This window comes from Nonomuraea sp. NPDC050153, assembly GCF_044460125.1.
In the GTDB taxonomy this organism is placed as follows: Bacteria; Actinomycetota; Actinomycetes; order Streptosporangiales; family Streptosporangiaceae; genus Nonomuraea.
This window is the reverse complement of the sequence record NZ_JBITJQ010000004.1, coordinates 111661-563869: the sequence shown is the minus strand read 5'-3', so window position 1 is coordinate 563869 and position 452209 is coordinate 111661. Positions and strand designations below refer to the sequence as shown.

The 452209-nt window shown below is 70.0% G+C and carries 421 protein-coding genes, 2 tRNA genes, 3 pseudogenes and 1 riboswitch (2 of these 427 running past the window's edge); of the genes and pseudogenes, 243 read left to right on the top strand and 183 right to left on the bottom strand.

Annotated features, from left to right (window positions below; genetic code table 11):
- Positions 1-2052, top strand: the 3' portion of a protein-coding gene (locus ACIBQ1_RS14720) for an acyl-CoA dehydrogenase (protein WP_397277589.1). Its footprint begins 111 nt before the window's first position; only the last 2052 of its 2163 coding nucleotides appear in the window; the start codon falls outside the window, past its left edge; the stop codon is at positions 2050-2052.
- Between the two features lie 10 nt (positions 2053-2062).
- Here ACIBQ1_RS14720 and ACIBQ1_RS14715 read toward each other — a convergent pair whose 3' ends face one another.
- Positions 2063-3883, bottom strand: a complete 1821-nt coding sequence (locus ACIBQ1_RS14715) for a hypothetical protein (protein ID WP_397277588.1) — start codon at positions 3881-3883, stop codon at positions 2063-2065.
- Positions 3884-3968: 85 nt separating this feature from the next.
- On the opposite strand from ACIBQ1_RS14715, the gene ACIBQ1_RS14710 reads away from it, so the two are divergent.
- The 5 genes from ACIBQ1_RS14710 (at position 3969) to ACIBQ1_RS14690 (ending at position 11957) form a co-directional block, all read left to right on the top strand.
- On the top strand, positions 3969-5501 hold the full coding sequence (locus tag ACIBQ1_RS14710) for a hypothetical protein (RefSeq protein ID WP_397277586.1): 1533 nt from the start codon (positions 3969-3971) through the stop codon (positions 5499-5501).
- Between the two features lie 99 nt (positions 5502-5600).
- Positions 5601-5735, top strand: coding sequence for a hypothetical protein (locus ACIBQ1_RS14705; RefSeq protein WP_344996422.1), 135 nt, complete (start codon positions 5601-5603; stop codon positions 5733-5735).
- Between the two features lie 11 nt (positions 5736-5746).
- Positions 5747-6550 (top strand): glycosyltransferase, encoded by an 804-nt coding sequence (locus ACIBQ1_RS14700; protein WP_397277585.1) that lies wholly within the window; start codon positions 5747-5749, stop codon positions 6548-6550.
- The gene (locus tag ACIBQ1_RS14695; protein ID WP_397277584.1) at positions 6547-7641 is read left to right on the top strand and encodes a glycosyltransferase family 4 protein; all 1095 of its coding nucleotides are present in this window, start codon (positions 6547-6549) and stop codon (positions 7639-7641) included. Before ACIBQ1_RS14700 ends, ACIBQ1_RS14695 begins: the two co-directional genes overlap by 4 nt.
- A gap of 179 nt (positions 7642-7820) precedes the next feature.
- Positions 7821-11957: an alpha-(1->3)-arabinofuranosyltransferase family protein gene (locus tag ACIBQ1_RS14690; RefSeq protein WP_397277582.1), complete on the top strand. Its 4137-nt coding sequence runs from the start codon at positions 7821-7823 to the stop codon at positions 11955-11957.
- On the opposite strand, the gene ACIBQ1_RS14685 is transcribed toward ACIBQ1_RS14690, so the two are convergent.
- The gene (locus ACIBQ1_RS14685; RefSeq protein ID WP_397277581.1) at positions 11878-13026 is read right to left on the bottom strand and encodes an acyltransferase family protein; all 1149 of its coding nucleotides are present in this window, start codon (positions 13024-13026) and stop codon (positions 11878-11880) included. The two genes, ACIBQ1_RS14690 and ACIBQ1_RS14685, sit on opposite strands and share 80 nt — an antisense overlap.
- A 167-nt stretch (positions 13027-13193) precedes the next feature.
- Here ACIBQ1_RS14685 and ACIBQ1_RS14680 point away from each other — a divergent pair, with 167 nt between their 5' ends.
- A complete protein-coding gene (locus ACIBQ1_RS14680; RefSeq protein WP_397277579.1) occupies positions 13194-14111 on the top strand; it encodes a DUF3068 domain-containing protein in 918 nt (305 codons plus the stop codon).
- Positions 14112-14288: 177 nt separating this feature from the next.
- Positions 14289-15395, top strand: coding sequence for an NAD(P)H-dependent flavin oxidoreductase (locus ACIBQ1_RS14675; protein WP_397277578.1), 1107 nt, complete (start codon positions 14289-14291; stop codon positions 15393-15395).
- Here ACIBQ1_RS14675 and ACIBQ1_RS14670 read toward each other — a convergent pair.
- Positions 15392-16201, bottom strand: coding sequence for a crotonase/enoyl-CoA hydratase family protein (locus tag ACIBQ1_RS14670; protein WP_397277576.1), 810 nt, complete (start codon positions 16199-16201; stop codon positions 15392-15394). The two genes, ACIBQ1_RS14675 and ACIBQ1_RS14670, sit on opposite strands and share 4 nt — an antisense overlap.
- Before the next feature lie 121 nt (positions 16202-16322).
- Between ACIBQ1_RS14670 and ACIBQ1_RS14665 the strand changes: the two genes are divergently transcribed.
- Genes ACIBQ1_RS14665 through ACIBQ1_RS14645 form a run of 5 tightly spaced genes read left to right on the top strand, consistent with a single transcriptional unit; the run spans position 16323 to position 22512 of the window.
- A complete protein-coding gene (locus ACIBQ1_RS14665) occupies positions 16323-17873 on the top strand; it encodes an acyl-CoA synthetase (RefSeq protein WP_397277574.1) in 1551 nt (516 codons plus the stop codon).
- Positions 17863-18762, top strand: a complete 900-nt coding sequence (locus tag ACIBQ1_RS14660; RefSeq protein ID WP_397277572.1) for a Zn-ribbon domain-containing OB-fold protein — start codon at positions 17863-17865, stop codon at positions 18760-18762. Before ACIBQ1_RS14665 ends, ACIBQ1_RS14660 begins: the two co-directional genes overlap by 11 nt.
- Positions 18759-19778 (top strand): thiolase domain-containing protein, encoded by a 1020-nt coding sequence (locus ACIBQ1_RS14655; RefSeq protein ID WP_397277571.1) that lies wholly within the window; start codon positions 18759-18761, stop codon positions 19776-19778. Before ACIBQ1_RS14660 ends, ACIBQ1_RS14655 begins: the two co-directional genes overlap by 4 nt.
- Positions 19778-20926, top strand: a complete 1149-nt coding sequence (locus tag ACIBQ1_RS14650; protein WP_397277681.1) for a thiolase domain-containing protein — start codon at positions 19778-19780, stop codon at positions 20924-20926. Before ACIBQ1_RS14655 ends, ACIBQ1_RS14650 begins: the two co-directional genes overlap by 1 nt.
- Positions 20926-22512, top strand: coding sequence for an acyl-CoA synthetase (locus ACIBQ1_RS14645; RefSeq protein WP_397277570.1), 1587 nt, complete (start codon positions 20926-20928; stop codon positions 22510-22512). Before ACIBQ1_RS14650 ends, ACIBQ1_RS14645 begins: the two co-directional genes overlap by 1 nt.
- Before the next feature lie 73 nt (positions 22513-22585).
- Here the strand turns inward: ACIBQ1_RS14645 and ACIBQ1_RS14640 are convergent, their stop codons facing one another.
- The 3 genes from ACIBQ1_RS14640 to ACIBQ1_RS14630 form a co-directional block, all read right to left on the bottom strand.
- Complete coding sequence (locus tag ACIBQ1_RS14640) at positions 22586-28657, bottom strand: tetratricopeptide repeat protein (protein ID WP_397277568.1); 6072 nt, start codon at positions 28655-28657, stop codon at positions 22586-22588.
- Between the two features lie 87 nt (positions 28658-28744).
- Entirely contained in the window at positions 28745-29371 is a 627-nt protein-coding gene (locus ACIBQ1_RS14635) for a LysE family translocator (protein ID WP_397277566.1), read from the bottom strand.
- Between the two features lie 21 nt (positions 29372-29392).
- Complete coding sequence (locus ACIBQ1_RS14630; protein ID WP_397277565.1) at positions 29393-30310, bottom strand: LysR family transcriptional regulator; 918 nt, start codon at positions 30308-30310, stop codon at positions 29393-29395.
- A 110-nt stretch (positions 30311-30420) separates the two neighbouring features.
- Here ACIBQ1_RS14630 and ACIBQ1_RS14625 point away from each other — a divergent pair, with 110 nt between their 5' ends.
- Positions 30421-30951, top strand: a complete 531-nt coding sequence (locus ACIBQ1_RS14625; RefSeq protein ID WP_397277563.1) for a cysteine dioxygenase — start codon at positions 30421-30423, stop codon at positions 30949-30951.
- On the opposite strand, the gene ACIBQ1_RS14620 is transcribed toward ACIBQ1_RS14625, so the two are convergent.
- Complete coding sequence (locus tag ACIBQ1_RS14620) at positions 30930-31580, bottom strand: alpha/beta fold hydrolase (RefSeq protein WP_397277561.1); 651 nt, start codon at positions 31578-31580, stop codon at positions 30930-30932. The genes ACIBQ1_RS14625 and ACIBQ1_RS14620 overlap by 22 nt on opposite strands.
- A gap of 75 nt (positions 31581-31655) precedes the next feature.
- Here ACIBQ1_RS14620 and ACIBQ1_RS14615 point away from each other — a divergent pair, with 75 nt between their 5' ends.
- Together ACIBQ1_RS14615 and ACIBQ1_RS14610 are read left to right on the top strand one after the other, a co-directional pair.
- Positions 31656-32243 (top strand): ArsR/SmtB family transcription factor, encoded by a 588-nt coding sequence (locus ACIBQ1_RS14615; protein ID WP_397277559.1) that lies wholly within the window; start codon positions 31656-31658, stop codon positions 32241-32243.
- A 14-nt stretch (positions 32244-32257) separates the two neighbouring features.
- Complete coding sequence (locus ACIBQ1_RS14610) at positions 32258-32443, top strand: hypothetical protein (RefSeq protein ID WP_397277558.1); 186 nt, start codon at positions 32258-32260, stop codon at positions 32441-32443.
- Here ACIBQ1_RS14610 and ACIBQ1_RS14605 read toward each other — a convergent pair.
- Positions 32437-32835, bottom strand: coding sequence for an ester cyclase (locus tag ACIBQ1_RS14605; RefSeq protein ID WP_397277556.1), 399 nt, complete (start codon positions 32833-32835; stop codon positions 32437-32439). The genes ACIBQ1_RS14610 and ACIBQ1_RS14605 overlap by 7 nt on opposite strands.
- A gap of 87 nt (positions 32836-32922) precedes the next feature.
- Between ACIBQ1_RS14605 and ACIBQ1_RS14600 the strand changes: the two genes are divergently transcribed.
- Positions 32923-33462, top strand: coding sequence for a TetR/AcrR family transcriptional regulator (locus ACIBQ1_RS14600; RefSeq protein WP_397277555.1), 540 nt, complete (start codon positions 32923-32925; stop codon positions 33460-33462).
- Between the two features lie 108 nt (positions 33463-33570).
- Here the strand turns inward: ACIBQ1_RS14600 and ACIBQ1_RS14595 are convergent, their stop codons facing one another.
- Positions 33571-34926, bottom strand: a complete 1356-nt coding sequence (locus ACIBQ1_RS14595; protein ID WP_397277553.1) for a dipeptidase — start codon at positions 34924-34926, stop codon at positions 33571-33573.
- A gap of 270 nt (positions 34927-35196) precedes the next feature.
- Here ACIBQ1_RS14595 and ACIBQ1_RS14590 point away from each other — a divergent pair, with 270 nt between their 5' ends.
- Positions 35197-36579: an aspartate aminotransferase family protein gene (locus ACIBQ1_RS14590; RefSeq protein ID WP_397277551.1), complete on the top strand. Its 1383-nt coding sequence runs from the start codon at positions 35197-35199 to the stop codon at positions 36577-36579.
- 67 nt (positions 36580-36646) lie between these two features.
- Positions 36647-37756 (top strand): alanine dehydrogenase, encoded by a 1110-nt coding sequence (gene ald, locus ACIBQ1_RS14585; protein ID WP_397277549.1) that lies wholly within the window; start codon positions 36647-36649, stop codon positions 37754-37756.
- A gap of 29 nt (positions 37757-37785) precedes the next feature.
- On the opposite strand, the gene ACIBQ1_RS14580 is transcribed toward ald, so the two are convergent.
- The 5 genes from ACIBQ1_RS14580 to ACIBQ1_RS14560 form a co-directional block, all read right to left on the bottom strand.
- Positions 37786-39171, bottom strand: coding sequence for a tetratricopeptide repeat protein (locus ACIBQ1_RS14580; RefSeq protein WP_397277547.1), 1386 nt, complete (start codon positions 39169-39171; stop codon positions 37786-37788).
- Positions 39172-39227: 56 nt separating this feature from the next.
- Entirely contained in the window at positions 39228-39362 is a 135-nt protein-coding gene (locus ACIBQ1_RS14575) for a hypothetical protein (RefSeq protein WP_397277546.1), read from the bottom strand.
- Positions 39363-39420: 58 nt separating this feature from the next.
- Positions 39421-39621, bottom strand: a complete 201-nt coding sequence (locus ACIBQ1_RS14570) for a hypothetical protein (protein WP_397277544.1) — start codon at positions 39619-39621, stop codon at positions 39421-39423.
- Between the two features lie 91 nt (positions 39622-39712).
- Positions 39713-39952: an SHOCT domain-containing protein gene (locus tag ACIBQ1_RS14565; RefSeq protein ID WP_397277542.1), complete on the bottom strand. Its 240-nt coding sequence runs from the start codon at positions 39950-39952 to the stop codon at positions 39713-39715.
- Positions 39953-40046: 94 nt separating this feature from the next.
- On the bottom strand, positions 40047-41015 hold the full coding sequence (locus ACIBQ1_RS14560) for an Lrp/AsnC family transcriptional regulator (RefSeq protein ID WP_397277541.1): 969 nt from the start codon (positions 41013-41015) through the stop codon (positions 40047-40049).
- An 86-nt stretch (positions 41016-41101) separates the two neighbouring features.
- Between ACIBQ1_RS14560 and ACIBQ1_RS14555 the strand changes: the two genes are divergently transcribed.
- Complete coding sequence (locus tag ACIBQ1_RS14555; RefSeq protein ID WP_397277539.1) at positions 41102-41932, top strand: NAD(P)H-binding protein; 831 nt, start codon at positions 41102-41104, stop codon at positions 41930-41932.
- Here the strand turns inward: ACIBQ1_RS14555 and ggt are convergent.
- Positions 41929-43650, bottom strand: a complete 1722-nt coding sequence (gene ggt / locus ACIBQ1_RS14550) for a gamma-glutamyltransferase (RefSeq protein WP_397277538.1) — start codon at positions 43648-43650, stop codon at positions 41929-41931. The genes ACIBQ1_RS14555 and ggt overlap by 4 nt on opposite strands.
- A 95-nt stretch (positions 43651-43745) precedes the next feature.
- Here ggt and ACIBQ1_RS14545 point away from each other — a divergent pair, with 95 nt between their 5' ends.
- On the top strand, positions 43746-44852 hold the full coding sequence (locus tag ACIBQ1_RS14545; RefSeq protein WP_397277537.1) for a sensor histidine kinase: 1107 nt from the start codon (positions 43746-43748) through the stop codon (positions 44850-44852).
- On the top strand, positions 44849-45496 hold the full coding sequence (locus ACIBQ1_RS14540) for a response regulator transcription factor (RefSeq protein WP_355371333.1): 648 nt from the start codon (positions 44849-44851) through the stop codon (positions 45494-45496). Before ACIBQ1_RS14545 ends, ACIBQ1_RS14540 begins: the two co-directional genes overlap by 4 nt.
- On the opposite strand, the gene ACIBQ1_RS14535 is transcribed toward ACIBQ1_RS14540, so the two are convergent.
- Positions 45477-46934, bottom strand: coding sequence for an FAD-dependent monooxygenase (locus ACIBQ1_RS14535; protein ID WP_397277535.1), 1458 nt, complete (start codon positions 46932-46934; stop codon positions 45477-45479). The genes ACIBQ1_RS14540 and ACIBQ1_RS14535 overlap by 20 nt on opposite strands.
- A 51-nt stretch (positions 46935-46985) precedes the next feature.
- Here ACIBQ1_RS14535 and ACIBQ1_RS14530 point away from each other — a divergent pair, with 51 nt between their 5' ends.
- The 4 genes from ACIBQ1_RS14530 (at position 46986) to ACIBQ1_RS14515 (ending at position 48853) form a co-directional block, all read left to right on the top strand.
- The gene (locus tag ACIBQ1_RS14530) at positions 46986-47189 is read left to right on the top strand and encodes a hypothetical protein (protein WP_397277533.1); all 204 of its coding nucleotides are present in this window, start codon (positions 46986-46988) and stop codon (positions 47187-47189) included.
- Between the two features lie 9 nt (positions 47190-47198).
- The gene (locus ACIBQ1_RS14525) at positions 47199-47654 is read left to right on the top strand and encodes a Clp protease N-terminal domain-containing protein (RefSeq protein WP_397277531.1); all 456 of its coding nucleotides are present in this window, start codon (positions 47199-47201) and stop codon (positions 47652-47654) included.
- Between the two features lie 73 nt (positions 47655-47727).
- Positions 47728-48492, top strand: a complete 765-nt coding sequence (locus ACIBQ1_RS14520; RefSeq protein ID WP_397277529.1) for a class I SAM-dependent methyltransferase — start codon at positions 47728-47730, stop codon at positions 48490-48492.
- The gene (locus ACIBQ1_RS14515; RefSeq protein WP_397277527.1) at positions 48476-48853 is read left to right on the top strand and encodes a VOC family protein; all 378 of its coding nucleotides are present in this window, start codon (positions 48476-48478) and stop codon (positions 48851-48853) included. The genes ACIBQ1_RS14520 and ACIBQ1_RS14515 overlap by 17 nt, the downstream gene beginning before the upstream one ends.
- Here the strand turns inward: ACIBQ1_RS14515 and ACIBQ1_RS14510 are convergent.
- Together ACIBQ1_RS14510 and ACIBQ1_RS14505 are read right to left on the bottom strand one after the other, a co-directional pair.
- Positions 48847-50295, bottom strand: a complete 1449-nt coding sequence (locus tag ACIBQ1_RS14510; protein ID WP_397277525.1) for a flavin-containing monooxygenase — start codon at positions 50293-50295, stop codon at positions 48847-48849. The two genes, ACIBQ1_RS14515 and ACIBQ1_RS14510, sit on opposite strands and share 7 nt — an antisense overlap.
- A gap of 391 nt (positions 50296-50686) precedes the next feature.
- Entirely contained in the window at positions 50687-50866 is a 180-nt protein-coding gene (locus tag ACIBQ1_RS14505) for a hypothetical protein (RefSeq protein WP_355371352.1), read from the bottom strand.
- A gap of 160 nt (positions 50867-51026) precedes the next feature.
- On the opposite strand from ACIBQ1_RS14505, the gene ACIBQ1_RS14500 reads away from it, so the two are divergent.
- Together ACIBQ1_RS14500 and ACIBQ1_RS14495 are read left to right on the top strand one after the other, a co-directional pair.
- Entirely contained in the window at positions 51027-51809 is a 783-nt protein-coding gene (locus tag ACIBQ1_RS14500) for an SURF1 family protein (RefSeq protein ID WP_397277524.1), read from the top strand.
- 2 nt (positions 51810-51811) lie between these two features.
- A complete protein-coding gene (locus tag ACIBQ1_RS14495) occupies positions 51812-52126 on the top strand; it encodes a DUF3817 domain-containing protein (RefSeq protein WP_397277522.1) in 315 nt (104 codons plus the stop codon).
- A gap of 42 nt (positions 52127-52168) precedes the next feature.
- Here ACIBQ1_RS14495 and ACIBQ1_RS14490 read toward each other — a convergent pair whose 3' ends face one another.
- From ACIBQ1_RS14490 to ACIBQ1_RS14480, 3 genes are all read right to left on the bottom strand, one after another.
- On the bottom strand, positions 52169-52363 hold the full coding sequence (locus tag ACIBQ1_RS14490) for a hypothetical protein (protein WP_397277521.1): 195 nt from the start codon (positions 52361-52363) through the stop codon (positions 52169-52171).
- Between the two features lie 114 nt (positions 52364-52477).
- Positions 52478-53548, bottom strand: coding sequence for a protein kinase (locus tag ACIBQ1_RS14485; protein WP_397277519.1), 1071 nt, complete (start codon positions 53546-53548; stop codon positions 52478-52480).
- A 27-nt stretch (positions 53549-53575) separates the two neighbouring features.
- Complete coding sequence (locus tag ACIBQ1_RS14480; RefSeq protein WP_397277517.1) at positions 53576-54430, bottom strand: arylamine N-acetyltransferase; 855 nt, start codon at positions 54428-54430, stop codon at positions 53576-53578.
- 72 nt (positions 54431-54502) lie between these two features.
- Between ACIBQ1_RS14480 and ACIBQ1_RS14475 the strand changes: the two genes are divergently transcribed.
- The 6 genes from ACIBQ1_RS14475 to ACIBQ1_RS14450 are packed head-to-tail and all read left to right on the top strand — an operon-like array spanning position 54503 to position 62909.
- Positions 54503-55186, top strand: a complete 684-nt coding sequence (locus ACIBQ1_RS14475; RefSeq protein WP_397277515.1) for a response regulator transcription factor — start codon at positions 54503-54505, stop codon at positions 55184-55186.
- Positions 55183-58650: a DUF4153 domain-containing protein gene (locus tag ACIBQ1_RS14470; RefSeq protein WP_397277513.1), complete on the top strand. Its 3468-nt coding sequence runs from the start codon at positions 55183-55185 to the stop codon at positions 58648-58650. Before ACIBQ1_RS14475 ends, ACIBQ1_RS14470 begins: the two co-directional genes overlap by 4 nt.
- An 8-nt stretch (positions 58651-58658) precedes the next feature.
- Positions 58659-60188 (top strand): amidohydrolase family protein, encoded by a 1530-nt coding sequence (locus ACIBQ1_RS14465; RefSeq protein ID WP_397277511.1) that lies wholly within the window; start codon positions 58659-58661, stop codon positions 60186-60188.
- A 57-nt stretch (positions 60189-60245) separates the two neighbouring features.
- Positions 60246-61313 carry an alanine racemase gene (locus ACIBQ1_RS14460; protein WP_397277509.1) on the top strand — a complete coding sequence of 356 codons (1068 nt, stop codon included), beginning with the start codon at positions 60246-60248 and terminating at the stop codon, positions 61311-61313.
- Between the two features lie 9 nt (positions 61314-61322).
- Positions 61323-61703, top strand: coding sequence for a RidA family protein (locus ACIBQ1_RS14455; protein WP_397277507.1), 381 nt, complete (start codon positions 61323-61325; stop codon positions 61701-61703).
- A 9-nt stretch (positions 61704-61712) separates the two neighbouring features.
- Complete coding sequence (locus ACIBQ1_RS14450) at positions 61713-62909, top strand: hypothetical protein (RefSeq protein WP_397277505.1); 1197 nt, start codon at positions 61713-61715, stop codon at positions 62907-62909.
- Here the strand turns inward: ACIBQ1_RS14450 and ACIBQ1_RS14445 are convergent.
- A complete protein-coding gene (locus ACIBQ1_RS14445; protein WP_397277503.1) occupies positions 62895-63443 on the bottom strand; it encodes a TetR/AcrR family transcriptional regulator in 549 nt (182 codons plus the stop codon). The two genes, ACIBQ1_RS14450 and ACIBQ1_RS14445, sit on opposite strands and share 15 nt — an antisense overlap.
- Positions 63444-63447: 4 nt before the next feature.
- On the bottom strand, positions 63448-64062 hold the full coding sequence (locus ACIBQ1_RS14440; RefSeq protein ID WP_397277501.1) for a LysE family translocator: 615 nt from the start codon (positions 64060-64062) through the stop codon (positions 63448-63450).
- A gap of 102 nt (positions 64063-64164) precedes the next feature.
- On the opposite strand from ACIBQ1_RS14440, the gene ACIBQ1_RS14435 reads away from it, so the two are divergent.
- The gene (locus ACIBQ1_RS14435; protein WP_397277499.1) at positions 64165-66951 is read left to right on the top strand and encodes an AAA family ATPase; all 2787 of its coding nucleotides are present in this window, start codon (positions 64165-64167) and stop codon (positions 66949-66951) included.
- Positions 66952-67020: 69 nt separating this feature from the next.
- Here ACIBQ1_RS14435 and ACIBQ1_RS14430 read toward each other — a convergent pair whose 3' ends face one another.
- The 3 genes from ACIBQ1_RS14430 to ACIBQ1_RS14420 all read right to left on the bottom strand — a co-directional run bounded on the left by ACIBQ1_RS14430 (position 67021) and on the right by ACIBQ1_RS14420 (position 70053).
- A complete protein-coding gene (locus tag ACIBQ1_RS14430) occupies positions 67021-67605 on the bottom strand; it encodes a TetR/AcrR family transcriptional regulator (RefSeq protein ID WP_397277497.1) in 585 nt (194 codons plus the stop codon).
- Positions 67606-67787: 182 nt separating this feature from the next.
- Complete coding sequence (locus tag ACIBQ1_RS14425; RefSeq protein ID WP_397277496.1) at positions 67788-68501, bottom strand: hypothetical protein; 714 nt, start codon at positions 68499-68501, stop codon at positions 67788-67790.
- Between the two features lie 604 nt (positions 68502-69105).
- Positions 69106-70053, bottom strand: a complete 948-nt coding sequence (locus tag ACIBQ1_RS14420; RefSeq protein WP_397277494.1) for an AraC family transcriptional regulator — start codon at positions 70051-70053, stop codon at positions 69106-69108.
- Between the two features lie 124 nt (positions 70054-70177).
- Here ACIBQ1_RS14420 and ACIBQ1_RS14415 point away from each other — a divergent pair, with 124 nt between their 5' ends.
- From ACIBQ1_RS14415 to ACIBQ1_RS14365, 11 genes and pseudogenes are all read left to right on the top strand, one after another.
- Positions 70178-70738, top strand: coding sequence for an NADPH-dependent FMN reductase (locus ACIBQ1_RS14415; RefSeq protein ID WP_397277492.1), 561 nt, complete (start codon positions 70178-70180; stop codon positions 70736-70738).
- A 120-nt stretch (positions 70739-70858) separates the two neighbouring features.
- Positions 70859-70960: pseudogene (locus tag ACIBQ1_RS14410) on the top strand (GntR family transcriptional regulator); the annotation flags it as partial.
- A 172-nt stretch (positions 70961-71132) separates the two neighbouring features.
- Positions 71133-72074, top strand: coding sequence for a sulfite exporter TauE/SafE family protein (locus tag ACIBQ1_RS14405; protein WP_397277490.1), 942 nt, complete (start codon positions 71133-71135; stop codon positions 72072-72074).
- Between the two features lie 58 nt (positions 72075-72132).
- A complete protein-coding gene (locus ACIBQ1_RS14400) occupies positions 72133-72510 on the top strand; it encodes an RrF2 family transcriptional regulator (protein ID WP_397277489.1) in 378 nt (125 codons plus the stop codon).
- A gap of 65 nt (positions 72511-72575) precedes the next feature.
- Positions 72576-72947, top strand: a complete 372-nt coding sequence (locus ACIBQ1_RS14395; protein ID WP_397277487.1) for an ABC transporter permease subunit — start codon at positions 72576-72578, stop codon at positions 72945-72947.
- The gene (locus ACIBQ1_RS14390; RefSeq protein WP_397277486.1) at positions 72944-73735 is read left to right on the top strand and encodes an ABC transporter permease; all 792 of its coding nucleotides are present in this window, start codon (positions 72944-72946) and stop codon (positions 73733-73735) included. The genes ACIBQ1_RS14395 and ACIBQ1_RS14390 overlap by 4 nt, the downstream gene beginning before the upstream one ends.
- 112 nt (positions 73736-73847) lie before the next feature.
- Positions 73848-75386 (top strand): dipeptide ABC transporter ATP-binding protein, encoded by a 1539-nt coding sequence (locus ACIBQ1_RS14385; RefSeq protein ID WP_397277484.1) that lies wholly within the window; start codon positions 73848-73850, stop codon positions 75384-75386.
- Complete coding sequence (locus ACIBQ1_RS14380; protein ID WP_397277482.1) at positions 75383-76375, top strand: putative FMN-dependent luciferase-like monooxygenase; 993 nt, start codon at positions 75383-75385, stop codon at positions 76373-76375. Before ACIBQ1_RS14385 ends, ACIBQ1_RS14380 begins: the two co-directional genes overlap by 4 nt.
- Positions 76372-76962, top strand: coding sequence for a CMD domain protein (locus ACIBQ1_RS14375; RefSeq protein WP_397277480.1), 591 nt, complete (start codon positions 76372-76374; stop codon positions 76960-76962). The genes ACIBQ1_RS14380 and ACIBQ1_RS14375 overlap by 4 nt, the downstream gene beginning before the upstream one ends.
- A 31-nt stretch (positions 76963-76993) precedes the next feature.
- Positions 76994-77533, top strand: coding sequence for an alkylhydroperoxidase domain protein (locus ACIBQ1_RS14370; protein ID WP_397277479.1), 540 nt, complete (start codon positions 76994-76996; stop codon positions 77531-77533).
- Complete coding sequence (locus ACIBQ1_RS14365; protein ID WP_397277477.1) at positions 77530-78150, top strand: VOC family protein; 621 nt, start codon at positions 77530-77532, stop codon at positions 78148-78150. The genes ACIBQ1_RS14370 and ACIBQ1_RS14365 overlap by 4 nt, the downstream gene beginning before the upstream one ends.
- A 79-nt stretch (positions 78151-78229) precedes the next feature.
- Here ACIBQ1_RS14365 and ACIBQ1_RS14360 read toward each other — a convergent pair whose 3' ends face one another.
- From ACIBQ1_RS14360 to ACIBQ1_RS14350, 3 genes are read right to left on the bottom strand one after another with little or no spacing between them, the layout of a single operon-like run.
- Positions 78230-78997 (bottom strand): MauE/DoxX family redox-associated membrane protein, encoded by a 768-nt coding sequence (locus tag ACIBQ1_RS14360; protein ID WP_397277475.1) that lies wholly within the window; start codon positions 78995-78997, stop codon positions 78230-78232.
- 14 nt (positions 78998-79011) lie between these two features.
- Positions 79012-79608, bottom strand: a complete 597-nt coding sequence (locus ACIBQ1_RS14355; RefSeq protein WP_397277474.1) for a cell wall protein — start codon at positions 79606-79608, stop codon at positions 79012-79014.
- 10 nt (positions 79609-79618) lie between these two features.
- A complete protein-coding gene (locus tag ACIBQ1_RS14350) occupies positions 79619-80068 on the bottom strand; it encodes a hypothetical protein (RefSeq protein ID WP_397277472.1) in 450 nt (149 codons plus the stop codon).
- 153 nt (positions 80069-80221) lie between these two features.
- Between ACIBQ1_RS14350 and ACIBQ1_RS14345 the strand changes: the two genes are divergently transcribed.
- From ACIBQ1_RS14345 to ACIBQ1_RS14310, 8 genes are all read left to right on the top strand, one after another.
- Complete coding sequence (locus ACIBQ1_RS14345; protein ID WP_397277470.1) at positions 80222-81070, top strand: alpha/beta fold hydrolase; 849 nt, start codon at positions 80222-80224, stop codon at positions 81068-81070.
- Positions 81071-81168: 98 nt separating this feature from the next.
- On the top strand, positions 81169-82050 hold the full coding sequence (locus tag ACIBQ1_RS14340) for a siderophore-interacting protein (RefSeq protein ID WP_397277468.1): 882 nt from the start codon (positions 81169-81171) through the stop codon (positions 82048-82050).
- Positions 82051-82061: 11 nt separating this feature from the next.
- Positions 82062-83078: an iron-siderophore ABC transporter substrate-binding protein gene (locus ACIBQ1_RS14335; protein WP_397277467.1), complete on the top strand. Its 1017-nt coding sequence runs from the start codon at positions 82062-82064 to the stop codon at positions 83076-83078.
- Positions 83075-84085: a FecCD family ABC transporter permease gene (locus tag ACIBQ1_RS14330; protein ID WP_397277466.1), complete on the top strand. Its 1011-nt coding sequence runs from the start codon at positions 83075-83077 to the stop codon at positions 84083-84085. Before ACIBQ1_RS14335 ends, ACIBQ1_RS14330 begins: the two co-directional genes overlap by 4 nt.
- Complete coding sequence (locus ACIBQ1_RS14325; RefSeq protein WP_397277465.1) at positions 84082-85101, top strand: FecCD family ABC transporter permease; 1020 nt, start codon at positions 84082-84084, stop codon at positions 85099-85101. Before ACIBQ1_RS14330 ends, ACIBQ1_RS14325 begins: the two co-directional genes overlap by 4 nt.
- Positions 85102-85213: 112 nt before the next feature.
- A complete protein-coding gene (locus tag ACIBQ1_RS14320; RefSeq protein ID WP_397277462.1) occupies positions 85214-86599 on the top strand; it encodes a family 2B encapsulin nanocompartment shell protein in 1386 nt (461 codons plus the stop codon).
- A 38-nt stretch (positions 86600-86637) separates the two neighbouring features.
- Positions 86638-87804: a family 2 encapsulin nanocompartment cargo protein terpene cyclase gene (locus ACIBQ1_RS14315; protein ID WP_397277460.1), complete on the top strand. Its 1167-nt coding sequence runs from the start codon at positions 86638-86640 to the stop codon at positions 87802-87804.
- A 17-nt stretch (positions 87805-87821) separates the two neighbouring features.
- Positions 87822-88667: a geranyl diphosphate 2-C-methyltransferase gene (locus ACIBQ1_RS14310; RefSeq protein ID WP_397277458.1), complete on the top strand. Its 846-nt coding sequence runs from the start codon at positions 87822-87824 to the stop codon at positions 88665-88667.
- A gap of 226 nt (positions 88668-88893) precedes the next feature.
- On the opposite strand, the gene ACIBQ1_RS14305 is transcribed toward ACIBQ1_RS14310, so the two are convergent.
- The 3 genes from ACIBQ1_RS14305 to ACIBQ1_RS14295 all read right to left on the bottom strand — a co-directional run bounded on the left by ACIBQ1_RS14305 (position 88894) and on the right by ACIBQ1_RS14295 (position 91048).
- The gene (locus ACIBQ1_RS14305) at positions 88894-89991 is read right to left on the bottom strand and encodes a hypothetical protein (protein WP_397277456.1); all 1098 of its coding nucleotides are present in this window, start codon (positions 89989-89991) and stop codon (positions 88894-88896) included.
- Complete coding sequence (locus ACIBQ1_RS14300; protein WP_397277454.1) at positions 89988-90494, bottom strand: SigE family RNA polymerase sigma factor; 507 nt, start codon at positions 90492-90494, stop codon at positions 89988-89990. Before ACIBQ1_RS14300 ends, ACIBQ1_RS14305 begins: the two co-directional genes overlap by 4 nt.
- A 119-nt stretch (positions 90495-90613) precedes the next feature.
- Complete coding sequence (locus ACIBQ1_RS14295) at positions 90614-91048, bottom strand: CBS domain-containing protein (RefSeq protein ID WP_397277452.1); 435 nt, start codon at positions 91046-91048, stop codon at positions 90614-90616.
- A gap of 144 nt (positions 91049-91192) precedes the next feature.
- Here ACIBQ1_RS14295 and ACIBQ1_RS14290 point away from each other — a divergent pair, with 144 nt between their 5' ends.
- The 3 genes from ACIBQ1_RS14290 to ACIBQ1_RS14280 all read left to right on the top strand — a co-directional run bounded on the left by ACIBQ1_RS14290 (position 91193) and on the right by ACIBQ1_RS14280 (position 93691).
- Complete coding sequence (locus ACIBQ1_RS14290) at positions 91193-91543, top strand: hypothetical protein (protein WP_397277450.1); 351 nt, start codon at positions 91193-91195, stop codon at positions 91541-91543.
- Positions 91544-91555: 12 nt separating this feature from the next.
- Positions 91556-92398, top strand: coding sequence for a universal stress protein (locus ACIBQ1_RS14285; protein WP_397277448.1), 843 nt, complete (start codon positions 91556-91558; stop codon positions 92396-92398).
- 243 nt (positions 92399-92641) lie between these two features.
- Positions 92642-93691 carry a cellulose binding domain-containing protein gene (locus ACIBQ1_RS14280; RefSeq protein ID WP_397277446.1) on the top strand — a complete coding sequence of 350 codons (1050 nt, stop codon included), beginning with the start codon at positions 92642-92644 and terminating at the stop codon, positions 93689-93691.
- Here ACIBQ1_RS14280 and ACIBQ1_RS14275 read toward each other — a convergent pair.
- From ACIBQ1_RS14275 to ACIBQ1_RS14255, 5 genes are all read right to left on the bottom strand, one after another.
- Positions 93688-94173, bottom strand: a complete 486-nt coding sequence (locus ACIBQ1_RS14275) for a YbaK/prolyl-tRNA synthetase associated domain-containing protein (RefSeq protein ID WP_397277444.1) — start codon at positions 94171-94173, stop codon at positions 93688-93690. The two genes, ACIBQ1_RS14280 and ACIBQ1_RS14275, sit on opposite strands and share 4 nt — an antisense overlap.
- Positions 94163-94465 (bottom strand): ArsR/SmtB family transcription factor, encoded by a 303-nt coding sequence (locus ACIBQ1_RS14270; protein WP_397277442.1) that lies wholly within the window; start codon positions 94463-94465, stop codon positions 94163-94165. The genes ACIBQ1_RS14275 and ACIBQ1_RS14270 overlap by 11 nt, the downstream gene beginning before the upstream one ends.
- Positions 94466-94501: 36 nt before the next feature.
- A complete protein-coding gene (locus ACIBQ1_RS14265; protein WP_397277441.1) occupies positions 94502-95164 on the bottom strand; it encodes an AIM24 family protein in 663 nt (220 codons plus the stop codon).
- A gap of 227 nt (positions 95165-95391) precedes the next feature.
- On the bottom strand, positions 95392-96066 hold the full coding sequence (locus ACIBQ1_RS14260; RefSeq protein ID WP_397277439.1) for a hypothetical protein: 675 nt from the start codon (positions 96064-96066) through the stop codon (positions 95392-95394).
- A gap of 25 nt (positions 96067-96091) precedes the next feature.
- Positions 96092-96481: a response regulator transcription factor gene (locus tag ACIBQ1_RS14255; RefSeq protein WP_397277437.1), complete on the bottom strand. Its 390-nt coding sequence runs from the start codon at positions 96479-96481 to the stop codon at positions 96092-96094.
- A 115-nt stretch (positions 96482-96596) separates the two neighbouring features.
- Here ACIBQ1_RS14255 and ACIBQ1_RS14250 point away from each other — a divergent pair.
- Positions 96597-96668: transfer RNA gene (locus tag ACIBQ1_RS14250), tRNA-Arg, on the top strand.
- 511 nt (positions 96669-97179) lie between these two features.
- Here ACIBQ1_RS14250 and ACIBQ1_RS14245 read toward each other — a convergent pair.
- Positions 97180-97782 (bottom strand): hypothetical protein, encoded by a 603-nt coding sequence (locus ACIBQ1_RS14245; RefSeq protein WP_397277435.1) that lies wholly within the window; start codon positions 97780-97782, stop codon positions 97180-97182.
- Positions 97783-97998: 216 nt separating this feature from the next.
- Here ACIBQ1_RS14245 and ACIBQ1_RS14240 point away from each other — a divergent pair, with 216 nt between their 5' ends.
- Together ACIBQ1_RS14240 and ACIBQ1_RS14235 are read left to right on the top strand one after the other, a co-directional pair.
- On the top strand, positions 97999-98688 hold the full coding sequence (locus ACIBQ1_RS14240) for a transposase family protein (RefSeq protein WP_397277433.1): 690 nt from the start codon (positions 97999-98001) through the stop codon (positions 98686-98688).
- Complete coding sequence (locus ACIBQ1_RS14235) at positions 98592-99311, top strand: ISAs1 family transposase (protein WP_397277679.1); 720 nt, start codon at positions 98592-98594, stop codon at positions 99309-99311. The genes ACIBQ1_RS14240 and ACIBQ1_RS14235 overlap by 97 nt, the downstream gene beginning before the upstream one ends.
- A gap of 63 nt (positions 99312-99374) precedes the next feature.
- Here the strand turns inward: ACIBQ1_RS14235 and ACIBQ1_RS14230 are convergent, their stop codons facing one another.
- Positions 99375-100295, bottom strand: coding sequence for a nucleoside triphosphate pyrophosphohydrolase family protein (locus ACIBQ1_RS14230; RefSeq protein WP_397277431.1), 921 nt, complete (start codon positions 100293-100295; stop codon positions 99375-99377).
- A 98-nt stretch (positions 100296-100393) separates the two neighbouring features.
- Between ACIBQ1_RS14230 and ACIBQ1_RS14225 the strand changes: the two genes are divergently transcribed.
- The 4 genes from ACIBQ1_RS14225 to ACIBQ1_RS14210 are packed head-to-tail and all read left to right on the top strand — an operon-like array spanning position 100394 to position 102809.
- Entirely contained in the window at positions 100394-100630 is a 237-nt protein-coding gene (locus ACIBQ1_RS14225) for a phosphopantetheine-binding protein (RefSeq protein WP_397277429.1), read from the top strand.
- A complete protein-coding gene (locus ACIBQ1_RS14220) occupies positions 100627-101052 on the top strand; it encodes a helix-turn-helix domain-containing protein (protein WP_397277427.1) in 426 nt (141 codons plus the stop codon). The genes ACIBQ1_RS14225 and ACIBQ1_RS14220 overlap by 4 nt, the downstream gene beginning before the upstream one ends.
- Positions 101049-101957 (top strand): ImmA/IrrE family metallo-endopeptidase, encoded by a 909-nt coding sequence (locus ACIBQ1_RS14215; protein ID WP_397277425.1) that lies wholly within the window; start codon positions 101049-101051, stop codon positions 101955-101957. The genes ACIBQ1_RS14220 and ACIBQ1_RS14215 overlap by 4 nt, the downstream gene beginning before the upstream one ends.
- 57 nt (positions 101958-102014) lie before the next feature.
- The gene (locus ACIBQ1_RS14210; RefSeq protein WP_397277423.1) at positions 102015-102809 is read left to right on the top strand and encodes a hypothetical protein; all 795 of its coding nucleotides are present in this window, start codon (positions 102015-102017) and stop codon (positions 102807-102809) included.
- Between the two features lie 18 nt (positions 102810-102827).
- On the opposite strand, the gene ACIBQ1_RS14205 is transcribed toward ACIBQ1_RS14210, so the two are convergent.
- Positions 102828-103865, bottom strand: a complete 1038-nt coding sequence (locus ACIBQ1_RS14205; RefSeq protein ID WP_397277421.1) for a nucleotide kinase domain-containing protein — start codon at positions 103863-103865, stop codon at positions 102828-102830.
- Between the two features lie 37 nt (positions 103866-103902).
- Here ACIBQ1_RS14205 and ACIBQ1_RS14200 point away from each other — a divergent pair, with 37 nt between their 5' ends.
- The 4 genes from ACIBQ1_RS14200 (at position 103903) to ACIBQ1_RS14185 (ending at position 106813) form a co-directional block, all read left to right on the top strand.
- A complete protein-coding gene (locus ACIBQ1_RS14200) occupies positions 103903-104301 on the top strand; it encodes a hypothetical protein (RefSeq protein ID WP_397277419.1) in 399 nt (132 codons plus the stop codon).
- Between the two features lie 834 nt (positions 104302-105135).
- A complete protein-coding gene (locus ACIBQ1_RS14195) occupies positions 105136-105474 on the top strand; it encodes a hypothetical protein (RefSeq protein ID WP_397277417.1) in 339 nt (112 codons plus the stop codon).
- Positions 105471-106016 (top strand): RNA polymerase sigma factor, encoded by a 546-nt coding sequence (locus ACIBQ1_RS14190; RefSeq protein ID WP_397277415.1) that lies wholly within the window; start codon positions 105471-105473, stop codon positions 106014-106016. The genes ACIBQ1_RS14195 and ACIBQ1_RS14190 overlap by 4 nt, the downstream gene beginning before the upstream one ends.
- Positions 106013-106813: a hypothetical protein gene (locus tag ACIBQ1_RS14185; RefSeq protein WP_397277413.1), complete on the top strand. Its 801-nt coding sequence runs from the start codon at positions 106013-106015 to the stop codon at positions 106811-106813. The genes ACIBQ1_RS14190 and ACIBQ1_RS14185 overlap by 4 nt, the downstream gene beginning before the upstream one ends.
- 615 nt (positions 106814-107428) lie before the next feature.
- Here ACIBQ1_RS14185 and ACIBQ1_RS14180 read toward each other — a convergent pair.
- From ACIBQ1_RS14180 to ACIBQ1_RS14155, 6 genes are all read right to left on the bottom strand, one after another.
- A complete protein-coding gene (locus tag ACIBQ1_RS14180; protein ID WP_397277411.1) occupies positions 107429-107758 on the bottom strand; it encodes a transposase in 330 nt (109 codons plus the stop codon).
- Positions 107719-108978 (bottom strand): transposase, encoded by a 1260-nt coding sequence (locus ACIBQ1_RS14175; protein ID WP_397277409.1) that lies wholly within the window; start codon positions 108976-108978, stop codon positions 107719-107721. The genes ACIBQ1_RS14180 and ACIBQ1_RS14175 overlap by 40 nt, the downstream gene beginning before the upstream one ends.
- 67 nt (positions 108979-109045) lie before the next feature.
- Positions 109046-110344: a tyrosine-type recombinase/integrase gene (locus ACIBQ1_RS14170; RefSeq protein ID WP_397277407.1), complete on the bottom strand. Its 1299-nt coding sequence runs from the start codon at positions 110342-110344 to the stop codon at positions 109046-109048.
- 2 nt (positions 110345-110346) lie between these two features.
- Complete coding sequence (locus tag ACIBQ1_RS14165; protein ID WP_387646264.1) at positions 110347-110577, bottom strand: helix-turn-helix transcriptional regulator; 231 nt, start codon at positions 110575-110577, stop codon at positions 110347-110349.
- The gene (locus ACIBQ1_RS14160) at positions 110574-110819 is read right to left on the bottom strand and encodes a hypothetical protein (protein WP_397277405.1); all 246 of its coding nucleotides are present in this window, start codon (positions 110817-110819) and stop codon (positions 110574-110576) included. The genes ACIBQ1_RS14165 and ACIBQ1_RS14160 overlap by 4 nt, the downstream gene beginning before the upstream one ends.
- Before the next feature lie 676 nt (positions 110820-111495).
- Positions 111496-111945: an ATP-binding protein gene (locus tag ACIBQ1_RS14155; protein ID WP_397277403.1), complete on the bottom strand. Its 450-nt coding sequence runs from the start codon at positions 111943-111945 to the stop codon at positions 111496-111498.
- 488 nt (positions 111946-112433) lie between these two features.
- Here ACIBQ1_RS14155 and ACIBQ1_RS14150 point away from each other — a divergent pair, with 488 nt between their 5' ends.
- The 7 genes from ACIBQ1_RS14150 to ACIBQ1_RS14120 all read left to right on the top strand — a co-directional run bounded on the left by ACIBQ1_RS14150 (position 112434) and on the right by ACIBQ1_RS14120 (position 124620).
- The gene (locus tag ACIBQ1_RS14150; protein WP_397277401.1) at positions 112434-113282 is read left to right on the top strand and encodes a helix-turn-helix domain-containing protein; all 849 of its coding nucleotides are present in this window, start codon (positions 112434-112436) and stop codon (positions 113280-113282) included.
- 12 nt (positions 113283-113294) lie between these two features.
- Entirely contained in the window at positions 113295-113498 is a 204-nt protein-coding gene (locus ACIBQ1_RS14145; protein ID WP_397277399.1) for a DUF397 domain-containing protein, read from the top strand.
- A gap of 455 nt (positions 113499-113953) precedes the next feature.
- Positions 113954-114457 (top strand): SNF2-related protein, encoded by a 504-nt coding sequence (locus ACIBQ1_RS14140; protein ID WP_397277397.1) that lies wholly within the window; start codon positions 113954-113956, stop codon positions 114455-114457.
- 434 nt (positions 114458-114891) lie between these two features.
- Positions 114892-122277 carry a LamG-like jellyroll fold domain-containing protein gene (locus ACIBQ1_RS14135; RefSeq protein WP_397277395.1) on the top strand — a complete coding sequence of 2462 codons (7386 nt, stop codon included), beginning with the start codon at positions 114892-114894 and terminating at the stop codon, positions 122275-122277.
- Complete coding sequence (locus tag ACIBQ1_RS14130; RefSeq protein WP_397277393.1) at positions 122262-122864, top strand: hypothetical protein; 603 nt, start codon at positions 122262-122264, stop codon at positions 122862-122864. The genes ACIBQ1_RS14135 and ACIBQ1_RS14130 overlap by 16 nt, the downstream gene beginning before the upstream one ends.
- Before the next feature lie 573 nt (positions 122865-123437).
- The gene (locus tag ACIBQ1_RS14125; protein ID WP_397277391.1) at positions 123438-123683 is read left to right on the top strand and encodes a hypothetical protein; all 246 of its coding nucleotides are present in this window, start codon (positions 123438-123440) and stop codon (positions 123681-123683) included.
- A complete protein-coding gene (locus ACIBQ1_RS14120) occupies positions 123667-124620 on the top strand; it encodes an alpha/beta hydrolase family protein (RefSeq protein ID WP_397277389.1) in 954 nt (317 codons plus the stop codon). Before ACIBQ1_RS14125 ends, ACIBQ1_RS14120 begins: the two co-directional genes overlap by 17 nt.
- Positions 124621-124759: 139 nt before the next feature.
- On the opposite strand, the gene ACIBQ1_RS14115 is transcribed toward ACIBQ1_RS14120, so the two are convergent.
- Positions 124760-125398: a DUF4132 domain-containing protein gene (locus ACIBQ1_RS14115; protein ID WP_397277677.1), complete on the bottom strand. Its 639-nt coding sequence runs from the start codon at positions 125396-125398 to the stop codon at positions 124760-124762.
- A gap of 429 nt (positions 125399-125827) precedes the next feature.
- Between ACIBQ1_RS14115 and ACIBQ1_RS14110 the strand changes: the two genes are divergently transcribed.
- The 5 genes from ACIBQ1_RS14110 (at position 125828) to ACIBQ1_RS14090 (ending at position 132176) form a co-directional block, all read left to right on the top strand.
- Positions 125828-127477, top strand: coding sequence for a YncE family protein (locus ACIBQ1_RS14110; RefSeq protein WP_397277387.1), 1650 nt, complete (start codon positions 125828-125830; stop codon positions 127475-127477).
- A 374-nt stretch (positions 127478-127851) separates the two neighbouring features.
- Positions 127852-128214: a pirin family protein gene (locus ACIBQ1_RS14105; protein WP_397277385.1), complete on the top strand. Its 363-nt coding sequence runs from the start codon at positions 127852-127854 to the stop codon at positions 128212-128214.
- 9 nt (positions 128215-128223) lie between these two features.
- On the top strand, positions 128224-128556 hold the full coding sequence (locus ACIBQ1_RS14100) for a pirin-like C-terminal cupin domain-containing protein (RefSeq protein WP_397277384.1): 333 nt from the start codon (positions 128224-128226) through the stop codon (positions 128554-128556).
- A 58-nt stretch (positions 128557-128614) separates the two neighbouring features.
- Positions 128615-129118, top strand: coding sequence for a hypothetical protein (locus ACIBQ1_RS14095; RefSeq protein WP_397277383.1), 504 nt, complete (start codon positions 128615-128617; stop codon positions 129116-129118).
- Between the two features lie 91 nt (positions 129119-129209).
- Complete coding sequence (locus ACIBQ1_RS14090; RefSeq protein WP_397277381.1) at positions 129210-132176, top strand: M48 family metalloprotease; 2967 nt, start codon at positions 129210-129212, stop codon at positions 132174-132176.
- A 1209-nt stretch (positions 132177-133385) separates the two neighbouring features.
- On the opposite strand, the gene ACIBQ1_RS14085 is transcribed toward ACIBQ1_RS14090, so the two are convergent.
- Complete coding sequence (locus ACIBQ1_RS14085) at positions 133386-134420, bottom strand: RNA-binding protein (RefSeq protein ID WP_397277379.1); 1035 nt, start codon at positions 134418-134420, stop codon at positions 133386-133388.
- A gap of 454 nt (positions 134421-134874) precedes the next feature.
- Here ACIBQ1_RS14085 and ACIBQ1_RS14080 point away from each other — a divergent pair, with 454 nt between their 5' ends.
- The 4 genes from ACIBQ1_RS14080 to ACIBQ1_RS14065 are packed head-to-tail and all read left to right on the top strand — an operon-like array spanning position 134875 to position 139218.
- Positions 134875-135546 (top strand): Crp/Fnr family transcriptional regulator, encoded by a 672-nt coding sequence (locus tag ACIBQ1_RS14080; RefSeq protein WP_397277675.1) that lies wholly within the window; start codon positions 134875-134877, stop codon positions 135544-135546.
- A 57-nt stretch (positions 135547-135603) separates the two neighbouring features.
- Positions 135604-136359: a hypothetical protein gene (locus ACIBQ1_RS14075; protein WP_397277377.1), complete on the top strand. Its 756-nt coding sequence runs from the start codon at positions 135604-135606 to the stop codon at positions 136357-136359.
- Entirely contained in the window at positions 136356-138443 is a 2088-nt protein-coding gene (locus ACIBQ1_RS14070; RefSeq protein WP_397277376.1) for a hypothetical protein, read from the top strand. Before ACIBQ1_RS14075 ends, ACIBQ1_RS14070 begins: the two co-directional genes overlap by 4 nt.
- A 4-nt stretch (positions 138444-138447) precedes the next feature.
- Positions 138448-139218 carry a hypothetical protein gene (locus ACIBQ1_RS14065; protein WP_397277374.1) on the top strand — a complete coding sequence of 257 codons (771 nt, stop codon included), beginning with the start codon at positions 138448-138450 and terminating at the stop codon, positions 139216-139218.
- A gap of 39 nt (positions 139219-139257) precedes the next feature.
- Here ACIBQ1_RS14065 and ACIBQ1_RS14060 read toward each other — a convergent pair whose 3' ends face one another.
- The gene (locus ACIBQ1_RS14060) at positions 139258-139830 is read right to left on the bottom strand and encodes a Pycsar system effector family protein (protein ID WP_397277372.1); all 573 of its coding nucleotides are present in this window, start codon (positions 139828-139830) and stop codon (positions 139258-139260) included.
- An 808-nt stretch (positions 139831-140638) separates the two neighbouring features.
- Here ACIBQ1_RS14060 and ACIBQ1_RS14055 point away from each other — a divergent pair.
- Both ACIBQ1_RS14055 and ACIBQ1_RS14050 read left to right on the top strand, forming a co-directional pair.
- Positions 140639-141001 (top strand): hypothetical protein, encoded by a 363-nt coding sequence (locus ACIBQ1_RS14055; protein ID WP_397277371.1) that lies wholly within the window; start codon positions 140639-140641, stop codon positions 140999-141001.
- Between the two features lie 425 nt (positions 141002-141426).
- A complete protein-coding gene (locus tag ACIBQ1_RS14050; RefSeq protein WP_397277369.1) occupies positions 141427-142614 on the top strand; it encodes a PucR family transcriptional regulator in 1188 nt (395 codons plus the stop codon).
- A gap of 118 nt (positions 142615-142732) precedes the next feature.
- Here the strand turns inward: ACIBQ1_RS14050 and ACIBQ1_RS14045 are convergent, their stop codons facing one another.
- The 3 genes from ACIBQ1_RS14045 to ACIBQ1_RS14035 form a co-directional block, all read right to left on the bottom strand.
- Positions 142733-143605 (bottom strand): hypothetical protein, encoded by an 873-nt coding sequence (locus ACIBQ1_RS14045; protein WP_397277368.1) that lies wholly within the window; start codon positions 143603-143605, stop codon positions 142733-142735.
- Between the two features lie 171 nt (positions 143606-143776).
- A complete protein-coding gene (locus ACIBQ1_RS14040; protein WP_397277366.1) occupies positions 143777-144220 on the bottom strand; it encodes a peptidase inhibitor family I36 protein in 444 nt (147 codons plus the stop codon).
- 10 nt (positions 144221-144230) lie between these two features.
- Complete coding sequence (locus ACIBQ1_RS14035) at positions 144231-144605, bottom strand: hypothetical protein (RefSeq protein ID WP_397277364.1); 375 nt, start codon at positions 144603-144605, stop codon at positions 144231-144233.
- A 604-nt stretch (positions 144606-145209) separates the two neighbouring features.
- Between ACIBQ1_RS14035 and ACIBQ1_RS14030 the strand changes: the two genes are divergently transcribed.
- A complete protein-coding gene (locus tag ACIBQ1_RS14030; protein WP_397277363.1) occupies positions 145210-146481 on the top strand; it encodes a serine hydrolase domain-containing protein in 1272 nt (423 codons plus the stop codon).
- 392 nt (positions 146482-146873) lie between these two features.
- Here ACIBQ1_RS14030 and ACIBQ1_RS14025 read toward each other — a convergent pair whose 3' ends face one another.
- A complete protein-coding gene (locus tag ACIBQ1_RS14025) occupies positions 146874-147347 on the bottom strand; it encodes a VOC family protein (RefSeq protein ID WP_397277362.1) in 474 nt (157 codons plus the stop codon).
- Positions 147348-147410: 63 nt separating this feature from the next.
- On the opposite strand from ACIBQ1_RS14025, the gene ACIBQ1_RS14020 reads away from it, so the two are divergent.
- From ACIBQ1_RS14020 to ACIBQ1_RS14010, 3 genes are all read left to right on the top strand, one after another.
- Entirely contained in the window at positions 147411-148379 is a 969-nt protein-coding gene (locus tag ACIBQ1_RS14020) for a helix-turn-helix transcriptional regulator (protein WP_397277360.1), read from the top strand.
- A gap of 4 nt (positions 148380-148383) precedes the next feature.
- Entirely contained in the window at positions 148384-148575 is a 192-nt protein-coding gene (locus tag ACIBQ1_RS14015) for a hypothetical protein (RefSeq protein ID WP_397277359.1), read from the top strand.
- A gap of 99 nt (positions 148576-148674) precedes the next feature.
- Complete coding sequence (locus ACIBQ1_RS14010; RefSeq protein ID WP_397277673.1) at positions 148675-149427, top strand: DUF2637 domain-containing protein; 753 nt, start codon at positions 148675-148677, stop codon at positions 149425-149427.
- Between the two features lie 168 nt (positions 149428-149595).
- Here the strand turns inward: ACIBQ1_RS14010 and ACIBQ1_RS14005 are convergent, their stop codons facing one another.
- A complete protein-coding gene (locus ACIBQ1_RS14005; RefSeq protein ID WP_397277357.1) occupies positions 149596-150414 on the bottom strand; it encodes a class I SAM-dependent methyltransferase in 819 nt (272 codons plus the stop codon).
- Between the two features lie 120 nt (positions 150415-150534).
- Between ACIBQ1_RS14005 and ACIBQ1_RS14000 the strand changes: the two genes are divergently transcribed.
- Positions 150535-151149 carry a TetR/AcrR family transcriptional regulator gene (locus ACIBQ1_RS14000; RefSeq protein WP_397277355.1) on the top strand — a complete coding sequence of 205 codons (615 nt, stop codon included), beginning with the start codon at positions 150535-150537 and terminating at the stop codon, positions 151147-151149.
- An 86-nt stretch (positions 151150-151235) separates the two neighbouring features.
- Here the strand turns inward: ACIBQ1_RS14000 and ACIBQ1_RS13995 are convergent, their stop codons facing one another.
- Together ACIBQ1_RS13995 and ACIBQ1_RS13990 are read right to left on the bottom strand one after the other, a co-directional pair.
- On the bottom strand, positions 151236-151904 hold the full coding sequence (locus ACIBQ1_RS13995; RefSeq protein ID WP_397277353.1) for a DNA alkylation repair protein: 669 nt from the start codon (positions 151902-151904) through the stop codon (positions 151236-151238).
- 171 nt (positions 151905-152075) lie between these two features.
- Positions 152076-152480, bottom strand: a complete 405-nt coding sequence (locus ACIBQ1_RS13990) for a hypothetical protein (RefSeq protein ID WP_397277350.1) — start codon at positions 152478-152480, stop codon at positions 152076-152078.
- Between the two features lie 254 nt (positions 152481-152734).
- Here ACIBQ1_RS13990 and ACIBQ1_RS13985 point away from each other — a divergent pair, with 254 nt between their 5' ends.
- The 3 genes from ACIBQ1_RS13985 (at position 152735) to ACIBQ1_RS13975 (ending at position 154859) form a co-directional block, all read left to right on the top strand.
- The gene (locus ACIBQ1_RS13985; protein WP_397277347.1) at positions 152735-153424 is read left to right on the top strand and encodes a DUF899 domain-containing protein; all 690 of its coding nucleotides are present in this window, start codon (positions 152735-152737) and stop codon (positions 153422-153424) included.
- Between the two features lie 239 nt (positions 153425-153663).
- Entirely contained in the window at positions 153664-154482 is an 819-nt protein-coding gene (locus tag ACIBQ1_RS13980; protein ID WP_397277346.1) for a hypothetical protein, read from the top strand.
- Complete coding sequence (locus tag ACIBQ1_RS13975) at positions 154479-154859, top strand: GntR family transcriptional regulator (RefSeq protein WP_397277345.1); 381 nt, start codon at positions 154479-154481, stop codon at positions 154857-154859. The genes ACIBQ1_RS13980 and ACIBQ1_RS13975 overlap by 4 nt, the downstream gene beginning before the upstream one ends.
- Before the next feature lie 409 nt (positions 154860-155268).
- Here ACIBQ1_RS13975 and ACIBQ1_RS13970 read toward each other — a convergent pair whose 3' ends face one another.
- Both ACIBQ1_RS13970 and ACIBQ1_RS13965 read right to left on the bottom strand, forming a co-directional pair.
- Positions 155269-155976 carry an expansin EXLX1 family cellulose-binding protein gene (locus ACIBQ1_RS13970; RefSeq protein WP_397277343.1) on the bottom strand — a complete coding sequence of 236 codons (708 nt, stop codon included), beginning with the start codon at positions 155974-155976 and terminating at the stop codon, positions 155269-155271.
- 69 nt (positions 155977-156045) lie between these two features.
- Complete coding sequence (locus ACIBQ1_RS13965; protein ID WP_397277341.1) at positions 156046-156993, bottom strand: tetratricopeptide repeat protein; 948 nt, start codon at positions 156991-156993, stop codon at positions 156046-156048.
- A gap of 114 nt (positions 156994-157107) precedes the next feature.
- Here ACIBQ1_RS13965 and ACIBQ1_RS13960 point away from each other — a divergent pair, with 114 nt between their 5' ends.
- Complete coding sequence (locus tag ACIBQ1_RS13960) at positions 157108-157476, top strand: hypothetical protein (protein ID WP_397277339.1); 369 nt, start codon at positions 157108-157110, stop codon at positions 157474-157476.
- Here the strand turns inward: ACIBQ1_RS13960 and ACIBQ1_RS13955 are convergent.
- The 4 genes from ACIBQ1_RS13955 to ACIBQ1_RS13940 all read right to left on the bottom strand — a co-directional run bounded on the left by ACIBQ1_RS13955 (position 157452) and on the right by ACIBQ1_RS13940 (position 162025).
- Positions 157452-159965 (bottom strand): ATP-binding protein, encoded by a 2514-nt coding sequence (locus ACIBQ1_RS13955; protein WP_397277338.1) that lies wholly within the window; start codon positions 159963-159965, stop codon positions 157452-157454. The two genes, ACIBQ1_RS13960 and ACIBQ1_RS13955, sit on opposite strands and share 25 nt — an antisense overlap.
- A 126-nt stretch (positions 159966-160091) precedes the next feature.
- Positions 160092-160724, bottom strand: coding sequence for a response regulator (locus ACIBQ1_RS13950; protein WP_397277336.1), 633 nt, complete (start codon positions 160722-160724; stop codon positions 160092-160094).
- Positions 160721-161827 (bottom strand): sensor histidine kinase, encoded by a 1107-nt coding sequence (locus ACIBQ1_RS13945; RefSeq protein ID WP_397277334.1) that lies wholly within the window; start codon positions 161825-161827, stop codon positions 160721-160723. The genes ACIBQ1_RS13950 and ACIBQ1_RS13945 overlap by 4 nt, the downstream gene beginning before the upstream one ends.
- Positions 161828-161830: 3 nt before the next feature.
- The gene (locus tag ACIBQ1_RS13940) at positions 161831-162025 is read right to left on the bottom strand and encodes a hypothetical protein (protein ID WP_397277332.1); all 195 of its coding nucleotides are present in this window, start codon (positions 162023-162025) and stop codon (positions 161831-161833) included.
- An 87-nt stretch (positions 162026-162112) separates the two neighbouring features.
- On the opposite strand from ACIBQ1_RS13940, the gene ACIBQ1_RS13935 reads away from it, so the two are divergent.
- The 3 genes from ACIBQ1_RS13935 to ACIBQ1_RS13925 all read left to right on the top strand — a co-directional run bounded on the left by ACIBQ1_RS13935 (position 162113) and on the right by ACIBQ1_RS13925 (position 164176).
- A complete protein-coding gene (locus tag ACIBQ1_RS13935) occupies positions 162113-162814 on the top strand; it encodes a class I SAM-dependent methyltransferase (RefSeq protein ID WP_397277330.1) in 702 nt (233 codons plus the stop codon).
- 159 nt (positions 162815-162973) lie between these two features.
- Complete coding sequence (locus ACIBQ1_RS13930) at positions 162974-163261, top strand: hypothetical protein (protein ID WP_397277328.1); 288 nt, start codon at positions 162974-162976, stop codon at positions 163259-163261.
- Positions 163262-163720: 459 nt separating this feature from the next.
- Positions 163721-164176 (top strand): hypothetical protein, encoded by a 456-nt coding sequence (locus ACIBQ1_RS13925; RefSeq protein ID WP_397277327.1) that lies wholly within the window; start codon positions 163721-163723, stop codon positions 164174-164176.
- Between the two features lie 107 nt (positions 164177-164283).
- Here ACIBQ1_RS13925 and ACIBQ1_RS13920 read toward each other — a convergent pair whose 3' ends face one another.
- Positions 164284-164601: a hypothetical protein gene (locus tag ACIBQ1_RS13920; RefSeq protein ID WP_397277325.1), complete on the bottom strand. Its 318-nt coding sequence runs from the start codon at positions 164599-164601 to the stop codon at positions 164284-164286.
- Between ACIBQ1_RS13920 and ACIBQ1_RS13915 the strand changes: the two genes are divergently transcribed.
- Both ACIBQ1_RS13915 and ACIBQ1_RS13910 read left to right on the top strand, forming a co-directional pair.
- Positions 164588-165148 carry a zinc-binding alcohol dehydrogenase family protein gene (locus tag ACIBQ1_RS13915; protein WP_397277324.1) on the top strand — a complete coding sequence of 187 codons (561 nt, stop codon included), beginning with the start codon at positions 164588-164590 and terminating at the stop codon, positions 165146-165148. The two genes, ACIBQ1_RS13920 and ACIBQ1_RS13915, sit on opposite strands and share 14 nt — an antisense overlap.
- Positions 165149-165184: 36 nt before the next feature.
- A complete protein-coding gene (locus tag ACIBQ1_RS13910) occupies positions 165185-165853 on the top strand; it encodes an alpha/beta fold hydrolase (protein WP_397277322.1) in 669 nt (222 codons plus the stop codon).
- A gap of 96 nt (positions 165854-165949) precedes the next feature.
- Here ACIBQ1_RS13910 and ACIBQ1_RS13905 read toward each other — a convergent pair whose 3' ends face one another.
- Positions 165950-166738, bottom strand: a complete 789-nt coding sequence (locus ACIBQ1_RS13905) for an SDR family oxidoreductase (protein ID WP_397277321.1) — start codon at positions 166736-166738, stop codon at positions 165950-165952.
- A 652-nt stretch (positions 166739-167390) separates the two neighbouring features.
- Positions 167391-167945, bottom strand: coding sequence for a hypothetical protein (locus ACIBQ1_RS13900; protein ID WP_397277320.1), 555 nt, complete (start codon positions 167943-167945; stop codon positions 167391-167393).
- 127 nt (positions 167946-168072) lie between these two features.
- On the opposite strand from ACIBQ1_RS13900, the gene ACIBQ1_RS13895 reads away from it, so the two are divergent.
- Complete coding sequence (locus ACIBQ1_RS13895) at positions 168073-169482, top strand: ATP-binding protein (protein ID WP_397277318.1); 1410 nt, start codon at positions 168073-168075, stop codon at positions 169480-169482.
- 32 nt (positions 169483-169514) lie between these two features.
- Here the strand turns inward: ACIBQ1_RS13895 and ACIBQ1_RS13890 are convergent.
- Positions 169515-170645 (bottom strand): annotated as a pseudogene (locus tag ACIBQ1_RS13890) (RNA-guided endonuclease InsQ/TnpB family protein); the annotation flags it as partial.
- A 202-nt stretch (positions 170646-170847) separates the two neighbouring features.
- Here ACIBQ1_RS13890 and ACIBQ1_RS13885 point away from each other — a divergent pair.
- The 3 genes from ACIBQ1_RS13885 to ACIBQ1_RS13875 all read left to right on the top strand — a co-directional run bounded on the left by ACIBQ1_RS13885 (position 170848) and on the right by ACIBQ1_RS13875 (position 173450).
- Positions 170848-171516 (top strand): response regulator transcription factor, encoded by a 669-nt coding sequence (locus ACIBQ1_RS13885; protein ID WP_397277316.1) that lies wholly within the window; start codon positions 170848-170850, stop codon positions 171514-171516.
- A 69-nt stretch (positions 171517-171585) separates the two neighbouring features.
- On the top strand, positions 171586-172143 hold the full coding sequence (locus tag ACIBQ1_RS13880; RefSeq protein WP_397277315.1) for a DUF4956 domain-containing protein: 558 nt from the start codon (positions 171586-171588) through the stop codon (positions 172141-172143).
- A gap of 392 nt (positions 172144-172535) precedes the next feature.
- A complete protein-coding gene (locus ACIBQ1_RS13875; protein ID WP_397277313.1) occupies positions 172536-173450 on the top strand; it encodes a polyphosphate polymerase domain-containing protein in 915 nt (304 codons plus the stop codon).
- Positions 173451-173608: 158 nt separating this feature from the next.
- Here the strand turns inward: ACIBQ1_RS13875 and ACIBQ1_RS13870 are convergent, their stop codons facing one another.
- Positions 173609-174154, bottom strand: coding sequence for a TIGR03086 family metal-binding protein (locus ACIBQ1_RS13870; RefSeq protein ID WP_397277311.1), 546 nt, complete (start codon positions 174152-174154; stop codon positions 173609-173611).
- Between ACIBQ1_RS13870 and ACIBQ1_RS13865 the strand changes: the two genes are divergently transcribed.
- Positions 174153-174983, top strand: a complete 831-nt coding sequence (locus tag ACIBQ1_RS13865) for a DUF6597 domain-containing transcriptional factor (protein ID WP_397277309.1) — start codon at positions 174153-174155, stop codon at positions 174981-174983. The genes ACIBQ1_RS13870 and ACIBQ1_RS13865 overlap by 2 nt on opposite strands.
- A 123-nt stretch (positions 174984-175106) precedes the next feature.
- Here the strand turns inward: ACIBQ1_RS13865 and ACIBQ1_RS13860 are convergent, their stop codons facing one another.
- On the bottom strand, positions 175107-175382 hold the full coding sequence (locus ACIBQ1_RS13860; protein WP_397277307.1) for a hypothetical protein: 276 nt from the start codon (positions 175380-175382) through the stop codon (positions 175107-175109).
- A 193-nt stretch (positions 175383-175575) separates the two neighbouring features.
- Here ACIBQ1_RS13860 and ACIBQ1_RS13855 point away from each other — a divergent pair, with 193 nt between their 5' ends.
- A complete protein-coding gene (locus ACIBQ1_RS13855; RefSeq protein ID WP_397277305.1) occupies positions 175576-176166 on the top strand; it encodes a DUF6879 family protein in 591 nt (196 codons plus the stop codon).
- 79 nt (positions 176167-176245) lie between these two features.
- On the opposite strand, the gene ACIBQ1_RS13850 is transcribed toward ACIBQ1_RS13855, so the two are convergent.
- The 6 genes from ACIBQ1_RS13850 to ACIBQ1_RS13825 are packed head-to-tail and all read right to left on the bottom strand — an operon-like array spanning position 176246 to position 183280.
- Complete coding sequence (locus ACIBQ1_RS13850) at positions 176246-177469, bottom strand: acyl-CoA dehydrogenase family protein (protein WP_397277303.1); 1224 nt, start codon at positions 177467-177469, stop codon at positions 176246-176248.
- Between the two features lie 13 nt (positions 177470-177482).
- Positions 177483-178481 carry an acyltransferase family protein gene (locus ACIBQ1_RS13845; protein WP_397277302.1) on the bottom strand — a complete coding sequence of 333 codons (999 nt, stop codon included), beginning with the start codon at positions 178479-178481 and terminating at the stop codon, positions 177483-177485.
- A gap of 56 nt (positions 178482-178537) precedes the next feature.
- A complete protein-coding gene (locus tag ACIBQ1_RS13840; RefSeq protein WP_397277300.1) occupies positions 178538-180472 on the bottom strand; it encodes a DUF6807 family protein in 1935 nt (644 codons plus the stop codon).
- Positions 180469-181524 carry a mandelate racemase/muconate lactonizing enzyme family protein gene (locus tag ACIBQ1_RS13835; RefSeq protein ID WP_397277298.1) on the bottom strand — a complete coding sequence of 352 codons (1056 nt, stop codon included), beginning with the start codon at positions 181522-181524 and terminating at the stop codon, positions 180469-180471. The genes ACIBQ1_RS13840 and ACIBQ1_RS13835 overlap by 4 nt, the downstream gene beginning before the upstream one ends.
- On the bottom strand, positions 181521-182393 hold the full coding sequence (locus tag ACIBQ1_RS13830) for a 5-dehydro-4-deoxyglucarate dehydratase (RefSeq protein ID WP_397277296.1): 873 nt from the start codon (positions 182391-182393) through the stop codon (positions 181521-181523). The genes ACIBQ1_RS13835 and ACIBQ1_RS13830 overlap by 4 nt, the downstream gene beginning before the upstream one ends.
- Entirely contained in the window at positions 182390-183280 is an 891-nt protein-coding gene (locus tag ACIBQ1_RS13825; RefSeq protein WP_397277294.1) for an NAD-dependent epimerase/dehydratase family protein, read from the bottom strand. Before ACIBQ1_RS13825 ends, ACIBQ1_RS13830 begins: the two co-directional genes overlap by 4 nt.
- 179 nt (positions 183281-183459) lie before the next feature.
- Here ACIBQ1_RS13825 and ACIBQ1_RS13820 point away from each other — a divergent pair, with 179 nt between their 5' ends.
- The 6 genes from ACIBQ1_RS13820 (at position 183460) to ACIBQ1_RS13795 (ending at position 190078) form a co-directional block, all read left to right on the top strand.
- A complete protein-coding gene (locus tag ACIBQ1_RS13820; RefSeq protein WP_397277292.1) occupies positions 183460-184413 on the top strand; it encodes a LacI family DNA-binding transcriptional regulator in 954 nt (317 codons plus the stop codon).
- A gap of 214 nt (positions 184414-184627) precedes the next feature.
- Positions 184628-185593, top strand: coding sequence for a carbohydrate ABC transporter permease (locus tag ACIBQ1_RS13815; RefSeq protein ID WP_397277290.1), 966 nt, complete (start codon positions 184628-184630; stop codon positions 185591-185593).
- A complete protein-coding gene (locus tag ACIBQ1_RS13810; protein ID WP_397277288.1) occupies positions 185577-186443 on the top strand; it encodes a carbohydrate ABC transporter permease in 867 nt (288 codons plus the stop codon). The genes ACIBQ1_RS13815 and ACIBQ1_RS13810 overlap by 17 nt, the downstream gene beginning before the upstream one ends.
- A gap of 45 nt (positions 186444-186488) precedes the next feature.
- The gene (locus tag ACIBQ1_RS13805; protein WP_397277286.1) at positions 186489-187772 is read left to right on the top strand and encodes an extracellular solute-binding protein; all 1284 of its coding nucleotides are present in this window, start codon (positions 186489-186491) and stop codon (positions 187770-187772) included.
- Between the two features lie 10 nt (positions 187773-187782).
- Positions 187783-189063 (top strand): Gfo/Idh/MocA family protein, encoded by a 1281-nt coding sequence (locus tag ACIBQ1_RS13800; RefSeq protein WP_397277284.1) that lies wholly within the window; start codon positions 187783-187785, stop codon positions 189061-189063.
- Positions 189053-190078, top strand: coding sequence for a dienelactone hydrolase family protein (locus ACIBQ1_RS13795; protein ID WP_397277282.1), 1026 nt, complete (start codon positions 189053-189055; stop codon positions 190076-190078). Before ACIBQ1_RS13800 ends, ACIBQ1_RS13795 begins: the two co-directional genes overlap by 11 nt.
- Positions 190079-190132: 54 nt before the next feature.
- Here ACIBQ1_RS13795 and ACIBQ1_RS13790 read toward each other — a convergent pair whose 3' ends face one another.
- The 7 genes from ACIBQ1_RS13790 to ACIBQ1_RS13760 form a co-directional block, all read right to left on the bottom strand.
- On the bottom strand, positions 190133-191902 hold the full coding sequence (locus tag ACIBQ1_RS13790; RefSeq protein WP_397277280.1) for an ABC transporter substrate-binding protein: 1770 nt from the start codon (positions 191900-191902) through the stop codon (positions 190133-190135).
- Between the two features lie 15 nt (positions 191903-191917).
- A complete protein-coding gene (locus tag ACIBQ1_RS13785; protein WP_349450651.1) occupies positions 191918-192193 on the bottom strand; it encodes a DUF2160 family membrane protein in 276 nt (91 codons plus the stop codon).
- A 2-nt stretch (positions 192194-192195) separates the two neighbouring features.
- Complete coding sequence (locus tag ACIBQ1_RS13780; RefSeq protein ID WP_397277279.1) at positions 192196-193017, bottom strand: carbohydrate ABC transporter permease; 822 nt, start codon at positions 193015-193017, stop codon at positions 192196-192198.
- 5 nt (positions 193018-193022) lie between these two features.
- Entirely contained in the window at positions 193023-193919 is an 897-nt protein-coding gene (locus ACIBQ1_RS13775; RefSeq protein WP_397277278.1) for a carbohydrate ABC transporter permease, read from the bottom strand.
- Entirely contained in the window at positions 193916-195010 is a 1095-nt protein-coding gene (locus tag ACIBQ1_RS13770) for an ABC transporter ATP-binding protein (protein WP_397277276.1), read from the bottom strand. Before ACIBQ1_RS13770 ends, ACIBQ1_RS13775 begins: the two co-directional genes overlap by 4 nt.
- Positions 195003-196130 carry an ABC transporter ATP-binding protein gene (locus tag ACIBQ1_RS13765; RefSeq protein WP_397277274.1) on the bottom strand — a complete coding sequence of 376 codons (1128 nt, stop codon included), beginning with the start codon at positions 196128-196130 and terminating at the stop codon, positions 195003-195005. The genes ACIBQ1_RS13770 and ACIBQ1_RS13765 overlap by 8 nt, the downstream gene beginning before the upstream one ends.
- Before the next feature lie 179 nt (positions 196131-196309).
- A complete protein-coding gene (locus tag ACIBQ1_RS13760) occupies positions 196310-196738 on the bottom strand; it encodes a MarR family winged helix-turn-helix transcriptional regulator (RefSeq protein WP_397277272.1) in 429 nt (142 codons plus the stop codon).
- Between the two features lie 63 nt (positions 196739-196801).
- On the opposite strand from ACIBQ1_RS13760, the gene ACIBQ1_RS13755 reads away from it, so the two are divergent.
- The gene (locus ACIBQ1_RS13755) at positions 196802-197266 is read left to right on the top strand and encodes a VOC family protein (protein ID WP_397277271.1); all 465 of its coding nucleotides are present in this window, start codon (positions 196802-196804) and stop codon (positions 197264-197266) included.
- Position 197267: 1 nt separating this feature from the next.
- Here the strand turns inward: ACIBQ1_RS13755 and ACIBQ1_RS13750 are convergent, their stop codons facing one another.
- On the bottom strand, positions 197268-198050 hold the full coding sequence (locus tag ACIBQ1_RS13750) for an SDR family NAD(P)-dependent oxidoreductase (protein WP_397277269.1): 783 nt from the start codon (positions 198048-198050) through the stop codon (positions 197268-197270).
- Positions 198051-198160: 110 nt separating this feature from the next.
- On the opposite strand from ACIBQ1_RS13750, the gene ACIBQ1_RS13745 reads away from it, so the two are divergent.
- A complete protein-coding gene (locus ACIBQ1_RS13745) occupies positions 198161-199741 on the top strand; it encodes a hypothetical protein (RefSeq protein WP_397277267.1) in 1581 nt (526 codons plus the stop codon).
- Here ACIBQ1_RS13745 and ACIBQ1_RS13740 read toward each other — a convergent pair.
- Positions 199738-200721: an arginase family protein gene (locus ACIBQ1_RS13740; RefSeq protein ID WP_397277265.1), complete on the bottom strand. Its 984-nt coding sequence runs from the start codon at positions 200719-200721 to the stop codon at positions 199738-199740. The two genes, ACIBQ1_RS13745 and ACIBQ1_RS13740, sit on opposite strands and share 4 nt — an antisense overlap.
- Positions 200722-200749: 28 nt before the next feature.
- Here ACIBQ1_RS13740 and ACIBQ1_RS13735 point away from each other — a divergent pair, with 28 nt between their 5' ends.
- A complete protein-coding gene (locus ACIBQ1_RS13735) occupies positions 200750-201385 on the top strand; it encodes a CGNR zinc finger domain-containing protein (RefSeq protein ID WP_397277263.1) in 636 nt (211 codons plus the stop codon).
- A 313-nt stretch (positions 201386-201698) separates the two neighbouring features.
- Here ACIBQ1_RS13735 and ACIBQ1_RS13730 read toward each other — a convergent pair whose 3' ends face one another.
- Together ACIBQ1_RS13730 and ACIBQ1_RS13725 are read right to left on the bottom strand one after the other, a co-directional pair.
- Positions 201699-202100, bottom strand: coding sequence for a hypothetical protein (locus ACIBQ1_RS13730; protein ID WP_397277261.1), 402 nt, complete (start codon positions 202098-202100; stop codon positions 201699-201701).
- 477 nt (positions 202101-202577) lie between these two features.
- The gene (locus ACIBQ1_RS13725) at positions 202578-203618 is read right to left on the bottom strand and encodes a helix-turn-helix domain-containing protein (protein WP_397277259.1); all 1041 of its coding nucleotides are present in this window, start codon (positions 203616-203618) and stop codon (positions 202578-202580) included.
- Between the two features lie 262 nt (positions 203619-203880).
- Between ACIBQ1_RS13725 and ACIBQ1_RS13720 the strand changes: the two genes are divergently transcribed.
- From ACIBQ1_RS13720 to ACIBQ1_RS13705, 4 genes are all read left to right on the top strand, one after another.
- A complete protein-coding gene (locus ACIBQ1_RS13720) occupies positions 203881-204231 on the top strand; it encodes a hypothetical protein (RefSeq protein ID WP_397277258.1) in 351 nt (116 codons plus the stop codon).
- Positions 204232-204349: 118 nt separating this feature from the next.
- Complete coding sequence (locus tag ACIBQ1_RS13715; protein ID WP_397277257.1) at positions 204350-204562, top strand: DUF397 domain-containing protein; 213 nt, start codon at positions 204350-204352, stop codon at positions 204560-204562.
- Between the two features lie 82 nt (positions 204563-204644).
- Positions 204645-205061 carry a hypothetical protein gene (locus ACIBQ1_RS13710; protein ID WP_397277256.1) on the top strand — a complete coding sequence of 139 codons (417 nt, stop codon included), beginning with the start codon at positions 204645-204647 and terminating at the stop codon, positions 205059-205061.
- Complete coding sequence (locus ACIBQ1_RS13705; protein WP_397277254.1) at positions 205058-205348, top strand: hypothetical protein; 291 nt, start codon at positions 205058-205060, stop codon at positions 205346-205348. Before ACIBQ1_RS13710 ends, ACIBQ1_RS13705 begins: the two co-directional genes overlap by 4 nt.
- A 1020-nt stretch (positions 205349-206368) precedes the next feature.
- Here the strand turns inward: ACIBQ1_RS13705 and efeB are convergent.
- The 6 genes from efeB to ACIBQ1_RS13675 all read right to left on the bottom strand — a co-directional run bounded on the left by efeB (position 206369) and on the right by ACIBQ1_RS13675 (position 212835).
- Positions 206369-207622, bottom strand: coding sequence for an iron uptake transporter deferrochelatase/peroxidase subunit (gene efeB / locus ACIBQ1_RS13700; RefSeq protein ID WP_397277252.1), 1254 nt, complete (start codon positions 207620-207622; stop codon positions 206369-206371).
- A 15-nt stretch (positions 207623-207637) separates the two neighbouring features.
- Entirely contained in the window at positions 207638-208786 is a 1149-nt protein-coding gene (efeO, locus tag ACIBQ1_RS13695; RefSeq protein ID WP_397277251.1) for an iron uptake system protein EfeO, read from the bottom strand.
- A gap of 12 nt (positions 208787-208798) precedes the next feature.
- Positions 208799-209632 (bottom strand): iron uptake transporter permease EfeU, encoded by an 834-nt coding sequence (efeU, locus tag ACIBQ1_RS13690; protein WP_397277250.1) that lies wholly within the window; start codon positions 209630-209632, stop codon positions 208799-208801.
- A gap of 127 nt (positions 209633-209759) precedes the next feature.
- Positions 209760-210602, bottom strand: coding sequence for a carbohydrate ABC transporter permease (locus tag ACIBQ1_RS13685; RefSeq protein WP_397277248.1), 843 nt, complete (start codon positions 210600-210602; stop codon positions 209760-209762).
- Positions 210599-211558 (bottom strand): carbohydrate ABC transporter permease, encoded by a 960-nt coding sequence (locus ACIBQ1_RS13680; protein ID WP_397277246.1) that lies wholly within the window; start codon positions 211556-211558, stop codon positions 210599-210601. Before ACIBQ1_RS13680 ends, ACIBQ1_RS13685 begins: the two co-directional genes overlap by 4 nt.
- Positions 211555-212835, bottom strand: coding sequence for an extracellular solute-binding protein (locus tag ACIBQ1_RS13675; protein ID WP_397277245.1), 1281 nt, complete (start codon positions 212833-212835; stop codon positions 211555-211557). Before ACIBQ1_RS13675 ends, ACIBQ1_RS13680 begins: the two co-directional genes overlap by 4 nt.
- Before the next feature lie 225 nt (positions 212836-213060).
- Between ACIBQ1_RS13675 and ACIBQ1_RS13670 the strand changes: the two genes are divergently transcribed.
- Both ACIBQ1_RS13670 and ACIBQ1_RS13665 read left to right on the top strand, forming a co-directional pair.
- Complete coding sequence (locus tag ACIBQ1_RS13670) at positions 213061-214071, top strand: LacI family DNA-binding transcriptional regulator (protein ID WP_397277244.1); 1011 nt, start codon at positions 213061-213063, stop codon at positions 214069-214071.
- A 76-nt stretch (positions 214072-214147) separates the two neighbouring features.
- Positions 214148-214558, top strand: a complete 411-nt coding sequence (locus ACIBQ1_RS13665) for a hypothetical protein (protein ID WP_397277242.1) — start codon at positions 214148-214150, stop codon at positions 214556-214558.
- A gap of 42 nt (positions 214559-214600) precedes the next feature.
- Here ACIBQ1_RS13665 and ACIBQ1_RS13660 read toward each other — a convergent pair whose 3' ends face one another.
- Together ACIBQ1_RS13660 and ACIBQ1_RS13655 are read right to left on the bottom strand one after the other, a co-directional pair.
- Positions 214601-215629: an alpha/beta hydrolase gene (locus ACIBQ1_RS13660; RefSeq protein WP_397277241.1), complete on the bottom strand. Its 1029-nt coding sequence runs from the start codon at positions 215627-215629 to the stop codon at positions 214601-214603.
- Between the two features lie 11 nt (positions 215630-215640).
- Positions 215641-216855, bottom strand: coding sequence for an amidohydrolase family protein (locus tag ACIBQ1_RS13655; protein WP_397277240.1), 1215 nt, complete (start codon positions 216853-216855; stop codon positions 215641-215643).
- Between the two features lie 58 nt (positions 216856-216913).
- Between ACIBQ1_RS13655 and ACIBQ1_RS13650 the strand changes: the two genes are divergently transcribed.
- Positions 216914-217360, top strand: coding sequence for an SRPBCC domain-containing protein (locus tag ACIBQ1_RS13650; protein WP_397277239.1), 447 nt, complete (start codon positions 216914-216916; stop codon positions 217358-217360).
- 3 nt (positions 217361-217363) lie between these two features.
- On the opposite strand, the gene ACIBQ1_RS13645 is transcribed toward ACIBQ1_RS13650, so the two are convergent.
- Positions 217364-220519 (bottom strand): BTAD domain-containing putative transcriptional regulator, encoded by a 3156-nt coding sequence (locus ACIBQ1_RS13645; RefSeq protein ID WP_397277237.1) that lies wholly within the window; start codon positions 220517-220519, stop codon positions 217364-217366.
- Between the two features lie 12 nt (positions 220520-220531).
- On the opposite strand from ACIBQ1_RS13645, the gene ACIBQ1_RS13640 reads away from it, so the two are divergent.
- Together ACIBQ1_RS13640 and ACIBQ1_RS13635 are read left to right on the top strand one after the other, a co-directional pair.
- The gene (locus ACIBQ1_RS13640; RefSeq protein ID WP_397277235.1) at positions 220532-220705 is read left to right on the top strand and encodes a hypothetical protein; all 174 of its coding nucleotides are present in this window, start codon (positions 220532-220534) and stop codon (positions 220703-220705) included.
- Between the two features lie 113 nt (positions 220706-220818).
- Positions 220819-221334, top strand: coding sequence for a DUF4232 domain-containing protein (locus tag ACIBQ1_RS13635; protein ID WP_397277234.1), 516 nt, complete (start codon positions 220819-220821; stop codon positions 221332-221334).
- Between the two features lie 8 nt (positions 221335-221342).
- Here the strand turns inward: ACIBQ1_RS13635 and ACIBQ1_RS13630 are convergent, their stop codons facing one another.
- The gene (locus ACIBQ1_RS13630; RefSeq protein WP_397277233.1) at positions 221343-221696 is read right to left on the bottom strand and encodes a nucleotide pyrophosphohydrolase; all 354 of its coding nucleotides are present in this window, start codon (positions 221694-221696) and stop codon (positions 221343-221345) included.
- Between the two features lie 41 nt (positions 221697-221737).
- Between ACIBQ1_RS13630 and ACIBQ1_RS13625 the strand changes: the two genes are divergently transcribed.
- The 4 genes from ACIBQ1_RS13625 (at position 221738) to ACIBQ1_RS13610 (ending at position 225655) form a co-directional block, all read left to right on the top strand.
- A complete protein-coding gene (locus tag ACIBQ1_RS13625; RefSeq protein WP_397277231.1) occupies positions 221738-222184 on the top strand; it encodes a MarR family winged helix-turn-helix transcriptional regulator in 447 nt (148 codons plus the stop codon).
- 31 nt (positions 222185-222215) lie between these two features.
- The gene (locus tag ACIBQ1_RS13620) at positions 222216-223019 is read left to right on the top strand and encodes an alpha/beta fold hydrolase (protein ID WP_397277230.1); all 804 of its coding nucleotides are present in this window, start codon (positions 222216-222218) and stop codon (positions 223017-223019) included.
- A 58-nt stretch (positions 223020-223077) separates the two neighbouring features.
- Positions 223078-224712 (top strand): protein kinase, encoded by a 1635-nt coding sequence (locus ACIBQ1_RS13615; protein ID WP_397277229.1) that lies wholly within the window; start codon positions 223078-223080, stop codon positions 224710-224712.
- A 265-nt stretch (positions 224713-224977) separates the two neighbouring features.
- On the top strand, positions 224978-225655 hold the full coding sequence (locus ACIBQ1_RS13610) for a helix-turn-helix domain-containing protein (protein ID WP_397277228.1): 678 nt from the start codon (positions 224978-224980) through the stop codon (positions 225653-225655).
- Here the strand turns inward: ACIBQ1_RS13610 and ACIBQ1_RS13605 are convergent.
- Genes ACIBQ1_RS13605 through ACIBQ1_RS13590 form a run of 4 tightly spaced genes read right to left on the bottom strand, consistent with a single transcriptional unit; the run spans position 225639 to position 227780 of the window.
- Positions 225639-226316, bottom strand: a complete 678-nt coding sequence (locus ACIBQ1_RS13605; RefSeq protein ID WP_397277671.1) for an alpha-ketoglutarate-dependent dioxygenase AlkB family protein — start codon at positions 226314-226316, stop codon at positions 225639-225641. The two genes, ACIBQ1_RS13610 and ACIBQ1_RS13605, sit on opposite strands and share 17 nt — an antisense overlap.
- An 11-nt stretch (positions 226317-226327) precedes the next feature.
- Entirely contained in the window at positions 226328-226585 is a 258-nt protein-coding gene (locus tag ACIBQ1_RS13600) for an Ada metal-binding domain-containing protein (RefSeq protein WP_397277227.1), read from the bottom strand.
- A complete protein-coding gene (locus tag ACIBQ1_RS13595; protein WP_397277226.1) occupies positions 226582-227295 on the bottom strand; it encodes a 2OG-Fe(II) oxygenase in 714 nt (237 codons plus the stop codon). The genes ACIBQ1_RS13600 and ACIBQ1_RS13595 overlap by 4 nt, the downstream gene beginning before the upstream one ends.
- Positions 227292-227780, bottom strand: coding sequence for a methylated-DNA--[protein]-cysteine S-methyltransferase (locus ACIBQ1_RS13590; protein ID WP_397277225.1), 489 nt, complete (start codon positions 227778-227780; stop codon positions 227292-227294). Before ACIBQ1_RS13590 ends, ACIBQ1_RS13595 begins: the two co-directional genes overlap by 4 nt.
- A gap of 94 nt (positions 227781-227874) precedes the next feature.
- Between ACIBQ1_RS13590 and ACIBQ1_RS13585 the strand changes: the two genes are divergently transcribed.
- Positions 227875-228678: a lysophospholipase gene (locus ACIBQ1_RS13585; protein ID WP_397277670.1), complete on the top strand. Its 804-nt coding sequence runs from the start codon at positions 227875-227877 to the stop codon at positions 228676-228678.
- On the opposite strand, the gene ACIBQ1_RS13580 is transcribed toward ACIBQ1_RS13585, so the two are convergent.
- Entirely contained in the window at positions 228671-229240 is a 570-nt protein-coding gene (locus tag ACIBQ1_RS13580) for a hypothetical protein (protein WP_397277223.1), read from the bottom strand. The genes ACIBQ1_RS13585 and ACIBQ1_RS13580 overlap by 8 nt on opposite strands.
- Before the next feature lie 185 nt (positions 229241-229425).
- Between ACIBQ1_RS13580 and ACIBQ1_RS13575 the strand changes: the two genes are divergently transcribed.
- Positions 229426-230328: a maleylpyruvate isomerase N-terminal domain-containing protein gene (locus tag ACIBQ1_RS13575; RefSeq protein WP_397277221.1), complete on the top strand. Its 903-nt coding sequence runs from the start codon at positions 229426-229428 to the stop codon at positions 230326-230328.
- Between the two features lie 544 nt (positions 230329-230872).
- On the opposite strand, the gene recQ is transcribed toward ACIBQ1_RS13575, so the two are convergent.
- On the bottom strand, positions 230873-232684 hold the full coding sequence (gene recQ, locus ACIBQ1_RS13570; RefSeq protein ID WP_397277220.1) for a DNA helicase RecQ: 1812 nt from the start codon (positions 232682-232684) through the stop codon (positions 230873-230875).
- 282 nt (positions 232685-232966) lie between these two features.
- The gene (locus tag ACIBQ1_RS13565) at positions 232967-234079 is read right to left on the bottom strand and encodes an MFS transporter (RefSeq protein ID WP_397277219.1); all 1113 of its coding nucleotides are present in this window, start codon (positions 234077-234079) and stop codon (positions 232967-232969) included.
- Between the two features lie 176 nt (positions 234080-234255).
- Here ACIBQ1_RS13565 and ACIBQ1_RS13560 point away from each other — a divergent pair, with 176 nt between their 5' ends.
- From ACIBQ1_RS13560 to ACIBQ1_RS13550, 3 genes are all read left to right on the top strand, one after another.
- A complete protein-coding gene (locus tag ACIBQ1_RS13560) occupies positions 234256-235017 on the top strand; it encodes an SDR family NAD(P)-dependent oxidoreductase (protein WP_397277218.1) in 762 nt (253 codons plus the stop codon).
- A 28-nt stretch (positions 235018-235045) separates the two neighbouring features.
- Positions 235046-235297 carry a type B 50S ribosomal protein L31 gene (locus ACIBQ1_RS13555; protein ID WP_397277217.1) on the top strand — a complete coding sequence of 84 codons (252 nt, stop codon included), beginning with the start codon at positions 235046-235048 and terminating at the stop codon, positions 235295-235297.
- 89 nt (positions 235298-235386) lie between these two features.
- Positions 235387-235659 carry a DUF3040 domain-containing protein gene (locus ACIBQ1_RS13550; protein WP_397277216.1) on the top strand — a complete coding sequence of 91 codons (273 nt, stop codon included), beginning with the start codon at positions 235387-235389 and terminating at the stop codon, positions 235657-235659.
- Between the two features lie 32 nt (positions 235660-235691).
- Here ACIBQ1_RS13550 and ACIBQ1_RS13545 read toward each other — a convergent pair whose 3' ends face one another.
- From ACIBQ1_RS13545 to ACIBQ1_RS13535, 3 genes are all read right to left on the bottom strand, one after another.
- Positions 235692-236396 (bottom strand): maleylpyruvate isomerase family mycothiol-dependent enzyme, encoded by a 705-nt coding sequence (locus ACIBQ1_RS13545; protein WP_397277215.1) that lies wholly within the window; start codon positions 236394-236396, stop codon positions 235692-235694.
- Positions 236397-236413: 17 nt separating this feature from the next.
- A complete protein-coding gene (locus ACIBQ1_RS13540; protein WP_397277213.1) occupies positions 236414-237118 on the bottom strand; it encodes a DUF4344 domain-containing metallopeptidase in 705 nt (234 codons plus the stop codon).
- Between the two features lie 137 nt (positions 237119-237255).
- Entirely contained in the window at positions 237256-237990 is a 735-nt protein-coding gene (locus ACIBQ1_RS13535) for a hypothetical protein (RefSeq protein WP_397277212.1), read from the bottom strand.
- A gap of 187 nt (positions 237991-238177) precedes the next feature.
- Between ACIBQ1_RS13535 and ACIBQ1_RS13530 the strand changes: the two genes are divergently transcribed.
- A complete protein-coding gene (locus ACIBQ1_RS13530; protein WP_397277210.1) occupies positions 238178-239050 on the top strand; it encodes a sugar kinase in 873 nt (290 codons plus the stop codon).
- Here the strand turns inward: ACIBQ1_RS13530 and ACIBQ1_RS13525 are convergent.
- Positions 239047-242322 (bottom strand): discoidin domain-containing protein, encoded by a 3276-nt coding sequence (locus tag ACIBQ1_RS13525; protein WP_397277208.1) that lies wholly within the window; start codon positions 242320-242322, stop codon positions 239047-239049. The two genes, ACIBQ1_RS13530 and ACIBQ1_RS13525, sit on opposite strands and share 4 nt — an antisense overlap.
- A 238-nt stretch (positions 242323-242560) precedes the next feature.
- On the opposite strand from ACIBQ1_RS13525, the gene ACIBQ1_RS13520 reads away from it, so the two are divergent.
- The 5 genes from ACIBQ1_RS13520 (at position 242561) to ACIBQ1_RS13500 (ending at position 248374) form a co-directional block, all read left to right on the top strand.
- Positions 242561-243550: a LacI family DNA-binding transcriptional regulator gene (locus tag ACIBQ1_RS13520; protein WP_397277207.1), complete on the top strand. Its 990-nt coding sequence runs from the start codon at positions 242561-242563 to the stop codon at positions 243548-243550.
- Positions 243551-243734: 184 nt separating this feature from the next.
- Positions 243735-245054 carry an ABC transporter substrate-binding protein gene (locus tag ACIBQ1_RS13515; RefSeq protein WP_397277205.1) on the top strand — a complete coding sequence of 440 codons (1320 nt, stop codon included), beginning with the start codon at positions 243735-243737 and terminating at the stop codon, positions 245052-245054.
- Between the two features lie 5 nt (positions 245055-245059).
- The gene (locus ACIBQ1_RS13510; RefSeq protein ID WP_397277203.1) at positions 245060-245926 is read left to right on the top strand and encodes a carbohydrate ABC transporter permease; all 867 of its coding nucleotides are present in this window, start codon (positions 245060-245062) and stop codon (positions 245924-245926) included.
- Positions 245923-246855 carry a carbohydrate ABC transporter permease gene (locus ACIBQ1_RS13505; protein ID WP_397277201.1) on the top strand — a complete coding sequence of 311 codons (933 nt, stop codon included), beginning with the start codon at positions 245923-245925 and terminating at the stop codon, positions 246853-246855. Before ACIBQ1_RS13510 ends, ACIBQ1_RS13505 begins: the two co-directional genes overlap by 4 nt.
- A gap of 4 nt (positions 246856-246859) precedes the next feature.
- On the top strand, positions 246860-248374 hold the full coding sequence (locus ACIBQ1_RS13500) for an alpha-amylase family glycosyl hydrolase (RefSeq protein ID WP_397277199.1): 1515 nt from the start codon (positions 246860-246862) through the stop codon (positions 248372-248374).
- A 115-nt stretch (positions 248375-248489) separates the two neighbouring features.
- On the opposite strand, the gene ACIBQ1_RS13495 is transcribed toward ACIBQ1_RS13500, so the two are convergent.
- The 7 genes from ACIBQ1_RS13495 to ACIBQ1_RS13465 form a co-directional block, all read right to left on the bottom strand.
- Positions 248490-249485, bottom strand: coding sequence for a LacI family DNA-binding transcriptional regulator (locus ACIBQ1_RS13495; protein ID WP_397277197.1), 996 nt, complete (start codon positions 249483-249485; stop codon positions 248490-248492).
- Between the two features lie 32 nt (positions 249486-249517).
- Positions 249518-250888 carry a GH1 family beta-glucosidase gene (locus ACIBQ1_RS13490; RefSeq protein ID WP_397277195.1) on the bottom strand — a complete coding sequence of 457 codons (1371 nt, stop codon included), beginning with the start codon at positions 250886-250888 and terminating at the stop codon, positions 249518-249520.
- Positions 250885-251688: a carbohydrate ABC transporter permease gene (locus ACIBQ1_RS13485; RefSeq protein WP_355389706.1), complete on the bottom strand. Its 804-nt coding sequence runs from the start codon at positions 251686-251688 to the stop codon at positions 250885-250887. The genes ACIBQ1_RS13490 and ACIBQ1_RS13485 overlap by 4 nt, the downstream gene beginning before the upstream one ends.
- Positions 251685-252647 (bottom strand): carbohydrate ABC transporter permease, encoded by a 963-nt coding sequence (locus ACIBQ1_RS13480; RefSeq protein ID WP_397277194.1) that lies wholly within the window; start codon positions 252645-252647, stop codon positions 251685-251687. The genes ACIBQ1_RS13485 and ACIBQ1_RS13480 overlap by 4 nt, the downstream gene beginning before the upstream one ends.
- Positions 252644-253939, bottom strand: coding sequence for an extracellular solute-binding protein (locus tag ACIBQ1_RS13475; RefSeq protein ID WP_397277193.1), 1296 nt, complete (start codon positions 253937-253939; stop codon positions 252644-252646). Before ACIBQ1_RS13475 ends, ACIBQ1_RS13480 begins: the two co-directional genes overlap by 4 nt.
- Before the next feature lie 124 nt (positions 253940-254063).
- Complete coding sequence (locus ACIBQ1_RS13470) at positions 254064-254954, bottom strand: serine/threonine-protein kinase (RefSeq protein ID WP_397277191.1); 891 nt, start codon at positions 254952-254954, stop codon at positions 254064-254066.
- A 38-nt stretch (positions 254955-254992) separates the two neighbouring features.
- Positions 254993-256870 (bottom strand): N-6 DNA methylase, encoded by a 1878-nt coding sequence (locus tag ACIBQ1_RS13465; RefSeq protein ID WP_397277189.1) that lies wholly within the window; start codon positions 256868-256870, stop codon positions 254993-254995.
- A 76-nt stretch (positions 256871-256946) separates the two neighbouring features.
- On the opposite strand from ACIBQ1_RS13465, the gene ACIBQ1_RS13460 reads away from it, so the two are divergent.
- Positions 256947-257717: a PP2C family protein-serine/threonine phosphatase gene (locus tag ACIBQ1_RS13460; protein WP_397277187.1), complete on the top strand. Its 771-nt coding sequence runs from the start codon at positions 256947-256949 to the stop codon at positions 257715-257717.
- A gap of 181 nt (positions 257718-257898) precedes the next feature.
- Complete coding sequence (locus tag ACIBQ1_RS13455; RefSeq protein ID WP_397277185.1) at positions 257899-258840, top strand: CHAP domain-containing protein; 942 nt, start codon at positions 257899-257901, stop codon at positions 258838-258840.
- A gap of 90 nt (positions 258841-258930) precedes the next feature.
- Here the strand turns inward: ACIBQ1_RS13455 and ACIBQ1_RS13450 are convergent, their stop codons facing one another.
- On the bottom strand, positions 258931-259980 hold the full coding sequence (locus ACIBQ1_RS13450) for a glucose 1-dehydrogenase (RefSeq protein WP_397277183.1): 1050 nt from the start codon (positions 259978-259980) through the stop codon (positions 258931-258933).
- A 128-nt stretch (positions 259981-260108) separates the two neighbouring features.
- Here ACIBQ1_RS13450 and icmF point away from each other — a divergent pair, with 128 nt between their 5' ends.
- Complete coding sequence (gene icmF / locus ACIBQ1_RS13445; protein WP_397277182.1) at positions 260109-263300, top strand: fused isobutyryl-CoA mutase/GTPase IcmF; 3192 nt, start codon at positions 260109-260111, stop codon at positions 263298-263300.
- 83 nt (positions 263301-263383) lie between these two features.
- Positions 263384-263884: a thiol peroxidase gene (gene tpx / locus ACIBQ1_RS13440; protein ID WP_397277180.1), complete on the top strand. Its 501-nt coding sequence runs from the start codon at positions 263384-263386 to the stop codon at positions 263882-263884.
- Between the two features lie 67 nt (positions 263885-263951).
- Here tpx and ACIBQ1_RS13435 read toward each other — a convergent pair whose 3' ends face one another.
- Positions 263952-264755 carry an SAM-dependent methyltransferase gene (locus ACIBQ1_RS13435; protein WP_397277178.1) on the bottom strand — a complete coding sequence of 268 codons (804 nt, stop codon included), beginning with the start codon at positions 264753-264755 and terminating at the stop codon, positions 263952-263954.
- A 114-nt stretch (positions 264756-264869) separates the two neighbouring features.
- Between ACIBQ1_RS13435 and ACIBQ1_RS13430 the strand changes: the two genes are divergently transcribed.
- Complete coding sequence (locus tag ACIBQ1_RS13430) at positions 264870-265601, top strand: helical backbone metal receptor (RefSeq protein WP_397277669.1); 732 nt, start codon at positions 264870-264872, stop codon at positions 265599-265601.
- A 13-nt stretch (positions 265602-265614) separates the two neighbouring features.
- Here ACIBQ1_RS13430 and ACIBQ1_RS13425 read toward each other — a convergent pair whose 3' ends face one another.
- From ACIBQ1_RS13425 to ACIBQ1_RS13410, 4 genes are read right to left on the bottom strand one after another with little or no spacing between them, the layout of a single operon-like run.
- A complete protein-coding gene (locus tag ACIBQ1_RS13425; protein ID WP_397277177.1) occupies positions 265615-266772 on the bottom strand; it encodes an ROK family protein in 1158 nt (385 codons plus the stop codon).
- A gap of 3 nt (positions 266773-266775) precedes the next feature.
- A complete protein-coding gene (locus tag ACIBQ1_RS13420) occupies positions 266776-267621 on the bottom strand; it encodes a carbohydrate ABC transporter permease (protein ID WP_397277175.1) in 846 nt (281 codons plus the stop codon).
- Positions 267608-268516 carry a carbohydrate ABC transporter permease gene (locus ACIBQ1_RS13415; RefSeq protein ID WP_397277173.1) on the bottom strand — a complete coding sequence of 303 codons (909 nt, stop codon included), beginning with the start codon at positions 268514-268516 and terminating at the stop codon, positions 267608-267610. The genes ACIBQ1_RS13420 and ACIBQ1_RS13415 overlap by 14 nt, the downstream gene beginning before the upstream one ends.
- A complete protein-coding gene (locus ACIBQ1_RS13410; RefSeq protein ID WP_397277172.1) occupies positions 268513-269880 on the bottom strand; it encodes an ABC transporter substrate-binding protein in 1368 nt (455 codons plus the stop codon). The genes ACIBQ1_RS13415 and ACIBQ1_RS13410 overlap by 4 nt, the downstream gene beginning before the upstream one ends.
- Before the next feature lie 378 nt (positions 269881-270258).
- Between ACIBQ1_RS13410 and ACIBQ1_RS13405 the strand changes: the two genes are divergently transcribed.
- The 3 genes and pseudogenes from ACIBQ1_RS13405 to ACIBQ1_RS13395 form a co-directional block, all read left to right on the top strand.
- The gene (locus tag ACIBQ1_RS13405; RefSeq protein WP_397277170.1) at positions 270259-271287 is read left to right on the top strand and encodes a zinc-binding alcohol dehydrogenase; all 1029 of its coding nucleotides are present in this window, start codon (positions 270259-270261) and stop codon (positions 271285-271287) included.
- A gap of 2 nt (positions 271288-271289) precedes the next feature.
- Positions 271290-272075 carry a sugar phosphate isomerase/epimerase family protein gene (locus ACIBQ1_RS13400; protein ID WP_397277168.1) on the top strand — a complete coding sequence of 262 codons (786 nt, stop codon included), beginning with the start codon at positions 271290-271292 and terminating at the stop codon, positions 272073-272075.
- Positions 272006-273250, top strand: a pseudogene (locus ACIBQ1_RS13395) (MGH1-like glycoside hydrolase domain-containing protein); the annotation flags it as partial. The gene ACIBQ1_RS13400 and the pseudogene ACIBQ1_RS13395, both read left to right, overlap by 70 nt.
- A 9-nt stretch (positions 273251-273259) precedes the next feature.
- Here the strand turns inward: ACIBQ1_RS13395 and ACIBQ1_RS13390 are convergent.
- Together ACIBQ1_RS13390 and ACIBQ1_RS13385 are read right to left on the bottom strand one after the other, a co-directional pair.
- On the bottom strand, positions 273260-274363 hold the full coding sequence (locus ACIBQ1_RS13390) for a zinc-binding alcohol dehydrogenase (RefSeq protein WP_397277167.1): 1104 nt from the start codon (positions 274361-274363) through the stop codon (positions 273260-273262).
- A 4-nt stretch (positions 274364-274367) separates the two neighbouring features.
- Positions 274368-275450, bottom strand: coding sequence for a Gfo/Idh/MocA family protein (locus ACIBQ1_RS13385; protein ID WP_397277667.1), 1083 nt, complete (start codon positions 275448-275450; stop codon positions 274368-274370).
- A 69-nt stretch (positions 275451-275519) separates the two neighbouring features.
- Here ACIBQ1_RS13385 and ACIBQ1_RS13380 point away from each other — a divergent pair, with 69 nt between their 5' ends.
- Together ACIBQ1_RS13380 and ACIBQ1_RS13375 are read left to right on the top strand one after the other, a co-directional pair.
- The gene (locus ACIBQ1_RS13380; protein ID WP_397277166.1) at positions 275520-276491 is read left to right on the top strand and encodes a glucosyl-3-phosphoglycerate synthase; all 972 of its coding nucleotides are present in this window, start codon (positions 275520-275522) and stop codon (positions 276489-276491) included.
- Positions 276488-277603: a glycosyltransferase gene (locus ACIBQ1_RS13375; protein WP_397277164.1), complete on the top strand. Its 1116-nt coding sequence runs from the start codon at positions 276488-276490 to the stop codon at positions 277601-277603. Before ACIBQ1_RS13380 ends, ACIBQ1_RS13375 begins: the two co-directional genes overlap by 4 nt.
- A 91-nt stretch (positions 277604-277694) precedes the next feature.
- Here ACIBQ1_RS13375 and ACIBQ1_RS13370 read toward each other — a convergent pair whose 3' ends face one another.
- Positions 277695-278489: a universal stress protein gene (locus ACIBQ1_RS13370; RefSeq protein WP_397277162.1), complete on the bottom strand. Its 795-nt coding sequence runs from the start codon at positions 278487-278489 to the stop codon at positions 277695-277697.
- 78 nt (positions 278490-278567) lie between these two features.
- Between ACIBQ1_RS13370 and ACIBQ1_RS13365 the strand changes: the two genes are divergently transcribed.
- A complete protein-coding gene (locus ACIBQ1_RS13365) occupies positions 278568-278870 on the top strand; it encodes a hypothetical protein (protein ID WP_397277161.1) in 303 nt (100 codons plus the stop codon).
- A gap of 92 nt (positions 278871-278962) precedes the next feature.
- Positions 278963-279496 (top strand): phosphatase PAP2 family protein, encoded by a 534-nt coding sequence (locus tag ACIBQ1_RS13360; protein ID WP_397277160.1) that lies wholly within the window; start codon positions 278963-278965, stop codon positions 279494-279496.
- Positions 279497-279537: 41 nt separating this feature from the next.
- Here the strand turns inward: ACIBQ1_RS13360 and pip are convergent, their stop codons facing one another.
- A complete protein-coding gene (gene pip / locus ACIBQ1_RS13355) occupies positions 279538-280503 on the bottom strand; it encodes a prolyl aminopeptidase (RefSeq protein WP_397277158.1) in 966 nt (321 codons plus the stop codon).
- 44 nt (positions 280504-280547) lie between these two features.
- On the opposite strand from pip, the gene ACIBQ1_RS13350 reads away from it, so the two are divergent.
- Positions 280548-281459 (top strand): threonine/serine dehydratase, encoded by a 912-nt coding sequence (locus ACIBQ1_RS13350; protein WP_397277157.1) that lies wholly within the window; start codon positions 280548-280550, stop codon positions 281457-281459.
- Here the strand turns inward: ACIBQ1_RS13350 and ACIBQ1_RS13345 are convergent.
- On the bottom strand, positions 281456-282028 hold the full coding sequence (locus tag ACIBQ1_RS13345) for a hypothetical protein (RefSeq protein ID WP_397277155.1): 573 nt from the start codon (positions 282026-282028) through the stop codon (positions 281456-281458). The two genes, ACIBQ1_RS13350 and ACIBQ1_RS13345, sit on opposite strands and share 4 nt — an antisense overlap.
- A gap of 285 nt (positions 282029-282313) precedes the next feature.
- Here ACIBQ1_RS13345 and glgX point away from each other — a divergent pair, with 285 nt between their 5' ends.
- Genes glgX through treZ form a run of 3 tightly spaced genes read left to right on the top strand, consistent with a single transcriptional unit; the run spans position 282314 to position 288228 of the window.
- Positions 282314-284407 (top strand): glycogen debranching protein GlgX, encoded by a 2094-nt coding sequence (glgX, locus tag ACIBQ1_RS13340; RefSeq protein ID WP_397277153.1) that lies wholly within the window; start codon positions 282314-282316, stop codon positions 284405-284407.
- On the top strand, positions 284400-286529 hold the full coding sequence (treY, locus tag ACIBQ1_RS13335; RefSeq protein ID WP_397277151.1) for a malto-oligosyltrehalose synthase: 2130 nt from the start codon (positions 284400-284402) through the stop codon (positions 286527-286529). Before glgX ends, treY begins: the two co-directional genes overlap by 8 nt.
- On the top strand, positions 286519-288228 hold the full coding sequence (gene treZ / locus ACIBQ1_RS13330) for a malto-oligosyltrehalose trehalohydrolase (RefSeq protein ID WP_397277149.1): 1710 nt from the start codon (positions 286519-286521) through the stop codon (positions 288226-288228). Before treY ends, treZ begins: the two co-directional genes overlap by 11 nt.
- Positions 288229-288297: 69 nt before the next feature.
- Here treZ and ACIBQ1_RS13325 read toward each other — a convergent pair whose 3' ends face one another.
- Positions 288298-289659: a serine hydrolase gene (locus tag ACIBQ1_RS13325; RefSeq protein WP_397277147.1), complete on the bottom strand. Its 1362-nt coding sequence runs from the start codon at positions 289657-289659 to the stop codon at positions 288298-288300.
- 1515 nt (positions 289660-291174) lie between these two features.
- Positions 291175-291504 carry a hypothetical protein gene (locus ACIBQ1_RS13320; RefSeq protein ID WP_397277146.1) on the bottom strand — a complete coding sequence of 110 codons (330 nt, stop codon included), beginning with the start codon at positions 291502-291504 and terminating at the stop codon, positions 291175-291177.
- Between the two features lie 1206 nt (positions 291505-292710).
- Between ACIBQ1_RS13320 and ACIBQ1_RS13315 the strand changes: the two genes are divergently transcribed.
- Positions 292711-293349, top strand: coding sequence for a hypothetical protein (locus ACIBQ1_RS13315; protein ID WP_397277145.1), 639 nt, complete (start codon positions 292711-292713; stop codon positions 293347-293349).
- Between the two features lie 651 nt (positions 293350-294000).
- Here the strand turns inward: ACIBQ1_RS13315 and ACIBQ1_RS13310 are convergent.
- The 10 genes from ACIBQ1_RS13310 to ACIBQ1_RS13265 form a co-directional block, all read right to left on the bottom strand.
- Positions 294001-295596 (bottom strand): FAD-dependent monooxygenase, encoded by a 1596-nt coding sequence (locus tag ACIBQ1_RS13310; protein ID WP_397277143.1) that lies wholly within the window; start codon positions 295594-295596, stop codon positions 294001-294003.
- A 515-nt stretch (positions 295597-296111) separates the two neighbouring features.
- Positions 296112-297200 (bottom strand): hypothetical protein, encoded by a 1089-nt coding sequence (locus ACIBQ1_RS13305; protein WP_397277141.1) that lies wholly within the window; start codon positions 297198-297200, stop codon positions 296112-296114.
- Positions 297197-297691, bottom strand: a complete 495-nt coding sequence (locus ACIBQ1_RS13300) for a SigE family RNA polymerase sigma factor (RefSeq protein WP_397277139.1) — start codon at positions 297689-297691, stop codon at positions 297197-297199. The genes ACIBQ1_RS13305 and ACIBQ1_RS13300 overlap by 4 nt, the downstream gene beginning before the upstream one ends.
- A gap of 63 nt (positions 297692-297754) precedes the next feature.
- A complete protein-coding gene (locus ACIBQ1_RS13295; protein WP_192790536.1) occupies positions 297755-298048 on the bottom strand; it encodes an MTH1187 family thiamine-binding protein in 294 nt (97 codons plus the stop codon).
- 108 nt (positions 298049-298156) lie between these two features.
- A complete protein-coding gene (locus ACIBQ1_RS13290) occupies positions 298157-298486 on the bottom strand; it encodes a hypothetical protein (RefSeq protein ID WP_397277138.1) in 330 nt (109 codons plus the stop codon).
- A 10-nt stretch (positions 298487-298496) separates the two neighbouring features.
- A complete protein-coding gene (locus ACIBQ1_RS13285) occupies positions 298497-299174 on the bottom strand; it encodes a uracil-DNA glycosylase (RefSeq protein WP_397277137.1) in 678 nt (225 codons plus the stop codon).
- Between the two features lie 97 nt (positions 299175-299271).
- Entirely contained in the window at positions 299272-300165 is an 894-nt protein-coding gene (locus tag ACIBQ1_RS13280; protein ID WP_397277135.1) for a carbohydrate ABC transporter permease, read from the bottom strand.
- Positions 300166-300297: 132 nt separating this feature from the next.
- Positions 300298-301674 carry an ABC transporter permease subunit gene (locus ACIBQ1_RS13275; protein WP_397277133.1) on the bottom strand — a complete coding sequence of 459 codons (1377 nt, stop codon included), beginning with the start codon at positions 301672-301674 and terminating at the stop codon, positions 300298-300300.
- 12 nt (positions 301675-301686) lie between these two features.
- Positions 301687-303021 (bottom strand): ABC transporter substrate-binding protein, encoded by a 1335-nt coding sequence (locus ACIBQ1_RS13270; RefSeq protein ID WP_397277131.1) that lies wholly within the window; start codon positions 303019-303021, stop codon positions 301687-301689.
- A 7-nt stretch (positions 303022-303028) separates the two neighbouring features.
- Positions 303029-304276, bottom strand: coding sequence for an ABC transporter substrate-binding protein (locus ACIBQ1_RS13265; protein ID WP_397277129.1), 1248 nt, complete (start codon positions 304274-304276; stop codon positions 303029-303031).
- Positions 304277-304406: 130 nt separating this feature from the next.
- On the opposite strand from ACIBQ1_RS13265, the gene ACIBQ1_RS13260 reads away from it, so the two are divergent.
- The 3 genes from ACIBQ1_RS13260 (at position 304407) to ACIBQ1_RS13250 (ending at position 308035) form a co-directional block, all read left to right on the top strand.
- Positions 304407-304913, top strand: coding sequence for a PadR family transcriptional regulator (locus tag ACIBQ1_RS13260; RefSeq protein ID WP_350729978.1), 507 nt, complete (start codon positions 304407-304409; stop codon positions 304911-304913).
- Positions 304910-305638, top strand: a complete 729-nt coding sequence (locus ACIBQ1_RS13255; protein WP_397277127.1) for an ABC transporter ATP-binding protein — start codon at positions 304910-304912, stop codon at positions 305636-305638. The genes ACIBQ1_RS13260 and ACIBQ1_RS13255 overlap by 4 nt, the downstream gene beginning before the upstream one ends.
- Before the next feature lie 129 nt (positions 305639-305767).
- Positions 305768-308035 (top strand): FtsX-like permease family protein, encoded by a 2268-nt coding sequence (locus tag ACIBQ1_RS13250; protein ID WP_397277126.1) that lies wholly within the window; start codon positions 305768-305770, stop codon positions 308033-308035.
- Here ACIBQ1_RS13250 and treS read toward each other — a convergent pair.
- A complete protein-coding gene (gene treS, locus ACIBQ1_RS13245; protein ID WP_397277124.1) occupies positions 308022-309737 on the bottom strand; it encodes a maltose alpha-D-glucosyltransferase in 1716 nt (571 codons plus the stop codon). The genes ACIBQ1_RS13250 and treS overlap by 14 nt on opposite strands.
- Before the next feature lie 263 nt (positions 309738-310000).
- Positions 310001-311635 carry an asparagine synthetase B family protein gene (locus tag ACIBQ1_RS13240; RefSeq protein ID WP_397277122.1) on the bottom strand — a complete coding sequence of 545 codons (1635 nt, stop codon included), beginning with the start codon at positions 311633-311635 and terminating at the stop codon, positions 310001-310003.
- 72 nt (positions 311636-311707) lie between these two features.
- On the opposite strand from ACIBQ1_RS13240, the gene ACIBQ1_RS13235 reads away from it, so the two are divergent.
- The 4 genes from ACIBQ1_RS13235 (at position 311708) to ACIBQ1_RS13220 (ending at position 316993) form a co-directional block, all read left to right on the top strand.
- The gene (locus tag ACIBQ1_RS13235) at positions 311708-313552 is read left to right on the top strand and encodes a hypothetical protein (RefSeq protein WP_397277120.1); all 1845 of its coding nucleotides are present in this window, start codon (positions 311708-311710) and stop codon (positions 313550-313552) included.
- 24 nt (positions 313553-313576) lie between these two features.
- Positions 313577-314200, top strand: a complete 624-nt coding sequence (locus tag ACIBQ1_RS13230; protein WP_397277118.1) for an anticodon-binding protein — start codon at positions 313577-313579, stop codon at positions 314198-314200.
- Positions 314201-314324: 124 nt separating this feature from the next.
- On the top strand, positions 314325-315707 hold the full coding sequence (gene lysA / locus ACIBQ1_RS13225; protein ID WP_397277117.1) for a diaminopimelate decarboxylase: 1383 nt from the start codon (positions 314325-314327) through the stop codon (positions 315705-315707).
- Positions 315704-316993 carry a homoserine dehydrogenase gene (locus ACIBQ1_RS13220; RefSeq protein ID WP_397277115.1) on the top strand — a complete coding sequence of 430 codons (1290 nt, stop codon included), beginning with the start codon at positions 315704-315706 and terminating at the stop codon, positions 316991-316993. Before lysA ends, ACIBQ1_RS13220 begins: the two co-directional genes overlap by 4 nt.
- Here the strand turns inward: ACIBQ1_RS13220 and ACIBQ1_RS13215 are convergent.
- From ACIBQ1_RS13215 to ACIBQ1_RS13200, 4 genes are read right to left on the bottom strand one after another with little or no spacing between them, the layout of a single operon-like run.
- Positions 316990-318696 (bottom strand): glycosyltransferase, encoded by a 1707-nt coding sequence (locus ACIBQ1_RS13215; RefSeq protein WP_397277114.1) that lies wholly within the window; start codon positions 318694-318696, stop codon positions 316990-316992. The two genes, ACIBQ1_RS13220 and ACIBQ1_RS13215, sit on opposite strands and share 4 nt — an antisense overlap.
- Entirely contained in the window at positions 318693-320702 is a 2010-nt protein-coding gene (locus ACIBQ1_RS13210) for a glycosyltransferase (protein ID WP_397277112.1), read from the bottom strand. Before ACIBQ1_RS13210 ends, ACIBQ1_RS13215 begins: the two co-directional genes overlap by 4 nt.
- Positions 320699-322198, bottom strand: coding sequence for a glycosyltransferase (locus tag ACIBQ1_RS13205; protein ID WP_397277111.1), 1500 nt, complete (start codon positions 322196-322198; stop codon positions 320699-320701). The genes ACIBQ1_RS13210 and ACIBQ1_RS13205 overlap by 4 nt, the downstream gene beginning before the upstream one ends.
- Positions 322195-322632, bottom strand: coding sequence for a hypothetical protein (locus ACIBQ1_RS13200; protein ID WP_397277109.1), 438 nt, complete (start codon positions 322630-322632; stop codon positions 322195-322197). The genes ACIBQ1_RS13205 and ACIBQ1_RS13200 overlap by 4 nt, the downstream gene beginning before the upstream one ends.
- Positions 322633-322854: 222 nt before the next feature.
- On the opposite strand from ACIBQ1_RS13200, the gene ACIBQ1_RS13195 reads away from it, so the two are divergent.
- Both ACIBQ1_RS13195 and ACIBQ1_RS13190 read left to right on the top strand, forming a co-directional pair.
- A complete protein-coding gene (locus ACIBQ1_RS13195) occupies positions 322855-323928 on the top strand; it encodes a glycosyltransferase family 2 protein (protein WP_397277108.1) in 1074 nt (357 codons plus the stop codon).
- Positions 323925-325571 carry a glycosyltransferase gene (locus ACIBQ1_RS13190; protein WP_397277107.1) on the top strand — a complete coding sequence of 549 codons (1647 nt, stop codon included), beginning with the start codon at positions 323925-323927 and terminating at the stop codon, positions 325569-325571. The genes ACIBQ1_RS13195 and ACIBQ1_RS13190 overlap by 4 nt, the downstream gene beginning before the upstream one ends.
- A 45-nt stretch (positions 325572-325616) precedes the next feature.
- On the opposite strand, the gene ACIBQ1_RS13185 is transcribed toward ACIBQ1_RS13190, so the two are convergent.
- Positions 325617-327110, bottom strand: a complete 1494-nt coding sequence (locus ACIBQ1_RS13185; protein ID WP_397277105.1) for a glycosyltransferase family 2 protein — start codon at positions 327108-327110, stop codon at positions 325617-325619.
- A 158-nt stretch (positions 327111-327268) separates the two neighbouring features.
- Between ACIBQ1_RS13185 and thrC the strand changes: the two genes are divergently transcribed.
- The 24 genes from thrC (at position 327269) to ACIBQ1_RS13065 (ending at position 349969) form a co-directional block, all read left to right on the top strand.
- On the top strand, positions 327269-328327 hold the full coding sequence (gene thrC / locus ACIBQ1_RS13180) for a threonine synthase (RefSeq protein WP_397277104.1): 1059 nt from the start codon (positions 327269-327271) through the stop codon (positions 328325-328327).
- Positions 328328-328341: 14 nt separating this feature from the next.
- Positions 328342-329268 (top strand): homoserine kinase, encoded by a 927-nt coding sequence (gene thrB, locus ACIBQ1_RS13175; RefSeq protein WP_397277102.1) that lies wholly within the window; start codon positions 328342-328344, stop codon positions 329266-329268.
- Positions 329269-329724: 456 nt separating this feature from the next.
- Positions 329725-331770, top strand: a complete 2046-nt coding sequence (gene rho / locus ACIBQ1_RS13170) for a transcription termination factor Rho (RefSeq protein ID WP_397277101.1) — start codon at positions 329725-329727, stop codon at positions 331768-331770.
- Between the two features lie 162 nt (positions 331771-331932).
- Entirely contained in the window at positions 331933-333198 is a 1266-nt protein-coding gene (locus ACIBQ1_RS13165) for a sensor histidine kinase (protein WP_397277099.1), read from the top strand.
- Between the two features lie 39 nt (positions 333199-333237).
- A complete protein-coding gene (locus ACIBQ1_RS13160; protein WP_397277097.1) occupies positions 333238-333873 on the top strand; it encodes a response regulator in 636 nt (211 codons plus the stop codon).
- Positions 333874-333991: 118 nt separating this feature from the next.
- A complete protein-coding gene (rpmE, locus tag ACIBQ1_RS13155) occupies positions 333992-334210 on the top strand; it encodes a 50S ribosomal protein L31 (RefSeq protein WP_127940219.1) in 219 nt (72 codons plus the stop codon).
- Between the two features lie 87 nt (positions 334211-334297).
- A complete protein-coding gene (gene prfA, locus ACIBQ1_RS13150; RefSeq protein ID WP_397277095.1) occupies positions 334298-335350 on the top strand; it encodes a peptide chain release factor 1 in 1053 nt (350 codons plus the stop codon).
- The gene (gene prmC / locus ACIBQ1_RS13145) at positions 335347-336201 is read left to right on the top strand and encodes a peptide chain release factor N(5)-glutamine methyltransferase (protein WP_397277094.1); all 855 of its coding nucleotides are present in this window, start codon (positions 335347-335349) and stop codon (positions 336199-336201) included. The genes prfA and prmC overlap by 4 nt, the downstream gene beginning before the upstream one ends.
- 28 nt (positions 336202-336229) lie before the next feature.
- The gene (locus ACIBQ1_RS13140) at positions 336230-336877 is read left to right on the top strand and encodes an L-threonylcarbamoyladenylate synthase (protein WP_355391261.1); all 648 of its coding nucleotides are present in this window, start codon (positions 336230-336232) and stop codon (positions 336875-336877) included.
- Between the two features lie 89 nt (positions 336878-336966).
- Positions 336967-338583: a hypothetical protein gene (locus ACIBQ1_RS13135; RefSeq protein ID WP_397277093.1), complete on the top strand. Its 1617-nt coding sequence runs from the start codon at positions 336967-336969 to the stop codon at positions 338581-338583.
- Positions 338583-338957, top strand: a complete 375-nt coding sequence (locus ACIBQ1_RS13130; RefSeq protein WP_357727531.1) for a hypothetical protein — start codon at positions 338583-338585, stop codon at positions 338955-338957. Before ACIBQ1_RS13135 ends, ACIBQ1_RS13130 begins: the two co-directional genes overlap by 1 nt.
- 72 nt (positions 338958-339029) lie before the next feature.
- Entirely contained in the window at positions 339030-340295 is a 1266-nt protein-coding gene (glyA, locus tag ACIBQ1_RS13125) for a serine hydroxymethyltransferase (RefSeq protein ID WP_397277091.1), read from the top strand.
- 57 nt (positions 340296-340352) lie between these two features.
- On the top strand, positions 340353-341633 hold the full coding sequence (locus ACIBQ1_RS13120; RefSeq protein ID WP_397277089.1) for a glycosyltransferase family 4 protein: 1281 nt from the start codon (positions 340353-340355) through the stop codon (positions 341631-341633).
- Between the two features lie 130 nt (positions 341634-341763).
- Entirely contained in the window at positions 341764-342186 is a 423-nt protein-coding gene (locus tag ACIBQ1_RS13115; RefSeq protein ID WP_397277087.1) for a hypothetical protein, read from the top strand.
- A 66-nt stretch (positions 342187-342252) separates the two neighbouring features.
- Positions 342253-342468 (top strand): AtpZ/AtpI family protein, encoded by a 216-nt coding sequence (locus ACIBQ1_RS13110; RefSeq protein WP_364836575.1) that lies wholly within the window; start codon positions 342253-342255, stop codon positions 342466-342468.
- A 73-nt stretch (positions 342469-342541) separates the two neighbouring features.
- Positions 342542-343342: a F0F1 ATP synthase subunit A gene (atpB, locus tag ACIBQ1_RS13105; protein ID WP_397277085.1), complete on the top strand. Its 801-nt coding sequence runs from the start codon at positions 342542-342544 to the stop codon at positions 343340-343342.
- 71 nt (positions 343343-343413) lie between these two features.
- The gene (gene atpE / locus ACIBQ1_RS13100) at positions 343414-343644 is read left to right on the top strand and encodes an ATP synthase F0 subunit C (RefSeq protein WP_344876161.1); all 231 of its coding nucleotides are present in this window, start codon (positions 343414-343416) and stop codon (positions 343642-343644) included.
- Between the two features lie 35 nt (positions 343645-343679).
- A complete protein-coding gene (locus ACIBQ1_RS13095) occupies positions 343680-344225 on the top strand; it encodes a F0F1 ATP synthase subunit B (RefSeq protein ID WP_355391286.1) in 546 nt (181 codons plus the stop codon).
- Positions 344225-345034 (top strand): F0F1 ATP synthase subunit delta, encoded by an 810-nt coding sequence (locus tag ACIBQ1_RS13090; RefSeq protein ID WP_397277083.1) that lies wholly within the window; start codon positions 344225-344227, stop codon positions 345032-345034. Before ACIBQ1_RS13095 ends, ACIBQ1_RS13090 begins: the two co-directional genes overlap by 1 nt.
- A gap of 23 nt (positions 345035-345057) precedes the next feature.
- On the top strand, positions 345058-346707 hold the full coding sequence (gene atpA / locus ACIBQ1_RS13085; protein WP_397277081.1) for a F0F1 ATP synthase subunit alpha: 1650 nt from the start codon (positions 345058-345060) through the stop codon (positions 346705-346707).
- A 3-nt stretch (positions 346708-346710) separates the two neighbouring features.
- The gene (locus ACIBQ1_RS13080; protein ID WP_397277080.1) at positions 346711-347613 is read left to right on the top strand and encodes a F0F1 ATP synthase subunit gamma; all 903 of its coding nucleotides are present in this window, start codon (positions 346711-346713) and stop codon (positions 347611-347613) included.
- 1 nt (position 347614) lies between these two features.
- Positions 347615-349063, top strand: coding sequence for a F0F1 ATP synthase subunit beta (atpD, locus tag ACIBQ1_RS13075; RefSeq protein WP_397277078.1), 1449 nt, complete (start codon positions 347615-347617; stop codon positions 349061-349063).
- Positions 349064-349164: 101 nt separating this feature from the next.
- A complete protein-coding gene (locus ACIBQ1_RS13070) occupies positions 349165-349566 on the top strand; it encodes a F0F1 ATP synthase subunit epsilon (protein WP_138666580.1) in 402 nt (133 codons plus the stop codon).
- 25 nt (positions 349567-349591) lie between these two features.
- Positions 349592-349969: a DUF2550 domain-containing protein gene (locus ACIBQ1_RS13065; RefSeq protein WP_397277076.1), complete on the top strand. Its 378-nt coding sequence runs from the start codon at positions 349592-349594 to the stop codon at positions 349967-349969.
- Positions 349970-349985: 16 nt separating this feature from the next.
- Here the strand turns inward: ACIBQ1_RS13065 and ACIBQ1_RS13060 are convergent, their stop codons facing one another.
- Positions 349986-350576: a cob(I)yrinic acid a,c-diamide adenosyltransferase gene (locus tag ACIBQ1_RS13060; protein ID WP_397277074.1), complete on the bottom strand. Its 591-nt coding sequence runs from the start codon at positions 350574-350576 to the stop codon at positions 349986-349988.
- Positions 350577-350703: 127 nt separating this feature from the next.
- Here ACIBQ1_RS13060 and ACIBQ1_RS13055 point away from each other — a divergent pair, with 127 nt between their 5' ends.
- The 4 genes from ACIBQ1_RS13055 to ACIBQ1_RS13040 all read left to right on the top strand — a co-directional run bounded on the left by ACIBQ1_RS13055 (position 350704) and on the right by ACIBQ1_RS13040 (position 354267).
- Complete coding sequence (locus ACIBQ1_RS13055; protein WP_397277073.1) at positions 350704-351600, top strand: ABC transporter ATP-binding protein; 897 nt, start codon at positions 350704-350706, stop codon at positions 351598-351600.
- Positions 351597-352706, top strand: a complete 1110-nt coding sequence (locus ACIBQ1_RS13050; RefSeq protein WP_397277071.1) for an ABC transporter permease — start codon at positions 351597-351599, stop codon at positions 352704-352706. The genes ACIBQ1_RS13055 and ACIBQ1_RS13050 overlap by 4 nt, the downstream gene beginning before the upstream one ends.
- Positions 352707-353873: a sensor histidine kinase gene (locus ACIBQ1_RS13045; protein WP_397277069.1), complete on the top strand. Its 1167-nt coding sequence runs from the start codon at positions 352707-352709 to the stop codon at positions 353871-353873.
- Between the two features lie 76 nt (positions 353874-353949).
- Positions 353950-354267 carry an STAS domain-containing protein gene (locus ACIBQ1_RS13040; RefSeq protein WP_397277067.1) on the top strand — a complete coding sequence of 106 codons (318 nt, stop codon included), beginning with the start codon at positions 353950-353952 and terminating at the stop codon, positions 354265-354267.
- Between the two features lie 111 nt (positions 354268-354378).
- Here the strand turns inward: ACIBQ1_RS13040 and ACIBQ1_RS13035 are convergent, their stop codons facing one another.
- The 3 genes from ACIBQ1_RS13035 to nucS all read right to left on the bottom strand — a co-directional run bounded on the left by ACIBQ1_RS13035 (position 354379) and on the right by nucS (position 357329).
- A complete protein-coding gene (locus tag ACIBQ1_RS13035; protein ID WP_397277065.1) occupies positions 354379-354921 on the bottom strand; it encodes a TetR/AcrR family transcriptional regulator in 543 nt (180 codons plus the stop codon).
- Between the two features lie 144 nt (positions 354922-355065).
- Positions 355066-356538 (bottom strand): aldehyde dehydrogenase family protein, encoded by a 1473-nt coding sequence (locus ACIBQ1_RS13030; RefSeq protein WP_397277063.1) that lies wholly within the window; start codon positions 356536-356538, stop codon positions 355066-355068.
- 128 nt (positions 356539-356666) lie between these two features.
- Entirely contained in the window at positions 356667-357329 is a 663-nt protein-coding gene (nucS, locus tag ACIBQ1_RS13025) for an endonuclease NucS (protein WP_394501278.1), read from the bottom strand.
- Positions 357330-357365: 36 nt separating this feature from the next.
- Between nucS and ACIBQ1_RS13020 the strand changes: the two genes are divergently transcribed.
- The 7 genes from ACIBQ1_RS13020 to ACIBQ1_RS12990 all read left to right on the top strand — a co-directional run bounded on the left by ACIBQ1_RS13020 (position 357366) and on the right by ACIBQ1_RS12990 (position 371442).
- Positions 357366-358811, top strand: coding sequence for a 3-hydroxybutyryl-CoA dehydrogenase (locus ACIBQ1_RS13020; RefSeq protein WP_397277061.1), 1446 nt, complete (start codon positions 357366-357368; stop codon positions 358809-358811).
- Positions 358808-359098, top strand: coding sequence for an ATP/GTP-binding protein (locus ACIBQ1_RS13015; RefSeq protein WP_355391334.1), 291 nt, complete (start codon positions 358808-358810; stop codon positions 359096-359098). The genes ACIBQ1_RS13020 and ACIBQ1_RS13015 overlap by 4 nt, the downstream gene beginning before the upstream one ends.
- A 14-nt stretch (positions 359099-359112) precedes the next feature.
- Positions 359113-359817: an alpha/beta fold hydrolase gene (locus ACIBQ1_RS13010; RefSeq protein WP_355391337.1), complete on the top strand. Its 705-nt coding sequence runs from the start codon at positions 359113-359115 to the stop codon at positions 359815-359817.
- Positions 359818-360049: 232 nt separating this feature from the next.
- The gene (locus tag ACIBQ1_RS13005) at positions 360050-363262 is read left to right on the top strand and encodes a LamG-like jellyroll fold domain-containing protein (RefSeq protein ID WP_397277058.1); all 3213 of its coding nucleotides are present in this window, start codon (positions 360050-360052) and stop codon (positions 363260-363262) included.
- A 197-nt stretch (positions 363263-363459) separates the two neighbouring features.
- The gene (locus ACIBQ1_RS13000) at positions 363460-369600 is read left to right on the top strand and encodes an RHS repeat-associated core domain-containing protein (protein ID WP_397277057.1); all 6141 of its coding nucleotides are present in this window, start codon (positions 363460-363462) and stop codon (positions 369598-369600) included.
- Positions 369601-369737: 137 nt separating this feature from the next.
- On the top strand, positions 369738-370496 hold the full coding sequence (locus ACIBQ1_RS12995) for an SDR family NAD(P)-dependent oxidoreductase (protein ID WP_397277056.1): 759 nt from the start codon (positions 369738-369740) through the stop codon (positions 370494-370496).
- 160 nt (positions 370497-370656) lie between these two features.
- Positions 370657-371442 carry an alpha/beta fold hydrolase gene (locus tag ACIBQ1_RS12990; protein ID WP_397277054.1) on the top strand — a complete coding sequence of 262 codons (786 nt, stop codon included), beginning with the start codon at positions 370657-370659 and terminating at the stop codon, positions 371440-371442.
- Between the two features lie 63 nt (positions 371443-371505).
- On the opposite strand, the gene ACIBQ1_RS12985 is transcribed toward ACIBQ1_RS12990, so the two are convergent.
- From ACIBQ1_RS12985 to mce, 3 genes are all read right to left on the bottom strand, one after another.
- Entirely contained in the window at positions 371506-372693 is a 1188-nt protein-coding gene (locus ACIBQ1_RS12985; protein ID WP_397277052.1) for an AI-2E family transporter, read from the bottom strand.
- Positions 372694-372814: 121 nt separating this feature from the next.
- On the bottom strand, positions 372815-374098 hold the full coding sequence (locus tag ACIBQ1_RS12980) for a DivIVA domain-containing protein (RefSeq protein WP_397277050.1): 1284 nt from the start codon (positions 374096-374098) through the stop codon (positions 372815-372817).
- A 205-nt stretch (positions 374099-374303) separates the two neighbouring features.
- The gene (gene mce / locus ACIBQ1_RS12975; RefSeq protein WP_397277049.1) at positions 374304-374726 is read right to left on the bottom strand and encodes a methylmalonyl-CoA epimerase; all 423 of its coding nucleotides are present in this window, start codon (positions 374724-374726) and stop codon (positions 374304-374306) included.
- 84 nt (positions 374727-374810) lie between these two features.
- Here mce and ACIBQ1_RS12970 point away from each other — a divergent pair, with 84 nt between their 5' ends.
- Complete coding sequence (locus ACIBQ1_RS12970; protein WP_397277047.1) at positions 374811-375998, top strand: acetyl-CoA C-acetyltransferase; 1188 nt, start codon at positions 374811-374813, stop codon at positions 375996-375998.
- Between the two features lie 364 nt (positions 375999-376362).
- Here the strand turns inward: ACIBQ1_RS12970 and ACIBQ1_RS12965 are convergent, their stop codons facing one another.
- From ACIBQ1_RS12965 to ACIBQ1_RS12955, 3 genes are all read right to left on the bottom strand, one after another.
- Positions 376363-376515: a hypothetical protein gene (locus tag ACIBQ1_RS12965; RefSeq protein WP_397277045.1), complete on the bottom strand. Its 153-nt coding sequence runs from the start codon at positions 376513-376515 to the stop codon at positions 376363-376365.
- Positions 376516-376676: 161 nt separating this feature from the next.
- Positions 376677-377348, bottom strand: coding sequence for a DUF4230 domain-containing protein (locus ACIBQ1_RS12960; RefSeq protein WP_397277043.1), 672 nt, complete (start codon positions 377346-377348; stop codon positions 376677-376679).
- Positions 377349-377423: 75 nt separating this feature from the next.
- Positions 377424-378785 (bottom strand): hypothetical protein, encoded by a 1362-nt coding sequence (locus ACIBQ1_RS12955; RefSeq protein ID WP_397277042.1) that lies wholly within the window; start codon positions 378783-378785, stop codon positions 377424-377426.
- A 229-nt stretch (positions 378786-379014) separates the two neighbouring features.
- On the opposite strand from ACIBQ1_RS12955, the gene ACIBQ1_RS12950 reads away from it, so the two are divergent.
- From ACIBQ1_RS12950 to ACIBQ1_RS12930, 5 genes are all read left to right on the top strand, one after another.
- Positions 379015-379536, top strand: a complete 522-nt coding sequence (locus ACIBQ1_RS12950; protein ID WP_397277040.1) for a MarR family winged helix-turn-helix transcriptional regulator — start codon at positions 379015-379017, stop codon at positions 379534-379536.
- A gap of 35 nt (positions 379537-379571) precedes the next feature.
- Positions 379572-380510 carry a tetratricopeptide repeat protein gene (locus ACIBQ1_RS12945; RefSeq protein ID WP_397277038.1) on the top strand — a complete coding sequence of 313 codons (939 nt, stop codon included), beginning with the start codon at positions 379572-379574 and terminating at the stop codon, positions 380508-380510.
- A 9-nt stretch (positions 380511-380519) separates the two neighbouring features.
- Positions 380520-381149 (top strand): AAA family ATPase, encoded by a 630-nt coding sequence (locus ACIBQ1_RS12940; RefSeq protein WP_397277036.1) that lies wholly within the window; start codon positions 380520-380522, stop codon positions 381147-381149.
- A 55-nt stretch (positions 381150-381204) separates the two neighbouring features.
- Positions 381205-382614 carry an NAD-dependent malic enzyme gene (locus ACIBQ1_RS12935; protein ID WP_355393923.1) on the top strand — a complete coding sequence of 470 codons (1410 nt, stop codon included), beginning with the start codon at positions 381205-381207 and terminating at the stop codon, positions 382612-382614.
- Positions 382615-382706: 92 nt separating this feature from the next.
- Complete coding sequence (locus tag ACIBQ1_RS12930) at positions 382707-383495, top strand: zeta toxin family protein (RefSeq protein ID WP_397277665.1); 789 nt, start codon at positions 382707-382709, stop codon at positions 383493-383495.
- Here the strand turns inward: ACIBQ1_RS12930 and ACIBQ1_RS12925 are convergent.
- From ACIBQ1_RS12925 to ACIBQ1_RS12915, 3 genes are all read right to left on the bottom strand, one after another.
- Entirely contained in the window at positions 383470-384537 is a 1068-nt protein-coding gene (locus ACIBQ1_RS12925; protein ID WP_397277034.1) for a hypothetical protein, read from the bottom strand. The genes ACIBQ1_RS12930 and ACIBQ1_RS12925 overlap by 26 nt on opposite strands.
- A 26-nt stretch (positions 384538-384563) precedes the next feature.
- The gene (locus ACIBQ1_RS12920; protein WP_397277032.1) at positions 384564-388634 is read right to left on the bottom strand and encodes a zeta toxin family protein; all 4071 of its coding nucleotides are present in this window, start codon (positions 388632-388634) and stop codon (positions 384564-384566) included.
- Positions 388635-388709: 75 nt separating this feature from the next.
- Positions 388710-389021: a hypothetical protein gene (locus tag ACIBQ1_RS12915; protein ID WP_397277030.1), complete on the bottom strand. Its 312-nt coding sequence runs from the start codon at positions 389019-389021 to the stop codon at positions 388710-388712.
- Between the two features lie 380 nt (positions 389022-389401).
- Here ACIBQ1_RS12915 and ACIBQ1_RS12910 point away from each other — a divergent pair, with 380 nt between their 5' ends.
- Positions 389402-390946 carry an amino acid permease gene (locus ACIBQ1_RS12910; RefSeq protein WP_397277029.1) on the top strand — a complete coding sequence of 515 codons (1545 nt, stop codon included), beginning with the start codon at positions 389402-389404 and terminating at the stop codon, positions 390944-390946.
- Here ACIBQ1_RS12910 and ACIBQ1_RS12905 read toward each other — a convergent pair.
- Entirely contained in the window at positions 390869-391528 is a 660-nt protein-coding gene (locus tag ACIBQ1_RS12905; protein ID WP_397277027.1) for a helix-turn-helix domain-containing protein, read from the bottom strand. The genes ACIBQ1_RS12910 and ACIBQ1_RS12905 overlap by 78 nt on opposite strands.
- Positions 391529-391650: 122 nt before the next feature.
- On the opposite strand from ACIBQ1_RS12905, the gene ACIBQ1_RS12900 reads away from it, so the two are divergent.
- Genes ACIBQ1_RS12900 through ACIBQ1_RS12885 form a run of 4 tightly spaced genes read left to right on the top strand, consistent with a single transcriptional unit; the run spans position 391651 to position 398187 of the window.
- Positions 391651-392448: an urea amidolyase associated protein UAAP1 gene (locus ACIBQ1_RS12900; RefSeq protein WP_397277026.1), complete on the top strand. Its 798-nt coding sequence runs from the start codon at positions 391651-391653 to the stop codon at positions 392446-392448.
- Entirely contained in the window at positions 392445-393035 is a 591-nt protein-coding gene (locus ACIBQ1_RS12895) for an urea amidolyase associated protein UAAP2 (RefSeq protein WP_397277024.1), read from the top strand. Before ACIBQ1_RS12900 ends, ACIBQ1_RS12895 begins: the two co-directional genes overlap by 4 nt.
- Positions 393032-396496, top strand: coding sequence for a 5-oxoprolinase/urea amidolyase family protein (locus tag ACIBQ1_RS12890; protein ID WP_397277022.1), 3465 nt, complete (start codon positions 393032-393034; stop codon positions 396494-396496). Before ACIBQ1_RS12895 ends, ACIBQ1_RS12890 begins: the two co-directional genes overlap by 4 nt.
- Entirely contained in the window at positions 396493-398187 is a 1695-nt protein-coding gene (locus ACIBQ1_RS12885; protein ID WP_397277021.1) for an allophanate hydrolase, read from the top strand. Before ACIBQ1_RS12890 ends, ACIBQ1_RS12885 begins: the two co-directional genes overlap by 4 nt.
- A 216-nt stretch (positions 398188-398403) precedes the next feature.
- On the opposite strand, the gene ACIBQ1_RS12880 is transcribed toward ACIBQ1_RS12885, so the two are convergent.
- Genes ACIBQ1_RS12880 through ACIBQ1_RS12865 form a run of 4 tightly spaced genes read right to left on the bottom strand, consistent with a single transcriptional unit; the run spans position 398404 to position 402775 of the window.
- Positions 398404-398895: a hypothetical protein gene (locus tag ACIBQ1_RS12880; protein ID WP_397277020.1), complete on the bottom strand. Its 492-nt coding sequence runs from the start codon at positions 398893-398895 to the stop codon at positions 398404-398406.
- 36 nt (positions 398896-398931) lie between these two features.
- A complete protein-coding gene (locus ACIBQ1_RS12875) occupies positions 398932-400482 on the bottom strand; it encodes an FAD-dependent oxidoreductase (RefSeq protein WP_397277018.1) in 1551 nt (516 codons plus the stop codon).
- A gap of 11 nt (positions 400483-400493) precedes the next feature.
- Positions 400494-401966 (bottom strand): glycerol kinase GlpK, encoded by a 1473-nt coding sequence (gene glpK / locus ACIBQ1_RS12870; RefSeq protein ID WP_397277016.1) that lies wholly within the window; start codon positions 401964-401966, stop codon positions 400494-400496.
- 56 nt (positions 401967-402022) lie between these two features.
- Positions 402023-402775: an IclR family transcriptional regulator gene (locus tag ACIBQ1_RS12865; protein WP_397277014.1), complete on the bottom strand. Its 753-nt coding sequence runs from the start codon at positions 402773-402775 to the stop codon at positions 402023-402025.
- A gap of 159 nt (positions 402776-402934) precedes the next feature.
- On the opposite strand from ACIBQ1_RS12865, the gene ACIBQ1_RS12860 reads away from it, so the two are divergent.
- On the top strand, positions 402935-403555 hold the full coding sequence (locus ACIBQ1_RS12860; protein WP_397277012.1) for a TetR/AcrR family transcriptional regulator: 621 nt from the start codon (positions 402935-402937) through the stop codon (positions 403553-403555).
- A 1-nt stretch (position 403556) separates the two neighbouring features.
- Here ACIBQ1_RS12860 and ACIBQ1_RS12855 read toward each other — a convergent pair whose 3' ends face one another.
- Positions 403557-404045, bottom strand: coding sequence for a hypothetical protein (locus tag ACIBQ1_RS12855; protein WP_397277010.1), 489 nt, complete (start codon positions 404043-404045; stop codon positions 403557-403559).
- A 132-nt stretch (positions 404046-404177) separates the two neighbouring features.
- On the opposite strand from ACIBQ1_RS12855, the gene ACIBQ1_RS12850 reads away from it, so the two are divergent.
- On the top strand, positions 404178-404756 hold the full coding sequence (locus tag ACIBQ1_RS12850; RefSeq protein WP_355393904.1) for a YqgE/AlgH family protein: 579 nt from the start codon (positions 404178-404180) through the stop codon (positions 404754-404756).
- A gap of 9 nt (positions 404757-404765) precedes the next feature.
- Here ACIBQ1_RS12850 and ACIBQ1_RS12845 read toward each other — a convergent pair whose 3' ends face one another.
- Positions 404766-405383: a TetR family transcriptional regulator gene (locus ACIBQ1_RS12845; RefSeq protein WP_397277008.1), complete on the bottom strand. Its 618-nt coding sequence runs from the start codon at positions 405381-405383 to the stop codon at positions 404766-404768.
- Positions 405384-405532: 149 nt separating this feature from the next.
- On the opposite strand from ACIBQ1_RS12845, the gene ACIBQ1_RS12840 reads away from it, so the two are divergent.
- The 6 genes from ACIBQ1_RS12840 to ACIBQ1_RS12815 all read left to right on the top strand — a co-directional run bounded on the left by ACIBQ1_RS12840 (position 405533) and on the right by ACIBQ1_RS12815 (position 412778).
- Entirely contained in the window at positions 405533-407128 is a 1596-nt protein-coding gene (locus tag ACIBQ1_RS12840) for a DHA2 family efflux MFS transporter permease subunit (protein WP_397277006.1), read from the top strand.
- A gap of 114 nt (positions 407129-407242) precedes the next feature.
- The gene (locus ACIBQ1_RS12835) at positions 407243-407506 is read left to right on the top strand and encodes a DUF3039 domain-containing protein (protein ID WP_397277004.1); all 264 of its coding nucleotides are present in this window, start codon (positions 407243-407245) and stop codon (positions 407504-407506) included.
- Positions 407507-407585: 79 nt separating this feature from the next.
- The gene (locus ACIBQ1_RS12830; RefSeq protein ID WP_397277002.1) at positions 407586-408464 is read left to right on the top strand and encodes a zinc metalloprotease; all 879 of its coding nucleotides are present in this window, start codon (positions 407586-407588) and stop codon (positions 408462-408464) included.
- A gap of 25 nt (positions 408465-408489) precedes the next feature.
- A complete protein-coding gene (locus ACIBQ1_RS12825; protein WP_397277000.1) occupies positions 408490-409872 on the top strand; it encodes an MFS transporter in 1383 nt (460 codons plus the stop codon).
- 82 nt (positions 409873-409954) lie between these two features.
- On the top strand, positions 409955-410902 hold the full coding sequence (locus ACIBQ1_RS12820; RefSeq protein ID WP_397276999.1) for a hypothetical protein: 948 nt from the start codon (positions 409955-409957) through the stop codon (positions 410900-410902).
- A gap of 124 nt (positions 410903-411026) precedes the next feature.
- On the top strand, positions 411027-412778 hold the full coding sequence (locus tag ACIBQ1_RS12815; protein WP_397276998.1) for a DEAD/DEAH box helicase: 1752 nt from the start codon (positions 411027-411029) through the stop codon (positions 412776-412778).
- A 59-nt stretch (positions 412779-412837) separates the two neighbouring features.
- Here ACIBQ1_RS12815 and ACIBQ1_RS12810 read toward each other — a convergent pair whose 3' ends face one another.
- From ACIBQ1_RS12810 to ACIBQ1_RS12800, 3 genes are all read right to left on the bottom strand, one after another.
- Positions 412838-413290: a GNAT family N-acetyltransferase gene (locus ACIBQ1_RS12810; RefSeq protein WP_397276997.1), complete on the bottom strand. Its 453-nt coding sequence runs from the start codon at positions 413288-413290 to the stop codon at positions 412838-412840.
- Between the two features lie 74 nt (positions 413291-413364).
- Entirely contained in the window at positions 413365-414510 is a 1146-nt protein-coding gene (locus ACIBQ1_RS12805) for a hypothetical protein (protein ID WP_397276996.1), read from the bottom strand.
- Positions 414500-415600 carry a helix-turn-helix domain-containing protein gene (locus tag ACIBQ1_RS12800; protein ID WP_397276995.1) on the bottom strand — a complete coding sequence of 367 codons (1101 nt, stop codon included), beginning with the start codon at positions 415598-415600 and terminating at the stop codon, positions 414500-414502. Before ACIBQ1_RS12800 ends, ACIBQ1_RS12805 begins: the two co-directional genes overlap by 11 nt.
- Positions 415601-415995: 395 nt before the next feature.
- Here ACIBQ1_RS12800 and ACIBQ1_RS12795 point away from each other — a divergent pair, with 395 nt between their 5' ends.
- Both ACIBQ1_RS12795 and ACIBQ1_RS12790 read left to right on the top strand, forming a co-directional pair.
- A complete protein-coding gene (locus tag ACIBQ1_RS12795; protein ID WP_397276994.1) occupies positions 415996-416232 on the top strand; it encodes a hypothetical protein in 237 nt (78 codons plus the stop codon).
- A 174-nt stretch (positions 416233-416406) separates the two neighbouring features.
- On the top strand, positions 416407-416784 hold the full coding sequence (locus tag ACIBQ1_RS12790) for an STAS domain-containing protein (protein ID WP_397276992.1): 378 nt from the start codon (positions 416407-416409) through the stop codon (positions 416782-416784).
- Positions 416785-416800: 16 nt separating this feature from the next.
- Here the strand turns inward: ACIBQ1_RS12790 and ACIBQ1_RS12785 are convergent, their stop codons facing one another.
- The 3 genes from ACIBQ1_RS12785 to ACIBQ1_RS12775 form a co-directional block, all read right to left on the bottom strand.
- Complete coding sequence (locus tag ACIBQ1_RS12785; protein WP_397276990.1) at positions 416801-417313, bottom strand: hypothetical protein; 513 nt, start codon at positions 417311-417313, stop codon at positions 416801-416803.
- A 121-nt stretch (positions 417314-417434) separates the two neighbouring features.
- On the bottom strand, positions 417435-418004 hold the full coding sequence (locus ACIBQ1_RS12780; protein WP_397276988.1) for a nicotinamidase: 570 nt from the start codon (positions 418002-418004) through the stop codon (positions 417435-417437).
- Between the two features lie 61 nt (positions 418005-418065).
- On the bottom strand, positions 418066-419349 hold the full coding sequence (locus ACIBQ1_RS12775) for a nicotinate phosphoribosyltransferase (RefSeq protein WP_397276986.1): 1284 nt from the start codon (positions 419347-419349) through the stop codon (positions 418066-418068).
- Between the two features lie 46 nt (positions 419350-419395).
- On the opposite strand from ACIBQ1_RS12775, the gene clpS reads away from it, so the two are divergent.
- The 5 genes from clpS to ACIBQ1_RS12750 all read left to right on the top strand — a co-directional run bounded on the left by clpS (position 419396) and on the right by ACIBQ1_RS12750 (position 422015).
- Positions 419396-419689, top strand: coding sequence for an ATP-dependent Clp protease adapter ClpS (clpS, locus tag ACIBQ1_RS12770; protein ID WP_397276984.1), 294 nt, complete (start codon positions 419396-419398; stop codon positions 419687-419689).
- 28 nt (positions 419690-419717) lie between these two features.
- Positions 419718-420242 (top strand): DUF2017 domain-containing protein, encoded by a 525-nt coding sequence (locus ACIBQ1_RS12765; protein WP_397276982.1) that lies wholly within the window; start codon positions 419718-419720, stop codon positions 420240-420242.
- Between the two features lie 9 nt (positions 420243-420251).
- On the top strand, positions 420252-420653 hold the full coding sequence (locus tag ACIBQ1_RS12760) for a Mov34/MPN/PAD-1 family protein (RefSeq protein ID WP_397276980.1): 402 nt from the start codon (positions 420252-420254) through the stop codon (positions 420651-420653).
- Positions 420654-420793: 140 nt separating this feature from the next.
- A complete protein-coding gene (locus ACIBQ1_RS12755; RefSeq protein WP_185071430.1) occupies positions 420794-421066 on the top strand; it encodes a MoaD/ThiS family protein in 273 nt (90 codons plus the stop codon).
- Position 421067: 1 nt separating this feature from the next.
- Positions 421068-422015, top strand: coding sequence for a PLP-dependent cysteine synthase family protein (locus tag ACIBQ1_RS12750; RefSeq protein WP_397276979.1), 948 nt, complete (start codon positions 421068-421070; stop codon positions 422013-422015).
- Positions 422016-422072: 57 nt separating this feature from the next.
- Here ACIBQ1_RS12750 and ACIBQ1_RS12745 read toward each other — a convergent pair whose 3' ends face one another.
- Positions 422073-423995: a hypothetical protein gene (locus ACIBQ1_RS12745; protein WP_397277663.1), complete on the bottom strand. Its 1923-nt coding sequence runs from the start codon at positions 423993-423995 to the stop codon at positions 422073-422075.
- A gap of 85 nt (positions 423996-424080) precedes the next feature.
- The gene (locus ACIBQ1_RS12740; RefSeq protein WP_397276977.1) at positions 424081-424407 is read right to left on the bottom strand and encodes a hypothetical protein; all 327 of its coding nucleotides are present in this window, start codon (positions 424405-424407) and stop codon (positions 424081-424083) included.
- A 110-nt stretch (positions 424408-424517) separates the two neighbouring features.
- Between ACIBQ1_RS12740 and ACIBQ1_RS12735 the strand changes: the two genes are divergently transcribed.
- From ACIBQ1_RS12735 to ACIBQ1_RS12725, 3 genes are all read left to right on the top strand, one after another.
- Positions 424518-425309, top strand: coding sequence for a thioesterase family protein (locus tag ACIBQ1_RS12735; protein WP_397276975.1), 792 nt, complete (start codon positions 424518-424520; stop codon positions 425307-425309).
- 104 nt (positions 425310-425413) lie between these two features.
- Positions 425414-426349 (top strand): glutamate racemase, encoded by a 936-nt coding sequence (murI, locus tag ACIBQ1_RS12730; RefSeq protein ID WP_397276974.1) that lies wholly within the window; start codon positions 425414-425416, stop codon positions 426347-426349.
- On the top strand, positions 426346-427098 hold the full coding sequence (locus tag ACIBQ1_RS12725; RefSeq protein ID WP_397276973.1) for an MBL fold metallo-hydrolase: 753 nt from the start codon (positions 426346-426348) through the stop codon (positions 427096-427098). Before murI ends, ACIBQ1_RS12725 begins: the two co-directional genes overlap by 4 nt.
- On the opposite strand, the gene ACIBQ1_RS12720 is transcribed toward ACIBQ1_RS12725, so the two are convergent.
- The gene (locus ACIBQ1_RS12720; RefSeq protein ID WP_397276971.1) at positions 427083-428321 is read right to left on the bottom strand and encodes an MFS transporter; all 1239 of its coding nucleotides are present in this window, start codon (positions 428319-428321) and stop codon (positions 427083-427085) included. The genes ACIBQ1_RS12725 and ACIBQ1_RS12720 overlap by 16 nt on opposite strands.
- A 68-nt stretch (positions 428322-428389) precedes the next feature.
- Between ACIBQ1_RS12720 and rph the strand changes: the two genes are divergently transcribed.
- From rph to ACIBQ1_RS12695, 5 genes are all read left to right on the top strand, one after another.
- Positions 428390-429109, top strand: coding sequence for a ribonuclease PH (gene rph, locus ACIBQ1_RS12715; RefSeq protein WP_397276970.1), 720 nt, complete (start codon positions 428390-428392; stop codon positions 429107-429109).
- Positions 429106-429696, top strand: coding sequence for an RdgB/HAM1 family non-canonical purine NTP pyrophosphatase (gene rdgB, locus ACIBQ1_RS12710; RefSeq protein WP_397276968.1), 591 nt, complete (start codon positions 429106-429108; stop codon positions 429694-429696). The genes rph and rdgB overlap by 4 nt, the downstream gene beginning before the upstream one ends.
- A gap of 46 nt (positions 429697-429742) precedes the next feature.
- The gene (locus tag ACIBQ1_RS12705) at positions 429743-431503 is read left to right on the top strand and encodes a molybdopterin-dependent oxidoreductase (protein WP_397276966.1); all 1761 of its coding nucleotides are present in this window, start codon (positions 429743-429745) and stop codon (positions 431501-431503) included.
- A 525-nt stretch (positions 431504-432028) separates the two neighbouring features.
- Entirely contained in the window at positions 432029-432688 is a 660-nt protein-coding gene (locus ACIBQ1_RS12700; protein ID WP_397277661.1) for a toxin glutamine deamidase domain-containing protein, read from the top strand.
- On the top strand, positions 432685-432954 hold the full coding sequence (locus tag ACIBQ1_RS12695) for a hypothetical protein (protein WP_397276964.1): 270 nt from the start codon (positions 432685-432687) through the stop codon (positions 432952-432954). Before ACIBQ1_RS12700 ends, ACIBQ1_RS12695 begins: the two co-directional genes overlap by 4 nt.
- Positions 432955-432958: 4 nt before the next feature.
- On the opposite strand, the gene ACIBQ1_RS12690 is transcribed toward ACIBQ1_RS12695, so the two are convergent.
- On the bottom strand, positions 432959-433450 hold the full coding sequence (locus ACIBQ1_RS12690) for a hypothetical protein (protein WP_397276962.1): 492 nt from the start codon (positions 433448-433450) through the stop codon (positions 432959-432961).
- A gap of 175 nt (positions 433451-433625) precedes the next feature.
- Between ACIBQ1_RS12690 and ACIBQ1_RS12685 the strand changes: the two genes are divergently transcribed.
- From ACIBQ1_RS12685 to ACIBQ1_RS12670, 4 genes are all read left to right on the top strand, one after another.
- The gene (locus ACIBQ1_RS12685) at positions 433626-434798 is read left to right on the top strand and encodes a sensor histidine kinase (protein WP_397276961.1); all 1173 of its coding nucleotides are present in this window, start codon (positions 433626-433628) and stop codon (positions 434796-434798) included.
- A gap of 13 nt (positions 434799-434811) precedes the next feature.
- The gene (locus ACIBQ1_RS12680) at positions 434812-435492 is read left to right on the top strand and encodes a response regulator transcription factor (protein ID WP_397276959.1); all 681 of its coding nucleotides are present in this window, start codon (positions 434812-434814) and stop codon (positions 435490-435492) included.
- 91 nt (positions 435493-435583) lie between these two features.
- Positions 435584-436339 (top strand): ABC transporter ATP-binding protein, encoded by a 756-nt coding sequence (locus tag ACIBQ1_RS12675; protein WP_397276958.1) that lies wholly within the window; start codon positions 435584-435586, stop codon positions 436337-436339.
- 4 nt (positions 436340-436343) lie between these two features.
- Positions 436344-438833 (top strand): ABC transporter permease, encoded by a 2490-nt coding sequence (locus tag ACIBQ1_RS12670; protein ID WP_397276956.1) that lies wholly within the window; start codon positions 436344-436346, stop codon positions 438831-438833.
- A gap of 130 nt (positions 438834-438963) precedes the next feature.
- Here the strand turns inward: ACIBQ1_RS12670 and ACIBQ1_RS12665 are convergent.
- Together ACIBQ1_RS12665 and bcp are read right to left on the bottom strand one after the other, a co-directional pair.
- Positions 438964-439036: transfer RNA gene (locus ACIBQ1_RS12665), tRNA-Leu, on the bottom strand.
- 594 nt (positions 439037-439630) lie between these two features.
- Positions 439631-440104 carry a thioredoxin-dependent thiol peroxidase gene (bcp, locus tag ACIBQ1_RS12660; RefSeq protein WP_397276955.1) on the bottom strand — a complete coding sequence of 158 codons (474 nt, stop codon included), beginning with the start codon at positions 440102-440104 and terminating at the stop codon, positions 439631-439633.
- A gap of 152 nt (positions 440105-440256) precedes the next feature.
- Between bcp and ACIBQ1_RS12655 the strand changes: the two genes are divergently transcribed.
- The gene (locus tag ACIBQ1_RS12655; protein ID WP_397276954.1) at positions 440257-440586 is read left to right on the top strand and encodes a DUF3618 domain-containing protein; all 330 of its coding nucleotides are present in this window, start codon (positions 440257-440259) and stop codon (positions 440584-440586) included.
- A 146-nt stretch (positions 440587-440732) separates the two neighbouring features.
- Here ACIBQ1_RS12655 and ACIBQ1_RS12650 read toward each other — a convergent pair whose 3' ends face one another.
- Positions 440733-441926, bottom strand: a complete 1194-nt coding sequence (locus ACIBQ1_RS12650) for an amino acid deaminase/aldolase (protein WP_397276952.1) — start codon at positions 441924-441926, stop codon at positions 440733-440735.
- A 137-nt stretch (positions 441927-442063) separates the two neighbouring features.
- Here ACIBQ1_RS12650 and ACIBQ1_RS12645 point away from each other — a divergent pair, with 137 nt between their 5' ends.
- The 3 genes from ACIBQ1_RS12645 (at position 442064) to ACIBQ1_RS12635 (ending at position 444014) form a co-directional block, all read left to right on the top strand.
- Positions 442064-442663 (top strand): DUF6286 domain-containing protein, encoded by a 600-nt coding sequence (locus tag ACIBQ1_RS12645; protein ID WP_397276951.1) that lies wholly within the window; start codon positions 442064-442066, stop codon positions 442661-442663.
- Between the two features lie 93 nt (positions 442664-442756).
- The gene (locus ACIBQ1_RS12640) at positions 442757-443305 is read left to right on the top strand and encodes a hypothetical protein (RefSeq protein ID WP_397276949.1); all 549 of its coding nucleotides are present in this window, start codon (positions 442757-442759) and stop codon (positions 443303-443305) included.
- Between the two features lie 142 nt (positions 443306-443447).
- Complete coding sequence (locus ACIBQ1_RS12635; protein WP_397276948.1) at positions 443448-444014, top strand: hypothetical protein; 567 nt, start codon at positions 443448-443450, stop codon at positions 444012-444014.
- Positions 444015-444019: 5 nt separating this feature from the next.
- On the opposite strand, the gene ACIBQ1_RS12630 is transcribed toward ACIBQ1_RS12635, so the two are convergent.
- The 3 genes from ACIBQ1_RS12630 to gcvT are packed head-to-tail and all read right to left on the bottom strand — an operon-like array spanning position 444020 to position 446922.
- Positions 444020-445396, bottom strand: coding sequence for an L-serine ammonia-lyase (locus ACIBQ1_RS12630; RefSeq protein WP_397276946.1), 1377 nt, complete (start codon positions 445394-445396; stop codon positions 444020-444022).
- 54 nt (positions 445397-445450) lie between these two features.
- Complete coding sequence (gene gcvH, locus ACIBQ1_RS12625; protein WP_397276944.1) at positions 445451-445840, bottom strand: glycine cleavage system protein GcvH; 390 nt, start codon at positions 445838-445840, stop codon at positions 445451-445453.
- Positions 445837-446922, bottom strand: coding sequence for a glycine cleavage system aminomethyltransferase GcvT (gene gcvT, locus ACIBQ1_RS12620; protein ID WP_397276943.1), 1086 nt, complete (start codon positions 446920-446922; stop codon positions 445837-445839). The genes gcvH and gcvT overlap by 4 nt, the downstream gene beginning before the upstream one ends.
- Positions 446923-447054: 132 nt before the next feature.
- Positions 447055-447152, bottom strand: a riboswitch (glycine riboswitch).
- 94 nt (positions 447153-447246) lie between these two features.
- Here gcvT and ACIBQ1_RS12615 point away from each other — a divergent pair.
- Positions 447247-448077, top strand: coding sequence for a hypothetical protein (locus ACIBQ1_RS12615; protein ID WP_397276942.1), 831 nt, complete (start codon positions 447247-447249; stop codon positions 448075-448077).
- Between the two features lie 20 nt (positions 448078-448097).
- Here ACIBQ1_RS12615 and ACIBQ1_RS12610 read toward each other — a convergent pair whose 3' ends face one another.
- The 4 genes in view from ACIBQ1_RS12610 to ACIBQ1_RS12595 are tightly spaced (at most 33 nt apart) and all read right to left on the bottom strand, a layout consistent with a single transcriptional unit that may run on beyond the window.
- Entirely contained in the window at positions 448098-448787 is a 690-nt protein-coding gene (locus ACIBQ1_RS12610) for a gamma-glutamyl-gamma-aminobutyrate hydrolase family protein (RefSeq protein WP_397276941.1), read from the bottom strand.
- 33 nt (positions 448788-448820) lie between these two features.
- Positions 448821-449585, bottom strand: coding sequence for a 3-oxoacyl-ACP reductase (locus ACIBQ1_RS12605; RefSeq protein WP_397276939.1), 765 nt, complete (start codon positions 449583-449585; stop codon positions 448821-448823).
- A 5-nt stretch (positions 449586-449590) separates the two neighbouring features.
- Entirely contained in the window at positions 449591-450934 is a 1344-nt protein-coding gene (locus tag ACIBQ1_RS12600) for an aldehyde dehydrogenase family protein (RefSeq protein WP_397276938.1), read from the bottom strand.
- Positions 450935-450943: 9 nt separating this feature from the next.
- A protein-coding gene (locus ACIBQ1_RS12595; RefSeq protein WP_397276937.1) for a glutamine synthetase family protein crosses the window boundary here: on the bottom strand, positions 450944-452209 show its 3' portion. It continues 105 nt past the right edge of the window; only the last 1266 of its 1371 coding nucleotides appear in the window; its start codon lies off the right edge, out of view; the stop codon is at positions 450944-450946.

Sequence of the window (452209 nt, the reverse complement as noted above, 5' to 3'; positions counted from 1 at the left end):
CCGTTCTGGGCGGGCCTCGCCGAGCAGGGGCTGCTCGGCCTGCACGTGCCCGAGGAGTACGGCGGCTCCGGCTACGGGCTGCTGGAGACGGCGGTGGCCGTCGAGGCGCTGGCCGAGCGCATGGCCCCCGGGCCCTACCTGCCGACCGTGCTGGCCAGTGCCGTGATCAACGCCTCCAAGCGCCCGGAGCACCTTGAGTCGTTCGCCGACGGCACTCGCACCGCCGCCGTCGCGCTGACCGGCACGCTGACCGGCACCCGCACCGAGGACGGCTCCCTGGTCGTCTCCGGCACCGCCGACCCCGTGCTCGGCGGCTCACTGGCCGACGCGCTCGTGCTGCCGGTCGCCACGGACGACGGCGAGGAGTGGATCCTCATCGACGCCTCCGCCGCCACCGTCACCGAGGTCAAGTCGCTGGACCTGACCAGGCCGGTGGCCAGGGTGGAGCTGTCGGAGCTGGTGGTGCCCGCCGAGGGCATCCTGGGCGGCGTCCAGCGCCCCGACGTGCTCAACCTCGCCGCGATCCTGCTCGGCGCCGAGGCCGCGGGCCTGGCCTCGTGGTGCGTCACGGCCGCCGCCGAGTACGCCAAGGTACGCGTGCAGTTCGGCCGCCCGATCGGCCAGTTCCAGGGCATCAAGCACAAGCTCTCCCGCATGCTCGTCGCGCTGGAGCAGGCCCGCGCCACCGTCTGGGACGCCACCCGCTGCGACGGGAGAGAGTTGGAGTACGCCGCCGCCATCGCGGGCGTGATGGCCCCCGACGCCGCCGTGCAGTGCGCCAAGGACGCCATCCAGACGTTCGGCGGCATCGGCTACACCTTCGAGCACGACGCCCATCTCTACTACCGCCGCGCCCTCACCCTGCGCGCCCTGCTCGGCTCCTCGTCGGAGTGGGCGGCCAAGGTGAGCGAGCTGGCCCTGCGGGGCGTCAGCCGCGAGATGCAGATCGACCTGCCCGAGGACGCCGAGGAGTTGCGCGAGTCGATCCGCGCCGAGATCGCGGAGATCGCCCGCCTGGAGGGCAAGGAGCAGAAGCGGGCCCTGGCCGAGCGCGGCTTCGTGATGCCGCACCTGGCCAGGCCGTGGGGCCGCGACGCCAAGCCGCTGGAGCAGGTGCTGATCGCCCAGGAGCTCAAGGCCGCCAAGGTCCGGCTGCCCGCGATGATCATCGGTGCGTGGGTGGTGCCGTCCATCGCCGTGTACGGCACCCGGGAGCAGCAGGAGCGCTTCCTGCCCGGGACGCTCAGCGGCGAGACGATCTGGTGCCAGCTGTTCTCCGAGCCCGGCGCCGGGTCCGACCTGGCCTCGCTGCAGATGAAGGCCGAGCAGGTCGAGGGCGGCTGGAAGCTGACCGGGCAGAAGATCTGGACCTCCGTCGCCCACGTCGCCGAGTGGGGCATCTGCATCGCCCGCAACTCCAGCGAGGGCTCCAAGCACGAAGGCATCACGTACTTCCTGGTCGACATGAAGGCCCCGGGCGTCACGGTCCGGCCGCTGACCGAGATGACCGGCGAGAACCTGTTCAACGAGGTCTTCCTCGACGACGTCTTCGTCCCCGACGACCTGGTCGTGGGCGAGGTCGGCGACGGCTGGAAGGTCGCCCGCAACACGCTCTCGAACGAGCGCGTCTCGCTGTCGTCCGGCTCCGGCGGCACCGGCGCGTCCGTGCCCGACCTGCTGGGCCTGATCGGCCGCCTCGACCGCGAGCTGACGCCGGCCGAGGCGCAGCAGGTGGCCGCGGTGGTCTGCGAGGGCCACTCGATCAACGCGCTGTCGCTGCGGGTCACGCTCAAGCAGCTGGCCGGCACCGAGCCGGGCGCGGACGCGTCCGTACGCAAGCTGCTGTCCACCTCCCACGCCCAGCACGTCTCCGAGACGGCGGTCGACCTGCTGGGCCCGGCGGCGGTCGTGGGGGCCGACATCAAGCTCGGCGACCCGGGCTACTGGAACCGCGCGGTGCTCGCCACCAGGGCGATGACCATCTACGGCGGCACCACGGAGGTGCAGCTCAACATCATCGGCGAGCGCATGCTGGGCCTGCCCAGGGACTAGCGGACAGGGACTAGCGGACGGGCAGCGGGGGAACGGGCGAGACGTCCTCGGCGGGAACGGGGGCACCGATCCTGATCTCGCCGAGGCAGGAGCCGGGGCCGTCCGTGCGGATGGCCAGCTCGTTCCCGCCGCCGACGATCGTCGTGTACGTCGTGCCCAGGTCCTTGCCCGCGGGCACGACGCTCTGCGCGAGCCCCATGCGCACGTTCAGGGTGGTCTGGGCGCCGTTCAGGTAGGAGATCTGGACGGTGTGCTCGCCGTCCTCGATCGGGACGGGCAGCCGGAAGCGCACCTCGGCCCGGCCGACGGGCTTGCAGGCGGAGCCGGCCGGGATCGTGACGCCGTCGATCGCCACCGGGCGCAGCCGGCCCTGCTCGTCGAAGATCAGCGGGACGGGCACGGGGCCCGTGAGCTGCTTGGCCCAGGTGATCCGGCGCGGCGCGGTCGGGCCGAGGATGCGCGAGTGCAGCGCGTAGTCGTAGAAGAACACCGGGAACGCGATCTTGGCCGGCACGTGCGTGTCCAGGATGACCGAGCCGACCGGCACCCGGGCGAGCGCCTGCGCGGCGGTCCGTACGTAGCTCCTGACGTTCGCGCCGAGCGGGCGGTCGGCGTAGGCGGCGCCCGACCACACCGAGCCCGCCGCGAACACCGCCGCCACCGGCACCCACGCCCACCTGAGCCGCAGCGCCGGACGGCGCCAGGGCCGCTCCTCACCCTCGACCGGGATGAACGCCAGCCCGATGACCAGGGCCACGACCGTGGCGGTGGAGGAGACGTACCGCAGCTCGAATCCGCTCAGATCAGGACCGAGCGCCTCGACCCGCCCCAGCATGATCGGCACCACGTCGGCCAGCAGGAAGTAGCCCAGCAGCGTCAGCCACGCCAGCCAGGCCCGCCGCCGCCAGATCACGGACACGGTCACGGCGACGACGGCGACCGCCAGGCTCGCCCACATGAGCACGGGAGGGGTGGCGGCCAGCGCGTAGTCCTCGCCGATCGGCTGCCACTGCCAGGGCCCGCCCAGCGACGTGGGCACGAGGGAGCCGGTCAGCAGCGTCCACGCCGACTTCACCGCGACCTCGGCGGTGGGCAGCACCGGCCGGAAGGTGTCGTTCGTGAGCTGTACCGACGTGAACAACTGCCGGAAGAACAGCACCGCGTACGGAATCAGCACGCCCAGGTAGAGCAGCCACGCCCGCCACCGCCGCCACCCGCCGAGCCAGCCGAGGGTGAGCACGAAGGCCAGCACCAGGATGAACGGCGCCTTCACGAAGAAGACCATGCCGAACACCGTCCACGCGGCCGCCGCCACCGCGTGCCTGAAGCGCCCGGTGCGGATGTGGAGCACGTGCGAGCCGAGCGCCATCGGCAGCGCGATCTGGAACGGCAGCGTCTCGGCCACCACCGCCCACCACGACAGCCCCGAGATCGTCATCGGCGTCAGCAGGTAGAACCCGAGCGGCACGAGAATGGCCGGACGCGTGCCGAACAGCAGCCGCAACAACCGCAGCATCGCCAGCCCGGCCGCCGCCTGAAGGCTGATCGTGAGCACGTGCGCGAGGGCGTCGTTGTAGACGCCGAGCCGCCCCATCGCCCAGTGGATCGCGAACGCCCCCGGCATCAGGTGGCCGAAGTCGATCCGCATGAGGTAGTCCCAGGACAGAGAGTTCTCCAGGCCCCTGGCGATGAACATGAAGTCGTCCTGGCGGAAGTACGTCCGCCTGACCAGCTCGAACTTCCACACGAGCTGGACCGCGACCATCACCAGGCCGGCGGCGAGCACGGCGTCGCCACCGCGTAGCCACTGCCGCGCCCCAGCTGCAACCACCGCTCCCCATCACCCCCGCGACGACTCAACCATGTCGGAGGTCGGCGGTGGAATGGCCGTAGCAGGGTTGTGATGTCATAGCGGGATGCCGCACACGCCCCGAGCCGGGCGCGCCTCCGCCCTCCTCGGGCTCGCGCTCGGCTGCCTGGCGCTCGGACCCGCGCTGGGCTGGGGGTTCACGCTGCTCCAGGACATGGTGTTCGTGCCGGACCCGGGGTTCAGCGCGTGGACGTTCGGGCTGGCGGGCGGGGCCGCGCGGGTCGTCCCGAGCGACGTGGTGGTGACCGCGCTGGCCCAGGTGATCCCGGCGGAGCTGGTGCAGAAGGCGATCCTGCTGGCGATCTTCGTGCTGGGGTGCTCGGGCGCCGCGCTGCTGCTGCCGTCGGAGTCCCTGGGGCCGCGGCTGGTGGCGGGCGCCTTCTACGTGTGGAACCCGTACGTGGCCGAGCGGCTGCTCATGGGGCAGTGGGCGCTGCTGCTCGGGTACGCCGGGCTGCCCTGGGTGGTGCGGGCCGCGTGGACGGGGCGGCGGCTGGTGCCGGCCATGCTGCCCGCCGCGGTCGGCGGGTTCGCGGCGATGACGGTCACCGCGATCACGGTGCTTCCGGTGGCCCGCCGGATCCTGGTCGTGGCCGGGGTTCTGGCGGCCTTCAGCCTGCCGTGGCTGGTGCCGACCGCGCTGCGGCCCGAGGGGATCCAGGGCGACCCGGTGGGCGTGTACGCGTTCGCGGCCAGGGCCGACACGCCGTTCGGGGCGGTCGGGAGCCTGCTGTCGCTGGGCGGGATCTGGAACGCGTACGCGGTGCCGCCCGGTTACGGCACCTTCGTCGGGGCGCTGGCCCGGCTGCTGCTCGTGCTGGCGGGGGTGGTCTTCTTCCTGCGGGGCGCGGTGCCGTACAAGAAGGGGCTGGCCGTGGCGGCGGCCGTCGGGCTGGGCATCGCGTGCGTGGGGGTGAGCGAGCCCGGCAGGCAGGCGTTCGCGTGGCTCGTCGGGGTGTGGGGCGGGTTCGCGGTGTTCAGGGACGCCCAGCAGTTCGTGGCGCCGCTGGCGCTGGTGGCGGCGCTCGGGCTCGGGCTGCTCGTCGAGTCGGTCGCGCGCGATCGGGTGTGGGTCGGCGCGATGGCGCTGGTGCCGGTGGCCGTGCTGCCGACCATGGCGTGGGGGTCGCTCGGAGCGCTCGGCTCCGTCTCCTATCCGGAGAGCTGGACGGCCGCGCGCGAGGCGATCCGGCGCGATCCAGCGGGCGGGGACGTGCTGGTGCTCCCGTTCGAGTCCTACCGGCGCTTCCCGTGGAACGGGGGCCGGGCCGTGCTGGATCCGGCGCAGCGCTTCTTCGCCGGGCCGGGCCGGAGGGTGGTCTCCAACGACGTGGTACGGGTCGGCGGCATGGCCGTCAAGAGCGAGGATCCGCGCGCCCAGGGAGTAGAACACGTACTAGAAGGGTCTTCGCCCGATCTTCCCGCGGCCGGATTTCGCTACGTGATAGTCAACGCCGGGACAGTTGAAGAACGGCAGCGTTTCGGCTTGTGGCTACGGAACGCGAGGATGCTGGTTGATGGGGGTGACCTGCGGCTGTACCGGTTCGACGGTCCGCTGCCGTCACGACAGATGCCCTGATCAGGGGATTTATAAAGATTTCGTAGAGCTACTTCCGAGTAGCAAGAATTGGTTCTAGGTTGGGGACGGTCCGCTCCATTGCTCAAGGAGGAACCCCCCGTGATAAAGATCCTCTTAGCAGCGATCATCGGCGTCGCCGTAGCGGCTCTCGTGGCGACGGTCACCACCGTCTCTCTCACCGGCGCCACCGCCACGCCGGTCAACCAGCCTCTCTACTTCTACGGCGACCGGTAACCCGAGCCGACATGCCGCCCTCTCCACCAGGGGACGAGGAGACGAGCCGACCACCACTGCTTGAGATCGTCATTCCCGCGTACAACGAGGAACGACGACTTCCCGGGGGCCTCCTGCAGCTGTGCGCGAAGCTTGCCCGAATGCCGTTCCCGACCGCCGTCATCGTCGTCGACAACAACAGCACGGACCGCACGGCCGAGATCGTCAGGGACTGGCCGCACGGCCCCGTGCCCGTTCGCCTTGTCCGGTGCCCGGCTCCGGGCAAGGGCGCTGCCGTACGCGCTGGGCTGCTTGGCACGAGTGCCCCGTTCGTCGGGTTCGTCGACGCCGACATGGCCACCGACCTCGACGCCATCGACGTCGCCTTCGGGCAGCTGCTGTCCGGGGAGCGGGTGGTGATCGGGTCGAGGGCGCACCCGGACTCCCATGTCGAGAACCGCCACAGCAAGGTCCGCGAGCTGGGCGCCTTCGGGTTCCGCGCGCTGGCGGGCGTGCTGGTTCAGGGGGTGAGCGACACCCAGTGCGGCTTCAAGTTCTTCGACGGCGCGCTGGCCCGGGAGAGCGTCGCGCAGCTGCGCACTCCCGGCTTCGCCTTCGACGTCGAGCTGCTCGCGCGCTGCGTGCGGCGGGGCTCGCCGGTGAAGGAGATCCCCGTGCGCTGGCACGACATGCCCGGCTCGCGCTTCTCCCCGGCCCGGCACACGTTCGGCATCGTGATGGAGCTGGGCAGGATCTGGCTGCGGCTGCGCGCTCAGCCGCGTCCCGCCGCGCGCCCGGCCTGGGAACCCCCGCTCGACCCCGTCGGATATCCGTGAAGATCGCTGTAGTCAACTGGCGGGACCCCTGGCATCCCCAGGCGGGCGGCGCTGAGACGTTCGCCTGGGAGCTGGCCCGCCGCTTCGCGCGGGCGGGCCACCAGGTCTGCTTCGTCACCGCGCGGGCGCCGGGGCAGGGCCGGGGGGAGACCGTCCAGGGGGTACGCATCGCGCGGATGGGCGGTGTGTTCACCGTCTATCCGCTGGTGCTGTGCTGGCTGCTGATCCGGCGCGGGCGCTTCGACGTGGTGCTCGACTGCCAGAACGGGATCCCGTTCTTCACGCCGTGGGTCGTGCGGCGGCGTACCAAGGTGTTCTGCGTCATGCACCACGTGCACGACCGGCAGTTCGGGGTGCACATGCCGGGGTGGCTGGCGGCGTTCGGGCGGTTCCTGGAGGGGCCGGTGGCCAGGTGGAGCTACCGGCGGCACGCGAGCGTGGCCGTGTCGCCGTCCACGGTGCGGGCCATGCGGGAGCGGCTCGGATGGGACGGGCCGGTGCACATCGTGCCGAACGGGGTCAGCGTCGCCCAGCCCGGGAACTCGGTGCGGAGCCCGGCGCCGCGGCTCGTCTGCCTGGGGCGGCTCGTCACGCACAAGCGCGTTCACCTGCTGCTCGACGCCGTGGCGGAGCTCAGGGAGCGCTGGCCCGACCTGACCGTGGACGTCATCGGCCGCGGGCCCGAGGAGGGCGCGCTGCGCGCCCGGCTGCCCGAGGGCGTCGCCATGCACGGCTACCTGCCGGAAGAGGACAAGGCGCGGCTGGTCGCGCAGGCGTGGGTGCACGTGAGCGCCTCGCAGGGGGAGGGCTGGGGGCTCAGCGTGCTGGAGGCCGCGGCGCTGGGGGTGCCGACCGTGGCGTTCGACGTGGACGGGCTGCGGGACGCGGTTCGGCATGGTGAGACGGGGTGGCTGCTGCCTGAGGGGACGGGGCTGGCGAAGGGGATCGCCGCCGCACTCGACGAGGTGGACGACACTTATTCCGTGAAATGTCGGGAATGGGCGGACCGTTTCTCCTGGGACCGCAGCGCGGAACGCCTCACCGCGCTGATGCTCGGCCACGCCGTGGAGCCCGGCTGGGAGGCCCGGTGACCCGCAAACCACCGATCGACCGGCTCGTGGCCGGACGATCGCCCAAGCAACCCCCCACCGACCGCCTCGTCGCCGGCCACCCAGGCACCGGCGGCCCGAAACCCGCCCCCCCGCCTTCTACCGACCCGCCGCCCACCGCTGCCGGGCGGGCGGAGGGGCGACCGCCTGTTGACCGGCGTGTGGAGGGACGGTCGTCCGCCGAGCGGCGTGCCGGAGGGCCGGGTGCCGGGAAAGCGGCGGGTGGGCTGCGGGCCGGAGGGGCGGGTGCCGGCGGGGTGGTCGGTGAGCGGGCGCGGCGGCGCTGGTGGCTGTTCATCTGCTGCCTCGGCTTCGCCGTCCTGGCGTTCACCACCCGGCCGGGCAACCTCATCTCCGACACCAAGATGGACCTCGCCCTCAACCCCCTCGGCTGGCTGGAGCGCGCCGCCCACCTGTGGGACCTGCAGCACTTCGGCCAGCTCCAGAACCAGGTCGCCGGCTACATCTTCCCGATGGGCCCGTTCTTCGCCCTGGGCGACCTGGCCGGCGTCGAGCCGTGGGTGACGCAGCGGCTCTGGCTGACGCTGCTGATGTGCGTGGCGTTCCTCGGCGTGGAGCGGCTGGCCGGGCAGCTCGGCATCGGCACCCCCGGGACCCGGCTCGTGGCCGCGCTGGCGTACGCGCTGGCCCCCCGCACGCTGTCCATTCTCGGCGAGATCTCGATCGAGTGGCTGCCCGCCGCGATGCTGCCGTGGATCCTGATCCCGCTGCTCACCGCCTCGGAGACGGGCCAGCGGGCGCGCGGGGCCGTCAGGTCGGCGCTGGCGGTGGCGCTGTGCGGCGGCGTGAACGCGGTCGCCGTGCTGGCCGTGCTGGTCGGCCCGGTCATCTTCATCCTCACCAGGCCGCGCCCCGTGCCGCGCTGGCGGCTGCTCACCTGGTGGACGGCCGCCGTGTCCGTCGCGACCCTGTTCTGGACGCTGCCGCTGCTCCTCGTCGGCCGGTACGCGTTCTCGTTCCTGCCGTACACCGAGACCGCCGGGATCACCACGCAGGTCACCTCGCTCACGAACGTGCTGCGCGGCGCCTCCGACTGGGTGCGTTACCTGCCGCTCAGCGGTGTCTTCGACCAGCCGCCCGGGTTCGCCATCGCCACCTCCGCGACCATGGTCGTGGTCACCGGCCTCCTGGCCGCGCTCGGCCTGGCCGGGGTGTCCCGCCGCGACCTGCCCGCCAAGGGGTTCGTGGTGGCGCTGTTCCTGGTGGGCGTGACGGCGCTGGTCGCCGGGCACATGAGCGCCCTGGAGCCGATCGTGGCCGAGCCGGTGCGCTGGCTGCTCGACGGCCCGCTCGCGCCGCTGCGCAACCTGCGGAAGTTCGACCCGCTGGTACGGCTCGCGCTCTCCTTCGGGCTGGCCCACCTGCTGGTACGGGCCCGGCTGCCGCTGCGTACGGTGTCGGTGGCGGCCTTCGCGGCCCTCGTCCTGCCCGTGTTCAACGTGGGCCTGGCCGCGCCCGGCGACTTCAAGGAGGTGCCGGCGCACTGGCGGGAGGCGGCGACCTGGCTCAACCGGAACGCCGAAGACGACGGCGTGCTGATCGTGCCGGGCGCCAAGTTCGGCGAGTACGTCTGGGGCCGCCCGATGGACGAGCCCATGCAGGCGCTGTCCGTCTCCCGCTGGACGACCAGGCAGATCACGCCACCGGGTTCGGTGGGCCTGACCAGGCTGCTCGACGCCATCGACCAGCGGCTCACCGCGGGACACGGCTCGGCCGGGCTGACGGCCGTGCTGCGCAGGATGGGCGTGCGCTACCTGCTCGTCAGGAACGACCTGAACCGGGCGAACCTCCAGGGCGCCTGGCCCGCCCGGATCTTCGAGGCGCTGCGCGAGTCGCCCGGCATCAAGCGGGTGCGCTCGTTCGGCGAGCTCGTCGGCGACGAGGGCACCGACGACGCCGTGGAGTCGCTGGACGCGCCGTTCCCCGCGCTCGACCTGTACGAGGTGACGGGCAGCTCGGACCTGGTGTCCGTGCAGCCGGTGGCGGACGCGCTGGCCGTGCGCGGCGGGCCGGACTCCCTGTTCGCGATGGGCGACCTGGGCCTGCTCGGCGACGGCCCGGTCCTGGTCAACGGCGATGCCGGCAAGCGCCAGGCGCCGACCGTGGTCAGCGACGCGCTGCGGCTGCGCGAGCGCTCGTTCGGCGAGATCAGGTCGAACTGGTCGCCCACGCTGACGGCCGACAAGAAGGCCGACTTCTCCGGCGTACGGACGCTGGACCTGCTGGAGGACGGCTGGCTGGACGACACCGCGACCGCCGAGTACGCCGGCATCGCCGGCATCACGGCCTCGTCCTCGGTCGCGGACCCGTACGCGATCGCCGGGATCAGCACGACGGGCCGCGGCCCGTGGGCGGCCATGGACGGCAGCGTGGAGACCGGCTGGGAGAGCGACGGCTCGAAGGCGCCGCAGGGCGAATGGCTGCGCGTGGACCTGCCGACGCGGATGCGGATCCCGTACCTGCAGGTGATGCTCGCCCCCGACCTGCTGCTCGGCCAGAAGATCAAGCGGGTGGCCGTGGAGACCGAGGCGGGGAGCCTGGCGCAGGACGTGGGGCAGGTCACGGACCCGCAGCGGCTGCGCGTGCCCGACGGGCCCACGAGCTGGGTGCGGATCAAGGTGCTCCAGACCGTGTCCGGCGAGTGGAGCTACGGCCAGCGGGTCGGCATCATCGAGCTGTCGATCCCGGGGGTCGCGCCCGGCCGGACGATCCGGCTGCCGGGCAAGGGCGGCGACGTGTTCGTCATGGACCGGGGGCTCGACGAGCGGCCCGCCTGCATGCGCAACCAGTTCCGGTGGATCTGCAACGCGGGGGCGCTGGCCAAGCCGGGCGAGGAGCGCGGGTTCGACCGGACTTTCAGCGCGGAGTCCGCCTCGACCGTGAACGTGCGGGGAACGGCCGTGCTGAAGGATCCCGCGCTGGCCGACCGGTACACGCGCATCAGCGCGGGTCTGACCGGTGTGGTCGGCTCGTCCCAGCTCACCCTGGACGCGCCGGTGTCGCCCAGGTCGGCGTTCGACGGCGACTGGACCACCACCTGGGTCCCCGCCGCCGACGACGCCGAGCCCACGCTCACCATCGCCTGGAAGGGCAAGCGGCGGATCGCCCGGCTCCAGGTCGGTCGCCCCGGCGGTGACAAGCAGCCGCTGGACATGATCGTGACCGGCGACAACGGCGCCGTCCGGGCGGGCCGGGTCGACGAGCACGGCGTCCTGACGTTCAAGTCGCTCGTCACCTCCAGCCTCAAGCTCCGCTTCACGCCGTACTCGAAGCGGCTGCAGGTGACCGAGCTGGCCGTGCCCGGCGTCAACCCCGTGGGCCGGCCCGCCGACGTCCCGCTCAGGCTCGCCTGCGGCGCCGGCCCCAGGATCGAGGTGAACGGGCGCACGATCCAGACCAAGGTCGCCGGCACCTTCGCCGACCTGATCGAACAGCGGCCGGTGCAGATCCTCGGCTGCTCCAAGACGGCTCTGCGGGAGGGCGACAACCGGGTGCGGGTCGCGGGCTGGGAGTCGTTGTCCATCGACGACCTCGTGGTGGGCACGCTGCCCGACGAGCCGCGCGGCGTGGAGGGGGCCGCCGTGCAGAGCACCTGGACGCCGTCCGAGCGCGAGGTCAAGGTGACCGCGCCGAAGGACTCCTTCCTCGTCGTCAACGAGAACTACAACGCCGGCTGGCGGGCGCAGATCAACGGCAGGACGCTGAAACCCGTCCGGATCGACGGCTGGAAGCAGGCGTGGGAGCTGCCGGCCGGGACCGCGGGGACGGCGCGGCTCGAATACCTGCCGGACCGCGCCTACCGGCTCGCGCTCGTGCTGGGCCTGGCCGGGATCGCGCTGCTGACCCTGATCGCCCTCGTCATGCGCGGCCCGCGCCCCGAGCACGTGCGCGAGACCGCCGCCGCCTCGGCCGCGCGGCTGGGGCGCCTGCGCGCGCCGTACGCGGTCGTGCTGGGCCTGGCGTTCGGCGGCTGGGTGGCGAGCTGGCAGGGCATGCTCGCGGTCCTCGGGGCGCTGCTGGTGACGCTCGTCCTCCGGGCCCGGCGCCTGCCCGCGCACTGGCTCGCGGCCGCCCTCTTCGGCGTGGCCACGCTGTCGCTGGCGGCGGCCACGCTGCTGCCCGGCGGGGCGCTCCTGCAGGACGTGGTGCCGCAGCTCGCCGCCGGCGCGGCCATGGGCGTGCTGTTCGGCCAGCTGGTCAGGTCGCCGGCACGGCCGGCTCCGGAGCCGGAGCGGCAGGAGGCCGAGCAGGTGCTGACCGGGGCCGGCCGAGCTTGAGCGCGGGGATCTCGATGAGATGGTAGCTACCGACGCTCAGCAGCAGCGACACCACGAACGACACCACGGCCACGCTGGGGAAGTCCCCGCCGAACGGCGGCGCGCCGGTGAGCTTGAGCTGCAGCGTGACCACCGGCGCGTGCCACAGGAAGAAGCTGTAGGAGATGCGGCCCAGGTAGGCGGTCACGGGGTTGCCGAGCACGCGCTGCCTGAGCGAGCCGGGCCTGGAGGCCAGGGCGAACGGCGCGACCAGGAGTATCGCAATCGCCGCCTCCAGGCTGATCCGCAGCAGCGACTGCGACAGGGTCGGCAGCGTCAGCGTGCGCGGACCGGCCAGGTCGGTGCTCAGGACCGCGTACAGCAGCGCCGCCAGCACCAGGAACTGCGGCGCCAGCGAGTCGATCGCCTTGCTGTGGCCGATCCACACCGACAGCACCGCCATCGCCATGCCGCAGGCGAAGAACACCAGGTGGTACGGCAGCAGCAGGGCGAGCTGCGGCTGCTCGAACTCCCGCGTGACGACCACGGTGACCACCGTGATCACCGGCAGCACCGCGATGCCCGCCAGCAGCCTGACCGGCGGGTTGGCGCCGCGGCGGGCCCACTTGTGCAGCGCCCAGGCCAGCGCGGGCAGCACGATGTAGAAGGCCATCTCGATGGGCAGCGTCCACATCTGGTAGAGGCCCTCGGCCGTGTGGTCGCCGGGGAAGTAGTTCTGCACCAGCAGCATCCATTTGACCCAGCCCAGCCAGTCGAGCGAGCTCCACGCCCACAGCCCGAGCCCGGCCACGAGCCAGTAGACCGGCATGACCCGCAGCACTCTGCGCCACAGGTAGCGCAGGGGTGCGGGGCGTGGCGTATCCTCGATCACCGCGCGTGCCCACGGGCGGTAGAGGAGCAGGCCCGACAGGAGGAAGAAGATGGGGACGGCGATGCCGAGCCGGGCCATCATCCAGGCGTACATGCCCTCGCGGTACATGACGCCGGTGTTGCTGCCGACGTGCAGCAGCCAGACGCCCAGAGCGGCGAACGCCCGGATGCCGTCGAGGGCCGCGTCCCGGTTCCTCACCCCTGCTCACACCCTCTCGATCGGCTCGGCGAAACCACGATAGAACCTGTTTCTATCGATTTGATTGCGGTGGTATGCCCGGCAGTGACGCGCATCACTCACTGTCATACTTTGTTGCTCGACGATCGCGCTAGACGACAACACGTTCTACTTATACGGAGGCCTCGATGGGTCGTATCTCCACGCTCGTCCTCATCGGGTTCGGGGCTTTCTTCATAGCACTGGCGCCGCTGCTGAAATTCTGGGCGGCCGGCCAGGTCATCTCCGCCCCCGCGAACCAGTTCGGCATCACGCGGCTGGAGGCCAAGGGCGCCCAGTACTTCTCGCTCCAGGACCTGAAGGTCCTCACCGGCGACCTCCAGATCTTCGTCACCACCCGCGGTGACGTGAAGGAGGCCAACTCGCAGCGGGTGGTCTGGGACGAGGCCACCGTCGTCAACGACGTGACGAACAGCCGGCCGCAGATCGACCTCTCCGAGCGCCGCAGCGCCTTCGACCGGCGCACCGGCGTGGGCCTGAACTGCTGCGGGAGCAACATCGACAAGGCGCCTGTCACGCTTGAGGGGCAGATCTACAAGTTCCCGTTCGACGTGGAGAAGAAGACGTACAAGGTGTTCAACGGCACGGTGGGCAAGGCGTTCGACGCCAAGTTCGTGCGCGAGGACAACGTCAACGGGCTGCCCGTCTACGTCTTCGAGCAGGACGTGCCGCCGACCAAGACCGAGACCCGCTCCGCGCCCGCCAACGTGCTCGGGGTGACCGGCACCACCGGTGACGTGCAGGTGGACCGCTGGTACGACGGCAAGACCACGTACTGGATCGAGCCGGTCACGGGCTCGCCGGTCAAGCAGGAGGTGCAGCGCCACGAGGTGCTGAAGACCCAGGACGGGATCGAGCGCAAGGCGGCCTTCGTCGGCACCGCGAAGATGACCCAGCAGACCGTGGACGATCTGGTCAAGAACGCTCAGTCGGGCAAGAGCCAGATCAACCTGCTGCGCAACATCATCCCGCTGGTCCTGCTCATCGTGGGCGCCGCGCTCGTGGTGACCGGCGTCGTGCTGGGCCGCCGCCGCCCAGTGGAGTAGCGCTGTCGAGCAGCGCGAAGAGCATTCCGGGGCCCGCGTTATGCGGGCCCCTTTTCCATGCCCGGACAAGAGCAAACTAGAACTCGTTATCGTGGAAAGTTACTCGCTGGTACCCGACGAAAGGTTCTAGTCTAGAACACGTTGCAGTTAGCGTCGCGCCGGACGTATTGTCGGGCCATGCGGACCCGTGTCACGGACATGTTCGGAATCGAGTTCCCGATCTTCGCTTTCAGTCACTGCAGGGATGTGGTCGCCGCCGTCAGCCGCGCGGGCGGCATGGGGGTGCTCGGCGCGCTCTACTTCACGCCGGACGAGCTCGAGACCGAGCTCAAGTGGATCGACGACCACGTGGACGGCAAGCCGTACGGCGTGGACGTCGTCATGCCCGCCTCCTACGAGGGCGCCGACTTCGCGCCCGAGGAGCTGGTCGGCCGCCTGCAGTCCATGATCCCCGACGGCCACCGGTCGTTCGTCGAGAACCTCCTGGCCGGGCACGGGGTGCCGCCGCTGTCCTCGGACGCCGACCCCGGCAAGGTGCTGCTCGGCTGGACGGACGCCACCGCGCGCCCCCAGGTCGAGGTCGCCCTGCGTCACCCCATCGCCCTGCTGGCCAACGCGCTCGGCCCGCCGCCCGCCGACGTGGTGGACCTCGCCCACGCGCAGGGGGTCAAGGTCGCCGCCCTGGCCTCCACGCCCCGGCACGCGCTCAAGCAGGTGGAGGTCGGCGTGGACGTCGTGGTCGCCCAGGGCACCGAGGCCGGCGGCCACACGGGCGAGATCTCGACCATGGTGCTGATCCCTCAGGTGGTGGACGCGGTGGACGTGCCCGTCCTGGCCGCCGGTGGCATCGGCAACGGCCGCCAGATGGCGGCGGGGATGGCGCTGGGCGCCGAGGGCGTCTGGACCGGCTCGCTCTGGCTCACGGTCGAGGAGGCCGACACCCCGGAGATGGCCAGGCGCCGCATCCTGGAGGCCACCTCCCGGGACACGGTCCGCTCGCGCAGCTGGACCGGCAAGCCGGCACGGCTGCTCAAGAACGCCTGGACGGAGGCGTGGGAGTCGGAGGAGTCGCCCGGCACGCTGCCGATGCCCCTGCAGTTCATGCTGGTGTCGGACGCCCTGCGGCGCATCGGCCGCTCCGACGCGTCCGACCTGGCCACCTTCCCGGCCGGCCAGGTCATCGGCATCACCAACCAGGTCCGCTCGACCAAGGACGTCGTGTTCGGCCTGGTGGAGGAGTACGGTGAGGCGCTCGAACGCCTGGAGCGCCTCACCCGGGACTAGTGCGCGTGGTAGGTCGGAGGGCGCTTCTCGCGGAAGGCCCGGGTGCCTTCCTTGGCGTCCTCCGAGCCGATCACCGGCCAGCCGATCTCGTCCGACACCTTCAGCGCCTCCGGCTCCGGCATGCCCAGGGTGTCCCGGTACGTGCGCAGGATCGCCTGTACCGAGAGCGGGCCCGAGGCGGCGATGTCCTCGGCCACCTCCCGGGCCGCGGCCAGCGCCTGGCCGTCGGGCACCACGCGGTTGACCAGCCCCATGGACAGCGCCTCCGCCGCCGTGATCGGGCGGCCGGTCAGGAGGAGGTCCATGGCGTGGCAGTACGGGATCTGCCGGGGCAGGCGTACGGCGCTGCCGCCCATGGGGAAGAGCGCGCGCTTGGCCTCGAACAGCCCCAGCGTGGCCGACTCCGCCACCACCCGCAGGTCCGTTCCCACCAGCAGCTCCGTTCCCCCCGCCACCGCGTAGCCCTCGACCGCGCTGATGATCGGCTTGGTGGGCAGGTCCTCCCTGAGCAGGCCCTTCCAGTGGAAGTTGGGGATCTGCGCGGCCCTGGCCTGGACGTCCGGGTCCGTGGAGGGCTGTCCCATGGCCTTGAGGTCGGCCCCGGCGCAGAACGTGCCCTCCGCGCCCGTCAGGATCGCCACCCGGATCCCGGACTCGGCCGACGCGTACGCCCATGCCGAGGCCAGGCCGATCAGCATGTCCGAGGAGAGCGCGTTGCGCGCCTCCGGCCGGTTCATGGTGACGATCAGGACATGGCCGTCGCGTTCGACCCGGCAGTGGGGAGTGCTGATCGGCAGGAGCTCCACGGACGCCTCCGAAGTGTCTAATCAAGCGCTTGCTACGAACTTCGGCCCCAGGATACGCTCCCAGCAGCAAACGAGAACAGGTTCCTGTTTTTTGCTCGCGCCACGACTCCAAGGAGTTCAGATGGGCACGCTCGGTTTCTGGAGGCTCGCGCAGGCGGATCCCGAGTGGATCGCGGCCGTGGACCCCGACGGCACGGAGCATCGCGCGGGCGATCTGCTCGCCCGCTCCAACCGCCTCGTGCACGGCTTGCGCGGGCTCGGGCTCCAGCCCGGCGACGGCATCTGCGGCCTGGTGCCGAACGGGGCGGACGGGCTCGTGCTGTATCTCGCCGCCATGCAGGCCGGCTGGTACTACACCCCGGTCAACTGGCATCTGACCGGCCCCGAGATCGCGTACATCGTCTCCGACAGCGAGGCCAAGGCGTTCTTCGTGCACCCCCGCTACCTCGCGGAGGGCGCCAGGGCGGCCGAGGCCGTCGAGCCGCACCGCCGCTTCCTCGTCGGGGAGGACAAGACCGATGGCTTCCGCCAGGCGAGCGAGCTGACCGACGGTCAGCCGGACACCGCGCCCGAGGACCGCACCGCGGGCGCCACCATGCATTACACCTCGGGCACGACCGGCAAGCCCAAGGGCGTCAGGCGCCGGCTGAACGGCCTCGATCCGGACGACTCCGCAGAGCTCATGACGTTCCTGCTCGGACTGTTCGGCATCACCCAGGGCCGCCCCAACGCCCACCTGGTCACCTCCCCGAACTACCACACCGCGGTGACCCAGTTCGGCGGCACCGCGCTGCACATGGGACACACGCTCGTCTACATGGACAGGTGGGACGCCGAGGAGATGCTCCGGCTCTGCGAGCGCCACGGCGTCACGAACTCCCACCTCGTCCCGACCCACTTCAAGCGGCTGCTCGCGCTGCCGGAGGAGACCCGGGCCCGGTACGACCTGTCCTCGCTCAAGTGGATGATCCACGCCGCCGCCCCCTGTCCGGTCCCGGTCAAGTGGGCGATGCTCGAATGGTGGGGTGACTGCGTGTACGAGTACTACGCGGCCACCGAGGGCGGCGGCACCCTGGCCACGCCCGAGGGCTGGAAGGCGCACCCGGGCACGGTCGGCAAGGCCTGGCCCATCAGCGAGCTGCTGATCGCGGACGATCAGGGCGAGCCCGTGCCGACCGGGACAGCCGGGACGATCTACATGAAGATGATGGGCGTCCCGTTCGAGTACAAGGGCGACCCCGCCAAGACCGCCGCGAACCGGCTCAAGGAGTACTTCACCGTCGGGGACATCGGATACCTGGACGGGGACGGCTTCCTCTTCCTCTGCGACCGCAAGGCCGACATGATCATCTCCGGCGGCGCGAACATCTACCCGGCCGAGATCGAGAACGAGCTCATGGTCCACCCGAAGGTGGCGGACGTGGCCGTGTTCGGCATCCCGGACGAGGAGTGGGGCGAGCAGATCAAGGCCGTGATCGAGCCCGCCCCGGGCGTCGAGCCCGGCCCCGAGCTGGCCCGCGAGCTGCTCGCGTCGCTGGAGGGCCGCCTGGCCAGGATGAAGTGGCCCAGGAGCGTCGACTTCATCGCCGAGATGCCCCGAGAGCCCAACGGCAAGCTGCTCAAACGCAAGCTCCGCGCCCCGTACTGGGAGGGACACGACCGTGCCATCTGATCCCCTGGTCGCCCAGCACGTCCTGGAGTTCCCAGGCGGCTACACGAGAACCACAGGCCCGGTGATCGGCCGGTTCCTGAGCGAGCTGCGCGGTCGACGCATCGTCGGAGTCCGGACGAACGACGGCAAGGTGCTCGTGCCGCCCCTGGAGTACGACCCCGCGACCGGCGAGCCGGTCACCGACGAGTACGTCGAGGTCGGCCCGGCCGGCACGGTCACCACCTGGGCGTGGGTGGACGAGCCGCTCGAAGGCCACCCGCTCGACCGCCCCTTCGCCTGGGCGCTGATCAAGCTGGACGGGGCCGACACCGCGCTGGTCCACGCCGTGGACGCGGGCAACTCCAAGGCGCTGGCCGTGGGGGCACGCGTCTGGCCGGTCTGGAGCGACCGGCCCACCGGCCACATCCGCGACATCTCCCATTTCGCCCCCGAGGTCACGAGGATCGTGTCCAGCGTGCGCGCCGAGTATCGCCTCCAGGCGGGCGGCGCGCTCCGCGTCTTCCTGGAGGGCATCCGGCGCGGCGTCTTCCTCGGCGGGCGGTGCGAGAGCTGCGACAAGGTGTACGTGCCGTACCGCGCCTCCTGCCCCGAATGCGGGAACGGCATCGCGGAGACGCTCGAAGTCTCCGACACCGGCACGATCACCACGTTCGCCATCAACAACCTGCCCGATCCGCGGGCCCCGCAGGTGCCGTTCGTGTCGGCGTACATCCTGCTCGACAACGCCGACATCCCCATGATCGCGCTCATCGGGGACGTACCCGCTCACGAGGTGCGCCAGGGCATGCGGGTCAAGGCGGTCTGGGTGCCGGAGAGCGAGCGTACGGCGTCAATGTCGAACATCCGCTGGTTCGCCCCCACCGGCGAGCCCGATGTGGAGCTGTCATGAGAGATGTCGCGATCGTCGCGTTCGCCCAGACCCGGCACACCGACCACGACGCCGGGCAGACCGAGCCCGAGCTGATCCTGCCCGTGATCGACGAGGTCAAGGAGCGCACCGGGCTCAAGAGGTTCGGCTTCACCTGCTCCGGCAGCTGCGACTACCTCGCGGGCGCGCCGTTCTCGTTCGTGTCCGCCCTCGACGCGCTGGGCGCCTGGCCGCCCATCTCGGAGAGCCACGTGGAGATGGACGGCGCCTGGGCCCTGTACGAGGCGTGGGTCCGGCTCCAGCACGGCGACATCGACTCGGCCCTGGTCTACGGGTTCGGCAAGTCGTCGCTGGGCGATCTGCGCACGATCATGACGATCCAGCTCGACCCGTACTATCTGGCGCCGCTCGGCCTCGACCTGCTCTCCTACGCCGCGCTCCAGGCCGGCGCCGTCGGCGCGGACCGGACGGAGCTCGACGAGATCGTCCGCAGGAGCCGGGCGGACGGGCGGAGCAACCCGTACGCGCTCGATCTGCCCGATCCGGACGGCGAGGACTTCGCGCTGCAACCGCTGAAGAAGACGGACGTGCCGCCCATCACGGACGGCGCGGCGGCGATCGTGCTCGCGGCCGGCGACCTGGCCGGGGAGCTGTGCCGGAATCCCGCCTACATCAGGGGCATCGCCCACCGCATCGAGCCCCACTACCTGGGCATGCGGGACCTCTCGGTGTCGGCCTCCGCGGCCGACGCGGCACGGGCGGCGGGGGTCGGCAAGGGGCCCGTCGAGGTGGCCGAGCTGCACGCCCAGTTCCCCCACGAGGAGATCATCCTGCGCCGCGCGCTGGAGCTGCCCGGCGAGACGGTGATCAACCCGTCCGGCGGCCCGCTGGCCGCCAACCCCGTCATGGCCACGGGCCTCATCCGCATCGGCGAGGCCGCGCGGCGCATCCTCGACGGCGACGCGAGCCGCACCGTCGGGCACGCGGCCGGCGGCCCCTGCCTGCAGCACAACCTCGTCACCGTCCTGGAGGCATGATGGGCAACCGATGCGCGGTCATCGGCGTCGGGCAGACGCACTACACGACCAAACGCAGGGACGTGTCGATCGCCGGGCTGGTGCGCGAGGCGGCGCTTCGGGCGCTGGAGGACGCCGGGCTGTCGTTCAAGGACATCGACGCCGTGGTCATCGGCAAGGCGCCGGACCTGTTCGAGGGCGTGATGATGCCGGAGTCGTACCTGGCCGACGCCCTCGGCGCGGCGGGCAAGCCGATGATGCGCGTGCACACGGCGGGCAGCGTGGGCGGCTCCACGGCTCTGGTCGGCGCCAGCCTCATCCAGGGCGGCGTGCACGACCGGGTGCTGGTGGTGGCGTTCGAGAAGCAGTCGGAGTCGAACGCCACGTGGGCGCTGTCCACGCACCTGCCGTTCAACGCGTCGCTGGTCGTGGGCGCGGGCGGCTACTTCGCGCCGCACATCCGCGAGTACATGCGCAGATCGGGCGCGCCCGATCACATCGGGACGCTGGTGGCGGTCAAGGACCGGCTCAACGCGCTCAAGAACCCGTACGCGCACCTCAAGATCCCCGGCATCGACCAGAAGATGGTCGAGTCCACGCCGATGTTGTGGGAGCCGATCCGCTATCTGGAGACCTGCCCGTCCAGCGACGGCGCCTGCGCGATGGTGTTGTCGTCGGAGTCGAAGGTCACCGGCACCCCGGCCTGGGTGCACGGCACCGCCATGCGCTCCGAGCCGATCTTCCGCGCCGGGCGCGACACGGTCAGCCCGCAGGCGGGCAAGGACTGCGCGGCCGACGTCTACCGCCAGGCCGGCATCGCCGACCCGCGGCGGCAGATCGACGTGGCCGAGACGTACGTGCCGTTCTCCTGGTACGAGCCGATGTGGCTGGAGAACCTGGGGTTCGCGGCGGACGGAGAGGGATGGAAGCTCACCGAGTCGGGCGCGACGGCGCTCGACGGTGACATCCCGTGGAACGCCTCGGGCGGGGTGCTGTCGAGCAACCCGATCGGGGCCTCGGGACTGATCAGGTTCGCCGAGGCCGCGCTGCAGGTGCGCGGGATGGCGGGCGAGCACCAGGTGGACGGCGCCCGCACGGCGCTCGGCCACGCCTATGGCGGGGGAGCCCAGTTCTTCGCGATGTGGATCGTCGGACGGGAGAGACCCTGATGGAGTTCAACCACGCTGACCTGTTCGAAGGGCTCGCGGACGCGATCGGGGACAGGACCGCCGTCGTCTGCGGCTCCGACCGGCGCACCTACGCCGAACTGGAGGCCGAGTCGAACCGGCTCGCCCACTACCTCATGGACCTCGGCATCCAGCCCGGCCAGCACGTCGGCCTGCACCTCTACAACGGCGTCGAGTACGTGGCGGGCCTGCTGGCCGCGTTGAAGATCCGGGCCGTGCCGATCAACGTCAACTACCGCTACGTCGAGGCAGAGTTGCTCTACCTCTACCGCGACTCCGACATCCGGGCGCTGGTCTACGACGTGGAGTTCGACGCGCGGGTGGCCGCCGTGGCGGACCGGGCGCCGCTGCTGGAGCACCTGATCTCGGTGGGCGGGCCGTCGGCGATCGGCGCGGCGGTGCCGTACGAGACCGCTTTAGAACGCGGCAGGCCGGAACGCGGCTTCCCGGCGCGCTCGGGCAACGACGTCTACATCATCTACACCGGCGGCACCACGGGCATGCCCAAGGGGGCGATGTGGCGCGTCGAGGACCTGTTCATGGCCTTCGGCGGCGGCAACCCGTACGGCGAGCCGCGCGCCACCCCGCGCGAGGTGATCGACGAGGCCGTCAAGGCCGGTCCCATGGTGATGATGGCCGCGCCGCCGCTGATGCACGGGGCCGCGCAGATGGCCACGTTCATCGCCTGGTGGATGGGCGCGACCATGGTGTACGTGCGCAAGTTCGACGCCGAGGACGTGTGGCGGGCGGTCGAACGCGAGCGCGTGTTCACCATGAACATCACCGGCGACGCCATGGCCAGGCCCCTGGCCGAGGCGCTGGAGAAGGGCGGCTACGACGTCTCCTCGCTGTTCGTGGTCAGCTCCACCGGGGCGATCCTGTCGGGCGCGGTGCGCGACCGGCTCCAGGAGGCGCTCCCGAACATCGGGATCCTGGACAACTTCGGCTCCACCGAGTCCGGCTTCACCGCGTCGGGCGTGGCCGGGTCCTCGCCGGAGAAGGGCCTGCGCTACCAGCCGAACTCCGTGGTCAAGCTGTCCGTCCTCGACGAGCGGCACCGGCCCGTCGAGCCCGGCTCCGGGCAGCTCGGGACGGTGGCCAGGTCCGGGCGGGTGGCGTTCGGCTACTACAACGACCCCGACAAGACGGCCCGGACGTTCGTCACCGACGCGGACGGCACGCGCTGGCTGCTGACCGGCGACCTGGCGACCGTGGACACCGACGGGACCGTGAACGTGTTCGGCCGCGGCTCGCAGTGCATCAACACCGGCGGGGAGAAGGTGTTCCCCGAGGAGGTCGAGGCGGTGCTCAAGGGGCATCCGTCGGTGTTCGACGCGGTGGTGACCGGGGTGCCGGACGAGCGGTGGGGGAACAAGGTCGCGGCCGTGGTGGAGCCGCGGCCGGGCGTCGAGGTCACGGCCGAGCAACTGGACGCGCACTGCCGGACGCTGCTGTCGGGGTACAAGGTGCCTCGTACGTATGCGTTCGTGGCGGAAATGGTGCGCTCGCCGGCGGGCAAGGCCGACTACCGCTGGGCCCGCGAAACGGTGCAGGCGAGCGAGGCTTGACGCCCATCCGGAGGTCTGGAGCTGCTGCGGCTCCTCTTCGGGCGCCTTGGGATCATCAGCTCCTTCCGGGCGCTCAGAGCCGCTGCAGCTCCTCTTCGATCGCCGCCGTCTCGTCGCGCCTGCCCGTCTTCTCCAGCAGCCTCAGCCTGCCCCGCAGCACATCGCGGAGCAGGTCGGCGACGCCGTCGCGGGCCACCAGGTCCCGCAGCAGCCCGGCGGAGACCCGCAGCGCCGCGTCGGCGGCGTCGTCCCTGCCCAGCTCCTGCTGGCAGAGGCCGAGCCGGGCGTGCGCCACGGCCCTGGACAGCTCGTCCCTGGTCACCTGCGTGGCACGGTGGAAGACGAGCCCGGCCTCCAGCGCCCGGCCCGCCTCCATGAGCGCGTCGCCCAGCATGAGCATCGCCCTGGACAGCAGCTCGCGCTGCATCGGGTTCCCCTGGCCGGAGCGCTGCTCGCCCGGGCTTCCCGGGCTGAACCGCTCCAGCGCCGCGACCGCCTCCCGCAGCGGCTGGATCGCGTCGGCGGCCAGGCCCCGCATCCTCAGCGCGGAGGCCAGCGTGAGGCAGGCGCCCGCCCGGCTGGTGTGCAGGGCCTGCGCGTTCATGCCGGTGGTCAGCAGCTCGTCGTAGATCCCGATGGCCTCCCTGGCCCTGGCCTCGGCCTCGGTCCCCTCGTCCAGGCCGAGCAGGGGCAGCAGCTCGGAGCTCTGCGCCAGGGAGTCGGCGAGGACGGCCCGGTACGTGAGATCGTCCGGCGACCGCCTGGCCCGCGGGATCAGCTCCTCGACGAGCACGTTGGCCTCGGCGAGCTCGCCGCGCATCATGTGGCACCGGACGAGGCGCTGGGTGGCCAGCGCGTGCTTGACCGTGCCCGGCGGCTGGCCGGCGGCGGCGGTCCCGGCGTACTCGGCGGCCTCCTCCGGGCGTCCGGCGGCCAGCAGGTCGTCGGCGATCACCGCGGCGGTGTCGGCGGCCTCCCGCTGCTCCGACAGGTCCGCGTAGAGCCGCAGGGCCTCCTTGAGCTGCCCCAGCGCCTCCTGCTCCCTGCCGAACCCCCGCAGCACCTGCCCGCGCACCCGGATCGCCTGAGCCCGCACGCGGCGCAGCTCTTGGCCGGTCTCCGCGGTCCGGTCCAGCTCGGCCAGGGACCAGGTGATCGCCTCCAGGGCGGCCTGGGGGCGGTCGAGCATGGCGAGGGCGGCGCCGAGCCGGGCGTACGTGACGGCGGCCACGGCCGGGTCGTCGAGCTCGTCGCAGAGGTCGGCGGCCCGCTCGCAGTGCGCCAGCGCCTCCACGGGACGGCCCTGGTCGAGCAGCAGGACGGCGTAGCGGTTCAGGACGTCCGCCAGCGCGCGGCCCTGCTGCCCGGCGAGCAGGTCGACGGCCTGCTCCAGAACGCCGAGATCGGCCTGGCCGAGCCGGGCGAGCGCGGCCAGCGCCAGGCCGAGCCGTTCCCGGTGGTCGCCGGAGAAGGCGGCCAGGCCCCGGTAGACCCGGACGGCCAGCTCGGCGCAGAGCACCGCCGCGCTTGCCTGGGCGGCGGCGCCGAGCCGCATCAGGCACCGCGCGTACCGGTCGTGCGTCTCGGGACCGCCACCACCGCTCAGGGGGACCTCCCGCTCCAGCGCGTCCGTGAACGACGCGAGCGCCGCAAGCAGCTCGGACGGGTCGCCCGGGTAGGTCGCGACCTCCTCGATGAGCGTTCCGAGCACATCCGTCCCCGGAAGCGGCCGCAGGTCGAGTATCCGGCGGTAGAGGGCGGTTCCCGCGGCGGCTCCTTCCTCCTCGACCCGCATCCTGGCCAGCCGCGCGAGGGCCAGCAGGTGCACGCCGGCGAGATCCGGCGGCGGGTCGACCATCGACGCGGTGCCCTCGGCCAGCTTCGGCCCGGCCGCGCCGGGCTCGTGCAGCTCGGCCAGGCACAGGCCGGCGAGCTCCAGGCAGGCGGCGGTGAGCAGCCGGTCGCCCGCCGCGTCCGCCGGCGACATGACGTCGAGGGCCCGGGTGACCGACCGGAGGGCGCCTTCGGCGTCCTGCCCGACGAAGCGGATGCCGCCCTGCAGGCGCAGCGCCCCGGCCAGGGCGGATGTGGCCGCGAGCCCTTCCGACACGAGCCCGTCGTACAGCTCGACCAGCCGGTCGGCCGCCGCCTCCGCGTCGGACGGCCGGCCGGCGCGGGAGAGCGCCGCCGTTTCCAGGATCAGCAGCTCGGCCAGCTCCGTACGGAAGACGACGCTCGTCTCGGCCATCGGCTCGTAGGACTCGACGGCGGCCAGCAGGTGCGGCCTGGCTTCCTCGTGCCGTCCCAGCCCCACGAGCGCCCTGCCGAGCGCCGCCGCCACCATCCCCACGGCGATCGCGTGCGGGCGCTCCGGGCCGGGCTCCCGCTGCGGCGTTTCCGGTACGGGGTGGCGGCGCAGCAGTTCGGCCGCCTGCGTCGCGAGCACCAACCCGTCCGCGGCCCGCCCCACGTCCGTCCAGGCGCGGGCGAGCACGGCCTGCGCGGAGATGTAGGCGTGGATCTCCGGCGTGCCGCCCTCCTCGGCGGCCCGCCTGCACTCCACCAGCCGCCGCTCCGCGCCGAGCACGGCCTCCTCCGGCCGCGAGGTGACCAGCTCCAGCAGCCACGGCCGGCCGCCCGCGTGGCCGGCCTCCGGCTCCAGCCGCTCTGCCCGCGCCCGCGTCTCGGACGCGTGCCGCGCGAAGGACCCGCCCTCCGCTCTTGGGAGGGTCCCGTCGTCGGCACGTGTGGAGGAGCCGTCCGCGGCGCTCAGCTCGTCGTACAGGTCGGCGGCGAGCCCCAGCTGGGCCCGGCCGTCGGCGGGCCGTCCGAGCTCGTCCAGGCACAGGCCGAGCAGCCGCCCGGCCTTCGCCCGCGCGGCCGGGTGCTCTTCGGCCGCCACGCTCATGGCCTCCTGCAACGGCCCCAGCGCCGCCTCGGGCCGGTCGTCGACCAGCAGCAGCTCGCCCAGCTCCAGCAGCTGCCCGGTCAGGCCGCGGCGGTGCTCGTCGGGCTCCAGGGCGACCAGGGCGCGCAGGTTGCGTACGGCCTCGGCGGCGGAGCGCACGGCGGCGTCCAGGTCGTCCGTCCGGGCATGGAGGCCGGACAGCAGCCCGGCGGCGTCGGCGAGCATGGATCGCAGGCCGGGCTCCTGGGCGGCGAGGCCGCGCAGCCGTACGACGGCCTCCGAGGCGGGGACGACGGCGTCGGCCGGCCTGCCCTGCCCGTCGAGCCAGGCGGCCAGGAGGTGGAGGTGGTGGGCCAGATCCCGGTTCGTGGGGGCCACGCCCTTGACGGCCGCGGTGGCGGCGACGGCGAGGCAGGCGGCCAGCTCGGGCAGCGCGCCGCCGTCCGCCTCCTCGAACGGCACCAGCGGCCCCGGCGCGGGCCCGGCGGCCACCGGCACCGGCCCGTCCGCCTCCCGTCGCGGCACCATGGCCGGGGTGTGCGGCCCTCCGTGAGGCGGCGCGACGGTCGGCGCGGCGAGCAACCCCATCGGCGGCGTGTCGCCCGGCTGGAATCCGACCCCCGGAGGCGGCGGGAAGGCCGGCTGGGGGCGCGCACCCGGCTGCGTGGTCGGTTCGGGGCCCGGCCACGCGGTGACGGGCGGGTCCGGTTGCGGGGTGGCGGGTGGGCGAGGGGATGCGGAGGCGAGCGCCGCCAGGTGCCCTGCGACGTCGGGGTCGCCGCCCGCCGCCTCGAACGCCGCCACCGCCTCGTCCAGCCGCCCGAGCTCCAGCAGCGCGCACGCGACGTTGTGATGCGCCCGCGCCGCCTCTCCCGCATAACCGGAGTCCTCCTCGGCCAGGATGCGGAACCGGGCCGCCGCCTCCTGCGCGGGTTTGAGCGCGGAACCGGCCTCGCCCGCGAGCAGCAGGCACGCCCCCAGGCTGAACAGCGCCTGCGCCCGCCCGGCCGCCGCCTCGTACGGAGGAGCGGCCGCGTGGATCTCGACGGCCTCCGCCGCCGCCACGACCGCCTCGCCGACCCGCCCCACGGCCACCAACCGCCCGGACAGCCAGGACAGCGCTTCGGCCAGCGCGATCGGCTCGCCGCCGGCCCGGCGGTGCCGTACGGCCAGCTCGCCGAGGGTGACGTGCAACGCCCGCAACCCCAGCCCCGCGCCCCGCTCGTCGCCCAGCAGGGCGGACGCGGACTCGGCGAGCTCCCGGTCGGAGGGGAACAGCGTGAGCGCGGCGTTGAGCATGTCCCCGAGCCGGGTGGCGGGGTTGGCCACGGCCTCGGCGACCATCGCGCCGATCCTGGCCCCGACCAGGGAACGCAGCGCCGATCCGACCCGCGCCCTGTCGGCGGACAGACGCAGCACGTGGAGCAGGTGAACGAGGTGCTGGACGGTGCGGCCCTCGTGATCGTGGAGGGCGAGCACGAGCTCGTCCAGGCCCTCCGTCTCGGCCAGGAGCTCCTCGGCCACCAGGTCGGGACCCAGCTCGCCGCTCGGGAAGACGGTGCCCAGCCAGCGGGCCGCGCCCATGGTGCCGCTCCGCAGTCCGGGCACGGCCGACAGCAGGCCGGGCAGCTCTGCGGGCGCCGGCGCGGTGAGCGTCGGCACCGCCACGGCCTGGCGTGCCGTCACGTCGTCCACGCGCTCGTGTTCGGCGGGCCAGACCCGCGCCCACTGGTCGCTCTCCCGTGCCAGGAACCGCCGGAGCAGCCCGCCGCCGTGCAGCCGCATCGGTTGCGTGCGCGCGTCGGCGTCGCGGTCGCGCGCGGGCGGTTCGCCGTCGGGCGAGGGCACCGGCCGCTCGTCGTCGGACAGCCTCAGCAGGGCCGCCAGGTGGACGTGGAGCGGGAGACCGTACTCCGGGTCGTCGAGGCGCGGCGGGGCGGGCAGGGCGGCCCGGCTGGGGGCGAACGCCTTCATGGCAGCGAGCGCGTGGTCCGTGCGCTCCGCGAGCGTGAGCGGGTGGGTGTTGAGCTGGACCGTCGTGGAGGTGAGCCGCCGCAGCCAGCCGCCGGACGCCGTGTCGAGCCGCCGCCACCAGTCCGCCTCGCTGAGCTCGCGGGCCAGCAGCAGGAGCCGTACGCGAGGGTTGCGCCCGTGCCTGGCCAGGCGCCGTACCAGCTCGCCCACCAGGGGAGGGGACGGATCTGGATGATCCACCACGAGCAGGGTCGGGCGTAACGCCTCCAGGGTCCGGCCGGCCAGCGGGCCGCCGGCGGAGTCCAGCGGCAGGAACCCGGTGTCCCACCCGGCCTCGGCCAGCTCCACGCAGAGCTCGCCCGCCAGCCTCGTCTTGCCCGTGCCGCTCCGGCCGGTCAGCACCGCGATCGACAGGGCGGCCGGTTCGGCGGCCCAGGCTCGCAGGTCCGCCAGCTCCTCGTCCCTCCCGAGGAAGGGCACCACCGCGTGCCGCGCCATCAGCAGCGTCCAGTCCGAGCAGTCCTGGGGCAGCCGCTCGCGGGCAGGGGTCAGAAGGTCGGAGAGGATCACCGAGGGGTCGTCCTCCGCCACGGTCTCCAGCCGGCCGGGCGCGATGCCCGCCAGCTCGCGGAACCGTTCGTCGCCCAGCAGCGCGGTCGCGGGCACCGCGTCCAGGTGGCCGTGCGCGTTCCCGGGGGAGCCGCCGCCGATCACGCCGATGATCTGCCCGGCCGGCTCGGCGAGCAGGACGGCGCCCGACAGGCCCTGCGCGAGCGCGCTGGGCGGCGACCCGGGTCCGGGGCTCAGCACGCTGACCGCCAGGGCCTTCGACACCGCGCTGGTGGGGGCGTCGACCAGGCCGGTCACCGTCTCCGCGTCCCTGACCCCGGCCCGCCGCCCCAGCCGCGCGAACCCTCTGGCCACGCAGCGGACCCTGAAGCCAGGCCCGCCGGAGGAGGCGGTGACCCTGGCCCAGCGGACGTGTTCGATGCCGGGGACGTCGGCCCACGGGGCTCCGGCGACCCGCAGGAGCACCGGGCCCGCCCCGCCGCGTCCGCGCCACACCTGCTCGGCCTCGGCCCACCGGCCCGAGTCCGCCGTGCGCACCTGGCACGGCAGGCCGGGGGCCACGACGAGCCCAGAGGCCAGCACCAGATCGGCGCCGATCGCATAGCCGGAGCCGGTCACGCCGACGAGGTCGTCGTGACCCGAGTAGACCTCGACGACCCGTTCGAGCCCGAGGCGGTGCGGTGGCGTGTCCATGAGGTCCGCCTCTTAGCTACGTCCCGACGTGCCGTCCCCCTGATCTGATCTCACTATCGCACTATGAGCCAGAAATTTCCTGGCTTGTCAGGCCTTCTCGGTTGTGAGCCAGGCCGCCAGGCCCAGGTAGACCAGCCCGCTGCCCACGTTCAGACGGCGGTGCGCACGGGCGGACCCGCGCAGCCGGCCGGCCAGCGCCGACGAGAGCATCGCGTACGTGCCGTCGGACACGATCCCGAGCACCAGCCACAGCGCCCCGAACACCAGGATCTGCGGGCCGACGGGCCCCAGCTCCGGGTGGGTGAACTGGGGCAGGAACGCCAGGAAGAAGATGGCCGTCTTGGGGTTGAGCACGTTCACCACGAAGCCCTCCCAGAACAGCCGCCGCCTCGACTGCACCCGCAACTCCACCACCTGCTCGCCCGCGCCGCGCTGCATCAGCTTGCGGACGCCGAGCCAGACCAGGTAGGCCACGCCCACGTACTTCACGATCGTGAACGCCGTGGCCGAGGCCGCCAGCAGCGCGCTGATGCCCAGCGCCGCCGCCGCGATGTGGACGAGCGAGCCCGCGTGCACGCCGAGCACCGAGATCACGCCCGCGCCACGGCCCTGGGAGACGCTCCGGGTGACGATGTAGAGGACCGCCGGTCCGGGGACCACGAGCAGCCCGAGCGTGGCCACACAGAAGAGGGCAAGTGATGAAATATCCGGCATGGGGTCATCGTAGAGGCGGCGTCAAAGGCTTTCCCGCGGCGGGCTTTCCCGCGGCGGGCTTTTCCGCGGCGGGATTTCCCGCAGCGCCGCGCGCAGTGCGGCCAGCAGCGCCTCCGTGGCCGGCGGATGGGGCGGCTCGCCGTGGACGGCGGCGTACACGTGCCGGGTCGAGCCGGGCACCTCGGCCACCTGCACGTCCGGATTGCGATGGGCCCGCAGCGCCAGCCCCGGCAGCAGGGTCAGGCCCAGCCCGGCCGCCACCAGGGCCTGCACGGCCACGATGTCGTCGCTGGTGAACGAGATCCGCGGCGCGAACCCCGCCTTCTCGCAGATGTCCAGCAGATGGCTCCTGCACCGGTCGCATCCCGCGATCCAGGCCGAGTCCGCGTGGTCGGCCAGCCCGCCCACCGGGCCGTCGGCCACCAGGTAACTGGGGTCGTCGAGGAGATGGATCATGCGGATGTCGTCGTCCTCGGGCGCGGTGTCGTCGTACCGGAAGATCACGGCCACGTCCACCCGCCCCGACCGCAGCAGCCTGAGCGCCTCCGGCGGCTCGATCTCGGTGAGCTGCAGGCGCAACCCGGGGTGCGCGGTGGACAGCAGCCCCGCCGCCTTCGGGATGAACGTGCCCAGCGCCGAGGGGAAAGCCGCCAGCCGTACGCGCCCCGACCGCAGCCCCACGTGCGCGGCGAGCTCCTCGGCGGTGGCGTCGAGGCGGCTGATGATCTCCGCGGCCCGCTCGGCGAGCAGCCGGCCCGCGTCCGTGAGCCTGATGCCGCGCCCGACCCGCTGGACCAGCCGTGCCCCGGTCTCCGCCTCCAGCCGCGCCAGGTGGTGGCTGACCGAGGGCTGCGAATAGTGGAGCTCCTTGGCGGCGGCGGTCAGCGAGCCCTTGCGGGCGACCGCGACGAGAACGCGAAGCCGCACGACATCCAGCATTCATCAATCGTATCTATAGGTGGGCCAGAGAACTTCTGTTGGACCTATCGGTCGAGGTGTAGCACCGTGGAAGGGGAAGGACAATTGCCTGCTTTCCCTAGGGAGACACCATGAATATGGCCGCTTCCGCCGCCGTGCGACCCGGGCTCGACCCGCTCGTGACCGGCATTTCCGAGATCGTGGCGCGGGGACTCGGGCGCGGCAGGACCGCGTACGCCGTCGCGGACCTGCTACGTAGCCGGCTTCCCGGGCTCGACATCCTCACGCCGCGCGAACGCGAGGGCTCGCCCGACGGCTACGTGTCCCGCCCGCTCCACAGCGAGGAGGGCTTCTCCATCGTGAGCGTCGTGTGGCGCCCCGGCCAGGAGACGCAGATCCACGACCACGTGTCGTGGTGCGCGTTCGGCATCATCGGCGGGATCGAGCACGAGACGCTTTATCGCGACATGGGCGATCACCTGGTGGAGATCGGGCGCGTCGACAACAGGCCCGGCGAGGTGAGCGGGTTCGCGCCGCCCGGGGACATCCACAAGGTCCGCAACACCAGCGACGAGGTGGGGGTCTCGATCCACGTGTACGGGGCCGACGTGGCCCGGCTCGGCAGCAGCGTGCGCCGCGTCTACGACCTGCCGGTGAGGTAACCCTCCAGGCGGTCGGCCAGCTCCTTCGGCCGGGCCAGCATGGGGGCGTGGCCGCCGTCGATCTCGTCGGGCGTGATGCCGAGCCGGTCGCGGACGACCTGGCGCATGAAGCCAGGCGTGAAGAACCGGTCGTCCCGGCACAGCAGGAACCTCGTCGGCACGTCGGGCCACGCGTCCAGCGGCCAAGGCTCCGCCATGGCCTTGTCCGCGTGGTCCCGCCCCCTGGTCAGCAGCTCCTCGGCCACGGCCCTCGGCACGTCGTGCAGGAAGAGGCCGATCGGGTCGGACATGTCCTTCGAGCCGAACCCCGTGTTGGCCCACCAGTCGGACGGCGGCTCGCCGGGGGCCGGGATCATGGCCGTGACCAGCACCAGGAGGTCGGCCGGCGTGCGGGCGCAGACGAGCGGCCCGACGAAGCCGCCCCACGAGTGCGCCACGACGACGAGGTCGCCCCGGCCTCCGGCCGCCTCCACCACCGCGTCGGCGAGGTCGAGCAGGCCGGCGGACTCGTCCTCGACCGGCAGGCTCACCGCGACCACGTCGTGCCCCCGGTCGCGCAGCTCGGGCTCCAGCAGGTGCCAGTCCCACGCGGACCCGCCACCCCCGTGGATCAGTGCGAACGTCGCCATGCTCTTCACCATAACGCCCACTTGGATTGCGCAAATTTATTTGCGCAATTTTTCTTTCGCTTCTATGGTGGTCTCATGGCCGCCGAGAAGAGTCGCCGCATCAAGGACCTCGACACGCTCAAGGCGTTGGGGCATCCGCTGCGCATGAAGCTCTATCGCGCTCTCAAGGTGACGGGCGCGGCGACCGCCTCCCAGCTCGCCGACCAGGTCGACGAGGCCGTCTCGCTGGTCAGCTACCACCTGCGCAAGCTGGCCGCGCACGGCCTCATCGAGGAGGCGCGGGCGCGCGGCGGCGACGCGCGTGAGCGCTGGTGGCAGCCGGCCGACGCCATGATCAGCACCCGGGACGAGGACTTCCGCGACGCGCCGGAGCGCGCCGCCGTCCACGCCGCGGTGTCGCGCATGCACGCCCGCCAGCAGGGCGAGATGTACGAGAGCTACCTCGACACCCAGTCGGCCTGGCCCGACGACTGGCGCAACGCGGCCTTCAGCTCCGAGTTCATGCTCTCGCTGACCGCCGAGGAGCTGCGCCGGTTGGGTGACGAGCTCAACGAGGTCATCGGGAAGTGGCGGGCGCACGGGCAGGCCGCCCGCGAGTCGGGCGACGTCGAAGGCCGCGAGAACGTGGCCGCGCACACGTACGGCTTCCCGTTCCGTACGTGACCGAGGAGGGTGTGATGTATCCGGAGTTATACCTGTACGTGGAGCGGGCGCGAGCCAGCGAGCTGCGAGCCGAAGCGCGACGGCAGGCCCGCGCGCGCCGATCCCGCGGCGGTGTGGAAGCGCGGGTCCGCGCCCTGGAGGCGCGGCTGGGCTGGGTGCTGGTGGAGACGGGTCTCCGGCTGGTGCACCGGTATCACTGATCCAGGCCGAGCTGGTGGCCCATGGCCACGGAGTCCCTGATGGCCCAGTGCTCGACGATCCTGCCGTCCCTGACGCGGATCATGTCCATGCCGCGCACCTCGTAGCGGCGCCCCGAGGCGGTGTGCGTGCCGCGGCTGAGATAGACGTTGGTGGACAGGTCGTCCGTGGAGATGTTCTGCTCCACCGTGACGGACATGTCGTGAAAACCCGTCCCGCCGGACAGGGCCTGCTCCCACTTCTCCCGCCACGCCGCCAGGCCGTGGTGGTCGCCGTGCGCGCCGCCCCGGTGGTCGATCACGTCGGGGTCGATGAGTGCCAGCCCGTCCTCGATCTGCCCGGCCCCGTAGAGCTCGACGATGCGCCGATGCACTTCGCCGGCCGTAGCTGCCATGCCTGCCTCCTGGACTAAGTGGGGACTTCCCCGTTTAGTTGGTATGGCTAGACTAGATGGGGAGTTCCCCACTTAGCAAGGAGAAGGATGGGACCGCGTCCTCGGCGGGCGGATGCGCAGCGCAACTACGATCGGCTGCTGGCCGCGGCCGCGCGGGTCTTCGCCGAACGCGGCACCGACGCGCCGCTCGACGACGTGGCCCGCCGGGCAGAAGTCGGCAACGCCACCATGTACCGGCATTTCCCTACCCGTACGGACCTGCTGGTCGCCGTCTACGCGGACGAGGTCTCCCAGCTGTGCGCCGGCGGCCAGGCCCTGCTGGCCGCCGAGTCGCCGGCGGAGGCGCTCCACGAGTGGCTGCGGCTCTTCATGGACCACATCACCTCCAAGCGCGACCTGGCCCTGGCGGTCACCGACGACGGCAGCGCCACCGCGCTGGTGGCCGAGTGGCACGCGTCCATGCTCACCACGGCCTCGGCCCTGCTGGACGCGGCCAAGCGGGCCGGGGCCGTGCGGGCGGACCTCGACGTGCGCGACCTGCTGACCCTGGTCAGAGGTATCGCGCTGGCCGCCGCGGACCGCACCCAGGCCGACCGCCTTCTGGCGCTGATCGACTGGTCACGGTGACCTGCTGAAGGTGGCCCGCTGAAGATGGCCCGCCGAAAGTGCCCGGCGCCCCCGATACGCCGGAACCGTCCCGCCGCTGTCGCGACGCCGCCGTCGCGGCCCGCCCGCTCAGACCCCGAGCGCGGAGGGGAGGCTGAGCTCGTGGAGGAACAGGGCCTCCGTCGTCGCCACCCGCCGGAGCTCCTCCAGGTCCACCCGCTCGTTCGGCGCGTGGATGGCCGCGTCCTCGTCCTCCGCCCCGAACAGCAGGATCTCCGCCGCGGGGAACTGCTTGAGCAGCGTGTTGACCAGCGGGATCGAGCCGCCCGCGCCCACGTCCCTGGGGCGGCGGCCGAAGGCGCGCTCCATGGCCCGGTTCAGGGCGGCGCGGGCCTTGCCGCCCGAGTCCGCCTGGAAGCCCGAACCCACCGTCAGGTCCGCGAACGACACCTCGACGCCCCACGGCGCCACCTTGCGCAGGAACTCGACCACCGCGTTCACCGTCGCCTTCGGGTCGCCCGCCGGGGGGACGCGCACGGTCACGCGGGCCCGCGCCGCGGGCTGGACCGCGTTCACCGCGCCCGAGACGGTCGGCACGTCCAGGCCCGTCACCGTGATCGCGTACGACGCCCAGAGCCGGTCGGCCAGCGAGCCCGAGCCCACCAGCGAGGCCCCGTCGAGGACGCCGGCGGTCTTCCTGAACTCCTCCTCCGACGGCCCCTGCCCCAGGAAGGTGCCGCGGGGCAGGCCGGGCACGCGGATGTCGCCGTTGTCGTCGTGCAGCGCGGTCAGCATGCGCATGAGGGCGGCCAGCGCGTCGGGGGCCGCGCCGCCGAAGGAGCCGCTGTGCACCGGCTCCCGCAGCGTGCGTGCCTCGATGGTGAACGCCGCCATGCCGCGCAGCGAGGTCGTGACCGCCGGGTCGCCGACCCTCGGGTTGCCGGTGTCGGCCACCACGATGGCGTCGGCCCGCAGCAGGTCGGGGTTGCGCTCGACGAACGCCTCCAGCCGCTCGCCCGCGTACTCCTCCTGGCCCTCGATGATGACCTTGATGCCCACGGGGAAGCGGCCCTGGAAGGCGCGCAGGGCGGTGATGTGGGAGATGACGCCGGACTTGTCGTCCGCGCAGCCCCGCCCGTAGAGCTTGCCGTCGATCAGGGTCGGCTCGAACGGCGGGGTGCGCCACGCGGCCGGGTCGCCCGCGGGCTGCACGTCGTAGTGCGCGTAGAGCAGGACCGTGGGCGCGCCGGGCGGCGCGGGGGCCTCGCCGAAGACGGCCGGGAAGCTGCCCTCGACCGGCACCTGCTGGACGCGCGGCAGGCCCACGGAGCGCAGCAGCTCCTCCGTCATCGCGGCGGCGGCGAAAACCGGCTCTTCCGGATGCCCCGGGAAGGCCACGGAGGGTATGGCGGCCAGCCGCCTGAGCTCCTCGACGGCCTGGGGCATCGCGGCGGCGACGGCGCTCTCTATCTGTTCAGGAGTCACGGTAGGTCCCCCGGGGTCGTTATCAGAAGGTTCGGGCAGGTCTCAACATGTCGGTCTCATTGGATCACACAACGTTCCACGTGCGAGAACGCGTAGACCCCGCGTGCGGGGCGGTTGGGACCCGCGCGCCAATCTACATGCGGATTTCGTCGTCGTTACATATGTGATCTGCGGATACCGATTTTCTTGCATAGTGATGCGACCGATTCGCTTGGCAAATCCCCAGGTGAGCATGCAGACTGTGTGAAGTTGACACGAGGGAAGATAATCATGACGCAGCCGGAAAACGACGTCCTGAAGGCCGCGCAGGACAACCTGTGGTTGCACTTCACCAGGCACAGCGCCTATCAGCAGTCCGAGATCCCGACCATCGTGCGCGGTGAGGGGTCCTACGTCTACGACATTCACGGCAAGCGCTACCTCGACGGCCTGGCCGGGCTCTTCGTGGTCCAGGTCGGCCACGGACGCCAGGAACTGGCCGAGGCCGCCGCCAAGCAGGCCCAGGAGCTGGCGTTCTTCCCGTTGTGGTCCTACTCCCACCCGAAGGCCGCCGAGCTGGCCGCCCGCCTGGCCTCGTACACGCCCGGCGAGCTCAACCGCGTCTTCTTCACCACCGGCGGCGGTGAGGCGGTCGAGACCGCCTGGAAGCTGGCCAAGCAGTACTACAAGCTGATTGGCAAGCCGCTCAAGCACAAGGTCATCAGCCGCCAGATCGCCTACCACGGGACCCCGCAGGGCGCGCTGTCGATCACCGGCATCCCCGCGTTCAAGCAGATGTTCGAGCCGCTGGTGCCCGGCTCGGTCCGGGTCCCCAACACCAACCACTACCGCGCCGACGAGATCACCGGCGTCAAGGGCATGTCGCCCGAGGAGTACGGCATCTGGGCGGCCGAGCGCGTGGCCCGCGCCATCGAGATGGAGGGCCCCGACACGGTCGCCGCCGTCTTCGCCGAGCCCGTGCAGAACGCCGGCGGCTGTTTCCCGCCTCCTCCCGGCTACTGGCAGCGCCTGCGCGAGATCTGCGACGAGTACGACGTGCTGCTCGTCTCCGACGAGGTCATCTGCGCTTTCGGCCGGCTCGGCACGATGTTCGGCGGCCAGAAGTTCGACTACGTGCCCGACATCATCACCTGTGCCAAGGGCATGACCAGCGGCTACTCGCCCATCGGCGCCATGATCGCGCACGAGCGGCTGTTCGAGCCGTTCAAGGGCGGCGACGAAATGTTCGCGCACGGTTACACCTTCGGCGGCCACCCCGTATCCTCTGCCGTAGCGCTGGCCAACCTCGACATCTTCGAACGCGAGGACCTGCTCGGCCACGTCACCAGGAACGAGCCGCTGTTCAAGGAGACCCTCGACGGCCTGCGCGACCTGCCGATCGTCGGCGACGTGCGCGGCTCGGGCTACTTCTGGGGCATCGAGCTGGTCAAGGACAAGACCACCAAGGAGACCTTCACCGCAGACGAGTCGGAGCGGCTGCTGCGCGGTTTCCTGTCCAAGGCGTTGTTCGACGCGGGCCTGTACTGCCGCGCCGACGACCGCGGCGACCCTGTCATCCAGCTGGCGCCCCCACTGATCGCGGGGCCAGAGGAGTTCGCCGAGATCGGGTCGATACTCCGTGGCGTGCTCACCGAAGCGTGGACGCGCCTGTAGGACGGCCCAACAGAACCACCTCACAGTCCGGTACGACGGCGTGCCGGGTTCGCGAAAGGATCAACCCATGAAGATCGGCGTACCTGCCGAGGTCAAGAACCACGAATATCGCGTCGCCGCCACGCCCGCCGGAGTCCACGAGCTGGTGCGCCACGGGCACGACGTCCTGGTCCAGCGGGGTGCGGGCCTGGGCTCGCACATCACGGACGAGGAATACCTCTCGGCGGGGGCGAAGATCCTCGACGGCGCCGACGCCGTGTGGAGCGAGTCGGACATGGTGCTCAAGGTCAAGGAGCCCATCGCCGAGGAGTACCACCGGCTGCGTGAGGGCCTCGTGCTCTTCACCTACCTGCACCTGGCCGCCTCGCGTGCCTGCACGGACGCGCTGCTGGGCGCGAAGACGACCGGCATCGCATACGAGACCGTCCAGGTCGGCAACGCGCTGCCGCTGCTCGCCCCGATGTCCGAGGTCGCGGGCCGCCTCGCGCCGCAGGTGGGCGCCTACAACCTGATGCGCTTCAACGGCGGGCGCGGCGTCCTGCCGGGCGGCGTGCCCGGTGTGGCGCCGGCCAAGGTGGTCGTGATCGGCGGCGGCGTCTCCGGGCTCAACGCCGCGCAGATCGCCGTCGGCATGGGCGCCGACGTCACCGTGCTCGACACGAACATCGACCGCCTGCGCTTCATCGACGCCATCTACCAGGGCCGGCTCAAGACGCTGGTCTCGACGTCGTACGCGATCGAGCAGGAGGTCCTGCAGGCCGACCTGGTCATCGGCGCGGTGCTGATCCCCGGCGCCAAGGCCCCGACGCTGGTCTCCAACGACCTGGTCTCGCGCATGAAGCCGGGCTCCGTGCTCGTCGACATCGCCATCGACCAGGGCGGCTGCTTCGAGGACTCGCGCCCGACCACGCACGCCGAGCCGACGTACAGGGTGCACGAGTCGGTCTTCTACTGCGTGGCCAACATGCCGGGCTCCGTGGCCAACACCTCCACGAACGCCCTGACGAACGCGACCCTCCCGTACGCGGTCAAGCTGGCCGACCTCGGCTGGCGCGAGGCGCTCAGGACCGACGCCGGGCTCGCGGGCGGCCTCAACACGCACAACGGCCTGCTCACCAACGGGCCGGTGGCAGAGGCGCTCGGCCTGCCGTTCACCCCGGTGGCGGAACTGGTGTGACGACGGTGAAGCGCCTGGGCACGCGCTGATCAGCGCACGCCCAGGCGCTTTCGCAGGTCGCGGGCCGTGGCCAGGACGTGCTCGATCTCGCCGGGGCTCGGCCACGGCGCGGTGCCGGGGCGCAGCAGCGTGCCGCGCACCGACGCCAGGTGCTCGACGGCGCTCGGGTGCAGCCCGCTCCGGGCCACCAGCCACCCGATCACGTCGGAGTGGTCGTGCAGCGGCCGGGTCACCAGATCCCACGTGCCGAGCACCTCGGTGAGGTCGCCCACGTCCAGCGCGGCTTCGCCCCTGCGCCCGGTGGCGGCCGCGGCCAGTTCGGCCCTGGCGGCCAGCTCCGGCTCGGCGTGCCGCACCCACGTGGCCGGTGGCGGATCGGACAGCCACTCCTGGGCCTCGTTCAGCTCCCCGGCCACCGACAGCAGCCCGCCCAGCTCGACGGCGGCCCCGCGGTGCCCGGCCCGCGCCGCCTGCCGGAACCAGTGCTGCCCGCCCGCCAGGTCGCCGAACTCGGCGATCAGCAGCAGGCCGTAGTTGAAGGCCGCCTCGGCGTCCCCGCCGGCCGCCGCCCGGCCGAACCAGTGGCCGGCCGCCGCGCAGTCCCTCAGCTCCACGCAGACGAACCCGGCCATCCGCTGGTCGTACCCGCGTCCGGCGCCGGCGGCCTGCTCGAACCAGCCGCGGGCGGTACGCAGGTCGCCCCTGGACAGCGCGATCTCGCCGAGCTGGGAGGCGGCGCCCGGGTGCTCGCACCTGGCGGCCAGCCGGTAGTAGGCCTCCGCGCCCTCGGGGTCGCGGCTGGCGTGCAGGTAGAGGCCCATGCAGTATGCCGAGTCCGGGTGGCCGCCCCTGGCCGCGTACTCCCACCAGCGCACGGTCTCCTCGTCGTCGCCCGTCGCGTAGGCCAGGAAGCCCAGGTCGTGCGCCGAGGCCATGTCGCCGTCGGCCGCCGCCGCGCGGTGCCAGTCGCGTGCCGCCGCCGGCTCTCCCGCGTCCTGGCACATCAGCGCCAGCTTGCGGGCCGCCGCGCTGGAGCCGCGGTGGGCCGCGACCTCGAACCAGCGCCTGGCCCGCTCAGGGTCTCCGCGCTGCTCCAGCAGGAGCGTCGCCAGGTTGCTCGCGGCCTCGGCGTCGCCGCCGCCGGCCGCGAGCTCGTACCAGGTGACGGCGTCCACGAGGCTGCCGTGCTTCTCGTGCCAGATGCCCAGGTTGTACGCGCTGTCCAGGTTGCCGGCGGTGGCCGCCCGCTCCCACCAGTGCTTGGCGGCCGCGCGGTCGCCGTGCTGGGCGTAGAGCTTGCCGAGCCGGTGCGCGGCCTGCGCGTCGCCCGCCCGGGCGGCGGCCAGCAGCTCGGGCTCGTCTCCCACGCGCGGCGCCGGTACGGACGGCGCCGCGACCTCTCCTTGCCAGGCCATGGCGACCAGGGTGACATGTGATCGCGCGATTGCGGACAGTAATCGCCGACAAGGCGCTACCGGAAGTCGATGCGGGTCGCCCAGACGGTCACGGTCTGCTCGCCGGAGGCCGGTGCGGCAGGCGGGGTGCCGCCGATCCAGCCGCCCAGGTTGAGCCCGGCGCCGACGGTCCCGCCTGCGCCGCGGTGCACGAGGCCGTCCCCGCCACCGGTCCGGCGGCGACCCCGCCGGCGAACAGGGTGGCGGCGCTCAGCGGATGAGCGTCAGACTGTCCAGGGTCCCGCTCTTGGCGGCCTGGACGATCGAGCCGAACTGGTCGAGGCTCATCTCCACGCGCTGCCCGAAGTCGTCGGTGATGACCACCTGGCGCTCGACGGGCGCCGTCTCGTCCACGAACAGTTCGGGGCAGCCGCAGTCACACTGCCCGCAGAACTTGGCGACGGATCGCATACCTGTCCCCGCTCTCCATGTATCCGGTAGACGAAACGTAACGCCGGTCCTTGAATGCGGCCAGTGACAGTTGTTGCACCCTTAGCGAGGTTTAGGACGCCCACCCCTTGAGAACGGACACCTTTTCGAAGTATTCGTCCTCGCTCATTTCTCCGCGGGCGTACCGCTCGGCGAGGATCCGCTCCGCGGCGTCGGTGGGCGACGCGGTAGCGGCGGCGGGCGCGTGGCGCGGCCCCCACCAACCCTTGCGCCGGGCCGTGACGGCCATCGCGACGAGGGCGACCCAGAACAGGCCCCAGAAGAACGGGAAGATCGGCCAGAAGCTGTGCATGTCTCCTCCTTGATGTCGTGCCTCCAGCGTGCCGGTTGGCGGGGCGCGTCGAATCGCACGTCAGGCCCTGTTCCGAGTCAGCCCGGGGGAGTGTTCACGCGGGTCGCCCGTACGCCTGCGGGGGTAGCGCGCTGGTGCGTTTCATCGTCCGGAGGACGGGGGCGGTCTCCAGTGTCTGGACGGCGTCCAGGGCGCTCACCCGTTCGGTGAGGTAGCGGTACAGGTCGGCGTTGTCGCGGCAGACGGCGGTGGCGAGGAGGTTGGTCGGGCCGGTGGTGACGGCGGCGAAGGAGATCTCGGGGTGGCCCGCGAGGGTCGTGGCCACGTGGACCAGTTCGGAGGGGCGTACGGTCATCCACAGCCTGGCCTCGGCGCGGTAGCCGAGCAGCTTGGGGGAGTAGTCGAGCTGGGTGACGAGCACGCCGGACTCCCGCAGCCGGTGGAGCCGGCGCTTGACCGTGGCCTCCGACCAGCCGGTGGCCCTGGCCAGCTCGGTGTACCCGGCCCGGCCGTCCCTGGCCAGCACGTCCACCAGGCGGTGGTCCTCCTCTTGCAGCACGATGCCGCCCGGCCCGGCAGGCGGGTCGGGGCGCAGCCGATCGGCCTGCTCCCCGGTCAGCCAGGCCAGCCCCTGCCAGCCGTCGGGCAGGGTGAAGCCGTGCAGGAGCGAATGCGCGGTCATGGCCAGGACGCGGCCGGTCCGGGGCAGCTTCTCCAGCAGGACGGCGTCGGGCGACTGGGTGAAGCACGAGATCTCGGTGCCGCCGGACAGCAGGTGCACCCAGTACGTGTCGGACCGCCTGGCCAGGGCCTCGGCGATGGCGGTGCCCGCGTCGGGCGTGCAGCGTACGCGGATCGTCCAGGGCGTGTGGCCGAGGAACGCGCCGTCGAGGCCGCCCACCACCCTGATCACGCCCGCCGCCGTGAGCCTGCGGTAGCGGCGGGCGACGGTCTGCTCGGAGACCCCGAGCACGTCGGCGATCCTGGCGAAGGGGGCGCGGCCGTCGAGCTGGAGCGCGTGTACCAGACCGCGGTCCACGCCGTCGAGTTCGGCGGATTCCATCCGATGAGCCTAGTGCTGTGGAGGAAAACCACCGAAATATCGCTAGAAACTGGGGTGGCTTCGGGACGCGGGCCAGCCTTGGACCCATGATTCTCGTGACAGGAGCCACCGGAAACGTCGGCCGCCAGGTCGTCCACCAGCTCGTCGAGGCGGGTCACCCCGTACGCGCCATGACCCGTGACCCCTCCAGGGCGGCCCTGCCGGAGGCCGTCGAGGTGGTCAAGGGCGACCACGAAACCATCGACCGGTGCCTGGACGGCGTCGAGTCGGTCTTCCTCATCTGGCCCTTCCACACCGCGGACCTCGCCCCCGCCGTGGTCGGCGCGATCAGGAGGCACGCCCGCCGCGTCGTCCTGCTCTCCTCGGGCGCGGTACGCGACCAGCCCGACTCCGCCGTCGGCCGCTCGCACAACGAGCTCGAACAGCGGATCGAGCAGTCGGGCCTGGCCTGGACCATGCTCTGGCCCAGCACGTTCGCCGCGAACGCGCTCTGGTGGCGCGACCAGCTCCGTTCGGGAGACGTGGTGCGCGGAGCGTTCGGCGCGCTGCGGATGGCGATGCTGCACGAGCGCGACCTCGCCGCCGTGGCCGTAAGGGCGCTGACCTCGGACGGCCACGACGGGGCCCGCTACGCGCTGACCGGGCCGCAGGCGCTGACCCAGGCCGAGCAGGCGCGGATCCTCGGAGACGCGCTCGGGCGCCCGCTGCGCTGGCAGGAGCTCACCAGGGAGGAGGAGCGGCAGCGGCTGCTGGCCGACGACTCCTTCCCCGACTCGTTCGTGGACGCGCTGCTCGACGGGTACGCGCAGATGCTCGACGGCCCGCCGCCGATCCTGACGAACACGGTCGAGGAGGTGACGGGACGGCCCGCGCGGCCCTTCGCCGAGTGGGCGAAGGACCACGCGGGCGACTTCTAGGGCGCCACCACCAGCGCGCTGCCGCCGCCGCGGCGGGCGGGCTCGGCGACGGCCTGGACCCGGCCCCTGCCGACGAACTCCAGCGCCGTCGCCGCCCCGATCTCCGGGTTGAGCGCGAAGCCGTGCCCCTTGGCCTCCAGCTCGGCCCGGTACTTGTCCAGGAACGCCTGCTCGGCCTGGGTCTGCGCGGTGTTGCGCTGCGTCGCGCGCGGCGCGGCGACCGCGTCCGGCAGGCTCATGCCCAACTCGTACCGGTTGACCAGGATCTGCAGCACGGTCGTGATGATGGTCGAGCCGCCCGGCGATCCGACCGCCAGCACCGGCTTACCGTGCTCGAACACCAGCGTCGGCGACATCGACGAGCGGGGACGCTTGCCGGGGCCGGGCAGGTTCGGGTCGCCGGGCGCCGGGCCGAACGTGAAGTCGGTCAGCTCGTTGTTGAGCAGCACGCCGCGTCCCGGCACCACGATGCCGTTGCCACCGGTGGATTCGATGGTCAGGTTGTAGGCGATCACGTTGCCCCAGCGGTCGGCGACGACGAGATGGGTGGTCTCGGGGCCTTCGTTCGCGATCGGGGCGGCGGTGCCGGTGGGCTGGGCGCAGGGCTCGTACGAGCCGTCCGGGTTGCCGGGCGCCGCCGGGTGGGCCGTCGCCCGGTCGCCGATCAGGCAGGCCCGCTCCTTGGCGAAGCCGTCGGACAGCAGTTCCTTGAGCGGCACGCCGGGGATGTCGCCGACGTACTTGCCGCGGTCGGCGAAGGCCAGCCTCGACGCCTCCAGGTATTCGTGCAGGCCCACCTGCGGCAGAGCCTCAAGGATGTTGAGCGCCTCGCCGACCGTCGAGCCGCCGGAGGACGGGGGCGCCATGCCGTACACGTCCTTGCCCTTGTAGGAGATCTTGGTGGGCTCGCGGAGGAGCGCCCGGTAGGCCCGCAGGTCGGACAGCTCCATCAGGCCCGGCCGGACGTTGCGGGTGCTGCCGGGGGTGACCGGCGGCTGCTTGACGGTGGCCACGACCTCCTTGCCGAGCTGCCCGCCGTACAGCCAGCCGGGGCCGCGCCTGCCGAGCTCGCGGTACGTGGCCGCCAGCTCGGGGTTCCTGAACACCGAGCCGACGGGCGGCGGGGCGCCGTTCGGGAGGTAGAGCTTGGCCGTGGAGGCGATGTCCTTGAACCGGGCCGCGTTGTCGGCGGTCTGTTGGTGGAAGGTCTGGTCGACGACGAAGCCCTTGGAGGCCACGTCGATGGCGGGCTTGAGGGCCTCTTTGAGGGAGATCGTGCCGAATTTGCGGAGGGCCAGGTCCCAGTTCGCGACCGTGCCGGGAATGCCCGCCGACAGGCCGCTGGTGACGCCCTCCTCGAACGGGATGCCCTCTAACGAGGTCGAGGTCATGGTCTGCGGGGCGGTCTCACGGCCGTCGATCGTGAAGACCTTGCGCTGCCTGGCGTCGTAGTACACCATGAAGCCGCCGCCGGCCAGGCCCGCGGAGTACGGCTCCGTGACGCCCAGCACCGCGCCCGCGGCGACGGCGGCGTCGACGGCGTTGCCTCCCCTCCTGAGCACGGCGATGGCGGCCTTGCTGGCGTCGAGGTCGACGGTGGCGACGGCGCCGCCGTACCCCTCCGCGACCGGGACCTTCTGCTGTGGCCCGGCCAGCGCGGGAGGCGCTGACGCGAGCGTGACGAGGACTGCTGCTGCGGGGACGATCACTCGGCGCATGGTCCTTACGATGGCCCACGTACGCCCGTCGCGGTAGGGCCCCCTCACACGCTGGGATGATGCGCAGGTCAGAGCGCTGATCTAGCGTAGGGGTCGTGCGCCGGAAGTTCGGATTCGACCCCTATCTCGCCCTCATCGTGGCGGCCGCCCAGTTCGTCATCGCCAAGGGCGCCTCCTGGGGGCAGCGGTTCGACAGGTTGCCGCTCGACCCGTACGCGTACGGGCTGCTGCTGGTCGGGCCGCTGGCGATCCTGCTGCACCGCCGCTTCCCGCTGCTCACGACCGCCGCCGCGCTCGGCGCGTGCGATCTCTTCCTGGCCGGCGGCTACGCCTACGGGCCCAGCTTCATCAGCCCGGCGGTGCTGCTGTTCCTGCTGGTCACGCGGGGCAAGAGGGCGATGGCCTGGTTCATGGCGGCGATGACGCTGCTGTCGTTCCTCACCTACGCCTGGCTGATCGGCAACCGCGACCTCTTCCACAGCGTGTGGATCCTGACGTTCATCATGCTGCTCATGGTCGTGGCCGAGCTGGTCAGGATCGTCAGGGAGCGCCGGGCCGAGCGGGAGCGCGTCGCCGAGGAGGAGGCCAGGCGGCAGGCCAGCGAGGAGCGCCTGACCATGGCGCAGGAGCTGCACGACGTGCTCGCGCACAACATCTCGCTCATCCACGTGCAGGCGTCCACCGCGCTGCACCTCATCGATGACAACCCCGAACACGCCAAGACCGCTCTGGCCACCATCAAGTCGGCGTCCAAGGAGGTTCTGGGCGAGATGCGCTCGGTCCTGAACGTTCTGCGCGAAGGGGCGCCGCGTTCCCCCACGGCCGGGCTCGACCGCCTCGACGACCTGGTCGAACGCTCGGGCATGGACGTGACGCTCAAGCGCGTCGGCTCGCGGCCGCTGCCGCCGCAGGTGGAGCGGGCCGCGTACCGGATCGTGCAGGAGTCGCTCACCAACGTCGCCCGGCACGCGCCCGGCTCGTCGGTGAGCGTGCGCCTGGAGTACGGCGAGCACGAGCTGGCCATCCACGTCGCGGACACCGGCGCGGCGACCGCCCCCGTGCTGTCCGAGGCGGGCAGCGGCAACGGCATCCCCGGCATGCGCGAGCGGGCCTCCGCGCTGGGCGGCACGCTGGTCGCCGGGCCGTCCGGCACGGGGTTCCAGGTCGAGGCCCGGCTGCCGATACCCGAGGAGACCTCATGATCAAGGTACTGCTGGCCGACGACCAGGCCCTGGTCCGGGCGGGCTTCAAAGCCCTGCTCGACGCCCAGCCGGACATGACCGTGGTGGCCGAGGCCGCCGACGGCGCCGAGGCGGTCCGGCTGGCGGGCGAGCACCAGCCGGACGTCGTGCTGATGGACATCCGCATGCCCGGCACCGACGGCCTGACCGCGACCCGGCAGATGCCGCAGGGGCCGCACATCATCATCCTGACGACGTTCGAGCTGGACGAGTACGTCTTCGAGGCGCTGCGCGGCGGGGCCAGCGGCTTCCTGGTCAAGGACACCGAGCCGGCGGAGCTGATCCAGGCCGTCCGGGTGGTGGCCGCGGGGGAGGCGCTGCTGTCGCCGAGCGTGACGCGCCGCCTGATCGCCGAGTACGCCTCCCGGGCCAAGGAGCCGATCGCCGCCGACGGGCTCGACCAGCTCACCGAGCGCGAACGCGAGGTGCTCGCCCTGGTCGGGACCGGCATGACGAACGACGAGATCGCGGCCAAGCTGTTCATGTCACCGGCTACGGCCAAGACGCACGTGAGCCGGGCCATGATGAAGCTGCACGCCCGCGACCGCGCCCAGCTCGTGGTGATCGCCTACGAATCCGGCCTGGTCAAGCCGGGCTGGCTGTGATCCCGGACAACTGCCGGGCCGCTTCGGCGAGCCCGTCGGTGCCCGCCCAGGCGACGTAGCCGTCGGGGCGGATCAGCAGCGCGCCGGCGGGTGGGTCGTCGGCGCGGTCCCTGACCACGTCGATCCAGTCGTCGTCGAGCGTCGCGCCGCCGCCGAGGTCGAGCAGCACGGGCCTGCCCGCGCGCATCAGCTCGGCCACCCGCCGCCCGCCGGCCAGCGCCAGGTCCGGGACGAACCGGCCCACCAGCGGATGCCCTCCGGAGCCGTACCGGACGCCGGAGTCGTGCAGCAGCCCGGCCACATGACGCAGCGGCTCCTCGTAGACGAACACCTCGGCGAGCAGCTCCCGCAGCGCCGCCCCGTCCTCGCCCTCCAGCCGGTCGAGCGCCGCCTGCGCCCGCGTCTGCATGAGGGCGCGCTCGGCGACGGGCCGTCGTTCGGACTCGTACGTGTCCAGGAGCCCCTCGGAGGCCCGCCCCCGGAGCACGGCGGCCAGCTTCCAGCCGAGGTTGGCCGCGTCCGTCATGCCGACGTTGAGCGCCGAGCCGCCCGCGGGGAACAGATGCGCGGCGTCCCCGGCCAGGAACACCCTCCCCGCCCGGTACCGCTCGGCCAGCCGCGCCTGCGCGACCGTGCCGGACAGCCAGATCGGCCGAACTCCGGCGCCCAAGGGCAGGTCGCGGCCCAGCACGCGGCGCACCGCCGCCCGGAAGTCCTCCGGCGTCACGGGCCCGTCGTCCGGAGCCCCCTTCTCCCGCACGCCGGCGATCAGCACGCCGTCCTGGAGCGAGGTGAGCAGCAGGCGGCCGTTCGGGGTCCGGTTCCAGCCCGGTGCCAGGCCGTCCATCTCCAGCGCCTCGAAGACGCGGGTGTCCGCGCCGGTCGCGAAGTGCCCGAGCCGCAGCACCTCGTCGTCGGTCGTGCCGGGGAAGCCGATCCCGGCCTCCCCGCGCACGCCGCTGCGCCCGCCGTCGCAGCCCACCACGTAGCGGGCCCGCATCCGCGTCCGGGCGCCGGAACCGTCCGCGAGCTCCAGCGTCACCCCCTCCTCGTCCTGGGCGAGCGAGCGCACCTCGCGGCCCCGCCTGACCTCGGCTCCGAGCTCCTCGGCGCGCTCGGTGAGCAGCCGCTCCAGCCGGGGCTGCTGGATCATCAGCAGCCGTAACGGCAGGTCGGTCAGCCCCGCGAACCGCAGCGGCACCGAGCCGAACGGGAACCCGGGCGGGCGCCCCGAGAACGGGCTGCCCGCGCTGAAGCGCTCCAGCAGGCCGCGGTGGTCGAGCAGCTCGACGATCTGCCCGCCCAGGCCGTTGGCCCTGGGCAGCTCGCTCGGCTCCGGTCTCTTCTCCAGCACGATCGGGCGGGCCCCGGCCAGGGCCAGCTCGCACGCGAGCATGAGCCCCACGGGCCCCGCCCCCACGATCAGCACATCTTCCATGGCCGTCAGGCTAGATTGACAAATCCACGGTTGTCAATCTAGCCTGACAGGGTGGACGTAACAGAGCTCTCCGAACGGATCAGGTCGAACGATCCGGCCCTGGGCCTGCGGGCGGTGGGCGCGCTGCACCGGCTGGCCGAGCAGGTCGAGGCGGTGTCGGTGGCGGCGGCCAGGGAGCAGGGCTGGACCTGGGAGCAGATCGGCGACGCGCTCGGCATGTCACGGCAGTCGGTGCACGCCAAATACGGAAAGTGAGGGTTCGCGATGTTCGGCTTTGAGAAGAGCCGGTTCGGTGTGATCGTCAAAGCCGCGTTCGAGGAGGCCAGGCAGCGGGGCGACCGGCGGCTGGGCACCGAGCACCTGCTGCTCGGCGTCCTGCGCGACGCGGAGCTCGCCCGCGCCGTCGGCGTGGACGTGGCGGGCGCGCGGGCCGCGCTCGACGAGCTCGACCGGGCGGCGCTGCGCATGCTCGGCCTGGAGGTCGGGGACATGCCGCGGTCGCCGCGCAAGCACCCGCAGGTGCCCAGCACCGCGCTCACGTCGAGCGCCCGCGCCACCATCAACCAGGCCATCAAGGCCACGACGATGAAGACCAGGGCGGCCGAGGCGCCCCGGCAGCTGGTGCTCGCCCTGCTGGCGCAGGGGCGGCCCGACCCGGTCGCGGGGCTGATCGACCACCTCGGCATCGACCGCGCGGCGGTACGCGGACGCTGCGCGTAGCGTGGCCCGGCGTTGCACGTCGCATGGCGAAATTTGGTTGAACGTCCGGCGGGGCCGCTGACAAGGTCGAAAGATGAGCCGCACATACGACGACCTCGTCCAGGAGGCCGCCGCGGCCTCCGTGGACGGCTGGGACTTCTCCTGGCTCGACGAGCGGGCCCGCGAGGAACGGCCCTCCTGGGGGTACGCCAGGCTGCTCGGCGAGCGGATGGCCGGGGCCGGGGCCGCGCTCGACCTCCAGACCGGCGGCGGCGAGATCCTGGCCGGCGTGCCCAGGCTGCCGGCGGTGACCGTGGCCACCGAGTCGTGGCCGCCCAACCTCAAGCTGGCCGCCTCGCGGCTGCGCCCGCGCGGGGCGTGGGTGGTGGCCGACGACGACGAGCCGCGCCTGCCGTTCCGGGACGGCGCCTTCGACCTGGTCACCAGCCGCCATCCGGTGACCACCTGGTGGGAGGAGATCGTCCGCGTGCTGCGCCCCGGCGGCGTCTACTTCTCGCAGCAGGTGGGGCCGTGGAGCGTCGCGGAGCTGACGCACTTCTTCCTGGGCCCCCACGACGGCTCGTCCCGCGACCCCGGCAAGGCCAGGGCGGCGGCGGAGTCGGCCGGGCTGGAGGTCGTGGACCTGCGGTCCGAGCGGCTGCGGATGGAGTTCGGCGACGTGGGGGCGGTGATCTACTTCCTGCGGAAGGTGATCTGGATCGTGCCGGGCTTCTCGGTGGAGCGGTACGCGGACCGGCTGCGCGAGCTGCACGACCGGATCGAGGCGGAGGGTCCGTTCGTGGCCCATTCCTCCAGATTCCTCATCGAGGCGAGGAAACCCGGTGGCCCGGCTGCGTGACGTGGTGGTCGACTGCCGCCACCCGGCGTCGCTGGCCAGGTTCTGGGCGGCGGTGCTCGACGGCTACGCCGTGGCGCCGTACGACGAGGCCGAGCTGACCCGGCTGCGCGGCGAGGGCGTCGAGGACCCCGAGGACGATCCCACGGTGCTGGTCGAGGGCGGGCCGCCGCGGCTGTGGTTCCAGCACGTGCCCGAGCGCAAGGTCGTCAAGAACCGGCTCCACCTCGACCTGCGCGCCGACGACCTCGACGCCGAGATCGGCCGGCTGATGGCGCTGGGTGCCACGGTGCTGACCACGTACGACGACTGGGTGACGCTGGCCGACCCCGAGGGCAACGAGTTCTGCCTGTTTTCTCAATAGATGAGCTCGTACGCGCCGGGGTTGACCTTCCTGGTGCGCGCCCAGTACTCGAAGCTGAAGCCCGGCCAGATTGTCCGGTTCACTCCGTTCTCGTCCAGATACCAGGAGTCGCAGCCGCCCGCGTTCCAGACGAGGGGGTCGATCCGCTCGCGCAGGCGGCGGGCGAAGGCCCGCTGCGCGCCCGGCTTGACGTCCACGGCCCTGGCCTGCGTCCGCGACAGCAGGCGGAGGCAGTCGATGACGTAGCGGACCTGCGACTCGATCATGAACACGACCGAGTTGTGCCCGAGGCCGGTGTTGGGGCCGAGCAGGAAGAACAGGTTCGGGAAGCCGGCCGTGGTGATGCCGTAGTAGCTCTCGATGCCGTCCTGCCAGGCGTCCTGGAGCTTGCGGCCGCCCCTGCCGACGATGTGCTGGTCCTGCAGCGCGTCCACGACCTTGAAGCCGGTGCCGTAGACGATCGCGTCGACCTCGTGCTCGGCGCCTGAGGAGTCCACGATCGAGCGCGGCCTGATCTCGGTGATCCCGTCCGTCACGAGTTCGACGTTGTCCCTGGTGAGGGCGGGATAGTAGTCGCTGGAGATGAGGATGCGCTTGCAGCCGATCAGGTAGTCGGGGGTGAGCCGGCGGCGCAGGTCCGGGTCGGGGACCTGGGCCTCGAGGTGCCTGAGGGCGAGCTTCTCGTGGGCCTTCATCAGGCGCGGGTCGACGGCGAAGCCGAGCGCCCGCGACTCCAGCAACCAGTAGATGGCGTTGCGCATGGTCCTGGCCAGGCCGGGCAGGCCCAGGACGCGGCGCGCGCCGGGGCCGATGGGGAAGTCCGGCTTGGGGTGGATCCATGGGGGAGTGCGCTGGAAGATCGTCAGCCGGCCGGCGCTGGGCGCGATCTGGGGGACGAACTGGATGGCGGAGGCGCCGGTGCCGACGACGGCCACGCGCTTGCCGGTCAGGTCGATCGAGTGGTCCCATTCGGCGGAGTGGAAGGCGGGGCCGGCGAAGTCCTCGCGCCCTGAAATTTCGGGAAATTTCGGTATATGTAGGGCGCCGATGGCCGAGACCACGGCGTTCACCCGCAACGTCGCGCCGTCGTCCGTGGTGACCGACCAGTCACGCCGGTCGTCGTCGTATTCGAGGGCGACGACGCGCTTGCCGTACCGGATGTGGTGGGTCACGCCGTACTTGTCGGCGCACGAGCGCATGTAGTCCCAGATCTCCTCCTGCGGGGAGAACATGCGGGACCAGCCCGGGTTCAGCTCGTACGAGTAGGAGTACATGTGCGAGGGCACGTCGCACGCGCACCCGGGATAAGTGTTGTCCCGCCAGGTGCCGCCCAGGTCCGCGGCCTTCTCCAGGATGACGAAGTCGTGATACCCCGCCTCTTTGAGCTTGATGGCCATGCCGATCCCGGCGAACCCGGACCCGATGATCGCTAACCCTGGCATGTGGCCTCCCGGGGCGGCGCTTATTGGACGCAATATCCAATGTAATGAGCTCTCCCCGTCGAGGTCCAGAGTGACCCCCATCACGCCTTTGCGTCTACTTAGCCCTTTATGCTCCGTCGGCTACCCCGGGCGGACGGAGGCCGAGGGCGGCGTCATTCATGCGCGTCACGGCCCCAGGCGGGCGCACGGTGTGACGGCAGCCGTCAGCGGTCCGAAGGCGGCGGCTCTCGGGGGTGAGCCGATCGGCGCGTGCTTCGGCCGAGGTTCTTGGGAGGGGGCGTCCGCCTCGTCGACCCGGGCGGAGGGGTCGCGGGCCCGCGCGTCGTTGGGCGGGCCGTGCGAACAGCGAGAACCCGCCACGGCCCCCGCGGCGGGTGGATCAGATCTGGGGCTACTTCAGCAGGAGGAAGGCGGCGACGCCGACGATCACGATCGCGACGACGACGACGACCGAGACGATCGGTACGACGGAGGACTTCTTGGGCGTGGCGGCGGCTTCCTGTTCGCGGCGCTGCGCGAAAGCCTTGAACTGCTGGGTGTTGCCCGCCGGGTCGATATGCTGGTCAGACATGGCCAGTAGCCTAGCGTGAGCGTCTGCGCCGTTTGCACTGTTTGCTGGTATCCGTAGGCGGGCGAACTTCCCCCTCGCCTGCGGTGGTCCGCTGAAACGCGGCCTACCGTACGCATGGGCTGATTAGGGGACCGTCGCACCCGGCGGATAGTTTTGAAACATGTTGAGGACCCTGCTCTCCCCCCGCGTCATGGGGCTGCACCTGCTCACGATCGGGGTCCTCGTCGCGTTCATCCTGCTGGGGCGCTGGCAGCTCGGAGTTTTCCAAGATTCGGGGAAGCCGCAAGCCTCCACCGACCCCGGGCCCGTCGCGGTCGGCACGCTCGCCCAGGTGGGCCCGCAGTTGAGCGGTGAGGCCGTGGGCCGCAAGGTCACGGCGGAAGGTGTCTACGAGGCCGGCCGCCAGCTCCTGGTCGCCGACCGGCGGGCCGACGTCGACGCCCCCGGCGGCAACGTCTCGCGTGACCGCGGCTACTGGGTGCTCACGCCGCTCCGGCTCGACGACGGCACGTTGATGCCGGTGGTGCGGGGCTGGGCGGCGAAGGCCGACGACCCGGCGGTCTCCGCGGTGCCGCAGGGCCGGGTCGCGGTGGCCGGGCGGCTGCGGCCGCAGCAGGGCACCGACAGCGTGCAGCGGCGCGCGGAGGGTCTGCCTGCCGGTCAGGTGCAGACGGTGTCCACGGGTGAATTGGTCAACCTGTGGACCGGTCAAAAGGTACGCACCGGCTTCGTGGTGGCGCAGCCGCCGTCCGGCTCGCTGGCGCAGGTCAAGGTCCAGCCGCCGGTGGTGGGTGGCACGCTGACCTGGCGTAACCTGGCATATGCCGCGAACTGGTGGATTTTCGCGGGATTCGCCGTGTTCATGTGGTTCCACTTCGTACGCGACGCCGTACGAAGCGATCGGGACCATGCCAAGTCCCCTGAGATGGCTCTGGAAGGTTAATCGTGGAATCGGCTCTGAAGCCCTTCCGGGTGCTCGCGTACGTGGTCGGCTGCATGCTGCTCGTGCTCTGCGTGGCCATGGTGGTGCGTTACGGCTTCGGTGACCCGACGTTGTCGAAGGTCATCGCGCCCATTCACGGCGGGCTCTACATGCTCTACCTGGTCGCGGTCATGAACCTGGGCATGAAGGCGCGCTGGACCTGGCCGTACATGCTCGGCGTCATGCTCGGGGGCACGGTGCCGTTCCTGTCGTTCTACATCGAGCGCCGGGTGACCCAGCGCGTCCAGACGGAGCAGGCGGCAGCGGCGCAGGCCTGAGCCCGCGGTGGAGGCCGTGTCCAGGCCTCCACCGCGTGGAGTTCAGTGGCCGATGCCGCGCCTGCGGGCCCTCTTGAGCCGTTCGCGCTGCGACGGGTCGAGCATCAGGTAACCGACCACGGGGGCGGCGATCACGCCGAGGATGACCAGCAGGGTGATCCACCCGGCCCCGAAGAAGATCAGCGAGAGCAGAACCGCGGCGCCTGCGCCAATGGCGTACTTCTGGATTGGCGACATACTCAACTTCCTCCGAGCTGCTTCCGAACACGGAGCGCGTGCCCCGCCTCTCCCTTATTCTGCGTCTCCTGTCCAACGAGTGGGCCCATTGCTTGGTTCCATTCGCGATGTATCTCAAATGGTGCGCGTCTGCCGTACCGACTCGAAATCGCGGCGCAGCTCATCCGGAGTGGGACGTTCCAATGGATTGCCGGACAAAAGACGGAACAGTACGTGAGCCAGCGTGCCCGCTCTGGTCAGCGGCGCGCCGGGCGAGGGCGGTACACCCTCGACGGCGGTGAAGAGCGTGGCGCCCAGTGACCACAGGTCGGCGGCCAGGGTGGGGGAGGCCTCCGGGGCCGTGTAGGCCGGGAGCGTTCCCGACCTCAGCAGCGGGATCAACCGGGCCCGGCCCCGGGCGTCGATGAGGACGTTGCCGGGCTGGATTCCGCCGTGGAACGCCTCCCCGGCCTGGAGCTGCTCGATCAGGGCGAGCCCCATCGCGGCCACCACGGGGATCGGCAGCGGCCCGAACAGCCCGATGATCACGTCGAGCGGGCGGCTCACGGCCAGGAGGTCCAGGGTCTCGCGGATCACCTCCATCGTCGGCGGCCCCGCCGGGTTGAGCATGGCTCTGATCAGCGTCCTGAGCGGGTCCGCGCCCGCCGCGGGCGCCTGGCCGGGCGGGCGGCCCTCCACCGCGAAGTGCAGCATGGCGGCCAGGGACCACAGGTCGGCGGAGGGCAGCATGCTGAGGCTGGGGAAGCCGAAGCCGGTGAGCACCGCCCGGCCCGTCGGAGTGAGCAGGACGTTGCCGGGCTCCACCCGCCCGTGCACGATCCCCGCCTCGTGCGCCACCGTCAGGGCCGACAGGATGCAGACGCCGACCCTGGCCGCCTGCGCGGCCGGCAGCGGGCGGCGGGCGCGGATGGTCTGCTCCAGCGACGCCCCCGACACGAACTCCATGACCAGCCACGGCGTGTCGTCCTCGATCACCACGTCGAGCACCCGCACGATCGAGGCGTGCCGGAGCTCGGATGCCCTGCGGGCCTCCTGCAGCGCGGCATCGCGCAGCTCGGCCGGAACCCGCAGCTCCCTGACCGTGACGTCACGGTGCTCCGACTCGTCGAAGGCCAGCCGGACAGAGCCCGCGGCCAGGGGGTTCAGCAGCCGGTAGCGGCCGGCCAGCTTCCGCGTCTCACCCATGTCGAGGTGCACGATAGCGCAAGGCTGTCACGACGCGTCACTGGCCAGCCAGACCTCGTGCGCGTCGTACAGTCTGCGCCACAGCTTCTCCTTCTCCGGGCCGCTCACGTCGGTGAGCGGGAGCAGGAAGATGTCCGCCAGCGCCGCGTAGTAGTCGCGGGAATTGTCCAGGGTGACCGAGAGCGTCCGGCCGCCGACGCGCTTCAGCATGAGCCCGCGCAGGCTGTCCACGCCGTACGCGTCCCGCCGCTGAACGGTCGCGATGCGCACGAACCCGGACGTCGGCGAGGTCGTCAAATGCCGGTGCATATCAACGAAGGCCGACATGCCGGTCGGGGCCGGGTCGTAGTCCATGCCCTCGAACGACCCACTGGGATCGTGTTCGAACCGCCAGCCGCCCGGCGCGACCTCCGACGGGCGCAGGGCGTACGCGAACGGCCCCTGCTCATACGTGCCCTCGACCAGCGGCAGCGGCTCGTGGAACCCATCCCCGAGCCCCAGGTCGACCAGCCACTCACCGCCCGGATTGCCCTCCGACGGCAGGCCGCGCACGGTGAGCACCAGATGGTCGGCGGTGATGCCGGGCTCCTTGCCACGGCCCTGGACACCGCCGACGTGCCTGGTCACGTCGTACCCCAGCGACCTGATCAGCTCGGAGAACGCGCCGTTGAGGTGGTAGCAGTAGCCGCCGCGCCCGCCGATGATGCGCTCGGCGGACTCGACGGGATCCACGGTGGTGGGGCGGTCGAGCCAGATCTCCAGCGCTTCGTAGGGCACCTTCTCCAGATGCGCGATGTGGAGCGCCCGCAGATTTTCTGCGCTGGTGGGGGCGTTGAGGAGACTGGGCAGGCCGATGCGGCGGAGGTATCCGGCGGTGTTCACCAGCCAAGTCTGCACTGTATGTGCACAAATTTAGGAGTGTCGTCTGCACAGGCCGCTTCTAGGCTTTCGTACGTGGCAGAGCAGCGACGCATCCTCGTGGTCGAGGACGATCAGACGATCGCGCTGGCCGTACGGAACAGGCTGGCCGCCGAGGGCTTCGACGTCAGGGTGGCCGGCGACGGGCAGGACGCCCTGATCCAGTACGGCAGGGCGGAGCCGGACCTGGTGATCCTCGACCGGCTGCTGCCGGGGATCGACGGGCTGGAGGTGTGCCGCCGGATGCAGGCGGCCAGACCGGTGCCCGTGCTCATGCTGACCGCGCTCGGCGAGGAGACCGACGTGCTGGTCGGGCTCGGCGTCGGGGCGGACGACTACCTGGCCAAGCCCTTCAGCATGCGCGAACTCGTGGCCAGGATCCACGCGCTGCTGCGCAGGGTCGAGCGGGCGGCCCAGCTCGCGGCCGAGGACACGGTGATCAGGGTCGGCGAGGTGGAGATCGACACCGCGGCCCGCCGGGTGTTCGTCGGGGGCGTGGAGGCGCAGCTCACCAGGACGGAGTTCGACCTGCTGCGCCGGTTGGCGGAGCGGCCCGGGCAGGTGTTCGAGCGGGACCGGCTGCTGTCGGACGTGTGGGGCTTCTCGGAGGCGGCGGCGACCAGGACCGTCGACAGCCACGTGCGGGCGCTGCGCCGCAAGCTGGGCTCCGACGTGGTGCGCACGGTGCACGGCGTCGGCTACGCCCTGGTGCGACGATGAGACCGCTCGACTTTCTCGGCCGCATCAAGGTCAAGCTCGGCATCGTGATCGTGCTGGCCGTGGGGACCGCGTTCGTGGTGAACGAGGTCGGCATCAACTCCGGCCTCTCCCGCGAGCTGCGCATCGCGGTCGCCGTGATCCTGGCGTTGATCATGGTGCAGCTCCTCGCCATGGGGATGACCAAGCCGCTGCGCCAGATGGCCAGCGCGGCCCAGACGATCGCCAAGGGCCTGTACGGGCTGCGCGTGACGGCCACCTCCCGCGACGAGGTCGGGGAGCTGGCCAGGGCGTTCAACGCGATGGCGGCCGACCTCGGCGAGGTGGACCGGCAGCGGCGCGAGCTCATCGCGAACGTCAGCCACGAGCTCCGCACCCCCATCACCGGCCTGCGCGCGGTCCTGGAGAACGTCGTGGACGGCGTCTCCGCCCCCGACCCCGTCACCATGCGTACCGCGCTCGCCCAGACCGAGCGCCTCGGCCGCCTCGTGGCCCAGCTCCTGGACCTGTCGCGGCTGGACTCGGGAGCGCGCCTGATCGAGCCCGAGGCCATCGCGCTGGCGCCGCTGGTCGAGCAGGCGGTCCGCGAGGGGGCGCTGGCCCGGGAGGACGTCGAGATCCGGGCGTCGGTCCCCGCCGGCCTGGCGGTGCGCGCCGACCCCGACCTGCTCGCGCAGGTCCTGGCGAACCTCCTGGACAACGCGGTACGGCACAGCCCTTCCTGCGGGGTGGTGACCGTGATCGTCGCGGCGGAGGGGGCCGGGGTCCGGATCTCCGTCGCCGACCAGGGGCCGGGGATCCCGGTCTCGGCCAGGGCGCGCGTGTTCGAGCGCTTCTCCCGGCTCGACGCCGGGCGGGCGGCCGACTCCGGGGGCGCCGGGCTGGGGCTGGCCATCGTGAAGGAGATCGTCGAGCTGCACGGGGGTTCCATTCGCATCGACGACTGCGCGGGGTGCCGCATGGTCGTCGATTTACCAGGGAGGACGACGATGGCGGATGTGCCGCTGGAGGGCGGCGAGCGGGGCTCGGGGACCGAGCACCTGCCCGAGGCTCCGCGTTCCGCGCTGGACATGGCCGCTTCGGTGACGGCGGGTCGCGAGGCCCGCGATCGGGCCGCCGAGGGGGATCTGGTGGCTGCCGCCGCGACCGGGGGAGAGGCCCAGGTGCCGGACGGCGATGCCGCCGCCGGGCTTGCGGCCGCGGTGGCACGCGTCGCGTCCGACGGAGAGGCCGCCGGCCTCGTCGGAGTCGTGGCGGCTCCGCACGAGGGCGCCGAGCCGGCCGCGGTCGGCGTCGCGGTGGAGGGCAGCGCGGCGTCAGCTGACGAGGCCCTGGACACCGCTGCCGGGCTCGCGAAGCTCGCGGCCCTGGCCACGGCCGGCACGCCCGGCCTCGACGCCGCCGAAGGCGAGAAGGCGGCGAGCACGGACACCGGTGTCGCGGCGGGCGCGGGCGGCATCACGGCTGTGGCGGGAATGGGCGCGCCCGTGCCCGCCGGCGCGCTCGCGGTGGGAGCGGGCGCGTCCGGCGGGGGTGTCGCCATGGGGCCCGGTGGGGCTGGTGGTGGCGTCGTTCCGGGAGGGTACGTCCTCGGGCGGCCGGGTGGGGGGAACCCCGTCCCTGGGCCCGCCGGGAGCGGTGCCGGGGTGCCGCCGGCTCTGTCGGTGGGCAGCCCCTTCGCCAGGATGATCGGTGGCGCGATCGTCGGTGTGCTGGTCGGCTTCCTGCTGGGCCTGTTCGCCGCCGTGCTCGTCAGCCTGGCCGTCAGCGACACGATGGCCCTCGCCACGCTCGTCATGTGCACCGCGCTCATGGGTGCGGTCGGCGCGGGGATGGGGGCCGGGTCCGGGCGCAGGGCCGCCGCGGCGGCCTACCAGTCGGCGCAGGTCGCGGCCCACGCGGCGGGCGGTCCGGCGGCGGGCCAGACGGGTGTCCCGAACGGGGGGATGCCGCAGGGGCCGGCGCCGTACCGGAGCGCGGGAGGGCCGCCGCCCTACGTGCCGCCGCCCCTCTTCCCCAGGCCCGAATTGCCCGACTCCCCCCGCTGGCTGCTGCCCGCGGCCGCGGGGGCCGGGGTGTTCGCGGCGGTGGCGCTGCCCGAGGCGCAGGTCGGGCTGGGGATCGTGCTGGTCGCCGTGGTTCTGGGCGCGGCGGCGCTGCCGGCCGTGCTGCGGCGGATGACGCCGTGGACGGTGGCGTTCGGGCTGACGGCGTACTTCCTGATCTCGATGGCGGCGGTGCGCGACGCCGACTGGCTGGTCGCGATCCTGCTCGTGGCGGGGGCCGGACTAGGGGCGCTGGCCGTGTCGGGGGCCGGGGCCGGGTGGCTCGGCGTGATCAGAGGCGGCATGTCCGTGATGCTCACGCTCGGGCCGGTGCCGTGGTTCCTGGCGCAGCCGCTGAAGAAGCTGTCCTCCAGGCGCCGGGTCATGCCGATGCTGGCCGCGCTGGGCATCACGGCGGTGCTGCTCCTGGTGTTCGGGCTGCTGTTCGCCTCGGCGGACGCCGTGTTCGCCTCCTTCCTGGAGCGGCTGACGACCGCGCCGGACTGGGCGGAGTCGGCGCCGCAGCGGATCTTCCTGTTCGGGCTGTTCGCCGTGCTGCTGGCCGCCGTGGTGCTGGTCGCGCTCAGGCCGGTGGTCGACCCGGTGGGGCCGGAGGCGAAGTTCAGCGTGAGCAGGAGCATCTGGATGGTGCCGCTCACGGCGGTGAACCTGCTGTTCGCCTCGTTCGTGGCGGTGCAGATCACGGCGCTGTTCGGCGGCAACACCTGGGTGCTGAAGACGGCCGGGTTGACCTACGCCGAGTACGCCAGGCAGGGGTTCTTCCAGCTCGTGGTGGTCAGCCTCTTCGTGCTGGGCATCGTGGCGGTCGCCAGCGGGCTGCTGAAGGTCGAGCGGCGCGAACGCTGGCTGCTGGCTGTGCTGCTCGGCGTGCTGTGCGGGCTGACCATGGTCGTGCTGGCCTCCGCCCTGCACCGCATGAACCTCTACACCGAGGCGTACGGCCTGTCCAGGCTGCGCCTGTCCGTGCAGGCCACGGTGTGGTGGCTGGGCACGCTGTTCGCGCTGGTGCTGCTGGCCGGGGCGGCCCGGCTCCTGGGCCGCGGCTCCGGCTGGCTGCCGCGTACGGTCGTGCTGGTCACCGGGCTGGGCCTGGGCGCGTTCGCCATCGTGAACCCCGACCTCCAGGTCGCCCAGACGCAGGTCGAGGTGCGCGGCGTGGCCAAGCTGGACTCCGACTACCTGGGCGACCTCGGCGCGGAGGCCGTACCGGCCCTGGACAAGCTGCCGGAGCCGCAGCGCAGCTGCGTGCTGGCCGACGTGGTCGCGGCCAACGGCCTGTCCCGCCCCGACCCCTGGAACGGCTGGAACCTCGACCGGGCCAGGGCTCGCGCGGTGCTGGCCGCGCGACCCGTCGACAAGTCCGTGCAATGCCCTCCGGCATATTCGCGCGGCTCTGATTGAATCTTGGGGTGAGGTTCGACGTAGTCATCAACGGCGGCCGGGTGCTCGACGGGACGGGCGCCCCGCCGTACCGGGCGGACGTTGCGGTCGTGGGCGGCAGGATCGCGGCGATCGGGAGGCTGGGCGGCGCCGAGGCGGAGACTGTGATCGACGCGACGGGGCGGTTCATCGCGCCCGGCTTCGTCGACTGTCACGCCCACGGCGACGCGGCCGTGTTCGACCCGGTGGTTCAGCGGGCGGCGCTCCGGCAGGGGGTGACCACGTTCGTGCTGGGGCAGGACGGCCTGTCCTTCGCTCCCGGCTCGGCGGCCACCGTCGCCTACGCCTCCCGCTACTTCGCCGCCGTCAACGGCCCGCTCGCCCTCGACGGGCCGCTGACCGTCGGCGAGCTGCTGGGCGGCTACGACCGCGCCGTGGCGCTGAACACCGCCTACCTTCTCCCGCACGGCACCATCCGTTACGACGTCATGGGGCCCTCGCCCGATCAGGCCTCCCCCGACGACCTGACGGCCATGCTGCGGCACGTCGAGAAGGGCCTGGAGGACGGGGCGGTGGGCCTGTCGACCGGCCTCGAATACCTCCCCGGCCGCTATGCCGACGCCGAGGAGCTGGCCGCCCTGTGCGCCCCGCTCGGCGGCCTGCCGTACGTCACCCACATGCGCGCGTACGGCCAGCGGGCGGGCGTGGGCATGACCGAGGTCATGGACATCGCCGAGCGCTCCGGCGCCGCCGTGCACGTCTCCCACCTGCACGGGCCGGCGGACGTGCTGCTCCCGCTGGTCGAGGAGGCGCTCGGCAAGGGCGTGGACCTCACCTTCGACACCTACCCCTACCTGCGCGGCAACACGATCCTGGCCATGGTCGTGCTGCCCGACTCCGTGCCGGGCGCCGAGACCGACCGGGCGCTGGAGATGATCGCGTCGGACGAGCTGGACGCCTGGTGGCCGACGCTCGACGCCGTCTGGCCGCGGCTGACCGTCTCGCACGCCCCGGGGATGGAGTGGGCCGAGGGCCTGACCATCGTGGCGGCGGCCGAGCGGGACGGGTCGCCGCCCGCCGAGTTCTGCCGCCGCCTCCTGACCGAGACGCGGCTGGAGGCGGGCGTCGTGTCCGCCCGCCCCGACGAGGGCCCGGAGGGGGAGGAGTCCGTACGCAGGATGTTGCGGCACCCCTCGCACACCGGCGGCTCCGACGGCATCTATGTGGGCGGCCATCCGCATCCGCGGGGTTTCGGGGCGTTCGCCAGGTTCCTCGGCCGGCACGTGCGGGAGCTGGCCGACTGGACCTGGGAGCAGGCCGTCGTGCACCTGGCCTCCCATCCGGCCAGGCGCTTCGGGCTGACGGACCGGGGGCTGGTGCGCAGCGGGTTCGCGGCCGACGTGGTGGTCTTCGACCCGGCGGTGGTGGGCGACCGGGCGACCTACGAGGATCCGCGCACGCTCGCGGCCGGGGTCGACGACGTGCTCGTGTCGGGCGTACGCGTGCTGGCCGGGGGAGAGCTCACCGGCGCCACCTCGGGGCGTGCGCTTCATCCGTGATCTGGGCAAAGGTCTGAGATGGCTGGGATAGGGTCAGACGCGGATGAAAGGGGTGTCGTGTTCGGGCAGCAGATCTTCGCAGGTGGGCTCGAACTCCCCCTCATGGTGGTGCACCAGGACGCGCTGGAGCACAACGTCGAGACGATGGCGGCCTTCGTCCGCGACCACGGGATGGAGCTGGCGCCGCACGCCAAGACGCACATGTCCGCTGAGATCGCCGCGCTTCAGCTCGAAGCGGGCGCCTGGGGGCTCACCGTCGCGACGCCGCGCCAGGCGCGGGTGGTCCGCGGGTTCGGGGTGGGCCGGATCATGGTGGCCAACCAGGTCGTGGACCCGGCGGGGCTCGACTGGGCCGCGGGCGAGCTGGAGCGGGATCCGGCGTTCGAGTTCCTGAGCTTCGTGGACTCCGAGGCCGGGGTGGACATTCTCGCTCGGCATGCCTCGTCCCGGCCGTTCCGGGTGCTGGTGGAGCTGGGGCACGAAGGCGGACGGGCCGGGTGCCGGTCCCTGGACCAGTTGCTGAGCCTGGTGTCGTACGTGCAGGGGGTCTCGAACGTCGAGCTGGCCGGGGTCGCCGGTTACGAGGGCGCGCTGAAGACCGCCGACGATGTCCGGAAATATCTGTACTCGCTGCAGGAGGCCGTCGAGTACGTCCGCCTCAAGAGCCCGATCCTGACCGTGGGCGGCAGCCAGTGGTTCGACGTGATCGGGCGCGAGCTCGTCGCCACCCAGGCCCGGATCCTGCTGCGCAGCGGCGCGTACGTCACCCACGACGACGGCTACTACCGCGAGCGCACCCCGTTCAACCGCATCGAGGGAGAGCTGCGCCCCGCGCTGGAGGTCTGGGCGCACGTGCTGTCCACGCCCGAGCCCGGCCTGGCGATCGTGGGCATGGGCAAGCGGGACGCGCCCTACGACGAGGGGCTGCCCATCCCGCGGCGCGACGGCGTCACGATCGTGAAGATGCAGGACCAGCACACCGTCGTGCGCGCGGACGGGCTCAAGCCCGGTGACCTGCTGGCCTTCGGCATCTCCCACCCCTGCACCGCGTTCGACAAGTGGCGCGTGCTGCCCCTGGTGGACCGGGACTACCGTGTCGTTGGCCAGATAACCACCAATTTCTAGGGAGACACGGTGAAAAAGGAGCTGAAGACCACCGAAGGCGCGGCCCCGGTCGGCGCCTACTCGCAGGGACTCGTGGTGGGGGACTTCGTCTACACCTCCGGCATGGGCCCGCTCGACCCGCACACCGCCGAGATCGTCGGCGACGACGTCGCCACGCAGACGCACCAGGTCATGCGCAACCTCGGCGCCATCCTGGCCGCGCACGGCCTCGGCTTCGACGACGTGGTCAAGGCCACGGTCCACCTTCAGCACCTCAAGCGCGACTTCGCGGCCTACAACGAGGTCTACAAGTCGTATTTCAGCCAGCCGTACCCCGTGCGCACCACCGTGGGATCCGAGCTGATGAACATCCTGGTGGAGATCGACTTCGTCGCTCACAAGAGCGCTTAAGGTCTGGTTGTGGACAGTTCGGTGTACGTCTTCGTCGAGGACCTGCGCGGCGAGGGCGTCGAGCGGGTGCTCGACAGGATCAGCGCGTACGGCGTGAGCGGCATCACCGTCGGTGCCGTGCACCACGCCTCCCGCGACGTCACCCCGCACGGACTGTCCCGCCTGACCATCCGCCACGACGGGGCGCACTTCACCCCGCCGTCCGATCTGTTCGCCGGGCTCCGCCTTTCTCCGGTGCCCGGCTATCTGAACGGCCTCGACGGGCTTCGCGAGGCTTGTGCGAAACGGTCCATGAAGCTCCACGGATGGACGGTCTTCCTGCGCAACGCCACGCTCGGCACGAAGCATCCGGACGTGACCGTACGCGACTGCTTCGGCGACCGCGGCTCGCTCACCGACCTGTGCCCCGCCCACCCCGACGTGCGCGAATACGCGGTCGCGCTGGCCAGGGCGGTGGCCAGGCTCGGGGTCGACAGCGTCGTGGCGGAGTCGCTGCACTTCAGGCCGCTCAAGCCGCAGCGCTCGTTCGTGCCGCTGGGGCCGATGGACGCGTACCTGTTCGGGCTCTGCTTCTGCGACTACTGCATGCGCCGCGCCACCGACCTGGGCGTGAACGCCGAGGTGGCGCGCGACGAGTGCGCCAGGATCGTGGGCGGCGTGTTCGACGGCGACCCGCCCGCGCAGGGGGAGGTGACCCGGGCGGCGCTCACCGCGTACGCGGGGCCCGACGTCGTGGCCTACGCGCGGGCCCGGTCCGAGACCGTCACCACGCTGGTGTCCGAGGTGGCCTCGGCGGTGGCCGACGAGGGCTCCAAGCTGGTGTTCATCGACTCGACCGGCGCGGTCAAGGGCTACACGGACGGGCTGCCCACGCCCGGGCTCGCGGCGCACGACGCCTGGCAGCTCGGGGTCGACCTGGTGGCGCTGGGGGACCTCGTCCCGGCCTTCGGGGTGCTGGCGTACGCGCGGGACGCGGCTCGGGTGGCCGACGACGTGGGCGCCTACCTGCGGTCCGTGGGCAAGGACCGGGAGGTGCGGGCGGTGCTGCGGCCCGGATTCCCGGACAGCGACTCGGTGGACCGGCTGGTGGCCAAGGCCCGGGGGGCGAAGGCGGCGGGTGCCCTCGCCGTGGACTTCTACGCGTACGGGCTGGTGCCCCACCCGGTCCTGGACCGCATCCCGGCCGCCCTGTCAGAAGCGCTGTAGCCCGTCGAGGACGGCCGAGACCGCCGCGGCCGGGAAGTCGTCGGTGACGCGCAGGCCCCGGAAGACGGCGCGCATCCATACGGCCCCGGCGAGCAGGTCGACGATCAGCATCGGGTCCGCCGGCTCCTTCAGCTCGCCCCGCCGCACCGCGCGCTCGAAGACCTCCCGCTCCCGCGCGAACCGGTCGGCGAAGAAGCGGCGGGTGTCCAGCTCGGGGTGGCGGACGGCGGCGGCCAGCGCGGCGACGGCGATGTCGCTGGCCGGCGGCTCGGTGAGCAGCCGCCTCACCCCCTCGACCAGCGCGGTCAGGTCACCGCGCAGGCTTCCCGTGTCCGGCGCCTCGAAGCCCAGCACGTCCGCCTCCACCAGCGCCGCCCCCAGCAGCGCGGCCTTGGACGGCCACCAGCGGTAGATCGTCGTCTTGTTGACGCCCGAGTGCTCGGCGACCCCTTCGACGGTCAGCCCGTCGTAGCCCTTCTCCGCCACCAGCCGCAACGTCGCATCGAAGATCTCCTGCTGTTTCCTCGGGGCCATGTGGTCATTTTCTCCCGGCGAACGCCGTGGCCACTCCCAGTCCCAGGTAGACGAAGCCGCTGACGTACCGGAGGGTCCTGGCCCGGGAGGCGAGCCGGGTGCCCAGGGCGCCGGCGGAGCACGCGTACACGATGTCGGAGATCAGCCCCAGGAGCAGCAGCGTCAGGCCGAACAGCACCACCTGGAGCGCGGGCGAGCCCGCCTCCGGGCGCACGAACTGCGGCAGGAACGCCAGGAAGAACAGCGCCACCTTGGGGTTCAGCACGTTGACCAGCACGCCTTCGAGGAAGACCTTCCGCAGCGGCTGGGGCGGCGGCGCCACGCCTTCCGTCTCCTTGCCGGTGAACGCGCGGATGCCGAGATAGACGAGGTACGCCACGCCCGCCCACTTGACGACCGCGAACAGGGTCGCCGACTGCGCGATCACGTACGAGAGACCCGCGGCGGCGGCCGCGATGTGCACGAGCGTGCCCGCCTCCACGCCGAACGCGCTGGCCAGGCCCGCCGCCCTGCCTTGGGCGATGCCCCTGGCGGTGATGTAGAGGTGGTTCGGGCCGGGGATGAGCACCAGGGCGAGCGAGGCCGTGACGAAGAGGGCGAAAGTCGTTGGAGGAATCACGAAACAGCAGCGTAAAATGCCTTTGGTATGTCGATGAGGGCCAATCTCGGTCCGATTTCCTGGACCAATAAGTTGTCGGCGCAGCATGGCATAGTTTCTGGCGTGAACGGTCTTCTTGTCGGGCGCTCTGCTGAGCTGTCCGGGCTCGTGCGAGTGCTGCGATCGGCGGCCGGAGGCACTGCCGGGGTGGCGCTCGTGGGCGGGGACGCCGGAATCGGCAAGACCCGGCTGGTCACCGAGCTGGTGGCCGAGGCCCGCAAGCAAGGTTTCCACGTGCTGGTCGGCCAGTGCGCCGAGCTGGGCGACGCGCTGCCCTATCTGCCGCTGGCCGACGCGCTGCGCGGCGCGGAGCCGGCCGTGCGCGAGGCCGCCGCCGCCCATCCCATGCTGGGCCAGCTGCTGCCGGGCATGGAGAGCGCCCCGTCGGCGGGGCTCACCCAGCAGCGGCTGTTCGGCTCGCTGCTGGGGCTGCTGGCCGACGTGCAGCCGGTGCTGTTCGTGATCGAGGACCTGCACTGGGCCGACCGGTCCACCCGTGACCTGCTGGTCTTCCTCAGCCGCATGGTGCAGAGCGAGCGGGTCTGCGTGGTCGGCACCTACCGCACCGACGACCTCCACCGCCGCCACCCGCTCCGCTCCGTGCTGGCCGAGCTGCGGCGGCTGCCCACGGTGATGGGGGTCGAGCTGGGGCCGCTCGGCTCCGGCGACATGTCCGACTATGTCGCCACCCTGGGGGAGGTGGGCGCTCAGGAGCTGGGCCTCATCGTGACCCGCGCCGACGGCAACCCGTTCTACGCGGAGGAGCTGTTCGCGGCCATGTCCGAGGGCGACAGCCTGCCCGACGGGCTGGCCAGCCTGCTGATGTCCCGGGTCGAGCTGCTGTCGGAGGCCGGGCAGCGGGTGCTGCGGGCCGCCGCCGTGGCCGGCCGCCGGGTGGAGGACGAGCTGCTGCGGGAGGTGTCGGGGCTGCCGCTGGCGGAGTTCGAGGAGGCGGTCAGGGAGATCGTCTCGCGCGGGCTGCTCAGGGTCGACGGCTACGGATACGCGTTCCGCCACGCCCTGCTCCAGGAGGCGGTCTACACCGACCTGCTGCCCGGCGAGCGCACGCGGCTGCACGCCGCCTTCGCCCGGCTGCTGACCTCGCCCGCCGAGCTGGCCCACCACCACCTCGCCGGTCACGACCTGGCCGGGGCGCTGGCGGCCTCCGCCGAGGCTGGGCGCCTGGCCGAGCGGCTCGGGGCGCCGGCTGAGGCGCACAGCCACTACGACCAGGTGCTCGGCCTGTGGGACCGGGTCGAGGGCGCGGCGGAGCTGGCCGGGGAGAGCCGGTTCGCGCTGGCGATGCGCAGCGCCGTGTCGGCGGCCGACAGCGGCGACAACCATCGTGCGATCAACCAGCTCAAGGCCCTGCCGCCGACGTCCGAGGTCAGCGAACGCCTGGCCTATTACCTGTACGAAGCCGACGACCAGCCGGGCGCCATCGCGGCGGCGGAGCGCGCGGTGGAGAGCGCCGAAGATCAGCCCGCGCTCGCCCGCGCCTTGGCCACGCATGCCCGCGCTCTGCTCTGGAGTTCCCGCCACCGCGAGGTCGAGGCCCTGTCCACGCGGGCGCTGGAGACCGCCCGCGCCTCCGGCGCCAGGGACGCCGAGGTGGGCGCCCTGCTCACGCTGGCCGTCTCCGTGGAGCTCCAGGGCGACGTGGCCAGGGCTCACGAGCTGATCGAGACGGCTTCGGCCGAGAGCTCCGGCGACCTGGCGATGGATCTGCGCGCCCGCTTCCAGCACGCCCGCATCCACTACGAGCAGGGCCTGCTGGTCAAGGCCGCCGAGGTGGCCGACGACGGCATCCGCGTGGCGTTCGAGACCGGGCTCAAGTGGAGCACCTACGGCACCGACCTGCGTTTCCTGCGGTTCCTGATCCACTACGTGGCCGGCGAGTGGGACCAGGCCCAGGCGGTCGCGGCCGGCTTCGGCGCGCGGGTGGGCACGCTGCCGGAGGCGACCCTGTCGTCGTTCGCGCTGTTCGTCGAGGTGGCGCGGGACCTGCCCGCGGTCGAGGCACGGCTGAGCTGGCTGCGGCCGTTCTGGTACGACGAGCTGGCCACGTACATGTCCCGTGGCCTGGCCGCCGAGCACGCGCTCTGGCACGGCGACCCCGCGACCGCGCTCGGCCATGTGCGGGCGGTCACGGCGTCGATGGTCGAGGTCGACGCGAGGGCGCTGCGGCTGGCCGCCGTCGGGCTCTGGGCGCTGGCCGAGCTCGGCACCACCGAGGGCGCCGACGAGCTGCGCGCCCGTGCCCGCCTCGCCGTCGATTCCGGGCCCGCCGGCGAGCCCGGCCACCTGGGGCCCGAGGGGCTGGCCTGGGCGCTGCGGGTGGAGGCCGAGTGGCATCGCGTGCACGGGCGGCTCGACGTGGACCTGTGGCGCCGGGTCGTGGACGCGTTCGACTTCGGGTTCGTCTACGAGGTGGCGCGGTCCCGCTGGCGGCTGGCCGAGGCGCTGCTGGCGGCCGGCGACCGGGAGGGGGCGCAGGCGGAGTGGGCCCTGGCGCTGGAGACGGCGGAGCGGCTGCGGGCCACGCCGCTGGCGAACGCGCTGCTGGAGCTCGGGCGGCGGGCCAGGTTCGGCGGCGGCCGGGCCGGTGGGCAGGCCGGTGGGCACGGTGGTGGGTCGGGTGGCGGGTCCGGTGGCGGCGGGCTGACGGCACGGGAGGTGGAGGTGCTGCGGCTGGTCGCCGAGGGCCTGACCAACCGGGAGATCGCGGAGCGGCTGTTCATCGCGCAGAAGACGGTCAGCGTGCACGTGTCCAACATCCTGGGGAAGCTGGAGGTCTCCACCCGCACCCAGGCGGCCGCGGCCGCACGGCAGCGGGGGTTGCTGCCTTAGCAGGGGCGTCCGCAGTCGTTGCCGATGGCGGTCCGTTCACCCGGGCAGGCCTTGTGGACGAGCGGTCCGTTATCCGGGGCGGGTGAGGTGGTCGATGAGGAGGTCGGTCCTGGCCTCCTGGTGCTCGGCCGGGATTCGCCGGTCGTGGGCGAGGGTGGCGAGGCCGTGCAGGGCGGCCCACACCACCTCGGCGAAGATGCCGGGATGGTGCGCGCCGGCCACCGGCTCCAGCGCGAGCACGAACTCGCCGAACGCCGCCCGCAGCTCCTCGGGCGTCTCCTCGGTGGCGAAGGGGATGGCCACGGGCATGACGAACATGGCCTCGTACAGGGCACGGTGGGTGCGGGCGAAGTCGAGGTAGGCCGTCGCCACCCGGCGCAGCACCGCCTTGGGGTCGCCGCCCGCCGCCGAGGTCCGCGCCGCCCGGAGCTTGCTCGCCAGCTCCGCGAACCCCTCGATCGCGACCGCGCGCACGATGGCGTCCTTGCCCTTGAAGTGGCTGTAGAGCACGGGCTGGCTGTATTCGACGCGCTCCGACAGTCGCCGGGTCGTCACGGCGTCCCAGCCCTCGGACTCGGCCAGCTCGCGGGCGGCGGTGATGATCAGCTGGTGGCGTTGCGCACGTTCGCGTGCTCGGCGGGCGGCTATCGACATACTCGGGACGCTAGCATGACTAGGAGTCCTAGCGTTGCTCCCATTTGGGCGATTTGTGCACTAGGACACAGACCGGCGGGGCGAGGAGCGCGCATACTTGCGATGAATGCAGCACCAACCGGGGTCTGACCAGGTGTTCATGGTGGCGCAGGGGCACACCATGAAGCGCCGGCCGGGCCGCGTCAGCTGGTGACGGTGAGGTCGCGGAAGAGGAAGTAGCTCGCGATATCGCTCTGCAGGTACTGGTGGTAGTACGTGGCCATGGGTTTGGCCGCCTTGTCCGCGGTGAGGACCGTCACGACCACGTACTTCTTGGACGCGCCCGAGCGCATCTTGCCGTAGACGTAGCTCTTGTGCGTCTTGTCCGTACGCCACTTGACCGCGTCCGAGGTGAGCTTCGCCAGACGCGAGGCCGTCGTCTTGGCGGCCGCCTCACTGGGGAACGACATCAGGAGCTGGACCGCCTTGATGTGCCCGCCGTACGCGGAGTACGCGAGCTGGACGGCGCGCTGGCAGTCGTTCTTGGCCAGTACGCCCTGGCCGTCCACCGGGTCGCAGCTGTCGTACGTCCAGCCGGCCACCTTCTTGGCCTCGAGCTCCACGTCCCCCAGCTTGAAGTCCCAGTCCTCGAACTCGTCGTCGGTCAGCGGCGAGTCGGGATCCACGCGCTTCGAGGTGGTGGGCCTGGTGTCGCTGGGGTCCGGGGTGGGTTCGGCGGGCTCGGAGGTGGGCGGGTCCGACGGGGAGGCCGATGGTTGGTCGGACGGCGGCGCGGTCGTGGTCGTCGGGAACGGGTCCGTGGTCGAGAGGGCGACGGTCGTCTTCTGGGCGGAGTCGCGCATGTAGAGGAACGCGATGACCCCGCCGCCGATCAGGAGGACCGAGACCAGGCCCACGACCAGGCCGATGACCAGGGCGTTGCCGCTCTTCGGGGGTGCGGCCGGGGGCGGCCCTGGGAGGGGGCCCGGGGCCGGGAGCAGCAGCGTCCCTTGCGGCCCGGCCGGGGCGCCGGGCGGGGGCCCGCCCGCTCCCGGCGGATGGCCCTGCCCGGGCCCGTAGCCGCCTTGCCCGCCCGCCGGGCCGTACCCGGGCGGCGGGGCCGCCTGCCCGAAAGGGGAGCCGTACCCGGGTGGAGCCTGAGGCGGACCGTATCCGGGAGGCGGGGCCGCCTGCCCGGAAGGGGAGCCGTACCCGGGCGGGGCCTGAGGCGGACCGTATCCGGGAGGCGGGGGGCTCTGGCCGGGTGGAGGGGGTGGGTATCCGGGTTGGCCGTAGCCGGGCTGAGGGTGTGGGGGGCCGCCTTGGCCGGGTGGTGGGCCGTAATTCGGCTGAGGGGCGTGGTTCGGTTGTGGGGGGTGGTTCTGCTGTGGGCCGTACCCTTGCGGCGCTCCTTGCGCGCCCCACGGTCCGTCCGGCTGGGGCTGGGGAGGCTGCGGAGGGTATGCCATTGCTCCATTGTGGGGTAGCTGGTCACCATGTGCCCCAGCTACCCCCCAAATCTCAGGAGGCCGTGCGCGCCCCTTCGCAGACCTGGCGGCGGTACCTGCCGGGCGCCAGCCCGTACTGCCGCTTGAAAGCGGTCCCGAACGCGAACTCCGACCCGTACCCGACCTGCTGTGCCACCTCCGCCACCGAGTTGTCGGGGGCCTCGCGCAGTATGCGGGCCGCCGTGGCCAGGCGCCACCACGTGAGGTACGCCAGCGGCGGCTGCCCGACGAGGGCGGTGAAGCGGCGGGCGAAGCCGGCCCGCGAGAGCCCGGCGTGGGCGCCGAGCGACTCGACCGTCCAGCGGTCGGCTGGGGCGCGGTGGATGGCGTCCAGCGCGCGGCCGATGGCCGGGTCGGCCAGCGCGGCGGCCCACCCCGACTCACTGCACGCCCCGGACTCCAGCTCGAACCAGGCCCGCAGGACATAGAGCTGGAGCACTTCGAGCAGGGACGTGACGACGGTGTCCGCGCCCGGCCGGGGGTTGTCGATCTCGCCGGCGAGCAGCTCGACGGCGGCCCTGAGCTCGGGGTGGTGGCCGAGCGTCGCCGGCAGGTGGATCACGTCGGGCAGCCCGCCCAGGATCGGGTGGATCCTGGTGGGGTCGAGCTGGTAGCCGCAGCAGAGGGTGACCGTCTCGGCCCCGTCGCCGCCCACGACGGTCGAGGCGAACAGCTCGGTCTCCAGGTACGGGTTGCAGATCGGCGCGGCGAGCGGCGTGCCGGGACCGTCGGCCAGGCCGTAGCCGCCGCCGTGCGGGAAGAAGACCACGTCGCCTACGCTCAGCGGGACCGGGTCGCCGTCGCGCGGGATCAGCCAGCAGGACCCGCGCAGCACCACCTGGAAACCCGCCGATCCGGGCACCGGCGGGAACTCCTTGCCCCAGGGGGCCCGCCAGGAGACGCGGACGGAGGTCGGGCGTCCGGTACGCATGAGGGCGACGACGTCGCTCAGCACGTCCATGCCAGAAGTCTAAGGCAAGAGACTCTCGCGTATAAAAACTAGACATTGAAGCATTGGATATCTCAACTCGGGCTCCTACTGTTGGTCACGCACTTTTCTGACCTCCTGAAAGGGAACGATTGACATGATCCGGATTGGCATCATCGTGGGGAGCACCCGTCCAGGCCGCAACGGCGAGGCGGTGGCGCAGTGGGTCCACGACCTGGCCACCAAGCGCGGCGACGCCGAGTACGAGCTGGTGGACCTGAAGGACTACGACCTTCGCCACCTGGACGAGCCGAACCACCCCTCCATCGGGAACTACGCGCACGAGCACACCAAGCAGTGGGCGGCGAAGATCGCCTCCCTCGACGCGTTCGTCTTCGTGACGCCCGAGTACAACCAGTCGATCCCGGGCTCGCTGAAGAACGCCGTCGACTTCCTGTACGCGGAGTGGGCCAACAAGGCGGCCGGTTTCGTGGGCTACGGGGTGGGCGGCGCGGCCCAGGCCATCGGGCACCTGCGCCAGAGCCTCGCCAATCTCGGCGTGGCGACCGTGCAGCAGCAGGTCGGGCTCTCGCTCTTCACGGACTTCGAGAACGGCAGCGACTTCAAGCCCGCCGCCGTGCAGGAGGACAAGCTCGCCACCCTGCTCGACCAGGTCCTCGCCTGGGGTGGCGCCCTCAGCCCGCTCAGGGCGGCCTGACCCGGCGGAGCCCGTGGAAGGGGGTGGCGGATCTTGCCGTCATCCAGGGAGAACGGCTGATCGGGGGCCGGCTGCCGCTGGAGGCGGCGCCGGCGCGCGAGTCCGAGCGCCTCGCGCAACACCGTGCGCGAGGCGCTCGGACCGCTGCGCGAGGAGGGCCTGGTCGGCCGGTGCCCGGGTGTCGGGACCACAGTGGCCAGGGAGAAGTACCCGCAGCGCTGACCCCCTGGGCCACGGCGCCCGAGGTCTCGGAGGCGTTGGGCGCGGTCCTCGACGATCCGGACGCCGACATACGGGCTTGTTCAAGAAGAGCGGTCCACGACTTGACTCGATCTTGAAACTAATAAATCCTTAATCCTACTTGTATAGTAGGAAAAATAGGAAAGGGGCGGTTGTGCGAGCGCTCATACTGCTCGGGCTGGTCGGTCTCGCGGCCCAGCTCGTCGACGGAAGCCTGGGCATGGCCTACGGCGTGACGTCGACCACGCTTCTGCTGGCCATCGGCACCAACGCGGCGGCCGCCTCGGCGACCGTCCACCTCGCGGAGATCGGCACCACTCTCGCCTCGGGCATCTCCCACTGGCGCTTCGGCAACGTCGACTGGAAGGTCGTCGCCAAGATCGGCATCCCGGGAGCGGTCGGCGCCTTCGCCGGCGCGACGTTCCTGTCCAGCCTCTCGACCGAGGTCGCCGCCCCGGTCATGTCGCTCATCCTGCTCAGCCTCGGCGTCTACATCCTCATCCGCTTCACCGCCTTCGGGCTGCCGCGCGGCAACCTGGGCAAGCCGCTGCGCAGGCGCTTCCTCGCCCCTCTCGGCCTGGTGGCCGGCTTCGTCGACGCCACCGGCGGTGGCGGCTGGGGTCCCGTCGGCACCCCCGCCATCCTGGCCAGCGGCCGCCTGGCCCCGCGCAAGGTGGTCGGCTCGGTCGACGCGAGCGAGTTCCTCGTCGCCATCGCCGCCAGCGTCGGCTTCTTCGTCGGCATCGGCTCCGAGAACATCAACTTCGCCTGGGTGGCCGTGCTGCTGCTCGGCGGGGTCATCGCCGCGCCGATCGCCGCGTGGCTCGTGCGGCACATCCCGCCGCGCATCCTCGGCTCGGCCGTGGGCGGCGTCATCGTGCTGACCAACGTGCGCAGCCTGCTGCGCAGCGACTGGATCAAGGCCTCCGGCGGCGTCCAGACGGTCGCGTACATCGTCATCGCGATCATCTGGGCGGCCGCCATCGCCTGGTCGGTCCGCGAGTACCGCCGCGACAAGGCCAACGAGTCGGTCGAAGCGGTCGAGTCCGAGCTGCGGGCCCGTACGGCGGCGGAGGAGGAGACGGCCTCCGCCTGAGGCCACGCGCGACGGCTCGGCTTCCCGCGGGGGAGCCGAGCCCGACGCATTGATGCCTATGAGAATCTCTGCCCGTACCCAGTACGCTCTCGGCGCCATGCTGGCCCTGGCCGTGGCGGACGGCCCGGTGCACGCGGAATGGATCGCCGCCAGCCAGGAGATCCCGCGTCGCTTCTGCGACAACATCCTGCTCCAGCTCCGCAGGGCCGGTCTCATCCACAGCCAGCGCGGCCCCGACGGGGGCTACTGGCTCGCCCGCCCGGCCAAGGAGATCGCCCTGGCCGACATCATCCGCGTCACCGAGGGCGTGGAGCAGGCGACCCGGCCCTTCCCGAAGGCCGCCGCGCCGCTGGCCGCGATCTGGGCCCAGTTGCGCAGCCATGAGGACGCCCTGCTGGGGGAGATCACCCTCGCCGACATCGTGGCCTCCTCCTAGCCCGCGCAGCACCCCAAGGGGGTCGCTTTACGCTATTTCATGCTTTATAGGTAGGTTATAGTGGTTTGCGCCGATGGCTCCCGTACAACGAAGGGCAGATCCCTCATGTCAACCTCCAGACTGCGCACCACAGCCGTGGCGAGCACCGCGATGCTCGCCGTCGTGGGGCTTCTCGGCGCCTGTGGCGGTGGCGGAGCTGCCCAGACGGCGAAGAGCGGCGGGCAGCCCGTCTTCGGCGGATCGCCGGGTCGGTCGTGACCGAGACGGTCTTCGGGCGCGCAGGCATCGGGCGGCTGACCGAGCAGGCCGTCAACGCGCAGGACACGCCGGTGATGCTGGCGATCGTGGTGCTCGCGGCGGCGGTGTTCGTGCTGGTCAACCTGGTGGTGGACGTGCTGTTCCCGGTCCTCGACCCGCGTCTCAAGGCGGCCGCGTGAAGCGCCGGGGCGGGCCGGCGCTCGCGTGGGCGGTGATCGGCCTGGCCGTGCTCTGGGCGGTCGTGCCCGGCGTGTTCACCGGGTACGACCCGATCGCCGGCGTCCCGGCCGAGAAGCTCCAGGCGCCGAGCTCGTACCACCTGTTCGGCACCGACGCGGTGGGCCGCGACCTGTTCGCGCGGGTGGTGCACGGGTCCGTGCACTCGCTGTCGGGCGCGTTCGTGGCCGTGGCGGTGGGCCTGGTGCTGGGCACGCTGCTCGGACTGCTGGCCGGGTCGGTCGGCGGAGTGCTGGACGAGGCCGTCATGCGGATCGTCGACGTGCTGCTGTCGGTGCCCGGCCTGCTCCTGGCCCTGACCGTGATCATCCTGCTCGGCCCCGGCACCGTGAACGTGGCCATCGCGGTGGGCGTGGGCTCGGTCGCGTCCTTCGCCAGGCTGTCGCGCTCGGAGGTGGTCCGGGTGCGGCGCACCGACTACGTGGAGGCCGCGTTCGGCAGCGGCGGCCGGTTCCTGGCCGTGCTGTGGCGGCACGTGCTGCCCAACTCGCTCGGCCCGGTCATCGCGCTCGCGGCGCTGCAGTTCGGGATGGCCATCCTGGCCATCTCGACGCTCGGCTTCCTCGGGTACGGCGCCGAGCCGCCCACGCCCGAGTGGGGCCTGCTCATCTCGGAGGGGCGCAACTACCTGGCGACGTCGTGGTGGCTGACCACGCTGCCCGGCTCGGTCGTGGTCGTGGTGGTGCTCGCCGCCGGCCGCATCAGCCGCTCGATCGGGAGGCACGGATGAGCCCGCGTTCAGCAGGGAGGCACGGATGAGTCCGCGTTCAGCAGGGAGGCACGGATGAGCCCGCGTTCAGCAGGGAGGCACGGATGAGCCCGCGTTCAGCAGGGAGGCACGGATGAGTCTGCTGGAGGTCCGGGACCTGGCCGTCTCCTACGACGGCAGGCGCGCGATCGAGGGCGTCTCCTTCACCGTGGAGCCCGGCGAGGTCGTCGCCGTCGTCGGCGAGTCGGGATCGGGCAAGTCCACCACCGCGCACGCCGTCATCGGCCTGCTCCCCTCGAACGGCGCCGTGGACGCGGGCCGGATCCTGCTGGGCGACGCCGACCTGGCGTCCTGGTCGCCGAAGCGCATGGAGTCGGTACGCGGCGCGCAGATCGGCCTGATCCCCCAGGACCCGGCCAGTTCGCTGGACCCGGTCAAGACCGTCGGCGCGCAGATCGCCGAGGTGCTGCGCATCCACAAGCGCGGCGACCGTCGGGCCGTGCGCAGCCGGGTCGTCGACCTGCTGGCCCGCGTCGGTCTGCCGGACCCCGAGGCACGGGCCCGCCAGTACCCGCACGAGCTGTCCGGCGGCATGCGCCAGCGCGTGCTCATCGCCATCGCGATCGCGCTCGAACCCCGCCTGATCATCGCCGACGAGCCCACCAGCGCCCTGGACGTCACCGTGCAGCGGCGCATCCTGGACCTCATCGACGACCTGCGCGCGGAGTCCGGCACCGCGCTGCTGCTGGTGACCCACGACCTGGGCGTGGCCGCCGCCCGCTCCGACCGGCTGGTCGTCATGAAGGCCGGCCGGATCGAGGAGCAGGGCCGGACGGCGGAGGTGCTGGCGTCCCCGGCCGCCGACTACACCCGACGCCTGCTCGACGACGCCCCGTCGCTGTCGGCGTCCCCCTTCCGCGACCCTCCTCCCGAGAGCGAGCCCGCGATCGTGGTGCGCGACCTGGTCAAGGAGTTCAAGGGGTTCCGGGCGGTGGACGGGGTCTCGTTCGAGGTGGCCCGCGGCACCACGCACGCGCTGGTGGGCGAGTCCGGCTCGGGCAAGACGACCACGGCCCGGATGGTGGTGCGGTTCGCCGAGCCCACCTCGGGAACGGTGACCATCGCCGGGGCGGGGGAGGGCCGCGGGTTCCGCCGGCACGTACAGCTCGTCCACCAGAACCCGTACGGCTCGCTGGACCCCCGGCAGCCGGTCGGCGACATCGTGGAGGAGCCGTTGCGTAACTTCCGGCTCGGGGACCGGGCCGAGCGGCGGGCCCGCGTGCTCGACCTGCTGGACCGGGTGGCGCTGCCGCGGGACGTGCTCACCCGCAGGCCGCGCGAGCTGTCCGGCGGCCAGCGGCAGCGGGTGGCCGTCGCCCGCGCGCTGGCGGCCGGGCCCGAGGTGGTCGTGCTCGACGAGGCCGTCTCCGCCCTCGACGTCACCGTGCAGGCGCAGATCCTCGACCTGCTCGAACAGCTCCAGCGCGACCTGGGGCTGACCTACCTCTTCATCTCGCACGACCTGGCGGTGGTGCGGCAGATCTCGCACACCGTCTCCGTCATGAACAAGGGAAGAATCGTGGAATCAGGAACGACCCGGCGGGTCTTCACCGACCCCCGGCACGAATACACCCGCGAGCTGCTGGCCGCCATCCCGGAGCCGGCGATATGAGGCTCGGCTTCTTCACGCGGCTGCTGGACGACGTGCCCGCGGGCGAGCGCTACCGGCTGGCCGCCGAGCAGATCGCGCACGCCGAGGCGTACGGGTTCGACACCGCCTGGGTCGCCCAGCACCACTTCGACGGCGCGGAGGGCGGCCTGCCCGCGCCGCTGGTGTTCCTCGCCCACGTGGCCGCCCGCACCAGCCGCATCAGGCTCGGCACCGGGATCATCACGCTCCCGCTGGAGCAGCCGGTGCGGGTCGCCGAGGACACCGCCGTGCTCGACCTGCTCACCGGCGGGCGGCTGGAGGTCGGCGTGGGCAGCGGCGGCACGCCCTCGTCGTTCGCGCCGTTCGGGCACGACAGCGCGGAGCGCTCGGCCGTCTACGCGGGCAACCTCGACGTGCTGCTCAACGCCTGGTCAGGGGGCGACCTCGGGGCCGGCAACCGGCTCTACCCGCCCGCGCCCAGGCTGCTGGAGGCGGTCTGGCAGGCGACGTTCTCGGTCGGCGGCGGCGTACGTGCCGGGCGGGCGGGCCACGGGCTCATGCTCTCGCGCACGCAGCCCCGCCCGGCCGACGACCCGCAGGCCACGCTGGCCCAGATCCAGCGGCCCATCGTGGACGCCTACCTCGAACACCTGCCGCCCGGCACCGCCCCGCGGATCATGGCCTCCCGGACCGCGTTCGTGGCCGACAGCCGGGCCGAGGCGCTGCGCTACGCCGAACTCGGGCTCGGGCGCGGGCGGCTGCCGTTCGAGCTGCCGGACAGCGACCTCGACCGGCGCATCGCCGCGTTCGACGTGCACGTGGGGACGCCGCAGGACGTCATCGAGAGCCTCAAGGCGGACCCGACCCTCGAACGGGTCACCGACCTGGTCCTCCAGGTGCACTCGGTGGACCCGCCGCACCCCCTCGTCCTCCGCTCGATCGAGTTGCTGGCGACCGAGGTCGCGCCCGCGCTCGGCTGGGTTCCCTCCGCAGAATTGAGCTCCACATGATCGCTGACGTCATCGACCACCTGGCGGGCATCCAGCCCGGCTCGCCGCTCGACCGGCTGCGCGCCCGCCGGCCCGCCGCCCGCGAGCACGCCCAGCGCAGCTACGACGCGCTGTTCAGCCCCGAGACGGAGCAGGAGATCACGCTCGTCGAGCGGGACGCGATCGCCGCCTTCGTGGCCGGGCTGCACCATGACCCCGGCATCGCGCGTTTCTACGCCGACCGGCTGGCCGAGCTCTCGCCCGGGCTGCTCAAGGCCGTCGAGTCGGAGGTCTCGGCCGGGGCCACGACCGGCCCGTACGGGGTCTATCCGGGCGAGGGCCCGCTGTCGGCCGAGAGCGACGAAGGGCTGCGCTATCGGGCCCACCGCCCGGCCGACCTGGGCGTACGGCTCGCCGCCGCGTTCGAGCACGCTCACCTGCTCGTGTTCCGGCCCAGGGAGGCCGGCCGGGAGTCCCTGGACGCGCTGGCCGGGGCGGGCTGGAGCACCACGGGCGTCGTGACGCTGTCGCAGCTCGTCGCCTTCCTCACCTTCCAGATCCGCGTGGTGGCCGGGCTGCGTCACCTGCAGAACGGAGCGACCTCATGACCCGACCGGCGTTCACGCGGGAGCAGCTCGGGTGGGAGCCCTGGCTGACGCCCCTGGCCACGGACGAGCTGACCGACGAGCACTACGAGGCGCTGGTCGACAAGGCGCGCGCGAAGTCGCGTACTTCCTGCTCCTGGCCAGGGACCCGGCGATCCTGCAGGCCAGGACGAAGACCGACAACGACATCTTCTACAACGCCGACGGCGGGTTGCCGCGGGCGGAGCGCGAGCTGGCGGCGACGGCGACCTCGCGCCGCAACGGGTGCGTGTTCTGCGCCTCGGTGCACGCCCGCTTCGCCGCCCACTACTCCAAGCGGGCCGACGACGTGGACCGGCTGCTCGACGAGGGGGTCAACGCGCCCCAGGACGGCGAGTGGCAGGCGATCGTCGACGCCTCGGTGGCCCTGGCCGCCACCCCGGCCGAGTTCACCGCGAACCACGTGGCGGCGCTGCGGGCGGCCGGGCTCGACGATCTGGCGATCAGCGACGTCATCCACGCGGCGGCGTTCTTCAACTGGGCCAACCGGCTCATGCTCTCGCTCGGCGAACCCACGGAGGAGGCCGCGTCATGACGGCGGAGCTCGACCACCTCGTCTACGCGGTGCCCGACCTGGCCGCGGGCGTCATCGCGTTCGCCGAAGTCACCGGGGTGACCCCGGTGCCGGGTGGAAGCCACCCGGGCGGCACCGCCAACTACCTGGTCGGCCTGGGCGCGGGCGCGTACCTGGAGATCATCGGCCCGGATCCGGCGGTGCCGGGCGCGCGGCCACGCGCGTTCGGCCTGGAGACCCTCACCGCGCCCCGGCTGGCCGGGTGGGCGGTGCGGCCCGACGACATCGACGAGACGGTACGGCGGGCCCGCGAGCTCGGCGTCGACCCCGGCGAGGTCCAGCCCCTCTCGCGCCGCACCCCCGCGGGGACGCTGCTGGAATGGCGTCTCACCAGGTGGGCCGATCCGGCGGCGATCAACCCGGTGCCGTTCCTCATCGACTGGGGCCGGACCGCGCACCCGGCCGCCTCCGGGCTGCCGCAACTGCGCCTGGCCTCCTTCACGGCCACCCACCCCGACCCCGACGCGCTCCGGCGCGAGCTGGCCGCGGTCGGCGCGGAGTTGGAGGTCTCGAAGGGGCCCGAGGCGGCGTTGCGGGCGGTGCTCGACACCCCTCGCGGCCCCGTGGCCCTGGCCTGACGGCACCCGTGCCCGTCCCCGCGCGGACGGGCACGGGAGGTGCCAGGGGGCCTTGTACCTCGGATGATCGGTGCGCCGGTCAGGCCGCCACGAGGGTGACCAGGACGGCCGTGGGGTCGTTCCCGGCGAGGGGGATGGCGAAGACCGCCGTGCGCTCGCGGGCCCCGAAGACGACGAACCGCAGGCCGTCCTCGTCCCAGGTGTCCTGGACGTCGGAGGTGATCTGCGCGGACGCCGAGCAGTACGCGGGGCTGTGGTAGAGCAGGTGCAGCGAGGCGCCCAGCGGGACGTCCTCCGACGGGGGCACGGCGAGCGGGGCGCGCAGCCGTACGCGCAGGCGCCGCAAGGGGGTGAGCCAGTAGCGGTCCAGCTCCGCGGAGAGCGCCATCAGGGCCACGGCCTCGGCCAGGCCGAGCGCCACCAGCGGCGGGCCCGGGTCCGCCGGGACGGCCAGCAGGCTCGCGGCCAGCAGGAGCCCCGCGCGGGCGAAGGCCCGCACGTCCACCGGCTTGGAGTGGGCGCCGAGGCAGCCGCACGACGCGGTGGGCGCGGCCACGTACGAATAGGTGAGATACGCCAGGAACCCGGCGGAGAGCAGCGCGGCGAGCAGCGCAGTGACCGGGCCCATCCACGGCGAGACGGGCGGCAGCAGCAGGACGGCGGCCACCGCGAGCTCGGCCACTCCGACGAGCCGGAGCGCCGGGACCGCGCGCGTCGCGCCGACCAGCCGGGCCAGGGCGGTCTGCCCCGCCCGCGCCCGCATCCGCCGGCTGAACAGCTTCATCAGGCCCGCCCAGGCGAGGAACAGGGCGATCACGTACGGCTGCGTCGCGGCGATCCCGTGCATGCTCAGGCTCCTTGCTAGTGCGGGGAGAAGACGGTGGCGATGTCGACCTCGTTCGTGTCAGGCCGCCAGGCGCCGAGGATCTGCACGTGCTGGGCGACCTTCAGCATCGACAGGTCCGAGGTGGGCGGCGCCTCGGAGTGGATCGCGACCGACTTGCCGGCCACGACGTGGCACAGCACCTCTTTGCCGTTGTGGTCGAGGTGGATGGTCTGGTCGGTGATGTTCTTGATGTGGCCCTTGATGTTGACGATGTTGAGCCAGACCGACTCGGCGGCGAGGGTGCCGTCCGGCATCCGCACGCCGCGGGCGTACAGGCCGTCGCCGGGCTTGGCCGCGTCGAACGCCACGGGCCCGAGCTTCCACAGGCTCGTGCCGTCCACGACCTTGATGTTGTGGATGACCATGTTCGAGCCGAGGACGAGCAGCGTGTTGTCCTTGATCGAACGGATCCGGCCCTCGGCGAAGTTGGGGTCGGGGGCGCCCGGGTCGACGTCGAGCGCGGTGCCGGCGAAGGCCGCCTCGGGGCCGAGCGAACCCATCGCGCTCGCGGCCACGACCGTGGCGCCGCCGCCGAGCAGGGCGGACTTGAGCATGTCTCTTCTGCTGGTCATCGTCGCCCCCTCATGCCGCGTCGATCGAGCAGGGACGCAGGCCGGTGGAGAGGCTGGCGATCTTGCTGTACGCCGCGGGCGTGAGGTCGATGATCCGGTCGGTGGCGCAGGTCGAGCCGCAGCAGCTGCGCTCTCCGCAGAACAGGTCGGTCTGCGGGCCGCAGTCGGCGATGGAGGTGACGACGCTGACGCCGCTGCACAGGTTCGTGGTGCGGTGCTGGAAGCCGCAGGTCCTGCGCGAGAGGTTGAAGCCGCAGGTGTCGGGGTGGGTGATGGCCCAGCAGGCGTCGGAGGTGTTGGGCCACGCGTGCTGGAGGCTGCCGGAGTTGCAGGTGCCGCAGGCGCCCTTGCCTGTGGTGCTGCACGGTCCCCAGGCGGTGCCGCAGCAGAACCAGGAGACCTCTCCTTGGACCGCGGCGTACAAGTCGATGGGGGTGTCGGGGGTCTGGGTGCGCGCCATGCGCGTCCTCCTCAGGTGAGCTCTGGACGGTCTCGGTGGGGGGCCTGAAACTTTCCGACTCGATCTATGAGTACCATGTAAGGATTTTTCGTCAATGCCCCTATTTTTCGTGCTTTGTGGGGTCACGGGATCGTCCCATGATCTACTGAGGCCATGGAGACGACGGGCGTTGCGCAGGTGGACGGCATCCGGTTGCACTACACGCGGGCCGGTGACGGGCCGTTGGTGGTGCTGCTGCACGGCTGGCCGCAGACCGGTCACTGCTGGCGGCACATCATCGAGCCGCTGGCGGCCGAGTTCACGGTGGTGGCGCCCGACCTGCGCGGATACGGGCTGAGCGACAAGCCGGTCGCCGGCTACGACAAGCGGCGGATGGCCGCGGACATGGCGGAGCTGGTGGACGGGCTCGGCTTCGGGCGGGCCGCGGTCGTCGGGCACGATCGCGGCGCCCGGGTGGCCCACCGCTGGGGGCTCGACCGCCCCGACCAGATCGGCAAGGTCGCGGTGCTGGACATCGTCCCCACGCGCGAGATGTTCCGCCGCCTGGACGCGTCCGTGGCCGCGGGCTATTGGCACTGGCTCTTCCACCTGCAGCCCGACCTGCCCGAGCGCCTGGTGGGGCAGGACGTCCGGGGCTATCTGGAGTACTTCTTCGAGCGCTGGACGTACAACCGGCACGGCCTGCCCGCCGAGGCGGTCGACGTCTACGTCCGGGCGTTCAGCCGGCCGGGGGCCCTGCGCGCCGGGTTCGACGACTACCGGGCGCACGAGCGCGACCTCGCGCTCGACGACGAGGACGCCGCCGCGGGCCGCCGCCTGACCATGCCCGTGCTGGCCCTGTGGGGGTCGGTGGGGCTGCCCGCGCGGCTGCCGTCGGAGGAGATCTGGCGGGCCTACGCGGACGACGTCACGGCAGCCGAGATCCCCGAGTGCGGGCACTTCATCGCCGAGGAGCGCCCCGAGGCCCTGCTCGCTCACCTGCGCGAGTTCCTGCGCCGCTGACCGGGATGTGGGCGGGCGTGGCGCTCGCGATCGTGATGAGTTAGGTTAGCCTCACCTAAAGGTAGTGTGGGAGGCTGGCGTTGGTGGAGCCCTATCGCATGTTCGACGTGCGCGTGGCCAGATTGGAACGGTTGAGCCCATCGTTCCTCCGGGTGACCTTCACCGGTGAGGATCTGGGCTTATTCGCCGACAACGGCTACGACCAGCGGATCAAGCTCATCCTGCCCCTTGCCGACCACGGCCTCACCCATCTGCCCTACGGCCCCGACTGGTTCCCGAGGTGGCGCGCGCTGGAGGACGGCAAGCGCAACCCGATCCGCACGTACACGGCCAGGCTGGTCAGGCAGGACGAGCGCGAGGTCGACGTCGACGTGGTCATGCACCCGGGCGGCGACGGGCCGGTCGCGCAATGGGCGCAGGCGGTGCGGCCCGACGACGTCGCGGTGCTGTTCGGCGGCGACGCGCGGCACCCCGAACCGCACGGGAACGTGGTCTTCCAGCCGCCGGACGGCACCAGCACGGTGCTGATCGCCGGCGACGAGACGGCGGTGCCCGCGATCTGCTCCATCCTCGAACGGCTCCCCGACGGCTTCGCGGGCACGGCGCTCATGGAGGTGCCCTGCGAGCAGGACTTCCTGGAGATCCGCACGGCCAGCCAGGTGAAGATCGAGTGGCTGGCCAGGAACGGCGCCGGGCGCGGCGCCCTGCTGGAGCCGGCCCTGCGCTCGGCCGCCGGCCGGCTGCTGCCGCCGCTGCCGGTGCCGGACACGTTCGTCGACGTGGACGTCGACGTGGACGAGCTGTGGGAGGTGCCGGAAGAGGAGAGCGAGAGCAAGGAGCCGCTGTACGCCTGGCTGGCCGGCGAGGCGGCGGTGATCAGGAACCTGCGGCGATACCTGGTCGCCGAGCGTGGCATGGACCGGCGCGCGGTGGCCTTCATGGGCTACTGGCGCCAGGGCCGAGCAGAGCACAACGAATGAGGAGCCCTTCCATGACCCGCGCACTCGCCCTCGTGGCACTCGCCCTGATCACCATCGCGGGCTGCGGCTCGACGGCCCCCGCCGCCCCCTCGTCGTCGTCCTCCGCCCCGTCCTCCGCGGCCGCCGCCGTCAAGATGGCGCACAAGTACGGCGAGACCACCATCCCCGCCGCGCCCAAGCGCGTCGTCACCGTCGGCCTGCTCGAACAGGACACCCTGCTGGCCCTGGGCGTGACCCCGGTCGCGACCACGACGTGGATCGGCGACTACCCGGGCGCGATCGGCCCCTGGGCCAAGGACAAGCTGGGCGCCGCGGCCCTCCCGCAGGTGCTCAAGGACACCGGCAGCGGCCCTCAGCTCGAGAAGATCGCGGCACTCAAGCCCGACCTGATCCTGGCGCTCTACTCGGGCCTCACCCAGGAGCAGTACACGACGCTGTCGAAGATCGCGCCGACCGTGGCCCAGCCCAAGGAGTACATCGACTACGGCATCCCCTGGGAGGAGCTCACCAGGAAGGTCGGCATCGCCGTCGGCCGCGCCGCCGAGGCGGACCAGCTGGTCAAGCAGGTCGAGGACCGGTTCGCGAAGGTGCGCGCGGAACATCCGGAGTTCCAGGGCCAGACCGCGCTGATGGCCACCGTCTACGAGGGCTACTTCGTCTTCGGCAGCCAGGACCCGCGCTCCCGCATGCTCGCCTCGCTCGGGTTCAAGCTGCCCGACGGCCTCGACCAGGCGATCGGCGACAAGTTCGGCGCGAACATCAGCCGGGAGCGCCTCGACCTGGTCGACACCGGCGTGATCGTCTGGAGCTCCGCAGACGTCGCCAAGGACCAGGGCACGCTGCACGCCGACAGCGTCTACAAGGGGCTCGGCGTGGTGAAGGAGGGCCGGGAGGTCTTCCTTCAGGAGAACACCGACCAGGGTAACGCCGTCTCCTTCGTCACCGTGCTGAGCCTGCCGTACGCGCTCGACCAGTTGGTGCCCCGGCTCGCCGCTGCCGCCGACGGCGACCCGGCGACCAAGGCGTGAGACCCCTCGCGCTGTCGGTCGGGGCACTCGTCCTGTTCTGCCTGCTGTCGCTCTCGCTGGGCGCCCGCCAGATCCCGCCCGACCAGGTGCTGGGCGCCCTGGCCGGAACGGTGACCGACCGCGACGTCCTCGACGTGATCTGGTCCGTACGGGTGCCGCGCACGCTGGTCGGCGTGCTGGCGGGGGCGGCGCTCGGCCTGTCGGGCGCCCTCATGCAGGCGCTGACCCGCAACCCGCTCGCGGACCCGGGCGTGCTCGGCGTCAGCGCGGGGGCCGCGTTCGCGGTCGTCGTGTCCATCGGCGTGCTGGGCATCTCGGCGCTCGCCGGATTCGTCTGGTTCGCCTTCGCGGGGGCGCTGGTATCCAGCGTCCTCGTCTACGCGCTGGCCGGGCTGGGGCGCGACGGGACCACGCCGGTCAAGCTGGCCCTCGCCGGGGTCGCGGTGACGTTCCTGCTGAGCTCGGTGACCAGCGCGTTCGTGCTCGTCGACCCGGAGTCGCTGAGCCGCTACCGGTTCTGGTCGGCGGGGTCGCTGTCGGGCACGGGCCCGGACGTGCTGCCGCAGCTCCTGCCCTTCGTGCTCGCCGGGTCGGCGCTCGCCCTGGCCTGCGGGCCCGCCCTCAACAGCCTCGCGCTCGGCGACGACGTGGCCAGAGGGCTCGGCCGCAGGGTGGGCCTGGTCAGGGCGCGGGCGGCGGCGGCCGTGATGCTGCTCACCGGGGCCGCCGTGGCGGCCATCGGACCCGTGGTCTTCGTCGGGCTCGTCGTGCCGCATCTGGCCCGGCTCGTCGCCAGGCCCAGTCGACGCCACAGCGGCTCCGAGACCGACCACCGGCTGCTGCTGCCGCTGGCCGCGCTGCTCGGGCCCTGCCTGCTGATCGCGGCCGACATCGTGGGCCGGCTGGTGGCGCCGCCGATCGAGGTGCAGGCCGGGCTGCTGGTGGCATTCATCGGCGGCCCGTTCTTCGTCGTCCTGGCCCGCCGTAAGCACCTGGCGGAGCTATGACCCAGCTGACCTTCAGGCTGTCCGTGCCGCCCGTCTCCGGGGTGCTGCACCCGCGCGTCATCGTGGTCTGCCTGGCCCTGGCCGCGGCCGCGTTCCTGGCCTTCTGCCTGGGCATCGGGCTCGGCGAGGTCCCGCTCGGGCTCGGCGAGGTGGTCCAGGCGCTCTTCGGCGCGGGCGACCAGGGCACCGCGTTCGTCGTGGGAGAGCTGCGCCTGCCCAGGGCGCTGACCGGGCTGCTGGCGGGCGTGGCCTTCGGCGTGTCGGGCGCGCTGTTCCAGACGATGACGCGCAACCCGCTCGCCAGCCCCGACATGATCGGCGTCACGCAGGGGGCGGGCCTGGCCGTCGTCGCGGGGATCGTCATGGGCGTCGGGGGAACCCAGGTGCTCGGCTTCGCGGGCGCGGTGGTCGTGGCGCTGCTGACGTACCTGCTGGCCTGGCGGCGCGGCGCGAGCGGCTACCGGATCGTGCTCGTCGGGGTGGGCGTGTCGTGGATGTGCACGAGCGCCACCGAATACCTCATGGTCACCACCGGGGACTTCCAGGCGCAGCAGGCGCTGGGCTGGCTGTTCGGCAACCTGAACGCGCGCGAGTGGAGCCACGTGGCGCCGCTCGCCCTCGCCCTGGCCGTCCTCGTGCCCGCCGCGCTCCTGCTCGGCCGCTGGACGCGGGTGCTGCAACTCGGTGACGAGGTGGCCGTCGTGCTCGGGGCCCCGGTGCAGGCGGCGCGGCTGACGCTGCTGCTGACCGGCGTGGCCCTGGTCGCGTTCGGCACCGCGGCGGCCGGTCCCGTCGCGTTCGTGGCGCTGGCCGCGCCGCAGATCGCGCAGCGGCTGGCCCGCACCGCCTGGCCGCCGCCGCTGGCCTCCGGGCTCGCCGGGTCGTTCATCGTGCTGGCCGCCGACGTCGTCGCGCGGCTGCTGATCCCGGACGTGGAGCTGCCGGTCGGCGTGGTCACCGGCGTACTGGGGGCGCCTCTCCTGCTGTGGCTCCTGGCCCGCGCCCGCCGCCGCTAGATCGACGGCGGGCGAGCGGCCGGGTAAGCAGTACGTAGCCATCAGGACACTCTACGTAGCGTGGTGGGCTGACTACGTTCAGTGGAGACCCGCCGAGCGATTGCGAGGGAAAATGTCGACGGAGCCCCGGTTGAGCCTGGACACTCGGGCCGCGCGAAACTTGGCCACCACCACCAAGACGCGCCCGCAGATGCAGGCGATCACCTCCCGCTGGCTCCTTCGCCGACTGCCCTGGGTCGACGTGCGCGGCGGGACGTACCGGGTCAACCGCCGGCTGACGCACCACATCGGGCGCGGCCGGGTGAGCGTGGTGCTCAACGGGGCGGACGACGTGCGGATCGTCCCGCAGACGCTCCAGGAGCTCCCCCTGCTGCGCGGCATCGACGACCTCGACGCGCTGGCGGCGATCGCCACGACGTTCGCGCCGCGGGAGTTCCAGGCGGGAGAGGTCATCGCCCAGGCCGGCACGCCGATCACCGAGACGTACGTGATCGCCCACGGCCGGCTCGAACGGGTGGCCACCGGCAAGTACGGCGACCCGCAGGTCCTCGGCGTCATCACCGACGGTCAGCACCTGGGCGACGACGCGCTCGTGCAGGAGGGGCCCCTGTGGCCGTTCACCGTCAGGGCCGCCGGCTCCGGCACGATCCTGGCCTCGCCGCGGCATGAGATCCAGCAGCTGCTCGGCGACACCCCCGCCCTGCGCGAGCACGTCGTGCGCTACCTGGAGGAGACGCGCAAGCCGGTCAACCGCCGCGGCGAGGCGGCCGTCGCGCTCGCGTCGGGGCACGTGGGCGAGCCGGTCATCGACGGCACGTTCGTCGACTACGACATCCAGCCCCGCGAGTACGAGCTCAGCGTCACCCAGACCGTCCTGCGGGTCCACACCCGCGTGGCCGACCTCTTCAACGACCCGATGAACCAGCTCGAACAGCAGCTGCGCCTGACGGTCCACGAGATCCGCGAGCGCGAGGAGTGGGAGCTGCTCAACAACCGCGAGTTCGGCCTGCTGCACAACACGGAGTACGACCAGCGGATCAGCACCTGGTCGGGCCCGCCGACCCCCGACGACATGGACGACCTGATCAGCATGCGCCGCAAGACGAAGATGCTGCTCGCCCACCCCAAGGCGATCGCCGCGTTCTTCAGGGAGTGCAACAAGCGCGGGCTGGTGCCGGGCAGCGCGGACGTGGACGGCCACGAGATCCCGGCCTGGCGCGGCATCCCGATCTTCCCGTGCGGCAAGATCCCGATCTCCGGGCACCAGACCACCTCGATCCTGGCCCTGCGTACGGGGGAGGACGACCAGGGCGTCGTCGGCCTCTACCAGACCGGCATCCCGGAGGAGCACGAGCCGGGGCTGAACGCCCGGTTCATGGGCATCAACTCCCAGGCCGTGATGTCCTACCTGGTCAGCGCCTACTACTCGGTGGCGATCCTGGTGCCCGACGCGATCGGCATCCTCGAGAACGTCGACATCGCGACTCCCCGTTCCTGACCGCTCGACCCCGGCTCGACTCAAGGAAGGGGCGTGTCATGCCCGAGATCGCAGCAGGTCCCACCGGTCTGGGCACCTCCGCGCTGCGCCTCCCGATCTTCGACCGTCTTCCCGTGCCACGGCCCGACGCGAGGGACGGGCACGAGCCTCCCAGGACCGCTCCGGTGGACCCCGCGCAGGCGGCGCGCGGCGCCGCGTACCGCCACAGTCTCGCCCCGCTGTCCTACCGGGAGCGGCAGTGGGGCGACGGGTCCTATCCGCCGCTCTACTGCCCCGAGCCCGTCCGGAACGACCAGGCGCTGGGCGAGGAGGTGGACCGGCGGCTGGTGGCGTGGGCGGAGCGGATCGGCCTGCACGAGGGGCGCATGGAGGAGTTCCACAAGACCGGGTACGGGCGGCTGGCCATGCTCACCCACCCCGACGCCGACGACCCCGACCTGCTGCTGATCGCGGCCCAGATGAACGGCGCCTGGTGGGCGGCCGACGACTACTACGCCGACGAGACCGAGCTGGGCGCGACCCCGACGGAGCTGCCGCCCAGGCTCGCCCTCGTGACCTCGGCCATGGACCCGCCGCCGCCCGCGGGCGACTACACGCGCCAGCTTGAGGAGGCGATCGAGGCCGACCCCGTCCTGGTCTCTCTGAGGTCGTCCGTCAGCCACATCACCCGCCACGCCACCCCGTCGCAGGTCATGCGGATCTGCAACATCACCTCCCAGATGTACGTGAGCTGGGCCGCCTACGCCGCCTGGCGATACCTGGAGACGCCGCCACCCGTGTGGCGCTACCTCGCGGCCCGGCAGCACGACAGCTTCTACACGTCCATGACGCTGATCGACATCGTGGGCGCGTACGAACTGCCCGCCAATCTCTTTTCCGACAGGAGGTTCCACACTGCGCTCATGCAGGCGGGCACCGCCAGCGTCCTCGTCAACGACCTGCACTCCGTCGCCAAGGAGGCGGCCGACGAGCTCCCCGACTCCAACGTGATCCTGCTGATCGCCGCAGAAGAGGGGTGCTCGATCCGTGAGGCGACCGAACGCGCCGTGTCCATGCACAACGACTTCGTCAGAGGTTTCGAGGCCAGCCGGCTAGCGCTCGACGCCGTACCGTCCGTCGAGCTGAAGCGGTTCCTGCGCGGGGCGCAGGGATGGATGGCCGGGTGCGTCGAATGGCACGACACCACCAGCCGCTACAAGTCCTAGAGAAAGGAGCCCTGCCGATGACGGTCAGCCCCGTCCTCAGCACCTACTACCAGCACTCCGTCGCCGACTATTGGAACACGGAGAAGAACCCGGTCAACCTCCGCCTCGGCGAGGTCGACGGGATCTACCACCACCACTATGGCATCGGCGAAGTGGACTGGTCGGTCCTGGAAGGCCCCGAGGACACCCGCGAGAAACGCGTCATCGAGGAGCTGCACCGGCTCGAACACGCGCAGGCCGACCTGCTGATCGGCCAGCTCGGCGCCCTGCGGCCCGAGCACCGGGTCATGGACGCCGGCTCGGGGCGCGGCGGCTCCAGCCTCCTGGTCAACCTCAGGCACGGCTGCCAGGTCGACGGCGTGTCCATTTCCGAGTCGCAGGTGGCCTTCGCCAACGAGCAGGCCGAGAAGCGCGGTGTGTCCGACAAGGTGCGCTTCCATTTCCGCAACATGCTCGACACCGGCTTCGAGCCTGGATCGTTCCAGGCGATCTGGAACAACGAGAGCACGATGTACGTCGAGCTCTCGCTGCTGTTCGCCGCCCACGCCCGCCTGCTGAACCGCGGCGGCCGGTACGTGTGCATCACCGGATGCTACAACGACGCCTACGGCCTGCCCTCGCGTGCCGTCAGCCAGATCAACGCCCACTACATCTGCGACATCCATCCCCGCAGCACCTACTTCAGGGAGATGGCGGCCAACCGGCTCGTCCCCATCAACGTCATCGACCTCACCGCCGCCACCATCCCCTACTGGGAGCTGCGCGCCAAGACCAACCTCGCGACGGGGATCGAGCAGGCGTTCCTCGACGCGTACAAGGACGGCAGCTTCCAGTACCTGCTCATCGCCGCCGACCGCATCTGACGGCGTCCGATCCCCCTCCATTCAGCAAATCCAGCGCCTGGTCCGTCTGAGGGGAGACGACCCTCGGTGCGCGCGCAGGAAGGAGGGCTCGTCCGAACGGGACCTGCCCATGTCCTCGGTGCTCGGGCTGGGCGACGGCCGGTTCATCGCCGTCGACCCGCCTCGTGCCGCGGGCGGTCCAGAACGTGATCACCGACCTGGCCAGGATCCGCCGATCCCCTTGCGGCTATTTCCCGCTGGCGGTCCCGGGCAGGACCAGCCACTCCAGGCGCGAGGGAAGGTCGGTGAGGTGCCTGGCCTTCCCGGTCTCGATGTTGACCGCGTAGGTGCCGAACGTCCTGCCCCTGCTGAGGACCACGACCTCGGACGGGCTCTGCCAGACGGAGACGCCGCCGATGCCGGCGTTCTTCGGCAGACCGCTGATCAGCACCTTCCGGCCGATCCGCCCGGTCTTGGCGTCGAGGACGGTGAGCGTCGTCCTGTGCTGGTCCTTGAAGTCGTGGGCGACCAGCGTGCGGCCGTCCGGAGCGATCTCGCTGAACTGGATGAACGTGCCGTCGAAGCGCGCCGGCCTGCCTCCGCCGGTGACGGGCATCATCCACATGTCGGTCTTGACGTAGCGGACCAGCTCGGCGACGCCGCCCTTGATGCTGATGATCTCGAACGTGTCGGGTACCCGGACCGTCTTGCCGGTGCGCACGTCGATCAGCAGGCTGGTGTCCTTCGTGCTCCCCACGCGCGGATCGAAGCCCACGTACCGGCCGTCGTCGGAGACGACGAGCTGGCTGCCCATCTGGATCTGCTCCTCCTTCACCTTGAAGGGGGAGGTCGTCACGGCGCCGGTCGTCAGGTCACGGACCACGTGGGCCTGGGCCTCGCGGCTGTAGTAGGCCAGCCTGCGCCCGTCCCGGCTGATCGCGAAGGGGACGCGACCGCCCTTGCGGGTGTTGACCAGTGCCTGCGGCACCTGGTACGTCTTGCCGGCCCGGGTCACCACCCGCCACTTCTGGACCCGGCAGTTGGTGACCTGCTGGTCCTTGGAGACGTCGCAGGGCGACCTGTACGCGTACTGGATGGCGTCCACCTTGCCGTCGGGCAGGTCGGGCACCGTGTCCGCCTTCTGCGGGGTGGCCGGATAGGCGTCACGGGGCCAGACCACCACGGCGACCGCCATCGACGCCACCAGCGCCGCGACCGTCGCGACGGTGGTCGCCGCCAGCGTGACGCGCTCCCTGCGCCGGTGGCCGGCGATGGCCGCGTCGGCCAGGCTCACCAGCGGAGCCTCCTCCGCGAGACCGCTCAGCGCCTCGCGCAGCCTGGTCATCGAACTACCTCCTGCAGGTACGGGTCAGCCAGCTCGGGCGCGAGCGCGCGCAGGCGGGCAAGGGCATGATGGGTCTGGCTCTTGACGTTGCCGATCGAACAGCCGAGTGCCTCGGCCGTCTGCGCCTCGGTGAGGTCCTCCCAGAAGCGCAGCACGATCACCGCCCGCTGCTTGCGGGTCAGCTTGGCCAGCGCCTGGCGCAGCACGATCCGGTCGAGCAGGGCGTCGTCATAGGAGGCGCCTCGCTCGGGCGGTTCGGCGCTCAGCACCTCGGGCCGGGGACGGCGCCGCCAGGCGAGGTACTGGTTGACCAGCGCTTTTCGGGTGTAAGCCTCGGGATTGCCCTCCTTGGCCAGCTTGGGCCAGTGCTTAACGATCTTGGTCAAGACGCTCTGCAACAGGTCCTCGGCGAGGTGGGCGTCTCCCACGAGCAGGTACGCGGTCCGCATCAGCGCTTGCTGGCGGGCGAGCACGAACTCGCGGAAGCCGTCGTGACGATCCAATGTGCTCTCCTCTCGCCCTTACCAATGCGGCCCGTGGGGCGAAAGGTTGCACATCCGTCGCTGCTTTCACATGGTGAGGGGGCCCCGCTCTGGGGCCCCCTCGCATCAGATAGATCGCGTCACGCGGGCGCGTAGACGCGGTGGACGAACTCGGCGAGCTTGTTGTCCGGCAGCTCCTTTGCCAGGTCGGCCTCGGTGACCATGCCCACGATCCGGTGGTTCTCGATCACGGGCAGCCGCTTGATCTGGTGCTGCTCCATCTTCTGCAGCGCCTCCTCGACGCTGCTGCGGGCATCCACCCACACCAGCCCGCGGGCCAACTCGCTCGCGGTGGTCCGGTCGATGTCCTTGCCCTCGGCGCAACAGTTGATCACGATGTCGCGGTCGGTGATGATCCCTTTGAGCCGGTCGTCGTCCCCGCAGATCGGCAAGGCGCCGACCGACAGGTCACGCATCATCTGCGAGGCCGTACGGAGGCTGTCGTGTTCGCCGATGCACTGCGCTCCGCGGTGCATCACGTCCTGAACCGTCTTTCCGAGTCCCGATGTGCCCATCTCTACCTCCTCCGAGAAGGTCGAAGGAATCTTCAGTCGAAGCCCTACCCCGGCTGCGGGAGATCGCACGAGGACGGGCGCGTTCGCGGGAGCGGTCGAGGTTTGACGAGGGCCCTGGGCGGTATGGTCCCCATCAGGGGAAATATGAAAAAGATCGCCGCTGTCGCAGGACTCGTGGCCTTGGCCACGTACGGCGTGACCGCCGCAGCCCTTGCGGACGGTACCGCCCAGCAGGAAGTGAGTCAGCAGCAGTACGACACCCTCATCTCCCAGTGCCGTTATGCCGACCAGGGCAAGGCGAAGTGCCGTCGAGCGGTCAAGGAGATGTACCGCATCGGCAAATTCGACAAGACGCTCGACTGTCGCACCTATTCCGGTGTGACCGTATGCGGCACCCTCAAGCTCAGCCAGTCCGAACGCCAGTGCATTCGCTCCTCCGTCTCCGCGGGACTGTCGTACCGGCGCGCCGAGGTGGAGTGCTACGCCTTCGCCTGAGGAGTCAGTTCCATGATCATCGTCGGCGTCGACGGTTCCCGAACCGGGCTCGACGCCGCCGGCTGGGCCGCCACGGAGGCGGCGCTGAGACATGTGCCGCTTACCGTGGCGCACGCCGTTCCGAAGTGGGTGTGCGAGGAAACCGGCGGACACTACCCCGAGATCGGCCGGTGGATGCGCGGGGGCGCGCAATCGGTGCTGGTCTCCGCGCGGGACCGCGCCCTGCGGGAGCGGCCGGGGGTCGTGGTGGAGACCGTCCTGCTTCCGGGCGATCCCCGCTCCGCCCTGGTCAAGGCCTCGGAGAACGCCGAGCTGCTGGTGGTCGGCAGCCGGGGCGTCGGCGGTGTGCGCGGGCTGCTGGTGGGGTCCGTCGCGTACGGCGTGGCCGCGCACGCGCTCACGGACGTCGTCCTGGTACGCGCTCGTCCCTCGACCCCGCGGGGCGAGATCGTGGTGGGGGTCGACGGCTCTCCCGGGGGCGTGCGGGCGCTCGACTTCGCGTTCGCCGAGGCCGAACTGCGCAGCGCGAATCTCCATGTCGTACACGCGTGGGCCTGGCCGCACCCGAGCGGGTTCGAGCCGGCAGACCGCGGCAGGGCGGGGGACCGGTCGCGTGAGCTGGACGAGCTGCTGGCGGGGCATCGGGAGCGGCGTCCTGGCGTGGAGGTGGTGGCGGAGATCGTGCACGGTCATCCCATCGAGGTGCTGCGGGAGGCGGCGGCCGGCGCGGACCTGCTGGTGGTCGGCACGCACGGGCGCAGCCAGTTCGCCGGGATGCTCATGGGCTCGATCAGCCAGGCCATGCTCCACCACGCCCCCTGCCCGCTCGCCGTGATCCGCAGGAGCCGGGCCTGAATGTCACGGGCCTGAATGTCACGGGCCTGAATGTCACGGGCCGGTTCGAAAGTCACAGGCCGGTCTGAATGTAACAGGCCGGTCTGAATGTCACGGGCCGGTTCGAAAGTCACAGGCTGGTCTGAAAGTTACACGCCGGTCCGCGCGTTCGCGCAGGTCGCCGCCGCGTGCCTGGCCCGCCGCCTTCCCGTCGCGCGGGCGCCCTCCTTACGATCTGCGCAGGCTACGACGGGAGAGCAGACGATGCGCAGGACCAGCACCTTGCTGGCGGCGATGCTGGCATTCGCCGCGGCGGTGTTATTCGTCACGACCACGCAGGCGAGCGGTGCCGCCGCCACCCGGATCATGCCGCTGGGCGACTCGATCACCGGCTCTCCGGGCTGCTGGCGGGCCCTGCTCTGGAACCGGCTCCAGAGCACCGGCTACAACAACATCGACTTCGTCGGCACCCTCCCGCCTCAGGGCTGCGGCGTCTCGCACGACGGCGACAACGAGGGCCACGGCGGCTTCCTGGCCACCAACATCGCCAATCAGAACCAGCTGCCCGGCTGGCTCTCCGCGACCAAACCCGACATCGTGCTGATGCACCTCGGCACGAACGACGTGTGGAGCAACATCGCGCCGGCGACGATCCTCAGCGCGTTCACCACGCTCGTGAACCAGATGCGCGCCAGCAACCCCAACATGAAGATCCTCGTCGCCAAGATCATCCCCATGAACCCGTCCACCTGCGCCGACTGCGGCCAGCGCGCCGTGAACTTCAACAACGCCATCCCCGCCTGGGTGGCCGCGACCACCACGCAGCAGTCGCCGATCACGGTGGTGGACCAGTGGACGGGGTTCAGCACGAGCACGGACACCTACGACGGCGTGCACCCGAACGCGACCGGTGACCAGAAGATGTCCGACAAGTGGTACCCGCCCCTGGTGAACGCCCTGTCGGGAATCCCCACCTCGACGCCCACCGTGACGCCCACCGTCACCCCCACCACCGGGGGAGGGTGCACGGCGACGTACAAGAACGCCAACCAGTGGCAGGACGGCTTCCAGGGCGAGGTCACCGTCAAGAACACCGGCGCCGCGGCCATGAGCGCGTGGACGGTGCAGTGGACGTTCGCGAACGGTCAGCGGATCAGCCAGATCTGGAACGGCACGCTGAGCGCGAACGGGTCCGCGGTGACCGTCCGCAACGTGGCCTGGAACGGCTCGCTCGCGCCGGGGGCCTCGACCACGTTCGGCTTCATCGCCTCGTGGAGCGGCACGAACACCGCCCCCACGCCCACCTGCTCCTAGCTGGCGGCGATGGCCGCCAGCTTCGGCTCGGCCAGCCGAACGTAGTCGTCGGTGGCCAGCGCGACGGACCGGTCGAGCCTGGCGGCGTTGAAGTACAGCTCGGGCTGGTCGAGCAGCGACGGGTCCGCGACCAGCTCGAGCCGGGGGTCGTAGCTGAACGGGAGCACGGTCCCGCTCACGCTGCCGGCCAGCTCCTCGGCCTTGTCCTTGCCGGCGAAGGCCACGTACGTGCCGTCCAGCAGCGCCTTGACCGCCTGCAGGTCGAGCCGGGCGTCACCGGGCACCACGGCCAGCACGTGGCGGGTCTGCTTCTTGCCGATCTTGACCATCACGACGAGGCACTTGGCCGCCTGCGCGACGTCGTGCCCGCGCAGGGCGCTGACCTCGTCGGTCCGCCCTTCCGGCGCGTGCTCGATCACCCGGTAGCGGGCGCCGGCGGCGTCCATGTCCGCGATCAGCCGCTCGTACAGCTCACCAGCCACTGCTCAACAACTCCTTCGCCGCGGCGATCCGGTCCTCGTCGCGCTGGTAGAACACCCACTGCTTGATCCTCTTGCCGCGGATCAGGCCCGCCTTGGCGAGCACCTTGAGGTGCTCGCCGCAGGTGGGCTGGCTCACGCCGAGCTTCTCGGCGATGAAGAGCGAGCAGACTCCGTCACGTACGAGGTCGCCGTCGCGCTGTGGCGGGAAGTGGCGCTCGGGATCGCGCAGCCAATCGAGGATCCGCAGCCGCTTGTCATTGGCCAGCGCCTTGACCAGGTCGACGTCCAGCACATAGGCATTATGGCAATTAGCTAATTGCCTGTCTACCTATGACTGGGTCACGATAGGGGCCCCTTCGCTGGCCTGCACCAGCACGAACCCCTGCCCGCTGAACGCCAGCTGCATGGCCTCCCCGCTGCCCCGCCCGATCAACGCCCCCACCTTCATCGTCCGGTTGACGCCGACGCGCAGCCCGGTGCTCCAGCACACGGCGGACTGGCCGTCGGCGTACGTGGGCATGCCGGCGGCGTCGAGCAGCACCGGCGTGCCATGCGTGGTCACCGCCACCCACCCGGTCCCGGTGACCGTCGTGTTGAACAGCCCGCCCGCCGCGATCCCGGCCCCCTGCACGCGCTGGATGTCCCAGGTGAGCTGCGGCTGGAACGCCAGCAGGTTGCGCCCGTTGACGGTGATGCCCTCGTTCTCCAGGTAGAACAGGTGAATGTCGTCGGCGTTGTCGGCGAGGTAGAGCAGCCCTTCGCCGCGTACGCGCATGAGCTGCGCGCCCTCACCCGTCACGGCCTTCTTGAGCAGCTTGCCGATCCCGCCGCCCTCGTAGTCGAAGTCCATCTTCCCTTGGAAGGCGACCATGGAGCCCTGCTTGGCCAGGACTTCGTGCGGCAGTTGCACGCGCAGCATCTTGCCGTTCTGGAGCGCGAAGCCGGGTGGCAACTGCTGGGAGTCGAGATTGCCGAAAATAGAGCTACGCACGGCGGGACCTTCCTGGGTCGGGACAACCTGTGGGACAGACAGACGCTAGGGCCACCGTACGCAAACATTCCACAAAAGAAGCAGCGAAGCATCGCCCGCCCCGAACCCGCACCGGCGCACCGCCCCGGGTCCGCACCAGCGCCCACGCGGGCGCACCGCCCCGGGGGCCGCACCAGGGCTCGCGCTGGGCGCATCGCACCGAGGCCGCCCTACGCCTACACGTACACCTACACCTTTCGCCGCGCCTCTTCGACCCACCCCAGCACAGCCGCCGCCTTCTCGGCCTCCGCGATCTCAGCGGCCTCGTCCAGCACCGCCACGGCGTCATCACGCCGCCCTTCGGCCACGGCGATATAAGCCAGCCCCACCAGATTGGCCGCCACACCGGCCATGAACCCGAGCTCCCTGCGCAGTCGTACGGACTCCTCCAGCCGCTCCCGCGCCACCGGCAGCCGCCCGGCCATGTGCTCGGCGATCCCCTGGTGGCGCAGGACGTACGAGAGCGTCAACTTGTCGCCGGCCTGCGCCGCCAGCTCATGGGCCCGCTCGAAAGCCGCTGCCGCCGGCGCCTCATCCCGCCGGACGACCTGGTGGAAGATCCCCACCCAGAGCAGCGCCTCGCCCTCACCCCGAACATCCCCGGCCAGCCGGTAGAGCTCCGCCGCCCTCTCGAACAGCTCCAGCTCACCCGCGCCCGCGTCCTCGCCCTGCCCGTCCAGAGACCGGGCATGTACGATCCGCCCCCGTGCGAGAGCCAGATCGGCCTCCACACCGTTCAACTCCCGCTCGGCGGCCTCCAGCCCAGCCACATCCCCGCCGAAAACGGCCCGCTCATAGAGCTCATTGGCCCGCTCAAGCCGCCCGTCCACACCCACCACTCCCACCGCATCCTCGGACGCCACGTGGGGAGCGAAGACCCGGGCCGCACTACCCCTTGCCGGCCGCCGTCGCCAGATCCCGTACGACCTGAATCAACTCGGCCGGATCGAACGGCTTGGTCAGATAAGCGTCGACCCCGATCCCCAGCCCCCGCCGCCTATCATCGTCCTGCGCCCGCGCCGTGATCAACACGACCTTGATGTGACGGGTGGCCTCCTCGGTCCGCAACTTCTGCGCCGTCGTCCACCCGTCCAGCAACGGCATCATCACGTCCAGGGTGATGACGTCCGGCATGACGTCGAGCACGCGATCAAGGCAGTCCTGCCCATCGGTGGCGGTCGCGACCTCGAACCCCTCCAGGTTCAGGTTGACCGCGATGAGCTGCCGGATGACCTCGTCGTCATCCACGACCAGTACTTTCCCAAGAACCTCGCCCACGGGCGCCAAGTTAACCCGTAGCGGGGTTGTCACGGGCGGTTTTCGCCGGATGTGTTCAAGGACCTTTATCCTGTGCCGAGTGGTGCCGGGATGCTGATAGCCTTTCACTCGTCGAGCCCCCTTAGCTCAGGGGATAGAGCACCGGCCTCCGGAGCCGGGTGCGTAGGTTCGAATCCTACAGGGGGCACTCGAGATCTACATCGTAAGATGCGCCTGGACCTGCTGAAACGCAGGTCCTTTCGCGTTCCGGGTATGCCACTGGGTGTCGCCGATGGCAGCCAGATGCCCGTGATCACGTACGAGGAGCGTACGGATCTTGAGACCACTCCAGCAGCCTGATCGAAGTGGTCCATCGCGGCGACATCCTGATGCCAACCTGAGCGGACAGCAATGACCGCGAGGCCGAGCGGAAGAGCGCCCCCATCTCACCGTCCGGCGATCTCGTCATCTCGATCGTTCGCCCGAAGCGACGCGGTCCGGTCGCGGTCGAATGCACCAGTTGCGATGACGGGGTCGCGATCCACGCGCCGTGGCAGGACCGGCTGAACCGTTAATCGATGACGGTCACGGTGCTGGCAGGCCGCAGCGGTGGCTGCGTGGATGTCGTACTGGCATGCAGTGGCGGTGATCGAGAGCCGGGCGAGATGGCGCCATCTCCCCGGTGGTGCCCCCGGCCGGGCGCAGTTCGCGGGCGAAGGCTACATCTTCACGAGCCTCCGCGAAATTAGTTGGTCGACGAGGAATGCCATGGTCGTTGCGGCATCTGCGGGAGGCACCTCGATGGTGATGGGGGCGTGCTGACGAGCGAGCGCTGCGTAACCATGGCGAACTTGATCACGGTTGAGCTCATCCCTTTCGAAGGGGGAGGTAAATAGAAATATTAAGTCTGCTGGCTGGCTCGCCCAAACTGAGTTGATCACTCCGAAGAATGCATCTTCATCCACGCCGAGGCTGGCTAGGTCGCTGCCATGCCAGCCGTAGGCCACGGTGGACCACCACCAGCGGTCGAGTACCACGCCGCGCTCTTGGCGAGCATCCGCAATTGCGGTGATGTTCTCTGCGTGACATGCGAGGTGTAGAAGCTGACGCGCTAACGATGACTTGATCTCGACGTCCTCGGTAAGGGCGTAGATGCTGGTTGTCACAGGGGTCAAGCCGGACGGCATGTGTGTGAACAACGGGGCGGGAGTGGCCCAATCGAGGTTGGACAGCAGTTGGTGTTGAGTAGTTTTTCCGCTGCGGTCCAGGCCCTCGAGTACCACGAGTGCGCCCGGCCGGAAATGTAGTTTCTGCTGCTCCACTTCGCACCTCTCAGGCGGAGGTCTTTCTTGCAAGAGTAGAGCGGCTCGGGCGCTGGCTCGCTTTAAGGCCCCGGGCTTTCTCCCAGGGCCCCGGCGTTCCTGGGTTCTGATGCGGTATGGCGACGTTGAGTGTTTGGCCAGGTGGAGTGTGAAAGAGCGCGACTTCTGCTGATCTTTCAGGTCTCGAATCCGAAGATCGTCGCAGGAGTCGCGCTCGTGTCCCCATCTTCCCTGACCAGCCCCCGTCTCATCCCCGCTCTTGACCAGCTCGCCGACCTGGCATTGTGGGAAGCCGAACTGGCCGCCGGCCCGCTCATCGTGGAATCGGCGTTGATGCGACGGTTGGCGACGGTTCCCGACCGCCGCTCGGCCTGCGGATTGCGGCACCCGCTGGTGGTCATCTTGACGTTGACCGCGTGCGCGACGCTGGTGGTCGGCAGTGACGGCGTCGCGGCGATCTGGCAGTGGGCCGCGCGGACCTCGCAAGGGGTGCTGGAGCGGCTGGGCGCCTACCGTGACCCGTTCACCGGCTTGTTCGTCGTACCCAGCGAGAAGACCTTCCGCCGGGTCCTGGCCGGGCTGGACGCCGATGCGCTGGACACGGCGATCAGCGGATATGTGGCCGAGGTGGTCCGGCGCGAGGCACCGGTGCCGCAGATCCCGACACTCCCGGCCCCCTGGAGCGCGAGCAGCGGCGGGCGCTTCAGCGGCAGGTCACCCACCCTGATCCTGCGGGATTGCTGCCCGGCGCCGCGATCGATGGCAAGGTCTGCCGCGGCGCTCGCACCGTCGAGGGTGGACGGGTCTTCCTGGTCGGCGCGATCAGCCACGAGCACGGCGTGGTCCTGGGCCAGTGCCAGGTCCCGAGCAAGCGGGGCGAGGGACCGGCCGCCCGTACCCTGCTGAAGCGACTGGATGTGGCCAAGATGGTGCTGACCCTGGACGCGCTGCACACCGCCAAGACCACCGCGCGCCTGATCACCGAGCAGCTGGGCGCCCATTACGTCCTGATCGTGAAAGGCAATCAGCCGCTGACCCGCGCCGCCACACACGCCCTGCTCACGGGTACCGACGCCGAGTGGGCCCAGACCAGCGCGATCGATGACGACAGCGGGCACGGCCGCACCGAACGACGCACCATCCGTACCGCCGAAGCCGACGACACCCTGTTCCCCGGCGCACGGCAAGCCTTCCGGCTCCGCCGCGACGTCGGCGAACTGGACGGCGCGTGGACCAGCAAGGAGATCGTGTACGGCATCACCAGCCTGCCCGCCGACCTGGCCGGGCCCGCCCAGCTCAACCACTACGAACGCGCGCACTGGGGCGTGGAAAACCGTCTCCACTGGATCCGCGATGTGACCTTCCGAGAGGACCACTCCCAGGTCAGGACAGGCAACGCGCCACGAGCCCTGGCCACCTTCAGAAACCTCGCGATCAGCACAGCCCGCCTGGCCGGCCGCGCCAACATCGCCCACGCGCGCCGCGACCTCCTTGACCATCACGACGCCTTCGCCGTCTACAACACCTGATCAACATGACCGAATCTGACAAAGCGAATCAACGCCGGGGCCCTGGGCTTTCTCCTGGGTGAGTTACTCGACAGTTAGCGTCTGCTGATCCAGGTCGAGATGGAGGTTACCTCCCCTGGTTCCGCGGAGTTGTCGCCAGGCGGCGTATCCGGTCAGAATCGCCTGTTCCCAGTCGGCGGCGCGCAGGATACTCACCTCGAGGTGGGAGGTCATGGCAGCGATGGTTTTGAGTAGCTCGTGGTCTATGTGGTGCACGTTCTCGAAATAGCTGTGGCGGGCGGCGTAGGAGAACACGAGCGCGGAGATGCCCTCTTCGATGGCGATGGCGCGGCCGCCATCCTCGGCTTCGTCGATCTTGCGGTCGCTTTTGCGCTTGCAGCCGAGGAGGAAGCGCGTGACGGGGGACCAGCCCAGGACGGCGGCGTGCGCCAGGTGGAATACGTCGTGGAAGCGGTAGTCGTCGTCGATGTGTGAAGCATTGGTGAGGGGGTCACCGCATGGGGTGCCGTCGTGGGTCAGCACCGCGACAGTGCGGCCCTTGCGGTCGCGCTCCAGTGCGAATTTAAGGGTGGTCTGTCGCGGGAACTGTTCGGCTTCGGGGAAGGTGGCATCGAAATGGGTGCGGTCAGTCTTCGGGGTGGGACGCCACCGGTCGTTGATCTTTACGAGGCTGGCGGCGGCGATGTCTTCCAGGTCGAGGCCGAAGCGGTGCGCGAGAGCTGCGACGTACCACAAGACGTCGCCGAGTTCTTCGCGAAGGTACTGCTTGCCGGAGACCAGACCGGGTCCGTCGCGCAGGTGCTTTTTGTAGGCGGTGGCGAGGGAGCCGACCTCACCAACTAGGCCGAGTAGGGGGACGAGCACGGGGTCGGTCTCGGGGGCGGGGGGCTGCAGGGTTTTGATCGCCGCCTGCTGATAGCGGGCGAAGTCCATGGCTCCTCCTCCTGTCGGGAAATCCAGCATGATGGTCGGCATCGCCGACATGTGTCGTATACTAGAACAGTGATGCCGGAAAATCCGACGAACAGGAGAGTCTCCTGAACGCGATCGAGCCGTCCCTAGAGGACATCGTTGCCGTGGTCGTGGAGTTTCTGGCGCAGCTTCAAGGCCGCGATCCCGATGAGCTGCGCATGGAACTGGAAACGGCCGGCCAGGAGCTGCCGGTCGACTCGATCTTGGTCGTCGAGATCTTGACCCGTATCGAGGAGCGCTATGGCATCGCCATTCGCGCCGACGCCGAGGCCGCCCGCTCCACGCGGTCTGTGTACACCTTCGCCGGCACCGTCCTGCAGGCGATCAAGGAAAGGCAACAATCATGACCCCTTCTCCCGCTGACTTCCGCGGCCGTGACCCTGAGCTGGAAATCCTCGCGGAACGCCTGCGTCGCACTCGTGACTATCTGGGCATGTCCCAGCAGTACGTGTGCGAGATGACCGGGATCCCGCGTTCTGCCATCAGCGACATCGAGCGCGCCGTCCGGCGCGTGGACAGCTTGGAGCTGAAGAAGCTCGCCCGTCTCTACACGCGGCCGGTGTCGTACTTCCTCGACAAGGAGGAGGATGCCGACCTTGGTGAGCACGCATTGGCCGGGCTTCCCCGTGCGCTGGTTGGCTTGACCGATGGAGACTGGGAGGAGGTCATCAGCTTCGCCGAGTTCTTGAAGTACCGGCGTGCGCATGAGCAGGCGTCGGACAAGGAGCATGACAGCGACGACGCGGTGCCTACCGGGCGGGCTGAATGAACTGGAACATCGCCCACCGGATCGCATCGATCGCTGCTGTGCAGGCACACCGTGATCTAGGGGTCGACCGTCACGAGTACGTCGACGTGTACGCCGCGTTGCGCGAGGCCGGGGTGATCGGGATGGCACGACGCATGCCGCGGCTGTTCGGGATGTACGCCTCTCCGCAGGATGATGGGCCCGCAGTGCTGCTCAACGCCAGTCTGGACATCATCGCTCAACGTCACACGGCAGCACATGAATTGGGGCACCACCGCCTGCGGCACGGCACGGCATACGACAAGGAACTGGACCGCTCCTCCCACTGGGGGGACGGTACTTGGCCCGACGAGGAGAAGCTCGCCGAGGCATTCGCGGCCTGGTTCCTCATGCCCCCGCCAGCCTTGCATTCGGCGCTCGGACGAATCGGCGTCGGCCGCCCTCGACAGCCCGAACATGCATACCAGGTAGCCCGATGGCTGGGTACCTCCTACGCGGGCACCGTGCACCACTTGCACCGGCTGCGCCTGCTGACGCGGGAGCAGAAGGCCCTCTGGTTGAAGATGAAGCCGGCCGCTATCAAAGCGACGTTGGCGGACGGAGCGGTTCCCAGCAAAGCGCATGTCCATGTGATCGACACGGCCGCCCATAACACGACTGTACGGGTCGACGTGGGAGACCTCGTCGTGCTGCGGATCCCTGGTGCTCGCTTCGACACGTTGCCCGAAGCCCTTCTTCCCACGAACATCTCGGAAGGGCAGCTGTTCTGGGACGAGACTGCCCCCGCAGCCGCTGCCGAAGTCACCGACGCGCTCAGGGACACGGCAGTTGTGATCGCTCACGTGCCGGGCGCTGATGATGTGCTCCAGTTCACCGTCGCGCGGCAGTCACCACGAGTCGGTGAGCAGCGTCTCTGGCCCACCTGACCGCACCACTCAGGCTTTCCCGCACCCCCCTGGTCCATCACATTCTCAGGAGCAGCGATGCACACCTTCACCATCGCCGAGAAGAACACCTCCCTGGCCTGGACCGCCGCCTGCCGGGCCCTCGATGTGGCCGCTAATCCCCGCCGGGACGGATTCCACACCGTGGTTCGCATCGCCGACGCTACTGCCGAAGATCCGCAGGTGCGTGCCCACTTCGACCGGGTGCGCGACGAGTACGGGTATGAACCCATCGAAACCGTCGCCAACACCATCTTCCCCAGCATGCTGGCCGCCACGTGTTCCTCCCCTGAAGAACTCGTGCGCCGGTACCGGGAGATATACGAGCGGTTGAAGCGTATGGACCGGGGGAACAGAGGTGGGACCTACTTCGGCCGTATCGTGGCTTACCCCGGGGAAGGCGGGCCGGTCAACCAGCTGACCGCCTTAATCGCCCGCATTCGTCTACAGGCCTCAAGCTCAGGGCCGATGAGCGCCGCCTACGAGATGGACGTCGCCCACCCAGACGATGTGGTCCCAGAGGAGACCTGGTCGACGCCGGTGCACGTCGCTGGCAAAGACAACAGGTATCGCGGCTTCCCTTGCTTGAGCCACTGTTCATTCCAACTGGATCGCGACCGCACCCTCCACGCGGTGGCCCTGTACCGCAGCCACTACATGGTGGCCCGCGCCTACGGCAACTACCTGGGCCTGGGACGTCTGCTGGCCTACCTGGCTCAGCAGGCGAACCTGCATCCAGGCAGCCTGACCGTAGTCGCCGGACACGCCCAGATCGAAAACCATGTCACTGCCATTCGCCCAGTGATCCAGAACCAGATACAGCTTTCCGCCTGATCGTAGGAGACGGCGTGCTCATACCGGCTGAGGTTCCTGACCGTTGACACCCCACTTGGGCGGGAACCATGCGGTCAAGGGCGCGGTGTCCGCGCGATACAACTGCTTGATGCGGCTACGCCCACTGATACCCACGACCTCTGGATGCACCACCCGCGCGTACTTGTCGACCTCGCAGAACAAGTTTTGACAGTCGATCAGCTGCAAGGGGCGGCCCCGCAGCCCGGCGAACTGAAGTCCAAGACGGCGGAAGTGTTCCTGCTGCGTGTCCGCCATGTAGCGGATCACCTCGGCTTCGATGCCATCGGCTTCAGAACCGAAGCACTTGCGGATCCCGTCACGGGCCCCCGGGCCGGGAACGACGAAGTCCATCTCTGAGAAGGACATCTGTGCTGCGTAGTTGAGGTCGATCAGGTACTGGTAAGCCAGGAAAGGGCCAACCGCCGGGAAGTCCAGCAATATCTCGTATGCCTCACGCATCGAAGCGGACTGCTGCACCCGCTCCGGCGCCCCCCGGTCCATCATCAACTCGACGAGCCGCAGATGGTTGCGGTGCTTGCGTTGCTCCCCCAGCGCTGGCGGGGGCGTGATGTAGGCCGCAGAGTACAGCCGTTCTCCCGCCGCGAACGCCTTCGACAGCACGCAGTCCACTGCCCGAAAGTCGTACCCGCTCCAGGTCACCTCGCCTAGGTGCTTCTCGAGGAGTTGCCAGGTCTGGATCTTGTTGAAGACCTTGAACAGCAAAGTACGAAAGAACACTTCCCACCAGTCTTGATCTCCCCGATAGGACACGTGGCCGATCAAGTACTGGCTGACCCGGTCCGCGGCACGGAAGCAGTTTGTGAAGCGGTGCTGTGCCAGCACCGGGTCTTGGCGCGCGGGAGGTGGGGCCTCGCCCAGCCGAGCCAGATACATGTGCTGCCTGATCGCGGCGAAGCGCCAGTAGGTGTCGAACACCGGCGTGGGCCGCAACGTACGCCTGGCGATCCGCACGGTAGCAGGTGGCTCACAGCCTTCCACCTGTGGTGGGGGTTGGGCTTGCAGCATGCGTACCATGTGCTCAATATATATTGAGTATAGGATCTAGGTTGGGATGTCGATGGAACTGCTGTGGCGCGCTCGACGCCGCAACACCCTGATCACGTGGCCTCAGGCTGTCGACGACCGTCTCGAGCGGCTCGTTTCCGCAGGACTCGCGGCCGGCGAGAACATAAGCAGATCCCAATTGCTCGCGGCCCTGGTCGTCAACGCCGAGGTCTCTCCCGGTAACGTCGCCGCCTTGATGCAGGCATATCGCAGCATGAGTGTGGAGGCGTTGGGCGACGCTCTGGCTTCTGCCACCACCGAGGACTGGCCAAAAGTTCGCCATCCAGGTCCGCGCCGAGGTTCACGCCGTCAGCAAGGTAGTCTCCAGAGCGAGGCGGGCGTCGACGATATCAGCGAGCCCAGCGATTCGTCTTGCCGTGACCCCCGGTCGACCGAGCCCCATTAAGGGACCGCCACGGCTCATCGACCGGCGCGAACCGCGCTTATGCCGGATTCCGTCCAACTCTCTCCGACCCCCGGCGCCCCGGCCAAGTCCCCCTCTCGGTGAGCTTGCCACTATCGGGTAACAAGCCTTTCCTCAAGCATCGAGGAAGATAATCGCTGCACAGACTGCTAAAAGGAAGGATGTGTCGGGGGCGCGATCGGCACGGCTGGCCCTAGGCAATGGCGCTGTGGTTCGGCCCCCTGAACGCACAAGCGGCCTCTGCCCGAAGCGCGGAAAGGTCCCAGCGCGTCCTCCGCTCGGCGCCTCACAGGGTAGCTCCGCCCGGGTGTGACGAGGTGGACTGTGCGCCGACCCCGTACGTGTCCCAGGAACTCAACCACGGATTGGCGTCCGGACGTCGGCGCGCACTTTGGCCAGGTCAGTTCTCGCACGGCCGGAACTGGGGCGCAAGCGCGGCATTACCTCCGGCGTGTTCGGGCTGATGATCGCTGTGGTGATCGCCCTGAGCGTGTACGACAACGTCATCGGCATCGCGCCGCTGGACAAGGGCGCCGCCGCTAACCGAGCGTGACCAAGGCACGGACAGAAGCCGGTTCAAAACGCGGTCGCGGGTCATGGCGCCGGCCTGGGCATCGATGTGCGGGTAGTGCGCCGCGACTCGCAGACCGTCGCGTTCACGCCACGCCCAGACGGCGTCGGTTCAAGGAACGCTGGGCTGCTTCGGCCCGAAGATTCTTGGGAAAATTTTCGAGTCACACCCCTACCGCCTGTCTCGTCTCAGCCCCCTTCTTCACGTGACTGTCCAACAGGGCTGGCGATCGCGAGGAGGACGACATGGCCAACCCGGCGAAGGGCCCGGGCGCAGCCCATGGCTTTTGGGCGATGATCATCGCCTGGATTGAGCACCGTGATCGGATGAGCGAACGGGACTACAAGATCAAAAGGAATGAGGGGCACGACCAGGCCGTTGCCGAACACCTCACCCGACTCTCAGAGGACGTGATCGAGTACGTGGCCGAAGACGTCGACGGAAACCGCAGGACCTTCGTCCGCAGAACGCCCCTCAGCGCCTCATCGGACACTCACAAAGTGATCGTAATCCATCCGGGCGGACCGTCCATCGACGTTGCTCGCACTGGGAACACCGCCCAAGAGAGCGAGCGCGGCGCGTGACACCCACCGACCCAGACCACGAGGCGTTCATCCGCGCATACGTGGGCAGGCTTCACAACTACCTGAAAGGCTGCGGGTTCAAGGACTCGACGCTGATCAGCGAAGCAGTCAACGACGCATTTATGGCTGCGAAGGTTGCGAGAAACCGCGGAAAAGACCTGCGTGATCCCTTCTCCTACCTGAAGACGGTTGCTTACCACAGCGCTTGCAAACAAGCCGGGAACCAACCAAGCAGGGAACTGCCCGATCAAGAGTACTTGGAGCAGGTTGTCGACTCGCATCCCTCGGTGGTCGAGCTGTTACTTGAGAGCCAGCAAGTCCAGCAATGGCTGGGCCAGCTCCCTCCCCGACAGCGTGAGGTCGTCACCTTGCGCTACCTCGCGGACTACAGCGTGCTCGAGGTAGCAGGAAAGCTAGGGATCGCGCCACAAACCGTGAAGGAAATAGCCAGAGACGGGTGCAAGAACCTTCGCAGAATCGTGATGAGCCAACGTGAAATCGATAGAGGCAACGAATATGGTGAGAAGGGGGAGGGACAGTGAGCGACCAGCACAATGAACTACATGACCGTGATCCCCTGCTCGAAGACGGCATCGAGCAGCAAGTCGCGATGGTTCAAGCCGCCCTCGCCAAGCTAGAGGAAGACCCAGCAGAAGCAGCTCGCATAAATGCTCTCGTCGATGAGATCGACGCGCTTGACCCAGTCAGCGAAGCTGAGCCCAAGACTCAACTCCTAGGCGCGCACTCTCCCGTTAAGCTAATCTTCAATGGCAGCGGTGCTCGGCCGAAAATCATCGTCGCCCTCAAAGAAGATGGTCAACCGTTCGTCGATGTCACCGTCGAGTTCAATGGGGCGGATGCTCAGCCAGAGATCGTCGTCCGCTCCGACCAGTCGCTCCAAGAGGCCGCCGCGTCGCACGAAGCCCAGCGGAACGAGGGGCGAGAAATCCACAGTGGCCCATCACTCGCGAAGCCGCAGCTCACGAGAACGAAGCCGCGGCTGCCACTTCCGTCGGCTGCCCCTCTTGGGCTGGTGGCTGTGATATTCGCCGCTATCAGCGTCATCATCGTTTTCATGGCCCCGAACTTGGGCTCCGTGCAGGCAATCGGCACAGCTGCCGTTTTTGGTGCTGCGTCCGTTTTCTATCTTGTGGTGAACACGATGATGCTGCATAGCTCTCATCGCCATGCGATCCGCCAAGGGGAATCGGGATTGCGTCTCCTGGGCCTGCTCCTCAATCGCCAGCAGCTCGGGAAAGGCGGAAGGGTTGGCTACGGAAAAATCGAGAAGGGCGGCTTCGGAGGACGCGGAAGGCTGTCGCTGACACGAAAAAGCTGAATGCCTCCGCAACTGCTGGCTGGAGGGCTGACCACTTCGATTCAGCCCTCCAGCACCCCCTCTTGCTGACTGCTCCAGCACGAACTTGTGCTCGGCCCAACACCTCCAGATTTGGACAGGGAAGATGTCCGATATGTCGGTAGCAGGGGCCTGGTGCGGCACCCCCACATGGAGCGGATTGAGCGGTTCGTCAGGCCGAGAAGCCACTGGCAGGTTCCGGAGGCGTTCGATGATGCTGAGGCCGTTCTCGACGCCACCTCGTCAGCTCCGTCTAGAGGCCCCTCTGGACCTCGCATCGCCTCCGGTTACGCGGACTAGCGATCTCTGCATTCGTCCTGATCCTCTTCCAAGGTGGGTCTATTGCCGAGCGCACCATCCAGCATGTCGTGCCAGAGCTGGTCCTGACCGTCGATGCACTTGGCGTAAACCTTCAGCCCTGATCTTTCACGATCATGACGGACGCCCCTCCGTCGCATAGATGATCTTGCTGGGTGTGGTGTGACGGGGTTCGGGCATGCCGAGAGCCCGGCTGGGTGTGCCGGGTGTGCCCGTGGTCTCCCCTGGTGGGCTGGCAGGGCGGGGCCTTTCATCTCGTCGGGTCCGTGTTTGTGCTGGTCAGGGTGGGGATAGCGAGTGGCTGAGCTGTCGGACCCTGGTCCAGGCGAGGATGAGGTCGCCGGTGTGGGGGTGGTCGTCGGGCAGGCGGAGCAGTCGTTTCCGGGCTCGCCGGACCAGCCGGGCCGGGACGTGGAGGAGGGCTTGGCGGATCCGGCCGGGGGTGGCCTTGCGTAGCTGCTCATGGTGGTCCAGGGTGAGCAGCCGTAGGTGGGCGAGCAGGTCGGCGGCCAGGGCGACGGCGGTGCACCAGGCCTGGTTGGCGGCGAAGCGGTAGAACGGCAACGTCTTCAGGCCGAAGGTTTTGGCGTCCTTGACGTCGTCTTCCACGATGGCGTGGTGGCGGGCGAAGGCGTCCAGGCGGGGGTAGTGGTGACCGGGCAGGTCGGTGGCGATCGCCTGGAAACGCCGGCCGCGCTTCCTCTCCGCCTCGCTGGCGTTTTGTGATGACGCGGGTGCAAGGGTTCGGTACGCGCCAGGATCCGCATGCCGCCCGGCCAGCCATCTGCCAGGGTGAGCAGGCCGGTGATCTCGGTGACATGGGCGCCGGGCCGGACCGTGCCCTCCGGGGTGATCGCCGCTGCCCAGACGTCGGCGGGGACCTTGGCGATCGCGCGCCGGACCGGCTCGGTAACGTCGAACCCGACGCAGTAGCGCCAGTCATAGCCGTGTCCGGCGGCGGTGGTCTTGATCCAGGCCAGCAGTTCCTTGGTCGCGCCCGCGCCGTCGATGCGGAAGATGACCTTCTTGCGTCGGCGGGCCGGGATCTGCGCCACCACCGCGGCGGCGACCTCGATATTGTCCGCGGCGGTGTTGGCTCCCGCGTTTCCCTCCCGCAGCCGGACCACAGCCAGCTCGCCGGTGTTGGCGATCGAGCCCAGCAGCGGGTGCATGCCGAAGATGTGCTTCTTCCACGTCGCCGCCGCGCCTTGTTTGCCGGAGTGGCATTCGACCAGGCTGGAGTCCAGGTCCACGACGATCCACCCGTCCCAGACGTGCCCGGCCACCTCGACCTGCGGGAATCCTTCCGGGCGGGCGGCCAGATGCTCCCAGATCAGCCGCCGATGTGCGGCCCGCGCTGCGGCGATCGCTTCCAGGGCCGCCTGGTCGACCTCGTCGAAGGCCCGCCAGGCTGTCACCGGTGAGGCGACCGGGCCGATGACCGGCCCGGTCTGGGCCACCTGCCGTATCGCTCCCGCCACCGAGGTGGCGCCCAGCGCCAGCCCGACGGCCATGTCGACGAGCACCTGGCCGCGATCATGGCCGGGCGCGAAGCCTTTTTTGGCCAGCGCCGCCGATAGCCGGCCCCGCAGGCCCGATCCCTCGGCCAGCAGCCTCAGCAGCGGTACTCCCACCGCGCCGATCAGGCCGGATCCACCGCCGGTCAGCTCCAGCCCGCCTGCCCACCGGCGGGCGCGTTTATCCAGCTTGCGCCGTCGCCGCTCGGTCCTGACACGCTTGATCTTCCGCCGCAACCCGGCGGGTGCCGTACGCTTCACCTTGAAGGTCCCGGTCTCCTGCATGAACTTGATCTCGACAATCCAGATCATGCCAGGTCAGAACGGGACCTTCGTCATGATGTGACGCTACGTAGCGGATGCCGAATGGCTCGCGAATTCATGAGGTCAGAAGTACTTCGACACTGTGGCCTGCCCACTGCGCTACCTGAGTGGCGGGCACCCCGGCATTGAGACGCAGTGATACGCCAGCGTGGCGCAGGTCGTAGGGCCGCTTGGCGAGTTGGGAAGCGACTTGCGGCGGCGTCAATGCCAGAGTGCGGGCCGTCTTCCAGGTGCGGACGTAGCCGGACTTGTAGAGCACGCCTCCGCGTTCGGTTTGAAACAGCCGGCCATCCGCGGCTACGCCATGGCGTTTAATGTGAGTGCGGAGGATGGCAACCAGCACGGGCGGGATCGGGATGATGCGCTTTGCCTTGCGCGGACGCCCTTTGAGGCCGCGCTGTTCGTGGGCTTGGCCGTTGTCGGTCCACTTGGTTCCTACGGTCGGAGCGGAACCGCTGAGCAGGAGTCGTCCCCAGCCCTTCTCAGGGAGCGTGCAGTCTTCCCGATGAAGGGCCGCTACTTCACTCGGCCGCATCATGGCGTAGTACATGCAGGCGAAGTACGCGACGAGCCGATCCCCGCGTCGCCATCCGGCGTAGCTGACGGCGGTGAGCAGCTCGTGCACCTGCTTTGGAGACGCCACCACGGCGGGGTCTACCTCCTCGCACACTTCGGCCTCGGGTGCCTTCCAGTCGAGTTCTTCGCTGAGCGGGTTCTTGGCTAGGCGCTTCTTGAAGACGGCGTAGCGGAGCACATTGAAGAGGACACGACGACGACGGCTGTAGTAGCCCGGAGAAGCGGCTGTACCGTCAAGCTTGCGGGCGCAGGCGTCCAGCGCGGTCGTGATGCGGTCGTACTCGGCGAGATCAGTCACAAGAACGGATGCCTTAGCGATCCACGCGAGAGCCTCGGCGATCTCGTCAGGCTTGTCGGCGTTGCGGTGCTGCTTGTTGAACGCCCACTGGTAGAGGGCGGAGCGCAGAACCCGGGGATACGGCGCGCCGCGCCGATCACGAACCAGGAGCGGTGTCACCGCCGCGAGGGTTTCGGCGATCGAGATGCGTTGCCTACCGGACACCTTCGACCAGCGGGTGTCCACGAAGTCACAGGCATGGGTGTACCAGGTGACGGAGCCGTGCGTGCGGTTCTTGGAGTCGGGCATGCCGGTCTTAGTGTCGAACGCCTCGCCGTTCTGGGTCGCCTTCTTCAGGTCGGACCGGAAGCTGTCCGCGAGTTCCCAGGTGGCGAAGTGCTCCGTGAACACCTTGCCTTCCACGACCCACCGCACCATGTGATTGTTGAGGCCGTCTTTCCGGGTGGAGATCTTCCAGATGCGGACGTTGTAGCTCTTCATAGTCAGCTTGCCCTCCGGGTTTCGGCCAGCGAGTCGAGCCAGGATTCGAAGTCACGGCGCTTGATGCGGAGTTCGCCGTTGGGTAGCCGGTGGCAGCGTGGGGCCACGCCGAGGGCACGCCATCGCTGCCAGGTGCGGCGCTTGACGTCGAGTTCGGCGAGCAGTTCTGGAACGGTCATCCAGATGCCGGTGCGGTTACTGGCGTGGGCGATGCTGATGGCGGTGGGCTTCACGGGCGCATCCCTGTGTGGCTCGGGTCGTGCAGGCAGGGGTGGACGGCGTAGGCGGGCGAAGGGCGACGGCCGGGGCCAGTGCGAGGTGGCTCGGGCTCACGGCGGATCCAGCCGAGCTGTTCCAGGAGGTCGAGCGGTGTCTCCAGTTCGCCCACCTTGCGGAAGCGGTTGCGAGGCAGGGCGGTGAACGCCTCGCGGACGGTGAAGCGTGCCGTACCGGTGCGGTGGAGCCAGGCGTGCACGGATTCCGCTTCCGGAGCGGAGACCAGGACGCCTTCTCATGGTCCGGGTTGGCGGAGCGCATGGGCGTCGTCAGCGCAGACCACACCCCCTCAGTCTGTTGACTCGGGCGGCAACGCGTCCGCCGTCAGGCCGGCACAGTCGCGGCAGGCTCTTCGGGATGAGCCGGAGAACGGCACAGACCAGCCGGTGAAAGGTAGAGGGCGCACGAGTTCGCCGCAGAGACTCTTTTCCTCGCCCTCCCACACCGCGTGCTGAACGATGCGCGAACCGCTACCGGTGAGGCCAGTGACTGGGCTGGCCTTTCGTCTCCGAGGACCGATCCCGGGACCCAGATGGGTCAGGTCATCCAAACCCACCGACCAGCGCCGTATACCCTGAGGGCACTCGGACCTTGGGGTATCGAGTTCGACCAAGGCGCGCTTGCCGAAGTGCGACACCGCCACGATCACCCCGCACTCGCCGATCAGCGACTTGCACGCCCGAGTAGCTGGTGGGCTGTGCTCCAGCCCCGTGATCTTCACTTGGCTACCTGAAGTCAAGGGGCCGTTCATGATCGACCATCGACAGATGGAGCGATCCAATCCGGCTGCTCGCAGCCGGAGCCCTGCGATGTCAGACGCGGGCTGCCCTGACCACCGGCCGGGCCTACCCCTCCGGCTCGCCAATGGAGAGCCATCATGTCTCGGCTTCGTCTAGGGAGACGCTCATGGTCGCGGCCAGAGCGTCTTCGGAGGTGAGCACCTCAGCCCATACGGTCTTCCACCTGAGGGGCTTCAGACGTATGCCCCATCGTTCGGACAGGAGCTCCACCAGACGCAGCCCGCGACCGTGACATGCGTAGTCACTGACCGTTCGGGGACGGGGGAGGGTCACGGATCCCTCATCGATCACTTCGATGCGGACAAGCGCTTTGTTGACTTCGGTCACCTCGGCGGTGATCAGGCCGCCGGGCCGTGCCGATCGAGTGTGCAGGACGGCGTTTCCCGCCAGCTCGCTGGTCACTAGCTGGGCGTTGTCGATGTTGCGGTGCCCAGCCACCGTTAGCACCCGTCCAACGAAGTGCCGAAGCAGTGGCACTGACCAGGGCTCCCCGGGGACGACCAGTTCAGCGAGGAATCTGCTCACTGCGCCGCCTTCCAGAGCCGTTGGAAACCGGCATCGCTGATGTCCGCCCATCGCTCACGTCCGCGCCCCCAGGTGAAGACGCATTGCCCCTCTCGGATGGCGGCCTGCACCCGCAGTTCTTCCGAAGTGGAGGCGCGTGAGACGAGCACAAAGGGCTCGTCTTGCTTCCGCAAGACGAGCGAGATCGAGAGGGCCACGCCGGCCTCTCGCATGGACCATGCCAGTTTCCCCAGGCAGACATACTGCTCTTCCTGAGGCGTACGTCGTCTTTGAGGTATTGGCATCTGTGATGTTCGCGCCCGGGGCCATCGCACGGGTTCATCCACCCTTCATCGCCGGGGATCGAGGGCATGCGCGCGTAGCGGACAGACGACGAGGCGATCACCAATCGCCACGCTCCGGCTACGCAAAGCCATCGTGCATGAGCATCACTGCAAATGCAATACTGCACCTGCACTTCGCGACCAAGGTCGGCTACGCTGTCCGACGTGGCACGCTATAAGGCCCCTACGACCCGCCTGAGGCGACTTGCTCTGCAGTTGCGCCAGCTCAGGGAGGAAACCGGCCTCAGTCATCAGCAGGTGGCCAATGAGACAGGACTGGTGGCGTCCACCCTGTTCCGCCTCGAAACGGCCAAGACCAAACCGCAACTCCGCACCCTGCGGACGCTCTGCGACCTCTACAGGACTTCGCCGGAACGCCGGGAAGAGTTGGAGGCCCTTCTCCGGGCGGCGTCAGAGGAGACTTGGCTGCAGCCCACCGCGGAATACCTGCCTGGCCCGTACGCCGCGTACATCGGCTTCGAACGAGAGGCGTCCGCCCTCCACAACTTCGAGCCCTCCTTCGTTCCCGGTCTGCTTCAGACGGAGGCGTACGCGAGGGCAGTCATCGCGGGCTCGGCGCCGAAAGCGTCTCCGGAAGAGGTGGATGGCCGAGTGGCGGCGAGGCTGAAGCGCCAGGAGCTGCTGACGCAGCAGGAACCACTGACCTTGGACGCCGTCATCGATGAAGCGGTGCTGCACCGGTTGGTCGGAGGTAAGGCCGCCATGCGTACGCAGGTGGAGTACCTGAGGGAGGCGTCGCGCCGGCCGAACATCAGACTGCAAGTCATCCCGTACGAGACCGGGGCTCATCCCGGGATGCACGGAAGCTTCGCGATCCTGCGCTTCGAGGAAGCACAGGACGTCGTCTACATCGAGTCGAGCACGAACGACCTCTTCTTGGAGAGTCAGGAAGATATCGGGCGATATAGCCTTATGTTCACGGACCTGCAGGAGTTGGCCCTCGGCCCAGAGGCGACAGATGCTCTGTTGGCCAAAGTGCTGGAAGAGGACTGAGAGGAGGGCTTAATGGAAGAGATTGGCCTGACCGGAGCCGAATGGCTCAAAAGCAGCTTCAGCGGGGGCAACGGTCAGTGTGTCGAGGCTGCCGACCTTGGCACGCACATCGCGGTCCGACACAGCCTCGATCCCGAAGGGCCAGTGGTGCTGTACACCCGCTCTGAGTGGGCGGCATTTACCGCTGGTGTCCGCAACGGAGAGTTTGACTTCTGACGCCGCTATCCAATCTGACCGTGCCCGACTCATGAAGGGAAAGCGTCCCAAACAGCTGGTCTGCCTGGCCTCGGAAGAACTTGGCCACGTCGTGCGCACGATCTTCGCCTGAGACCATCTTGCCGCCAAGGAGGGCGGAACTACCACACACTACTGCTCGCGGTATGAGCAGAACCTCCTCATCGTCGCCGAGCAGGGTCAACCTTGGACGTCCACGGCTGCGCCGAGTCGGCAGGCTGACTCGCTGAACTCGGCTCCACGGTGGTCGAGCCAGGCCGACCGACTTAATCCATGTCGCCCTGACAGAAAGGGCTCGGCTACGGCACGACGAGCGCCGGCGGCAGCTCGTGGACGTCAGCCCGTGCTGCGGGCGGGAACGCGGATGGTGTTCGAACCCGGCCAGCGGGTACGGCTGCCGCGAGGCCCTGCGGAATGGGTCACCGTGGACTTTGCTCATGTGGACGCGCGGGCTGTGGGTTCTCTACGTCGGTGTAGACGGTGAAAATCTCTTTCACAAAGTCGCCCTCACCAGCGATGAAGCCTCAAGTGTCTCTGTCCTCACTCCCGACGGTGGCGTTCCATCGGAGCGGGCGCTGGCGGCCATGTGGAGTAGTTGGTGTCGGTCGCAAGCGCGTCCCCCGAATCCACCCTCCGACCGTATGCCCACCAGATCAGTGCGGTGTATGGGAGCGATGCTCCCGCAACCACAGCTTCGCTTCCTTCTCGCGGACGAACCAGGTACGGGAAAGACCATCATGGCGGGTCTGTACCTGCGGGAGATGCGGCGGAACGGGCTGATCCGCCGTGCTCTTGTGGTCGCTCCGGCTGGATTGGTGTCCAAGTGGCAAGCGGACTTCGACCACTTCTTCGGAGCTGGTCTTCGTCCCCGGCTCCTGAAACGCCCAGACGCCGGGATGTACGCAGAAGACACCCTCCGGGTTCACCCCTGCCGACATTAGGCGCCATCCGAATGGGGCCAGCCGGGCTGAGGGCGTGACCGGCCGTTCGATGCGGCGCCGCCGAACAGTCGGAATGGGGCACCCCTGGCCCTCACCAGCCAGTACGACCTACCGTAACGATCGCGCCTCGCCGAATGGGAGCTCTCGCACTGGCGCTTTTAGACGGTGAGTCCTTGTAGTGGATCCTGTCTGACCGTTAACGGAGTGTCACGTACCAAATAAGGCTTGTTTCCGATTTGTGATGATCGTGCGTCTTGTCGGGAAGGTCGGGATTTCTTACGTTGATCGTCGGCTAGTGATCAGCTCCGAGCCGTTCGGGGGCGCTTGTCGCCGCGGCGGAGAGTGACGTTTAGCGCCCTTGTCGGTGTTCTTCGTTGTGGTTCGGAGTGTGATGGCGCATGCGCCGGTTCTTGTCATGGCCTCGTCCGGTTGGAATGGTTGTTGCGCTGGCCGGTTTGGCGCCTGGTCTGCTGGTGTTACCGGCGCAGCCAGCCGTGGCGACCTCCACGGTCGCGGCGGTTGAGGACGGTAGTGCGTCGTCGTTGGTGATGCCGGAGCAGATGGCGGGGTCTGCTGCGGGATTGCCGTCGTTGCTGTCGGCCACGCAGGTTTCGGCGGTGTCAGCGCCGTCGGATGGGTGGCGGTCAGAGGTCAAGGCGCCAAAGGGGGCGGTGCCGGCGGAGGATCGAACCACCGATTCGGCGCCCGCTGCGCCGGAGACGGCTGGTTTGCCGCCGGGAGTGGCTAGGGCGGAGGCGGCAGATCGGTCGGTGCTGGCCGTGCCGAGCTTGGTGGATGTGTATCCGAAGTCGGGGTATCTGGTTGATTCGTTGACGCCGTCGTTGCGGGCGTGGGGGCAGAGCCTCAGCGGCAGCGCGCTGTCGTATTCGTTCACGGTGTGTGATGTCGAGTCGATGTCTGGCACCGGGTGCACGACGTCGGGGTATGTGGCGGGCAACGGCAACAGCTGGACCGTCCCGGCGGGGAAGCTGGCGTGGGGGACGCAGTACTGGTGGACGGTCACGATCCGGGATCCCTCCGATTTCTCGACGACGACGTCGCCAGTGCTGACGTTCACGACCGGTGTGCGGCAGCCGGCGGTGACCTCGCAGCTGGCCAGTTCGGGTGTGGCGGGGCAGGAGTTCAACCAGCAGACGGGCAACTACAGCACCACCTCGACGGACTTGCAGGTGGCGACAGTGGGGCCGCCGCTGTCGGTGGTGCGTACCTACAACAGCATGGATCCGCGTACGGACGGCATGTTCGGGCCGGGTTGGTCGACGCGCTGGGACATGAAGATCGTCAAGGAGGTGCGCGGGACCTCGACGTCGGCGTTGGTGACCTACCCGGATGGGCGGCAGGTGCGCTTTCGAGCTAATGGAGATGGGACGTTCCAACCGCCGCCCGGCATGTACGCCACGCTGACTGAGGAGAGCGGCGGCACCTGGCGGCTGATGGACAAGGCAGCAGCCACCTACCGGTTCGACGCCCAGGGCAAACTGACGTCGATCACGGACCAGCGCAATCGGGCACAGCAACTGACTTACGACACCGGAGGGAAGCTGGCCAAGGTGACCGGGGTGGGTGGCCGGTCGGTGACGTTCACCTGGCAGGGCAACCAGGTGGCGACAATCTCCAGCGACCCCGTCGATGGCCAGGCCCTGACATGGAATTACAGCTACGACCAGGGCCGGTTGACGCAGGTGTGCGCGCCGGTGGCGGCGCCGAACTGCACCACGTACGAGTACGGCGGCGGGTCGCTGTATCGCAGCAACATGCTCAACTCCGACCCGTTCGGCTACTGGCGGCTCGGCGAAGCATCCGGCACCAGCAGCGGGGAGGACCTCGGCAGCGGCGCCGGAGACCTCTCCTACCAGGGCATCACATTGGGGCAGCAGGGCGCGCTGGCCGGCACCACCGACACCTCCGCTATGTTCGCAGCAGGGTCGGTGGTGAAGCTGCCCTCCAATACGATCCCGCATCTGGGGGATCAGGTCTCGGTGGAGGCATGGTTTAAGACAGCCCAGTCCGGGGTGATCATGGCTGCGGGCACCAGCGAGAGCAGCGGCCTGGCTAAGGGCGCGATGCTGTATGTGGGCACCGACGGCAAGCTACGCGGCTCGCTGGACGCCGTCACCTCCCCGATCACCTCCACCAGCGCGGTGAACGACGGCCAATGGCACCACGTGGCGCTGACAGTAGCTGGGCAGAACCAAACGCTGTATCTGGATGGTCAGCAGGTCGGCACCATGACAGCCGCGGTGACGGCCTGGCGGCCGTACGCGACGATAGGCAACGGGGTCACCGATCCGGCTAAATCCCCGGCTGTACCCGCCAGTGCACAGGCGTTCCCGTTTCGGGGGCAGCTGGATGAGGTCGCGCTGTATGGCAAGCCGCTGACTGCGGCCGAGGTGCAGACCCACTACGCTGCTCGCACGGGCGCGCCACACAAGCTCACCAAGGTCAACCTGCCGTCTGGGCGGGTCTGGGCCGCCAACACTTACGACGACAAGACCGACCGCATCGCCACCCACGTCGACCAAAACGGCGGCACCTGGAAGATCGGCACGGTTGGGATCGAGCAGCAATCCGGCGAGGCCCAGGTCACCGTGACCGACCCGGACAACAACACGCTGGTCTACCTGTATGACGCCTGGCGGGGCTACCGCATCCGCGGCGAGACTGACCAGCTCGGCTACACCACCTGGCACGAGTACGACCAGGCGGGCTTCTTGACCAAGGTGATTGATCGCAATGACATCGCCAATGAGATCTACCAGGACAAGCGCGGCAACACTCTCGGTCGGCAGTATTGCCGCGCAGCGGGCGAATGCGCGATCGAATTCTGGACCTACTACCTCAACGCCAACGACCAGTTCGACCCGCGCAACGACCGGGTGACGGACTACCGGGACGGCCGCTCGGCCAGCGACACCGACAATACGTTCGCCACCACCACTGAGTACAACAGCTACGGCGAGCAGACCAAGCAGACCACCCCGGCCACCACAGACTTCCCGCAGGGCCGCTCGGAGAGCACCGCCTACACCGACGGCACCGAGCCCGCCGTGGGCGGTGGCACCACCCCGGCCGGTCTGGTGAAGAGCAAGGCCGACGCTCGAGGCAGCGCTTGGCAATACCGCTACACCGCCGCCGGTGACCTGGCCGAGCAGACCAACCCCGAAGGGCTGGTCGTCAAGCTGGACTACGACGCTCTGGGTCGGATGATCGCCAGCACCCGCGTGTCGCAGGCGGTACCGGACGGGTCGAAGACGACCTTCGTCTACGACGGCCGTGGCAGGGTGGTCACCACGACCGCGCCGGGGGTGAAGAACGAGATCAGCAACGTTACCCACACTGCGCAGACCCGTATCACCTACGACGCTGATGGCAACGTGCTGACCCAGACGGCTGACGACCTGACCGGGGGCGAGCCAGACCGGCTGATGACCTATGCCTACGACCCGCTTGGCCGGCGGAACTCGATCACCGACCCGGAAGGCGGGATCACTCGGCAGGACTGGAACACGCGAGGCCAGATTGTCCGCACCACCGATGCGCGTGGCACGGTGATCGAGCAGGCATACACCAAGCGCGGTGAGCTGTACACAAGCACGCTGAAGGGCTGGACCGGTAGCCCTGTCAACCCGCAACCGGCCACGGACGTACCTCTGGAAGCCAGAGGCTACGACCCGGGCGGACGACTGACCTCCACCGTAGACGTGATGGGCCGCAAGACCACCAATGTGTACTGGAGGGACAACCGGCTCAAGGAGCAGATCGCCGACGACGCCAAACTGAACGGCTCTGCCACGGCCCGCGATGTGGTGGTCGCAGCCGAGGAGTACGACCCTGCGGGCAACCTGATCGAGCAGATGGCTGGCAACGGCACCACCATCACCCTCTTCGAATACGACGAGGCCAGCCGGCTCATGACCCGAGTTCTGGACCCGGACAGGTTGGAGCGGGTCACCGAGTTCGTCTATGACGCGAACGTAAACGTCACCAAGACCACCCGCACAGCAGCCGGCAGCAGCCGCACCGAGACGACCAGCTACGCCTATAACAAGATCAACCAGCAGACTAAGCAGACCATCGAGAACGGCACCCTGGACATCGTCTCTACCACCAGCTACGACGATCGTGGTCTGGCCGTCGCCAGCACCGACCCGCGAGGTAACGCCGACGGTGCCACTGCGGCCGACTACACCGCCACGATGCGCTATGACGTGCTAGGACGGCTGGTGGAGACGAAGGCGCCGCAGGTGCAGGTGGACAAGAACGGCACCACCGCCCCGGCCCGCCCGTCCAACCTTGCGGGTTATGACACTGTGGGCAACCAGACCCACCAGCGTGATGCCGAGGGCCGCACCTTCATCTCGACCTTCGACAAGGCTGGGCGGCAGACCAGCAGTACTGCACCCACGTACACGCCACCGGGTGCAAGCGCGATCACGCCGTCGGTCCAACATTCTTATGACGCGGCCGGGCAGCTCAAGAGCACGACCGACCCGCGCGGCTACGTCACCACATTTGACTACGACCAGCTCGGTCGTCAGGTCCGCGTCACCGACCCCGCCCTCGACGGCCAGACCGCTGGCACCTGGGTGACGGAATACGACCTGGCAGGGGAGACGCTCGCCACCGTAGACTCGACCGGCGCTCGCCAGCAGGCGACCTACGACGACCTCGGCCGTCAGATCACCGCCACGCAGATCGAACGCAGGCCCGCCAACGCCGCCTACACCACCACGATGGAGTACGACGACGCGAGCCGGCTGATCAAGCAGACCGCACCGGGCAGCAAGGTCACCAGCTTCACGCACAACGCAGCCGGTGAGACCATGACGGTCACTGACCCAGCCGGCAAGACCAGCATGGACTACGACCTGGCTGGCCGTCCTGTCAAAACGACGGACCCGAACGGCAACGCGACGACCGCCGAGTACGACCTGGCCGGTCGCAAGATCGCGACAAAGGACCTGGACTCCACCGGCGCGGTGCTGCGCACTCACGGCATGGATTACGACCTCGTGGGCAACCAGACCAGCTCTATCTCGCCCGAAGGATACGTCGCTAAACAGACGTTTGACGCGCTGAATCGTGCCACCTCGCTGGTGGAGCCGGTGTCGGCGAGTAAGTCGATCACGACGAGTTTCGGTTATGACGCCAATGGCGCGCGTACCCGACTCACCGACGGGCGGGGTAACGCCACTTGGACCAGCTATAACAGCCTCGGGCTGGCCGAGACGGTGACAGAGCCGGCCACAACCTCCCACCCGGACCTGGCCGACCGCACCTGGACGCACATCTACGACGCCGCGGGCAACCAGACGGCCACCATCCAGCCGGGCGGGGTGCGCACTGACCGGACCTACGACCACCTGGGCCGCCTCACCAAGGAGAGCGGTGCAGGCGGTGGCGCCACCACGGCGGAACGCACGTTCGGCTACGACCTGGCCGGCCGACGCACCACGGCAGGGGACCTGACAGTCGACTTTAACGACCGTAGCCTGCCGCTCAAGGTCTCGCGCGGCACTACTCAGGAGACCGCCTACACATACGACGCGTTTGGCAACCCCACCCAACGCATCGATGCCGCGGGCACCGCCACCTTCACGTGGGACACTGCCGACCGGTTGAAGACAACGACGGATCCGGTCACAGGCCGCACCCTCACCTACGGCTATGACGCAGCCAGCCGGCTGAAGACCGTCACCGCGACCGGTGGCACGGCTAGCACGCTGACCTTCGACTACGACAACGTGAATCGGGTCACCGGCCAAACGCTGAAGAACGGCTCTGGCACCCAGCTGGCCAAGATCACCTACGGGTGGGACAAGGACGACAACCTCACCACCAAAACCACCACAGGCACCGCGGGAGCAGGCACCAACGCCTACACTTACGACCATGCTGGTCGGCTTACCTCCTGGACCGCACCGGGCGGCGCGGTGACCGCGTATGAGTGGGACGCCTCCGGCAACCGCACCAAGGCCGGGAACGCGACGTTCACCTATGACGAGCGCAACCGGCTGACTAGCGGCGACGGCACCGACTACACCTATACGCCGCGCGGCACCCTGGCCAGCAGTACCAAGGCGGGCGCCACGACGAACTACACCTTCGATGCCTTCGACCGTCTGACCGCCGACGGCGACAGCCTCTACAACTACGACACTCTCGACCGCATGACCAGCCGCATTCGCGGCACCGCCAAGCAGACCTTCTCCTACGCAGGACTCGGCAACGACCTGGCCGCCATCACCGACAGCAGCGGCGCTGTCCAGGCCAAGTACGCCCGCGACCCCGGCGGCTCACTGCTCGGGCTCAAGGAGGGCACCGGCGTGGCCATGGCAGCGCTGAGTGATCTGCACGGTGACGTGGTGGCCACCTTCACCACCACCCTGCAGAGTTCTGCCGCCTACGACCCGTTCGGCAAGGTCGCCGCTCAGACCGGCACCAAGGCGCAGCTCGGTTACCAGGGCGAGTACACCGACCCGGACACTGACAAGGTCAACATGCACGCCCGCTGGTATCAGCCCGGCACCGGCACCTTCACCAGCCGCGACACTGCAGCCCTCAACCCCAGCCCGTCAGTGCAGGCCAACCGCTACACCTACGCCAACGCTTCACCTGTCACCGGCACCGACCCCACTGGCCACTACACGGTCATCGGCGGCGGCTCCATCGCCACCCCAGGAAACTCCTCCTCCTCAGGCGTCGACTACCAGACCGCTACCAGCATCTACGCCCAACACGGCATCATCATCGGCGGCGGCAATAGCAGCAGCAAGAGCGGCGGGGGCACGTGCATCGGAAGCTGCTACGGAGGCGGCGGCGCCGTGGAGGTTTGCACTGCCTGTGCCACCGCAGGCGAGGCGACTTGGAACTTCGCCGAGGACGGCGCTATGGACTGGTACTTCGAGAACTATGTCCTGCCGAGTCTTCCCTCCTTCAGCGACGAGGAGGCTAAGCGAATCGGCGTGATGACGAACGGAATGACGGCTCCAGCCGACTACTGGGAAATGTCTGCCGAGGAGCGTGCCTCACTCACAGATTTCATCTCGTGGGTCAACTTCGTGAATCCTTCGATCACGGAGGAGGAGTTGCTCGGCATCACTCAAACTGTGTCATATTCGGAAATGGGGGGCCCGGCTGGCTCCAACGCCGCCTCCAATACTCCGAGCAAGCAGTCTGTTTATGATAAATACAAGGCGATTGTCAAGTATCGTGGCGATATCGCAAAGGCCGCCGATAAGCACGGGATCAGCAGATATGTTCTCGCGGCAGTGCTCATGTGGGAGAGCACGCACGCGACAGAAGGCCTAGGGGTAGGTGCCTTTGTGTCACTAAAGGAAGAGGGGTGGAACGCGTCGCTCGGCGTTGGTCAACTGGAGGCCTACAAGGCTCGATGGATGCTCATCAAGTACTACAGTCATGAAAGGGACTGGACGAAAGCGACGTTGAAAGATGTTGCAAAGCAGCTGTTCAATCCGGTCAGAGCTATTCATATAACTGCCGCCTGGATGAAGCATCTCAAGCAGAACATTTTCGTTACAGACGCGGGCAGTGGGGTCACTCGTCATATCAGCGATAAAGAGGCCGCGTATGCTTACTGTGGATGCTCCGGAGTGGTGTTCAGGAACAAGGACGGGTCGGTCAACTACCCGGTTCCGAAATATGACAAGTTCCGCATCTGGGTGCAAAGTGAATATAAGTACCTAGACTCCACGAATGCAAGCAATGCAATCCAGCGCAAGAATGATCTGGACAGAATGCTAGCGCCAGGCACTGGCGAGGCTTGGATATTCATGTGATAAATCGGATGGGGGCGGCTTTGGTTACGGTTGGTGTCGGCGGCAGGGGAACTCGCCGCCAAGGCACAGAAGATCATGTGCTGCGAGGCAGGGTGTGGAGGCTGGCTGCTCTGTTCGTTGGAGCAGTTTCCTTCATCGCCGGATGCGGAGCGAACGATCCGGCTGCTTATCAGATGACTACTGCTACTCATCAGGTGGCTCTTGCCACTTATCAGGTGCCTCCTGCCGCGCTTGATGAGGTACGGAGCATTGGGCTGGTACAGGCAGAGTCCAGTGTAGAAGTAGACATGGACGACTCGGGCGAGTTCGCGAATACGTTCGTCATCGACCTTGGCAGTGCGAGCGCCAATGCGGCGACCGGAAAAGCGGCCAGCCTCCTCCGTGAGCGTGGATGGGAGATAATCGGTAAAGAGCGGCCGTGGTTTATCATGATGAAATCCACTAAATGGAACACTTTTTTGGCTATCGATTCGTTCCAGTCTGTGCATTTAGCGAGCCATCCGGACATCTTGAAGACGCTCAAGAACACGTCCGCGAAGACCGAAGCGTCTGTGATTATAAATGTCGAGGTGTATCAGGGGGGCTAACCTCGATCTTTCGTGCGTCCAGCGGCGAGAGTACTCCACGCGAGTGGACCCTTCGATGAGGCCAGGGCGTGATCGTGGACCATGTGTGGACCGTCCATTGCCTTGATCGAGTGACGTCAGTGCATAGCGCCTGGTCGGAAGCATGTCTACGGGTAAACTTGCACCCCTATCCGGAGCCGGGTGCGCAGGTTCGAATCTTGCAGGGGGCACTCTGTGATGTCTCAGGACATCGGAAACCCTCGAACCTACGGGTTCGGGGGTTTCGTCGTTTTGGGGTTTGCCTGGGGTTGGTAGTTGCGGGTGGGGTCGATGGTCAGCTCGCGCAAGAGCTCTCCGGTACCGGCGTCGACGACGCGGAAGTGCAGGTCAGCGACTAGCAGAATGACGTGGGTTCGGGCGTGGGTTCGTCCCACGCCGATGTGGTGGAGTCGGCCGTCCAGACGCAAGGTGACCACACCGGGGAGGTCGATGCGGTCGTGGCGTATCCGAGTGTGGGTGTCGGTGTCGCGGTTGCCGGCAGGCAGGGCCTTGGGCAGGGCGCTGTAGGCGGCCGGGGCGAGGTAACTCTACGTTATGCCCACCGGCGGCGGCGAGCCGCGGAAGGTGACCGACGAGCCGTACGGCGTCAGCGAGCCGGTGTGGAGCCCCGACTCGCGGCGGCTGGCCCTCGTCGGGCGCGTGCCCGAGGAGGGCCGGTACGGCGAGAACAAGCCGGAGAAGGAACGGTCGCGCCGCATCACCGGCTTCAAGTACCGGCGGGACAACCTGGGCTTCTTCCTCGACCGGCGCGCTGCTGGCGTTCGTGGCCGCCTGCCATGACGAGCGCGGCAGCACGCTCACCGACGGCGTCGCCCATGCCGTCGATGTCACCGTCGTGGCCGTCGCCGACGCCCATACCTCCGGCCCGGCGAACTGGTCGCCCTCCGCTAGGATAAGGAGATTCCCCTCACCTCCTTCGGCCCCGGCCTCGACGTACTCCCGTCGAGGAGGTCACCGGCACGGCCCCGGATGGCTACCCGTGCACGGCTGGATCGTCCGCCCTGCCGGCGAGGGGCCGCACCCCGTGCTGCTCATGATCCACGGTGGCCCCTTCGCGCAGTACGGCTGGCACGTCTTCGACGAGGCTCAGATCTACACCTCGGCCGGTTACGCGGTCGTCATGGGCAACCCGTGCGGCTCCTCCGGCTCCGGCCTGGCGCACGGCCGGCACATCTTCGGCGACGTCGGCCACCTGTCGGCCCTCGACCTGCTGTCGCTGTTCGACGCCGCCCTGGCCACCGGCGGCCTGGACGCCTCCCGCGCCGGAGTGCTCGGCGGCTCGCACGGCGGCTTCATGGCCACGTGGATGGCTGCTCACCACGGCCACCGGTTCAAGGCGGCGATCAGCGAGCGCGCGGTCAACGCGATCGACAGTTTCCACTGGAGTAGTGACATCGGGTGGTCGTTCGCGCGTGACCTGTACGGCGAAGACCCGGCGCGCTGGGTGGAGCAGAGCCCCCTCACGCACGCTGACAAGATTGACAAGCCATTTATGATCATCCACTCGGAGCACGACTGGCGGTGCCCGGTGGAGCAGGCGCAGCGGTTGTTCGTCAAGCTTCAGTTGCGGGGGGTGGAGACGGAGCTGCTGCTGTTCCCGGGGGAGGGGCATGAGTTGTCCCGCTCGGGGCTTCCCAGCCATCGGGTGGCCCGCTTCGACGCCATCCTCGACTGGTGGGGGCGGCACCTGTCGGGGTTGCCGCGTCGGACGGAGTGACTCCGCGGCTTGATCACGTACGAGAGACGTACAGACACCGGCACATACCAAACGTTTCCGCAGGTCGGAAGCATGAATCCGTCCGGTCTCCGGAGCCGGGTGCGTAGGTTCGAATCCTACAGGGGGCACACGATCTTGATCAGCGGTTTTGGCCGCTGACCAGGGCATGCATCGCAGGTACGGGCGGGCCTCCAGTCCCATGGAGTCCCGCCCGTTCCCGTTGAAGCTCGCTGGGTGTGGGCCAGCTGTGGGCCGCCACCACAGCACTCAGTCGAGCGAGGCAGCCCAAGCAGACATGCATTCGGGGCCGGCCCGGCCCCCACCGTCGGGCCAAGCGGACCTTCGCATGACGCGCCGTTCGGTCCGCGGCGGGATGCGGCAGTGACCGTGACGTAATGGTCGGTCGCGTATGCCCGCCTAGCCAGGCTTGACGGTATGGCAGCCCAGCGGCGGGGCAAGAGGCGCGGTGACCCAGTACTCCAGTGACACTTCGGGATCTTGAAGGGTCGGGGTCACATGGCTCGGGGTCATGGCCCTCCCGCCCGCGATGGACCCGGCGGCTCACCTGCTCAATGCCCTGAACGGCGTCATGCTCCGCCAGCAGCCGGCGCCACGGCCTCGGGGCGTCCAGCAGGAGGGGGTGCGCCGGAGTCACCAGGGCGCCGGGTGGCGACTCGCACGGGACGCCGTCTGCCGTCCTGACGCTCACCCGCCCGTCCTCGGACACCTCCTCCAGCAGCTCGGCCCGCCCCTCTACGCGGACCACCAGGTGCCGCAGGCAGGCCCGCCATCAGGGGTTGGGCCACACCCGGCGAGGAGCCCAGCAGCCCGTTCAGCATCCATGACTCTACGGTGGCGCGGCACTCCTTCTCGTGCCCGTCCAGGTGCTCAAGCAGCGCCGCGAACTGCTCACCGACCCGGTTGGACCGCACGGCCCTGGGCACGGACCCCAGCAGTTGGCCGCCGGCCTTCCGGCAGCGCAGAGTCATCCCGTCCAGCGCCAGCTCGTGGCCACGGACGGCGCGGACCCACGTGAGGGGAATCGTCATGGCGACGACTATGTCAGCGGGCACCGACAATCGTCCCGGTCTCGAACGCCGGAGGGTGCTTGATCACGGTTTGGTGTCGCGCGACCGGATGATCTTGACGTGGGAGCACCCATGAGACGTTATTAGAACGCATGTTCACATCCCGGCAGGAGGCTCTCGTGTCCCCATCCCTGCTTCGCCGATTAGCCGCTTACTGCGGCGCCGCCGGCCTGATCACCGGCCTGCTCACCGTCACGGCCCCCGCCGCCTCGGCGGCCGGCACCACCACCGACCTCGGGGTCACTGACTCCTACACTGCCGACCTAGCCGTCGGCGGCGGCCGGGTGTTCGTTCCCGCCAGCGACCGCATCATCGTGGCCGACACTGACGGAAACCTCACCGGCGGCGTCGTCACCGGCCTGCCCGGCGTCCAAGAGCTGGCCGTGAACGCGGACGGCACCCGCCTGTACGCGGCTCTCACCGGCTCGAACGAGGTCGCCGAGATCGACACCGCGAGCCTCGCCGTCACCCGCCGGATCGACCTGTCGGCCCACCCCTGCCCGTCCACCCTGGCGTTGCTGGGCGAGCGGTTGTGGGTGGGGCACGGATGCGACAACGGCCCCGGCGGCGTCGTCGGCCTGGATCTGAGCGCGGCCACACCGGCGCCCGTGGCGGTCGGGGGCGAGCACCTGCGGCCTCCCGTGCTCGCGGCCTCCGGCGACACGCTCGTGGTCGGCCAGACCGCCCTGCACCACGCCGACATGCTGGTCTACGACCTCGGCGACGGCGCCCCCGCGCTGCGCGGCACGATCGACGGCGAGGAGTGGCGCATCGACTCCCTGCGCGACCTCACCCTGAGCTCCGACGGCGGCACCCTGTTCAGCGCGGCCGACACCCCCGGTCACTTCACCAGGTACGACACCAGGACCCTGGCGGCGACCGGCACCTACGGCGACGGCTGGGACGGGTACCCGTCCGCCGTGGCGCTCGGCTCGGACGGCGCGTACGTCGCAGCCGGACGCCAGTGGGGCAGCACCGACCTCACCCTCTACGACGCCGCGACGGGCGCGGAGCTGTTCGCGGCCGACCAGCCGGACGCCGAACTGCTCCCGGACGGCGTCGCGTTCTCCGGCACGGACGTCTTCGCGCTGCTGCGCAGCTCCACGGACCGGCTGCTGCTGTGGCGGGTGACGGGCGTCGCGCTACCGGCCACCAAGCTCACGGTGACAGCCCCCGCGGACGCGTACGCTGGCTCGCCGATCACCGTCGAGGGGCGGCTCACCCGCGCCGACGGCGAGGCGCTCGGGCTCAAGCCGCTCACGGTGATCCAGTACCTGCCCGGCTGGACGAAACTGCCGATCACCGGCGTGACGACGCGGCAGGACGGCACGTTCACCTTCCAGGACACGCCCGTCTTCGAGCTGCCGCCGTACGTCGGCGAGGTGATCTACTGGGTATTCTGGGACGGCGACGACGGCCACCGCCGCAGCAGCGCCTCCGTCACCGTGACGGTCAAGCGCGAAGCCACGCTCACCCTGACAGGGCCACAGTCCGGCGTCGCCGGCACGGCCATGGAGCTGAGCGGCGTCCTGACGTCGGGCGGCAGGCCGCCCTCTCCGGGGTCCACGCTCACCGTGCAGCGCACCCTGTACGTCAAGGGCACCAGCGGTAAGACCGTCAAGCTCCCGCCGGTGAGGGTGAACGCCGACGGCACGTACACGTTCACCGACACGCCCGCCAACGCCGGCAGGTACAGCTACCTCGCGAGCTATGCGGGGGACGGCGGGACCGGACCGGCCCAGGCCACCCATCAGATCATCGTCAAGTGACCCGATGACCGGTGCCCGGCCGCCGCCGGGCCGGCCACCTCGGCCGGGATCTGGTGGTAACTCACCAGGCCCCGCCGACGTGTTCCAGGAGCCAGGGGACGTACGCCAGGTACGCCTGGATCAGGAGCGCCAGCACGTCCGCCGAACGCGGTCGCCAGCCGTCGCTCATCGGCTTCCTTCCCGTGCGCGGATTCACGCTCGTAGCGCTGGGCGGAGGGCCGGGTAGGTCCCCGCCGTACCAGGGCTCGCCCCCAGGGCCGCCGGTGCCGACGAGTCCGGGGACGGTCCGCTCGGCTGACTAGAACACGCGCAGGCCAGCGACGATGCGGGTGCCGCCGCATCCGCACACCGAACTGCAGACGGTGAGCTGACTGATGGCGGAAGAGGTGCTGCACCGCGACAGCCTCGGCACGCCTGAGGAGATCAGGCCGGGGCAGCTCAACCTCATGACCGCAGGGCGCGGCATCTCGCATTATGAGGAGTCGCCGCACACCCCTGCACGGGGTGCAGCTCTGGGTGGCCTGTCCGACGGGCACCGGCAGACCGGTCCGGGCTTCGAGCACCAAGCGTCGCTGCCGGTCCTCTCTGGTCCCGGCTTCGAGGCGGCCGTGATCATGAGTCACTGGGCTGGGTGGTCTCGCCCGCCACCACGTACAGCCCGCTGGAGGAGGCCGAGATCTCGGTGGACGGCGCCTGCGAGGCGCCGCTCGATCCGGGCTTCGAGCACGGGCTGCTGATGCTCGACGGTGAAGTGGCGGAGGTGGCGGGGGTCGCTGGCGTACCTGCCGCCGGGGCGCGAACGGCTGTGGCTGTCGGGGCGGGGGCAGGGGCTGCTCATCGGTGGGGAGCCGTTCGGCGAGGAGATCGTCATGTGGTGGAACTTCGTCGGCCGCTCCCACAACGAGATCGTCGCGTTCCGCAAGGTGTGGATGGAGGGCGAGGGCTTCGGTCACGTCGAAGGCTTCGCAGGCGGCCCACTCCCCGCCCCCTCTCCGGCATCCGGCTCAAACCCCGTGGCGGCACCCGCTGATGTTCCCAAGTCGCGGCCTTCGGCAGATCGGCGAACTCCCCCGCTGTGATCTCCGTGGCTGACTACACTTGCGCGGATCAAAGCCATTTGGGTGAAGAGGGGGCCTGTTGAGTATCAAGTCCACTCATCACGAGCAAGGCGGCAGCCGGAGCCAGCGGCTTTTCGACATCGTCCGTGACGTGGTGGAGGACGTCGCACCTCACGAGCTGCCGCTCCTCGCCGGACTGCAGCGGCTAGACGACGCGGAGATCAGCGTCCGGCTCACCCGCTCGGCCAAGCGCGACGACCCCCTCGGCTTCGGGATGGGCGAGATCGTCGTCCTGGTGACTCCAATTGTCTGGGCCGTCCTGCAGCGAGCCGCCGACCGGGTGACGGACTCGGCGCTGGACGGGCTCCAGTCGCGCGCCGCCAAGCTCGTGCGCAGGCTGCTGCGCCGGCCGGAGCCCGCAGCACTGCTCCCCGGGTTCAATCCAGAGGCTCTGCGGGAGATCTGGGAGAACATTGTGGAGAAGGCCACGGAGTCCGGTATGGAGCGGCCCCAGGCCGAGCAACTCGCGAACAGCGTCGTCAGCCGTCTCGTCATGGGCGGCCTCGGTGACGGGGAGGCATGAGCGCTCCGCCGCCCCGGCCCCGCCGGAGAGGTCGAAGCTCGATGAGAGGGTGCTGAGCGCCGGTACCAATCGGCGCTTCGTCCTTCTACTGGTGCTGTTCGTCGCTGAGAGCGTGGGCACGGCACACGACTTCGCCCAGCGTCTCACCGAGCTCTTCGGCGGTCATGTCTCCTTCACCTGGATTCCCTATGTCGCGCCGCCGGCTCTGATCGCCGCGGCCCTCCAGGTGTACAGGAGACTGCCGAGCTGGAAGGCGCGGCGAACCGGCGTCATCCCGGTGCAGGAGATCGCCGACGGCGGCCGGCTCCAACACGAACTCGACCGTCTCGTCGCATGCGCTGCACTCAAAGTCACACCCGAGTTCGTCTACGCCCCCGGAGCGGGGTCCGCCGGTGCCGTCGTCTACGGCACCGACCGCCGGCCGATCGTCTGCCTCAACGGCGGTCTCATCGCCTCCGCCACGACCGCCCCCTCCCGGTTCCGGGCCGTCGTCCTGCATGAGTTCGCCCATATCCACAACCGCGATGTCGGCATCACTTACGCGACCATCGCCATGTGGCGAGTCGTGCTGATCGCCGCCCTGATTCCCGACGCCGCCATGATCCTCGCCACCTCGCTGACCGGTTCCCTGGCTGTCGGGCCCCATGCGCTGATCCAGGATGTCCTCATCATCGTGATGGTCTATCTGACCCGCGCCGACATTCTGCGCACCCGTGAGATCTACGCCGACCGTACGGCGGTGCATCTGTGGCGGGTGAACCGTGCCGACCTTCTCTCCGGCGTCCGGCTGCTGCAGCCGGACGAGAGCCTGCGTACGCACGCCATATCCGCCTTCGCAGAGATCTGGCGGACCCATCCGTCCTGGCGACTTCGCAGGCGGGCGCTGACCACCCCCGACGGGCTGTTCGTCCAGCGGACCTTTCCGCTGTTCATCACCGGCTTGGCCGCCTACATCGCGTCGGCCCAGCTGACTTCGCAGTTCGGGTTGGCCGAGATCTCGCCGCCCTCGGCTCATGATCTGATGATCTGGCCGCTCGGATCCCCGCGGCCCTGGCTAGACATGGCGCAGCAGTTGTTGATCTCGGGGCTGATCACGGCCGTGGGGGGCGTTGTGCTCTGGCGCGCCATCGTCCACGCGGTCCAGACCGGCCGCCGGATTCCCTCAGGCTGGCGGGCGGGCATCTGGCTGGGCCTCGGGCTGGTACTGGGCGAGCTGACGAACGGCAGGCTCGCGGAAGGGCGGCTGCTCCCCGCCCATCCCGAAGCCCTTCTGATCCTCATCGCCGTGATCGCACTGCTCATGGCCTGGACCGCGCAGCTCGCGGAACTGCGCATCAGGACCTACCGGGGCGAGGATCTGAACGTCGCCATGAACGTCGGCCTGCTGGCGCCAGGCCTCGTGCTCGCGTTCGTGCTGCTCTGGTGGACCCAGGAGGCTTGGGTAACCGGCTGGCACTTCTCCCCCGGCGAGGCGCTCCGCGAGGCCGAGCTCCCTTCCGCGACCGCGCCTCAGCTCCTGCGGCTGGTCGCGGCGCTGATTGCCGTGCCCGGCAGTGACATGAGTTTCATGGGACTCTGGTGGTCTGTGCCGCTGCTGTGGCTCTTTCCACTTCAGCTGTGGCTCTCGCGGCTGCCGCGTACGGGGCCGAGCCGGCTGCCGCAGGTGGCACCAAAGTGGCTCGTACGGGTGAGCCGTGCGGCCGCCCACCGGTGGGAGCGCTCAGAGGAATGGGCGAACACGCAGCTCAACAAGGAGCTCGGAAAGCTGCCGCTCGTGCCCTTCTTCGCTCTGCTCATGTCCATCGTCGTTCTGTTCGCGGTGCTGTGGGGATTCTTCTCCCTCGTGACGGCGGGACCTTCGGGGCATTTCGTCCTTGCCATACTGCCCTGGCTCGTGATCCTGCTGTTCTGGCGGAGGGCTCGCCGCAACGCGACCCGATCCTGGCTGGAGCGGGCACAGCCAGGATCGGCACCACCAATCATGAACGTTCCTGAACTGCGCCGATTTGTCCGCATCGGCATCATTGGCGGACTGGTCTGCTGCCTGGGTCTGCTGGCCGAGCCTCTGGCCACCCGTTCCGCACGCGGGTCCGGCGACTGGCAGGTCGACAGCATCGTCAGCCTAGGCTGGATCATCGTGTCGTGCTTCGCCGTGATGCTCGTGGTGGCGATCGTTGCCGGGGTGACGGCCCGTGGCGGCTACCCCTTGATCACTGCTCTCATCACCTCGGGCATCACGTGCACGATCGGCCTGCTCGGCCAGGCGATCAGGGGCACCCTCGACGGCTGTCTGGGACCGCTGAACAGCCTGGCGACGACGTGCGCCTGGGAGCCTGCCCGTTACATGCCCTTGGTCGAGTACTCACTCGGCTTCTTGATGGGCCCAGGGCTGCTGTTCTGCGCCCTCGGCGCGGCACTGTCCCAGTCGATTGCCCGACTGCTCAGCCGGCGCGCCCCCTTGCCCGCCCCGGGCGCCGGTCAGTTGGCCAGGCACATGCCGGGCGTGGGCTTCCTCAACACGATCGCCGTGGCCGTCGTCGTCGGCGCCACCACGTACCAGACGATCGTCATGGACGCTCCACTGCCCCGGCGGGATCTGCTGATCCAGTACACGATCTCCCCAACCGGTCCCATCCGGTCAGGGATCTCCCCGATGGCCAACTGGCTGCGCCACGTGGGCACGACCTTGCGGGAGTACAGCGCCGCCCTCCAACTGCTGGCGGATGTCGCCCAGCCGTACGCGTCCAGCCCGCAGGAGGACGTCTCCTCGCGAACGAAGCGCCTCGCACCCGCCTGCGCCAAGCTCACCGGCATCGTGGCAGATGCCAGAGAAGAGGCCCGGCTGCTCAGCCCGTCCGTGAACGACGAGCTCGACCAGGCGTGGTCCCGGTACATCAGCGGAGTCGAGAACACCATGCTCCGCTGCCTGGATGCCGAGCAGGCAGAGACGGAGACCGAGCTCTCGGCTGCCTTCGAAGAGCTGTTCGTCGTGGTAATGAAGACGGCGGAGGCCGCAAAGGAGCTCGGCAAGCACATCCCCAGGACGGACTCATCATGATATGGCGACGTCCTCGGGACGTGCGATCAGGCGGCATCGACCCCTGCCCACCAAGGCGATGGACAAGGGCATCAGAAACGGACGGCCTTCACTGCAGGGGTCTGTAGTGGGGAGCTCCACTTCTGACGTAGCCAGTAGGCGAAGCGTCAGGCACAGTCGGGATCGGTGGGTCGGAGGCTGGCGCCACGTGACGCCCGACATCGACCCCGACTTTCCCCGACGAGCCACCGGCGGCGCTCGTCCAGCTTCCGGAGTGGGCGCCTGCCAGTCCGACGGACGACGAGATTTGGCTCCGGGCCGGTGCGGTGAACGTGCCAGCGGAGCTGTGGTCACTCGAGGATATCTACGGTGTCACTGGCGGGTGGCTGCTGGTCGAAGGATTTCTGGAGCATACGGGACTCCCGTCCTCACCCCGAGCTCTGTGATCTTCATCGAGCGGGTAGAACTCACGGGTAACGTAATCAGCGAGGTCTGCGCCGTAACGGATGATGTCCGCTCCCCATACCGACTGGACCTGACTCCCGTATGTGCCAGAACCGCCAGGTAGAAAGCGGTGCGCATAGAGCGGGATGAGCACCGGCGCCCTCGCCAGCCCTTGCTCTGCGATTCGCAGTGCCTCCGTCTTATCCTCGGGCCGGGCTCCCCATGATGTCAGCCAGGCACCGCCTCTCACATCACGCAAGACCTCGCGAACAGGCCACTCCAGATGGAGACGAAGCTCCTCCTCGTCGCCGTCGCGCCAGTCCGGCCAAGCCCGTTCCCACGTCGCCCCCTCCTCCGGCCGAGCGGAGTTGATCGGGAGTCCAGCGGCGAGGAAGGCACGATGATCGTCAGCGAACTCGATGCCATGCTCTCTCTCGATCCAGGTGAACTCCCTGTCGGTCAAACCCGGTCTGACCTCACAGGTACCAGACAACGCCAGGCGCCGAGCGGCTTCACGACCGAGACGAACCGCATCTGGATGCAACACGCCGCCCACCATACAGAGCTACAGTTGCGGACTACGGCGCAGTAAATCGACGTTGGCAGGGGCTCTACTGTGCGTGATCGTGGGCCGCCACCGGTGGGCCACAATCAACTTGATCAAGTGTCATTCAAGCATCATGCCTGGTCAAGGGCGTTTCTGTTGGCGAAGCTGCAATCCTCTCCGGAGCCAGCCCCGGACATCCGATCTGCCTAAGCTGACTACACCTCTATGGGTGGTGAGCGTTAGGGCATCCATCGTGCGCGGAGTACGCCATCGGGGTCGGGCATCACGGCGGCCATCAGCGGGGTACGTTCGTCGTCGTAGCAGGAAAGAATCAGCACCGCGTGGGCTTCAGCCAGCATGGCGGGCAGTGCCGGATATTCAGTTTCGTCGACGGTCAGGCTGGTGATGTGCCCCTGAGGGTTCTGCCAGACGATCTCAACGAGGCCGTCGTCGGGAAGTTCGGCAAGGGCTGCGTCCACGTTTGTCGATAGGTCGGGCCAAATCAGTAGCCTGGCCCGCGGGGCGAGCCGGCTCCGTATCGGGGCAACCCCATCAAGGGTGATGCGGTGCCAGCGTGAGGCGTTGGAGAGATAGCCCTCCTCAAGCAACACCGCGCCTCGCCTGCTAATGAGAGCATTCAGCTCGGCCCAGAATGCGTCATCAGCGGGGCGTCGCCGTACAGAATCGTCTTCATCGAGTTGCGGGTCGTACGGTGACTGGTTGATCGGTTCGGCGAAGAGTCCACGCCGGTGCGTTAGCGCCACCGCGCGCGGGCACGGTAGCGCGCTGCCGACATAGACGTACTGGTCGTAACCTACGTGGACGAAGAACTGGTCCTCGGCCTCCAAACGGCACCAGGCACCGTTGTCGCGCAGCATCGCCCGGACCAACTCCAGGGCGACGGATATCGGCACCTGCGCGCCGTCGTGGTAACCCGTCAGGTCGGGTGGGAACAATCCGGCCAGGCCATGACCGTCGATCGGAGGCTCTACGCCGAAGTTCACGAAGCCGGTTACCCCGGGTTCCCGAATCGTGAGGTGGGTGATGCCGGTCTCTTCAGCGAAAGCGGCCACAGAAGCTAGGTAAGCCTCTTCGACTGCGCCGTGGTCGCTGTACACGTCCTCGGGACCGACGTAGTGGCCGGCTCCATTGCGGTCAGCCGGGTCGTAGTTCGTGACGCGGTAGACGCGGATTCCCAGGTCAGTTCGGTCATCTACGGGATGAACCTGAGGTGATGATGCCGGTGAGCCAGGACTGGCCATGGGAACGTTCACCGTTCCCATTCTGGCGGAGCCTGCTGACGACGTCTGCTTGTCGGGGCCCCACGGCTCTCCTCTGGAGAGGGGGACAACCCTGCCCATGGACCCATCGTGGACCGAAGAGGTTCCGACTACGGGCTGCCAGGATGTTTTCGCAGGTCAACCGAGCAAGGCTAGGTATTTCTGCAATCCTCTCCGGAGTCTGGTGCGTAGGTCCGAATCCTGCAGGGGGAACGCGATCTTGACTGGCGGTTCTAGTCGCCGACCAGGACGAACACCGTACAAAAGGGGCGGGCCTTTCCCGGAGTCCCGCCTACTCGCTGACGCTCGCAGGTGGATTCCCGTGCAAAGGCTCCACCGATCCGCGAACGTATTACTCCCTTGCCGAGACAACCCGGCTGGCATATGTGTGAGACATCGCCTGCTGGAGGAAACTTTGGCACCCAACCGATGGCCGACCGGCACCTTCATGCACCGTTTGACGGACGAGCTGCGCTCGGAGCTCCTGGGGCTCGGGACCTTGCGCTCGTTCCCACCCGGGCACGTGCTGATCAGCCAGGGAGATCGCGGCACATCGGTTTGGATCCTGTTGGACGCGCTGGTCAAGGTGACCGGAGGCGTTGAGAACGGTGTGGAGGCGACCCTGGCGATTCGGGTGTCGGGTGACATCGTGGGTGATATGGCCGCTATGGATGGGTCGCCGCGGTCGGCGAGCGTGACCACCTGCGGGCGCGCTGTCTGCCAACAGGTCAGGGGCCCGGTGTTTCGCGCTTTCGTGGCCCGGCGCCCGGCCGCGGCGCTGGCGCTGACGCAGGTCGTGGCCGAGCGGCTGCGTTGGGCCAATCAACGGCGTCTCGACTTCGCCGGGTATGAGACGAAGATCTGCCTGGCACGCGTGCTGATCGCGCTGATCTCGCGGCACGGCCGCGCCACGGATGACGGAATGAGCATAGGCATCCCGCTCACGAGAGCCGAGCTGGGCATGCTGGTGGGCGCCAAGGAGATCACGACGCAGAAGGCGCTGCGCGAACTGGCCGCGGAGGGGGTCATCCGACGAGGGCACCGCGACGTGGTGGTGAAGGACCTGGCAGGGCTGACTGCGCTCGCCGACCTCCCGTTATTAACCAAGCCATATTTCTAAGGCTTCTCTCGGCTGGCCGTGCCTCACCGTTGAGCTCATCCGCTCATTGGAGATGCCATGGTCACACACGATTACCGAGTCCTGCTCACAGCAGACATCGAGAACTGCGGCGGCCGCACTGACGCCCAACAGCGAACCCTTCAGTCCGGACTGATCAGCACTATCGAGACGGCAGCAGACCGCGTCCAGCTGGACCATGGCGCGTGGGAGCGTCAGGTGGGCGGTGATTCGTTGACCGTCCACCTTCCCGCCGAGCCGGGCCCTTTCGTCACGATTCCTCTCCTCCTTGACCAGTTCCTGACCGAGCTGGACGTGGCCATCGCAGCCCACAACAGCCGACGCTCCGATCCCACCTGGGCCCGGATGAGAATGAGGCTCGCCGTCCACGTCGGACCGCTGCAGTTGGACGGCGCGGCCGGGTGGCCCGGACAGCATGCGGTACAGCCCGCGAGGCTGCGCGATTCGGCACCGATCCGGACCGCTCTCGACACCTTCCGCGACGCTGATCTGGCGCTGATCGTCTCGCGGGAGGTGTTCCGCGACTACGTGTCACAGGGGCCGGGGCGGCCGAGACCGTCGGAGTTCCTGGAAGTCGCGGTGGCGGAGAAGAAGCAGGAGTACACGGCATACCTGTACGTGCCGCACTTCGACGTCCACGACATGGAGATTCCGGAGTCCCAGCCGTCCAGCGACACCCCGTCATCACCGCCGCGGAGCATCGGATCGATCAAGAATCGGGTCAAGAGAGGTGACATTCTCTTCGCGCAAGGAGACATCAACGTCGCTCGTGAACCGAAGGGGAAGAAGAAATGAGCGACTCTCCGCCTGAGGAACCGAAATCCAATCCCCCGCAGCAGGAAGACCCGGAGACCGAGGCCGTTGCTCCCGAGGAAGCGGACGAGATATCCCAGGAACCCGACAACCAATCGATCCGCAACGAGATGACCGCCTCCGGACAGGAGTGGCTGGAACGCAAGCAGAACCTGGACGACCTGTTCGCCGACGAGCGGCCCAGCGCTGGCACTCGGGACCTGATTGGCCGCGTGCGCAACCGCGTCAAGAAGGGAAACATCTGGCTCGCCCAAGGCGACATCCACGTAGATCAGGGACGGGCCCAACCGACGGCGACGATTCACGAGCTAACGGAGAACGAAACCGAGGATCTACGGCGAACGCTGGTACCGACCCAGTCGCAAGCGGAAACACGCAGGCTGCTCAACAGCGAACGCCTGGTCCTGCTCAGCGGCTCCGCGGAGACCGGAAAGGCGACCACGGCCACGGCGGCGCTGCTCGACTGGTGCGGCAGGGCGAGCTGGATCATTCCGCACGGAGCGAGCACGCCGAACCCCCGTGACTGGAAACTGGAATCGGGACACGGCTACTTGCTGGACCTAGTCGATACGCCCGACGCCGTGGACAGGGTGACCACGAATCTCAAGCGTGCCGGCGTCAATGCGGACTGCAGAATGATCGTCCTGGTGCCGGAGCACATCAGCTCCTCCGTCGCGCCCGTGATCGAGCACGACGCCCCGCCGAACACCCGGATCTTCGCCAAGCATCTGTCCGTTCAGGCATCGGGCGCCCGGCTCGCCCCGGACGATCAGCGGCTTCTGGACGAGGAACTCCGCGCCCACTCCGCACCCTGGCAGGTGGTCGAACTAGCCAAGCAGGTGGCCGCCACCCTGGAGGCCAGCACCTCCATCGAGATCATGCTGAACCGGCGATTCCACCGGATGCGCGCGAAGGTCGGCGAAGACCTGGAGAAGCGCAGGCCGACCCTAGGCCGGTGCTTCATGACAAGCATCGCCGTACTCCATGGGCTGCCCGAGGCGGAGATCTCCGGCGCGGCACTGGCCCTGGCCGAACGGCTCGACGAGAAGTGGCGCCGTGATCACTCACCGAAACCGGTCCAGCTCTGGGAGAAGCTACCCCTCTGGCTGAATTATGTGGATGCGGAGGCAACAGCTGCTGGGCCCGGTGGTGGGCGGAACATCAGGCTGAGACGCCCCCAACTGGCGGCCGTCATGCTGCGTGTGATCTGGGAAGACCAGCCGACGATCCGTGACTCGTTGGTCGACTGGCTGCTCTGGCTCGGCGGCGAGGGATCTTCGCACACCAGGATCAAGGTCGGGCATGCGGTCGGGAAGCTTGCGACCTTCGACTTCGCCCTCGTCAACAAGCGATTCCTGCAGGTGTGGAGCCAGTCCCGCCGTCCCCGAGATCATCAGCTCGCTGCCCTGGCGCTGGAAGCCGCAGCCGAAGACCCGTCGATGACACGCCGCGTCCACCTTCATCTCCGTTCGATGATCCAAGGCAACGATGCGGAGAAGGCGATCGCGATCCGCGCCTATGCCTCATCTGTCGGTCTCTCCGCCCCTGACCAAGCCCTCGCCGCGTTCAGGACCCTCGTCCTCACCAGGGGCGACAAGTTCCACCATGAAGTGGCCCAGTCCATCGCCTATCTGTATCGCGCGGACACCGCGCACACCATCGTGAACAACCTCGCCGATTGGGTCGACGAAGGAGGACCCGCCGGTCATCGCAGCGCCGCCCTCGCCTTCGGACGGTTGACCGCGCTATCCGTCCCGACCCCCGAGCGGCCGCATCTGAGCCGGCTCGATCCCCATCCCTCGCTCGTGACGCTCTGGCGCAACGCGCTCAGCTACGAGGAAAAAGGTCGCCTGGTCGTGCCCGAGTCCTGGGACCTGCTGCTGAGCGAATGGCTGCGCTACTACGACGAGCGGCCCACCGTACGGGAGATCACGGACCAGATCTTCAGCCTGACCGACAGGCGGAACGCCAAGCGGGCCCTGCTCTACCTTCGGCTCTGGCGGCACCACGGCGAGATCTCCGAGGATCTTCACCACCACCTGCGTCAACTCGTTCACAGGAGCTGATCACATGCGCAATTGGCTGGCACCCGTGCTTTATCACGTCCAACAGAACGAGCCCGAGGCCGAACCGCCCGTCAACATCGAGCCGTTCGTTCTGGCCTCGCCCGCCAAGGGCGACGCCTACGACTTCTCCGTCACCCTGCTCCGGACCGCGACCTCGGCCGGGAAACGGGCCCGAGCCCTCCTCAACGATGAAGTGCCCGAGGCCGAGGCGATTCTCCAGCGCGCTTGCCAGGAGGTACGTCCGATCACCCGGCGGTTCGAGATCACCGACGCAGGCGCGGCGGAACAGGCCGCGAACGAGCAGCTCAGATCGATCTCGGGAGAGATGACGGGAGTCTACCGATGGACGGTCAGAGCCGAGGTGAACGTTCCCGAGGAGATACGCCAGCTCAACCGGGATGCCCACAGAAAGCAGCACGACATCAAATCCGACGCCGCCGCAGCGCTGCTCAAAATCCAGAGCACCGACGAGGTCCGGCAGAAATGGCAGGAGTTTCTCGCCGCCGTGGAGGGAAGCGCCCGAGTGGTGCACGCGATCCAACTGGCCGTCACCCCAGAGCAACTGCCGCAGATCATCGCGGATCTAGTCGAGCAGCGGCAGCAGGGAGCGCAGGAACTCCTTGGCACCGTCGATAAGATCATGCAGAGCTACCAGTCGGTGGACATGCTCAACTTCGTCGTCACTAACGAATCAGTACTCCGCAGCACTCTGGAACTTCTCGGCCTGCCCGTTCCTCCATTGGAGGACGACACTCTGCTGGTAGGCGGAGTGTGACCTGCCTGTCGGAGCGGCGTCATACCTACGCCTGCGCGGTCACGGCGGAGACCCGGTGAGCACGACGTTGATCAGCGCCGCGCTCACCGTAGCCGTCATTCCACTCAGGAGCAGCCAGAACCCCCAGCGGATGAGGCGATACTTCTGCCCGACGATGCGGCTGACCCGGTACAGCTGATCAGCGACCCGCTCCAGGTCCAGCGTCGAGGACTGCATCAGAGCGCTGGTGACGCTCACCGTGGAATCGAGGCGTAAGACATCGGCGTAGTACATGACGGCGCTGTTCCCCTTCCGCCGATCCAACCGCGGATAGACCGCGCCAGCGAGCACCACCACGGACGCCAGAGCTGCCGCCGCGCCTGCCCACCACAGCCACTCGACGGCATTGGACATCGCCAAAGGTGACCAGCTTCCCGCGAGCAGGCCGCCTGTGACGGCGCCGAGGCCGATGCCAACGATGCCGAGGAGTACTTGGGCTTTGGTGTCCGCCCGGTTGAGCTCCTCGCGGGCCTCTGTGAGCAACTGTGTTCCGTAGGCGCACGCATCGTCCTCGGCTGCATGCCGTTGGTCTGGAGTGGTTTGGGTGAGGGCTCGCAGGATCTTGTGGAACACGAGGAACCTCCTGGCTGGGGGCGATCACAACGCAGAACATTCCACGACCGCTGTGGGTTGAAGCCCGTGATGTGCTTCGCGCCCGCTGTACATCAAGTCAACAGAAGGCTCTCTGCATGATCGTGGGCCACGTGTGGGCCATCCATGGCTTTGATCGAGTGATATTCGTGCATCGCCCCTGGTCAAGGGCATGTCCACGAGCAAACCTGCAATGCTCTCCGGAGCCGGGTGCGCAGGTTCGAATCCTGCAGGGGGCACTCGAGCTTGATCAGCGGTTCCGACCGCTGACCAGGGCGAACATCGTACGAACGGGCGGGCCTCCGGTCTCACGGAGTCCCGCCCGTTCTCGTTGACGCTCGCTGGTTGTGGGCCATGATCGAGCTTCCATGGATGCCTCTAGCGGCGAGGTGGTTCCATGTCACCTGTGCTTCCTCGATGCGATTGAGATCGGCTCGGGTCAGCAGCTTCCCATGCCGCCCAGGTGGATCACTCGTCCACGGTCACGATCGATGCGAGATCGCCTGCGGTGCGCTGGATGGCGATATTCGCGGCAGTCGGCATCGACACCGACCACGCGGGCCGGGCCGAGGTGGAGCTGGACCAGGTCGCCGTGGGGTGCCAGACCCCTCATGAACGCCAGCGGATCGCGGACGATGGGGACGAGGTGCCCCCAGCAGCGGCAGCGCTCCGGGCGTGGTCGGGATCGTGCTCGTGGTCTCGCAACGGGCCTGGCGAAGCGCGCTGGTCTTGCCCTCGGAATCTCGTTGGGTTCTGCGCCCGGACCTATTGCTGGGCGCGGGACGAGGTCTTGGACCTGCTCGCGGACGCGATCGGCTGGAGTTGGCTGTGGGACCACCCGCTCGACCGGCCCGAGTCGGGCACTGACGGCAGGAGGCTGGCAACAGCAGTGCGGGCCGGATCCCCGGTCCATGCCTCCCCGGATCTGCTGGCCATGTGCCAGTTCCGGGTCGACATCATCGCCCTGCCCGACGACCTTTTCTCCGCCAGAAACGAATGGGAGGCAGGCAACAGCGACAACATCGTCCAGCAGGAGAAATGCTCCTGGTCGGAAGGCGCGCACCACGCCGAGCAGATAATCGCCGAAGCGATCGACCATTTCCTGCAAGCCGAAAAGCGCTTCGTCGATGCGCCCGAATACCGGAACCTGTAGTTGGCCGAAAAGAAGTACGCAGCCTCGTACGGCACCTCCAATGCCCCCGCTACCAGCGGTTTCCCGCAGTAAACGGCGATAATCCAACGAAGCCATCTCTGGCCTGCGGAAACTCTGGGTCCTCCGCCGGTCGTTCAAGCGTCGCCGCAAGTCAGGGCCTTGTGCTTCACGTGGGATCGGTCCGGTTGTGTCGCAGGCGCTCACCCGCATCGGATGCGAGGATCCCGCAGGTGACGTGTACCAAAGGGTGGCCCGTGGCCCGCCTGTCCTCGCCGATGGCGGTTACGGCGGAAAAGTGAAGTGGCAACGTCAATCCGAACTTGTCATCTTGCGCAATCAACTCCAGTAAAGTAGATCTGTTAACCAGTTCGCGTGATCCCGACTATCAGCGGTCTATTGACGGCTGGATGTGAAGGAGAGCCGATATGGGTAATTTGTTCCGGACCTTACGCAGCAGCCTGGATGCCAATGCCCGGCGTGCGGTTGAGGTGTATACCCGCGAGCTCGCGGATTACCGCAGCCTGGCCGCTGAGGCTCGGGGGTCCGCCCAGATGCTGGACTTCGCGGTGATTCTGCGGCGCCGCACCGTCGAGCTGGCTGCGGAGGATCAGTCGTACACCGAGCAGGACCAGGCGTACATGGCCTCGGTCGGCGCGGCGCGGGGCGAGGTGGGCGTCTCGCTGGCATCCCAGCGGCAGGTTCTGCTACTGCACGCCAATCTCACGCTTCGTGAGATCCACGAGGCGGCGGGCCCCAACGACCTTGGCGACGTCATGCGCATTCTCGGGTGGATCGCCCACCATGGCCTTTCCGCGCAGAACGCCTACACGCGCGGATACCTCAAAGGCCAGGAGCGCTTCCTGCCCGTCGTGGCCAGGATCCAGATGCTCGCCCGGATGCTTCTCTCCGACGACCTCGCGGCGCCCCAGCTGGCCGGCGAACTCGACCTGCCGATGCAGGACCACTACCTGGTGACCATCGCCCGGATCTCCGGCGGCCGGCACGACAACCTGCGGCGCGACGAGGTCGTCAAGACGCTGCTGAACCGCCACCGCATCCCGCTGACCTGGCACAGGCCGGATGAGTTCGCGGCGCTGGTGCCGTGCGGCGGCGACGACCCGATCGACGGGCAGGTGGCGGCCCGGGTCCAGGCGCTGTCCCTGATCCGCGACTTCGCCGAGCTGTCCGGGCCCTGTTCGGTCGGCGTGGCCCCGGGCCGGACGCATGCACTGGCGGACCCGCTCTCGCTGGCCCGCAAGGTCTGCCAGGCGGCACCCGTGGAGAGTGTCCCCCGCCAGGTGTACAGCGTGGCCGACGTGTTCGCGGAATTGGGGGCAGCCCAGATGCCGCAGGTCGATCAGTGGCTGCGCGAGCTGACCCGGCGGCTGGCGAGCGGTCCCGACCTGGTGGCGACGCTCGACGCCTACTACCGCAACGACATGAACCGGATGTCCACCGCGATGGCACTACGCGTGCACCCTCGCACCCTCGACTACCGGCTCAAACGGGTTCGCGAGCTGGCCGGAATCGAGCCCGGCTCGACCCGCGGCGTACGGGTGCTGAGCACCGCCGTCACCCGCATCCTTGCGGAGGCCTGGCGCGACCAGCGCTGACTTCCTTTCGCACCGCGGACGACCGCGCCGGCTTCCCCTCCACCGCGAACCTCACCGCTCGGTCTCGACGTCGCCCGGCTGCTGGACCCGCCGTCGGCGCGCGGGCCCGTTCACGGTGTCAATCGGCCGGAGAGCCGCTGCTCGTCGACGCCGGAGCCCGCATCTCGGCAGCGAGGGTCTCCTCGGCGAGACGCAGGGTGGTCTGATTCGCCCGCTTGGCTCCCTGGAGGGCGGTGGCGTTCTGGGCGATCATCGTCCGCTGGTAGGCACTTTCGACGGAGAGCCAAACGCCCACCAGGTTGGTCCGTTTCTTGCAGGCGAGGTCGGTCCGGGCGGTCGCGAGCTCCTTCTCGGACGTTCCGTCGCGGAAGGCCGGGTCGGCTATGGGGTCGAAGGGGGTGGCGTAGGAGTGGCCGGCGGCACGCATGCAGGCCGACCACTCCTTGACGGCGGTTTGGACGCGGTGGTCGGTGCGGGAGCGCTGGAAGCTGAGCATGGACAGGTGCTGGGGAAGCGAAGGGTCGGCGCCCGAGGGAGCCATGGCGAGGGCCTCGCGCGTCTGCTCCTGGCAGCCGCCCGGCGGGGCCTTGTCACCGGTGCCGGTGATGACGGCGATGGTGGCGGGGTCCAGGTCCGGGGTCTCGGGCGGGTGGCGGGCCGGGTCGCGGGGGCCGAGGCCGTAGCCGTAGGAGGCGGCGTCGGCTGCGTCGGTGAGACCGTAGCGGCGTTCCATCCACGTTCGGGGGCCGACCAGGGGGCGGGGGGAGGAGGTGATGGGAAGGGTGCGGCCGTGGCGTCGCGCGCAGCGGATGAGGAGGACGCGGTAGGCGTTGGCCACCGTGAGGGTCTGGGTGGGGGAATGTTGATAGTCGTCCAGAGGGAGTCGAAGGGCGGCGCCGTCCGGGGTGGTGGTGTCGCTCGGGAGGGCCTGGGCGCACGATGCGGTGAGGGCCGTGGCGGCTGTCAGCAGGGCGGCGAGGTGGGGGCGCATGGTATCTCCCGGAAGGGCGGCGGGGGGGGGGGGGGGGCCCCCCCCCCCCCCCCGGCGGGGGGGGGGGGGGGGGGGGGGGGGGGGGTGGGCGGGGGGGGGGGGGGGGGGGGCGTGGTACCCCCGGGCGGGGGGGGGGCGGGGGGCCGGGCCCCGCGCCCGCCGGGAACGGGGTCAGTTCCAGTAGTGCGATTCGGAATTGTTCGCGTACGTGGGCGCGGTGTTACCGTAACCACCCGGTACGAGTTGTCCGCACTGGCCGGACTGGTATGTGTTGGTGCAGATGTAAGCGTTCAGGAACAGGTGCGCGTTGATGGCGGACTCGTCATTGTTGGCGATGAACCCGTTTGCCGTGCTGGCGGACCAGTCAGGGTGCCCGGTCGTGTCCATGTACGTGAAGTCCGCCATGCGGCCGGTCAGGTTCTGATTTTCCCAGACGCACAGGTCGTACCAATTGCAGACGCCGTCCTCCATGGTTCCGGAGATGGGCGGCTTCTGGAGCGTGGTGGAAACCTTGGATTTTTCGAAGTAGGACGGCTCCGGCTCCGCTTTCGCCGGGAGGGAGAACAGGGCGAGGGTGAAGAATGCCAGGAGCATTCCGATGACGGCGCGTCGCATCGTGATCCTTTCAGCAGGCGAGCGTGACTTGGGGGGTGGTGCCGTTCATGGTCAGCGGGGACCCGGCGTAGCCGGCCTTGGTGAACACGGCGGTGCCGCCGGCGAAGTACGTGTTCGTGGTGCCCTGGCACGGCGCGCTGGAGTGATGGATCCCGTAGTTGGCCGGGTTGTAGCGCTTGTAGGCCGTGGTGGTGGACCCGTCCTTGTAGAGGTTGAGGTACAGGTCGATCGAGTCGACGACGGCGGTGCACTGCACCTCGATCTCGGTACGTACGTCGTTGTACAGGCTGTTGACGTACGGGAGGCTGAGATAACCGCCGCAGTAAATTACCTCCGCCGGCGCGTTGACGCCCTTCGGGGTGTCAGCCTTTCTCGTGAGGGTCATCGTGAACAACTGGGTGGCGCCGCCTTTGAGGGGAACGGACGGCTTTTCCGGGGCGGCGGAGGCCGGGCTGCCGATAAGGACGACTGATAACGCGAGAACGACGGATAAAACGAGTGTGCGAAGACGTGCGGACATTTCTGCGCCTCCCGAGGGAAAGAGGGTTCGTACTGCCTTCCCTATGGTGATCTGCCGCCCGGAATGCGTCTTCGTGATATTGCGTAAAACTTTCTGTCAAAGTCTGCGGGGGTTTGTAACAGGGGGTGAAGTCTCGTGTCGACGCCTGGAGCGCGGCCGATACGCAGGCCGAACAGGCAAAGCCGCGTCACGCTGTACGGTTAGCCGTTCGTGCGAGTGCCACCCCAGGTCAGCGGCATGATTTCGACCGGCCTCCGGAGCCGGCCCCAGGCATGCGATCGGTCACCGACCGGCACCCCGTCGTGCTCGCGCGGATGTCGTCGCGCACGCCGTCGACGTCCCGGCCGCGGCGATCACCAGATCGGGGGCGGGATTGACGCCTCGACAGGTCAAGAAGGCTAGGGAAACGCCGAGGAAACGAACTGCGTGCTTGCATCCCTCGCAGATCGTTTCTCATGAAAGGATTTCCATGGCGTTGTCGCATCCCTCACCTGACCACGACCCTTCGCGCCGTTCCGCCCTCGGGTTCCTGGGCGCGGTTCCGCTGGCGGCCGGTGGTCTGCTGGCCGCGGGAGGAACCGCCAAGGCGAACGCCGACGTCTCATCAGGCTCTGGCCGGATTCCCAAGGACCTGCGCCCTGGAGGCGCTTTCGACCGGTACGTCAAAGAACTGGCGGACAAGGATGAGTTCTCCGGCACCGTGGTGATCGCATACCGCGGCCGCCAGGTCCTGGCCCGCGCCTACGGCTGGGCGGACAAGGAAGGCAAGGTCCCGAACAAGATCGACACCATCTACGCTCTGGCCTCGGCCTCCAAGCCGTTCACCGGGCTGGCTGTCGTGCAGCTTGTTCAGCAAGGCAAGCTCAAGTTCTACGACCTGGTGAGCAAGTATCTGGACGGCCTGCCGGCGGAGATGGCCGAACGCATCACCGTGCATCATCTCCTCACGCACACCAGTGGTCTGGGCGACGCCCGGCGCCCCGGCGAGAAGCCGCCGCCGGAGAAGATCCACAACAGCTACGAGGAGCAGATGGCGGACTTCTGGGCGAATCTGAGGACATTCGAGCTGGAGTTCGCCCCCGGGACGAAGAAGGCATACAGCAGTATGGGCTACACCCTGCTCGGCGAACTCGTGGCGAGAGTCTCCGGCAGGTCGTTCCAGGACTACGTCCGCCAGAACATTTTCCTCCCGGCCGGCATGGAGGACTCCGACTACTACCACCGCCGCCAGTGGCTGGCCGACGCGCGCATCGCCCATCCGTACATGTATCAAAAGGACGGCACGCGGGTTGACGCCGTACGCAACCTCGACAAGGGCTCCGTCTACGGCGACGCCGGCCAAGGCAGCAACTCGGCACGGGGATGGATGGGGACAGGCGGCGGCAACGGCTTCTCCAGCGCCCCGGACCTGGTGCGCTTCGCGGTCGCGCTGCAAGGCGGCAAGCTCGCCGCCCGGCCCTACACCGAGTTGTATGTGAACGGAAAGATCTCCGCGAAGCCGCTGAAGGAGGACACCTCCGGCAGCTCCCTTCGGGGGGAGACCTTCCAGGCGTACGGACCTGTGGCCGCCATCTATAACAACCAGCGCATCATCACCCACGGAGGTGGTGCAGGCGGCATCTCGACGAGTTGGTCCGTCTACCTCGACATGGACTGGACGGCCGTCATCCTGAGCAATTACGACCTGCAGAGCATCGAGCCGATCATCGCCCTGGAACGACGCCTGATCACCGGCGCATAGGGACATTTCCTTTGAGCCTGCCGGCAAAGGGATGTGGTGTCGGGGTTCGGCTCAGGAGTGTGCCTGGGTGTGGTCATCGTTGGGCTCCCGGTGGCTGAGGCGTTGTCTGAGCAGCCGGCCGGCCCGCTACCGCGGCCTGGTGCGCATCCATGAACGCAAGCCTTGCTCGTCGCCGTGCAGCGACATCCCCGCCTGCAGGCGGAGCGAGGAAGGCGAACGCCGGACTCATCCGGCCCACCGGGCGACCTGAGCGGCGGGTATGTCGCAGGACAGCCGCCAGGTGACGCCCGCGACGCTCGTAGACGTGGGCGTTGAGAAACGCGCGATGAGTCGCCGAACGCGGCCGGCAGTCCCACTACCGGAGGCTCTTCCCCGCCCGGCGATCATCCGTCTCATCGGCCGGGGAAGAAGTCCGCGCTCTGGACGTACTCCATGGCCTTCGTGAACACGGGGTCGCTCATGCGGCGCTCCATCTCCTCAGGCGAGACCTCCTCGATGCGGCCCTGGATCCACCACAGGTTGCCGAACGGGTCGCGTACCCGCCCCACCCGGTCGCCCCAGAACAGGTGCGTGACCTCGGTCACCGACGTCCCGCCCACCTCGACGGCGCGGCGGTGGGCGGCGTCGGCGTCGGGGACGTACAGGCGAAGGAAGGCCGGGGTGGGCGGCCAGTGGGCAGCCCCGTCGAACATCATCACCACCGCGTCGCCGATCCGCACCTCCGCGTGCCCGATGCGTCCCTTGTCATCGACCAGCCTGGCCAGTTCGACGGCGTCGAACGCGGCCTTGAGGTAGTCGATGAGCCCTGCGGTGTCGTGCCCGATGATCCACGGCGTGACGGTGGTGTAGCCCTCTGGAATGTTCATGGCTGGAGGCTATTTCGCAAATAGGTCAGATCTGGTCCTACATGTGCACCTACGCTGAGATCCATGACCGAGTCCCGCCTCCTGGCCCTGCTGTCGCTGCTCCAGACCCCTCGTGAGTGGCCGGGCAGCGAGCTGGCCGAGCGCCTCGGGGTCAGCCGCCGTACGATCCGGCGCGACGTTGAGCGCCTGCGCGACCTCGGCTACCCGGTCGAGGCGACCATGGGCGCGGTAGGCGGATACCGGCTGGTCGCGGGCACGGCAATGCCGCCGCTCCTGCTGGACGACGAGGAGGCGGTGGCCATCGCGGTCGGCCTGTCCACCGCCGCCAGGAACCCTGTCCAGGGCATCGAGGAGGCGTCGGTACGCGCCCTGGCCAAGCTGGAGCAGGTACTGCCGTCCCGCCTGCGCCATCGGGTCAGGTCGCTGGGCGGCGCCACGGTCCCGCTGCCCGCAGAGGGCGGGCCGCAGGTCGATCCCGAGGGGCTCACCATGCTGGCGGCGGCCGTGGCGAACCGGGAACGAGTCCGATTCGGGTACCGGGCGAACGACGGCACGAGCAGCGCGCGGCTGGTCGACCCCTACCGCCTCGTCGCGGCCGGGCGGCGGTGGTACCTGCTGGGGCACGACCGTGACCGCGACGACTGGCGGATCTTCCGCATCGACCGCATCGCCGATCTGCGGGCGACGGGTGCCAGGGTCGTGCCGCGTGAGCCGCCCGCCGGGGACGCCGCCGCGTACGTCGCCGAGAAGCTCTACTCGCTCGCCCCCACGCACGAGGCCGTCGTCACGCTGCACGCCCGGCCCACGGAGGCGATCAGGGCGCTGGGCGAGGTCGCCCCGATCGACGGGGAGCGCTGCCGGCTGCGCATGCACGGCGACACCCTGGACTGGCTCGCCTTCCACCTGCTGGCTTTGGGGTGTGAGTTCGAGGTGCACGAGCCGGGCGAGCTCGCCGAGCACCTGCACGCGCTGGCCGCCCGCCTCACGCGTGCTGCAGGAACTCCGGCACCAGAGGGCTCGCGATCACTCTGAACGCGTGCCGCGCCCCCTCGATCATCCGTGGCTGCGTGGGCTGATCTACACGATGACCGCGCCCGTGCAGCCCGCGTTCATGGAGGGCGCCGGGCCGCCGCTCAGCCCGATCCGGCTCGGCCGCGCCGCCGTCCGGCGTCCGCCTGTTGACCGGCGTCGGACCGCATCGCGGATCGTCCGCCTGAGACAGAAGTGACTGATGGGGACATAGCGAGACATTGGGCATGGCAACATTTCTGGAGTGAATTCGGGCAAGCAGCCGCCACGAGGTGGGGATCGGCTGATCCGTGTGTCGATGACGGTCGTGGTGCTGGCGGTCGCGGCGGTGGCTGCGTGGGTGTCGTACTGGCATGCGGTGGCGGTGATCGAGAGGTACGGCGCCGAGGACGAGTTGTCGGCGCATCTGGTCCCGGCGACGGTGGACGGCATGATCTACTCCTCCTCGATGGTGCTGCTGTGGTGTGCCCGTTACCGTCTGGCCGTTCCGGCGTTGGCCCGCTGGGCGTTGGCGCTGGGAGTCGCGGCGACGCTGGCGGCGAACATCTTGCACGGGATCGAGCGGGGACCCCTGGCCGCGGCGCTGGCCGCGTGGCCGGCGATCGCCTTGGTGATCTCGTACGAGTTGATCATGTGGGTGGTCCGCTCGGGTCGTGAGATCGCCGATCGCGCGCACGACCCAGGGCAGCCGGAGCGGGCGCTCGCCGAACCCGCGCCCCCGAGCGGCGCCTCGGACCAAGCGCCACCGGCGCCGCAGTCGAGACCGGCGGCGCACGCCACGCCGCGGGTCGACCAAGGCGAGCCGACGCGGGGAACCGGCGAGCGCCGGTCGGCGTCCACCGGGCCCGAACCGGCGGTCGCACGGGCAGGCCAGGACACGCTTACAGGCGAGGTCCGGGAGGACGGCGACCGGAGAGCCCAGGTGGCGGCCCTGCTCGCTCAGGATCCGAACATGACCGGGACCGCTCTCGCCCGAGCGCTGGGGGTGCACGCGAGCACCGCGCGCAAATATCGCCGCGAAGCACTCAACGGGCACGACCGTTCTGCATAGCGCCAGAACCGGGGCTCAGCGCGGGCGGGGCATCGGCGAGCCGGATCCGCCGTGGCTGACCCGCGCGAAGAACACCGTGCCCAGAGCGGCGACGCCGATGGCGCCGGAGAACTGCTGGACGGCGTTGAGCATCCCTGAACCGGTGCCCCCTGCGCCAGTCGCGCCGCGTCAGAAGCGGTAGCGCGCGACCACGGTGCCCAGCCTGGACAAGGACGTGCTGAGTGCGGCCAAGCGGGTCCACAGGCGCAGGGCCGGCGGATACTGGGCGACCTCCGGCTCACGGGTGAGCATGATCTCCTCAATGAGCGTGAGCTTGGGATTCCAGCGCACGGGATCCAGGCGGTCGAATCCCGGGGACTTGAAGAGGGGGACCAGAAACCGGACGCTGGGGGCGAGTTTCGCAGCCCGTACCGTGAACTTGTTGTAGACGTTGAACACGATCTCCCCGCTGCGGAAATGGTCGGTGAGCCGCCGCAGCAGGGAGATCATGTCGGCTTCGGCGAGAAACGCCATCAGGCCGTCGGCGACGATCACCGCGGGGCGGTCGGCGGGGAGGCTCTCCAGCCAGTCCGGGCCGGTCAGGTCCGCGCCAATGGTGTGGACGTGCGGGCGGTCGGGGATGAACCGTCGCCGGGCGGCGGCGACGTCGGGGAAGTCGACGTCGTACCAGTCGACGGTGGGCGGAGTGCCGATGCGGAACGCCCGCGTGTCCAGCCCGGCGCCCAGGTCGACACCGATCGCGTCGGGGTGGCGGGCGATGAACCGCTGCGCGACCTCATCCAGTTTCTTGGCCCGCTGGGCGACTTCGACGCAGGAGACCCTGGTCCAGCGGAGCTGGTCGTCGGTGTGGCCGGTTTTGCGGACGAGTTCGTCGGCCATCGTGTCCCCGAGGATCGGGTCCGGCAGGCGGCTGTCGAATGCCCGGCCGGTCAGGGTGATCCACAGGGTTTCCTCCACCGGGGTCAGAGCGGGAAGGGGGAGCGTCATGAGAGTTTCCGTCCTTTCTGCGCCGGCGTACGCGTCGGCTCATCGGCATCTGCGTTTAGATTACACCTGGACTAAAAGTAGTCCAAGTATACTCATATGCCCGGTGTAGGCTCTCGTGGCATGGCGGACGAGACGCGACGCGAGCGCAAGAAACTCCAGACCAGGCAGCTGCTGATCGACACGGCGCTCAGGCTGTTCGCCGAACAGGGATACGAGCGGACCACCATCGCGCAGATCACCCAGGCGGCCGACGTGGCCAAGAAGACGTTCTTCAACCACTTCCCCACGAAGGAAGACGTCCTGTTCGCCGACACCGACCAGTACGTCCAAGCGGCCATCGAAGTGATCGGCGAACGAGCGCCGGAGGAGCACGTCTCCGACGTAATGCTCGAGATCTACGAACGAGTCTTCGCCCGGCGTCTGGCCGAAGGGCCGCTCTCCGGGGCCGGCGAGGATCTGAAGCGCCTCGACGACACGGTCATGAAAGTGCCTGCCGTGCAGGCCAAGGCCCTGCACGTGCTGTTCGACCTCCAGCAGGCGATTGCCGACGCGCTCATGAAGGCCTACCCCCGCGTGCTCGACCCGGTCACCGCGGCTGCCGCCGTCGGATCCCTGATGGGAGCCGCTCAAGCAGCCGGCAGGGCCAGCCTCCGCCAGGGCCCCTCGATGGAGGAGTACCTGACCTCGATCCGGCGCGCCCTCGACGTCGCCCTCCAGGGGCTGCGTTCGTTGTAGAAAGGCGTCCACCCATGAGGTGGGCACTTACCAGGCAGCGTACGGAAGAGCCGGCGCTCGGGCTGGGAGCCGATCGGCACGTCGTGTTACCCGTGCTGTCGGCGCACCATCTCGCTGATCCAGATCGGCGCGAACGGAGACGTGCAGCCCGGGGAAGTCGGGTAGTCCTTGAGCACTTCCAGGCGTTCGCCGATGTCGATGGCACGAGCGCGGTGCTCTGCGTGGTCGATCCCGATCTGCGCCAGGCAGTGGTTCATCGCCCACTGCAGGCGATCCGGGGCGTCTTTCATCTCCGCCTCGATGACGTCGAGCAGTCCTACGAGGTCGAGGACCTCGGGCTTCTTCGTGACGCGTTCGGTGGTCAGCGCCCAGCCGGCACTCGCGACCACTGGATCCGGATCGGCGGACCAGGTCAGGCGCAGCTCTTCGGCGTGCGGGTTCTTCTTCACCACGTAGTTCACGAGCCAGTCGTGCACTTTGGGGGTGCGCGCCTCGCGCAACATGACGTCCAGCTCGTCACGCTCGAACGCCTTCGGGCGGCAGATCAGGATCGCCAGCAGTCTCGCCGCGCTGTCGTCCGTCTCCCAGAGCCGGCACGCGAGTTCCTGCTGCGTCTTCAGCCGCTTCGCTATCGCGCGCAGCTTGCTGAGATTCACTCCGTGATCGTCACCGTGTTTCTCGTTCACCTCGCGTGCCTTGGGGTCCTCGAGCTCGGCCAGTTCGGCCATCACCTCGGCCACCGTCGTCTCGGCCATCTCAGCCTCCCGCTCATCACGTGCGAGATGCAGCCTACGACGGAAGTCGGTGGCGGGCGTCGGCCAGGGGGAGCGAGCCGGTTCGGTCGCCCTGACCCGGCCCGCCGCCGTGTCACCGAGGTCCGGGCAGGACCCCGGTGACACGCTGTGGCTGTGCGGGTCGACATGGTGTCAGGCGGCGTCGAGGGCTTCGGTGATCTTGCGGGCCATGTCGGTCAGGGTGGGGCTGGGCCGGCCCTGGTGGGTGCGGGTGGCTGCGTCGATGGCGACGACGATGGTGCGGCGGAAGTTGTCGGCTTCGGCCGGGTCCTGCTGGTTGAGCAGGTTCATGGACGCGGTCAGGGCGGGCAGTACCTGGTCGGCGAGTTCGGCGACGGTCTTGCCGTACTTGACGCCCTTGGGTGCCTTGGTGAGGACGTGTCCGGCCAGGCCGGTGGCGGAGGTCAGGGCGATGGAGCCTTCGGTGGCGACCTTGTGGGCCGAGCCGGCGGCGCCGGCGGCGGACATCAGGGAGACGGCGCCCCAGGCGGCGATGCGCAGGGTGGTCTTGTCCTGGTCGGTGAGGGTGACGGACATGGTGGTCGCTCCTTCGAGGCTGTTGTGGGAGGGGGTTGGACGGTCGGTGGACCGTTCATGGGCTCTACTGTCGTCGACCGTTCTGATACGGGGCCGTTGCCGTCCTGACGTGCCAGCTGACACGGCAGCGCAGGGTCAGCCGGTCGGTCGGCGCGCGGCGGACGCTCTCGTTCCGTCGGATTTGCCGGCCACCGATGAGTTCGAGGTCCGGGCCAGGTCTACCTCTGGACAAGCAGACCGATCAGTGAGGGATCATGAGCGCAAACGCACTACCGCCCGTCGTCGACGCCGACACCTGGCAGCGCCGGCTCGAAGAGCTGCGTGCCAGGGAGAAGGCCGCGACCCGGGAGCTCGACGCCATCGCCGCCCAGCGCCGCCACCTGCCCATGGTGAAGATGCCCGACTACACCCTTGAGGGCGAGGACGGGCCGGTTCGGCTGGCGGACGTCTTCGAGGGCAAGAGGCAGTTGATCGTCTACAACCACATGTGGTTCGAGGGCAAGGAGTGGCAGTGCCCGGGTTGCACGGGGTTCACCTCGCAGTTCACCCGGCTGGAGTTCCTGGACGGCTACGATGCCCGGTTCGTCATCGTCACCCAGGGCCCGATCGACGAGGCACTCGCCTACCGGCGGCGGGTCGGGAACAAGATGGCCTGGTACTCCACCGCGAACAGCCTGTTCGGCACCGACGTCGGCGCACCGCCCGGCGGAGGTTTCGCCGTCAACGTGTTCCTGCGGGACGGTGACACCGTGTATCGCACCTGGCACACCAACGGCCGGGGCACCGAGCAGCTCAGCCACTCCTTCGCGCTGATCGACCTGCTGCCGTACGGGCGGCAGGAGGAGTGGCAGGACTCCCCCGACGGCTGGCCGCAGCGGCCCACCTACAGCCGGTGGTCCACCTCCCAGGACATCGCCGCCCTGTACGGCTCCGACACCGCCTAAGCCCTCCTTGAGGCTGGCGATGCGTTGCTCGCATGTCGCACGCTTTGTCGGCCGGTACCACGTTCGGTGTGGCGCGAGGGCAGAGACACCCGCGACCCGCCCGAAGCCCGCCGACCGGGTCCCCGCGCCGCGCGCGGCCTCGGGTACGGAGACCGCCGGCACCCGAGGGCCTCCCTGTTGACTTTGTCGCAAGCTATGACGCAACATGTTGATACAAAGCTTGCGACAAAGGAGGAAGCATGGCGAACAACTCCGTGGCAAACATCCGCTCCGCAGGAACCTGGTTGGCGCAGCACGGCCTCGGTGACAGCCCGCCGACGCCGTTGCTCGCCACGCGACTCGCCGCCAGGTCGCGGGCGCGGCTGTTCGGCAGTGTCCTGCTGGCCGTGCTGTTCCTGGTGGCCGCGCTGGCGCAGGTCTCCGGCCCGCTGGCCAAGTCCGCGTCCGGCGGGCCCGGGCCGGGCGGGCCGACGCCGGTGCTGATCCTGGGCGCGTCGATCGTCGGGCTGTTACTGGTCCGTACGCTGTTCGACGCCTGGGTGCGGCGCGTCGACCGTCAGGCCGGGGCGGCGCTGGCGCGACGAGTGGCCCATCCGGTGCAGCCCGGCTGGCGGGACCTGCTCGGACTGCCGTACGCCGGCTTGGCGGCCGGCACCTTCGCCGGTGCGTTCGCGCTGGGGGCGAGCGCGCTGGCGGTCGGCGAGGGCACCATGAGGCAGGCGGCCGTCGTGCTGCTGATCGCGGTGGTCGGGGTCGGCGCCGGCGCGGTGCTGCAACTGCGCGAGCTGCTGGCCCGGCCCGTCGTGGCCGAGGACGAGGTCTCCCTGACGGCCGACGTCATCATGCGCATCGAGGACGCGCGGGAGAGCGCCGCGCCGAGCGTGCTGGGGGCGCTGCCGATGGTGCTGCTGTTCGGGTTCGCGCCCGGCTGGTGGAACGTCGCCGCACTCGTCTTCCTGGTGCTGGGCGTGGCCGCCCACATCGCCGTCCATGTCAGGACTCCGTGCGCCGCGACCATGGCCCGGCACATGGTGGGCGCTCCGGAAGGCCTCCGATGATCGTCATCGACGCGGGCTCGGCGGTGCCGCCGTTCGAGCAGCTGCGGGCCCAGCTCGCCCGGCAGATCCAGGATCGCACGCTGGCCGTGGGCTCCCGGCTGCCGACCATCCGCCGGCTCGCGGCCGACCTCGGCCTGGCCGTCAACACGGTCGGCCGGGCCTACCGGGAGCTGGAGGAATCAGGGCTGATCGAGACCCGGGGGCGGGCGGGCTCGTTCGTGTCGGCGTCCGGCGAGGAGGCCCGCGAACGTGCCCACCAGGCCGCCGCCGAATACGCCGCCGTCGTGGCGAGCGTCGGCATCGACGAGAACGAGGCGCTCAGCATCGTCGAGGCGGCCCTGAGATCCGGCCTCACAGCGGCCCCCGCCTCGCTCTGACCCGGCTGTGTCTCGGGGCCGCCCGGCCCAGGCGGTCCCGAGACACGGGGAACCGGGTTGCCTCATCCGCGAGCGTCCGGCAGGGTTCCGCGGACGAGGCAGCCCGGTCCCGCGAGGAGATGGACACCACCAGGAGGGGTCGTGGCCGCCGATCCATTCCTCGTGTCGATGGCCCGTCCCGGCTCTCCTCGCCGGAACGCCTTCGGAACGGTCCAAAGCTACGGCGCCACCCGGCGGCGCCCACATCCCTAAACCTGGGGATGGCGGCCGGGCGGCTCGGCGAAGGCGTGGCGTCCCGGCTGCAGGACGGGAAGGCGCGGTGGGGCGATCGGGCCCGGGAGGTCAGGCTGCTCGTAAGGAGCGCGCCGGATCCGCAAACCCGGGCGCCAAGCCGATGAGCGAGGCCGGATCAGTACATCTTCGTGGTGGTGCGCTGGACGGCGGAGGGAGTCAGGCGGACGCCGTTGGCCGTGACCCGGTGGCCGCGGGTGTCGGTGACCCGCACGGCGAAGGGGCCCTTGCCCGCGCCGGACGCGGCGATCCAGTAGTTGTAGTCGGCCCGGGCCAGCTTGCGCCACGTGCCGCCGGCGGACTTGACCTCGACCGAGGTGAGCGGGTTGCCGTGGTCGACGACCAGCAGGGCCAGCCACCACTGCGACGAACCCTCCTTGACGCGGAAGGAGAGCGGCTTGCCGATCCGCGGGTTGGCGGCCGGGCTGTAGCTGACGCCCACCATGCCCTTGCCGGGGTCCGCGACGCGGGCGAAGGCCTTACGGCTCAGGTCGATATGCCCGGCGGAGCACTCCGGGCACTGGTCGACGACCTTGACCTGGACGGAGCCCTTCGGCCCGGTGACGGTCAGGTACCCGCCGCAGGCGGCGGCAGCCCTGTACTCGGCGCGGGAGAGCGCGACGTAGAGGCCGCCGGCGGGAGGGGACGGATACGAACAGTTGCCGCCTCCGGACCGAAGCTCGTAGAAGGTCGCCTTACCGCTGGTCGCCTTCGCCGACGCGCGGGTCTTGTTGTTGCTGCTGTCTCCGCTCCGGGCCATGGCGGAAGCCGGGAGGAGCGAGGTCGCGGCGAGCGCGGCGGCGAGAACGAAGGGTAAACGTCGCATCCAGGTCTTCCTCTCTTCGGTGACGGATGTGACAGTAGCGAAATCGGTATATCTCGGTACGGTAAAGCTTCAGATCCGGTCCAGGTAGTCGCCGGAGTCCGTCGGGTAGGAGTCGGGCACCTCGGGGTTGAAACCGAGGAAGTACGTGACGCCGCCGGTGCGTACGGGCCTGCTGGCGGGCAGCGGCGCGGGCAGCCGTTCCGGCAGCGGAAGCCGGGACCAGTCGAGGTGGATCACTCCGTCCGGCGAGCGGCGCAGCGCGGGGAAGACCTCGTGCTCGACGACCTTTTCCCCGGGAGCGTGGATCTCCACCGTGAAGTGGTCGTCCGCGGGGATCTCGTCCTCCCAGTCCGCGTTCGCCACGCCCCACCACATGTCGGCGATCAGGCCGTCGGCGACCGTCCGGACGTCGGCCGGGTCGGTGAGCAGCCAGGACCAGGTCTCCGTGTCGCCGTTGTTGGAGATGAGCGCCTCCAACCGCAGCAGGAAGAAGCCATGCGTGTGACGGCACTGGATCTCCGGGGCCGAGCCCGGCTCGGGCTCTCCCAGCGCCGCCACGCGGGACGCGGCGTCCTCGTCCCACGGGTCCAGCCTGAGCGCTTCGAGGTAGGCGGCGACGGCGCCGGTCCGGTCGCCGAGGTGTTCCAGGGTCATGCCCAGGGAGAACGCCGCGAGATTGTCCTGCGGGTCGAGTTCGAGTGCCCGGCGCGCCGCCCGTACGGCGTCGTCGGCGACGGCCCGGCCGGTCGTGTCGCTCTCCGCCAGGCCGGGGAATGGCTCCCGGTTGTCCCACCACCACGACTGGTTGAGCTCGCCCCAGGTGTAGGCGCGCAGTCGTGCCTCCGCCCAGAGCGCGAGCCCGGTCGCGGACGCGTCCGGCGCGAGGCCGTCGTAGAGCCGCAGGACCTCGGCGGACGACTCCGCCAGGGTCTCCATCGTGACCGTCTCCGCCGTCTCGACCTGGTCCCGGAGGAGACGACCGGCCTGTCGCCGCGGTACGTCGTCGTCAAGTGCCATGCGGAGAGACTACGGGCGGGAGCCCGCCGTCATGATTCGTCGCGGCTTGATATGTCCGGGAAATAGCCGGTTATTGCCCTGGATGTTCCGATACCGGCGGTCGAGACTCGCGTCATGAAGACGATGACGAGAGCACTGCTCGCCGGGTCGGCACTGGCCTGCCTGGCGGTGGCGGGCACGACGGGCACGGCGCAGGCGGCCACCGGACGGCTGACGTTGACCAGCGGGACCGCCGGCGTCAGTTTTCTCTACGGGTCCTGCCAACCGGCCAGGCAGTACCAGCCGGAGCTGTACCAGGTCGACACGTTCGACAACCAGCCGGTCACCGGCTGCCAGGTCGTCCTCATCGGCTCCCCGGGCGTGAGCCAGGTGCTCTGCGTGGGACGCGGAAACGTGCCGCCAGAACTCAGCCGGTCGCCGCGCGTCGTGATCCAGCCGGGCACGGCCCCGCCCTGTGCCTACGGGCCGGCGGCAGGCAACTGAGGTGAATCGGCTGACGCCAGGTGGGCACGGATGCTCTCGGTGTCGACTCCTGTCTCCTCGGTCCAGTCGATGCCGAGGGCGGCCAGGATGGTCAGGGCTTCGGTCCAGTGGCGGCGGGCGTGGTCGTGTTCGCCGAGCGCGGCGTGGGCGTGCGCGAGACCGTCGTGGGCACGGGCCTGGTCGCTCGGCTGGCGCAGCTCCGAGGCCAGGTCCAGCGCCTGACGGTGGCAGTCGAGCGCCTGATCGGCGTGGCCGCGGGCATGCCGCAGCCGGCCTATGCCGTGCAGGGCCTCGAATTGCCAGTTGCTGTTGCCGATCTCGCACGCCAGGCGGAGAGCCTGCTTGTAGCAGTCGTGCGCCTCCGCGTACCGGCCCTGGAGGCGGTGCAGGTGGCCGAGGCCGTTGAGGCTGTCGAGCTCGCCGAGCCGGTGCCCGGTGGCGCGGGCCAGGTCCAGCGCCCGCGTGAAGTAGTCGGTGGCCGGCTCGCGCGAGCCCTGCCCGAGGTGGATGAAGCCGATGCCGAGCAGCGCCCGTAACTCGCCGGTGCGGTGGCCGATCGAGCGGGCGATGACCAGGGCCCGGGCCAGCTCGTCGGCGCTCTTCTCGTACCACCCCATGATCCGGTGAACGTTGCCGGCGGCGATCAACGCGTCCAGCTCGCCCGTACGGTGACCGATCGCCCGGGCGATGTCCAGCGCCTGCGCGAAGTGGTCGGAGGCCCGCGTGTATTCTCCCTGGAACCCGCGGACCATGCCGATGCCGTTCAGCGCGCGTAACTCGCCCGCTCGGTGACCGATCGCGCAGGCGATGGCCAGGGCGCGGGAGCTGTCCTCCAGAGCGGCCTCGTAGCGGCATTGCATCTGGCGGATCTCGCCGAGCCCGAGGAGCGCCTCCAGCTCGCCCGTACGGTATTCGGCGGTCCGGGCCGCCGACAGCGCCCGTTCGAGGAGCGTCTCGGCCTCGGCATAGCGGCCGCGGGTGCGCAGGCACCGGTGCAGGGTGGCCGACAGGTGCCGGACGTGTTCGGAGAACCCGCGCTCGGCGGCCAGCTGCGCGAGGCTGAGCAGGTTGGACAGCTCGGCCTCGAGCCATGCGGCGGCGTCGGCCACCGCCGGTGCCGACGTCTCGTCCGGCATGAGCCGCGGCCGCATGTCCGCCTCGTAGGGATAGAGGAGGTCCATCGCCGTCGACGCGGCGCGGTTGTAGTGGTCCAGCAGCCGCGCCAGCGCGGCGTGCCGGGCGGCCTCGGGCTCTTCGCCGGTCGCCCGCTCGGTGGCATGTGTCCTGATCAGGTCGTGGAAGCGGAAGCGGCCCGGGGCCGGCTCCTGCAGCAGGTGGGCCTCCAGCAGGCAATCCAGCAGCGTCGAGGCCCGCTTGACGGTGCCGGCCAGCAGCGCCGCGGCCGCGTCGGGCGCGAGGTCCATGCCGGGATGCAGGCTCAGCAGCCGGTACGCGCGCCGCTCGGAGGCGGTGAGCTCCTTGTAGGACAGGTCGAGGGCGGCGGTGACGCTGTGCTGTCCGGCCCGCAGCTCGCTCAGCAGGTGCTGGTGCTCCTCCAGCCGCCGCAACAGGTCACGCACGCTCCAGGCCGGATGGGCCTTCAGCCGGGCCGCGGCCAGGCGGATGGCCAGCGGCAGCAGCCCGCACCGACGTACCACCTCGGCCAGCGTCTCCCGCGGCACGCCCGCGGCCCGCTCCGCGCCGGCGGTGCCGGTGAACAGCGCGATCGCGTCCGCGAGCGGCAGCACGTCCACCGACACCGTACGGGCGTCGTCCAGCCCGACCAGCCGCCGCCGGCTCGTCACCAGCACCAGGCAGCCGCCCGCGCCCGGCAGCAGCGGCCGCACCTGCGCCTCGTCGGCGGCGTTGTCCAGCACGATCAGCATCTTCCTGTCGGCCAGCACGCTGCGATAGAGCGCGGCCCGGTCGTCGAGGTGCTGCGGGACCGACTCCCCGGGCACGCCCAGCACCTCCAGCACGCGGGCGAGCGCGTCGGCCGGATCCGCCGCGGCCATGCCCTGCGTGAAGCCGTGCAGGTCGACGAACAGATCGCCGTCGGGAAAGCGCGGAGCCAGCTGGTAGGCGGCGTGCACGGCCAGCGCGGTCTTGCCCACCCCCGCCATGCCGTCGATGGCGGTGACCACCACCATGGCCGCGTCGCCGACGTCATCGAACACGGCCAGCTCCTCGACCCGGCCGACGAACGCCGCCGCGTCGCTGGGCAACTGCCGCGGCGTCGGCCGCATCGGGCCGGGGCTTTCCTGCGGCCCGTTCGCGGCGCGTGTCAGAGTGGACAGCTCCGCCGCGTCCAGGCCCAGCGCCTCGGCCAGCGATCGCACCGACGCGCTGCGCGGCCGCCGCAGCTCGTCCGCCTCCAACCGGCGCACCGTGCGGACGTTGAGCCCCGCCCGCGCCGCCACCTGCTCCTGAGTCAGCAGCGCCCGCTCACGCCAGCCCCGTAACAACGCGCCCAGGCCAGGTTCACCCACCGGACGGCGCGCCTCGGCACCGTCGCGTACTCCTGACGGCATGAACCCATCTCCCCGTGGTCAGCTGTCCGGATCAAGAAGGAGCCTATGTCATTCTGCGTCGAACTGCTGGTCCAGACGAAGGCGCTAAAGCAGGTTGTCACGCGCGTAGGCGGCGGCCTCCGTGCGGTTGCGGACGCCGATCTTGGCGAAGGCGTTGTTGATGTGCGTCTTCACGGTCGTCTCCGCGATGAAGAGCGCCGAGCCGATCTCCGCGTTGCTCAGTCCTCCGGTGACGAGCCGCAGCACCTCGACCTCCCGTACGGTCAGCCCGTCGGGACAGGCCGGGACCGGCGGCGGCGCGGCGCGGGACAGCGCCTCGACCAGTCGGCGGGACACCGCGGCCGAGAACGTCGACTGCCCGGCGGCGGCCGAGCGGAGGGCGGCGGCGATCTCCGCGCGGCCCGCGTCCTTGGTGAGGTAGCCGCAGGCCCCGGCCAGCAGGGCGGAGTCCACGGACCGGTCGTCGTCGTAGGTCGTCAGCACCACGACGGCCACCTCCGGGTGCGCGCGGGCGATGCGCCGCGTGGCCTCGACGCCGTCCATCACGGGCATGCGCAGGTCCATGAGCACGACGTCGGGGCGCAGCTCGGCCACCAGGCGCAGGGCCTGCTCGCCGTCCCCGGCGTCGCCCACCACCTCCACGTCGTCGACCAGGTCCAGCAGCGCCACCAGGCCCTCGCGCATGAGCTGCTGGTCGTCCACGACCAGGACCTTCATTCCGGCACCTCCGCCCGTACCTCCCACCGGTCGCCCGACGGTCCGGCGCTCAGCGTCCCGCCCGCGAGCGCCAGCCGCTCGCGCATACCCTGCAGACCGTGCCCCGACGACGGCGGCGCGCCTCCGGCCGCGTACGCGTTGCGCACCACCAGCCGGACGGCGCCCTCACCGTAGCCGAGCTCGACCGTGACCGGCTCGCCCGGGGCGTGCTTGGCGGCGTTGGTCAGCGCCTCGCGGGCCGTTCGCAGCAGGCAGACCTCCGCCGCCGGGGTGATCGGCCGCCGCGTGCCGGTCGTACGCAGCTCGGCGGGCACGTCGTGGTCCCTGCGGTGCTCGGTGACCAGCAGGCTCAACGCGTCGGGCAGCGGCGGCACGTCCTCGCGCAGGGCCGCCACCGCCGAGCGCGCCTCGACCAGCCCTTCCCTGGCCAGCGCCCGCGCCCTGCGGACGCGCGCCACCGCCCCCTCCACGTCGCCCCGCTCGGTGAGCATCGCCTCGGCGACCTCCAGCTGCACCCCGAGGGCGCCGAGGGAGTGCGCGAGCACGTCGTGGAGCTCCCTGGCGATGCGGGTCCGCTCGTCGAGCGCCATGGCCCTGGCCCGGTCGTGGTGGGCCCGCCGGTACTGGCGCCGGTGCAACGCGAAGAGCACGGTGCACATCACGACCGTCCCGCGGACCACGATCGCCGATCGCGGCTGCCCCCACCACAGCAGGCTGCCGGCCATGAGCGCCAGATCGGCCGCGGTGACCGCGACGATCGCTCCCATGCTCGGCGTCATGTGCGCCGCGAACAGCAGCAGCATCGCGAACACGAACACCGTGGGCCCCGCGTCGGCCGACCCCGACACCGACGCCGCGACCGCCGAACCCGCCGCCAGCAGGCTCACGGCCAGGCGCGGGAAGCGGCCGTCGAGCAGGACGAAGGCCAGCCAGCACGCCATCGACACGCCGAGCGCGGAAAATAGCAAGCCGGGGAAGCGATCGGGCTCGGCGGCCACCAGCGACCAGGCCAGGACCAGGCTCATCAACAGCCTGACCAGGCGTCCCGTCTCCGGGTCGTCGGCCGCCAGCAGCCGGACGGCCCGCCCCCACACCTCCCGCATCGCCTAGCGCGAGTCCTTCAAGGTCAGAATCATGTCCACCAAGATAAGCCGGAAGGCCACGAAGCCGGCTACCACCAGCAGCGCCACGACCACGATCGCGAGCAGGAACCTGCCGTTCATCTTTCCCCCGTTGGCGTCCAGGAGCCGGTGCAGCAGGTCGAGCCAGAGACCGCCCGGGCGTCCAGAGTGCTTGTCCATACCTGGGACGGTAGGGACGGGGCGGGGTGGAGCGGCACCTCCGAAGGGTGGAGTGCAGGGTGGAGGCGTCTGTTGGATCATGGGTGGATGCCCCCTGAGACCGCATACCACGGAGCGCTCGGAGACCGGTTCGCCGAGCACGCCACCTCCAGCCCGTACAACGCCTATGTCGACCGGCCCGCGATGCTGGCGCTCGCCGGTGACGTCGCCGGCGCGAAAGTGCTCGATGTCGGGTGCGGCGCCGGGCACTACGCGGCTGAGCTGCTGGCACGCGGGGCCGAGGTGGTCGGCGTCGACGGCAGCGAGGCGGTGCTGGGTCACGCGCGGGCGCGGGTGGGGGAGCGGGCCGAGTTCCGTCTGCACGACCTGGAGGAGCCGCTGGGCTTCGCCGCGGACGCGTCGTTCGACGGGGCCGTGTGCGCGCTGGTGTATCCCCACGTCACGCGTCGCGCGCAGCTGCTGGGCGAGTTGCGCCGGGTGCTGCGGCCCGAGGGTTGGCTGGTGGTCTCGACGGGCCATCCGACTGCCGACTGGCAGCACTTCGGGGGCTCGTACCATGCCGACGACTGGGTCGAGCTTCCCCTGGCAGACACGCCGTTCTCGATCCACTTCCAGCGGATGACGGTGGAGACGTTCCTGGGGGAGCTGCTGGCCGCCGGGTTCGTGCTGGAGCGGATCGTCGAGCCGCGCCCGGTGGCCGCCCTGCGGGAGATCGACGAGGCTGCCTACGACAAGCTCAACACGCGGCCGTCCTTCCTCGCCGTCAGGCTTGTCCGTCCTCGACCGTGAGGCATGCGGTCAGGTGAGCGCCGGCCGCGGCCGGCGCCTCATGGGTCCGCAACCGGCTCACCCCGTCCCGCGCCAGAACCGGGTCGCCAGGTTGCGCGCGGCGATCCCGGCGCGTGTGGCGGGGACCATCATGTCCCGACGTTCCCCTTGCTGCGGGCGATGGACGAGCTGCGGCGGGCGCTGCAGGAGGATCCGCGGGCCTGCCTGCTGCACCGCTTCGCGCATACCTACTTCCTGGCCGTCGCGGACCGGCCGCTGCTGCACCGCTTCCTCCTGGACGACCCCGACCTGGTCGGCAAGCTGACCGGTTCCCCCGACCCCGCCCGCGACGAGCGGCACGGCGCCATGGCCCGCGACATCGCCGCGGCCGTGGTCGCCTTGCTCGGCGACCTGATCGACGCCGGCCGCGCCGAGTCCGGTATCCCCGAGGATCAGACCGCGAGCTGAGCCGGACGCGGTCTGGTATCCACCCGGGCTGACAGCGGCGGTCTCATCACGGTTTGGAGGGCGTCAGAACCCGATCGAGCGCCATCCGGCCCGCGTGTCCCCACGTGGGCCGGCCGCCGGGAAGGCCCCGTTCCCAGGCCTGGCCGATGCCGATGAGGGAGACGCTGCGCAGGACGGCCCAGCTCCGTGCACGCCGGATCGGCGGGCGCGTCGGTGGGCGCGGGCAGCCACCGCTGCTGGTTGCGGAGACCGGCCGAAGCGCCGGCCCTGCGCGGCAGGCGCACGGCCGGCTCGTCACCGAGCCGCCACAGCTCGTTCGCCCAGCCGGTGGCCGCCCGGCGGAGGTCCAGCTCCGCGAGGTCCGGGTGCTGCTCGCGCAGAAGAGCCCGCACCGACCTCTCGTCGCCCAGCGGGGCATCACTGACAGTAGGTGTCACGGGAGGTCCTTAGCTTTTGCCCATGAACACCTTCGACTTCTTCGTCGGCACCTGGACCTCCAAGCAGCGCCGCCTGCGCGAGGTGCTCGCCGGCGGCGACGACTGGTACGAGTTCACCGGCATGAGCCGGTGCTGGAGCGTCCTCGGCGGCAAGGGGAACTTCGACGAGGTCACCTTCCCGGAGCTGGGTTACGGAGGAGTGACACTACGCCTGTACGACGAGGCTCGCGACGAATGGTCCCTCTACTGGGCGGGCAGCAGGACGGGACTGTCCTTGCCGCCCGTGGTCGGCCGTTTCGGCGCGGATGGTCGTGGTGTCTTCACGGCGGACGAGCTGTACGACGGGAGGCCGATCACCGTGCGGTTCCTGTGGTCGGAGATCACCGAGACGTCCTGCCGCTGGGAGCAGGCCTTCTCCACCGATCAGGGCGCCACGTGGGAGGCCAACTGGATCGCGGACTTCACCCGTACGAGCTGACCGGCGCCGCACAGTCGGTCGCGTTGGTCGGCCGCGTCAGACGGCCGCGTTGGTCGGCCGCGGCACGCGCCGGCCACCGGACCACGCGCCCGCAGCGTCCGGAGCCCTCAGGTTTGGCCCGAGACCACGCCGAGCTGGTCGAAGGCCGCACTGACGCTCGGCCACAGCGCGGCCGGGTCGCCTCCCGCGACCTGGTGGCCGGCCTGGTAGCAGGCCAGCGCCACCTGCGGGGCCAGCGCCGCGGTCTCCGCCGAGGCGCCCTGCTGCCGCAGCAGCTCGCCGACCGGCTCGACCAGGCGCCGATGTTTGCGGGCCGCGCGGTCGGCGAGCTCGGGGTTCTCCGCGATCAGCCGTTCGCGCAGGACGTAGCGGTCGGTGTCCCGCGTCGCCCACGCGCAGACGTCCGACACGGTGTCGCGCAGCACCGCGAGCGCGTCGGGCGGCGTCGGCTCGCTGGCCGTACAGCTGGCCAAGCTGCGCGGCGCCCCGGTCATCGCCACGGCGAGCACGCCGGACAAACGTGAATTCGCGCTGTCCCTCGGCGCGCCCGCCGCCGTCGACCCCGCGGCGGACGACCTCGCCGAGGCGCTGCGTGCGGCGAACCACGGCGAACCGGTCGACGTGGTCCTGGAGATGACGGGCGGGCGCGTCACCGACCAGAGCATCGCCGCGCTGGCCCCTTTCGGCAGGCTCGCCTTCTACGGGATGGCCGGCGGGGTCGAGCCTGGTCTGGTGTCGCCGCGCGATCTGCAGCGTCGTTCGGTCACGGTCAGCGGCTTCTGGTTGATGAACGCCCTCGCCCACCCGGAGGTCCTCCGCAAGGCGTACGTGGAGATGCCGGGGCAGGTCGCGGCGGGTGGGCTGCGCGTGGTCCACGGTGGCGACCACCCGATGTCGGAGGTACGGCGCGTGCACGCGGACCTGCGTGGCCGCCGGACGACCGGCAAGCTCGTCCTCGATCCGACGAGATAGAACCGATCGGTTCGATGTCTGCTACGATCCGGATTTGTGTCGACATTTGTCTTGATCCCCGGTATGTGTCATGGCGGCTGGTGCTTCGACGAACTCGCCGAGCAACTGCGGAGCCGGGGGCATCGCGCGTACCCGCTGACCCTGACCGGCATCGCCGAGCGCAGCCATCTGCTGGGCGGCGGGGTGAACCTCGACACGCACATCCAGGACGTGACCGGAGTCCTGACCGCCGAGAACATCACGGAAGCGATCCTGGTCGGACACAGCTACGGCGGAATGGTGATCACCGGCGCCGCCGACCGCGCGCCCGCCGAGCGGGTGCGCGGCCTGGTCTACCTCGACGCCGTCGTGCCCGGGGACGGGGACTCCTGCTGGAGCCTCGTCACCGAGCAGGAGCGGCGCTGGTACGTGGACGTGGTGGACAGCGGCTACGCGACCCGGCCGCTGCCGTTCTTCGACCCGCGCGCCACGGCCCACCCGCTCGCCTCGCTGCTCCAGCCGCTACGACTCACGGGAGACCTCGCGCACGTGCGTCGCAGGGAGTACGTGTACGCGGCGGGATGGGACGGGGAGTCGCCGTTCACGCCCGTCTACGAGCGGCTGCGCCACGACCCCTCGTGGACCACCCACGCGGTGGACAGCGCGCACAACCTCATGCGCGACGCGCCACAGGACCTGCTGAGGATCCTGCTCGACGCCGCCTAGCTAGGGGCTCGGGCCCTGGTCGTCAGGCCGCGGCTGGTGGTGGCGTCGAGAACCGGCACCCCGTTCTGTCCGCGGGCGGCGTCGGGTAACTCCGGATCAGGAATTCGAGGTCAGGGAGTCGACGAAACGCGACATTCCGGCCAGCCATCGGTCGGGGTTCTCGGCCTTGCGATGGACGAACTCCGCCACCTCCGGGTGCGGGAAGATGTGGAAGCGCTCGGCCTCGAGTCCCTCGACGACCGCGGTGGCCACGTCCGGCGGATCGAGAATGGTCCCCGAGGCGGCCACAGCCCTCGCGGTCAGATGGTCCTCCTCCAGACCCTGCTCCAGCATGCCGGTACGCACACCCTGCGGGCACAGGACGCTGACCTTGACGCCCTTTGACGCGTAGTGGATGGACACCCACTCGGCGAACGCGATCGCCGCCGCCTTCGTCACCGCGTACGGGGCGTCGCCGGGGCAGCTGATCAGGCCCGCGGCGGAGCACGTGTTCAGCAGGTAGCCGCCGCCTCGGGCGACCATGGCGGGTACGGCGGCGCGGGCGGCGTACACGTGGGCCAGCACGTTCACCGCGTACAGGCGGCTCCACTCCTGGTCCGGGGCGTCCAGCCCGTGGCCGCCGATGATGCCGGCGTTGGAGCAGAACAGGTCCACCGGCCCGAACGGGGTCTCAGCCAGAGCGGCGACCTCCGACTCCGAGGCAACGTCCACGCGTACCGCTGTGGCGCGGTCACCGATCTCCTTGGCCACCGCGGTCGCCCCGGCTTCGTCGAGGTCCGCGACGACGACTCCGGCCGCTCCTTCGGCGGCGAACCTGAGCGCCATCGCCCTGCCGATCCCGCCGGCCGCGCCCGTGACGACGACGACCTTGTCCCGTACCCGCATCTGCACTCCTTCCAGCCCAACGCCCTATCCGCATTCCACCCCTCGGAAGAGCGTCTCCACCACCCAATGGGTTTACCGAACGGGCCCTTCCAATTTCCCTGAACGGGCGCTTCCGCCCTCCGAATGGGCCCTACTGTCGAGCGCGTCCGTCCGCTTCAGTCCATCATTTCCGCCGATCTCGGGCCACCGCTCCCACACCAGTCCCAGGATCGACTTTCCGCCCACCCTCGCGCATCTCGGTCGGCGCTTCCACCCTCTCGACCACCTGGCCCCGAGGCGTTTGGACCACCTGCCCGCCCTTCGCGCTGCCCGCCCTTCGCGCTGCCCGCCCTTCGCGCTGCCCGCCCTTCGCGCTGCCCGCGCTTGCGCCCCCGCCGCTCGCGACCTTCGCTGATTGCGTCCCCGCCGCCACAGCGATGTCCGCCGCCAGCGATGTCCGCCCCGGCGGCCGCCGTCAGAAGCAGCTCACATACCCCGCCATTTCGACGCCTCGCCCCCATCACCACCCAACCCCGCAGGCAGAAGCGGCGAACCCACCCCAAACGCCTCCCAGCCTCAACCCCCACCCGACGAAGGGGCAGCGTGGGCAAAGAACCTCCCTCGATTAGGGCGTGATTCCACTGCGACTCAGCGTGATCAGATGAGAGGTTTCTCATCTGGGCTTCAGCGTGGTCTCCTCGAAGGGCGTCAAGGTCAAGGTCATGAAGCATCGGGGAACGTTGGTCCTCTTCGCCTTGGCCACGGCGATGGCGGGATTCATGTCGGTGGGGTTGGTGCGCGCGGCCGGCAACGCGCCCGATCTGGGCGAGTCCGTCGTGGTGTCACACACGCCCGCACTGAACGGGGCCGGCATCCCGGCCCCCACAGGCGGCGGCACCCCCGGGCCGGGCTCGACCCCGCCTACCACCACCGCGAAACCAGAGCTGACCGCGAGCGCGCGACCGGAGCTCGCCGCGAGCGCGAAACCGGAGCTCACCATGGGCGCGGCAGCACCGCCCGCCACGAATGTGGCATCGCAGCCGGCCGCGGGCGCCGGGCCCCAGCCCGCTGCCGGCACCAGGCCACAGCCCACCACAGGCCCGAAACCGAGGCCCACTACGAGCGCCAAGCCGAAGTCCGGCACGGATGCCGGGCCGAGACCCACCAGGGATGCCGGGTCGCGCGACGACGACGAGTCCGCGGCGCGCGAGAGCGTCGTACGGCCCACTCCGCGCCAGCCCAGGGCCGAGCCGGTCAGACCGCCGGCGCCCAGACCAGGCGGCGATGACGACGAAGACGATGGCGGCAATGGTGGCGGTGGAGATGACGATGACGACGATTGACCAGGTGATCGAATGCGGGTGAGCGCCCGTGCCCGGATCGTGGGCTGGATGCTCGCCGTCGTCGGCCTCGCCCTCGCCGTCTCGATCTTCGCGACCTGGACCATCCTCCTGGCTCGCCTTGACGACCGTACGAACCTCGAGCTCAGCAACGAGGCGGAGAAGCTGCGCCGGTACGCCGCGACCGCGCGCGACCCGGAGAGCGGCCGCGCGATCACCGACGTCGGACAGTTGCTGACGGAATACCTGGCGCTCAACGCGCCCGACAGATGGGAGACGTTCTTCAGCATCGTCGACGGCAAGGCTCACAAGATCACCGCGATCCCGCCGCCCGTACGCCTCGACACCGACGACGCGCTGGTCGCGCGGCTGGCCACGACCACCAAGCCCGCCGGCGGCGAGATCGAGAGCCCGAAAGGAACGGTCCATTACGCGGTGATCCCGGTGACGGTGAAGGCCGACTCCCGCCCGGGTCACTTCGTCGTGGCGATCCTCTACGACCGCCACCGCGACGAGATCGTCGACGCGGTGCGGGTCCTCGGGCTGTCCGCGCTGGCGGCGCTGGCATTAGCGGGGGCGGCCGGGTGGTTCGTGGCGGGGCGGGTGCTGGCGCCGGTCCGGTTGATCGGCCAGACGGCCGAGCAGATCAGCGACTCCACCGACCTCACCCGCAGGCTCGACGTGCCGGGCGACGACGACGTGGCCGCCTTGGCCGCGACGTTCAACCACATGCTCGACCGGCTCGAAAACGCCTTCGTCGTACAGCGGCACTTCATGGACGACGCCGGTCACGAGCTGCGTACGCCGATCACCGTCATTCGCGGCCATCTGGAGCTCATGGGCGACGATCCGCGCGACCGCGCGGAGACGCTCGCCCTGGTCACCGACGAGCTTGACCGGATGAACCGCATCGTCGAAGACCTCCTCACCCTTGCTAGGGCGGAGCAGCCGGGCTTTCTCGACATACACGACGTCGAGGTGGCCGACCTCACGGTCAGCGTCGTCGCCAAGGCCCGCGCGCTCGGCAACCGCCGCTGGCGGGTCGACGAGGTGGCCGAGGCCCGCGTGCCCGCCGACCGCCAGCGGCTCACGCAGGCGCTCATGCAGCTCGGGGCCAACGCCGTCCGCCACACCACCGACGACGACCTGATCGCCGTCGGCTCCGCCGTCCGCGACGGATGGGTGGAGCTGTGGGTGCGCGACAGCGGCCCCGGGGTGGCGCCCGCGGAGCGCGAGCGGATCTTCGGACGGTTCGTGCGCGGCGCGGGCCGCACCGTGACGTACGAAGGCGCCGGCCTGGGGCTGGCCATCGTCAGATCGATCGCCGAGGCCCACGGCGGCAACGTCAAGGTGACGGAAGCCCCGGGCGGCGGAGCCTGTTTCGTCATGTCCATCCCACTATGGGAGCTCTGGAGATTGGGTTGACTGCCTCCCCGCAGCCAAGACCGGGGGACTCCAACCTTCACAGGATGGGGTTCCTGCTTCGCCGACGACCGCACCCGAGAGGACTCGGAGTGTCTGACGTCACCTCCACAGGCAGACACGGCAAGACCTGCCGCCAAGATGTTCTTCGCGGCGTTGATGTCCCTGTCATGCAGGGTGCCGCAGCCCGGGCACGTCCAGCGCCGGGTGGAAAGGCTCAGCGCGGCGAGCGGATGCCCGCACTTGCTGCACGTTTTCGAGCTGGGATGCCACCGGTCGATCACGATCAGGTGATGGCCGTACCTGGCGGTCTTGTACTCCAGCATGCGGCGGAAGGCACCCCACCCGCAGTCGGAGATCGCCTTGGCCAAGCGGCGGTTGCGGACCATGTTCTTGACGACGAGGTCTTCGATCACGATCACGTCGTGATCGCGGACCAGCCGGGTCGAGATCCGGTGCAGGAAATCCCGGCGGGGGGCCGCGACTTTGCGGTGGGCGCGGGCGACCTTCGACCCGGCCTTCTTGCGGTTGTTCGACCCGCGCTGTTTGCGGGCCATGCGCCGCTGGTAGTGGGCCAGGTCGCGGTCCCGCCTGGTCGGCACGCGCGGGTTGGGGATCTTCTCGCCGTCGCGGGTGACCGCGAAGTTCTTCACGCCGAGATCGACGCCGACGGCGCTTGCGGTGGCCGGAGTCTGCTCGGCGTCGGGGACCTCGACGGCCAGGGAGACATACCAGCGGCCGCACGGGTCACGGGAGACGGTCACGGTGGTCGGGTCGATCGAGGCAGGGTCCACCTCGGGCCAGGACCAGACGAACTCCAGCGGGGCGTCCATCTTCGCCAGGAACAGGCGCCCGCCGCGCCAGCGGAAACCCGAGCGGGTGTACTCGGCGGCCCGCCGTCCCGTCCGGGACTTGTAGCGCGGGTGGCGGGCCTGCTTGGCGAAGAAGTTCGCGAACGCTTTCTGCTGTGTGCGCAGGACCTGCTGGAGCGGGACAGAGGAGACCTCGCCCAGGACGGCGAGCTCCTCGGCCTGCTTGAGCTGGGTCAGATAGGCATTGGCCCGGGAGACGTCGGCGGACAGCCGCTCGCCGTACCAGCGGGCGTGACGCCAGGCCAGCACGCGGTTCCACACCAGGCGCACACAGCCGAACGTGCGGTTCAGCACGCTGGCCTACTCGGGCGTGGGGTAGGCCCGGCACTTGTACGCCGTCCTCACGGAGATCACGTGAGCAGGTGCTTAGCAGGCTGCGTGCCATCTGCCTCACGCCATTCGCCTGATGGCGAACTGTCTATCCCTGTCCCGCACTGCGGGAGATGCGCATTCCTCCCCAGGGCCAAAGCCCGGGGGCTCCAGCAAAGGGAACCAGATGAACCGGATATTGATCGCCGAGGACGAGGTCAGGATCGCGTCGTTCGTGGAGAAGGGGCTGCGGACCAACGGCTTCGTGACCGCCGTGGTCGGGGACGGGGTGGCGGCGTACGACCTGGCCTGCGCGGGCGGGTTCGACCTGCTGATCCTGGACATCGGGCTGCCGTTGAGCGACGGGTTCACGGTGTTGCGGAGGTTGCGGCAGTCCATGGTGACCATGCCGGTGATCATCCTGACCGCTCGCGACAGCGTGAGCGACACCGTGGCGGGGCTGGAGGGCGGGGCCGACGACTACATCGCCAAACCGTTCGCTTTCGAGGAGCTCCTGGCGCGGGTACGGTTGCGGCTGCGCCTCCGCGCCGACCGCACGCCGGAGGTGACCGTGTTGCGGGTGTCGGACCTGTCGCTGGATCTCCGTACGAGGCGGGCGTACGTGAGGGATCGGGCGGTTGACCTGTCGACCCGGGAGTTCGCGCTGGCGGAGATCTTCTGCCGGCACCCCGACCAGGTCCTGACGCGCGAGCAACTCCTCAGCCATGTGTGGGGCTTCGACTTCGACCCCGGCTCCAACGTGGTGGACGTCTACGTACGCTACCTGCGCCGCAAGATCGGCGCCGACCGGATCGAGACCGTCCGCGGCACCGGCTACCGCATGAGAGCCGCCTAATCATCACCTCACCTTCGCCTCACCCCGCCCCGACAAGCTGTTCTCAGCAGCGCAAACGGAGGGAGCGCCGTGACAGCCGGACTGGTAATGGATCTCGTGTCGATCGTCGCCCTGGCCTATGGCCTCTACTACCGACGACATCATCGACGCGACCTGCTCTTCGCCTATGTGGCACTCAACGTGGGCATCTTCGCGGTCGTCTCACTCCTGCTCGTCCAACGCGTCGACGTCGCCGTCGGCTTCGGCCTGTTCGGCGTGCTGTCGATCATCCGACTCCGCTCCAGCGAGATCACCCAGCAGGAGATCGCCTACTACTTCATCGCCATCGTGCTGGGCCTGGTCAACGGCATCGCGGGCGCCTGGCCGCTGACCGCCCTCCTGCTGGATGCCGTCCTGCTGGCGGTCATGTACGTCGCCGACCACCCGGCCCTGCTCGGCCGCACCCGCCACCAGGTCATCACCCTGGACGTCGTCCACTCGGACCCGCACCTGCTCCGGGTCGACCTGGAGAGCCGCCTGCGGGCACACGTCGTCCACTACGTGGTCACCCAGATCGACTACGTCCGCGACATAACGGTGGTCGACGTCCGCTACGTAACCCCTGCCCAACGGGCCGGCATCCGCTGACCCCCAACCACCGAACGCCACCTCGCAGGCGGCGGAGCGCAGTGGCCAGGAGGTGGGGTGGTGGAGCCGGATGCCCTGGTGGTGCCGTGGAGGTGGAGGTGAGGGAGGGGGATGCGGGGTCGGCGCAGTGGGTGGCGGGCCGGAGAGATGGCGAGGTGGGTGAAAACGTGGAGGGCTTAGGGAGCGCCCAGGTGGTGCGGTGGGCGATGGGTGGAGGTGCGCTGGTGGCTGGATGCGGGGGTGAAGGGTGTGGGGGTGGGATGCGGGGTGCGGGGGTGGGGTGCGCGGTGAAGGACGTGGGATGTGGGGTGAAGGGGGCGAGGTGAAGGGGGTGGCGGTGTCCGAGGTGGGTTGGCGAATGAGGTCATGGACAAGGTGGTGGAGGTGTGGTGATGGGTGAGTTGGATGCGGATGTGCTGCTGGCCGGGGTCGCGGCGGAGGTGGCGCCGATCGGGCTCGAGGATGTGCCGGAGCTGATGAGCCGGGTCGATCGCAAGTACATCGTGACGGCCGCCACCATGACGGCGCTCGCGGCAGAGCTGGGGGGCCGGTTCGCCGTGCTGCGCATCGGGACAAGACGCCAGTTCCGTTACACCTCGACGTACTTCGACACGCCTGACCTGCTCACCTTCCACCAGCACCGGCAGGATCGGCGGCGCAGGTTCAAGCTTCGTACCCGCACCTATCTGGACGGCGGTGGCCGGTGGCTGGAGCTCAAGCTCAACGGCACGCGTGGCAGCACCGACAAGCACCGCATCCCGTACGACGACGCGCCGAGCCGGACCCTCACCCGGGAGGCACTCGACTTCGTACGTGACACCCTTCTGGCCGAGCTGCGCCTCATCGCCCCCGAGACGCTGGGGCCGGTGCTGTCCACCGACTACAGGCGGGTGACCTTCATCGACCCCTCGGGCGCGGCCAGACTCACGTGTGACACGGGCCTGCTCTGCCACGACGGGCAGTCCAGCGCACCGGCTCGCCGTGACCTGGTGCTGCTGGAGTCGAAGTCCGCCGACGGGAAGGCGCTGGTGGACAAGGTCCTGCGTGGGATGGGGGTGCGGCCGGTCACCGTGAGCAAGTACTGCCTGGCGGTCGCGGCGCTCCGGCAGTTGCCCGCCAATCGCTGGCACCCGGTGCTGCAGCGCTACCTCGTCCACCGTCCCGAACCGGGTGCCCAACGGCTCGTGTCCAGGGGTTCGACAGGGTGCTGGGGCCAGGCGGCCGCGCGAGGAGGCCGGTGGGCGGGGCCTCGGGGAGCTCACAGCGGCAGGAGGAGCAGCGGAAATGGCGCTGGCGTGCAGGCGTGATCCGGCGTTCGGGCTTGGGCTGCGTTCCCCGCTCGCCTCCGTGTTCCCTCCGGCCTTCCGGCCTTGGTTCCCTCCGGCCTTGGTTCCCTTGGGCCTTGGGGATCGGTCGCGGCGACTGCGTTCCCGCGTCCGTCGCGTTCCTCACAAGCCGGGGCGGGTTACGGTGTCCAGGCCGGGGCTCGGCCGATGATGCCGAGGAGGCGGTCGAACGGTGGGGCGTGGTTCGGCACGTCGACCGCTGGGCCGAAGGCGCCGCGTTGTCTGCCCATCTCCGCCATCTGGCCGCTGAAGTGCAGTGCTACCGAGACGGCCTCAGGGTCCGGGCTGTACTCCTGGCCGGTGGCCTTGGCCAGGTCCCAGCCGTGCACGACCATGTCGACCAGGTACATGTGGGCCAGCGTGGCCATCGGCAGGCCGCCCATGGCGGGGCTGGTGCCCTCCCACGCCTCGGGGCGCGACCAGGCGGCCAGCGTGCGGTCCGCCCGTTCGGGGAAGTCGCCCGCGTATGGTTCCTGCTCGATCCGTTCCCCCTGGTTGCCCAGCGACTCGAACAGGGCCGCCACCCACTCGAGGTGGTTGATCAGGCCTTTGACGTCGAACTTCGCGCAGGGCGTCGGGAACCCGAGCTGCTCCTGTCGCACCGCGCGTACCAACCCGGCGGTCTGTTCGGTGGCGCGCGTCATCAGCGGCATGATGTCGTCCATGGCAGTCATGGTGCCCCGCCTGCCCGAGGTGCGGCTTGTAAAAACGCGACAGCGTGGCTGGGTCAACCCGTACGCGGGGCTCGAAGCCTTCGATTACGCGCGGCACGCGCCATCACCTGAAATTTCGGCGTTCGTGTCGCACTTCTGGGTCGTCACGTGGACCGACCTCGCCGAGCCGTACGAGCAGCGCATCGTCTCGCATCCCACCGTGAACATGACGATCAGCCATGATTTCCACCGGATCGCGGGGGTGATCAGGGGCGGGTTCTCCTACACGATGCTGGGCAGCGGCCGAGCGCTCGGGACGCGCTTCCGCCCCGGCGGCTTCCGGCCGTTCCTGGGTGGTTCGGTGTCCCAGCTGACCGGCCGTTTCGTGGAGATCGGCGAGATGTTCGGCGCGGCAGGTGTGTCCCTGGTCGAGCGGGTTCAGGCCGAGTCTGATGCGCGGGCCGCCGTCGCGCTCGTCGACGGGTTCCTGCGGAGTCTGGGGCCGGAGCGGGATCCGTTGGTGGAGGAGGCCGCGGCACTGGTGGAGCTGGCCGAGAACGACGTGTCCGTGACCAGGGTCGATGAGCTGGCCGTCAGGTCGGGACGGTCGGTGCGGTCGCTGCAGCGGTTGTTCCGGGACTACGTCGGGATCGGCCCCAAGTGGGTGATCCGCCGCTTCCGGTTGCACGAGGCGGCGGAGCGGGTCTACGAGGGGCTCGACCTTGCCACGTTGGCCGCCGAGCTTGGCTATACCGATCAGGCTCACCTGACCCGCGACTTCACCGCCGCGGTCGGTATGCCGCCTGCGGCTTACGCCCGGCTCGGAAGCGACAAGGCATGAGTGCATGAGCCTGGCGTTCGCCGGGGGTCTCGGCTCCTTGGGGGAATTGGTGGTCTTTCTGCTCGGGTCCAGTGGTGGTGGGCCTTTTTGCGAGTGATCAGCCAGAGAAGTGATTTGCTGGGTTTAGGTGGGTTTCTGGTAATTGCGGGTTTCTGTGCGTTCGAGTGTTTCGGATAGCAGCCGTCGTACCGTTTCCTCGAGCGTGCTGTCCTGGCCGATGATGGTTTCGTATGCACCGGGCAGCAGGTCCCGCTCGACGTACCACTCGCGCATCAAGTCCGGGCCGAACTCCGCGCTCTGCGGGAGGGTGGCATGGCGGCGGAGGGTTTCCTCGAAGGGGATGTCGAGGTAGAAGAAGCGACTCCGGCCGGGGAAGTCCGCGCGCAGGGTCTGGAGCATGGGGGCGTACCTGCCGGCCGTGAGGATGCCTTCGAGGAGGACGTGGTGGCCGTGGGGGCGATGCTCGTCTTGCCCGACCCCGAGTTGCCGCGCAGGACGATCAATTGCGTGCCGTTGGTGTCCGTGATCATCCCGGCCAGCGTAGCCGCTGCTCCTGGGTTCGTGCTGCGAATCTGATGGGTACGGTCGTCATATGCTTGAGCGTATTCATGAGATATCAGGCGTCTTGCTAAGTGCGGACGGATATCTTGACGATTTCTGGCCTAATTTCCGAAACATTGATGACGTGTTCTGGAAGCTTGAGCGTATTCAGCGCTTCGAGGCCGGGGAGCCGAGCTGGCTGGCGATGATGGAAGGCGACTGGGAACGCTCGCTCAAGCTGGTCGACGACACCGGTGTCGAGGGCCGGAGCAGGGCCTTCCCGTGCCGGCGGATCCGGATCGTCGAGCATCCCGTCACGCCGTACCTGCAGTGGGAGATGCACGTGCTGGCGTTGCGGGTGGCGGTGGCCGAGCAGGTGCGGGTGCTCGACGCGGGGGTGGTGTCCGATCTCGAGATCGACCGGCGCCTGCCGGAGCTCGTCGTGCTGGGGTCGTCCGTGATGTACGAGGTGACGTACGACGCCTCCGGGGCCCACAGCGGGGCCAGGCGGATCGACGACCCCGACGTGATCGCGGAGTGCCAGGGTGAGCTCGACAAGCTGTTCGCGGCCGGGGAGGACTTCCAGGCCTACTACGAGCGGGAGATCGTGCCGATGCCGGCTCCCCGGGTGACGACCGTCTGAGATCGTCGTCGGCACCCTCCTCCGGTGACCGTCTGAGATCGTCGTCTCGGCTGACGGCGCCGGGGGCCTGTGAGGGCGTTCACAGGGGGAGGCCGCCGGTGGCGGCGCTGGTGGAGCCGGTGGCCCGGTAGGCGGCTATGGTGCGTTCGGCGATGCGCATCTGATGGATCTCGTCGGCGCCGTCGGCGAAACGGGCCCAGCGGGCATGCTGGAACATGCTCGCCAGCGGCGTGTCCGTCGAATACCCCAGCGCGCCGTGCACCTGGATCGCCCGGTCCACGATCCGGTTGAGGCTGCCCGCCACGAAGTGCTTGGCCATCGACACCTCCGTACGGAAATCCTCGCCCTTGTCGATCTTGGAAGCGGCATGGAGGACCATCAGCTTGCACTGGTACAGCTCCATGGCCGAGTCGGCGACCATCCACTGGATGCCCTGCTTCTCGGCCAGCAGCGAGCCGTGGCTGTAGCGGTTGAGCGCGCGGTCGACCATCATGTCCAGGGCCGTCTCCGCCTGGGAGATCCAGCGCATGCAGTGGGCGAGCCGGGCCGGGCCCAGGCGGTACTGGCCGAGGCGGTGGCCGTTGCCGCGACCGCCGAGGATCCGGCTGCCGGGCACGCGCAGGTCCGTGATGACGATCTCGCTGTGGCCCGTGGAGCCGTGCATCGTCTCCACCTCGCGTACGTCGTCCCAGCCCGGATCGGGGAGGTCGACGAGGAAGGCGGTGTTGGCGCCGCGCGAGCCCTCCGGCACGTCCAGCTCCGTCCGTGCGATGAGGATCGCGAAGTTGGCCCGGCGCGCGTTGGAGATGAACCATTTGTGGCCGTTGATCAGCCACTCGTCCCCGTCCTGGACGGCCGTGGTGCGGATCAGGGTGGGGTCGGAGCCCGCCACCTCCGGCTCGGTCATGGCGAAGCAGGACATCTGCGTGCCTTCCAGGAGCGGCCGCAGATACTTCTCCTTCTGCTCGTCCGTCGCCCAGTGCAGGAGGGTGTGCATGTTGCCCTCGTCCGGGGCCATGCAGTTGAGCACCCACGGTCCGACGCGGGTCTTGGCCGCCTCCGACTGCACCATGGCCAGCTCGACGTGGCCCAGCCCCATGCCGCCCCACTCCTTCGGCATGTGGGGCAGCCACAGCCCTTCGGCCTTGGCCTGTGAGCGGAGCTGGAAGATCGTGCGGAGGTACGCGTCCCGGTCGGCCTCCTTCACCTCCTCCATGGCGGGGATGACGGTCCCCTGGATGAAGGCGCGGACCCGCTTGCGGATCTCCTCGTGCTCGGGGGCGAGGGTGAAGTCGATGGCCATACCTGACACCGTGTCACGGTCGCCGCAGCGGCGTGAAGGCCCAGGACATACGCGGCTCCACGGCCCAGTGGAAGACCTTGCGGACCGGCGGCGCGCACAGGAGCGTGGCGCTGGCCACGCCGAGCAGGATCGACAGCGGCACGCCCAGCTCGAACCGCTCGGCGACCTTGACCACGAATCCGTGGAGCAGGTACGCGTACATGGTGGCCGCGCCCAGCCCGCTGAACCACGTGCGCCGCGCGGGCGTCACCGCCAGGAAGGCCGCCACCAGCACCGCCCCGGCCAGCAGCAGCCCCAGCCGGACGGCCGTGCCGGTGAGGTCGTCCACGTGCAGCGCCGAGTTGGACAGCCGCCACCTGATCCACTCCGTCGGCACCTGTTCGTGGACGAGCAGCGCCGCGGCCAGCCCCAGGCCGAGCGTGAGAAATCCGGCCAGCCTCATGTACGGCCTGCGCAGCAACGCGAAGTGCTCCGGCTTGAGCATCAGCCCGAGCACGTAGAACGGCAGCAGGCCGAACGTCCGGTTCATGGCCAGCTCGTCGGGCAGCGCGCTCATCCCGGTCAGCAGCGACAGCACGACCGCGATCGCCAGCGGCCACCTGAGCTGCTGCCACACGGGCGTCGACAGCCGCCACAGGAACAGCGACAGCAGGAACCACGTCAGGTAGTACGGGTCCAGCAGGCTCAGCTCGAACTTCCCGTACAGGACCAGCCGCGGCAACGAGTACGCCAACTCGAAGATCAGGTACGGCACCGCCAGCGTGGAGATGAGCTTGCGCGCCTTCCCCGCCGAGAACGTGAACCGGCGCGACAGATAGCCGCTCAGCACGATGAACAGCGGCATGTGGAAGACATAGACGTAGAGGTACAGCGCGTGCGCGATGGGGTGATCCCGCTGGTCCTCGATGAGGTGACCGCACACCACGAGCAGAATGGCCAGGTATTTGGCGTTGTCGAAGAACGGGTCCCTGGCGGTCACGGACTTGGTGTCCAGGGCGACGGTAACGCTCACAGGCCCTGCACCCTAGCCACCGAATGCGTAACCGCCAGGAAACGCCGAGTGAGGGCTTACCGAAGGGCCGGTGTCGCCTCGCGTACCGTGTCCGCCAGCGCGGACGCGGCGGCGACGTCGAGCCGGCCGTCCACCACCGCCGTCACGACCCGCCTGGTCAGCGTGGTCTCGACGACGAGCGGCCGGTCCCAGGCCAGCGCCTGCCCCACCCCCGGATAGTGCTCCACCCGCACGAACCACGGATCGTCGTCCGCCTGCACGAAGACGAGCGTCCAGTCCTGCCCTTCCGGCGTGGTGCCGGACAGGGCGACCCAGGGGTCGCGGCTGCCGTGCACGGCCTCCTCGCCGCCCGGGAGGGCGATCCGGGCCGTGGAGGTGCCGGGGGCGCGCCAGAAGAAGCCGCCGTAACCCGCGCCCGCGCGGCCCTTGGTGGCCGAGCTCCGGATCTCCAGCGGCGCGCCGGTGAGGTTGGTGAGCGTGAACGAGAAGTCCAGCGCCCAGAAGTCCCCGAACGGCCGGGCCGTGACGGCCCGCTCCTCGTGCGCCATCAGCCGCCCGCCGGGCCCGGCCCATTCCAGGTGCTCGACGAAGCCGGAGTCGTCCAGGCGGGAGAACGACAGGTGCCGCTGCGCCCCGTGATCGTCCAGCCAGGTGGGCCCCTGGTCCTTGACGTACGTTCGGCCGCCCCAGAAGTTCGCCCCGCCCAGGTCGGAGATCGCGACCCCGACCCCGAGATGGTGCACGTGGTCCTCGGGACGCACCTCGGTGACCTCGGCGCCGCCCAGCGTCCGCACCCCGTGCAGGTACGGCCGGGGGGAGTCGGTGGCGGGCAGGTCGGGCCGCAGCTCGTAAGCGGCGACCGGCCGGTCGGAGGCCAGCAGCTCCACCTTGGTCCAGGGGACGTCCAGCTCCGAGTAGAGCGACAGCGTCTCGGCGCTGCGGGCCGTCAGCTCGGCGACGCCCGGCAGGAACCGGTGCGTGACCTCGCCCGTGCCGGCGTCCCGCGCGACGGCCTGGTACCGCTCCGGGATCGGCAGCGGATCGGGAGCCAGCCGTACCGCGTCCAGCACCTGCGTGAACGTCTCCGTGGCGGACAGCGGCACCATCAGGTCCGCGCCCGTGCGGACGTGGTCGACGAGGTTCTCCAGCAGGTCGGTGCGCTCGTACACGGTCGTCGTGACCGTGCCGTCCGGCAGCTCGACCTTGAGCTGATCCTGCGTGTAGACGAGCGTGGCGCGGCCCGCGTCGCCGTGCACGACCAGGTACGGCTCGTTCCGGCCGGTCGCGCAGAGCGTCACCGCGATGGTGATCACGAAGCCGTCGTCGAAGCGGATCCGCAGGCAGGACGTGTCGTCCGACTCGATCGGATGGGCGTGGAAGAGCTCGGTCTCGATCTCGGCGACGGGGCCGTCCGCCAGGGCGAGGGCGGTCGCGACGGCGTGCGCGAACGGGTTCGTCAGCGCGCCGTCGACCACGTCCACGCCGTCGAGCCGGCGCTTGCCCGACCAGGCGGACCTGGTGAAGTAGGCCGAGGGCCGTTCCCAGGCGCCCGCGCCGCCGATGCCGCGCACGCGCCCGATGGTGCCGTCGGCGATCAGCTCGCGCAGCGCGGGGACCGCCGCCGAGCCCAGCGACTGGAAGCCGACCTGGCAGGCCAGCCCCGTCTCCGCGACGGCCGCGGCGATCCGGGCGTGCGCGGAGGGGCTCGCCGCGGGCGGCTTCTCCAGCAGCACGTGGGATCCCGCGTGCAGGGCGGTCACCGCGAGGTCGGCGTGGGTGTGGATCGGCGTGCAGATGACCGTGATCTCCGCGCCGGTCTTGGCGAGGAGCTCGCCCAGGTCGGGCGACTGCAGCGGTACGGCGAAGTCCACCTCGGCGGGCCGCACGTCGCAGATCCCGGCCAGCTCGATCAGTCCCTGGTTGGCCAGCCTGCGCAGATTGCCCAGATGGTGCTGCCCATGGCCGTGCGCACCAGCGAGTACCACCTTCATCGCGACCACCTTAGTCCCAGCCCTCCGTGCGCGCCCGCCCGCAGGACCCCGTCGGAGATCCGCACCGGGTACGGCTCCTCCAGCAGCCCGAGGGTCGCGAACGACGCGTCCTCCACGTCCTCCGCCATGACCGGCAGCGGCAGGGCCAGCGCGAGCTGCCCGGACACCTCGCCCAGCAGGTGCGGATAGACCGGCACGTCGTACGTCCTGGCCAGCTCCACGATCCGCAGGAACGGCGTGATCCCGCCGACCCGCACCACGTTCGGCTGGACGATGTCGCAGGCCCCGGCCGCGAGCAGGTCGCGGAAGCCGTAGGTCGTGTAGACGTTCTCCCCGACCGCCACCGGCACGTCGATGGAGCGCCGCAGCTCCACGTGCGCGGTCACGTCGTCGGCGGGCAGCGGCTCCTCGATCCAGTGCAGCCCGAACTCCCGCAGGGCGGACAGAGCCCGCCTGGCCCGGTGCAGGTCCCACCGCTGGTTGGCGTCGATCATCAGCAGCCGGTCGGGCCCGATCACCTCGCGAACGGCGGCCACCCTGGCCACGTCCTCGGCCAGGTCGGGCCGGCCCACCTTGATCTTGACGCCCCGGTACCCGGCCGCCACCCAGCGCCGCGCCTGCTCCACCAGCTCGTCCAGCGAGTAGTGCAGGTTGACGCCGCTGCCGTAGACGGGAACCTCGTCGCGCCGCCGGCCCAGAACGTCGACCAGGCCGCTGTCGCCGCAGCGCAGGTCCCACAGCGCCAGGTCGATCCCGGCCAGCGCGATCGTGGTGATCCCGCCGGGCCCCGCCTCGCGCAGGTGCCGCCACAGCCGGTCCCACACCACCTCGGGGTGCGCGGGCAGCCCGATCAGCGCCTCGCGCAGGTCGTGGTCGAGCAGCGCCTGTACGGCGTGCGCCCCGATCTGCGGCGTCCACGAGAACCCGGTGCCGGTCCGCCCGTCCTTCAGCGTGACCTCGCACACCACCACGTGGTTGTAGGGGACGTCCGCGCCCCACGGCCGGGGAAGGGGGGCGGTACGCAGCGAGGTGCGTAGATCGGCGATCGTCATGACGCCGCCAGCTCCAGCCCCGTCTTGATCAGCGCCTCCAGCTCTGCCAGGTGCTCGTCGGACGGCTCGACCAGCGGCGGGCGGACGGCGCCCACGTCCAGGCCGCGTAGCCGTACCCCGGCCTTGACCAGGGCGACCGGGTAGCCGGGGACCTTGCCGCGCAGCCGTACGAGCGGGGCGTAGAAGCCGGTCAGCAGCCGCTCGTCACCGTTCAGATAGGCCAGCGCGATCTCCGGCGCGAACGCGAACACCGCGCTGGAGTACAGCTCCACGCCGATGCCCCGGTAGGCGGGCATGGTCAGCTCGGCCGTCGGCAGCCCGTTGAAGAACAGGAAGTCCGGATACGACTCCCGCACCGCCAGCACGATCCGCTGCATCCGGTCGATGTCGCCGACGCCGTCCTTGAGCCCGATCACCCCGGGAACCCCGGCCAGCTCCACCACGGCCTCCGGCTCCAGCACCACGGAGCCCCGCTGGTAGACGATCACCGGCAGCTCCGCGGCCACCGCCGCCACGTAGGCGGCGAAGCCGTGCGCCGGCCCCTGGGCCAGGTACGGCGGCATGAGCAGCAGCCCGTCGGCGCCCGCCGCGCGCGCGGCCCGCGCCTGGTTGAGCGCCGTGCCGAGCGGGCCGCCCGCGCCCGCGAACACCGGCACCCGCCCGCCCACGACCTCGGCCGCCACCCGCACCGCCCGCGCGTGCTCGGCCTCCGACAGCGCGGAGAACTCGCCGGTGCCGCACGCCACGAACACGCCGCCGGGACCGTGCTCCATGCCCTGCCGGACGTGCTCGGCCAGCACCTCCTCGGCGAGCCGGCCGTCGGCGTCGAAGGGCGTCACGGGGAAGAACAGCACACCGCTCAGGTTCATTCAGCTTCCTTCATTTCGGTACGCCAGCTTCGCTTGGGCTGCCAGCCGAGCAGGCGCTCTGCCTTGGTGGTCGAGAAGGCGGGGGTGGTGCCGGTGAGACCGGCGGCGAACGGTTCGGTGCCGGGCACGACCTGGGGCAGCAGGTCGGCGAGCGGCTTCCTGGCCAGCGCGTCCGCGGCCCCGGCGAAGAACACCTCGCCGCTGGGCAGCTCGGGCAGCGCCTCGGCCAGCACCATGATGAGGTCGGCGCAGTCGCGGGCGTCGATGTAGTTGAACAGGGAGACCCCGCCCAGCTCCGGCCGGTCGAGCCGTTCACGCAGCGTGTGGCCCGACTGGGTGGGCGCGCCCGCCCACTCCTCGGGCGGGATGACGAAGCACGGCCTGATCGCGGCCAGCTTGGTCGTCCCGGCCAGGGCGAACGCCTTCATGGTCTGCTCGGCCACGACCTTGGACAGGTTGTAGGCGTTCCACGGGCGCACCGGGTGATCCTCGTCGATCGGCAGGTACGTGGGCGCCCAGCCGCCCGGCGCGCCGTACCCGATCACGGTGGGGCTGCTGGCCACGACCACGCCCCGCACGCCCAGCGCGACGGACGCCTCGCAGACGTTGAACGCGAGCTGGGTGTTGACCTTGAAGATCACCGATTCCGGGTGGCTGAACGGGGTCGCGATGGCGGCCAGGTGGATCACGGACTCCGGCCGGAACCTGGCGATCACCTCGAACGCCTGGCCGGTGTCCGTGAGATCGGCCGGCAAGGCGACCGCGGCCTCGGATGGCGTGCCTGGCGTTCGGTCGACGCCGATGACCTCGTGCCCGGCCGCCGCGAGCGTGGTGACCACGCTCCGGCCGAGGCGTCCTGCGCTTCCGGTGACGAGGACTCTGCTCACCGCGGGGGCTCCTTCAAGACTGCAAACAGTTGCACTAAACCTTTGTGTCCTCGGGGCGAGGTCGTCAAGAGGTGATTTCACCCCCCGCGCTCGAACAGGGGTTTCCTGAGGCATGGGCGCGGCAAGCGCTTTCATGGTACTCAGAGATTCTGCAAGCGGTTGCGTTAGGGTGGGCGACTGTGACAGTGACGATTCGTGATGTGGCCCGGGCTTCCGGTGTGCATGTATCGACCGTGTCGCGGACGTTCTCCGCGCCGCACATGGTGAACGCGGCCACCCGTACCAGGGTGCTCGCGGTGGCCGAGGAGCTGGGATACCGCCCCAACCGGGCGGCCAGGGCGCTCACGACCGGCCGCACCCACAACCTCGGCCTGATCGTGGCCGACATCGCCAATCCGTTCTTCCCCCCGCTGATCAAGGCGGCCCACTCGGCGGCCAGGCAGCGCGACTACCACCTGTTCGTGGCCGACACCGACGAGGAGGCGGCCACCGAGGAGGAGCTGGTGCAGGCGTTCTCCAAGCAGGTGGACGGCCTGGTGCTGTGCAGCCCGCGCTCGTCCAACAAGGCGCTGGAACGGCTGGCCGCGCGGGTGCCGTTCGTGGTGATCAACCGGCGGCTGCGCGGCGCCGCCACGGTGCTGATGGACGTCGGCCACGGCGCCAGGCTGGCGGTCGAGCACCTGACCGGGCTCGGGCACCGCCGCGTGGCGCTCGTGTCCGGCCCGGCCGGCTCGTGGACCAGCGCGGAGATCCGTACGGCCGCCGAACAGGTGCAGGGCGTCGAGCTGGTCGTCATCGGCCCCAACGCGCCCACCGAGCGGGGCGGGCTCGCCGTCGCGCGCCAGGTGCGGGACTCCGGGGCGACCGGCGTGCTCGCCTACAACGACCTGGTCGCGATCGGGCTCATCGAAGGGCTCGGCGACCTGGGGCTCGGCGTGCCGGAGGACGTCAGCGTGGTGGGGATCGACGACATCGTCTCCGGCCGGCTGAACCGCCCCAAGCTCACCACGGTCGCCATGCCCACCGCCGCGGCCGGCCGGCTCGCCGTGGACCTGCTCATCCAGGAGGTGACGGCCACCACCTCGCTGGAGACGCGCCTGGTCATCAGGGATTCCACCGCTCCGCCACGATAGCGGGCCTGCTGCAAACGGTTGTACTAACTGAGCAGCGAATTCATCTGACTTCTCGGACGAGCGAGCTCTCCAGCTGGGCAAACGTCGTAACGATATATCGGTAACGGCTATGTAACGTCTGCAAAGGGTTGACGTAACTTTCCCCCCAGCTATAGGAAAGCGCTATCCATTCACATCTCGCCGGAAGGTCCGTGAATGACGAATGAGTTCCGTCATGGCTGACACGGTGGCGGTGAAAACCCGAGCCCCGCGCGAACCGGCCACGCAGGCCGGTGGAGGCGGACGCCGCTCCCTACGTGCCCGCCGCGAGGCGAGGGCCGCCTACCTGTTCCTGGCGCCCTGGTTCGTCGGCCTGCTTGTCATCACGGTCGGCCCGATCATCGCCTCGCTCTACCTGTCCTTCACCGACTACAGCCTCCTCAAGGAGGCCAAGTGGGTCGGGCTGGACAACTACGTCAAGATGTTCACCGAGGACGAGAGGTTCATGTCCTCGCTGAAGGTGACCACGATCTACGTGGTCGTGTCGGTCCCGCTGCAGCTGGCCTTCGCGCTGGCGCTGGCCCTGGTGCTCGACCGGGGGCTGCGCGGGCTGTCGTTCTACCGCTCGATCTTCTACCTGCCCTCGCTGCTGGGCGGCAGCGTCGCCATCGCGATCCTCTGGCGCAAGGTCTTCGGCGCCGACGGCCTGGTCAACGCGGTGCTGTCGATCTTCGGCATCCAGGGGCCCGGCTGGGTCGGCGACCCCGACACGGCGCTGGGCACGCTGATCCTCCTGCACGTGTGGACGTTCGGCGCCCCGATGATCATTTTCCTCGCCGGGTTGCGTCAGATCCCCGGCAGCTACTACGAGGCGGCGGCGGTGGACGGCGCCGGCACCCTGCGCCAGTTCCGCTCGATCACGCTGCCGCTGCTGACGCCGATCATCTTCTTCAACCTGGTGCTCGAGGTCATCAAGTCGTTCCAGTCGTTCACGCAGGCGTTCATCGTCAGCAACGGCAAGGGCGGCCCGGCCGACTCCACCCTCTTCTACACGCTCTACCTCTATCTGAAGGGGTTCAAGAGCTACGACATGGGCTACGCCGCGGCGATGGCGTGGGTCCTGCTGGTCATCATCGCCGCCCTGACCGGAGTGAACTTCCTCGCGTCTAAGTATTGGGTCTTCTATGGCGACACCAAGTAGGCCGGTCCCGGTGCTGTTCCGCCCCCTCAAGGGCGGGCCGGTGGTCAAGCACATCCTGCTGATCGGCTTCGGCCTGGTCATGCTCTATCCGCTGCTCTGGATGATCTCCAGCTCGCTCAAGCCGGAGGAGCTGATCTTCCGGGAGCCGGGGCTGTGGCCCAGCCAGATCACGTTCGAGAACTACACCCAGGGCTGGTCGGCGCTGAAGCACCCCTTCGGCTACTACCTGTGGAACTCCGCGGTCGTCACCGCGCTGTCGGTGGTGGCGAACCTGGTGGCCTGCTCGCTGGCGGCCTACGCCTTCGCCCGGCTGAACTTCCCGCTGAAGAAGTTCTGGTTCGCCATCATGCTGGGCACGATCATGCTGCCGCACCACGTGGTGATCGTGCCGCAGTACATCATGTTCTCGAAGCTCGAGCTGATCAACACGATCTGGCCGCTGGTGATGCCCAAGGTGCTGGCGACGGACGCGTTCTTCGTCTTCCTCATGGTGCAGTTCATCCGTACGCTGCCGAGGGAGCTGGACGAGGCGGCCGAGATCGACGGAGCGGGCTATTGGCGCATCTTCATCAGAGTGGTCATGCCGCTCTGTCTGCCCGCGCTGGCCACGACCGCGATCTTCACGTTCATCTGGACGTGGAACGACTTCCTCAGCCAGCTCCTTTACCTCAACAACCCGGACAACTTCACCGTGCCGGTCGCGCTGCGCACGTTCCTGGACGCCAGCAGCGACTCGCAATGGGGTCCCATGTTCGCGATGTCGATCATCGCGCTCGGTCCCATCTTCGGCTTCTTCCTGGCCGGCCAGAAGTACCTGATCCGTGGCGTGGCCACGACGGGACTGAAGTAGTTCCGTTCACCCCCCAACAAGAGAAATCCCCTAGGAGGTAGAGCCGTGAGCTCTGGCAAGAAGGTGTGGTCGGCGGCATTGCTCGCCACCGCGATGCTGGCGGTCACCGCGGCCTGCGGCAGCGGCAGCGGCGGCGACAGCGCCGATGGCAAGATCAAGCTGCGCTTCTCCTACTGGGGTAGCGCCGCTCGGCAGCAGATGACCGAAGAGGCGATCAAGAAGTTCGAGGCGAAGAACCCGAACATCGACGTCGAGGGCGAGTTCTCCGACTTCGCGGCCTACTACGAGTCGCTGTCCACGAAGGTCGCAGCCAGCGACGCGCCCGACGTCATCACCCTTGAGATCCGCGGCCTGCGCGAGTACGCCGACCGCGGCACGCTGGCCGACCTGGCCAGCACGGTCAACACCGGCGACATCGACCCCAAGGTGCTGACCACCGGCGCCATCGACGGCAAGCAGTACGCCATCCCCACCGGCGTCAACTCCTTCTCCCTGGTCGTCAGCCCGACCGAGCTGGAGGCCGCGGGGCAGAAGCTCCCCGATGACACCAAGTGGTCCTGGGACGACTACGTCAACCTGGCCGCGAAGGTCAGCGAGAAGAGCGCCGGGAAGATCTACGGCACGCAGCAGAGCTTCAACCCGGCCTACCTCCAGATCTTCGCCGCGCAGAAGGGCGAGCCCTTCTACAACGGCAACAAGATCGGTGTCTCGCCCGAGACGATCAAGGCCTGGTGGGCGACCCACCAGAACCTGATCAAGACCAAGGGCTCGCCCGACGCCGCCAAGACCGCCGAGATCGGCGCCCAGAGCGTGGACCAGTCGCTGCTGGCCACCGGCACCGGCGCGATGGGCATGTGGTGGAGCAACCAGCTCGGCGGCATCGCCAAGAAGTCGGGCAAGGACGTGGACCTGCTCCGGATGCCGAAGCTGCCGGGCGCCACCTCGGGCGGCATGTTCCTGCAGCCCGCGATGTTCTACACCGCCTCGTCGAAGTCCGAGCACGCGGCCGAGGCCGCCAAGTTCATCGACTTCATGATCAACGACCCTGAGGCGGGCCAGATCATCCTCAGCGACCGCGGCCTGCCGGCCAGCTCCAAGGTGCTGGCGGCGGTCAAGGACAAGCTGCCGCCCACGGACAAGAAGACGCTGGACTTCCTGGACAAGGTCAAGGGTGAGCTGGCCGACCCGCCGGCCGCTCCGCCGAAGGGCGCCAGCGCCATGGAAGACATCCTCACGCGCTACTCGGAGGAGGTCCTGTTCGGCAGGATGACCCCCGACGACGCCGCGCAGAAGTTCATCACCGAGGCCAACGCCTCGATCGCAGGCTAAAGGGAGAGACATGAAGTACGCGTTCGTCGGGCTCGGGCACCGCGCGCAGATGTACGTCGACGCGCTGCTCGGGGAGTGGCGCGACGCCGGCACCATCGTCGCCCTCTGCGACACGAACCGGACCCGCATGGACTACTACGTCGAGCGGATCGGTCACGAGGTGCCGCGCTTCGCGCCAGAAGAGTTCGACAAGGTGCTCGAGCTCGCCGACGCGGTCATCGTCACCACCGTCGACGCCACCCACGCCCGGTACGTGTGCGCGGCGCTCGACGCCGGGCGCGACGTCATCGTGGAGAAGCCGCTGACGATCGACGCCGAAGGCTGCGCGGCCATCGCCGAGGCGGCCGAGCGCAGCAGCGGCAAGCTGATCGTCACCTTCAACTACCGCTACTCGCCGCGTAACTCGGCCGTGCGCCGCCTGCTGCAGGAGGGTGCGATCGGCCGGGTGACGTCCGTGCACTTCGAGTGGACGCTCGACACCATCCACGGCGCCGACTACTTCCGCCGCTGGCACCGCCAGCGGATCAACTCGGGCGGGCTGCTCGTCCACAAGTCCACCCACCACTTCGACCTGGTCAACTGGTGGCTCGCCGCCGCCCCGCAGACTGTCTTCGCCCAGGCCGACCTGCGCTTCTACGGCTCGGACAACGCCGGCGAGCGCGGCCTGACCGACCGCCCGGCGCGGGGCCAGGGCGCACCGGGCCTCGGCACGGACCCGTTCATCCTGGACATCTCCAAGGACCCCCGGCTCAAGCGGCTCTACCTGGACGCCGAGCACGAGGACGGCTACCTCCGCGACCAGGACGTCTTCAGCGACGGGATCACCATCGACGACACCATGTCGGTGATGGTCCGCTACACCAACGGCGCCGTGCTCACGTACGCGCTGAACGCCTACGCGCCCGCCGAGGGCTACCGGGTGGCCTTCAACGGCACGGCCGGGCGGCTGGAGCTGGAGGTCGTCGAGCGGTCGTGGACCCCGCCGAACGCGGCCATCGACCCGAGCGCCGCCTCCAAGAAGCACAAGACCGACTCCTGGGAGAAGCTCACCCTGCACCGCCACTGGAGCGAGGCGGAGGAGGTGCCGATCGAGTCCGGCTCCGGCGGGCACGGCGGCGGCGACCGGCTGCTGCTGAACGACGTCTTCCGCGGCCCCGGCGACGACGCGCTGGCCCGGCAGGCCGGCTACCGCGACGGGATCCGCAGCGTGCTGACCGGGCACGCGGCCAACGTGTCGGCCGCGACCGGCGAGCCGGTGCACCTGGTGGACGACGGCACCCGTGTTCGCTGAGCTGGCCGAGGTCGCCGCCGCGCAGCTCGGGCCGTACCCGTCTCTTCCGGGGCCCGAGCTGCGCGAGGCCGCGCGGGCCGCGATGGGGGTGCTCGACCTGGCCGCCGATGACGTGCGGGTCGAGCGCTCGTGGACGGACGGCGACCTCGCCGGGGAGGAGCTCTCTTGGTCGGTGGGGTTCGGGCCGCGCACCCACGCGTACCTCCTGCGGCCCCGGGACGCGGCCGGGCCGCTGCCCGGGGTGGTGGCGCTGCACTGCCACGGCGGGATGAAGTGGGTCGGCAAGGAGAAGATCGCCGACGGCCCCTCCGGGCCTTCCCCCGAGGTGCGGCGGGTCCGGGAGGTGCTCTACGGCGGTCGCGCGTACGCGAACGAGCTGGCCGGGCGGGGTTTCGTGGTGCTGGTCCCCGACGTGCTCACCTGGGGCAGCCGCCGGTTCCCGCTCGGCGTCGACGAGCCCGACCGCTACGACGCGGCGGCCAAGGACCACGAGCACGTGGTCGCCAAGTACTGCGCCGCGCTCGGCACGTCCTTCGCGGGCGTGGCGGCGGGCGAGGACCTGGCGGCGGCGGCGTACCTGCGGTCGAGGCCCGACGTGGGATCCGTCGGGTGCGTCGGCCTCTCCGGAGGCGGCCTGCGGGCCGCGCTGCTCGGCGCGTTCGACCCTGGCATGCGGGCCGTCGTGGTCGCCGGGATGGTCTCGTCCTTCCGCGACATGCTCGACGGGTACGTCGAGAAGCACACGTGGATGCTCTGGCCGCCGGGGCTGCCGCGCCTGGGCGACTGGCCCGACCTGGTGGCCGCCCGCGCGCCCGAGCCGCTCATGGTCCAGTACGCCCTGTATGACAGGCTGTTCCCCGAGCCGGGCATGCGCCGGGCGCACAGCATGATCGAGAAGCGTTATCGCGAGACTCCTGATGCCTACGAAGCGGTGTGGGCAGACGTGCCCCACAGCTTCGACGCGACCATGCAGGAGCAGGCCTTCGACTGGCTGGCTCAGCGGTTGAAGGCCTAGGAGAATGCCGCCGCCCGGGACCTGCCCCCGGGCGGCGGCGCTCCTGAACGGTCGTCAGTTACCCGACTTCCACGTGGCGATGAGCTTGTCGTAGTCGAGCGTCTCCGGCTTGCCCCGCTCGTCGGCCAGCTTCGGCGCGGGCGCGCCCGGCTGGTCGTACCAGTATTGGGCGGGCCGCTCCGGGTTCAGCTTCGGCGCGCAGTCGCCGCCGTAGCCGCGCCGTTCCAGCCGGGCCAGGATGTCGTCCTGCTGCTTGGCCAGGTTGTCCATCGACTGCTGGGCGGTCGTCTCGCCGGTCACCGCGGTGGCCACGTTCTGCCACCACAGCTGGGCGAGCTTGGGATAGTCGGGGACGTTGGTCCCGGTCGGGGTCCACTGCTTGCGGGCCGGCGAGGCGTAGAACTCGATGAGCCCGCCGTACTTCTTGGAGTTCTCCGAGAAGAAGTCGCTGCGGATGTCGGAGTCGCGGATGAACGTCAGACCCTTGATCGACTTCTTCAGCGACACCGACTTCGACGTGACGAACTGCGCGTACAGCCAGGCCGCGGCCCGGCGGTCCTGCGGCGTGTTCTTGAGCAGCGTCCACGAGCCGGCGTCCTGGTAGCCGAGCTTGTTGCCCTGCTTCCAGTAGGCGCCGTGCGGGCTCGGCGCGATGCGCCACTTGGGCGTGCCGTCGCTGTTGACGACCGCCAGACCCGGCTTGGTCATGTCGGCCGTGAACGAGGTGTACCAGAAGACCTGCTGGGCGATGTTGCCCTGCGCCGGGACCGGGCCCGCCTCGCTGAAGTTCATGCCCGCGGCCTCCCGGGGGGCGTACTTCTTCAGCCAGTCCACGTACTTGGTGAGCGCGTAGACGGCCGCGGGGCCGTTGACGTCGCCGCCGCGGGTGACCGACGAGCCGACCGGGCGGCAGTTCTCGACGCGGATGCCCCATTCGTCCACTGGCAGGCCGTTGGGGATGCCGGGGTCGCCGTTGCCCGCCATGGACAGCCAGGCGTCAGTGAAGCGCCAGCCCAGCGACGGGTCCTTCCTGCCGTAGTCCATGTGGCCGTAGACCTTCTTGCCGTCGATGGTCCCGTTGCCGTTGACCTTGTTGGTGAAGAAGTCGGCGATGTCCTCGTAGGCCGCCCAGTTGACCGGGACGCCCAGGTCGTAGCCGTACGCGGCCTTGAACTGCTTCTTGATCTCCGGGTCGGTGAACCAGTCGTAGCGGAACCAGTAGAGGTTGGCGAACTGCTGGTCGGGGAGCTGGTAGATCTTCTTGTCCGGGCCGGTGGTGAAGCTGATGCCGATGAAGTCGTTCAGGTCGAGCGTGGGCGAGGTGACGTTCTTGCCCTCGCCCGCCATGTAGTCGGACAGCGGGAAGACGTAGTCGCCGCGCGAGTGGGTGCCGATGAGGTCGGAGTCGTTGACGTACGCGTCGTAGATGTTCTGGTTGCCCTGGATCTGGGTCTGGAGCTTCTCGATGACGTCACCCTCCTGGATCAGGTCATGCTTGATCTTGATCCCGGTGATCTCGGTGAACGCCTTGGCCAGTGTCTGCGACTCGTACTCGTGGGTGGTGATCGTCTCGGAGACCACGTTGATCTGCATGCCCCGGTACGGCGCCGCGGCCTTGGTGAACCAGTCCATCTCCGCCAACTGCTGGTCCTTGGACAGGGTGCTCGGCGTGAACTCCTCCGTCACCCACCGCTGCGCCGCCGCCTTGCCGTCCGACTCCTTGAAATCGCTCGTGGGCTTCTGCGCGCCCTGCGTGCAGCCGGCCGCTACCAGGACGAGCGCGGCCAGACCTACCGCCGCGGACCTGCCTGCCCGATGCCTCATCGCTTCGCTCCTCTGTTAGCCCCATATCCCGATCACGACCGCCACCAGCAGCGCGCAGCCGAGTGCGAGCCACATGGACAGGTCGGTGACAGCTATCCAGCCGGCCAGTACGACGGCCGCGCTGATCAGGCCGATGTAGAGCCGGTCACCACGGTCGGTCTCGATGCGCAGGAAGCCGCGCCTGGCCACGGGAGGGGAGATGCGGGCCCAGACCGCCATGACGACCAGCAGCAGCGCGAGCCCGGCGAACACCAGGGCCGTGGGGACGGTCCAGACCATCCACTCGAGCATCGCTAGACCCTTCCCATGGTGAATCCCTTGGCTATGTAGTTGCGGACGAACCAGATGACGATCGCGCCGGGGACGATGGTGAGCACGCCCGCCGCCGCCAGCAGCCCCCAGTCCACGCCGGCCGCGCTCACCGTCCGCGTCATCGTGGCGGCTATCGGCTTGGCGTTCACCGAGGTGATCGTCCTGGCGATCAGCAGCTCGACCCAGCTGAACATGAAGCAGAAGAACAGCGTCACGCCTATCGCGGACCGGATCATCGGCAGGAATATGCGGACGAAGAAACGTGGCAGCGAATATCCGTCGACCGCCGCGGTCTCGTCGATTTCCCGCGGAATTCCCGACATGAAGCCCTCGAGTATCCACACGGCGAGCGGCACGTTGAAGAGCATGTGCGCGATGGCGACGCCGAGGTGCGTGTCGAAAAGGCCGACGCTCTGGTAAATCTGGAAGAACGGCAGCAGGAACACCGCGGGCGGCGCCATGCGGTTCGTCAGGAGCCAGAAGAACAGATGTCTGTCCCCGGCGAAACGGAACCGCGAGAACGCGTACGCCGCCGGCAAGGCCACGACGAGCGACATCACCGCGTTCAGCGAGGTGTAGATGATGGAGTTCAGGTAGCTCGAATACCAGGAGGAGTCGGTGAAGAAAGTGGCGTAGTTGTCGAACGTCACGCGCTGCGGGATGAGCGAGAAACTGCCGAGGACGTCCTCGTTCGGCCGGATCGACATGCCGAACATCCACAGCAGCGGCAGCATCAGCGTGACCACGTACAGCCAGAAGACCGTCCGTGCCCACGGCAGCCGCCGTTCGGTGCGCCTGGCCATCCGGGTCACCTCCCCGACCTGGTCAGCACGGTGAAGAAGACGTAGCAGAGGATCTGCACGATCAGGAAGTAGAGCAGCGAGAACGCGCCCGCCGGGCCCAGGTCGAACTGCCCGACCGCGATCTTCGACAGCAGGATGCTGAGGAACGAGGTGGCGTTCCCCGGCCCGCCGCCCGTCACCACGAACGGCTCTGTGTAGATCATGAAGCTGTCCATGAACCTGAGCAGGATCGCGATCGTCAGCACCCCGCGCAGCCTGGGCAGCTGGATGTGCCGGAACGTGGCCCACGCCGACGCGCCGTCGATCTGCGCGGCCTGGAAGTACGGCTCCGGGATCGAGCGCAGCCCCGCGTAGGCCAGCAGCGCCACCAGCGGCGTCCAGTGCCAGATGTCCATGACCAGGACCGTGATCCAGGCGTCCGTGGAGTCCAGCGTGTAGTTGAAGTTGATCCCGAGGACGTTGTTGATCGCCCAGCCGCCCAGCCCGATGTCACCGCGGGCGAAGATCTGCCAGATCGTCCCCACCACGTTCCACGGGATGAGCAGCGGCAGCGCGACCAGCACCAGCGCCACCGACACCCAGAAGCCGCGGCGCGGCATCACCACCGCGAGCGCGACCCCGAGCGGGATCTCCAGCAGCAGCACCTGCGCCGAGAACAGCAGGGTCCGCACGAACGCCGAGCGCACCTCCGGGTCGCGCGAGATCGAGCGGAACCAGTCCAGGCCCACGAAGATCCGGTCATTGGGGTTGAAGACGTCCTGCACGGAGAAGTTGACCACGGTCATCAGCGGGATCACCGCGGTGAACGCCACCGACACGACCACCGGCAGCACCAGCCACCAGGCCCGGTTGTCCCTCCGCTTCAGGTCCGCCGGCCGCTGCTCCTCCTGGACCTCGGTCACGCCGTACCCCTTCCGTTCAAGGGCGCGAGGGAGCCGCACCTGACCTCGTCCCGGAACAGGAACGTCCGGTCCGCGGGGAAGTGGAGGAACTCGACCGACTCGGGCCGGTAGGGCGAGCCCGCCTCGGTCCTGGCGATCAGCGCGTGCTCGCCGACCCGGGCGTGGACCAGGTCGTACGCGCCCATCCGGTCGATCCCGGTCACCGTGGCCGCCACGCCCGGCGAGCTGCGCGCGCCGCCGATCCGCACGAACTCGGGGCGCACCCCGATCCTGACCGGCCCCGGCGGGAGCTCGCCGGAGACGAGCCCCACGTCCGACTCGCCGACGCGTACGACGTCGCCGACGATCTCGGCCGGGAGCATGTTCATGCCGGGCGAGCCGATGAAGTGCCCCACGAACTCGTGCGCCGGCGACAGGAACAGCTCGGCCGGCCGGCCCGCCTGCACGATCGCCCCGTCGTTGAGCACCACGACCTCGTCGGCGAACGTCAGCGCCTCCGTCTGGTCGTGCGTGACGTAGATCAGCGTGTGGCCCGTGTCGCGGTGGATCTCCTTGAGCTTGCTGCGCAGCGTCCACTTCAGGGCCGGGTCGACCACGGTGAGCGGTTCGTCCAGCAGCACCGCCGCCACCTGGGAGCGCACCAGGCCGCGGCCCAGGCTGACGATCTGCTGGCGGCCCGCGTCCAGGCGGCGCGACCTGCGGCTGAGGAGGTGTTCGAGGCCGAGGAGCCGGGAGACCTCGCGGACCCGCTCGTCGATCTCCTTCTTCGGATATTTCCGGTTCCGGAGGGGGAAGGCCAGGTTGTCGTAGACCGACATCTCCTCGTACAGGACCGGGAACTGGAAGACCTGCGCGATGTTGCGGCCCGCGGTGGGCACGTCGGTGACGTCGCGGTCGTCGAAGAAGATCCGGCCCACCGAGGGCGTGAGCAGGCCGGAGATGATGTTCAGGAGCGTGGTCTTGCCGCAGCCGCTCGGGCCGAGCAGCGCGTACGCCCTGGCGCTCTGCCAGGTCCAGGTCATCGGCCTGAGCGCCCAGGTCTCGCCGCCGTCGTAGCTGTGGCCCACGCCTTCCAGCCGGATGTCAGCCATGCAGGTCGACCTCCGCGGCGCTGGTGGCGAGCAGGCGCCCGCCGTCCTCGTCGAAGACGAAGACGTGCGCGGGGTCCACGTACGCGACCGCGGGCTCGCCGGGCGTGAAGAGCTGGGTGCCCGGCAGGTGCGCGACCAGGTGGACGCTCCCCTGCAGGAGCAGGTGCAGGAACGTCGCGCTGCCGGTCACCTCGGCCAGCCGGATCTCGGCGGGCAGCTCCAGCGCCCCCGGGCCGGCGCGCTCGATGCTCACCTGGTGGGGGCGGATGCCGAGCACGACCTCGCGGCCGGACGCGTGGGCGCGGGGTGCGGGGAACGACGTGCCCAGGACCTCGATCCGGCCGTCGCGTACGACGCCGGGCAGCAGGTTGAGCGGGGGATCGCTGAGCGTGGCGGCCACGGCCAGCGTCGGCGGGTGCGCGTACATCTCGGCCACGTCGCCGACGTGCTGGACCCTGCCCTCGCCCAGGACCACGGTCGGGGCGGCGAACGTCAGCGCCTCGTTCGGGTCGGCCGTGGAGTAGAGGACCACGCCGGGGGAGTCGGCGAACATGGTCTTGAGGTCGGCGCGCAACTGCTCGCGGAGCTTGAAGTCCAGGTTGGCCAAGGGCTCGTCGAGCAGCAGCAGGTCCACGGGGCGGGCCAGCGCTCGGGCGATGGCGGTGCGCTGCTGCTGGCCGCCGGACAGCTCGGCGGGGCGGCGGTCGAGCAGCCCCGCGATGCCCATGAGCTCGGCGACCTCGCGCACCCGGTCGTCGATTCCCCCACGCCGGAACTTCGGGTCGAGGCGGAGGGGCGAGGCGATGTTCTCGTAGACGGTCAGCGACGGGTAATTGATGAATTGCTGATAGACGAAGGCGACCGAGCGTTTCCGCACCGAAATGGCGGTCACATCTTTTCCGTCGACCACGACACGGCCCGAATCCGGCGGTAACAGTCCGGCGGCGACGCGCATCAACGTGGTTTTTCCCGCGGTCATCGGGCCGACGAGAGTGGTCATTCCGTTGGATAATTCCAGGCGAACGTCGTCAAGCCAGGTCTCCCCGTGCCGCCGTACGAAGACGCCATCGAGAATCAGCGTCACTGTGCCGGTCCTCTCTGCTCGACCTCCATCTAACATGATCTGTAACTGTGTGCAAAGAGGGCATGTGGTGTGGCTGTGAAGAATGTGACGCCTGGGTGATCACGATTCGATGTCGGGCCTGCCGTGAATGGAATTTCCTATCACTCCGGCGGTTTGTTCGCAGCTCATCGCGGCCGGCATGATCGGGTGTGGATCATGGCGGCATAGGGCGGGCCCTACTTGGTGAAGATCTTGGTGACCAGCTCGTGGAGTCGTTCCCGCTCGTCGGCCGTCAGCGGCGCCAGCGTCTCCCGCTCCACGCGCTCCACCAGAGCCCGTCCCCGGTCCAGCGCTTCGCGGCCCGCGGGCGTCAGCGAGATCCGGTAGCGCCGCCGGTCGGCCGGGTCGCGGTCGCGCTCGGCCAGGCCCTCGCCGATCAGCCCGTCCATCAGGCGCACCATGTCACTCGGGTCGAGCCCCAGCCGGCCCCCGACCTCCCGCTGGGCGGCCGGTCCGAAATCCGACAGCGTGGCCAGCGCGGCGAACTCCCACAGGCTCAGCCCCGTCTCGTCCGCCAGCCGGGCCGCCACGGTGCGGCGGCTCCCCACCCCGACCTTGTGCAGTACGAAGGTCGTGGTCGCGAGCAGGGTGGGCGGCAGGTCCATGCCCCTTAGTGTAGGTTGTCACCAATAATTGGTAACTACCCACTATTTTGCCGGAGGTCCCCGATGGACGCGCTCTACCCCCGCCTGCTGGTGCGTGACTTCCCGGCCAGCGCCGCCTTCTACCAGGCCGTGCTGCGCGAGCTGCTCGGCGTCGAGCCGGTGAAGGTGCTGCCCGGGTACGCCAACTGGGACATCGAGGGGGAGGCCGGGCTGGTCCTGTTCGACCGGGGCAGGCTCGCGGCCGCCGTCGGCACCGAGGACCTGCCCCAGGCCGCTCAGGACGCGGCACGGGGCACGGCTCAGGACGCGGCACGGGGCACGGCTCAGGACGCGGCTCGGGACACGGCTCAGGACACGGCAATGCTGGTCATGAAGGTGGACGACGTCGATGCGGCCGCCGCCTGCCTGGCCGGCCGCGGGGCCACGGTCGTCGCCCCGCCCCAGGACCGCCCCGACTGGGCGCCCACCCTGCGAACCGCGCACCTGCGTGACCCGGAGGGCAACCTCATCGAGCTGCAGTCGTACTGACTCAGGGGAGGATCGAGTCCACGTAGCCGCCGTCGACCCGCACCGCGCCGCCCGTGGTCGCGGAGGCGAAGGGCGAGCTGAGGTAGACGACCATGTTCGCGATCTCCTCGGGCTCGATGAGGCGCTGCAGCAGCGACTGCGGCCGGTGCTCCCGCATGAAGGCCCGCTGCGCCTCCTCCCACGGCAGCTCCCTGTCCACGAGCTGGTAGACGAACTCCTCCACGCCCCCGGTGTGCGTCGGCCCGGCGATCACCGAGTTGACCGTCACCCCCGTGCCCGCCGCCGCCTTGGCGAAGCCCCGGGAGACGGCCAGCAGCGCGGTCTTCGTCATGCCGTAGTGGATCATCTCGATGGGGACGGCCACGGCGGAGTCGCTGGCGATGTACTGGATCCGCCCCCAGCCGCGCTCGATCATGCCCGGCAGGTATGTGCGGGTGAGCCGGACCGCGGCCAGGACGTTGACGTCGAAATAGCGCCGCCACTCGGCGTCGTCGATCTCGAGCGCGGGCCTGGCCCCGAAGATCCCCAGGTTGTTGACCAGGATGTCCACCCGAGGCAGCGCGTCCAGCACCGCCTGGCAGCCCTCGTCCGTCGTCACGTCGCCGGGCGCCTCGATCAGGTCGCCCACGCCTATCTGCTCCATCGCCATCGCGACGGAGCTCTCGGTGCGGCCGTTGATCCCGACGCGGGCCCCCGCCAGCGCCAGCCCTTCGGCGATGGCCGCCCCGATGCCCTGGGTCGAGCCGGTGACCAGCGCGGCCTTGCCGCTGAGATCGATGCGCACGATGTCCACCCCCGCCCGCCATTGTCCGTGATCAGGTGCTGGAGGTCACGCCGGGCCGCGTGCACGGCGCGCCGGATGCGTAGGCTTGGGGTGGCGTGGAAGGGGCGTGGGTGCACCGGATCATCCTGTGGCTGGTCGTGGCCGCCGCCTTCGCGGTGAGCCTGGTCGTGCCCGTCGGCTCCGGCGGCTTCGACGGCTTCGACGGCTTCGATGTGGAGGAGTGCCAGTCCCGCGACACCCGGGTCGTCGCCCCGTACGCCGTCACCGGCTACTGGGTCATCCCGCGCGCCGATCCGTGCGTGACGCGGCGCATGGTCGAGGCCGTCCACGCGATCGGCGGCGACACGCTCATCACGTTCGGGCCCCGGTTCAGCGCCCGCGACGATCCCGTCTTCGCCGACTGCCTCGTGGACGGGCGGCCGTGCGCCGACGTCCCCGGGGTCCGTCGCGTCTACACGTACGTGACCAGCGAGGAGTTCGGGAAGGGGCTGCTGCGCTGCCCGGGGCTGGACCGGCGGATCGAGAGCCGGGGCCGGATCTTCTACCGGGTCTCGCTGGCCGCGTCCTGCGCGGACCCCGTCCAGGACCTCGTGCTCGTCTCCACGGACGGCGACGGGCTCGGCAACCTGATGACCGAGGCGGCCGCGTACGGGGTGACGGTGTTCCCCGGGCTGCCCGCCGCGCCCCAACTGGAGGGCAAGCCGTGGGAGCCCGACGCCGCGCACACCGCCGCGCTGACCGCCTTCACCGCGCGGGTGCTGGCCGACTACCGGGAGCGGTTCGGGGGGTCGGCGGCGTTCGGCGGGGTCTACCAGTCGTTCGAGCTGGCCGTGCGGGCGCGGGGGCCGAAGGATCCGATCATCGAGCTGTACGCGGCCCAGCACGCTGTCGTCGCCGCGGCCCTGCCCGGGAAGAAGATCGTGGTCAGCCCGTACATCGACGCCCGGAGGGGGCGCGGGTTCCCGCCCGGGCAGGTGGCGAAGGGGCTGGCGGACATCGCCGCGACCCGGGCCGGGGCGCCCATGGCCGTCGCCGTGCAGGACGGGCGGGGGACGGGGAAGGTGCCGGTGTACGGGGTTCATGAGGGGGAGGCCAAGGTCGCCCCGCGATTGGTGCCGGTTGTCGGGGATGTGAGCAATGCCCAGGCATACTACGGGTCCACGGGGGACTACATCGAGGCCGCGGCGCGGCGGGTGCCGCCCGGGGTGGAGCTGTGGGTGAACGTGGAGGGGTTCGAGCCGACGCCGGTGGCCGGGGAGTGCGGGCGGGTCGATCCGCTGCCGTTGCGGGGGCGTACCACGAAGAGCCGGATCGACGCACAGGTGATGGCGGCGGGGACCCACGCCGGAAAGATCATCTCTTACGGGTGGGATCCGTTCTTCACCTGCCAGGCCCGCTACGACACTCCCTCGCTGGCCGACGACATCGTGAACGGGTGGCGGCAGCCGATCATCGTCGGCGCCACCCGCAAGGAGATGAACGGGCGGCCCGGCATCCTCGTCGAGGGCTACAACCTGCGCGGCGGCACGCTCCGCTTCGACCCGCAGGGGGCGGTGGTCAGGCAGGAGTGGTACGGGCGGGGGCGGTTGGAGTCGGCGTGGGCCCCGTACGTTCCCACGGGCCCCTGGACCTCGATCACCGCCACGAACGAGACCGGTTACTCCAGCACGAGCGCGTACGTGATCCGTTAGGCCAGCGCCGACACGAGGATGTCCGCCAGCAGGGTGGCCTGGCTGCCGTCCTCGTCGAGGTCGGGATCGAGGATCGTCACCTCCAGCCCGGCGGCTCCCGGGAGCCCCGCCAGGCCGCGGATCAGCTCGGTGAGCTGCGCCGCGTCGAGCCCGCCCGGGGTGGGGGAGTCCACCGCGGACAGCACGGACGGGTCGAGGACGTCGGCGTCCACATGGATCCAGAACCCGTCGAGGTCGTCCCGCACCAGCACCTTGCTCGCGGCGTCGAGGGCGAGGCCAATGTCGAGGGAGAGGCCGGGACCGGGGGAGAGGTCGGGGCCGGTGTCGAGGGAGGGGCTGGTGCCGGGGAGATGGGCGATGCCGGTGTCGAGGGAGGGGCTGGCGCCGGGGAGGTGGGCGATGCCGGTGTCCGCGATGTCCCGCAGGTCCTCCTCGCCCCGTACCCCGAGCACGATCACGTCCTCGTCCCTGACGTACGGCCGCAGCCCGTCGATGTCCGTCAGGTAGCCGTCGCCGCGCCCGGTGATCAGGGCGAGGTCCTCCCCGGCGGCCGCCCCGACGTGCGGGCTGTTGCCCAGGTGCCGGAAATCGGCGTGCGCGTCCAGGTACGCCACCCCGTACCGGCCGCTCCTGCGCAGGGCGAGGGCGGGGCCGAGCAGGATCGAGCAGTCACCGCCGAGCAGGACCGGGAATCCGCCCGCCGCCCGGATCGCGGTCACCCTGTCCGCCAGCCGGCGGGTGTAGGCGGCGATGGCGGGGCCGTTGCGCACACCGCTCCCGGGCTCCCATGTGGCGACATAGCGGGGCGGCACGAGCGCCCCGGCATCGGCGGCGCCGAGCCGCTGCACGAGTCCCGTGTTCCGCAGGGCCCAGGGGGCTTTGTAACAGCCGGGGATGGTGTCCGGGGCGAGCGGGCGCAGGCCCAGATTGGATGGGGCGTCGAGGACCGTCAGGTGTCTGTCAGGGGTTATTATGGTCATAGTCGTGACGGTAACAGAGGGAGGGTGGATGCGCCAGTTCGCTGAAACGGGTCTGGTGGCGCTCGATCTGGCCAATACGTGGGACGAGTACCTGGACGACCCCGAACGCCTGCCGGACGCGGCGGCCCTGCGCCGCTTCTGCCGTGAGCTGGGCGAACCCAGCGAGTTGGGTGAACACAGCGAGCTGACGGAGGGCGGCGAGCTGACGGAGGGCGGCGAACTGACGGAGGGCGGCGAAATGGGCGGACGCGGCGGGTTGGCGGAGGGCGGCAAGCTGAGCGTTGACGACCTGCGAGCGGTGCGTGCGGTGCGGGAGCGGCTGCGTGCCGTGCTGTCCTGCGACTCTCCCGACCGGACGCGTGCTCTGGCGCGGTGGGCGGGCGAGCTGCCGATCCGGGTGGTGGTGGAGGACTCGGACGGGGCACCACGACAGCGCCTCACCGCCCCGGACGGTGCCGACCTCGCCGAACGGCTCGCCGTACGATCCGTCGCCGAACTGCTCGACCTCGCCGCCTCGGGAGACTGGGAACGCCTGCGCCTCTGCGCGGCCGACCCCTGCAAGGACGCCTTCGTGGACCAAAGCCGCCCGGGCAAACGCCAGTTCTGCTCGACCCGCTGCGCCAACCGCGCCCACGCCGCCGCCTCCCGAGCCCGCCGCCGCTGAGCCTCGGGCGTGCGGGCGATATCCAGGCGACCGGCACGTGCACCGGTCCGGTGGTGATCTGGCCGATCTTGCGCTGGATCTTCTGCGGGGGATCGGGATGACGTCGGGCGCGAACGCCTCAATGAGGTCCGCTGGAGAAGGTCGTCTGGTTGCCCTGCACGCTCATCGCGTTGTCATGCCGCGTCGCCGGATGCGCAGGGTGCCGTTGGCGCGAGCGACCGGGCGACGCGGCGCCGGTTTCACGCAGGGCGTCATGGAGGGGATCCAGGTATCCCAGCTGTGGGCGGTCGGGCTTCAGCCGGGCCCGGGGTTTTCAGTCGAAGAGCTCTTCGGCGGTGGTGGCCTTGAGGGATCGGACGAGCCAGCTCTCAAGGAGGGCGAGGTCGGTGCATGCCAGGACTCTCTCCCGGGTGGAGTCCGAGACGGGTATGTCGCGCTGCTCCAGGATCTTCAGCACGGACTTCGCTTCGCCACGGGCCTCACCTTCGGCCCGGAGCATCTCCGCGAACTCGGACTTGAACCGGTAGTTCTGCATGGCCATCAGAGATCTCCAGATCTGCCGGGCTTTAGTGTTTCCGAGGCCTATTTCCGTTTGCTCGGCGAGGTATGCGGCGGTGTCGGTGTCGACCGTGGTCAGCGCGATATCCAGGGCCTCCAGTATCGCATCGACCTTGGGCGAATGCGCATGCGTGATCGCCGAGAACATGGCGAGCACCGATTCGTTTTGGGCTCGCGGGCCCATTTGGCCGTGGACTTGTCCTGGCAGATCACGCTCCCGCCGCCGTTGAGGCTCCCAGGGCAGCCGGGAATTGCCGGTCTTTTGCACGGCCACGTACAGGCCGATGGCTCGTTGAGCACGGCCCTGACGCGCTCGTTTAGATCTCGCTGCCTCAGGAGTGGGCGTATCGGCCTGTCCAAGCAGAAGTCCTCATTGCTGGGGTACTTTGGTCGGGCCTCTCGGACGGTTGATCGAGATTCTGCTTGGTATCGCCTGGGTCGGCCCCGAGGGACAGTCCGGTCCACCGCATGGACGAGAGAGGCGAACCGTACGAGTTCCCACACTCCTACGTCGATGTGGCCGAGATAGCAGGCAGAAGACGACGATGGGGCCGAGGGTCGGTCAGATGCTGAAGGCCATCACGGAGCGCTCCAGCGAGCGAGACGTGCTCATCATCAACACCGAGCCAGCACGCTAGACGCGGTTTGCCGCGTCCTGCATCCGCGCCGCGTAGACCGCCAGGTCGCGAGGATAGCCGGTCAACTCGGGCAACGTCGCCCGGAAGCCTTCGGCGGCCACGTGCCAGTCTCGCACCGCGTAGGCGGCATTGGCCTTGTGCAAGCGTGCCCGTACAGGGTCCAGCCAGTACAGCCAGTTCGGTCGATCCTGCTCATCGGGGGTGCGTAGAGCCAGTTCATAGGCCTGATCGGCAAGGCGGCGGGATTCGTCGCGCTCGCCCACGGCTGCCGATGCCAGACTCGCCTGATGCGCCGTGATCGACGCCGTGGTGGGGGATGCGCCTACGGCCTCTTGGCAGGCCACTTTGGCGATCTTGTAGGCGCGTTTAGGGTCGCTGTGCTTGAGCATGTAGTAGCTCCGAACCCTGGTCACCCACGCTGCCATGTCAGCCGATCCGGCGTCTACAGCCCATCCGTGGGCGAGGTCGAGCCAGGCCAGAGCAGGCCCCGCGTGTCCATCCCGATGAGCCACCCATGACAGCCAGTGGGCATGCTCGGCTGCGAGGATCAACAGCCGATCCGCCACAGGCCCAGAGGTGTCCGGCAGTAGGCGTGTAACCGTGTCGAGTTGGGAGCGAACCACAGGCCATAGCTCCCTACCACCCACCGTGTCCTCTGCCCTGCGATGTTCGGTCAGTACATGTGCTATCCAGTCAGCGATGCGCACGTCGGCACGGCCGGTGGTGTGCGCTCGAGAGATCCTTTCGCGTAGTTCCGAGTCAGGCGACCATTCGGACATTTCTGGACGGTGTGCCCCACCCAGTTCTTCCGGCACGTGCAACCCCTCTGTGATCCGCTGAATGAGATCGGCGTCCATGATCCGCCTGCGGCCGTTCTCAACTGCTGAAATATGGGGCTGTGGCATGTCGATGAGCTGCCCGAGTCGCGCTTGCGAAATGCCGAGAATATTCCGATAAGTACGGAAAATGACCGGCCAGTCTTTGCGCAGCCATGCGGCACGAAGACGCCCTTCTACCCAGGGCTGCGGACCTGTCATATGCCGGACGATACCCCCTGCGTATACAGCCTCGGTATTGGTTTCGCTGCTTTGATTTCCCAGGATGAGGACGGTTCTGGAAAGCGGAACCCGCCGAACGCGGCGAACGTTCGACGGGCTCCTTGACCAGGAAGGACCTCCTGACCCGTGGGCAACTTTAGGGCCTCACCCCGTTCCCCCCGCCTCGATCATCTGACGATCACGACCACCAGCAGGGTTGTCCGCACGCCGCACGGCCCCCTCTTCACGGAAGGCGCGTGAGATGGCCAGGGAGCAAGCGCTGTCGGGCGCCGAGCTAGACGCGCTGCTGCGAGTCGCAAACGAGAACGTGCGCCAAGTCGTAGCGCAGGCAGCGACCTTGCAGGACTGGACGGCCCGCCAACTGTCGGTGCTGCGCAACACCTATCCCTCGTGGGACATCGACCGCGAACGCGACCCGTCCGGACAGGTGTTGTGGACGGCACGGCTACGCCAGAGGCTCACGGTCGAGATGGTGACGGCCGGGGCCGTGCAAAGCGTCCGGCAGCCTGACGCCATCGCGCTCGCATCCGCCCTGTCCTGGCAGTCCTACCTGATCCACAGCGGAAGACGGCCCCGCCTCGGGCCACCCTGAGCCGCCCTGGCCCGCCGGTCGCAGGTACGGCAGGCCGGGGTTCCAAGCGCCCAGGCGCGTCCGCGCCCGGGAAACCCGCCCCGCGACCGCAGGGGCCGACCGAGAGGAGAACCGCACCATGGATCTGTACCGGCAACAGCTCGGCGACGTGCCGTTCAGCAGGCTGCGCGACGGCAACCAGGACAACGACGAGATGGAGTCCTGCGTGGAGATCGCCCCCATCCCGGGCGTTGACGACGCCTACGCGCTGCGTGACTCGAAGAACCCCGATGCCGGGACCCTCCGGTTCAGCGGTGCCGAACTGCGTGCCGCAGGTGTGACCACCATCTAGGCACCGCCCAACCACCAGGGCGGCCCCTGCCTGATCAAAGCAAGCAGGGGCCGCTCACGCACTCTACGGGAGCACGCTGACCATGCATTGGCATGCCTACCAGTGGACGGGGAACGGTGCAGACCGCGCCAACGAGGCGGAGCGCCGCCCGTCATCGCCAGACTTCCCCACCTCGCCGCTTCCGCCGGTGCGGACCGGCGATTGGCTGGCCAAACCCGCATCGCGCATCGCGGCTACGTTCCACGAGGTGAGCGAGGCGGCCGAATGGCTGGCAGCCGAGTACGGCAAGGTACGCGGCGCGCTGCTGCTGCCCGAAGGCATCCCGCTTGAGGGTCGGCTGGAGTACGCGCGCGACGCGCTGCCACGTGGCGTTGACGTGCAGTGGGGCGAGTGGTTGCAGGGCGCGCGGTTCGCCGGCATCGGTGTGATCTGCAACCCGAACCGCCATGTGACCCATCCCTGCCCGATCCGGCGAAGCGCCGGGACCAGCACGTCATGAGCAGGAGTGACGAGGGCACGGTTCCCGCAATCCCCGTGGTCGCCTCGGGGATGCCTGGCCTTGCGTGGTTCCCGTACGACTCCCTGGGGACGCGGACGAGGGTCAGGGAGTACCTCACCCGTGGGAACGTCGAGTATGAGCAGTGCATAGAGGGTGGCGCGTACCTGATCCGTCGGACGCAGCGGAGCAACGCGGCAAAGCCCACGGTCATGGAGATCGGCCGTGGCAGGACACGGATCGTCGTGCTTGATCTCTGGCAGCTGATCGTCATGGGGGACATCGGCTGACAGGCTCTGCACGGTGCGTCCACAGCAGTACGAGAGCTTAGGGGCGGCGTTCCCGGTGGAAGCAGCCTCCGCGCCAGTGGGTCGAAAACCCCTGCCGAACTGGGTTCCGGATCGGTTGCTGCTTTGGCCCTGCTACCGACCAGGTCAGAGCATGATTCGGGGTGCTGGCGCGGTTCCGCTGGAAGTAGCCGGCCATGCGGAGGGCTGAAAATCCCTCCTGAGCCGGTTTCTGGGTTGGTCGCCGCCTTAGCTGCTGCCCACTACCAGGGGTCGGGGCTTGGCCCGACTGGAAGCGGTGGACGGCTCAGCGTCTCGGGCCCGGCCTGGGCGCGGCGAGAGAATAGAGCTGACCGTGTCACACTGACGTGGATTACCGCAGCTCAACCTGCTTGTGTGGGCGGTTTGCCGACGGCTCTATGGGCGTTCTGCCGAACTTTGTGTGGGCGTTCTGCCGATACTTGTGTGGGCACTTTGCCGAAAAGTGTCCCAGCGAAGTGTTCGGGCCACCCGCGCGGCGCGCCCCTCTCGTCCTGGAAGACCTCGGCCACGGCAGGCGGGAGGTAGGACCCGGTGCAGCGGTCCGAGCGGCTCGGGTAGTCGTCGTCGGTCACGGATGATCCCCGTGCCGGGGGCCTGCCGCGTCCTGTCCTACCAGAGTCGGTGGACACTCCCGGCCCACCAGCCTCGCTTCGTCGCAGCCGCTGGTCCCTTTCCCTTTCCCCCACGGCGAGGCGTGCTTGCGTGGCTTACACAGCAAGTCTCACAGAGCAAGTCGTAATGCGGCCCTCGCAGCAGGGTCTTGTTCAGGTCAGGGTGGGCTCCAGCGGGCCAAGCCGGTAACCGGGTCCCGGGTGGGCCATGGCGCCGAAGGCGCGGGGGGTGCGCCGTCAGGCGCCTGAATGAGAACGCCTGAGTCCCCGGCGCGAAGCGCCCCTGGCAAAGACCTTTGGCTCGGGGCGGGGTCCAGCGGGCTCACCCGGTGATTGGGCAATGGGTGGGTGGAGCCCGCGCAACCTACTGCTAGCCGAAGAGGGGGCGGCCCCAGTAGTCGCCGGCGTCGCGGACGCCCGGGGGGCAGGCGAACAGGCCGCTGGAGACGTGTTTGATGTACTCGTTGAGGGTGTCGTTCTTGGCCAGGTTCATCTGTACCGGTACGAACTGCTTGCGTGGGTCGCGCTGGTAGGCGATGAAGAACAGGCCCGCGTCCAGGCGGCCGAGGCCGTCGGAGCCGTCCACGAAGTTGTAGCCGCGGCGCAGCAGGTGCGCGTTGCCGTTGGAGGTCGGGTGGGCGAGCCGTACGTGGGCGTCGTCCTTGATGGACGGCTGGCCGTCGGCCCCCTTGGACGCGAAGTCCAGCGGGTCGAACTCGGCCTTCTTGCCCAGCGGCGCGCCTTCGCCCTTGTCCCGGCCGAAGATCTGCTCCTGCTCCGCGAGCGACGTGCGGTCCCAGGTCTCGATCGCCATCCGGATCTTCCTGGTCACCATGTACGAGCCGCCCGCCATCCAGTCGCTGCCGTCCTGCGCGGAGGCCCACAGCTGGTCGCGGAGCAGGGCGGCGTCCTCCAGTTTGAGGTTGTTGGTGCCGTCCTTGAAGCCCATCAGGTTGCGCGGGGTCGCCTGGGAGCGGGACGTGGACGACGTACGGCCGAAGCCGAGCTGCGACCAGCGTACGGAGACCTTGCCGAAGCCGATCCTGGCCAGGTTGCGGATGGCGTGCACGGCGACCTGGGGGTCGTGGGCGCACGCCTGCACGCAGATGTCCCCGCCGGAAATTTCCGGAATGAGCTGCTCTCCCGGAAATTTCGGCAAGTCGGCGAGAGCCGCCGGCCGCTTGTCCGCAAGCCCGAAACGGTCGTCGAACAGCGTCGCCCCGAACCCGATCGTCAGCGTCAGACCCGAGGCGGGCAGCCCCAGCGCCTCACCCGTGTCGTCGGGCGCGGCCTCCGGCGCGCCGCCCACCGCCCCGTACGACCCGGCCTCCTTGCCCTGCGTCAGCCGGGCGGCCGCGGCCGTCCACTCCTGCAGCAGATCGACCAGCTCGGCCCGCTTCTTCGTGGTGACGTCGAACGCCACGAAGTGCAGCCGGTCCTGCGCAGGCGTCACGATGCCCGACTGATGCTCGCCGTAGAAGGGGAACGGGTCGGAGGTCGACGCGGCGTGCGCGACCGGTGGCTCCTCGAAGAGCGTGTTCGCGGCCACGACCCCGGCCCCGACCACGGCGGCGCCCGCGGCCCCCAGCCCGAACAGCCCTCTGCGGCTCACCCGCTGGCCCATTGCCGGCACCTCCCGCTACTTGGTGATGACCGGCGCGATCTTGCTGATCGGCTCGGCCAGCGCGTTGATCGCGTCCGACAGGGTCTTCAGCTCGGCCTTGGACAGCTCGTTGTGCAGCTGCCAGCCGTCGCCCTTCTGGTGCGCGCCGAGCGCCGCCTCGGCCGCGGCGAACTTCTCGTCCAGCGTCTTGACCAGGTCGGGAGCCCGGTCCTCCAGCACCGGCCTGAGCGACTGCACGGCCGCCTTGGAGCCCTCCAGGTTGGCGTCGAAGTCCCACAGGTCGGTGTGCGACCAGATGTCCTCCTCGCCGGTGATCTTCCCGGTGGCCACCTCGTCGAGCAGCTCCTTGGCGCCGTTGGCGAGGTTCAGGGGGGTCAGCTCGGCGGCGTTCGACTTGGCCACGATCGTCTTGACGTCGGCGATCAGCTTGTCGGCGATGGCGCCGTCCTTGCTGATGTCCTTCTTGATCCACAGGTCCTTCTCGATCCTGTGGAAGCCGGTCCACTCCTCGCCGTCGGCCAGGTCCGCCTCACGGGCGTCGATGGCCGGGTCGAGGTCGCCGAAGATCTCGGCCACCGGCTCGATGCGCTCCCAGTACGTACGCGAGATCGGGAACAGCTCCTTGGCCTTGTCGATCTGCCCCGCCTTGACCGCGTCCACGAACTCCTGCGTCTTGACCAGCAGCGTGTCGCTCTGCGACTTGACGTAGCGCTTGTAGCTGGCGACGGCGTCGGCGAGCTGGGCGTCCTCGGTGAGCGCCTTGTGTTCGCCGCTCACCTTGAACGCGTTGCGGATCCCCTTGCCGACCATGCCGGGCTTGCAGGCGGTCTCGTACGCGCCCGCCGGCAGCTCGGCGATGAGCTCTCGCGTCAGCCCGGGCACGATGTTCTCGACCTCGGCCATGACCCGGTCACCAGGGGCGTACACGTAGAACTCGGTCACCTTGGTGCCGCCGTTCGTGATCGTGAACGTCGTGGTGCCCGCCGCGACCTCGGACGCGCCGACCTTGCACTCCGTGTCGGACGCCGCCACGGTGATCTTGCCCGGCTTGGCGGCGGCGGAGCCAGAGGGGGAAGCGGGGGTGGCCGGGGTGTTCCCCGAGCCGCAGGCGGCCAGCGTCGCCAGGGCGAGCGCCCCGAAGGACAGGCGGATGGGGGTGCGCATGATGCTCCTGATTCAGGCCGCGGAGGAAGCGGGTGACGGCGTGGACTTCACCCGCGAATTACGCAGGAAGAAGAAGAGGGTGGGGACGAGGTAGCAGGCCCAGGCGATGGCCTCGGCGACGCTGGGCTGGGGCGTGATGTTCAACATGCCCGCCAGCAGCGTGCCGTACCAGGAGTCGGCGGGGATGGCGTTGCTGATGTCGAAGGCGTACGTGTTCAGGCCCGGCAGGATGTTGGCCTCTTGGAGGTCGTGCACGCCGTACTTGAAGATGCCCGCGGCCACCAGGATCAGCAGCAGCCCCGTCCAGGTGAAGAACTTGGTGAGGTTGATCCGCACGGCGCTGCGGTAGAGGCCCCAGCCGATGAGCACGGACGTGAGCAGCCCCAGGCTGATGCCGATGAGCGGCTCCGGCGTGGTGACCGCGCCCTGCACGGAGGCGAAGAACAGGATCGCCGTCTCCAGTCCCTCGCGGGCGACGGCGAGGAAGGCCATCACGACCACCGCGATCGAGCCCAGCTCCAGCGCCTCGGAGAGCTTGCCGCGCAGCTCGCCGGAGAGCGCGCGGGCCGCCCGGCGCATCCAGAAGATCATCCAGGTCACGAACACGACGGCGAGCAGCGAGGTGATCGCGTCGAACAGCTCCTGCCCCGTGTGCCCCAGGTGCGCGGCGGTGAACGTCAGCAGCGCCCCGAACCCCACGGACAGCGCGACGGCCGCGCCCACCCCTATCCACACTTGCGGGAGTTTGTCCTTGCGGTCACTCTTGACCAGGAAGGCGACCAGGACCGAGACGACGAGTGCCGCCTCAAGACCTTCGCGCAGTCCGATGAGGTAACTGGCGAACACCGTCACTCCCGTTGCTGAGGTTCTGCTTGGCATTTCCTGAGGAAAGCCTTACCTAAATTAGGGCAGGCGAAGCATACCTAGCGCAAGGGCCGAAAGCGACAGTGTGCGGAGAGTCACGTTCGCAGGGTCATCCCTTCGTCGCGCCCGCGGTGAGGCCGCCGACCAGGTGACGTTCCGCGATGGCGTAGAAGCCGAGCGCGGGCAGCATGGCCAGGACGAGATAGGCCAGGATGCGGGCGGTGTCGGAGGCGTACTGGCCCTGGAACTGCTGGATGCCCAGCGGCAGCGTCCAGCTCGACTCCTCGGTGAAGACCACGAGCGGCAGCATGAAGTTGTTCCAGCTCCCCACAATGGCCAGCACCGAGACGGTGGCGATGGCGGGCCGGGCCATCGGCAGCAGGATCCGCCAGAAGAACCCGAACGGGCCGCAGCCGTCGATGATGGCCGCCTCCTCGATCTCGCCCGGGATGCTCCGGAAAAAGCCGCGCAGAATGATGATCGTCAGCGGCAGGCCGAAGGCCGCCTGCGTGAGGATCACGCCCAACGGGTTGCCCAGCAGGCCGAACGAGCGCAGCAGCACGAAGATCGGCAGGATCGCCACCGCGAACGGGAACATCAGCCCGGCCGTGAACAGCGTGAAGAACAGCTCCCTGCCGCGGAAGGCGAACCTGGCGAAGACGAACCCCGCCAGCGCCGACACCCCCACGGTCAGCACGGTCGTCAGGACCGCGATGAACGTGCTGTTCCACAGCTGCAGCCAGAACGAGCCGGAGCCGATCACGTCGGTGTAGTTGCCCGTCGCCCAGGTCGCGGGCAGGCCGAACGGGTTGGTGGACAGCTCGCTGGTGGACTTGAAGCCGCCGATCAGCGCGTACACCACCGGGATGATGATGAACAGGCCGACGATCCACGCGATCAGGTGCAGCGGCAGGGTGTTGCGCCGCGGCGAGGACTTCCTCCGGTGGATCATCGGCGCTCTCCCATCGAGGTGGTCGCGCCCTCCAGGTCGCGGCGCATCACGAAACGCTGGTAGACGAGGGCGAAGACGAGGCTGAGCCCGAACATCACGACGCTGATCGCGCTCGCGTAGCCGACCTGGGAGCGCTTGAAGCCCCAGTCCATCATGGTGACGGCCATCGTCTCGGAGGAGTGCGACGGCCCGCCCTGGGTGAGGATCCACACCAGGTCGAAGAGCTGGATCGTGTAGATGACGGACAGGAAGACGCTGATCCGGATCGTCGGCCCGAGCAGCGGCAGCGTGATGTGCCTGAACGTCTTCCAGCTCGTGGCCCCGTCGATCTGGGCGGCCTCGATGAGCTCGTTCGGAATGCCTTGCCGTCCCGCGAGATAGATCATCATGTGGAAGCCGAAATATTTCCAGGTCATGACCAGGAAGAGCGACGGCATCACGGTGTCGGGGTCGGCCAGCCACTCCGAGTCGAGCCCGAACACCGACAGGAGCTGGTTCGCCATGCCCGACTCGGGCGAGAGGATCAGCGAGAACAGCACGCCCGTGATGACCTCGGAGAGCACGTACGGCGCGAAGAACACCACCCGGTACAGCGCCCGCCCGCGGATGCGCTGGTTCAGCAGCATCGCGATGGCCAGCGAGAACGGGAGCTGGACACAGACCGACAGCAGGACGAGGACCACCAGGTGCCACAGGTCCTGGCCGAAAATTTCGGTGCCGAGGAGCCGGGTGAAGTTGTCGAGCCCGATGAAGTTGGTCGGCAGTCCGCCGAACCCGTTCCACCGGAACAGGCTGGCGTAGAACGCCACGAGGATGGGCGCGACGACCAGGAAGAGGAACAGGGCCAGGGCGGGCAGCAGGAACAGGGCGATGGTCACCCAGCGGCCGCGCCGCCTGGCGGCAGGGGAGGGGGCCGGAAGCGTGACCGCCTCCGGCCCTTTGACGAGGGTCGTCATCCTTCGCTCTTGGCCACTTCGGTGATGGCCTCGCCGACTTCCTCCGGTGTCTTCGTGCCGGCGATGAGTTCGGCGACGCTGTCGTTGACCTGCTGGCCGACGGCGGGCGGGTAGGCCTGGTCGAGGTAGAGCTGGTAGCCGCCGGCCGCGGCCAGCTGGGTCGCCACCTGCTTGAGGTTGGGGTCCTTGACCGCGCTCTCCTCGCCCTTGAGCACCGGCAGCACGCCGCCGGACTCCACGGCCTTGGCGTGGTTGTCCATCTCGGTCATGAACTTCACGAACTCCACGGCCTCCGCGGGGGCGTCCGCGCCCACGGCCAGGCCGCCGCCACCGCCGAACGCGTCGGTGGCCGAGCCCTTGCCGCCCTCGACCGCGGGGAAGGGGAAGAAGCCCAGGTCGTCGCCGAGCCCCTTGCCGGAGTCCTTCTGCACGGCGGGCGCCCACTGGCCCATCAGCTCCATGCCGGCCTTGCCGTTCGACATGGTGGCCGCCTGGCCGTCCGGGGTCGAGTACGCCGCGCCGAGGAAGCCCTTCTGGAACGGCTGCAGGTCCGCCAGCGCCTTGACCTGCTGCCCGGCGGCCACGAAGTCGGGCTTGGTGAAGTCGTGGTCGGCGGCCGCCTGCTTGAGCGCGTCGAGGCCGGCGATGCGCATGGCGAGATAGGCCCAGTAGTAGTGGCCCGGCCACTTCTCCTTGCCGGCCAGGGCGATCGGGGTGACGCCCGCCGCCTTGAGCTTCTTGACGTCCTCAAGGAATGCCGACCAGGTGGCGGGCGGCTGCGCGATGCCGGCCTTCTGGAAGAGCTTCTTGTTGTACCAGAAGCCGACCAGGCCGATGTCGGTCGGGAGCCCGTACGTCTTGCCGTCGAACTGGTACGCGCTCAGCGCGGCCGGCGTGAAGGTGGGCAGGACGTCGGCGACGTCGGAGGAGATGTCCTTGACCAGCCCGGCGTCGATCTGCTGCCTGAGCACCCCGCCGCCCCACGTGGCGAACAGGTCGGGGGCCTTGCCCGACTGCGTGATCGTGGTCAGCTTGGCCTTGTACGCCTCGTTCTCCAGGACGGTCGCCTTGATCGTGACGTTGGGATGCTTGGCCTCGAACTCCTTGGCCCGCTGCGCCCAGAGGGTCTTGAGCGGATCGGCGGTCGACAGGTGCCACCATTCGAGGGTGACCTTGGCGGGCGAGCCGCCCTGCTGCGGGGCCGTGCTGCCGCCCCCGCCCCCGCCGCAGCCGGTTATGAGCACTGCGGTCGCGATCAACACCAGACTGCGTTTCATCCAGGGGTCCCTTCCACTCAGACTGGCTCGGCCTGCCGTACGGACCCCTGCACGTGATTTGCGGGACGCAGCGTGACTCATGGGGCACGGTGCGGCGCACCGGGCGAAAGTTTCGTTACCACCCCGATAGTTTCGCTGCCTGGATCGTAGGTAGGTGCCGCACAAAGCGTCAACACCTCGGGTGGGAGCGATCCCAAACCGAAACTTTCGGCTACACTCCCGAACGTGTCAGGAAAGCGGCGGGTGACGATCGCACTGATCGCGGAGGAGGCCGGGGTCTCCATTCCGACGGTGTCCAAGGTCATCAACGGACGTCCAGAGGTCGCTCCGGCGACCCGCCATCGAGTCGAACGACTCCTTCAGGAACACGGCTACCAGCGGCGCATCAGCCAGGACGACACCCCGGCCGGCCTGGTCGACCTGGTCTTCGCCGAGATCGAGTCGCCATGGGCCATGGAGATCGTGCGCGGTGCGGAGGGCGCGGCCCACGAGGCCGGGGCCAGCGTGGTCATCTCCGTCCTGCACACCCATGCCGGACCGGGCCGCGACTGGCTCGAACGCCTGGCCGCCCGCCGTACCGACGGTGTGGTCATCGTCGCCTCGCGCCTGTCCACCGGCATCCAGGCCCAGCTCAGCGCGCGCTCGCTCCCGTTCGCGGTGGTCGACCCGGAGGGCGAGCCCGCCCCCGGCGTCGTCTCGGTCGGGGCCACCAACTGGAACGGCGGCCTGGCCGCCACCCGCCACCTGCTCGAACTCGGGCACCGGCGCATCGGCATGATCAGCGGCCCCACGGACATGCTGTGCAGCCAGGCCCGCGTGGACGGCTACCGCGCCGCCCTGGAGACGGCCGGGGTGCCGATCGCGCCCGAGCTGATCCGCCGCGGCACGTTCCTGGTCGAGTCGGGCCACGACGAGGGCCACGCCCTGCTCTCCCTGGACGAACCCCCGACGGCGATCTTCGCGGGCAGCGACCTGATGGCCTTCGGCGTCTTCGAAGCGGCCCGCCAGCGGGGCCTTCGCGTCCCCGAGGACCTGAGCGTGGTGGGCTTCGACGACCTGCCCCTGTCGAAGTCGGCCTGGCCGCCGTTGACCACGGTACGGCAACCGCTGCAGGAGATGGCGGCCCTGGCCACGCGCACGGTTCTGGCGATGGGGCGCGGCGAGGTCCCGGAGACGAAACGGGTCGAACTGGCGACCGAGCTCATCGTCCGAGACAGCACGGCCCGCCACGAGTAGGCGGGCCGGGGCCCCGTTGGCGGGACCGGTCCCCCTACGCTGCGTTGCCATGCAGTCATCACACGAAGGGGAAACGATGGCCGACCGCCAGCCCGTACCGCGCAACCTCTGGCAGTCCAGGGGCATCATGATCGTGCAGGGCGTGCTCGGCCTCCTCGGTGGCATATTCGTGATGGCCCTCGTCAACGGCTCGGACATGACCGGGGGCGCCGGCCTGCTGATCACGCTCGCCTTGGTGTCCGTCGCCGCGGCGGTCGCCCTGCTGGCCTGCGCCGTCCTCCTGTACCGCGGCCTGCCCTGGGTCCGGGTCACGACCCTCGTCATCGAGGGTTTCACCGGCGTCGGGGCACTCGTCAGCCTGGTCTCCGGCCTGGTCGAGGGCTCGTTCCAGCCGACGGGGACCATTCCGCTGGTCCTGAGTTTTCTGGTGATCACGAATCTGGTCCGGCCCGAGGTCAGGGACTGGTTCTCAGGCAGCCCGGCGTAAGGGCGGCCCGCGACCCTGACGAAAGCAGTCTCCGGTCGTAGGTCAGGGGGTCAGGCGGCGCGACAACCAGGCCAGGGCGAGCGGGTAGCGGTACTCGATGGCGCCGTGGCCGGCGTCGAAGAGCTCGAAATAGACGTTCTCGTCCTTGACGCCCGCCGCCTCCAGCGCCCGCCGGAACGCCACGGCCCCGAAGTCCAGGAAGAACTCGTCCTTGCTCCCGGCGTCCACCCAGATCGCCCGCATCGAGCACAGCGCTTCGGCGTGCCGCGGGGCCATCATCACGGGATCCCAGGACAGCCAGCGCTCCCACACCTCCGGCACGACGGCGCCCGTGTCGTCGAAGGGCACGCGTACGGTGCCGTCGGGCTCGGCGGAGTAGGCGGCCGAGTACGCGTACATCTCCAGCAGCTCCAGATCCCCTTCCTTCGTCCCGGCCAGGCGGCCGCGGAAGTCGGCGAGGAACTTGTCGTACGAGCCGTCGTACATGTCGCGCAGCCGGCGCGCCACCTGGGGGAACGACCTGCGCGAGCACACCTCGAACAACGCGTCACCGGCGTGCGTGGCCAGCGCCCCGAACACGTCGGGCGCCAGCATGGCGGTCACCATGGCCCCGTAGCCGCCGCTCGACTTGCCGGTCACCGCCCGGTGGTCGCGGTCGGCGATCGTGCGGTAGCGGGCGTCCACCCACGGCACGACCTCGTCGCGCAGGTAGGAGTGGTAGCGCCCGGTGCCGGGGGAGTCGAGGAACTGGCTGCCGCCGAGCGAGGTCCACGCGTCCACGTACACGACGATCGCGGGCAGCGCCTCCCCGGAGGCGAAGACGGCGTCCGCCAGCTCCGGGTACGGCTGCCGGAACGGCGCCCGGTTGAGCCACATGGCGACGTGACCGGTGTAGCCGAGCAGCACGTAGATCGAGGGGTAGCGGCGGGAGGGGTCGTCGTCGTAGCCCGGCGGGACGTACACCATCACCGGGCGCTCGTGCGGGTCGCCCAGGGGGTTGCCGCGCAGCAGGGCGCTGTCGATGACGTCGTGGTCGAGGCGGCCGGCCAGTTCGGCGGACCAGGGCAGCATGACGAATCCTCTCAGCCGGCGGACGAGGTCACCGTGTCCACGCCCGTCTGCGTGACGGAGCGCCCGGACACCAGGACGAGCGTGAGGTTGCGCAGGTCGGAGAGGCGTTCGAGCGGATCGCCCTTGACCGCGATGAGGTCTGCGCGCTTGCCCGCCTCCAGACTGCCGGTCACCCCGCCCACCCCGCAGGCGTCGGCGGCGCGCACGGTGGCCATCTCGATGATCTCCGCGTGGCCGAACCCGGCCTGCGCGAACACCTCCAGGCCCCCGATGTACCCGTCGGTCTCGTTGGCTATGCCGCCGTTGACGAACCCGGCGTCGGTCCCCGCGATGAGCCGGATTCCGGCCTCCCGCATGGCGGCCACGCCGTGCAGCCAGGCGTCGATCATCTTGGGGCCGTGGAGCTCGCGCATCCGCCAGAACACGCCGTGCACGGTGGGGCACACGTACGTGCCGCTGGCCGCGACGAAGTCGGCCAGCCCGGCGTCGTACTCGTGCCCTGACGGGCCGAAGAACGTGCAGTGCTCCACGGTCGTGACGCCCGCCTCGACGGAGCTGCGGATCGAGGCGTGCGCGTGAGCGTGCGCGGCGACGCCCTTGCCGCGCGAGGCGGCCTCCTCCACGACGGCCCTGATCTGCTCGGTGCCGTACTGCGGCACCCAGCTCGGCGGCGCGCCCGGCGTCATCAGGCCGCCGGAGGCCATCACCTTCAGGCAGTCGGCGCCCGCCCGGAGGTTCTCCCTGGCGACGCGGCGGATGGCGGGCTCGTCGTCGGCCTCGCCGCCCATGTACCAGCAGTGGCCGCCGGTGATCGTGATGGGCCTGGTGGCGGCCACGATGTGCGGGCCGACGGCCAGGCCCTCCTCGATCGCGTCGCGCAGGGCCAGGTCGAGGAAGCCGCGCGAGCCCAGGTCGCGGGCGGTGGTGACGCCGGCGGAGACGAGCTTGCGGGCGTTCTCGGCCATGCGTAACAGCAGGTGGTGGTCGCTCTCGGAGCCGCGCCGCGTCACCGGGTCGACCTTGGCGTCGAACCCCAGGTGCACGTGCGCGTCGATCAGCCCCGGCAGCACCGTGTGGCCCGGCAGGTCGAGGACTTCGGCGGCCTCGCCCGCGCTGCCGCGCGGCCCCACGGAGACGATCCTGTCGCCGTCGATGAGGACCTCGCCGTCGGCGACCACCTCGCCGGGACGCCCCGTGAGCACTCTGGCCGCGCGAATGATCCTCATGCACCGACCTTAAGACCACGAGAAGCGGATCTAAAGCCCGTCCCCGCACTCTGGGGACATGACACCGCAGACCGCAGAGTACGAGATCACCCGCCACTTCGACGCCCCCCGCGAGCTGGTGTGGGCCGCCTGGACCGAGCCGGAGCGCTTCTCGCGGTGGTTCGGGCCGCGGATGCTCACCGCGCCGGTCGGCCGGATCACCCTGGACACCCGCCCCGGCGGGATCTGGCGGGCCACGCTGGTGGGCGAGGAGGGGTTCGAGGCGACGCTGGACGGCACCTACCGCGAGGTGGCCGAGCCGGAGCGGCTGGTGTTCACCACGGGCGACCCGGACAACCCGGGCGAAGGACCGGCGTCGGTGGTCACCATCGACTTCTCCGAGGCGGACGGCAAGACGGGGATGCGCTTCCACCAGTACGGCGTCAACACCGACCCCGCGCACGCCGAGCAGGCCAAGGCGGGCTGGACCGAGTTCTTCGACCGGCTCGCCGAGCACCTTGCCTAGCTCTCAGAGCAGGTCGGCGGCCTGGTCGAGCTTGAGTGCGGCGCCTTCCCGGTACGCGGCCGCGAAGGCGTCCTCCCCGAGCGCGTCGCGTACCCTCGCCGCCGCCCGCTCGACGTCGGCCCGTTCGGCCGCCCCCGCGGGGGTCTGGTTCCGCTCCCTGGCCGCGGCCGCCAGCCCCAGCAGGACGGCCGCCTTCTCGGTCGGCCCCGCGGCCGAGGCCGCGCCCTCCACGGCGAAGGCCATCGTCCTGACGTCGCCCATCCTGCGGGCCGCGGCCAGCGCCTCCACGTGCAGCTCCATGGCCGCGGCCGGGTCCCCGCGCAGCTCGGTGAGATAGCCCAGCTCGACCAGCGTGTCCGGCAGGTGCAGCGGCGGCTCGACGGCCGGGTCGCGCGGCACCCCTTCGAGCAGCCGGCGCAGGTGCGTCTCGGCCAGGTCCAACAGCCCGGCCCGGCGGGCGGCGAAGCCGAGGCCCATCTCGCCCATCGTGACGCCCTCCATGTAGCCCTGACTCTGCGCCAGCTTCATGGCCCGCTCGCAGAACTCCATGGCGCGGTCGTAGTCGCCGCTCATCAACGCGATCCAGCCCAGCCAGGCGATGCGCGTGGAGACCTCCGGCCACAGCCCCAGGTCCTCGGCCATCCGCAGCCCCTCGCCGAACAGCCGGGTGGCCCGCTCCGCGTCGGTCGCCATCTCGGCCAGCGCCGCCAGCCACGCCGTGGCCTGCAGCAGCCCCCACCGGTCGCCCAGCTCGGTGAACAGCCGCGCGCTCTCCTCGCCGATCCGTTCGAGCGCCTCGATGTCCCGCGTCGTGAACGCGTCCCTGGCCTGCCTGGCGAGCGCTGCCGCGACGCCCCACCGGTCTCCGGTCGCCCTGAACGTGGCCAGCGCCCGGCTCACCAGCTCCTGCGCGGTCGGCATGTCCTTGACGTGCATGCTCACGAACAACTCGGCCCTGGCCCGCTCGCCCGGGTCCTCGACCGCCGCCAGCACGGGTTCCCAGCGGGCCTCCTCGCCCACCATGAGCGCGAACCCGGCCTCCCAGGCCGCCGCCCTGGCCAGGTCGGGGGACGCGTCTCCGCCGACAGACAGGGCCGCCGCCAGCGACCGCCGGCCCTCGGCCAGCCGGCCGCGCAGGAACCAGTACCAGGCCAGCGCGTTAACCAGCCGGGCCGCCGAGCCGGCGTCCTTCCGGGCGACCGCCGTGTCGAGCGCCGCCCGCATGTTGGCGGCCTCCGCGTCCAGGCGCAGCAGCCAGTCCCGCTGGTCGTGCCCGTACAGCTCAGGCTCGGCCTGTACGGCCAGGGCCAGGTAGTGGCGCAGGTGCGCGAGGCGTACCCGGTCGAGCTCGCCCGCGTCGGACAGCTTGGCCCGGCAATACTCGGACACCGACTCCAGCAGCCGGTAACGGACGCCCGCGGGGGACTCGACGACGACCACGAGCGAGCGGTCGACCAGGCGGGCCAGCAGGTCGAGCACGTCGAGCTCGGCGGCGTCGCAGACGGATTCGGCGGCCTCCAGCGTGCAACCGTCGGCGTGCACGGCCAGGCGGCGCAGGACACGGCGCTCCTCGTCGGACAGCAGGTCCCAGCTCCAGTCGATCACCGCGGTGAGCGTCTGCTGGCGGGCCGGCGCGCCCCGCTGCCCCGAGGCCAGCAGCCGGAACCGGTCGTCCAGCCTGGCCACCACGCCCTGGACGCCCAGCGCCCGCACCCGGGTCGCGGCCAGCTCCAGCGCCAGCGGGATGCCGTCGAGCCGCCGACAGAGCTGCGCCACGGCCGGCGCGTTGCGGGCGTCGAGCGCGAACCCGCGGGCGGAGGCCGCGGCCCTGGTCACGAACAGCCTGACCGCGTCCGAACGCGCCATGACCGCCAGGTCCGCACTGCCCGGCACGTCGAGCGGCGGCACGCTCCACAGCACCTCGCCGGCCACGGCCAGCGGCTCCCTGCTCGTGGCCAGGATCCGCAGGTCCGGGCAGGCCCGCAGGAGCGCCTCGGCCAGCTCGGCGACCTGCTCGACCACGTGCTCGCAGTTGTCCAGGACCAGCAGCATCCGCCTGGCCCTGAGCGCCGCGCCGAGCTGCCGCCCCAGCGCGCGGTCTCCCTGGGCGGCCGGTTCCGCCGGGGTCGCGCCGGCGTCCTCGCGGATGTCCAGGGCCGCCAGCACGGCTTCGGCGGGGGAGCGGGACGCCTGGTCCAGCGCGACCAGCCAGGCCCCGTCCGCGAACCCGTCGACCAGCCGGTTCGCGGCCTCCATCGCCAGCCGGGTCTTGCCGACCCCGCCGCTGCCGGTGAGCGTCACCAGCCGCTCGTCGCCCACCAGCGCGCACACCTCGGCCAGCGCCTCGTCCCGGCCGATGAGCTTGCTGACGGAGGCGGGCAGGTTCGTGACGGGGCGGTCCGCGGGCACGCTGAGGGCCGGGTCCTGCCCGAGTATCGCCTGATGCAGGGCGACCAGCTCGGGTCCCGGGTCGAGGCCGAGCTCGTCGGCCAGCCGCTCCCGCAGCTCGCCGTACGAGGCCAGCGCCTCGCTCTGGCGTCCCGCGCGGTAGAGGGCCCGCATGTGGACGGAGCGCAGCCGTTCCCTGAGCGGATGCCTGGCCACCAGGTCGCCCAGCTCGCCCACGAGCAGGCCGTGCTCGCCCAGCTCCAGCCGCGCCTCGGCGTGCTGCTCAAGCGCGGACAGCCGCTGCTCCTCCAGGCGCAGGATGGCCGACCTGGTGTACTCCTCGTCGGCGAAGTCGGCGTACGCGGGGCCCCGCCACAGCGCCAGCGCGTCGGCCAGCAGCCCGGCCCTGGTACGCGGGCTGCCGGCGGCCTCCGCCCGGCCCAGCAGGTCGGCGAAGCGCGCCGCGTCCACGGCGCCGTCCTCGTGACGCAGCAGGTAGCCGGGGGCGCGGGAGACGACGAGGTTCTTGCCGCCGGGCTCGGCGTCCTCGAACGCCTTGCGCAGCTGCGAGATGCGCACCTGCAGCGCCCCGGCTGGATTGCCCGGCGGCTGCGTGCCCCACAGGTCGTCGACCAGCCGGTCCACGGACACGGGGTGGCCCTCGTGGACGAGCAGGTCCACGAGCAGCGCCCGTACCTTGAGCCCGGGAACCGTGACACTCTCGCCGGAGTCCGTCCACACGGCCAGCGGACCCAGCACCCCAAAACGCATGCTCGTCACCTTATGTGCGGCCTTAAGCCCGCGAAAGAACATCAGAAGCCCCTTACCGCACGGGACCTGGCGCGGGCCGCGTTCACCGCGGGGCTCAACACGGTGGCGGCGATCAGCGCGATCATCTTCGTCGGCCTGGCCGCCCTCACGCTCGCGATCCTCAGGCGCCACGACCCGGCATCGTGACCCTCGTACCGCGACTCACGCCGTATCGGCGCACGTTCGTCAGGGCCTCCTGCCCGGGAACACCACCTGACACAAATCTCAACGAAACGGGCGCCAGGCGCATCCAACGGTGCATGAAGCGATTCAAGCGCGCCGGGTCGGCGCTGCTGGCGGGCGTACTGCTGGCCTCGGTCACATCCGGCCTCCTCCCATCCGGCGAAGCCGCGGCGCAGGCGGCGGCCGGGCGCTGCCGTACCGACGCCCTCGCGGCGCGCCTCGGGCGGCCGGACCCGGGGGCGGGAAACGTGTACGCGCCGCTGGTGCTGACCAACACCTCCACCCGGACCTGCTGGGTGTACGGCTTCGCCGGGCTCGTCATGTTCGACGGCAACGGCGACGCCCTGCGGACCCGGGTGCGCAGGGAGAACGTCCAGCCCCGCCGGGTGGTGCTGGCGCCGAAGGCCTCCGCCTACGCCCGGCTGCACTGGGTGATGGTGCAGACCGGAACCGAGAAGCGCTGCCCGACGTCGGCCCGCCTGATGATCATCCCTCCGGACGAGACGGCCCACCTGGAGATCCCGTTCAAGGCGATGGCCTGCGACGACGGCCGGATCGACATCAGGCCGTTCGTCCCGGGGACGCACCCCTGACACGCCTGTCAGCCGGAGGGCGGGGCCTTCCTGGCCGATCCGCGGTAGCGGTCGGCGTCGTAGCGGCGGTCGTTGTCGTCCAGCTTGGCCCGGGCCGCCTCCACCAGGTCCACGCCCAGCACGTCGGCCAGCCGGATCAGGTAGAGGGTCACGTCGCCCAGCTCGGTGCGCATCCGGGCGAGCATGTCGGGATCGGGCTTCATGGACTCGTCGGCGGTGAGCCACTGGAACTCCGCCACCAGCTCCCCGACCTCGCCCGCCAGCGCCATCGCCAGGTTCTTGGGGGTGTGGAACTGCTCCCAGTCCCTGACCCTGGCGAACTCGCGCAGGCGCTCGGCAAGGCGTTCCAACTCCGTCGTCACGTCGCACGACCTTACCCATCCCCGCCGGTATGTTGCTGGTCGTGAATGGGGTCGAGCTGTTCCTGTTGGGCCGGACGCTGATGAAGATCGGCGAGGAGGCCATGCCGAGCGAGGGCATCGGCGAGCATTCCACGAGCCTGCGCACGGTGCTGATCGTGGTGAGCGACCTGCGCGGACACCCCGACACGACGGTGGGCGAGATCGCCTCCCGCACCGGGCTGCCGCAGAGCGCCGTGTCGGCGGCCATCGCGCGGTTGCGGACCGCGGGCGCGGTGATCGCCGAGACGGACCCCGCGGACCGGCGGCGCACGATCATCCGCGAGGCGCCCGCGGTGTCCGAGCGGGTGACGCAGGTCAGGGACACCCCGATCGACGCCGCGCTGGGCGCCGCGCTGGGCACGGACGACCCGCGGCGGGTGGCCGAGACCGTGGCGGTCCTGGAGGAGCTGGCCGCCAGGCTGATCCCCGGCACAATACATCGAACTTGATGTATCAGATTTGATGGATTATCTTGGAGGCATGAACGCTGACGTCTTGCGCATGCCGGGTGCCGACCTCTACTACGAGGTGCGCGGCACAGGCCCGTTCCTGCTGATCTCGCAGAGCGGCGAGGGAGACGCGGGCCGCACCGTCGACCTGGTCGACCGGCTGGTGGACGCGTACGCGGTGATCACGTACGACCGGCGCGGGCTCAGCCGCAGCACGGTCCCCGACGCCGGCGTGAGCGTGCGGGAGCATGCCGACGACGTGCACCGGCTGCTCGCGCACCTCACCGACCAGCCCGTGATCATGCTGGGGCAGAGCCTGGGCGCCTCCATCGGGCTCCACCTGGCCGTCGAGCACCCCGAGCAGCTCGGCCTGCTCATCGCGCACGAGCCCGTCTCGCCGTGGCTGCTGCCCGAGGCCGAACGGGCCGGGCACCGCGAGGAGCTGACCGAGCTCCAGGCGCTCTACCGCGAAGGGGGCCTGCCCGCCGCGATCGGCCAGGTGAAGCGGGGGCTCGGCATCACCGAGGACGCCGAGACCGGCCTGACCCCGCAGCCCGTCACGCCGCGGCGGCAGGCGAACTTCGACTTCTTCATCCGCCACGACTTCACGGCCGTCGTGGCGGACGACCTCGACCTGAGCGGGTGCCGCACCCGCATCCTGCCCGCGGCCGGACACACCACCCCGCACCACGTCTTCGACCGGCGCTGCGCGGCCGAGCTGGCGCGGCTGCTGGGCACGGAGCTGGTGGAGTTCCCCGGCGGGCACAACGGCAACACCAGCCATCCCCGGGCGTACGCGGCCCGGCTCCGCGAGGTGCTCCGGACCGCCGGCTGACCCTTCCGACCGGACTCTCTTCCGGTGGGTGTCACTCCGAACCGGTACGCTTCCGCGCGTGTCCGAATTATCGGTTTCTGGCTACGAGATCAAGGGTGTTCTCGGCCAGGGCGGCTTCGGTGTCGTCTACCTCGCCCTGCAGTCGGCCGTGGGCCGCGAGGTCGCGCTCAAGGTCGACAACCGGGTGCTGCTGTCCGAGCGCGACCGGCGCCGGTTCCTGCGCGAGGTCACGGCCGCCGGGGCGCTGTCCGCCCATCCGCACGTGGTGGCCGTCTATGACGCGGGGCTGTTGCCCGACGGGCGGCCGTACATGGTGCTGGAGCTGTGTCCGGGCGGGTCGCTGTCCGGGCGGAGGCTGCCGCCGGTCGAGGCGCGTGACGTGGGTGTGCGGATCGCCGACGCGCTGGCCGCCGCGCACGCGCAGGGCGTGCTGCACCGGGACGTGAAACCGGGCAACATCCTGGTCAACCGGTACGGCCAGGTGGCGCTGTCGGACTTCGGCCTGGCCACCATGCCCGCGTCCGGGCCCGAGGCCTCGGTGACGCGCGAGTCGCTGACGCCCTCGTACGCCCCGCCCGAGGCGTTCGAGCTGGCCGAGCCGACGCCCGCCGGTGACGTGTACGCGCTGGCCGCCACCGTCTACGCCCTCCTGAACGGCCGCCCGCCGCGCTTCCCGGAGAGCGGCGTGCCGAACCTGGCGATGATCCTGGCCCTGCACCGCCTGCCGGTTCCCGACATCCCCGGTGTGCCGCCCCAGCTGAACGCCGTGCTGCGCCAGGCACTGGCGAGCGACCCGCGCGAGCGCACGCCCACCGCGGAGGCGTTCCGCGACGCCCTCGCCGCCGTCCCGCTCGGCCCTGCCCCGGTCCGGGACGCCGTTCCCGGCCCCGGAGCCCCCGGGCCGGGACGTCACGCCGCGCCGTTCACCCCCTCCCAGCCCATCGACCAGCCGATGGCGCAGCATCCGAGCCACCCGGTACCGCCGCGGATGATGGGCGCGCCGGTGACTGGCCCGCCGGTCACCGGCCCGCCGGGCAGCCGCGCGGACACCATGCCACCCGCCCGGCCACCCGCCCGGAACGGCGCCTCGAAGGCGCTGGTCGCGATCGCCGCCGCCCTGGCGCTGGTGATCTCGATAGGCGTCGGCGTGGTCGTCTACACGTACGTCACCCAGGAGCCGGGCACCAAGCAGGCGACCCCCGGTGCGTCGACGACCTCCACCCAGTCCACGGACAAGACGGAAGAACCTCCGAAGACCGTGTTCAAGGGGATCGACACGTACACGGAGAACTGCCCGGCGAGCAAGGTGCGCGGCGGTGAGGCGGCGTGCGTGGCGGAGTCGGAGTGCTGGGGCGGCCTGGTCATCATCACGGGCGACACGAAGGCCAGGCGGGTCGGGTGCGAGGAGAAGCACGTGTGGGAGACGTTCGCGGTCGCCCCGATCCCGTCGGACGCCGAGACGTACGTGCAGCAGGACCTCGCCAAGCACCCCACGGTCAAGCGGATCTGCAGCCGGGCGGTGCTCCTGATCAGCCGCGTCGGCACCGCCAGGAACATCGGCGCGGCCAGATGGATGGCGGACGTGATGCCGCCGTCGCAGGCGCAGTTCGAGAACGGCACGCGTTTCCTGCGCTGCATCGGCAGCGTGACCGGCCAGGAGCCGCGCGGGTCCTCCTTCCACCGGGGAGATTGACGGTATCTCCACATTCGGCGGGCACTGTCTGCACAAGTGATCCCTAGCCTCGAACCGTGCGGATTCCTTCCTGGGCCTTCCTGCTGTGGTTGTCCCTGTCGTGCCTGGCGCTCGTCGCCCTGGCCCTGCAGACGGGCTGGCCGGCCGCGGGTGCTCGCGCCGTTCGCGCTGATCGGCGCCCAACTGGTGTACGTGTTCCTTTGACTCCGGCCTGGCCGGGCCTGCCACCCGCCGAACGACCTCCGGGGGCGGCTAAGCTGCCCGAATGGACTTGAAGGATCGGGTACGCGAGCTGCGCGCCGAGGGCCGTTCCCCGAAGGAGATCGCCAAGGCGCTGAAGGTGTCGCCGTCCGTCGTGGCGCCGCTGGTGCGGGCCATCGCCGCGGAGGCTCCCGCCGCCGAGCCCGAGGTGGTCGGGTGCTGGGTCAACACCGGCTGGAGCGAGGGGCTCACCGTCGACCCGGCCCGCGGCTGGGTGGACGAGGCGCCCGGCTCGGGCCTGGGCGGTCTGGTGTGCGTGCTGGTCGCGCGGCGGCACACCTGGGACAGGATGACGGTGGCCGGCTACCTCGCCGACGTCCACTGCCTCGGGGCGAAGAACGCGATCGGCCCCGACGTGCTCGACGACCGCGACCTGCGGCGCTTCCGCCAGTACTTCTTCGGCGAGTACGCGGGCCACCAGGAGGCGCCGATCGAGCTGGCCCGGCACCTGGTGTTCGGGTCCGTCGACTACGCGCGCACGCTCGGGTTCGAGCCGCACGATGACTTCACCCCGGCGGCCGACGTGCTGGGCAAGTGGGAGGGGGACGCGGCGATCACGTTCGGCCGCGACGGCAGGCCCTTCTACTCGCAGGGGCCGGACGACGACCCGGCCAAGGTGCTGCGGACGCTGCGGCGCACGCTCTCCGACGAGGAGTTCGACTACGTCATCGTAGACCGGTGACGCGCATCGTGATGTTGAGGCGGCCGGAGGCCAGGCCGGTGGCGGGATCGCCGGTGCCCGGATAGACCTTCGGCACGCCGTGGTAGGCGAAGCGCGACGGCCCTCCGAACACGAACAGGTCGCCCGAGGCGAGTTCGACGTCCGTGTACGGGCGGCCGCGCGTCTCGGTGTTGCCGAAGCGGAACAGGCACCGGTCGCCGATGCTCAGCGACACCACCGGGGCGTCGGACTTCTCGTCCTTGTCCTGGTGCATGCCCATCCTGGCCTGGCCGTCGTAGAAGTTGATCAGGGCGGTGTCGGGTTCGTACGTGTCGCCGGGGCGCCCGTACGCGTCGGCCGGCGCGGTGCCGGGCTCGTGCGTCTCGCCGGGGTGCCCGTACGCGTCGGCCAGGGCGCGCCGCCCCAGCTCGCCGAGCCACGCCGGGAACTCGGCCACCTGCCGGCCGTTCACGTCGTGGGCGATGCGCGTGTACCGGTACGGCTGCCAGTGCCATCCCACGCACACCGTCCGCACCGACATCACCCCGCCGCGGGGCAGCACGGTGTGCCGGATCGGCACGGGTCCCGTGGCCCACGCGCGGCACGCCTCCACGAGGTGGCGCTGCTCGTCCGGCGTCAGCCATCCGGGCACGTGCACCGCGCCCGGCGCGATCTCCCGCATCGGCAAGGGAATCACGATGTCTCCCGGCCCCTCCACACCTGGTACGCCTCCGGCAAGCATCTCGAACACGGCCGATACCCGGCCGCCACCGCGTCACCGGCGTCGGCGAAGAAGACCCGATGCCGGATATATCCCCCGCGAGCGATGGCACGCAGCGCCGAGGGGCAGTCCAGCCGCCCGTACAGCCGAGCCCCTCGATGCCCGCCCAGCGTGCCGGGCACCGGACTCGGATACGGGCGGCCGTTGGCCCCCACCAGCGTGTACGTCATTTCGCGTCGTGGAAGACGAGCCCCAGCGTATGCCGCAGCCCGGACCGGACGGTGCTCACCCCGTGCCGCACCGGAGAGGCCGACCAGCCCCGGGAGGAGCGCACGGGCCGGTCGCGCGTGGTGAAGATCAGCCCGTGCCCCTGCGGCAACAGGGTCACCGTTCCCCGCGACTGGGCCCGCGGCCGCTGCTCCACCAGCAGGAACTCGCCGCCGGTGTAGTCCTCGCCCGGCCGGTCCAGCCCGATCACGACCTGCAACGGGAACACCAGATCGCCGTAGAGGTCGCGGTGCAACGCGTTCCAGCCGTCGCGCCCGTACCGCAGCAGGATGGGCGTCGGCCTGGTCTGCCCTGCTCTGTGGCACATGTCCAGCCATTCGTCGAGGTCGTCCGGCCACGGCGTCGGCTGGCCCAGCCGGGCCGCCCAGTCGCGGGCGATCGGGAGCAGCCGCGGATAGAACTCCGCCCGCAGCTTCTCCACCAGCGGCGGGAACGGCCGGCTGAAGTACCGGTACTGCCCGGCGCCGAACCGGTGTCGCTCCATGTCGATCGTGGACCGGAACAGCCCGAGCTCGTCGTACAGGCCGGCGATCTCCTGGCACTCCTCGGGGGTGAGCACCGGCGGCGTCAGCGCGCACCCGTACGAGTCGACCTCCTCCGTCAGCTTCGCCCAGTCCATATTGACCGCCTCCGTCAGCTTCGCCGCGTTCATCCGACGGTGCTCCAGAGCTGCGGCTGCAGGGCGCCTTCGAGTGTCAGCAGCTCGTGCTTGCGCTCGATGCCGCCCGCGTACCCGGTCAGCGTGCCGTCCGCCCCGACGACGCGGTGGCAGGGGCGGACGACGAGCAGCGGGTTCGCGCCGACGGCCGCGCCGACCGCGCGGATCCGGTCACGGGGCGCGCCGACCCGCGCGGCGAGCGCGCCATAGGTCGTCGTGGTCCCGTACGGCAGCTCCGCCACCGCCGCCCACACCCGCTCCTGGAACGGGGTGCCGCGGGTGGCGAGCGGCAGGTCGAACGCGACCCGCTCGCCGGCGAAGTACTCGGCGAACTGCCGCTCGACCTCTTCGAACGCGCCCGGCTCCCACCGCGGACCGGCCTCCACGCGCACGTCGAACGACACGCGCGTCAGCGCCGAGCCGTCACCGACGAGCAGGATCTCGCCCAACGGGCTCTCGATGATGCTGTGGATGTCCATATCTTCTTCAACACCGCCGGGCTCCCTGAAGTCGGCGGTTTTCAGACCTCGCAGCGTGGACGATCACGCGATCATGGGCGTACGCTCGGTGACCATGGCCGAATCGCGCGAGCACACCTTCACCGGCACCGCGGGCCGCAACGCGGTCCGCGAATGGCCCCATGACCGGCCGCGATACGTGGCCCTCCTGATCCACGGGTACGGCGAGCACATCGGCCGCTACGAGTACGTCGCGGACCGGCTCGTCCGGCACGGCGCCGCCGTCTACGGCCTCGACCACATGGGCCACGGGAAGTCGGCGGGCGACCGGGTGCTCATCGCGGACTTCGAGGACGTGGTGACCGACGTCTACACCGTCGAGGAGCAGGCCAGGGACGACCATCCCGGCGTCCCGGTCGTGGTGATCGGCCACTCGATGGGCGGCATGATCGCGGCCCGCTACGCCCAGCGCTACGGCGACGGCCTGGCGGCGCTCGTGCTGTCGGGCCCGGTGATCGGTGACTGGGCGATCGTCCCGACCCTCCTGGCCTACGAGGAGCCGCCGGAGGTCCCCATCGACCCGGCCACGCTCTCCCGCGACCTCTCGGTGGGCGCCGCGTACGCCGTCGACCCGCTGGTGTGGCACGGCCCGTTCAAGCGAGCCACGCTGGAGGCGTTCGGCGCGACGCTGGCCACGATCGCCGCGGGCGGCACGCTCGGGCCCCTGCCCACGCTGTGGGTGCACGGGGCCGACGACGAGCTCGTCCCGCTGAGCGGGAGCCGCCCCGGCGTCGAGGCGATCAAGGGCACGGACCTGACCGAGCGGATCTACTCGGGCGCCAGGCACGAGGTCTTCAACGAGACCAACAAGGACGAGGTCCTGGACGACGTGACGGCGTTCATCGAACGGGCTATCTGACCGGCAGCCACACGTACCCGGAGCCCCGCGTACGGGTGAGCTCGACCTTCCAGCAGCCCCGCTTCGGGAAGACGAACCCCGTACCCCACTCCTGGCCGGGTTTGTGCCAGCTCGACCCGTCGTGCTGCTCGGGCCCCCAGGCGAGCTCGGCGGGCGTGCCGTCGGGCAGCGTCGCCCTGACGCGCAGCGGTCCTTCGCCCGTCATCCGCCACACGATCTTGATCTCTTCGCCGCGCGCGAGCGGCGGCGCCGGGGCGAACAGCAGCCCCCACAGCTCCGCACCCTGCCCCGTTCCGCGCACCTCGGGGAACCCTTCACCGAGCAGCACCGAGGTCCCTTTGCACGCGGCCCTGGTGGCCGTCGGGCCGGGGCTCGGCATGGCTTCCCGCGCCTTGGGAGCGGGGCTCGGCATGGTTTCCCGCGCCTTCGGAGCGGGGCTCGGCAGGACCGATCGCGCCCCGGGGGCGGGGCTCGGCATGGTCGCCCTCGCCTCGGGGGCGGAGGGAACCTCGGCCGAACACCCGGCGACCACCAGCAGCGCCACCATCATCAACCACTTCACGCAACCTCTACTCCGGGCGACCCCGGGAGGTTCCGGTCAGGGGCCGCCGAGTACCAATCCGAGGAAACGATCGAGCAGCCCGCTGAGCAGGCCCATGGCAGATCCCCTTCGGCTCCGGCCCTCAAGCGTGTGCGGAGCCGATGAGTTTTCCCGGGCACGAGGGTCTGCACGAGAGAGGAGGCGATATGTGCGATCAAGAAAAGGCGTTGGCCGCAGGGGTGGCGCTACTGGAGCGGGCGATCAACTACGCGCTGGGCAGCCTGCGCGTCGTCACCCCGGCCGCCCTCTGCCGCCCCACTCCCTGCGCGGACTGGAACCTGCAGCACCTGCTCGACCACATGACCGACTCCCTCCGAACCCTGAACGCCGCCGCCTCCGGCCACATCCCGCCGGCGGCACCACAAAAGCCCTACTTCCCGCCCCCAACACCAAGGCCCCCCATCCCACCCACGCCGGCCCCCAAGACCCTGACCACACCAGGCAGCGGAGGCGGCGCCACTTCGCGCTCCAGCGTCCGTGAGTCGGCCGCATCCGCACCAGGTGGCGAAGAGGGCGGTGCCTCCTGGTGCTCCGGCCCTGGTGAGTCGGCCACGACTGCCTCCGGCAAAGCAGGCAGCGTCTCTTCGCGCTCCGGCATCCGTGAGCCGGCCGCATTCGCCACCGGCGAAGGAGACAGTGCCTCTTTGCGCTTCAGTGCCCTCGGGCGGCCGATGCAGGGAGGTGGGGCCAACCCGGCGCTCCTTCTCAGGGACCGTGCCGCAGAGCTCCTGGGCGTGTGGGCGGCCACGGTCACCCGGCCCGGGATGGTCTCCATTGACGACCGTCGCCTGACCAGCCCCATGGTGGCCGCCGCGGGTGCGATCGAGATCGCCGTGCACGGCTGGGACGTGGCCAGGGCCTGCGGCGAGCACCACCCCATCCCGGCACTCATGGCGGAGGAACTGCTGGACCTGGCCCACCTGTTCGTCACGCGCGCCGACCGGCCGCACAGGTTCGCTCCGCCGAGGCCCCTGCCCCCGCACGCCTCGGCCCAGGATCACCTTTTGGCCTATCTCGGCCGTGACCCGAACTGGTCAACAGCCCTCTGACCAGCTCAACAACACCAACCTCAAGGACAGAACAATCCAGCCCATCCAGCATTTCCCGCTCACACGCCGTACGATCATCCTGTACCACAAGCCACGTCGGGAAACCGACCACAGAGCCCAGCACACGTCCGGCCGGTTGTCAGCGGGGCGGCGACACCCGATCGTCGTGACCCGGCCGACCAACGTGGTGGCGACGACCGTTCTTCGTGCGGCCGTCGCCACCACCACGCCCCACCCGCCCTGCACCCCTCGGTCCCACGCCCGGGGTTTCACGCGCCCGCAGCCCTGTTGTGGTTGTGGTTGTGGTTGTGGTTGAGCCGGGACCCCACACGCCGGGCCGACGCCTTGGACCACCTGGCGACCTGGGGTTCGTGTTCCGGACACACACCTTGAGTGCACACCTCAAGCCCACGTCGCATCTGGCCCACCGCCTCGGTCACCGCCTCGGCATTGGCCTTGGTCGCCGGCTAGGCCCATGTTTCTGGCCTTGGCTGGGCCTGTGCTCGAGTTGGTGTCTTGATCCCAGGCCGGGCGGTGTCAGGTGTCAGGCTTCGTCCTGGAGGACCTCCAGCACCATTTCTCCATACTTCGCCAGTTTGTTCTCCCCCACCCCGTTGATCGTGCTCAGCTCTGCCAGTGAGGACGGTCGGACGGTGGCGATCTCTCTCAGCGTCGCGTCGTGGAAGATGACGTACGCGGGCACCCCCTGCTCCTTCGCGGTCGCGCCCCGCCACGACCGGAGGCGTTCGAAGAGCGGGACCGCCTCCGCGGGCAGCTCGGCCGCCGCCTGGGCCTTCGACGAGGCGGCCACCTTGGCGCGGGCGGGGCGTAGGGCGTCGCGGCGCAGCAGCACCTCGCGCTGCCCTCGCAGCACCGACGCGCTGTCGTCCGTCAGCACCAGCGCGCCGTAGTCGGACTCGACCGACAGCAAGCCCTGCGCCAGCAGTTGCCGCACCACCCCATGCCACTCCGCGTTGCCCAGGTCGGTGCCCACCCCGAACACGGTCAGCGTCTCGTGGCCATGCTGCAGCACCTTGGCGCTCTTCTTGCCGAGCAGGATGTCGACCACCTGCCCCACGCCGAACTTCTGCCGCCGCTCCCGCGCCAGCCGCAGCACCGTCGACAGCACTTTCTGTGCGGGGACCGTGCCGTCCCAGGATTCGGGCGGAGTCTGGCAGGTATCGCAGTTTCCGCAGGGCTCGGCGCCCTTCTGGCCGAAGTAGTCGAGCAGCATCACCCGGCGGCACCCCGCGGTCTCGCAGAGCGCCAGCATGGCGTCCAGATGGTGCACCTGGCGGCGGCGGTGGGCCTCGTCGCCCTCCATGGCCATCCGCCGGTGCTGGACGACGTCCTGCAGGCCGTACGCCATCCACACCGTGGCCGGGAGCCCGTCACGGCCCGCGCGCCCGGTCTCCTGGTAGTAGCCCTCGACCGACTTGGGCAGGTCGAGATGGGCGACGAAGCGTACGTCGGGCTTGTCGATGCCCATGCCGAACGCGATCGTGGCCACCACGATCAGCCCGTCTTCGCGCAGGAAGCGGGACTGGTGGGTGGCGCGGGTGCGGGCGTCGAGACCTGCGTGGTACGGGACGGCGGCGATGCCGTTGTCGACCAGGAACTCGGCGATCTTCTCGACCGAGGAGCGGGACAGGCAGTAGATGATGCCGGACTCGTCGGGATGCTCGGTGCGCAGGAACTCCAGCAACTGCCGCTTGGGGTCGCTCTTGGGCGTGATGCGGTAGTGGATGTTGGGTCGGTCGAAGCTGGCGACGAAGTGGCGGGCCTGTTCGAGGCCGAGCCTGGAGGAGATCTCGGCGTGCGTGGCCGGGGTGGCGGTGGCGGTCAGCGCGATGCGCGGCACCTCGGGCCAGCGTTCGTGCAGCGTGGACAGCGCAAGGTAGTCGGGCCGGAAGTCGTGCCCCCACTGCGCCACGCAGTGGGCCTCGTCGATGGCGAACACCGAGATCTCACCCTTGGCCAGCAGCCGCAGCGTGGCGTCCACGCGCAGCCGCTCGGGGGCGAGGTAGAGCAGGTCGAGCTCGCCGGCCAGGAACTCCGACTCCACCAGCTGCCGTTCGTCGAAGTCCTGTGTCGAGTTGAGGAACCCCGCGCGCACGCCCAGCGCCCGCAGCGCGTCGACCTGGTCCTGCATCAACGCGATCAGGGGCGAGATGACGACCCCCACGCCGCGGCGTACGAGGGCGGGGATCTGGTAGCAGAGCGACTTGCCACCGCCGGTGGGCATGAGCACGAGCGCGTCGCCGCCGGTCACGACATGGTCGATGATCTCCTGCTGCCCCGCCCGGAACGAGTCGTAGCCGAACACGCGGTGCAGAACGTCGGTGGGGGTATCCATGTGGCTACCTTACGTGTTCGCGGGTGAGCGTTTCGTGAGTTCCGCCGACGGCGATCGGGGGTTCCAACGCGCGGCCTGGCATCTCCCCAGTCTGCCCGACGGTGATCGGTCCATGAGCCGATTAAGCGCCCTCCGCCGTGCATGCTCGTGCACGTTTCCCGCTCCCCAAGTGGGGTGAAGGGCCGAGGTATCCCATGGGGTGGAGGGCCGAGGTATCCCATGGGGTGGAGGGTTGAGGTGGTGGTGGGGTTGAGGTGGTGGTGGGGGTGAAGTGGCGGTGGGTCAGGCGGGGGTGGGGTGGGTGCCGCGGTGGTAGGCGACCAGGGAGAGGGCGCCCAGGGCGCAGGCGGCCGCCACCGCTCCCATGACCGTCGGATAGCCCGCGAACTGCGCGATCCCCGCCGCCAGCAGCGGTGCGACGGCCTTGGCCGCCGTGATGGGCAGGGCGAGCGCTCCGCTCAGGGACGCGTACGCGCCGGTGCCGTAGCGGTCGGTCAGGAGTCCGGGACGGGCGATCGTGCCCACTCCGAACCCCAGCCCGAACAGCACCACCCCCGCCACGGCCCCCGACGCGCTCTCGCCGACCAGCGGCAGCAGCACCGCCGCCAGCCCCTGCAGCCCGAACATCACCGCCGTGATCAACGCCACCGACCACCGGCCCTGCAGGCCCGTGGTGACGAGGCGGCCCGTGACCGACAGGACCCCGAGCAGGCCCGCGACGGTGGCGGCGAAGACGGGGGCGTGGCCGAGGGCGATCAGGTACGTGACCAGCAGCACGCCCATGACCGACACCGCGCCGGTCTGGGTCAGGAAGGCCGCCGCCAGCAGCCAGAAGGGCCGCTCGCGCAGCGCCGCCCCGACGATCTCGCGCCGGTTCGCGTGCGGGGGCGCGGCCCGGCTCCGGACGGCCAGGAAGTGCAGGGGCACCGAGGTCAGGGCGTACCCGGCGGCCAGGATGACCAGGGCCTGCCGCCACCCGTACAGGTCCACGAGAAAGCCCGTCAGCGGCAGGAAGATGCTGGACGCGAACCCCGCCACGACGGTCACCGCCAGTAACGCCCGCGCCCGCCTGGTCGCGTCGAACCAGGCCACGATCACGGCGAAGGCGGCCTCGTACAGGACCATCGCCGACGCCACGCCCAGCACCGCGCAGACCAGGTACAGCTGGGTCACCGAGCGCACCTGGGACCACGCCAGCACCGCCAGCCCGCCCAGCAGTGACCCGAGTGTCATGAGGCCGCGCCCGCCGTGCCGGTCGAGCCAGCGGCCGATGAGCGGCGCCGCCACCCCCGACACCAGTACGGCCAGTGTGATCGCTCCGGTCAGCTGCGCGACCCCGGCGTGGAGCTCCCGGGACATCGGTGGGATGAACACCGAGAACGCGTAATAAAGCACGCCATATCCTGCGGTTTGCGTGATCGAGAGCGCGCCGACCATCCACATAGGAGACTTCGGCACGGCGGCGTCGATCACTCCAGGATCGTTCCCGTTCATCGGTCAGAAATACGGTGATAAATGTCACTTCGCTGAGTAATGAATAGCGCACGGTGAAAGCGGAATAACGTCGAGTCATGACCTTTTCCTATGTGGTGACCGGCGGCGGGCGTGGCATCGGAAGGGCTGTGGTCGAACGACTGCTGGGCGAGCAGGACGCCGTGGTGGCCGTCGAACGCGACCCCGACGCCCTCGCCTGGGCCGGTCCCCGAGTCATTCCCCTGATCGGTGACGCGGCCGACGAGGAGGTCGCCGCCTGGGCCGCCGACCTGGCCCAGGAGGCGGGAATCCTGCGCGGCTGGGTCAACAACGCCGCCGTGTTCCGGGACGCCTCCGTGCACACGTCCCCGATCTCCGAGGTCAGGGCCCTGATCGCGGCAAATCTCGACCTCGCCGTGGTGGGCTGCGCCACCGCCGTGCGCCACTTCCTCGCGGCCGGTACGCCCGGCGCCATCGTCAACGTCACCTCCCATCAGGCCGCCAGGGCGGTGCCCGGCAGCCTCCCCTACTCGACCGCCAAGGCCGCCACCGAGGGCCTGACCAGGGCGCTGGCCGTGGAGTACGGCAGGCGCGGGATCAGGGTCAACGCCGTGGCCCCGGGCTCGGTGGCCACCGAACGCCATGAGGCGTTCATGGAGTCGCAGACCCCCGAGGCGCGGCGGGCCGTCGAGGAGCAGTTGGCGATGTTGCACCCGCTCGGCCGGGTCGCGACCCCCGCCGAGGTGGCCTCGGTCGTGGCGCACCTCCTCTCGGACGAGGCGGCGTTCGTGAACGGCGCCACCGTCCCGGTGGACGGCGGCCGTACGGTGCTGGGACTCGACCCGGAAGCACGGGAATGAAAACCGTTGTCACCTGGTTGTGCGGGCCATGAAGAAGAACCTGCACCCCGCTTACGGCCCCGTCGTCTTCCGCGACCCGAGCGTCGGATTCGCCTTCCTCACCCGCTCGACCCTGACCAGCGACAGGACGATCGAGTGGGAGGACGGCAAGACGTACCCGGTCATCGACGTGGACGTCTCGTCCGCCAGCCACCCCTTCTACACCGGCCGCGGCCGGATCCTCGACACCGCGGGCCGCGTCGAGCGCTTCAAGCAGCGCTACGCGAACCACCGCAAGTGACGGGCGGCCCCCCGCGGGCGCGTACGCCTGCGGGGGAAGCGACGCCGGTCGGCCAGAGGGGGCATGCCTGCGCTACTGGTGGGTAAAAGGTGGTCACCGGCGACGGAGCAGTGGTGATGCCGATGAGTCTCTCTGGAAAGGAACGCCGCATTCTCGCTGAGATCGAGCTCGCTCTTGAGCGAGAGGATCCCGAGCTGGCCAAGCGCGTCGCGGCGATCAACAAGATCGAATCGGATGGGAGCACCTTTCCCCGGGCGTACGGCGACCGCCTGCGGAAGTGGATGCTGGCGCATGTCTGGATGATCTTCATGGTCGGCGCGCTGGTGATCGTGCTGCTGCTGCTCGCAGTGCTGACCACGTGAAACCCGCCGACCTCCTCCCCGCACGCGAACGGTCAGGCGAGGCACCTCAGCGCCGCGACGACGCGCGGGTCGATCCCGTGCGACGCGGGCAGGCGCCCCACCGTGGCCTCCACGAACTCCGGGTACGACAGCGAGGCCGCGACCCCGTTCACGCAGGCCCAGATCTCGTCGGCTGTCTGCTCCACCTGCACCTTGGCCTCCTGCTCGGCCAGCACGAACCGCCCCACCGCCACCCGCCACAACGTCCGGCCGTCGATCTCGGCGTCGGAGACGGGCACGCCGACGTCGTCGGCGTGGGTGGCGTACTCGGAGTCGTAGTGGAAGGCCTGCAGGCCGCACGGGTACGGCCCGGCCATCGTGTCGATCAGCCCGTCGGGGCCGAGTTCGCGCATGCGGCGCCGCGTCTCGCCGTTCTGGGCTCGCCACTCGTCCAGGACCTCTTCCACGGGCATGCCGCGCCGCTGCCGCACCGACCACTCGTTGAAGTCGTTGAACCCGGACACGCCGGCCTTGGAGAGCCGCGTCAGCAGGTCCTGCACGGTCCCGTCGAGGCAGGCGTGGTTGTACAGCTCCTCGCCCGCCAGGTGGCCCAGCACGTCGCGGACCGACCAGCCCTCGCACCGGGACGGCCGCTGCCAGCCGGCCTCGTCGAGCCCGCCGAAGAACCGGTCGAGGCGGGCGGCCTCCGCGTCGAAGATGTCGAACGGGTTGAAGTGTTTGAGCAGGTCGTCGGCCATACTCCCGACGCTACCCGCTAGGTGCCCGCTTTCACGGCCATTGAGCCGACGGCGGACCTGACCCGGTCGTACTCGTCGGCGCAGGAAGGCGCCCGCTCGGGCGGGATCCAGCCGCCCTGGGCGATCCGGTCGTATCTGGCGGGGTCGGCGCCGTACAGGAGGCAGGAGAACGTGGCGGACTCGGGCGGCCCCGACAGGTGGTCGATGCCGGAGTGGCCGGCGAGCAGGTGGCGGGCCTCGGCGGCGGCCACGACGCGCTTGGGCGCGTCGGACGCGAGCGTCAGCGCCGCGAACTGGTCGGCCTGCTCCTCGCTGTCGGGCAGGCCGTTCATCGTGGTCAGGGCGTGGCCGAGCTGGTGGTGGAAGAGCACGGACAGCGCGCCGTCCATGCGGGCGGACCTGGTGCGGGCGTCGGTCTCCTCGGTCTCGGAGATGCCCTCCATCACGCGGCGGACCTGGTCGACCAGCTGGTAGCAGATGGTGATCCGGCGCTCGCCGGGGTCCCAGGTGACCTCGGCCGCGCCGCAGTCACGGGCGACGACCTTGACCGGCGCGGGCAGCCCGATCCGCGTCCTGAGCGCGTCGCCGTTCTTGAGGAGCTTTCTGGCCTGCTCGGCGCGCGGCGAGCCCGGCTGCTCGTAGCGTACGGAGATTTCGGACGAAGGCGCCGCCCCCAGCGTGCTCGTCATGCTCAGGACGAGGGCGATGAGGGGATGCGGCATGCGATGCTCCTTCGGGGGTCGGTCGATCAACGCAATGCGACTGTCCATGCACGCAAAGCGTGATCCCTAAACCTGAGGAGCCCCGAAAGCCGGAAGGCCCGGCCCCCAGAGAGGGGACCGGGCCTTCGCGTCATGGATTAGCGACGCCACCAGCTGCCGTAGACCCGCACGGAGTCCGTGCGGCTCTTGGAGCCGTCAAGCTCGTCGTTGCCGTCGAACACGGCGCGGAAGGTGCCGCTCTTGGAGGCGCGGGTCTCGGCGTAGAACTTGCCGCCCCACTTGGTCTTGGCGGTGGCGACCCACTTCCAGCCGCTGGAGCCGTTCGCGCGGAAGTAGACGTTCACCCGCTCGCCGCGGACGCCCTCCCAGCCGTCGTCATCCACCTGGAGACGGCCGGAGAACTCGATCGTGCGACCCTTGCGGACCTTGTACGGGTCGGCGGAGAAGCGCGAGATGCGGGTCTCGGCCTTGCCCTTCTCGACCTCGACCGAGAAGAACGCCGTGTCCTTGGCGATCTCCTTGCCGGCGGCGTCGAAGGCGACAGCGGTGGCCTGCCACTTGCCCTCGGGGTCGCCCTCGGTGAAGCCGACGGCGAAGCGCCAGCCCTCGAGGTCCTTGACGTCCTTGGCGCGGAGCGTGCGGGCGGCCTCGGGCGCCACGCTGAGCTCGACCTTCTTGACGTCGGAGCTGGCGCCGATGTCGAAGTAGGCGGTCGTTTCGGAACCGGCCTCGATCACGACCGGATTAGGGTCGATGTCGCGGATCTTGAGCTGGGTGTCCACCTTGGTGGCCGCCGAGGCGGCGCTCGCGCCCGACATAAGCATGGCCCCGCCCACAAGAGCGGAGACGATACCAAGTGCGATCTTTCTCATGAGGGTGCTGATTCCTCTCCCCGTATTGACTTGGAGCCGGCTCGGGGTGGCCGACCCCTTTACTACTTTGAGGCACGGGAAGGGGAAAAGGTTGGCTAAAGTTACAGAAAATATTTGATCACGCGCGCAACCAGGGGTTACGGCCGAAAATAGGTCTCCGTGTGCTTGACCCACTACAGTCTGGCGCATGACCGACGTCTACACGCTCGGCGAGCCCTTGGGAGTCGTCTCCAGCGGCCGGGTTCGCCACGAGAGCGAGGCCCGGCTGGACGTGTGCGGGCCGGAGTTCACCCTGGCCATCGCGCTGGCCAGGCTCGGGCACCGCTGTGCGTACCTGGGCAAGGTGGGCGATGACGAGCTGGGCGCGAGGGTGCTCACCGCGCTCAGGGGCGAGGGCGTGGACGTCGCGGACATGCGGGTGTCCGGGGGGTTACGGACAGGGCTGGTCCTCAGGGAGACCCGCGTCGGCCGTGCACTGAGAGTGACGCAGTACCGCGCGGGCTCGGCGGGCTCCCGGCTCACGCCGGGCAACGTGCCGATCGACCGGATCGCCGCCTCGAAGATGCTCCACGTCACCGGCATCACGGCGGGCCTCGGCCGGGACGCGCTCGACGCGGTGCGCACCGCCGTGAGCGCCGCCAAGAACGCCGGGGTGATGATCTCCTTCTCCGTCGAGTACGTGCCCGAGCTGTGGCCGTCGGTACGCGAGGCCGAGGAGGTGCTCGGCGAGCTGGCCTGCGACTCCCACCTGCTCTTCCTCCGCCAGGACGAGCTCGACCTGGTCAAGCCCGCCCTCACGCCCGAGCGCGAGGTCGTGGTGGACCGCGGCGCGAAGGGCGCGAGCGTGCGCGCCGACCGGATGCGCTACGACGTGCAGGGCTGGCAGGTCCCCATCGTGGACACGGCCGGCGCGGGGGAGGCGTTCGCGGCCGGTTACATCAGCGCCGCGCTCGACGGCCTCATCCCCCAGGAACGCCTGCACCGCGGGGCGCTGTTGAGCGCCGCCGCGGTGACCAGCGTCAGCGACTGGCAGGGGTTGCCCACCAGGTCAGAGCTCTAGCTCGTGGTCAGGGTGAAGGTCGAGGTCGTGTTCTTGATGTTCTGGTAGTTGTCGGCGAACCTCAGGTTGTCGATCGTGGCCGACCCGACCGCCGGGCCCTGCCCCGGCTCGGGCAGCTCGTTGACCCAGATGCCGAACCCGGACTTGGCGTCGAAGGCGTCGCCGCTCTTCCGCGCCCCGCTGATCGACACGTTCGTCAGGATCGTGTCCTTGACCGGGTTCAGCGGCGAGCCGCCGGAGTAGCCGGTCTGGAACATGATCCCGCTGTACGTCGGGTCCACGATGTCCAGGTTGTTGACGCGGATGCCCTGGAACACCTTGGACGAGGAGAACAGCCACAGCGCCGGGAACGTCTGCTGCCCCCAGAAGTGCCCGCCGGCCCGGACCAGCGAGATGTTGTCGAACGTCGTCGGCGGGCTCGCGCCGAACCCGTTCATCGGGATCCCGAAGTCCAGCGAGCTGATCGTGACGCCCGGGTAGGTCAGCGTGTCGGCGACGTAGATGTTCCTGAAGGTGTTGTCATAGCCGCCGTACACGGCCACGCCCGCGGCCCGCCAGGTGAGCAGCGAGGTCAGGTTCTCGAAGACGTTGCCGGTCTGCTCGCCGGGGTTGTTGTCGGTGGCCGAGAACAGCGCGAAGCTGTCGTCGCCCGTGGCCCTGGCCTCGACGTTGGTGACGTGGTTGCCGGTGCTGCCGTTGGTCATGTTCAGGCCGTCGGCGAACAGGTTGCGGATCCGTGAATTCTTGATCGTGATGTTGTCCGTGTTCGTTCCCCAGTACAGGCATATCTGGTGCTCGGCCCAGACGTTGTCGATCGTCATGTTCGCCACGTTCGAGAAGTCGAAGACCTTGCCGGGGCCGTCGATGCGCGAGGTGTAGTTGCCGAAGTAGGCGAAGTTCGCGAACGTCGAGCCGTTGGCCGAGGCCTCCGTGCGGAAGCCCACGTCGGTGTTGTCCTGCCCGGCCGGGGAGCGGAACCTGGTGAACCAGGGGCCCGCGCCGACGATCTTGACGGACTTGCCGTACACCTGGAACTTGCCCGAGGTCTGGTAGTCGCCCTGGGGCAGGTAGACGCCGGTCAGGTTGGCGTCCATGCGGGCCTTGTCGAGCGCGTTCTGCACGTCCTGGTGGGTGAAACCGGTCGGTACGGCGTACTTCGCCGGGTCCGGGTTCGCGATCGGGGTCGCCTGCTCGAAGTCCACGAAGTCGATCGCGTACGTCTGGCTGTTGGCCGCGTCCTTCTGCAGCCTGATCGTGCTGCCCTTGGGCACGGTCGTGCCGAGGAGCACGTTCGCCTCGTCGTAGATGTGCCTGGGCGGTCCTGAGCCGGGGGAGTTGGTCGGGCTGGCCTCGGCGCCGTAGAGCCACGCGTAGCGGGAGGTCAGGTCGATGGCCTTGAGGAAGGAGCCGTTGACGTAGACGTTCAGGGTGGAGTTGAGGCCGCCGCCGCCCGCGGCGTCGGGCATGGAGAAGCGGGTGACCAGGGTGTTGGTGTCAGCCCTCGTGGTGAACTCGACGTACGCGCCGGTCTGGTTGAGCGTCACCGCGCGCCGCCCGGACGCCTCGCCGGCGAACGTGCCGATCTCCCTGCTCGGGCCCACGCGCGTGGCACCGCCGCCGATGACGGCGTCCTCGGCCTCGTACGTGTCGTACGGCATGTTCGCGCCGCGGCCCACGAACAGCGGCAACTCGCTGGTGTTGTTGGCGCGCTTGACGGGCAGCTCGTTGGCGTCGTCGGCGAGCACCGTCCTGACCGTGTACCTGCCGTTGGCCGCGGTCCACGTGCCCAGGCTCACCGGGCTCGTGGTCGCGCCCGGCGCGATGGCGCCGCCGGTCGAGCCGGTCAGGGTCTTGACGACCGCGCCGGAGTCGTTCGTGACGGTGAGCGTGATGCCGTGGGAGCCGCTGCTGGAGGCCACCGTGCCCTGGTTCTTGATCGCCACCGAGAACGTCACCGTGGTGCCCGCGGCGGGGTTGCCCGGCGTCCAGGCGACGGGGGAGGCGATCAGGTCGGCGGTGTCGACGGGCTTCACGGTCAGCGTGCCGGTGGCGGTGTTGTTGGCCTCGTTCAGCTCGACGACCTTGCCGTCCTCGTCCACCTTGGCGGAGAGCTGGTAGGTCCCGGCGTCCCTGGCGCCGATGTTCGCGGACACCGTGGTCGACGCCCCCGCGGCCAGCGCGCCCACGCTCGCGCTGCCGACCTTGGTGGTGCCCGCGTAGAAGTTCACGGAAGTCGCGGCGGCGGCAGCGGTGCCCGCGTTCCTGACGGTGGCCGACAACGTGACCGCGTCGGTCTCGACCGGCGCGGCCGGGGAGGACGCGAGGTTGCTCACGGTCAGGTCGGGATTGGCCGACGGGGTGCCGAAGATCTGGAACTCGGCCACCTGCCCGCCCGGCGCGCCCGAGTTGGCGGTGATCTGCAGCCGGACGTCGGCCACCCTGCTGGTTGCGGGGCCGGTCACGGGGATCGTCACGGAGTTCCCGGTGGCCGGGTCGAAGGTGTAGACGGCCTGGGCGACCAGGGTGCTGAAGGCGGTCGCGCTCTGCTCCCGGCCCAGGACCTGGATGGTCTGGGTCCGCCTGGCCCAGGCGGGGTCCGGGTTGAGCCTGAGCGTGATCGAGGACAGGTCGGCGTTGGCGCCGAGCTGCACGGTCAGCGTGCTGGGATAGGCCGCGCCCTCCCAGTACGTCTGGAGGTTGTCGTCGTTGGCGTTGGCGGCCACGTACGTGTGGGTGTGCGAGGACTCGGTGATCGGCTTGCCGAGGGCCAGGTTGGCGCCGCCCGGCGGCGGATCGTCCGGCGCGCTGCCCCACACCTCGAACTCGGAGACCTGGCCCGCGGGCCAGCCGGTGTTCGCGGTGATCTGCAGCCGGACGTAGCGGGCGGTCGCGGCGGCGAAGGTGATCGTCGCGGTCGGGTTGAAGGTGTACGTCGCCGAGGCGACGATCGTGCTGAAGGCGGAGCCGTCCGTGCTGCCCTGGACGGTCAGCGTCTGGGTGCGGCTGGGCCAGCCGGACGGCAGCTTGAGCACGAGCTTGTTGACGCTCGCGCTGACGCCGAGGTCGACCTGGACCCATTGCGGGAAGGCGTTGTTGGCCGACTCCCAGTAGGTGGCCTGGTTGCCGTCGGTCACGTTGGCGGCGGAGTAGACGTCGGTGGAGCTGCTCGCGGTGGCGGCCTTGCCCGCCGCGAGGTTGGTGTCGGCTGCCGCGTACGCGGGCGCGGCCAGGAGTCCGATGGCTAACGAAAGGGCGGCTAAGAGTGCTCTCATGGGGGTGGCCCTCCGGGTAAGGCGGATGGCCGAACCATAGGATGCCGAGCAGATTGCCGCAATATTTCGACGAGATTTCGCAAACAACCGACTGACAGGAATGCGTCGGGGCGATCTCTCCGCGCTGGTCAGGAACCCGGCAGGACCGGCTGATCCGCCGTGCAGGTCGTGCAAAGCCTGACGTCGGATCGACGTAAGCCGTTGCAAGCGCTTGCGCTGAAGGCCGTATAGTTTGCGCATGACGCGACGACTCGCAGAGGTGGCCAAGAAAGTCGGAGTCAGCGAGGCGACGGTGAGCCGCGTGCTCAACGGCAAGCCCGGGGTCTCCGACGCGACCCGCGAGGCCGTGCTGACCGCCCTCGACGTGCTCGGCTACGAGCGCCCCACCCAGCTGCGCGGCGACCGGGCCCGGCTGGTCGGCCTCGTGCTCCCCGAGCTGCAGAACCCGATCTTCCCCGCCTTCGCGGAGGTGGTCGGCGGCGCGCTGGCCCAGCAGGGGTTCACCTCCGTGCTGTGCACCCGCACGCTCGGCGGCGTCTCCGAGGCCGACTACGTGGACCTGCTGCTCCAGCAGCAGGTCAGCGGCGTCGTCTTCGCCGGCGGGCTCTACGCCCAGGCCGACGCCTCGCATGGGCACTACGAGCTGCTGCACGAGCGCAAGCTGCCGACCGTGCTGGTGAACGCGGCCGTCGCGCATCTCGACTTCCCGCAGGTGTCGTGCGACGACGCGGTGGCCGCCGAGATGGCCCTGGCCCACCTGCGCGCACTCGGCCACGAGCGGGTCGGCATGGTGCTCGGGCCGAAGGACCACATGCCGTCGCGGCGCAAGCTGGAGACGTTCCAGGCCGAGGGCGGGGACCCGGGGCTGGTCGAGCACACGATGTTCTCCCTGGAGGGCGGGCACGCGGCCGCCGCCCGGCTGGTCAAGCGCGGGGTGACCGGCGTGATCTGCGCCAGCGACCTGCTCGCGCTGGGCACGGTCCGGGCGGCCCGCCGGGCGGGGCTCGCCGTGCCCGGGGACATCTCGGTCATCGGCTTCGACGACTCCGCCCTGATGAACTGCACCGAGCCGCCGCTCACCACCGTCCGCCAGCCGATCGACGCCATGGGCAGGGCCGCCGTGGACCTGCTGGTCGCGCAGATCGACAAGGCGGTGGTGCCGGCGGACGAGCTGCTCTTCGAGCCCGAGCTCGTGGTCCGCGCCTCCACCGCCCGCGCCCGCCCCTGACCCTTCAAAGGACCCCGACCCCGTGCGGTGGGTCAGTGCTGCCGCCACTTCGGCGTAATGCAGTCGTTATCTTGCAATATGAAGTCGAAATATTGCGCACTTCCGTCCCCGATCCTATGGTGTGGGCACCTCGCATCAGAAGGGTCAGACCATGCGGAGATCCACGGGACTCTTGCTCGTATCCGTGCTCGGCCTCTCAGCCACAGCCTGCGGCTCCAGCAACCCCGCCACCCCGTCCACCGCCGGCGGCGCCAAGGCCGTGACGATCACGGTGGCCTGCCAGCCCGCCAAGTCCGCGCCGAAGGAGCGCCAGGCCTGGGACGACGACGTGGCCACGTTCATGAAGGCGCACCCGGGCGTGACGGTCAAGAGCACGGACCAGCAGCCCTGCTTCGACCCCAAGACGTTCGGTCCCAAGCTGGCCGGCGGCCAGATGGAGACCGTCTTCGTGGTCCCGGTGACGAACTACGACGACGTCATCGGCCAGGGCCAGGCGCTCGACGTCACGCAGTACACCGGCACCGTCAAGAACTGGAACGACCTGCGCCCCGACGTGCGCGAGCTGGTCACCAAGGACGGCAAGGTGTACGGCGTGCCGAACGTCCACTACGGCGTCGGCCTGGTCTACAACCGCGCCCTGTTCACCAAGGCCGGCCTCGACCCCGCCAACCCGCCCAAGACGTGGGCCGAGGTCCGCGAGGCGGCCAAGAAGATCGCCGCGCTCGGCCCCGGCTTCGTCGGCTACGGCGAGTACTCCGGCGGCAACACCGGCGGCTGGCACTTCACCCAGGCCATCTACGGCCGCGGCGGCAGCATCCTGACCCCCGACAACAAGAAGGCCGCGTTCAACTCGCCCGAGGGCAAGGCCGTGCTGCAGAACCTGCACGACATGCGCTGGGTCGACAACAGCATGGGCAACAAGCTCCTGGTGGGCTGGGAGTCGCTCATGATGGCCATGGGCAGCGGCAAGGTCGGCATGATGCTGGGCGCGCCCGACGTGGTCACCGACGTGGTCAACAAGTTCAAGGGTAACGTCGCCGACTACGGCATCACGGGCTTCCCCGAGGCCAAGGCGTCGCTGAGCGGCGGCGAAGCGTTCATGATCAACCCGAAGGCCACCCCGGAGGAGGCCAAGGCGGGCCTGGAGTGGCTCGACTTCCGCTTCAACACCGTCGGCAAGGGCCGCTTCGACTTCGCCCGCGGCAAGGCCATCGGCAACCCGGTCGGCGTGCCCGACAACGCCGTCTACGGCGACTCGCCCACGGGCAAGGCCATCCAGGCCGACCGCGAGAAGAACGCCTCGCTGCCGGTCACGAACTACGCGCCGTACGTGCAGGCCGCCGCGACGATCCCGCCGAAGGCCGAGCCGGTGCACGCGCAGGAGCTGTACGCCATCCTCGACGTGGTCATGTCGGGCGTGCTGAGCCGTAAGGACGCCAGTGCCGACCAGCTGCTGTCCGACGCCGAGACCAAGGCGAACTCCATGCTGGCGGCCAAGGGCTGACCTTGATGGGGATCTTGAGGCGCAATCTGACGGCCTACGGGTTTCTCTGCGCGGCCCTGTTCTGTTTCACGGTGTTCGCCTGGTATCCGATGGTCAGGGAGTTCATCCTGAGCTTCCAGAAGACCGACCTGATCAACCCGCCCACCTGGGTGGGGCTGGACAACTTCAAGGCGGCGGTCCAGGACCCGGCCTTCGGCGAGGCCTGGCTGAACACCGTGGAGTTCACGCTGCTCGCGCTGTTGTGCGGCTATGCCGTGCCGTTCGTCGTCGCGCTCGTGCTCAACGAGCTGCGCCACGCCCGGGCCTACCTGCGGTTCGTGGTCTACCTGCCGGTCATGCTGCCGCCGATCGTGGCGGTGCTGCTGTTCAGGTGGTTCTACGACCCGGGGCCCGGGCTGTTCAACCAGGTCCTGGGATTCCTCCACCTGCCGCCGCTGGCCTGGCTGGACTCGTCGTCGACCGCCCTGATCTCCCTGGTCCTCGTCTCGACCTGGATGAACATGGGCAGCGCGACGCTGATCTACCTGGCGGCGCTGCAGAACATCCCGCCCGAGCTGTACGAGGCCGCCGAGCTCGACGGGGCCGGGATCTTCAAGCGGATCAGGCACGTCACGATCCCGCAGACCCGGCTGATCCTGCTGCTCATGCTGATGCTGCAGATCGTGGCGACCATGCAGGTGTTCATCGAGCCGTACATGCTGACCGGCGGCGGCCCGGAGAACGCGACCGTGAGCGTCGCGTACCTGATGTACCAGTTCGCGTTCTCGCAGATGAACTACGGCCAGGCAGGCGCGCTCGGCATGCTGCTCATGCTCGCGCTCCTCGTCTTCGCGGCCTTCCAGCTCAGGACGACCCGTGAGGACACGGCATGATCTCCATCGGCGCCCGCGCCGCCACCGGGCGGCAACGGCAGCGGAAGCGATCACCGAAGCCGATCCAGGTGCAGTTCCGCACGATCGTCTCGCCGCACCAGCTCAACAGCAGGTGGGGCCGGCGGATCTACTGGCTGGTGCTGGTCGCCGTCATCGTGGTCTTCACGCTGGCCTTCGTCTTCCCGCTCTACTGGATGATCACCGGCGCCATGAAGACGCCGGAGGAGATCGCCCAGATGCCGCCGTCGCTCGTGCCGGCCGATCCGACGCTGGACGCGTTCTTCGAGGCCTGGGACCTGTTCGACATCGGCACGCTGCTGGCCAACACCGCGTACTACGCGCTGGGCGCGTGGCTGTTCTCCATGGCGGTGGACGTCGCGGCGGCGTACGCGCTGTCGAAGCTGCGCCCGATGTTCGGCAACGTGATCCTCGGCGCGATGCTGGCCACGCTGATGATCCCGCCCATGGTCGTCCTCATCCCGCTCTACGTCACGATCGTGGACCTGGGGCTGCTCAACAACGCCTGGGGCCTGTGGTTCCCGGCGGCGGCGAACGGCTTCAACATCTTCCTGCTCAAGCGCTTCTTCGACTCGATCCCGCGGGAGCTGATCGAGGCGGCGCAGATCGACGGCGCGGGCCCGCTGCGGGTGCTGTGGTCGGTCGTGCTGCCGGTCTCCAGGCCGATCCTGGGCGTGGTCTCCATCTTCACGATCGTCACCGCGTTCAAGGACTTCGTCCTGCCGCTGCTGGTCATGACCGACAGCGAGAAGATGACGATCAGCGTGGGCCTGTCGCAGACGGCGGGCGCGGTGACCCAGAACCAGATCATGGGCGGCCTGGTCATCGCCTCCATCCCCATGATCATCGTCTTCTTCGTCTTCCAACGACACATCATGGCGGGGCTCACCGCCGGAAGCATCAAGGGATAAGCGCATGTCGCAAACGTGGTGGCGGGGGGCCGCGATCTACCAGGTCTACCTGCGTAGCTTCGCCGACGGGAACGGTGACGGGATCGGCGATCTGGCCGGCCTGCGCTCCCGCCTGCCGTACCTGAAGGAGCTCGGGATCGACGCCATCTGGCTGAACCCGTGGTACCCGTCGCCGATGGCCGACGGGGGCTACGACGTGGCCGACTACCGCGACATCGAGCCGGTCTTCGGCACGCTGTCCGAGGCCGAGCGGTTCATCCAGGAAGCGCACGAGCTGAGCATCAAGGTCATCATCGACGTGGTGCCGAACCACAGCTCCACGGAGAGCGCCTGGTTCAAGGAGGCCCTGGCGGACCCCGCGGCGAGGGACCGCTTCTGGTTCGCCGACGAGCCGCTGAACGACTGGCAGTCCATCTTCGGCGGCTCGGCCTGGACGCAGGTCCCCGACGGCCAGTGGTACCTCCACCTGTTCGCCCCGGAGCAGCCGGACTTCAACTGGACCAATCCGGAGGTCCACCAGGAGTTCGAGGACGTGCTGCGGTTCTGGTTCGACCGCGGCGTGGACGGCGTGCGCATCGACTCCGCCGCCCTGCTGATCAAGTCGGACACGAGTTACGAAGACCTCGACGAGGTCCACGACGTCTACCGTCGGTGGCGCGAGGTGGCCGACGAGTACGGCGAGCGCATCCTGATCGGGGAGGTCTGGCTCCCCGACCAGGAGCGTTTCGCGCGCTACCTCCGGCCCGACGAGCTCCACACGGCCTTCAACTTCGACTTCCTGTCCTGCCCGTGGGACCCGGCCGAACTGCGCAGGGTCATCGACCTGACCCTCGCCACCCACACCCCCATCGGCGCCCCGCCGACGTGGGTGCTGTCGAACCACGACGTGACGCGCCCGGTCACCCGCTACGGCCGCGCCGACACGACGTTCGCGCACGGGGGCCGCCTCCACGGTGCCCCGTCCGACCTGGAGCTGGGCTACCGGCGGGCCAGGGCGGCGGCCCTGCTGGCCATGGCGCTCCCCGGCTCGGTGTACGTCTACCAGGGCGAGGAGCTGGGCCTCCCCGAGGTCGAGGACCTCCAGGACGAGCTCCGCCAGGACCCGATGTACGCCAGGTCGGGCGGCACGAACCCGGGCCGGGACGGCTGCCGCGTCCCGCTGCCGTGGTCGGGAGAGGAGCCGCCGTTCGGCTTCGGCGCGGGCACGCCGTGGCTGCCGCAGCCGGAGGGCTGGCGCAAGCTGACCGCCGAGGCGCAGCGCACGGACCTGGGCTCGATGCTCAACCTCTACCGGACGGCCCTGGGCCTGCGCCGAGACCTGCTGGGGGACGGCACGTTGAGCTGGCTCCCGACGGGCGGCGAGATCCTGGCCTTCACCCGGGACTCGGGCCTGACGAGCGTCACCAACCTGAGCCCCGATCCGGTGCCGCTGCCCGCGGGCCGGCTCCTCCTGGCCAGCGGCCCCCTGGAGGACGGCACCCTGCCCTCCGACACCACGGCCTGGCTCACACGGGACTGACCGCGGCGCGACCGGCCCGGCGGCGGCGTGACCCAGCGTCCGGCGCCGCCGGGAGGCTCGGCCACGGCGGCCACGGCGGCCTCGGTGGGATCATCCGGGCATCTGCGGGGATCATCTAGGCGGACTCCCTGATCACCAGCTCCGTGGACATGATCACCGGCTCGGCCGGCCCGCCCTCGAACAGCCCGAGCAGGAGCTGGACCATGGCCGTCGCCTGCTCGGCCACCGGGTGCCTGAGCGTCGTCAGCGGCGGCTCGGTGTATTTCGCCGCCTCGATGTCGTCGAACCCGACCACCGCGACGTCGCCGGGCACCCGCCGCCCGGCCTGGCGCAGCGACTGCAGCGCGCCGACGGCCATCAGGTCGTTGGCCACGAAGACGGCGTCGAGGTCGGGGTCGTCGCGCAGGAGCTGCCGCATCGCGACCGCGCCCGACTCGCGGGTGAAGTCGCCGATCGCGACGATCGACCTGAGGTCGGAGTCGCGCAGCACGTTGCGGTAGCCGGCCAGCCGGTCCTGGCCGCCGATCATGTCCTGCGGGCCCGCGATCGTGGCGATCCGGCGCCGCCCCGTCTCCACCAGGTGCCGGACCCCGGCTTCCGCTCCGCCCACGTTGTCGTTGTCGACGTACGGGATGTCCACGGGGACGGCGGGCCGCCCGTAGGAGACCACGGGGACGCGCAGGCGCGACAGCGCGGCCGGGAGCGGGTCGGCGCCGTGCATCGAGATCAGCATGACCCCGTCGACGTGGCCACCCGCGATGTAACGCTCCACCCGGGCGTGGCTCTTGGCGGAGGAGGCCAGCATGAGCACGACCTGCTTGTTCACCGCTTCGAGCGCCACGGACGCCGACCTGATCGCCGTGGAGAACATCGGGTCCTCGGAGAAGACCCGGGTGCCCGGCTCGCTGACGACCAGGGCGATCGAGTCGGTGCGCTGGGTGACCAGGCTGCGCGCGGCCGAGTTGGGCACGTAGCCCAGCTCGTCGATCGCGCGCTGCACGGCGTCGCGGATGTGGGGCGCCACCGTCGTCTGGCCGTTGACGACCCGGGAGGCGGTGGCCCGCGAGACACCCGCCCGGGCGGCGACCGCCTCAAGGGTCGGGCGTCTCATGAATGCACCAAGTGGGAGAGCACGGAAAAAATCTACAGGCCGTTCCTGGTGATGACGTCCCTGTACCAGAGAGCGCTGTCCTTGAGGATCCTGGCCTGTGTCGCGTAGTCGACGTGCACGACGCCGAACCGGCGGCGGTAGCCCTCCGCCCACTCGAAGTTGTCGAGCAGCGACCAGACCAGATATCCGCGCAGGTCCGCGCCCGCCCCGATGGCCCGGTGCACCTCGCGGAGATGGCCCTCCAGGTACGCGACCCGCTCGTCGTCGTGCACGCGGCCGTCCTGCACGACGTCGTCGAAGGCCGCGCCGTTCTCCGTCACCATGAGCCCGACCTGCGGATAGTCCTGCGAGAGCCGTACGAGCAGCCGGGACAGGCCGTCCGGCACGATCGGCCAGCCCATCGCGGTCGTCGGCGCGTCGGCCGCGGCGAACCTGACGTCCTCCGAGCCCGGCCACGCGGCGTCGGCTGGCAGCCCCGGGCCCGACTCGACCACGCACGGGTTGTAGTAGTTGACGCCGACCAGGTCGATCGGCGCGTTGATCAGCGCGAGGTCGCCGTCCAGGATGTGGTCAGTGCCGCCGTTGCGCGCCGCCGCCTCCAGGACTTCCCGCGGGTACGTGCCGTGCACCGCCGGGTCGAGGAACTGCCTGGTCAGCAGCGCGTGGACGCGGTGCGCGACGGCGGCGTCCGCCTCGCCGGCCACCGCGGAAGGGTCGTTGACCTGGGCGGGGGTGAGCACCGGCGCGGAGTTGACCACGAGCATGAGGCTGCGCGCGCCGGACGCGCGCAGCCGCCGCGCGGCCAGGCCGTGGCCGAGCAGCAGGTGGTGCGCCGAGCGCAGGGCGTCGGCCGGGTCGCGGTGGCCCGGCGCGTGCACGCCGTTGCCGTAGCCGAGGAAGGCCGACACCCAGGGCTCGTTCAGCGTGGTCCAGTCGCCCACCCGGTCGCCGAGCCGGTCGTGGACGGCCTGGGCGTAGTCGGCGAACCGGTAGGCCGTGTCGCGGTTCGTCCAGCCACCGAGGTCTTCGAGGGCTTGGGGGAGATCCCAGTGATAAAGCGTGACATAGGGCGAAATATCAGCGGCGAGCAGTTCGTCGACGAGCCGGTCGTAGAACGCCAGCCCGCGCGGGTTGACCGGACCCGCGCCGTCCGGCTGGACGCGCGGCCACGCGACCGAGAACCGGTAGGCCGCCAGCCGCAGCTCGCGCATCAGCCCGACGTCCTCGCGGTAGCGGTGGTAGTGGTCGCAGGCCACGTCTCCGGTGTCGTCGCCCGCCACATTCCCGGGGGTGTGGGAGAAGGTGTCCCAGATCGACTGGCCTCGCCCGTCCTCCTTGACCGCCCCCTCGATCTGGTAGGAGGCCGTCGCGGCGCCCCAGACGAAGTCCTCGGGAAAGATCATCCCTTAACAGCTCCTTGCATGATTCCACCGATGATTTGCCTGCCGAACAGGGCGAAGACGGCCACGAGCGGGAGCGTGCCGATCGCCGTCCCGGCCAGCCCGAGCACGTAGTCGTTGACGTAGCCGCTGGCCAGCGTGGACAGCGCCACCTGGACCGTCGGGTTGTCCGGGTTCAGCACGACCAGCGGCCAGAAGTAGTCGTTCCAGGCCGACATGAACGTCAGCATGCCGAGCACCGCCGCCGCCGGCCGGGCGGTGGGCAGCACGACGTGCCAGAACAGCCCCCACGTCGAGCACCCGTCCACCCGGCCGGCCTCCAGCAGCTCGGTGGGCAGGGCGCGCGACAGGTACTGGGTCATGAAGAACACGCCGAACGCGTTGACCAGCGCCGGGACGATCAGCGCGTAGTTGGTGCCGGTCCACTCCAGCTTCACCATGAGCATGTAGAGCGGGATGATGCCGAGCTGGGCCGGGACCATCATGGTGGCCACGGTGATCACGAGCATGATGTTCCTGCCCCTGAACTTCAGCTTGGCGAAGGCGAACCCGGCCAGCGTCGAGAAGAACATCACCGCGATCGAGATCGACCCCGCCACGATGACGGAGTTGACCAGCGCGAGCCCGAAGGGGACGGTGTCGAAGACCCGGGAGACGTTGGCGAAGAAGTTCCCGCCGGGGATCAGCGGCGGCGGCACCTGGGCCAGCGCGGAGTTGTGCCGGGAGGCCACCACGACGCTGTAGTAGAGCGGGAAGGCCGAGAAGAAGGCCACCGCGGTCAGGGTCAGATAGCGCAGCCTCATATCAGCCCTCCTCTCACCCTGCGGGTGATCAGGAAGTTGACCAGCGCGACGATCACCACGGCCAGGAACATCAGCCAGGACGCGGCCGAGGCGTAGCCGAAGTCGAACGTCGAGTTCGCGAAGCCCTGCTCGTAGACGAACAGCGCCAGGGTCTGGAACTGCCGGTCGGGCCCGCCGGTGGCGATGCCGCCCCCGCCGCCGCTGCTCTGCCCGAACAGCAGGGGCTCGGCGATGACCTGCATGGCGCCGATCGTCGAGACGATGACCACGAACACGATCGTCGGCCGGATCATCGGGATCGTGATCCTGCGGAGCTGCGTGAAGCCGTTCGCGCCGTCGAGGGTGGCGGCCTCGTACAGCTCGCGCGGCACGGCCTGCATGGCGGCCAGGAAGATCAGCGCGTTGTAGCCGGTCCAGCGCCACATGATCATCACCGAGAGGGCGATGTGCGAGGTGGCGGTGCCCGCGGCCCAGTCGACGTTGCCGGCGCCGAACCACGAGAGCGTCCAGTTGATCAGCCCGAAGTCCCGGCCGAACAGCTGGCTGAAGATGACCACGACCGCCACCACGCTCGTGACGTTCGGCAGCAGCAGCGCGACCCGGAACAGCGTCTGGAAGCGCAGCCGCCGGTTGAGCAGGTGCGCCAGCCAGATGGCCAGCAGGAGCTGCGGGACGGTCGAGAGCACGCCGATGGACAGGGTGTTGAACGTGGCGTTCCAGAAGTACCCGTCGCCCAGCAGCGCCGAGTAGTTGTCCAGCCCGATGAACGTCTGGGTCTCCGACAGCAGCGACCACTCGTGCAGGCTCACCCAGGCCGTGTAGGCCAGCGGGAACAGCCCGAAGGCGCAGAAGAGCAGGAAGAACGGCGCCACGTAGGCGTACGGCGACACCCTCAGGTCGAGGGTGTGCCGCACGCTGCGCCTACGCCGTCGCGAGACCGCGAGGGGAAGGGTGCTCATTTGATCTTCTTGACGTCCTCGAGCACCTGGGTCCACGCCTGGTCGGGCGTCTGCTTGCCCTGCTCGACGCGGCCGAGGCCGTTGCCGATGGCGGTGCGCACGTCGGCCTCCTTGGGGCCGAGGTGCTGCGGCTTCAGCGCCTTGGCGGCGTCGGAGTAGATCTTGCCGATGGGGGCGTCGCCGAAGAACGGCTTGGTGAAGTTCTGGATCGACGGGTCGTCGTAGAGGGCCGGGATCGAGGGGAACGCTCCCTCCTCCTTGAACACCTTGGCCTGGTTCTCCTTCGAGGTCAGGAAGTCGATCAGCTCCGCCGCCTCCTTCGGGTGCTTGCTCTGCTTGGGCACCATGAGGTGCGAGCCGCCGCTGTTGCCCGAGCCGCCGGGCACGGTCGCGATGTCCCACTTGCCGGCCGAGTCCTTGGCCTGCTCCTGGATGAAGCCGGTCATCCAGGCCGGGCAGATGATCGTGGCGAACGAGCCCTTGGCGAAGCCGGTGTTCCACGGCGGCGTGAAGGCCGCCAGCTTGGCGGTCAGGCCCTCCTGGGTGAGCTGGTTGGACAGGTCCCAGGCCTTCTTCACGTCGGGGTTCGAGGCCACGATGATGTTGTCCTGGGCGTCGTACAGGCCGGTGGGCGCCTGGTTGACCATGGCGCGGAGGATCTCGCCGGGGGAGTCCACGAACTTGGCGCCCGCCACGTTCGCCGTGGCGAACTTCTTGCCGGTCGCGATGTACTGCTCCCACGTCGGCCAGAGCGCCGCGACCTCGGTCCGGTCGGTCGGCAGCCCGGCCTTCTTGAACAGGTCCTTGCGGAAGCACATGGCCAGCCCGCCCACGTCGGTGCCGAGGCCGAGCACCTGCCCGCCGTCCTTGCTCAGGCCCTGCTGCCACTTCCAGTCGAGGTAGTCGGGCTGACGCTTGTCCAGCCCGTACTGCTTGAGGTCCACGAACTTGCCCGGCTGGGCGGTGAACGTGCTGATGTAGCCGACCTCGACCGCCTCGACGTCGCCGGCGCCGGCGTTCGTGGCCAGCCGCTTGACCAGGTTGCTGTGGTGGTCGTTGAACTGCGTGACGTTCTCGACGATCTCGATGTCGGGGTGGGTCTTCTTGTACTCCTCGTAGAGCGGTTTGAAGCCGAAGTCGCCGAAGAGGCCGACGGAGAGCTTGATCTTCTCTCCTGGCTTGGCGCTCTGCGTGGCGGTGCTCCCGCCGCCTCCGCCGCCACAGGCAGTCGCCAGGGCGAGCAGGGACGCGGTGATCAAGGGCATGGCGAGTCGCCGGACGCGAGGGGTCACGGAACCCTCCTTGGTCGGTGCTTGCGAGGTTGGTTGAGAGAGCGCTCTCTCAAGAGAGTCGCGGCGCTCACACCGGGCTGTCAACGGTGGTTAAATAACGATCCGGCCTAGCGAGAGAGCGCGTTCACGCATCCAGCGCGCGGCCCGCCATGCGGGCGTACATGCGGCCGGGGCTCGGGGCCTCGGTGAGGAAGCCCGGCAGCACGGGCAGCTCGACAGCGAACGGGTCGAGCCGGCCGTAGAGCTCGTTCGCGTCGGCGGGCCGGTCGTCCGGCAGCTTCTCCAGCAGCTGCGAGAGCAGCTCGGCCAGCTCGCGGGGCAGCCCGGGGATGGCCGGCGGGCGCTCCTTGACCTGCTTCTCGAAGACCATGTAGTCGGTGGGCCCGGTGAACAGCTGCCGCCCGGTCAGCATCTCGTGCAGCACGCAGCCGAGCGAGTAGAGGTCGCTGCGCGGCTCGGCCACGCCGTGCTGGATCTGCTCGGGAGCCATGTACGCCGGCGTCCCCAGGATCTGCCCGATCCTCGTGAACGTCGTGACGTCGGTGTCCCGCAGCATGGCCAGCCCGAAGTCGAGCACCTTCACGCTGCCGTCGGGGCAGAGCATCAGGTTCGTGGGCTTGAGGTCGCGGTGGCAGATCGACAGGGCGTGGGCCGCCGACAGCACCGCACACGCCTGGGCCGCGATCATGGCGGCCCACGAGACGGGGAGCGGGCCGTGCTCGCTGACCACGTCGGCCACCGTGACGCCCTCGATGAACTGCATCACCTGGTAGAGCCGCTGCTCGTGCGTGCCGAAGTCGTAGAGCACGGGCGCGCCGGGATGCTCGAGCCGCGCCAGGATGCGGGCCTCGCGGATGAACCTGCGCTCCAGCTCATGATCGTGCCCGCTGGGGAGCCTGAGCAGCTTCACCGCGACCCGGCGGTCGAGGTGGCGGTCATGGCCCGCGTACACGGCTCCCATGCCGCCTTGCCCAAGAGGGAGGTCGTCGAGCACATAGCGGTCGCCGATGACCATTCGCCCCTCCAAGCAGCCTTCCGGGAAAAAGTACACCGTTAAGACTGCGGGTGCAGGTGGCCGTCGGCCAGGCCGTCGAGGCCCAGCCTGATCAGCGCCTGCCCCAGCGTCGAGGTCTCGCGGATGGCGTCTTCGAGCACGGCCAGCTGCCGGAAGGCGTCGCCGTACGCCTTCTGCTCCTCCAGCGACAGTCGCGGCAGCCGGGTGCGGCGCACGTCGAACCTGCTGGAGCCGGTGGTCGCCCGGCCGCCGGCGGCCCGCAGGAAGCCCGCCAGGAAGTCGGGGTCGAGCCGGCGCGCGTCCACCCGGTAGAGCGTCAGGTGGGGCCCCAGCACCGCGCCGCCGTCGGCCATCACGCGCACGCTGGAGTAGGAGGCCACCACGTCGCCCGGGTGGATCGCGATCAGGCCCTGCTGCATGACGGTGGAGCCGGACGGCGGCGCGCCGTTGAGCACGTCGTCGGACGTCAGCACGGGCACCTCGCCGCCGTCCGCGGCCATCTTGGGCGGGGCCTGCGAGGTGGTCACCAGACCTTCCTTGATCAGGTCGCCCAGCGTGGTCGCGGGCTGGTCGAGCGGCTGCTCCAGGACCTTCAGGTCGGGCGGCGCCGAGGCGGCGGCCATGAAGCGGTCGCGGGCCTCGGCGTACGCCTTGCCGACGTCGTCGCGCCGCTGGTGGCGGGCCGGGGTCATGTCGACCTCGTCGGCCAGCAGGTCGATGATGCGTACGGTCTGGTCGGAACGCTCTTCCAGGTACGCCTCCCACGCCGGCTCGACGCTCGCCAGGTCGGCCGCGGCGTCGAGGATCAGCACGTCCGACGGCGGCCGCTCGCCCGCCGCCGGCCGGCGCAGCAGCCAGAGGTCCGACCCCGGCAGCGCGACGACGGCGCGCAGGGCGCCCGCGCGCAGCAGGTTGGCCCGGATGCGGCGGCCCGCCTTGCGGCTGGCGGCGGCCGGCGGCATGAGGATGGCGACCAGGCCGCGCGGCTTGACGTGGGTGAGGCAGTGCTGCACCCAGGCCAGCTCCGGCTCGCCGCGCGGCGGCAGGCCGTACTCCCAGCGCGGGTCGCCGGTCAGCTCCTCGTAGCCCCAGGCCCGCTCGTTGAACGGCGGATCGCACACCACCGCGTCGGCCCGCTCCCCGGCGAACCCGTCGTCGCGCATCGAGTCACCGGCCACGACGTCGGCCTCGATGCCGCGCAGCCGGAGCCTGGAGGCGGTGATGGCCGCCGAGGTCTCGCTGAGCTCCTGCCCGAGCATCCTGGTCGCCCCCGGCTCCGCCTGGGCGGGCTGGTCGTGGGTGGGGGCGAGGAGCAGCGTGCCGACTCCGCAGGCCGGGTCGAGGATCGTCGAGCCGCCCGGCCTCACCAGCCTGACCATGAGCCCGGCCACGTCCTCGCGGGTCACGGAGAGCTGCCGTGAGTGCGCTTCGAGATAGCGCTCGCAGAGGAACTCGTACGCGGTCAGCGCGCCGAGTCGCTCGCCCAGCTCCAGGACGAGCTCCGCCAGCTCCGGCTCCAGCCCGCTCTCCACGTCATCGACCGGCTCGCCGTCGCCGTCGGCCCGCGCCACGCCCGGAGTGTCATCCGCTTCGGCGGGGCGGGAAGCGGCGGCGTCCGAAGCGCTCGTGTGGCGGGTCAGCAGGGTTCCTGCCTGGGCGACCAGCTCGCCCAAGCGCAAATCGCCCGCGGCTTTCAGGCGCTGCCACACCCGATCACCCAGGGAGACCTGGTAGGACTTCCCATAGCGACGTAGCCAGGACTCGACCTGCCGTAGCGAGAAGAGCGGCTGATTGGCGGTGCCGCCGATGGGATCGGGGAAGTCGTCGTGGCGACGGCGCCAGTTGCTCACCGCGGCACGCCCGACACCGGCGAGCCGGGCGATGTCCCCGGCGTTCACGGTCGGGTCGTGGCTCATGGTGCCCAGAGTAGTTCACAAGAGTCTTCAGCGCATCTGCTTGTGAAGTCTTTCAACCAATGATTTACTGCTGGGTATGAAGCACAACATCCGCTATGCCGCCGGATCAGACGTGGGCCGCCGCAGGGAGCAGAACGAGGATTCCGGCTATGCGAGTAGCCGGCTGCTCGTGGTGGCCGACGGGATGGGTGGACACGCGGCCGGCGAGCTGGCCAGCTCGGCGGCCATCGCCGTCATGCGCGAGCTGGATGCCACGCTTCCCGAGACGGGCTCGGACCTCGAGGCGTCCCTGGAGGGCGCCGTGCACGAGGCGGCACGCAGGCTGGTCGAGCTGGCCGACATCGACCCCGCGCGCAGGGGGATGGGGACCACGGTGACCGCCATGCTGTGGGACGGCTACCGGTTCGCCCTGGCTCATCTCGGTGACTCCCGCGGATATCTGCTTCGCGACGGCGCTCTCTACCAGATGACCAAGGATCACACACTTGTGCAGTCGATGGTGGACGAAGGGCGGATAACCGAGGATCAGGCCGCGGTGCATCCCCGTCGTTCGATGGTGCTGCGGGTGCTGGGCAGCGAGGGCAGGGCCGAGCCTGACATGGCGCTGCGCGAAGCCGAGCCTGATGACCGTTACCTCCTCTGCTCCGACGGTCTCACGACCGTACTGGGTCCCGAGGTTCTGCACGAGGTCCTGACCACGGTGGCAGACCCGGGCGCGGCCGTCCAGCGGTTGATCGATCTGGCCAACGAGGGCGGCTCGCCGGACAACGTGACCGTGATCGTGGCCGACGTGGTCGCGCCGGGCGCGGGCGAGGTGGCGGTTTATCGCGTCGGCGCCGGGGCCTGACAGGAGTAGTAGTCAGTCTCACCTGCCTCACCAGTCACAAAACCGAAATTTTGGCTAATAGCACGACACTTTCCGAGTGAATCGCGCACATTCGCGATGGCGCTACTACAGTCCATCGTGATTTATCGGTTTTCTGGGAGGAGTCGCCCTGGACCCGATCGCGGACGAGCTGCTGAAGACGGTGCGGCAGGAACTCGGCTACAAGGAGAAGAGCGGCCAGCTCACCAAGTTCGGCCAGTGGTATGCGGATCGCGTCCAAGACACCCAGTACCGCAACGGGCCTTGGTGCGACATGTTCATCGCCTGGGCCGCGGACAAGTCCGAGCTCAGCCAATTCGTGGGCGAGTTCGCCTGGACGCCCTCCCATGCCGCCTGGTTCATGAAACAGGGGGCGTGGACGCAGAAGCCCGAGCCGGGAGCGCTGGTCTTCTTCGACTGGAAGGGCGGCAAGAGCTACAAGGGCATCGACCACGTGGGGATCGTGGAGAAGGTCAGCGGGAAGAAGATCCACACGATCGAGGCGAACGTGGACCGGATCTGGCTCAAGCGCAAGACGCGGGAGACGGACAAGGTCGTCGGTTACGGCATCCCGCGTCTGGTCAAGGCCAACGCCGACAAGCTCGGCGAGATCCGCTCGACCGAGCGGCCCTTCGTGCCGGCGCCGCGGGTGGAGACCGGGCAGGGGTCGCCTTTGGACGTCTTAGGCACGCCGCCCGCGTTGCTGACCGCGATGGTGCTCATGACCGTCGTCCTCTCCCTCCGCATCACCGGCCGCCGCCGCGGCACCCACCGCCGCCTCTCCTGGCCCTGGAACGCGCCAACCACCCCGCCCCGCGACGCCTCTGAGGTTCAGGAGGCGCCTCGGCGCGAGAAGGGCGCTGCTCGCAACCGCGTCTCGGCCCGCGACAAGCCCCCGGTGGGGGATCGGGCCCATTCCCGGGACGGCGCCCCTGCCCGCGAACGGGTGACGGCCCGCGCCAAGGCGTCGCCCTCGGAGAACGCGCAGACCAAGCCACACGCCGCCCCGGCACCGACCGGCCGCGCCGCCAGGACGCGCGTCTCAGCCGCCGCGACCTCCGGGCGCCCGACCTCGACAAGACGCAAGCCATACGAGACCGGCTAGCCCACACGCTGCGCCCGGGCACGCGTCGCGCCGTCCCCCTCACGGTTGTTCGCCCGTGGCGGCGTCGCTCGGCGATGGGCGCGGGTGGCGTCAGGTGGTGAGGTCGATGACGACCTTGACGTCGTGGGCGCGTTCGAAGGCGTCCAGGGCGTGGGACAGCGGGACCCGTCGCGTGATCAGCCGTTCGAGCCACCCGACGTCGGCCTTGGCCAGCGAATCGGCGGCGTCCCTGTAGTGCCGCAGGTTCGCGTTCACGGAGCCGAAGACCACGTCGTTCTCCAGGACGATGTCCCGGTTGATGAGCCCCGCGTCCACCCGATGCGTGCGCCCCCCGGGAGAGAGCCCGGCCAGGCAGACGATCCCCGCGGCGGCCGTGCCGATCATGGCGTCGATGACGAGCGTCCCGGCCCCCGTGCACTCGATGATGACGTCGGGCTTGACCCCGTCGAGCTCCCGCAGCGACGACCCCGGATGGTAGGTCCCGCCCAGATCCTCCACGAGCCGCGGCTTGAGCCCTGAGGTCGACCGGTCGAGCACGTGCACCGACAGCCCCCGCTGCCGTCCCATCAGCGCCGCCAGCAGCCCCACGGGCCCGGCCCCCGTGACCAGCAGCGTGTGGGGCTCGAACCAGGACCGCGCCCCGATCCGCTCGATCTGCTCCCACGCCTTGGCGACCACCGACGCGGGCTCGACCAGCATGCCGACGCTCTCCAGCGACGGGTCCAGGCGCACGGCGTAGCCGCCCTCGACCGTCCAGCGCTCCGAGCAGTACCCGTCGAGCTGCTTGATGCCCCGTTCGGTGTATTCGCCGTTGCGGCACATGTCGAACTCGCCCCGCTTGCAGGCCCCGCAGGGCACGGGGTCGGGCCGCCGTACCACCCCGGCCACCAGGTCGCCGGGGGAGAACGCGGACCCGTCGGGCACCTCCAGCACCCGGCCCAGCGACTCGTGCCCGAGGACCATGCGCTCCCTGCCGGGCGGCGGCCAGCCGTAGTCGGCCGTGACCAACTCCCTGTCGGTCCCGCAGACCCCCAGCGCCAGCCCCTGGACCAGCAGCTCGCCCTTGCCCGGCACGGGATCCGGGACCTCTTCGACGGCGAGCGTCCCCTTCTTGCCCGGCGCGAACGTCAGTGCACGCATGCGGTGTCACCCCCCTGGCCGGGCCCCTACCCCGGAAGCCGGAGGCAAATAGTAGGACGTCCTAGTACCACTTAATAGGACGTCCTAGTATCTTCGGAAGGGAGAGCCTCACGAAGGAGTGAACAGGCGTGCACGTCCCGGTACACCCAGTCCGTTTTGTGACCGCCGCGGCCCTGTTCGACGGCCATGACGCGGCGATCAACATCATGCGGCGCATCCTCCAGTCACAGGGGGCCGAGGTCATCCACCTCGGGCACAACCGCTCCGTGGACGAGATCGTCACGGCCGCCATCCAGGAGGACGTCCAGGGCGTGGCGATCAGCTCGTACCAGGGCGGCCACGTGGAGTTCTTCACGTACCTGGTGGAGCTGCTGCGCGAGCGCGGAGCCGGGCACGTCAAGGTGTACGGCGGCGGCGGGGGAGTGATCGTCCCCGAGGAGATCGAGCTGCTGCACTCGCGCGGCGTCACCCGCATCTTCTCGCCCGAGGACGGCCAGCGGTACGGGCTGCCCGGGATGATCAATAAGCTCGTCGAGGAGTGCGACGTCGAGCTGGACGGCTCCCCGTCGGTCGAGGCCGTGGTGTCGGGCGACCACGCGGCGCTGGCCCGCGCGATCACGCTGCTGGAGTCGGGCCGCGCCCCGGAAGAGCTGGTCGAGGGCTTGAGAGCCGCCGGGGCGGAGAAGCGCGCCCCCGTGCTCGGCATCACCGGTACGGGCGGCTCCGGCAAGTCCTCGCTCACCGACGAGCTGGTCCGCAGGTTCCGCGTGGACAACGACGACAAGCTGCGCATCGCGATCGTCGCCATCGACCCCACCCGCCGGCGCGGCGGCGGCGCGCTGCTCGGCGACCGCATCAGGATGAACAGCCTGAGCCCCCAGACCTACTTCCGCTCCCTGGCCACCAGGGGCGCCGCCAACGAGGTGCCCGCCTGCCTCGACGAGGTGATCAACGCCTGCCGGGCCGCGGGCTACGACCTGGTGATCGTGGAGACGCCCGGCATCGGCCAGGGCGACGCCGGGATCGTCCCGCACGTGGACGTGCCGATCTACGTGATGACGCCCGAGTTCGGGGCGGCCTCGCAGCTGGAGAAGATCGACATGCTGGACTTCGCCGAGGCCGTGGCGATCAACAAGTACGAGCGGCGCGGCGCGGAGGACGCCCTGCGCGACGTGCGCCGCCAGCTCGTACGCAACCGCGAGGCGTTCGGCGCCAGGCCGGAGGAGATGCCGGTCTTCGGCACCATCGCGGCCCGCTACAACGACGCCGGGGTCACGGCCCTCTACCAGCACCTCAAGCCTCTCCTGCTGAGCGAGTCGGGGGCGGGGCTGCTGCCGAAGGTGTCCGGGCGCACCTCGCAGGCGTCCGCCGCCATCGTGCCCCCGGCCCGAGTCCGCTACCTGGCCGACATCGCCGAGGCCGTGCGCGCGTACCACGCCGAGACGCTCGCCCAGGCCGAGGTCGCCCGCCGCCGCCAGCAACTGGCCGCCGTGCGCTCCCTCCTGGAGGACTCCCGCCTGGAGGAGCTGGAGGCGCAGGCGGACCGGGAGCTGAGCGACGAGAGCCGGGCCCTGCTGGACGCCTGGCCAGCCGTCAAGGAGCGCTACACCGCCGACGAGCTGGTGGTGAAGGTGCGCGACCGCGAGATTCACACCCCGCTGTGGCGCGAGACCCTGTCCGGCAACCGCGTCCCGCGCGTCGCCCTGCCCCGCTACAGCGACCACGGCGACCTGCTGAGGTTCCTGCGCGGTGAGAACCTGCCCGGGTCGTTCCCCTTCACCGCCGGGGTGTTCCCGTTCAAGCGCGACGACGAGGACCCCACCAGGATGTTCGCCGGTGAGGGAGACCCGTTCCGCACCAACAGGCGCTTCAAGCTGCTGTCCGAGGGCCAGCCCGCGACCAGGCTGTCCACGGCCTTCGACTCGGTGACGCTCTACGGCCACGACCCGGACCCGCGGCCCGACATCTACGGAAAGGTCGGCACCTCGGGCGTCTCGATCGCGACGCTCGACGACATGAAGGTGCTCTACGACGGGTTCGACCTGGCGGCGCCGAACACGTCCGTGTCCATGACGATCAACGGCCCCGCGCCCACGATCCTGGCCTACTACCTCAACACCGCCGTCGACCAGGCCCTCGACCGCTTCCAGGCCGAGCACGGGCGCGCGCCGTCGGCCGCGGAGGCCGCCGAGCTGCGCGCCCGCACGCTGGCCACGGTCAGGGGCACGGTGCAGGCCGACATCCTCAAGGAGGACCAGGGCCAGAACACCTGCATCTTCTCCACCGAGTTCTCGCTGCGGATGATGGCCGACATCCAGGAGTGGTTCATCAGGAACGGCGTGCGCAACTTCTACTCGGTCTCGATCTCCGGCTACCACATCGCCGAGGCCGGGGCCAACCCGATCAGCCAGCTCGCCTTCACGCTGGCCAACGGCTTCACGTACGTGGAGGCGTACCTGGCCAGGGGCATGAAGATCGACGATTTCGCCCCGAACCTGTCGTTCTTCTTCTCCAACGGCATGGACCCCGAGTACAGCGTGCTCGGGCGCGTGGCTCGCCGCATCTGGGCGGTGGCCATGAGGGAGCGGTACGGCGCCGGGGAGCGGTCGCAGAAGCTGAAGTACCACATCCAGACCTCGGGCCGCTCGCTGCACGCCCAGGAGATGAACTTCAACGACATCCGCACCACCCTCCAGGCCCTGATCGCCGTCTACGACAACTGCAACAGCCTGCACACCAACGCCTTCGACGAGGCCGTGACCACCCCGTCGGCCGACTCGGTGCGCAGGGCCATGGCCATCCAGCTCATCATCAACCGCGAATGGGGCCTGGCCAGGAACGAGAACCCGCTGCAGGGGTCGTTCATCATCGAGGAGCTGACGGACCTCGTGGAGGAGGCCGTGCTCGCCGAGTTCGAACGGCTGTCCGACCGGGGCGGCGTGCTGGGCGCGATGGAGACCGGCTACCAGCGCGGCAAGATCCAGGACGAGTCCATGCTGTACGAGATGCGCAAGCACGACGGCTCGCTGCCGATCATCGGGGTGAACACGTTCCGCAACGGCTCGGACGAGCCACCGGCGCACAAGCTGGAGCTGGCCAGGGGCACCGAGGACGAGAAGCGCTCGCAGCTCGACCGGCTGCGCGCCTTCCACGAGCGCAACCGCTCCGAGGCCCCGGCGCAACTCGCCCGGTTGCGCGAGGTGGCGATGTCGGACGGGAACGCGTTCGAGGTGCTGATGGACGCGGCCCGCGTCTGCTCGCTCGGCCAGATCACGGAGGCGTTGTTCGAGGCCGGTGGCCAGTACCGCCGCAACGTCTGACCCCGCGCGCGGGTGATGAGGGGGCTCGGGAGCGGCGCGGATAGGATCACGGGTCGGGGAACATCGCTATCCAGGAGGCTTTCATGTCCGACGTCACTTTCAAGGGCTCGCCCATCGCCGTTGGCGGCACCTTCCCGAAGCCCGGCGACAGCGCGCCCGCGTTCGCGCTGGTGGGCGGCGACCTGGCCGAGCATTCGCTGGAGGAGTACGGCCAGAAGACCAAGGTGCTCAACATCTTCCCGAGCGTCGACACCGGCGTCTGCGCGGCCTCGGTGCGGCGCTTCAACGAGGTGGCCGCCGAGCACCCCGACGTGGCCGTGCTCTGCATCTCCGCCGACCTGCCCTTCGCCCAGAAGCGCTTCTGCGGCGCCGAGGGGCTCGACAACGTGACCACGCTGTCGCTCATGCGGGGCCGTGAGTTCCTGACCGACTACGGCGTGGCTCAGGAGTCGGGGCCGCTGGCGGGGCTGGCCGCGCGCGCGGTGGTCGTGCTCGACGGTGACAACAAGGTGGTCTACTCCGAGCTGGTGCCGGAGATCGCCCAGGAGCCCGACTACGACGCCGCGCTGACGGCGCTCAAGTAGGGCTCAAGGAGGGCTCAAGTAGTCCGAGCAGCGAGCCGGGGGTCCACGTCGACGTGGACCCCCGGCTTCAGTCCTTCCTGCCCACGCCGCACAGGATCAGCGACGACTCGGGCCCGTCGACGAAGTCGATCATGTCGGCCTGGTCGGGACGCCATTCCGGCAGCCAGACGAGGCCCGGGTCGACCAGCTCGAACCCCTCGAAGAGCTCCGCGATCCGCTCCCGGCTCCTGAGCGTGAGCGGGGCGTTGGTGCCCCGGTAGACCTCGGTGATCGTCTCCACGGCCGCGGCGCGGGCGTCGCTGGTGCCGTGGGACATGACCAGGTAGCTGCCGGGGGCCATGGCGTCGCGCAGGCTCGCCACGACCTCACGAGGGTGGTCGGCGTCGCAGATGTAGTGCATGGTCGCCGTCAGCAGCACGCCGACCGGGCGGGCGAAGTCGATCGCCGCCATCACCTCCGGATTCCTCAGGATCCCCTCGGGCTTGCGCAGGTCGCCCTCGACCGCCGTCGTGTCGCCCTGCCCGGCCAGCAGCGCCCTGGCGTGCACCAGCACCACGGGATCCCGGTCGACGTAGACCACCCTGGCCCCCGGGGTGATCTTCCTGGCCACCTCGTGCACGTTGTCCTGGCCGGGCAGCCCCGTGCCGATGTCGAGGAACTGCGCGATCCCGGACTCGGAGAGGTACCGCACGGCACGCCCGAGGAACGCCCGGTTCGCCCGGACGGCCGCCCGTAACTCCGGAGCCGCCCCGAGCACCTTCTCCGCCGCCGCCCGATCGGCAGGGAAGTGGTCCTTGCCGCCCAGGAAGTAGTCGTAGAGACGGGCGACGTTGGGAGTGTGCGGATCGAAGGCTGGCGACTCTCGCTCCAACCGTCATTCCCCCGATCAAGAGTTAACGATCTTCGACCTGGATTCTACGGATCTATACCGACATTCACTGCCGAATACCCGTCGATCTAGGCTGATGTTGTGGACGACACCGGCATGCCCGTGAAGATTCCCGAGACCGTGCGGCGGATCGTGTCCCTGGTGCCCTCGCTGACCGAGTCGGTGGCGGCGACCGTGCCGGAGGCGTTGGTCGGGGCGACCGACTGGTGCTCCCACCCGGCCGACCTGGACGTGACCAGGGTCAAGGGCACCAAGAACCCCGACCTCGACACGATCAGGAGCCTCGCGCCCGACGTGGTCCTCGCCAACGCCGAGGAGAACCGTGCGCCCGACATCGAAGCTCTGCGCGAGTCGGGCATCCCGGTCTGGGTGACGAGGATCGAGACCCTCGATCAGGCTTTCGCGTCGCTGGACCGCATGTTCCGGGAGGCGTGCCGTACCGGACGTCCCGGGTGGCTGGACGCGGCGGAGGAGGCGTGGCGCGCGCCCGCGGAAGGGGCGCGGCGGACGGCCGTCGTCCCGATCTGGCGGCGGCCGTGGATGGTGGTGGGGCGCGACACGTTCACCGGGGACGTGCTCAGGCGCCTCGGCGTGGACAACCTCTACGCCGGCCACGCGGAGCGCTACCCGAAGATCCCCCTGCCCGAGCTGGTCGAGCGGCGGCCCGACCTGGTGGTGCTGCCGGACGAGCCGTACGCGTTCTCGGGGACGGACGGCCCCGAGTGCTTCCCCGGGCTCACCTGCGCGCTGGTCAGCGGGCGGCTGCTCACCTGGTACGGCCCCTCGCTCGTGGAGGCGTCCGCCCTGCTGCGCGAGGCCCTCGGCTGACCGGGGACGGGGCTCACCGCGTCCGTACGCGTCCGGCGGCCAGGGCGGAGTCCACGGAGGCGGGGGAGAGCACGTGCTCCATGACGATCACCGCCATCCCCACGATCCCGGCCCGGTCCTCGAGCGAGGTGGGCACGATCTCCAGGTTCCTGGTCGTGTACGGCAGGCTGCGCTGATAGACGATCTCCCTGATCCCCGTCAGGTAGTGCTCCCTGGTCTCCGCCATGTCCCCGGCCAGCACCAGCACGCCCGGGTTGAGCAGGCTGACCGCGGTGGCCAGCACGAGCCCCAGCGTGCGGCCCGCCTCCTGGGTGACGGCGATGGCCGTCGGATCGCCCGCCTGCACCAGGCGCACGACGTCACGGCTGGAGACCTGGCCCAGGTCGGTGGCGAGGGCGTGGCCGCTGGCCAGCGAGGCCACGCAGCCGCGGGAGCCGCACGTGCAGACCCGGTTGTCGTGCTCGTTCAGCCGCACGTGCCCGATGTTGCCGGCGGCCTCCTCGACGCCCCGGTAGATCTGGCCGTCGAGCACGATCCCGGTGCCGATCCCGGTCGACACCTTGATGAGGATGAGCGAGTCCGTGTCGCGCCACGACGACCACCACTCGCCCAGCGCCATCGCGTTGGCGTCGTTCTCGACCAGGATGGGCACGTCGTAGGTCTCCCCGATCGCCTCGCCCACGGGATAGCCGTCCCAGCCGGGCATCAGGAACGACCTGATCATCCGGCCGGTGGTGTGGTCCACGGAGCCGGGCAGGTCCAGCCCGATGCCGCACACGTCGCTCGCGGGCCGCCCGGCCCGGTCGAGCAGCCGCTGGAACGCCTGCCGCACCCACGACAGGACCGCCTCGGGACCGAGCTCGATGCGCATCTCGGCGCGCTCCTCGGCCAGGGGGTTGGCGGCCAGGTCGGTGAGCGCGACGCCGGCGTGGGTGGCGCCCAGATCGGCCACCAGCATCAGGCGCCTGCCGGCGTCCACGTCGAGCACCGAGGGCGGCCGCCCGCCCCCGGAGGCCCCGACGCCGGACTCGTGGATGTACCCGGAGTCGATGAGCCGGTCGACCCGGTCGGTGATCGTCGACCGGGACAGACCGGTGTACTCGATCAGTTCCTTGCGCGTCCGGCAGGTGCCATTGCGGATGAGCTGGAGGATCTGCCCTGCCGTCAGCATGATCTATCCCTTCTCTGCTCCTGCCGTGAGGCCCTCCGTCAGCAGTCGCTCACTGGCGAAGAACACGATCACGATGGGCAGCGTGAGCACCACCGAACCTGCCATCAGGACCGTCGTGGGGATCTCTATGCTCCCCGCCAGCTGCGAGAGGCCCAGGGACACCGTCCAGCTCTCCCGCTTCTCCACGAGGAAGAGCAGGGCGAACAGGAACTCGTTCCACGCGATCATGAACGCGTAGAGGCCGGTCGCCATCAGCGCGGGCTTGGACAGCGGCAGCACCACGCGCCAGATGGTCGAAAGCCTCGTGCACCCGTCGATCGCGGCCGCTTCCTCCACGCTTTGCGGCACGGTCTCGAAGTAGTTGCGGAGCATGTATACCGTGACGGGCACGGTTTGCGCGATATACACGAGGATCAGTCCGAAAAGCGATCCGCGCAGCCCGAGCATCGTGAAGAGCACGAAGAGGGGGATGGCCAGCACGATCGCCGGGAACATGTACACCGCCAGGAAGAGGAAGTGCACCTGCCGCCGCCCGAAGAAGCGCAGCCGCGCGACCGCGTACGCGCCCGGGATCGAGATCAGCAGCGTGGCCGCCACCGAGGCGAGCGCGACGATCGCGCTGTTCTTCAGGAAGCTCAGGAAGCCCTGCCGGGTCAGCACGTCCACGTACGTGTCCAGGGTGAAGCCGCGCGGCCAGAGCGAGCCCGGATCCAGGATCAGCTCCTGGATGTCGCGCACGGACAGCATCACCATGTAGAGGAACGGGAACGCGGTGGCCGCGAAGAGGGCCAGGATCACCAGCGGCTTCAGCACCCGGAGGAGCCCCCGCTCGAACCTATCTCTGCTCACCTTCACCCCCGCCGAAGAACCGCAGGTAGACAGCCAGGAACACGACCAGGAAGACCGCCAGCACGATCGCCTGCGCGGCCGAGGCGCCGATGTCGTCGCGGGCGGTCAGGAAGTTGTAGACCCGCACGCTGACCACCTCGGTCCCGGCCCCGCCGCCGGTCAGCAGATAGACGTCGTCGAACTTGGTGAACGTGAACACGAACCGCAGCACCGACAGCAGCGCGATGATCCGCCAGAGCTGCGGCATGATCACGTATCGGAACCGCTGGGTCGGCGTGGCCCCGTCGACGACCGCGGCCTCGTCCAGCTCCGCGGGCAGCGCCTGCAGCCTGGCCAGGATGAACAGGAACGCGAACGGGAAATACCGCCACGCCTCGAACGCGATTACCGTGAACAGCGCCACCGGCACCTGCACGCCCAGCAGCTCGCCCCTGGCCTGGCTGAGGAACGCGATCGGCTCGCGGAGCCAGGTGTTGACGATGCCGTACTGGGGGTTGAGCATCGTCTCCCACAGGAACGCCACGGCCACGACCGGCGCCACGTAAGGGATCAGGATGGAGGCCCTGACCAGGGTCCGCCCCCTGAACCTGTCACGCAGCGCCAGCGCGGCCACCAGGCCGATCGCGATCGACAGCGCGGTGCCCGCGACGGTGTAGACGAGCGTGTTGACCAGGGACGACCAGAAGCCGGGCTCGGAGACCACGTACGAGAAGTTCTCCAGCGTGTAGTGGCCGAAGACGCCCGCCCGCCGGATGTTGATCAGCCGCGCGTCCTGGAACGCCAGCATGATCGCCCACGCCAGCGGCAGCACCACCACGACCAGCGTGATGACGAGCGTCGGCGAGATGAGCGCCAGCCCCGCCCGCCCCTCCTGCTGCCGCAGAGTGGGGGTCACTGGCGGATCCCGCGCTTGATCGTCTCCACGTCGGCCTTGGCCTGGGCGGCGGCGGCCTGCGGGGTCAGGGAGCCGTCCACGACCCCGCTGAGCGCCTTGGGCACGGGCAACTCGCCCATGGTGGCGCCGACCAGCTTGCCCTGCCCCTGCGGGATCCCCCAGCGGGCGAAGGTGTCCGGGCTCCTGCGCAGGGCGTCGAGCACGTCGGCCGGGTAGATGCCGGCCAGCGGCTTCTTGGTGTCGACCCCGGCGGGCAGCTTGTTCCACGTGTCCTCGAAGCCCTTGCGGGTCGGGAACTTGCCCTCGGGCGCCATGCCGATCCAGCGCTCGTAACCCTCGTTCATCATGTAGGAGACGAACTTTGCGGAGGGGTCCTTGGCGGCGTCACGGGTGACCGCCCACGAGACGATCTCGCCGTACTGCGCGGGCGCGCTCCCGTCAGGCCCCTTCAGCGCCGTGACCACGCCGGTGTTCCGGGCCAGCCAGTCAGGGTCGGCGCGGCACTCCCGGCAGCTCGGCAGCGCGTCCTTGCGCAGCCCGGCCAGCTCGTCGAGGATGAACGACGACCAGATCGTCATGGCCGCCTTGCCGGCGAAGTAGGTGGCCCGGGTGGAGTCGACGTCCTGCTTGCCCTTGACGGAGTAGTCCTTGGCGAGCCTGCCGTAGAACTCGAACGCCTTCACGCACTGCGGCGAGTCAAGGGTGACGTTTCCGGAGTCGCCGACGAGCTGGCACCCGTTGGCCAGCGCGACGTGCTCGAAGCTCTGCGCGGTGAACGAGTCCTTCGGCGCGATCGCCAGCGTGATGCCCGCGACCCCACCCGTGTTGAGCTTGGCCGCGGCCGCCTCCAGCCGCTCGTACGTGTCGGGCGGCTGCAGCCCGGCCTGCTCGAACAGGTCCTTGCGGTAGAGGATCAGCTGGGCCCACCCGTCGCTCGGCACCGCGAGCAGCTTCCCGCCCGAGCTGTCGAGCTCCAGGGCCCGCGGCGAGAAGGAGTCCCGGCCGAGCTGGTCGACGACCTTGCCCGGCGTCTCGGTGTCGAGCAGGTCGTTGGCCTCCAGCTCGCGCACCGCCGCCAGCGGCAGCGCGCCGATCACGTCCGGCAGGTCGCCGGCCGCGGCGGCGGCCGTCACGGCCTGGCTGAACTGGTCCTCGGCCATGGCGACCAGCTTCACCTGGATCCCGGTCTTCTTGGTGAAGTCGGCGGCGATCCGGCTCTGCACGGCCATCCGGTCGTTGAGGTTCTCTTCGGTCCAGACGGTGATCTGGTTTCCGGCGGACGACTCGCCACCGTCGCCGCACGCCGCCAGCGAAGCGGCCGTCAGCAGCGCGACGGAGAGGACGGCGGTTACCTTCTTCGGCATGGCACGCTCCTCCGATTCGGGGATATGCCGCCCTTACCCTCGTCATGACCTTGGCAACGTTCGGTAGTCGATAACGAGACCGGTCTGTACCCACTCCGTGCCTACAACGCCTAGAAGTGGATCTTTGTCGCAAAAGATCTACTTTCGGGTATTTCGGTCATCCGGAGGTCACCGCACTTGCTAGAAAGCCCAGGTGTGCGGCCAGGTGGGCATTGTCGGTAAGGTCGCTTTCCGGAAGACACGCTGGCAGAAACCCCAATTTCACCAGCCGCCCCCGGCGGAAGTCGTAGACTTAAGAGTGTTACGAGCGCAACTATCGTATGCAAACAAGTACTAAAGCTTTGACTTTTGTTTGATCATTGAGCGTAAGTGTGGGGAATGCGCGTCATCACGTTCGAGCAGCCAGGCCGTGTCCGCGTCAGCCTGGAATCGCCATCCGAGCTTGCGCCGGGTTCCGTACGAGTCCGTACGATCTACTCCGGCGTCTCGGCAGGCACGGAGCTCACCGCCTATCGCGGCACAAATCCATATCTCAACCGCCAGTGGGACACTGAGCGCCGGCTCTTCGTCGACGGCCAGACACACGCCTACCCGCTGACCGGCTGGGGCTACCAGGAGGTCGGCGAGGTCGTGGAGGCCGCGCCCGACGTCGCGGACCCGCCGGTGGGCAGCCTGGTGTGGGGCATCTGGGGCCATCGCGCCGAGGCCGTCGTGTCGGCCGAGAAGCTGGTCGGGCACGTGCTGCCGCCGGGCGCCGACCCGCTCACCGGCGTGTTCGCCCGGGTCGGGGCCATCGCGCTCAACGCCGTGCACGCCGCAGACGTGCATCTCGGCGATCAGATCGCGATCTTCGGCCAGGGCGTCATCGGGCTGCTCGCCACCCGCCTGGCCGTGCTGAGCGGAGCCCGGGTGGTCGCGGCCGACGCCATCCCCGACCGGCTGGAGCTGGCCAGGAAGTTCGGCGCGTCCGAGGTGTTCGACGTGCGCGCCGGGTCGGTGGCCGAGCTCATGCGCAAGCGCGTCGAGGGCGCCGACACCGTCATCGAGCTGAGCGGCACCCACCAGGGCCTGCACGAGGCCATCAGGACCGTGCGCAAGGGCGGCCGGGTCGTGGCCGCCGGCTTCTACCAGGGCGACGGCGTCGGGCTGCGGCTGGGCGAGGAGTTCCACCACAACCAGGTCCAGCTCGTCTCCTCCCAGATCGGCGGCGTGGCCTCGTGGCTGGCCCACCGGTGGGACGTCGAGCGCCTGCAGCGCACGTTCATGGCGCTCGTGCACGAGGGCCAGATCGAGGTCGGCGAGCTGATCAGCCACGTCGTCCCCGTCGAGAGGGCCGCCGAGGCCTTCGACCTGATCGACAAGCACCAGTCCGAGGTGCTCCAGCTCGTCTTCACCTTCGAGGAGTGACAGTGAAGCTCGCCGTACAGGAGCAGCTTCTGCCCGGCCGCACGCTGCAGGAGAAGTTCGCGTTCGCGCTCGACGCCGGGTTCGACGCCATCGAGCTGCGCGGCAAGGGTGATTTCCACTTCGCGAGCCGCCTGACGGAGCTCAAGCGGGCGCGGGCCGACGGCGTGATCATGCCGACGGTGTGCGTGGACATGCCGCACTTCATCGGCGACTTCGACCCGGCCAAGCGCAAGGACGCCATCCAGCAGCTCAGGTCGCAGCTCACGGTGATCGCCGAGCTGGGCGGCATCGGCGTCATGACGCCTGCCTCCTGGGGCCAGTTCTCGCTCCGGCTGCCGCCGTTCGAGCCGCCGCGCAGCGCCGAGAAGGACCGCGAGGTGCTGACCGAGGCGCTGGGCATCCTGGGCGAGCACGCGCAGCGCAACGGCGTGCTGATCATGCTCGAACCGCTCAACCGGTACGAGAACCACATGGTCAACACCCTCGCCGAGGCCGTCTCCTACTGCTCGATGGACTCGATCAGGATCGTCGGCGACACGTACCACATGAACATCGAGGAGGACGACCCCTGCCGCTCGCTGGTCGAGGCCGGCCCCTACCTCGCGCACATGCAGATCAGCGAGTCCAACCGCAACCAGCCGGGCACCGGTCACATCGACTGGGGCGCGCAGCTGGCCACGCTCGACGCCGTCGGTTACGACGGCTACCTCGCCCTGGAATGCCGCCTGCGGGGCGAACCCGAGATCGTCCTCCCCCAGACCGCGGCTTTCGTCAGGAAATACCTATGATCCTGCGCGACGCCGTGCGTGTCCTGGTGGCCAACTGGGACGGCAGCTACACGGTTCCCTCCCGCCGCCTGTACCCGCACCAGTGGAGCTGGGACTCCGCCTTCATCGCGATCGGGAACGCCCAGTGGTCGCCCCGAAGGGCCAGGTGCGAGTTGCTCTCCCTGTTCGGCGCGCAGTGGCGCGACGGCAGGGTGCCGCACATCGTGTTCAACCCCACGGTGCCCGAAGGGGCCTACTTCCCGGGGCCCGAGTTCTGGCAGGCGCACGCCCCCTCCGGGGCCGCGACCTCCGGCATCGTCCAGCCGCCGGTCCACGCGCTGGCCGCGTGGAAGACGCACCTGGCCGAGCCCGACCCGGCGTTCCTGCGCCGGATCTACCCCCGGCTGGTGGCGCAGCAGGAGTTCCTGCGCGCGGCCAGGCGCTCCCCCGAGGGGCTGATCTCGATCGTGCACCCCTGGGAGTCGGGCATGGACAACAGCCCGGCCTGGGACCTGCTGCTGCAGGCCGTACGGCCCGACACCGTGGGCTTCGTGCGCAGGGACCTCGCCACGGTCAGCGCCGACGAGCGGCCCACCGACCGCGACTACGAGCGCTACGTCTCGCTCGCCCGCGCCTACCGCGACTCCGCCTACCGCAGTCCGGGGGAGTTCCAGGTCGAGTGCCCCCTGTTCAACGCCGCGTACGGCGTGGCCGAATCGACGCTGGCCCGGATCGCGGAGGTGTGCGGCCTCGACCCCGAGCCGCACGAGCGCGAGGCGGACGCGATCACCGCCGCCATGGTCGAGCACCTCTTCGACGGCGGCCTCTTCCAGGCCCGCGACGTGCGCACGGGGCAACTGCTCCATTCCGGCAGCACCGCCGGGCTGACCCCGCTCATGCTCCCGCACCTGCCGGACGAGGTCGCCGACGCGCTGATCGGCGCCGCGCTCGACCGGTTCTCGCTCAAGGACGGGGCGCTGCCCAGCTACTCTCCCGCGGCGCCGGAGTTCGACCGGGCCCGTTACTGGCGCGGCCCGAGCTGGATCAACCTCACCTGGCTCGTCTGGCAGGGGCTCAAGGACCGCCGCTCCGACCTCGGCGCCCTGGTCGCCGACGGGATGGTCAACGCGGTCGCGCAGTCCGGCTTCCGCGAGTACTTCGACCCCTTCAGCCTGCACGGCCACGGCAGCCACGACTTCAGCTGGTCAGCCGCCCTCATCCTCGACGTGGTCGCTGAGCACGGCCTGGACGCTCTGGCGGCGTCCGGCCGCGAGATCGGACAGGAACTCAGGGGCCTCGGTGAACCCGACGACGTCGGTGATCACGTGCTCGCGTAGCCGCCTGCCGTACCGCCTGAGCAGGGTGATCGTCTCGTGCGAGAGCCGTTCCCTGTCCCAGGCGTGCGCCAGGCCGCGCGGCACCCGGCCGATCTGGGCGCAGCGCAGCGTCAGCCCGTTGTGGTGGAACTCCTCGCCCAGCCGCACCTCCTGCGCGCCCTGGGTGTAGAAGGCGAGGTCCACCAGCGTGCCCTGGGGGCGGAGCATCCTGAGCCCGAGGGCCAGCGCCCTGGTCTGGCCGCGGCACTGGAACACCACGTCGGCGCCCCGGTCGTCGCGGGCGTGCCGCCAGCGGCGCTTCAGGTCCATGGCGGGGTCGTTGTCGGCGGCCAGCACGTTCGCGCCGAGCGCCGCGGCGACCGCCAGCCTGGCCGGGGTCTCGTCCACGACCACGACCTCGGCCGCGTCGCAGGACATGGCGAAGCACGCCGTCAGCAGCCCCACGACGCCCGCGCCCACGACCGCGACCCGCCGTCCGCGCACGCCGTCGCCGAGCTGCTGCACGGCCGGGCCGTGCAGGTCGTGCGCGGCGTGCAGGAGGCCGTTGGCGCAGATCGGGCCCATGTGGGCGACGTAGACGCCGAGTATGGGGTCGAGGTCGTCAGGCAGCTCCACGAACCGGTCGGCCATCGGGTCGGCGACGTAGGCCGTGCGATGTCCGTAACACATCGCGACCAGCGCGCCCTCGCTCACCGCCCGTGTCCGCGTCTCGACCACCAGGCCGACCTGCATGTAGCCGATGCCGCGCACCGGGTAGGCGATCGACGGCGTGCCCTCGGTGAACAGGCCGAGCGCCGGGTCCCAGGTCGAGGCCAGGTAGGGGTTGGTGCCCTTGACATAGGTCAGCTCGGTGCCGGCCGAGACCCCGCTGTGGGCGGTGGCCAGCATGAACCCGCCCTCAGGGATGCCGGGCAGCTTCTCCTCGATCAGGCACACCTGGCCCGGCGCTTCGATGCTCAAAACTGTGCCCATGGCCTCACTCCGTTCGGCGGCTCGGTCGCTGGGGTCCGTCGCCTTCCCTCGTCGCTCTGGTCGCTTCGCTCCCGCCGCTCCTCAGTCCAGGCGACGGCGCTCCCTCGCTCCCATCCAGCACCACCGGCCTCCGTTCAGCGGCGGATTGTGCCAGGGCCAGCGCCAGGCGGTGGGTGCGCAGCGCCTCCCCGTACGGTACGCGTACGTCGGCGTCCCTACCCTGGACCGCGTTGATGAACTCCCGGTCCACCCGCGTCTTCGCCTGGCCGTCGTCCTCGATCACGCGCCGGCCGTCCACCAGCAACCGCGTCTCGCTGAGCTCCAGCGCGAGGCCGTCGGCGCACACCTCCAGCCCCACCCGGTGCTTCTGGGTGAGCAGGCAGGAGGTGGCCAGCAGCCCGGCCGCGCCGCCGGAGAAGCGCAGCACCGCGGCCGTGGCCCGGTCCACCTCGCCGTCGCTGTGGTTGGCGGCCGGTACGGCGTGCACCATCGACACCTCGCCCACCAGGACCCGGGCGAGGTCCAGGACGTGGACCGCCTGCTCCACGATCTGGCCGCCGGACATGTTCGGGTTCAGCCACCAGGCGACCGGTGGCACCTTGTCCAGCCAGTGGCCCAGGGCGAGCCGTACGGGACGCTCGGCGAGCAGGTCACGGGCGTGTTCGATGATGTCGAGATAACGCCAGTGATGGCCGACCGCGGTCGGCAGCGATCTTCGCTCGATTTCGGACGCGATGATTTCTGCGGTTTGGAGGTCGAGCGAAAGGGGTTTTTCCACAAAAAACGGTAGATTGCACGACAGAACATCATGTTCGGGGTTACCGTGCGCGAAAGGAGGCACACAGACGTAAACAGCATCGAGACTGCCGGCACTGAGTAGGTCGGCATGGTCGCCATAGGCGGGGGCCCCATGCCTGGAGGCCAAAGCCTCGGCCCTGTGGAGATCTATGTCGGCGATTCCCGCGATCGTGACATCTGGGAAGCCTGACAGTACATCTGCGTGGCGAGCGGCGACATTTCCGGCACCTATGATGCCGACGCGGGTCGTTGGGGACACATTCCGGCATATGCCACATCTGATCGCCATCAAACAAAGAGGTTCAAAGGCGCATAGATCGGGCAGAAGTCGTGACCTCGTGAGATCGGGGCTTACTGCATGGAGAAAAACCTGCGAGCCTTGGCCAGAGTCCAGGAGTGGTACGGTCCGCACTCGAGCACGGCAGCCGAGTGGCCGATCGACGCCTTGATGTTGGCCAAGGGATCCACCACGGTAAGTGTCGTCCTGCCAGCTCGTGACGAAGAGTTCACAGTGGGTGACATCGTCCGTGTGATCCGCCGTGACCTCGTCGAACGGGTGCCGCTCGTCGACGAGATCCTCGTCGTCGACTCCAACTCGATCGACGCCACCGCCGACCGCGCCCGCGAGGCGGGCGCCCGCGTGGTGGCGCAGAACCAGGTGCTCTCCCACCTGCCGCCCCTGACGGGCAAGGGGGAGGCGCTGTGGAAGGGACTGGCCGCCTCCAGCGGCGACATCGTCGTGTTCGTGGACGCCGACCTGCTCAACTTCGGCGCCCACTTCGTCTCCGGCCTGGTGGGGCCGTTGCTGGTGGACCGTGACATCCACTTCGTCAAGGCGAACTACGAACGTCCGTTCACGGGCGAGGACGGCGTGGTGCGCCGAGCCTCCGGTGGCCGGGTGACCGAGCTGGTCGCCCGACCCCTGATCAATATGTTCTGGCCGGAGCTGGCCGGGTTCGCCCAGCCGCTCGGCGGCGAGTACGCGGCCAGGCGCGAGGTCCTGGAGCAGGTGCCCTTCGTCACCGAGTACGGCGTGGAGTTCGGTCTCCTCGTCGACCTGCTCCAGCTCGTCGGCCTGGACGCGATGTCCCAGGTGGACCTGGGCAGCCGTACGCACACGCACCAGTCGGTGAGCGCGCTCGGCCGGATGGCCGGGCAGATCATGCTCACCGCCTGGTCCCGCCTGGAGCGCCAGGGGCGCGTACTGGCGGCTCAGCGCCCCGCGCACACGATGCTGCAGTTCGGGATCGACGGGGCGGACCTGGTGGACGTGGCCGTGGCGGAGCGACCTCCGCTCGCCACCCTCGTACCAGAGGAGGATGTGGCATGAAAGTCCTGGTCAACGCGGGGCCGTGGCTCGCGGTCCCGCCCCCCGGCTACGGAGGGATCGAGAACGTCGTGGCCACGCTGGTGCCCGCGCTGCGCGAGCGCGGCGTGGAGGTCGTCCTGGCCTCCGTCGGGTCCAGCATGCTTGAGGTGGACGAGCTGATCAGCGTGTACGACGACGGCCAGTTCGCCGAGTTGCAGAAGCCGTACAACCAGGTCATGGGCATCGCGCACGCCCACCAGAGCAGGGTGGCGGCCGAGCTGCGCGCCCGCGACGACATCGACCTCGTCCACGACCATCTCGAGGTCGTCGGGCCGGCGGTCCTGTCGGCGTTCGGCGGGCCGCCCGTCCTGCACACCCTGCACTGGGACCTGCGCAAGCACTCCGCGTTCTACGGCGCGTTCCCGCCGTCGATCGCGGTCAACGGCGTCTCGGAGTCGCAGCTCGCCCGCGCCCCCGACGCACTGCGGGCGGCCTCGCTCGGAGCGGTCTACCTGGCCAGCCCGCTCGCCGATCGGGACCTGCGGGTGGACCGGGGCGAATATCTGGTGGTCATGGGCCGGATCTGCGGGCTCAAGGGTCAGCACGTCGCGGCCAGGATCTGCCAGAAGCTGGGGCTCCCGCTCGTCCTGGCGGGGCCGGTCAGCGGCCGGAACACCCCCGCCGAGCTGGACGCCGTGGTCCAGGACCCCTACCACCCGCTGCACAGCCACCCCGACGTCCGCTACCACCTCGACCAGGTGTCCCGTTACCTCGACGGGGAGCTGGTCAGGTGGGTCGGCGCCGTGGGCGGCGAGGCCAGGGACCAGCTCTACGCGGCGGCCAGGGCCGCGCTCTTCCCCATCCAGTGGGACGAGCCCGGTGGCACGGCCGTCGTCGAGGCGCTCGCGCTCGGGGTGCCGCCGGTCGGGCTGCGCCGCGGCTGCCTGCCCGAGATCATCGACCACGGCCGCACCGGCTTCCTGGCCGACTCCGAGGAGGAGCTGGCGGAGTGGGTGCTGCGGGTGGACGAGATCGACCCTGAGGAGTGCCGCAGGGACGCTCGCAGCCGCTTCTCGCCGTCCGTCATGGCGGAGCGCTACCTGGAGCTGTACGAGGCCGCCACGGCCCGCTGACCTCGTGCCGCGCTGAGAGGCGTCCGGGCCGGCTCCGGCTCGGGCGCCTCGTGGCGTCCGGGGCGGCTCCGGCGCCTCGTGGTGCCCGGGGTCAGGCGAAGCCGCGGGGGAGCACGATGACCGGGCACGGCGAGGCCCGCAGCGCCTTCATGGCCAGCTCGCCCAGGAACACCCGGTGCGGCTGCGCGTCCTCGCTGGCCGCGCACACCAGCAGCTCGCCCGGCAGCCACTCCACGTCCGCGAGCGCGGCGGCCACGTCGTGCCCCTCGGCCGCCTCCGCCTCCGCCTCGATCCCGGTGGTCTCCCAGGCCAGCCGCACGGCCAGCGCGAGGTCGTCCCTGAGCTTGCCCGGATCCTCCGTGCGCAGGTCGAGGGTGATCAGCCGGAGCGGGATGCCCAGCCGCAGCGCCGCCTGAGCCACGCGCTCCACCGCCTCGTCGCACTGCGGCCGGTGCACGTACGCCAGCGTCAGGCGCCCGGGCCCGTCGACCGGGACGTATTGGGCGGGCGTCAGCATGACCGCCTCGGACGACAGGTGAAGCAGGTGGTTGGAGGTGGCGCCGATGGCGATGCGGCCGTGCTGGCCGCCCTCCGCCGAGCCGACCACGATCAGGTCGGCCCTGATCCGGCTGGCCAGCACCGACAGCCCGCGCCCCGTGCCCCGGCTCTCGTAGGTGAGGTAACCGGCGGGGACGGACCCCAGCTCCTCCGCCGCGTGCGCCAGATTGGCCTGCGCCTCCACCGCCAGCCCCGGGCTGCCCGGCGGGTAGATCGTGGCGACCGTGAGCTCTCCGCCGGTGACCCGGGTGATCGCGGCGCCCAGGGCCAGGGCGTCGCGCCCGCCCGGTGCGTTCGTGTAGCCGACGATCACGTGCTCTCCGATCACGAATGCCCTTCTACCCGCTCTGAGCTGGGAATACGCGGCCTTGATCGGAACGTTGTAAACCATTGGAGGCGCAAAGAAGTGAAGATCACTCTTGAGACCAGTTTCAACGGGACTATCGGTCCGGTCACGCTCCGTGATGCGGTTCAGCAGCTCAGAGAGCGCGATCTGGCCTGTACGGTGGCCGCGGACACCGTGGACCAGAAGGTGATCATCTTCTCGGCCTGCGTGGAGCGCGGGTTCACGCCGCTCCGCAGCGAGATCATGGCCGCCTACTACGTCGCCGAGCTCGACGCCACCTCTGAGGCGTTCGACCGGGGGCTCATCACCAGGGACGAGCTGGAGATGCAGCAGGCCGCCCTGGCGCGCCTGATTCTTTCTTAGGACATTTCCCGACTTTCGGTCTTATGGTCGAGGCGTTTGACCGCGGGAGTTCGTAAGGTCGTGTCCATTGCCCATTCACGGATTGGACACACGTGTACCGCGACATCGTCGACTTCGCCCTGACCACGCCCGGGTGGCTGCACACCCTCGCCGAAGTCGGGACGGATGCCGGGTTATTCCTGTTCGTGGCGCTGTTCGCGGCGGCCGCGTTCCGGGCGTGGCGGGCTCCGGCCCGCGACCTGGCACTGGTGATCGCGGGCCCGGCGGGGGTGGTGTTCGCGTACGTCGTGAGCGAGGTCGTCAAGACCGTCGTCCGGGAGCAGCGGCCGTGCCGGGGCGGGATCGCGACGATCTCCGCCTGCCCGCCCTCGGGCGACTGGTCCTTCCCCAGCAACCACTCGGTGATCGCGGCCGGGGCCGCGGCCACGCTCGTGCTCGTCTGGCGGGCGCTCGCGTGGGTGGCGCTGCCGCTGGCGGCGGTCATGGCGTTCTCCCGCGTCTTCGTGGGCGTGCACTACCCGCACGACGTGGCCGCGGGATTCCTGCTCGGCCTGGTGCTGGCGCCGCTGTTCGCGCTGCTGGTGGTGGGCGCCGTCACCCCAGCCGTACGCCTTGCGCGGCGTTGATTGGCCGAGCTGCGCTCGGCGGGCTGGGGTGGATGTCCTCGCTACGCTGCGGATCCACCCCAGCGGTCTGTCGCCTCAATGAGCCGGTCGAGGATGCCCGGCTCGGTGAAGGCGTGCCCGGCGTCGTGGATCATGTGGAATTCGGCCTCCGGCCACGCCTTGTGCAGGTCCCAGGCCGTGGCCGCGGGCGTGCAGGCGTCGTAACGGCCCTGCACGATCACGGCGGGGATGTGCCTGATCCGGTCGACGTCCCTGATGAGCTGGTCGGGCTCGAACCAGCCGCCGTGGTGGAAGTAGTGGTTCTCGATGCGGGCGAAGCAGACGGCCAGCTTGTCCTCGCCGAACTCCGCGACGAGCTCGGGGTCGGGCAGCAGCGTGATCGCGCCCGCCTCCCACTGCGCCCACGCCTTGGCCGCCGTCAGCCTGGCCTCGGTGTCCTGCCCTTCGAGCCGCCTGCGGAAGGCGGCCATGAGATCCCCGTGCTCCTCGGCGGGGATGGCCGCGAGGTAGGTCTCCCACCGGTCGGGGAACAGGTAGCTGGCCCCCTCCTGGTAGAACCAGTGCAGCTCCTGGGGGCGCAGCGTGAAGATGCCCCGCAGGACGAGCTCGGTCGTGCGGCCGGGGTGCCGCTGCGCGTAGGCCAGGGCCAGCGCGCTGCCCCACGAGCCCCCGAAGACCTGCCACCGCTCGATGCCGAGGTGCTCGCGCAGCTTCTCCATGTCGGCCACGAGGTGCCAGGTGGTGTTGGCGGCGAGGTCGGTGGCGGGGTCACTGGCGTGAGGCAGGCTGCGGCCGCAGTTTCGCTGGTCGAACAGGACGATCCGGTAGCGCTCCGGGTCCCACTGGCGCCGGTGCTTGGCCGAGCAGCCGCCGCCGGGGCCGCCGTGGAGCATGACGGCGGGCTTCCCCTCGGGATTGCCGCAGACCTCCCAGTAGATCTGGTTGCCGTCCCCGACATCCAGCAGGCCGGACTCGTAGGGTTCGATGGGCGGGTACAGCGTTCTCATAGTCCCCGATCCTGCCTCATCCCGGCGGCCCGTAGGGTGACCGTATGGAGCTGGTGACGATCGACGACATCCGGGCGGCGGCCGGGCGGATCAAGGGCGTGGCGGTGCGGACACCGCTCGTGCGGATGGGCGAGGCGTGGGTGAAGCCGGAGAGCCTGCAGCCCGTCGGGGCGTTCAAGCTGCGGGGCGCGTACAACGCCGTGGCCTCGCTGCGGCCCGACGGCGTGGTCACGCACTCGTCCGGCAACCACGGGCAGGCCCTTGCCTTCGCGGCCAGGGAGTTCGGGGTGCCGTGCGTGGTGGTCGTGCCCGAGGGCGCGCCCCGGGTGAAGACGGCGGCCATCGAAGGGTGGGGCGCCGAGGTCGTGGTCGTGCCGCCCGAGCAGCGGGAGACCGTGGCCGAGAAGCTGGCGGCGGAGCGCGGGCTGACGCTGGTGCCGCCCTACGACCACCGGGCGGTGATCGCGGGACAGGGCACCGTCGGGCTGGAGATCGTCGAGGATCTGCCCGACGTCGAGGTGGTGCTGGTGCCGGTGGGCGGCGGAGGGCTCGCGTCCGGGGTCGGTACGGCCGTCAAGGCGCTGCGGCCCGACGTACGGGTGATCGGGGTCGAGCCCGAGCTGGCCGCCGACGCCGTGGAGAGCCTGGCCGTCGGCCGTCCCGTGGAGTGGGGGGCGGCCAGGACCTTCAGGACCATCGCCGACGGGCTGCGTACGGCGCTGTCGGAGCTGACCTTCGCGCACCTCAGCCGGCGGCTCGACGAGATCGTCACCGTGTCGGACGACGAGATCAAGGCCGCCATGGGCCACCTGGCACGCTCGGCCCGGCTGGTCGCCGAGCCGAGCGGGGCGGTCACCACGGCGGCGCTGCTGTCCGGCCGGGTCGCGACCGGCCGCACGGTGGCCGTGCTGTCCGGGGGGAACGTCGACCCCGAGCTCTACCGGCAGGTGGTTTAGGCCCACTCGTGGCGCGACAGGAACGACCGGTCGCCCGTGGCGTACTCGTTGAAGGCGGCCTGCACCTCCGCCAGCTCCGGCACCATGGTCCGGATGAGCGTGCCCTCCTTGTACTCCAGCTCGTAGCCGGGCGACACCTGCAGGAAGTGCCGCCCGAAGTTGACCAGGGCCACGAACGGGTTCTGCGCCGACAGCGTGGCGAGGACGTCGTGGATCAGGCCGAGGTCCGGGTCGTGGACGATCATGCCGTCGCCCGTGTGGAGCTGCATGCCCTCGTAGACGCCCAGGGGTGCCACGTTGTGCACCAGGTCGCGCTGAGGGTCGTAGCAGACCAGCCCGTGCGCCCGCGCGATCGTGAGCACCTGCGCGGACATCTCGTCCATCGTGTCCAGGTCCATCGTCACCAGCACGTGGCCCGGATAGAGCGTGACCTCCCCGGGCAGCTCCTTGGCGACGTCGGGGGCATCCCCCGTCACAGGGGAGGTCCGCTTGACCGCCAGATAGGTGGCGCGGGCCTGGTCCCTGCTGATGGGCACCGGCTCGTCCCACACCATCAACTCAACGCTCATCGGTCCATCTTGACGGACGGGCACCGTCCTCGCGTGACACAGCGCCCATGTGCCGCAAAGCCGTGCCGGACAAATCTACGCAGTCTTCTCCATATCCGGCGAACATAGCCAGGATCGGCGGCGGCGAACATGCTGGGAGCGTGGGCCGCCTCCGATACCGCGCCGTCGGGGGTGGCTCACCCCGTTCAACTGGAATAACGACCTGGTGAGGGTGGGAAGGAACAAAGCGGCTTGTCCGGGTGAGCGGGGGAACGGAACATGGGGAGAGACCGCAAGGGAGCCTCGATGATCGAGATCTGGCCGGGAGACCCCTATCCGCTCGGGGCGACGTACGACGGCGCGGGCACGAACTTCTCGCTCTACACCGAGGTCGCGGACGCGGTCGAGCTGTGCCTGTTCGACGAGGACAACGTCGAGGCGAGGGTGTCGCTGACCGAGGTCGACGGGTTCATCTGGCACGGCTACCTGCCGGGGATCGGGCCGGGCCAGCGCTACGGCTACCGCGTCCACGGCCCGTACGAGCCGGCGCGCGGGCTGCGCTGCAACCCCGCCAAGCTGCTGCTCGACCCGTACGCCATGGCCATCGAGGGCGGCGTGACCTGGAACGAGGCGGTCTACGGCTACCGGTTCGGCCAGCCCGACACGCGTAACGACGCCGACTCGGCCCCGTACGTGCCGCGCTCCATCGTGATCAACCCGTTCTTCGGGTGGGGGCACGACCGGCCGCCCGCGACGCCGTACCACGACACCGTGATCTACGAGGCCCACGTGCGGGGGCTGACGATCAGCCATCCCAAGATCCCCAAGCATCTGCGCGGCACGTACGCGGCCCTGCACCACCCCGAGATCCTCGACCACCTCACCAAGCTCGGCGTCACGGCGGTGGAGCTCATGCCGGTGCACCAGTTCGTGACCGACGACATCCTGGAGCAGCGCGGCCTGTCCAACTACTGGGGCTACAACTCGATCGGGTTCTTCGCGCCCCACAACCGCTACTCCAGCCAGGGGCAGCGCGGCGGGCAGGTGCTGGAGTTCAAGGCCATGGTCAGGGGGCTGCACGAGGCGGGCATCGAGGTCATCCTCGACGTCGTCTACAACCACACCGCCGAGGGCAACCACCTCGGGCCCACGCTGGGGCTCAGGGGCATCGGCAACCCCGACTACTACCGGCTGGTCGACAACGACCCGCGCTACTACGTGGACACCACGGGCACGGGCAACAGCCTGCTCATGCGCTCGCCGCACGTCCTGCAGATGATCATGGACTCGCTGCGCTACTGGGTCATCGAGATGCACGTCGACGGGTTCCGTTTCGACCTCGCCTCGACGCTGGCCCGCGAGCTGCACGAGGTCGACCGGCTGAGCTCGTTCTTCGACCTGGTGCAGCAGGACCCGGTGCTGTCGCAGGTCAAGCTGATCGCCGAGCCGTGGGACGTGGGACCGGGCGGCTACCAGGTCGGCAACTTCCCCTCCCGGTGGACGGAGTGGAACGGCCGCTACCGCGACACGATCCGCGACCTGTGGCGCGGGCAGCCGGCCACGCTGCCCGAGTTCGGGTCCAGGTTCACCGGGTCGAGCGACCTCTACCAGGACGACAGCCGCCGCCCCGCGGCCTCGATCAACTTCGTCACCTGCCACGACGGCTTCACCCTGCAGGACCTCGTCTCGTACGACCTCAAGCACAACGAGGCGAACAAGGAGGGCAACCGCGACGGCACCGACGACAACCGGTCCTGGAACTGCGGTGCGGAGGGCCCGGCGGGCGACGCCGTCGAGGCGCTGCGCGAGCAGCAGAAACGCAACTTCCTCACCACGCTCTTCCTGTCGCAGGGCGTGCCGATGCTCTCCCACGGCGACGAGCTCGGCCGCACGCAGCAGGGCAACAACAACGGCTACTGCCAGGACAACGCGCTGACCTGGGTCGACTGGTCCGACGTGCGGGAGAACTGGCTGCTGCTGGAGTTCACGCAGAGCCTGGCCGCGCTGCGGAAACGGCATCCGGTCTTCCGCCGAAGGCGCTTCTTCTACGGCAAACCGGTACGCGGGCTCAATGACATCGCCTGGCTCACGCCGTCCGGTGAGGAGATGACCGACGGCGACTGGAACGTCGGATACGCGAAGTCACTGGCCGTGTTCCTCAACGGTGACGCCATCACCGAGCCCGACCGGCGGGGGCGCCCGATCCGGGATGACTCGTTCCTGCTGCTCTTCAACGCCCACTACGACACGATCAAGTTCACGATCCCCAAGGACTACGGCGAGATGTGGCACACGGAGATCGACACCGCCATGCCGATCATGCTCGACCCGCGCATGTGCCGCGGCGGGGAGGCCATCGCGGTGCCCGGACGCAGTGTGCGGGTGCTGCGCCGTGTCTAGGCCGGCCTCCACCTACCGGGTGCAGCTGACCCCCGACTTCGGCTTCGCCCAGGTGGCCGAGATCGCCGGCTACCTGCGCGACCTCGGCGTGAGCCACGTCTACCTGTCGCCGATCCTGCAGTCCACGCCAGAGTCGCGGCACGGCTACGACGTCACCGACCACTCCAGGATCAGGGAGGAGTTCGGCGGGGCGACGGGGTTCAGGGAGATGGCGCAGCAGCTCGCCGCCCATGACCTGGGCATCGTGGTGGACATCGTGCCCAACCACATGAACACGGTCAACGCGCAGTTCTGGTCCGTGCTCAAGGACGGGCCCGCCTCGCCGTACGCGAGCTGGTTCGACATCGACTGGAACGGCGGGAAGGTCGCGCTGCCCGTGCTCGGGGACGACACCGAGCCGTACGTGGACGGCGACGTGGTGCGCTACCACGAGCACACCTACCCCTATCCCGGCCACTACCGGCTGGTCGGCTGGCGCGAGGGGCCCGGCTACCGGCGCTTCTTCGACGTGTCCTCCTTAATCGGCCTGCGCGTGGAGGATCCGTCCGTGCTGTTCGCCACGCACGAGGTGATCTTCTGGCTGCTCGACGAGGGGCTGGTGGACGGGCTGCGGGTCGACCACCCCGACGGGCTGGCCGACCCGCGCGGCTACCTCGAACGGCTGCGCGCCAGGGCGGGCGAGACCTGGACCGTGGTCGAGAAGATCCTCATCGGGCCCGAGCGGTTGCCGGGCGACTGGGCCTGCGACGGCACCACCGGCTACGACGTGCTCAACCGGGTCAACGGCCTCTTCGTCGATCCCGACGGCAAGGCTCCCCTCGTCCGGCTCTTCGCGGACCTGACCGGGCAGCCGGCGGAATACCGGCCCGTGATGGCGCAGGCCAAGCGGGAGGTGCTCGACCTGTTCTTCGGCGCCGAGGTCGCGCGCCTGGCCAGGGTCGCCGGGCAGGACCCCGCCGCCGTGCGCGAGCTGCTGGCCGCGATGCCGGTCTATCGCGCGTACGTGGTGCCCGGCGAGCCGCCGCCGCCCGAGTCCGCCGAGATCGTCGAGCTGGCCGCCGAGGCGTGCTCGCCCGCCGTGCTGCCGCTCGCCCGCGAGGTCCTGTACGGCTCGGACGAGGCGATCGTGCGGTTCCAGCAGTCGTGCGGGCCCGTCATGGCCAAGGGGGTGGAGGACACGGCGCTCTACCGGTGGTTCCCGCTGGCGTGCCTCAACGAGGTGGGCGGGGAGCCGGACGCGTTCGGGCTGGCGGCGGAGGACTTCCACGACTTCTGCGCCGAGTTGCGGCCGTACACGATGACCACGCTGTCCACGCACGACACGAAACGGTCGGAGGACGTGCGGGCGCGGCTGTCGGTGCTGGCGGAGATGCCCGAGGAGTGGGCCGCGGCGGTGGCGTCGTGGTCGGCCTCGGTGCGTTTCGACCCTCATCTGGACTATCTGGCCTGGCAGAACCTCATGGCGGCGTGGCCGATCTCGGTCGAGCGGTTCACGGATTACCTGCTCAAGGCGGCGCGGGAGGCCAAGACCGCCATTTCCTGGATAAATCCGGATCCGTCCTATGAGCGTGGGCTGCGGGAGTTCGCGGCCGCGGCGGTGCGGCAGCCGGTCGGCGAGTTCACCTCGCGGATCGAGCCCTACGCCATGTCGAACTCGCTCGGGGCCAAGCTCGTGCAGCTCATGATGCCCGGAGTGCCCGACGTGTACCAGGGCAACGAGACGACCGACTTCTCGCTGGTCGATCCGGACAACCGGCGGCCGGTGACGTACCCTCGCAAACCCGAGACCTCGTGGGACGCGGCCAAGCTGCTGGTCACGACGCAGGCGCTGCGGTTGCGCCGCCGTCTCGGGGGCGCGGCGCCGTACCGGCCGCTGTGGGCGGAGGGGCCGGCGGCGGAGCACGTGATCGCCTTCGCCCGAGGGGAGCGGCCGCAGGCCGTCGCGGTCGCCACCCGGCTGCCCGTGCGCCTGGCCCGGTCCGGATGGGGCGCCACGTCCCTGACGCTCCCCGCCGGGAACTGGCGCGACCTGCTCACCGGTGGCTTCTACACGGGGCGGATCCCGCTCGCGCACCTGCTTGGTCAGTATCCGGTCTCACTGCTGGAGCGACATGATCTTTGAGGTCTGGGCACCTAAGGCCACCGCTGTCGAACTGTCCCTTGCGGACGCCCCTCATGCGATGTCGCGCGGGGAGGGAGGCTGGTGGTCGGTCGAGGTGGCGGGGGCCTCGCACGGCACGCGGTACGCGTACCTGGTGGACGGCGAGGGGCCGTACCCGGATCCGCGCTCGCGGCGGCAGCCGGAGGGGATCTTCGGGCCGAGCGCCGTGTACGACCACGCCCGCTTCACGTGGTCCGACCACGAGTGGAAGGGCCGTGACCTGCGGGGGGCGGTGATCTACGAGCTGCACGTGGGGACGTTCACGGCGGAGGGGACGTTCTCGGCGGTCGTCGAGAAGCTGCCGCACCTGGTGGAGCTCTCGGTCGACTTCGTCGAGGTCATGCCGGTCGCGCCCGTGCCCGGGGGGCGGAACTGGGGCTATGATGGGGTGGATCTGTATGCCGTCAACGAGACTTATGGGGGGCCTGACGGGCTCAAGTCGTTCGTGGACGCGTGCCATCAGGCGGGGATCGGGGTCATCCTGGACGTCGTCTACAACCATCTCGGTCCGTCGGGGAACTTCCTGCGCCCCTTCGCCCCCTATTTTTCCGGATTTAAGGGCAGTTATTGGGGCGAGGCGGTCAATCTGGACGGGCCGGGCTCCGACGAGGTGCGGCGGTACTTCGTCGGCAACGCGGTGCAGTGGCTGCGCGACTACCACATCGACGGGCTGCGGCTGGACGCCGTGCACGCGCTGCACGACCGCCGCGCCCGGCACCTGCTGGCGGAGCTGTCGGAGGAGGTGGACGCGCTGGCCTGCTCGGTCGGCCGACCGCTGTCCCTCATCGCCGAATCCGACCTGAACGACCCGCGCATGGTGCGCTCGCTCGACGCCGGTGGCCTGGGGATGACCGCCCAGTGGTGCGACGACGTCCACCACGCCCTGCACTGCGCGGTCAGCGGGGAGTCCCACGGCTACTACGCCGACTTCGCCTCCCTGCCGGCGCTGGCCACGGTGCTGACCTCGGGAGTGCTCCACGACGGCACGTACTCGTCCTTCCGCGACCGCGCCCACGGCCGTCCCTTCACGGGCGTGCCCGGCCACCGGCTGGTCGCCTGCGTCCAGAACCACGACCAGATCGGCAACCGCCCCGGCGGTGACCGCCTGCCCGTCCCCGCGCTCAAGCTGGGTGCGGGCCTGCTGCTGAGCTCGCCGTTCACCCCCATGCTCTTCATGGGGGAGGAGTGGGGGGCGCGCACGCCGTTCCTGTTCTTCTCCGATCACGTGGAGCCCGCGCTGCGGGAGAGCGAGGCGGCGCGCCGGGAGCGGGAGTTCGAGGGGTTCGGGTACGTCTGGGACGCGCCCGACCCGTCGGACGAGGACACGTTCCTGCGCTCGAAACTGGACTGGAGCGAGGTGAAGGAGGAGGAGCACTGGTCGCTGCTGTGCTGGTACCGCGACCTGATCGCGCTGCGCAAGGCCCTGCCCGAACTCTCCGACCCGCGCCTGGACCGGGTCCGGGTGGAGGTGGACGCGCTGGGGAAGTGGCTGCTGATGTGGCGGGGGACGCTGGTGGTGGCGGTGAACTTCGCCCAGGAGTCGGCCACGATCCCGGTGGCGGCCGGGACGGTGCTCCTGGCCTCGGACGACCCCGTCCTGGCGGACGGCAGATCCCTGCGCCTCCCGGCCCAATCCATGGCCATCTGCAGACACCAGTAGGGCGGGCCGGGCGGGTCGCGCCTGCCTGCCCAGCCCGCCCGGAGCCGCCTACCGGTTCAGGGGTAGGGGTCAGGGATAGCGCCGCTTCTCGTAGTCGTCGATGACCTTGCCCAGCTTGGCGAGCTTCTCGGTGAACCAGACGTTCTCGGCGCCCGTCGGCGGGCGGTTGGAGTCCACGTACTGGTAGCCGAGGTTGGAGAACATGGCGACCACGTAGGTGCGGCCGCCCTTGCCGGGCAGGGACTTCACGATGCCCGCGTCGGCTCCGGAGTTGTTCACCCAGCCGTTCTTGTGGGCGTACGTCACCTCGGCCGCGTCGTTGCACGGCCGCACGTCGTGGCCGTACGCGATGCCCTGGCCGGGGATGGTCACGGTGCCGTCGGCGCCGATCCAGCGCGAGGGCGTGAGCTGCGGGATGCCCGGGGCCGGATAGGCGGCGCCGCACCAGTTGGTGGTCGACAGGGCGACGTTCATGCCCTGGTCGCCGAGCTTGCTCTTGAAGAACGTACGGGAGGCGTCGCTGAGGACGGCGGCGGTGACGCCGGTGCCGTCCGGAGCCGTCCACAGGGTGCCCAGGCCGCCGTTGACCAGCATCAGCAGCTTGGCCGTGTCGAGCGAGCTCATGGTGACGGGGTTGCCCCACCGGCCGCCGGTGTTCGGGTTGGTGTTCTTCAGCTGCAGCGTCTCCAGGCCCAGGTCCTGGAAGGTCTGGTTGAGGCCGTCGATCGCGCCGCGGTCGTGCAGCAGCTTGACCATCGCGCAGGCGCCGTTGTTGGACGACCATGTGAGCGCGGCGTCGAGGTAGCCGCGGATGGTGTTGCTGCTGGCCGGGCCGCACAGCGAGCTGATCGGCGCGATCGGCTCGTAGTTGTAGGTGTCGTCGAGAGAGATCTGGCCCTGGTCCACCAGTCGCAGCACCCCGAAGGCCACCATCAGCTTCAGCACGGAAGCGGGGTACGGGCTCATGAAGTCGATGGAGGCGTTCTCCCGGCCCGGCACTATGTCGATGGTGCCCTGGCCTTGGTTGGCGTACCAACCGGCGTCGTCCCACTGCCGCCAGCGGACGTCGGTGGTGTGCAGGTTGCGGTCGACCGGCACGACCTTCCCGTCCGGATACTGCGGGCTCATCAGCACGGTGCCCGAGGAGACGGGGCGACCGGCCCGGTTCAGCTCGATGACGGTCAGGTCGATCTGCGGCTGCTGCGAGATCGGCGCGGCCGCCGCGACGGCCGCGAGCATGTCCGCCTGCTTCGGCGGTTTCCGCGCTTCCTTGTCGACGCTGTCCTGCCTCAGCGCGTTCAACCCGGCCGCGCCGGCCGGTGGACTGGTGTCCAGGACCTGCTCGAACTGCAACTGGTCGAGAGCCTGGCGTAAGCGATGCGCAAGCACGCTCGCGGAGCCGTCCTCGGCCGCGGCCGCCGGAGGCGGCACGACTAATCCACCCAGCAGTACGGCTGCGGCGGCGAGCCCGGCAAGACCTCTACGTCGATTTCTGGATCTTGGGAGGTTCACCGCGCCACTCTAGCCAGCGGGCCGGCGATCAGCGCAAAATATCTTGAACCAGTTCGCCTGAGGGCTGCCGACCAGCGAAATTACCCAATCTTCCCCGCAACGCCCCCGGCCTCGTCCGGCCCGACACCGCTCGTGCAGTGCCGCTTGGGCGCGGCAAGCGTACAGCCCTTGAGAGCTCCCCACGCCGCACCACCGCCGAAGACCCTAGGCCTTGGTGAGCAGCCACCCCCAGACCTCCCAAAGCTGCTGCCACACGGCACGCCACCGCCGGTTCGTACGGGGCACGCCTTTCCTGTCGCATCCTCGACCAGGCACGCCTCCATGAAGCAACACACCCCAGCCTCATGCTCACCGACCTCGCCACCCCAGGCCCCCATTGACGGCGCACAGGACCTGAACCCTGAGATCCTCGCCCTCTCGCCGCGCCGCCCTCTCGCCGTCACGTCACGTCACGCGCCCCACGACGCCCATGCGCCCCAAGAGCCCCACAGGGCCCACCTGGCCCACAGCCCCACGCGCCGCCCCGCGCCGATCGCACGCGGTCGATCGCGCGCCAGTCTCACGCGGCCTCCCAACGTCGATCGCACATAGCCAATCGCTCGGAGACGCGGAGACCCCGCGCTGCCCGCTCTCGGCGGTTCACCACCAATGGAGGTGGGCCGGACCGGACCGGAGCGGAGCGTTATCCACAAGGCCGAGCACAAACCGCAGGCGTTATCCCCAGAACCCCGCTCCACTCCACCCGAGGCCCCCGTGATCGCCGATGATCCTGAGTGCCTCACCGACCCCAACACCTCGACACCTCAACAACCAACAACCGAACACCCCCGACACCCCCGACACCTGCCCGAAAACCCACAAAACCCTTGAGCACCCCAAACACCGCAATTCGCGCGGGGCTCAGGGGCAACCCGGAGTGCATCCGCCATGAAGATCATCCTGCCTTTGCCTGCCACCCTGACCTCCCTCTTCATCGTGGCCACCGAGCACCTGCCATTCGACGTCGACTCGTTCGTGCCCTGGCGCATAGCCGGCCCGTACAGAAGGGCTGCGATCACCGCAGCAGGCAGCGGCTCCTTGAGGGCAACCCACCACCAGACCCCCTGGAAACCAACCGCAACCGACCTCACAGCCGAGGAAAGACGCCGCCTACGCCGCACCGGTCAGCACGTGGTCGTATCCACGACCGCGACCCCGCACAAGCTTCCGACCAGCATCCAGACGGCGAGAGCGGCGGCCCGCGCCCTGGCGAGGGAGTGTGACGGCCTCCTGATCGACCCCTTGACGGGCACCACCATCCTCACCTGCGGAAGATGCGCAGGAGAGCCCACGGATTTCCGCCTCAGCGACGACTGGCTGTCCTGGGACGTCCAGGTCCACGACGCCGCCACTTGCCCACCCTGGGACCCGGCCGACATGGGCGTATGCGACTGCCTACGCGTCACCTCCCGAGGCCTGCGCCGCTTCGCCCTCCCCGAGATCACCCTGGACGGCGCCGCTTGCGCCCACAACCTGTGCGCGACCAACCTCCTCCGCACAGTGGCCCACCGCCTGGTCACAGACCACCTGGCCTACGTAGCCACCCATCCGGAGGCCACCGACCGCAAGATCGACGACTTCCTCCAGATAAGCCCCGCGGACCAGCCAGACGGCGGCCTCCCTTTCGGCGTCCAACTGACGCCCTACGACGCCGACCAGGGCGAACTGGGCCGCACAGGCACCATCCGCCGCCTCAAGATCGGCCCACCACCAGGCGCCGGCCACATCACCTGCCTAAAGGTCGGCCCCCCATCAGGCTTCCCCGGCTCCCTCAACGACTGGCTATGCGCCACCCAAGCACCCATCCACCCCCCACTCACCCTGATCACCTGCCCCCCTGCAACAACCCAGCCCACCCCCACACCCCCAACCCCCTTCCCTCCAACCCCCCTGACCCCGTCCCACCCCTACACCCAAACGGCGACCGCGACCCCGCCCTCAACCTCAGCACCAATCTCAACCATGACACCCAAATCAGCCCCAGCCCCAGCCCCAGCCTCGGCCCCAGCCCCAGCCTCGGCACCGGTCACGGAGCCAGCACCGGCTCCGGCACTGGCCACGGCGCCGGTCACGGCTCCGGCTCCGGCGCCGGCTCTGGCCATGGCCACGGCACCGGCCTGCGCCACGGCACCAGCCGGTGACATTGGACCCATTCGTGGCACGGGCCCAGCTCGTTCCATGGGCCCAGTTCGTGACAGGGGGCCAATTCGCAGCGCGGCGCCAGCTCATGACGTGGGCCCAACCCGCGACGTGAGTCCAATGGGTGGCATGGGTCCAGTTCGAGACGTGCAGCAACCTCCGTCGCCGGAACCGACGCCAACCCTCGCCCTGGCCGCAGCCCCGGCTCCAACGGTTGCTCTGCCTCCACGCGTTGAGGTCGAGCGTGCTGCAGCCTGAGCCCGGACTCCAGCGTCCCCGGCCACGACGCCAAGGTGGATCGTTCACCGCCCGGGCACCGACGCATGCACGGACGCCGACACCAATGGCACGAACGCCGACGCCAATCGCCGACGCTGGGGCGGACTCTGGCACGGCGCAGGCTCGGTCTCTCGCCGCAGACTTCAGCCTCACCACCACAGACCTCGGCCTCGCCCCGGTCCTCAGCCCGGCCGCGGTCCTCGGGTCTGTCGTGGACCCTAACCCCGTTACGGACCCCGGGCCCGTCACGGTCCTTGAGCCCGGTTACGGTCCTCGGGCTCGCCATGGACCTTCGCTCCGTACGGGCCTTGACCGCCGCTGACTTCGGCCTGCCACGGTCTTTGGCCCGGTCGCGGTCCTCGGGCTTGCCAGGCACCATCGCTCCGCATGGAACCTTGGCCGCCGCTGATCTCGGCCTGCCACGGACCTGCGTGGCTCCGACCCGGGACTCAGCCTTCCATCAGAGACCCCCGCCTTGGTTACTATGCCTGTTCTGGCCGTATTTGTTGGGAAATGTGCATAGTCATCCTGAACCGAATCGAGGTATTCGGCCGTCCAAGTGACGTGATCCCGTTTGAGATGATCGATGAAGATCTGCGTATGGCGCGTCAGCGGGCGCGTCGCTGGGATGGGCTGAGCGAGCGCCACGCGGCGGTCGCCGCCCTGATAAGGGAGGCCCGGCTGGAGCTCGATGTGGTCGGGGTGTGGGATCAGGAGCAGGTAGCTGTCGCGGAGGCGAAGCTGGGAGCGTACCTGACCGTGCTCGCCGCAGTGGAACGGGACCTGGCCGAGGTGGGGCCGGCGCGGGAGCTCTACGAGGAGTTGCTGGCACGTGAGGAGCGGCGACTGGCCGCTTCGGCCGACCACCGGGGTGCCGAACTGCTGGAGATCGGGCGATTGCTGGCCGAGCTGGATGTGGAGTTGCCTGCTCGGGAACGTGCCCAGGCGGCCGGGCTCGCGGTCCTGAACGGCCAGGGGACGGTGGGTGAGTTCGCCCGGCAGGTGGAGGCGCTCGGCATGATGGCGGAAGGCGGCGTGCAGGGGATGGGCGGTGTCCGAGAAGTGATGGAGCAGCTCGAGGATCGTTGCCGGGAATTGGAGCGGCTGCGTGATGGGCTGCGAGCTCGCCGTGAGGAAGTGCTGCTCGACTGAGTCAAGGGTTGCTCGGGCTGTCCCGTCCGAGATCGGTTGGACCGGCGCCCCAACTCCGATTGGGCGGTCAGGCCTCTGGTCGGGTCAAAGGTGGTCGGGCCAGGGCTGGTCGGGCCAGGGCTGGTCGGGCCAGGGGTGGTTGGGCCAAGGGTCCGGTTTCGGAGGCGAGGCACAACGCCAGGGTCCGGTTTCGGAGGCGAGGCACAACGCCAGGGTCCGGTTTCGGAGGCGAGGCCCAATGCCAAAGTTCCGGTTCCGGGGGTGAGGCCTAACGCCAAAGTTCCGGTTCCGGCGGTGAGGGCGGGCCGGGGGTTCGGCGCAGGATGGGGGCGGGTCAGGGGGCTCGGTTTCTGAGTGGTGGGGCGAGCTGGGGATCTGGGTTTGGGGTGGAGATGGGGCTGGGTCCCGGTGGAGGGGACGGGGAGGGGCTTGGTTCTGAGGGGTGGGGCGGGTCGGGGATCCGGTTTCGAGGTGGAGGTGGGGCTGGGCGCAGTTTGAGGTGACTGGCCCCTCCGGAAGGCGGCGGCTTTGGTGGGTTGCGGCTGGGCTGTGGGTGGGCGCGGTTTTGGTGGGTTGTGGGTGGGGCGGTGCGGTGGGGGTCGGCGGTTGGGGAGGGGGTTGGGGTCTGTTCTGAGATGGGTGGCGGCCCTTTTAGCGGTTTAGGAGTTGGGTCATGATCTGTTCGAGGGTGGTTGCTGGGTTTGGGGTGGGGCCGGGGGAGCGCCAAGCCACGTAGCCGTCCGGGCGGACCAGTACGGCGCCGCCCCCGCTGACGCCGTACCGCTCCCGGAAGTGCCCCTCCACATCCTTCAGTTCCTCGTCCACGACCAACCGCGTGAGCTGAATGCCGAGGCGTTCCTTGACCAGGCGTCCGGCGTCCATCCAGGCCTGGCCACCCTGCCTGTCGGCCAGCAGTACGAAGCCGGAGCCGAAGAGGTCGATGGTCGAGATGCGCTGGCCTTCCCAATCGAGCACCACGTGTGGGGCGCGGCTGCCGGGACGGCCGTTCGGTACGCGCGGGTCCTCCAGGATGGAGCCGTCGTCGTCGGGTTCGTCCAGGATGGCGGTGGAGTGGTAGCGGTATCCGATGATGACGCTCATGAAATCCTCGAGGGGCTCCGGGTAGCCGATGCGGGCCGCTGGAGGCATGCGTACGCCGAGGTTGGCGAGTTGGGCGTCGGCCGTCAGCGTGCCGATCGGGCGGCGTTCGGCGTCGTACGTGTCCAGGAAGTCGGGGCCGGCCTGGCCTGTGACGACGAGCCAGAGACGCCAGGCGAGATCGCACCCGTCCTGGAGCGCGGTGCTGCCTCCCTGCCCGCCGGTGGGCGGCATGGTGTGAGCCGCGTCCCCGGCGAAGAACACCCGGCCCGCGCGGTACGTGTCGGCCACCACGTGCGCCAGGGCGAACGATGTCTTGTCCAGCAACCGAACGTCCAGATCGGGCTGGTCGGCCGCGATGCGTACGAGGTCCATGCAGTGTTCTTCGGTGAAGTCGGCATCGGTCTGGCCGTCGGAGAAGTTCACGCCGAGCACGTGCGCCCCCACGCCGGTGCCGGTCACGATCACGCCGGTGAAGGTGTCGTTCTGCAGGTACCAGAGGGTGACCTCGCGTTCGCGCACCATCCCGCTCAGGTCGGCGTCGAACATGATCGAGCACATCCGGCCCAGCTCGCCCTTGCCTGAGGTGGGGACGTTCAGGAGGCGGCGGAGCGGGCTCCGGTAGCCGTCGGCGGCCACCACGTAGTCGGCGCGCACGAGTCGGTCGCCGTCGGCGTCACGGATCAGCGCGGTCACGCCGTCCTCGTCCTGCTCCAGTGAGACCAGCTCGGTGGAGAAGCGCAGGTCGGCGCCCAGCTCCTCGGCCGTGGACCGCAGCAGCCGCTCGACCATGGCCTGAGGCGCCCCCGCCTGCACGGCCGGGGTGATGTCGGTCAGGAAGGACATCGCCTCGCGCTCGTTGTTTAAGATCATCTGGGGATTCGGGTCGGCCAGGCTCTTGGCGATCGCGATGCGCATGTCATCCCCGATGCCTGCCCAGGTCTCGCGGAGCTCCTGCTCGATGCCAGGTACGGGGCGCAGCAGCTCGATGGCTCGCGGTCCGACGCCGAACGCCTTGGGCTGGATCGAGGTGCTCGGATGCTTCTCCACCAGCATGACGGGTACGTCGCGCCAGGCCAGGAGCGTTGCCGTGCTCAGCCCTGCGTACCCACCGCCCACCACGAGGACGGGCACCCGCTCTTGTTCCATGCTTGTCCACCTCCAGGAATGCGTAGTATCGCGTTTGCGGTCGAGGCACACGATATGTCGTGTCTGGAGAGGCAGTCAAGACATATCGCGTTAGGGGCGAGGGTGGAAGTGAGGTTGAGGGGGGGAGAGGTGAGGTTGACGGGGAGGGGCGAGTGAGGCTGAGAGTTTGGGGAGCGGAGGGGCGAGGGTGGGGTCAGGTGGCTGACGGGGCAACTCGGTTGAGGGCCGGGACCAGCGGTGATGGGGCAGCTGAGGGCGGAGTAGAAGCGGCGTGAGGCTTGGGGGCGTGGCGGGGTGGCGTGGCGGGGGAGGGCGTGGCGGGGTGAGGCGGCGGTGGGATGGAGGCGGCGGTGGCGATGAGGGTGGTGATGGGGATGGATATGGCGGTGGAGATGGATATGGCGGTGGGGATGGAAGGTGGTGATGGGGATGGAAGGTGGTGATGGGGACGGGGATGGGCGTGGGGGTGGGAGTGGGTGTGCCCGCGTTTGGGGGTGCGGGCACGTGGCTCGTTGTCAGTGGACCAGGCCCGGGACCAGGTACGTGCCGTACTGGCGTAGGGCGAACAGTTCCCGGCTCTTGCCGGTTCGTACGTCCACCGCATAGACGATCGACGCTGGTCCGCGTGGTGACTCGGGGGTGGCCACTACGGTTACCTCCGTGGCGTTCAGCCAGCTGCCGAGCCGCGAGGGCCGGAGCTCGGCCGGGATTCCGGAGAGCGGGATGCGCGTCTCCCGGCCGCCCCCCACCGCGTCGAACAGGACGATCGACCCGTCCAGCTGCACCATCGGACGGCGATTCGCCTTGACGGTCTGGCCCAGTCGGGCGAGGGTTCGGCCGTCGGGGGCGAGGGCGCTGTACTCGTACGTGAAGTCCGGGATGGTGATCGGGTCGTGGCCGAGCACCCACACCTGGCTGGTCTTGTCGTACGGCTTGGCGAGCACGACGGGGCCGGATCCGTCGGACACGCTCACGGGCCACCATCCCCGCGGCAGGTCGGACACCGTGCCCCGCTCCACGTCCACCAGCTTGTTGGGCTCTCGCCGCCCGCCCCAGCCCGACACGATGAACCGCAGCCCGCTGGGTGACAGCCGCAGGGCGTACTCGACCGAGAAGTCTTGCGCGGGCTGCTTCAGCGGGGACTTCCAGGTCCTGCCGCTCGCCAGGTCGCGCACCACGATCGTGCGCTGCTTCGAGTCGTAGTACGCGAGCCGGCGGCCGTCCGCGGTGACCTCCAGCGGGCCGGTCTCCCCGGCCGAGGCCAGCTCGTAGGTGTCGCCCTCGCGGGTCACGATGCGCCAGGGCGGCTTCGTGCACGTGGCGGTGCGGCAATCCTGCCGGTACGCCTGCTCGACCGGTCCGACCCCTTCCGCGGGCAGCGGCGGGGCCGTCGTCTCCGGCGGTGTGAGCACGACCGGGGGCTTGGGGAGTACCTGCTGGAGCAGTACGGCGCCGCCGCCCGCGATCAGGCAGGTGGCCGCGGCGACGGCGGCGGCCAGGCGGGTCGTGCGCCGACGGCGGGCGCCCCGCACGGCCCGGGCCGCCAGATCGACGGCGGGCGCCTGTTCGGCCAGTGCGTGCAGGTCTTCGCGCAGCGGGTTCACCGGTACACCTCCTGAGGGATGAGCGCGCGCAGTTTCGACAGCGCGTAATGCGTCTGGCTCTTGACGGTGCCGATCGAGACGCCCATGAGTTGCGCGGTCTCGTGCTCGGTGCGGTCCTCGTAGAAGCGCAGCACGATCACCGCCCGCTGCTTCGGCGTGAGCCGCGTCAGCGCGTGGACCAGGGCGAGCCGGCGCGCGGTCGTCTCGTCGTGCGGCTGCCCGGACGCCGCGAGCTCCGGCAACTCGGCCTCGGGAAGCTCGATCCGCTTCCGCTTGCGCCAGGAGATGGTCTGGTTCACCAGGGCTTTGCGCGCGTACGCCTCGGGGTTGCCGTCTTTGGCGAGCTTGACCCAGTGGGAGGCGACGCGGGTGAGGACCGTCTGCAACAGGTCCTCGGCGAGGTGGGCGTTCCCGGTGAGCAGGTACGCCGTCCGCATCAGCGATTGCTGGCGCGTCCGTACGAACTCGTGGAACCCCTCATAACGGTCCATACATGGAAACAACTCCGCCGATGAGCCCAAGGTTGGAAAATTCCGCAGGCCCTGCGGTATCGGCTACTCGGAGAGGTGGCGTTCCAGGGACTCGAGCTTGCTGGTCATCCCGTCGGTGACCCCCTGCCGGAGGTCGGCCTTGAGCACCAGGCTGACCCGGGGCGCGACCTCCGCCACCGCGTCCACGGCGCGCTTGACCACGTCCATGACCTCGTCCCACTCGCCCTCGATCGTGGTGAACATGGCGTCCGTCCGGTTGGGCAGGCCGCTGTCGCGGACCACCTTGACGGCGCGGGCGACGGGCTCGGCGACTCCTTCGCCGACGCCCAGCGGGGTGATGGAGAATGCGACGATCACTGCGTGCCCCCTTGCGGCCTGCCGGAGGGTTTCGATCTTAGCGAGCCGCCGGAAAGCGAAAAGCCACGACGCGAACGTCGTGGCCAACCGCCGTGCTTCAACCACGCGTCACACGTGGTCGTGGTCGTGCTCCTCTTCGTCCTCGTCCTCGCTGGGGCCCTCGGAGGGCTCCACCCCGAGGACGGCCTCGCGCGGCTCGATCTCGTTGATGTGGTCGACGAGCTGCAGCACGTGGTCCGGCTCGATGAGCCACTGCAGCGCCGAGGCGCCCGTCTCGTCGGAGCTGACCAGCTCGGCCTGCTCGGTGCGCTCCTCGGCGGTGAGGTCGGCGTCCGGGTGCCTGATCTCGGCCAGTGCCGCCGCCTGCAACGCGTCCACGTCGAGCACCTCGACGGTCAGCTCGACCGTGAGGCGCAGGAACTTCGGTTCATCACTCATGGCGACGACTCTAGGGCAGCTTCCACTCGACGGGTGCCGCGCCTTGCTGTTCCAGCAGCTCATTGGCCCGGCTGAACGGGCGCGAGCCGAAGAAGCCGCTGCGCGCGGAGAGGGGGGAGGGGTGGGCGGACTCGATGCGGGGCACGTCGCCGAGCATCGGGGCCAGGTTGCGGGCGTCGCGGCCCCAGAGGATGGCGACCATCGGCTTGTTGCGCGCCACGAGGGCGTGGATGGCCTGCTCGGTGACCTGCTCCCAGCCCTTGCCCCGGTGGGAGGCGGGCTTGCCGGGCATCACGGTGAGGACCCTGTTGAGCAGCAGGACACCCTGCTCGGCCCACGGGGTCAGGTCGCCGTTGGCGGGGCGGGGGAGGCCGAGGTCGGTCTCCATCTCCTTGTAGATGTTGAGCAGGCTGCCGGGCAGCGGCCGCACGTCGGGCGCCACCGAGAACGACAGCCCGACCGGGTGACCGGGCGTGGGGTAGGGGTCCTGACCCACGATCAGCACCTTGACGTCGTCGAAGGGCTGGTTGAAAGCACGCAGCACGTGCGTGCCCGCGGGCAGGTACTGCCTGCCTTCGGCGATTTCCTTGCGCAGGAACTCGCCCATCAGGGAGATCTGCTCGGAGACGGGCTCGAGCGCTCGGGCCCATCCGGCTTCGACGACTTCGTTCAGTGGACGACCGGTCATGGCCGTTGAGCTTATCTAGGTCTGGTACGGCTTGATGCCCAAACGCCGGTTCAAGCCGTACCAGAATGATCAAGGGTGCCCGCGCGGGCACCCTTGATCACTTGACGGAGCCGGCCATCATGCCCTGGACGAAGTACCGCTGGAACGCGAAGAACAGAACCAGCGGGATGATCAGCGACAGGAACGCGCCGGACGAGAGGATGTCCACGTTCGATCCGAACTGTCGCATCTGAGACTGCAGGGCCTTGGTCATCGGCTGGTTGTCGGTGTTGGCGAAGACCAGCGCGATGAGCATGTCGTTCCACACCCACAGGAACTGGAAGATGCCCAGCGAGGCGATGGCGGGCTTGCCCAGCGGGAACACCACCGACACGAAGATCTTCCACTCGGGCGCGCCGTCCATCCGCGCCGCCTCCAGCAGCGAGGACGGAATGCCGACGAAGAAGTTGCGGAGCAGGAAGATCGCGAACGGCAGGCCGAACGCGGTGTGGAACAGCACCACGCCCGGGATCGAGCCGAAGATCCCGATGCCTCCGTAGAAGGACGCGACGGGGATCAGCGCGATCTGGATGGGCACGATCAGCAGCCCGACCACGACGAGGAACGCCAGGTCACGCCCGGGGAACTCCATCCACGCGAACGCGTAGGCGGCCATGGCCGCGATGCCGATCACCAGGACCGTGGTCGGCACCGTGATCAGCACGGTGTTCCAGAAGGACGCGGTGAAGCCGCCGGCCAGCAGGTCCCGGTAGTTCGCGAGGGTCAGCTCGGCAGGCTTGGTGAAGATCGTCCACCAGCCCTCGGAGTTGTTGATGTCCGTCGTACGCATCGAGACGACGAGCAGGCCCAGCGTCGGGACCAGCCAGAACAGGCCCAGCACGATCATGACCACCTGGACGGCGCCGCCGCCGAGCCGGTCCACGATCTTGCTCACCGTGCTCCTGCGCGGCGCCCCCGTCTCCAGCCCCGAGGGCGCGGTAGCCGTGCTCATGATCCCTCCTTCGTCGGTCTCATGACCAAGCTCCCGTGCTTATTGATGCCCTCACTTCGTTCGATCATGATCCCTCCTCCGTCGGTCTCATGACCAAGGTCCCGTGCTTATTGATGCCCTCACTTCGTTCGATCATGATTCGTCCCTCCTGAACCGGCGGATGTTCATGATCATGAAGGGGAGGACCAGAATGAGCAGGAAGACGGCCAGCGCGCTGCCCAGCCCCTGGTTGTTCCCGCCGCCGAACGACACGCGCCACATCTCCAGCGCGACCACGTTCGCCTGGGGCTGGACCGAGGCCGGTGCGATGATGAAGACCAGGTCGAACACCTTCAACGTATTGATGATCATCGTCACGAAGACGACGAGCAGCACCGGCGACAGCAGCGGCACGGTGATCTTGCGGAACACCTGCCACTCCGTGGCGCCGTCGATGCGGGCCGCCTCCAGCGCGTCACGCGGGATCGCCGCGAGCCCCGCCGCGATCAGCACCATGGCGAAACCGGCCCACACCCAGACGAACGCGCCGATGATCGCCGGGGTGATGAGTGTCGGGCCGAGCCAGCTCAGGCCGCCGTAGGCAGCCTGGAAGTTCGACTGCGGTAGTCGTACGACGTAGGAGCCCGCGGCCAGGCCCTGGAAGCGGAACGAGCCGTCGTCGGCGGTCGTGGCGGTCGCGGCGACCGTGCCGTTCTGCACCGCCTCGACCGTCATGCCCGGCAGGCCCTTCTCCGAGGCGTCCATCTCGCCGTTCTTGCCGCCGCCTCCTGGCGTGAAGTCGAACCACACGGTCCCCGAGACGCCGTCGCCGGCCGCGGGGGCCTTGGCGGTCTGGGCGTTGCTCGGCAGGATGTTCGGCTTGACGCCCACGATCGGGATCAGCACCGGCCGGCCCGCCTGGGCGGGCTGCTTGGTGACGATCGCGCCGCCGTCGGCGGCGACCGGTGACTGGTCGCCCTCGCGCGGGCGTGCCTCCGGGTAGCCCTGCGAGGAGGAGAACGTGTCGTGCACGGTGGTGAGCACGGCGTTGGCCAGGCCCTTGGCGGGGTCCTGCTCGTAGACGAGGCGGAAGATCACGCCCGCCGCCATCAGCGAGACCGCCATGGGCATGAACACGATCAGCTTGAACGCCGTCGACCACCTGATCCGCTCGGTCAGCACCGCGAAGATCAGGCCCAGCGTGGTCACCACGATCGGCGCGACGACGACCCAGATGAGGTTGTTGCGGATCGTGGTGAGCATGCTCGAGTCGGTGAAGATCGTGCCGTAGTTGCCCAGTCCCACGAATCCGGTGCCCGCCGAGTCGAACAGGCTCCGGAAGATGGAGTAGACGATCGGGTAGATCACCCAGATCCCCAGCAGCAGCGCCGCCGGGAGGAGGAAGGCGATGGCGACCGCCGGCGTGGGGCCGAGGCGTCTTTGCGTACGGGGGGTTTCAGCCGGTCCGGTGGAGGGCTCGTCCGCGGTGTCCGCGGACGAGACCTGCGGGCCGTCCAACCGTTCGGTCACGGCCTTACCTCTTTACTTCTTCCAGGCCTTCTTGGCCTCGGCTTCCAGTGTGGTCTGAGTGCCCTTGATGTCGCTCGGGTTGCGCAGGAAGTCCTGCAGTGCCTTCCACTCACCCTTGCCGTCGGTGCCGCCGAACGCGCTCGGTGCCAGGTCGGACATGTCGTAGCGGACGGCGTCGCCGGCCGAGACGATCGTCTGGCCGAGCTGCTTGGTCAGCTCGTCGGGGTAGTTGTCGGGGGAGACGTTCTTGTTGGGCGACAGGTAGCCGGGCAGCTTGGCCCAGATCTCGCCGCCCTCCTTGGAGGCCAGGAACTGCAGCAGCGCCATCGCGCCGGGGGAGTCCTTCATCGCGACCGCGACGTCGCCGCCCAGGACGACGGGAGCCGTGTCACCGGCCTTGGGGAACGGGAAATACTTGGCCTCCTCGCCCACCTTGGCCTTCGACTGCGCCGCGGAGACGGCCACGAAGTCGGCCTCGATCACCATGGCGGCCTTCTTGTCGCCGTAGACCTTGGTCACGCAGCCGGGGAAGTCGGTCTGCAGGGCGCCGGCGTTGCCGTCGACCACGAACTCCTTCTTGCCCGTGATCTGCGCGATCTTCTCCAGCGCGGTCGTCACGGTCGGGTCCGTCCACGGGATCTCGTGCTTGGAGAGCTTGTCGTAGTTCTCCGGCCCGGCGGTGGACAGGTAGACGTTCTCGAAGAGGTCGGTCAGCGTCCAGCCGGAGGCGCCGCAGAACGAGAACGGCGCGGTGCCGGAGTCGGCGATGGTCTGCGCGTTCTTGACCAGCTCGTCCCAGGTGGTGGCCGGCTGCACGCCCGCGTCGTCGTACGCCTGCGCCCGGTACCAGACCAGCGACTTGTGCGCCGCCTTGATGAGCACACCGTACACCTTGCCGCTGGCGGAGCCGAGCTCCTTCCAGTACGGGGTGTAGTTGGTGTCCACCTCCTTGACGACGTCGTCGGTCAGCGGGATGAGCGAGTTCTGGTCGGCGTACTGCTGCACCAGGCCCGGCTGCGGCAGGATCGCGACGTCCGGCGGGTTCTTGCCCTGGATGCGCGGGCCGAGGTAGGCGCCGGTGTCCTCACCGGTGGAGGCGTACGTGACCTCCGCGCCGGTCTTCTCGGTGAAGGCCTTGAGGACCTGCTCGAAGTTCTTCTGCTCGTCGCCGGTCCACTTGGCGGCGACCTCGAGCTTCACGCCCTGCAGCGTTTTGGCGCCGGCGGCGGGGGCCGACGCCGAGCCCGACGCGTCGGCGGAGGGAGAGGTGGTGGTAGGGGCGTTGCCGCAGGCGGCGACGGCTACCGCGAGCCCGGCCAGGATTGCTGCTGTTCTGGCGTTTCGCATGGCTGCCTCACTGAGTTCTGATGATCTCTTCTAGTTCTGACTTCATCGAGACCGCGGCGTCGTCCGCGGACTCGATGGAGGGGTTGCCGAGCGCCTTGGCGACCGTACTGGCGATCACCAGGCTCAGCTGGTTGTAGTTGGCGCTCACCGGCCGTGCCTTCGCGGCGAGGATGCTCTCCTTGAGCACGGGCAGGTAGGGGAAGCGCTTGATCAGGACGGGATCGTCGTAGAGCTCGGTCCACACGGGTGGGAAGGAGCCCTCGGTCAGGACGCGGCGCTCGTTCTCCAGGCTCGTGAAGTAGCGGATGAACTCCTGCGCCGTGCGCTGATGCTTGGAGTACGCGCTGATGGCCAGGTTGGCGCCGCCCAGCGTGCTGGACCCGGGGCCGTTGGGCCCCGGCAGCCGGGTCACCCCCAGCTTGTCGCCCAGCTTGGCCTTGGCGGGGCCGTAGCCGTGCGGCCAGTTGCGGGCGAAGGCCAGCCGGCCCTCCTGGAAGGCCAGGCGCGTCTCCTCCTCCTTGTAGCTCAGCGACTCCTTGGGGATCCAGCCCTCGCGCAGGCCCTGAAGCAGGAAGTCGATGGCGATGCGCGCCTTGGCCGGATCGAGGGTCACCTCAGTGCCGTCCTTGCTGACGATCTGCCCGCCGGCGGACTGCAGTGCCTCCGAGAAGTTGACGGTGAGCCCTTCATATGCCAGGAACTGCCCGGCATAGCCTCCAATATTGTGCTTTTTCGTGATTTGTCGGGATTGGTCGCGTAGCTCGGCCCACGTCCGCGGCGGCTTCCTGACCAGGTCGGTCCGGTAGTAGAGCAACCCTGCGTTGCTCGTGTACGGGACTGCCCAGAGCCTGTCCTTGTAGATCGCCGTCTCCACGACCGGCGGCAGGAACCTGTCGAGCGGGAACAACCCGCGCTCCAGGGGGATGATCCAGCCGTTCTCCGCGAATTCGGCGGTCCACACCACGTCGAGCCCCAGCACGTCGTACCGGTTGCTCTTGGCCTGGAGGTTGGCCACCATCTGAGCGCGCTGCTCGTCGGCGGCCTCGGGCAGCTCCAGCAGCGTCACCTTCTCGGCCGGGTGGGCCTGGTTCCAGCGGTCCAGCAGGGGTTGCAGGTACGCCGTGGTGTCGCGACCGGTGGCGAAGGTGATGGGGCCTGTGCCGCCCGTGCCCGTTTCGCCGCCGCCCTCGTTGCTCGCGGACGCGCATCCGGTCGCCGTCAGGAGGACGACCAGGCAAAGCGTGAGCGAGCGCACTCCGTTTCCTCCACGTTCAGAGTCAATTACATACGTGTTAGGTAGATGCATTCATGTTATGCACACCTGTAATCTGTAGGTCAACGGCTAACTGCGTAACGCGTTCGTAACACGGCGGGGAGGTGGGGCGGTGCGGCTTCATCTGCTGGCGCTCCTGGCTAAAGAGCCGGCCCATGGCTACGAGCTCAAACAGGCGCTGGAGCAGACGTTCGGCAGCGCCTATCCGTCGCCCAACATCGGCCAGATCTACGTCACGCTCGGCCGGCTGGAGAAGGACGGTCTGGTCCGGGCGGTGGACGTGGAGCAGTCCAACCGGCCCAACAAGAAGGTCTACTACCTCACCGCCAAGGGCCGTGACGTGCTCACTCTCTGGGTGGACGAGCCCACCGAGGGCCCGAGGGTGCGTGACGAGTTCTTCATGAAGCTGGTGCTGGCCCCGCTCACCGGCATCGCCGACCGGATGGCGCTGATCAGCCGCCAGCGTCGCCACTACCTGTCGCTCATGGGCGATCTCAACGACCTCCTGGCCCGCACCGCGCCGACGGACCGGGTGGCGATACTCCTCATCGAGGGCGCCATGCTCCACCTGCAGGCAGACCTTGACTGGCTGGAGCGTTGCCAGGAGGATCTGGCATGAGCACGGTTGTAAAAACGGTCAATCTGGTCAAAATCTACCAGGATGGCGCGGTGCCCGTGCCTGCCGTACGCGGCGTGGACCTGCAGGTCGAGCCGGGTGAGTTCGTCGCGATCATGGGTCCGTCCGGCTCCGGCAAGTCCACTCTCGTCCACATGCTGGGCGGGCTCGACACCAGGACGAGCGGCGAGATCTGGCTCGACGGCAAGCGCGTCGACACGCTCTCGGAGAGCGCGTGGGCGCTGCTGCGGCGCAAGAAGGTCGGGTTCGTCTTCCAGTTCTTCAACCTCGTCGCCAACATGACCGTGGGCGACAACGTCGAGCTGCCCGCGCTGCTGGCCGGGGCCTCGCCCAAGGTGGCCCGCGAGCGCAGGGAGAGCCTGCTCGGCGCGCTCAACCTCACCGACCGGGCAGAAGCCTCGCCCGCCCAGCTCTCCGGGGGCGAGCAGCAGCGGGTCGCGCTGGCCAGGGCGCTGGCCAACCAGCCCAGCGTGCTGCTGGCCGACGAGCCCACCGGCAACCTCGACAGCCGCAACACCCGAGACGTGCTCCGCCTGCTCGGCGACGTCCACAAGGAGGGCCAGACGATCGTGATGGTCACCCACGACGCGCGCGTGGCGAGCCTGGCCGACCGGCTGGTGTCGCTGTTCGACGGGGAGATCGTGGACGACGGCCGCATCGCGCGCCGCCGCACGCGCACGGCCGGCGAAGTGATCGACCTCAGGTGAGCGAGCGAAGCGAGCGAACAATCGGACACAGCAGCACTGCGCTCACGGGTCCGACGAAGGAGGGCCGGTGAGCGAGCGAACGATCGGACACAGCACCGCTGCACTCACAGGTCCGGCGAAGGAGGGCCTGTGACTGCCACTCTGGCGGGAAGCCGGTGGATCAAGGCCGACCTGCGGGCCCGGAAGGGCCAGGCGGTGCTGACGGCGCTGACCGTGGCCGGGATCGTGGCCGCGCTGATCACCGCGGCGACCCTGCTGGAGGACGGCACGAACCCGTGGCGCAGCCTGTTCGCCCAGACCGACGGCGCCCACGTCTGGCTCTACACCGACGACAGTCCCCAGGCCGACCTCGGCGGCATCGACGGCGTGACGCAGATCGCGGGCCCGTACCGGTCGGCGCCGGTGACCGTGGCGCAGGAGGGCAAGAAGGAGCCCGCGGCGCTGCGCGCGATGCCGGCCACGCCGCCGCAGGTGGCGCACCCGGTGGTCGCCGAGGGCCGGTGGCTGGACACCTCCCAGCCCGACGGCGTGGTCGTCGAGCGCTCGTTCGCGACCTCGCTGCGGCTCAGGATCGGCGCGCCCTTCACGATCATCGCGCTCGACGGCAAGCGCCACACCCTGTACGTACGCGGCATCGCCGACTCCGCCGAGCAGGGCTTCTACCCCCAGTGGACGCCCGGCCTGGCCTACGTGCTGCCCGTCATGCTCGACCGCATCGAGCCCATGCTGGGCCGCAGCGAGTGGGTCACCGGGCTGCGCCTGGCCGACCCCGACGCCACGCAGGTCGTCTCGCAGCGCGTGGTCGTCATGCTGGAGGACAAGCTCCAGCGGGTCTACACCTGGCGCGAGGTCAGGGCGGCCATGGAGCTGGACAACCGGCTGCTGGGCACGATGCTGGCGCTGTTCGGGGTGGTCGGGCTGGTGGCCGCCGCGCTCGCCCTGGCCAACGCGGCCGGCGGCCGGGTGCTGGCCCAGCTCCGCGACCTGGCCACGCTCAAGTCGATGGGCTTCACCAGGGGCCAGATCGCGCTGCTGCTCCTGGTCGAGCACGGCGCGCTGGGCCTGATCGGCGTCGCGATCGGCGCCGTGGTGGGCTGGGGCGTGATGGCGGCGATGCTCGGCGCGACGTCCGTGGCGCCGATCCCCGTGCTGGCCATCGTCGGCGGCACGGCCCTGGTCGTGCTGGCCGCCGTGGGGCTGCCCGCGTGGCGCGGCGGCCGTACACCGCCGATCCCCGCCGCGCCCGCCCTGCCGCCGCGCGGCCGCCTGTCCAGGCTGGCCCGGCTGGCTCTCCTCGTACGCCTCCCGCCCGCCCTCGTCCTTGGCACCAGAGACGCCTTCACCAGGCGCGTGCCGGCGTTCCTGACGGCGTTCGGGCTGGCCGTGCCGATGATGATGATCACGATCGGGCTGGGCGTCTGGGCCACTCTCGACAACTTCGCCGACCACCCCGAGCAGGTCGGCCAGCACGCCTCCCTGTACGTCAGGCCGGGCAAGCTGGAGCCGGCCGAGGCCGAGCGCATCGCCCGGCTGGACGACGGCGTGGCCACGGTCTATCCGGGCACCGACGTGAACGCCCTGGCGCCCGGCATGGCCCGCTCGGTGCGCGTGCGGGCCATCGGCAGCTCGACGGAGCCGTACCCGTTCCCCGTGGTCGAGGGGCGCATGTACGGCCGGCAGGGGGAGGCGGTGGCCGGGCAGGGCCTGCTCGACCTGCTGGGCATCAAGATCGGCGACCGGGTGCGGCTGACCGTGGGCGGCACGCCGCTGATCGTCAGGATCGTCGGCAGGACCGTCGAGCCCGACCTCGACGGAGAGGTGATCTCCGTGGGGCTCGACAGCCTGGCGGCCAAGGACTCGGTGCCGCCGGAGTACTACGCGCTGGCGCTGGAACGGGGCGCCGACCCGGGCGAGGTACGCGGGCGGCTGATGGCCGATTCGGGCGAGAGCCTCGACGTGCAGGCCGCGGTCAACCCGGCGGACCGGCTGGCGATCATCCGGGTGGTGATCGTGGCGCTGATCGCCGTGCTGATGCTGATCGGCCTGGCCAACCTGCTCACCGCCAGCGCGCTCGGGCTTCGTGACCACGCGTTCGACCTGGCCGTGCTCAAGGCCATGGGGCTGACGCCGCGCCAGGTCATGGCCACGCTCGTGACGGGCACCGGGCTGCTGGTCGTGCTCGGGGTCGGCGTGGGCGCCGCGGCGGGCATGTCCGTGGTGACCGGGCTGATCGACCTGCAGGGCCACACGAGCGGCGTCGGCGCGGGCATCGGGCGCGCGCCCTCCGCCCTGACGCTGGCCGTCGCCGTCGTGGCCACCGTGGGCACGGCCCTCGCGGTGGCGCTCATTCCCGCCCGCCGCGCGGCCCGTGCCCAGGTGCCGGTCACCTCGCGCTGAGCGCGGCTTCTTCCTTCTTCTTCAGCGCGAACCAGTAGAAGCCGTGCCCCGGCAACGTGAGCAGGTACGGCAGCTCACCGATCGGCGGGAACTCCACCCCGCCCCGCGCCTCGACCGGGACCATCCCCTCGAACCTGCGCAGGTCCAGCTCGACCGGCTGCGGGAACTTCGACAGGTTGTTCACGCAGAGCATGATGTCGTCGCGGTGCTCGCGGACGTAGGTGAGCACGCAGGGGTTGGACGACCACATTTCCGTGTACGCCCCCACGCCGAACACCGGGTGCCTGCGCCGGATCTCCAGCATCTTGCGGGTGAAGTGGAGCAGCGAGCCCTCGTGGCGCTGCTGGGCCTCCACGTTGACCGCCTGGTAGCCGTAGATCGGGTCCATGACCGCGGGCAGGTAGAGGCGCCCGGGGTCGGCGGAGGAGAACCCGGCGTTGCGGTCGGGGCTCCACTGCATCGGCGTGCGGACCGAGTCGCGGTCCTCCAGCCAGATGTTGTCACCCATGCCGATCTCGTCGCCGTAGTACATGACCGGCGAACCGGGCAGGCTCAGCAGCAGGGCCGTGAACAGCTCGATCCGGTCCCGGTCGTTGTCGAGCAGCGGGGCCAGGCGCCGGCGGATGCCCAGGTAGGCGCGCATGCGCGGGTCCTTGGCGTACTCGCTGTGCATGTAGTCGCGCTCTTCCTCGGTCACCGTCTCGAGCGTGAGCTCGTCGTGGTTGCGGAGGAAGATGCCCCACTGCGCCTTCTCGGGCAGCTTGGGCGTGAGCGACATGATCTCGGAGATCGGCTCGCGGGTCTCCTTCTTGACCGCCATGTAGATGCGCGGCATGAGGGGGAAGTGGAAGGCCATGTGGCACTCGTCGCCGCCCACGGTGGGGTCGCCGAAGTACTCCACCACGTCCTCGGGCCAGCCGTTGGCCTCGGCCAGCAGCACCCGGTCGGGGTAGAGCCGGTCCACCTCTGCCCTGATCTTCTTCAGGTACGCGTGCGTCTCCGGCAGCCCCGAGCACGCGGTGCCCTCGCGCTCGAACAGGTACGGCACCGCGTCCAGCCGGAACCCGTCGATGCCCAGGTCCAGCCAGAACCGCAGGACCTCCAGCATGGCCTCCTGCACCGCCGGGTTGTCATAGTTGAGGTCCGGCTGGTGGTGGAAGAAGCGGTGCCAGTAGTACTGCTTGCGCACCGGGTCGTAGGTCCAGTTGGACTCTTCGGCGCCGATGAAGATGATCGGGGCGTCGGGATAGCCGCCAGGATGGTCCGACCACACGTAGAAGTCGCCGAAGGGACCCTCGGGGTCGTGACGGGACGCCTGAAACCAGGGGTGGCGGTCGCTGGTGTGGTTCATCACGAGGTCGGTGATGATCCGCAGGCCACCTTCGTGAGCCTTCTCGATCAGCTGCACGAAGTCCCCCAGGTCCCCGAAGTCGGGGAGGATCTTCATGTAGTCCGAGATGTCATACCCGCCGTCGCGCAGCGGCGACTCGTACAGTGGCAGCAGCCACAGGCAGTCCACGCCGAGCCACTTGAGGTAGCCGAGCTTCTCGGTCAGACCGCGCAGGTCGCCGGTGCCGTCGCCGTTGGAGTCCTTGAACCCCCGGACGAGAATCTCGTAGAACACCGCCCGCTTGTACCAGGCAGGATCCTCCGAGACGAACGCCTCGGAGATCGGCTCCGGCAATGGGGATGCGTTGATCATATGTCGCTCACAGGAAGAGATGTGGGCAGGACGAAGTCACCGGTTGCCCCGGCGTTACTATCTGGTGACCGCGCCGCGTGGAGTCGTCATCCCTGCGAACTCCACTGCCCTAGAACGAGACCGGATTTGTGATCTGGTGCCCGTTTGTGCGGCGCTTACGGGCCGAACACTATCAGCCCGGTGGCTTTCCGGAACCCGCTTCTGCTGTGCCAGGGTTAATACCCGCGAGATCCGTACGTAATCGCCCCGTTACCGAGAGTTCACTAAAAAGGTGGCGCGAGGTCCGACAAGTCGTTCTCGAAGTCGTTCAACCATAGTCCGAAGAGCACCAATCCGCGCACCCAGAAGCGGTCATTCCACCCGTTGAACCTGGTCAAGGCGTCGGGACCGCCTGAGACCACCTCGTGCAGCTCGTCCGACAGCAGCCCCGGCACCCTTCTCACCACAGTCTCCAGCATGCGGTGCGAATAATTTCGGGCGGGGGCGGCCGTCGACCGCAGCGGCACCCTTTGGAGGGGCTGTTTGACCACATTGGTCGAGGGGAGTGCGGCCACCCGTGGATGGGCCGCGTGGAGCACCTCGCGGTAGAAGCGGCCCTTGTCCTTGCGGGCCACGCCGACCGACAGCGCGGCGTCGAAGAAGCGCGGATCGATGAACGGCGCCGCGAACGACGCCTCGGGCCCCACCAGGTTGACCGCGGAGCGCGCGATGCCGCGCACGGTCCTGGTGTGCAGCACCGACAGCGGCAGCTCGGCCCGGTGCCCGTGGAACATGGAGGTGGCGGCCAGGAACTGCTCGCGCACGGTCTCCTCCATCCACTGGGCGGCGGCCTTGGACAGGAACGGCTGCGAGGGCGCCCCCAGCGACAGCGAGCCCAGCACGGCCGCCGAGCGCTCGGCCTGCGTCGTGGCCTCCAGCGCAGCGCTGCTGACCATGAAGTTCTTCAGCAGCGGCCCGCCGGCCAGGCCGTCGACCAGGATCCGGCCCGCCTGGTGCACCTCCTTGGCGAAGGGGGCGTACCAGGCGTGGTGCGGCGTCAGGTATTCGAGCCTGCGGGCCACCTCGACGGCGTCGTCCGGGTAGTCGGCGGCGTTCTGGGTGATCACCCGATGGGGGATGCCCAGCTCCCTGGTGATCGACCTGGCGAACGCGATGTCGGTGTCGGTGCCGTCGTCCGGGCTGGTCGTCCACGACTCGACGTCCATCCCGCGGGCTTTGGCCACGCTGGCCAGCAGCCGCGAGTCGTAGCCGCCGCTGACCGGCACGAGCAGCTTGCGGCCGTCGTAGTCCTGGTAGACCTCGTCCAGCAGCTCGACGATCTCGCGCGGGCTGATCCACGACTCGTACGGCTCCGAACGCAGCCAGCGCGGCAGCCGGCGCTCGGTCGCGAGCCTGTCGTGCCGCCACACCAGGGCGCTGGAGCCCGGCAGCCGCTTGACGTCCGCGTACGGGGTCGCCTCGCCCAGCGGGAACGTCACCTGGAGGATCGACGCCCACGCCGACCAGTCGATCTCGATCGGCGCCAGGCTGAGCAGCGGCTGGATCTGGGACGAGAAGTAGACCGCGTCGCCGAGGCGGACGTAGTAGACGTCCACGAGGCCCAGGGCGCCCGTGTGGAGCGTGACACTCGCGCCGTCGCCGATCAGCCCGGGAGCCTCGTACGTCTCCGCGACGGCCATCCAGTCGTCCTTCGCGACCGGCTTGCGCTCGCCCCACGAGAACGCGTACGCGTGCCCCTGGCGGTGGTAGGGCGGCAGCGGCGCGGAGCTGAACAGCGCCGCGTCGGCCGACTGGAGCGCCGGCAGGAGCCGCGGGCCCGCCGCGGTCAGCTTGCCCAGCAGGGCGGGGTCGATCCGGCCTAGAGCGCCGCAGACGTAGGGCCGCACGTTGAACTGCACCGGATCTCATCCCTTCGAGACGCTTCAGGCAAAAAGAGTATCCTTTGCCGGGCTGAGGGAGCGGAGGGCCATTTGTCTACAGAGCTGGAAAGCACTCGCCGGGCGTTGCGGGATGCCGTCGCGCAGGCGGAGCGCGCCGCCGAGCTGGCCAGGCTGCTGGGCGCCGCCGAGGCCAAGCTGGTCGCCGCCGAGCAGAGCGCCGCGGAGGCCAGGTCGCTGGCCGAGCGGCTGAGCGAGGTCGAGGAGCGGCTCGCGGCCGAGCAGGCGGCCGCCGACAGGCTGCGCAAGGATCTGGCCGAGCAGCGTTTCCAGGCCGAGGTGGCCAACTGGAAGCTGTCCTCGATCAAGGTCGCCCGCTGGAACCGGCTCGGCGACGCGATCAAGAGCGGCAAGAGCAACCCGGTCCGGCTGGCCAGGGGGCTCAGGGGTGCGGCCAAGCCCGTCAAACGGCCCATCGCGCCCAAGCGCAAGCCCCTCGCGGTCGCCAAGGCCAAGGACGAGCGCCCCGGGGCGGCGTACCAGGCCACCAGCACGACCAGGACGCTCGGGGGCGCCTCCTTCAAGCTCAAGCCCTTCCGGGTGCCCACGGGACCCAACACCAGGCCGCACCTGACGGCCGCGGTCATCGCCGACCCGCACGCCGAGGCGCTGCTGCGCTACGAATGGCGGCAGACGACCGGCTTCACGCCGCGCGACTTCGCCAGGGTGCTCCCGCTGGAGGTGCCCCACCTGCTGGTGGTCGAGTCCGTCGCGCAGGGGCCGTGGGTCGAGGAGATCACCGGCGAGCCGGGCGAGGGGCTCAAGGCGCTGCTGGCCTGGTGCGCCGAGCGCGGCATCCGCACGGTCTTCTGGCACACGCAGGGCGACGTGGCCGCGTACGCGGCGGCGGCCGAGCTGTTCGAGCACCGGTTCACGACCGACCTGACGGTGGCCTGGCCGCGGCTGCAGTTCGGGGTGCAGCCGCGGGTGCACAACCCGCTGCCGCTCTCCGGCGGGCGCATCGACCGGGTCCTCACGCTGGACCAACTCCTGCCCGGGCACCTGACCTACCCCGACGTGCTGACCTCCTACCGCTGGGCGGCCGCGGTGGACTGCCCGCCGGGCACGCCCCAGTGGCGGCTGGCCGAGCTCGCCGCCTGCGGCACGCCCATCGGCACCGAGGCCGACACGCGGCGGGCGCACGTGGCGCTGCGGCGGGCGTACCAGATGGGCACGATGACCGAGCGGATCGACGAGCTCCTCGACGCGATCGGCCTGCCCGGCGCCCGTGCCACGCTCAACACCTCGGTGATGCTGCCGATCATGGACCCGTTCCTGATGGAGCACGCGCTGGCGCAGGTCGCCAAGCAGTCGGGGGTCGACCAGCTCATCGTCATCGGGCCGCCGGAGTCCGAGCTGCGCGCCCGCGACCTGCTGCCGGACGTGGAGATCGTCTACCGCCGCCCGCACCCGGCGATGACCGAGGGCGCGATGCTCGACGCCGGGATCGACCTGTGCGAGGCCGACCTGGTGGCGGTCATGGACCCGCGCGACGTGTACGGCCCGCACTACCTGTCGGACCTGCGGCGGGCCTTCCTCTTCAGCACCGCCGACATCGTCGGCAAGGCGGCCTTCTACGCCCACCTCCGCAAGCCGCAGGCCACGCTGCTCAAGCAGCCCGATGCCGAGTACGCCTACCTCCCGGAGATCGCCGGGGCGACCCTCCTGGCCCGCCGCAACACCCTGCGCGAGATCGGCTTCGCCGACCTGACGGACGGGTGGGACGAGGTGCTCATGCGGCAGTGCCGGACGGACGGGATCAAGGTGTTCTCGGCCGACCGGTTCGGCTACGTGCGGGTGCGCGACGAGGACCGCTGGCTGCTCGGGGCCGCCCACCTGGTCGAGTACGGCTCCGCCGAGCCGCACGCGCTCATCTGAGGCGCGACGCCCTAGGGTTTGGCCATGACGCCCGTGGAGCTGGCCGAGGTGCTGGGGGAGCCCCCGGTGCCCGAGGGGACGTGGGAGGGCGAGGCCGGCTACGTCTCCGCGGCCGCGCTGCGCCGCAGGGTCCCCGCCGAGGAGCTCGCCGGGCGGGTGCGGGAGCTGGACGGGGTGTCGCTGGTGGAGGTCCGGCCGGACGGGTTCCTGCGGATCGTGGTCAGCGAGCCGGGGGAGCTGGCGGAAGGCGTCGGGCCGGTCGACCTCCCGGAGCCCTCGTGGCCGGACTTCCCGCGGACCTGGGAGAACCCCGGGTTCGTGGTGCGGTACGCGCATGCGCGGGCCCGCGCGGTGCTCAGGTGGGCGCGGGAGCTGGGGGTGCCGTCCGAGGGGTTCAGGGGGGAGCTGCTCGACGGCCCGTACGACCGGCGGGTGCTGCGGGTGCTGGCCGAGCTGCCCGGGCGGATGGTCAGCAGGGAGCCGGGGTGGGAGACGTACCTGGTGCGGCTGGCGCTGGCCTATCACGACGCGCACGAGCACGCGCCGGCCGTCCCGGTCGGCGACGAGGCGCCGGGGCCGGTGCACACGGCGCGGGTGCGGCTGGCCGAGGCTGTGACGGGTGTGCTCCCTGGGCCGGAACGGCTGTAGAGGATTGCAAAATATTCGGCCAAAAGGCGAAGAATCGTAAAAATATCCCTTCTGGAGCTTGATCGCGTCTCGATACGTGGGCACCGGGTCATGGCTCTGTTGCGGTTCCGATAGCCTCGATCAGGTGAGTCGATTCGTCCATCCCGCCGGGGACCGGCACGCCGAGATGCTGCCCCACGAGCGCCCTCCGCTGGCGCCCGCCGACCTCAACCGGATCAACCCCGCGATCTGGCCGCGAACGTCGACCCGGACCGATGGCGCGCTCACTGTCGGCGGAGTGGACGTGCGCGATCTGGCCCGCGAGCACGGCACGCCGCTCTACGTCCTCGACGAGGACGACGTGCGCTCGCGCATGCGCGACTACGCCACGGCCTTCGCCGGCTCCGAGGTCCACTACGCCGGCAAGGCGTTCCTGTGCAAGGAGATCGTGCGCTGGCTCCACGACGAGGGCCTCGGGCTCGATGTGGCCAGCGGCGGCGAGCTGGCGGTGGCGCTCAGCGTCGGGTTCCCGCCCGAGCGCATCACGATGCACGGCAACAACAAGTCCGTCGCCGAGCTGACCAGGGCGCTGGAGGTCGGGGTCGGCCACGTGGTGGTCGACTCGTATGAGGAGATCGCCAGGCTCGGCCACCTCGCCCAGCAGCTGGGCAAGCGGCCCAAGGTGATGATCCGGGTGACCACCGGGGTCGAGGCCCACACGCACGAGTTCATCGCGACGGCGCACGACGACCAGAAGTTCGGGTTGTCGCTCAACACCGGGGCGGCCGCGGAGGCCGTACGCCGGATCCTCGCCCTCCCGCAGCTGGAGCTCGTCGGGCTGCACTCGCACATCGGCTCCCAGATCGTCGACACGGCCGGGTTCGAGGTGGCGGCCAGGCGCCTGACCGCGCTGCTGGTGCAGATCAAGGAGGAGCACGGCGTCGTGCTGCCCGAGCTCGACCTCGGCGGCGGCTACGGCATCGCCTACGTCGAGGGCGACGAGGCGCCCGACATCAAGGAGCTGGCCGACGGGCTGCGCGAGATCGTCACCAAGGTGTGCACGGACGCCGGCCTGCCCGTGCCCAGGCTGACCGTGGAGCCGGGGCGCACCGTCGTCGGGCCCGGCGGCATCACCCTCTACTCGGTCGGCACCGTCAAGGACGTCGAGGGCCTGCGCACGTACGTGAGCATCGACGGCGGCATGAGCGACAACGTGCGCACCGCGCTCTACGGCGCCGATTACACCGCGGTGCTGGCCAGCCGCGAGAGCACCGCCGAGCCCATGCTCAGCCGCCTGGTCGGCAAGCACTGCGAGAGCGGCGACATCATCGTGCGCGACTTCCACCTGCCCGCCGACCTCGCCCCCGGCGACCTGATCGCGGTGGCGGCCACCGGGGCCTACTGCCGGTCGCTGGCCAACAACTACAACTACCTGCCCAGGCCGGCCGTGGTCGCCGTCTCCGGCGGCAAGGCGCGCGTGATCGTGCGGGGCGAGACCGAGGACGACCTGTTGAGGGGGCAGCTGTGAAACCGCTGAAAGTGGCACTGCTGGGCTGTGGCGTCGTCGGCTCGCAGGTCATCAGGCTCATGCACGAGCAGGCCGCCGACCTGGCCGCGCGCATCGGCGCCCCGCTGGAGCTGGCCGGGGTCGCGGTGCGCAGGCTCGGCCGCAAGCGCGACGTCGAGGTGGACCCGTCGCTGTTCACCACCGACGCCGAGGCGCTGGTCACCCGCGACGACGTCGACATCGTCATCGAGGTCATCGGCGGCATCGAGCCCGCCCGCACGCTGATCGTCGCGGCCCTGTCCAAGGGCAAGTCCGTGGTCACCGCCAACAAGGCGCTGCTGGCCGAAGACGGCGCCACCCTGCACGAGGCCGCCAGGCAGGGCAACGGCGACCTCTACTTCGAGGCCAGCGTGGCCGGCGCCATCCCGCTGCTGCGCCCCCTGCGCGAGTCGCTGGCGGGCGACCACGTCAAGCGCGTGCTCGGCATCGTCAACGGCACCACCAACTACATCCTCGACAAGATGGACTCGACGGGCGCGTCCTTCACCGACGCCCTGGAGGAGGCCCAGACGCTCGGCTACGCGGAGGCCGACCCGACGGCCGACGTCGAGGGCTTCGACGCCGCCGCCAAGGCCGCGATCCTGGCCGGGCTCGCCTTCCACAGCCGCGTCACGGCCGCCGAGGTGCACCGCGAGGGCATCACCGAGATCACCGCCACCGACGTGGCCTCGGCCAAGGCCATGGGCTACGTCATCAAGCTGCTGGCCATCTGCGCCCGCTCCGAGGACGGCCGCTCGTTCGGCGTGCGGGTGCACCCGGCGATGATCCCGCGGTCACATCCGCTGGCCGGGGTGCGGGAGGCCTACAACGCGGTCTTCGTGGAGGCGGAGTCGGCGGGGCAGCTCATGTTCTACGGCAAGGGGGCGGGCGGGGCGCCCACGGCCTCCGCGGTCCTCGGCGACCTGGTGGCCGTCGCCCGCAACCGCCTGGCGGGCACGCGCGGGCCGGAGGAGTCGACGTACGCCGACCTGGTGGCCCATCCCATGGGCGACACCGTCACGCGCTGCCACGTGGCGCTCGACGTGGCCGACAAGCCGGGTGTGCTGGCGCGGGTGGCGGAGCTGTTCGCCAAGCACGACGTGTCGATCCAGACCGTGCGCCAGGAGGGCCACGGTGACGACGCCCAGCTCGTCATCGTCACCCACCGCGCCACGGACGCCGCCCTGTCGGCGACCATGGAGGGGCTGCGCGAGCTCGACATCGTCCGCGCCGTGGCCGGCGTGATGCGCGTGGAGGGCGACGACTAGCCTTCTCGCGCCTGGGAGTCGGTCGCCGGGGAGTCAGCGGGGAAGGCCAGGTCGCGGACCTTGCGGACGGCTTTTTCGAGCACCGTGCGGTTCTGGGCGCGGGTGAGGCGGGCCGCCTCCCTGCGCCAGGTCTCGGCCTTCTCGCGCCAGCGCGTCGCGTCCCTGCCGTTCTTGCCCGCCTCCCGCCGCAGCTGCGCCAGCTCCGCGCGGAGGGCGGCGGTGCGCTTGCGGTAGAGGGCGAGCTTCTTCTCGTGCTCGGCGGCCAGCCGGTCGAGCTCCGGGACCGGCCTCTTGTGCGGCGGATAGACGGCGGGGCGGCGCTTGAAGCCCCAGCTCTCCCCGTCCAGCCACTCCAGGCCGAAGAGGGCGTCGATCAGGTCGTCCCACTCGTCGTCCGGGGCGGCGACCAGCGCGGCCCTGGACTCGGCCGCCGTTCGGTCCAGCCTGGCTGTCGTGACGCCCCGCTCCGTCTCCTCCAGGGCCACGCAGAGGGCGCCCAGGTCGTGCTCCTCCATGTGGGCCACCAGGCGTTCCACCGTGTCCTTCGACGCGACCCAGCCGGGCGGCACCGAGAGCCGGAACGGGGCCGTCCCCTCCGGAGGGCAGGCCAGGTGGACGCGGGGGTCGCCGGCGAAGTTGGCCTGGATGAGGCGGAGGTCGAGGCACGGGTCGGCGAGCGGGGAGCGGCGTTCCTCGCTCAGCGACTCCCAGGGGCCGGGGACGGTGACCCGGACGTCCGGGATCGTGCCGGCCAGGAGGCCGTCGACCGTCGCCCGCGTGTCCTCGTACGGGCCCGCCGGCACCGTCGCGTCCACGTACGGCACCAGCCACTGGCGGCCCGGGTCCGTGCGGAGGTAGCGGCGGTAGGGGACCCGGTCGGCGACGTAAGGGTCGTTGTAGCGCTTCAGCGCCTCGAACTCGCGCATCGCCGTCGGCAGCCCCACGTGCCAGGCGCGGGAGTCCGGGTCCGGGACGAACACCACGCCCGCCTGGGTGAGCCGGTAGCCCAGCTCGGTGTCCTCGGCCAGCACCAGGGACGTGTCCAGACCGCCGATCGAGCGCAGGAGCTCGGCCGGGTACGACGCCGTCGCGCCCACGTGGATGCGGGTCGCCAGGGAGCTGGGGGCGGTACGCAGGCCGTCGTGGTCATCGATGATCTGCTCGGCCCAGTCGTGGCGGTGCGGTGACAGGGGGAAGAGCGCGCCCTCCTCGTCCGACTCCAGCGCCTGGCGCACCCGCTCCTGCGTCGGGAGGTCGGTGGCGGCGGTGAAGTCGATCCAGCCCAGGGCCACCACGTACGGGGCCAGGTGGTGCCAGCGGAGCTGGGCCTCCACGTGCCGCCGGTGCGGGACCATGTCGGCGTCCAGGACGAAGACGACCTCGCCGGTCGCGGCGTCCAGGCCCGCCTGAAGGGCCCAGGCCCGGCCCCAGCCCCCCGGCGGGCTGGAGATCAGCTTGGTCCTGGCCGGCACGAGCTCGGGCAGGTGGAGCGGGGTGGTGCTGCCGTCGTCCACGACGATGACGTCGAGCAGGTGCTCGGGGTAGCTCTGGGCGGACAGGGCCGCCAGGGTGAGGTTCAGGGTCTCCTGGCGGTCGTGGGCCGGGATGACGACGGTGACGGTGAGCGTGGGCTCCCAGGCGCCCAGGGCGGGCGGGGCGAGCACGCCGAAGTCGTTGCGGCGGATGCGGGGGATGCCGGTCATGCGGACCTGCTCCCGTCCAGGGCCATGAGGGCGTTCGGGCGGAAGCCGCGCCACTGCCGCCTGTTGCGCTGCAGGAACGTCCCGATCGGCTCCTGCCACGTGTGGTTGGCCGCCGGGCCCCTGCGCAGGATGTAGCCGAGCCCGTGCGTACGGTAGATCTGGCCGCCCGCCGCCTGCAGGGCCTCCTGGAACTGGGTGTCCACCGAGCGCCGCAACGGCCGGAACCCGCCCACCGCCTGGAAGGCCGAGCGCTCCACCAGGATCGTCCCCCCGGCGACGAAGCTGGTGATCTGCTCGGTGACCTGCTTGCGGTGCACGGTGACGTCGATCGAGGACAGGTACACGAACTCCGGCACCGTGCCCACCACCTGCGCGCCCGAGTACGAATGCGCCAGCAGCAGGTCGGCCAGGAAGTCGGGGCCGTACCAGTCGTCGTCGTCCATCTTCAGCAGGAACGAACCCGAGGCCATGGCGGCCGCGTGGTTCAGCACCTCGCCGAACACGTCCTGGCGATCGGCCTCGAACACGGTCAGCGAGCCCTCGAACGCCTCGATCGCCTTGGCCACCTCCGGATGGCCCTTGGGGACGCCGTGCAGGGCGAGGATCACCTCCAGCTCGGCGCCGCGCTGGCGGGCGACCTGGTCCAGGGCGAACGACACCATGTCGGTGCGGCGGGTGGCCAGCAGGACCGAGGTGAGCGGGGGAGCGGGGGCGGGCGCGCCGAGCTGCTCCCACCTCGCCGCGACGCCGTGCGTACGGAGCGCGGCGCGGCGCAGGCGGATGCTGTGCTCCTCGCGCCTGAGCTCGTCCGAGAGATCCGGGCAGCGCTCGACGAGCTCGATGATCTCGTCCCCGAGCGCGCCCGCCCAGCGCGGCACGGCCTCCGCGCGCAGCGGCACCCCGGCGGCGGCCAGGCCGGTCAGCACCCGTACGGCGGCCAGGGGGCCGCTGTGCGCGTGCCGCCAGTCCACCTCGACGCCGCGGATCTGGCGGAGCCTGGCCACGTCGGCGTCGGTGACCCCGCCGGACTCGGCGAACGACGTCACGACCTTGTCGTCCAGCACCACCGACCACCGGCCGTCCCGCTCCACCAGGGAGGCCATGCCCCGGGACGGGGTGGTGACGAAACCCTGGGGATTCACGAGGCGTTCGTCCACCGGAGGGACCATGGAGGGTTCGCCGAGCACGTCGGGGTCGGCCAGCGGCGAGCCGGCCATGCCCGGCCTTCCGAGGTGCTCCCAGCTCACCGCGTGCAACGTCGGCCGCTCGATGGGCGTCTCGTCCCCGGCCCACTCCACGGTCTCCGCGTCGTCGGCCGGGTCGTCGACCTGCGCCGGGGCGGTCTCGCCCGAGGTGGGGTGCTCCACCGACGGGTGGCCGAGGGTGCGCAGGACCACGTCGCTGCCCGGCGCGCCGACCCGTTCCGGCACCGGCCCCGTCACCTCGGCGGGCGTCGCGTTGGGGTCGCCGGGGCGCCAGGCGGCCGCCCCGACGCCCGCGATCGCCGCCGCCGGGGCCGCGATCACGTCGAGGCGGTGGCCCGCGAACGCCCGCGCGGTCGCGGCCACGGTGCGGCCCGCGGGCGTGGAGGCGGAGAACCGGGCGTCGACCACCCAGATCCGGTTCTTGGGCTGGTAGACCCGCAGATCCGTCAAAGACCGCCACCGGTGCGCGGGAGTGGGAGTGGGGACCGGCGCGGGGTGGGCGGCGGGCGTGTCGAGCACGGCCACGACCACCCGCTCGGCCTGCGGCAGCAGCTTGTGCAGGGTCGCGATCCTGCGCAGGTCGGCCGGTGTCCTGGCGAGGACGAGGACCTCGTCCACCTGCTCGGCCTCGGCGGGCGGCTCCAGCAGGTCCCGGTCGAGGTCCACGACCTCCCGGGCCTGCGCGGAGGGCCGGCTCGCCGTGGAGGCGCGGGCGGGAGCGGCATACAGCGGGGCGACGTCGTCGATCCCGGCGAAGAAGACACGTGCTCCGGGCAGCTCCGCCAGCAGCTGACGGATCATCCGGCGCTCCGCAGGTGCCTGATCAGCGAGCTCAGCCCGCCGCGCTCGGCCGGCTCGTCGGCGGGCGGCGCGGCGGACAGCCGCTCGACCTCGGCGGCGAGCCGGTCCACCTCCGCCCGCAGCTCCTTGACCTCCCGCAGCCGTTCCCCGGCCAGCGCCCGCCACTTCGCGGGCTCGCCGGCCAGCGGCTCGGCCTCCTCCGCCACCGCGAACCCGTACTCGCCGCCGCTGACCCACTCCGACCCGAACATCTCGTGCACCAGGTCGTCTGCCGGGCCCCCGTGGAGCGCGGCGCGGGAGAAGGCGGCCGTGCGCTCCAGGCGGGCGGCCACGACCCCGGCCGCGGCCTCCGACAGCGCGACGCTGACCAGGCCGAGCAGGTCGCCGTCCGCGTGGCGGACGAGCCTGGCAAGCGTGTCGGCGCCCAGCGTCCACCCGGAGGGCACGTGCAGCAGGAAGGGGGCGGGCGCGGCGGAGGCGGGTACGCTCTCCGCGAACACGACCCGGGGCTCGTGCGCGTAGAGATTGTGCAGCAGGCGCAGGTCGAGGAGGGGGTCGTCGAGGCTGGAGCGGCGCTCGCCGGTCAGCTTGCCCCAGGGGCCGACGATGGTGACGGCCGCGTCGGTGAGGGTGCCCGCGAGGGCCGAGTCGACGGTCGCCCGCGTCTGCTCGTAGGTGGTCGCCGCCACGGCGACCCGCACGTACGGCACGCGCCAGTGACGCCTGGGATGGCTGCGCAGCCAGCGCAGGTCGGGGATGAGATCGCCCAGATAGGACCAGTTGTGCCGGTGCACCTCCTTCTCCCGCAGCATCACCGTGGAGGACCCGACGTGCCAGGCCCTGGCCTGCGCGTCGGGGATGAACACCGCCCCCGCCTGCGCCAGCCGGTAGCCGAGCTCGGTGTCCTCCGCCATGTTCAGGGACAGGTCCACGCCGCCCGCCGCGCGCAGCAGCTCGGCCCGTACGGACGTGGACGCGCCCGTGTGCAGCAGGTACGCGCTCATGCCCGCGTCCTTGAGCCACCTGCTCGACTCCAGGGTCCTGCGCGTGTACTCGGACCGGACGCCCTCCTCGCCCGGCTCCTCGACGAAGCGGATGTCCCCGATCACCACCGCGTGGTCGATCAGGTGGTGCCAGCGCATGTGCGCCTCGATGTGGTCGTCCGCGAGGAGCATGTCGGAGTCGAGCCAGTGGATCACGTCCCCGGTGGCCGCGAGCTGCCCGGTCTGCCTGGCCGCGCCGCGTCCCCACCCGTCGGCCACCCGTACGACCCGCGCGCCCGCCACCTCCAGCGGCGGCTCGCTGCCGTCGTCCGCGACCACGATCTCGACCAGCTCGGCCGGGTACGTCTGCCGCGCCAGCGCCGGAACCGTGCGTTCCAGCGCCTCCGCGCAGTTGTAGGCCGGGATGACCACGGAGACCCGCAGCGAGGGCTCCCACGCCCCCACCGCCGGCGGGGTCAGCGCCCCGTAGTCGTTGTGCCGGACCCGCGTCATACGGAGTCCCTGGCCAGCGCGCGAACCTCCGCGCGCAGCTCCTCCACCTCTCGCGCCCGCGCCATGGCGTTGACCCGGTCCTCCCCGAGCGAGGCCAGGATCGCGCCGAGGTCGTCGGCCCGCCGCCCCGCGGAGTCCTCGACGGCCTGCACCAGCAGGTCCAGCCTGGTCTCGATGTTCTTGAGAGCGGTCGTGGTCCTGGTCAGCTCGGCCTCGTACTTCTTGATCCGCAGATCGATCCGGTGCGCCTTGCCGTCGAGGCGGCGGACGGTGAGCACGAGGAAGGCGAGGGCCGCCAGCGTGACCAGGAAGGCCACTGTGGTCGCCGCCGCGCCGAGAGTGATCAGACCGGCGACGACGAGCAGCACGAGCACTACGGCGGTGAGAGCTGCGAGGAGTGCGGCGGTCGCTGCCAGTCGGCGGGGCGAGAGCATCCGCGCATACCTTTCGTTTGGAACATCAGAGGCGTCGAGGACATCAGGGGATTATTGACACCTTAATAAACAACGGCACCTACCGTGCCATAGCTTCCTGGAGGAAAACTGAGAATCATCTCTGCTTCACCTGCGCCGCCGGGCCTGCCGAATGTGGTGGCCGCGTCTACCGCTCAGTAAAACGGGCGTAAGGTAGGCGCCGACCAAGTCCCAAGGAGGCCCATGTCCATCACCCCTTGTGGCTTCGCGCGTACGCCGGAGAAGGGGCTGGCCCGCCTGCACTGGACGTACGACGGCTGGGCGGTGGAGGGCCAGCGCCCCGACGTGCCCGCGTTGCGCCCGCTGCGCGGTCTGGAGATCGAGTGGCCCGCCGCCGAGGTGCCCTTGGAGGGGCTGCTGGCGCTGGCCGCCGCCGGGGTGCCGCTGACCGCCGACCACGCCGCGCCCTGGGTGCCCGCTGACCTCGCCGCGCTGCTCACCGACCGCGACTGGCTCGGCCACGCGGCCGACGGGACCGCGCGATCGCTGGCCGACCTGCGGCGGGAGGAGCACAGCGTACGGCTGCGCCGCCTGGCGCACCCGGCCTCCCGGCCGAAGGTCAGCATCGTGATGTCCAGCAGGCGGCCGGGGATGGTGGGGTCGGCGCTGGCCCAGATGGGCCGGCAGCGGGACGTCGAGGCCGAGGTGGTGCTCGGGCTGCACGGGGTGGGCTTCGAGGAGGTGCGGGAGGCGGTCGAGTCGTGTTCGCTGCCCGTGAAATGGATCGAGGTCCCGCGGGCGGTCCCGTTCGGCGAGGTGCTCAACCGGGTGGCGGCCCTGGCGCGCGGCGACTACCTGGTGAAATGGGATGACGACGACTGGTACGGGCCGCGCCATCTGGGCGATCTGCTCATGGCGCTGGCGTACTCGGGGGCCGACGTGGTGGGGACGACGGCCGAGTTCTTCTACCTGGAGCCGCTGCGGGCCACGGTGAGGCGGACGACGTTCGCGAGTGGGGCGGCGTATCCGAGCGAGGTGTGGGCCGATCATGTGGCCGGAGGGACGATCTTGATTTCTCGGGAGAAATTTCAGGAAATTGGGGGATTTCCTGGGTTATCGCGGGCAGTCGATCTCGAGTTTCTCAAAGCAGCGCAAAAGGCAGGCGCGCGCGTCTACCGGACCCATGGGCTGGGCTACGTCCTGCGCCGGGGGCTCGGCGACGAGCACACCTGGCAGTTGCCCCTCGCCCACTTCCTCAAGGTGGCCGCCAACCAGTGGCGCGGCTTCCGCCCGAGCCTGCTGATGGAAGCCGCATGACCACGCATGTCGCCGGCGCGGCCAGAGTGCGCGGCAACGACTACCGCAGCCTCGAACCCCTCCCCGAAGACCTCGTCCCGGAGCTCACCGTCAGCGTGGTCGTCCCGGCCTACGGCGGGCAGGACAAGCTCGACCTGGCGCTCGCCGGGCTGGCCGGGCAGACGTACCCGGCGGAGCTGATCGAGGTCATCGTGGTCGACAACGGCAGCGCGCCCCCGCTGCGCCTGCCCGCCGTCCGCCCCGAGCTGACCCGCCTGATCGTCTGCGGGACGCCGGGCCGGGCCAACGCCCGCAACGCCGGGCTGGCCGCGGCCACCGGCGACGTGATCCACTGGCTAGACTCCGACGTGGTGCTCACCCCGGGCGCGATCGAGGCCCACATGCGCTGGCACCACGCCGCCCCCTACCTGGTCGTCACCGGCTACATCCGCTTCACCGACGCGGAGCCGCCCGGCGAGCTGCCCGACGACCTGGAGGGATACTTCGAACCCGCGGCGCCGCACGCCTGGATCGTCGACCTCGTCGAGCGCACCGGCGGCCTCACCGACAACCCCCAGCGCCCGTTCAGCCTGCACGTCGGGGGCGCGACCTCGGTCAACGCCCGGCTGGTCGAGGCCGCCGGGCCGATGGACGACGAGCTGGTCCTGGGCCAGGACACCGAGATGGGCTACCGGCTCGGCCAGGCGGGCGCCGTCTTCGTGCCGGAGCCCTCGGCCCGCGCCTACCACCTCGGGCCCACCATGCGGATGCGCGGCAAACAACCGATCGACCGGGTGAGCCACGCGTTCGTGGCCGACCGCATCCCGGCCTACCGCTGGCTCCGGGGGCACCCCGGGCGGCAGTGGAAGGTGCCGTACGTCACCGTGGTGGTGGACGGCACGGCGGGCTACGACCAGGTGCGGGCGACGGTGGACGCGCTGCTCGCCGGCACCGTGCCCGACCTGTCCGTGCTCGTCCTCGGGCCCTGGGACACCCTCGACCGCGACCGCCGCGCGCCGCTGCACGACCCCGGCCTCGACCTGGTGCTGGTCCAGGGCCACTACCGGCACGAAGGCCGGGTACGCCTGTCCGCCACCGAGTCCGTCGACCCGGCCGTGCCCTTCGTGCTGCGCCTGCCGCCCGGCTGGGTCCCGGGCGAGGACTCCCTCGCCCGCCTGCTCGACCTGGCCCGCGACGAGGGGCTCGGCCTGGTGAACGTGCTGCTCCACGAGTCGTCCCAGGGTGTCGCGGCGGCCCGCCTGGAACGCGCGTCCGCCTTCGCCCGGGCCCGCATCGTGCTGGCGCCGGGGGAGGATCTGGACGACGCGGTGGACTCGGTGTCGGGCGTGACCTGGGTGGAGGGGGAGACGTACGGGTTCACGACCGAGGCGGGGGCGCTGCTCGGGCGGCGGGGGGCCTACCGGGCGCGGCTGGAGGCGCAGGCAGAGGCGGCACGGCTGGCCAAGGAGGCCGAGCGGTTGCGCGCCCAGGTGGCCAAGTGGCGGGACGAGGCGGGGCGCTGGCGCAAGTCGACCGTGGAGCTGCGGCGCGAGGTCGGCACGCTGCGCCGCCAGGTGGCCGCCGCCGAACGCGTCCAGCGGAGCCTCCGGGGCCTGGTGTCGTCGACCATGAAACGCGCCTTGCGCAAAGGACTGCGCGACTGACCCGTCCCGCCTTGCGCGGCGGTGTGCGCGCGTCGTGCGGGAGGGTCAGTTGGGGCGGAGGGCGGACCTGAGGCGGCGCAGCAGCGTGTTCTCCGGCGGCGGCACCGAGAGCGTCACCGGGGCGGTGGACGGGGCCGGCGCGGGGATGGTGACCGGGTCGGGCTGCGTGGGCGCGGGCCAGAAGCGGTCCGGCGGCTCGTGGCGTACGCCATGGGTCGTGGCGATGAGGTCGTCCACGTCGTCGGCCCCCGGGTCGGACAGGAGGACGGCGCGGCCGAGGGCGGAGGTGCGCTCCAGCCGGGCCGTGCGCCCGTCGGGCAGGTCGACGATCAGCACGCCGGTGAGATCCTTCTGCACCGACTCGATCATGCGCTCCAGCGTCGCCCGGTGCAGCGGCACGTCGACCGGCCCGCGGTAGCGGAACGGCGTGGGCGCGGGCGTGGGGGCGGCCTCGTCGATCAGGCGGATGCGTTCGTCGTGCGCGAACAGGTCGCGCATCAGCCGCAGCTCGAAACACGGATCCGACAGGACGGACCGGCGCCCGGAGCCCAGCCGCGACCACGGCCCCTCCAGCGTCACGACCACGTCCTGCAGCTTGCCGTCCAGCGCCGCCGCCACCGCCTGCCGCACGACCGACTCGGAGGTGTCGGTGACGTCGAGCACGATCTCCACGTACGGCACCAGCCACCGCCGCGCCCGGTCCTTGCGCAGGTCCCTGCGCAGCGGGATCCGGTGCGCCAGGTACGGCTCCACGGCCCGCACGGCGCGTTCCCTGTCGCGGTGCTGCGCGGGCAGCCCCAGGTGCACGGCCTGCGCGTCCAGGTCCGGGACGAACACCACGCCGTGCATGGCCAGCCGGTAGGCGAACTCGGTGTCCTCGCCCCGCGCCACGTTCGGGTCGAGACCGCCCACAGCGTGGAAGACCTCCCGGGGCAGGGCGAAGGTCGGCCCCGTGCACACGTGGTACGGATTGCGGCTCTTGCGCAGCCCGTCGGTCTTGGCGATCGTCGCCTCGGTGGAGCTGGACACGGCACCGGCCAGGTCGAACAGCTCTCCCAGGTGTCCCGCCTGGTAGACCTGCCGCGGCGTGACCGGCGGCGCGTCCACGAACTTCTTCATCCCGATGGTGACGAGGTAGTCCGTCACGTGGTGCCAGCGGGCCAGGGCCTCGATGTGCTCGCGGCAGGCCACCATGTCGGCGTCGAGACGCTGGATGATCTCGCCGTCGGCGGCCTTGGCGCCGGTGTTGACGGCGTTGGAGATGCCCCAGCCGTCGCGCACGCGTACGACGCGGGTGTTGGCCGGCCGGATCTCGGGCAGGCGGATGGGAGGCTCGCTGCCGTCGTCGACGACCAGGACCTCCATGAGATGGTCCGGGTACGTCTGCGCCGCCAGCGCCGCGAGTGTCAGGTCGAGCCGGTCCTGCCCGCCGTGAGCGGGTATCACCACGCTCACGGAAAGGGCGGGTGACCAGGTGCCGAGCTCCGGCGCCGCGATCGGTGAATAGTCGTTCTGCCTCAAAGCAGGACGCGCGTCCATGGTGGTGACCCCCTGCCCCGAGACCTTATCGGGAGATGCTGAGAATTTCCTGAATAGCGCCCCTGTCCAATGGATGTGTCCGGCGGGTGGACGCGGATCGGCGGCGGGACGGCGCACCCCGTACACTCTGTGCCCAACACCGCAGGTAGGGAGTCATCATGAGCAGGTCGTGGCGTGGCCTCATCGAGGAATACCGCGAGCGTCTTCCTGTCACTCCGAAGACGCCCGTCATCACCCTGCTCGAGGGTGGCACGCCCCTGGTCCCCGCGAACCGCCTGTCCGCGCTCACGGGGTGCGACGTCTACCTGAAGGTCGAGGGGGCCAACCCGACGGGCAGCTTCAAGGACCGCGGCATGACCATGGCCATCAGCAAGGCGGTCGAGGAGGGGGCCAAGGCGGTCATCTGCGCCTCCACCGGCAACACCTCGGCGTCGGCCGCGGCCTACGCCGTGCGCGCGGGGCTGACCTGCGCCGTGCTGGTGCCCCGGGGGAAGATCGCCATGGGCAAGCTGGCCCAGGCGCTCGTGCACGGCGCCACGCTGCTGCAGGTCGAGGGGTCGTTCGACGACTGTCTCGAGATGACCCGCAAGCTGTCGTCCAGCTACCCGATCGCGCTGGTCAACTCGGTCAACCCGTTCCGGCTGCAGGGCCAGAAGACGGCCGCGTTCGAGATCGTCGACACGCTGGGCGACGCGCCCGACATCCACTGCATCCCGGTGGGCAACGCGGGCAACATCTCGGCGTACTGGATGGGTTACCAGGAGTACGCGGCCGACGGCGTGGCGGCCAAGCGGCCACGCATGTTCGGCTTCCAGGCCAGCGGCGCGGCGCCGATCGTCCAGGGCGCGCCCGTCTCCCATCCGCACACGATCGCCACCGCCATCCGCATCGGAAACCCGGCCTCCTGGTCGCTGGCCACCGCGGCGCGCGACGAGTCGGGCGGCGTCATCCAGGCGGTGACCGACCGGCAGATCGCGGCGGCGTACAAGCTGCTGGCGCAGGAGGAGGGCGTGTTCGTGGAGCTGGCCTCGGCCGCCGGCGTCGCGGGGCTCCTGCAGACCCACGCCCAGGGGCTGGTCGACCCGGGTCAGCGCATCGTCTGCACGGTCACGGGCAACGGGCTGAAGGACCCCGACTGGGCGATCTCGGGCGCGCCCGCGCCCGTCGTCATCCCCATCGACGTCCACGCCGCCGCGGCGGCGCTCAACCTCGCCTGACAGGGAGTTTTTCTGTGCGGACCGTTGAGATTCGCGTGCCCGCCACCTCGGCGAACCTGGGTCCCGGCTTCGACGCGCTCGGGCTGGCGCTGAGCCTGTACGACGACGTCGAGGCCGCGCTCACCGACGAGTCCGGGGTCCGCGTCACCGTCGAGGGCGAGGGGGCGGGCGAGCTCGATCTCGGAGAGGGCCACCTGATCGTCAGGGCGATGCGGGCCACGTTCGACCGCATGGGGATCGCCCAGCCCAGCGGGATACGGCTGCGCTGCCGTAACAGGATTCCGCACGCGCGCGGGCTGGGATCCTCGTCGGCGGCCCTCTGCGCGGGCATCCTGGCGGCCCGCGCTTTGGCTGAGGGCGAACAACTTTCTGAGCGCGGGCGATTTTCCGATGACGATGTTTTCGCGCTGGCCACCGAGATAGAAGGCCATCCCGACAACGTCGCCCCCTGCCTGGCGGGCGGGCTGACCGTGGCCTGGCATGACCAGTCCGGCGCGCCGCATATGGTGAAACTGGTTCCCGACGAGCGCATCCGCCCGGTCGCGATCGTTCCTGCGACGCGGCTGGCCACGGAGACCGCGCGGGGCCTGCTGCCGAAGGACGTGCCCCACAAGGACGCATCGTTCAACGCCGGCAGGGCTGCGCTGCTGATCGCGGCGCTCACCCAGCGGCCGGAGCCAGGGCTTCTGCTCGCCGCCACCGAAGACCGACTCCACCAGCACTACCGCGCGCCTGCGATGCGGGACACCGCGGATCTGGTAGAACGTCTCCGTGCAGTGGGCGTGCCCGCGGTCGTTTCGGGAGCGGGTCCCACGGTTCTTGCGTTTTCGACATCGGATACGCAGGATTTGATCGCGCCAGAAGTGGGTAATGACTGGCACATCCAGCAAATGGACGTCGACCCGGTTGGTGCGAACGTTCAGTTCCCCGAGACACGCTGATGCCTCTTTAGACCTTCAGGGAATAGCCGTGTGCGCTGGTGATGTTAGGCTGGTAGCCGCACCAGATGCCCCCTTGGTGGGTGCGTGCTTGTCAGCCACACATCGCTGCATCATGCTTCACGTCGCGAGGCGTGAGCAGCGCGGCTGTCTCCCCGGACTCCGTTGCCTCCGGTTGGCCCACACCCGGTTGGCTCGAAACGAGGCGGCGACGACGGGGACCTGCGCGTTCGATCACATCGACATCTGGTTGGCGACAGCAATCTGGGGGGTGTCAGCCACGCGCCACGGCCATGTGGCCGCTTGGACGAGCCCCTCCCCAAGAGTGGCGGCCGTCCACAGCGACAGCCGAAGATCGCAGAGTGCACCCCGACCCGGTCTGTCCCGCCGGATCGCAAGCACCTCCGGGACGCCCGGAAGAACGAAACCGGCGCCCGACCCCTGGGAAGGACCTTTTAGTTGAGCGACACCACCGAACTCCTCTCCGACGCATCAGGCGCTGAGCCGGCGTCCGGCGACACCCCCACCCGCGCACCGGCCAAGACCACCCGTGCGCGTCGCTCCGGCACCGGCCTGTCCGCCAAGGTGCTGCCCGAGCTGCAGAAAATGGCAGCGGAGCTGGGCATCAGCGGGACCGGGCGCATGCGGAAGAGCCAGCTCATCGCGGCCATCCAGGAGAAGCAGGGTGGCGGTCCCGGCGAGGCCGCACCGGCTTCCGCGCCGGCCGCCGAGGCGCCCGCCGCGGCTGCGGCCGAGGCGGCCCCGGCCGCCGAGCGGCCCACCCGTACGCGCAGGGAACGTTCCCGCGTCAAGACCGTCGAGGAGCCCGCGCCCCAGCCCGTCGCGCAGCCGGCGGAGCCCGTGGCCGCGGCCCCCGAGCCCGTCGCGGCCGCCGCTCCGGCGGAGACGGTCGCGGAGCCGCAGGCCCAGGTCGTGGAGAGCGGCCAGGGCGAAGTGCGCGCCGAGCGCGGCGAGAGCCGTCGCGAGCGCCGCAGCCGTGGCGAGCGCCGCGAGCGGGGCGACCGCGCCGGCAGCGACCGCGGTGAGGGCGGCCGGGGCGAGAGCAGCCGCGACAGCGTTCGTGACGGCGTCCGTGACAGCGTCCGTGACAGCGGGCGCGACGGCATCCGTGACGGCGGGCGTGACAGCGTTCGTGACGGCGGCCGTGGCGAGCAGCGCGAGCGCGCCGCCGACGCGGGCCGCAGCGACCAGCGCGGTGACCAGCGTGACCAGCGTGACCAGCGCGGTGGCGGCAGCGACGACGACGACCGCGGCGGGCGCGGCCGGCGGGGCCGCTTCAGGGAGCGCAACCGTGGCCGTGGCCGCGACCGCTTCGAGGGCGGCGGCGAGCCCGTCATCGGCGACGACGACGTGCTCATCCCGATCGCCGGCATCCTGGACATCCTCGACAACTACGCGTTCGTCAGGACCAGCGGCTACCTGCCGGGCAGCAACGACGTCTACGTCTCGCTCGCCCAGATCCGCCGCAACGGCCTGCGCAAGGGCGACGTCATCACCGGCGCCGTCCGGCAGCCCCGCGACGGCGAGCGGCGCGAGAAGTTCAACGCCCTGGTCCGCCTCGACACCGTCAACGGCATGGACCCGGACCAGGCCCGCAACCGGCCTGACTTCAACAAGCTGACGCCGCTCTACCCGCAGGAGCGCCTGCGCCTCGAGACCGAGCCGAACATCCTGACCACGCGGATCATCGACCTCGTGTCGCCGATCGGCAAGGGCCAGCGCGGTCTCATCGTCTCGCCGCCCAAGGCCGGTAAGACGATGGTGCTGCAGGCCATCGCCAACGCGATCACCCGCAACAACCCCGAGTGCCACCTGATGGTCGTGCTCGTGGACGAGCGGCCTGAAGAGGTCACCGACATGCAGCGGTCGGTCAAGGGCGAGGTCATCCACTCGACCTTCGACCGTCCCGCCGAGGACCACACCACGGTCGCCGAGCTCGCCATCGAGCGGGCCAAGCGCCTGGTGGAGCTGGGCCACGACGTGGTCGTCCTGCTCGACTCGATCACCCGCCTCGGCCGCGCCTACAACCTGGCGGCCCCGGCGTCCGGGCGCATCCTGTCGGGTGGTGTCGACTCCACGGCGCTCTACCCGCCCAAGCGGTTCTTCGGCGCCGCGCGCAACATCGAGAACGGCGGCTCGCTGACGATCCTCGCCACGGCCCTGGTCGAGACCGGGTCCAAGATGGACGAGGTCATCTTCGAGGAGTTCAAGGGCACCGGCAACGCCGAGCTCAAGCTCAACCGCTCCCTGGCCGACAAGCGGATCTTCCCCGCGGTGGACGTCGACGCGTCCGGCACGCGTAAGGAAGAGATCCTCATGGGCAAGGACGAGCTCCAGATCGTCTGGAAGCTGCGCCGGGTGCTGCACGCGCTCGACATGCAGCAGGCGCTTGAGCTGCTCCTGGAGAAGATGAAGGAGACCAAGTCCAACGCGGAGTTCCTCCTGCAGGTCCAGAAGACCACGGTGAGCAACGACCGCGACTAGCGGCTCCTCGGGAGGGGCGGCAAGGGGTTTCTCCCCGTGCCGCCCCTCTCGTGCTTTCGTGCGCACGGGGGTTCGTTGGGGTGCGGGAGGGGGGACAGCCCTACCCCGGCGACGGCTGCCTTCCGGATTCACGGCGGCGCCTTTCGAGGGCACTCTAAGGGCATGCGATCAGTCGCGTTGAAGGACCGCGTGCCGTTCGGGGCCAAGGGCCCGCTGGGGATCGTGGTGGACCCGATGACGTGGCGGGCGGCGCCGTACCTGTTGATCACGGGATTGACCGGGATCGGCTGGTTCGTCCTGCTGTCCGTCGCCCTGCCTCTCTCGCTCACGCTGACCGTCGTCTGGGTGGGCGTGCCGCTGGTGATGGCCACGGTGCTGGTGTGGCGCGGCGGGGCGATGCTGGAGAGGCGGCTGATGCACGCGGCGTTCGGCGTGAAGATCGCCGACCCGTACCGGCCGAGGCCAGAACGCGGGGTGGGCGCGCATCTCCGCTGGCTGCTGGGGGACGCGGCCACCTGGCAGGACCTGGGATACCTGCTGATGCTGCTGCCGCTCGGCCTGGTCGAGACCGCGGTGTCGGTCATGCTGTGGTTCACGGCGGTGCTGCTGATCATCCAGCCTCTCCTGATGTCGCTGTGGGTGGCCGCGGGCGTCTACAGCGAGCTCACCATCGACAGCTGGCCGGGCTCCGTCGTCGCCATGGTCTTCGGGGCGCTGCTGTTCGTGCTCGCGGCATACCTCGTACGCGGGATGGCCTGGTTGCACGGGACGCTGGCGACGGTGCTGCTCGGCGGCAGCCAGGAGGAGCGGCTGAGGGCCAGCAGGGCCAGAGGGATCGACGCCGCGGAGGCGGAGCGGCGCAGGATCGAGCGGGACCTGCACGACGGCGCGCAGCAGCGGCTGCTGTCGGTGGCGGTGGACCTGGGGCGGGCGCAGTCGAAGTTCGACAGCGAGCCGGAGGAGGCCAGGATGCTCATCGCGCAGGCCCACGCGGGCACGAAGGCCGCCATCGCCGAGCTGCGCAACCTGGCCAGGGGGATCCACCCGGCGATCTTGAGCGACCGCGGCCTGGACGCGGCGCTGTCGGGGCTGGCCGCACGGGCCCCCATCCGCGTGGACGTCTCCGTCGAGCTGCGGGACCGGCCGCCCGCCGCGGTCGAGAGCATCGCGTACTTCATCGTGGCCGAGAGCCTGACCAACATGGCCAAGCACTCCGGCGCCACCGAGGCGTCGGTGACGGTGATCAGGGACCATCGCGGCGTGGTCGTGGACGTGTGGGACAACGGCATCGGCGGGGCCGTCCTGTGCCCGGGAGGCGGCCTGTCGGGGCTGGCCGACCGGGCGGCCACCATCGACGGCGTGCTCGTCCTGCACAGCCCCGTGGGCGGGTCCACCCTCGTGCGCGCGGAACTGCCCTGCGAGTGGTAGCCCGTGCGGAGCGGGCCCGCGAATGGTAGTCATGTGGCCATGCGCGTGGTCATCGCCGAGGACTCCGTACTGCTGCGCGAGGGGCTCGCGCGCCTGCTCGCCGACGGCGGCATCGAGACCGTCGCGGCCGTCTCCGACGGGGCCGCGCTCGTGTCCGCAGTCCTGGAGCACGAGCCCGACCTGGCGATCGTCGACGTACGCATGCCGCCGACCCACACCGACGAGGGCCTGCGGGCGGCGCTGCAGGTGCGCGTGGCCAGGCCGGACTTCCCGATCCTGGTCCTGTCGCAGTACGTCGAGGAGCGCTACGCCGGCGACCTCATCGGCAAGGCCGTCGGCTACCTGCTGAAGGAGCGGGTGGCGGACGTGGCCGAGTTCCTGGAGACGGTGCGGCAGGTGGCGGCGGGCGGCACGGTCATCGATCCCGAGGTCGTCGTGCAGTTGCTGAGCCGCCAGCGGCGGGGCGCCCCGCTCGACTCGCTGTCGCCCCGCGAGCGCGAGGTGCTCGCCCTGATGGCCGAGGGCCGCTCCAACACCGCCATCGCCGCCAGGCTGGTCGTCACGGAAGGCGCGGTGGAGAAGCACATCTCCGGCATCTTCGCCAAGCTGGCACTGGGGCCGGCGCCCGAGGATCACCGCCGCGTGCTGGCCGTGCTCACCTATCTGGGCCGCTGACGGGAATGCGCGATGGCCTGGGATGGTTGGACGATCTGGCACACTGGTAGCTGACCATTTAGCGGTTCCGGTTCACGCCGTGACGGCGACCCGGCGGCCGCACCCCGAAAGGACAGCGATGAAGCGCGACATCCACCCTGACTACAACGTGACGCAGGTCACCTGCTCCTGCGGTAACACGTTCACCACCCGTAGCACCGCCAAGAACGGCGTCATCCACGCCGACGTGTGCTCTGCCTGCCACCCGTTCTACACCGGCAAGCAGAAGATCCTCGACACCGGCGGCCGGGTGGCCCGCTTCGAGAAGCGCTTCGGCAAGAAGGCCACGGGCAAGTAGCTTCACCGACGCCGGCCCCGACGCACGCCCGTGCGCTGGGCCGGCGTTGTCAGTGTGAAGGCGTGAACCCCGACCGAAGGACCCACGGTGAACCTCGACGAGTTGCTCAAGGAGTATTCCGAGCTGGAGTTGCAGCTTGCCGACCCCGCCGTGCACGCGGACCAGAGCAAGGCCCGCACTCTCGGCAGGCGATACTCGCAGCTCACGCCGATCGTCACGACGTACCGCGAGCTGGACTCGACGCGCGACGACCTGACCGCCGCCAAGGAGCTGGCCGGTGAGGACGAGGGGTTCGCGGCCGAGGCGGCCGAGCTGGAGGAGCGCATCCCCCAGCTTGAGGAGAGGCTCAGGCACCTGCTCATCCCGCGCGATCCCAACGATGACAAGGACATCATCATGGAGATCAAGGCGGGCGAGGGCGGCGAGGAGTCCGCGCTGTTCGCCGGCGACCTGCTGCGGATGTACCTGAGATACGCCGAGCGGCTCGGCTGGAAGACCGAGGTCATCGACAGCCAGCCCTCCGACCTGGGCGGCTACAAGGACGTCACGGTCGGCATCAAGGCCAAGGGCGACGAGGGCGTGTGGTCCAGGCTCAAGTACGAGGGCGGCGTCCACCGCGTGCAGCGGGTGCCCGTCACCGAGTCGCAGGGCCGCATCCACACCAGCGCCGCGGGCGTGCTCGTCTACCCCGAGGCTGAAGACGTCGACGTCCAGATCGACCCCAACGACCTGCGCATCGACGTCTACCGCTCCAGCGGTCCCGGCGGCCAGAGCGTCAACACCACCGACTCGGCGGTCCGCATCACCCACCTGCCCACCGGCGTGGTCGTCTCCTGCCAGAACGAGAAGAGCCAGCTCCAGAACAAGGAGTCGGCCCTGCGCATCCTGCGGGCCCGGCTGCTGGTCATCGCGCAGGAGCAGGCCGAGGCCGCCGCGCAGGCCGAGCGCAAGTCGCAGGTCCGCACGGTCGACCGCTCCGAGCGCGTACGCACCTACAACTTCCCGGAAAACCGCATCTCCGACCACCGGGTCGGCTTCAAGGCGTATAACCTCGACCAGGTTCTCGACGGTGAGCTCAACGCCGTCACCCAGGCCCTCATCGACGCCGAGTTGGCGGAGAAGCTCGCACAACACTCATGACATTTCTGCTGGACGAGATCGCCCTCGCCACCGCCCGGCTGGCCGAGGCAGGTGTTCCCTCACCGCGCACCGACGCTGAGGAGATCGCGGCGTTCGTCCACGGCGTGCGCAGGAGCGAGCTCCACACGGTCAAGGACTCCGACTTCGACGCGCTGTTCTGGGAGGGCGTGGCCAGGCGCGAGGCCCGCGAGCCGCTGCAGCACATCACCGGCCACGCCTACTTCCGCTACCTCGAGCTGGCGGTCGGCCCCGGCGTGTTCGTGCCCCGGCCCGAGACCGAGGTGGTGGCGGGCTGGGCCATCGAGACGCTGCGCGAGATGGACGTCAACGCCCCGCTCGTCGTCGATCTCGGCACCGGCTCGGGCGCGATCGCGCTGTCGATCGCCCAGGAGGTGGCCCTGGCCGAGGTCCACGCCGTGGAGGTCGATCCCGAGGCGTACACGTGGGCCAAGCGCAACATCTCCGAGCTCGGCCAGGGGCGCACCCACCTGCACCCCGAGGACCTGGCGGAGGCGCTGCCCGAGCTCAACGGCAAGGTCGACCTGGTCATCTCCAACCCGCCCTACATCCCGCCGGGCGCGATCCCGCGCGACCCCGAGGTGCGCGACTACGACCCCTCCAGGGCGCTGTTCGGCTCCGGCGACGACGGGCTGGGCGAGGTGCGCGCGGTCGAGCGTACGGCCCGCCGCCTGCTGCGGCCCGGCGGCTGGGTGGCCGTCGAGCACGCCGACGAGCAGGGCAGGGCGGTCTATCTGACGTTCCCGGAGGACAACGGCTGGCGCGACGTGCGCCTTCGCCAGGACCTCGCCAGAAGGGACCGCTTCGTCACGGCCCGGCTGGGCCAGGACTAGGATCCATGCGAGCGAGGTGACAGGACCGATGGCCAGACGCTTTGACTGCTCCGACCTGGAGCAGCGGACCGTGGGCGTGATGGAGGCCGCCGCCGCCGTGCGGCGGGGCGAGCTCGTGGTGCTCCCGACCGACACCGTCTACGGCATCGGCGCCGACGCGTTCACGCCGGCGGCGGTCACGGCGCTGCTCGACGCCAAGGGCCGGGGCCGCGAGATGCCGCCGCCCGTGCTCGTGGGCACCGTCAGAGCCGCCACAGCGCTCATAGACGACCTCGGGCCGTACGGGCAGGACCTGATAGACGCCTTCTGGCCCGGGTCGCTCACGCTCGTCTGCAAGGCCAACAGGGCCCTTTCCTGGGACCTGGGGGAGACCAAGGGCACGGTGGCCGTCCGCATGCCGCTCCACCCGGTCGCGCTCGACCTGCTCAAGGAGACCGGCCCCATGGCAGTCTCCAGCGCCAACCGCTCCGGCGCCCCCGCCGCCACCACGGCGGAGGAGGCCGAGGAGCAGCTCGGCGACTCGGTCGAGATCTACCTCGACGGCGGCAAGACCACCGACAACACGCCCTCCACCATCCTCGACCTCACCACCGCCGTGCCCCGGCTGCTGCGGCGCGGGGCGATCCCGGTGGAGAAGCTGCGGGGCATCATCGGGTACGTCGCCACCGACGACTGACGTATACCGTCTGCTTATCCCGGCTGCGATCGCGCTCCCGCCGACATTACGGTGAGGCCCGGAGCGGCGATTACGTCCGGGAGTGGCCCATGGGCAAGTTCGACGGCATGGATCCCAAGCTGGTCCGTGACCTGCTGACCGAGGTGAAACACGCGGCCACGCAGATGCGCACGGTCGAGGACCAGGTCAGGGGCGCCATGCGCCGTGCCGGGCTGTCCACCCGGACCACCCACCGCCCCGCCCAGGTCGCGGACGCCGTCGACGTGATGGTCAAGGACGTCAACACCCGGCTCGGCGTGCTGGAGAAGCGGGTCGACCCGCCACGGACGGGGGCGGGGGCCACGGAGGACGACGATCCCAAGGAGGTGCGGGGGGATCGGGACAAGTACGACAACCCACGTGCCGACGAGCCACCCTCGAAGGACGACGACACCAAGTCGGACTCGGACGGGAAGACCGGTGCCGATGGGAAGTCGGACTCGGATGGGAAGACGGGTGCTGACGGGAAGTCGGACTCGGATGGGAAGACCGGTGCTGACGGGAAGTCGGACTCGGATGGCAAGACCGGTGCTGACGGGAAGACCGGCTCCGACGCTGACGGGAAGACGTGCGACGGGGACAAGGACACCGGGACCGGCCAGGACGGCGGGAGCGAAGGCAAGACCGGGGATCAGCCCGCTGACCAGCCCAAGGACGACGATGTGGGCAGCAGGCGCGACCACGGCGCCGAGCCGGACGACGGCGCCGTCAACACCCCGGCCAAGGACCAGCCGGACCCGACCAAGCCGCACATCGTGGAAGTGGACGGCGTAAAGGTCCTCCAGATACCCATCGACCCGCCCACAGCCGAGCAACTGGAAGACCTCCTCGAGAACGCCGACAAGGTGCAACCGGCGGACATGCCGAAGCTCCCCGCCGACAGCACCGCGGCCGCGAACGTCAACACCTGGGCGAACGACGGCAGCGACATCGTCTCCGCCGACACCGATCCGCCCGACCTGGACGCGCTGAAGACGGTCGTGGGGCACCACCGGGAGATCCCGCCACTGGAAATGCCCGGCTTGACGGACACCTTGGGCGACGACACCACGCCCGCGGACGGCACCGCTCCCACCGCGGGTGGGAACGACGGCTGCGCCTCCGGCACGGACACCACCCCGGGCGCGAAGGACACGACGCCGGAGCAGCCTTCGGGCGGCGACGCGGGCCGGCGGACGGGCGACGACCAGCGGACGGGCGACCGGGGGACCGGTGTCGGTGACCAAGACCGGGGAACGGGCGACCAGGGGACCCGCGACCAAGGTGGCCAGGGCGGTCAAGGCGGCCAGGGCGGTCAGGGCGGTCAGGGCGGTCAGGGCGGTCAGGGCGGTCAGGGCGGTCAGGGGGCGCCTGTTTCGATTCCGCCGACCAACCCCTCCATCCAGACGCAGATCGCGTACGGGCCGCAAGCCGTTCCTCCCGCCGGATCCGACGTCACCGCCTGGGCCACCGACGGCAGCGACGTCGTCTCCGTGGACGCCTCCCCGCCCAGTCTGGACGCCCTGCGGACGGTCATGGAGCACCACCGCGAGATCCAGCCCCTCGACATGCCGTCCGTGGAGGTCCCGCCGGGCGAGTACGGCAAGGGCGAGTGGGCGCCCAGGGACATCCGGCCCGACGGCCCACCCGGTGACATCGACCCCGGCACGCCGGAAAGGAGCGCGTGATGTACGTCGACCCGCCGGCGCCCAGGCCCAGGGAGCGCGACGAGACCCCGCCCGCCGCCCCCTCAGGGGCCCTGGACAGCCCGCAGAGGGCCTGGGAGTTCAATCCCGACTACCAGCGCCTGGTCCTGGCCTGGAACACCGTCCTGCCGCAACTGGAGACGCTCAGGACGGCTCTGGACAAGGCGTACGGGCTGGCCAAGAGCCCTCAGACGTGGGACGCCCCGGTGGGCGAGCGTTACGTCCAGGACATCCGCGAATGGCGCACCAGGCTGGCCGTCTACCGCCACTCCGTGCTGACGGCCATCAGCGACGAGGCGGCGGACACGCCCCGGTGGATCCCCACGACGGCCAACGCGCCGCACGCGTTCCAGTAGCGCTCCCCGCGTTCCCGCCGAAAGGACGGGTTACGTCTGGGAGAAACGGACATTAGGTCGTACAGTGGGGAAATGGGTGGGGAACCCTATTACGGTCCCGACTTCGGGTTGCTGCAGAGGCAGGACCCGGAGCTCGCACAAGTGCTGCTCGACGAGCTGGAGCGGGTGCGCGGCGGGATCCAGCTGATCGCGAGCGAGAACTTCACCTCGCCCGCCGTCCTGGCCGCCCTCGGTTCCACCCTCACCAACAAGTACGCCGAGGGCTACCCCGGAAGGCGCTACTACGGCGGCTGCGAGGTGGTGGACCGGGCCGAAGAGCTGGCGATCGAGCGGGCGCGCACGTTGTTCGGGGCCGAGCACGCCAACGTGCAGCCCCACTCCGGCGCCTCCGCGAACCTGGCCGCCTACGCCGCGCTCCTGCAACCCGGCGACACGATGCTGGCCATGGCGCTGCCGCACGGCGGCCACCTCACCCACGGCTCCAAGGTGAATTTTTCGGGAAGATGGTTCGACGTCGTGTCATACGGCGTGCGGCGCGACACCGAACTCATCGACTACGACGAAGTCCGGGATCTGGCCCTGCGGCACCAGCCGAAGCTCATCGTGTGCGGCGCCACGGCGTATCCCAGGCTGATCGATTTCTCGGTCTTCCGCGGCATCGCGGACGAGGTGGGCGCGTGGCTGCTGGCCGACGTGGCGCACCCGATCGGGCTGATGGCGGGCGGCGCGATCCCGTCGGCGGTGCCGTACGCGGACGTTGTGACGTTCACCACGCACAAGGCGCTGCGCGGGCCGCGCGGCGGCGCCATCCTGTGCACGCGGGAGCTGGCCAGGAAGATCGACCGGGCGGTGTTCCCGTTCATCCAGGGCGGGCCGCTGATGCACGTGGTGGCGGCCAAGGCGGTGGCGTTCGCGGAGGCGATGCGGCCGGAGTTCGCCGACTACGCCAGGCAGGTGATCGCGAACGCGCGGGCGCTGACGGAGGCGCTGGCCGGGCAGGGGATGCGGCCGGTGTCCGGCGGCACGGACACCCATCTGGCGCTGATCGACCTGCGGGATCTCGACGTGTCGGGCGCCGAGGCCGAGCTCAGGTGCGCGCGGGCCGGCATCACGCTCAACCGGAACGTGATCCCGTACGATCCCGAGCCCCCGTCGATCACGTCGGGGATCCGCGTCGGCACCCCGTGCGTGACCACGCAGGGCATGGGGCCCCAGGAATTGAAGGAGGTCGGGACGCTGGTGACCCGGGCGGTGCGGCATCCCGCCGATGCCGGGGAGGTCCGGGAAAGAGTGTCGGCGCTTCTGGCCATCCATCAGCCATATCTCAGCGAATATTAAGCTGGTCTGTGTCGTTTTCCGGTCCCAGACGGCCGGAGTATCCGGGAAACTAGGTTCGTGCGCGAATACCTGTTCATGGCGCTCATCGCCGCGGCGGTGACCTATCTGCTGGTCCCGCTGGTGCGCCGCTTCGCCATCCGCATCGGTGCCATGCCGGAGATTCGCGATCGGGACGTGCACACCACGCCGACGCCCAGGCTGGGCGGCCTGGCCATATACGGCGGGCTGGTCGTGGGCCTGTTGCTGGCCGGCCAGATGACCCATTCGGGCGAGGCCCTGGCGGGGACGGGCTCGAATCCGGTGCCCGCGCTGATCATCGCGGGTGGGCTCATCACGTTCACCGGCTTCCTCGACGACTGGTGGGGCATGGACGCCCTCATCAAGCTCGCCGGCCAGATCGCGGCGGCCGGGGTGCTGGTCTTCTTCGACATGCGGCTGACGTCGATCCCGCTGCCGGAGAGCTGGGGCGGCTCGACCAGCCTCGACTACACGCTCAGCACGATCATCACCATCCTGGTCGTGGTCGTGACGATCAACGCGGTCAACTTCGTCGACGGGCTCGACGGGCTGGCGGCCGGGATCGTGTGCATCGCGGGCATGGCCACCTGGGCCTACTCGATCATCATCAGCCAGGACATCACGGGCAGCAACATCACCGCCACGGCCGCCATCGCCGCCGTTCTCATCGGTGCCTGCCTGGGCTTCCTGCCGCACAACTTCCATCCGGCGAAGATCTTCATGGGCGACACGGGCGCCATGCTGATCGGGCTCGTGCTCGCATCCTCCATCGTCACGGTGACGCCGGTCGATACCTCGGCCATCGTGGAGATGAACAAGTTCCCCGTGCTGCTGCCGCTGCTCGTCCCCGCGGCGGTGCTGGTGCTGCCGCTCATGGACCTGATCACCGCCGTCGTGCGGCGCACGTCGCAGGGCCTGTCGCCGTTCGCGCCCGACCGCGGTCACCTGCACCACCGGCTGATGGACATCGGCCACTCGCACCGGCGTTCGGTGCTCATCATGTACGCCTGGACGTTCCTGTTCTCGTTCGGCATCGTGGGCATGTCCAGGGTCGGTGTGCCCGTCCTGCTCTTCCCCGCGGTCATCGTGCTGGCCCTGGCCGTCCTGGTGCTGATGGCCCTGCCGCGCTGGCGGGGCAGGGGCGGGGCGCACGCGGCGCCGCGCGACAACAGCCCCGACGACGACGGGCCTCCCACCGGGCCGATGCCGCCGATCCCGCCCGAGGATTCCCAGGTCAGGAGGCAGCAGCCGCCTTCTGACGGCGCCCGCGCGAGCGCCGAGGGCAAACCGGTCATTCCTGCCTTTCCGAGCCGTTCTTGATCGCGAACTAGAAACGGCAGGTAAAAGCGGTCTTCTGTGAGCTTGTGATATCTTTCACGAGCAGGGACTCCAGACCCACCGGTTCTGGAGGTAGCAAACGCTCGCTTGATAACTTGTTGATGGAGCACCGATGCAGGCCAACGACGTGCGCGTACTCAAGAGCGCCGCGATTCCGACCTTCGCGGTTGGGGTGGTCGCCGTGGCTGTCTCGCTCCTGACGATCGGCGGCAAGGGAGCGCTGGGCGCCGCGATCGGCACCTTGCTCGTCGGGGTCTTCTTCAGCATCAGCGTGGTGGCGGTGTCCTACGCCGCTCGGATCTCCCCCCAGATGATGGCGATCGCGGCAATGGTCAGCTACCTCGTCAAAGTCGTCGCCATCATGGTCGTGCTGGCCTCTTTCCGCGACACCACGGCCTGGAACACCCAGGCGTTCGCCTGGACGGTCGTCGTCTGCACGCTGGTCTGGACGGGCTTCGAAGTGCGCGCCTTCATGAAGACCAAGATGCTTTACGTCGACCCCGAGGCCGGGGTTCCCGGTAAGGGCGACTCGTGAAGTCAGGTAAAGCGGGCAGGCCCGATATGACTAGTCCTCTACTTGCCTGCTATCGTCAGGGCCGCGATGAGCGCACAGGAACGCCGACCCGAAAAGGACGGTCGCGACTTCGCCGACGCCATGTGGTCAGTCCCGAGCTACTTGATCGCCGGGATGGCTTTCTACGGAGGCGCCGGCTGGTTGCTGGACCGGTGGTTGGACATGTCCGCGTTCTTCCCCATAGGCATCGTCCTGGGGCTGGTGCTCGGTGGCTACCTGGCATACCGGAAGTTCGGTCGCTAGCCCATACGGCAGTAGATCGCTTCGCTGAGGAAAACCCTTGTGATCCACACTACGACGTTGAAGGGAACGCCGCGTGATTGCGCTGACGGTCCTCGCTCCTCCTGAAGACCAGTTCCGGGCCCCAACGCCTGACGAGCTGTTCAACTCCTTTACCCCGATCATCCCCGGGGTCGACTGGTTCACCAAGCCGGTTCTCCTCGCCATCCTCAGCGCGATCCTGGTGATCGGCTTCTGCTGGGCGGCCTTCGCCAACCCCAAGGTCGTCCCCCGGGGTGTGCAGAACGTCGCCGAGTACGGCTACATGTTCGTCCGCGACCAGGTCGCCCGGCCCTTCCTGGGCAAGGACGCCGACCGGTGGATGGGCCTGCTGCTGACGCTGTTCTTCCTGGTCTTCGTCTGGAACATCATGGGCGTCGTCCCGCTGCTCCAGTTCCCGGTGGCCTCGCACATCGCCTTCCCGATCGTCCTCGCGGGCTCGATCTACGTGCTCAAGGTCTACCTGGGAATGAAGCACCAGGGCCCGATCGGCTACTTCAAGAACTTGATGTTCCCGCCGGGACTGCCCAAGCCGATCTACCTGCTGCTGTCGCCGATCGAGTTCCTGTCGAACCTGATCATCGCGCCGTTCACGCACGCGGTCCGACTCTTCGCCAACATGTTCGCCGGCCACATGCTGCTGGCGTTCTTCAGCATGGTCGGCTTCTGGTTCCTGTTCGAGAAGCTGACGCCGCTCGGCGCCGGGGTGGGCGTGATCGGCGTGGTCATGACCATCATCTTCACGGCCTTCGAGATGTTCATCCAGTTCCTGCAGGCGTTCCTCTTCGCGATGCTGGCCTCGATGTACATCGGCGGCTCCCTGCACGCAGAGCACTGAGATCCACGTACCGGAATATCCATGACCGGTGAGACTTCGCTTCACCGGCCGTCCAGTAAAGGAATACAGCAATGAGCGTTCTCGCTGAGGTCTCCGGCAACGTCACCGCCATCGGTTACGGTCTCGCCGCCATCGGCCCCGGCATCGGCGTCGGCATCATCTTCGGTCAGGGCGTGCAGGCCATCGCGCGCCAGCCCGAGGCTTACGGCCTGATCCGCCAGAACATGCTCCTCGGCTTCGTCCTTACCGAGGCCCTCGCCCTGCTCGGTCTGGTCGCGCCGTTCATCTTCGCGAACATCTAAGACCAGAAGAAAACCCCTGACGAAAGGCTGCAACCATGATCAAGGCAGCTACGCTCCTCGCGGAGGAAGGCGCCAACCCGCTCCTTCCGCACACTTTCGAGCTCGTCGTCGGTATCTTCTCGTTCCTCGTCGTTCTCGTCGTCGTCGGCAAGATCCTCGTTCCGCGCATCCAGAAGACGCTGGGCGAGCGGACCGACGCGATCGAGGGTGGCATCAAGAGGGCGGAGGAGGCCCAGGCCGAGGCGCAGGCCCTGCAGCAGCAGTACCGCGACCAGCTGGCCGAGGCCAGGCACGAGGCGGCCCGGCTGCGCGAGGAAGCTCGCGAGCAGGCCGCGCAGATCAAGGCCGAACTCCGCGAGGAGGCGCAGGCCGAGGCCCGTCGCCTCGTCGAGGCCGCACACGCGCAGATCGAGGCGGACCGCCAGGCGGCCTTCGCCCAGCTCCGCACCGAGATCGGCCGCCTGTCGACCGAGCTGGCCGGCCGCATCGTCGGCGAGTCCCTTGAGGACGAGGTCCGGCAGAGCCGCATCGTCGACCGGTTCCTCGACGAGCTCGAGGCCACGCCGCAGGCGGTGCGCTGATGCGCGGTCTGAGCAGGACGTCGCTGGCAGAGGTCGAGGAGCGGTTCAACGCCGTCGCCGGCAGTGCCGACCTCGGCGTGCTCTCCGACGAGCTGTTCGCGATCGCGGATCTGCTCGACCGCGAACACGGCCTGCGCCGGGCTCTGTCAGACCCGGCCAGGCCCGGCGAGCAGAAGGCGGGCACCGTGCGCGCGCTGCTCGCGGGCAAGGTCAGCGAGGCCGCGACCGCCACGACCGAGGCCGCGGTCTCGGCCCGGTGGTCGCGGGCCGGTGACCTGGCCGACGCGATCGAGCGGCTCGGCGTCGTCGCCGCCGCGGCGGAGGCGGAGGGCCAGTCCAGGATCGACGACGTGGAGGACGAGCTCTTCCGCTTCGGCCGCATCGTCGCCGCCAACCCCGATCTGCGTCGCGCGCTCGCCGACCAGACCGCGCCGGAGGCCGGCAAGGAGCAGCTGCTGGGCGACCTGCTCGGCGAGAAGGTCGCTCCGACCAGCCTGCGCCTGGTCAAGCAGGTCGCGGTGCATCCGCGTGGGCGTAGCCTGGAGTCGGGCCTGGAGGAGTTCATCCAGCTCGTGGCCCAGCAGCGCCAGCGCCTCGTGGCGGTGGTGCGTAGCGCGGTCGAGCTGACCGAGGCGCAGAAGCAGCGCCTCACGGCGTGGTTGAGCGCCTCCTACGGCCGTGACGTGCACCTGAACGTCGAGGTGGACAAGCGAGTGCTCGGTGGGTTCTCGGTCCGCATCGGCGACGAGATCATCGACACCACCATTGTGGGACGAATCGAAGAAGTCCGCCGCCGGTTGGCCGGCTAGGCGAATAGGGAGACAGAGTAGAGATGGCGGAGCTTACGATCCGGCCGGACGAGATCCGGGACGCGCTTGAGCGCTTCGTCCAGGCGTACGAACCGGAAGGCGCCGCGCGCGAGGAGATCGGGACCGTCGTCGACGCCGGCGACGGCATCGCCCATGTCTCCGGCCTTCCCTCGGCGATGGCGAACGAGCTGCTCGAGTTCGAGGACGGCACGCGCGGACTGGCGCTTAACCTCGACACCCGCGAGATCGGTGTCGTTATCCTGGGCGACTTCAGCAAGGTCGAGGAGGGCCAGACGGTCCGCCGGACGGGCGAGGTCCTGTCCGTGCCCGTCGGCGACAACTTCCTCGGCCGCGTGGTCGACCCCCTGGGCAACCCGCTCGACGGCAAGGGCGCCATCGAGGCCGAGGCCATTCGTGCCCTCGAACTGCAGGCCCCCACCGTCGTCCAGCGGCAGCCCGTGAAGGAGTCGCTGGCGACCGGCATCAAGGCGATCGACGCCATGACCGCGATCGGCCGTGGTCAGCGCCAGCTGATCATCGGCGACCGTGGCACCGGCAAGACCGCGATCGCCGTCGACACGATCCTCAACCAGCGCGAGAACTGGGCCTCCGGCGACCCCGCCAAGCAGGTCCGCTGCGTCTACGTCGCGGTCGGCCAGAAGGGCTCGACCATCGCGCAGGTGCGTGCCCGGCTGGAGGAGGCCGGCGCGATGGAGTACACCACCATCGTCGCCGCGCCCGCTTCCGACCCCGCCGGTTACAAGTACATCGCGCCCTACGCCGGCTCGGCGATCGGTCAGCACTGGATGTATCAGGGCAAGCACGTCCTGATCGTCTTCGACGACCTGACCAAGCAGGCGGACGCGTACCGCGCCGTCTCCCTGCTGCTGCGCCGCCCGCCGGGTCGTGAGGCGTTCCCCGGTGACATCTTCTACGTCCACTCCCGTCTGCTGGAGCGCTGCGCCAAGCTCTCCGACGACATGGGCGCCGGCTCGATGACCGGCCTGCCGATCATCGAGACCAAGGGCAACGACGTGTCGGCCTTCATCCCGACCAACGTCATCTCCATCACCGACGGCCAGGTCTTCCTCGAGACCGACCTGTTCAACGCCGGTGTGCGGCCTGCCATCAACGTGGGCATCTCGGTGTCCCGAGTCGGTGGCTCCGCGCAGGCCAAGGCCATGCGCAAGGTCGCGGGCACGCTGCGTCTGTCGCTGTCGCAGTACCGTGACCTGGAGGCCTTCGCGTCCTTCGCGTCTGACCTGGACGCCGCGTCCAAGGCTCAGCTGGAGCGCGGCCAGCGGCTGGTCGAGCTGCTCAAGCAGCCCCAGTACAGCCCCTTCTCGCTGGAGCGCGAGGTGGCCTCGGTCTGGGCGGGCACCACGGGCGAGCTGGACGAGGTGCCGATCGAGGACGTCCGCCGCTTCGAGGCGGAGTTCCTGGACTACATCCAGGCCTCGCACAAGGGCATCTTCGACACCATCCGCGAGACCAGGGACCTGTCCGACGACACGGTGACCGCTCTGAAGGACGTTGTCACGGACTTCAAGAAGAGCTTCACCACCTCTTCGGGCGAGCTCCTGGTCAAGGACGAGCCGGTGGCGCCGCTGGGCGCCGAAGAGGTCGGCCAGGAGAAGATCAAGAAGGTCGTCCGTCCGGCGGAGAAGAAGTAGGCCATGGGTGCCCAGCTAAGGCTGCTGCGGCGGCGGATCAGCTCGGTCAAGTCGACCGCGAAGATCACGCGCGCCCAGGAGCTCATCGCCTCCTCGCGGATCGTGAGGGCGCAGCAGCGGATGTCGGCGGCGCTGCCGTACGAGCGTGAGATCACTCGCGCCGTCACCGGCGTCGTCAGCAACGCGGCCAGCGTCGACCATCCGCTGACCGTGGCGAAGGAGAACCCCACCAAGGCGGGCGTCCTCATCGTCACCAGCGACAGCGGGTTCTGCGGCGGCTTCAACGCCAACGTGCTGCGCGAGGCCGAGGCCCTGCGCGGGCTGCTGGAGAGCCGCGGCCTGACCGCGGTCCCGTTCGTCACCGGGCGCAAGGGTGTCACCTGGCACTCCTTCCGCGGTCGTGACATGGGCGGCCAGTGGGTCGGCTTCTCCCGGAGGCCGGCCTACGCCGACGCCAAGGAGATCGCGCAGACGCTGATCGACTCGTTCAAGGACGAGAACGGGATCGACGAGATCCACATCGTCTCGACCGAGTTCGTGTCGATGCTGACCCAGAACGTCGTGGTCAAGCGCATTCTGCCGCTGGAGGTCGAGGAGACCGAGGCGACGGAGGCGACCGCGATCCCGCCGTACTTCGAGTTCGAGCCGACCGCTGCCGACGTGCTGGAGTCGCTCCTGCCACGTTACGTGGAGTCGCGCATCTTCACCGCGCTGCTGCAGTCCGCGGCCTCCGAGGAGGCCGCGCGGCGGCGCGCGATGAAGTCCGCGACAGACAACGCCAACGAGCTGATGCGGGTGCTCACCCAGCAGATGAACCAGGCTCGCCAGGCCGAGATCACCCAGGAAATCAGCGAGATCGTCGGTGGCGCCAACGCGCTCGCTGACGCCGCAGCGGGGAAAGAGTGAAATGACTGCAGAGGCTGTTGAAACTGTAGAGGCCGCGGCGGCCGGCACAGGCCGCGTGGCACGTGTCACCGGCGCCGTCGTCGACGTGGAGTTCCCCGTCGAGGCGATGCCCGAGATCTATAACGCGCTCAAGGTCGAGGTGCTCCTCGGCGGGGAGACCAAGACCCTGACCCTGGAGGTCGCCCAGCACCTGGGTGACAACCTGGTCCGGACCATCTCGATGCAGCCCACCGACGGCCTGGTCCGCGGCCAGACGGTGCAGGACACCGGCAACCCGATCTCGGTGCCGGTCGGCGACGTCGTCAAGGGCCACGTGTGGAACGCGCTGGGCGAGACGCTCGACGTGCCGACCGCGTCGCTCAAGATCAACGAGCGGTGGGGCATCCACCGGCCGTCGCCGGCCTTCGACCAGCTCGAGTCCCGCACCGAGCTGCTCGTCACCGGCATCAAGGTCATCGACCTGCTCACCCCGTACGTGCAGGGTGGGAAGATCGGCCTGTTCGGCGGCGCCGGCGTGGGCAAGACCGTTCTGATCCAGGAGATGATCCGCCGGGTCGCCCGTAACTTCGGTGGCACCTCGTGCTTCGCCGGCGTCGGCGAGCGCACCCGTGAGGGCAACGACCTCTGGCTGGAGATGGAGGAGGCGGACGTCCTCAAGGACACCGCGCTCGTCTTCGGCCAGATGGACGAGCCGCCGGGCACCCGTCTGCGGGTCGCCCTGTCGGCGCTGACCATGGCGGAGTACTTCCGCGATGTGCAGAAGCAGGACGTGCTGCTGTTCATCGACAACATCTTCCGCTTCACGCAGGCCGGTTCCGAGGTCTCCACGCTGCTCGGCCGCATGCCGTCCGCCGTGGGTTACCAGCCCACGCTGGCCGACGAGATGGGTGTGCTCCAGGAGCGCATCACCTCGACGCGCGGTCACTCGATCACCTCCATGCAGGCGATCTACGTGCCCGCGGACGACATCACCGACCCGGCTCCGCACAACGCGTTCGCGCACCTCGACGCGCAGACCGTGCTCTCGCGGCCGATCTCGGAGAAGGGCATCTACCCCGCGGTGGACCCGCTCGACTCCACCTCCCGGATCCTCGACCCGCAGATCGTGGGCGAGGAGCACTACCGGGTGGCCCAGGAGACCAAGCGGATCCTGCAGAAGTACCGCGAGCTCCAGGACATCATCGCGATCCTCGGTATCGACGAGCTGTCCGAGGAGGACAAGGTCACCGTCCAGCGGGCCCGCCGCATCGAGCGCTTCCTGTCGCACCCGATGTACGCGGCCGAGGCCTTCACCGGCCAGCCGGGCGAGACCGTCCCGCTCGACGAGACCATCGCCTCCTTCAAGGGCCTGTGCGCGGGTGAGTACGACCACCTGCCCGAGCAGGCGTTCTTCATGGTCGGCGGCATCGAGCAGGCCGTGGCCAAGGCCAAGGAACTCGAGCGTAGTTAATCGCCCTGCAGCGGGTCGTCTTCGGCGGCCCGCTGCACCTACGGTGGTGCTTTGGGGTATGAACGGGGCACCACCACCAGATCGGAAAGGAACCTACACAAGTGGCGAAGCTACGTGTTGGGGTTGTCTCACCCGAGCGTGAGATCTGGTCGGGCGAGGCCGACATGGTGATTGCCAAGACCGTGGACGGCGAGATCGGTATTATGCCGCAACACGCACCTGTGCTCGGCGTCCTCGTCGAGGGCGGTGTGCTTCGCGTGAAGCGGGAGGGCGAAGGCGACCTCGTGGCGGCCGTGCACGGCGGTTTCATCTCCGTGGCCGACAACGAGGTGTCGGTGCTCGCCGAGGTGGCCGAGCTCGGTTCCGAGGTCGACGTCGCGGCTGCTCGCGACGCTCTCGACCGGGCCCAGGCCTCGATCGAGGCCAACCAGGAAGACGCCGACGCGGCGATCGAGGCCAAGCGTGCCAGGGCTCGGCTTCGCGCGGCGGGCGAAGAGGTATAAAGAGATTCCACGCTTTGGGGGCGGCATGGTTACGACGGTTGCGATTCTCGTAGTGTTTGCCGCCCTCATCGTCCTACGCGGGGTCACACTGGCCCGTGCCAGGGGAAGTGTGCCCTGTCGGCTGAGAGTGGGCGACCGGGGCTGGCAGAGCGGGGTAGCCCGCTACGCCGACGGGGAGCTCCACTGGATCCCGCTCCTGGGTGTGCGACTGAGGCCGCGCCACGCGATCGCGAGGCGCGGCCTCGTCGTTTCCGCCCGGCGTGAGATCGAAGGCGGGCTGTTCGCGGTCGACTGCGGCGGCACCACCCGCGGGCTCTCGCTCGCGATGAGCGCCGACGCGATGACGGGCTTCCTCGCGTGGCTGGAGTCGGCGCCGCCCAGCGCCTACCTGGACGTCGCCTAGTCCCCTGGCCGCCGGATCAGCGGGTGCCGCCGGGCTTCCAGAGGATCTCGTTGCCCGCGTGGGCGACCCGGCAGGCGATGAAGAGCAGGTCCGACAGGCGGTTGAGGTATTTCGCGGTCAGCACGTTCATGTCGTCGTGCGCTTGCAGGGCCGCCCACGTCGTGCGTTCCGCCCTGCGAACCGTGACCCTGGCCACGTGGAGCGCGGCCGTCGCGGGGTCGCCGCCGGGCAGCACGAAGCTGCGCAGCGGCTTGAGGCCGGCGTTGAACCGGTCGCACTGCTCCTCCAGCCGGTCGATGTACGACTGCTCCACCCGCAGCGGCGGGAACTCCGGATCGTCCACGACCGGCGTGGCCAGGTCCGCCCCCACGTCGAACAGCTCGTTCTGGACGCGGCCGAGCACCTCGACGAGGTCCGCGGGCAGCGTGCCGAACGAGAGCGCGAGGCCCAGGTGGGCGTTGGCCTCTTCCACGTCGGCGTAGGCGGCCAGCCGCGGATCGGTCTTGGACGCCCGGCTCATGTCGCTCAGCGCGGTGGTGCCGTCGTCGCCGGCGCGGGTGTAGATGCGGGAGAGGACGACCGGTTTGTCCTTGTCGGCGCGCGTCATGGCTTCAGATTAATGACAAATGTCATCGGCAAGGGACGCGGGATCCATGTCGGGTCCGTGATTTCAGCGACTAGCAGGGCGAACGCCTCCAAAGCCACGATTTACCCATGACGAAGGAGATGACCTGATGCTCGAGATCAGCGAGCTGCGCAAGCGCTTCGCGGGCGGCCCCGACGCCCCCGGCGGGAAGGTCGCCCTGGACGGCATCAGTTTCGCCGTACGGCCGGGCGAGATGTTCGGGTTCGTGGGGGCGAACGGCGCCGGCAAGACGACGACCATGCGCATCGTGATGGGCGTGCTTCAGGCCGACTCGGGCTCGGTGAGCTGGCAGGACAGGCCGCTCGGCTACGATGACCGGCGGCGCTTCGGCTACATGCCGGAGGAGCGGGGGCTCTACCAGAAGATGCGGGTCGCCGAGCAGATCGAGTATTTCGGCCGCCTGCACGGTCTGAGCGCGGCGGCCGCGAAGAAGGCCACCGACGACCTGCTGGAGCGGCTCGCGCTGACCGAGCGCCGGGGCGACGCGGTGCAGGCGCTGTCGCTGGGCAACCAGCAGCGCGTGCAGCTCGCGGTGGCGCTGGTGCACGACCCCGAGGTGCTGGTGCTGGACGAGCCGTTCTCGGGGCTGGACCCGATCGCGGTGGACGCGCTGGCCACGGCGCTGCAGGAGCGCTGCCGGGGCGGCGTGCCGGTGATCTTCTCCAGCCACCAGCTGGAGCTGGTCGAGCGGCTGTGCGACTCGGTCGGCATCGTCTCGGCCGGCCGCATGGTGGCCACGGGCACGGTGGCCGACCTACGGGCGGCCGAGGGCAACACGCTGCGCGTGGTCGTACGCGACCCGGCCCCCGGCTGGGCGGACGGCCTGCCGGGCACGGTCACCGTGAACGGCGACAGGCACGTCCTGCACACCACGGACGGCGACGACCAGGAGATCCTGCGCCGCGCGATGAAGGCGGGGCAGGTCGAGCACTTCGGGGTCGAGCAGCCGACCCTCACCGAGATCTTCAAGGAGGCCGTGGCGTGAACGGAGTGATGCTGGTCGCCCGGCGCGAGATCACCACGCAGGTGCGGACCAAGGCGTTCGCGATCGGCCTGGTCATCACGGCCGTGCTGGTGGCGGCGGTGACCTTCGCCCCCAAGATCTTCGACAAGCCGGACTCGTACACGCTCGGCGCCGTCAACTCCCAGCAACTGCCGCTGAAGGCCGCCCTGCCGGACGCGGAGTTCACGTGGCGCAGCTTCCCCGACGAGGCCGCCGCCAAGCAGGCCGTGCTCGACGGGGATGTGGACGCCGCGCTGGTCGACGGGACCCGGGTGCTCACCGACGGCGAGATCGAGAGCGAGCTCGGCGTGCTCCTGCAGAGCGTCAACCGCGAGGTGAGGCTCGGCGCCGCGGGCGTGTCGATCCCGCCGCTGAAGATGGAGTCGGTGGGCGCCGACACCCGCTACGAGGCCGCCCGCGCCGGGATCGCCGTGGTTCTCGTCCTCGTGCTCTTCATGCTGCTCATGGGTCAGGTCATGATGGTGGCCATGGGCGTGGTGGAGGAGAAGGGCAGCAGGATCGTGGAGATCCTGCTCTCCACGATCAGGCCGTGGCAACTGCTCGCCGGCAAGATCGTCGGGCTGGGCGTGATCGGCCTGATCAACCTGGTCACGATCCTGGTCGTCGGCCTCGCCTCATCCGTGGCCTCCGGCTTCGCCGCCGACTTCCCGCCCGGGATCCCGGGGCTGGTGGCGGCCGTGCTGGTGTGGTTCGTGCTCGGGTACGCCTTCTTCGCCACGCTGGCGGCCGCGCTCGCCTCGCTGGTCTCGCGCCAGGAGGAGGTGAGCACCGTGATGACGCCGCTCACCATGGTCATCATGCTCACGTACTTCGTGGCCTTCTACGCCACCAACGATCCGATGGGCACGCTGGCCACGGTCGTGTCGTACGTGCCGCCGTTCTCCGCCATGGTCATGCCGGTGCGGATGGCGGCGACCGAGGTGCCGATGTGGCAGGTGGGGCTGTCGATGGGGGCGATGGCGCTGGCGGTGCTCGCGGTCCTGGGCTTCGGCGCCAAGGTCTACGAGCGGGCGGTGCTCCGGACGGGGGCCCGGCTCAAGCTCGGCGACGTGCTGCGCGCGGGCTAGATGGACGCGATCACGCGGGCGCGGCGCCTCACCTGGAAAGTGCTCCTCTCGAACTTCGTCGCGATGTGGCTGCTGGTCGTTTTGACGTCGGTGGTCGCGTTCGGGGATGGGAGCCTCCAGTGGTGGCGTGCCGTGCCCGCTCTGATCGCCGCGATCTGTTTCACCTGGATCTCGCCCCGCATCATCCACGGGGCGCTGGAGCGCCGCTACCTCATCCGGGAGGTGGTGCTGGCGGGGGCCTTCGCCGTCGTGGCGGCGGCTCTGGGCGGGGGCGAGCCGTTCGGCTGGGGCATGGTGCTCGCCTGCTGGCTGAGCCTGGCCACGCTCCAGGTCCCGAGGCGCACGGTCGTCCTGCTGGCCGCCGGCACGTGGGTGGTGGGGGTCGGCATCAGTGTGTCGGCCGTGGCGCTCGGGGCGGCCGGAACGAGCTTGGACCTGAGCATCGGTCAGGCGCTGGTCTTCTACATGATCGCGTTCGGGATCTGGTGCGTGATCATGCCGCCGTCCAACCGGATGTGGATCTGGATCTGGTCGCTCGCCGTACAGGCTCACGAGGGCCGGGAGGCGCACACGCGGCTGGCGCTGGCCGAGGAGCGGCTGCGCTTCGCCAGGGACCTGCACGACCTGGTCGGCCACCAACTCTCCGCCATCGCCGTGAAGACCGAGCTGGCCGTACGGCTGTCGGACGTGGACTCCGGCGCGGCCAAGGCCGAGATGGCCGAGGTCAACGCGCTGACCAGGAAGGCGCTCAGGGAGTTGCGGCAGGCGGTGCGCGGCTACCGCGAGCTTGACCTGGCCGCTGAGCTGAACAGCGTGAAGGGAGTGCTGGAGGCGGCGGGGGTCCGCTGCGAGGTCCACCTGCCCTACCGGGACCTGCCCGACGGAGTGGCACCGGTGTTCGCCTACGCGGTCCGCGAGGCGGTGACCAACGTGCTCAAGCACAGCACCGCGACCTTCTGCGACATCTCGATCCGCTTCACGGCGCAGGAGGCGGAGCTGAGCGTCCGCAACGACGGGGTGCAGCGGCGGCGGGCCGCGGACCTCGGGAGCGGCCTGACCGGCATGGCCGAGCGCCTGGTCGCCGTGGGCGGCAAGATGAGCGCCCATCCGACGGAAGACGGACAGTTCATCTTGAATGCAGTCGTGTCACTTCCGATAGGTGGGTAGGGGAGGGACACGGGTTCACCTCGGCGGACGCTCTGCGTCCTGAGGTGACTACACCGTGTGCGATTGAGGAGGTGGCATGCGCGTCCGGGGCAATCCGAGTGCCCAGGTGGTGCGGATCGGCGCCAGGCTCGACGCCGGCACGTCGGCCGGCGTGCGGGAGCACCTGCACGAAGCTCTCGACTCCGGCGAAGGCGACCTGATCCTGGATCTCTCCAAGCTGGAGATGATCGACGCGACCGGCCTCGGGGTGCTGGTGGGCGCGCATCGGCGCGCGCTGAGCGTGCAACGCCGCCTCGTTCTTCGGGGGGTGCCACCGCGGATCATGCGGATACTGGCGGTGACCCGGCTGAATCGGGTGCTGCACATGGAGGTTCCCGCGGCCGCCGTGGCCTGATGTGACATATCGGAGCGGGCAACGATCAGCCGTTGCCCGCTCTTTTGTGTGAGGTGAAATACGGATTTCGGGCCGGCCATTAGGAATGGCCGCCGAATGGTCACCGAATAGTCACGACGTGCCGAGGCCGCGGGTGAAGATGTGCACGGCCACGTCGGCGAGTTCGTCGATCGAGGGCTGCTCGTCCGAGTGCAGCCACTCGATGAGTAACTCTTGTAGCGCGCCAATTACTCCGAGTGCAACCAGCCGCCGATTCAGCCCCTTGGCCTGCGGGAAATCGGCTGACGCCTCCTCGACCAGCCGCGCGAACGCATCCACCGCGCGTTGACGGGAAATTGTCAGGACATCGCCCGACCGGCGCACCTCAACATGCATGATACGGGCCCGTCGCCAGTCGGCCGTGGTGAATTCGACGTACGCGCGAATCCCCGCCTTGACCCGGTCGTCAAGTGTCTTCGGCGCCTCCTGGACCGCTTTGGCCACGACGGCCAGGCTTTCTTCCACGCAGCGCTCGTGCAGTGCCTGGAGGAGCTCTTCGCGTCCGCCGAAACATTCGTAGAAGGCGCGGTTGGAGATCCGCGCCTCCGAGCACAGCCTTTCGATGGTCGTCGCCGTGAACCCTGGCTTCGCGTATAGCGTGTACGCGGCTGTCATCAGCCGCTCGCGTCTGTCTGCCAGCCTTTGCTCAGCCGACATTCCCCGGTAAGACCGGTTCACATTCCACCCGTCCAACATGATCGTGGCCCCCAGAGCACACAATTATGGACGGATGATCCGTTTTGGGAAAGGGTAAGAAGATTATCTTTTACGTCGTCCATGCAAGAACGTGACGAGCCTGATCAGTCGCTCAAGCTCGGCGGGCCCTCGGGTGAACGAGGTCAGGTTCATCCCCGGCATCGCGAACCGCTGCCGGGAGATCGCTTTGGGCCTGGCGAACTCGCGTAGACCGTCGGCTCCATGGATCCGTCCGAACCCTGAGTCTCCCACTCCGCCGAACGGCAGCGCAGGCACTCCGGCAAACGAGATGACGGAATTGATGGCGGTCATCCCGGTACGCATCCTGCGGGCGAGCTCCATCGCCCTGCGCGTGTTCCGGGAGAAAACCGTCCCACCCAGGCCGTACGCCGAGGCGTTGGCCAGCTCCAGGGCCTCCTGGGCGTCACGGGTGCGGCGGACGGTGATCGTCGGGCCGAACGTCTCCTCGCGCACCGCGGGGGAGTCCTCGGGCACGTCCTCGACGATCACGGGTTCCACGAAGGGGGCGCGGACGGAGCCGGGGCCGCCGGTCACGATTTTTCCGGACTTGGTGGCGTCGTCGATGTGGCGCTTGATGATGTCCACCTGGCCCGGCATCGTGATCGGCCCGTAGTCCTCGCCGGCTTTCACCTTTGTCACCCGGTCGGACAGCTCCCGCATGAAACTTTCATAGACGGCGTCGACCACGTAGACGCGCTCGACGCCCACGCAGGTCTGCCCGGCGTTGGACATCGCGCCCCACAGGCAGGCGTCGGCGGCCCTGGCGAGGTCGGCGTCGGCGTCCACGATGAACGCGTCCTTGCCGCCGCACTCGGCCACGATGGGCGTCAGGTTCTCGGCGCAGGCCGCCATGACGCGCTTGGCGGTGGCGGTCGAGCCGGTGAACGCCACCTTCCCGACCCTCGGATCGGCGGCCAGCGCCGCCCCGGTCTCGCCCAGCCCGGTCACGGTCTGGAACACGGGATGCTCGGGCACCGACTCGGCGAACAGCTCGGCCAGCCGCACGCCGATGCCCGGGGTGAGCTCGCTGGGCTTGAACACCACGGCGTTGCCGGCGGCGAGGGCGTAGGCGATGGAGCCCATGGGGGTGAAGACCGGGTAGTTCCACGGGCCGATCACCCCGACCACGCCGAGAGGGAGGTATTCGAGCGTGGCGGCCAGGTTGAGGCCGACCATGCCGGTGCCGACCCGGCGGGGGCCCAGCACCTTGCGGGCGCTGCGGGCCGCCCAGTCGAGGTGGGTGATCGCCAGCACGATCTCCAGCGTCGCGTCGCCCACCGGCTTGCCCGTCTCCTCGTGCACGAGCCCGGCCAGCTCCCTCAGATGCTGGGTGAGGACGGCCTTGTAGTCGAGCAGCCGTTGCCTGCGCGCGGCGTGACCGAGCCCGGCCCACCAGGCCGCCGCCTCCCCGGCGCGGCCCACGGCCGCGTGCACGGCGTCGTGGCCCTGCTTGGGATGGGTGCCGACGACCTCGCCGGTCGCCGGGTTGAGCGAGTCGAACGTGAGCGTCGTCATGGCGTCACGATAGTCCGGTAAGCCGGTGCTTACCAGGATGTGGCACGCGTTCAAACCGTTACTCGGCGTGCTGTCCCGCCATGGCGGGACGGCGACGTCTGACAGCTTGTCGATGACCGGGTGCGGCGCTAGAACAGCGTCGGATTCTCCGGCTCGATGCCGCGCAGCGCGTCGTAGTCGAGGGTGACGCAGTCAATGCCGCGGTCGGTGGCGAGCACACGCGCCTGCGGCTTGATCTCCTGCGCCGCGAAGACTCCGCGCACGGGCGCCAGCAGCGGATCGCGGTTGAGCAGCTCCAGATAGCGCGTGAGCTGCTCGACCCCGTCGATCTCCCCGCGCCGCTTGATCTCCACCGCCACGGTCGCGCCCAGCGCGTCCCGGCACAGGATGTCCACCGGCCCGATCGCCGTCATGTACTCGCGCCGGATCAGCGAATAGCCGTCCCCGAGCGTCGTGATGTGCTCCGCGAGCAACTCCTGCAGGTGGGCCTCGACGCCGTCCTTGATCAGCCCGGGATCGACGCCCAGCTCGTGGCTGGAGTCGTGGAGGATCTCCTCCATCGTCAGCACCAGCTTCTCGCCGGTCTTGCCGTGGGTGACGGTCCAGGTCCCGCCGTCCTCTTTGAGCTTGCACGGCGGGTTCATCCAGTTGAGCGGCTTGAAGGCGCGGTCGTCGGCGTGGATGCTCACGCTCCCGTCCGCCTTGATCAACAAGAGCCGCGGCGCCATGGGAAGGTGCGCCGTGAGCCGTCCGATGTAATCCACGCTGCATCGCGCGATGACCAGCCGCATGACGCCCCACCTTAGCGGCTCTGGAAAACTGGACGCATGGCGTTCGAAAGGGTGGGAGTGGTCGGGCTCGGCACGATGGGGGCCGGGATCGCCGAGGTGTTCGCGCGGGCCGGCCTGCGCGTGATCGGGGTCGAGGCCGACGCCGAGGCGCTGGCCAGGGGCCGCGGGCATCTTGAGCGCTCCACCGGCAGGGCCGTCGACAAGGGCAGGCTGGCGCCCGGTCAGCGCGACGAGATCCTCGGCCGCGTCACGCTGACCACCTCGCGCGAGGACCTGCGGGACGTCGACCTGGTGGTGGAGGCGATCCCCGAGATCCTCGACTACAAGATCGCGCTGTTCAAGGACCTCGACCGGATCTGCGAGCCCGAGACCGTTCTGGCCACCAACTCCTCCTCGTTGTCCGTCACCGCCATCGCCGCCGCCACCGGCCGCCCGGGGCAGGTCGTGGGGATGCACTTCTTCAACCCGGCGCCGGTGATGAAGCTGGTCGAGGTCGTGGGCACGGTGGTGACCGCGCCCGGCCTGGTGGCCGACGTCGCTGCGCTGGCGGGCAGGCTGGGGAAGACGGCCGTGGCGGTGGGCGACCGGGCCGGGTTCGTGGTCAACCGGCTGCTCCTGCCCTACCTCAACCAGGCCGCCGTGCTCATGGAGCTGGGCGTGGCCGGGCGCGACGACATCGACGCCGCGATGAAGCTGGGCGTGGGGCTGCCGATGGGGCCGTTCACGTTGCTCGACCTGATCGGGCTCGACACCGCGTACGAGGTGATGGGGGTGCTGTTCGACGAGACGCGCGACCGGCGGCAGGCGCCCTCGCCGCTGCTGCGCGAGCTGGTCACCGCCGGGCTGCTGGGCCGCAAGTCGGGCCGGGGCTTCTACGGCGACCCGCCGCGGGAGGCGCCGGCCAAGTCGCGGCTGGGCACGTTCGGCGTGGCCGGGGACGGTGGCGAGGGGCTGGCGGAGCGGCTGCGGGCGGCCGGGTTCAGGTCGTCCGAGGATCCCGACGTGGTGCTGCGCCTCGCCGACCGGCCCGTGATCGAGCACGCCGTACGCCTCCCCGACCCCGCCAGGATGGTCGGCGTGCACCTCGTCGGCGACCAGGTGGCCGAGCTCGCCTCGACGGTGCTGACCTCGGAGGAGGCCGCGAGCGCCGCCAGGGACCTGGTGAAGATCGCCGGGCTGACGCCGGTGCCGTGCAAGGACCGGGCGGGCTTCGTGGTGGACGCCCTGCTCTTCCCCTACCTCAACGACGCCGTGCGGATGCACGACTCCGGTTACGCCTCGATCGACGACATCGACGCGGCCATGCGCCTGGGCTGCGGCTACCCCGCCGGGCCGTTCGAGATGCTGGAGTCGCTGGGCCTGGCGAGAGTCCGCGACGGGCTGAGAGCCCTCTACGCCGAATACCGCGAGCCCGCCTTCGCCCCCGCCCCGCTGCTCGACCAGCTCGTCACCGCCGGCGTCAGCCGATTCCCGCGTCCATGAGCCCTCGTCGCGCCCGCCGCAGGGAGTCCTCCCGCCCCTTCGGCTTCCCGACCGGGCTGGACAAAGTGGAGGAATGGCCCGACGGCGAGTGGAAGGTGCGCATGCTCACCGGCGCCTCCTCGACCAAGGACTACCGATGTCCGGGCTGCGACCAGGAGATCCGCAGCGGCCAGTCACACCTCGTCGCCTGGCCCAACTGGCCGGGGGGCGACGAGGAGCGCCGCCACTGGCACCCCGCATGCTGGCGTAAGAGACTCGACCGCGGCCCAGGCCGCACCCGTTATTGAAGGGAACCCCCAAGGTGGAGATTCGCGCGGCGACCGTGCTGCCCGCCCGGCGCGAGCCGATCGAGCTTGAGACGGCCGACGGCCTGACCCTGGTCGGGGAGCTGGCCCTGCCCCTCGACCGTCCCCCCGTGGCGACGCTGGTGACGCTGCACCCGCTGCCCACCCACGGCGGGTTCATGGACAGCCACGTCTACAAGAAGGCCGCCAACCGGCTGCCCGCCCTCGCCGATCTGGCCGTGCTGCGCTTCAACACCCGGGGCACGTCCTCCGAGCGCGGAACCTCGGAGGGGACGTTCGACGGGGGAGAGGGCGAGCGGTTCGACGTGGCGGCGGCGCTGGAGTACGCCGAGTTCCACGACCTGCCGCAGGTGTGGGTGGTCGGCTGGTCGTTCGGCACGGAGCTGGCGCTGAAGTGGGCGCACGACCCGCTGGTGGAGGGCGCGATCCTGCTCTCGCCCCCGCTGCACCGGGCCACCGACCACGACCTGGACGCCTGGGCGCGCTTCGGTCGGCCGCTGGTGGCGCTGGTGCCCGAGTTCGACGACTACCTGCGGCCCGAGGAGGCGCGCGCGAGGTTCGCGCGGGTGCCGCAGGCCGAGGTGATCGGGGTGGACGGGGCCAAGCACCTTTGGGTGGGGGAGCCGTACGTCCGCATCGCCCTGAACGAGATCGTCAAGCGGGTCAATCCGGCCGCGTCGCCGCTGCCCACGGACGTCTGAGACGACATGACGGAAATTTCCGGACAAATCGAGGGGCTGAAGGAAATTTGAGCATAATGAGCAAAACTCTGGACCTCTCGTGTGGCCAGGGTGAAAATCCGAACGTCAACCGAAGATCGTGGAGACGCCGGGCGGGTGCTCCTTCCCGCGCGTAACCCCTGCTCACCGTGGGTGAGGACATATGCGGGCAGTTCGTGGGTTGGTTGCGGCGGCGTTAGCTTTAACGATCTTGGTGGCACCTGATCCGGTGCCCGCGGCGGCGAAGACAGTGGAACCGCCGCAGACCGTCCAACCACCCGAGGACTCCGCGCTGGCCCTCGCCCGCAGCGCCGGCAAGCCCGTCGAGGTGGAGACGCAGCGCAGCGAGACCCGCCAGGTCTGGGCCAAGCCCGACGGCACGTTCACTCTGGAGCAGTACGTCCGCCCGGTGCGCGTGCGCAAGTCCGACGGCTGGGTCCCGGTGGACACCACTCTCCGCCTGCGCCCGGACGGCGCGGTCGAGACGGTCGCCACGGCGGCCGACCTGACGTTCTCCGGCGGTGGTTCCGGACCGCTCGCCCGCATGGCGCGCGGCGCCAAGACGCTGGAGCTGGGCTGGCAGGACACGCTGCCCAGGCCCACGCTGAACGGCGACACCGCCACCTACCCCGAGGTCATGCCGGGCGTGGACCTCCAGGTCACCGCTGACGTGGACGGCTTCTCCCACGTGCTGGTGGTCAAGTCCCGGGCCGCGGCCGCGGGCCTGACTGAACTCTCCTACCCCCTCTCGGTCACCGGCCTGTCGGTGAAGACGGACAACGCGGGCAACCTGGAGGCCGTCGACGAGAGCGGAGGGACGATCTTCATCGCGCCCACGCCGAAGATGTGGGATTCCGAGGGCATCGCCGGCCCGAAGGCGCTCAGGGAAGGCCGTTCCCCGGAGGCCCGCGAGTCCGCGATGGGCGTGGAACTGGCGGGTAGGCACCTGCGTCTGAGGCCGGACAGGAAGATGCTGGCGGATCCGAAGACCAAGTTCCCCGTCTATCTGGACCCGTACTTCTCGGCCGCCCGCGGCTCGTGGACGGCGGTCTGGAGCAACTGGCCCGACTCGAACTACCTCAACTCCAGCGACATCGCCCGCGTCGGCCACATCAGCTCCACCCAGACGAACCGCTCGTTCTTCCAGATGGCCACCGGCGCCACGATTCACGGCAAGCAGATCATCAAGGCGACGCTGCGCACGTATGAGACGTGGTCGTACTCGTGCAGCGCCCGCAAGGTGGAGGCCTGGGGGACCAGCGCGATCGGCAAGAGCACCACCTGGAAGAACCCGCCGACGAAGACCAGGTTGCTCTCCACGGTGAACGTGGCCAAGGGCTATGGCACAGGGTCTTGCGCGCCCGGCGGTGTGGAGTTCGACGTCACGTCGTGGGCCGCCGACGCCGCCGCCAAGAAATGGCCCACCATGACCATCGGTCTCTATGCCACCAGCGAGACCGACCTGTACGCCTGGAAGAAGTTCAAGAACAACCCGGTCGCCGTCATCGAGTACAACTCGATCCCGTCCGACCCGGTGGCCGCCGACGCCTGGTCCGACCCGGGCGGCCCCTGCGTCTCCGGTGACGCGCGGCCGATCATCAGCACGGCCACGCCCAAGCTGTGGGCCAAGCTCAAGGACACCGACAACTCGGTCAAGGGCCGCTTCGAGTGGTACAACGCCGCCGGGACGAAGACCGGCGAGTACGTCACCGCGACGGGTTCGTCCGGCTCCGCCTACTACGCGACGATCCCGGTCAGCCTGTACGCGGACGGCGCGCTGATCCGCTGGCGCGTCCGGGCCGAGGACGGCAAGGCCAACAGCGCCTGGAGCCCCTGGTGCGAGGCCACCGTGGACGCCACCGCCCCGGGCCGGGAGCCGGTCGTGTCCTCGCCCCAGTACTCCGAGGACACCTGGAACGACGGCGTCGGCCTGGCGGGCACGTTCAAGTTCGAGCCCAACGGCGTCACCGACGTGGCCGCGTACGTCTACGGGCTGGACACCACGCCCAAGAGCGAGGTCGCGCCCGCCGCGGACGGCACGGCCACGATCGCGCTCACCCCGCGCCACGACGGCCCCAACGTCCTGTCGGCACGCAGCAAGGACCGCGCGGGCCAGCTCGGCCCGATCCGCACGTACGTCTTCAACGTCAACTCGGGCCGCGCGCCCAGCGGCCACTGGGCCATGGACGAGGGCCAGGGCACCGTGGCCGGCGACGCGGCGAACGCCCACCCGGCGACGCTGTACGGGGCCACGTGGACGACCGGGAAGACGGGCATGGGGCTGCGCCTGGCCAACACGTACGCGCAGACCTCCGGCCCCATCGCCGACACCAGCCGCAACTTCACCGTCACCGCCTGGGCCCGCCTGACCGGGAACGCGGCCACCGCGACCGTCGTCACCCAGGAAGGCTCCAGGACCGGCGGCTTCGCGCTCCAGTACTCGAAGTCCGACGACCGCTGGGCCCTGGTCCGCGCAGGCTCGGACGCCGACGGCGCCGCGACGGTCAAGGCCCTGTCGGCCGCCGCCCCGAGACTGAACGAGTGGACCCACCTGGTCGGCGTCTACGACTCCGCCGCGGGCCAGATCTCGCTCTACGTCAACGGCAAGCTGGAGTCCACGGTCGCCTTCACCCAGCCGTGGAACGCCACCGGCCCGCTCACCATCGGCCGCGGCAAGGTCAACGGCGCCGCGGCGGAGTCCTGGCCGGGCGACGTGGACGAGGTCCGCGTCTACGGCCGGGCCATGTTCGCCGACGAGGTCGCCGACCTGGTCAACAGCGCTGCCACGCTGGTCGGCCACTGGAAGCTGGACGAGGAGTCGGGCACGTCCGCCGCGGAGTCCTCCGGCCGCTCCACGGCCGCGACGCTGGCCGGGGGCGCGTCCTGGACGGCCGGCTGGCTGGACGGCGCGCTCGCGCTCGACGGCGTCAACGGCTACGCCCAGACCACCGGCCCCGCCGTCAACACCAGGTCGAGCTTCACCGTGGCCGCCTGGGTCCAGCTCGACTACCTGCCCACCGCCGACACCGCCGCCGTGGCCCAGCCGGGCAGCCGGGCAGCCGGGTTCCAGCTCGGCTTCGACAAGGAACAGCAGCGGTGGACCCTCGGCATGAGGGCCGCCGACACCGACACCGCCGCCCTCGTACGCACCCGCTCCGACGCCATCCCCAACCCGCTGGAGTGGACGCACGTCGCCGGCGTCTACGACGCGCTGGCCGGCGAGCTGCGCATCTACGTCAACGGCCAGCTCTCGACCACCACCATCACGTCCCACGCGAGCGCGTGGAACGCCACCGGCCCGCTGCAACTGGGCCGGACCAAGACCGCGGGCGCTTTCACCGGCTACTGGCCAGGAACCGTGGACGACGTCCGCACGTATGACGGCGTGCTGAGCGCCGAGCAGATCGCTCAGCTTGCCGCCCAATAAATCTGCCCCCACCCAGTAAGTCCCGATCAGCACCCCTCGACTGGGAGAGGTTCATGGACCTGCCGAGTGAGTTAGACCTGCCCGAATCCCGCTGGAATCGACCTCACGAACCCAACGAACCCGACTATCACGACCCTTACTGGAACCGTTTCCTGGGACCCAAGCCCGAGTCGCCCTGGCCTCGCAGACTCGCGGCGGTGCTCTCCATCGCCCTCGTCGTCCCACTCACATACGCCATGCCCGCGCAGGCCGCGTCCCGGCCGGCCCCCTCGGTGCAGAACGAGAAGCCGGTCAAGGGCACGACAGTCCCGGTCCTGCCCCCGCTGGCCGATCCCGTCGAGAAACAGGCGTGGAAGGCGCCACCAGGCGTCGCCTGGCCCAAACCCCAGGCGGCGGAGCTGGGCGGCACCGGGGCGAGCACCCTGGCGGCGACCGGCTTCCCCGTAAAGCTGGCCCCGCAGAAGGGCGCCGCCGCCAAGGCCGAGGCCGAGAGCACCGACCCGGTACGCGTCGAGCTCCTCGACTCCCAGCTGCTCGGCCTCGCGATGCGCGTATCGCCCGGCCAGGGAGCGAGCCTCAAGGCCGCGTCCGGCAAGAAGACCCGCCTGCAGATCGACTACTCCGGCTTCCGGTACGCCTACGGCGGCGACTACGGCGCCCGGCTCCGCGTCGTCAAGCTGGAGGAGTGCGCGCTGACCGGGGCCGACGGCTGCGCCGCGCCCCAGCCGGTCAAGAGTGAGAACGACCCGAAGGCGGGCACGCTCACCGCCGACTTCGAGCCGGCCGGCCTGTACGCGGTGACGGCGGCCGCCTCCGGCCAGTCGGGCGACCACTCCGCCACCTCGCTGGCTCCCTCGGCGGACTGGAGCGTCGGCACCCAGACCGGCGACTTCAACTGGAGCTACGACATGCGCACCCCGCCCGCGCTGGGCGGCGAGGAGCCGGAGATCGGGCTCGGCTACTCCTCCCAGAGCGTGGACGGCCGCACCGCATCCACCAACAACCAGGCGTCCTGGGTGGGTGAGGGCTTCGACCTCAACCCCGGAGGCTACGTCGAGCGCCGCTACAAGTCCTGCTCGATCGACGGCAAGAAGACCGGCGACCTGTGTTGGGACCAGGACAATGCCGTCATGTCGCTCGGCTCCTCCTCCGTGGAGCTGGTCAAGGACGCCACGACCAAGCAGTGGCGGCCCAAGCGCGACGACGGCACCCGCATCGAGTACCTCACCGGTGCCACCAACGGCGACAACAACGGTGAGTACTGGCGGGTCACCACCCCCGACGGCTCCCAGTTCACCTTCGGCCTGAACCGGCTGCCCGGCTGGGTGAGCGGCAAGGCGGAGACGAAGTCGGTCCAGACGGTGCCGGTGTTCGGCAACAACAGCGGCGAGCCCTGCTACAACAGCACCCCGGCCAACGCCTGGTGCCAGCAGGCGTACCGGTGGAACCTCGACTACGCCGTGGACACCCACGGGAACGCGACCACGTACTGGTACGAGCGCGAGACCAACTACTACGGCCGCAACTCCAAGCCGGAGCTGGGCACCCAGTACGTGCGTGGCGCGTACCTGACCCGCATCGACTACGGCTACCTGCAGAGCGAGTTGTTCACCAAGAACCCGGCGGCCCGGGTGGTGTTCGAGGTGGCCGAGCGGTGCCTGCCCAGCGGCACCATCACCTGCGCGCCCGACCAGCTCAAGAAGGAGACCGCGGCGTCCTGGCCGGACGTGCCGTTCGACCAGATCTGTGACTCGGGTGTGAAGTGCACGGACCGGTTGTCGCCGACGTTCTTCACCCGCAAGCGGCTGACCAAGGTCACCACGCAGATCCTGTCCGGGAGCACGTACGGCAACGTCGACTCCTGGGCGTTGACGCACCAGTTCCCCGCCACGGGTGACGGCCTCAGCCCGTCGCTCTGGCTGGCCTCGGTCCAGCAGAGCGGCCACGTGGGCGGCACGGTCACGGCACCCAAGACCACGTTCATCGGCGTCCAGCTCCCCAACCGGGTGGACGCCACCGAGGGCCGCGCCCCGCTGGTCAAGTGGCGCGTCCAGGCCGTGAACAACGGGACCGGCGGCGAGTTGCGGATCAACTACGCAGCCGCCGAGTGCAAGGCCGGCGAACTGCCGGCGGCCGACAAGAACACCAAGCTGTGCTTCCCGCAGCGCTGGGCGCCGCTGAACGAGACCGAGGTCACCGACTGGTTCCACAAGTACGTGGTGTCGCAGATGATCGAGGTCGACCGCATCTCTGGCTCGCCCAACGTGGTCACCAACTACGAATACCTGGACGGCGCCGCCTGGCACTACGCCGAGAACATCCTGGTCAAGCCCGAGCACCGCACGTGGTCGGACTTCCGCGGCTTCGGCCGGGTAAGGGTGCGCGAGGGCGACGGACAGGACACCAAGCGCACGCTCACGGAGTTCCGCTACTTCCGCGGCATGCACGGTGACAAGCAGGCCGACGGCTCCAAGCGCACAGCGCAGGTGGAGGACTCCGAGGGCGTCAAGCTGGACGACCTCGACCAGTACTCCGGCCTCGAACGCGAGGAGCTCCTCTACGACGGGGACGGCGGGGCCATCCTGACCGCGAGCGTCGAGCAGCCGTGGTCGGTGAAGACCGCGGAATCCACCCAGGGCGGCGTCACCAAGGCCGCGCACGTGGTCGAGGCCAAGTCCATGGCCACCCGCAAGGCGCTTCCCGACGGCAAGTGGCGGCGTACCGGCGAGGAGCGCACGTACGACACCAACGGCCTGCTCACCCAGGTGGAGGAGAAGGGCGACCTGGCCACGACCGACGACGACCAGTGCACCCGCTACACCTACGCCCGCAACGACGCGAGCTGGATGCTGGACTACGCCAGCCGCATCCAGAAGGTCGCGGCGAGCTGCGGTACCGCCGTCTCCAAGCTGGCCGCCGACGAGGTGCTCTCGGACGAGAAGGTCCAGTACGACAACAAGGCGAACGGCCAGGCGCCGAGCAAGGGCGACGTGACCTCGGTCCAGCAGGTCGTCTCCGGTGACGGTACGACAATCACCGACAGGTCTCACACGTACGACGTCTACGGCCGCGAGACCAGCGAGACCGACACGGTCGGCAACAAGTCCGTGACCGCATACACCCCGACCACGGGCGCCCTCCCGACCGAGATCGCCGAGACCAACCAGCTCGGCCACACCGACCGGACGATCGTCCAGCCGGCGTGGGGCGAACCCACCGTCGACACCGACGCCAACAACCGCCGCGTCGAGATGGAGTACGACGCGCTCGGCCGGCTGATCAAGGTCTGGCAGGCCGATCGGAACAAGGCGGCGGGGCAGTCGCCCAGCACCGAGTACTCCTACGTCATGCGGGACGACGGCCCCAGCTACGTCACCACGAAGACGCTGCGCGGAGACGGTGGCTACACCAGCAGCTACGACCTGTACGACGGCCTGATGCGCGAGCGCCAGACCCAGGAACCCGCGCCCAGGGACGACCAGACGCAGGACCCCAACCTGCGTGACGGGCGCACGATCACCGACACCTACTACAACTCCCAGGGCGAGGAGTACAAGTCCAACTCCGGCTACTTCGCCATCGGCACGCCCTCCACCGACCTGCTCGCGGTCGCCGACACCGACGTGCCCAACCAGGTCGTGTCGACCTTCGACGGCGCGGGTGACGTCAACGCGCAGATCCTCAAGGCGAAGGGCGCGGAGAAGTACCGGGTCACCGTCAAGCAGGAGGGCGACAGGGTCCACGTGACGCCGCCGCCGGGCGGCACGGCGACGACCCGCATCGGTGATGCCGAGGACCGCCTGATCGAGCTGCGCCAGTACAAGGGCGCGACCCCGACAGGCGAGTACGAGGCCACCAAGTACACCTACGACGCCGCCGGCCGGCTGTCCACGGTGACCGACTCGGCAGGCAACGTGTGGCGCCACCACTACGACATGCGCGGCCGGGAGATCAAGACCGAGGACCCCGACAAGGGCGTCACGACGATGACGTACAACGACGCCGACGAGGTCGTCAGCACGACCGACTCCCGCGGCAAGACGCTGTGGTACGTCTACGACCAGCTGGGCCGCCAGAAGGAGCTGCGCGAGGGCTCCGGGACCGGCCCCCTGCTGGCCGAGTGGAAGTACGACGCCCTGGCCAAGGGGCAGATGAACGCCAGCATCCGCTACGTGGGCGGGCAGGCGTACACGGCCGAGATCAACGCCATCGACGTCGACTACCGCCCGCTCCGCGAGACGGTCACCGTCCCCGAGCGGGAGGGCAAGCTCGCCGGCTCGTACGTGCTCAACACCCGCTACACGGCCGACGACAAGGTCCAGTCGGTCAGCTTCCCCGGCGTCGGCGGGCTGGCCGAGGAGCAGGTCGTCTACACCTACGACGAGCTCGGCCAGACGACCAAGGTCAGCGGCCTGTCGACGTACGTGGGCGCGGCCCGCTACTCCAAGCTGGGCGAGACCCTGCAGTACGAGCTGGGCTCGGCCGGCAAGAAGACCTGGCTCACCTACGCCCACGACGAGGCCACCCGCAGGCTCACCAGCATGCGAGTGGACCGGGAGGGCGCGGCCAAGACCGACCTCGACGTCAACTACACCTACGACGCGGTCGGCAACATCACCAAGATCGCCGACAAGGCGACCGGCCAGGACACGCAGTGCTTCACGTACGACCATCTGCGCCGCCTGACCTCCGCCTGGACGGCCACGGACGACTGTGCGAGCGGCAGCCCGCAGTCCGGCAAGATCGGCGGTGTGGCCCCGTACGCGGTCAGCTACGGCTACGACTCCACCGGCAACCGGATCAAGGAGACCAAGCACGCCTGGGGCGGCACCGGTGAGAGCGTCCGTGACTACACCTACCCGGCGGCGGGCGGCAAGCAGCCGCACGCGCTGCAGACCGTCGGGTCGGACCTGTTCGAGTACGACACCGCGGGCAACACCACCAGGCGCAAGGTCGGCACCTCCGACCAGAGCCTGGTCTGGGACGCCGAAGGCAACCTCGAGTCGGTGACGGAGGCGGGCAAGACCACGTCGTTCATCTACGACGCGGACGGCGACCGGCTGATGCGCAAGACCTCGACCGACGCCACCCTCTACATCGACGACATGGAGCTGCGCCTCGACTACGCCAAGGACGTCGTCGAGCAGACCCGCTACTACACCGTCAACGACGAGCCCATCGCGGTGCGCACGCCGGACAACCAGGTGTACTTCCTGGCCAACGACCACCAGGGCACCGCGCAGGCCGCGGTGAACGCCGGAACCGGCGACCTGGCCGTGCGCAGGACGACGCCGTTCGGCGAGGACCGGGGCTCGCCACCGCCATGGTGGCCGGGCCAGCGCGGGTTCGTCGGCGGCACGAAGGACGCGACGACCGGGCTCGTCCACCTCGGCGCCCGCGAGTACGACCCCAAGCTTGGCCGGTTCATGTCGGTGGACCCCATCATCGACGATGTCGATCCGCAGCAGCTGAACGCCTACGCCTACGCCAACAACAGCCCCGTCACCATGACGGACCCTGACGGGCAGTGGGTCTGGGTCGTGGTCGCCATCGGCGTCCGGGTCGGAGCCCGCTACCTCGCCAAGAAGGCGGCCATGCGAGCTGCCAGGCAGGCGGCGATCCGCCGGGCCAGGGAGATCGCCAGGAAGAAGGCTCTGGAGGCCGCGAGGAAGAAGGCCAGGGAGGAGGCCAGGAAGCGGGCCTTGGAGGCCGCGAGGAAGAGGGCCAGGGAGGAAGCCAAGAGGCGGGCCGCGGAGACGGCCAGGAAACGGGCCGCGGCGGCGGCCAGGAAACGAGCCGCGGAGGCCGCCAGGCGTGCCCGGGAGGCCGTGGCGAGGCGACGGGCCGCGGCGGCGGCCCGCAAAGCGGCCAGGAAGGCGGCTCGTGAGGCGGCGGCCAAGAAGCGGAGCGTGCTGAACAGGCAGCGGCACAACCGCCGGACCGGCCACCTCCCCAGAGGGATCCAGCATGCTCGCTCGCGCCCGGTGCAGCGTCCGACCAGCCACAGGTCGACGCAGCGGCAGGCGCCGCCCAGGGCGAACCGGCAGCCGGCACAGCCACGGCCGAGCCAGGTCTACCGGAACGACGGCACCGTCCAGCCGACGCAGTCCTACAGCGTCTACGGCAACGGCCGGATGTATCCGGAGGGCAGGCCGCCGTCGAACCTCCCGAGCAACGGCTCCGGCCAGGGTCAGAAGCAGATCTTCAAGCCGGAGAAGGTCGAGCTGGAGAACAGCACCAGAAGAGGGGCGAGCACGGAACTGGGCTTCCGTGGCGGGAAGCTCGCCGATGACTTCGTCGACTTCTTCGACGCCTGGTTCGGCGGTGGTTTCGGCTGATCCTGACATCACCAGCTGAGCGATAACCGGCGCGGGGCCTTCGTGGCCCCGCGCCGGCGGCGTTCGCGGGCAGCGCGCTCTCGCGCACCCGTCGCTCAATCAGTAGAATCTTGTTCGGTTCCGAGCGAGGAGGCTTTGTGGACGCGTTTGCTCTCACCGGTAAGAACGCTCTGGTCACCGGGGCGTCGAAGGGGATCGGGCGGGGCATCGCGCTCGCCTACGCCGAGGCGGGGGCCGACGTGGCGCTCGTGGCCCGCTCGGCCGAGAGCCTGGCCGAGGTGGCCAAGGAGGTCGAGGCGCTGGGCCGGCGGGCCGTGGTCATCCCCGCCGACCTCACCGACCGCGAGGCCGCGGCAGGCGCCGTGGCGGCGGCCATCGACGGGCTCGGGCACCTGGACATCGTGGTCAACAACGCGGGCGGGTCGAACTTCCTCGTCGAGTTCAAGGACCTGCGGCTGTCGGGGTGGGACAAGCTGATGCGGCTCAACCTCGACACGGCCATGATCGTCTGCCACACGGTCGCGCCCCACCTGCTGGAGCGGGGCGGCGGCACGGTCATCAACGTGGCGTCGGTGGCGGCGCTCGGCGCGCCCTTCCTCGCCCCGTACGCCGCCGCCAAGGCCGGGGTGGTGGCGCTGACCAAGACGCTGGCCGTGGAGTGGGCGCGGGCGGGGGTGCGGGTCAACGCGCTGTGCCCCGGCTGGACGGCCACCGATCTCAACCGGAACCTGTGGGAGGACGAGACCTCCGGCCCGGCCACGGTCGCCAACCAGCCCATGCGGCGCTGGGGGACGGTGGCGGAGATGGCCCAGCCGGCCGTGTTCCTGGCCAGCTCGGCGTCGGCCTACATGACGGGCCAGGTGCTGTTCGTGGACGGCGGCGCGACGGCCATCTGATTGTGCGCGGAATTAATCGCCGGGCAATGTCAGCTTTATAGCGGACATCGGCGGAATGCCGTCTTTATAGAGACTTTTATCGAGGCGCTCAGAGTTTTCGGCAGATATCGGCATGCGACATTGAGTGCTTGCGGCCGTGAACCGGGTTACCGTGTGGTCCGTGCAGCTCTACACGAGATCGGCAGGGACCGGGCTCCCGGTTGTGCTGCTTCACGCGTTCCCGCTCTCGTCGGCCATGTGGCTGGCCCAGCGCGAGGGGCTGGCCAGGGCCTGCAGGGTCATCACGCCCGACCTGCGCGGCTTCGGCGGGTCGAGGCTGGGCGACGACGAGCCGTCGCTCGACCTGATGGCCGACGACGTCGCCCGACTCCTGGACGACGAGGGCATCGACAGGGCGGTGGTCGGCGGGCTGTCCATGGGCGGCTACGTGACCATGGCGTTCTGCCGACGGCACCCCGACCGGGTGCTCGGCGTGGTCCTGGCCGACACCAAGGCCGGCGCCGACCCGCCCCCGGCGCGGGAGAACAGGGAGCGCATCGCGCAGGCCGTGCTGTCCGCGGGCAGCGAGGTGCTGGTCAGCGAGGTGCTCCCGGCGCTCATCGGGCCGACCACGAAGGAGCGGCGGGCCATGGTGTTCGGGCGGGTCAAGGGGCTCGTGCAGTCCGCCCCGCCGGGCGCGGTGGCCTGGGCGCAACGGGCCATGGCCGCACGGCCCGACTCGTTCGACACGCTGAGCGCGCTGAAGGCGCCGCTGTTGGTCGTGGTGGGGGAGGAGGACGAGCTGTCGCCGCCCGCCGACGCGGAGGCGATGGTGCGCGCCGTGCCCGACGGGCGACTGGAGATCATCCCGAAGGCCGGCCACCTGAGCGCGGTGGAGCAGCCCGAGGCGTTCAACGCGGCGATCACCGAGTTCCTCCGGACCGACCTCGCCGGCCCTCGCCCCTGATCCCGACCCTCCTCGAAGCACGGCGGCACACCCTCCCGGGGGTTTCGGGCCCCCGAGATGCCCTCAGGCTTGGTCCTGGCGCGGCAGGAGCACCTCGCGGACGATCAACGCGATCGCCGCCGCCACCGGGATGGCCACCAGGGCGCCGACGATGCCGAGCAGCGCACCGCCGAACAGCGCCGCGATCACCGTCACCGCCGGCGTCACGTCCACCGAGCGCTTCATCACCCTCGGGTAGATGAAGTAGTTCTCGACCTGCTGATAGATCACGAAGAAGACCGCGCAGGCGATCCCGGCCGGCACCGACTGCAGCAGCGCGACCCCGGTCACGAGCACCGCGCCGATCGTGGCGCCCACCAGCGGGATCAGGTCCGTCAGCGCCACGACCAGGGCGAGCGCGAGCGCGTACTGCACCCCCGCGACGGACAGGAAGATCCAGGTCAGGAAGCCCGCGATGACCGAGATGAGCACGTTGCCCGCCACGTACCCGCCGATGCCGGAGAGGATCTGCTCGCTGATCGCCCTCGTCCGGGTCCGGCGGGAGGCCGGTACGAGCTTGAGCAGGTAGTCCTTGATCGTCTGCAGCGAGCCGAGGAAGTACAGCATGAGCACCAGCAGCGTCACCGTGGTGTAGACGCCGTTCAGCACCACCAGCCCCGCGCCCATGATGCCGCTGGCCAGCGACGGCCCCAGCGTGGTCGTCACGAACGTCTTGAGCTGCGCCAGGATCTGGTAGTCGGCGTCGAGCTGGTGCAGCGTGGGATTCTTGCCGAGCTCGGTGACGTACGTGGGCACCGCCGCGACGAACTCCGACAGCTGCTGGCTCACCGGCGGCACCACGGCCAGGCCGAACAGCGCGAACGCCACGATGACCCCGGTGAACACGATCGAGATCGCCCCCCGCCGGGCGAAGCCGCGGCGCTGGAGGTTCTCGACGGCCGGGTTGAGGCCCACGGCCAGGAACATCGCCACGACGACCAGGATGATGGTGCTCAGCGACGCGACGACCATCTGCGCGATCGCGATCGCCGTCAGCACCCCCAGCCCGCCGACCAGCCCGAACAGGAAGGGGCCGCGAGCCAGCGGCTTGCCCGGCAGCCCGTACGGCTCCTGACCTCCGTCGCCGTCCTGGACTCTGGCGGTGCCGCCCGGTCTGGGCGCTTCCTTTCCTGCGGCCGTGGACTCCGAAGGCGCGGGCGGCGCAGGCGGCTCTGCGGGCTCCGGGGTCGCGGGCTCGACATTCGCGGACAAGGTGACACTCCCGAGATTGTCGGCTGATAGCAAAGAGAGAGCCTAGCGACCATTCGGTCGCCAGACTCTCTCCAGCCTGCTCTTCAGCCCCCGTGTGCAGTCCCGGCCGTCGGGCCGGTGGTTACTCCTGCCACCATTCGGCGTCGTCCTCGGACTTGGCCTCGACCTTCGCCGCGGGCGTCGTGGCCGGAGCCTCGGCCGCGGGAGCGGCGAGCGCGGGCTTGGGCGGGGCGGCCGTGACCGCGGGCTCCGACTCCATGCCGGGCAGGGCCGCGCCGCCGAGCAGCTGGCGCAGCTGGGCGAGGTGGCTCGTGATGCTGTCGCGCTGGCGGGTGAGCTCGTCGACCTGGCGCTGCATCGTCGTGCGGGTGCGCTCGGCCTCGTTCTTCGCCTCGGTGACGATGGTGTCGGCGCTCGACTTCGCCTCGGCCACTACCGTCTCGGCGCTCTTGCGGGCGTTCGCGACGAGCTGCTTGGCGTGCAGGTCGGCCTCGCGGCGGGTCTGCTCGGCCTGCTGGGTGGCCTTCGTGGCCCGCGACTCGGCCGTGGCCGCGCGCTGCTCGGCCTCGGCGACCATGCGCTGGGTGTTGGCCTGGGCGGTGGCGTGGCGCTCGGCCTCCTGGCGCTCGGCCTCCTCGCGGCGGGAGGCGAGCTGGATCTCGAACTCCGCCTCGTCCTGCGCCCGCTTGGCCTCCGACTCCTCCAGCACCCGCTGAGCCTGCGCGCGCATCTCGTCGGCCTGCCGCTTGGCGGTGGTCAGGACCTCGTCGCGCTCGCGCTTGGTCGAGGCCCGCAGCTGGGCGACCTCGCGCTCGGTGGTGGTGCGGAGCTTGGCGATCTCCCGCTCGGCGTCGGCCCGCTTCTCCGCCACCTCGTGGTCGGCCGTGGCCCGCAGCTTGGCGACCTCGCGCTCGGTGGTGTTGGTCAGCTCGTCGGCCTCGCGGCGGGCGGTCGAGCGGATCTCCTCGGCGTCCCGCTCGGCTGCGGTGCGCATCTCGTCGCTCTCCCGCGTGGCCACGGCGCGCTTCTCGGCGGCCTCGGCCTCCGCGGCGGCCCGCAGGTCGGCGGCCTCGACCTTGGCCGCGGCCTTGATCTCGTTGGCCTCGGACCTGGCGGCCTGCACAAGCTCGGTGGCCTGCTCCTCGGCCAGGCGGAGCAGCTGCTCGATGCGGGCGCCGAGACCGGAGTAGGTGGGGCGCTCCTGCTCCTGCAACTGGCGCTGGGAGTCGGACAGATCACGCTGCAGGCTCGCCACCTGCTCGCGGGACTGACGCAGCTCTCCGTCTAGCTGCTTCAGATGATCGTGGACCTGATGCCGGTCGTAACCACGGAGCACTACGTCGAACTCGCGTGCGGGGGCGTCCTCGAAGAAGTTGTTGAGCTGGGCGTCGATGTCGGACTGCATGGAGGCTCGATCCTGGGTTGTCGAGACGGCTACACGGGCCGGACGGGGGGTTCGGGGCATCCGATCCAGGAGCCTGTGCCAAAGGCAGGCTCCATGTCCGGTGGAAGGTCAAGCGTACTCCGCTGGTGCCACCTGCGAAGCCCCGTCCAACTTTCTGCGTGACTAGTTACATATGAACGTTTTTTAACATTTGTAAGGGACGGTGTTAGAGCCTGGGCGCCTGTACCAACTCCGTAAGCATGCCTCCCACGTCCTTGGGGTGCAGGAACGCGATCTCGGAGCCCATCGACCCGTGCCTCGGACGCTCGTCCAGGAGCCTCACACCCTTCTCGCTGATCTTAGCCATTGCCTGGGTGACATCGGGAACCCCGAATGCCACATGATGGACACCTTCGCCGCGCTTAGCGATGAATTTTCCCACAGGCGAGTCCTCCGAGAGGGGTTCCAGGAGCTGAATGTAGGAGCCCCCGCCTTCGCCGTCGGCGATGTGCAGCATGGCCTCCTTCACGCCCTGTTCCTCGTTAACCTCCCTGGCGACGACGGTCAGCTCGAACGTCTCCGAGAAGAACGCGATCTTCGCTTCGATGTCCTTGCACGCGATTCCGATGTGGTCGATCCGCATGAACATATGTGGCCCACCTCCATAGCGAGTGTCTGCCTACTCGTGGGTATGGTGTCAAAGAACCCGACGTGAGCGTAGGAGGCCCCTGTCATGTCCAGGTCCGTCATCGTGGCCGGAGCTCGCACGCCCATCGGCAAGCTCCTGGGATCCCTGTCGGGACTGTCCGCCGTGGAGCTCGGGGGCATCGCCATCAAGGCCGCCCTGGAGCGTGCCAGGGTCGCGCCCGAGGCGGTCGAGTACGTCATCATGGGCCAGGTCCTGCAGGCAGGCGCGGGCCAGATCCCCTCCCGCCAGGCCGCCGTCAAGGCCGGCATCCCGATGACCGTCCCCTCGGTCACGATCAACAAGGTCTGCCTGTCGGGGCTGGACGCCATCGCGCTGGCCGACCAGCTCATCCGCGCGGGCGAGTTCGACATCGTGGTGGCCGGCGGCATGGAGTCCATGACCAACGCCCCCCACCTCCTGCCCGGCCTGCGCAAGGGCGTCAAGTACGGCGGCTCGCAGGTCGTCGACTCGATGGCCCACGACGGCCTGTTCTGCGCGTTCGACCAGCGCGCGATGGGCGAGTCGACGGAGCACTACAACGCCCGGCTCGGCATCGGCCGCGAGGAGCAGGACGCCCTGTCGGCCCGCTCCCACCAGCTGGCCGCCGCCGCCGTCAAGAACGGCCTCTTCGACGACGAGATCGTCCCGGTGGAGATCCCGCAGCGCCGCGGCGAGCCGCTGGTCGTCAAGGAGGACGAGGGCGTACGCGGTGACACCACCCCGGAGACCCTGGCCAAGCTCCGCCCGGCCTTCGCCGCCGACGGGACGATCACGGCCGGCTCCGCCTCGCAGATCTCGGACGGGGCCTGCGCCGTCGTGGTCATGTCGAAATCGAAGGCCGAGGAGCTGGGCCTGGACTGGCTGGCGGAGATCGGCGGTCACGGCAACGTCGCGGGCCCGGACGCGTCCCTGCAGTCCCAGCCGGCCAACGCCATCAAGCACGCGCTGTCGAAGCAGGGCGTGACGGCCGGCGACCTGGACCTGGTGGAGATCAACGAGGCCTTCGCCAGCGTGGTCCTGCAGTCCGCCAAGGAGCTGGGCGTGCCGCTGGACAAGGTCAACGTCAACGGCGGCGGCATCGCCCTGGGCCACCCGATCGGGGCCTCGGGCGCGCGGGTCGTGCTGACGCTGGCGTACGAGCTGAAGCGCCGGGGCGGCGGCCTGGGCGCGGCCGGCCTGTGCGGTGGCGGCGGCCAGGGCGACGCCCTGCTCATCACGGTCCCCAAGCAGTAGGAGAGCGCCCCCGTCGCCGAGCTGTCCTACGGGGCGGCGATGTTGTGGAGCATCGGAGGCGGGATCATCACGACCATCGCCCACGACATCGCCCTCTCGGTGGTCTTCCGCCGGGACGCCGGCAAGAAGGACCAGCGTGACCGCGAGATCGGGCAGTACGGCGACTACGCCGGGCAGTGGTGCCTCGTGCTGGGTGCGGAGTTCACGGGCGTGTGCAGCGCGATGCCCCGGTCCGACCAGGAATGGACCGGGGCTCCGCGGTTCAGGGACCCGACCAGGATTTCGGATCCCCGACGCCTGCCCCCTTACGGGGGCTGTTCAGCCCGGCCGCGAGGGAGGTTGCGGCCGGGCTGCTTGTGGACGGTCATGAGGCGAGGAACTTGGCGAAGGCCGAGCGGACGCGGCGCTCGGACCGCAGGCTCTTCTGCGCCTCGCGCACCCGCCGCTGCTCGGCCGCGGCGCGGCGGAGCTCGGAGGCGTGGTGCTGCATCACGGTGTACTCGAGTTCGGCGTTCATGGGGCCCCTTGCGGCTCGTGTGTCTTCTTCCCTGCACTCTTAAGACTCCTCCTAAGGCCCTCCCGGACACATCGGGCGTATGCCTTATCTCCGGGCGTAAGCGCAGATAGGGAGGTACTTAGGTAGGTGCACGAGGCGACTAAGGCACCCGTGAGCCACTCCTAGGGCTCGTCCGTGAACTTCACCGTGACCTTCGTGAAACCGAGCGACTTCAGCAGGCCGGACACCACGGCCTTGGTGTTGGCGTCGGCCCTGGCCCGCAGGTCACTGGCCACCGCGGCCTCCGTGATCTTCTTCTCCGCCAGCAGGTAGAGCTCCCGCTGGTCCCCGGGCGACCCGGACAGGAAGTCCTGCACGCGGTCGAACAGCCCGCGCTGCTGCGCGAACACGTACGAGCGGCTGTTGTCCAGGTTGGGCTTCTCCAACTGGGAACGGGGCAGGCGCACGGTCGCCTGGGTGCGGTCCTCCGAGACCGTCACGGCGTCGCCGGCCAGGCCGGAGAAGTCCACGTACGCGTCCACCCCGCCCGCTCCGACGAACAGCGTGCGGGTGCCCTTGATCGCGTCGGGCAGGAAGTTGGCATCCTTCTCCAGGTCCACGACCACCTGGAAGTTCCCCGTCGCGGCCTCGAAACGGCTCAGGTCCTTGATGGACTGCAGGAGCACCGGCTGGCTGCGGTCGATGGCCTGCTCGCCGAGCGGGTTGAGCCAGGTCCAGGCCAGGCGGCCGCCCACCACGAGCAGGACCGCCAGGACCAGGAAACCCGCCGCGTATCGCCACCTGCGGCGCCGCGCGGATGTCACCTCGAGCGGCGTCGTACGGGAAGTCGTCATGCGTGCATGACTACCCGCCGGGCGATCATCATTGCCAGCCGTTTGGTGACATCTTCCGATCCTCGTGCCCGCCGCCTAGCTCAGACCGGCCATGGACATGCTCGGGGCCGAGTTCGGTGCGCCCTCGCCCTCCGGGTAGACCGGGTAGACGTGGCTCGACTCCGGCGTCGGGCGGGCCGACGGCGCCACCTGCGCCGGTGCCGCGCCGCCACCGCCGCCGAAGTACATGCTCGACAGCCCGCAGTTCTGGAAGTCGCTGTAGAACATCCGCAGCCACTCCCTGCGCTGGTGCTCGCTCAGCCACGAGAACCACGACGCCGCGTACTGGTGCTCCGGCAGCGGACCGCCGGGCAGCGGCTCCCCGCGCAGCCACGCCATCACGATCTCCCGGTAACCGTCGGCCACCGTGCCCGGGCAGCGGGTGGCCAGGGACTCGATGTACTCGTACGCCGCCTCCTCCGCGAACCCCGCGGACAGATCGGGCACATGGACGGGCGCGAGGCCGTTCGACGGCTTCAGTTGCTCCTCCAGCGGCCGCTGCTCCACCCGCGTGAACGCGGCGGGCGTCCCCGCCAGCCGGGAGGCGATCTGCGTGAACGCCGCCCCCAGCTCCGTCAGCCCCGCCCGCATCCCCGGATGCACGCACACCGTGATCGGCCAGTCCTGGCAGCTGTAGGCGATGTCCACGGCCGCGGCCGGCTTCGGCTGGGCCAGCACCCGTGACACGCCCATCCCGGCCGCCAGCACGGACAGCAGCGCGCACGCCAGCACCAGCGCCTGCCTGGTCACCAGCGCCGCCCAGCCGAGCAGCAGCGTCGCCGTGATGCCGAGCAGCCAGATCGTCTGGTCGAAGAACGGCGCCCCGCTCAACCCCTGGAACAGGTCGTACGGTTCGCCGGTGCCGGGCGCCAGCTTGTCCGCCCAGCCCCGGTCGTCGGCCAGCCACGAGAACAATCCATAGCAGGCCAGCCCCGCCAGCGGCGGCGTGAACGCCTTGGGGACGACCCACCCGGCCACCCAGCCGATCACTGAATAGAGCGCCAACCCCGCCATGCCCATGCCCAGCCCGGACAGGCTCAGCCGCCCCGACTGGTCGGTGAGCACCGTCTTGACCGCCAACACCAGCACCGTCGCCGCGAACGACCCGAGCACCACCACCACGATCGCCAGCGGCGCCTTGAGCGCCCGCCACGTCGTCAGGGGCCGCCCGCGCAGGGCCCTGCGCTTGCGCAGCGCGACCCACGCGGCGAACGCGGCGGCCACCGGACCGGTCATCCGCAACGAGCCGATGACCGCGGCCACGATGTTCTCCCACGCGTCCACGCCAGGTATCAGGACGTTCCACGCCGCCAGCAGCCCGAGCGCGAGGAGCACGGCCACCGTCACGGCCGCGCTCTGCTTCAGCTCCTCTCGTGTAACGCCCGCGTGCTCACGCACCCTTTTCCCCGTTGACTTCCATCAAGCACCCCCCGTGCCCCTCGGCAAGGCCGAAGCGATGAGTCCGACCTGTCCCCACAGGCCGATGGACTTGGCTTCTGCGTCACCATACGTACGAGAACCATAACTGAGCGTGATGATTGACGTCCGGATTCTTGGTCAAGCGGGGAAGCCTGTCGCTCCAGGTCACCAGACGAACCGGGACGAGGGGCGCGCTAGCGTATGCGCTGTGTCGCACCCCAAGCCGCTCAACCTGCCGTTCGACCCCATCGACCGCGCCGCGGAGAGCTGGCGTGCCCACTTCGGGCCCTCCGCCGCCATGGCCGCCGTGACGTCGATAATGAGGGCCCACCAGATCCTGCTGTCGCAGCTCGACTCGCTGCTGAAGCCGTACGACCTGACCTTCGCCAGGTACGAGGCGCTGGTCCTGCTGACGTTCAGCAAGACAGGCGCCCTGCCGCTGTCGAAGATCGGCGAACGGCTCATGGTCCACCCCACCAGCGTCACGAACACGGTGGACAGGCTGGAGAAGTCCGGGTTCGTCTGCCGGCTGCCCAACCCGCGGGACGGGCGCGGCGTGCTCGCCGAGATCACCGGCCCCGGCCGGGACGTCGTGGAGCGGGCCACCCGCGACCTGATGGGAGCCGAGTTCGGCCTGACCATGTACGCCGAGGACGAACTCCACCAGATGTTCACCCAGCTGCGCACCCTCCGTGTGGCGGCGGGCGACTTCCAAGAGGGCGGCGGGTGACTGTGCCGCCCTGGTGATGCGGCAAGATGAGGAGCATGGCGGACTTCTCTAGGCCCGGGTCGCTCTACGGAGCGATTGACCTGGGCGCGCGCAAGCAGGCCCTTGAGGCGCAGGCCCGGCGGGAGGCGGCGGGTCCCCAGGCGGCCGCGTCGGCCTCGGTCGTGGACGTGACCGAGGAGACGTTCACGACCGACGTCATCGACCGCTCGATGACCATGCCCGTGGTCCTCGACCTGTGGTCGCCGCGGGCGCCGGGCAGCGCCCAGCTCAGCCCGGTGCTGGAGAAGGTCGTCGGCGATCTCGGTGGCCGGGCCGTGCTGGCCAAGGTCAACGTCGACACCAGCCCGCAGATCGCCCAGGCGCTGCGCGTGCAGGCCGTGCCGACCGTGCTGGCCATCTTCCAGGGGCAGGCCGTCACCGGCTTCCAGCAGGTGCTGCCCGAGCAGGAGGTGCGCCGCTGGCTCGACGAGCTCATGGGCGCGGTCGAGCAGTTCTACCAGGCCAACCCCGACGCCCGGCCCCCGGCGGCGGAGGGCGAGGAGGAGGCGCCCGCGGGGCCGCCCGCCGACCCCGACCTGGTGGCCGCCGAGCAGGCCATCGACAGCGGCGACCTCGACGCGGCCGCGGCGGCGTACGAGCGGCTGCTGGCCCGCGCGCCGGGCAACGAGGACGCCAAGATGGGCCTGGCCGGCGTCAGCCTCATCAAGCGCACGGAGAGCATCGATCCCGCCGACGTCCAGCGGCGCCTGCAGGACCCCGCCGACTTCGACGCGCAACTGCTCGCCGCCGACCTGGAGATGCTGTCCGGCGCGGTCGACGAGGCGTTCGAGCGCGTCATCGCCGTGGTCAAGCGCACCTCGGGAGACGATCGCGACAAGGCCAGGCGCCACCTGCTCGGCTTGTTCGACGCGTTGCCGGCCGACGACCCATCTTTGGCGAAAGCCCGTAGAGCTTTGGCGAGCGCACTGTTCTAACCTGGGTGTATGCGGGTCGTCACCATATCCGCGACATACGGCACGGCCGGTAGCCAGATCGGCCCGGCCGTCGCGGAGCGCCTCGGCGTGCCCTTCGTCGATCGCGCCATCCCCGGCGCGGTGGCCCAGGAGCTGGGCTGCACGCTGGAGGAGGCACTGGCCCACGACGACCGGGCCGAGCACGGCCTCGGCCGGCTGCTCTCGGGGGCGATGCGGCTACCGACCGTCACGTTCGGCGGCGTGGACATGTACGTGCCCGGCGCGATGCCGCACGCGCCGGAGGAGTTCGTCCGCCGTACCGAACGCATGCTCAAGGACATGGCCCGCGACCAGGGCGGCGTGTTCCTCGGCCGGGCGGGGGCCGTGGTGCTGGCCGACCACCCGGGCGCGCTCCACGTCAGGCTCGACGCGCCCGTGGAGCGCAGGGTCCGGCAGACGGCCACGTTGGCGCAGCTGGGCGAGCGCGAGGCCCGCCGGATCATCGAGGACAACGACCGTGCGAGGACGGCCTACGTACGGCACTTCTATCGGGCCGATCCGACGGACTCATGTCAATATCATCTGGTCGTCGACAGCACCACAATCCCCGTTCCCACCTGTGTCGATGTCATCGTGATGGCGGCCGAGGCACTGGATTGACCTGGCGCCCCCTATCATGGGGGAATTCTTGGTCAGTCCCGAAGGAGCGATTGACGTGGCGACCGTCCCGAGTGTGTCGTACTCCATCACCGTGCGTCTCGAGGTGCCGGCCGGCGGCAAGGCCGTCAGCCAGCTCACCCACGCCGTAGAGTCGGCAGGGGGCGTCGTCACAGCCCTCGACGTCACCAACGCGGGCCATGAGAAGCTCCGCATCGACGTGACCTGCGCGGCCAGGGACACCGACCACGCCCAGGCCATCGTCGACCAGCTTGAGGCGGTCGAGGGCGTCGTCATCCACAAGGTGTCCGACCGCACGTTCCTCATGCATCTCGGCGGCAAGATCGAGATGAAGTCCAAGGTGCCGCTGCGCAACCGCGACGAGCTGTCCATGGCCTACACCCCGGGTGTGGCGCGCGTGTCGATGGCCATCGCGCGCAACAAGGAGGACGCCCGGCGCCTGACCATCAAGCGCAACACGGTGGCCGTCGTCACCGACGGCTCGGCGGTGCTGGGCCTGGGCAACATCGGCCCCGAGGCCGCGCTGCCGGTCATGGAGGGCAAGGCGGCGCTGTTCAAACGGTTCGCGGGCATCGACGCCTGGCCGATCTGCCTCGACACGCAGGACGTCGACGAGATCGTCCGCACGGTGCAGGTGATCGCGCCCGGGTTCGGCGGGATCAACCTGGAGGACATCGGCGCGCCGCGCTGCTTCGAGGTGGAGCGGCGGCTGCGCGAGCTGCTCGACATCCCCGTCTTCCACGACGACCAGCACGGCACGGCGATCTGCGTGCTCGCGGCGCTCACCAACGCGCTGCGGGTCGTCAACAAGGACATCGGGTCCGTCAAGATCACCATGGCGGGCGCGGGCGCGGCCGGCAACGCGGTGCTGCGCCTGCTGCTGGCCTCCGGGGCGCGCAACGTGATCGTCTGCGACTACCTGGGCGCGGTCCACCGCGGGCGCGACGACCTCGACGAGTCGCTGCAGTGGATCGCCGACCACACCAACGCCGAGGGCTACTCGGGCGACCTGCGGGGGGCGGTCAAGGACGCCGACGTCTTCGTCGGCGTCTCGGCGCCGGGCATCCTGACGGGCGACGACATCGCGACGATGGCCAAGGACGCGGTGGTGTTCGCGCTGGCCAACCCGGAGCCCGAGGTGTCGCCGGACGACGCGCGGGAGCACGCGGCCGTGGTGGCCACGGGGCGCTCCGACTACCCCAACCAGATCAACAACGTGCTGGCCTTCCCGGGCGTCTTCCGGGGGCTGCTGGACGCGCAGGCCAACGGGGTGACGCAGGAGATGCTGCTGGCCGCCGCCGGCGCCCTCGCCGCCGTCGTGACGCCGGAGGAGCTGGGGCCCAACTACATCGTCCCCAGCGTCTTCCACCCCGACGTGGCGGGGGCCGTGGCGGCCGCGGTGCGCGAGTCGGCGGGTGGCCGGGCGCGCGGCTTCACCGAGGCATAACGCCGGTTGGCGCCAGGCTGTGCGCCCGCAGGACGCCGCCGTGCTTTGTCCGCGCGCATCCGCGATTGGAGAACGTCGGGCTGGTGAGTGGGATGGACGACTGGGACGAGGCGCTTTACTTCGAGTCGGCTCTGGACATCATCGGCAGCCTCATGGCGTGGTGCACAGCCGAGGAGCTCGGCGCGCCGGCGGACACGTCGTGGCGGGAACTGCGCGGAAGATACCTGAGGGAGTTCACGGACCTCGACCCGGCCGATCACGCGGCCGTGGCCAGAGCCGTGAAGGTGCACGGTACACGGCTGGCCGAGCTGGGCGGCTCGGTGAAGGTCGCTGCCCGTCCGTCACCTGAGGCGTATCGGCTCCCCTCGGCGGAGCACGCCCGCGTGTTCACGGAGCGGATCGTTCCGGAGATGCTGAGCGTCGCGATGTCCAGCGCGGAGCCGAGCGCCCTGATCGTGACGGGGGCGCCGGGCTCCGGTAGGACGACGCGGATCCGCCGGACGACGCGGGCCCTGGCCGCCCCGAACGGCTGGGAGGTGATCGATCCCGAGGCGTTTCTCGCTTACCACCCCTACAGCTGGGACCTCGTCCTCCATGACGATCCGATCGCCGGCGACCAGGTGATGACGGACGCGCTGGGCTGGTGTGCCCTGGCTGTCGAGCGGGCCATCGCTCGCCGGGCCGACGTCGTGCTCGAGATCGGTGCGCACCAGGACGGCGACGCGGGCGACTACGCGTCGGTGTTCCGGGACGCCGGCTACCACGTCGAGGTCGAGACGATGGCGGTTCCCGAGGCGGTCGCGAGACTCCATCTGATGATCCGCTACCACTGCCGCCACGGGAACTGGCAGGTGCTCACGCTGCCCCCGGCGGCCCGTTGACGCGGTACAGCTCCGCCCTGGCACGAAACCACGTCACGGTGTCGAGAGACGGCGGACGCGCGCCCGCGCTCAAGAGATGGGCGAGGAAGTCCCCGTGGGGAGCGAGAGCGTGCTCACGCAGGTAGTAGCCGACGGCCTCGGACCAGATCCAGACGCCGTCCGTGCGGAAGCTCCAGGGGACCACGGCGCGGCGCGAGCGGTCCACGACATCGTCGCGCAGGACCGGGTTGTCGCGGACCGTCAGCGCCGACATGAGATAGCCGGCGATCCGCTCACGCCGGGCCACATCGGTCACGAGCGGGTGATCGGCGTGGAAGCGCGGCCCCGCCTCGCCTTCCACGGCGTCGTAGACCGTCGCCCGGTGGAAGGCACGCGGCGGGACGGGAGCCCACAGCAGCGACGACCGGGCCCGGGCGGTTCGCTGGTAGGCGGGCAGGCTCGACGCGGTGGTGTAGACCTCGACCTGCGGATCGGGCTCGCCCCGCTCGCTCAGCACGATCTGCGCGCGCAGTGCGAGCAGGCACGGGTCGGTGCCTGACGCGACCTCGACGAGGTACACGCGTTTCGCACGAGGCCCGGGCGGACCGTCGGGAGGGAACCGCCACGCCCGCCACAGCCCACGACATTCCGGCTCGCCCGCGACCATCTCGATCAGGGCCGCGTCCCGCTCGTCGAGCAGGCCGTCCGCCGATGTCCGATCCCTGGTGTCGGTGAGGTCCAGGCAGCGGCCGATCCGTTCCCTGTGGGCCCGCAGCACGGCCAAGGGGGCCGGGGCGAAGTGCCACGCCGGGACGGGGTCTTCGGACTGCCGCCTCGTCCCCGCCGGAGGGGCGTGATCGACGCCCGCGCCGCCCAGCAGGGCGGCGAGAAGGTCGGCGTCGCGGCCGGCCAGGGACACGCCACGCTCAAGGACGGCGGCGGCCACGGACGCGGCCAGGCCTTCCAGGTCCTCGGCGACGAGCCGGTCCCTGGCCTCGGAGATCAGGCCGTCGGGAACCCGTCCGGACAGCCGCAGCAGCATCGCGTGACAGCCGGCCACCAAGCTCGGAAACCTGTATGGACGCTGACTCATCCGGTTTCCCGCCTCCCGTGCTGAGCGGTGGAGTTCATGCTAGCGAGGACGTCGGCGGCGGCGATGCGGCCGTACAGTTCCATCGCGTTCGCGAACGTGCCGAACAGACCCGGCGACGCCACCTCCACACCGCGGATGATCTCGTAGATCGAATGGTCCTCCGTCGGAAGCATCCAGCCGAGGAGCGCGCGGGTGAAATCCTCCTCGGTGACGCCCTCGGGCTGTATCCAGCGGAATATCGAGTGGAGGCGGGCCGCGGTGCCCGATATCCCGGCGACGACGGGGAACCCCGCCTCCGTGGACACCGTCGTGAACCAAGGGTGGTCGGCGTGCATGCCGTAACGAGCCGTTCCCAGCACCCAGCTCATCGGCTCCTGCGCATCGTGCGCGGGGTCGTCGTCAGGTCGATCGAGAAGCTCCGACCAGGTGTCCTCGGCCGCCGGGTCGTCCAGAACGTTGCGGATCTCCGGCGAGGAGGCCGGCTCCGGGGGCGTGCTCGGCGGCTGCGACGGCTCGGCCGGCCGCCGCGCGGTGGCCAGTTCGAGGGAGTGCAGCGGCATGTCACGGTTCAGGAAGTCCTGGGGCGTTCGCTGGAACGCCGGCAGTTCCTCGACCGTGCGTGACCATCTGGCGGCCTGGCTCTCCTTGAATTCGGCCACGGTGATGGCGGCGTCCGGTGAATGCGTGCCGAGGGTGGAGATCTTGAAGATCTCCCGGGAGTTGGCCAGCGGGCGCTCCAGGAGAGGACGTAATCGGGACACGTCCAAGCCGGCGCGGGCCGCCGTCCGGGTCCAGTCCGGCCGTGTGCGCAGTTCGTACAGGGTTTCCTTGAGAGTCAGGCCGTGCTGGCTGAAGAAGGCAGCGTTGTAGAGCGAGGTCATCAGCATGCGCAGATTGCCCTCGCGGCGCAGGTCGGCCAGCGCGATCGTGTCGCGTCCGACCTGGCCGGGGCTGGTGGGGTCGTCCTTGAAGAACGCCTGCTCGGTGCGCGCGGCCGGGGTTCCCGGATAGAGCTCACGATGGAGCGCGGTGAGGACGTCGTGCAGTCTGGCCACCGTTCGCTCCGCGGCGGTGCGGGCGGCGGCGTCGTGGTACAGCACCTCGCCGAGTTCGCGCTCGAAGTCCAGGAAACGCTCGATCTCCGCGGGGTCGTCGGGGGTCAGCCATGGTCGGGCCATGGCCTCGACCGCGTCAGCCTCACCGGCGAGGTGGTCGTAGGTGGTGGCGTCCTCGGGGTGCTCCCGGCGTTGCCGTTCCAAAGTGCCACGCAGATCGTCCAGCCGGCGCGTGAATTCCAGCCGTTCGACGGGCGTCCAGGGGCGCTCCCGTTCGGCTCGCAGGGCCTCCTGGGCGCCCGTGCGTCCCAGCCATCCGCCATCGGGTCCACGCCGGTTGGAGAAGATCGCCTCGCCCGTGCGCAGCCGGATGTGCACCGCGTTCACGATCGCCGGCGGGTCGTCGGACTCCAGCAGACCCACCGTCCTCTCCGACCCGGAGAAGCGGCTGTCGTGCGCCGCCGCGGGCACGAAACGGCCGGCGCCGTGGCTGACCCTCTCGCTCAGATAGCGGGTGAGGACCGACAGCCGGCTCTGGGCCCCGGCGGCCGCCACGAACTCGGTCTCCACCTGGTAGCCGTGGTCCTGGAACTGCTTGATGAAGGCGCCGGCTTCGCGCGGGTCTCCCAGGGTGGCCTCGACGATCACGTTGAAGCCGTGCGCGATGACATGCTCGAACGCCATCGCCTGCCACTGCTTCGCAATCGGCTGGATGAGGTTGTTGGTCGCCACGTCGTTCCAGGCCAGTAGCCGGGCGTACGCGGGGTGGAAGTCCTTGTACTCGTCGACGATCAGCCGGATGGCCCCGCCCCGTTCCCGGAACCCCTCGTGGAGCCGGCGGATCGTGGTCGACTTGCCCGCGCCCGGCTGGCCTCCGACGACGATCATCGTGGGGTTCGGAGAGCGCGTGGCGCCCGACAACATCTCGGGGACGATCCGGCGCTCGAAGATCTCCCGTAGATCCTCGTCGGTGAGCCTGTGGTCGACGGGAGGCGTCGGCGGGCCGGTATCGGCCGGTGCCTTGACCGGCCGCTCGCGTTCTGACGGTGACGGGTCCGTACGGGGTCTGGCAGCGGGTGGGCCCACGGGCTCGGGTGCGGGTCGCGCTCCGCTGAGGGCCTGCACGAGGTCCGCATGAGAGGGCACCAGTTCTCCGCGGCGCACTGTTGCGGACGGTGAGATGGCTGTCGGGGGCTCCGGCGAGGCCTGCGTCGGCCGGACTCTCGGGTCACCGGAGGCGGGCGGGCCTTCGGACGTGAGGGAGGCGGGTGTGGAGGAGGCGGGTGTGGAGGAGGCGGGTGTGGAGGAGGCGGGTGTGGAGGAGGCGGGTACAGGCGGCAGGACGGTGCCCGGACCGCCGGCCGCTTCGGTGACGGCCGGCGCCCGCGGCGCTCGTGCCGGAGTGGGATCGCCGCTCGCCGTGGGACCGGCAGGAGCCGCGTGGGACGCGGTGGAGGGTGGAGGGCTCGCTGGTGTGCCGGCCGCGGTGGCGGGCGTGCCGCCGCCCGTCGGCGCCGCCGGAGCGGCGGACGGGACGTTGGCCACGGGCCCGGATGAGGCGGGCGGGACGTTGGCCACGGGCACGGATGGGGCGGATGGGAGGCTCGCCACCGTGCTGTGCGTCGTGGCGAGCGGGGGCGGGGCAGCGCCGATGGGCGCGCTCTCGGTCCAGGTGGTGGCCGGTGTGGTTGTCGTGGTGACGCCCGTGCCGGTGCTGGGAGAGGAACTGGTGGCCAGGTCGGCCGCACCGGTGTGCGTGCCGGGGGCCGTACCGCCACTCGTGCCGGCCGGCGTGGGGGAGCCGCCACCCGTGCGGGACGCGTCCGCGGCCGAAGCCGTGGCGTGTGCGGCGTCCAGCGCGGCGTGCGGACGGGTGATCGCGCTGACCACGTCGGCGCTGAACGGGCTGATCGTGTTCGTACGGCCGGCGCCCGCTGCCATCCCGCCCAGCACTCCCTCGGCTGACGGCAGCTCCCACTTGCCGTACACCACGCCGTTGGCCACGAACCCGGCGGGCACTGACACGGCCCCATTCGTGAGGCCGGCTTGAAGGGCACGGCCGGGATAGCGACGCAGGGCGTTAAGAATGCCCGGAGCGTCGCGGGCGGCCGCATTCAAGGCCTTGATCCCCGGCACACTGCTCACGAACCTGGACATCGGCCGGACGAGCCGGGAAGCGAGCACGGCGCCACCGGCGTCGCCGAGGATGGCGGCCATGGTCCGCCGGCCGTCCCACCGCCGGCGGGTGCCCAGCTCCCGCTGGCGGTCCTGGGCGTAGCCGTCGATCAGCAGCCCCTCGGCGACCTCCTCGGGCACCTCCCGGAGCGCGTGGCCGGCGACCGCCCTTGCCAGCAGGGCCTTGCCGCGCCCCAGAGCGCTCAGCCGAGCGGTGTTCACGGTCGCGGCCTTGGGGACGACCTTCTCGGCGAAGCGGACGCCCGCCGCCTCGTCCAGCCGCTTGAAGACCTGGTCGAGGAACCTGCGCAGTTCCCTGGCGTACGGGCCGAGCAAGGGAGTGGTGGCTCCCGCGCTGAAGAACGTGGCCAGTCCCGCCACGGTGGCCGCCGACAGCGTCACCCAGAAGCCCGCGTTGATCGACAACTTGGCGTACTGCGTCTCGCGTGCGTAGCCGTCGTGCTGCAGCGCGTACGCGTGCGCGATCTGCGCCAGCGCGGCCAGCCCCGACTCCCCGGAACCGAGGCGCTCGACGTCCGCGCGGAAGGCGTCGGCGGCAGGACCCTGCCAGCCTTCCAAGATCTTGCCGGCCGCGGGGCCGCACTTCTGGGCGGCGGCCGCCGAGCACTTCGCCAGGTCCTCGAATGCCACCGCCAGCGCCGCCTCGCCGCTCTCGCCGGCCTCCGGCCACAGCTGCCCGGACGAGATCAGCGCGAGCAGGATGTCGGCCGGCGGCGGCAGGCTCTCGCTCCACGCCTTGGTCACGTCGGTGGCGAATCCTCCGCTGCCGATCGTGTCGTCCTGGTCCGCGAGCCTTCCGGTGACCGGGGAGCTCACGTTGCGACCTGGACCGGTCTCTACAGCCATGCCTGCCTCGGCTCGCCCCCGTGCCGATGGGCTGTGGTCAAGCTACTAGGTCCTCCTGTCGAACGATGCGGCCTCCGCCTCCGCCGAGCCGTCGACGCTCTGCCGAACCGCTGTGCCGCTGTCGATGATCCGGCCGACCTGGTCGCCTGCCCAGGCGATCACCAGGTGGGGGCCGTCACCTTCCATGTACGCCCGCCGGAACTCCCTGCCCGCCGAGTCGTCGCCCCACGGAGCGGCGGCGTGCAGCCGTTCGATGCGGGCCACGGCGTCCCTGACCGCGTCGTCCAGGTCGGCGGCCATGGCGTTCCAGCGCGCGAGTCCCTGATCGACCAAGGGGCGCTCGATCCTGAGTGTCACGAGGCGTCCCAGGTGCCGTGCAGGTGCTCGCTCAACCGCGAGAGCCCGGCGTCGCGCAGCTCTTCGGTACAGGCGCGCAGCGTGTCCGCATCCAGAGGAGGCGAGGCCAACACCCCCCTTTGTGCCGCCGGGAACGGATCTTTCTGCGACCCTAGCCGTCAATATCGCGCGCGCCGGAACGTTTCGCCATTTTTCGAAGCGTGTGCTCATGAGGCGCCTGCGGTCGCCCGGCCGGTGGTGTCACGCGCGCCGCCGCCCATGCTGCGCACCTGCTGATGTGAGGGCAGCGTTACTGCCGGGGAACTGCCGGGACACGTGGGGGCAACAGAACGGGGCTACTTATCTGTCAATCGACAGAAATTGCCTCCCGGGGAGAGCCCATGGCGCCTTCACCTTCCGCCGACGAGAGCGTCCTCGAAAAGTTCGGCTACCGGCAGGAACTGCACCGCAGCATGGGCCGCTACGCCTCGTTCGCGGCCGGTTTCTCCTTCATCTCGGTCCTCACCACGGTCTTCCAGTTCTTCGGCCTCGGTTTCTCCTTCGGCGGCCCGGCGTTCTTCTGGACCTGGCCGCTGGTGCTGGCCGGCCAGCTCATGGTCGCGCTCTGCTTCGCGGAGCTGGCCGCGCGCTACCCGATCTCGGGGGCCATCTACCAGTGGTCCAGCCGCATGGGTAATGCGACGTTCGGCTGGTTCGCCGGCTGGATCATGGTGCTCGGCCAGGTCGCGGTGATCGCCGCCGCGGCGCTGGCCCTGCAGGTCGTCCTCCCGGCCATCTGGCCGGGCTTCCAGCTGATCGGCACCGACCCCTCGCCGGTGTCCGCGGATGGCGCGGCCAACGCCGCGCTGTTCGCCGTGCTCCTGCTCGCCGTCACCACCGTGGTCAACCTGCTCGACAACAAGATCATGGCCAGGGTCAACGTCATCGGGGTCACCGCCGAGATCGTCGGCGCCGTCCTCATCGTCGTACTGCTGCTCACCCACGCCGACCGCGAGCCCAGCATCACCTTCGAGACCGGCCTGCCCGGCGGCGCCTTCGCCGCCCTGCTGGTGGCCGCCTTCGCCGCGTCCTACGTGCTCATCGGCTTCGACAGCGCGGGCGAGCTGAGCGAGGAGACCCGCAAGGCCTCCGCCGTCGCGCCGCGCACGATCATCACCGCGCTCGGCGCGGCCGGACTGCTCGCCTGCCTGATCGTCTTCGCCGCGCTGCTCGCCGCGCCCAGCCTCACCGACGGCCGCCTGGCCACCGAGGGCCTGTCCTACGTGCTGACCAGCACCCTCGGCGACGGCTTGGGCAAACTGCTGCTGGCCGACGTCGTGGTGGCGATCTGCGTGGCGACGCTGGCGATCCAGACCTCCGCGACCCGCATGCTCTTCTCGATGGCCCGCGACGGCGTCGTGCCCTTCGCCGCACAGCTGGCACGGGTCTCGCCCCGCACCGGCATGCCGACCGGCCCCGCCCTGGTCACCGGCGCCCTGGCGGCCCTCATCGCGGCGATCAACTTCATCTCGCCCGACGCCTTCCTCGCGATCGGCACCACCTGCATCGTGGCCCTGTACATCGCCTACGCGATGGTGACCGGGCCACTGCTGTGGCAACGGCTGCGCGGGGCGTGGCGGGGCGGGGCGCCGGCGGGGGTGGACGAGAACGGCAAGCCGCTGTTCTCCCTGGGCCGCTGGGGCTTGCCGGTCAACGTGCTGGCCGTCGTCTACGGCGTCGGCATGGCCGTCAACCTGGCCTGGCCGCGGGCCGAGGTGTACGCCCCTGCCAGCGGAGAGTGGTATTTCCAATGGTTCACGGCGCTGTTCCTGGCCGCGGCGGTGGGGGCGGGCGTGCTGTACCGGCGGTCAGCCGCCGCGAAGCAGCGCGCTGCCCAGCTCTCGCAGGTGGGCGAGGTCGCCCTCACCGACACCGCCAACGCGTAGCGCGGCGTCGGCCACCGCCTCCGCCATCGCCTCGACCGCGAGGGCGGAGGCGTTCCTGCGGATCAGGATGACGCTCTCCACCACGGAGTAGACCAGATCCGCGCGCAGGTCACGCTCGTTCTGCGGCAGCCCGGCGGTGATCGGCGCGAGCAGGCCCGAGTAGGCCTGCTTGAGCGCGGTCCGCAACTCCTGGAAGTCAAGGAACCGGTCGGCTTCGGGCAGCAGGTACAGAGCGCCCAGATTGTGCTCGCCGGAGCACAGCAGCGCCGCGTCGCGGTACGCCAGCGCCCACAGCCGCGCCCCCGCGGGCGCGTCGGAGGCGGCGAGCAGGCGCGCGGCCTCCAGCGACGGCCGCACCGTGCTCTCCAGCAGCTCGGCGAGCAGCTCTTCCTTGCCCTTGAAGTAGTGGTACAGGGTTGCCTGCCGGACCCCGGCGCGCTCGGCCACCTCCCGGGTGGTGGTGGCGCTGTAGCCGTTGACCGTGAACAGCTCCGCCGCCGCCGCCAGGAGCTCCTCGCGCGGGGACAGGCCGGTCTCGGGACGCGCGACGGCACGTGGACGTCCCACCCCTCTTCTGTTCACGCACCGATCCTTCCACAGGCCGCGGACCCCTCCGTTTCACAGGAATGAAACAGCCGGGATGCGCGGGCGAAACGTCACGATCTTAATTTCTGTCGAGCGACAGAAATTAAAGGAGGAGCCCGATGGCGACAGCCACCACGTACGGCGCACGCGAGCACGCCCGTGCCCAGGAGGGCGCGGTGGTCCCGGCCATGCCACGCGTGCCGGCCCCAGAGGGCCTGACCTGGTCGGAGACGGTCGCGGGCGGCAACTACACGCACCGTGCCCTGGCCCGCGGCACGGAGCTGACTCTGACCGACGCAACCGGCGACGCCTGCGCCCACCTGCTGCTTCACGTGACCGACCGCCCCTGGGAACGGCTCAACATCGCCGACACCATCAAGGTCCTGTGGAACGCCTACCCCGGCGCGGGGCACCTGCTGCTGTCCGACCAGGGCCGGGTGCTGGCCTCGGTGCTGGAATCGACCGCGCCCGCCGACGCCCTGTGCGGCGTCTCCACGCTGCGTCGCAACACCGAGCGCTACGGCGACGGCGCCCCGCAGAGCACCTCGCCCGCCGGCCGGGAGTTGTTCAAGCTGGCCGCGGCCAAGCACGGGCTGAGCCCGCGCGACCTGCCGCCCTCCATCTCCTTCTTCCAGGGCGTCCGCGTCGACCCAGGGTCGGGACGCCTGGAGTTCACCGGCTCGGCGGGCCCCGGCGCGAGCATCACGCTCCGCGTGGAGATGCCGGTGACCGTCGTCATCGCCAACGCCACCCACCCGATCGACCCTCGTCCCGACTACCGCTGCGGCCCGCTGGAGGTCGCCGCTTCTTCCGGCAGGCCGACCGAGCCCGGCGATCCGCTCTGGGAAGCCACCCCCGAAGGCCGCCGCGCTTTCGAGAACACCGCCGACCACCTCACCGCCAGGGGCATGCGATGACCGACGTGACCGTTCCCGCCCGTGCTCCCTGGTCCTCGGTGGTCCCGGCCGGCCGGCACCTGACCATCACCGACCTCGGCGGGAACCAGGCCGTCGACTGCCTGATCTACGACGCCCATGACACCGCCGTACGCTACAGCGCCCAGGACACCGTCCACGCCCAGGGCGGCATCTTCCTGACCACCGGCACCGTGCTGCTGTCCAACGAGCACACGCCGTTGCTGACCGTCGTCGAGGACACCTGCGGCCGGCACGACACGCTCGGTGGCGCCTGCTCCAAGGAGTCCAACACCCTTCGGTACGGCCAGCACACCTGGTCCCAGCACGCCTGCGTGGAGAACTTCCTGGCCGAGGGCCTGCGGCACGGCCTGGGCAAGCGCGACCTGGTCAGCAACATCAACTGGTTCATGAACGTCCCGGTGGAGGCCGACGGCACCCTCGGCATCGTGGACGGCATCTCCGCCCCCGGCTTGAGAGTGACGCTGCGCGCCGAGACCGACGTCCTGGTGCTCGTCTCCAACTGCCCGCAGATCAACAACCCGTGCAACGGCTTCGACCCGACCCCGGTGAGGATCACGATCCAATGAGCATGACCCTCCTGGTCGCCAACAGGGGCGAGATCGCTGTCAGGATCATTCGCACCGCCCGCCGGATGGGCCTGCGAACCGTCGCGGTCTACTCCGACCCCGACCGCGGCGCCGCACACGTCCGGCTGGCCGACCATGCCGTACGGCTCGGCCCAGCTCCGGCCAAGGACAGCTACCTCGACGCCGACCGGGTGCTGGACGCCGCGATAGCGTCGGGCGCCGACGCGCTCCACCCCGGCTACGGCTTCCTGTCGGAAGACGCCGCCTTCGCGCGCCGGGTCGAGTCGGCCGGTATGGCGTTCGTCGGCCCCACCCCGGAGCAACTGGAGCTGTTCGGCGCCAAGCACACCGCCCGCGCTGCGGCCCACGCGGCGGGCGTCCCGCTGCTGCCCGGCACCGGACTGCTCGCCGACCTGCCGGCCGCGCGGAGCGCCGCCGAGCAGATGGGCTACCCGGTGATGCTCAAAGCCACCGCAGGCGGCGGCGGGATCGGGATGCGGGCCTGCCGCGACGCGGCGGAGCTGGCCGAGGCGTGGCAGAGCGTGCAGCACGTGGCCTCGGCCAACTTCGCCACCGCCGGAGTGTTCCTGGAGCGGCTCGTCGAGGGCGCCCGCCACGTCGAGGTGCAGGTGTTCGGCGACGGCCGGGGGCGCGTCGTGGCCCTCGGCGACCGGGACTGCTCGCTGCAGCGCCGCAACCAGAAGGTGCTGGAGGAGGCGCCCGCCCCCGGCCTGCCCGACTCGGCACGCGACCTGCTGGCCGACAGCGCGCTGCGATTGTGCGAGTCCGTCGGCTACCGATCGGCCGGGACGGTCGAGTTCATCTACGACCCCGTGCGGCGCCGGCCGTACTTCCTGGAGGTCAACACCCGCCTGCAGGTCGAGCACCCGGTGACCGAGGCGCGCTACGGCGTCGACCTGGTCGAATGGATGCTGCGGCTGGCGCAGGGGGACAGCTCGCCGCTGGACGCGGGAGTGCCCCAGCCGCGCGGCCACGCGGTCGAGGCGCGCGTCTACGCGGAGAACCCGAGCAAGGACCACCGGCCGAGCGCCGGGCTGCTCACCCGGGTGGAGTTCCCCGCCGACGTCCGCGTGGACACCTGGATCGAGACCGGGACCGTGGTCACCACCTCCTACGACCCCATGCTGGCAAAGGTGATCGTGTCCGGGCCCGACCGCGAGACGGCGCTGGCCAGGCTGGGCACGGCCCTGGAGGCCACCCGGATCGACGGCGTCGAGACCAATCTGGCCCTGCTGCGGGCGGTCGTCGAGGACCCCACTGTGCTGGCGGCCACGCACCACACCGCCACCCTCGCCGGGATCGGCGACGACTCGCGGCGCATCGAGGTCATCCGGCCCGGCATGCTGACCACGGTCCAGGACTGGCCAGGTCGCACCGGGTACTGGCAAGTGGGCGTGCCACCGTCGGGCCCGATGGACGACCGCTCCTTCCGCCTGGGCAACCAGGCGCTCGGCAACGAGCCCGGCGCACCGGGGCTGGAGTGCACGCTGCAGGGTCCGGCGTTGCGCTTCACCCACGCGACCACGGTCTGCGTCACCGGCGCGCCCGCTTCCGTCACGCTCGACGGCACGCCCATCGCGATGTGGGAGCCGGTGACCGTCGCGGCGGGCGCCACGCTCGACATCGGCGCCCCGCCGACCGGCATGCGCACGTACCTGCTGGTCGCCGGAGGCCTGGACGTGCCCGCCTACCTGGGCAGCGCCGCCACCTTCACGCTCGGCAACTTCGGCGGTCACGGCGGGCGTGCGCTGCGCGCGGGCGACGTGCTGCGCGGCGGGACGGTCCGCCGGGGGCTCACCGGGGCCGGCGGAGCCTGGGAGCCGGGCACCTGGGAAATCGGCGTCGTGGAGGGGCCGCACGCCGCGCCCGAGTTCTTCACCGACGACGACATCGCCGACTTCTACGCCACCACATGGAAGGTGCACCACAACTCGGCACGCACCGGCGTCCGGCTCATCGGCCCCAAACCGCGCTGGGCCCGGCCCGACGGCGGCGAGGCGGGACTGCACCCGTCGAACATCCACGACACTCCCTACTCGGTCGGGGCAATCGACTTCACCGGCGACATGCCGGTCATCCTCGGACCCGACGGGCCCTCACTGGGCGGCTTCGTCTGCCCCGCCACTGTCGTGACGGGCGAACGATGGAAACTCGGCCAGTTGCGGCCGGGTGACACCCTGCGTTTCGTCCGCCTGCCCTCAGCGGTCGGCCGGCCCGGCGACGGAGGAGTGCTGGCCCGCCGGGGTGACGTCACCTACCGGCGAAGCGGCGATGACAACCTCCTCGTCGAGTTCGGCCCCATGGAGCTCGACCTGGCCCTGCGCATGCGGGTGCACGCCCTCGCCGAGGCGGTGGACGCGGCCCGGCTGCCCGGCATCGTGGACATCACCCCCGGCATCCGCTCGCTCCAGGTCCACCTCGATCCGGCCGCGCTGGCGCAGGAGCGGTTGCTGGACGTACTGATGGAGCTCGAAGCAGGGCTGCCACCCGTCGAGGAACTGGTGGTCCCCTCGCGCACGGTGCACCTGCCGTTGTCATGGGACGACCCGGCGACACGCGAGGCGATCGAACGCTACATGGCGGGGGTACGGGACGACGCTCCCTGGTGCCCGTGGAACATAGAGTTCATCCGCCGGATCAACGGGCTCGGCAGCGTGCAGGACGTCTACGACACCGTCTTCGACGCCGAATACCTCGTGCTCGGGCTCGGCGACGTCTACCTGGGCGCCCCGGTGGCCACCCCGCTCGACCCGCGGCACCGGTTGGTCACCACCAAGTACAACCCGGCCAGGACCTGGACCGCGGAGAACTCCGTCGGCATCGGCGGTGCCTACCTGTGCGTCTACGGCATGGAGGGGCCTGGCGGCTACCAGTTCGTCGGCCGCACGGTCCAGGTCTGGTCGACCTACGGGCAGGACACGCCCTGGCTGCTGCGCTTCTTCGACCGCATCCGCTGGTACCCGGTCAGCGCGCAGGAGCTGCTCGACCTGCGGGCGGACATGGCGGCCGGGCGGCTGGAGCTGAAGATCGAGGACGGCTCGTTCTCGCTGGCCGACCATCGCCGCTTCCTGGCCGCCCACTCGCCGTCCATCGCCGACTTCCGGGAGCGGCAGGCCGCGGCCTTCGCCACCGAGCGTGCCGCCTGGGAGGCTTCCGGCGAGTTCGCCCGGGGCTCCGAACCCCCCGACGCGCCGCCTGCCTCGACGGAGGTTCTCTCGGGCGGGGTGGTGGCCGAGTTCGCGGCCGGCGTCTGGCAGGTGGCCGTCACGGCCGGCGAGCGGGTCGAAGCAGGGGACAGGCTCGTCGTGCTGGAGGCCATGAAGATGGAGTCGGTTGTCCTGGCGCCGGTGACCGGGGTGGTGGAGCGGGTCCTGGTCAAGCCCGGCGACCAGGTCGATGCCGGGACCGCGCTGGTCGTGGTGAGGGGAGAGCGGGCATGACCGCGACGAACGGCGTTCAGCGGGCGGACGGGCGCGGAGCCGCGGCGGTCGACAGGATACGGCGGGCCTATGCCCGGATCGCCGAGGTGAACCGGCCCGAGGTATGGATCACCCTGCGCCCGCAGGAGGAGACAGAGGCGGAGGCCGCCGCGATCGACCCGGCCCTGCCGTTGGCCGGGACGCTCTTCGCGGTCAAGGGCAACATCGACGTCGAGGGCCTGCCCACCACGGCGGGTTGTCCCTCCTATGCCTACCTGCCCGAACGTGACGCAGAGGTGGTGGCACGGCTGCGCGCGGCAGGTTCGGTGGTGCTCGGCACGACCAACCTCGACCAGTTCGCCACCGGGCTGGTCGGGACGCGCAGCCCTTATGGGCCGGTGCGCAATGCCGTCGACCCTTCCTACGTCTCGGGCGGATCCAGCTCCGGGTCCGCGGTCGCGGTCGCGCTCGGGATCGTGGACTTCGCGCTCGGCACCGACACCGCGGGGTCCGGGAGGGTCCCGGCGGCCTTCAACGGGATCGTGGGGCTGAAGCCGACCTACGGCCTCGTCCCCACAGACGGTGTCGTACCCGCCTGCGGGAGCCTCGACTGCGTCACCGTCTTCGCCCGCTCCCTGCCCGAGGCCCGCCGCGCCTTCGCCGTCATGACCGCCTCGCCGGTGACCACGGCGCCCGCCTCGCCGGGCGCCGTGGAGTCGGCAAGGGAGGTGGCCGTGCCGCCCAGGCGGCCGGGGCCCTGGCGGGTGGCCGTGCCGGCGGTGGACGCGCTCGGCGAGCTCGACGCCGGCTGGGCGCAGGCCTTCGAGCGCGCCGCCCGCTCGTTCCGCGGCGTGGAACTGCTCCCGATCGACCCTGCTCCCTTCCTGGAGGCCGCCGAACTGCTCTACCGGGGTGCCTTCGTCGCCGAGCGTTACCGCGCGGTCGGCGAGTTCGTCGCCAAGGGCGGTCCCGACCTGGACCCCACCGTCGCGGGGATCATCACGGCCGCCGCTGCGATCCCCGCACACCGCCTGTTCGCCGACCAGGAAGCTCTCGCGGGCCTGCGAGCCCAGGCCATGGCGAACCTCGGGGACGCGGACGCCCTCCTGCTGCCCACGACCCCCGGCCATCCAACGCTCGCCGAGGTGGCGGCCGAGCCTTTGACCGCCAACTCCAGGCTCGGCCGCTTCACCAACTCCACCAACCTGTTCGGCCTGTCCGCCCTGGCCGTGCCGGCCGGGACGGCCGGCGGGCGGCCCTTCGGCGTGATGCTGCTGGGCCGTCCACACGCCGACGACCATCTGGCGGCGATCGCCGAAACGCTCAGCCTGCCGCTGCGCCTGGCCGTCGTGGGCGCTCACCTCAGCGGCCAGCCGCTCAATCACCAGCTGACCGAACGCGGCGCCGGTCTCGTCCTCACCACCACCACCGCCTCGGCCTACCGCCTGTACGCCCTGCCGACCACCCCGCCCAAGCCGGGCCTGGTCCGCACGGCCGAGAGCGGAGCGCCGATCGAGGTCGAGGTGTGGGAACTACCGCCCGACGGCCTGGGCAGCCTGCTCGCCGAGGTTCCCCGGCCGCTCGCGCTCGGCCAGGTCGAGCTGGCCGGCGGCGGCACGGCGACCGGCTTCGTGTGCACGCCGGAGGGCCTGGCCGGTGCGACCGACATCACGGTTCACGGCGGTTGGCGAGCCTACCTGGCAGCGGGGTGAGCGTTCGTCGAGGCATCGACCGCTCACCGCGGCGGCGTGGGTGGTTGGCGGGGCGTGGTTGACCCGTGATTCGCAGGTGGCGCGCGTGCGGCGAGGTGCCCGTCGGATGGTCGCGTCCGCCCGGAGGCGTGGGCGTCCGGTGGCCGGTGGTGCGCCCGTTCGGTGGTGTCCGTTCGGGCCGTCGCGTCCCCCGTGGAGCGGTCGGCCGGAGCGGTGTCAGGCGGGCTGGTTCGGGGCCTGGGCGGTGATGGCCGGGATGAGGTGGTAGCTCTCCTGGAAGACCAGGTTGTGGGCGTCGGCGGTGGCGATCACCCGTAGCGTGTCGAGCTGGGCCTCGGCGTCCACCGGGTTGAAGACGTTCAGCGGCCAGTCCCCGACCGTGTTGCCCCGCAGGTGCGGGTGGTGGAAGTCGCAGCCGTAATGGGCGACGATCGCGATCGGCTGGTTGTGGGTGGCGCGCTGCTCCGCCCACGTCAGCGACCACATCGCGTTGAGTCCGCCCTCGCGCGACCGGGTGACCCCGCTGGCGACCACCTCGCCGGTGCCGAGCAGCAGGTCGGTGTTGATCTCGTCGAGTGCCCTGCGCGCCACCGGGTCGAGCAGTTCGGCCGCCATGGCGAACACACGTTCCTTTTCCTCCCGGGTGACGGCCCCTCCGTGGTCGCCGTCACGCAGGTCGCGGAAGTGCCTGAGCAGGGCTTCGTTCATCGGAGTGCACATGACTACCCCCTGCCCAGATCCGGGTCAGGTGAGCAGGGCGGCGATGCGGTCGCGTACGTCGGGCGTGTCGAGCCCGCGCACCGTGAGCGTCGTGCGGCGGCGTACGACGTCGTCCACCGTGGCGGCCCACTCGCGGTCGCGCGCGTAGACCGCCTGGGCCCAGATGTCGGGGCCGTCCGGGTGGATGCGCTCGCCGAGAGAGGGGTCCTCGCGGATGAGCCGGGCCAGGTCGAACGCGATCGACCCGTAGTGGCCGGCCAGGTGCCTGGCCACCAGCGGGTCCATGCGCGTGCCCGGGTCACGGTCGGTCCACAGCCGCAGGGCCACCGCGTCGGGGCTGGCCAGCCCAGGGAGGGGGACGGCGGGCAGGATGTCGGCCAGATCGTCGCCCAAAGGGCGCCCCGGCAGGTGGGCGAGCGTGTCGAGGACGTGCCGGCCGATGTGACGGTAGGTGGTCCACTTGCCGCCCGCCACCGAGAGCATGCCGCCCGAGCCCCGGGTCACCACGGTCTCCCGCTTGGCGGCCGTCACCTCACCGGGGCCGCCGGGCAGCACGCGCAGCCCGGCGAAGGCGTAGGTGATGTCCTCGCGCCTGAGCTGGGCGTCGCGCACGGAGTGGCCGGCCTCGTCGAGGATCTGCGCGATGTCGGCCTCGGTGGCGCCCACCCCGCCGGGATCGCCCTCGTACGCCTCGTCCGTGGTGCCGAGCAGCAGGTGGTCCTCCCACGGGATGGCGAACGACACCCGGTACTTGTCGATCGGCGTGGTCAGCGCCGCCTTCCAGGGCTCGTGGCGGCGCAGCACCAGGTGGGCCCCCTTGGACAGCCGGATGCTCGGCGCGGCGTCCGGGTCCTCCATGCGCCGCAGGTGGTCCACCCAGGGCCCGGTGGCGTTCAGGACGAGCCGGGCGGACACCCCGAACTCGGCCCCGTCGAGCCGGTCGCGCAGGTCGGCCCCCGTGACCGTGCCGCCCGTCGTGCGCAGCCCGACGACCTCGGCGTGGTTGAGCACGACGGCGCCCGCGTCCACGGCGGCCCGCACGGTCATGACCGCGACGCGGCTGTCGTTCATCTGGTGGTCGCCGTAGACGGCGGCGGCCCGCAGGCCCTCGGTACGCAGGGCGGGCACCTTGGACAGGGCCTGCTGGGGCGTGATCACCTTGCCCATGCCGTCGCCGAACACCGACAGCGCCGAATACAGGAACACCCCGGCGCCCAGCTTGGCCGCACCGTGCGGCCCGCCCTTGTAGATCGGCACCAGGAACGTCAGCGGCTTGACCAGGTGCGGCGCGATGTCGGCGGCCAGGGCGCGGCGCTCGCGGTGGTTCTCGGCGACGAGCCTGACGTTGCCGGTCTGCAGGTAACGCAGCCCCCCGTGGACCAGCTTGGAGGAGGCGCTGGAGGTCGCGCCGGCGAAGTCGCCCGCGTCGACCATCGCCACCCGCAGCCCGGCCTGCGCGGCCATCCAGGTCACAGACGTGCCGAGGATGCCACCGCCGACCACGAGCAGGTCGTAGGCGGTGCGCGAGAGCTCCTCACGGGTCTCCGCGCGGTCGGCGGCGGTCGTCGTCCTCATTGCCCCACTCCCTACTGCTCGACCCAGTCGAGGGTCCGGGCCACGGCCTTCTTCCAGTTGCGGTATTCGTGCTCGCGCGCGGCCTCGTCGATGTCCGGGTGCCACTCGGCGGCCTTGTGCCAGTTGGCGCGCAGGCTGTCGATGTCGGGCCAGTAGCCGGTCGCCAGCCCGGCGGCGTAGGCGGCGCCCAGGGCGGTCGTCTCGGCCACCATGGGCCGGATCACCGGCACCGCGAGCACGTCGGCGAGGGTCTGCATGAGCAGGTTGTTCGCGGTCATGCCGCCGTCGGCGCGCAACGTGCTCAGGTCGAGCCCCGAGTCGGCGTTCATCGCGTCCACCACCTCGCGGGTCTGCCACGCCGTGGCCTCCAGCACGGCCCGCGCGATGTGCCCCTTGGTGACGAACCCGGTCAGCCCCGCGATCACGCCGCGCGCGTCCGAGCGCCAGTGCGGCGCGAACAGCCCCGAGAAGGCCGGTACGAAGTAGCAGCCGCCGTTGTCGTCGACCGTCCTGGCCAGCGTCTCGATCTCGGCCGCGCTGGAGATCAGGCCCAGGTTGTCACGCAGCCACTGCACCAGCGACCCGGTGACCGCGATAGCGCCCTCCAGCGCGTAGGTGGCCGGGCCCTCGCCGATCTGGTAGCCGACCGTGGTCAGCAGGCCGTGCTTGGAGACGACGGGCTCATGGCCGGTGTTCATCAGCAGGAAGCTGCCGGAGCCATAGGTGCTCTTGGTCTCGCCGGGCGCGAAGCACGTCTGGCCGAACAGCGCCGCCTGCTGGTCGCCGAGCGCCGAGGCGACGGGGACGCCCGCCGCGGTGTGCCCGTAGACCTCGGCGGACGGGCGGATCTCCGGCAGCATCGCGCGGGGCACGCCCAGCGCGGCGAGCAGCTCGTCGTCCCAGGCCAGCGTGTGGATGTTCATCAGCATGGTGCGGCTGGCGTTGGTCACGTCGGTGATGTGGCGGCCGGTGAGGTTCCACAGCAGCCAGCTGTCCATCGTGCCGAACAGCACCTCGCCGCGCTCGGCCCGCTCCCGCAGCCCATAGGCGTCCAGCAGCCAGCGGATCTTCGGCCCGGAGAAGTACGTCGTCAGCGGCAGCCCCGCCTTCTCCTTGAACAGTCCCTCGTGCTCGGCCAGCGCCCGGGTCAGCTGGTCCGTGCGGGTGTCCTGCCAGACGATCGCGGGACAGACGGGCCGGCCGGTCGCCCGCTCCCACAGCACGGTGGTCTCGCGCTGGTTGGTGATGCCCAGCGCGGCGATCTGGCCGTCCTCGATGCCGGCGCCGCCGACGGATTCGGCCAGCACGCCCTGCACGGCCTGCCAGATCTCGGCCGCGTCGTGCTCCACCCAGCCGGGCTTGGGGAAGATCTGGCGGTGCTCGCGCTGGGCGACGGAGATGATGTTGCCGGCCTGGTCGAAGACGATGCAGCGGCTGGACGTGGTGCCCTGGTCGATGGCTGCGACGTATTGAGGTCGAGGCACGGGGTTCCTCGCTTGGTTCTGGTTCGGCAATGCCGAACGAATGCTATTTCCTGGCCCTAGGGATGTTCAAGTGAGCGGGTGATCGCGCGGGCGGCGTCCCGTACGTACGAGACGAACTCCATGTGCAGGGCGCCGTCTGCGGCCAGCCGCTCGACGGCGCCGCGGATGCCGATGGCGCCCACCACGAGGCCGCGCGGGTCCTTGATGGGCGCGGCGATGGCCACCTCGCCCTCGGTGAGCTCCTCCGTCTCGGCGGCCCAGCCGCGCGTCCTGACCAGGCCGAGCTCCTTCTCCAGCGCCGCCGGGTCGACGATCGTGTTCTTCGTGTACGGCTGCAGCGGCGGCGCGGGCGGCTCGCCGTACGGGTCGTGGGCGAGCAGGACCTTGCCGAGCGCGCTGGCGTGCGTCGGCAGGTACGTGCCCACCTGGAGGGTCTGCATGCTGTCGTCGGGCCGGAACACGTGGTGGATCACCAGCACGTGCCCCTCGTGGAGGGTGCCGATCCAGGCGCTCTCCCTGCTGCGCCCCGCCAGGGCGTCGGCCCAGTTGATGGCGCGGGTGCGCAGCTCGTTGACGTCGAGATAGCTGCTGCCCAGGTGGAGCAGCGTGGCGCCGAGCCGGTACTTGCCGCTCGCCGGGTCCTGTTCCACGAACCCGACGTGGACCAGCGTGCGCAGGATGCCGTGCAGCGTGCCCTTGGGCAGGCCCAGCGCCCTGGCCAGCTCGGCCACCCCGAGCTGACGCGGACCCGAGGCGAGCAGCCTCAGGATCGCGGCCGCCCGCTCGACCGACTGAATCGTCTCTCCCACAACCCGCACACTAGCGCAGTTCTGTTCGGTAATGCCGAACGGGTGCGGGGATGGAACCGATCTTGGCGCGGCAGCGTCCAGAAGGTGGGGGAAATGCGCCGTCAATCCTTAATGGGATGACAGTTCCGTTAAAATGGAACGTTGCGACAAGGAGACTAGATGGACCAACCTTCCCGTTCGGCGGGAACCGTGCGCCCCGGGGGCCGCACGGCGCGGGTGCGCGCGGCCGTCATGGAGGCCACGCAGGACGAGCTGGTCGAGCACGGCTTCCATGGCCTGACCATGGACCAGGTGGCGGCCAGGGCGGGCGTCGGCAAGACCACGGTCTACCGGCGCTGGGGGAGCAGGGCGGGCCTGGTCACGGACCTCATGATCGAGCTGGCCAACCAGTCCACGCCCCACGCCGACACGGGCGGCGTCGAGGCCGACCTGCGGGCCAACGCGCTGTCCGTGCTGGAGGCGATCAACGACGGGCGGCTCGGTGCCACGTTCCAGGCGGTGATCGCCGCCGCGACCAGTGACGAGCAGGCCGCCGGCGCGCTGCGCGCCTTCTACGAGCGCAGGATCGAGGAGTGGGCCAACGTCGTGCACCTGGCGGTCAAGCGGGGCGAGCTGCCCGGGGGCACCGACGGCGCGGAGGTGATCCGCGCGATCTCCGCCCCGCTCTACTACCGGCTCGTGGTCACCAGGGAGCCGGTGACCGAGGTGGACGCCGAGCGGTCCGTGGCACGCACGCTGGCCGCCGCCAGGGCCGGCGCGTTCGTCGTGGAGGAGTCCTAGCTCACGGGTGCGAACGCGGCCAGATGGAGCCGTACCACCACAGGATGCCGCCCATCACGATCAGGCCGCCCGCCGTCGCCAGCTTGGCCATGAGGTCGGCGGGCGGGCCGGTGAAGGGGAGGTTGCGGAGGTGGTGGCCCCAGGGGCAGTCGTTCTTGACGCGGGTGGAGTGGATGAGGGTGTTCCGCTGCTTCTCGGCCACCGAGTACGCCTCGACCTCCGCGGTGCTGCCCTTGCCCACCGGTACGTGCCTGACGATCGTCTTGCGGGCCGGGATGGAGCCGGTCGCCACGCTGACCCCGTCGGCCTGGACGTCGAAGGGCGCGAGCTGCTGGGTCAGGTTGTGCAAGGTGACGGACGCGCGCCCCGAGCGGCAGTGGACGTCGTCCACGGTCATCGTGAACGGGTCGCCGTGGTCGTCGGGCCAGGGCCACGCCTCCGCGCTCTTGGGGAGGAACAGGGTCGCGCACACCGGGAGTGCGGCCAGCACGAGACGTGTCCTGATATGCATGAGCTCCCCCCAGCGCGTGATCTTTGATACGTAAGGTGCCCATGTGACCGCGAAAAGTAACATCGACGCGCTGGGGGAGCGCGAGCTCCGCGAACCCTTCATGATGGAGGTATGGCGGAAGCGATCTACGTCGGCGGTTTGTTGGTGGCGACGCCGCTTCTCGACGACCCCAACTTCCGGCGTAGCGTCGTGCTGATCCTCGAACACGACCACGACGGCGGCACCCTGGGTGTGGTGCTCAACAGGCCGAGCGACATCTCCGTGACCCAGGTGCTCCCCGTGTGGGATCCGCTCGTGACCGGGCCTTCCGTGCTCTTCGAGGGCGGGCCCGTACAGACCGACAGCGCGCTCGCGCTGGCGGCGGTCCCCAGCGGAGAGGAGCCGCTCGGCTGGCGCAGGCTGCACGCGGGCACCCCCGCCGTTTCCAGGCTCGGCACGGTGGATCTGGACGCGCCGCCCGAGATCCTGCAGGGGGAGATCGCGCAGATGCGCATTTTCGCGGGGTACGCCGGCTGGTCGTCGGGCCAGCTGGAGAGCGAGATCGCCGAAGGCGCCTGGTACGTGGTCGACTCGGAGGCCGGCGACACCTTCCACGCGGATCCCCGCGCGCTCTGGCGGCACGTGCTGCGGCGCCAGCCCGGCGAGCTGGCCTTCGTGGCGACCTGCCCGGAGGACCCGACGATGAACTAGCCGGTCGGGCTAGCGGTCCCAGCCTGGCCGCAGCGAGCGCTCGGCCAGTTCGATGGTCTCCGCCATCCGCTGCGTGATGTCCGCCAGGTCGCTGTCGCGGCGCGGGCACTCGAAGCCGACGCGCAGGGTGCACGAGGCGAACGCCACGATCAAGGGCGTGAGCATGTCCTCGTCGGGGTTCACGCCCCTGCGGGCGGCGATCACCTCGACGAGGTGGCGCTCGGTGGCCGCGCCCCTGGCCACCGACATGCCCACCAGCCTCGGGTGGTCCTCCATGAGCCGCCGCAGCTTCAGGAACCTCGCCCGGTCCTCGGGCGTTGAGCTCTCCAGATCACCCAGGACCGCGCGCATGGCGTGCATGAGCGAGGTGAAGGACGACTCGTCCGGCGGGCGGGACGCCAGCGTCCCGAGCATGATCTCCTCGCTGTGGTCGTGGAACCACAGCACCAGGTGATCCTTGCTGTTGAAGTAGCGGAAGAAGGTGCGCGGGGAGATCTCGACCGCCCCCGCGATCTGCTCCACGGTGGTCGACTCGTATCCTTGTTCGACAAAGAGATCGAGCGCGGCGTCCAGGATCGCCAGTCGCGTCTTCTCCTTCTTGCGCTCCCGCAGACCCACAGCAGTCACTCCCTCGAAACCTTTCTGTCACAGTGTGCCATAAGTCATAGGACGACGAATAAAACCCGTTTGTCATTTGTCATCGACTGCCATAGATTACCTGAGGCTTACGAGACCTATGCCCTTTATGGGGCTGTTCGTGTACTTTGGGGGACTTCATGGCTCACGCGAAGGCGGTGGACGCGCCGTCATCGCACGGCCCGGCGAAAACGGGGGCCGGCGGCAATCCTTGGCTCGTGCTGCTGGCGGTCAGCCTGGGCGTCATCATGGTCATGCTCGACGGCACGGTCGTCGGCATCGCCAACCCGTCCATCCAGGCTGACCTCAAGGCCTCGCTGTCCGACCTGCAGTGGGTGACCAGCGGTTACCTGCTGGCCCTGGCGGTGTTCCTGATCACCGCCGGCAAGCTCGGCGACCTGTTCGGGCACAAGCGGGTCTTCCTGATCGGCGTGGCGGGCTTCGCCGTCTCCTCGGTGGGCATCGGACTCAGCGCCCAGCTGGCCGACATCATTCCCGGCCTCTCCCCGGTGGGCGCGCTGATCGCCCTGCGGGTGCTGCAGGGCCTGTTCGGCGCGCTGCTCCAGCCGGCCGCCCTCGCTCTGCTGCGTGGAGCGTTCCCGGGTGAGCGGCTCAACCAGGCTATGGGCGCCTGGGGTGCGATCATCGGCCTGTCCAGCGCCGCCGGCCCGATCGTGGGCGGCCTGCTGGTCGAGAACGCGAGCTGGCAGACGGTCTTCTTCATCAACGCCCCCGTCGGCCTGGCCGCCCTCGTCCTCGGCACCATCCTGATCAAGGACAGCCGCGCGCAGACGATGGCGCGGATCGACTGGCTCGGCGTGCTGCTGCTGTCCGGCGCGATGTTCTCGCTCGTCTGGACGATCATCAAGGCCCCCGAATGGGGTTGGGGCGACAGCACGACGCTGACCTTCGCGGCGCTGTTCGTGGTGCTGATCGGCGCGTTCATCTTCTGGCAGAGCAGGGCGAGCCAGCCGCTGGTGCCGCTGTCGCTGTTCAAGAACGCCTCGATCTCCATCGGCACCGTGCTGATGATGATGGTCGCGTTCGCCATGTTCGGCGCGATGTTCTTCCTCGGCTTCTTCTTCCAGGGCGTGCACGGCCTGTCCCCGCTGGAGGCGGGCCTGCGCATGCTGCCGATGAGCGCCGGCATGATCGTCGCCTCGCCGCTGGCGGGCATGGCGATCGGCAGGCTCGGACCGAAGATCACGATGGCGACGGGTCTGGTGATCACCGCCTTCTCGATGTTCCTCATGTCCCAGCTCAGCATCGACGCGTCGTTCATCGAGAGCGGCATCCCGTTCCTGCTGCTGGCCTTCGGCATGTCGCCGGTGTTCGTGGGCGCCACGGAGATCATCGTGGGCAACGCCCCGGTCAACCTGACCGGCGTGGCGGGTGGCGTGCAGCAGTCGGCCATGCAGGTGGGCGGCGCGCTCGGCACCGCGATCCTGGGCGCCGTGATGGCCGGCGAGATCTCCGACAAGCTGCCCGGCTACCTCGGCCCGGCGGCCCAGGCCATCCCGCCCGCCCAGATGACGGGGCTGGAGAAGGCCGCCGCGTTCGGCGCCGTCCCGCCCGGCGTGCCGGAGCAGATCGGCAACGCCGTGCACAGCGCCTTCATGGACGGCATGCACGTGGCCTTCCTGGTCAGCACCGGCATCGCGCTGCTGACCGCCGTGCTGACGCTGTTCGTCAAGGCCGGCAGGAAGACCGAGGGCGCGCCCGTCCACATGGGCTGAGCCTGACCTCCGGGCCTGACCTCCGGGCCCGATCTCACGACACGGCCCCGCCACGCGGCGGGGGCCGTGTCGCTTTGTGGGGACCTGGCCGCGGTCGGGCATAAACTCTGTGGAGTGAGCACCACGAAGATCCTCCCAGAGCAGGAGACCACGCCGCGGACGTCGCACGGCGACGGCGATCACGAGCGGTTCGCGCACTACGCGGACAAGCACAAGATCACCGAGAGCATGGTCACGGGCACCCCGATCCGGGCCCTGTGCGGCAAGGTCTGGGTGCCCAGCCGAGACCCCAAGAAATACCCGGTCTGCCCGGAGTGCAAGGAGATCTACGAGGGCCTGCCCCCGGGTGGCGGCGACGGCGGCGACAAGAAGCAGTGAGTGTTGCTGACCGGTAATCTCCCCAGGTCAAGCTACGGTCGGTAGCCAGACCAGCTCAGATCGTAATGTGGGGGATTGCATGGTCCGGCGCGCGACCGCCGTCTCGTTGGCATGGCTGCTCGCGGTCGGGTTCACGCCGCCGCTCCGCACCGAGGCGGCGCAGGCGTCGCGCTGCGTGGGCTACACGCCCCGCAGGACGGGGCCGCGCTCGCCCAAGCCGGAAGACGTGGCCAAGGTCCTGATCGAGCTGGGCAAGCGCCTCGCCGGCGTCACGACGCCGACCCAGATCACCGTGCCGACGCGGGTGCACGTCATCACGCGCGGTGAGCGCAAGGTGACCGACCAGGACGTCAACGCCCAGATCGACGTGCTCAACTCCGCGTACGGCGGCACCTACGGAGGCGTGGGCACCGGCGTGCGCTTCCGCCTCGACGGCATCTCGGTCACCGACAACGCCCTGTGGTTCAACGACCCCGTCGGCAACGAGCGGGCCATGAAGGTGGCGCTGCACCAGGGCGGCGCCGACACGCTCAACCTCTACATCGCCCAGCTCAGCGAGCAGATGCTGGGCTTCGCCAGCTACCCGTACTGGTATCACGAGACGCCCAGGCTCGACGGCGTCGTGATCGACTGGCGCAGCCTGCCCGGCGGCGCGATGAGCAACTACAACCGCGGCTTCACCGGCGTGCACGAGATCGGGCACTGGCTCGGCCTCTTCCACACGTTCGAGAACGGCTGCGAGCTGCCCGGCGACGGCATCGGCGACACCCCGATGGAGGCCAGGCCGACCGAGGCCTGCCCGGCCGACAAGGACACCTGCGCGCAGCACCCCGGCGCGGACCCGGCGCACAACTTCATGGACTACGCGCACGACAAGTGCATGTCGGAGTTCACCACGGGGCAGGCGGAGCGCATGCACCAGATGTGGGCGGTGTACCGAAACACTCCTGCTGCCTAGATTTCCGGCAAATTACGATGTGTGGGTGACAGGACCGAAGGCACTCGACACTCCCTACGAATCCACCCGCATCCTCAGCCCCGAATACCGCACCGCGACGGTCGGCATCGTCCTGGTGATCACGTTGGTCGCCTTCGAAGGGATGTCGGTCGGCGTCGTCATGCCGGCGGTGGCCCGCGAACTGAACGCCCTCGACCTGTACGGGATCAGCTTCTCGGCCTTCCTCATCGCCAGCCTGTTCGCGAACGTGGTGGCGGGGCTCTGGTCGGACCGCCGGGGCTACCAGCTGCCGTTCCTGGTGGGGGTCGTGCTGTTCGTGGCCGGGATGGCGCTGGCCGGGGCGGCGCACTCGGCGGCGCTGTTCCTCGTGGCGCGGGCCGTGCAGGGGTTGGGCGCGGGCGCCTCGATCGTGGCGCTGCTCGTGATGATCGCGCGGGTCTATCCGGAGGGCCTGCGGCCCAAGGTCTTCGCGGCCGTCTCCGCGGCCTGGGTGGTGCCCGCCATGGTGGGGCCGGCCGTGGCCGGGTTCGTGGCCGTGCAGTGGGGCTGGCGGTACGTCTTCTACGGGATCATCCCGCTGGTCGTGCCCGCGCTGGTGATGCTCGTGCCCGCGCTGCGCATGCCGTCCTCGTCCCATGAGCCGTCGCAGGGGCCGCGCTCCAGGCCGGTCGCGATGACGCTGGCCGCCACCGCCACGGCGGGCGGGGCCGGGGCGCTGCTGCAGGGCGTGGACCTCCTGCACAGACAGCCCGTGACGGGGGCCGTGGAGACCGTCGCGGGCCTGGCGTTCCTGATCTACGGGCTGTACCGGCTGCTGCCTCCCGGCGCGCTGCGGTTCGCGCGCGGGCTGCCCACGACCGTGCTGATGCGCGGGATCTTCTCGGCCGCCTTCTTCGGCGTGAACTCCTTCATCCCGCTGGCGCTGCAGGAGGTGAAGTCCTTCGACCTCAAGCTCGCCGGGGTCGCGCTGACGACCGGGGCGCTGGGGTGGTCCGCGGGGTCGTTCCTGCAGAGCAGGCGGGCCGGAGAGGCGTACAAGCGGATCCGGCTGGGGGCCGGGTGCGTCACCGCCGCGATCCTGATCTGCATGCTCTGCGTCCTTCCCGGGGTGACCGGGTGGATCGCGGTTCCGGCGTGGATCGTGGCCGGTTTCGGGATGGGGTTCGGCATGACCACGGTCAGCGTCACCGCGCTGCGGCAGTCCCCGGTGAACGAGCAGGGGGCGAACTCCGCCGCCCTGTCCGTCACGGACATGCTCGGGTCCGCGCTGGCGATCGGGGTGGCGGGCGCGCTGGTCAACCTGATCGGGCACGCCCCGGCCGAGATCGCCACCGGGTTCGTCGTGATCTCGCTCCTCATGGCCGCCATCGCCCTCGGCGCCACGCTGCTCGCCGGACGCACCCGCTGAATTCCGCCCCTCCTGTCACACCGATCACAGTTCTCCTGCCCCCTGCCGCGTGGAGTGATAGGACAGCGGACAGGGAGGTGCTATGGAGGATGATCGCCGCGTCTGGCCGCCTCAACCCGGTCCCAGGCATCGCCGCACTCCTCCGCGGTACGCGTGGGGCCCGCCGTACGGGGAGGAGCCGCGGCGGGGGCGTACGGGCCCTCTTGAGGCCGTGCCCGACCCCGCCCAGGAGCCGGCACGGCGGGAGGCCCGCCCGCGCGGCCCGGATCCGATCCGCGGCGTGCCCGACCCCCTGGACCTCGACCCCGGCGATCCGGATCCCCTGGACCCCGAGCCCGGCCCGCCCGAACCCGGCAGGGCGTGGAACCCGCAGATCCGCAGGACCGCCGAGTACGGCCTGGACCGCGAGTTCGAGCCCTGGGACTCGCTCCCCCCGGCCGCGCGGCTCTACGGCTCCCCGGTGGACCCCGGGCGGCGCGCGGGCGTGTCCGGGCGGTCGCTGCGGCGGTGGGCGGTCGTGTCGGCAGCCCTCCTGACGGGCGTGGGCCTGGTGGCGGGGGCGACCGTCGTGGTGCTGCGGATCACGGCGCCGTCGGTGGAGAGCGGGCGGCTGAGCGACTCCCTGGCCAAGGTGTCGGTGACGCTGCCGCAGGGGTGGAGCCAGGGGGCGGTGGCGCCCGTGACCGGGTTCACCTCCGTGGTCAGGGACGGCGACGGCGGGCTCGTCATGGCCAGGCCGGTCCCGGGGGCCGTGGAGGACGCCAAGAAGGCCACGGCGGAGGCGGCGGAGCTCTACTCCAGGCTGCTGCTCAAAGGCGACCGGGTGACCGTGGTCGAGGACAAGGAGCTCCCCGGGGGCCACACCCGGGCGCTGCGGGCGGAATATCAGGATGTGGTCAACCGGCCGGCGTTCCTGAGAGTGACGCTGCTCACTCGCCAGGGCTCCGCGGTCATGCTCCTCGGACTGCTCCAACCCGAGGAAACCGCACGCAGACAAGCACTCGACGCGGTCATGACGGAAATCGGATAAGCCGCATAGCACGTGAGGAAGACCTTGGCCAGAATCCTCGGCTCCCGGCACGTCTTGTCGGTGGGCCCGATTACTATCGGGTCACTGTGAGAGAGCGAAGCACACGAACCCCAGAGGTGATGCGGTGAGCACCTTCGCCGCGTCCCATCTTTCGCCTTCCTATCCCGACCGAGCCGCATGGGGCACCGCCCCGAAGCTCCGTGCGTGGCAGCAGGAGGCGTTCGACCTCTACTTCAGGCGCGAGCCGCGCGACTTCCTCACCGTGGCGACCCCGGGCGCGGGCAAGACGACCTACGCCCTGCGCATCGCCAGCGAGCTGATCGCCAACGGCGTGATCAGGTCGATCACGATCGTCACGCCCACGGAGCACCTCAAGCGGCAGTGGGCCGACGCCGCCGCGCGGGTCGGCATCGGCATCGACCCCGAGTTCAAGAACAGCCAGGGCACGACCTCGCGCGACTACACCGGGGTCGCGGTGACGTACGCGCAGGTCGCCATGCACCCCGCGCTGCACCGGGCGCGCACGGAGGCGCGCAAGACGCTGGTGATCTTCGACGAGATCCACCACGCGGGCGACGCCAAGTCGTGGGGCGACGGCGTGAGCGAGGCGTTCGAGCCCGCCACGCGCCGCCTCCAGCTCACCGGCACGCCGTTCAGGTCCGACGACAACCCGATCCCGTTCGTCGACTACGAGGAGGACGCCGAGGGCCTCAAGCGCAGCGTCGCCAACTACTCCTACGGCTACGGCCCCGCGCTCGACGACGGCGTCGTGCGCCCGGTCATCTTCCTGGCCTACTCGGGCGAGATGAAGTGGCGCACGCGGGCCGGCGACGAGATCGCCGCGACGCTCGGCACGCCGCTCACCAAGGACCAGCTCTCGCAGGCGTGGCGGGCCGCGCTCGACCCCAAGGGCGACTGGATCCGCCAGGTCATGCAGGCGGCCGACCGGCGGCTCACGGAGGTGCGCAGGGGCGTGCCCGACGCGGGCGGCCTGGTCATCGCCACCGACCACGAGACCGCCCGGGCTTATGCCCGCCACCTGCGCAACATCACCGGCGAGGGCGCCACCGTGGTCCTCTCCGACGACCCCGGCGCGTCGAAGAAGATCAAGCAGTTCGCGGCCTCGCAGGACCGCTGGCTGGTGGCCGTGCGCATGGTGTCGGAGGGCGTCGACATCCCCCGCCTGTGCGTGGGCGTCTATGCCACCTCGACCTCGACCCCGCTCTTCTTCGCCCAGGCCGTGGGCCGCTTCGTGCGGGCCAGGAAGCGCGGCGAGATTGCCTCGGTCTTCCTCCCCTCGGTGCCCACGCTCATGGGGCTGGCCAACGAGATGGAGGTCGAGCGCGACCACGTGCTCAACAAGCGGCCTCCCGAGGACGGGCTCGACGACAGCCTCCTTGAGCAGGCCAACCGCCAGAAGGACAATCCCGACGTCCTGGGTGACGAGCTCCCGTTCGAGACGATGGAGACCTCGGCCACCTTCGACCGGGTGCTGTTCGACGGCGGCGAGTTCGGCACCGGGGCGGCGGTCGGCTCGGCGGAGGAGGAGGACTTCCTCGGCCTGCCCGGGTTGCTGGAGCCCGACCAGGTGGCGACGCTGCTGCGCAAGCGGCAGTCCGACCAGCAGGCGGCCAGGCGCAAGCAGGCGGAGGAGCAGCCGCGCGAGACGCTGGCGCCGCACGAGCAGATCGCCGAGCTGCGGCGCGAGCTCAACGGCCTGGTGGGCGCGTGGAACCATCGCACGGGCCAGCCGCACGGGGTCATCCACTCGGAGCTGCGCCGTTCGTGCGGCGGGCCCCCGATCGCGCAGGCGACGGCGGAGCAGATCCAGGAGCGGATCGACACCATCCGCCGCTGGGCCACCCAGCGCCGCTAGCCGAACCATCGGGAACGTGGTTGGCGGGCGGGCCGGCCGGCGACGCGCCGGTGGGGTGGTCAGCCGAGCTTTCTGACGAGGATGCGGCACAGCTCGGGCCGGAGTTCGAGCCCGCCGTTGGGGTGGTAGACGACGTCGGTGGTGGCCACCTCGCCATGCGGCCATTCGGCGTAGCCGCGGCGCACGTACAACCTCAGCGCGTCGGGGTTGTCCAGGCCCACGCCGAGGGCGACCTGGTCGTGGCCGTCGGCCAGGAGCCGCTCCTCGGCGGCCCAGAGCAGCGCGGTGCCGATGCCCTGGTTGCGCATCCAGGGCACGACCTCCAGGTGCGTGAGCAGCGCCACTCCCGGTAAGTGCGCACGCAGCTCCGGCTCCTCCGCCGGCCCCAGCCACATGTAGACGTCGCCGACCGCGACCCCGTTCTCCCAAGCGACGAGCAGGACCCCGTGACCGGAGTCCTGCCTGGCGAGCCGGTCGGCGAAGTAGGCCTCCTGCCCGAGCGAGCCGGCCATGGCAGGGAGGTCCGTATGGACAGCCTGGCGGATGTCACGTGGCCCCACGGACGACAGATTCCCGGTTCGCCCTCTTATGAATCAAATGAGGTCCACTGGCGCAATTGTTCTGCACCTGGTCTGACCAGCCATTTCATGGCATCCGCCACGCTGGGCCCGAGTTGCGGGATCTTGGCGAAGTGGTCGGCCCACTGCTCGCGGTCCGCGGCCCACGCCTCGAGGTAGGCCACGCAGAACTGCGGCGTGATGCGGTTGAGCCGGCCCAGCGCGGCCAGCAGGGACTCCTCCATGGCCCGGCGGTTGGTGGTCGCGCCCGGCGGGAGCTCTCTCACGCGGCGCAGCACGTCCTTGACGAAGTCACCGCGCCTGTCGAGGAACCCCACCCAGTACGCCGGGTCGACGGCGCCCTGCCAGCCCGTGCCCTCGCCCCCGTCGAGCAGCCAGTAGACGCCCTCGGCCAGCACGTCGCCGAGCTCCTGGTCCCGCGCGCGGATGGGGCGGTCGAAAGGGTCGTACGGGCGCTGCTTCACCATCCCCGTGACCGCGAGCGGGCGCACCGATTTCTCGCCCAGCAGGTAGAACCAGTCCTCGTTGTAAATGTTCGGGAAGAACGAGGGGGCGCGGATCGTCTCGACGGCCAGCGCGCCGCCGCCCACGAACGACTCCTGGTGCCCCCCGGTCAGCCGGTGGGCGTGGCACACCACCGAGTTGTCCGGGTAGCCGCCGATGTGCATGCCCACGGCGTCGTAGGAGTCGAGCAGGGCGGCCGCGTGCGCGACCTCCTCGTGCCCGCCGACCTCGATGTCGTCGTCCAGGAAGACGATGCGCCGCCAGCCCATCAGGCGGGCCAGGAGCAGGCCCGTGTTGCGCTTGGCGCTGAGGTCGGTCGCGCGGGCGAACGGCGTGCCCTTCAGCAGGGCCGTCGTCGCGAAGTCCGGCAGGTTGAGCCGGGCCGCGTCCTCGATGTCGACGGAGACGAACGGCAGGCCGGCCGGCATCAGCTGGCCGGCCAGGCCCGGTTTGCTCCACTTGCTGTGGAGGGTCACGAGGGGGCAGCCCAGGGCGACCGCCAGCCGGATCGCGTGGTTCAGCCAGCGCGGGTGCCTGATGGTCGGCACGACGATGGCGTCGACGCGCCCGGACTCCGCGACCTTCGGGTAGACCTCGATCAGATCCCTGTGGGAGCCGTGATGATGCTCCGATCCGGTCTCAGTCGCCATCCGAGGGCTCCGACCACTCATGCAGCCGGAACGTGTCCAGGGTCCAATCAGGCGTGACGACCACGCGGTCCCTGATCCTCACCCGCGTGAGAATGCTGTACGCCGCGGCGGTGCCGAAACGTGCCCGCAGATAGAGGGCGTTGCGGTCGCGGAATCGCTCGTCGGTCAGGGCCCGCACCGCACCGTAGACGCCTCTGCCGTACATCCCATTGCAAATGGTCAACGTGCGCTCGACATTGTCGGGATTGACGCCGCGGTAGAAGAACCCGACGTCCTCAAGGAGTTGCAGATTATCGCCGGACCCGGTGGTGACGGTGTAGTGCCTGCGCGTGTCGCCCCCCTCATCGACCTCGAAATACGGACCCCTTTCCCCCTCCCAGTCGGGCACCTGCCGCACGGGGAGTTCGGCCTGCGCGAGCACGGCCCCGGTCAGCGCGTTGTAGTCGACGCCGCCCAGGAGCACGACGTGTGTCGTCAGGTCGTCGGAACGCAGTTCTTCGGTGGCGACCAGCTTCACCGGGCTGCGGGGATTCGCGGCCCGGAGATGACCCCACAATTCGAAGAGGGAGTCGAGGTCCGAGTACTTGTACAGCTGTATGTAGTCGGGGCTCGACGGGTCCGCGTACGGGATCCTGGCCCGGTCCTTCTCGGGCACCTGCGAGCAGATGACGGTGATCGGCTCCCCGTCGCGGAAGTGCCAGGGGCCCGCCTGGAACGCGTCCCGCGCCGCCGCCGCCGGCTCGGCGCCCTCGCCCGACGCCTGCGACCTCAGCGCGGTCTGGCGCAGCCGCTTCAGCTCGGCGAGCAGATGACCGTGCTCTTCCTGCTCGCCCGGTGTCAGGTCGGACACGGGGAGCACGCGGGCAGCCCCGTTGGAGATCGACCGCTTGGTCGCGAAGAACGCGGCGTACTTCTCCAGCCGGTGTAAGGGCGGGATCTTGCTCGCATGAGCCGACTCCCATGACGAGATCAGCGCGACGCTGACCTGGAACGCGTCACGCAACTGCGCCTGGGTGACGCGCAGGTCAGGCCAGTGGCTCTCACGCAGCTCGCGCAATCGGCGCGCCAGCGCGGAATTGACGCCGCTCATGCCAGCCCCATTGGTGGTGAACTTCAGTAATCTCTAGTGAACATCAACCTGGCGGCGGAATCGATGAAGAATCCGCAGCTAAGGCCTAACAGAACAGCCAACCTGCGCCAATCAGTGAGCACAAGAGCCACCAGTCTAACCATTCAGCTGTCACCGCTGCGTACGAATAGGGCGGTTCAGTCAGGGTAAACCTCTAATTAGAGAAGGTTCACTGAAGTTAGCTGAATATGGGTGGAGGTGGTTCATGACGAGGGACCGTTGAGCCACACCCGGCAGGAGCGGCATCCCCCACGCAGAAAGACAACGGACACCCCCGCGACGAGCCCAATCATCGGCGGAGGTGCCCGCAGGCGAGGTTTCTGTCAGAGCGCGTCTCCGCACCAGGGAAAACCTTCATGACCACACTAGCCCTCCACCTCTCGGTGGCAATGCTCACACCAATGCCCACATCAACCGATACCAGGGCCCTGACCCTCTTCCTCCTGACGACCTTGATCACACTGGCAGCGGCGGCCATCCGCTGGATGGTGAAGCGGACGAGCGTCGTCATGGTGATCAGCGGCACGGGAGTCCTGGTGATCATCCTGTCCGTGCTGCTCGCCGCCTATGTGATCACCTTCGGGGCAGCCTGAGGGAGCCGTCGCGCGCGGCGCTCCGCCCCCCGGCGCTGCGCGCGGGCCGGTCGTCAGTGACGATGGGTGACTCTGTGCGTTTGGCCACAGATCGGTGCCCATCTGTTAGAAACTCGACGGAAGAGGCAACAACCACTCTTGGCTTGTCTCGGGATACGCAGAAGGACTTTGCCCATGTCGTCTGAGGTCACCAGAAAGCCGACGCTGAGCGTGACTTCCGGCCTCTCTCGAAACGCCATCATCGTCAAGCTCGAGGGCGAGCTCGACGTCAACGCCCTGCAGGTGCTGCGCGAGCACCTCGAACCCGTCTGGGCCCTTCCCCCCAAGCCCTTCCTGATCCTGGACCTGGGCGAGCTCTCGTTCTGCGACTCCATGGGGATGAACGAGCTCGTCGGCGTCATGCAGCGGTGCGAGTCGAGAGGGACCCGGCTGCTGCTCGGAGGGGTCCAGGGTGTCGTGGCCAGGGTGTTGTCGATCACCGGGCTGCGGCACGCGTTCGAGGTCTTCGCGCGGCTCGACGACGCGCTGAGGCTCGCCGTGGCCAAGCCCTGAGGCGCGGCCCCGGCCGCTACGTCTGGGGGATGCGTCGCCCGGTGCGGCCGTCGGTGAGGACGTATTCCGGATTTTCCCGCATGGGAAGTCTCAGCGCCGCCTTGCCGCTCTTGACGTGCACGGGCAGCGTGAACACGCGCTGATGGCGCCCCGGGAGCACTGGCATGCGGCTGCCGACGTTGGGGCCCTCGTACAGCCATAGGCGCAGCTTGCGCCCCTCGGCCCGGACCACGACCTCGGCCGCGCCGCACTCTCGCGGCTCCGCCGCCCAGGTCAGCACGATCTCGTGGCCCACCTTCGCCGAGTGGGGGACCGGGACGCGCTCCCGGCAGGAGGACGTGACGTTCGCCTCGATAGCCGGAGTGGCGGGCACGGGCCGCTCCTCGGCGCCCATCGCGATCGTGCCGCCCTCCAGCAGGGCCAGCGTGACGATCGCGGCCATCCGCTCGCCGGTGCTGCCCCGGATGAGCAGCCACAGGCAGAGGGGACCGAGGACGAGCCAGGCCACACCCAGGGAGATGGCCAGCATGTATCTACCTCCCGCGAAAAGGAGTTTGTGACTCTCCGTATTACTACGGCTCCGGAGGGGGTTCGTCCTCTTGAATATCACATGAACTCAGTGTTGCCTACCGCATACACCTCGTGATCGGTCAGCCCATGACAGGGGCACCCCGGAGGGTGGCGCCCGCGTCCTTCAGCTCCGCCAGCGCCACCTCCGTGGTCGTCGGGGCCACGCCGGCCGTCAGGTTCAGCAGCACCCGCACCGCCAGCCCGTGCTTGACCGCGTCCAGCGCCGTGGCGCGCACGCAGTGGTCCGTGGCGATGCCCACCACGTCCACCTCGTGGACCCCGCGCTCCCTGAGCCACTCGGCGAGCGGGACGCCGTCGCCCGACAGGCCCTCGAACCCGCTGTACGCGGCCGCGTAGGCGCCCTTGCTGAACACCTCCTCCACCGCCGACACGTCGAACGACGGGTGGAAGTCCGCCCCCGGGGTCCCGGCCACGCAGTGCGCCGGCCACGTGGAGACGTAATTGGGCGATTCGGCGAAGTGGTCGCCGGGCGAGACGTGGTAGTCGCGGGTCGCCACCACGTGGTCATAGCCGTGCTCGGCCACGTGGCGGGTGATCGCCCCCGCCACCTCCGAGCCGCCGGCCACGGGCAGGCTGCCGCCCTCGCAGAAGTCGTTCTGCACATCGACGATGATCAGTGCGGTCCCCATATTCAGCACTCTAATGACAGGGCCCGCGTACCGGCTCGCCCGCCCCGGCCCGACGGGCGCGTCAGGCGAACTCCGTGGGGATGGCCGCGTACCCCCTGCCGAGGTGCAGGGCCTCCTGGGGGAGGCCGGCGACGGCGGCGGCGTGGCGCTCGCGGGCGGCGGACAGGGGCTCCCTGCCCACGACCTGCCCGTCGCGCACCAGTTCGTGCAGCAGGACGATGCCGTCCTCGGGGGCCAGGCCGCCGGTGGTGATCAGCTCGGTCTCCACGATGCCCGCGCCGTCCAGGAGCCGGTACGCCTGCTTGCGGCCCCCGCGCGACGGCTTGCCTACCGAGCGCTTGGCCACGGCCTCCAGCTTGCCCGTGGCCGTCTCCCTGGCCACCAGCTTGTAGACCAGGGCCGCCGTGGGCACGCCGGACCCGGTCACCAGGGACGTGCCGACGCCGTAGCCGTCGACGGGGGCGGCGGCCAGCGCGGCGATGGCGTACTCGTCCAGGTCGGAGGTGACCAGGATGCGGGTCTCGAAGGCCCCGAGCGCGTCGAGCTGCTCGCGCACCTCCTGCGCGGCGGCGGCCAGGTCGCCGGAGTCGATGCGGACCGCGCCCAGCTCCGGCCCCGCCAGCTCCACGGCCGTGCGCACCGCCTCGGTCACGTCGTACGTGTCCACCAGCAGCGTCGTCTTGCGGCCCAGCGAGGCGATCTGGGCCTCGAACGCCGCCTTCTCCGAGTCGTGCAGCAACGTGAACGCGTGCGCCGCCGTGCCGGCCGTGGGCACGCCGTAGACGTGCCCGGCCATGAGGTTGGAGGTGGAGGCGAAACCCGCGATGTACGCGGCCCGCGCGGCGGCCACGGCGGAGCTCTCGTGGGTGCGGCGCGAGCCCATCTCGATGAGCGGCCGCTTGCCCGCGGCGTTGGTCATGCGGGAGGCGGCTGAGGCGATGGCGCAGTCGTGGTTCAGAATCGACAGCGTGAGGGTCTCCAGCAGCACGGCCTCCGCGAAGGTCCCCTCCACGATCATGATCGGGGAGGCGGGGAAGTAGAGGTCGCCCTCGCGGTAGCCGTAGATGTTCCCGGAAAACCGGTAATCGGCGAGAAACGCCAGAGTGTCCTCGTCGACGACATGCTTCTCCCGCAAATAGGTGAGTTCTTCCTCACCAAAACGGAAGCGTTCCAGCTCGTCCAGGACACGCCCTGTCCCGGCGACAACCCCGTAGCGCCTGCCACCCGGCAGATGTCTGGCGAACACCTCGAAAACGGCGCGCCTGTGCGCCGCTCCGCTCCGTAGCGCCGCCTGCAGCATCGTCAGCTCATAGTGATCTGTGAGCAACGCAGTGCTCATGGTCATTGTCACGACTCGAAGACTACGGCCCAGATAGGGCAGACTCGGGGATGTGGGTAGCACCGCTCCAATCGCCGTTGAGCGTCCGTCATCGGACGTCAGACCCGATCTGCCATGGGTGACCATCGTCTGGAACGACCCGGTCAACCTCATGTCCTACGTGACCTATGTCTTCCAAACGGTCTTCGGCTACACGAAGGAGAAGGCCGAGAAACTCATGCTGGACGTACACCAGAAGGGCAAGGCCGTCGTGTCCAGTGGCACGCGGGAAGAGATGGAACGCGATGTGCAGATTCTCCACTCCTACGGCCTGTGGGCGACGCTCCAGTCGGACTCGGTCAAGTGAGGCACATGAGGTCAGTGAGGCGGCGCGGGTGACATCGGGGTTCTCGCCGGGCAAGGCCGGCGGCGTCGTCGCGGAGTTCGAGGCCGCGGAGGTCTCGCTCCTGCGCTCGCTCGTGTCGATGATGCTGGGCATCGTGGAGCCGGGGCGGACCAGCGACGACCCGCTGGAGCGGGCGCTGGGCATCGGCGGGGGAGAGGCGCCGTCCGACCCGGTGCTGGCCAGGCTGTTCCCGTCGGCGTACGAGGACGCGAAGGACTCGATGGAGTTCCGCCGCTACACCGAGGCCACGCTGCGTGACGGCAAGCGGGCCGACGCGCAGACCGTGTTCGACACCGCCAGGTCGGGCCGCGCCGAGCTCACGCCCGAGCAGGCCCAGGCCTGGCTGCGCTCGCTCAACGACGTGCGCCTGACGCTCGGCACCAAGCTCGACGTGACCGAGGAGGTCCACGACGAGATCGCCGTGATGTCCGAGGACGACCCCCGCTACCCCGCCTACCTCACCTACGACTGGCTGACCTACCTCCAGGACAGCCTGGTCCGGGCCCTCTGGTAGCTTCCGGGCATGCTGTCGATCTCGCAGGAACTGGTGGACAAGATCGTCGCCCATGCCCGTGCCGACCACCCCGACGAGGCGTGCGGGGTGATCGCGGGCAAGAACGATGTCCCCGAGCGGTTCGTCCCCATGGAGAACGCCGAACGCTCGCCCACCTTCTACCGCTTCGACTCGATGGAGCAGCTGCGCGTCTGGCGTGAGATGGACGACCGCGACGAGGAGCCCGTCGTGATCTACCACTCCCACACGGCCACCGAGGCGTACCCGTCACGCACCGACGTGTCCTACGCCTCCGAGCCGAACGCCCACTACGTCCTGGTCTCCACGCGGGACGAGGCCGAGGTGGAGTTCCGCTCCTACCGCATCCTCGACGGAGTGATAACCGAGGAAGAGGTAAGGTTTCTCCCATGATGGTCAGGCCGGTGCAGAGCTTCCTCTTCGCGCACACTCCGGCTGTCGTCGTTTACGACTGTCAGTAGCCCGGAATCCGCATTCAGCCGTCGGCGTTGCTGCCGATGGGACGACGACCTGATCTGAGGAGACTGAGCGCGATGGCCATCGAGGTTCGCATTCCGACCATCCTGCGTAACTACACCGGCGGCGCCAAGGCCGTCGACGCCGAGGGCGCCACCCTCGAAGAGCTGATCAGCAATCTTGAGTCGCGCCACCCGGGCATCAAGGAGCGCCTGGTCGACGCGGGCAGCCTGCGCCGCTTCGTCAACGTCTACCTGAACGACGAGGACGTGCGTTTCCTGGGCGGTCTGGGCACGCCGCTGTCCGACGGCGACACGGTCACCGTGCTGCCTGCCGTCGCCGGCGGGTGACATGCGGTTCGACTCGCTGATCGACTCGGTCGGCCGCACGCCGCTCGTGGGGCTGCCGCGGTTGTCGCCCTCCGCCGACGTGCGGATCTGGGCCAAGCTCGAAGACCGCAACCCGACCGGGTCGATCAAGGACAGGCCCGCCCTGTGGATGATCCAGGAGGCCGAGAAGGACGGCCGGCTCACTCCCGGCTGCACGATCCTTGAGCCCACCAGCGGTAACACGGGCATCTCGCTCGCCATGTCGGCCAAGCTCAAGGGCTACAAGCTGATCTGCGTGATGCCCGAGAACACCTCCGAGGAGCGCCGCCAGCTCCTGCGCATGTGGGGCGCGGAGATCATCTCCTCGCCCGCGGCGGGCGGCTCCAACGAGGCCGTACGCGTGGCCAAGGAGCTGGCGGCCCAGAATCCCTCCTGGGTCATGCTCTACCAGTACGGAAACCCGGCCAACTGGCGCTCGCACTACGAGAGCACCGGCCCGGAGATCCTGGAGGACCTGCCCACCGTGACCCACTTCGTGGCCGGGCTCGGCACGACGGGCACGCTGATGGGCGTCGGGCGGTTCCTGCGCGAGCGGGTGCCGGGCGTGCAGATCGTCGCCGCCGAGCCCCGCTACGGCGAGCTGGTCTACGGGCTGCGCAACGTGGACGAGGGCTTCATCCCCGAGCTCTACGACGAGTCCGTGCTGACCACCCGCTTCTCCGTGGGCTCGGCCGACGCGCTGCGGCGCACGCGCGAGCTGCTGGCCTCCGAGGGCATCTTCGCCGGGGTCTCGACGGGCGCGGCGCTGCACGCGGCGCTGGGCGTGGCCAAGAAGGCGGTCCAGGCGGGCGAGCGCGCCGACGTCGTGTTCGTGGTGGCCGACGGCGGCTGGAAATACCTGTCCACGGGCGCCTACGAGGGCACCCTGGAGGAGGCGGAAGAGCGCCTCGACGGCCAGCTCTGGGCCTGAGAACAGCATCGAAAGAGGCGGCCGGTCCACGACCGGCCGCCTCTTTCACTTGGGCGCTCAGTTGAACAGGAGCCGCAGCGAGAACGTCGCCTCGCTGTCGGTCTGCGTGCCGCTCATCCCGACGGCCCGCAGCACCTGCAGGTTGGCCTTCTCGTCGCCCTGCATGGACTTGAGGTAGAGGTTCTCCACCTTGTCCAGGTCCACGAAGACCGCGTAGTTGGCGTCGCCCGCGTTGGGGATCGCCGTCTGGAACGTCTCCGAGTCGCCGAGCGTGCCCTCACCGGCCAGCTGCTTGGCGTACTCGTCGCTCGTCGCCACGGTGAAGACGCCGTCGCCGGAGACCTTGGCGATCTGCGGCGCGCCCTGGCCCTGGGAGGTCAGCGCCTGCTGGACCTTGTCGACGATGGCCTGCGCCTTGGCCGGGTCGGTGACGATGCGCACGCCGCCCTTGATCTGGTCGCCGTCCAGGCCCTGGCTGTCCACGGCGAGCGTGAAGTTCTTGCCGAGGATCGTGGCCAGGTCGCCGGGCAGCTGCAGCCCGAGCTGGCTCTGGGCCTGCTCCAGCATCTGCTTGACCTCGGTGCCGCCGGTCGCCGCGGCCTGCTTCTGGATCTGGTCCCACTGCTTGGTGACCATCTGGTCGAGGCCGGAGATCGACAGGGCGGCCGCCGTGGTGGCCGGCAGCGTGCCCAGGTTGGCCTTGGGCAGGTCACCCTCGGGGGTCATGCCCTTGGCGCCGCGCACGACGCCGGCGAGCTCGACGTACGCGCTGTCGAAGCGCAGCGCGCCGGCGAACCTGGCGTCCTTGATCTGCTCGACGGCCGCGGCCTGCTCGGCCGGGATCTCCTTCTTGGCCAGCTCCATGAGCCCGCCCATGTCGGCCCAGAACGACAGCACGCCCTGCTCGCCGACCGCGCCCATGTCGTCGGTGAACTCGGCGTTGTCCGCGAGGCTGCCCTCGGACTTCGCGAACTTGTCGGCCAGCTGCTGGGTCGAGCTCAGCAGCGCGTAGTCGTCGCGGAAGGCGAGGCCGTACTTCTCGCCCTTCATCAGCTTGGCGATGCCGGCCTTGGCCTGCGCCTCGTCCTTGATCTGGACGGCCACCGCGAAGTCGGGCTCGTCCTTGCCCGAGGGGACGGCGGCGAAGCCGACCCTGCTGCCCAGCCAGGGGTCGACGTCCTTGGCGAAGTCGACCTTGGAGTCGGAGTCGGCGTTGATCGTGTCGAACAGCGCCTTGCGCGGGTCCTCGCCGGTGAAGGAGTCCTTGGTGACCGTGAACTTCCTGGCGATCTGGAACAGCGCCAGCTTCTGGTTCGCGGCCGGGTCCAGGTCGAGCCGGGCGTAGGCGATCGAGTTGGCGGGCAGGACCTCGTTCGGCTGCGTGCCGCCGCCGCCGATGGCTCCCACGGCCCACACGGCGCCGCCGCCGAGCAGGATCACCGCGAGCGCGGCGGCCGCGGCGATGATCCAGGTCTTGCGGCCCTTCTTGGCCGGTTGCGACGGGCCGAACCCCTCGGGCCCCTGCTGCTGCCAGCCGCCCTGGGCGTACTGGTCGTTCTGCCAACCTTGCTGTTCCTGCTGCCAGCCGCTCTGGGGCTGCTGGCCCTGCTGTTGCCAGCCCTGGCCCTGCTGCTCCTGCTGCCAGCCCTGCTGCGGTTGCTGCTGCTGCCAGCCGCCCTGGGCCTGCTGCTGGCCGCCCTGCTGCCAGCTCTGCTGCTGGCCGTACGAGCTCTGCTGGCCGTAGCCGGCGTCATAGGTGGGCTGCTGCTGCCCGTACCCCTGCTGCGGGTCGTACGGCTGCTGCTGCCCGTAGGACGCCTGCTGCCCGTACGCCCCCTGCTGGTAGGGCTGCTGCGGCGGGTACGGCTGTCCCGATGTCAGAGGCGTCGTCGGAGGGTTCTCCGGCTGCTGCCCCTGGTTCCAGTTGTACGCCGTGGTCCGGTCAGGATCCTGGCCATAGGGGGGATTATTCGCAGACATCACTCAACTCACAATGTGGACTTTGGACCACAGAGAAGTTAGCTGATGTTGCTAGACGGGCGCTTGCAATGTGCTGAAGTGAGATTCAGACCCTGGTGAGCTCCTTTCTGAGCGCGTTGATGTGGACCTCGCCGCTTCCGTAGTCGACGACGCACGCCCACGGCACGAATGTGCAGCCCACATAGACCAGACGCGACAGCGTCCGGGTGAGCCAGGGCGGGCGGTCCTGGTTCTCCCGGGTGAGGCCGAGCAGCAGCGGCGCGCGGCGGCTGGAGACGATCAGCCCGTAGACGGTGTGGCTCTTCTGGAGTTCGCCCTTGTGCTTGACCACGCGGATGTCCACCACGTGGCCGACCCATATCCCGTCGGAGTCCCAAACGGACTGGCCGATGAGTTCGGTGACACTTGCCATGATCGAACTTTCTCAACCGAATCACGTTTTCGCAGGTAGGCACGCTGATAGGGGGATGCCATAGACTATGCGAGCGCTAGAACATAATTCCGGAGTTGAGGCGGGCGCGGATGACCAAGTTCGACGAGGCGACCCAGGCGATCAGGATCGACGAGGGCACCTACGACGTGTGCCTCGACTCCGGATACGCGATCGGCGGCCCCCTCAACGGCGGCTACCTGATGGCCGTGATCCTGCGCGCGGCGGTGGACGCCTCGCCGTTCGAGCATCCGGTGAGCACGACGGCGCAGTTCCTGAAGGCGCCGGTGGCCGGGCCCGCGCAGGTCAGGATCGAGCCGCTCAAGGCGGGCAGGACGGCCGCGTTCGCCAGGGCCACGCTCGTGCAGGACGACATGGCGCACATCGAGGGGCTGATCACGACGGCCACGTTGCACGAGGTCGAGCCGATTTATGCCGAAAAATCGGCGTTCGACATGCCCGGCATCGAGGACTGCGCCAAACTCCCCGCCCCCAGGCCCGAATCGGGCATGAACCTCAACGCCCAGATGGAGCTGCTCTTCGACCCGCCCACGATCGGCTGGCTGAAGGGCGAGCCCACCGGCCGGCCGGAGTCGCGGGCGTACTTCCGGATGGCCGAGCCCCAGGACCCGGACCCGTACGTGCTGGCGCTGGCCGTGGACGCGCTGCCGCCGGTGGTCTTCTCGGCGGGCGCGCGGGGCTGGGCGCCGACCGTGGACCTCACCTGGCACCTGCGGGCGCTGCCCGCGCCCGGCTGGCTCACGCTGCTCGGCGGCGGCCGGCTGATCTCGGACGGCTGGTTCGACGAGGAGGTCGAGGTACGCGACTCCACGGGCCGCCTGGTCGCCCAATCGCGCCAACTCGCCCGGGTCGGACGCGGCTGACCGGCCCGGATGTGACCAACGCAACACCCATCGCACGCCCATGTGTCCTACCTGTGAGGATTCTTACGCAGAGTTGATCACGCAGGTCGCCTACCCTCTAGAGCGTGCCGGACGCGAGTATTGGGATCTTCGACAGCGGAGTCGGCGGCCTGACGGTCGCGCGCGCGATCATCGACCAGTTGCCTGATGAGTCCATTACCTACGTGGCCGACACGGCCCGCCAGCCGTACGGGCCGAAACGCATCGCGGAGGTCCGCGCCTACGCCCTGGAGGTGATGGACCACCTCGTCGAGCACGGCGTCAAGATGCTCGTGATCGCCTGCAACAGCGCCAGCGCCGCGGTGCTGCGCGACGCCCGCGAGCGCTACGACGTGCCGGTCGTCGAGGTGATCCAGCCCGCCACCCGGCGCGCGGTGCGGGCCACCCGTACGGGCAGGGTCGGCGTGATCGCCACGAAGGCCACCATCGAGTCCATGGCCTATCACGACGCCTTCACCGCGGCGCCCGACGTCCAGCTCACCGGCGTGGCCGCCCCACGCCTGGTGGAGTACGTCGAGCGCGGGGAGACGATGAGCGACGAGCTCATCGAGGTCCTGGGCGAGTACCTGGAGCCCATCAGGGCCGCCGGGTGCGACACCCTCATCCTCGGCTGCACCCACTACCCGCTGCTCACCGGCGCCATCTCCTATGTCGTCGGCGACGGTGTCACGCTGGTCTCCAGCGCCGAGGAGACGGCCAAGGACGTCTACCGGATCCTGCACGACCGCGATCTGGCGGCGGGAGGCGAGGCCACCCCCCGGCACCGCTTCCGCGCCACCGGCGACTCCCTGCTCTTCGCCCGGCTCGGGCGGCGCTTCCTGGGCCCGGAGATCGACGTGGTCGAAGTCGCACCAGTGGGGGGTACTACCTTTAACGGCCACTCGGCCGCGTCCGGACCGAGGAGCGACGGGAGCCTGGCGCCCAGAGCGACGAGGAACGACACCGGGTCGGAGCGGCCGAGTAGCGACGCGGAGCGTCGCATCGGGAAGGAGCCCACATGAAGGTGACCATCGTCGGGTACTCGGGCAGCTTCCCCGGGCCCGACAGCCCCGCGTCCTGCTACCTCCTGGAGGCGGACGGGTTCAAGATGCTGCTCGACCTCGGCAACGGGTCGCTCGGCGCGCTCCAACGCCACATCAGCCTGTACGACGTGGACGCGATCTGCCTGTCGCACCTGCACGCCGACCACTGTCTCGACCTCTGCTCCTACCACGTGGTCCGCACGTACGGGCCCGGCGCGCCGTACCCCACCCTGCCCGTCTACGCGCCCGCCGACGCGCCCGTCCGGCTGTCGGCCGCCTACGGGATGCCGGACGAACCGGGCCTGGAGACCGCGTTCGACTTCGTGCCGCTGGCGCCCGACTCGTTCGAGATCGGGCCGTTCACGCTGACCGCGGGGCTGGTCAACCACCCGGTCGAGGCGTACGGCTTCCGCGTGACCGGCGGCGGCCGGTGCGTGGCCTACTCCGGCGACACCGGGGAGTCGAGCGAGCTGGTGAAGCTGGCCACGGGCGCCGATCTGCTGCTGTGCGAGGCGTCGTTCGTGGAGGGTCCCGACCTGCCGCCCGACCTGCACCTGACCGGCCGCCAGGCCGCCCGGCACGCGGCCGAGGCCGGCGTCGGCCGGCTCGTGCTCACCCACCTCGTCCCGTGGAACGACCAGGGCACGGTGCTGGAGGAGGCGATGGGAGGCGGTTTCGGCGGACCGATCGAGCTGGCCCGCAGCGGGGCGGTCTACGACCTGGCCTGAACCTTGGTGAAGTCGCGCATGCGGGGCAACGGGGAGAACAGCAGCGGCAGGAAGGCCAGGAGCCGGCCCGTCATGATCACCCACAGGGCTTCCCGCACGCCGATCTGCTGGGCTAAGAGCCCGCCGAGCAGCGCGCCCAGCGGCATGATCCCCCAGGTGACGAACCTCGCCGACGCGTTGACCCGGCCGAGCAGGTGCTCGGGGGTCACGGTCTGCCGGTAGGTGATCTGGCCCACGTTCATCAATGTCGCGCTCCAAGTGAGCCCGATCGAAGTGATCGCGAAGCACGCCACCCGCCAGTCGGCCTGCGTCATCGGCAGCAGCAGGCCGAAGGGCGCGCCCACGGTGACGGCCAGCCAGGTCATCCTGGCGGTGCCGAACCGCCTGGACAGCCAGGAGCCGGTCAGTCCGCCGATCAGGCCGCCGATGCCGCCCGACATGAGCAGCAGGCCGACGGCGCTGGGGGGCAGCTCGACCACCTTGGACAGGAACAGCACCGACAGGCCGAGCACGGCGCTGGTGCACAGGTTGGTGGCCGCCGTCGCGGACACGAACATGCGCAGCAGCCGGTCGCGCCACACGTACGCCAGGCCCTCGCCGATGCCGCGCAGCAGCGGGGTGCGCTCGGTGAGGGCGGGCAGCTTGTCGGGGGCCTTGACCGTGCTCAGGAACAGCACCGAGGCGAGCGCGCCGAGCGCCGTGGCGAACAGCGTGCGCGGCGCCCCCAGCAGTTGCACCAGCGCGCCCCCCACGCCCGGCCCGGCCAGGAACGCGCCCGACCGCACGACCTCCAGCTTGGAGTTGCCGTCGCTGAGCTGCGCGGTGCCGACCAGCTCCGGCAGGTACGTCTGGTCCGCCACGTCGTTGAAGACCTGGGCCGCCCCGGCCAGCAGCGCGACGGCGAACATCATGCCGATCGACAGCAGCCCCACCTCCGCCGCCAGCGGGATGCTGGCGAGCAGCAGGAGCCTGGCCAGGTCGGACACCAGCATCACGCGCCGCCTGCGCATCCGGTCGACCCACACCCCCGCGGGCAGGCCGATCAGCAGGAACGCCGTCGTCTGCAGTGCCGACAGAACCCCGACCTCGACCGGACCCGCGTGCAGCGCGAGCACGGCCACCAGCGGGAGCGCAACACGGGAGATATTCGCCCCGAGTTCACTGGCGACATGCGAACCGAGGAACCGGAGGAAGTCAGGGTTACGCAACACCCCCGTTGTCATTGCGTAAGGATCCATGTGTCGGACACATTTGGTCAAGAGTGTCGTGGCTCGGAGATAGGGTGATCTGCATGTCCCGACAGGATGGCCGCAACTCTGACCAGCTTCGCCCCATAACCATCACCAGGCGCTGGCTCGCCCACGCCGAAGGATCGGTGCTGGTCGAATTCGGCAACACGCGGGTGTTGTGCGCGGCGTCGGTCCAGGACAGCGTGCCCCGGTGGCGCAGGGGCAGCGGCCAGGGGTGGGTTACGGCCGAATATGCCATGTTGCCCCGGGCGACCAATACTCGCAACGATCGCGAATCGGTCCGCGGCAAAATCGGCGGCCGGACCCACGAGATTTCCCGGCTGATCGGGCGTTCTCTTCGCGCCTGCGTCGATTACAAAGCGTTGGGGGAAAACTCCATTCTGCTCGACTGCGACGTGCTGGACGCCGACGGCGGCACCAGGACCGCCGCGATCACCGGCGCTTACGTCGCGCTCGCCGACGCGATCGCCTGGATGCGCGAGCGCCGGATGTGCCCGGGCGACCCGCTGATCGGCTCGGTCGCGGCCGTCTCCGTCGGGGTCATCGGCTCGGTGCCGATGCTCGACCTCTGCTACACCGAAGACGTGGCCGCCGAGACCGACATGAACGTCGTGATGACCGGCGAGGGCAGCTTCGTCGAGGTGCAGGGCACCGCCGAGGGTGCCCCCTTCGACCGCGCGGCGCTCGACCAGCTCCTCGACCTGGCCGTGGGCGGCTGCCAGGAGCTCACGCTGATCCAGCAGGAGGCGCTGGGCTCATGAGGATCGTCCTGGCCACCCGCAACATGGGCAAGATCGTGGAGCTGCGCCGGATCCTGTCCGGGTTCGACGTCGTCGGGCTCGAGGAGTTCCCCGCGATCGGCGAGGTCGCCGAGACCGGGGTCACGTTCGAGGAAAACGCGCTGCTCAAGGCGCACGCCGTGGCACAGCAGTCGGGGCTGCCCGCGGTGGCCGACGACTCGGGGCTCTGCGTCGACGTGCTGGGCGGCATGCCGGGCGTCTTCTCCGCCCGCTGGTCGGGGCGGCACGGCGACGACCAGGCCAACCTCGATCTGCTGCTGGCGCAGGTCTCCGACGTGCCCGCCGACAAGCTGACCGCGCACTTCGCCTGTGCCGCCGCGCTGGCGCTGCCCTCGGGGGAGTCCCGGGTGGTGGAGGGCGCGCTCCAGGGGCGCCTGATCTCCGCCCGCCGGGGGTCCAACGGGTTCGGGTACGACCCGATCTTCGTGCCCGACGGCGAGGGGCGCACGACGGCCGAGATGTCGCCGGAGGAGAAGGACGCGATCAGCCACCGGGGGCGGGCCTTCCGCGCGCTGGCGCCCCTCGTGCGGGAGCTCCTCAGCTCGTAACCACCGTGTAAGAACCGCCCGGGGCCGGGCGGCGTAACGTCGGACTGTGCAGAGTAATCCGATGGTGCCCGCGTGGGCGAAGGCCCTGATGGGGCTGGTGGCCGGGGGCGTGGCCCTCGGGATCGCGCAGCTCGCGGCCGCGTTCGCCGGGCCCAAGTCATCGCCCGTGGTGGCGGTGGGCGACGTGGCGATCGATCTCACGCCCGCGCCGCTCAAGGAATTCGCGATCAGGACGTTCGGCGAGAACGACAAGACGGTCCTCATCGCGGGCGTGCTGATCGTGGTCCTCGGCGGGGTCGCGCCCCTCATCGGGACGCTGGCCGCGCGCCGGCTCGGCTACGGCTTCGCGGGGCTGGCCGTTTTCGGGGCGATCGGCCTGGCGGCGGTGCTGACCCGGCCGGACGCCGGGGTCCTGGACGCGCTGCCGACCCTGGTGGGGGCGGCGGCCGGCGCCTGGACGCTGGGCCGGCTGGTACGGCGGGCAGCGGGCGAGCCCGTCACCCCTCCACCGCCCCCGCCCGCCGAGTCCGCCAGGGCCGCCGAGTCCGCCGGGGCCGCCGAGTCCGCCGGGGCCGCCGAGTCCGCCGGGGCCGCCGAGTCCGCCGGGGCCGCCGAGTCCGCCGGGGCCGCCGGGGCCGCCGAGTCCGCCGGGGCCGCCGGCGTTTCCGGGGATGGCGGTGGCGAGGGCCGCGACGGTGCGGAGCGGCCTGCGGTGATGCTGGCCGGGGCGGACCTGTGGTCGTTCGATCGGCGGCGGCTGCTGACCGGCGCCACCGGCGGGGCGGTGGTCGCGATCGGGAGCGCCGTGCTCGGGCAGACGCTCGGCGGGCAGCGGGCCGTGGACGCCGAACGCGTGAAGGTCGCGCTGCCCAAGCCTGCGACGTCGGCCAAACCCATTCCGGCAGCCGCAGACCTCCACATCAGGGGCTTGTCTCCATTTATTACGAGAAATCGTGACTTCTATAGGGTCGACACGGCGCTCGTCGTCCCCCAGGTGGATCCCAGAAGCTGGAAGCTGCGCATCCACGGCATGGTCGACCGGCCGGTCGAGCTCACGTACCAGGAGCTGCTCGGCATGCCGCTCACCGAGGCGGACGTCACGCTCACCTGCGTCTCCAACGAGGTCGGCGGCGAGTACATCGGCAACGCCCGCTGGCTCGGCGTCCGCATGCCCGAGGTGCTGCGCCGGGCCGGGCTCCAGTCCGGCGCCGACATGCTTCTGTCCACCTCGGCCGACGGCTTCACCTGCGGCACCCCGGTCGACGTGGTCATGGACGGCCGAGACGCGCTGTTCGCGATCGCGATGAACGGCGAGGCCCTCCCCGTGGCCCACGGCTTCCCCGTGCGCCAGGTGGTGCCCGGTCTGTACGGATACGTCTCGGCCACCAAGTGGGTCGTGGACATCAAGGTGACCAGGTTCGACCGGGACGAGGCGTACTGGACGCCGCGCGGCTGGTCGGCCAAGGGCCCCATCAAGACGCAGTCGCGCATCGACGTGCCCAAGTCGGGCGATTCGCTGAAGGCCGGGCGTACCACGATCGCCGGGGTGGCGTGGGCGCAGCACACCGGGGTGGACGCCGTGGAGGTCAGGGTCGATCGCGGGCAGTGGCGGCAGGCGCGGCTGGCCGAGGTGCCGGGCCCCGACACCTGGCGTCAGTGGTCGATCGACTGGGACGCCACGGCGGGGGAGCACACGATCCAGGTGCGGGCGACCGACGCCGCCGGGCGTACCCAGACCGAGCAGGAGGCCTCGCCCGCGCCCGACGGGGCGACCGGCTGGCACACCATCACGGTGAAGGTGTCCTGAGCCCTGCTTGTCCCTGTTTCCGCAGGTACGGCCGGTGGTTCTGGCGGAGAATCTTGCCGACTTCCCCTCCCTGCCACGGCGACCCCTCTACGATCGGTCGTCGAGCATGACAGGAGGCAGGACGTGTTCCGCGAGCGCAAGCCGACCGTCCGGTGGGTCCTTCCAGACGGACAGTACAACCCTGTGGTGGCCGAGGGGATGCGGTGGCTCGACTACGAGCGCGCCGCCGAGACCGGCACCGCCCCCACGCGCGCCCCGGGCGGCCCGGCCACCTTGGAGCCCGGCGCGCCCGGCGGCACGCGACCCGACCGTGACCCCTGGTCCGACCGTGACTCACGGTCCGACCACGATCCCTGGCCCAAGCGTGACCTACGGTCCGACCACGATCCCCGGCCCGAGCGTGACCTACGGTCCGACCACGATCCCGGGTCCGAGCGCGACCCACGATCCGGGCATGATCCTCGATCCGGCCGCGATCCCTGGCTTGACCGCGATCCCCGGTCCGAGGGTCCTCGCGTGCCCGACATGTCGGACACGCCGGGTGACCTCCTCGACGTCGAGGAGGGTGACTGGTTCGAGCGGACGCGGCGGCCGGCCAGGCTCGTCGACTCCAGACCGTACGGGATGCCGGGTGGGCTCGCCCAGCCGGACCCGCAGGTGGAGCGGGACCTCGCCGAGGCGCTGCGGCCCGGGGACCGCTTCCCCGACCCGCGCGGCACCTGGGTGCGGCTGATCAACGGCGGCGGGCCCGCCGACGACCCGTTCCGGGCCTCCAACGCCGCCGACTGCGCGCTGGCCGTGCTGTCGACCTGGCACGGCGAGCCCGCCACGGCCGCGCCCAGATTCCCGGAGTACGACCGGATCGGCCGGCCCCTGCTGACCGGAGAGCAGGGGAGCCTGTCCAGGATCGAGCGGTGGGTCGGGCAGCGCTTCCAGTACGCCGGGCAGGGCCGGCACGCCTATCCGGTGATCACGCGGCGGCTGCGGGACGCCGGGCACGGGGCCGGGGCCGTTCTCGTGGTGCGCTGGCCCGGAGGCGGCTCCCACGCCTGGAACGCGGTCAACTCCGACGGCGAGGTGATCTGGATCGACGCTCAGAGGGGGCACATGTCCGTCGAACCGGCGTACACGACGGTGACCGGGGTGTTCTGCGTGGTGCTCGATCGGCAGGGCAGGCCGCGATGAACCTGGACCAGGCTCGGGCGCTGGCCGAGGAGTACTTCAACGGCGTGCTGGCGCCCGGCGAGACGCTGCCGGTGGGGGTGCACGGGTTCCGCGACGGATATGTGGCGTGGGTGCGCGACCTCGAACCCGACGACCCGGCCACGCTGCCGGAGACGATCGGGGGCGGGTGCATCGTGATCGACCGTGCCACGGGCGAGGTGGTGGCCCGGCCGCTCCTCGACCCTGAGGCCGTCGCCGACCTCTGGCCCGGCCGCACGCCCCGCTGAGAGGCTAGCCGCTGCTGGTGGGAAGAGGGATCGGCGCCGACGGTGCCGGGGCCACATCGCCCGATCGGGGCTCCGGCAGCACATAACCGCACTGGACGCCGTCAGGCCCTCGCTCACAGGCGGGACCGAGGCGATCGGGCACCTGGAAGCGCTTGGGCGCCCAGCCCAGCTCCTCCCAGTACACCCCGCGGTGCATCTCGTCCCGATGCGAGAAATCGCCGGCCATGGCCACGGCGGTGCCACCCAGCACGGCGCCGAGCACGAGGCCGATGAGACCGGCGCCGAGGACCTGAGCCTGCTTCTGCCGGAAGAACTCCCGGTAGGAGCCGGGACGAGGAGGCGGCGCCAGGGGCATGGTGAAGCCGGGGCCCGGAGGGGCCTCGCCGTACCTCAGCCTGCTCCGCTCCTCAGGCTCGTGAAGCTCGTCCGCAGGGGTCGGGTCGCGCGGTGCTTCCTCTTCACCGCGCGACCCGGCGTCGCGATCATGATCCGCCATCACGATCTCCCTTTACTCGCCCACTGGAGGGGCGCTCCCAACGACAAGAATGCCCAAGCCACCGTAAGACCGGCGTAAGACCCAGGTCTGCCCCTGCGACGTAAGACCTGGGTCGTAGGCACACTTCCACCTCCAGGCGGAACCACGGTCAGACGGAGGTACATATCGTGATGGTGTGTTCGGCAAGGTACGGGCGTGGTCGAGACGCCACGAGAAGCTGGCGAGCGTGCTGCGGGTCGCGCCGCTGGCCGCGCTGTGCGTGATCCTGGCATTCCCGTACGCGGCCATGCCCTCGACCGTGGACGCCGGCCCCCACCTCGGCGTGGCCGGATACCTGGCCCTGTCGGCGGTGCTGCTGCTGCCGCTGCTCTGGCGCGACCGCCCGATCGCCGCGTTCGCCGTGATCGCGCTGATCAGCTTCGGGCAGTGGCTGGCCGGCGTCAGCCCGCTGGCCGCCAACCTCGCCGTGCTGATCGCGCTCTGGGCGGTGGCGTACGGTCGCTCGTTCCGCTGGGCGCTGGCCGCGGGCCTGGTGACGGAGCTGGGCGTGTTCATGGCGCTGGCCAGGTGGGACACGCCCACGTTGGGGATGTTCTTCAGCGGCTCGATCTTCGTGGTGACGATCTGGCTGACCGGCCTGTACGCCAACACGCGCAGGCGCTACCTGGAAGGGCTGGAGGAGCGCGCGGAACGGGCCGAACGCGAGCGTGACCAGCAGGCCAGGATGGCCGCCGCGGCCGAGCGCGCCAGGATCGCCAGAGAGCTGCACGACGTCGTGGCGCACAACGTCAGCGTGATGGTGGTCCAGGCCGACGGCGCGGGCTTCGCCCTCGACAGCGACCCCGAGCAGGCCCGCGAGGCCGTCAGAGCCATCTCCAAGACCGGGCGCGCCGCGCTGGCCGAGATGCGCAGGCTGGTCGGCGTCCTGCGCGAGGACGAGCGGACGAGCACCGACTACACCCCGCAGCCGGGGCTCGGCCAGCTGGAGGACCTGGTGCGCGGCTCGGCCGTGCCCACGCGGCTCCAGGTCGGCGGCGTGCCCGTCGAGCTGCCCGAGGGCCAGCAGCTCGCCGTCTACCGCATCGTCCAGGAGGCCCTCACGAACGCGCTCAAGCACGGCGGCCCGGGCGTCCAGGCGCTCGTGGAGATCGACTACGGCGGCCCCGAGCTCGTCGTACGCGTGACCGACGACGGCAGGGGCGCGGCGGCCCCCCGGAGCGCCGACGGCCACGGCCTGATCGGCATGCGCGAGCGGGTCGGCATGTACGGCGGCGCGGTGTCGGCGGAGCCCAGGCAGGGTGGCGGGTTCGAGGTGCTGGCGAGGTTGCCCATGGTCAAGGCGGCGTAGCGGAGGTGGGCGGATGATTCGCGTGATGCTGGTCGACGATCAGGAGCTGCTGCGCGCCGGGTTCAGGATGGTGCTCGCGGCCCAGCCGGACATCGAGGTGGTGGCCGAGGCGGGCGACGGGGCCGCGGCGCTGGAGCTGCTCGAGACCACCGAGGTGGACGTCGTGCTCATGGACGTGCGCATGCCGGTCATGGACGGCGTCGAGGCCACCGGCCGCATCCAGGGCCCGAAGGTGCTGATCCTGACCACGTTCGACCTCGACGAGTACGCGTTCGCCGCGGTCAAGGCGGGCGCCGCCGGGTTCCTGCTGAAGGACGTGCCGCCGGACGACCTGGTCGACGCGATCAAGATCGTGCACGCGGGCGACTCGGTGGTCTCGCCGAGCACGTTGCGGCGGATGCTGGACAGGTTCGCCGCGCAGCTCCCGACGGACGAGCCGGTGGCGACGGCCGAGCTGACGCCGCGCGAGCGCGAGGTGCTGCTCATGGTGGCCCGTGGCCTGTCCAACATGGAGATCGCCGGCCGCCTGCAGGTGGCGGAGGCGACGGTGAAGACGCACCTGGGGCGGGTGCTGGCCAAGCTGGGGCTGCGGGACCGGGCCCAGGTCGTGGTCTACGCGTACGAGGCCGGGCTGATCGTGCCGTCGCATCGACCGGAAGTCATCGGCCGGAAGTCTGACCGGGGTCATCTGTAGTCCTACACGAAGTCCATCCACAGGTCCCATAGATCCTGAACTTTCCGCTCCTAGCGTGGTTCGCGTTGAAAAACCGCGACAAGGAGTAAAAGTGACGCTCACCGATACCCGGCGCCAGGCCCCGCCCGCGGTGGTGGCCAGAGATCTGACCAAGGTGTACGGCGAGGGCGACGCCCGGGTGCACGCCCTCCGCGCGGTGAACGTGTCCTTCGCCACCGGGGCCTTCACCGCCATCATGGGCCCGTCGGGCTCCGGCAAGTCCACGCTGATGCACTGCCTGGCCGGGCTCGACACCGCCACCTCGGGCGCCGTGCACATCGGCGACGTGGAGCTGACCGGGCTGGACGACCGGCAGCTCACGCTGCTGCGCCGCGACCGGATCGGGTTCGTCTTCCAGGCCTTCAACCTGCTGCCCACGCTCACCGCCGAGCAGAACATCCGCCTGCCGCTGGACATCGCCGCCCGCCAGGCGGACCAGGCGCTGTTCGACCGGGTGATCGAGACCGTCGGGCTGAAGGACCGGCTCTCCCACCGGCCGAACCAGCTCTCCGGCGGCCAGCAGCAGCGCGTGGCCGTGGCCAGGGCACTGATCAGCAAGCCCCAGGTGATCTTCGCCGACGAGCCCACGGGGAACCTGGACTCCCGCAGCGGCGCCGAGGTCCTGTCCTTCCTGCGTACTTCCGTACGCGAGCTGGGCCAGACCATCGTCATGGTCACGCACGACCCGGTGGCCGCCTCGTACGCCGACCGCGTGGTGTTCCTGCGCGACGGCGAGCTGGTCAGCGAGCTCGCCGCGCCCACGCCGCAGTCCGTGCTGGACACCCTCGTGCAACTGGAAAGGGCGTGACGACGTGCTGAAGACGGCACTGGCCGGGCTGCGCGCGCACAAGCTCAGGCTGCTGCTCACCTCGCTGGCGATCACGCTGGGGGTGGGGTTCATCGCGGGCACGTTCGTGCTGAACGACACCGTGCAGGCCGGGTTCGCGCAGCGCGTCACGGCCGACGCCGGCAAGGTGGACGTGGCCGTGCTGCCCAAGGACCCCGACGCGGTGCTGCCGGAGCGGGTCCTGGAGCAGGTGCGCGCCCTGGACGGCGTGACCGAGGCCCAGGGCCTGATCCGCGCCGCCGCCCCCGTGCTCGGCAAGGACGGCAAGGCCGTCGGGAACGCCCCCACCACGGCCCTGTCCGTCATCCGGGGGCCGCTCGACCGCACCGACATCGTCTCGGGCACCGGCCCGGGCACCGACGACCAGGCCGCCGTGCTGGACAAGAACACCGCCAAGGCCCAGGGCTTCACGGTCGGCGACACGATCACCGTGCTCGACGCCAAGGAGCGCAGGCACCAGTTCAAGCTCGTCGGCCTGCTCGACCCCGGCGTGGACCAGGAGCTCTCTTACACCGGCGCGGTCGGCTTCACCTCCGCCACCGCACAGCGGATGACCGGCGCGCAGGGCTACCGCGAGATCGACGTCGCGGGCACGGCTCCCGGGCTGGAGCAGGCCGTGGCGGCGGCCGTCGGCGGCGCGTACGTGGTCAAGACCGGCGGCGAGCTGGCCGACGACCTGGCCAGGGCGGCCGGCGTGGAGACCCGGATGTTCACGCTGGGCCTGCTGATGTTCGGCGTCGTGGCGATGATGGTGGCCGCGCTGGTCATCTACAACACCTTCAACATCCTCGTCGCGCAGCGCACCAGAGAGATGGCGCTGCTGCGGTGCATCGGGGCCACGCGCGGGCAGGTGTTCGGCTCGATCGTGCTGGAGTCCGCGGTGGTGGGACTGATCGCCTCCGCGCTCGGCCTGGTCATCGGGTACGGCCTGGCCTCGCTCACGCTGACGCTCCTGGCCACGTTCGACGCCCCGATGCCCACGGACGCGGCCGTCGCCCTCAGCCCCGCCACGATCGGGATCGGCCTGGCCGTCGGCCTGGCCGTCACGCTGGGCGCGGCGCTGCTGCCCGCCAGGTCGGCCACCCGGGTGGCGCCGATCGCGGCGCTGCGCAGCCAGGTCGAGGAGCAGACGTTCCGCGCGGGGGGCGTACGCGGCATCTTCGCCGCGCTCTTCCTGGTGGCGGGCCTCGGCACGACGGCCGTCGGAGTCTTCGCGCTCACGCCCGGCCAGCAGGTCTCGCTCTTCGTCGTCATGGCCGGGGGCGCGCTGACGTTCCTGGCCACGCTGATCCTGGGCCCGCTGCTGATCAAGCCGCTGAGCACGCTGGTCGGCTGGCTCCCCGGCAGGCTGTTCGGGGTGCCGGGACGGCTCGCGGTGGACAACTCGGGGCGCAACCCCAAGCGGGCCGCGACCACGACGATCGCGCTGACGATCGGCGTGACGCTCATGACGCTGATCTCGGTGGTGACCGCGTCCACCAGGCTGACGCTGACGGCCAAGCTGGACGACCAGTTCCCGATCGACTACATGCTGGCCGGCCAGCAGCGCGACCCGGTCATCCCACGGTCCGTGGCCACGGAGCTGCGCGGCAGGCCGGAGCTGGCCTCCGTGGCGCAGCTGCGCACCACCAGGGCCGAGGTCTCGGGCCGGCGGCTCGACGTCGGCACGTTCAGCGGGGCGATCGACCCATCCGTGACCGCCGGCTCTCTGAAGGGCTTCGGCCCCGGGCAGGCGGCGGTGGCCGACAACGTGGCCAAGGAGCTGGGAGTGCGGCTCGGCGACCCGGTCCCGCTGAAGACCGGGGAGGCCGGGGTCGTCTCGCTGAAGGTGGTGGCGCTGCTCGACGGGGCCCAGTCGTCGCTGCCGTCGGTCACGGTCGCGGAGGCGGCGTTCGACACGTACTTCGGCGCCCTGCCCGACTCCCGCGTCCTGATCAACATCAAGGACGGCGTGCCGCCCGAGCGGGCCCGCAAGGTGGTGGACGCCGCCGTCGCGGCCTACCCGACCGTGCAGGTGTCGAGCTCGACGGAGGTACGCGGCCAGTTCGACGAGACGCTGGACATGCTGCTCATGATCATCACCGGGCTGCTGGGGCTGGCGATCCTGATCTCGCTCCTGGGCATCGCCAACACGCTCTCCCTGTCGGTCCACGAGCGCACCAGGGAGTCGGCGCTGCTGCGCGCCCTGGGCCTGACCCGGCCGCAGCTGCGCCGGATGTTGTCCGTCGAGGCGCTGGTGCTGGGGCTGATCGGGGCGTTGGTGGGGGTGGTGCTCGGCGGCGTCTTCGGCTGGGCCGCGATCATGGCGATGCTGGACGGGGCCGTCCTGTCGGTGCCCACGGGGCAGATCGCGCTGTTCGTGCTGCTGTCGGGAGCGGCCGGCATGCTGGCCGCCGTGCTCCCGGCGCGGCGCGCGGCCCGGGCCTCGATCGTCGGCTCCCTGGCAGCCGGCTGACCTCGCCGATCGAGAGCCCTGGCCTCGTGCCCGGGCGGCTCGACCATTCGCGACTGCCGGCTCCAGAACATGAGAAAACCCTCGAGCCCGTGGGTTCGAGGGTTTTCGAGGTAGCGAGACATCACATTCGTAGGGCCGGTGGGATTCGAACCCACACTAACAGCCACCTAAAGACTGCGCCTCTGCCATTGGGCTACGACCCCTTTTTGCCTTTCCCCTTCCCGCATAGTTCCCAGTCTGAGAATGGCAATTCGGGCACAGGAAGCGAAGATTCTCCCTTCGATTGTCGAGCCAATCGCCGTTGACATGGTCAACGTGGAGCGTCAGCGGCCTTCCCTGCCACGTATCCCCGATTCTACAGCTTGCGCACGCGTACGAGACCCCGGCTTCACGCAATGCTCGGCGAAGCGCGGGTGCCTTCTCGCGGATGGAGCCGGGCGGGCGAAGCACGAGAACCTGCTGATAGGGGCGGCGGGCAGGGGAGCTCCGCCCCTTCCCGTGAGCTTGTCCGACGAAGTGGGACGTATCGATGCCGAAGTGCCTCAGTCGCCTGCTGATGTGGGCATGGCTGCCGCCCGCCCACTTGATGCCGAGATGCCGGAGCACATCGGCGACACTGCGGGACTTGGCCGCCGCCTCCGCGAGCAACTCGTGGGAATACTTGATATAAGCTGCCACGGCGCAAGCCTAGAAAACGCGACTGACATTCTTTGGCGACCCAAAAGAAATGTCATATCCAGGCAATCGCCGCATTTACTGCGGAACTGGGCCCTCGCTGGAGGGCCCGCGGGTGGTGGTCAGCTCAGGCCCAGCTTCTTCTTGAGCCCGGCCACGTGACCCGTGGCCTTCACGTTGTAGAGCGCCTGCTCCACCTTTCCGTCGGCGTCGATGACGAACGTCGAGCGGATGACCCCCACGACCTCCTTGCCGTACAGCTTCTTCGTGCCGTACGCGCCGTAGGCCTGATGCACGGTCAGGTCGGGGTCGGACAGCAAGGGGAAGTTCAGGGTGTCGCGTTCGGCGAATTTGACAAGTTTTTCCGGTTTGTCCTTAGACACGCCAAGTACGACGAAACCCTCGGCCGTCAACTGGCCGAGGTTGTCGCGGAAGTCGCAGGCCTGCTTGGTGCACCCGGGTGTCATCGCGGCAGGGTAGAAGTAGAGGATCACCCGCTTACCGCGGTAGGCGTCAAGAGAGACGGTCTCGCCGTCGGCGGCGGGTAGCGTGAACTCGGGCGCGGCGTCGCCGGGCGCGAGCTTGGTTTCGGTCAATGGGCCCTCCTGAGTTCCTTCCCGCCAACCTACCGGCCTGGCCGCCGTGCCGTACGGCGTGCCGACCTGACAGACTGATCACCACCAAGAACGATGGAGCTCGCACGGCACGCGGAGCGGGCGCGGCCACGCGTGAGGCCGAGAGGAGAGCCATGGCTGACACCGATCCGGACGAGCTGGAGCGGCGGATCGCGCAGACGCGCGCGGAGTTGGCGCAGACGGTCGACGCCATAGCCGACCGGGTGAGCCCCAAGCGGGTCGCCGAGCGCACGGTGGCCGACGTCAAGAGCAGGGCCACGCACTTCGTGTCGTCCGTGGGCGACGCGCTGGGGGTGGCGCCGCGGCCGGTCGAAGCCGGCGAGCATCCCGACCAGATGTGGGAAGAGGAGCGGCCCGACCTGGCGCCGGTGCTCATCGGGATCGGCGCGGTGCTGGTCGTGGGTGCGGCCATCGTGCTCTGGCGCCGCCGCAAGCGCCGCTGACCTGCGGCGGGCCCGCTGGGGCGCTCGGTCCGTCCGTGCGCGGCCGGTCGGCGCTCAGCAGGTCGGGACGCGGCCGGTCGGCGCTCAGTCGCTCGGGATGCAGTCGCTCGGGATGCAGTCGGTCGGGACGCAGTCGGTCGGGGCGCTCAGAGGAAGGTCCGGCCCTCGCCCCGGTAGGTGGGCACCGACTCCACGAGCGTGTCGCCGTCGATGAGGTGGAGCGCGTCGAAGCGCTCGCACATCTCGCCCGCCTTGGCGTGCCTGAACCACACCCGGTCCCCGATCCGCAGGTCCTGGGCCGCCTGGCCGAGCAGCGGGGTCTGCACCTCGCCCGCCCCTTCGTCCCGGGCGTAGTGCAGCCCGGCCGGCAGGTACGGCTGGGGCAGGCGGCTCGGGCCCGGCGTGCCCGAGGCCAGGTAGCCGCCGCCGAGCACGGTCACGGTGTCCACGCTCGGGCGGCGCACCACCGGCAGGGCGAAGAGCGCGGCCGGGTGCCCGGTGAAGCGGCGGTAGAAGTCGAACAGTCTCGGGTGGAAGAAGCCGGATCCGGCCGCCACCTCGGTGACGGCCTTCTCGCGTACGGTGCGCTCGACGGATCCGGTGCCGCCGCCGTTGACGAACTCCAGGTCGGTGACCTGGCGGACGGCGTTCACGATGCGACCGCGCCTGACGATGAGGTCCCTGGCGGAGCGGGCCTGCATGATGCGGACGGCGCGGGTGTAGGCGGCGTTCGCGGGTGGGGCGTCGCCGACCCCGGCGATCTGGGCCTCGTACGCCATCAGCCCGGTCACCCGGAACCCGGGGCGCTTGGCGATGGCCGCGGCCAGCTCGGCGGCCTCTTCGGGCTCGCGGATCGGTGAGCGGAGCACCCCTGCCCGAAATTTCCCGCCAAAGGCGATATATCCGGCGTCGATGTCGATACATGTCCGGATCTCGGCCCTGGAGCTGACCTCGGCCATGGCCGCCTCGGCGAAGTCCAGGTGGGCGGTCGAGTCGATGGTCACGGTGATGTGCCTGGCCGCGTTCTCGTCCCCGGCCAGCTCGGCCAGCGCGTGCCGGTCGGCCGTCGGGTACGCCACCAGGATGTCCGTGAACCCGTGGGAGGCCAGCCACAGCGCCTCGGGGAGCGTGAAGGCCATGATGCCCTGGAAGCCGTCCATGGCCAGGATGCGTTCGAGCACGGGACGGCTGCGGACCGACTTGCTGGCCACCCGGATCGGCTTGCCCGCCGCCCTCCGTACGAGGTCCGCCGCGTTGGCCCGCATGGCAGCCAGGTCCAGGATGGCGAACGGCGGCTCCAGGACCGCTGTGGCGCGGTCGTAGCGCTGGCGGTCGTCCATATGTGCAGCGTAACGGCATATCCGGCAAATGAATATGAGTGTTGTTCACCTTGTTGCCCGCCCCCGTAATGTTCGGGCAAACGGGCGGCGGGGGCGCGGTTCCGGCCGCGCGGGACCCGTGTACGTGTGTCGTTGTGATGACCACGCTTCAGCAGATAGTCCCCGGTGCCGCCGTCCCCGCGCGGCACACCGGGCTGCGCCGGGCGAGCAGGGCGCTCAGGCCGGCGCGAACCCTCCCTGGAGCCCTCGTCGCGCTCACACTGGCCACCGGGCTGGGGGCGACGGCGGCCGAGATCGTGTCGGGGCTGCTGGGCCACCCGCTCGGCTGGGTCCCGGTCAACGAACTGGTCGAGTTCGCGGGCAAGACCACCTGGCCCGAGCTGTCCACCGCCGCGGTGGCCGCGGCCGGCGCGGGCACGGCGATGCTGCTGCTGGCGATCGTGCCCGGCCAGTCGAGGCTGGTGCCGGTGGAGACGTCCGACCCGCGGATCGTCATCGGCATCACCCGCTCGGGCCTGCGCCGCACGCTCCGCGCGGCCGCCCAGAAGGTGTCGGGGGTGGACCGGGCCCGGGTACGGCTGCGCAGGAGGACCATCGAGGTCACGGTCATGACGGGCACGGAGAGCTCCGGCACGATGCTCAGGCAGGTCGGCGTGGCGGTGGGGGACCGCCTGGCCGGCGTGGGCACGCTGGGCACGGGCGAGGTCGTGGTCCGGCTGCGCAGAAAGGGAGCCTGATGCCCGAACGCACCGACACGGGCCGGACGCGTGGAGAGGCGGCGTGATGCCTGAGCGCACCGACACGGGCCGGATGCCCGGAGAGGCGGCGTGATGCCCGAACGCACCGAGACGCAGCGGGCGCCCTCCCGCGCCAAGGGGGCCTCGATCCGGCAGTATGCGGGCAACCGCGTCGGGCTGGCCATCGTGGGCGGCACGCTGCTGGGCCTGGGCGCGTACGCCTGGCTCCGCGGTCACGGCCGCTTCTTCGACCTGCCTGCCGCCACCAGGATCCTCCCGGCCCCGACCCGCCGGGTGCTCGCCGACGAGCCCTGGCCCCTGTGGGTGCTGGCCCTGAGCTTCTTGCTCCTGACCCTGGTCTCGCTGCGCTGGCTCCTGCTCAGCCTCGGCTGGGGCCGCCGCGGTGCCCACAACGGCACGGGCACCGCGATGCTCTTCGTCGGGCTGAAGGGCGTGGAAGGGCTGGGCCGCTCGGCGGTGCGGGTCGCCGAGAACGGCCTGCACCTCACCCTGACGTGCCCGTCCACCGCGGACGTGGGCGCGGTGGTGAGCAAACTGGACCATGACATCGTCGGCAGGATCCGCCGCGAGATCATCGACGACGACGCGAGCACCGTCGTCCGCCTGCACGTCCGCCGCTGAAATGCGGGCGGATATTCCCGGCGGCGTTCCACATAAAACATTCGCCAATGACCTCCGGCCGCGTGTCGATCGGGGTGGCCGGTAATCAGCGGAGACTACCTTTCATCCTGTCGGTGCGGGCGCGCTAAAAAAGGAGATTCGAATGACCGGAATAGGAAAACTCGCGGTGGCTCTCGCCTTTTCGGCCGGTGCTGCCGTTGCCGGCGGCATTTCGTCCCCGGCGCTGGCCGACGGCCAGCCGGTCATAGACTTCGTCGACAATGTCGTACCGAACCCGAAAGTGCTCTCGGACCTGCTCCCGAACGTGAGCGTGGCACCCTCGGTGCTGTGCATTCCCACGGCACAGAACACCAACAGCACCGATGGCGACCGCAACCGGGTGGGCAACAACCAGACCATCAACTGCACACAGAGTGCGCAGCAGACGACGTCGCCGGCGAATGCGCTCAGGGATTATGAGAAAGTCACGGGGCAGCCTCAAACGCTCCCCGTGGGCCTGTCGAACGAGATCGTCGTCATGTGCCCCGCCGGCAAAGTGGCGCTGGGCGGCGGGTATCTCATCACCGGCAACTTCCCGCCGAACACCAACATCGACGAGATCATAGATGCTCCGACCGCCGCGAATGACGGATGGCGACTTCAGTTCCTGACCGCTGGCAGCACGCAGTTCCAGGTTGTTCCGTTCGTGACCTGCGCCAGGCCGTCCTGACCCGGTCAGCACTCGATCACGTTGACGGCCAGGCCGCCGCGCGAGGTCTCCTTGTACTTGTCGAGCATGTCCCGCCCGGTGTCCCGCATCGTCTTGATGGCACGATCCAGCGGCACGAAGTGGCGGCCGTCGCCGCGCAGGGCGATCCGGGCGGCCGTGATGGCCTTGTTGGAGGCGACCGCGTTCCGCTCGATGCACGGGATCTGGACCAGGCCGCCGATCGGGTCGCAGGTCAGCCCCAGGTTGTGCTCGATGCCGATCTCGGCTGCGTTCTCGACCTGCTCGGGCGTGCCCCCGAGGGCCTCCGTGAGGCCGGCCGAGGCCATCGAGCAGGCGGAGCCGACCTCGCCCTGGCAGCCCACCTCGGCGCCGGAGATCGAGGCGTTCTCCTTGAACAGCACGCCGATCGCGCCCGCCGTCAGCAGGAAGCGGACCACGCCCTCCTCGTCCGCGTGCGGGACGAATCGGGTGTAGTACGTCAGGACGGCCGGGATGATGCCCGCGGCGCCGTTGGTGGGGGCGGTGACGATGCGGCCGCCGGCGGCGTTCTCCTCGTTGACCGCCAGTGCGAACAGCGCCACCCAGTCCATGGCCTGCAACGGGTCCTTCTCTGGCGACTCCGACTGCAGGCGGCGGTGGAGCTGGTTGGCGCGGCGCTTGACCTTGAGGCCGCCGGGCAGGACGCCCTCCTTGGCGATGCCGCGGCGCACGCACTCCGACATGACCGTCCACAGCCGCAGCAGGCCCGAGCGGATCTCCTCCTCGGTGCGGCCGAACGCCTTCTCGTTCTCCAGCATCAGCGCGGAGATCGACAGACCCGTGTTCGAGCAGTGCTTGAGCAGCTCCTCGCCCGTGGTGAAGGGGAAGGGCAGGATCGTGTCGTCCGGCTTGATGCGATCGGCGCCGGTGGCCTTCTCGTCCACGACGAAGCCGCCGCCGACCGAGAAGTAGACCTTCTCCCTCAGCTTCTCGCCGTCGGCGTCGTACGCGGTGAAGCGCATGCCGTTCGGGTGCTCGGGCAGCGAGATCTTGCGCTCGAAGACGAGGTGCTCGCCCACGACGAAGGGGATCTCGTGCGTCCCGTACAGCTTGACCGTGCCCGACTCGCGCATCTCGGCCAGGCGGCCGTCGATGGAGTCGACGTCGACCAGCTCGGGCTTCTCGCCGGACAGGCCGAGCAGGACCGCCTTGTCGCTGCCGTGGCCCTTGCCGGTCAGGCCGAGCGAGCCGTACAGGATGGCCTCGACCCGCGCGACCTGGGAGAGCAGACCGTCGTCGTGCAGCCCGCGGGCGAACTTGTGCGCGGCCGCCATCGGGCCTCCCGTGTGGGAGCTCGACGGGCCGATGCCGATTTTGAAAAGGTCGAAGACGCTGATCGCCATTGATGGCGCCTTTCATGCTGGGGCCGGGGCCCGCGCAGAGCCCCGGCAAACAGGTCAGGAATCGCCTGAGGTGAACGCCGTGTACTCCTCGGCGGAGAGCACGTCCCCGGCGTCGCCCTCGACGCGCACCCGGAACATCCAGCCCTCTCCATACGGGTCACTGTTGACCAGGCTCGGGTCGTCGACCACGGCCTGGTTCACCTCGACGATCTCGCCGCCGACGGGGGTGTAGATCTCGTTCACCGACTTGGTCGACTCCACCTCGCCGACGGAGTCGCCCGGCTCGACGTTCGACCCGACGTCGGGGAGCTGCACGTAGACGACGTCACCAAGGGACTCGGCGGCGAAGGCCGTGACGCCGATGGTCACGGTGAGGCCGTCGTCGAGGCCGGCCACCCACTCGTGCTCCTTGGTGTAGCTCAGGTCGTCAGGGATGTTGCTCACTTGTTCCTCCTGTAGAAGGGCAGCTCTACCAGGTCCATAGGTTCATGGCTGCCCCGGATGTCCACGGCCAGGCCTGACTCGACGCCGGTGTCCACGTAGGCCATCGCGATGGGCTTGCCCAGGGTCTGGGAGGGCGCACCGCTGGTGACCTCGCCGACGACGGCGCCGTCTTTGGTGACCGGGTAGCCGTGACGCGGCACCCGGCGTCCCCGCGCGACCAGGCCGACGAGCCGGCGCCGCGGCGCGTCGTCCTTGACCGCCTCGAGCGCCGACCTGCCGACGAAGTCGCCCGGCTTGTCGAATTTCACCACTCTGCCCAGCCCCGCGTCGAACGGGGTCAGTTCGGCGCTCAGTTCGTTGCCGTACAGCGGCATGCCGGCCTCGAGTCTGAGGGTGTCGCGGCTGGACAGGCCGGCGGGCTTGAGGCCGTACGGCTCGCCCGCCGCCATGAGCGCGTGCCAGAGCGGCACGGCGTCCTGGTTGGCGACGAACAGCTCGAACCCGTCCTCTCCGGTGTAGCCGGTACGGGCGATCAGCGCCTGCCGCCCGTCGACCAGCTCGGGCAGGCCCGCGTAGTACTTGAGCCCGTCGAGGTCGGCGTCGGTGAGCGTGGCGAGGATCTCCTGAGCCCGGGGCCCCTGTACGGCGATCAGCGCGTACTGGTCCGACCGGTCCTCGACCAGCACGTCGTACGCCTTCGACCGCTCTGTCAGCTCTTTTGCGACTTTTTCGTAGTTTGACGCGTTTGCCACGACCATGAACTCGTCGTCGTCCAGCCGGTAGACGATGAGGTCGTCGAGCACGCCACCCTGCTGGTTGACGATCATGGTGTATCTGGCCCGTCCGGTCGCCAGCGCCGACAGGTGGCCGACCAGCGCGTAGTCGAGCGCCTGCCCGGCCTGCGGCCCGGTCAGGAAGATTTCGCCCATGTGGGAGAGGTCGAACAGCCCGGCCGCCTGGCGAACGGCGTTGTGCTCCGCGGACTCGCTCCCGTACCGGAGGGGCATGAGCCACCCGGCGAAGTCGGTGAGCGTGGCGCCGAGGCTCTGGTGAACGTCTCGTAGCGGTGTAGGTCGGGACATATGTCGCACCTCTGGACAGGATTGGATGCCAGCATCCTCCCCCTCTGTCATCGATGCCTGAGAGCTTCGCCCGAGTTTTGCCGGACTTTCACCTTCGGCGAGGCCCTGTGGGCCTGCTTTCCAGAGGTCACCATAGGCCGCGCGGTCCTTTGCCTTGAGAGGTTTGCGGGGAGGGCTTGCTCCTTCAGGGACCCTGACCGGCTGTCAGGGCGCTCTCCCGCACGGTTTCACCGGTGATGTCCGTCAGCCTAGTGCCGGGATGGGGTTGTTGTCGCGTTCTGAGGACTCATGAACCACTCCGGGGGTCACCGACGTCGAAGGGATATGAATCGGCGAACGGCGGCCTTCGGCCTGCTGGCGACCCTGGCCCTGGCGGGCTGCGGCGCATCGGAGGCGGCGGCCCCGCCCCGGTACGAGGCCAGCCTGACGGTGCTCGAAGGCGGTGGCCACGGGCCGCAGCTGTGCACGATGATCATGGAGTCGCTGCCACCGCAGTGCGGCGGTCCGGACGTCGTCGGCTGGGACTGGAACAAGGTGGATCACGAGTCGCAGGGCGGCGTGAAGTGGGGCGAGTACCGCGTCGTGGGCACCTGGGACGGCGCCCGGCTGACGCTCACCGAGCCGCCCGGCGCCCCCGCGAAGGCGGCCTCCGCGCGCCAGGTGGACTTCACCAGCCCGTGCCCGGCGCCGGACGGCGGCTGGCGGCCCGTCGATCCCGCCAAGGCCACGCAGCAGGCGATGGAGCAGGCGATGTCGCGGGCCGGCGCGGTCGAGGAGTTCGCGGGCGCCTGGATCGACCAGAGCTACATGGAGGGCAAGCCCGCGGAGTCGCCTGAGGCCAACGACCCGCTGCGGCTGGTGCTCAACCTGAAGTTCACCGGCGACCTGTCCGGCCGAGAGGCGTGGATCCGCGAGGTGTGGGGCGGCGCGCTGTGCGTCAGCGGCGCGGCGCGCACCGAGGGCGAGTTGCGGGAGATCCAGCGGGAGGTCGAGGCCGAGCTGGGCGGCGGTCTCGTCTCGGCGTCGTCCAACGTGCTGCGCAACCAGGTGGACGTGCTGGTCTGGGCGGCCACCGACGAGCAGCGCCGCGGCGTCGAGGCCGAGCACGGCGCCGGAGCCGTGATGCTGGACAGCGTGCTCAGACCGGTGGCGTGAGGACACCCCGGCCTGGAAGGTCAGCAGGCCGCCACGAGTGCCTCGAAGAGGGCGCCGTCCTCGGCCGCCTCGGGGTGCCACTGCACGGCCACCGCGAACGGGGCCGAGTCGAGCTCGACCGCCTCGATCGTGCCGTCGTCGGCGGTGGCGGTGATCGTGAGGCCGGGCGCGAGGCGGTCGACGGCCTGATGGTGGTAGTGGGGGACGGCCACGGGCTCCGTGCCCAGCGCCTTGGCCACGCGGCTGCCGGGGACGGGCGTGACGGGCATGGGACCGAACCGGCCGGGCGCGGGGGAGTGGCCGGTGTGCCCCACGACGTCGGGAAGATGCTGGTGGAGGGTGCCTCCGAGGGCGACGTTGAGCACCTGGAGGCCGCGGCAGATGCCGAGGTACGGCAGCCCGGCGTCGAGGGCGGCCGCGATCAGCCCAAACTCGGCCTCATCACGAAATTTGCGGATATAGCCGGTTTGATCCCCTGGCTCCTGCCCGTACCTGGCCGGGTCGACGTCCCCGCCACCGGCCAGGATCAGGCCGTCCAGCCGGCCCACGACCGGGGCGGGCTCGCCGGCCGGCGGCAGCACGATCGGCTGCCCGCCGGCCCGGACGACCTGCTCCACGTACATGTACGGCAGGAGCGCCACGGTCATGTCCCAGACCGTGAACTTCGCCGGCTCCACGTACGAGGTGATGCCGATGACGGGACGCTGCACGAAGACCCCCGAGATGCAGACCGGACCAAAGAGCTAGAGCGGCGTGACGTAGGCGCCGGAGATGCCCCCGTCCACCAGGAACTCACTACCCGTGATGAACGACGCGTCGTCGCTGGCCAGGAACGCCACCGCCGCCGCGATCTCCGAGGCCTCGGCGAAGCGCCCCACGGGGATGTGCACCAGCCGCCGCTGCGCCCGCTCGGGGTCCTTGGCGAACAGCTCCTGCAGCAGCGGCGTGTTCACCGGCCCCGGGCACAGCGCGTTCACCCTGATGCCCTCCCGGGCGAACTGCACGCCCAGCTCGCGCGACATCGCCAGCACGCCGCCCTTGGACGCCGTGTAGGAGATCTGCGAGGTCGCCGACCCCATGACGGCCACGAACGACGCGGTGTTGATGATCGAGCCCTTGCCCTGCCGCCGCATGTACGGGATGGCGTGCTTGCAGCAGAGGTAGACGCTGGTCAGGTTCACCTCCTGGACCCGGCGCCAGGCGTCGATGCCGGTCTCCAGGATCGAGTCGTCGTCGGGCGGCGAGATGCCGGCGTTGTTGAAGGCGATGTCGACGCTGCCGTAGGTGTCGAAGGCGGTCTGGAACATCCTGGCGACGTCGTCCTCGTCGGTGACGTCGGCCTTGACGAAGAGGCCGCCGACCCCGTTCGCGGCCTTGACGCCCGCCTCCTCGTCGACGTCCACGCAGACGACCTTCGCGCCCTCCTCGGCGAACCTGCGGGCCGTGGCCAGCCCGATGCCGCTGCCCGCGCCGGTGATGACGGCCACCCGATCCTGCAAACGCTGCACTTGTTTCACTCCCAGGAGATGAAGACGTTCTTGGTCTCGGTAAACGCCGCCAGGGCGTCAGGGCCGAGTTCCCTGCCGAGACCGGACTGCTTGAAGCCGCCGAAGGGGGTCCAGTAGCGGACCGACGAGTGCGAGTTCACCGAGAGCGCGCCCGACTCGACGGCCCTGGCCACGCGGAGCGCCCGCCCGACGTCGCGGGTCCAGATGGAGCCGCTCAGCCCGTACGGGGTGTCGTTCGCGATGCGGACGGCCTCCGCCTCGTCCTCGAAGCGCACCACGGACACGACCGGCCCGAAGATCTCCTCGGTGAAGGCGGGGTCGGTGAGCTCCGGCGTCAGCACGGTCGGCGGGAACCAGTAGCCCCTGCCCTCGGGGCAGGACCCCTGCAGGTAGGGGGTGCCCTGGACGAACCCGCGCACCCGGTCGAGGTGCTCGGCGCTGATCAGCGGGCCCATCTCGGTGCCCTCGTCGAGCGGGTCGCCGACCTTGACGCCTCGTACGGCCGCCGTCAGGCGCTCCATGAACTCGTCGTACACCTCGGCCTGGACGAGGAGGCGGGAGCGGGCGCAGCAGTCCTGGCCCGAGTTGTCGAAGACCGCGTACGGCGCCGTCCGCGCGGCCTTGTCGAGGTCCGCGTCGGCGAAGACGATGTTCGCGGACTTGCCGCCCAGCTCCAGGGTGACCCGCTTGACCTGCCGCGCCGCCTTGGCGGCGATCTCCTTGCCCACCTCGGTCGAGCCGGTGAACACGATCTTCGCCACACCGGGATGCTCGACGAGCCGGGCTCCCGCGACCTCCCCTGCCCCAGGCAGCACCTGGAGCACCCCCTCGGGGAGGCCCGCGGCGAGGGCCAGCTCGGCCAGCCTCATCGCGGTCAGCGGGGTCCATTCGGCCGGCTTGACGATCACCGCGTTGCCGGCCGCGAGCGCCGGGGCGACGCCCCAGGTCATGATCACCATCGGGAAGTTCCACGGCACGATGACGCCGACGACGCCCAGCGGCTCCTGGAAGGTGATGTCCACGCCGCCCGGCACCGGGATCTGCCTGCCGTGGTCGCGCTCGGGGGCGCCGGCGTAGAAGTGCAGCACGTCGCGTACGTTGCCGGCCTCCCACCGGGCGTTCCCGATCGGGTGCCCGGCGTTGGCCAGCTCCAGCCGCGCCAGCTCGTCGCCGTGCTCGTCCACCAGGTCGGCGAACCTGCGCAGCAGCCGCGCCCGGTCCCCGGGCGAGACCTGGCGCCAGGTCTCGTATGCGGCCCTGGCACGCTCCACGGCCCGGTCCACCTCGGCGGCGTCGGCCAGTTCGACGTCGGCGAGGACGCCCTCCGTCGCCGGATTAACGATCTTCATGCGCTTCTTTCACATCCGCTCGAAACCACGGAACAGCTCCCAATCCGTCACCGCCGCGTCGAACGCGGCCAGCTCCACCCGCGCGTTGTTCGCGTAGTGCTCGACCACGTCCTCGCCGAACGTCTCGCGGGCCAGCTTCGACCCCTCGAACAGCGCCAGCGCGTCCCGCAGCGTGTGGGGCACGGTCTCGGCGCCGGAGTCGTAGGCGTTGCCCTCGAAGGCGCCCTCCAGCGGCAGCTCGTGATCGATGCCGTGCAGCCCGGCCGCGATCAGCGCGGACACCGCGAGGTACGGGTTGACGTCGCCGCCCGGCACCCGGTTCTCCACGCGCAGCGACAGGCCGTGGCCGACCAGCCGGAGCGAGCAGGTGCGGTTGTCCACGCCCCACTTGACGGCCGTGGGCGCGAAGCTGCCGGGGACGTAGCGCTTGTAGGAGTTGATGTTGGGCGCGTACAGGAGGGTGAGCTCGCGCAGGCAGGCGAGCTGCCCGGCGATGAAGTGGGCGCCGAGCGGGGAGAGCCCGTACGGCCCCTCGCCCGCCATCACCGGATCACCGTCGGCGCCGCGCAGCGAGATGTGGATGTGGCAGGAGTTGCCCTCGCGCTGGTTGGGCTTGGCCATGAAGGTGATCGACTTGCCCTCCTGGGCGGCGATCTCCTTGGCGCCGTTCTTGTAGATGACGTGGTGGTCGCAGGTCCTGAGCGCCTCGTCGTAGCGGAAGGCGATCTCGTGCTGGCCCAGGTTGCATTCGCCCTTGGCGGACTCGACGTACAGGCCGGCGCCTTCCATGCTCCGCCTGATCCGCCTCAGCAGCGGCTCGATGCGGGCGGTGCCGAGCAGCGAATAGTCCACGTTGTAGAGGTTGGCCGGCGTCATGTCCCGGTAGGCGCGCTTCCAGGCGTCCTCGTAGCCGTCCTCGTAGACGCAGAACTCCAGCTCGGTGCCCACGTACGCGGCCAGCCCCCGCTCGGCGAGGCGGGCGAGCTGCTTGCGCAGGATCTGCCGGGGCGAGGCGGTCACGTCGCCGCCGCCCTCCCAGGCGAGGTCCGCCATCAGCATCACGGTCCCCTCGTGCCACGGCACCCTGCGCAACGTCGCGAGGTCCGGCTTCATCACGAAGTCGCCGTAGCCCCGCTCCCAGGACGACATGGCGTAGCCGCCGACGGTGTTCATGTCCACGTCGACGGCGAGCAGGTAGTTGCAGCCCTCGGAGCCGTGGTGCAGCACCTCGTCGAGGAAATAGCGTGCGGACAGCCTCTTGCCCTGCAACCTGCC

Excerpts from the sequence above, each read along its gene's own strand:
- ACIBQ1_RS14710 (WP_397277586.1), top strand. The coding sequence starts at position 3,969 with ATGCCGCACACGCCCCGAGCCGGGCGCGCCTCCGCCCTCCTCGGGCTC.
- ACIBQ1_RS14700 (WP_397277585.1), top strand. The coding sequence starts at position 5,747 with ATGCCGCCCTCTCCACCAGGGGACGAGGAGACGAGCCGACCACCACTG.
- ACIBQ1_RS14680 (WP_397277579.1), top strand. The coding sequence starts at position 13,194 with ATGGGTCGTATCTCCACGCTCGTCCTCATCGGGTTCGGGGCTTTCTTC.
- ACIBQ1_RS14675 (WP_397277578.1), top strand. The coding sequence starts at position 14,289 with ATGCGGACCCGTGTCACGGACATGTTCGGAATCGAGTTCCCGATCTTC.
- ACIBQ1_RS14665 (WP_397277574.1), top strand. The coding sequence starts at position 16,323 with ATGGGCACGCTCGGTTTCTGGAGGCTCGCGCAGGCGGATCCCGAGTGG.
- ACIBQ1_RS14655 (WP_397277571.1), top strand. The coding sequence starts at position 18,759 with ATGAGAGATGTCGCGATCGTCGCGTTCGCCCAGACCCGGCACACCGAC.
- ACIBQ1_RS14650 (WP_397277681.1), top strand. The coding sequence starts at position 19,778 with ATGGGCAACCGATGCGCGGTCATCGGCGTCGGGCAGACGCACTACACG.
- ACIBQ1_RS14645 (WP_397277570.1), top strand. The coding sequence starts at position 20,926 with ATGGAGTTCAACCACGCTGACCTGTTCGAAGGGCTCGCGGACGCGATC.
- ACIBQ1_RS14640 (WP_397277568.1), bottom strand. The coding sequence starts at position 28,657 with ATGGACACGCCACCGCACCGCCTCGGGCTCGAACGGGTCGTCGAGGTC.
- ACIBQ1_RS14635 (WP_397277566.1), bottom strand. The coding sequence starts at position 29,371 with ATGCCGGATATTTCATCACTTGCCCTCTTCTGTGTGGCCACGCTCGGG.
- ACIBQ1_RS14630 (WP_397277565.1), bottom strand. The coding sequence starts at position 30,310 with ATGCTGGATGTCGTGCGGCTTCGCGTTCTCGTCGCGGTCGCCCGCAAG.
- ACIBQ1_RS14625 (WP_397277563.1), top strand. The coding sequence starts at position 30,421 with ATGAATATGGCCGCTTCCGCCGCCGTGCGACCCGGGCTCGACCCGCTC.
- ACIBQ1_RS14620 (WP_397277561.1), bottom strand. The coding sequence starts at position 31,580 with ATGGCGACGTTCGCACTGATCCACGGGGGTGGCGGGTCCGCGTGGGAC.
- ACIBQ1_RS14615 (WP_397277559.1), top strand. The coding sequence starts at position 31,656 with ATGGCCGCCGAGAAGAGTCGCCGCATCAAGGACCTCGACACGCTCAAG.
- ACIBQ1_RS14610 (WP_397277558.1), top strand. The coding sequence starts at position 32,258 with ATGTATCCGGAGTTATACCTGTACGTGGAGCGGGCGCGAGCCAGCGAG.
- ACIBQ1_RS14605 (WP_397277556.1), bottom strand. The coding sequence starts at position 32,835 with ATGGCAGCTACGGCCGGCGAAGTGCATCGGCGCATCGTCGAGCTCTAC.
- ACIBQ1_RS14600 (WP_397277555.1), top strand. The coding sequence starts at position 32,923 with ATGGGACCGCGTCCTCGGCGGGCGGATGCGCAGCGCAACTACGATCGG.
- ACIBQ1_RS14590 (WP_397277551.1), top strand. The coding sequence starts at position 35,197 with ATGACGCAGCCGGAAAACGACGTCCTGAAGGCCGCGCAGGACAACCTG.
- ald (WP_397277549.1), top strand. The coding sequence starts at position 36,647 with ATGAAGATCGGCGTACCTGCCGAGGTCAAGAACCACGAATATCGCGTC.
- ACIBQ1_RS14580 (WP_397277547.1), bottom strand. The coding sequence starts at position 39,171 with ATGGCCTGGCAAGGAGAGGTCGCGGCGCCGTCCGTACCGGCGCCGCGC.
- ACIBQ1_RS14570 (WP_397277544.1), bottom strand. The coding sequence starts at position 39,621 with ATGCGATCCGTCGCCAAGTTCTGCGGGCAGTGTGACTGCGGCTGCCCC.
- ACIBQ1_RS14565 (WP_397277542.1), bottom strand. The coding sequence starts at position 39,952 with ATGCACAGCTTCTGGCCGATCTTCCCGTTCTTCTGGGGCCTGTTCTGG.
- ACIBQ1_RS14560 (WP_397277541.1), bottom strand. The coding sequence starts at position 41,015 with ATGGAATCCGCCGAACTCGACGGCGTGGACCGCGGTCTGGTACACGCG.
- ACIBQ1_RS14555 (WP_397277539.1), top strand. The coding sequence starts at position 41,102 with ATGATTCTCGTGACAGGAGCCACCGGAAACGTCGGCCGCCAGGTCGTC.
- ggt (WP_397277538.1), bottom strand. The coding sequence starts at position 43,650 with ATGCGCCGAGTGATCGTCCCCGCAGCAGCAGTCCTCGTCACGCTCGCG.
- ACIBQ1_RS14540 (WP_355371333.1), top strand. The coding sequence starts at position 44,849 with ATGATCAAGGTACTGCTGGCCGACGACCAGGCCCTGGTCCGGGCGGGC.
- ACIBQ1_RS14535 (WP_397277535.1), bottom strand. The coding sequence starts at position 46,934 with ATGGAAGATGTGCTGATCGTGGGGGCGGGGCCCGTGGGGCTCATGCTC.
- ACIBQ1_RS14525 (WP_397277531.1), top strand. The coding sequence starts at position 47,199 with ATGTTCGGCTTTGAGAAGAGCCGGTTCGGTGTGATCGTCAAAGCCGCG.
- ACIBQ1_RS14520 (WP_397277529.1), top strand. The coding sequence starts at position 47,728 with ATGAGCCGCACATACGACGACCTCGTCCAGGAGGCCGCCGCGGCCTCC.
- ACIBQ1_RS14510 (WP_397277525.1), bottom strand. The coding sequence starts at position 50,295 with ATGCCAGGGTTAGCGATCATCGGGTCCGGGTTCGCCGGGATCGGCATG.
- ACIBQ1_RS14505 (WP_355371352.1), bottom strand. The coding sequence starts at position 50,866 with ATGTCTGACCAGCATATCGACCCGGCGGGCAACACCCAGCAGTTCAAG.
- ACIBQ1_RS14500 (WP_397277524.1), top strand. The coding sequence starts at position 51,027 with ATGTTGAGGACCCTGCTCTCCCCCCGCGTCATGGGGCTGCACCTGCTC.
- ACIBQ1_RS14490 (WP_397277521.1), bottom strand. The coding sequence starts at position 52,363 with ATGTCGCCAATCCAGAAGTACGCCATTGGCGCAGGCGCCGCGGTTCTG.
- ACIBQ1_RS14485 (WP_397277519.1), bottom strand. The coding sequence starts at position 53,548 with ATGGGTGAGACGCGGAAGCTGGCCGGCCGCTACCGGCTGCTGAACCCC.
- ACIBQ1_RS14470 (WP_397277513.1), top strand. The coding sequence starts at position 55,183 with ATGAGACCGCTCGACTTTCTCGGCCGCATCAAGGTCAAGCTCGGCATC.
- ACIBQ1_RS14445 (WP_397277503.1), bottom strand. The coding sequence starts at position 63,443 with ATGGCCCCGAGGAAACAGCAGGAGATCTTCGATGCGACGTTGCGGCTG.
- ACIBQ1_RS14430 (WP_397277497.1), bottom strand. The coding sequence starts at position 67,605 with ATGTCGATAGCCGCCCGCCGAGCACGCGAACGTGCGCAACGCCACCAG.
- ACIBQ1_RS14420 (WP_397277494.1), bottom strand. The coding sequence starts at position 70,053 with ATGGACGTGCTGAGCGACGTCGTCGCCCTCATGCGTACCGGACGCCCG.
- ACIBQ1_RS14415 (WP_397277492.1), top strand. The coding sequence starts at position 70,178 with ATGATCCGGATTGGCATCATCGTGGGGAGCACCCGTCCAGGCCGCAAC.
- ACIBQ1_RS14400 (WP_397277489.1), top strand. The coding sequence starts at position 72,133 with ATGAGAATCTCTGCCCGTACCCAGTACGCTCTCGGCGCCATGCTGGCC.
- ACIBQ1_RS14385 (WP_397277484.1), top strand. The coding sequence starts at position 73,848 with ATGAGTCTGCTGGAGGTCCGGGACCTGGCCGTCTCCTACGACGGCAGG.
- ACIBQ1_RS14380 (WP_397277482.1), top strand. The coding sequence starts at position 75,383 with ATGAGGCTCGGCTTCTTCACGCGGCTGCTGGACGACGTGCCCGCGGGC.
- ACIBQ1_RS14375 (WP_397277480.1), top strand. The coding sequence starts at position 76,372 with ATGATCGCTGACGTCATCGACCACCTGGCGGGCATCCAGCCCGGCTCG.
- ACIBQ1_RS14365 (WP_397277477.1), top strand. The coding sequence starts at position 77,530 with ATGACGGCGGAGCTCGACCACCTCGTCTACGCGGTGCCCGACCTGGCC.
- ACIBQ1_RS14360 (WP_397277475.1), bottom strand. The coding sequence starts at position 78,997 with ATGCACGGGATCGCCGCGACGCAGCCGTACGTGATCGCCCTGTTCCTC.
- ACIBQ1_RS14355 (WP_397277474.1), bottom strand. The coding sequence starts at position 79,608 with ATGACCAGCAGAAGAGACATGCTCAAGTCCGCCCTGCTCGGCGGCGGC.
- ACIBQ1_RS14350 (WP_397277472.1), bottom strand. The coding sequence starts at position 80,068 with ATGGCGCGCACCCAGACCCCCGACACCCCCATCGACTTGTACGCCGCG.
- ACIBQ1_RS14345 (WP_397277470.1), top strand. The coding sequence starts at position 80,222 with ATGGAGACGACGGGCGTTGCGCAGGTGGACGGCATCCGGTTGCACTAC.
- ACIBQ1_RS14340 (WP_397277468.1), top strand. The coding sequence starts at position 81,169 with ATGTTCGACGTGCGCGTGGCCAGATTGGAACGGTTGAGCCCATCGTTC.
- ACIBQ1_RS14335 (WP_397277467.1), top strand. The coding sequence starts at position 82,062 with ATGACCCGCGCACTCGCCCTCGTGGCACTCGCCCTGATCACCATCGCG.
- ACIBQ1_RS14325 (WP_397277465.1), top strand. The coding sequence starts at position 84,082 with ATGACCCAGCTGACCTTCAGGCTGTCCGTGCCGCCCGTCTCCGGGGTG.
- ACIBQ1_RS14320 (WP_397277462.1), top strand. The coding sequence starts at position 85,214 with ATGTCGACGGAGCCCCGGTTGAGCCTGGACACTCGGGCCGCGCGAAAC.
- ACIBQ1_RS14315 (WP_397277460.1), top strand. The coding sequence starts at position 86,638 with ATGCCCGAGATCGCAGCAGGTCCCACCGGTCTGGGCACCTCCGCGCTG.
- ACIBQ1_RS14310 (WP_397277458.1), top strand. The coding sequence starts at position 87,822 with ATGACGGTCAGCCCCGTCCTCAGCACCTACTACCAGCACTCCGTCGCC.
- ACIBQ1_RS14305 (WP_397277456.1), bottom strand. The coding sequence starts at position 89,991 with ATGACCAGGCTGCGCGAGGCGCTGAGCGGTCTCGCGGAGGAGGCTCCG.
- ACIBQ1_RS14295 (WP_397277452.1), bottom strand. The coding sequence starts at position 91,048 with ATGGGCACATCGGGACTCGGAAAGACGGTTCAGGACGTGATGCACCGC.
- ACIBQ1_RS14290 (WP_397277450.1), top strand. The coding sequence starts at position 91,193 with ATGAAAAAGATCGCCGCTGTCGCAGGACTCGTGGCCTTGGCCACGTAC.
- ACIBQ1_RS14285 (WP_397277448.1), top strand. The coding sequence starts at position 91,556 with ATGATCATCGTCGGCGTCGACGGTTCCCGAACCGGGCTCGACGCCGCC.
- ACIBQ1_RS14280 (WP_397277446.1), top strand. The coding sequence starts at position 92,642 with ATGCGCAGGACCAGCACCTTGCTGGCGGCGATGCTGGCATTCGCCGCG.
- ACIBQ1_RS14230 (WP_397277431.1), bottom strand. The coding sequence starts at position 100,295 with ATGTCGGCGATGCCGACCATCATGCTGGATTTCCCGACAGGAGGAGGA.
- ACIBQ1_RS14220 (WP_397277427.1), top strand. The coding sequence starts at position 100,627 with ATGACCCCTTCTCCCGCTGACTTCCGCGGCCGTGACCCTGAGCTGGAA.
- ACIBQ1_RS14215 (WP_397277425.1), top strand. The coding sequence starts at position 101,049 with ATGAACTGGAACATCGCCCACCGGATCGCATCGATCGCTGCTGTGCAG.
- ACIBQ1_RS14210 (WP_397277423.1), top strand. The coding sequence starts at position 102,015 with ATGCACACCTTCACCATCGCCGAGAAGAACACCTCCCTGGCCTGGACC.
- ACIBQ1_RS14205 (WP_397277421.1), bottom strand. The coding sequence starts at position 103,865 with ATGGTACGCATGCTGCAAGCCCAACCCCCACCACAGGTGGAAGGCTGT.
- ACIBQ1_RS14200 (WP_397277419.1), top strand. The coding sequence starts at position 103,903 with ATGTCGATGGAACTGCTGTGGCGCGCTCGACGCCGCAACACCCTGATC.
- ACIBQ1_RS14195 (WP_397277417.1), top strand. The coding sequence starts at position 105,136 with ATGGCCAACCCGGCGAAGGGCCCGGGCGCAGCCCATGGCTTTTGGGCG.
- ACIBQ1_RS14175 (WP_397277409.1), bottom strand. The coding sequence starts at position 108,978 with ATGATCTGGATTGTCGAGATCAAGTTCATGCAGGAGACCGGGACCTTC.
- ACIBQ1_RS14170 (WP_397277407.1), bottom strand. The coding sequence starts at position 110,344 with ATGAAGAGCTACAACGTCCGCATCTGGAAGATCTCCACCCGGAAAGAC.
- ACIBQ1_RS14145 (WP_397277399.1), top strand. The coding sequence starts at position 113,295 with ATGGAAGAGATTGGCCTGACCGGAGCCGAATGGCTCAAAAGCAGCTTC.
- ACIBQ1_RS14140 (WP_397277397.1), top strand. The coding sequence starts at position 113,954 with ATGTGGACGCGCGGGCTGTGGGTTCTCTACGTCGGTGTAGACGGTGAA.
- ACIBQ1_RS14135 (WP_397277395.1), top strand. The coding sequence starts at position 114,892 with ATGGTTGTTGCGCTGGCCGGTTTGGCGCCTGGTCTGCTGGTGTTACCG.
- ACIBQ1_RS14125 (WP_397277391.1), top strand. The coding sequence starts at position 123,438 with ATGCCCACCGGCGGCGGCGAGCCGCGGAAGGTGACCGACGAGCCGTAC.
- ACIBQ1_RS14105 (WP_397277385.1), top strand. The coding sequence starts at position 127,852 with ATGGCGGAAGAGGTGCTGCACCGCGACAGCCTCGGCACGCCTGAGGAG.
- ACIBQ1_RS14080 (WP_397277675.1), top strand. The coding sequence starts at position 134,875 with ATGCACCGTTTGACGGACGAGCTGCGCTCGGAGCTCCTGGGGCTCGGG.
- ACIBQ1_RS14075 (WP_397277377.1), top strand. The coding sequence starts at position 135,604 with ATGGTCACACACGATTACCGAGTCCTGCTCACAGCAGACATCGAGAAC.
- ACIBQ1_RS14070 (WP_397277376.1), top strand. The coding sequence starts at position 136,356 with ATGAGCGACTCTCCGCCTGAGGAACCGAAATCCAATCCCCCGCAGCAG.
- ACIBQ1_RS14065 (WP_397277374.1), top strand. The coding sequence starts at position 138,448 with ATGCGCAATTGGCTGGCACCCGTGCTTTATCACGTCCAACAGAACGAG.
- ACIBQ1_RS14050 (WP_397277369.1), top strand. The coding sequence starts at position 141,427 with ATGGGTAATTTGTTCCGGACCTTACGCAGCAGCCTGGATGCCAATGCC.
- ACIBQ1_RS14045 (WP_397277368.1), bottom strand. The coding sequence starts at position 143,605 with ATGCGCCCCCACCTCGCCGCCCTGCTGACAGCCGCCACGGCCCTCACC.
- ACIBQ1_RS14040 (WP_397277366.1), bottom strand. The coding sequence starts at position 144,220 with ATGCGACGCGCCGTCATCGGAATGCTCCTGGCATTCTTCACCCTCGCC.
- ACIBQ1_RS14035 (WP_397277364.1), bottom strand. The coding sequence starts at position 144,605 with ATGACCCTCACGAGAAAGGCTGACACCCCGAAGGGCGTCAACGCGCCG.
- ACIBQ1_RS14030 (WP_397277363.1), top strand. The coding sequence starts at position 145,210 with ATGGCGTTGTCGCATCCCTCACCTGACCACGACCCTTCGCGCCGTTCC.
- ACIBQ1_RS14025 (WP_397277362.1), bottom strand. The coding sequence starts at position 147,347 with ATGAACATTCCAGAGGGCTACACCACCGTCACGCCGTGGATCATCGGG.
- ACIBQ1_RS14020 (WP_397277360.1), top strand. The coding sequence starts at position 147,411 with ATGACCGAGTCCCGCCTCCTGGCCCTGCTGTCGCTGCTCCAGACCCCT.
- ACIBQ1_RS14010 (WP_397277673.1), top strand. The coding sequence starts at position 148,675 with ATGACGGTCGTGGTGCTGGCGGTCGCGGCGGTGGCTGCGTGGGTGTCG.
- ACIBQ1_RS14005 (WP_397277357.1), bottom strand. The coding sequence starts at position 150,414 with ATGACGCTCCCCCTTCCCGCTCTGACCCCGGTGGAGGAAACCCTGTGG.
- ACIBQ1_RS14000 (WP_397277355.1), top strand. The coding sequence starts at position 150,535 with ATGGCGGACGAGACGCGACGCGAGCGCAAGAAACTCCAGACCAGGCAG.
- ACIBQ1_RS13995 (WP_397277353.1), bottom strand. The coding sequence starts at position 151,904 with ATGGCCGAGACGACGGTGGCCGAGGTGATGGCCGAACTGGCCGAGCTC.
- ACIBQ1_RS13990 (WP_397277350.1), bottom strand. The coding sequence starts at position 152,480 with ATGTCCGTCACCCTCACCGACCAGGACAAGACCACCCTGCGCATCGCC.
- ACIBQ1_RS13985 (WP_397277347.1), top strand. The coding sequence starts at position 152,735 with ATGAGCGCAAACGCACTACCGCCCGTCGTCGACGCCGACACCTGGCAG.
- ACIBQ1_RS13980 (WP_397277346.1), top strand. The coding sequence starts at position 153,664 with ATGGCGAACAACTCCGTGGCAAACATCCGCTCCGCAGGAACCTGGTTG.
- ACIBQ1_RS13975 (WP_397277345.1), top strand. The coding sequence starts at position 154,479 with ATGATCGTCATCGACGCGGGCTCGGCGGTGCCGCCGTTCGAGCAGCTG.
- ACIBQ1_RS13970 (WP_397277343.1), bottom strand. The coding sequence starts at position 155,976 with ATGCGACGTTTACCCTTCGTTCTCGCCGCCGCGCTCGCCGCGACCTCG.
- ACIBQ1_RS13965 (WP_397277341.1), bottom strand. The coding sequence starts at position 156,993 with ATGGCACTTGACGACGACGTACCGCGGCGACAGGCCGGTCGTCTCCTC.
- ACIBQ1_RS13960 (WP_397277339.1), top strand. The coding sequence starts at position 157,108 with ATGAAGACGATGACGAGAGCACTGCTCGCCGGGTCGGCACTGGCCTGC.
- ACIBQ1_RS13950 (WP_397277336.1), bottom strand. The coding sequence starts at position 160,724 with ATGAAGGTCCTGGTCGTGGACGACCAGCAGCTCATGCGCGAGGGCCTG.
- ACIBQ1_RS13945 (WP_397277334.1), bottom strand. The coding sequence starts at position 161,827 with ATGCGGGAGGTGTGGGGGCGGGCCGTCCGGCTGCTGGCGGCCGACGAC.
- ACIBQ1_RS13940 (WP_397277332.1), bottom strand. The coding sequence starts at position 162,025 with ATGGACAAGCACTCTGGACGCCCGGGCGGTCTCTGGCTCGACCTGCTG.
- ACIBQ1_RS13935 (WP_397277330.1), top strand. The coding sequence starts at position 162,113 with ATGCCCCCTGAGACCGCATACCACGGAGCGCTCGGAGACCGGTTCGCC.
- ACIBQ1_RS13930 (WP_397277328.1), top strand. The coding sequence starts at position 162,974 with ATGGACGAGCTGCGGCGGGCGCTGCAGGAGGATCCGCGGGCCTGCCTG.
- ACIBQ1_RS13925 (WP_397277327.1), top strand. The coding sequence starts at position 163,721 with ATGAACACCTTCGACTTCTTCGTCGGCACCTGGACCTCCAAGCAGCGC.
- ACIBQ1_RS13905 (WP_397277321.1), bottom strand. The coding sequence starts at position 166,738 with ATGCGGGTACGGGACAAGGTCGTCGTCGTCACGGGCGCGGCCGGCGGG.
- ACIBQ1_RS13895 (WP_397277318.1), top strand. The coding sequence starts at position 168,073 with ATGCGGGTGAGCGCCCGTGCCCGGATCGTGGGCTGGATGCTCGCCGTC.
- ACIBQ1_RS13885 (WP_397277316.1), top strand. The coding sequence starts at position 170,848 with ATGAACCGGATATTGATCGCCGAGGACGAGGTCAGGATCGCGTCGTTC.
- ACIBQ1_RS13875 (WP_397277313.1), top strand. The coding sequence starts at position 172,536 with ATGGGTGAGTTGGATGCGGATGTGCTGCTGGCCGGGGTCGCGGCGGAG.
- ACIBQ1_RS13865 (WP_397277309.1), top strand. The coding sequence starts at position 174,153 with ATGGCAGTCATGGTGCCCCGCCTGCCCGAGGTGCGGCTTGTAAAAACG.
- ACIBQ1_RS13870 (WP_397277311.1), bottom strand. The coding sequence starts at position 174,154 with ATGGACGACATCATGCCGCTGATGACGCGCGCCACCGAACAGACCGCC.
- ACIBQ1_RS13860 (WP_397277307.1), bottom strand. The coding sequence starts at position 175,382 with ATGCTCCAGACCCTGCGCGCGGACTTCCCCGGCCGGAGTCGCTTCTTC.
- ACIBQ1_RS13855 (WP_397277305.1), top strand. The coding sequence starts at position 175,576 with ATGCTTGAGCGTATTCATGAGATATCAGGCGTCTTGCTAAGTGCGGAC.
- ACIBQ1_RS13850 (WP_397277303.1), bottom strand. The coding sequence starts at position 177,469 with ATGGCCATCGACTTCACCCTCGCCCCCGAGCACGAGGAGATCCGCAAG.
- ACIBQ1_RS13840 (WP_397277300.1), bottom strand. The coding sequence starts at position 180,472 with ATGAAGGTGGTACTCGCTGGTGCGCACGGCCATGGGCAGCACCATCTG.
- ACIBQ1_RS13835 (WP_397277298.1), bottom strand. The coding sequence starts at position 181,524 with ATGACGATCGCCGATCTACGCACCTCGCTGCGTACCGCCCCCCTTCCC.
- ACIBQ1_RS13830 (WP_397277296.1), bottom strand. The coding sequence starts at position 182,393 with ATGAACCTGAGCGGTGTGCTGTTCTTCCCCGTGACGCCCTTCGACGCC.
- ACIBQ1_RS13815 (WP_397277290.1), top strand. The coding sequence starts at position 184,628 with ATGGCTGACACGGTGGCGGTGAAAACCCGAGCCCCGCGCGAACCGGCC.
- ACIBQ1_RS13810 (WP_397277288.1), top strand. The coding sequence starts at position 185,577 with ATGGCGACACCAAGTAGGCCGGTCCCGGTGCTGTTCCGCCCCCTCAAG.
- ACIBQ1_RS13800 (WP_397277284.1), top strand. The coding sequence starts at position 187,783 with ATGAAGTACGCGTTCGTCGGGCTCGGGCACCGCGCGCAGATGTACGTC.
- ACIBQ1_RS13790 (WP_397277280.1), bottom strand. The coding sequence starts at position 191,902 with ATGAGGCATCGGGCAGGCAGGTCCGCGGCGGTAGGTCTGGCCGCGCTC.
- ACIBQ1_RS13785 (WP_349450651.1), bottom strand. The coding sequence starts at position 192,193 with ATGCTCGAGTGGATGGTCTGGACCGTCCCCACGGCCCTGGTGTTCGCC.
- ACIBQ1_RS13780 (WP_397277279.1), bottom strand. The coding sequence starts at position 193,017 with ATGGCCAGGCGCACCGAACGGCGGCTGCCGTGGGCACGGACGGTCTTC.
- ACIBQ1_RS13770 (WP_397277276.1), bottom strand. The coding sequence starts at position 195,010 with ATGGCTGACATCCGGCTGGAAGGCGTGGGCCACAGCTACGACGGCGGC.
- ACIBQ1_RS13765 (WP_397277274.1), bottom strand. The coding sequence starts at position 196,130 with ATGTTAGATGGAGGTCGAGCAGAGAGGACCGGCACAGTGACGCTGATT.
- ACIBQ1_RS13760 (WP_397277272.1), bottom strand. The coding sequence starts at position 196,738 with ATGGACCTGCCGCCCACCCTGCTCGCGACCACGACCTTCGTACTGCAC.
- ACIBQ1_RS13755 (WP_397277271.1), top strand. The coding sequence starts at position 196,802 with ATGGACGCGCTCTACCCCCGCCTGCTGGTGCGTGACTTCCCGGCCAGC.
- ACIBQ1_RS13740 (WP_397277265.1), bottom strand. The coding sequence starts at position 200,721 with ATGACCATAATAACCCCTGACAGACACCTGACGGTCCTCGACGCCCCA.
- ACIBQ1_RS13735 (WP_397277263.1), top strand. The coding sequence starts at position 200,750 with ATGCGCCAGTTCGCTGAAACGGGTCTGGTGGCGCTCGATCTGGCCAAT.
- ACIBQ1_RS13725 (WP_397277259.1), bottom strand. The coding sequence starts at position 203,618 with ATGACAGGTCCGCAGCCCTGGGTAGAAGGGCGTCTTCGTGCCGCATGG.
- ACIBQ1_RS13720 (WP_397277258.1), top strand. The coding sequence starts at position 203,881 with ATGGCCAGGGAGCAAGCGCTGTCGGGCGCCGAGCTAGACGCGCTGCTG.
- ACIBQ1_RS13715 (WP_397277257.1), top strand. The coding sequence starts at position 204,350 with ATGGATCTGTACCGGCAACAGCTCGGCGACGTGCCGTTCAGCAGGCTG.
- ACIBQ1_RS13710 (WP_397277256.1), top strand. The coding sequence starts at position 204,645 with ATGCATTGGCATGCCTACCAGTGGACGGGGAACGGTGCAGACCGCGCC.
- ACIBQ1_RS13705 (WP_397277254.1), top strand. The coding sequence starts at position 205,058 with ATGAGCAGGAGTGACGAGGGCACGGTTCCCGCAATCCCCGTGGTCGCC.
- efeB (WP_397277252.1), bottom strand. The coding sequence starts at position 207,622 with ATGGGCCAGCGGGTGAGCCGCAGAGGGCTGTTCGGGCTGGGGGCCGCG.
- efeO (WP_397277251.1), bottom strand. The coding sequence starts at position 208,786 with ATGCGCACCCCCATCCGCCTGTCCTTCGGGGCGCTCGCCCTGGCGACG.
- ACIBQ1_RS13685 (WP_397277248.1), bottom strand. The coding sequence starts at position 210,602 with ATGATCCACCGGAGGAAGTCCTCGCCGCGGCGCAACACCCTGCCGCTG.
- ACIBQ1_RS13680 (WP_397277246.1), bottom strand. The coding sequence starts at position 211,558 with ATGACGACCCTCGTCAAAGGGCCGGAGGCGGTCACGCTTCCGGCCCCC.
- ACIBQ1_RS13675 (WP_397277245.1), bottom strand. The coding sequence starts at position 212,835 with ATGAAACGCAGTCTGGTGTTGATCGCGACCGCAGTGCTCATAACCGGC.
- ACIBQ1_RS13665 (WP_397277242.1), top strand. The coding sequence starts at position 214,148 with ATGGCCGACCGCCAGCCCGTACCGCGCAACCTCTGGCAGTCCAGGGGC.
- ACIBQ1_RS13660 (WP_397277241.1), bottom strand. The coding sequence starts at position 215,629 with ATGCTGCCCTGGTCCGCCGAACTGGCCGGCCGCCTCGACCACGACGTC.
- ACIBQ1_RS13655 (WP_397277240.1), bottom strand. The coding sequence starts at position 216,855 with ATGAGGATCATTCGCGCGGCCAGAGTGCTCACGGGGCGTCCCGGCGAG.
- ACIBQ1_RS13650 (WP_397277239.1), top strand. The coding sequence starts at position 216,914 with ATGACACCGCAGACCGCAGAGTACGAGATCACCCGCCACTTCGACGCC.
- ACIBQ1_RS13645 (WP_397277237.1), bottom strand. The coding sequence starts at position 220,519 with ATGCGTTTTGGGGTGCTGGGTCCGCTGGCCGTGTGGACGGACTCCGGC.
- ACIBQ1_RS13640 (WP_397277235.1), top strand. The coding sequence starts at position 220,532 with ATGTGCGGCCTTAAGCCCGCGAAAGAACATCAGAAGCCCCTTACCGCA.
- ACIBQ1_RS13635 (WP_397277234.1), top strand. The coding sequence starts at position 220,819 with ATGAAGCGATTCAAGCGCGCCGGGTCGGCGCTGCTGGCGGGCGTACTG.
- ACIBQ1_RS13620 (WP_397277230.1), top strand. The coding sequence starts at position 222,216 with ATGAACGCTGACGTCTTGCGCATGCCGGGTGCCGACCTCTACTACGAG.
- ACIBQ1_RS13610 (WP_397277228.1), top strand. The coding sequence starts at position 224,978 with ATGGACTTGAAGGATCGGGTACGCGAGCTGCGCGCCGAGGGCCGTTCC.
- ACIBQ1_RS13605 (WP_397277671.1), bottom strand. The coding sequence starts at position 226,316 with ATGCGGGAGATCGCGCCGGGCGCGGTGCACGTGCCCGGATGGCTGACG.
- ACIBQ1_RS13600 (WP_397277227.1), bottom strand. The coding sequence starts at position 226,585 with ATGACGTACACGCTGGTGGGGGCCAACGGCCGCCCGTATCCGAGTCCG.
- ACIBQ1_RS13595 (WP_397277226.1), bottom strand. The coding sequence starts at position 227,295 with ATGAACGCGGCGAAGCTGACGGAGGCGGTCAATATGGACTGGGCGAAG.
- ACIBQ1_RS13590 (WP_397277225.1), bottom strand. The coding sequence starts at position 227,780 with ATGGACATCCACAGCATCATCGAGAGCCCGTTGGGCGAGATCCTGCTC.
- ACIBQ1_RS13585 (WP_397277670.1), top strand. The coding sequence starts at position 227,875 with ATGGCCGAATCGCGCGAGCACACCTTCACCGGCACCGCGGGCCGCAAC.
- ACIBQ1_RS13575 (WP_397277221.1), top strand. The coding sequence starts at position 229,426 with ATGTGCGATCAAGAAAAGGCGTTGGCCGCAGGGGTGGCGCTACTGGAG.
- recQ (WP_397277220.1), bottom strand. The coding sequence starts at position 232,684 with ATGGATACCCCCACCGACGTTCTGCACCGCGTGTTCGGCTACGACTCG.
- ACIBQ1_RS13560 (WP_397277218.1), top strand. The coding sequence starts at position 234,256 with ATGACCTTTTCCTATGTGGTGACCGGCGGCGGGCGTGGCATCGGAAGG.
- ACIBQ1_RS13555 (WP_397277217.1), top strand. The coding sequence starts at position 235,046 with ATGAAGAAGAACCTGCACCCCGCTTACGGCCCCGTCGTCTTCCGCGAC.
- ACIBQ1_RS13545 (WP_397277215.1), bottom strand. The coding sequence starts at position 236,396 with ATGGCCGACGACCTGCTCAAACACTTCAACCCGTTCGACATCTTCGAC.
- ACIBQ1_RS13540 (WP_397277213.1), bottom strand. The coding sequence starts at position 237,118 with ATGCCGCATCCCCTCATCGCCCTCGTCCTGAGCATGACGAGCACGCTG.
- ACIBQ1_RS13535 (WP_397277212.1), bottom strand. The coding sequence starts at position 237,990 with ATGAGAAAGATCGCACTTGGTATCGTCTCCGCTCTTGTGGGCGGGGCC.
- ACIBQ1_RS13530 (WP_397277210.1), top strand. The coding sequence starts at position 238,178 with ATGACCGACGTCTACACGCTCGGCGAGCCCTTGGGAGTCGTCTCCAGC.
- ACIBQ1_RS13525 (WP_397277208.1), bottom strand. The coding sequence starts at position 242,322 with ATGAGAGCACTCTTAGCCGCCCTTTCGTTAGCCATCGGACTCCTGGCC.
- ACIBQ1_RS13520 (WP_397277207.1), top strand. The coding sequence starts at position 242,561 with ATGACGCGACGACTCGCAGAGGTGGCCAAGAAAGTCGGAGTCAGCGAG.
- ACIBQ1_RS13510 (WP_397277203.1), top strand. The coding sequence starts at position 245,060 with ATGGGGATCTTGAGGCGCAATCTGACGGCCTACGGGTTTCTCTGCGCG.
- ACIBQ1_RS13505 (WP_397277201.1), top strand. The coding sequence starts at position 245,923 with ATGATCTCCATCGGCGCCCGCGCCGCCACCGGGCGGCAACGGCAGCGG.
- ACIBQ1_RS13500 (WP_397277199.1), top strand. The coding sequence starts at position 246,860 with ATGTCGCAAACGTGGTGGCGGGGGGCCGCGATCTACCAGGTCTACCTG.
- ACIBQ1_RS13495 (WP_397277197.1), bottom strand. The coding sequence starts at position 249,485 with ATGAGACGCCCGACCCTTGAGGCGGTCGCCGCCCGGGCGGGTGTCTCG.
- ACIBQ1_RS13490 (WP_397277195.1), bottom strand. The coding sequence starts at position 250,888 with ATGATCTTTCCCGAGGACTTCGTCTGGGGCGCCGCGACGGCCTCCTAC.
- ACIBQ1_RS13485 (WP_355389706.1), bottom strand. The coding sequence starts at position 251,688 with ATGAGGCTGCGCTATCTGACCCTGACCGCGGTGGCCTTCTTCTCGGCC.
- ACIBQ1_RS13480 (WP_397277194.1), bottom strand. The coding sequence starts at position 252,647 with ATGAGCACCCTTCCCCTCGCGGTCTCGCGACGGCGTAGGCGCAGCGTG.
- ACIBQ1_RS13470 (WP_397277191.1), bottom strand. The coding sequence starts at position 254,954 with ATGGTCATCGGCGACCGCTATGTGCTCGACGACCTCCCTCTTGGGCAA.
- ACIBQ1_RS13465 (WP_397277189.1), bottom strand. The coding sequence starts at position 256,870 with ATGAGCCACGACCCGACCGTGAACGCCGGGGACATCGCCCGGCTCGCC.
- ACIBQ1_RS13460 (WP_397277187.1), top strand. The coding sequence starts at position 256,947 with ATGAAGCACAACATCCGCTATGCCGCCGGATCAGACGTGGGCCGCCGC.
- ACIBQ1_RS13450 (WP_397277183.1), bottom strand. The coding sequence starts at position 259,980 with ATGCGTGCACTGACGTTCGCGCCGGGCAAGAAGGGGACGCTCGCCGTC.
- tpx (WP_397277180.1), top strand. The coding sequence starts at position 263,384 with ATGTCCGACGTCACTTTCAAGGGCTCGCCCATCGCCGTTGGCGGCACC.
- ACIBQ1_RS13430 (WP_397277669.1), top strand. The coding sequence starts at position 264,870 with ATGCCCGTGAAGATTCCCGAGACCGTGCGGCGGATCGTGTCCCTGGTG.
- ACIBQ1_RS13425 (WP_397277177.1), bottom strand. The coding sequence starts at position 266,772 with ATGCTGACGGCAGGGCAGATCCTCCAGCTCATCCGCAATGGCACCTGC.
- ACIBQ1_RS13410 (WP_397277172.1), bottom strand. The coding sequence starts at position 269,880 with ATGCCGAAGAAGGTAACCGCCGTCCTCTCCGTCGCGCTGCTGACGGCC.
- ACIBQ1_RS13405 (WP_397277170.1), top strand. The coding sequence starts at position 270,259 with ATGCGCGTCATCACGTTCGAGCAGCCAGGCCGTGTCCGCGTCAGCCTG.
- ACIBQ1_RS13390 (WP_397277167.1), bottom strand. The coding sequence starts at position 274,363 with ATGGGCACAGTTTTGAGCATCGAAGCGCCGGGCCAGGTGTGCCTGATC.
- ACIBQ1_RS13385 (WP_397277667.1), bottom strand. The coding sequence starts at position 275,450 with ATGGCGATCAGATGTGGCATATGCCGGAATGTGTCCCCAACGACCCGC.
- ACIBQ1_RS13380 (WP_397277166.1), top strand. The coding sequence starts at position 275,520 with ATGGAGAAAAACCTGCGAGCCTTGGCCAGAGTCCAGGAGTGGTACGGT.
- ACIBQ1_RS13375 (WP_397277164.1), top strand. The coding sequence starts at position 276,488 with ATGAAAGTCCTGGTCAACGCGGGGCCGTGGCTCGCGGTCCCGCCCCCC.
- pip (WP_397277158.1), bottom strand. The coding sequence starts at position 280,503 with ATGAGAACGCTGTACCCGCCCATCGAACCCTACGAGTCCGGCCTGCTG.
- ACIBQ1_RS13350 (WP_397277157.1), top strand. The coding sequence starts at position 280,548 with ATGGAGCTGGTGACGATCGACGACATCCGGGCGGCGGCCGGGCGGATC.
- ACIBQ1_RS13345 (WP_397277155.1), bottom strand. The coding sequence starts at position 282,028 with ATGAGCGTTGAGTTGATGGTGTGGGACGAGCCGGTGCCCATCAGCAGG.
- glgX (WP_397277153.1), top strand. The coding sequence starts at position 282,314 with ATGATCGAGATCTGGCCGGGAGACCCCTATCCGCTCGGGGCGACGTAC.
- treZ (WP_397277149.1), top strand. The coding sequence starts at position 286,519 with ATGATCTTTGAGGTCTGGGCACCTAAGGCCACCGCTGTCGAACTGTCC.
- ACIBQ1_RS13315 (WP_397277145.1), top strand. The coding sequence starts at position 292,711 with ATGTGCATAGTCATCCTGAACCGAATCGAGGTATTCGGCCGTCCAAGT.
- ACIBQ1_RS13310 (WP_397277143.1), bottom strand. The coding sequence starts at position 295,596 with ATGGAACAAGAGCGGGTGCCCGTCCTCGTGGTGGGCGGTGGGTACGCA.
- ACIBQ1_RS13300 (WP_397277139.1), bottom strand. The coding sequence starts at position 297,691 with ATGGACCGTTATGAGGGGTTCCACGAGTTCGTACGGACGCGCCAGCAA.
- ACIBQ1_RS13290 (WP_397277138.1), bottom strand. The coding sequence starts at position 298,486 with ATGAGTGATGAACCGAAGTTCCTGCGCCTCACGGTCGAGCTGACCGTC.
- ACIBQ1_RS13285 (WP_397277137.1), bottom strand. The coding sequence starts at position 299,174 with ATGACCGGTCGTCCACTGAACGAAGTCGTCGAAGCCGGATGGGCCCGA.
- ACIBQ1_RS13280 (WP_397277135.1), bottom strand. The coding sequence starts at position 300,165 with ATGAGCACGGCTACCGCGCCCTCGGGGCTGGAGACGGGGGCGCCGCGC.
- ACIBQ1_RS13270 (WP_397277131.1), bottom strand. The coding sequence starts at position 303,021 with ATGCGAAACGCCAGAACAGCAGCAATCCTGGCCGGGCTCGCGGTAGCC.
- ACIBQ1_RS13255 (WP_397277127.1), top strand. The coding sequence starts at position 304,910 with ATGAGCACGGTTGTAAAAACGGTCAATCTGGTCAAAATCTACCAGGAT.
- treS (WP_397277124.1), bottom strand. The coding sequence starts at position 309,737 with ATGATCAACGCATCCCCATTGCCGGAGCCGATCTCCGAGGCGTTCGTC.
- ACIBQ1_RS13230 (WP_397277118.1), top strand. The coding sequence starts at position 313,577 with ATGACGCCCGTGGAGCTGGCCGAGGTGCTGGGGGAGCCCCCGGTGCCC.
- ACIBQ1_RS13215 (WP_397277114.1), bottom strand. The coding sequence starts at position 318,696 with ATGACCGGCATCCCCCGCATCCGCCGCAACGACTTCGGCGTGCTCGCC.
- ACIBQ1_RS13210 (WP_397277112.1), bottom strand. The coding sequence starts at position 320,702 with ATGATCCGTCAGCTGCTGGCGGAGCTGCCCGGAGCACGTGTCTTCTTC.
- ACIBQ1_RS13205 (WP_397277111.1), bottom strand. The coding sequence starts at position 322,198 with ATGACGCGGGTCCGGCACAACGACTACGGGGCGCTGACCCCGCCGGCG.
- ACIBQ1_RS13200 (WP_397277109.1), bottom strand. The coding sequence starts at position 322,632 with ATGCTCTCGCCCCGCCGACTGGCAGCGACCGCCGCACTCCTCGCAGCT.
- ACIBQ1_RS13195 (WP_397277108.1), top strand. The coding sequence starts at position 322,855 with ATGTCCATCACCCCTTGTGGCTTCGCGCGTACGCCGGAGAAGGGGCTG.
- ACIBQ1_RS13190 (WP_397277107.1), top strand. The coding sequence starts at position 323,925 with ATGACCACGCATGTCGCCGGCGCGGCCAGAGTGCGCGGCAACGACTAC.
- ACIBQ1_RS13185 (WP_397277105.1), bottom strand. The coding sequence starts at position 327,110 with ATGGACGCGCGTCCTGCTTTGAGGCAGAACGACTATTCACCGATCGCG.
- thrC (WP_397277104.1), top strand. The coding sequence starts at position 327,269 with ATGAGCAGGTCGTGGCGTGGCCTCATCGAGGAATACCGCGAGCGTCTT.
- ACIBQ1_RS13165 (WP_397277099.1), top strand. The coding sequence starts at position 331,933 with ATGCGATCAGTCGCGTTGAAGGACCGCGTGCCGTTCGGGGCCAAGGGC.
- ACIBQ1_RS13160 (WP_397277097.1), top strand. The coding sequence starts at position 333,238 with ATGCGCGTGGTCATCGCCGAGGACTCCGTACTGCTGCGCGAGGGGCTC.
- rpmE (WP_127940219.1), top strand. The coding sequence starts at position 333,992 with ATGAAGCGCGACATCCACCCTGACTACAACGTGACGCAGGTCACCTGC.
- prmC (WP_397277094.1), top strand. The coding sequence starts at position 335,347 with ATGACATTTCTGCTGGACGAGATCGCCCTCGCCACCGCCCGGCTGGCC.
- ACIBQ1_RS13140 (WP_355391261.1), top strand. The coding sequence starts at position 336,230 with ATGGCCAGACGCTTTGACTGCTCCGACCTGGAGCAGCGGACCGTGGGC.
- ACIBQ1_RS13135 (WP_397277093.1), top strand. The coding sequence starts at position 336,967 with ATGGGCAAGTTCGACGGCATGGATCCCAAGCTGGTCCGTGACCTGCTG.
- ACIBQ1_RS13130 (WP_357727531.1), top strand. The coding sequence starts at position 338,583 with ATGTACGTCGACCCGCCGGCGCCCAGGCCCAGGGAGCGCGACGAGACC.
- glyA (WP_397277091.1), top strand. The coding sequence starts at position 339,030 with ATGGGTGGGGAACCCTATTACGGTCCCGACTTCGGGTTGCTGCAGAGG.
- ACIBQ1_RS13115 (WP_397277087.1), top strand. The coding sequence starts at position 341,764 with ATGCAGGCCAACGACGTGCGCGTACTCAAGAGCGCCGCGATTCCGACC.
- ACIBQ1_RS13110 (WP_364836575.1), top strand. The coding sequence starts at position 342,253 with ATGAGCGCACAGGAACGCCGACCCGAAAAGGACGGTCGCGACTTCGCC.
- atpE (WP_344876161.1), top strand. The coding sequence starts at position 343,414 with ATGAGCGTTCTCGCTGAGGTCTCCGGCAACGTCACCGCCATCGGTTAC.
- ACIBQ1_RS13095 (WP_355391286.1), top strand. The coding sequence starts at position 343,680 with ATGATCAAGGCAGCTACGCTCCTCGCGGAGGAAGGCGCCAACCCGCTC.
- ACIBQ1_RS13090 (WP_397277083.1), top strand. The coding sequence starts at position 344,225 with ATGCGCGGTCTGAGCAGGACGTCGCTGGCAGAGGTCGAGGAGCGGTTC.
- atpA (WP_397277081.1), top strand. The coding sequence starts at position 345,058 with ATGGCGGAGCTTACGATCCGGCCGGACGAGATCCGGGACGCGCTTGAG.
- ACIBQ1_RS13080 (WP_397277080.1), top strand. The coding sequence starts at position 346,711 with ATGGGTGCCCAGCTAAGGCTGCTGCGGCGGCGGATCAGCTCGGTCAAG.
- atpD (WP_397277078.1), top strand. The coding sequence starts at position 347,615 with ATGACTGCAGAGGCTGTTGAAACTGTAGAGGCCGCGGCGGCCGGCACA.
- ACIBQ1_RS13065 (WP_397277076.1), top strand. The coding sequence starts at position 349,592 with ATGGTTACGACGGTTGCGATTCTCGTAGTGTTTGCCGCCCTCATCGTC.
- ACIBQ1_RS13060 (WP_397277074.1), bottom strand. The coding sequence starts at position 350,576 with ATGACGCGCGCCGACAAGGACAAACCGGTCGTCCTCTCCCGCATCTAC.
- ACIBQ1_RS13055 (WP_397277073.1), top strand. The coding sequence starts at position 350,704 with ATGCTCGAGATCAGCGAGCTGCGCAAGCGCTTCGCGGGCGGCCCCGAC.
- ACIBQ1_RS13045 (WP_397277069.1), top strand. The coding sequence starts at position 352,707 with ATGGACGCGATCACGCGGGCGCGGCGCCTCACCTGGAAAGTGCTCCTC.
- ACIBQ1_RS13040 (WP_397277067.1), top strand. The coding sequence starts at position 353,950 with ATGCGCGTCCGGGGCAATCCGAGTGCCCAGGTGGTGCGGATCGGCGCC.
- ACIBQ1_RS13035 (WP_397277065.1), bottom strand. The coding sequence starts at position 354,921 with ATGACAGCCGCGTACACGCTATACGCGAAGCCAGGGTTCACGGCGACG.
- ACIBQ1_RS13030 (WP_397277063.1), bottom strand. The coding sequence starts at position 356,538 with ATGACGACGCTCACGTTCGACTCGCTCAACCCGGCGACCGGCGAGGTC.
- nucS (WP_394501278.1), bottom strand. The coding sequence starts at position 357,329 with ATGCGGCTGGTCATCGCGCGATGCAGCGTGGATTACATCGGACGGCTC.
- ACIBQ1_RS13020 (WP_397277061.1), top strand. The coding sequence starts at position 357,366 with ATGGCGTTCGAAAGGGTGGGAGTGGTCGGGCTCGGCACGATGGGGGCC.
- ACIBQ1_RS13015 (WP_355391334.1), top strand. The coding sequence starts at position 358,808 with ATGAGCCCTCGTCGCGCCCGCCGCAGGGAGTCCTCCCGCCCCTTCGGC.
- ACIBQ1_RS12980 (WP_397277050.1), bottom strand. The coding sequence starts at position 374,098 with ATGCAGTCCGACATCGACGCCCAGCTCAACAACTTCTTCGAGGACGCC.
- mce (WP_397277049.1), bottom strand. The coding sequence starts at position 374,726 with ATGTTCATGCGGATCGACCACATCGGAATCGCGTGCAAGGACATCGAA.
- ACIBQ1_RS12970 (WP_397277047.1), top strand. The coding sequence starts at position 374,811 with ATGTCCAGGTCCGTCATCGTGGCCGGAGCTCGCACGCCCATCGGCAAG.
- ACIBQ1_RS12965 (WP_397277045.1), bottom strand. The coding sequence starts at position 376,515 with ATGAACGCCGAACTCGAGTACACCGTGATGCAGCACCACGCCTCCGAG.
- ACIBQ1_RS12960 (WP_397277043.1), bottom strand. The coding sequence starts at position 377,348 with ATGACGACTTCCCGTACGACGCCGCTCGAGGTGACATCCGCGCGGCGC.
- ACIBQ1_RS12945 (WP_397277038.1), top strand. The coding sequence starts at position 379,572 with ATGGCGGACTTCTCTAGGCCCGGGTCGCTCTACGGAGCGATTGACCTG.
- ACIBQ1_RS12940 (WP_397277036.1), top strand. The coding sequence starts at position 380,520 with ATGCGGGTCGTCACCATATCCGCGACATACGGCACGGCCGGTAGCCAG.
- ACIBQ1_RS12930 (WP_397277665.1), top strand. The coding sequence starts at position 382,707 with ATGGACGACTGGGACGAGGCGCTTTACTTCGAGTCGGCTCTGGACATC.
- ACIBQ1_RS12910 (WP_397277029.1), top strand. The coding sequence starts at position 389,402 with ATGGCGCCTTCACCTTCCGCCGACGAGAGCGTCCTCGAAAAGTTCGGC.
- ACIBQ1_RS12900 (WP_397277026.1), top strand. The coding sequence starts at position 391,651 with ATGGCGACAGCCACCACGTACGGCGCACGCGAGCACGCCCGTGCCCAG.
- ACIBQ1_RS12895 (WP_397277024.1), top strand. The coding sequence starts at position 392,445 with ATGACCGACGTGACCGTTCCCGCCCGTGCTCCCTGGTCCTCGGTGGTC.
- ACIBQ1_RS12890 (WP_397277022.1), top strand. The coding sequence starts at position 393,032 with ATGAGCATGACCCTCCTGGTCGCCAACAGGGGCGAGATCGCTGTCAGG.
- ACIBQ1_RS12885 (WP_397277021.1), top strand. The coding sequence starts at position 396,493 with ATGACCGCGACGAACGGCGTTCAGCGGGCGGACGGGCGCGGAGCCGCG.
- ACIBQ1_RS12880 (WP_397277020.1), bottom strand. The coding sequence starts at position 398,895 with ATGAACGAAGCCCTGCTCAGGCACTTCCGCGACCTGCGTGACGGCGAC.
- ACIBQ1_RS12875 (WP_397277018.1), bottom strand. The coding sequence starts at position 400,482 with ATGAGGACGACGACCGCCGCCGACCGCGCGGAGACCCGTGAGGAGCTC.
- ACIBQ1_RS12860 (WP_397277012.1), top strand. The coding sequence starts at position 402,935 with ATGGACCAACCTTCCCGTTCGGCGGGAACCGTGCGCCCCGGGGGCCGC.
- ACIBQ1_RS12850 (WP_355393904.1), top strand. The coding sequence starts at position 404,178 with ATGGCGGAAGCGATCTACGTCGGCGGTTTGTTGGTGGCGACGCCGCTT.
- ACIBQ1_RS12840 (WP_397277006.1), top strand. The coding sequence starts at position 405,533 with ATGGCTCACGCGAAGGCGGTGGACGCGCCGTCATCGCACGGCCCGGCG.
- ACIBQ1_RS12830 (WP_397277002.1), top strand. The coding sequence starts at position 407,586 with ATGGTCCGGCGCGCGACCGCCGTCTCGTTGGCATGGCTGCTCGCGGTC.
- ACIBQ1_RS12820 (WP_397276999.1), top strand. The coding sequence starts at position 409,955 with ATGGAGGATGATCGCCGCGTCTGGCCGCCTCAACCCGGTCCCAGGCAT.
- ACIBQ1_RS12810 (WP_397276997.1), bottom strand. The coding sequence starts at position 413,290 with ATGGCCGGCTCGCTCGGGCAGGAGGCCTACTTCGCCGACCGGCTCGCC.
- ACIBQ1_RS12805 (WP_397276996.1), bottom strand. The coding sequence starts at position 414,510 with ATGGCGACTGAGACCGGATCGGAGCATCATCACGGCTCCCACAGGGAT.
- ACIBQ1_RS12800 (WP_397276995.1), bottom strand. The coding sequence starts at position 415,600 with ATGAGCGGCGTCAATTCCGCGCTGGCGCGCCGATTGCGCGAGCTGCGT.
- ACIBQ1_RS12795 (WP_397276994.1), top strand. The coding sequence starts at position 415,996 with ATGACCACACTAGCCCTCCACCTCTCGGTGGCAATGCTCACACCAATG.
- ACIBQ1_RS12790 (WP_397276992.1), top strand. The coding sequence starts at position 416,407 with ATGTCGTCTGAGGTCACCAGAAAGCCGACGCTGAGCGTGACTTCCGGC.
- ACIBQ1_RS12785 (WP_397276990.1), bottom strand. The coding sequence starts at position 417,313 with ATGCTGGCCATCTCCCTGGGTGTGGCCTGGCTCGTCCTCGGTCCCCTC.
- ACIBQ1_RS12780 (WP_397276988.1), bottom strand. The coding sequence starts at position 418,004 with ATGGGGACCGCACTGATCATCGTCGATGTGCAGAACGACTTCTGCGAG.
- ACIBQ1_RS12775 (WP_397276986.1), bottom strand. The coding sequence starts at position 419,349 with ATGACCATGAGCACTGCGTTGCTCACAGATCACTATGAGCTGACGATG.
- ACIBQ1_RS12760 (WP_397276980.1), top strand. The coding sequence starts at position 420,252 with ATGCTGTCGATCTCGCAGGAACTGGTGGACAAGATCGTCGCCCATGCC.
- ACIBQ1_RS12755 (WP_185071430.1), top strand. The coding sequence starts at position 420,794 with ATGGCCATCGAGGTTCGCATTCCGACCATCCTGCGTAACTACACCGGC.
- ACIBQ1_RS12750 (WP_397276979.1), top strand. The coding sequence starts at position 421,068 with ATGCGGTTCGACTCGCTGATCGACTCGGTCGGCCGCACGCCGCTCGTG.
- ACIBQ1_RS12745 (WP_397277663.1), bottom strand. The coding sequence starts at position 423,995 with ATGTCTGCGAATAATCCCCCCTATGGCCAGGATCCTGACCGGACCACG.
- ACIBQ1_RS12740 (WP_397276977.1), bottom strand. The coding sequence starts at position 424,407 with ATGGCAAGTGTCACCGAACTCATCGGCCAGTCCGTTTGGGACTCCGAC.
- ACIBQ1_RS12735 (WP_397276975.1), top strand. The coding sequence starts at position 424,518 with ATGACCAAGTTCGACGAGGCGACCCAGGCGATCAGGATCGACGAGGGC.
- ACIBQ1_RS12725 (WP_397276973.1), top strand. The coding sequence starts at position 426,346 with ATGAAGGTGACCATCGTCGGGTACTCGGGCAGCTTCCCCGGGCCCGAC.
- ACIBQ1_RS12720 (WP_397276971.1), bottom strand. The coding sequence starts at position 428,321 with ATGACAACGGGGGTGTTGCGTAACCCTGACTTCCTCCGGTTCCTCGGT.
- rph (WP_397276970.1), top strand. The coding sequence starts at position 428,390 with ATGTCCCGACAGGATGGCCGCAACTCTGACCAGCTTCGCCCCATAACC.
- rdgB (WP_397276968.1), top strand. The coding sequence starts at position 429,106 with ATGAGGATCGTCCTGGCCACCCGCAACATGGGCAAGATCGTGGAGCTG.
- ACIBQ1_RS12700 (WP_397277661.1), top strand. The coding sequence starts at position 432,029 with ATGTCGGACACGCCGGGTGACCTCCTCGACGTCGAGGAGGGTGACTGG.
- ACIBQ1_RS12695 (WP_397276964.1), top strand. The coding sequence starts at position 432,685 with ATGAACCTGGACCAGGCTCGGGCGCTGGCCGAGGAGTACTTCAACGGC.
- ACIBQ1_RS12690 (WP_397276962.1), bottom strand. The coding sequence starts at position 433,450 with ATGGCGGATCATGATCGCGACGCCGGGTCGCGCGGTGAAGAGGAAGCA.
- ACIBQ1_RS12680 (WP_397276959.1), top strand. The coding sequence starts at position 434,812 with ATGATTCGCGTGATGCTGGTCGACGATCAGGAGCTGCTGCGCGCCGGG.
- ACIBQ1_RS12655 (WP_397276954.1), top strand. The coding sequence starts at position 440,257 with ATGGCTGACACCGATCCGGACGAGCTGGAGCGGCGGATCGCGCAGACG.
- ACIBQ1_RS12650 (WP_397276952.1), bottom strand. The coding sequence starts at position 441,926 with ATGGACGACCGCCAGCGCTACGACCGCGCCACAGCGGTCCTGGAGCCG.
- ACIBQ1_RS12645 (WP_397276951.1), top strand. The coding sequence starts at position 442,064 with ATGACCACGCTTCAGCAGATAGTCCCCGGTGCCGCCGTCCCCGCGCGG.
- ACIBQ1_RS12640 (WP_397276949.1), top strand. The coding sequence starts at position 442,757 with ATGCCCGAACGCACCGAGACGCAGCGGGCGCCCTCCCGCGCCAAGGGG.
- ACIBQ1_RS12635 (WP_397276948.1), top strand. The coding sequence starts at position 443,448 with ATGACCGGAATAGGAAAACTCGCGGTGGCTCTCGCCTTTTCGGCCGGT.
- ACIBQ1_RS12630 (WP_397276946.1), bottom strand. The coding sequence starts at position 445,396 with ATGGCGATCAGCGTCTTCGACCTTTTCAAAATCGGCATCGGCCCGTCG.
- gcvT (WP_397276943.1), bottom strand. The coding sequence starts at position 446,922 with ATGTCCCGACCTACACCGCTACGAGACGTTCACCAGAGCCTCGGCGCC.
- ACIBQ1_RS12615 (WP_397276942.1), top strand. The coding sequence starts at position 447,247 with ATGAATCGGCGAACGGCGGCCTTCGGCCTGCTGGCGACCCTGGCCCTG.
- ACIBQ1_RS12600 (WP_397276938.1), bottom strand. The coding sequence starts at position 450,934 with ATGAAGATCGTTAATCCGGCGACGGAGGGCGTCCTCGCCGACGTCGAA.